Origin of the sequence: Mesorhizobium sp. L2C066B000 (assembly GCF_000502335.1) — a bacterium.
GTDB lineage: Bacteria > Pseudomonadota > Alphaproteobacteria > Rhizobiales > Rhizobiaceae > Mesorhizobium.
Window position 1 is genome coordinate 1,019,630 of record NZ_AYWZ01000001.1, and the last position, 461,373, is coordinate 1,481,002.

The 461,373-nt window shown below is 63.5% G+C and carries 404 protein-coding genes, 2 tRNA genes, 2 other RNA genes, 22 pseudogenes and 2 riboswitches (2 of these 432 only partly in view); of the genes and pseudogenes, 268 read left to right on the forward strand and 162 right to left on the reverse strand.

Going from position 1 to position 461,373, the window contains the following annotated elements:
• A protein-coding gene (locus tag X733_RS161095; protein ID WP_031193052.1) for a sugar ABC transporter substrate-binding protein crosses the window boundary here: on the reverse strand, positions 1-719 show its 5' portion. 760 nt of this gene lie to the left of the window's left edge; only the first 719 of its 1,479 coding nucleotides appear in the window; its start codon is at positions 717-719; its stop codon lies beyond the left edge, outside the window.
• 205 nt (positions 720-924) lie between these two features.
• Between X733_RS161095 and X733_RS161090 the strand changes: the two genes are divergently transcribed.
• Genes X733_RS161090 through X733_RS161070 form a run of 5 tightly spaced genes read left to right on the forward strand, consistent with a single transcriptional unit; the run spans position 925 to position 5,856 of the window.
• Positions 925-1,635, forward strand: a complete 711-nt coding sequence (locus X733_RS161090) for a GntR family transcriptional regulator (RefSeq protein WP_023817855.1) — start codon at positions 925-927, stop codon at positions 1,633-1,635.
• Positions 1,636-1,689: 54 nt separating this feature from the next.
• Positions 1,690-2,856 carry a mandelate racemase/muconate lactonizing enzyme family protein gene (locus X733_RS161085; protein ID WP_023729476.1) on the forward strand — a complete coding sequence of 389 codons (1,167 nt, stop codon included), beginning with the start codon at positions 1,690-1,692 and terminating at the stop codon, positions 2,854-2,856.
• A gap of 56 nt (positions 2,857-2,912) precedes the next feature.
• Positions 2,913-4,271 carry a mandelate racemase/muconate lactonizing enzyme family protein gene (locus X733_RS161080; RefSeq protein WP_023817856.1) on the forward strand — a complete coding sequence of 453 codons (1,359 nt, stop codon included), beginning with the start codon at positions 2,913-2,915 and terminating at the stop codon, positions 4,269-4,271.
• A 47-nt stretch (positions 4,272-4,318) separates the two neighbouring features.
• Complete coding sequence (locus tag X733_RS161075) at positions 4,319-4,645, forward strand: NIPSNAP family protein (RefSeq protein WP_023817857.1); 327 nt, start codon at positions 4,319-4,321, stop codon at positions 4,643-4,645.
• A gap of 8 nt (positions 4,646-4,653) precedes the next feature.
• Positions 4,654-5,856 carry a mandelate racemase/muconate lactonizing enzyme family protein gene (locus tag X733_RS161070; protein ID WP_023817858.1) on the forward strand — a complete coding sequence of 401 codons (1,203 nt, stop codon included), beginning with the start codon at positions 4,654-4,656 and terminating at the stop codon, positions 5,854-5,856.
• Positions 5,857-5,930: 74 nt separating this feature from the next.
• Here the strand turns inward: X733_RS161070 and X733_RS01000000165860 are convergent, their stop codons facing one another.
• A complete protein-coding gene (locus X733_RS01000000165860; protein WP_023744514.1) occupies positions 5,931-6,569 on the reverse strand; it encodes a MarR family winged helix-turn-helix transcriptional regulator in 639 nt (212 codons plus the stop codon).
• A 116-nt stretch (positions 6,570-6,685) separates the two neighbouring features.
• Between X733_RS01000000165860 and X733_RS24785 the strand changes: the two genes are divergently transcribed.
• Positions 6,686-8,215: an MDR family MFS transporter gene (locus X733_RS24785; protein WP_031193053.1), complete on the forward strand. Its 1,530-nt coding sequence runs from the start codon at positions 6,686-6,688 to the stop codon at positions 8,213-8,215.
• Between the two features lie 69 nt (positions 8,216-8,284).
• Positions 8,285-9,121, forward strand: a complete 837-nt coding sequence (locus X733_RS161065; RefSeq protein ID WP_023817860.1) for an amidohydrolase — start codon at positions 8,285-8,287, stop codon at positions 9,119-9,121.
• Between the two features lie 49 nt (positions 9,122-9,170).
• Here the strand turns inward: X733_RS161065 and X733_RS161060 are convergent, their stop codons facing one another.
• On the reverse strand, positions 9,171-9,956 hold the full coding sequence (locus X733_RS161060) for a glucose 1-dehydrogenase (protein ID WP_023714603.1): 786 nt from the start codon (positions 9,954-9,956) through the stop codon (positions 9,171-9,173).
• 83 nt (positions 9,957-10,039) lie between these two features.
• Here X733_RS161060 and uxuA point away from each other — a divergent pair, with 83 nt between their 5' ends.
• The 5 genes from uxuA (at position 10,040) to X733_RS161035 (ending at position 17,318) form a co-directional block, all read left to right on the forward strand.
• A complete protein-coding gene (gene uxuA / locus X733_RS161055) occupies positions 10,040-11,224 on the forward strand; it encodes a mannonate dehydratase (RefSeq protein WP_023714602.1) in 1,185 nt (394 codons plus the stop codon).
• 203 nt (positions 11,225-11,427) lie between these two features.
• Positions 11,428-12,717, forward strand: a complete 1,290-nt coding sequence (locus tag X733_RS161050) for a D-arabinono-1,4-lactone oxidase (RefSeq protein ID WP_023817861.1) — start codon at positions 11,428-11,430, stop codon at positions 12,715-12,717.
• Positions 12,714-13,886, forward strand: coding sequence for an alanine racemase (locus X733_RS161045; RefSeq protein ID WP_031193055.1), 1,173 nt, complete (start codon positions 12,714-12,716; stop codon positions 13,884-13,886). The genes X733_RS161050 and X733_RS161045 overlap by 4 nt, the downstream gene beginning before the upstream one ends.
• Positions 13,862-15,616, forward strand: coding sequence for an aldehyde dehydrogenase family protein (locus X733_RS161040; protein WP_023817863.1), 1,755 nt, complete (start codon positions 13,862-13,864; stop codon positions 15,614-15,616). The genes X733_RS161045 and X733_RS161040 overlap by 25 nt, the downstream gene beginning before the upstream one ends.
• A gap of 49 nt (positions 15,617-15,665) precedes the next feature.
• A complete protein-coding gene (locus X733_RS161035) occupies positions 15,666-17,318 on the forward strand; it encodes an FAD-binding dehydrogenase (protein WP_023815859.1) in 1,653 nt (550 codons plus the stop codon).
• 238 nt (positions 17,319-17,556) lie between these two features.
• On the opposite strand, the gene dgoD is transcribed toward X733_RS161035, so the two are convergent.
• Entirely contained in the window at positions 17,557-18,705 is a 1,149-nt protein-coding gene (gene dgoD, locus X733_RS161030) for a galactonate dehydratase (protein WP_023817864.1), read from the reverse strand.
• A gap of 7 nt (positions 18,706-18,712) precedes the next feature.
• On the reverse strand, positions 18,713-19,402 hold the full coding sequence (locus X733_RS161025; protein WP_245259915.1) for a FadR/GntR family transcriptional regulator: 690 nt from the start codon (positions 19,400-19,402) through the stop codon (positions 18,713-18,715).
• 245 nt (positions 19,403-19,647) lie between these two features.
• On the opposite strand from X733_RS161025, the gene X733_RS161020 reads away from it, so the two are divergent.
• From X733_RS161020 to X733_RS161005, 4 genes are all read left to right on the forward strand, one after another.
• Entirely contained in the window at positions 19,648-20,637 is a 990-nt protein-coding gene (locus tag X733_RS161020) for an arabinose ABC transporter substrate-binding protein (protein ID WP_023668118.1), read from the forward strand.
• A gap of 70 nt (positions 20,638-20,707) precedes the next feature.
• Positions 20,708-22,219: an L-arabinose ABC transporter ATP-binding protein AraG gene (gene araG / locus X733_RS161015; protein ID WP_023817865.1), complete on the forward strand. Its 1,512-nt coding sequence runs from the start codon at positions 20,708-20,710 to the stop codon at positions 22,217-22,219.
• 11 nt (positions 22,220-22,230) lie between these two features.
• Positions 22,231-23,181: an L-arabinose ABC transporter permease AraH gene (araH, locus tag X733_RS161010; protein WP_023668120.1), complete on the forward strand. Its 951-nt coding sequence runs from the start codon at positions 22,231-22,233 to the stop codon at positions 23,179-23,181.
• Between the two features lie 24 nt (positions 23,182-23,205).
• Complete coding sequence (locus X733_RS161005; protein WP_023704660.1) at positions 23,206-23,985, forward strand: SDR family oxidoreductase; 780 nt, start codon at positions 23,206-23,208, stop codon at positions 23,983-23,985.
• Between the two features lie 62 nt (positions 23,986-24,047).
• On the opposite strand, the gene X733_RS161000 is transcribed toward X733_RS161005, so the two are convergent.
• Positions 24,048-24,995: a GlxA family transcriptional regulator gene (locus tag X733_RS161000; protein ID WP_023817866.1), complete on the reverse strand. Its 948-nt coding sequence runs from the start codon at positions 24,993-24,995 to the stop codon at positions 24,048-24,050.
• An 86-nt stretch (positions 24,996-25,081) separates the two neighbouring features.
• Between X733_RS161000 and X733_RS160995 the strand changes: the two genes are divergently transcribed.
• From X733_RS160995 to ugpC, 7 genes are all read left to right on the forward strand, one after another.
• Positions 25,082-25,789, forward strand: a complete 708-nt coding sequence (locus X733_RS160995; protein ID WP_023691357.1) for a DJ-1/PfpI family protein — start codon at positions 25,082-25,084, stop codon at positions 25,787-25,789.
• A 121-nt stretch (positions 25,790-25,910) separates the two neighbouring features.
• Positions 25,911-26,645, forward strand: a complete 735-nt coding sequence (locus tag X733_RS160990; protein WP_023691356.1) for a FadR/GntR family transcriptional regulator — start codon at positions 25,911-25,913, stop codon at positions 26,643-26,645.
• Complete coding sequence (locus tag X733_RS160985) at positions 26,642-27,838, forward strand: PLP-dependent transferase (RefSeq protein WP_023691355.1); 1,197 nt, start codon at positions 26,642-26,644, stop codon at positions 27,836-27,838. The genes X733_RS160990 and X733_RS160985 overlap by 4 nt, the downstream gene beginning before the upstream one ends.
• A gap of 26 nt (positions 27,839-27,864) precedes the next feature.
• On the forward strand, positions 27,865-29,142 hold the full coding sequence (locus X733_RS160980; protein WP_023685297.1) for a sugar ABC transporter substrate-binding protein: 1,278 nt from the start codon (positions 27,865-27,867) through the stop codon (positions 29,140-29,142).
• A gap of 230 nt (positions 29,143-29,372) precedes the next feature.
• On the forward strand, positions 29,373-30,296 hold the full coding sequence (locus X733_RS160975; RefSeq protein ID WP_023736033.1) for a sugar ABC transporter permease: 924 nt from the start codon (positions 29,373-29,375) through the stop codon (positions 30,294-30,296).
• Positions 30,296-31,144, forward strand: a complete 849-nt coding sequence (locus tag X733_RS160970; protein WP_023817867.1) for a carbohydrate ABC transporter permease — start codon at positions 30,296-30,298, stop codon at positions 31,142-31,144. Before X733_RS160975 ends, X733_RS160970 begins: the two co-directional genes overlap by 1 nt.
• A 3-nt stretch (positions 31,145-31,147) precedes the next feature.
• Positions 31,148-32,215 (forward strand): sn-glycerol-3-phosphate ABC transporter ATP-binding protein UgpC, encoded by a 1,068-nt coding sequence (gene ugpC / locus X733_RS160965; RefSeq protein ID WP_023817868.1) that lies wholly within the window; start codon positions 31,148-31,150, stop codon positions 32,213-32,215.
• A gap of 2 nt (positions 32,216-32,217) precedes the next feature.
• Here ugpC and X733_RS160960 read toward each other — a convergent pair whose 3' ends face one another.
• Complete coding sequence (locus tag X733_RS160960; RefSeq protein WP_081725414.1) at positions 32,218-33,060, reverse strand: AraC family transcriptional regulator; 843 nt, start codon at positions 33,058-33,060, stop codon at positions 32,218-32,220.
• A gap of 245 nt (positions 33,061-33,305) precedes the next feature.
• On the opposite strand from X733_RS160960, the gene X733_RS160950 reads away from it, so the two are divergent.
• From X733_RS160950 to X733_RS160930, 7 genes and pseudogenes are all read left to right on the forward strand, one after another.
• Positions 33,306-34,772: an alpha-glucosidase/alpha-galactosidase gene (locus X733_RS160950; protein WP_023817869.1), complete on the forward strand. Its 1,467-nt coding sequence runs from the start codon at positions 33,306-33,308 to the stop codon at positions 34,770-34,772.
• A 98-nt stretch (positions 34,773-34,870) separates the two neighbouring features.
• The gene (locus tag X733_RS160945; RefSeq protein WP_023691352.1) at positions 34,871-36,982 is read left to right on the forward strand and encodes an ABC transporter substrate-binding protein; all 2,112 of its coding nucleotides are present in this window, start codon (positions 34,871-34,873) and stop codon (positions 36,980-36,982) included.
• A gap of 99 nt (positions 36,983-37,081) precedes the next feature.
• Positions 37,082-37,576, forward strand: a pseudogene (locus X733_RS0134065) (ABC transporter permease); the annotation flags it as partial.
• A 4-nt stretch (positions 37,577-37,580) separates the two neighbouring features.
• Positions 37,581-38,240, forward strand: a pseudogene (locus X733_RS0134070) (ABC transporter permease); the annotation flags it as partial.
• Positions 38,241-39,377 (forward strand): ABC transporter permease, encoded by a 1,137-nt coding sequence (locus X733_RS160940; RefSeq protein ID WP_023687914.1) that lies wholly within the window; start codon positions 38,241-38,243, stop codon positions 39,375-39,377.
• Between the two features lie 10 nt (positions 39,378-39,387).
• Positions 39,388-41,055 (forward strand): ABC transporter ATP-binding protein, encoded by a 1,668-nt coding sequence (locus X733_RS160935; RefSeq protein WP_023804896.1) that lies wholly within the window; start codon positions 39,388-39,390, stop codon positions 41,053-41,055.
• A gap of 21 nt (positions 41,056-41,076) precedes the next feature.
• On the forward strand, positions 41,077-42,447 hold the full coding sequence (locus tag X733_RS160930) for an alpha-glucosidase/alpha-galactosidase (RefSeq protein ID WP_023817870.1): 1,371 nt from the start codon (positions 41,077-41,079) through the stop codon (positions 42,445-42,447).
• Between the two features lie 29 nt (positions 42,448-42,476).
• Here the strand turns inward: X733_RS160930 and X733_RS160925 are convergent, their stop codons facing one another.
• Complete coding sequence (locus tag X733_RS160925; RefSeq protein WP_023752111.1) at positions 42,477-44,123, reverse strand: acetolactate synthase large subunit; 1,647 nt, start codon at positions 44,121-44,123, stop codon at positions 42,477-42,479.
• Positions 44,124-44,231: 108 nt separating this feature from the next.
• Positions 44,232-45,140, reverse strand: coding sequence for an AraC family transcriptional regulator (locus tag X733_RS160920; RefSeq protein WP_196813693.1), 909 nt, complete (start codon positions 45,138-45,140; stop codon positions 44,232-44,234).
• A 126-nt stretch (positions 45,141-45,266) separates the two neighbouring features.
• Here X733_RS160920 and X733_RS160915 point away from each other — a divergent pair, with 126 nt between their 5' ends.
• A complete protein-coding gene (locus X733_RS160915; RefSeq protein WP_023749946.1) occupies positions 45,267-45,923 on the forward strand; it encodes a glutathione S-transferase family protein in 657 nt (218 codons plus the stop codon).
• A 133-nt stretch (positions 45,924-46,056) separates the two neighbouring features.
• Positions 46,057-46,617, forward strand: a complete 561-nt coding sequence (msuE, locus tag X733_RS160910; protein ID WP_023685284.1) for an FMN reductase — start codon at positions 46,057-46,059, stop codon at positions 46,615-46,617.
• A 271-nt stretch (positions 46,618-46,888) separates the two neighbouring features.
• On the opposite strand, the gene X733_RS160905 is transcribed toward msuE, so the two are convergent.
• The 9 genes and pseudogenes from X733_RS160905 to pcaQ all read right to left on the reverse strand — a co-directional run bounded on the left by X733_RS160905 (position 46,889) and on the right by pcaQ (position 56,434).
• Positions 46,889-47,920 (reverse strand): hydroxyacid dehydrogenase, encoded by a 1,032-nt coding sequence (locus tag X733_RS160905; RefSeq protein WP_023817873.1) that lies wholly within the window; start codon positions 47,918-47,920, stop codon positions 46,889-46,891.
• A gap of 252 nt (positions 47,921-48,172) precedes the next feature.
• Entirely contained in the window at positions 48,173-49,618 is a 1,446-nt protein-coding gene (locus X733_RS160900; protein WP_023817874.1) for an aldehyde dehydrogenase, read from the reverse strand.
• A 94-nt stretch (positions 49,619-49,712) separates the two neighbouring features.
• Positions 49,713-50,496, reverse strand: a pseudogene (locus X733_RS01000000165865) (coniferyl-alcohol dehydrogenase).
• 2 nt (positions 50,497-50,498) lie between these two features.
• Positions 50,499-51,563, reverse strand: coding sequence for a branched-chain amino acid ABC transporter permease (locus X733_RS160895; protein ID WP_023817875.1), 1,065 nt, complete (start codon positions 51,561-51,563; stop codon positions 50,499-50,501).
• Complete coding sequence (locus X733_RS160890; RefSeq protein ID WP_023729446.1) at positions 51,560-52,456, reverse strand: branched-chain amino acid ABC transporter permease; 897 nt, start codon at positions 52,454-52,456, stop codon at positions 51,560-51,562. Before X733_RS160890 ends, X733_RS160895 begins: the two co-directional genes overlap by 4 nt.
• Entirely contained in the window at positions 52,453-53,181 is a 729-nt protein-coding gene (locus X733_RS160885; protein WP_023817876.1) for an ABC transporter ATP-binding protein, read from the reverse strand. The genes X733_RS160890 and X733_RS160885 overlap by 4 nt, the downstream gene beginning before the upstream one ends.
• A complete protein-coding gene (locus tag X733_RS160880) occupies positions 53,178-53,918 on the reverse strand; it encodes an ABC transporter ATP-binding protein (RefSeq protein WP_023817877.1) in 741 nt (246 codons plus the stop codon). The genes X733_RS160885 and X733_RS160880 overlap by 4 nt, the downstream gene beginning before the upstream one ends.
• A gap of 23 nt (positions 53,919-53,941) precedes the next feature.
• Positions 53,942-55,240 (reverse strand): annotated as a pseudogene (locus tag X733_RS01000000165870) (ABC transporter substrate-binding protein).
• A 276-nt stretch (positions 55,241-55,516) separates the two neighbouring features.
• Positions 55,517-56,434 (reverse strand): pca operon transcription factor PcaQ, encoded by a 918-nt coding sequence (pcaQ, locus tag X733_RS160875; protein WP_023685275.1) that lies wholly within the window; start codon positions 56,432-56,434, stop codon positions 55,517-55,519.
• 92 nt (positions 56,435-56,526) lie between these two features.
• On the opposite strand from pcaQ, the gene pcaD reads away from it, so the two are divergent.
• From pcaD to pobA, 6 genes are read left to right on the forward strand one after another with little or no spacing between them, the layout of a single operon-like run.
• Positions 56,527-57,336: a 3-oxoadipate enol-lactonase gene (gene pcaD, locus X733_RS160870; protein ID WP_023817878.1), complete on the forward strand. Its 810-nt coding sequence runs from the start codon at positions 56,527-56,529 to the stop codon at positions 57,334-57,336.
• The gene (pcaC, locus tag X733_RS160865; protein ID WP_023668153.1) at positions 57,329-57,742 is read left to right on the forward strand and encodes a 4-carboxymuconolactone decarboxylase; all 414 of its coding nucleotides are present in this window, start codon (positions 57,329-57,331) and stop codon (positions 57,740-57,742) included. The genes pcaD and pcaC overlap by 8 nt, the downstream gene beginning before the upstream one ends.
• Entirely contained in the window at positions 57,732-58,487 is a 756-nt protein-coding gene (pcaH, locus tag X733_RS160860) for a protocatechuate 3,4-dioxygenase subunit beta (RefSeq protein ID WP_023736024.1), read from the forward strand. Before pcaC ends, pcaH begins: the two co-directional genes overlap by 11 nt.
• On the forward strand, positions 58,487-59,101 hold the full coding sequence (pcaG, locus tag X733_RS160855; RefSeq protein ID WP_023817879.1) for a protocatechuate 3,4-dioxygenase subunit alpha: 615 nt from the start codon (positions 58,487-58,489) through the stop codon (positions 59,099-59,101). The genes pcaH and pcaG overlap by 1 nt, the downstream gene beginning before the upstream one ends.
• 16 nt (positions 59,102-59,117) lie before the next feature.
• Complete coding sequence (locus X733_RS160850; RefSeq protein ID WP_023817880.1) at positions 59,118-60,170, forward strand: 3-carboxy-cis,cis-muconate cycloisomerase; 1,053 nt, start codon at positions 59,118-59,120, stop codon at positions 60,168-60,170.
• Complete coding sequence (pobA, locus tag X733_RS160845) at positions 60,170-61,342, forward strand: 4-hydroxybenzoate 3-monooxygenase (RefSeq protein ID WP_023817881.1); 1,173 nt, start codon at positions 60,170-60,172, stop codon at positions 61,340-61,342. Before X733_RS160850 ends, pobA begins: the two co-directional genes overlap by 1 nt.
• Before the next feature lie 13 nt (positions 61,343-61,355).
• Here pobA and pcaF read toward each other — a convergent pair whose 3' ends face one another.
• The 3 genes from pcaF to X733_RS160830 are packed head-to-tail and all read right to left on the reverse strand — an operon-like array spanning position 61,356 to position 64,205.
• Positions 61,356-62,561 (reverse strand): 3-oxoadipyl-CoA thiolase, encoded by a 1,206-nt coding sequence (gene pcaF / locus X733_RS160840; protein WP_023687925.1) that lies wholly within the window; start codon positions 62,559-62,561, stop codon positions 61,356-61,358.
• A 1-nt stretch (position 62,562) separates the two neighbouring features.
• The gene (locus X733_RS160835; RefSeq protein WP_023817882.1) at positions 62,563-63,351 is read right to left on the reverse strand and encodes a CoA-transferase subunit beta; all 789 of its coding nucleotides are present in this window, start codon (positions 63,349-63,351) and stop codon (positions 62,563-62,565) included.
• Positions 63,348-64,205, reverse strand: coding sequence for a CoA transferase subunit A (locus tag X733_RS160830; protein ID WP_023685266.1), 858 nt, complete (start codon positions 64,203-64,205; stop codon positions 63,348-63,350). The genes X733_RS160835 and X733_RS160830 overlap by 4 nt, the downstream gene beginning before the upstream one ends.
• A gap of 116 nt (positions 64,206-64,321) precedes the next feature.
• Here X733_RS160830 and X733_RS160825 point away from each other — a divergent pair, with 116 nt between their 5' ends.
• The 12 genes and pseudogenes from X733_RS160825 to X733_RS160795 all read left to right on the forward strand — a co-directional run bounded on the left by X733_RS160825 (position 64,322) and on the right by X733_RS160795 (position 76,501).
• Entirely contained in the window at positions 64,322-65,092 is a 771-nt protein-coding gene (locus X733_RS160825; protein ID WP_023714833.1) for an IclR family transcriptional regulator C-terminal domain-containing protein, read from the forward strand.
• A gap of 206 nt (positions 65,093-65,298) precedes the next feature.
• Positions 65,299-66,024, forward strand: coding sequence for a GntR family transcriptional regulator (locus tag X733_RS160820; RefSeq protein ID WP_023817883.1), 726 nt, complete (start codon positions 65,299-65,301; stop codon positions 66,022-66,024).
• Between the two features lie 3 nt (positions 66,025-66,027).
• Positions 66,028-67,061: pseudogene (locus X733_RS01000000165875) on the forward strand (ADP-ribosylglycohydrolase family protein).
• On the forward strand, positions 67,058-68,005 hold the full coding sequence (locus X733_RS0134090; protein WP_023685262.1) for a PfkB family carbohydrate kinase: 948 nt from the start codon (positions 67,058-67,060) through the stop codon (positions 68,003-68,005). The pseudogene X733_RS01000000165875 and the gene X733_RS0134090 overlap by 4 nt, the downstream one beginning before the upstream one ends.
• Positions 68,006-68,065: 60 nt before the next feature.
• On the forward strand, positions 68,066-69,127 hold the full coding sequence (locus tag X733_RS160815; RefSeq protein WP_023687931.1) for an ABC transporter substrate-binding protein: 1,062 nt from the start codon (positions 68,066-68,068) through the stop codon (positions 69,125-69,127).
• A 66-nt stretch (positions 69,128-69,193) separates the two neighbouring features.
• Positions 69,194-70,063: an ABC transporter permease gene (locus X733_RS160810; protein WP_023817884.1), complete on the forward strand. Its 870-nt coding sequence runs from the start codon at positions 69,194-69,196 to the stop codon at positions 70,061-70,063.
• Complete coding sequence (locus X733_RS160805) at positions 70,063-70,851, forward strand: ABC transporter permease (protein WP_023685259.1); 789 nt, start codon at positions 70,063-70,065, stop codon at positions 70,849-70,851. The genes X733_RS160810 and X733_RS160805 overlap by 1 nt, the downstream gene beginning before the upstream one ends.
• Positions 70,851-71,915: an ABC transporter ATP-binding protein gene (locus X733_RS160800; RefSeq protein WP_023714829.1), complete on the forward strand. Its 1,065-nt coding sequence runs from the start codon at positions 70,851-70,853 to the stop codon at positions 71,913-71,915. The genes X733_RS160805 and X733_RS160800 overlap by 1 nt, the downstream gene beginning before the upstream one ends.
• A gap of 101 nt (positions 71,916-72,016) precedes the next feature.
• Positions 72,017-73,237 carry a Gfo/Idh/MocA family oxidoreductase gene (locus X733_RS1000000167055; RefSeq protein WP_023817885.1) on the forward strand — a complete coding sequence of 407 codons (1,221 nt, stop codon included), beginning with the start codon at positions 72,017-72,019 and terminating at the stop codon, positions 73,235-73,237.
• 54 nt (positions 73,238-73,291) lie between these two features.
• Positions 73,292-74,205 (forward strand): annotated as a pseudogene (locus X733_RS01000000165880) (sugar phosphate isomerase/epimerase); the annotation flags it as partial.
• A gap of 239 nt (positions 74,206-74,444) precedes the next feature.
• A pseudogene (locus tag X733_RS01000000165885) lies at positions 74,445-75,612 on the forward strand (fatty acid desaturase family protein).
• A gap of 85 nt (positions 75,613-75,697) precedes the next feature.
• Entirely contained in the window at positions 75,698-76,501 is an 804-nt protein-coding gene (locus tag X733_RS160795) for a 3-methyl-2-oxobutanoate hydroxymethyltransferase (protein ID WP_023682254.1), read from the forward strand.
• On the opposite strand, the gene hutH is transcribed toward X733_RS160795, so the two are convergent.
• Together hutH and X733_RS160785 are read right to left on the reverse strand one after the other, a co-directional pair.
• Positions 76,502-78,010, reverse strand: coding sequence for a histidine ammonia-lyase (hutH, locus tag X733_RS160790; protein ID WP_023714825.1), 1,509 nt, complete (start codon positions 78,008-78,010; stop codon positions 76,502-76,504).
• Positions 78,007-79,008 (reverse strand): ornithine cyclodeaminase family protein, encoded by a 1,002-nt coding sequence (locus X733_RS160785; RefSeq protein WP_023817886.1) that lies wholly within the window; start codon positions 79,006-79,008, stop codon positions 78,007-78,009. The genes hutH and X733_RS160785 overlap by 4 nt, the downstream gene beginning before the upstream one ends.
• Before the next feature lie 109 nt (positions 79,009-79,117).
• On the opposite strand from X733_RS160785, the gene X733_RS160780 reads away from it, so the two are divergent.
• The 7 genes from X733_RS160780 (at position 79,118) to X733_RS160750 (ending at position 88,291) form a co-directional block, all read left to right on the forward strand.
• On the forward strand, positions 79,118-80,551 hold the full coding sequence (locus X733_RS160780) for a DHA2 family efflux MFS transporter permease subunit (RefSeq protein ID WP_023817887.1): 1,434 nt from the start codon (positions 79,118-79,120) through the stop codon (positions 80,549-80,551).
• Between the two features lie 272 nt (positions 80,552-80,823).
• Entirely contained in the window at positions 80,824-81,810 is a 987-nt protein-coding gene (locus X733_RS160775) for an ABC transporter permease (RefSeq protein WP_023817888.1), read from the forward strand.
• A gap of 60 nt (positions 81,811-81,870) precedes the next feature.
• On the forward strand, positions 81,871-82,896 hold the full coding sequence (locus X733_RS160770; protein ID WP_023668177.1) for a sugar ABC transporter substrate-binding protein: 1,026 nt from the start codon (positions 81,871-81,873) through the stop codon (positions 82,894-82,896).
• 79 nt (positions 82,897-82,975) lie between these two features.
• On the forward strand, positions 82,976-85,099 hold the full coding sequence (locus tag X733_RS160765; RefSeq protein WP_023817889.1) for an SMP-30/gluconolactonase/LRE family protein: 2,124 nt from the start codon (positions 82,976-82,978) through the stop codon (positions 85,097-85,099).
• Positions 85,096-86,139: a hypothetical protein gene (locus tag X733_RS160760; protein ID WP_023817890.1), complete on the forward strand. Its 1,044-nt coding sequence runs from the start codon at positions 85,096-85,098 to the stop codon at positions 86,137-86,139. Before X733_RS160765 ends, X733_RS160760 begins: the two co-directional genes overlap by 4 nt.
• Positions 86,139-87,635, forward strand: coding sequence for a sugar ABC transporter ATP-binding protein (locus tag X733_RS160755; protein WP_023817891.1), 1,497 nt, complete (start codon positions 86,139-86,141; stop codon positions 87,633-87,635). Before X733_RS160760 ends, X733_RS160755 begins: the two co-directional genes overlap by 1 nt.
• A gap of 248 nt (positions 87,636-87,883) precedes the next feature.
• Positions 87,884-88,291, forward strand: a complete 408-nt coding sequence (locus tag X733_RS160750; protein WP_023668181.1) for a carboxymuconolactone decarboxylase family protein — start codon at positions 87,884-87,886, stop codon at positions 88,289-88,291.
• Between the two features lie 45 nt (positions 88,292-88,336).
• Here the strand turns inward: X733_RS160750 and X733_RS160745 are convergent, their stop codons facing one another.
• The 12 genes from X733_RS160745 to X733_RS160690 form a co-directional block, all read right to left on the reverse strand.
• Entirely contained in the window at positions 88,337-89,224 is an 888-nt protein-coding gene (locus X733_RS160745; protein WP_023817892.1) for an amidohydrolase, read from the reverse strand.
• A complete protein-coding gene (locus X733_RS160740) occupies positions 89,224-90,360 on the reverse strand; it encodes a VWA domain-containing protein (RefSeq protein WP_023733136.1) in 1,137 nt (378 codons plus the stop codon). The genes X733_RS160745 and X733_RS160740 overlap by 1 nt, the downstream gene beginning before the upstream one ends.
• A 235-nt stretch (positions 90,361-90,595) precedes the next feature.
• Positions 90,596-91,480 carry a MoxR family ATPase gene (locus tag X733_RS160735; RefSeq protein ID WP_023733135.1) on the reverse strand — a complete coding sequence of 295 codons (885 nt, stop codon included), beginning with the start codon at positions 91,478-91,480 and terminating at the stop codon, positions 90,596-90,598.
• Complete coding sequence (locus X733_RS1000000171260) at positions 91,480-92,484, reverse strand: molybdopterin cofactor-binding domain-containing protein (protein ID WP_023817893.1); 1,005 nt, start codon at positions 92,482-92,484, stop codon at positions 91,480-91,482. Before X733_RS1000000171260 ends, X733_RS160735 begins: the two co-directional genes overlap by 1 nt.
• Position 92,485: 1 nt before the next feature.
• Entirely contained in the window at positions 92,486-93,853 is a 1,368-nt protein-coding gene (locus tag X733_RS1000000171265; protein ID WP_023817894.1) for a xanthine dehydrogenase family protein molybdopterin-binding subunit, read from the reverse strand.
• An 11-nt stretch (positions 93,854-93,864) separates the two neighbouring features.
• Entirely contained in the window at positions 93,865-94,347 is a 483-nt protein-coding gene (locus X733_RS160720) for a (2Fe-2S)-binding protein (protein ID WP_023752952.1), read from the reverse strand.
• 60 nt (positions 94,348-94,407) lie between these two features.
• Positions 94,408-95,199, reverse strand: coding sequence for an FAD binding domain-containing protein (locus X733_RS160715; RefSeq protein ID WP_023817895.1), 792 nt, complete (start codon positions 95,197-95,199; stop codon positions 94,408-94,410).
• Positions 95,200-95,214: 15 nt separating this feature from the next.
• A complete protein-coding gene (locus tag X733_RS160710; protein WP_023696209.1) occupies positions 95,215-95,658 on the reverse strand; it encodes an SRPBCC family protein in 444 nt (147 codons plus the stop codon).
• A gap of 113 nt (positions 95,659-95,771) precedes the next feature.
• Positions 95,772-96,593 (reverse strand): AraC family transcriptional regulator, encoded by an 822-nt coding sequence (locus tag X733_RS160705; RefSeq protein WP_023817896.1) that lies wholly within the window; start codon positions 96,591-96,593, stop codon positions 95,772-95,774.
• 150 nt (positions 96,594-96,743) lie between these two features.
• Positions 96,744-97,514 (reverse strand): SDR family oxidoreductase, encoded by a 771-nt coding sequence (locus X733_RS160700; protein ID WP_023712093.1) that lies wholly within the window; start codon positions 97,512-97,514, stop codon positions 96,744-96,746.
• Positions 97,515-97,553: 39 nt separating this feature from the next.
• On the reverse strand, positions 97,554-98,552 hold the full coding sequence (locus tag X733_RS160695; RefSeq protein ID WP_023673048.1) for an ABC transporter permease: 999 nt from the start codon (positions 98,550-98,552) through the stop codon (positions 97,554-97,556).
• A gap of 41 nt (positions 98,553-98,593) precedes the next feature.
• A complete protein-coding gene (locus X733_RS160690) occupies positions 98,594-99,385 on the reverse strand; it encodes an ATP-binding cassette domain-containing protein (RefSeq protein WP_245261375.1) in 792 nt (263 codons plus the stop codon).
• 415 nt (positions 99,386-99,800) lie between these two features.
• Here X733_RS160690 and X733_RS160685 point away from each other — a divergent pair, with 415 nt between their 5' ends.
• Both X733_RS160685 and X733_RS160680 read left to right on the forward strand, forming a co-directional pair.
• Positions 99,801-100,790 (forward strand): sugar-binding protein, encoded by a 990-nt coding sequence (locus X733_RS160685; protein WP_023673050.1) that lies wholly within the window; start codon positions 99,801-99,803, stop codon positions 100,788-100,790.
• 179 nt (positions 100,791-100,969) lie between these two features.
• Positions 100,970-101,752, forward strand: coding sequence for a FadR/GntR family transcriptional regulator (locus X733_RS160680; protein ID WP_023673051.1), 783 nt, complete (start codon positions 100,970-100,972; stop codon positions 101,750-101,752).
• Between the two features lie 18 nt (positions 101,753-101,770).
• Here X733_RS160680 and X733_RS160675 read toward each other — a convergent pair whose 3' ends face one another.
• Complete coding sequence (locus tag X733_RS160675) at positions 101,771-102,709, reverse strand: NAD(P)-dependent oxidoreductase (RefSeq protein WP_023687954.1); 939 nt, start codon at positions 102,707-102,709, stop codon at positions 101,771-101,773.
• Between the two features lie 117 nt (positions 102,710-102,826).
• Between X733_RS160675 and X733_RS160670 the strand changes: the two genes are divergently transcribed.
• Both X733_RS160670 and X733_RS160665 read left to right on the forward strand, forming a co-directional pair.
• Entirely contained in the window at positions 102,827-103,717 is an 891-nt protein-coding gene (locus X733_RS160670) for an NAD(P)-dependent oxidoreductase (RefSeq protein WP_023699664.1), read from the forward strand.
• 107 nt (positions 103,718-103,824) lie between these two features.
• A complete protein-coding gene (locus tag X733_RS160665; protein ID WP_023736007.1) occupies positions 103,825-104,601 on the forward strand; it encodes a FadR/GntR family transcriptional regulator in 777 nt (258 codons plus the stop codon).
• A gap of 140 nt (positions 104,602-104,741) precedes the next feature.
• Here X733_RS160665 and X733_RS160660 read toward each other — a convergent pair whose 3' ends face one another.
• The 5 genes from X733_RS160660 to X733_RS160640 form a co-directional block, all read right to left on the reverse strand.
• Positions 104,742-105,848 carry a Gfo/Idh/MocA family oxidoreductase gene (locus X733_RS160660; RefSeq protein ID WP_023817897.1) on the reverse strand — a complete coding sequence of 369 codons (1,107 nt, stop codon included), beginning with the start codon at positions 105,846-105,848 and terminating at the stop codon, positions 104,742-104,744.
• 33 nt (positions 105,849-105,881) lie between these two features.
• Positions 105,882-106,718 carry an ATP-binding cassette domain-containing protein gene (locus X733_RS160655; protein ID WP_050588621.1) on the reverse strand — a complete coding sequence of 279 codons (837 nt, stop codon included), beginning with the start codon at positions 106,716-106,718 and terminating at the stop codon, positions 105,882-105,884.
• Positions 106,715-107,830: an ABC transporter permease gene (locus X733_RS160650; RefSeq protein WP_031193060.1), complete on the reverse strand. Its 1,116-nt coding sequence runs from the start codon at positions 107,828-107,830 to the stop codon at positions 106,715-106,717. The genes X733_RS160655 and X733_RS160650 overlap by 4 nt, the downstream gene beginning before the upstream one ends.
• Before the next feature lie 157 nt (positions 107,831-107,987).
• Positions 107,988-108,956, reverse strand: a complete 969-nt coding sequence (locus tag X733_RS160645) for a sugar ABC transporter substrate-binding protein (protein ID WP_023687959.1) — start codon at positions 108,954-108,956, stop codon at positions 107,988-107,990.
• Positions 108,957-109,018: 62 nt separating this feature from the next.
• On the reverse strand, positions 109,019-109,930 hold the full coding sequence (locus tag X733_RS160640; RefSeq protein WP_023817900.1) for a polysaccharide deacetylase family protein: 912 nt from the start codon (positions 109,928-109,930) through the stop codon (positions 109,019-109,021).
• A 375-nt stretch (positions 109,931-110,305) separates the two neighbouring features.
• Between X733_RS160640 and X733_RS160635 the strand changes: the two genes are divergently transcribed.
• On the forward strand, positions 110,306-111,550 hold the full coding sequence (locus X733_RS160635) for an aminotransferase class I/II-fold pyridoxal phosphate-dependent enzyme (protein ID WP_023817901.1): 1,245 nt from the start codon (positions 110,306-110,308) through the stop codon (positions 111,548-111,550).
• Between the two features lie 21 nt (positions 111,551-111,571).
• Here the strand turns inward: X733_RS160635 and X733_RS160630 are convergent, their stop codons facing one another.
• From X733_RS160630 to X733_RS160615, 4 genes are all read right to left on the reverse strand, one after another.
• Entirely contained in the window at positions 111,572-113,038 is a 1,467-nt protein-coding gene (locus X733_RS160630; RefSeq protein ID WP_245274384.1) for a PLP-dependent aminotransferase family protein, read from the reverse strand.
• Position 113,039: 1 nt separating this feature from the next.
• The gene (locus X733_RS160625; RefSeq protein ID WP_023817903.1) at positions 113,040-113,246 is read right to left on the reverse strand and encodes a LacI family DNA-binding transcriptional regulator; all 207 of its coding nucleotides are present in this window, start codon (positions 113,244-113,246) and stop codon (positions 113,040-113,042) included.
• Positions 113,247-113,460: 214 nt separating this feature from the next.
• Positions 113,461-114,372, reverse strand: a complete 912-nt coding sequence (iolE, locus tag X733_RS160620; RefSeq protein WP_023699662.1) for a myo-inosose-2 dehydratase — start codon at positions 114,370-114,372, stop codon at positions 113,461-113,463.
• Between the two features lie 216 nt (positions 114,373-114,588).
• Positions 114,589-114,876 carry a DUF3175 domain-containing protein gene (locus X733_RS160615; protein ID WP_023817904.1) on the reverse strand — a complete coding sequence of 96 codons (288 nt, stop codon included), beginning with the start codon at positions 114,874-114,876 and terminating at the stop codon, positions 114,589-114,591.
• 231 nt (positions 114,877-115,107) lie between these two features.
• Between X733_RS160615 and X733_RS160610 the strand changes: the two genes are divergently transcribed.
• The 7 genes from X733_RS160610 (at position 115,108) to X733_RS160580 (ending at position 123,092) form a co-directional block, all read left to right on the forward strand.
• Positions 115,108-116,280, forward strand: a complete 1,173-nt coding sequence (locus X733_RS160610; RefSeq protein ID WP_050588633.1) for an MFS transporter — start codon at positions 115,108-115,110, stop codon at positions 116,278-116,280.
• A 155-nt stretch (positions 116,281-116,435) separates the two neighbouring features.
• A complete protein-coding gene (locus X733_RS160605; RefSeq protein ID WP_023817906.1) occupies positions 116,436-117,464 on the forward strand; it encodes a LacI family DNA-binding transcriptional regulator in 1,029 nt (342 codons plus the stop codon).
• A 327-nt stretch (positions 117,465-117,791) separates the two neighbouring features.
• On the forward strand, positions 117,792-118,916 hold the full coding sequence (locus X733_RS160600) for a sugar ABC transporter substrate-binding protein (protein ID WP_023817907.1): 1,125 nt from the start codon (positions 117,792-117,794) through the stop codon (positions 118,914-118,916).
• A gap of 93 nt (positions 118,917-119,009) precedes the next feature.
• Positions 119,010-120,575, forward strand: a complete 1,566-nt coding sequence (locus X733_RS160595; protein WP_023817908.1) for a sugar ABC transporter ATP-binding protein — start codon at positions 119,010-119,012, stop codon at positions 120,573-120,575.
• Entirely contained in the window at positions 120,572-121,552 is a 981-nt protein-coding gene (locus tag X733_RS160590) for an ABC transporter permease (RefSeq protein ID WP_023725417.1), read from the forward strand. Before X733_RS160595 ends, X733_RS160590 begins: the two co-directional genes overlap by 4 nt.
• On the forward strand, positions 121,549-122,535 hold the full coding sequence (locus tag X733_RS160585) for an ABC transporter permease (RefSeq protein ID WP_023673071.1): 987 nt from the start codon (positions 121,549-121,551) through the stop codon (positions 122,533-122,535). Before X733_RS160590 ends, X733_RS160585 begins: the two co-directional genes overlap by 4 nt.
• A 2-nt stretch (positions 122,536-122,537) precedes the next feature.
• Complete coding sequence (locus X733_RS160580; protein ID WP_023725416.1) at positions 122,538-123,092, forward strand: gluconokinase; 555 nt, start codon at positions 122,538-122,540, stop codon at positions 123,090-123,092.
• Here X733_RS160580 and X733_RS160575 read toward each other — a convergent pair.
• Positions 123,087-124,235 carry a hypothetical protein gene (locus tag X733_RS160575; protein WP_023725415.1) on the reverse strand — a complete coding sequence of 383 codons (1,149 nt, stop codon included), beginning with the start codon at positions 124,233-124,235 and terminating at the stop codon, positions 123,087-123,089. The genes X733_RS160580 and X733_RS160575 overlap by 6 nt on opposite strands.
• An 86-nt stretch (positions 124,236-124,321) precedes the next feature.
• Here X733_RS160575 and X733_RS160570 point away from each other — a divergent pair, with 86 nt between their 5' ends.
• Positions 124,322-125,890 carry an acyl--CoA ligase gene (locus X733_RS160570; RefSeq protein ID WP_023725414.1) on the forward strand — a complete coding sequence of 523 codons (1,569 nt, stop codon included), beginning with the start codon at positions 124,322-124,324 and terminating at the stop codon, positions 125,888-125,890.
• Between the two features lie 65 nt (positions 125,891-125,955).
• Here the strand turns inward: X733_RS160570 and X733_RS160565 are convergent, their stop codons facing one another.
• Positions 125,956-126,405: an Rrf2 family transcriptional regulator gene (locus tag X733_RS160565; RefSeq protein WP_023673075.1), complete on the reverse strand. Its 450-nt coding sequence runs from the start codon at positions 126,403-126,405 to the stop codon at positions 125,956-125,958.
• Positions 126,406-126,666: 261 nt separating this feature from the next.
• Complete coding sequence (locus X733_RS160560; RefSeq protein ID WP_023699658.1) at positions 126,667-127,653, reverse strand: sulfate ABC transporter substrate-binding protein; 987 nt, start codon at positions 127,651-127,653, stop codon at positions 126,667-126,669.
• A 240-nt stretch (positions 127,654-127,893) separates the two neighbouring features.
• On the opposite strand from X733_RS160560, the gene X733_RS160555 reads away from it, so the two are divergent.
• Complete coding sequence (locus X733_RS160555) at positions 127,894-128,166, forward strand: AbrB/MazE/SpoVT family DNA-binding domain-containing protein (protein ID WP_023682213.1); 273 nt, start codon at positions 127,894-127,896, stop codon at positions 128,164-128,166.
• Entirely contained in the window at positions 128,166-128,564 is a 399-nt protein-coding gene (locus tag X733_RS160550) for a type II toxin-antitoxin system VapC family toxin (RefSeq protein WP_023817909.1), read from the forward strand. Before X733_RS160555 ends, X733_RS160550 begins: the two co-directional genes overlap by 1 nt.
• Before the next feature lie 14 nt (positions 128,565-128,578).
• Here X733_RS160550 and X733_RS160545 read toward each other — a convergent pair whose 3' ends face one another.
• From X733_RS160545 to X733_RS01000000165890, 7 genes and pseudogenes are all read right to left on the reverse strand, one after another.
• Positions 128,579-129,619: a sulfate/molybdate ABC transporter ATP-binding protein gene (locus X733_RS160545; RefSeq protein ID WP_023673079.1), complete on the reverse strand. Its 1,041-nt coding sequence runs from the start codon at positions 129,617-129,619 to the stop codon at positions 128,579-128,581.
• 73 nt (positions 129,620-129,692) lie between these two features.
• Positions 129,693-130,577, reverse strand: coding sequence for a sulfate ABC transporter permease subunit CysW (gene cysW, locus X733_RS160540; protein WP_023690809.1), 885 nt, complete (start codon positions 130,575-130,577; stop codon positions 129,693-129,695).
• The gene (cysT, locus tag X733_RS160535) at positions 130,570-131,421 is read right to left on the reverse strand and encodes a sulfate ABC transporter permease subunit CysT (protein WP_023687973.1); all 852 of its coding nucleotides are present in this window, start codon (positions 131,419-131,421) and stop codon (positions 130,570-130,572) included. The genes cysW and cysT overlap by 8 nt, the downstream gene beginning before the upstream one ends.
• Positions 131,422-131,439: 18 nt before the next feature.
• On the reverse strand, positions 131,440-132,468 hold the full coding sequence (locus X733_RS160530) for a sulfate ABC transporter substrate-binding protein (RefSeq protein WP_023673082.1): 1,029 nt from the start codon (positions 132,466-132,468) through the stop codon (positions 131,440-131,442).
• Positions 132,469-132,698: 230 nt separating this feature from the next.
• On the reverse strand, positions 132,699-133,382 hold the full coding sequence (locus tag X733_RS160525) for a M15 family metallopeptidase (protein ID WP_023735998.1): 684 nt from the start codon (positions 133,380-133,382) through the stop codon (positions 132,699-132,701).
• A gap of 253 nt (positions 133,383-133,635) precedes the next feature.
• Positions 133,636-135,741: a penicillin-binding protein 1C gene (gene pbpC, locus X733_RS160520; protein WP_031193066.1), complete on the reverse strand. Its 2,106-nt coding sequence runs from the start codon at positions 135,739-135,741 to the stop codon at positions 133,636-133,638.
• A gap of 83 nt (positions 135,742-135,824) precedes the next feature.
• A pseudogene (locus X733_RS01000000165890) lies at positions 135,825-141,460 on the reverse strand (alpha-2-macroglobulin family protein).
• Between the two features lie 277 nt (positions 141,461-141,737).
• Here X733_RS01000000165890 and X733_RS160515 point away from each other — a divergent pair.
• From X733_RS160515 to X733_RS160480, 8 genes are all read left to right on the forward strand, one after another.
• Positions 141,738-143,666, forward strand: coding sequence for an autotransporter assembly complex family protein (locus tag X733_RS160515; protein WP_023804940.1), 1,929 nt, complete (start codon positions 141,738-141,740; stop codon positions 143,664-143,666).
• A gap of 2 nt (positions 143,667-143,668) precedes the next feature.
• The gene (locus X733_RS160510) at positions 143,669-149,716 is read left to right on the forward strand and encodes a translocation/assembly module TamB domain-containing protein (RefSeq protein WP_023817911.1); all 6,048 of its coding nucleotides are present in this window, start codon (positions 143,669-143,671) and stop codon (positions 149,714-149,716) included.
• 252 nt (positions 149,717-149,968) lie between these two features.
• Complete coding sequence (locus X733_RS160505; protein WP_023668187.1) at positions 149,969-151,621, forward strand: ABC transporter substrate-binding protein; 1,653 nt, start codon at positions 149,969-149,971, stop codon at positions 151,619-151,621.
• Between the two features lie 223 nt (positions 151,622-151,844).
• Positions 151,845-152,879, forward strand: coding sequence for an ABC transporter permease (locus X733_RS160500; RefSeq protein ID WP_023668188.1), 1,035 nt, complete (start codon positions 151,845-151,847; stop codon positions 152,877-152,879).
• Positions 152,880-152,892: 13 nt separating this feature from the next.
• Positions 152,893-154,050 carry an ABC transporter permease gene (locus X733_RS160495; RefSeq protein WP_023690814.1) on the forward strand — a complete coding sequence of 386 codons (1,158 nt, stop codon included), beginning with the start codon at positions 152,893-152,895 and terminating at the stop codon, positions 154,048-154,050.
• A gap of 48 nt (positions 154,051-154,098) precedes the next feature.
• Complete coding sequence (locus X733_RS160490; RefSeq protein ID WP_023668190.1) at positions 154,099-156,315, forward strand: ABC transporter ATP-binding protein; 2,217 nt, start codon at positions 154,099-154,101, stop codon at positions 156,313-156,315.
• A 142-nt stretch (positions 156,316-156,457) separates the two neighbouring features.
• Positions 156,458-156,685, forward strand: coding sequence for a hypothetical protein (locus X733_RS160485; protein WP_023668191.1), 228 nt, complete (start codon positions 156,458-156,460; stop codon positions 156,683-156,685).
• Positions 156,682-157,119, forward strand: coding sequence for a TA system VapC family ribonuclease toxin (locus X733_RS160480; RefSeq protein WP_023682204.1), 438 nt, complete (start codon positions 156,682-156,684; stop codon positions 157,117-157,119). The genes X733_RS160485 and X733_RS160480 overlap by 4 nt, the downstream gene beginning before the upstream one ends.
• Positions 157,120-157,175: 56 nt before the next feature.
• On the opposite strand, the gene X733_RS160475 is transcribed toward X733_RS160480, so the two are convergent.
• Positions 157,176-157,766 (reverse strand): transglycosylase SLT domain-containing protein, encoded by a 591-nt coding sequence (locus X733_RS160475; RefSeq protein ID WP_023682203.1) that lies wholly within the window; start codon positions 157,764-157,766, stop codon positions 157,176-157,178.
• Positions 157,767-157,983: 217 nt separating this feature from the next.
• Between X733_RS160475 and X733_RS160470 the strand changes: the two genes are divergently transcribed.
• Positions 157,984-159,522 carry a trimethylamine methyltransferase family protein gene (locus X733_RS160470; protein WP_023699648.1) on the forward strand — a complete coding sequence of 513 codons (1,539 nt, stop codon included), beginning with the start codon at positions 157,984-157,986 and terminating at the stop codon, positions 159,520-159,522.
• A 243-nt stretch (positions 159,523-159,765) separates the two neighbouring features.
• Positions 159,766-162,207: an FAD-dependent oxidoreductase gene (locus X733_RS160465; protein ID WP_023817912.1), complete on the forward strand. Its 2,442-nt coding sequence runs from the start codon at positions 159,766-159,768 to the stop codon at positions 162,205-162,207.
• 97 nt (positions 162,208-162,304) lie between these two features.
• Here the strand turns inward: X733_RS160465 and X733_RS160460 are convergent, their stop codons facing one another.
• Entirely contained in the window at positions 162,305-162,697 is a 393-nt protein-coding gene (locus X733_RS160460) for a DoxX family protein (protein WP_023817913.1), read from the reverse strand.
• A gap of 208 nt (positions 162,698-162,905) precedes the next feature.
• On the opposite strand from X733_RS160460, the gene X733_RS160455 reads away from it, so the two are divergent.
• The gene (locus X733_RS160455) at positions 162,906-163,394 is read left to right on the forward strand and encodes a hypothetical protein (protein WP_023817914.1); all 489 of its coding nucleotides are present in this window, start codon (positions 162,906-162,908) and stop codon (positions 163,392-163,394) included.
• A gap of 74 nt (positions 163,395-163,468) precedes the next feature.
• On the opposite strand, the gene X733_RS160450 is transcribed toward X733_RS160455, so the two are convergent.
• The gene (locus tag X733_RS160450; protein WP_023817915.1) at positions 163,469-164,245 is read right to left on the reverse strand and encodes a VOC family protein; all 777 of its coding nucleotides are present in this window, start codon (positions 164,243-164,245) and stop codon (positions 163,469-163,471) included.
• Positions 164,246-164,440: 195 nt separating this feature from the next.
• Here X733_RS160450 and X733_RS01000000165895 point away from each other — a divergent pair.
• A pseudogene (locus tag X733_RS01000000165895) lies at positions 164,441-165,132 on the forward strand (gamma-glutamylcyclotransferase).
• 46 nt (positions 165,133-165,178) lie between these two features.
• Here the strand turns inward: X733_RS01000000165895 and X733_RS160445 are convergent.
• Positions 165,179-165,562, reverse strand: a complete 384-nt coding sequence (locus tag X733_RS160445; protein ID WP_023807319.1) for a hypothetical protein — start codon at positions 165,560-165,562, stop codon at positions 165,179-165,181.
• A gap of 408 nt (positions 165,563-165,970) precedes the next feature.
• Between X733_RS160445 and X733_RS160440 the strand changes: the two genes are divergently transcribed.
• From X733_RS160440 to X733_RS160415, 6 genes are all read left to right on the forward strand, one after another.
• Positions 165,971-167,326 (forward strand): NAD(P)-dependent oxidoreductase, encoded by a 1,356-nt coding sequence (locus X733_RS160440; RefSeq protein WP_023817916.1) that lies wholly within the window; start codon positions 165,971-165,973, stop codon positions 167,324-167,326.
• A 5-nt stretch (positions 167,327-167,331) separates the two neighbouring features.
• Positions 167,332-168,174 (forward strand): methyltransferase domain-containing protein, encoded by an 843-nt coding sequence (locus X733_RS160435; protein WP_023817917.1) that lies wholly within the window; start codon positions 167,332-167,334, stop codon positions 168,172-168,174.
• Between the two features lie 12 nt (positions 168,175-168,186).
• On the forward strand, positions 168,187-169,500 hold the full coding sequence (preA, locus tag X733_RS160430) for an NAD-dependent dihydropyrimidine dehydrogenase subunit PreA (RefSeq protein ID WP_023729383.1): 1,314 nt from the start codon (positions 168,187-168,189) through the stop codon (positions 169,498-169,500).
• A 109-nt stretch (positions 169,501-169,609) separates the two neighbouring features.
• A complete protein-coding gene (locus X733_RS160425; protein WP_023668205.1) occupies positions 169,610-170,128 on the forward strand; it encodes an Rrf2 family transcriptional regulator in 519 nt (172 codons plus the stop codon).
• A gap of 31 nt (positions 170,129-170,159) precedes the next feature.
• Positions 170,160-170,618: a carboxymuconolactone decarboxylase family protein gene (locus X733_RS160420; protein WP_023668206.1), complete on the forward strand. Its 459-nt coding sequence runs from the start codon at positions 170,160-170,162 to the stop codon at positions 170,616-170,618.
• Between the two features lie 76 nt (positions 170,619-170,694).
• A complete protein-coding gene (locus X733_RS160415) occupies positions 170,695-171,072 on the forward strand; it encodes a DoxX family protein (protein WP_023668207.1) in 378 nt (125 codons plus the stop codon).
• 2 nt (positions 171,073-171,074) lie between these two features.
• Here X733_RS160415 and X733_RS160410 read toward each other — a convergent pair whose 3' ends face one another.
• Together X733_RS160410 and X733_RS160405 are read right to left on the reverse strand one after the other, a co-directional pair.
• Entirely contained in the window at positions 171,075-171,797 is a 723-nt protein-coding gene (locus tag X733_RS160410) for an SDR family oxidoreductase (protein WP_023668208.1), read from the reverse strand.
• The gene (locus X733_RS160405; protein WP_023697055.1) at positions 171,794-172,633 is read right to left on the reverse strand and encodes an SDR family oxidoreductase; all 840 of its coding nucleotides are present in this window, start codon (positions 172,631-172,633) and stop codon (positions 171,794-171,796) included. Before X733_RS160405 ends, X733_RS160410 begins: the two co-directional genes overlap by 4 nt.
• A gap of 99 nt (positions 172,634-172,732) precedes the next feature.
• Between X733_RS160405 and X733_RS160400 the strand changes: the two genes are divergently transcribed.
• Positions 172,733-173,605 carry a helix-turn-helix transcriptional regulator gene (locus tag X733_RS160400; protein WP_023817918.1) on the forward strand — a complete coding sequence of 291 codons (873 nt, stop codon included), beginning with the start codon at positions 172,733-172,735 and terminating at the stop codon, positions 173,603-173,605.
• Positions 173,606-173,614: 9 nt separating this feature from the next.
• Here X733_RS160400 and X733_RS160395 read toward each other — a convergent pair whose 3' ends face one another.
• Complete coding sequence (locus X733_RS160395; protein ID WP_023668211.1) at positions 173,615-174,244, reverse strand: TetR family transcriptional regulator C-terminal domain-containing protein; 630 nt, start codon at positions 174,242-174,244, stop codon at positions 173,615-173,617.
• A 255-nt stretch (positions 174,245-174,499) separates the two neighbouring features.
• Here X733_RS160395 and X733_RS160390 point away from each other — a divergent pair, with 255 nt between their 5' ends.
• The 5 genes and pseudogenes from X733_RS160390 (at position 174,500) to X733_RS160370 (ending at position 179,525) form a co-directional block, all read left to right on the forward strand.
• Positions 174,500-175,828, forward strand: coding sequence for an aspartate aminotransferase family protein (locus tag X733_RS160390; RefSeq protein ID WP_023817919.1), 1,329 nt, complete (start codon positions 174,500-174,502; stop codon positions 175,826-175,828).
• A 69-nt stretch (positions 175,829-175,897) separates the two neighbouring features.
• Positions 175,898-177,142: pseudogene (locus X733_RS160385) on the forward strand (Zn-dependent hydrolase); the annotation flags it as partial.
• A 157-nt stretch (positions 177,143-177,299) separates the two neighbouring features.
• Complete coding sequence (hydA, locus tag X733_RS160380; protein WP_023699634.1) at positions 177,300-178,751, forward strand: dihydropyrimidinase; 1,452 nt, start codon at positions 177,300-177,302, stop codon at positions 178,749-178,751.
• An 80-nt stretch (positions 178,752-178,831) separates the two neighbouring features.
• Complete coding sequence (locus tag X733_RS160375; RefSeq protein WP_245260981.1) at positions 178,832-179,125, forward strand: hypothetical protein; 294 nt, start codon at positions 178,832-178,834, stop codon at positions 179,123-179,125.
• A 16-nt stretch (positions 179,126-179,141) separates the two neighbouring features.
• A complete protein-coding gene (locus X733_RS160370) occupies positions 179,142-179,525 on the forward strand; it encodes a hypothetical protein (protein WP_031193070.1) in 384 nt (127 codons plus the stop codon).
• Between the two features lie 17 nt (positions 179,526-179,542).
• Here X733_RS160370 and X733_RS160365 read toward each other — a convergent pair whose 3' ends face one another.
• Positions 179,543-179,953 carry a cupin domain-containing protein gene (locus tag X733_RS160365; protein WP_023668218.1) on the reverse strand — a complete coding sequence of 137 codons (411 nt, stop codon included), beginning with the start codon at positions 179,951-179,953 and terminating at the stop codon, positions 179,543-179,545.
• Between the two features lie 104 nt (positions 179,954-180,057).
• On the opposite strand from X733_RS160365, the gene X733_RS160360 reads away from it, so the two are divergent.
• From X733_RS160360 to X733_RS160340, 5 genes are all read left to right on the forward strand, one after another.
• Positions 180,058-180,849, forward strand: a complete 792-nt coding sequence (locus X733_RS160360; RefSeq protein ID WP_023817922.1) for an ABC transporter ATP-binding protein — start codon at positions 180,058-180,060, stop codon at positions 180,847-180,849.
• A gap of 64 nt (positions 180,850-180,913) precedes the next feature.
• Positions 180,914-181,450 (forward strand): DUF559 domain-containing protein, encoded by a 537-nt coding sequence (locus X733_RS160355; protein WP_023817923.1) that lies wholly within the window; start codon positions 180,914-180,916, stop codon positions 181,448-181,450.
• Positions 181,451-181,526: 76 nt separating this feature from the next.
• Positions 181,527-182,405, forward strand: coding sequence for an ABC transporter permease (locus tag X733_RS160350; protein ID WP_023817924.1), 879 nt, complete (start codon positions 181,527-181,529; stop codon positions 182,403-182,405).
• Complete coding sequence (locus X733_RS160345; RefSeq protein ID WP_023817925.1) at positions 182,402-183,556, forward strand: ABC transporter permease; 1,155 nt, start codon at positions 182,402-182,404, stop codon at positions 183,554-183,556. Before X733_RS160350 ends, X733_RS160345 begins: the two co-directional genes overlap by 4 nt.
• 37 nt (positions 183,557-183,593) lie before the next feature.
• Positions 183,594-184,565 carry an ABC transporter substrate-binding protein gene (locus tag X733_RS160340; RefSeq protein WP_023682178.1) on the forward strand — a complete coding sequence of 324 codons (972 nt, stop codon included), beginning with the start codon at positions 183,594-183,596 and terminating at the stop codon, positions 184,563-184,565.
• A 48-nt stretch (positions 184,566-184,613) separates the two neighbouring features.
• Here X733_RS160340 and X733_RS160335 read toward each other — a convergent pair whose 3' ends face one another.
• The gene (locus X733_RS160335) at positions 184,614-185,072 is read right to left on the reverse strand and encodes an Lrp/AsnC family transcriptional regulator (protein ID WP_023690839.1); all 459 of its coding nucleotides are present in this window, start codon (positions 185,070-185,072) and stop codon (positions 184,614-184,616) included.
• Positions 185,073-185,194: 122 nt separating this feature from the next.
• On the opposite strand from X733_RS160335, the gene X733_RS160330 reads away from it, so the two are divergent.
• Positions 185,195-186,478, forward strand: a complete 1,284-nt coding sequence (locus tag X733_RS160330) for a cystathionine gamma-synthase family protein (RefSeq protein WP_023739888.1) — start codon at positions 185,195-185,197, stop codon at positions 186,476-186,478.
• A gap of 242 nt (positions 186,479-186,720) precedes the next feature.
• Here X733_RS160330 and X733_RS160325 read toward each other — a convergent pair whose 3' ends face one another.
• The 3 genes from X733_RS160325 to X733_RS160315 all read right to left on the reverse strand — a co-directional run bounded on the left by X733_RS160325 (position 186,721) and on the right by X733_RS160315 (position 190,557).
• A complete protein-coding gene (locus X733_RS160325; RefSeq protein WP_023817926.1) occupies positions 186,721-188,370 on the reverse strand; it encodes a thiamine pyrophosphate-binding protein in 1,650 nt (549 codons plus the stop codon).
• Entirely contained in the window at positions 188,367-189,542 is a 1,176-nt protein-coding gene (locus tag X733_RS160320; protein WP_023817927.1) for a CaiB/BaiF CoA-transferase family protein, read from the reverse strand. The genes X733_RS160325 and X733_RS160320 overlap by 4 nt, the downstream gene beginning before the upstream one ends.
• An 82-nt stretch (positions 189,543-189,624) precedes the next feature.
• Entirely contained in the window at positions 189,625-190,557 is a 933-nt protein-coding gene (locus X733_RS160315) for an alpha/beta hydrolase (RefSeq protein WP_023817928.1), read from the reverse strand.
• A 140-nt stretch (positions 190,558-190,697) separates the two neighbouring features.
• Between X733_RS160315 and X733_RS1000000167060 the strand changes: the two genes are divergently transcribed.
• The 4 genes from X733_RS1000000167060 (at position 190,698) to X733_RS160300 (ending at position 193,831) form a co-directional block, all read left to right on the forward strand.
• Positions 190,698-191,588 (forward strand): alpha/beta hydrolase, encoded by an 891-nt coding sequence (locus tag X733_RS1000000167060; protein ID WP_023817929.1) that lies wholly within the window; start codon positions 190,698-190,700, stop codon positions 191,586-191,588.
• Positions 191,585-192,034: a MarR family transcriptional regulator gene (locus X733_RS160310; RefSeq protein ID WP_023714791.1), complete on the forward strand. Its 450-nt coding sequence runs from the start codon at positions 191,585-191,587 to the stop codon at positions 192,032-192,034. Before X733_RS1000000167060 ends, X733_RS160310 begins: the two co-directional genes overlap by 4 nt.
• A 98-nt stretch (positions 192,035-192,132) precedes the next feature.
• Positions 192,133-193,146: a ribonuclease gene (locus X733_RS160305; RefSeq protein WP_023817930.1), complete on the forward strand. Its 1,014-nt coding sequence runs from the start codon at positions 192,133-192,135 to the stop codon at positions 193,144-193,146.
• Between the two features lie 70 nt (positions 193,147-193,216).
• Entirely contained in the window at positions 193,217-193,831 is a 615-nt protein-coding gene (locus X733_RS160300; RefSeq protein WP_155924155.1) for a hypothetical protein, read from the forward strand.
• Between the two features lie 5 nt (positions 193,832-193,836).
• Here the strand turns inward: X733_RS160300 and X733_RS160295 are convergent, their stop codons facing one another.
• Positions 193,837-195,123: a GGDEF domain-containing protein gene (locus tag X733_RS160295; RefSeq protein WP_023817932.1), complete on the reverse strand. Its 1,287-nt coding sequence runs from the start codon at positions 195,121-195,123 to the stop codon at positions 193,837-193,839.
• A gap of 233 nt (positions 195,124-195,356) precedes the next feature.
• Between X733_RS160295 and ettA the strand changes: the two genes are divergently transcribed.
• A complete protein-coding gene (gene ettA / locus X733_RS160290) occupies positions 195,357-197,006 on the forward strand; it encodes an energy-dependent translational throttle protein EttA (RefSeq protein ID WP_023668235.1) in 1,650 nt (549 codons plus the stop codon).
• A 331-nt stretch (positions 197,007-197,337) separates the two neighbouring features.
• On the opposite strand, the gene X733_RS1000000167655 is transcribed toward ettA, so the two are convergent.
• Complete coding sequence (locus tag X733_RS1000000167655) at positions 197,338-198,105, reverse strand: DpnI domain-containing protein (protein WP_081740593.1); 768 nt, start codon at positions 198,103-198,105, stop codon at positions 197,338-197,340.
• A 217-nt stretch (positions 198,106-198,322) separates the two neighbouring features.
• On the opposite strand from X733_RS1000000167655, the gene tam reads away from it, so the two are divergent.
• Both tam and X733_RS160280 read left to right on the forward strand, forming a co-directional pair.
• Positions 198,323-199,117: a trans-aconitate 2-methyltransferase gene (tam, locus tag X733_RS160285; protein WP_023817933.1), complete on the forward strand. Its 795-nt coding sequence runs from the start codon at positions 198,323-198,325 to the stop codon at positions 199,115-199,117.
• A gap of 136 nt (positions 199,118-199,253) precedes the next feature.
• Positions 199,254-200,375 carry a beta-ketoacyl-ACP synthase III gene (locus X733_RS160280; protein ID WP_023817934.1) on the forward strand — a complete coding sequence of 374 codons (1,122 nt, stop codon included), beginning with the start codon at positions 199,254-199,256 and terminating at the stop codon, positions 200,373-200,375.
• Here the strand turns inward: X733_RS160280 and X733_RS1000000167660 are convergent, their stop codons facing one another.
• A complete protein-coding gene (locus X733_RS1000000167660; protein ID WP_245274385.1) occupies positions 200,376-200,522 on the reverse strand; it encodes a hypothetical protein in 147 nt (48 codons plus the stop codon).
• A gap of 72 nt (positions 200,523-200,594) precedes the next feature.
• Between X733_RS1000000167660 and X733_RS160275 the strand changes: the two genes are divergently transcribed.
• Entirely contained in the window at positions 200,595-201,212 is a 618-nt protein-coding gene (locus X733_RS160275; RefSeq protein WP_023817936.1) for a molybdenum cofactor sulfurase, read from the forward strand.
• A gap of 59 nt (positions 201,213-201,271) precedes the next feature.
• Here the strand turns inward: X733_RS160275 and X733_RS160270 are convergent, their stop codons facing one another.
• Both X733_RS160270 and X733_RS160265 read right to left on the reverse strand, forming a co-directional pair.
• Positions 201,272-202,114 carry an SDR family oxidoreductase gene (locus X733_RS160270; protein ID WP_023705567.1) on the reverse strand — a complete coding sequence of 281 codons (843 nt, stop codon included), beginning with the start codon at positions 202,112-202,114 and terminating at the stop codon, positions 201,272-201,274.
• Between the two features lie 145 nt (positions 202,115-202,259).
• Positions 202,260-203,222, reverse strand: coding sequence for a D-amino acid aminotransferase (locus tag X733_RS160265; RefSeq protein ID WP_023817937.1), 963 nt, complete (start codon positions 203,220-203,222; stop codon positions 202,260-202,262).
• Positions 203,223-203,374: 152 nt separating this feature from the next.
• Here X733_RS160265 and X733_RS160260 point away from each other — a divergent pair, with 152 nt between their 5' ends.
• Positions 203,375-203,881, forward strand: coding sequence for a hypothetical protein (locus tag X733_RS160260; RefSeq protein WP_023682159.1), 507 nt, complete (start codon positions 203,375-203,377; stop codon positions 203,879-203,881).
• Between the two features lie 6 nt (positions 203,882-203,887).
• On the opposite strand, the gene X733_RS160255 is transcribed toward X733_RS160260, so the two are convergent.
• Positions 203,888-204,202, reverse strand: coding sequence for a DUF2293 domain-containing protein (locus tag X733_RS160255; RefSeq protein ID WP_023668245.1), 315 nt, complete (start codon positions 204,200-204,202; stop codon positions 203,888-203,890).
• The gene (gene tsaA, locus X733_RS160250; RefSeq protein WP_023817938.1) at positions 204,199-204,705 is read right to left on the reverse strand and encodes a tRNA (N6-threonylcarbamoyladenosine(37)-N6)-methyltransferase TrmO; all 507 of its coding nucleotides are present in this window, start codon (positions 204,703-204,705) and stop codon (positions 204,199-204,201) included. The genes X733_RS160255 and tsaA overlap by 4 nt, the downstream gene beginning before the upstream one ends.
• Positions 204,706-204,872: 167 nt before the next feature.
• On the opposite strand from tsaA, the gene X733_RS160245 reads away from it, so the two are divergent.
• A complete protein-coding gene (locus X733_RS160245) occupies positions 204,873-205,895 on the forward strand; it encodes a metalloregulator ArsR/SmtB family transcription factor (RefSeq protein ID WP_023735976.1) in 1,023 nt (340 codons plus the stop codon).
• On the forward strand, positions 205,895-206,812 hold the full coding sequence (gene metF, locus X733_RS160240; RefSeq protein ID WP_023725374.1) for a methylenetetrahydrofolate reductase [NAD(P)H]: 918 nt from the start codon (positions 205,895-205,897) through the stop codon (positions 206,810-206,812). The genes X733_RS160245 and metF overlap by 1 nt, the downstream gene beginning before the upstream one ends.
• A gap of 448 nt (positions 206,813-207,260) precedes the next feature.
• Here metF and X733_RS160235 read toward each other — a convergent pair whose 3' ends face one another.
• On the reverse strand, positions 207,261-208,178 hold the full coding sequence (locus X733_RS160235) for a DMT family transporter (protein WP_023682155.1): 918 nt from the start codon (positions 208,176-208,178) through the stop codon (positions 207,261-207,263).
• A 211-nt stretch (positions 208,179-208,389) separates the two neighbouring features.
• Here X733_RS160235 and X733_RS160230 point away from each other — a divergent pair, with 211 nt between their 5' ends.
• Positions 208,390-209,610, forward strand: coding sequence for an alanine racemase (locus tag X733_RS160230; RefSeq protein WP_023817939.1), 1,221 nt, complete (start codon positions 208,390-208,392; stop codon positions 209,608-209,610).
• On the opposite strand, the gene X733_RS160225 is transcribed toward X733_RS160230, so the two are convergent.
• Entirely contained in the window at positions 209,607-210,338 is a 732-nt protein-coding gene (locus X733_RS160225; RefSeq protein ID WP_023690857.1) for an SDR family oxidoreductase, read from the reverse strand. The two genes, X733_RS160230 and X733_RS160225, sit on opposite strands and share 4 nt — an antisense overlap.
• A 131-nt stretch (positions 210,339-210,469) precedes the next feature.
• On the opposite strand from X733_RS160225, the gene X733_RS160220 reads away from it, so the two are divergent.
• Entirely contained in the window at positions 210,470-211,369 is a 900-nt protein-coding gene (locus tag X733_RS160220; RefSeq protein ID WP_023690858.1) for a LysR family transcriptional regulator, read from the forward strand.
• Between the two features lie 25 nt (positions 211,370-211,394).
• On the opposite strand, the gene X733_RS160215 is transcribed toward X733_RS160220, so the two are convergent.
• Entirely contained in the window at positions 211,395-212,624 is a 1,230-nt protein-coding gene (locus tag X733_RS160215; protein ID WP_023817940.1) for a lytic murein transglycosylase, read from the reverse strand.
• A 32-nt stretch (positions 212,625-212,656) separates the two neighbouring features.
• Complete coding sequence (locus tag X733_RS160210; RefSeq protein ID WP_245259982.1) at positions 212,657-213,379, reverse strand: glycoside hydrolase family 25 protein; 723 nt, start codon at positions 213,377-213,379, stop codon at positions 212,657-212,659.
• Positions 213,380-213,737: 358 nt separating this feature from the next.
• Here X733_RS160210 and X733_RS160205 point away from each other — a divergent pair, with 358 nt between their 5' ends.
• Positions 213,738-215,117: a serine hydrolase gene (locus tag X733_RS160205; RefSeq protein WP_023817941.1), complete on the forward strand. Its 1,380-nt coding sequence runs from the start codon at positions 213,738-213,740 to the stop codon at positions 215,115-215,117.
• Between the two features lie 6 nt (positions 215,118-215,123).
• Here X733_RS160205 and X733_RS160200 read toward each other — a convergent pair whose 3' ends face one another.
• The 3 genes from X733_RS160200 to X733_RS160190 form a co-directional block, all read right to left on the reverse strand.
• A complete protein-coding gene (locus X733_RS160200; protein WP_023817942.1) occupies positions 215,124-215,888 on the reverse strand; it encodes a class I SAM-dependent methyltransferase in 765 nt (254 codons plus the stop codon).
• Complete coding sequence (locus X733_RS160195) at positions 215,885-217,132, reverse strand: DUF3419 family protein (RefSeq protein WP_023817943.1); 1,248 nt, start codon at positions 217,130-217,132, stop codon at positions 215,885-215,887. Before X733_RS160195 ends, X733_RS160200 begins: the two co-directional genes overlap by 4 nt.
• 81 nt (positions 217,133-217,213) lie before the next feature.
• A complete protein-coding gene (locus X733_RS160190) occupies positions 217,214-221,182 on the reverse strand; it encodes a hydantoinase B/oxoprolinase family protein (RefSeq protein ID WP_023817944.1) in 3,969 nt (1,322 codons plus the stop codon).
• A 177-nt stretch (positions 221,183-221,359) separates the two neighbouring features.
• Between X733_RS160190 and X733_RS160185 the strand changes: the two genes are divergently transcribed.
• The 7 genes from X733_RS160185 to X733_RS160160 all read left to right on the forward strand — a co-directional run bounded on the left by X733_RS160185 (position 221,360) and on the right by X733_RS160160 (position 225,340).
• Positions 221,360-221,557, forward strand: coding sequence for a hypothetical protein (locus tag X733_RS160185; protein WP_023668260.1), 198 nt, complete (start codon positions 221,360-221,362; stop codon positions 221,555-221,557).
• A 209-nt stretch (positions 221,558-221,766) separates the two neighbouring features.
• A complete protein-coding gene (locus X733_RS160180; RefSeq protein WP_023699613.1) occupies positions 221,767-222,486 on the forward strand; it encodes a DnaJ family molecular chaperone in 720 nt (239 codons plus the stop codon).
• Positions 222,483-223,250: an N-acetylmuramoyl-L-alanine amidase gene (locus X733_RS160175; RefSeq protein ID WP_023817945.1), complete on the forward strand. Its 768-nt coding sequence runs from the start codon at positions 222,483-222,485 to the stop codon at positions 223,248-223,250. The genes X733_RS160180 and X733_RS160175 overlap by 4 nt, the downstream gene beginning before the upstream one ends.
• 183 nt (positions 223,251-223,433) lie before the next feature.
• Positions 223,434-224,138: a transglycosylase SLT domain-containing protein gene (locus tag X733_RS160170; RefSeq protein ID WP_023705555.1), complete on the forward strand. Its 705-nt coding sequence runs from the start codon at positions 223,434-223,436 to the stop codon at positions 224,136-224,138.
• Between the two features lie 50 nt (positions 224,139-224,188).
• Positions 224,189-224,586: RNase P RNA component class A (rnpB, locus tag X733_RS1000000167080), an RNA gene on the forward strand.
• Positions 224,587-224,765: 179 nt separating this feature from the next.
• Positions 224,766-225,050 carry a type II toxin-antitoxin system ParD family antitoxin gene (locus X733_RS160165; protein WP_023688026.1) on the forward strand — a complete coding sequence of 95 codons (285 nt, stop codon included), beginning with the start codon at positions 224,766-224,768 and terminating at the stop codon, positions 225,048-225,050.
• The gene (locus X733_RS160160; RefSeq protein ID WP_031193079.1) at positions 225,047-225,340 is read left to right on the forward strand and encodes a type II toxin-antitoxin system RelE/ParE family toxin; all 294 of its coding nucleotides are present in this window, start codon (positions 225,047-225,049) and stop codon (positions 225,338-225,340) included. The genes X733_RS160165 and X733_RS160160 overlap by 4 nt, the downstream gene beginning before the upstream one ends.
• 8 nt (positions 225,341-225,348) lie before the next feature.
• Here X733_RS160160 and X733_RS160155 read toward each other — a convergent pair whose 3' ends face one another.
• Complete coding sequence (locus X733_RS160155) at positions 225,349-226,464, reverse strand: cystathionine gamma-lyase (protein ID WP_023817947.1); 1,116 nt, start codon at positions 226,462-226,464, stop codon at positions 225,349-225,351.
• Between the two features lie 401 nt (positions 226,465-226,865).
• Here X733_RS160155 and mraZ point away from each other — a divergent pair, with 401 nt between their 5' ends.
• From mraZ to X733_RS160055, 21 genes and pseudogenes are all read left to right on the forward strand, one after another.
• Positions 226,866-227,339, forward strand: coding sequence for a division/cell wall cluster transcriptional repressor MraZ (mraZ, locus tag X733_RS160150; protein WP_023682144.1), 474 nt, complete (start codon positions 226,866-226,868; stop codon positions 227,337-227,339).
• A complete protein-coding gene (rsmH, locus tag X733_RS160145) occupies positions 227,336-228,352 on the forward strand; it encodes a 16S rRNA (cytosine(1402)-N(4))-methyltransferase RsmH (protein ID WP_023714771.1) in 1,017 nt (338 codons plus the stop codon). Before mraZ ends, rsmH begins: the two co-directional genes overlap by 4 nt.
• Positions 228,353-228,356: 4 nt before the next feature.
• Positions 228,357-228,749 carry a hypothetical protein gene (locus X733_RS160140; protein ID WP_023682142.1) on the forward strand — a complete coding sequence of 131 codons (393 nt, stop codon included), beginning with the start codon at positions 228,357-228,359 and terminating at the stop codon, positions 228,747-228,749.
• Positions 228,750-228,763: 14 nt separating this feature from the next.
• Entirely contained in the window at positions 228,764-230,488 is a 1,725-nt protein-coding gene (locus tag X733_RS160135; protein ID WP_023682141.1) for a penicillin-binding protein 2, read from the forward strand.
• Positions 230,489-230,542: 54 nt separating this feature from the next.
• Entirely contained in the window at positions 230,543-231,997 is a 1,455-nt protein-coding gene (locus X733_RS160130; protein ID WP_023753056.1) for a UDP-N-acetylmuramoyl-L-alanyl-D-glutamate--2,6-diaminopimelate ligase, read from the forward strand.
• Positions 231,994-233,427: a UDP-N-acetylmuramoylalanyl-D-glutamyl-2,6-diaminopimelate--D-alanyl-D-alanine ligase gene (locus X733_RS160125; protein ID WP_023817948.1), complete on the forward strand. Its 1,434-nt coding sequence runs from the start codon at positions 231,994-231,996 to the stop codon at positions 233,425-233,427. The genes X733_RS160130 and X733_RS160125 overlap by 4 nt, the downstream gene beginning before the upstream one ends.
• An 18-nt stretch (positions 233,428-233,445) precedes the next feature.
• A complete protein-coding gene (gene mraY, locus X733_RS160120; RefSeq protein WP_023753054.1) occupies positions 233,446-234,528 on the forward strand; it encodes a phospho-N-acetylmuramoyl-pentapeptide-transferase in 1,083 nt (360 codons plus the stop codon).
• 8 nt (positions 234,529-234,536) lie between these two features.
• A complete protein-coding gene (gene murD, locus X733_RS160115; RefSeq protein ID WP_023817949.1) occupies positions 234,537-235,937 on the forward strand; it encodes a UDP-N-acetylmuramoyl-L-alanine--D-glutamate ligase in 1,401 nt (466 codons plus the stop codon).
• Positions 235,937-237,088 (forward strand): putative lipid II flippase FtsW, encoded by a 1,152-nt coding sequence (gene ftsW, locus X733_RS160110; RefSeq protein ID WP_023817950.1) that lies wholly within the window; start codon positions 235,937-235,939, stop codon positions 237,086-237,088. Before murD ends, ftsW begins: the two co-directional genes overlap by 1 nt.
• 1 nt (position 237,089) lies before the next feature.
• The gene (gene murG, locus X733_RS160105; RefSeq protein ID WP_023817951.1) at positions 237,090-238,214 is read left to right on the forward strand and encodes an undecaprenyldiphospho-muramoylpentapeptide beta-N-acetylglucosaminyltransferase; all 1,125 of its coding nucleotides are present in this window, start codon (positions 237,090-237,092) and stop codon (positions 238,212-238,214) included.
• Positions 238,214-239,620 (forward strand): UDP-N-acetylmuramate--L-alanine ligase, encoded by a 1,407-nt coding sequence (gene murC, locus X733_RS160100; RefSeq protein ID WP_023817952.1) that lies wholly within the window; start codon positions 238,214-238,216, stop codon positions 239,618-239,620. Before murG ends, murC begins: the two co-directional genes overlap by 1 nt.
• On the forward strand, positions 239,617-240,582 hold the full coding sequence (murB, locus tag X733_RS160095) for a UDP-N-acetylmuramate dehydrogenase (protein ID WP_031193080.1): 966 nt from the start codon (positions 239,617-239,619) through the stop codon (positions 240,580-240,582). Before murC ends, murB begins: the two co-directional genes overlap by 4 nt.
• A gap of 302 nt (positions 240,583-240,884) precedes the next feature.
• The gene (locus tag X733_RS160090) at positions 240,885-241,811 is read left to right on the forward strand and encodes a D-alanine--D-alanine ligase (protein WP_023668279.1); all 927 of its coding nucleotides are present in this window, start codon (positions 240,885-240,887) and stop codon (positions 241,809-241,811) included.
• Positions 241,799-242,740: a cell division protein FtsQ/DivIB gene (locus X733_RS160085; protein ID WP_023682134.1), complete on the forward strand. Its 942-nt coding sequence runs from the start codon at positions 241,799-241,801 to the stop codon at positions 242,738-242,740. The genes X733_RS160090 and X733_RS160085 overlap by 13 nt, the downstream gene beginning before the upstream one ends.
• A complete protein-coding gene (gene ftsA, locus X733_RS160080; RefSeq protein WP_023688034.1) occupies positions 242,737-244,044 on the forward strand; it encodes a cell division protein FtsA in 1,308 nt (435 codons plus the stop codon). Before X733_RS160085 ends, ftsA begins: the two co-directional genes overlap by 4 nt.
• Before the next feature lie 66 nt (positions 244,045-244,110).
• Positions 244,111-245,769, forward strand: coding sequence for a cell division protein FtsZ (gene ftsZ / locus X733_RS160075; RefSeq protein WP_023817954.1), 1,659 nt, complete (start codon positions 244,111-244,113; stop codon positions 245,767-245,769).
• Positions 245,770-246,040: 271 nt separating this feature from the next.
• A complete protein-coding gene (lpxC, locus tag X733_RS160070; RefSeq protein ID WP_023817955.1) occupies positions 246,041-246,988 on the forward strand; it encodes a UDP-3-O-acyl-N-acetylglucosamine deacetylase in 948 nt (315 codons plus the stop codon).
• A gap of 263 nt (positions 246,989-247,251) precedes the next feature.
• Entirely contained in the window at positions 247,252-248,121 is an 870-nt protein-coding gene (locus X733_RS160065; protein WP_023817956.1) for an outer membrane protein assembly factor BamD, read from the forward strand.
• A gap of 218 nt (positions 248,122-248,339) precedes the next feature.
• Positions 248,340-250,013 (forward strand): DNA repair protein RecN, encoded by a 1,674-nt coding sequence (gene recN, locus X733_RS160060; RefSeq protein WP_023817957.1) that lies wholly within the window; start codon positions 248,340-248,342, stop codon positions 250,011-250,013.
• 111 nt (positions 250,014-250,124) lie between these two features.
• Positions 250,125-252,405 (forward strand): annotated as a pseudogene (gene ligA / locus X733_RS1000000167065) (NAD-dependent DNA ligase LigA).
• On the forward strand, positions 252,405-253,097 hold the full coding sequence (locus X733_RS160055) for a TIGR02453 family protein (protein ID WP_023688039.1): 693 nt from the start codon (positions 252,405-252,407) through the stop codon (positions 253,095-253,097). The pseudogene ligA and the gene X733_RS160055 overlap by 1 nt, the downstream one beginning before the upstream one ends.
• A gap of 22 nt (positions 253,098-253,119) precedes the next feature.
• On the opposite strand, the gene X733_RS160050 is transcribed toward X733_RS160055, so the two are convergent.
• Positions 253,120-253,878: an SDR family oxidoreductase gene (locus X733_RS160050; RefSeq protein ID WP_023688040.1), complete on the reverse strand. Its 759-nt coding sequence runs from the start codon at positions 253,876-253,878 to the stop codon at positions 253,120-253,122.
• A gap of 115 nt (positions 253,879-253,993) precedes the next feature.
• On the opposite strand from X733_RS160050, the gene X733_RS160045 reads away from it, so the two are divergent.
• Positions 253,994-254,722: an AzlC family ABC transporter permease gene (locus X733_RS160045; RefSeq protein WP_023688041.1), complete on the forward strand. Its 729-nt coding sequence runs from the start codon at positions 253,994-253,996 to the stop codon at positions 254,720-254,722.
• Complete coding sequence (locus tag X733_RS160040; protein ID WP_023688042.1) at positions 254,719-255,015, forward strand: AzlD family protein; 297 nt, start codon at positions 254,719-254,721, stop codon at positions 255,013-255,015. The genes X733_RS160045 and X733_RS160040 overlap by 4 nt, the downstream gene beginning before the upstream one ends.
• 155 nt (positions 255,016-255,170) lie before the next feature.
• On the opposite strand, the gene X733_RS160035 is transcribed toward X733_RS160040, so the two are convergent.
• The 3 genes from X733_RS160035 to X733_RS160025 all read right to left on the reverse strand — a co-directional run bounded on the left by X733_RS160035 (position 255,171) and on the right by X733_RS160025 (position 258,650).
• Positions 255,171-257,015, reverse strand: a complete 1,845-nt coding sequence (locus X733_RS160035; protein ID WP_023688043.1) for an aminopeptidase P family protein — start codon at positions 257,013-257,015, stop codon at positions 255,171-255,173.
• Between the two features lie 104 nt (positions 257,016-257,119).
• On the reverse strand, positions 257,120-257,992 hold the full coding sequence (locus X733_RS160030; protein ID WP_023682125.1) for a 50S ribosomal protein L11 methyltransferase: 873 nt from the start codon (positions 257,990-257,992) through the stop codon (positions 257,120-257,122).
• 82 nt (positions 257,993-258,074) lie between these two features.
• Complete coding sequence (locus X733_RS160025; protein ID WP_023682124.1) at positions 258,075-258,650, reverse strand: SCO family protein; 576 nt, start codon at positions 258,648-258,650, stop codon at positions 258,075-258,077.
• 181 nt (positions 258,651-258,831) lie between these two features.
• Between X733_RS160025 and X733_RS160020 the strand changes: the two genes are divergently transcribed.
• From X733_RS160020 to X733_RS160010, 4 genes are all read left to right on the forward strand, one after another.
• The gene (locus X733_RS160020) at positions 258,832-259,350 is read left to right on the forward strand and encodes a CreA family protein (protein WP_023753104.1); all 519 of its coding nucleotides are present in this window, start codon (positions 258,832-258,834) and stop codon (positions 259,348-259,350) included.
• 91 nt (positions 259,351-259,441) lie between these two features.
• Positions 259,442-260,083, forward strand: a complete 642-nt coding sequence (locus tag X733_RS160015) for a DapH/DapD/GlmU-related protein (RefSeq protein WP_023688044.1) — start codon at positions 259,442-259,444, stop codon at positions 260,081-260,083.
• Positions 260,084-260,233: 150 nt separating this feature from the next.
• Complete coding sequence (locus X733_RS1000000169400) at positions 260,234-260,416, forward strand: hypothetical protein (protein WP_023688045.1); 183 nt, start codon at positions 260,234-260,236, stop codon at positions 260,414-260,416.
• 46 nt (positions 260,417-260,462) lie between these two features.
• Positions 260,463-260,894 carry a low affinity iron permease family protein gene (locus tag X733_RS160010; protein ID WP_027050613.1) on the forward strand — a complete coding sequence of 144 codons (432 nt, stop codon included), beginning with the start codon at positions 260,463-260,465 and terminating at the stop codon, positions 260,892-260,894.
• Between the two features lie 26 nt (positions 260,895-260,920).
• Here the strand turns inward: X733_RS160010 and X733_RS160005 are convergent, their stop codons facing one another.
• Positions 260,921-261,787 carry an SDR family NAD(P)-dependent oxidoreductase gene (locus X733_RS160005; RefSeq protein WP_023725350.1) on the reverse strand — a complete coding sequence of 289 codons (867 nt, stop codon included), beginning with the start codon at positions 261,785-261,787 and terminating at the stop codon, positions 260,921-260,923.
• Positions 261,788-261,919: 132 nt separating this feature from the next.
• Between X733_RS160005 and X733_RS160000 the strand changes: the two genes are divergently transcribed.
• Positions 261,920-262,201, forward strand: coding sequence for a hypothetical protein (locus X733_RS160000; RefSeq protein ID WP_023668298.1), 282 nt, complete (start codon positions 261,920-261,922; stop codon positions 262,199-262,201).
• 12 nt (positions 262,202-262,213) lie between these two features.
• Here the strand turns inward: X733_RS160000 and X733_RS159995 are convergent, their stop codons facing one another.
• Positions 262,214-262,789: a TMEM175 family protein gene (locus X733_RS159995; RefSeq protein ID WP_023668299.1), complete on the reverse strand. Its 576-nt coding sequence runs from the start codon at positions 262,787-262,789 to the stop codon at positions 262,214-262,216.
• A 153-nt stretch (positions 262,790-262,942) separates the two neighbouring features.
• Here X733_RS159995 and X733_RS159990 point away from each other — a divergent pair, with 153 nt between their 5' ends.
• Positions 262,943-264,151 (forward strand): MFS transporter, encoded by a 1,209-nt coding sequence (locus X733_RS159990; protein ID WP_023725349.1) that lies wholly within the window; start codon positions 262,943-262,945, stop codon positions 264,149-264,151.
• 3 nt (positions 264,152-264,154) lie between these two features.
• Here X733_RS159990 and X733_RS159985 read toward each other — a convergent pair whose 3' ends face one another.
• Positions 264,155-265,624: an MATE family efflux transporter gene (locus tag X733_RS159985; protein WP_023817958.1), complete on the reverse strand. Its 1,470-nt coding sequence runs from the start codon at positions 265,622-265,624 to the stop codon at positions 264,155-264,157.
• Between the two features lie 176 nt (positions 265,625-265,800).
• Here X733_RS159985 and X733_RS159980 point away from each other — a divergent pair, with 176 nt between their 5' ends.
• Positions 265,801-266,595, forward strand: coding sequence for a L,D-transpeptidase (locus tag X733_RS159980; protein ID WP_023705536.1), 795 nt, complete (start codon positions 265,801-265,803; stop codon positions 266,593-266,595).
• A 78-nt stretch (positions 266,596-266,673) separates the two neighbouring features.
• On the opposite strand, the gene X733_RS159975 is transcribed toward X733_RS159980, so the two are convergent.
• A complete protein-coding gene (locus X733_RS159975) occupies positions 266,674-268,149 on the reverse strand; it encodes an esterase-like activity of phytase family protein (protein WP_023817959.1) in 1,476 nt (491 codons plus the stop codon).
• Positions 268,150-268,314: 165 nt separating this feature from the next.
• Positions 268,315-269,340 (reverse strand): LacI family DNA-binding transcriptional regulator, encoded by a 1,026-nt coding sequence (locus X733_RS159970; RefSeq protein ID WP_023817960.1) that lies wholly within the window; start codon positions 269,338-269,340, stop codon positions 268,315-268,317.
• A 194-nt stretch (positions 269,341-269,534) separates the two neighbouring features.
• Here X733_RS159970 and X733_RS159965 point away from each other — a divergent pair, with 194 nt between their 5' ends.
• The 5 genes from X733_RS159965 to X733_RS159945 all read left to right on the forward strand — a co-directional run bounded on the left by X733_RS159965 (position 269,535) and on the right by X733_RS159945 (position 274,521).
• Positions 269,535-270,566: a Gfo/Idh/MocA family oxidoreductase gene (locus X733_RS159965; protein ID WP_023817961.1), complete on the forward strand. Its 1,032-nt coding sequence runs from the start codon at positions 269,535-269,537 to the stop codon at positions 270,564-270,566.
• A complete protein-coding gene (locus tag X733_RS159960; RefSeq protein ID WP_031193081.1) occupies positions 270,563-271,471 on the forward strand; it encodes a sugar phosphate isomerase/epimerase in 909 nt (302 codons plus the stop codon). Before X733_RS159965 ends, X733_RS159960 begins: the two co-directional genes overlap by 4 nt.
• A 116-nt stretch (positions 271,472-271,587) precedes the next feature.
• On the forward strand, positions 271,588-272,601 hold the full coding sequence (locus X733_RS159955; protein WP_023682113.1) for a substrate-binding domain-containing protein: 1,014 nt from the start codon (positions 271,588-271,590) through the stop codon (positions 272,599-272,601).
• An 85-nt stretch (positions 272,602-272,686) separates the two neighbouring features.
• A complete protein-coding gene (locus tag X733_RS159950) occupies positions 272,687-273,484 on the forward strand; it encodes an ATP-binding cassette domain-containing protein (protein WP_023817963.1) in 798 nt (265 codons plus the stop codon).
• Positions 273,481-274,521 carry an ABC transporter permease gene (locus X733_RS159945; RefSeq protein ID WP_023668309.1) on the forward strand — a complete coding sequence of 347 codons (1,041 nt, stop codon included), beginning with the start codon at positions 273,481-273,483 and terminating at the stop codon, positions 274,519-274,521. Before X733_RS159950 ends, X733_RS159945 begins: the two co-directional genes overlap by 4 nt.
• Before the next feature lie 319 nt (positions 274,522-274,840).
• On the opposite strand, the pseudogene X733_RS1000000167070 reads toward X733_RS159945, so the two are convergent.
• Positions 274,841-277,652 (reverse strand): annotated as a pseudogene (locus X733_RS1000000167070) (UvrD-helicase domain-containing protein).
• Positions 277,653-277,732: 80 nt separating this feature from the next.
• Positions 277,733-278,569 carry a DUF2059 domain-containing protein gene (locus tag X733_RS159940; protein WP_023705530.1) on the reverse strand — a complete coding sequence of 279 codons (837 nt, stop codon included), beginning with the start codon at positions 278,567-278,569 and terminating at the stop codon, positions 277,733-277,735.
• A gap of 269 nt (positions 278,570-278,838) precedes the next feature.
• Here X733_RS159940 and X733_RS159935 point away from each other — a divergent pair, with 269 nt between their 5' ends.
• Together X733_RS159935 and X733_RS159930 are read left to right on the forward strand one after the other, a co-directional pair.
• The gene (locus X733_RS159935) at positions 278,839-281,151 is read left to right on the forward strand and encodes a glucose/quinate/shikimate family membrane-bound PQQ-dependent dehydrogenase (protein WP_023705529.1); all 2,313 of its coding nucleotides are present in this window, start codon (positions 278,839-278,841) and stop codon (positions 281,149-281,151) included.
• 638 nt (positions 281,152-281,789) lie between these two features.
• Positions 281,790-282,695: a dienelactone hydrolase family protein gene (locus tag X733_RS159930; RefSeq protein ID WP_023705527.1), complete on the forward strand. Its 906-nt coding sequence runs from the start codon at positions 281,790-281,792 to the stop codon at positions 282,693-282,695.
• 3 nt (positions 282,696-282,698) lie between these two features.
• Here X733_RS159930 and X733_RS159925 read toward each other — a convergent pair whose 3' ends face one another.
• The 4 genes from X733_RS159925 to X733_RS159910 all read right to left on the reverse strand — a co-directional run bounded on the left by X733_RS159925 (position 282,699) and on the right by X733_RS159910 (position 285,383).
• Complete coding sequence (locus X733_RS159925; protein ID WP_023668313.1) at positions 282,699-283,148, reverse strand: response regulator; 450 nt, start codon at positions 283,146-283,148, stop codon at positions 282,699-282,701.
• Positions 283,145-284,293 carry a histidine kinase dimerization/phosphoacceptor domain -containing protein gene (locus X733_RS159920; RefSeq protein WP_023667428.1) on the reverse strand — a complete coding sequence of 383 codons (1,149 nt, stop codon included), beginning with the start codon at positions 284,291-284,293 and terminating at the stop codon, positions 283,145-283,147. Before X733_RS159920 ends, X733_RS159925 begins: the two co-directional genes overlap by 4 nt.
• Positions 284,294-284,553: 260 nt before the next feature.
• Entirely contained in the window at positions 284,554-284,751 is a 198-nt protein-coding gene (locus X733_RS159915) for a hypothetical protein (RefSeq protein WP_013531006.1), read from the reverse strand.
• 146 nt (positions 284,752-284,897) lie between these two features.
• The gene (locus X733_RS159910; protein ID WP_023667427.1) at positions 284,898-285,383 is read right to left on the reverse strand and encodes a thioesterase family protein; all 486 of its coding nucleotides are present in this window, start codon (positions 285,381-285,383) and stop codon (positions 284,898-284,900) included.
• Between the two features lie 102 nt (positions 285,384-285,485).
• Between X733_RS159910 and X733_RS159905 the strand changes: the two genes are divergently transcribed.
• From X733_RS159905 to X733_RS159890, 4 genes and pseudogenes are all read left to right on the forward strand, one after another.
• On the forward strand, positions 285,486-286,895 hold the full coding sequence (locus X733_RS159905) for an FAD-linked oxidase C-terminal domain-containing protein (protein ID WP_023817964.1): 1,410 nt from the start codon (positions 285,486-285,488) through the stop codon (positions 286,893-286,895).
• Positions 286,896-286,915: 20 nt separating this feature from the next.
• Complete coding sequence (locus tag X733_RS159900) at positions 286,916-287,395, forward strand: STM3941 family protein (RefSeq protein WP_023817965.1); 480 nt, start codon at positions 286,916-286,918, stop codon at positions 287,393-287,395.
• A gap of 154 nt (positions 287,396-287,549) precedes the next feature.
• The gene (locus tag X733_RS159895) at positions 287,550-291,503 is read left to right on the forward strand and encodes an AsmA family protein (protein WP_023817966.1); all 3,954 of its coding nucleotides are present in this window, start codon (positions 287,550-287,552) and stop codon (positions 291,501-291,503) included.
• Between the two features lie 153 nt (positions 291,504-291,656).
• Positions 291,657-292,292: pseudogene (locus tag X733_RS159890) on the forward strand (CBS domain-containing protein); the annotation flags it as partial.
• Here X733_RS159890 and X733_RS159885 read toward each other — a convergent pair.
• From X733_RS159885 to X733_RS159870, 4 genes are all read right to left on the reverse strand, one after another.
• Positions 292,289-292,516, reverse strand: coding sequence for a ribbon-helix-helix domain-containing protein (locus X733_RS159885; protein ID WP_023667421.1), 228 nt, complete (start codon positions 292,514-292,516; stop codon positions 292,289-292,291). The pseudogene X733_RS159890 and the gene X733_RS159885 sit on opposite strands and share 4 nt — an antisense overlap.
• A gap of 13 nt (positions 292,517-292,529) precedes the next feature.
• Positions 292,530-292,724 (reverse strand): DUF4169 family protein, encoded by a 195-nt coding sequence (locus X733_RS159880; RefSeq protein ID WP_023667420.1) that lies wholly within the window; start codon positions 292,722-292,724, stop codon positions 292,530-292,532.
• A gap of 18 nt (positions 292,725-292,742) precedes the next feature.
• Positions 292,743-293,288, reverse strand: coding sequence for an SspB family protein (locus X733_RS159875; RefSeq protein WP_023667419.1), 546 nt, complete (start codon positions 293,286-293,288; stop codon positions 292,743-292,745).
• Positions 293,289-293,418: 130 nt separating this feature from the next.
• Complete coding sequence (locus X733_RS159870) at positions 293,419-294,102, reverse strand: TetR/AcrR family transcriptional regulator (protein WP_023668320.1); 684 nt, start codon at positions 294,100-294,102, stop codon at positions 293,419-293,421.
• A gap of 188 nt (positions 294,103-294,290) precedes the next feature.
• On the opposite strand from X733_RS159870, the gene X733_RS159865 reads away from it, so the two are divergent.
• A complete protein-coding gene (locus X733_RS159865) occupies positions 294,291-295,496 on the forward strand; it encodes a multidrug effflux MFS transporter (protein ID WP_023682099.1) in 1,206 nt (401 codons plus the stop codon).
• Positions 295,497-295,708: 212 nt separating this feature from the next.
• Here the strand turns inward: X733_RS159865 and ssrA are convergent.
• Positions 295,709-296,067, reverse strand: a transfer-messenger RNA (tmRNA) gene (gene ssrA, locus X733_RS1000000167670).
• A 168-nt stretch (positions 296,068-296,235) separates the two neighbouring features.
• On the opposite strand from ssrA, the gene X733_RS159860 reads away from it, so the two are divergent.
• Both X733_RS159860 and X733_RS159855 read left to right on the forward strand, forming a co-directional pair.
• Positions 296,236-296,547, forward strand: coding sequence for a DUF2853 family protein (locus X733_RS159860; protein ID WP_023712466.1), 312 nt, complete (start codon positions 296,236-296,238; stop codon positions 296,545-296,547).
• 341 nt (positions 296,548-296,888) lie between these two features.
• On the forward strand, positions 296,889-297,683 hold the full coding sequence (locus X733_RS159855) for a thymidylate synthase (protein WP_023688064.1): 795 nt from the start codon (positions 296,889-296,891) through the stop codon (positions 297,681-297,683).
• 28 nt (positions 297,684-297,711) lie between these two features.
• Here the strand turns inward: X733_RS159855 and X733_RS0134145 are convergent.
• Positions 297,712-297,909, reverse strand: a pseudogene (locus tag X733_RS0134145) (TOBE domain-containing protein).
• 159 nt (positions 297,910-298,068) lie between these two features.
• Between X733_RS0134145 and modA the strand changes: the two are divergent.
• The 4 genes from modA (at position 298,069) to X733_RS159835 (ending at position 301,103) form a co-directional block, all read left to right on the forward strand.
• Positions 298,069-298,863 carry a molybdate ABC transporter substrate-binding protein gene (gene modA / locus X733_RS159850; protein WP_155923826.1) on the forward strand — a complete coding sequence of 265 codons (795 nt, stop codon included), beginning with the start codon at positions 298,069-298,071 and terminating at the stop codon, positions 298,861-298,863.
• Between the two features lie 15 nt (positions 298,864-298,878).
• Entirely contained in the window at positions 298,879-299,583 is a 705-nt protein-coding gene (gene modB, locus X733_RS159845; protein ID WP_023682096.1) for a molybdate ABC transporter permease subunit, read from the forward strand.
• Positions 299,580-300,692, forward strand: coding sequence for a molybdenum ABC transporter ATP-binding protein (gene modC, locus X733_RS159840; RefSeq protein WP_023817969.1), 1,113 nt, complete (start codon positions 299,580-299,582; stop codon positions 300,690-300,692). Before modB ends, modC begins: the two co-directional genes overlap by 4 nt.
• A gap of 69 nt (positions 300,693-300,761) precedes the next feature.
• Positions 300,762-301,103, forward strand: coding sequence for a winged helix-turn-helix domain-containing protein (locus X733_RS159835; RefSeq protein ID WP_023667411.1), 342 nt, complete (start codon positions 300,762-300,764; stop codon positions 301,101-301,103).
• A gap of 201 nt (positions 301,104-301,304) precedes the next feature.
• Here X733_RS159835 and cobF read toward each other — a convergent pair whose 3' ends face one another.
• Positions 301,305-302,078 (reverse strand): precorrin-6A synthase (deacetylating), encoded by a 774-nt coding sequence (gene cobF / locus X733_RS159830; protein ID WP_023682093.1) that lies wholly within the window; start codon positions 302,076-302,078, stop codon positions 301,305-301,307.
• A gap of 147 nt (positions 302,079-302,225) precedes the next feature.
• On the opposite strand from cobF, the gene X733_RS159825 reads away from it, so the two are divergent.
• The 6 genes from X733_RS159825 (at position 302,226) to X733_RS159800 (ending at position 307,944) form a co-directional block, all read left to right on the forward strand.
• Positions 302,226-303,242, forward strand: a complete 1,017-nt coding sequence (locus tag X733_RS159825) for a DUF4424 domain-containing protein (protein ID WP_023714745.1) — start codon at positions 302,226-302,228, stop codon at positions 303,240-303,242.
• Positions 303,242-303,760, forward strand: coding sequence for a dihydrofolate reductase (locus X733_RS159820; RefSeq protein ID WP_023667408.1), 519 nt, complete (start codon positions 303,242-303,244; stop codon positions 303,758-303,760). The genes X733_RS159825 and X733_RS159820 overlap by 1 nt, the downstream gene beginning before the upstream one ends.
• 145 nt (positions 303,761-303,905) lie before the next feature.
• Entirely contained in the window at positions 303,906-305,021 is a 1,116-nt protein-coding gene (hflK, locus tag X733_RS159815; RefSeq protein ID WP_023817970.1) for an FtsH protease activity modulator HflK, read from the forward strand.
• Complete coding sequence (locus X733_RS159810) at positions 305,021-305,998, forward strand: protease modulator HflC (RefSeq protein WP_023682089.1); 978 nt, start codon at positions 305,021-305,023, stop codon at positions 305,996-305,998. Before hflK ends, X733_RS159810 begins: the two co-directional genes overlap by 1 nt.
• A gap of 4 nt (positions 305,999-306,002) precedes the next feature.
• The gene (locus X733_RS159805) at positions 306,003-306,188 is read left to right on the forward strand and encodes a DUF2065 family protein (RefSeq protein ID WP_023668333.1); all 186 of its coding nucleotides are present in this window, start codon (positions 306,003-306,005) and stop codon (positions 306,186-306,188) included.
• 238 nt (positions 306,189-306,426) lie between these two features.
• The gene (locus tag X733_RS159800) at positions 306,427-307,944 is read left to right on the forward strand and encodes a DegQ family serine endoprotease (protein ID WP_023817971.1); all 1,518 of its coding nucleotides are present in this window, start codon (positions 306,427-306,429) and stop codon (positions 307,942-307,944) included.
• Positions 307,945-307,987: 43 nt separating this feature from the next.
• Here X733_RS159800 and X733_RS01000000165910 read toward each other — a convergent pair.
• A pseudogene (locus X733_RS01000000165910) lies at positions 307,988-308,448 on the reverse strand (GNAT family N-acetyltransferase).
• Positions 308,445-309,332 carry a phosphoserine phosphatase SerB gene (serB, locus tag X733_RS159795; RefSeq protein WP_023750915.1) on the reverse strand — a complete coding sequence of 296 codons (888 nt, stop codon included), beginning with the start codon at positions 309,330-309,332 and terminating at the stop codon, positions 308,445-308,447. Before serB ends, X733_RS01000000165910 begins: the two are co-directional and overlap by 4 nt.
• Between serB and miaA the strand changes: the two genes are divergently transcribed.
• Both miaA and X733_RS159785 read left to right on the forward strand, forming a co-directional pair.
• Positions 309,322-310,305 carry a tRNA (adenosine(37)-N6)-dimethylallyltransferase MiaA gene (gene miaA / locus X733_RS159790; RefSeq protein WP_023817972.1) on the forward strand — a complete coding sequence of 328 codons (984 nt, stop codon included), beginning with the start codon at positions 309,322-309,324 and terminating at the stop codon, positions 310,303-310,305. The genes serB and miaA overlap by 11 nt on opposite strands.
• Positions 310,306-310,435: 130 nt before the next feature.
• Positions 310,436-311,227 (forward strand): GGDEF domain-containing protein, encoded by a 792-nt coding sequence (locus X733_RS159785; RefSeq protein ID WP_023817973.1) that lies wholly within the window; start codon positions 310,436-310,438, stop codon positions 311,225-311,227.
• 225 nt (positions 311,228-311,452) lie between these two features.
• Here X733_RS159785 and X733_RS159780 read toward each other — a convergent pair whose 3' ends face one another.
• Positions 311,453-313,285 carry an ATP-binding protein gene (locus X733_RS159780; RefSeq protein WP_023817974.1) on the reverse strand — a complete coding sequence of 611 codons (1,833 nt, stop codon included), beginning with the start codon at positions 313,283-313,285 and terminating at the stop codon, positions 311,453-311,455.
• Between the two features lie 152 nt (positions 313,286-313,437).
• On the opposite strand from X733_RS159780, the gene X733_RS159775 reads away from it, so the two are divergent.
• The 3 genes and pseudogenes from X733_RS159775 (at position 313,438) to X733_RS01000000165915 (ending at position 314,853) form a co-directional block, all read left to right on the forward strand.
• The gene (locus X733_RS159775) at positions 313,438-314,004 is read left to right on the forward strand and encodes an XRE family transcriptional regulator (RefSeq protein WP_023817975.1); all 567 of its coding nucleotides are present in this window, start codon (positions 313,438-313,440) and stop codon (positions 314,002-314,004) included.
• Between the two features lie 4 nt (positions 314,005-314,008).
• Positions 314,009-314,317 (forward strand): hypothetical protein, encoded by a 309-nt coding sequence (locus tag X733_RS159770; RefSeq protein ID WP_023682084.1) that lies wholly within the window; start codon positions 314,009-314,011, stop codon positions 314,315-314,317.
• Positions 314,318-314,332: 15 nt separating this feature from the next.
• Positions 314,333-314,853, forward strand: a pseudogene (locus X733_RS01000000165915) (GNAT family N-acetyltransferase).
• On the opposite strand, the gene X733_RS159765 reads toward X733_RS01000000165915, so the two are convergent.
• Both X733_RS159765 and X733_RS159760 read right to left on the reverse strand, forming a co-directional pair.
• On the reverse strand, positions 314,850-316,652 hold the full coding sequence (locus tag X733_RS159765) for an NAD(P)/FAD-dependent oxidoreductase (RefSeq protein WP_023817976.1): 1,803 nt from the start codon (positions 316,650-316,652) through the stop codon (positions 314,850-314,852). The pseudogene X733_RS01000000165915 and the gene X733_RS159765 sit on opposite strands and share 4 nt — an antisense overlap.
• 138 nt (positions 316,653-316,790) lie before the next feature.
• Positions 316,791-317,681, reverse strand: a complete 891-nt coding sequence (locus X733_RS159760; protein ID WP_023817977.1) for a LysR family transcriptional regulator — start codon at positions 317,679-317,681, stop codon at positions 316,791-316,793.
• Between the two features lie 121 nt (positions 317,682-317,802).
• On the opposite strand from X733_RS159760, the gene X733_RS159755 reads away from it, so the two are divergent.
• From X733_RS159755 to X733_RS159745, 3 genes are all read left to right on the forward strand, one after another.
• A complete protein-coding gene (locus tag X733_RS159755; RefSeq protein WP_023817978.1) occupies positions 317,803-318,954 on the forward strand; it encodes a gamma-butyrobetaine dioxygenase in 1,152 nt (383 codons plus the stop codon).
• On the forward strand, positions 318,951-319,535 hold the full coding sequence (locus X733_RS159750) for an HD domain-containing protein (protein ID WP_023751655.1): 585 nt from the start codon (positions 318,951-318,953) through the stop codon (positions 319,533-319,535). Before X733_RS159755 ends, X733_RS159750 begins: the two co-directional genes overlap by 4 nt.
• A 393-nt stretch (positions 319,536-319,928) precedes the next feature.
• Positions 319,929-320,357: a hypothetical protein gene (locus X733_RS159745; RefSeq protein ID WP_050485889.1), complete on the forward strand. Its 429-nt coding sequence runs from the start codon at positions 319,929-319,931 to the stop codon at positions 320,355-320,357.
• A 49-nt stretch (positions 320,358-320,406) separates the two neighbouring features.
• Here X733_RS159745 and X733_RS159740 read toward each other — a convergent pair whose 3' ends face one another.
• From X733_RS159740 to X733_RS159730, 3 genes are all read right to left on the reverse strand, one after another.
• Complete coding sequence (locus X733_RS159740; RefSeq protein WP_023668347.1) at positions 320,407-321,054, reverse strand: response regulator transcription factor; 648 nt, start codon at positions 321,052-321,054, stop codon at positions 320,407-320,409.
• Positions 321,051-322,442 carry a sensor histidine kinase gene (locus X733_RS159735; RefSeq protein ID WP_023690914.1) on the reverse strand — a complete coding sequence of 464 codons (1,392 nt, stop codon included), beginning with the start codon at positions 322,440-322,442 and terminating at the stop codon, positions 321,051-321,053. Before X733_RS159735 ends, X733_RS159740 begins: the two co-directional genes overlap by 4 nt.
• Positions 322,443-322,604: 162 nt before the next feature.
• Positions 322,605-322,898 carry a DUF1236 domain-containing protein gene (locus X733_RS159730; protein ID WP_023668349.1) on the reverse strand — a complete coding sequence of 98 codons (294 nt, stop codon included), beginning with the start codon at positions 322,896-322,898 and terminating at the stop codon, positions 322,605-322,607.
• Between the two features lie 580 nt (positions 322,899-323,478).
• Here X733_RS159730 and X733_RS159725 point away from each other — a divergent pair.
• The 9 genes and pseudogenes from X733_RS159725 (at position 323,479) to X733_RS159690 (ending at position 334,298) form a co-directional block, all read left to right on the forward strand.
• On the forward strand, positions 323,479-324,441 hold the full coding sequence (locus X733_RS159725; RefSeq protein WP_023668350.1) for a DUF1236 domain-containing protein: 963 nt from the start codon (positions 323,479-323,481) through the stop codon (positions 324,439-324,441).
• 331 nt (positions 324,442-324,772) lie between these two features.
• Positions 324,773-326,569, forward strand: coding sequence for an acetolactate synthase 3 large subunit (locus tag X733_RS159720; RefSeq protein WP_023817979.1), 1,797 nt, complete (start codon positions 324,773-324,775; stop codon positions 326,567-326,569).
• 81 nt (positions 326,570-326,650) lie between these two features.
• Complete coding sequence (gene ilvN / locus X733_RS159715; protein ID WP_023668352.1) at positions 326,651-327,223, forward strand: acetolactate synthase small subunit; 573 nt, start codon at positions 326,651-326,653, stop codon at positions 327,221-327,223.
• A 99-nt stretch (positions 327,224-327,322) separates the two neighbouring features.
• Positions 327,323-327,919, forward strand: a complete 597-nt coding sequence (locus X733_RS159710; RefSeq protein WP_023817980.1) for a LysE family translocator — start codon at positions 327,323-327,325, stop codon at positions 327,917-327,919.
• A gap of 225 nt (positions 327,920-328,144) precedes the next feature.
• On the forward strand, positions 328,145-329,434 hold the full coding sequence (locus X733_RS159705) for an efflux RND transporter periplasmic adaptor subunit (RefSeq protein ID WP_023817981.1): 1,290 nt from the start codon (positions 328,145-328,147) through the stop codon (positions 329,432-329,434).
• Positions 329,431-332,592: an efflux RND transporter permease subunit gene (locus tag X733_RS159700; protein ID WP_023817982.1), complete on the forward strand. Its 3,162-nt coding sequence runs from the start codon at positions 329,431-329,433 to the stop codon at positions 332,590-332,592. The genes X733_RS159705 and X733_RS159700 overlap by 4 nt, the downstream gene beginning before the upstream one ends.
• Positions 332,593-332,656: 64 nt before the next feature.
• Positions 332,657-333,280, forward strand: coding sequence for a nitrile hydratase subunit alpha (gene nthA, locus X733_RS159695; RefSeq protein WP_023690920.1), 624 nt, complete (start codon positions 332,657-332,659; stop codon positions 333,278-333,280).
• Positions 333,277-333,937: pseudogene (nthB, locus tag X733_RS01000000165920) on the forward strand (nitrile hydratase subunit beta). Before nthA ends, nthB begins: the two are co-directional and overlap by 4 nt.
• On the forward strand, positions 333,924-334,298 hold the full coding sequence (locus tag X733_RS159690) for a nitrile hydratase accessory protein (protein WP_023725319.1): 375 nt from the start codon (positions 333,924-333,926) through the stop codon (positions 334,296-334,298). Before nthB ends, X733_RS159690 begins: the two are co-directional and overlap by 14 nt.
• 41 nt (positions 334,299-334,339) lie before the next feature.
• Here X733_RS159690 and X733_RS159685 read toward each other — a convergent pair whose 3' ends face one another.
• Complete coding sequence (locus X733_RS159685; protein ID WP_023817983.1) at positions 334,340-334,642, reverse strand: hypothetical protein; 303 nt, start codon at positions 334,640-334,642, stop codon at positions 334,340-334,342.
• Between the two features lie 242 nt (positions 334,643-334,884).
• Between X733_RS159685 and X733_RS159680 the strand changes: the two genes are divergently transcribed.
• Positions 334,885-336,012, forward strand: a complete 1,128-nt coding sequence (locus X733_RS159680) for an ATP-dependent RecD-like DNA helicase (protein ID WP_023682070.1) — start codon at positions 334,885-334,887, stop codon at positions 336,010-336,012.
• A 6-nt stretch (positions 336,013-336,018) separates the two neighbouring features.
• Here the strand turns inward: X733_RS159680 and X733_RS159675 are convergent, their stop codons facing one another.
• Positions 336,019-336,438 (reverse strand): STAS/SEC14 domain-containing protein, encoded by a 420-nt coding sequence (locus X733_RS159675; protein ID WP_023682069.1) that lies wholly within the window; start codon positions 336,436-336,438, stop codon positions 336,019-336,021.
• A 112-nt stretch (positions 336,439-336,550) separates the two neighbouring features.
• Between X733_RS159675 and X733_RS159670 the strand changes: the two genes are divergently transcribed.
• The 3 genes and pseudogenes from X733_RS159670 (at position 336,551) to X733_RS159665 (ending at position 340,340) form a co-directional block, all read left to right on the forward strand.
• Positions 336,551-337,291 carry a pyridoxine 5'-phosphate synthase gene (locus X733_RS159670; protein ID WP_023668363.1) on the forward strand — a complete coding sequence of 247 codons (741 nt, stop codon included), beginning with the start codon at positions 336,551-336,553 and terminating at the stop codon, positions 337,289-337,291.
• Positions 337,292-337,368: 77 nt separating this feature from the next.
• A pseudogene (locus X733_RS01000000165925) lies at positions 337,369-339,264 on the forward strand (potassium transporter Kup).
• Positions 339,265-339,299: 35 nt separating this feature from the next.
• Entirely contained in the window at positions 339,300-340,340 is a 1,041-nt protein-coding gene (locus X733_RS159665; protein ID WP_023817984.1) for an aldehyde reductase, read from the forward strand.
• Between the two features lie 50 nt (positions 340,341-340,390).
• On the opposite strand, the gene X733_RS159660 is transcribed toward X733_RS159665, so the two are convergent.
• Complete coding sequence (locus X733_RS159660) at positions 340,391-341,281, reverse strand: SDR family oxidoreductase (protein ID WP_023714294.1); 891 nt, start codon at positions 341,279-341,281, stop codon at positions 340,391-340,393.
• Positions 341,282-341,419: 138 nt separating this feature from the next.
• On the opposite strand from X733_RS159660, the gene X733_RS159655 reads away from it, so the two are divergent.
• A complete protein-coding gene (locus tag X733_RS159655; protein ID WP_023690335.1) occupies positions 341,420-341,827 on the forward strand; it encodes a helix-turn-helix domain-containing protein in 408 nt (135 codons plus the stop codon).
• A 75-nt stretch (positions 341,828-341,902) separates the two neighbouring features.
• Positions 341,903-343,135 (forward strand): annotated as a pseudogene (locus tag X733_RS159650) (NAD(P)/FAD-dependent oxidoreductase); the annotation flags it as partial.
• On the opposite strand, the gene X733_RS1000000167680 reads toward X733_RS159650, so the two are convergent.
• Positions 343,101-343,859 (reverse strand): glutathione S-transferase family protein, encoded by a 759-nt coding sequence (locus tag X733_RS1000000167680; protein ID WP_155924156.1) that lies wholly within the window; start codon positions 343,857-343,859, stop codon positions 343,101-343,103. The pseudogene X733_RS159650 and the gene X733_RS1000000167680 overlap by 35 nt on opposite strands.
• A gap of 1 nt (position 343,860) precedes the next feature.
• Positions 343,861-344,166, reverse strand: a complete 306-nt coding sequence (locus X733_RS159640; RefSeq protein ID WP_023690332.1) for a Rieske (2Fe-2S) protein — start codon at positions 344,164-344,166, stop codon at positions 343,861-343,863.
• Between the two features lie 95 nt (positions 344,167-344,261).
• On the opposite strand from X733_RS159640, the gene X733_RS159635 reads away from it, so the two are divergent.
• The 3 genes and pseudogenes from X733_RS159635 to ilvC all read left to right on the forward strand — a co-directional run bounded on the left by X733_RS159635 (position 344,262) and on the right by ilvC (position 346,513).
• Positions 344,262-344,720 (forward strand): MarR family transcriptional regulator, encoded by a 459-nt coding sequence (locus X733_RS159635; RefSeq protein ID WP_023698360.1) that lies wholly within the window; start codon positions 344,262-344,264, stop codon positions 344,718-344,720.
• A gap of 154 nt (positions 344,721-344,874) precedes the next feature.
• Positions 344,875-345,470: pseudogene (locus tag X733_RS01000000165930) on the forward strand (TetR/AcrR family transcriptional regulator).
• 23 nt (positions 345,471-345,493) lie between these two features.
• Complete coding sequence (ilvC, locus tag X733_RS159630) at positions 345,494-346,513, forward strand: ketol-acid reductoisomerase (RefSeq protein WP_013531065.1); 1,020 nt, start codon at positions 345,494-345,496, stop codon at positions 346,511-346,513.
• Between the two features lie 81 nt (positions 346,514-346,594).
• Here the strand turns inward: ilvC and X733_RS159625 are convergent, their stop codons facing one another.
• Both X733_RS159625 and X733_RS159620 read right to left on the reverse strand, forming a co-directional pair.
• Positions 346,595-346,879, reverse strand: a complete 285-nt coding sequence (locus X733_RS159625) for a PilZ domain-containing protein (protein ID WP_023685169.1) — start codon at positions 346,877-346,879, stop codon at positions 346,595-346,597.
• A gap of 169 nt (positions 346,880-347,048) precedes the next feature.
• Positions 347,049-347,642, reverse strand: a complete 594-nt coding sequence (locus tag X733_RS159620) for a BA14K family protein (RefSeq protein ID WP_023817986.1) — start codon at positions 347,640-347,642, stop codon at positions 347,049-347,051.
• Positions 347,643-347,799: 157 nt separating this feature from the next.
• Here X733_RS159620 and X733_RS159615 point away from each other — a divergent pair, with 157 nt between their 5' ends.
• Together X733_RS159615 and X733_RS159610 are read left to right on the forward strand one after the other, a co-directional pair.
• Complete coding sequence (locus X733_RS159615) at positions 347,800-348,912, forward strand: endonuclease/exonuclease/phosphatase family protein (RefSeq protein ID WP_023817987.1); 1,113 nt, start codon at positions 347,800-347,802, stop codon at positions 348,910-348,912.
• A 5-nt stretch (positions 348,913-348,917) separates the two neighbouring features.
• On the forward strand, positions 348,918-349,637 hold the full coding sequence (locus X733_RS159610; RefSeq protein ID WP_023817988.1) for a hypothetical protein: 720 nt from the start codon (positions 348,918-348,920) through the stop codon (positions 349,635-349,637).
• Here X733_RS159610 and X733_RS159605 read toward each other — a convergent pair.
• The 4 genes from X733_RS159605 to X733_RS159590 all read right to left on the reverse strand — a co-directional run bounded on the left by X733_RS159605 (position 349,634) and on the right by X733_RS159590 (position 353,215).
• Entirely contained in the window at positions 349,634-349,876 is a 243-nt protein-coding gene (locus tag X733_RS159605) for a hypothetical protein (RefSeq protein ID WP_023817989.1), read from the reverse strand. The genes X733_RS159610 and X733_RS159605 overlap by 4 nt on opposite strands.
• Positions 349,877-350,005: 129 nt before the next feature.
• Positions 350,006-351,223 (reverse strand): ABC transporter permease, encoded by a 1,218-nt coding sequence (locus X733_RS159600; protein ID WP_023685173.1) that lies wholly within the window; start codon positions 351,221-351,223, stop codon positions 350,006-350,008.
• Complete coding sequence (locus X733_RS159595) at positions 351,220-351,924, reverse strand: ABC transporter ATP-binding protein (RefSeq protein WP_023685174.1); 705 nt, start codon at positions 351,922-351,924, stop codon at positions 351,220-351,222. The genes X733_RS159600 and X733_RS159595 overlap by 4 nt, the downstream gene beginning before the upstream one ends.
• 4 nt (positions 351,925-351,928) lie before the next feature.
• Positions 351,929-353,215 carry an efflux RND transporter periplasmic adaptor subunit gene (locus tag X733_RS159590; RefSeq protein WP_023741650.1) on the reverse strand — a complete coding sequence of 429 codons (1,287 nt, stop codon included), beginning with the start codon at positions 353,213-353,215 and terminating at the stop codon, positions 351,929-351,931.
• A gap of 112 nt (positions 353,216-353,327) precedes the next feature.
• Here X733_RS159590 and X733_RS159585 point away from each other — a divergent pair, with 112 nt between their 5' ends.
• The 3 genes from X733_RS159585 to X733_RS1000000170485 all read left to right on the forward strand — a co-directional run bounded on the left by X733_RS159585 (position 353,328) and on the right by X733_RS1000000170485 (position 354,603).
• Positions 353,328-354,236 carry a PhzF family phenazine biosynthesis protein gene (locus X733_RS159585; protein WP_023741649.1) on the forward strand — a complete coding sequence of 303 codons (909 nt, stop codon included), beginning with the start codon at positions 353,328-353,330 and terminating at the stop codon, positions 354,234-354,236.
• A 106-nt stretch (positions 354,237-354,342) separates the two neighbouring features.
• Positions 354,343-354,418, forward strand: a tRNA-Lys gene (locus X733_RS159580).
• Positions 354,419-354,450: 32 nt separating this feature from the next.
• Positions 354,451-354,603, forward strand: coding sequence for a hypothetical protein (locus X733_RS1000000170485; protein ID WP_023817990.1), 153 nt, complete (start codon positions 354,451-354,453; stop codon positions 354,601-354,603).
• Here X733_RS1000000170485 and X733_RS1000000169405 read toward each other — a convergent pair.
• From X733_RS1000000169405 to X733_RS159545, 8 genes are all read right to left on the reverse strand, one after another.
• Positions 354,596-354,868, reverse strand: a complete 273-nt coding sequence (locus X733_RS1000000169405; protein WP_155924157.1) for a hypothetical protein — start codon at positions 354,866-354,868, stop codon at positions 354,596-354,598. The two genes, X733_RS1000000170485 and X733_RS1000000169405, sit on opposite strands and share 8 nt — an antisense overlap.
• 250 nt (positions 354,869-355,118) lie before the next feature.
• On the reverse strand, positions 355,119-356,129 hold the full coding sequence (gene cobT / locus X733_RS159575; RefSeq protein ID WP_023817991.1) for a nicotinate-nucleotide--dimethylbenzimidazole phosphoribosyltransferase: 1,011 nt from the start codon (positions 356,127-356,129) through the stop codon (positions 355,119-355,121).
• A gap of 24 nt (positions 356,130-356,153) precedes the next feature.
• Positions 356,154-356,921, reverse strand: a complete 768-nt coding sequence (gene cobS, locus X733_RS159570) for an adenosylcobinamide-GDP ribazoletransferase (protein ID WP_023817992.1) — start codon at positions 356,919-356,921, stop codon at positions 356,154-356,156.
• Positions 356,918-358,231 carry a cobyrinate a,c-diamide synthase gene (locus X733_RS159565; protein WP_023817993.1) on the reverse strand — a complete coding sequence of 438 codons (1,314 nt, stop codon included), beginning with the start codon at positions 358,229-358,231 and terminating at the stop codon, positions 356,918-356,920. Before X733_RS159565 ends, cobS begins: the two co-directional genes overlap by 4 nt.
• The gene (cobA, locus tag X733_RS159560; protein WP_023744660.1) at positions 358,228-359,040 is read right to left on the reverse strand and encodes a uroporphyrinogen-III C-methyltransferase; all 813 of its coding nucleotides are present in this window, start codon (positions 359,038-359,040) and stop codon (positions 358,228-358,230) included. Before cobA ends, X733_RS159565 begins: the two co-directional genes overlap by 4 nt.
• Positions 359,037-359,801, reverse strand: coding sequence for a precorrin-4 C(11)-methyltransferase (gene cobM / locus X733_RS159555; RefSeq protein WP_023817994.1), 765 nt, complete (start codon positions 359,799-359,801; stop codon positions 359,037-359,039). Before cobM ends, cobA begins: the two co-directional genes overlap by 4 nt.
• On the reverse strand, positions 359,798-360,184 hold the full coding sequence (locus X733_RS159550; RefSeq protein ID WP_023817995.1) for a cobalamin biosynthesis protein: 387 nt from the start codon (positions 360,182-360,184) through the stop codon (positions 359,798-359,800). The genes cobM and X733_RS159550 overlap by 4 nt, the downstream gene beginning before the upstream one ends.
• Positions 360,181-361,407 (reverse strand): bifunctional cobalt-precorrin-7 (C(5))-methyltransferase/cobalt-precorrin-6B (C(15))-methyltransferase, encoded by a 1,227-nt coding sequence (locus tag X733_RS159545; protein WP_023817996.1) that lies wholly within the window; start codon positions 361,405-361,407, stop codon positions 360,181-360,183. Before X733_RS159545 ends, X733_RS159550 begins: the two co-directional genes overlap by 4 nt.
• A gap of 208 nt (positions 361,408-361,615) precedes the next feature.
• Here X733_RS159545 and X733_RS159540 point away from each other — a divergent pair, with 208 nt between their 5' ends.
• Positions 361,616-362,389 carry a cobalt-precorrin-6A reductase gene (locus tag X733_RS159540; protein WP_032910958.1) on the forward strand — a complete coding sequence of 258 codons (774 nt, stop codon included), beginning with the start codon at positions 361,616-361,618 and terminating at the stop codon, positions 362,387-362,389.
• Here the strand turns inward: X733_RS159540 and X733_RS159535 are convergent.
• From X733_RS159535 to X733_RS159505, 8 genes and pseudogenes are all read right to left on the reverse strand, one after another.
• Positions 362,353-363,117: a precorrin-3B C(17)-methyltransferase gene (locus X733_RS159535; RefSeq protein ID WP_023817998.1), complete on the reverse strand. Its 765-nt coding sequence runs from the start codon at positions 363,115-363,117 to the stop codon at positions 362,353-362,355. The two genes, X733_RS159540 and X733_RS159535, sit on opposite strands and share 37 nt — an antisense overlap.
• On the reverse strand, positions 363,114-363,887 hold the full coding sequence (locus X733_RS159530) for a precorrin-2 C(20)-methyltransferase (RefSeq protein ID WP_031193089.1): 774 nt from the start codon (positions 363,885-363,887) through the stop codon (positions 363,114-363,116). Before X733_RS159530 ends, X733_RS159535 begins: the two co-directional genes overlap by 4 nt.
• Positions 363,884-364,516, reverse strand: coding sequence for a precorrin-8X methylmutase (locus tag X733_RS159525; protein WP_023818000.1), 633 nt, complete (start codon positions 364,514-364,516; stop codon positions 363,884-363,886). Before X733_RS159525 ends, X733_RS159530 begins: the two co-directional genes overlap by 4 nt.
• Before the next feature lie 2 nt (positions 364,517-364,518).
• On the reverse strand, positions 364,519-365,997 hold the full coding sequence (cobG, locus tag X733_RS159520) for a precorrin-3B synthase (RefSeq protein WP_023818001.1): 1,479 nt from the start codon (positions 365,995-365,997) through the stop codon (positions 364,519-364,521).
• A complete protein-coding gene (cobN, locus tag X733_RS159515) occupies positions 365,994-369,602 on the reverse strand; it encodes a cobaltochelatase subunit CobN (RefSeq protein ID WP_023818002.1) in 3,609 nt (1,202 codons plus the stop codon). The genes cobG and cobN overlap by 4 nt, the downstream gene beginning before the upstream one ends.
• 18 nt (positions 369,603-369,620) lie before the next feature.
• Positions 369,621-370,749 (reverse strand): annotated as a pseudogene (gene cobW, locus X733_RS01000000165935) (cobalamin biosynthesis protein CobW).
• 2 nt (positions 370,750-370,751) lie between these two features.
• The gene (locus tag X733_RS159510) at positions 370,752-371,177 is read right to left on the reverse strand and encodes a DUF1636 family protein (protein WP_023818003.1); all 426 of its coding nucleotides are present in this window, start codon (positions 371,175-371,177) and stop codon (positions 370,752-370,754) included.
• 37 nt (positions 371,178-371,214) lie between these two features.
• Positions 371,215-371,420, reverse strand: a riboswitch (cobalamin riboswitch).
• Positions 371,421-371,449: 29 nt separating this feature from the next.
• Positions 371,450-372,652, reverse strand: coding sequence for a winged helix-turn-helix domain-containing protein (locus X733_RS159505; RefSeq protein WP_023818004.1), 1,203 nt, complete (start codon positions 372,650-372,652; stop codon positions 371,450-371,452).
• Positions 372,653-372,979: 327 nt separating this feature from the next.
• Between X733_RS159505 and X733_RS159500 the strand changes: the two genes are divergently transcribed.
• From X733_RS159500 to X733_RS159375, 27 genes and pseudogenes are all read left to right on the forward strand, one after another.
• Positions 372,980-373,345, forward strand: a complete 366-nt coding sequence (locus tag X733_RS159500; protein ID WP_023670825.1) for an NADH-quinone oxidoreductase subunit A — start codon at positions 372,980-372,982, stop codon at positions 373,343-373,345.
• A complete protein-coding gene (locus X733_RS159495) occupies positions 373,336-373,917 on the forward strand; it encodes an NADH-quinone oxidoreductase subunit B (RefSeq protein ID WP_023670824.1) in 582 nt (193 codons plus the stop codon). The genes X733_RS159500 and X733_RS159495 overlap by 10 nt, the downstream gene beginning before the upstream one ends.
• Before the next feature lie 4 nt (positions 373,918-373,921).
• A complete protein-coding gene (locus tag X733_RS159490; RefSeq protein WP_023818005.1) occupies positions 373,922-374,524 on the forward strand; it encodes an NADH-quinone oxidoreductase subunit C in 603 nt (200 codons plus the stop codon).
• Positions 374,525-374,557: 33 nt separating this feature from the next.
• A complete protein-coding gene (locus tag X733_RS159485; protein WP_031193090.1) occupies positions 374,558-374,935 on the forward strand; it encodes a four helix bundle protein in 378 nt (125 codons plus the stop codon).
• 66 nt (positions 374,936-375,001) lie between these two features.
• The gene (locus tag X733_RS159480) at positions 375,002-376,192 is read left to right on the forward strand and encodes an NADH-quinone oxidoreductase subunit D (protein WP_023670822.1); all 1,191 of its coding nucleotides are present in this window, start codon (positions 375,002-375,004) and stop codon (positions 376,190-376,192) included.
• Positions 376,192-376,704 (forward strand): hypothetical protein, encoded by a 513-nt coding sequence (locus X733_RS1000000167075; RefSeq protein WP_155924158.1) that lies wholly within the window; start codon positions 376,192-376,194, stop codon positions 376,702-376,704. The genes X733_RS159480 and X733_RS1000000167075 overlap by 1 nt, the downstream gene beginning before the upstream one ends.
• Positions 376,705-378,036 (forward strand): NADH-quinone oxidoreductase subunit E, encoded by a 1,332-nt coding sequence (locus tag X733_RS159475; protein WP_023818007.1) that lies wholly within the window; start codon positions 376,705-376,707, stop codon positions 378,034-378,036.
• Complete coding sequence (locus tag X733_RS159470) at positions 378,036-378,239, forward strand: hypothetical protein (protein WP_023670820.1); 204 nt, start codon at positions 378,036-378,038, stop codon at positions 378,237-378,239. Before X733_RS159475 ends, X733_RS159470 begins: the two co-directional genes overlap by 1 nt.
• A gap of 3 nt (positions 378,240-378,242) precedes the next feature.
• The gene (nuoF, locus tag X733_RS159465) at positions 378,243-379,547 is read left to right on the forward strand and encodes an NADH-quinone oxidoreductase subunit NuoF (protein ID WP_023670819.1); all 1,305 of its coding nucleotides are present in this window, start codon (positions 378,243-378,245) and stop codon (positions 379,545-379,547) included.
• A 74-nt stretch (positions 379,548-379,621) separates the two neighbouring features.
• The gene (locus X733_RS159460; RefSeq protein WP_023685199.1) at positions 379,622-380,314 is read left to right on the forward strand and encodes an NADH-ubiquinone dehydrogenase subunit; all 693 of its coding nucleotides are present in this window, start codon (positions 379,622-379,624) and stop codon (positions 380,312-380,314) included.
• Between the two features lie 11 nt (positions 380,315-380,325).
• The gene (locus tag X733_RS159455; protein ID WP_023685200.1) at positions 380,326-380,607 is read left to right on the forward strand and encodes a pentapeptide repeat-containing protein; all 282 of its coding nucleotides are present in this window, start codon (positions 380,326-380,328) and stop codon (positions 380,605-380,607) included.
• Positions 380,607-382,699, forward strand: a pseudogene (gene nuoG / locus X733_RS01000000165940) (NADH-quinone oxidoreductase subunit NuoG). The gene X733_RS159455 and the pseudogene nuoG overlap by 1 nt, the downstream one beginning before the upstream one ends.
• A 2-nt stretch (positions 382,700-382,701) precedes the next feature.
• Positions 382,702-383,745, forward strand: coding sequence for an NADH-quinone oxidoreductase subunit NuoH (nuoH, locus tag X733_RS159450; RefSeq protein WP_023685202.1), 1,044 nt, complete (start codon positions 382,702-382,704; stop codon positions 383,743-383,745).
• Complete coding sequence (gene nuoI / locus X733_RS159445) at positions 383,745-384,236, forward strand: NADH-quinone oxidoreductase subunit NuoI (RefSeq protein ID WP_023685203.1); 492 nt, start codon at positions 383,745-383,747, stop codon at positions 384,234-384,236. The genes nuoH and nuoI overlap by 1 nt, the downstream gene beginning before the upstream one ends.
• 123 nt (positions 384,237-384,359) lie before the next feature.
• Positions 384,360-384,980 (forward strand): NADH-quinone oxidoreductase subunit J, encoded by a 621-nt coding sequence (locus X733_RS159440; RefSeq protein ID WP_023690957.1) that lies wholly within the window; start codon positions 384,360-384,362, stop codon positions 384,978-384,980.
• Position 384,981: 1 nt separating this feature from the next.
• The gene (gene nuoK / locus X733_RS159435; RefSeq protein WP_023670810.1) at positions 384,982-385,290 is read left to right on the forward strand and encodes an NADH-quinone oxidoreductase subunit NuoK; all 309 of its coding nucleotides are present in this window, start codon (positions 384,982-384,984) and stop codon (positions 385,288-385,290) included.
• Between the two features lie 10 nt (positions 385,291-385,300).
• The gene (nuoL, locus tag X733_RS159430; RefSeq protein ID WP_023700374.1) at positions 385,301-387,274 is read left to right on the forward strand and encodes an NADH-quinone oxidoreductase subunit L; all 1,974 of its coding nucleotides are present in this window, start codon (positions 385,301-385,303) and stop codon (positions 387,272-387,274) included.
• Positions 387,274-388,779, forward strand: coding sequence for an NADH-quinone oxidoreductase subunit M (locus X733_RS159425; RefSeq protein ID WP_023670808.1), 1,506 nt, complete (start codon positions 387,274-387,276; stop codon positions 388,777-388,779). Before nuoL ends, X733_RS159425 begins: the two co-directional genes overlap by 1 nt.
• 18 nt (positions 388,780-388,797) lie before the next feature.
• Entirely contained in the window at positions 388,798-390,234 is a 1,437-nt protein-coding gene (gene nuoN, locus X733_RS159420; RefSeq protein ID WP_023706136.1) for an NADH-quinone oxidoreductase subunit NuoN, read from the forward strand.
• 4 nt (positions 390,235-390,238) lie between these two features.
• Positions 390,239-391,135 carry a biotin--[acetyl-CoA-carboxylase] ligase gene (locus X733_RS159415; RefSeq protein ID WP_023818008.1) on the forward strand — a complete coding sequence of 299 codons (897 nt, stop codon included), beginning with the start codon at positions 390,239-390,241 and terminating at the stop codon, positions 391,133-391,135.
• 33 nt (positions 391,136-391,168) lie between these two features.
• Complete coding sequence (locus X733_RS159410) at positions 391,169-392,842, forward strand: ribonuclease J (protein WP_023690300.1); 1,674 nt, start codon at positions 391,169-391,171, stop codon at positions 392,840-392,842.
• Positions 392,843-392,939: 97 nt separating this feature from the next.
• A complete protein-coding gene (mce, locus tag X733_RS159405) occupies positions 392,940-393,344 on the forward strand; it encodes a methylmalonyl-CoA epimerase (protein ID WP_023698333.1) in 405 nt (134 codons plus the stop codon).
• Complete coding sequence (locus X733_RS159400) at positions 393,341-393,625, forward strand: DUF1467 family protein (RefSeq protein ID WP_023670803.1); 285 nt, start codon at positions 393,341-393,343, stop codon at positions 393,623-393,625. Before mce ends, X733_RS159400 begins: the two co-directional genes overlap by 4 nt.
• A 730-nt stretch (positions 393,626-394,355) precedes the next feature.
• Positions 394,356-395,684, forward strand: coding sequence for a proline--tRNA ligase (gene proS, locus X733_RS159390; protein WP_023735912.1), 1,329 nt, complete (start codon positions 394,356-394,358; stop codon positions 395,682-395,684).
• Positions 395,681-397,027: a lipoprotein-releasing ABC transporter permease subunit gene (locus X733_RS159385; protein ID WP_023818010.1), complete on the forward strand. Its 1,347-nt coding sequence runs from the start codon at positions 395,681-395,683 to the stop codon at positions 397,025-397,027. The genes proS and X733_RS159385 overlap by 4 nt, the downstream gene beginning before the upstream one ends.
• The gene (locus X733_RS159380) at positions 397,024-397,707 is read left to right on the forward strand and encodes an ABC transporter ATP-binding protein (protein WP_023685211.1); all 684 of its coding nucleotides are present in this window, start codon (positions 397,024-397,026) and stop codon (positions 397,705-397,707) included. Before X733_RS159385 ends, X733_RS159380 begins: the two co-directional genes overlap by 4 nt.
• Positions 397,708-398,169: 462 nt before the next feature.
• Positions 398,170-399,420: a peptidase M50 gene (locus tag X733_RS159375; RefSeq protein WP_023818011.1), complete on the forward strand. Its 1,251-nt coding sequence runs from the start codon at positions 398,170-398,172 to the stop codon at positions 399,418-399,420.
• Between the two features lie 19 nt (positions 399,421-399,439).
• Here X733_RS159375 and lipB read toward each other — a convergent pair whose 3' ends face one another.
• Positions 399,440-400,183, reverse strand: a complete 744-nt coding sequence (gene lipB / locus X733_RS159370; protein ID WP_023818012.1) for a lipoyl(octanoyl) transferase LipB — start codon at positions 400,181-400,183, stop codon at positions 399,440-399,442.
• Positions 400,184-400,521: 338 nt separating this feature from the next.
• On the opposite strand from lipB, the gene X733_RS159365 reads away from it, so the two are divergent.
• Positions 400,522-400,606 (forward strand) — tRNA-Leu (locus tag X733_RS159365).
• A gap of 671 nt (positions 400,607-401,277) precedes the next feature.
• On the opposite strand, the gene X733_RS159355 is transcribed toward X733_RS159365, so the two are convergent.
• A complete protein-coding gene (locus tag X733_RS159355) occupies positions 401,278-402,357 on the reverse strand; it encodes a histidine kinase dimerization/phosphoacceptor domain -containing protein (protein WP_023818014.1) in 1,080 nt (359 codons plus the stop codon).
• Between the two features lie 401 nt (positions 402,358-402,758).
• Here X733_RS159355 and X733_RS159350 point away from each other — a divergent pair, with 401 nt between their 5' ends.
• Positions 402,759-403,691 carry a TauD/TfdA family dioxygenase gene (locus X733_RS159350; protein ID WP_023727685.1) on the forward strand — a complete coding sequence of 311 codons (933 nt, stop codon included), beginning with the start codon at positions 402,759-402,761 and terminating at the stop codon, positions 403,689-403,691.
• 27 nt (positions 403,692-403,718) lie between these two features.
• On the opposite strand, the gene sucD is transcribed toward X733_RS159350, so the two are convergent.
• The 5 genes from sucD to X733_RS159325 form a co-directional block, all read right to left on the reverse strand.
• Positions 403,719-404,618, reverse strand: coding sequence for a succinate--CoA ligase subunit alpha (gene sucD, locus X733_RS159345; protein WP_023690971.1), 900 nt, complete (start codon positions 404,616-404,618; stop codon positions 403,719-403,721).
• A 128-nt stretch (positions 404,619-404,746) separates the two neighbouring features.
• Positions 404,747-405,931 carry a malate--CoA ligase subunit beta gene (locus X733_RS159340; protein ID WP_023818015.1) on the reverse strand — a complete coding sequence of 395 codons (1,185 nt, stop codon included), beginning with the start codon at positions 405,929-405,931 and terminating at the stop codon, positions 404,747-404,749.
• 18 nt (positions 405,932-405,949) lie between these two features.
• Complete coding sequence (locus X733_RS159335) at positions 405,950-406,924, reverse strand: CoA ester lyase (protein ID WP_023818016.1); 975 nt, start codon at positions 406,922-406,924, stop codon at positions 405,950-405,952.
• Positions 406,925-406,936: 12 nt separating this feature from the next.
• Positions 406,937-408,127, reverse strand: coding sequence for an aminotransferase class V-fold PLP-dependent enzyme (locus tag X733_RS159330; RefSeq protein WP_023818017.1), 1,191 nt, complete (start codon positions 408,125-408,127; stop codon positions 406,937-406,939).
• 145 nt (positions 408,128-408,272) lie between these two features.
• Complete coding sequence (locus X733_RS159325; RefSeq protein ID WP_032910960.1) at positions 408,273-408,893, reverse strand: response regulator transcription factor; 621 nt, start codon at positions 408,891-408,893, stop codon at positions 408,273-408,275.
• 312 nt (positions 408,894-409,205) lie between these two features.
• On the opposite strand from X733_RS159325, the gene mgtE reads away from it, so the two are divergent.
• Positions 409,206-410,624, forward strand: coding sequence for a magnesium transporter (gene mgtE, locus X733_RS159320; protein ID WP_023670790.1), 1,419 nt, complete (start codon positions 409,206-409,208; stop codon positions 410,622-410,624).
• Between the two features lie 157 nt (positions 410,625-410,781).
• Positions 410,782-411,168: a MerR family DNA-binding transcriptional regulator gene (locus X733_RS159315; RefSeq protein ID WP_006203215.1), complete on the forward strand. Its 387-nt coding sequence runs from the start codon at positions 410,782-410,784 to the stop codon at positions 411,166-411,168.
• A gap of 308 nt (positions 411,169-411,476) precedes the next feature.
• Here X733_RS159315 and X733_RS159310 read toward each other — a convergent pair whose 3' ends face one another.
• Together X733_RS159310 and X733_RS159305 are read right to left on the reverse strand one after the other, a co-directional pair.
• Positions 411,477-411,983, reverse strand: a complete 507-nt coding sequence (locus X733_RS159310) for an isoprenylcysteine carboxylmethyltransferase family protein (protein ID WP_031193093.1) — start codon at positions 411,981-411,983, stop codon at positions 411,477-411,479.
• Entirely contained in the window at positions 411,980-412,990 is a 1,011-nt protein-coding gene (locus X733_RS159305; RefSeq protein ID WP_023690290.1) for a DUF1624 domain-containing protein, read from the reverse strand. The genes X733_RS159310 and X733_RS159305 overlap by 4 nt, the downstream gene beginning before the upstream one ends.
• Before the next feature lie 232 nt (positions 412,991-413,222).
• On the opposite strand from X733_RS159305, the gene X733_RS159300 reads away from it, so the two are divergent.
• Complete coding sequence (locus tag X733_RS159300) at positions 413,223-414,422, forward strand: MFS transporter (RefSeq protein ID WP_023685224.1); 1,200 nt, start codon at positions 413,223-413,225, stop codon at positions 414,420-414,422.
• Between the two features lie 7 nt (positions 414,423-414,429).
• Here X733_RS159300 and X733_RS159295 read toward each other — a convergent pair whose 3' ends face one another.
• Positions 414,430-415,605 (reverse strand): aromatic ring-hydroxylating dioxygenase subunit alpha, encoded by a 1,176-nt coding sequence (locus tag X733_RS159295; RefSeq protein ID WP_023685225.1) that lies wholly within the window; start codon positions 415,603-415,605, stop codon positions 414,430-414,432.
• Positions 415,606-415,740: 135 nt separating this feature from the next.
• Here X733_RS159295 and X733_RS159290 point away from each other — a divergent pair, with 135 nt between their 5' ends.
• The 5 genes from X733_RS159290 to cobO all read left to right on the forward strand — a co-directional run bounded on the left by X733_RS159290 (position 415,741) and on the right by cobO (position 418,843).
• Positions 415,741-416,424, forward strand: coding sequence for a gamma-glutamylcyclotransferase (locus X733_RS159290; protein WP_031193094.1), 684 nt, complete (start codon positions 415,741-415,743; stop codon positions 416,422-416,424).
• 67 nt (positions 416,425-416,491) lie between these two features.
• A riboswitch (cobalamin riboswitch) is annotated at positions 416,492-416,688 on the forward strand.
• A 35-nt stretch (positions 416,689-416,723) separates the two neighbouring features.
• Positions 416,724-416,903 carry a CbtB domain-containing protein gene (locus X733_RS159285; RefSeq protein ID WP_023670784.1) on the forward strand — a complete coding sequence of 60 codons (180 nt, stop codon included), beginning with the start codon at positions 416,724-416,726 and terminating at the stop codon, positions 416,901-416,903.
• A 15-nt stretch (positions 416,904-416,918) separates the two neighbouring features.
• A complete protein-coding gene (locus tag X733_RS159280; RefSeq protein WP_023685226.1) occupies positions 416,919-417,722 on the forward strand; it encodes a CbtA family protein in 804 nt (267 codons plus the stop codon).
• On the forward strand, positions 417,715-418,227 hold the full coding sequence (gene cobU, locus X733_RS159275; protein ID WP_023818020.1) for a bifunctional adenosylcobinamide kinase/adenosylcobinamide-phosphate guanylyltransferase: 513 nt from the start codon (positions 417,715-417,717) through the stop codon (positions 418,225-418,227). The genes X733_RS159280 and cobU overlap by 8 nt, the downstream gene beginning before the upstream one ends.
• Position 418,228: 1 nt before the next feature.
• Positions 418,229-418,843, forward strand: a complete 615-nt coding sequence (gene cobO, locus X733_RS159270) for a cob(I)yrinic acid a,c-diamide adenosyltransferase (RefSeq protein ID WP_023818021.1) — start codon at positions 418,229-418,231, stop codon at positions 418,841-418,843.
• Positions 418,844-418,989: 146 nt separating this feature from the next.
• Here the strand turns inward: cobO and cbiB are convergent, their stop codons facing one another.
• Positions 418,990-419,967, reverse strand: coding sequence for an adenosylcobinamide-phosphate synthase CbiB (gene cbiB, locus X733_RS159265; protein WP_023818022.1), 978 nt, complete (start codon positions 419,965-419,967; stop codon positions 418,990-418,992).
• On the opposite strand from cbiB, the gene cobD reads away from it, so the two are divergent.
• Both cobD and X733_RS159255 read left to right on the forward strand, forming a co-directional pair.
• Positions 419,966-421,021: a threonine-phosphate decarboxylase CobD gene (gene cobD, locus X733_RS159260; protein ID WP_023818023.1), complete on the forward strand. Its 1,056-nt coding sequence runs from the start codon at positions 419,966-419,968 to the stop codon at positions 421,019-421,021. The two genes, cbiB and cobD, sit on opposite strands and share 2 nt — an antisense overlap.
• Positions 421,018-421,527, forward strand: a complete 510-nt coding sequence (locus tag X733_RS159255; RefSeq protein ID WP_023818024.1) for a tyrosine phosphatase family protein — start codon at positions 421,018-421,020, stop codon at positions 421,525-421,527. The genes cobD and X733_RS159255 overlap by 4 nt, the downstream gene beginning before the upstream one ends.
• 9 nt (positions 421,528-421,536) lie before the next feature.
• Here the strand turns inward: X733_RS159255 and X733_RS159250 are convergent, their stop codons facing one another.
• The gene (locus X733_RS159250) at positions 421,537-422,340 is read right to left on the reverse strand and encodes a creatininase family protein (RefSeq protein ID WP_023805479.1); all 804 of its coding nucleotides are present in this window, start codon (positions 422,338-422,340) and stop codon (positions 421,537-421,539) included.
• A gap of 53 nt (positions 422,341-422,393) precedes the next feature.
• Positions 422,394-422,777 (reverse strand): RidA family protein, encoded by a 384-nt coding sequence (locus X733_RS159245; protein WP_023670775.1) that lies wholly within the window; start codon positions 422,775-422,777, stop codon positions 422,394-422,396.
• A gap of 255 nt (positions 422,778-423,032) precedes the next feature.
• On the opposite strand from X733_RS159245, the gene X733_RS159240 reads away from it, so the two are divergent.
• The 7 genes from X733_RS159240 (at position 423,033) to X733_RS159210 (ending at position 430,044) form a co-directional block, all read left to right on the forward strand.
• Entirely contained in the window at positions 423,033-424,037 is a 1,005-nt protein-coding gene (locus X733_RS159240; protein WP_023670774.1) for an ABC transporter substrate-binding protein, read from the forward strand.
• Between the two features lie 2 nt (positions 424,038-424,039).
• Positions 424,040-424,864, forward strand: a complete 825-nt coding sequence (locus X733_RS159235) for an ABC transporter ATP-binding protein (RefSeq protein WP_023685233.1) — start codon at positions 424,040-424,042, stop codon at positions 424,862-424,864.
• A complete protein-coding gene (locus tag X733_RS159230; protein ID WP_023670772.1) occupies positions 424,851-425,702 on the forward strand; it encodes an ABC transporter permease in 852 nt (283 codons plus the stop codon). Before X733_RS159235 ends, X733_RS159230 begins: the two co-directional genes overlap by 14 nt.
• A 194-nt stretch (positions 425,703-425,896) precedes the next feature.
• On the forward strand, positions 425,897-427,198 hold the full coding sequence (locus X733_RS159225; RefSeq protein ID WP_023685234.1) for a cytosine deaminase: 1,302 nt from the start codon (positions 425,897-425,899) through the stop codon (positions 427,196-427,198).
• Positions 427,198-428,601 (forward strand): FAD-binding oxidoreductase, encoded by a 1,404-nt coding sequence (locus tag X733_RS159220; protein WP_031193095.1) that lies wholly within the window; start codon positions 427,198-427,200, stop codon positions 428,599-428,601. The genes X733_RS159225 and X733_RS159220 overlap by 1 nt, the downstream gene beginning before the upstream one ends.
• Before the next feature lie 280 nt (positions 428,602-428,881).
• On the forward strand, positions 428,882-429,463 hold the full coding sequence (locus tag X733_RS159215; protein ID WP_023818026.1) for an NAD(P)H-dependent oxidoreductase: 582 nt from the start codon (positions 428,882-428,884) through the stop codon (positions 429,461-429,463).
• Positions 429,463-430,044, forward strand: coding sequence for an NAD(P)H-dependent oxidoreductase (locus X733_RS159210; protein ID WP_023818027.1), 582 nt, complete (start codon positions 429,463-429,465; stop codon positions 430,042-430,044). Before X733_RS159215 ends, X733_RS159210 begins: the two co-directional genes overlap by 1 nt.
• 170 nt (positions 430,045-430,214) lie before the next feature.
• Here X733_RS159210 and X733_RS159205 read toward each other — a convergent pair whose 3' ends face one another.
• From X733_RS159205 to X733_RS159185, 5 genes are all read right to left on the reverse strand, one after another.
• Positions 430,215-432,662 (reverse strand): FAD-dependent oxidoreductase, encoded by a 2,448-nt coding sequence (locus tag X733_RS159205; RefSeq protein WP_023818028.1) that lies wholly within the window; start codon positions 432,660-432,662, stop codon positions 430,215-430,217.
• Positions 432,659-433,840: a pyridoxal phosphate-dependent aminotransferase gene (locus X733_RS159200; RefSeq protein WP_023818029.1), complete on the reverse strand. Its 1,182-nt coding sequence runs from the start codon at positions 433,838-433,840 to the stop codon at positions 432,659-432,661. The genes X733_RS159205 and X733_RS159200 overlap by 4 nt, the downstream gene beginning before the upstream one ends.
• A complete protein-coding gene (locus X733_RS159195; protein ID WP_023710796.1) occupies positions 433,840-434,739 on the reverse strand; it encodes a homocysteine S-methyltransferase family protein in 900 nt (299 codons plus the stop codon). The genes X733_RS159200 and X733_RS159195 overlap by 1 nt, the downstream gene beginning before the upstream one ends.
• The gene (locus X733_RS159190) at positions 434,736-437,189 is read right to left on the reverse strand and encodes an FAD-dependent oxidoreductase (protein WP_023818030.1); all 2,454 of its coding nucleotides are present in this window, start codon (positions 437,187-437,189) and stop codon (positions 434,736-434,738) included. Before X733_RS159190 ends, X733_RS159195 begins: the two co-directional genes overlap by 4 nt.
• A gap of 95 nt (positions 437,190-437,284) precedes the next feature.
• Positions 437,285-437,848 carry an XRE family transcriptional regulator gene (locus X733_RS159185; protein ID WP_081740595.1) on the reverse strand — a complete coding sequence of 188 codons (564 nt, stop codon included), beginning with the start codon at positions 437,846-437,848 and terminating at the stop codon, positions 437,285-437,287.
• A 261-nt stretch (positions 437,849-438,109) separates the two neighbouring features.
• On the opposite strand from X733_RS159185, the gene X733_RS159180 reads away from it, so the two are divergent.
• Entirely contained in the window at positions 438,110-438,814 is a 705-nt protein-coding gene (locus tag X733_RS159180; protein ID WP_023700347.1) for a nitroreductase, read from the forward strand.
• Between the two features lie 18 nt (positions 438,815-438,832).
• Here the strand turns inward: X733_RS159180 and X733_RS159175 are convergent, their stop codons facing one another.
• The 5 genes from X733_RS159175 to X733_RS159160 form a co-directional block, all read right to left on the reverse strand.
• Positions 438,833-440,275, reverse strand: coding sequence for an MFS transporter (locus tag X733_RS159175; RefSeq protein ID WP_023818032.1), 1,443 nt, complete (start codon positions 440,273-440,275; stop codon positions 438,833-438,835).
• A gap of 153 nt (positions 440,276-440,428) precedes the next feature.
• Entirely contained in the window at positions 440,429-441,046 is a 618-nt protein-coding gene (locus X733_RS0134190) for a sarcosine oxidase subunit gamma (protein WP_050586999.1), read from the reverse strand.
• Positions 441,039-444,050: a sarcosine oxidase subunit alpha gene (locus X733_RS159170; RefSeq protein WP_023818033.1), complete on the reverse strand. Its 3,012-nt coding sequence runs from the start codon at positions 444,048-444,050 to the stop codon at positions 441,039-441,041. The genes X733_RS0134190 and X733_RS159170 overlap by 8 nt, the downstream gene beginning before the upstream one ends.
• Entirely contained in the window at positions 444,047-444,343 is a 297-nt protein-coding gene (locus tag X733_RS159165; RefSeq protein ID WP_023670367.1) for a sarcosine oxidase subunit delta, read from the reverse strand. Before X733_RS159165 ends, X733_RS159170 begins: the two co-directional genes overlap by 4 nt.
• Positions 444,344-444,354: 11 nt before the next feature.
• A complete protein-coding gene (locus X733_RS159160) occupies positions 444,355-445,614 on the reverse strand; it encodes a sarcosine oxidase subunit beta family protein (RefSeq protein ID WP_023818034.1) in 1,260 nt (419 codons plus the stop codon).
• A gap of 317 nt (positions 445,615-445,931) precedes the next feature.
• Between X733_RS159160 and X733_RS159155 the strand changes: the two genes are divergently transcribed.
• From X733_RS159155 to X733_RS159100, 12 genes are all read left to right on the forward strand, one after another.
• Positions 445,932-448,421, forward strand: coding sequence for a mechanosensitive ion channel family protein (locus X733_RS159155; RefSeq protein WP_023818035.1), 2,490 nt, complete (start codon positions 445,932-445,934; stop codon positions 448,419-448,421).
• A gap of 145 nt (positions 448,422-448,566) precedes the next feature.
• Complete coding sequence (locus tag X733_RS159150; protein WP_023670370.1) at positions 448,567-448,830, forward strand: hypothetical protein; 264 nt, start codon at positions 448,567-448,569, stop codon at positions 448,828-448,830.
• Positions 448,831-449,037: 207 nt separating this feature from the next.
• Positions 449,038-450,471: a UbiA family prenyltransferase gene (locus X733_RS159145; RefSeq protein ID WP_023818036.1), complete on the forward strand. Its 1,434-nt coding sequence runs from the start codon at positions 449,038-449,040 to the stop codon at positions 450,469-450,471.
• A gap of 3 nt (positions 450,472-450,474) precedes the next feature.
• Complete coding sequence (locus X733_RS159140; RefSeq protein ID WP_023818037.1) at positions 450,475-451,827, forward strand: FAD-binding oxidoreductase; 1,353 nt, start codon at positions 450,475-450,477, stop codon at positions 451,825-451,827.
• A gap of 124 nt (positions 451,828-451,951) precedes the next feature.
• Positions 451,952-452,395 carry an EamA family transporter gene (locus X733_RS159135; RefSeq protein WP_023818038.1) on the forward strand — a complete coding sequence of 148 codons (444 nt, stop codon included), beginning with the start codon at positions 451,952-451,954 and terminating at the stop codon, positions 452,393-452,395.
• A complete protein-coding gene (locus X733_RS159130; protein ID WP_023818039.1) occupies positions 452,392-453,399 on the forward strand; it encodes an NAD(P)-dependent oxidoreductase in 1,008 nt (335 codons plus the stop codon). The genes X733_RS159135 and X733_RS159130 overlap by 4 nt, the downstream gene beginning before the upstream one ends.
• Before the next feature lie 67 nt (positions 453,400-453,466).
• Positions 453,467-454,897 carry an aspartate aminotransferase family protein gene (locus X733_RS159125; RefSeq protein WP_245274398.1) on the forward strand — a complete coding sequence of 477 codons (1,431 nt, stop codon included), beginning with the start codon at positions 453,467-453,469 and terminating at the stop codon, positions 454,895-454,897.
• A 33-nt stretch (positions 454,898-454,930) separates the two neighbouring features.
• The gene (locus X733_RS159120; RefSeq protein WP_023818041.1) at positions 454,931-456,166 is read left to right on the forward strand and encodes a glycosyltransferase 87 family protein; all 1,236 of its coding nucleotides are present in this window, start codon (positions 454,931-454,933) and stop codon (positions 456,164-456,166) included.
• A complete protein-coding gene (locus X733_RS159115) occupies positions 456,163-456,918 on the forward strand; it encodes an FkbM family methyltransferase (RefSeq protein WP_023670377.1) in 756 nt (251 codons plus the stop codon). The genes X733_RS159120 and X733_RS159115 overlap by 4 nt, the downstream gene beginning before the upstream one ends.
• A gap of 155 nt (positions 456,919-457,073) precedes the next feature.
• On the forward strand, positions 457,074-459,635 hold the full coding sequence (locus tag X733_RS159110; RefSeq protein WP_023818042.1) for an FAD-dependent oxidoreductase: 2,562 nt from the start codon (positions 457,074-457,076) through the stop codon (positions 459,633-459,635).
• Between the two features lie 91 nt (positions 459,636-459,726).
• Positions 459,727-460,572: a DUF1194 domain-containing protein gene (locus X733_RS159105; RefSeq protein ID WP_023691008.1), complete on the forward strand. Its 846-nt coding sequence runs from the start codon at positions 459,727-459,729 to the stop codon at positions 460,570-460,572.
• Between the two features lie 99 nt (positions 460,573-460,671).
• Positions 460,672-461,373 carry the 5' portion of an ABC transporter substrate-binding protein gene (locus X733_RS159100; RefSeq protein WP_023688106.1) on the forward strand. It continues 249 nt past the right edge of the window, so only the first 702 of its 951 coding nucleotides appear in the window; it begins with the start codon at positions 460,672-460,674; its stop codon lies off the right edge, out of view.

Consider the following 461,373-nt stretch of genomic DNA (forward strand, 5'->3'; position numbering starts at 1 on the left):
TTGCCGGCGTTCTTTCGCGCCACGAGGCCGTAGCCGGCAATGCCGAGCTTGTCATGGATCTGCTTGGAATATTTGACGACGTCGTCCCAGGTCGCCGGAGCCTTGTCCGGATCGAGGCCCGCACGCTTGAAGATGTCGGCGTTCCAGATGAACGCCATCGTCTCATTGTTGGTGGGAATGCCGTAGGTCACGCCATCCCAGGTTACCGCCTTCATGGCGCCGGGCCAGAAATCCTCCGTGGGATAGCCCACATCTTCCGGCTTGAGCGGCTGCATATAACCCTTCGAGGCGAACTCGGTTCCGCCCAGGATTTGCAGGCGGACCGCCATCGGCGCCGCATTGCCGAGCAGCGCCGTGCGGAATTTGTCGAGAAGGTCGTTGTAGGTGAGGGCCTGATCCTCGAGCTGGATGTTCGGATAGGTCTTGCGGAAGGTTTCGAAGAAATCCTTGTAGTACTGGCGCAGGAGATCGGGGTCGCCCTCGAACACACCCTGATACCAGAACGTCAGTCGCCCCTTGTAGTCGAGCGGAGTGACCTTGCCGCAATCGGCGGCCGTGTCGAAATCCTGTGTGCCGGCGATGGAGCGCACATATTCCGGCGACCACTTGCTCAAATCGACCGGCGGCGAACCCAGCGCCGATCCCGACATGAGCGACGCCATCAAAGCAGTGGCGACAGTGCCGCGCAGGACGGCACCGCCGAGTGTAATCCTCGTCATAGTATCCTCCCAGATTCTCCCATGCCGCTGTGCGCCAAGGGGCTCGTCCGACCGTGCGGGATGCGTCCTTCTGCTCAATGTATCCCTTCGATCATCTGGTACGTTTTCAGATCGTGGATTGCCTGTCAACGCACCCGATCGTACATTGTTTGCAAAACGCGTGTATGATATCGAGCATGCGATGTACTAATCGGGGGAGCCGGCTTTGGCCGAAACAAGTGATTTCAAAGCAGAGCCACCCGTGGGGATTGATCCCATCGGGGCGTCCAGCGAGGGCGCCTCGCTTTATGAGCTGATCCGGGAAGACATCATCGAGGGACGGCTCGCCGCCAACGAACGGCTTGTGGTCACCGATCTCGCCCGGCGTCACGGCACCTCGACCAACCCCGTACGCGAGGCGCTGCAGCTGTTGCGAGGGGAGGGCTTCGTCACCTTTGTCGCCAACCGTGGCGCGCGCGTCCGGCCCATAGACCAGGATTTTGTCCGGGATATCTACGAGATCGGAGTCCTGATCGAGCCGGCCCTGACGCGATGGTTCGTGAACATGGCGACCGGCGAGGACATCGCCGAACTCGAACGCATCCAGGCTCTGATCGAAGAGAACAACTTCACCGACACATTGCGGCACAGTGAACTGGATACCGCCTTCCACACCGTAATGTACCAGCGCCACTACAACCGCCATGCCGCCGAGCTTTGGTGGAAGCATCGCGAAGTGCTGCGAGCCGTGAGCCGCCGTTTCAATTTCACGCTCGCGCGGCGGGCCGCCATCATGCGTGAACACCGCGAGCTCATCGCGCATATCAAATCCGGAAATGCCGACGAGGCGGCCGAACTCATTGCCCGCCATGTCGAGGGTTCCGGCCGGCACGTTCTCGAACAGATGCGTGCGCGCAACGCCGCTCGGGCCGGATAGAACTTCCAGCCCAGAAAATCATTGGTCCGGCCATCAGACAGAGGTAGTTGAGAGATGAAAATCACGAGCGTTCGGCCGTGGCTGATCAAGTCCGATGCTTCCTATTGGGGAGAGTTCCTGTTCGTCGAGGTGACGACCGACGAAGGGGTGAGTGGCTGGGGGGAAATCACCACCACCACAAGGCTCGCCAACCGCGCGCTGTGCACGATCCTGCGGCAGATCGGTGTTGCCGTCACAGGTGAGGATCCGGCGCGCATCGAGCATCTCTGGCACAAGATTTTCCGCAGCTTCACCTATATGGGCAGCCGCGGCGCCGCGGTCGAATGCGTGAGTGCTATCGACATAGCGCTCTGGGACATTCGCGGCAAAGTTCTCGGCAAGCCGATCTACGAGCTGCTGGGCGGACCGGTACGCGATGAAATCGCGCTCTATACCCACCCCAACCAGGCCAAGTTTACCAGCAAGGAGGCTGTGGTCCGCGAAATTCGAGACATCGTCGAATCCGGACACACCGGGCTGAAGTTCGATCCTTTCCCCCACCAGGGCCGCACCGCCGATGGCTTGGCGCGCGAACAGCGGGACGGCTACCTCGATGGCAGCATGACCCGCAAGGACGAGCGCGAGGCTGCCGAACTGACGGCTTTGATCCGTGAAACGGCGGGGCCCGATGTCGACATTCTCATCGACGCGCATGGCCGCTTCGACGTCCCCACCGCCATTCGCCTCTGCCGAAGCCTCGAGGAAGCCGGCCAGATCGACTGGTTCGAGGAGCCATGCCCGCCCGAAAGCCTCAATGCCCTCAAGCAAGTGCGTGAGAAGGTCAGTGCCGCCATCTCGTGGGGCGAGCGCGGCCACACCAAATGGGATTTCGTGCCGGTGCTCGAGAACAGGCTTGCGGACTACATCATGCCGGACGTTACCTGGACCGGCGGCATTACCGAACTGAAGAAGATTTCCGCCCTGTGCGAAGCCTACTACATCCCGGTCTCGCCCCATGACGCCGCGGGACCGATCAATGTGGTTGCGGGAGCGCAGGTGATGATGACGGTTCCCAACTTCTACAAGCTCGAAACGTCGGAGTGGAACCTGGACAAATATAATCACCTCATCGACGAGCCACTCGATGTCTCGAACGGCAGCCTCAAGCTGGCGTCGAAGCCGGGTCTCGGTGTCGAGATGAACCGAGACTACCTGCAGGCCCACGAGATAGAGCTTGGCTAGCAACGCTTATGCAGGCCGGGGGTGCGGGGCGCCACCAATCAGAACGAGGATAAGCCATGGCAAAGACGGGTAGCGCCGGCGAGGCGCTCAATCGGGTAAATACGAACTCCAGGCCGAGCGACCTGCGCATCACCGACCTGCGCGTTGCCGAGATCGTCGGCGCGCCGTTCACCTCCGCGCTGGTCAAGATCTACACCAACCAGGGCATTGTCGGCCTGGGCGAAGTGCGCGACGGCGCCAGCGCGACCTATGCGCTGATGCTGAAGAGCCGGTTGCTGGGCGAGAACCCTTGCGACGTCGACCGGCTGTTCCGCCGCATCAAACAATTTGGCGGCCATGGACGGCAAGGTGGCGGAGTCTCGGCAGTCGAGATCGCGCTTTGGGACCTCGCCGGCAAGGCGTACGGCGTGCCGATCTACCAGATGCTGGGAGGACGGTTTCGCGACAAGGTGCGTGTCTATTGCGACACCGACGCGGACAAGCCCAGCGGCACCGAGACCGGAAAGCGGCTCAAGGCGCGGATGGATCTCGGTTTCACCTTCCTCAAGATGGATCTCGGGCTGGCGCAGATCTCCCACATTCCCGGCGCGGTGGTGGCGCCAGCCGGCGTGCTCGACGGTTTCCGCAGCCATCCCGCTCGCGGCCCGGCACGCACGCTGGACGAGCGCCGGGCGCGTAATGCCGCCTATGACGCGCAAAACGTGCCGCATCCCTTCACCGGCCTCCACTTCACCGAAAAGGGCATCGACCTGCTCGACCAATATATCCACGAGGTCCGCGAGGTGATCGGCTACGAGGTTCCGCTCGCCATCGACCATGTCGGCCACATCTCGCTGCAGGACGGCATCCGTCTGGCCCGGCGGATCGAGAAATACGCACCGGCCTGGCTCGAGGACGTGATCCCCTGGCAGTACACCGAGCAGTATCGGCAGTTGCAGCAGGCGACCTCGGTGCCGATCTGCACGGGTGAGGACATCTACCTCAAGGAAGGCTTCGAGCCGCTGCTCAACGCCGGCATCTCGGTCATCCATCCGGATCTGCTGACCACCGGCGGCATTCTCGAGACCAAGAAGATCGGCGACGCGGCGCAGGAGCATGGCGTCGCCATGGCCATTCACATGGCGGAAAGCCCGATCGCGGCAATGGCCGCCGCGCATGTCGCTGTAGCCACGGAAAACTTCATGGCGCTCGAATATCACAGCGTCGAAGTCGACTGGTGGGACGATATCGTCACCGGCCTGCCCAAGCCGCTGGTCAAGGACGGCTTCATCACCGTGCCCGACAAGCCTGGTCTGGGCATCGACGACATCGTCGACGAAGTGATCAGCCAGCACCTGCAGCCCGGCGTCACCGGCATCTGGCAACCGACCGATCACTGGGACGACGAATACTCCTGGGACCGCACCTGGAGCTGACTCTACACTTCTCTCCTCGGAGGGAGAGGTGAACAGAAGGATGGACCATGATCTACGAACTTCGCATTTACGACTGCGTGCCGGGCCGGCTGCCGACGCTGCTCAAGCGTTTCAACGACCATACCTTGGCGCTGTGGGATAGACACGGCATCCGCCATGCCGGGTTCTTCACCACGGTGGTCGGCGAAAACAGCAATCGACTGACCTATTTCGTCGCCTGGGAATCCCTTGCCGAGCGCGAAGTGAGATGGAAGGCCTTCACCACCGATCCGGCATGGCTCGAGGCCCGCGACGAGTCCGAGCGCGATGGCCCGATCCTGGCCAATATTTCCAGCCAGTTTCTCGCGCCAACCGCCTTCTCGTCGGTGAAATAGAGGACATCATGAAGATCACCGATCTCAGGTGCGCCGTCATCGGCAGGCACCCCATCGTGCGCATCGTCACCGACGAAGGCCTCCATGGCCTCGGCGAGGTCGAGTACACCAAGCCTTATCTGAAACCCTGGGTGCTGCATTTCCGCGACGCGCTGATCGGCGAGGACCCGACGGATGTCGAACGCGTGATGCTGAAGATCCGCCAGCGCGGCTCGTTCAAGCCCTACGGCGCCGCCGTCAGCGCCATAGAGCATGCGCTGTGGGACATCGCCGGCAAGGCCGCCGGCGTCCCGGTCTACAAGCTGCTCGGCGGCAAGGTGCGCGACAAGGTGCGGGTCTACAACGGCTCCATCCGCAAGAAGCGCACCGGCGACAGGCCGGAGGATTACGCGGCCGACGTCAAATGGATGATGGAGCGGCCGGAAGCTTTCTTCATGGTCAAGCAAGGCATCAGCTTTCATTCCAACATGAAGACCAGCGTCCCCGGCTTCCACTACGGCGTGCGTCAGCCGCCGACCTATCACGGCGCGATGGACCAGGGGCAGATCAGCGAGCGCGGCATGGCGCATATGATCGACTGCGTCATCGCCATGAAGGAGGTGCTTGGCGACAAGGTCTCGCTGGCGCTGGATTGCGGCCCCGGCTGGTTCCTGCCCGACGCCATCCGCTTCGCGCGGGCCGTGGAAAAGTACAATCTGATGTGGCTGGAGGATATGCTGACCGGAGACTATGTGCCATGGGTCAATCCACAGGCCTACCGTGAACTCACGACATCGACGTCCACCCCGATCCATACGGGCGAACAGATTTATCTGCGCCATAATTTCAAGGAACTGATCGAAACACAGGCGGTGCGCGTCATCGGCCCGGATCCCGCCGACATCGGCGGTATCGCCGAGCTCAAATGGGTGGCCGAGCATGCCTATATGCACTCGATCATGATGGCGCCGCACGGCACGGCGAACGGTCTGCTGGGCCTCGGCGCGCTGATCAATGTCTGCGCCACGCTGCCGGCCAACTACATCGCCTTCGAATATCCCAGCGCCTCCGACCCCTGGTGGGAGGACATCGTCGTCGGCCTGCCCAAGGGGCAGATCGTCAGGGATAGCATGGTGGACCTGCTCGAAGCTCCGGGACTGGGCCTCGACATCGACGCCAAGGCGGCGAAGAAGTATCTCGCGGCAGAGGACGCCGGTTTCTTCGACCGATAACGATCCGACGCGACCTGAGCGTCAAGGGCTATCGAACGGCTCGCACACATGGGTGAGCGTCCACGCCGTGCCGCCTATTTCGTTTCGGGCAGCATCTCGTCCATCAACTGCTTGACGGCCTCGGCGGATCTTTTCATCCCGGCTTCGTCCATGGCCCAACCGGCGAAGCGTTCCAGCAAGGTGGCGAACCTTACTAGGTCCTGCTCATCCCACTGTGCCAGCGATCCGGCGAAAATCCGCCATTTGGTCTGGCGCACCGCCGCCACGAGGCGCTCACCCTTGGCGGTGAGTTTGAGGCAGATGCGGCGGGCATCGCGTTGCGATGCGACACGGCAGGCATAGCCGCGTTCGACGAGGTCGGCCGCGATGCGGCTGGCGCGCGACGGATCGATCTCGAGGCGCTCGGCGATGACGCCAACCGTCACCTCATCCTGCTGGGTAGCGCTGAAAACCGGATTGTTCGCGATGGCGCTGATCGCATCGAGATGGCTCACTTCCAGCGAAGGGTCTACGCGCGCCAGGATCATGCGGCCGAAGTCGCGGCGCTGGATCGAGCGGCGCACCTTGCTCATTACCGCATCGATGGCGGCCACGGCCTCGGCCGCCGGTTCGGACAGGCCGCTGCCGCGCGCCAGACCGGCGAGGTCCCGATCGCCGCGCGTCTGGAACAGGGATGGAAATCGGTCCGGACTGCTGGATGCGTTGCTGCTCATCCATAGCGCGTTAGCAAGAATATATGCTGATGTCAATTATATGCTGAGCGCACATATCTGGTTGACACCTCTCGGCTGTGGGCACATAAATCGCGCCCCAAGTTACGGAGACACCGATGACTGTCGAGCAGACGCTGCCGGACACAGCGCCCGTGGAGGCCCAAGTCAGGCCCGACCTTACGACCTTGATCGTCTATTTCGGCGCGCTGATCGCCATGTTCATGGCAACCATCGACATGCAGATCGTCGTCACCGCCTTGCCCACCATTGCCGGCGAACTCGGCAATCTGCATTTGTTCGGCTGGGTCGGTGCCGCCTACCTGCTCTCGACCGCCGCGGTCTCGCCATTCTACGGCAAGCTTGGCGACATGTATGGCCGCAAGAATGTCGTGCTGACGGCGATCGGCCTGTTCCTGCTGGGCTCGCTGGTCTGCGGCATGGCATGGTCGATGGAGAGCTTGATCGCCGCGCGCGTGCTGCAGGGTATCGGCGGGGGTGGGTTGATGGTTTCGGCCTTCGCGATGATCGGCGAACTGTTTTCGCCGCGCGACCGCGCCAAATATCAGGGCTACAGTTCGGCGGTGTTCGCGCTGTCGTCGGTGCTCGGCCCGCTGGCCGGCGGCTACATCACCAGCCTGTTCGGCTGGCGTTGGGTGTTCCTGGTCAATTTGCCGATAGGGATCATCGTGCTGGCGGTGCTGGCCTTCGCCATGCGCAGCCGGTTCAACGAAAAGCGGCACCGCATCGACTATCTCGGCGGCGTGCTGCTCGCCACCGGCACGACGGCGATCGTCTATTGGGGCTATCACGTGCTCGACCCCAGCGGACCGGACCTCATCACCTTCGCGCTGCCGCTGCTGGCGCTGGTCGCCATCACCTTGTTCGTCATGGTCGAGCGGCGGGCCGAAGAGCCGATCGTACCTCTGCGGCTGTTCGGCAATTCGACGGTCAGCATCGTCTCGGGCGTGTCGCTGGTCGCCGGAACGGTGACGCTGGGCATGTTCTTCTATTTCGCCCTCTACATGCAGACGCTGACGGGCCTGAGCCCCGCCGAAGTCGGCTTCCTGTTCCTGCCGGCGTCGCTCACGTCCATGGTCATCTCGATCGTGGCCGGGCGGGTGATCGCCGCAACCGGACGCTACAAATGGATGCCGGTGGTCGCCATGGGTATTGGCGGGTTTCTGATGCTGGGCTTCGTCCTCACCAACCAGCATACGCCGATCTGGGTATTGGCGACGATGATGGCAGTGTTCGGCATCAGCATGGGCCTGCAGTTCCAGGTGCTGATCGTGGCGATCCAGGCGGCAGCACCGCTGCAGGATATCGGCGCGGTGACGTCGCTGATCACCCAGGCGCGGACGCTCGGAGCTTCGCTCGGACTGGCGCTGAACGGCGCGGTGATGATCTGGGCGCTGAACCGGCAGACAGCCGAGCTTCCTGCAGACGCCGCCGCCCTGCTGCCCAGTGGCCTGAACGGGTTGACGCCGCACCTCGCATCGAGCCTGCCGGGCGCGATCCGCGAAGTGGTGCTCGACCATTACTCCAGTGGCTTCAACGTGATGTTCATCTGGGTGGCGGCGCTCTATTTCGTCGCCATGGGGCTGACGCTGCTGCTCGAGGACAAAGAGATCCCGAAGCGGGCCTGAGCCAAAGCTTGTGTCATGCGCTGGGTTTAGGCATTTGGCGATGATCTGAAATCACCGAGGAGGACAGCCATGATCATCGACACTCATCTGCACCTGATCGACCTTTCGGCGCTGCGCTATCCCTGGCTCAGCCGCGAGCCGGCGCTCAACCGCGATTTCCCGCACGCAGAATATGCGATCCAGGCCCGCCGGGCCGGCATCGAGGCCGCGCTGCATATGGAGGTCGACGTCGATGAAGCCGACATCCAGGCCGAGGCCAGCCATGTGAAGGCGCAGTCGCTGGAGAAGGGCAGTCTGTTGCGCGGGGCGATCGCCTCCTGCCGCCCGGAGGAGGCCGGTTTCGCCGCCTATCTCGAGCGCCAGCAGGCCGATCCCTTCGTCAAGGGGTTCCGTCGCGTGCTGCACGTCATGCCGGACGAGCTTTCGGACAGCGCGCTGTTTCGCGAAAACATCAAGCGGCTTGCCGGCACCGGCCTGACCTTCGACCTCGTCGTCCTGCCGCATCAGATTCCAAGGGCGGTTGCGCTCGCTGATCTGGCGCCGGATGTGCAGTTCGTGCTCGACCATTGCGGCGTGCCCGACATCAAGGCCAGTGCGGAACATCCGTGGCGCGAGCATATGACCGAGATCGCGCGGCGTCCCAATGTCATCGGCAAGATCTCCGGCGTCGTCGCCTATGCCGATGCCGGCTCATGGACCGTCGAGACCTTGCGCCCCTATGTCGAGCACACGATCGGCATTTTCGGCTGGGACCGCGTCGTGTGGGGCAGCGACTGGCCGGTGTGCACGCTTGGCGGTGGCCTTGCCACTTGGGTGGCGGCGACACACGCGCTGATCGCGGGCGCCAGTCCTGAGGAGAGGACGAAACTGCTGTCGGGCAATGCCAAGCGGATGTGGAAGCTGTAGCGCGGTCGGACACCGATTGCCTGCAAGCGCGTAGAACGCCATCATAGCGCTACTTCACGCCAATACCTGCCGTCAGGCCGCCATCGATCCTGTAGTCCGCGCCGGTGCAGAAACCGGCCTTCGACGAGCACAGGAAGGCGATGAGTTCCGCCACTTCCTCCGGTTCGCCGATACGGCCGAGCGGATGCGCCGCGCCGAAGCGCTTGTAGGCCTCTTCGACATCGGCATCGCTGCCGCCGTCACCGCGCGCAGCCTTCTCCAGGATCGGCGTGCGGATCGAGCCCGGGCTGACCGAATTGACGCGGATGCCTGATGCCGCGTAGTCGAGCGCCAGCGAGCGCGTCAGCGTGTGGATGGCGCCCTTGGTCGTGGCATAGGCGGCGACGTTCTGCTGGCAGGCAAAGCCCTGCACCGAGGCGACGTTGACGATGGCGCCGCCTCCGCGCTTGATCATTTCCGGAATGCCGAAATGCGCGGTCAGGTAGATCGAGCCGACATTGACCGTCATCGTTCGGTTCCAGGTTTCCCAGTCGGTGGTCGTCGCCGTGCCATAGGGATGGACGGCGGCTGAGTTGACGATGACATCCAGGCCGCCGAACTTCGCGACGCCAGCCGCGACCGCGTCGCGCACCTGATCGGAAACGGCGACGTCGGTGTCGATGACCAGCGCTGCTGCTCCAGTGCTTTCCAGTTGCGCTTTCAATGACGCGTTGGCGGCGCGGTCGATGCCGCAGGCGATGATTGCGGCGCCACCGGCCGCAAGGCGTCTGGCGGTTGCCAGGCCAATGCCGGTCGTCCCCGTCACCAGGGCGACCTTGCCGTCGAAATCCGTCATTTCTAAAAACTCCTCCATTTTCTATCGACTCCCATCGGGGTCCAACAATAAGTTGCCAACCTCTCGCAGAAGGAAAGCCGAAAATGGAACAATGCTGGCGCTGGTATGGGCCCGATGATCCGGTGACGCTCGATCATGTCAAGCAGGCGGGCGCCACCGGCGTGGTCTCGGCGCTCCACCATATCTATGACGGCCGGGCGTGGCCTGAGGCCGAAGTGCTGGAGCGCAAGCGCATTATCCAGGAAGCAGGACTGACCTGGTCGGTCGTCGAGAGCATTCCGGTCCATAATTCCTTCAAGATCGGCGCGCAGGAACGCGAGCGCTATGCCGGCTATTACCGCGATTCGATCCGCGCGCTGGCCAAGGCCGGCATCGCCACGATCTGCTACAATTTCATGCCGGTGGTGGACTGGACCCGCACCGATCTAGCCTACCGTCTGCCGACGACAGGCTACGCCCTGCGTTTTGATGCCGTTGATTTCGCCGCCTACGATCTGTTCGTGCTGAAGCGCAAGAACGGTGCTGACAGCTATACGCCGGCGCGTATTGCGCAGGCGGAAGCGCGGCTGAAGGAATTGTCGCCAGAGAAGATGGACCAGATCGAGCGCAATCTGATCGCCGGCCTGCCGGCTACAGAGCGCAAGTATGACCGCGACAGTTTTCGCGAGGCGCTTGCGGACTATGACGGAATCGGGCCGAAGGAGTTGCGCGACAACCTCGCGTGGTTCCTGCGCGAGATCATTCCGGTGGCGGAAGAGGAGGGGGTGCGCATGTGTATCCACCCCGACGATCCGCCGTTTTCGCTCTACGGCCTGCCGCGCGTCGTTTCGACCGCCGAGGATGCGCGTTTCATTCTCAATGCCGTCGACAGCCAGGCCAATGGGCTGACGTTCTGCACCGGGTCCTACGGCACGCGCGCCGACAACGACATCGTCGCCATGGTCAAGGAATTCGCCGACCGCATCCACTTCGCCCATCTGCGCAACATCACCATCGAGGATGACGGCTCGTTCTACGAGGCCGAGCATCTCGAAGGCGGCACCGACATGGCGCATGTCATCCTGGCGCTGATGCAGGAGGAGGCGCGCCGCCGCAAGGAGGGCCGCGCCGACTGGCAAATCCCGATGCGGCCGGACCATGGCCACCTGCTCGCCGACGATATCGGCAAGACAAGGATCAATCCCGGCTACTCGCTGATCGGCCGCCTGAAGGGCTTGGCCGAATTGCGCGGCATCATGCGGGCCGTGGAAACGTTTGGGCTGGCTTGAAGGGGCAACGAACTTGCGTTCAATGCCGACGCCGGCTCAGCGTGCGTCGCTGTAGATAATGCGGCCGGCGCGGACGCAAGACACCTCCGATTGCCAGGTTGACAGAAAGCTGACAATGTATCATATCCGGAAAAGCTGACTATGTATCATATTATCTAGCGCTAGGAGAAAGACCGGCAAAGCCGGCGCCCCAGGGAGGGATCGTGGGAGAGGCTATCAGCCAGTGGAGCAATTGGTCGGGCTATGTCACGGCCACGCCGCATGCTTTTGCCGAACCGCAGAGTCTCGATGAGCTGAGTGGTGCCATTCGCAACTCGCCGGGACCAGTTCGATTTGTCGGCACGGGCCATTCCTTTACGCCGCTGGTCAAGAATGACGGCACCATCCTGTCGCTCGACCGCTTCGAGGGCCTGAGGTCGCACGATCCCGAAAAACTGACGGCGCGGGTCGGCGCCGGCACCAAGATCGGCGCGCTGGCAAAGCTGTTGCACGGCGCCGGCCAGGCGCTGCCGAACATGGGCGACATCGACAAGCAGGCGTTCGGCGGGGCGCTCGGCACCGCCACGCACGGCTCGGGCATCACACTTGGCGCGTACCACACCCAGCTCGAGGCGATGCAGATCGTCGACGGGCGTGGCGCGCTGAAAGAGTTCGACCGTGCCAAGAGCCCCGACATGATCGAAGCCATGGGCGCTTCGCTCGGCGCTTTCGGCGCCGTCACCGAAGTGACGATCCGCAACGTGGCGAGCTACCGGATGCGGCACCGCCGCTGGACGGCGCCGATCGCCGATGTGCTTGCGCAATTCGAAAGCACCATGACGGCGCATCGTTCGGCCGAGTTCTACTACGTGCCGTTTTCGGGCCAGGCGCTGCTGATTGCCAGCGACATCACCGAGGCGCCGGCGACGGTGCGTCCGCCGACGGAAGACGACGATGCGGTGACGACGCTGAGAAAACTGCGCGACTATCTCAGCTGGCTCCCTTGGCTGCGCCGCCGTCTCATCGGCTCGGCCTTCGCCAAGGTGCCGGCCGAGGATTATATCGAGGAGTGGCTGAAGGTCTTCACCTCCGAGCGCAACGTCAAGTTCAACGAGATGGAATACCACCTGCCGTTCGAGGAAGGGGCGGCCGCACTCAGCGAAATCATTGCGCTGCTCGAGACGCGGTTTCCAGAGGTCTATTTTCCGATGGAGGTGCGCGTCGTCGCGCCCGACAATGTCTGGCTCAGCCCCTTCTACAAGCGCCCAACCTGTTCCATCGCCATCCATCACGGCGTCGAGCGCGATCCGATGGCGTTCTTCAACGCCGCCGAGCCGATCTTCAGGAAGCGCGGCGGCCGCCCGCATTGGGGCAAGATGCACAGCCTGACATCAAGGGAATTGAGCGCGCTCTATCCGCGCTGGAACGATGCGATGGCGGTCCGCCGCGAGATGGACCCGGACAACCGCTTCGTGTCGCCCTATATTGCCAGGCTGCTCGGCGTCGCGGCATGAGCCTGACCGACACCTATTTCGCGGAAATGTCGGGCGCGCTCAGGGCAGCCGGGATCTTTCAGCCTTGCCTGGTGCTCGATCTCGACCGGCTCGATCACAACATCGCTGCGATCAAGGCGAAGTTCGCCACGGGCCTCGATCTGCGCCTCGTCGACAAGTCGCTCCCATGCCTGCCGCTGATCGACTATATCCGCGCGGCGTTTGCGACCGACAGGCTGATGACCTTTCATCTGCCGATCAGCGCCGAGATGCTGAAAGTGTTTCCCCAAGTCGATCTCCTGTTGGGCAAGCCGATGCCGGTTGCCGGCGCCAGGCACGCGCTGACGAAGGGCGTTCTCGCCGGGCTCGGCGAAGCTACGTCGCGCATCGTCTGGCTGATCGATACCGAGGAGCGGCTGGCCGCCTATGGCTCGCTTGCCGCCGAGCTCGACCGCGAGCTGCGCGTCTGCTTCGAGGTCGATGTCGGCCTTCATCGCGGCGGTATCAGCGATCCCGACTCACTGGCCCGGGCAGTTTCCGCGTTGGCGAATTACCCGCGGCTGAAATGCGAAGGCGTCATGGCCTACGAGGCGCATATCGGCCATATCCCCAAACTGCTGGGAGGACCGGCCAAGGCGCGCGTCAAGGCGATCAGCCTGTTTCGCCAGTATGTCGCTTGCCTTGCCGCCGACCAGCGCAAGATCCTCAATCTTGGCGGCAGCAGCACCGCATTGCTCTATGACAGCTGGGTCGGCGCCAATGAATTGTCCATCGGATCGGCTTTTATGCTGCCGACCGATTTCGATGTGCCGAGCCTCAGCCAATTGCGGCCTGCCGCATTCATCGCGACGCCGATCCTGAAAGTGGTCGATGTCCAGGCGCCGGGCCTCGACCAGCGCTCCTGGCTGCTGCAGAAGCTCGGGCTGTTGCCGCGGCGCGGCTGTTTTCTCTATGGCGGAAAATGGATGGCGAAGCCCGTCCATCCCGTGGGGATGAAGACCGACAAGACGTTCGGCTTTTCGACCAATCAGCAATTCATGGCGCTGCCCGACAACGTCAATGTCGGGCCTGACGACTACGCCTTCCTGCGTCCGACGCAGAGCGAATTCGTGCTACAGCAGTTCGGTTCGATCCAGGTCTATTCCGGCGGGAAATTCGTCGAGCAATGGGCCGCACTGCCGTTTTCGTAGAGCAATTCCAGGAAAAGTGTGAAGCGGTTTTCCGTCCGGAATTGCGTCAAAACAAGGAGATANCAGCCGAACTCGACCTCGCGCTCACCGATCTCGACGCCAGGAAGGACGACTGGGCGCAGACCTCGAATGGCGAGCGGATCGCCTTGCTGCGGCAGGTCAAGGATCACATCCGCGAGGTCGCCGAGGCGTGGGTCAAAACCGCGACGCGCAAGAAGGGCATCCCGACCGGCTCGCCGCTGGAAGGTGAGGAATGGCTGGCTGGCCCGGCGGCGCTGATGGATGGCTGCAACCAGTTCATCCACACGCTGAGCCTGATGGAGGGCAAGAAGTTCCTTGACAGTCTGCCGGTTCGCACCTTGCCCAACGGACAGGTGGCTGTGACGGTGGTTCCGAATTCGCTCTGGGACAAGGTGCTGTTCACCGGGCTGAAGGCCGAGATCTGGATGCAGCCCGGCGTGACCAAGGCGAACCTCGCCGCAAACACCGCCTCGGCCTATGACGCGCCGCGCACCAGCCGCAAGGGCAAGATCGGCCTCGTGCTCGGCGCCGGCAACGTCGCCTCGATCGCGCCGCTCGACTGCCTGCACAAGCTTTTGGTCGAGCACCAGGTGGTTCTGCTCAAGATGAACCTAGTCAACGACTATCTGATCGATTTCCTGCGGCCGGCGCTGCGGCCGCTGATCGAATTCGGTGCGCTGCGCATCGTGCGCGGTGGCGCCGATGTCGGCGCGTATCTGTGCAACCACGATCTCGTCGACGACATCCACATCACCGGTGCCGCCGCCTCGCATGACGCGATCGTCTGGGGGCCTGGCGAGGAGGGCCGCAAGAACAAGGCGGCGGGCACGCCACGCAACAGCCGGCGTATCACCTCGGAGCTTGGCGGCGTGGCACCCACCATCGTGGTGCCCGGTGCGTGGTCGGATGCCGATATCGCCTACCACGCCGAACTGATCGCTACCCAGAAGCTCAACAATTCCGGTTTCAACTGCATCGCCTGCCAAATGCTCGTGTTGCCCGAAGGCTGGGGCAAATCCGATGCGCTTTTGGCAGCACTCGAAAAGGTGATGCAGAAAGCCCCGTCGCGCCCGGCCTATTATCCCGGCGCGACCGAGCGCCTCGCCGCCTTCGAGGCGCATGCCGACAGCGTACAGAAATTCGAGCGGCCCGGCGGGCCGGCCTGCGTGGTGGTGCCGTTCCGGCCGGGCACGGATACCTATCTCGAAAATGCCGAGGTGTTCGCGCCGGCGCTCAGCGTCATGCGGCTGCCGGCGGGCAATGCGGAATCCTATCTGCGCGCCGCTGTCGCCTACGCCAATGAAAAGCTGCACGGCACGCTTGCCGCCAACATCCTCATCCATCCCAGGACGATCGCCGAGATCGGCCGGCAGCGCTTCGAGGAAATCATTGCCGAACTGCGCTATGGCGGCATCGGCATCAATTCCTGGAGCGGCGTTCTGTTCGCGCTGCTGCGCCCGACCTGGGGTGCTTTCCCTGGCCACACGCTCGACGATGTGCAGAGCGGCATCGGCGTCGTCCACAACACCTATTTGTTCGACAGACCGGAGCGCAGCGTGCTCGAAGCGCCGTTCCGCATCATGCCGAAGCCGGCCTGGTTCCTGACCCACAAAAGGGCACACATGGTCGGCCGCCTGATCACCGAGTTCAACTACCAGCCGAGCCTCCTGAAGCTGCCGCGCATCATCTGGAACGCGCTGCGCGGCTAGCAACGAGCATCCGATCTCGAAAACAAAAGCCGGCACAGGAGCTACGACAATGGCTGACGCGGACGCAATCATCGTTGGCGGCGGGCTGGCCGGCCTGGCGGCAGCCGCGGAACTCGGCGATGCCGGCAAGCGCGTGATCATCGTCGAGCAAGAGGGTGGCGGTTTTCTCGGCGGCCAGGCATTCTGGTCGCTCGGCGGCCTGTTTTTGGTCAACACGCCCGAGCAGCGCCGCCTGCGCATCAAGGACAGCCGCGACCTCGCCTGGCAGGATTGGCTGGGTTCTGCCCAGTTCGACCGGCCCGAGGACCATTGGCCAAGGAAAGTGGCGGAAGCCTATGTCGATTTCGCCGCCGGCGAGATGCGGCCGTGGCTCTACGCCATGGGCATGCGCTGGTGGCCGGTGGTCGGCTGGGCCGAGCGCGGCGGCGCGCTGGCCAATGGCCACGGCAATTCAGTGCCGCGCTTCCACCTGACATGGGGCACTGGGCCGGGCGTGGTCGCGCCGTTCGAAAGGCGCGTGCGCGAGCACGTCGCCAAAGGGCTGATCACTTTGAAATTCCGTCATCAGGTCAGCCGGCTGATCAAGACCAACGGCGCGGTCACCGGCGTCGCGGGCGAAATCCTGGAGGCATCCGATGTCGAGCGCGGCAAGCAGTCGAGCCGCACGGCCGTCGGCGATTTCGACCTTTCGGCCGGTGTCGTGATCGTCACCTCCGGCGGCATCGGCGGCAATCATGAGTTGGTTCGCAAGGTCTGGCCGGTCGGGCGGCTGGGGCCAGCGCCGAAGCGTATGGTTGCCGGCGTGCCGCACCATGTGGACGGCCGCATGGTGGCGATCACCCAGGACGCCGGCGGGGGCGTCATCAACGCCGACCGCATGTGGCACTATGTCGAGGGGATCAAGAACTGGAATCCGATCTGGCCGAACCACGGCATCCGCATCCTGTCGGCGCCGTCGCCGCTATGGTTCGATGCTCTGGGACAACGCATGGAGGCGCCGTTCTTCCCGAGCTTCGATTCGCTCGGCACCTTGAAGCGTATCCTGTCGACGGGACACGATTATTCCTGGTTCGTGCTGAGCAAGACGATCGCTTCGAAGGAGTTCGTGCTGTCGGGTTCGGAGCAAAACCTAGACTTTACGGCCAAGGATTGGCGGGCCGTGCTGAAGAACCGGCGGGGCGGCAAGGCGCCACCATCGGTGGCAGCGTTCCTGGAAAAGGGCGAGGACTTCGTCGTCCGCGACAACCTGGCCGACCTGGTCGCCGGCATGAACGCGCTGTCAGGCGACAATCTGCTCGACTACGACCGGCTCAAGGCGCAGATCGTGGCGCGCGATCGCGAGGTCGACCATGCCTATACCAAGGATGCGCAGGTCACAGCCGTCCGCGGCGCCCGCAACTACATTGGCGACAAGATCTTCCGGGTGACCAAGCCGCACAAGATACTCGATCCCAGGCACGGGCCGCTGATCGCGGTGCGCCTCAACATCCTGACGCGCAAAACGCTTGGCGGCCTGCACACCAATCTCAATTCGCAGGTTCTCGACGGCAATGGCGAACCCATTGCCGGGCTCTATGCGGCAGGCGAGGTGGCCGGCGGCGGTGGCGGCGGCTATCACGGCTACAATGCGCTGGAAGGGACATTTCTCGGCAGCTGCATCTTCTCCGGCAGGAACGCAGGCCGGCACGCCGCGGGCAGGTGACGCGGCTGGCGGGCCAAGAAAAGGTCGATGAGAACAGGACATCCGCCATGTTCCATGGATAGCGACTGCTTTCGATCGCTTGCGGCAACCCAGGCGGTCAGCGAGTTGCGGCTTGCCGGCGCCGACGGTTCCCATGCGCTGGTGCTCGGCGCTGCGGCACATCAGAGGCCTGCGTTACGCTGGCGCCACCGCGAAATCGAACCCGAGGTCCTGAAGGCCTGGCCGCAAGTCGGCCGGGCTACCACTCGGCGAAGGAGCCGTCCTTGTGACGCCAGACCGGGTTGCGCCAGCGGTGGCCTTCCTTGGCGCGTTCCTTGACGTAGTCCTCGTCGATTTCGACGCCGAGGCCGGGACCATCGGGGATTGCGACATAGCCATCCTCGTAGCGGAAGACGTCCTTGTTGGCGGCATAGTCGAGCAAATCGTTTGCGGCGTTGTAGTGGATGCCGAGGCTCTGTTCCTGGATGAAGCAGTTGTAGCTGACGGCATCGAGCTGCAGGCAGGCGGCGAGCGCGATCGGGCCGAGCGGGCAGTGGGGCGCCACCGCAATGTCATAGGCCTCGGCCATCGCTGCGATCTTGCGGCATTCGGTGATGCCGCCGGCATGCGACAGGTCTGGTTGGATGATGTCGACGGCGCCTTGTTCGAACACCGATTTGAAATCCCAGCGGCTGTAGAGCCTCTCGCCGAGTGCGATCGGCGTCGAGCCGAGGGCGGCGATCTCCTTCAGCGCCTCGCGATTTTCGCTCAGCACCGGCTCCTCGATGAACATCAGCCGGTAGGGTTCCAACTCCTTGACCAGCATGCGCGCCATCGGCCGGTGGACGCGGCCGTGGAAATCGACGGCGATGCCAATGTTGGACCCAACGGCCTCGCGCACCGTGGCGACTCGTTCGACAGCCGCATCTATTCTGTCATGGCTGTCGACGATCTGCAGTTCCTCGGTGCCATTCATCTTCAGCGCCTGAAAACCGCGCGCCACCACTTCCCTGGCGCCATCAGCCACTTCCGCCGGCCGGTCGCCGCCGATCCAGGAATAGACCTTGATGCTGTCGCGCAGCTTGCCGCCGAGCAGTTCGTGCACAGGCACGCCGAGCGCCTTGCCCTTGATGTCCCACAGCGCCTGGTCGATGCCGGCAATGGCGCTCATCAGGATCGGCCCGCCGCGGTAGAAGCCGCCGCGATGCATCACCGTCCAATGGTCCTCGATCAGGCGCGGGTCCTTGCCGATCAGATAATCGCCAAGTTCCTTGACCGCTGCCTCGACCGTCAGCGCACGGCCTTCGACCACAGGCTCGCCCCAGCCGGTGACGCCGGCATCGGTCTCGATCTTCAGGAACAGCCAGCGCGGCGGGACGATGTAGGTGGTGAGCGAGATGATTTTCATGCTGGTCTCAGTTGTTCTTGAGTTTCTTGGCGCTGACCAGGTCGCGCGCCGCAAGGTCGAGGATCCGGCCTGCCGCCGCACGCGCTGCCGCGGCATCGCGCATGCGCAGTGCCTCGACCACCTCGCGGTGCGCCGCCACCGCTTCCATGCGCCGGGCGAGCGAAATGGTCGCCGTTGCTTCGAGCGAGAATTTCAGCCCGGTGTCGATCAGATTGCCGATCTGGCGGAAGATCGGGTTGTGGCTCGCGGCATAGACGATCTGGTGGAAGGTGATGTCCGAGCGCGAGAAGGCGGCGAGATCCTCGCCGGCATTGGCCATGCCGCGCCAGGCGGCTTCGAGATCGGCGATCTCCTGCAGCGTCGCACGAGTCGCCGCCAGTTCAGCTACCAGAGGTTCGATGGCGCGGCGCGTTTCGAGGATGGCGTCGAACAATTTGTCGTCCAGCGCATGCGGCGCGTGCCAGGCCAGCACCTGCGGGTCGATGATGTTCCAGTTGTCCTGTTCACATACAACCGTGCCGATGCGCGGCCGCGACAGCACCAGCCCTTTGGCGGCCAGCACCTTCAGCGCTTCGCGGATGACGGTGCGGCTGACGCCATATTCGACGCCGAGTTCGTTTTCGGTCGGCAGGGACGAGCCGGCGGGATAGCGTCCGGAAAAGATGTCTGAGGCAAGCGCCTTGGTCACATCGGGCATGACGCGCGGGCGGCGGGTGTCGCCTGATGCCTTCTTCGAAGTCTCGGTCACCTCAGCCCTCCTCCAAGGCGGCGAAACCACTGATCTCGCGTCCCCGGCCTTACCGGATGCGGATGATTTACGCCAGCGATCCCTGGTCGGAGCATGTAGCTCAATTATCATACCAGATCAATTGACGAGTATGATAAAAAGAATTAGAGACTCTGCATCCGGGCTGAGCGCCCGGCCATCGCTGGGAGGTAATCATGCGACTTCTGAAGACCGCGCTCGTCGCGGGCGCCCTTGCCGTGCTGTCCGTCACGACCATCGCTGCATATGCTCAGGACACCAAGATCGGTTTCATCGTCAAACAGCCGGAAGAGCCGTGGTTCCAGGACGAATGGAAGTTCGCCGACCAGGCTGCCAAGGAGAAGGGTTTTACCCTGGTCAAGATCGGCGCCGAGGACGGTGAGAAGCTGATGTCGGCGATCGACAATCTCGGCGCGCAGGGCGCGCAAGGCTTCATCGTCTGCACGCCTGATGTGAAGCTCGGCCCCGGCATCGTCGCCAAGGCCGCCGCCAACAATCTCAAGCTGATGACGGTTGATGACCGTCTGGTCGGCGCAGACGGGAAGGCGCTGGAAGACGTGCCGCATATGGGCATTTCGGCGACCAAGATCGGCGAGGCCGTCGGCCAGGCGATCGTCGACGAAATGAAGGCGCGCGGCTGGAAGGCCGACGAGGTCGGCGCCATCCGCGTCTCCTATGATCAGTTGCCGACCGCCGTCGACCGGGTCGAAGGCGCCATTTCGGTGCTGAAGGCCAACGGCTTCAAGGCCGAAAACATCTTTGACGCGCCGCAGGCCAAGACCGATACCGAGGCTGCGCTCAATGCGGCGACGGTGGTACTCAACGCCCATGCCGACATCAAGAAGTGGGTCTCCTTCGGCCTCAACGACGAAGCCGTTCTCGGCGCCGTGCGCGCTTCCGAAAGCGTCGGCATCCCGGCCGAAAACGTGATCGGCGTCGGCATTGGCGGCGCGGATTCGGCGATCAACGAGTTCAAGAAGCCGACCGCCACCGGCTTCGTCGGCACGGTGATCATCTCGCCGAAGCGTCACGGGTACGAGACTGCGCTCAACATGTATGACTGGGTCGCCAACAACAAGGAACCCGAGAAGCTCATCCTGACCGCCGGTGCGCTGGCCAAGCGCGACGACTACCAGACGGTCCGCAAGGGTCTCGGCATCGAATAATCCTCCCTGTACAAACAGGCGGCGGCTCACAGTCGCCGCCTGTTTGGCATGGCAAAAGGATAGGCGCCCCATGTCCTTTCTCGACTTCTCGGAAATCACCAAGACCTATCCGGGCGTCAAGGCGCTGTCGGACGTCTCGTTCGGCGTCGACAAGGGCGCCGTGCACGGCCTGATGGGCGAGAACGGCGCCGGCAAATCCACGCTGATCAAGATCCTGTCCGGCGACCAGCATGCCGATGACGGCGAGATCCTCATCGACGGCAAGATGCAAGCCTATGCAACGACGCGAGATGCCTTCGACAATGGCGTCATCGTCATCCACCAGGAACTGCAGCTGGTTCCCGAGCTCACTGTTGCCGAAAACCTCAGCCTCGGCCGCTTCCCCGCCAACGCCGGCATCATCGCCCGTGCCAGGATGCTGGACGATGTTGGCGCCAAGCTGAAATCAGCCGGCATCGACATCGATATCAGCCGCAAGGTCAAGACGCTGTCGATCGGCGAGCGCCAGATGGTCGAGATCGCCAAGGCGATCATGCTCGACGCGCGCGTCATCGCTCTGGACGAGCCGACCTCGTCATTGTCGTCGCGCGAAAGCGAAATCCTGTTTGCCCTGATCGACGACCTGCGCGGCGAGGGCAAGGTAATCATCTATGTCTCGCACCGGCTGGACGAAGTGTTCCGCCTCTGCGACAGCCTGACCGTGCTGCGCGACGGCAAGCTCGCGGCGCACCATGCGTCGCTGAAAAACGTCACACGCGACCAGGTCGTCGCCGAAATGGTCGGCCGCGAAATCTCCGATATCTGGGGGTTTCGCCCACGCCCGGCCGGCGATGTCCGGCTGAAGGTCGACGCTGTTTGCGGAGTAAAACTGACGACGCCCGCCAGCTTCGAGGCGAGGGCGGGCGAGATCGTCGGCTTCTTCGGCCTGATCGGCGCGGGGCGCTCGGAACTGATGCGGCTGGTGTTCGGCGCCGACCCGCGCTCAGGTGGCAGCATCAGCGTGGACGGCAAGGTCGTGCATGCCACCGATCCGCATGACGCGATCCGCGCCGGGATCGTTTTGTGCTCGGAAGACCGCAAGCATGACGGCATCATCCAGGGCCGCTCGATCGAGGAGAACATCAACATCTCGTCGCGGCGTCATCACACACGCTTCGGAATCTTGAACCGCGCTAGCGAGATCGCCACCGCCGAGACCTTCATCAAGAAGCTCAAGGTGCGCACGCCGTCGCGCAAGCAGGACATCATCAACCTCTCCGGTGGCAACCAGCAGAAGGTCATTCTCGGCCGCTGGCTGTCGGAGCAGGGCGTGCGCGTGCTTATCGTCGACGAGCCGACACGCGGTATCGATGTCGGCGCCAAAGCGGAAATCTACGAACTGCTCTACCAGCTTGCCGAAGACGGCATGGCGATCGTCGTCGTCTCGTCCGAACTGCCGGAAGTGATGGGCATTTGCGACCGCATCCTGGTGATGTGCGGCGGGCGCATCAGCGCCGAACTCGCGCGCGACCAGTTCGCCGAAAAAGCGATCCTGGCCGCCGCTCTTCCCGATCAGAAAACCCCCGACGCGATCGCATCCTGAGGATCTTTGCCATGACCGATCAGTTGAAGAAGATCCTGCTCGGCGAACAGGGCCTCGTCGTGATCTTCATCGTCGCCTTCGCGCTGGTGTCGCTGCTGGTGCCGAATTTTCTGACCGACCGCAACATGCTCGGCCTGCTGCAATCAGTGGTCACCGTCGGCATCGTCGCCTGTACGATGATGTTCTGCCTTGCCGCGCGTGACTTCGACCTCTCGGTCGGCTCCATCGTCGCCTTTGCCGGCATGGTCGCGGTAATGGCGTCGAACTATACCGGTTCGATCCTGCTCGGGCTTCTCGCGGCAATCGCCTGCGGCGCCTTCGTCGGCTTCATCAATGGCGTCGTCATCGCCAAATTCCGCATCAACGCGCTGATCACGACGCTTGCCACCATGCAGATCGTGCGCGGCCTTGCGCTGATCGCATCCGATGGCCGCGCCGTCGGCATCAACAGCCCGGATTTCTACCAGCTGGCGCTATCCAAGCTGTTCGGCATTCCGACGCCGGTCTGGGTCCTGGCCGTGCTGTTCTGCATCTTCGGTTTTGTCCTCAATCGTACCGTCTTCGGCAAGAACACGCTGGCCATCGGCGGCAACCCGGAGGCCTCGCGCCTGGCCGGCGTCAATGTCGACTGGACGCGCATCTGGATCTTTGCTCTGCAAGGCGTGGTCTGTGGCATCGCCGGCATCCTTTTGGCCTCGCGCATCACGTCGGGCCAGCCCAATGCGGCGGTCGGGCTTGAACTCTCGGTCATCTCGGCCTGCGTGCTCGGCGGCGTCTCGCTTGCCGGCGGCCGCGCCACCATGTCGGGCGTCATCGTCGGCGTGCTGATCATGGGCATTGCCGAAAACGCCATGAACCTGCTCAACATCCCAGCCTTCTACCAGTACATTGTGCGCGGCGTGATCCTGCTGCTTGCCGTTTTGCTCGACAATCTGCGTTCGTCGGCACTGGGCCGGCGCTGACCATCTTGCAGTGGAGTGACAGCCATGGCTGAGCGCCTGTCCGGCAAACGCATCTTCCTCACCGGCGCCGCGCAAGGCATCGGGCTTGCCATCGCCGGGGCCTGCCTGGCCGAAGGGGCAAAACTGTTCCTGGTCGATCGCGACGGCGCGCTGCTGGACAAAACGGTCGCCGGCCTTGCCGCACCGCAGGGCCATGTCGGACATACCGCAGCCGACATCAGCGACGGGGCCGCGATTGCCGCTGCCGTCAGCCGGGCGACCGACGCGATCGGGCCGATCAACGCGCTGATCAACAATGCGGGGATGAATGTGTTCTCGACGCCGCTCGAGGCGACCGAGGAGGAGTGGAACCGCAATTTCGACGTCAACGTCAAGGGCGCCTGGAATTGCAGCAAGGCGGTGCTGCCAGGAATGATCGCAAATGGTGGTGGCGCGATCCTCAACATCGCCTCGACGCACAGCTTCACCATCATCCCTCATACCTTCCCTTATCCCGTGGCCAAGCACGCGCTGCTTGGGCTGACCAAATCGCTGGCGCTGGAATATGCCGGGCAGGGCGTGCGCGTGAACGCGCTGGCGCCCGGTTATGTCGAGACGCAGAAGGCGACCGACTATTGGAACAGTTTTGCCGATCCGGTTGCGGCGCGCGCCAGGACGCTGGCGCTGCATCCCGGCGGCCGCATCGCCTCGGCGCGCGAGATCGCGCTGGCCGCTGTGTTCATGATTTCTGAGGAGTGCCCGTTCATGAACGCGGCGACCCTCGTCGTCGATGGCGGGCTCAGCCAGCTACAGCATCCCGCCTGAACGCTGGAGAGGCTCTATTTCTACCGCATCGACCGCCGGCCTAATGGAGCAAGCAGTCGCGATCAGAAACGCTCGCGATAGGCGCGCGGATTGGTGCCCAGCACGCGCAGAAAGCCGCGCCGCATGGTTTCTTCCGAGCCGAAACCGCAGCGGCGGGCCGTCTGGTTGACGGGCTGGCCCCGCTCCAGCATCCGCCGCGCCGCCTCGATCCGGATCTCCTCGATCGCGCGGGCAGGTGTCCGGCCGGTGGCCTCGCGATAGCGCCGCGAGAAGCTGCGCGGGCTCATATTGGCGTGGTCGGCCAACTGCGTGAGCGACAGGTCACCGGCCAGATTTTCGAGGATCCAGCCATGCAGCCGGTCGAAGCGCCCGTCGCCTTGCTGCAGCTTGAGGGTCTGGCTGAATTGCGCCTGGCCCCCGGGACGTTTCAGGAAGACCACCAACTCGCGCGCCACGCCGAGCGCCGTGTGCCGGCCAAGGTCGGCCTCTACGAGGGAGAGGGCGAGATCGATCCCCGCCGTTACGCCGGCGGATGTCCAGACATTGCCGTCGCGGATGAAGATCGGATCGGGTTCGAGCCGGACCGCGGGAAAGCGCCGGGCGAACTCCGCGCAGCGTCCCCAATGGGTCACCGCGCGGCGCCCGTCGAGCAGGCCCGCCTGCGCCAGCAGCATGGCGCCGCTGCAAACGGACGCGGTTCGCGTGGCATCGTGCGAGCGGCCGGCGATCCATTGAACCAGTTCGGGATCGTCGCAGGCCGCGTTGACGCCCCATCCGCCGGGGACAAGCAGCGTGTCGATCTTACCTCCGTGGGTTGGCAGCACTGCTGCCTCCAGCACGAGACCGGCCGATGTCCGGATGCGCGGTGAGGCGGCGACGACCACGACCTCGTAAGGAGCCGGTTCGCCGGCCTGCCTTTTGAAATCATTGGCGCTGGCAAAGACCTGCAGCGGTCCGCTGACGTCGAGGAGCTGGATGTCGGGATAGGCAAGTACTTCGATACGGCGCATTGGTTTGGCCCGAAGCGAGGGATGAATGGCAATCGTGCCAAACCATGATGCCGTAGATTGCCGGAAGTCAACCCACGGAGATTTCCATGCCCCTTCGTTTCGGCATCCTCGTATTCCCCGACGTCCAACAACTCGACCTCACCGGCCCATACGAAGTCCTGGCATCGGCCAAGGATGCCGAGGTGGAACTGATCTGGAAGGATCGCAACCCGGTGACGTCATCGACGCGCCTCTCGCTGACGCCAACCGCGACCTTTGACGATTGCCGGCCCCTCGACGTGCTGTGCATTCCTGGCGGGGGCGGGGTCAACGCGCTGCTGGAGGACCAGACAGTCCTCGATTTCGTGTGGGAGCGCGCGGGGCAGGTGCGCTACATCACCTCCGTTTGCAGCGGTGCCCTGGTGCTTGGGGCGGCCGGACTGCTGAGGGGCAAGCGCGCGACCACGCACTGGTATGCGCATGATTTCCTTGAGGAGTTCGGAGCGATCCCGGTCGACGAGCGTATCGTCGAAGACGGCAAGCTCATCACCGCCGGCGGCGTCACTTCGGGGATCGACTTCGGCCTGGCGCTGGTTGCGAGGCTGCTTGGACAGGAGGAGGCCGAGATCGTGCAGCTCTCGCTCGAATACGCCCCGGCTCCTCCCTTTCGGTCCGGCACGCCCGCCGAGGCGTCGCCTGCGGTGCTGGCGCAGGCAAAAAAGCGCCTCTCTGGTTCGAGGCGGGTTCGCGAGGCAATCTTCGCTCGCTGGCGCGAGGCTCGCGCCGCCGCTGCGCCGGCGCGCATCCACGGCTGAAGCAGCAAGGCCGAAGGTGCATCCCCTGGCCCTTCGGCCTTGCTGCGTTTCCATTGTTGACAGGTCCCTTCGTCTGTGCAGAAATTGGTTGGACCATTGAACCACTTCGGTAATAGCCCCGGTGACCCAATTCAGCCTTCCGCCGATCCAGACGACGGCCCGCGACGACGCGGTGCTGAAGGCGTTGGCCGGCTTCGTCATGCGCGAGAAGCTGGAACCCGGTGAGAGGCTGCCGACCGAACGCATCCTCGCTGAGCGTCTGAAGGTCAGCCGCAATACGGTGCGCGAGGCGCTGACGCGCTGGGAAGGGCTTGGCCTGGTCGAGCGCCGGCAGGGCTCGGGCACCTATCTCAAGGCCGCCGTCTCGCTCGACATGCTGCACATGCCGCTGACGCTTGCCGGCGGCAATGATTTCACCGGCCTGATGCGCACGCTGGAAATCCGCCGCGCGCTGGAAGCGGAAGCCGCCGCCCTTTGCGCCATTCGTGCCGACAGGGACGACCTCGCCGAGATCGAGCGCAAGCTCGACATCATGGAGGAAGAGTTTCTCAGCCGCGCCGGCATGTCGTCGGAAGAGGACTGGGAATTCCATCAGGCGATCTACCGCGCCTGCGGCAATCCGCTGTTCGAGCAGATTATCGCCGCCATGCACGAACTGTTCCACCGCTTCTGGGAACATCCGCTCGGCGTGCGCGATTTCGGCCACGCAAGCTTTCCCTACCACCGCACCATGTTCGACTGCATCGCCGCGCACGATCCGGAAGGCGCCCGGGCCGAAGCGCTGAAACTGATCGCCACGGTCGAGGACGATTTGAAGCGCGGCGCCGCCAACCTCAAACTTTCGGTCCGCACATGAACGAGCACAGCTTCGACCCAGGCATTTCCGGCAGCGACTATCTCGCCGAGGCGGCGACGCTTCTGGCGCATGACGACCCGTTCCCTGGCAATGCGGTGGTGCCGCCGATCTACCAGACCTCGCTGTTCACCTTCGCCAGCTATGCCGACATGGCCGACACCTTTGCCGGGCGCAGGAAGCAGCCGATCTATTCGCGCGGCGACAACCCGACGGTGATGGAATTCGAGTCACGCGTCGCAGCGCTCGAAGGTGCGGAAGCCGCGCGCGGATTCTCCAGCGGCATGGCGGCGATCAGCGCGACATTGCTTGCCTTTGTCGGCGCCGGCGAGCGCATCGTTGCGGTGCGCAACTGCTATGGTGACGCCTACCGACTGTTCGAGCGGTTGTTCCCGCGCCTGCACATCAAGGTCGACTATGTCGACGGCTCCGATCCGGATGCGGTGGCCGCGGCTCTTCCCGGCGCCAAACTGCTCTACCTGGAAAGCCCGACCTCGATGACGTTCGAGCTGCAGGATCTCGAACATCTGACGCGGCTGGCGAAAGAGCAGGGCATCGTCACCACCATCGACAATTCCTGGGCGACGCCGGTGTTCCAGAAGCCGATCCTGCACGGCGTCGATCTGGTGCTGCATTCCGCCTCGAAATATCTCGGCGGTCACAGCGACACCGTCGCCGGCGTGGTGGCCGGCTCGGCCGCTCACATCAAGCATATCAACGACCAGACCTATTCGCAGCTCGGCGCAAAGCTGTCGCCCTTCGAGGGCTGGCTGCTGTTGCGCGGCCTGCGCACGCTGCCGCTGAGACTGCCGCATCACATGAAGAGTGGGCTCATCATCGCCGAGCGCTTGAAGGCGCATGACAAGGTCGAGCGGGTCAATCATCCCGCCTATTCCAACCATCCCGGCAAGAAGACGCTTGCCGGCTATGCCGGGCTGTTCTCCTTCGAGGTGACGGAGGATGTCGACATTCCCGCTTTCGTCGATGCGCTGAAATTTTTCCGCATCGGCGTCAGCTGGGGCGGTCATGAAAGCCTGGTCGTGCCGGCAAAGGCCTCGCTCGAGCAGACACCGGGTCTCAATTCGATGGCGCGCTTCGGCGTCAGCCCCCGAACCATCCGCTTCAATGTCGGATTGGAAAGCGTCGAAGACCTCTGGGCCGACATCGGCCAGGCCTTCGACAAAGCAAAAAAATGACTGGGTTCAAAATGGGAGTTCTGAACATGAAACGACTGAGCATCATGCTTGCCACCGCTGCCGGCCTGGCGATGTCCGCCAGCGGCGCGCTGGCCGACACCACCCTCAAGCTGGTCGAGGTCATCACCAGCCCGCAGCGCACCGAATTCCTGAAGAAGCAGATCGCCGAGTTCGAGGCCGCCAATGCCGGCGTCAAGGTCGAGGTGGTCTCGCTGCCCTGGGGTCAGGCCTTCGAGAAATTCCTCACCATGGTGCAGGCCGGCGATACGCCCGACATCGTCGAGATGCCGGAGCGCTGGATGGGCCTCTACGCCACCAACGGCCAGCTCGAGGATCTCGGTCCCTACATGGCCAAATGGGATGATGCCAAAACGCTCGGCGACCGCGCCAAGCAGTTCGGCTCGACCGTCAACAACACCCAGTTCATGATCCCGTACGGCTACTATGTGAATGCGCTGTTCTGGAACAAGAAGCTGTTCAAGGAGGCCGGTCTCGACGGCCCGCCGGCGACACTCGACGACTTCATCGCCGACTCCAAGAAGATCTCCGCCATTCCAGGCAAGTACGGCTATTGCTTGCGCGGTGGGCCGGGCGCCTTCAACGGCATGCACATGTTCATGAACATCGCCGCTGGCAAGGGCGGCTACTTCAACGAGGACGGCACCTCGACCATCAACGAGGAGGGCTCGGTCAAGGGCCTGCAGATGCTGGCCGACATGTACAAGGACGGGCTGGCGCCCAAGGATGCGGTGAGCTGGGGCTTTAACGAGACCGTCACCGGCTTCTATTCCGGCACCTGCGCCATGCTCAACCAGGATCCGGATGCGCTGATCGGCATTGCCGACAAGATGAGTGCCGACGATTTTGCCGTGGCGCCGCTGCCTGTGGGGCCAAGCGGCAAATCCTATCCGACGCTGGGCTATGCCGGCTGGGCGATGTTCGCCAATTCGCAGCACAAGGACGATGCCTGGAAGCTGATGGCGACGCTGTTGTCGCCCAAGGACAATCTCGAATGGGCCAAGGAAGTCGGCGTCGTGCCGATCCACAATGGCGCCGACCAGGATGCCCACTTCAAGACCGAGCAGTTCAAAGGCTGGTTCACCGAACTCAGCGACACTTCCAAATATGAAATGGTGACGCCGCCGACACATCTGGAGAACCTCGGCAATTTCGTCGACCAGGTGGCGATCAAGAATTTCCAGGAAGTGCTGCTCGGCCAGAAGTCGGCCAAGGACGTCGCCGATCAATGGGCCGCGTTCCTGACCAAGGAGCAGCAGGACTGGCTGGCCAAGAACAAGAAGTAGTTCTTCTTCCTTCTCCCGTTTACGGGGAGAAGGTGGCCCGAATGCATGTCGCCCAAAAGTGCGTAGCGGTTTTGGGACAACGACATGCACAGACAGGCCCGGATGAGGGGCAGCGCGAGCACCCCAAGGCTGGCGCCGCCCCTCATCTGCCTGCCGGCATCTTCTCCCCGTGAACGGGGAGAAGGGTGCTGTTGCCGCTGTCGGCACCCACCCATGACTGTTGAGCGCTAATGACCTATGCCGTGTCCGAAATACGATCCGCAGGCCGGCCGCGAAAGAAGCGGCTGACGCATGCGGCCATCGAGCCCTGGCTTTATCTCAGCCCGGCGATCGTTCTGCTGGTCGTGGTGCTGCTGGTGCCGCTGATCATCGGCATCAGCTATTCGTTCCGGAAGTTCTCCGCCTTCAAATCCGAATATGTCGGTCTAGGCCAGTACCAGGCGATGCTGACCGACCAGGTGCTGGGGCAGGCGCTGGTCAACACGCTCTGGTGGACCGTCGCCAGCCTGTTCTTCCAGTTCTTCCTCGGCCTGGGTCTGGCGTTGCTGCTCGACAAACCGTTTGTCGGGCGCAAGTTCGTGCAGGCGGTGGTGTTCCTGCCCTGGGCGGTGCCATCCTTCCTGTCGGGCCTGACCTGGGCATGGCTGTTCAACCCGATCATCGGCCCGCTGCCGCACTGGCTGTTTGCGCTCGGGCTGAAGGCCGAGCCGACCAATGTGCTGTCCGATCCGGCCACCGCCATGTGGGGGCCGATCATCGCCAACATCTGGTTCGGCATTCCGTTCTTCGCCATCACGCTGCTGGCGTCGCTGAAGTCGATCCCGTCGGAACTGCATGAGGCGGCCGCAATCGACGGCGCTTCGCCTTGGCAGCGCTTCACCAAGGTGACGCTGCCGTTCCTGGCGCCGACCATCGTCATCACCGTCATGCTGCGTACGATCTGGATCGCCACCTTCGCCGATCTGATCTTTGTCATGACCGAGGGCGGGCCGGCAGGCTCGACCAGCACGGTGCCGGTCTACATCTATGTCAGTGCCTTCAAGTCGCTGGACAAGGGCTATGCCTCCGCGGTGGCGGTGCTGCTCTTGGTCTTGCTCATCGCCTATGCGATCGCGCTGATCGCCATCCGCCGCTTGCTGGTGAGGCACGTCTGATGATCGCCGGACGCTCCACCTCCTCGCGCATCTTCAGCGGCATCGGCATCTACACGGCGATTGCCGCCTATATGATCTTTGCGCTGTTTCCGATCTTCTGGACGCTGAAGATCTCGGTGACGCCGGAGCGGCTGCTCTATTCCGAGGGCATCACGCTGTGGCCGTCGCAGACCACCTTCCGCAACTTCATCACTGTACTTGAAGCCTCGGATTTCCCCCGCTATTTCCTCAACAGCGTCATCGTATCGGTGTCGACGGCGGCGCTCGCCACGGTCATCGCCACGCTCGCCGGTTACGCCATGTCGCGCTTCACCTTTCGCGGCAAGGCGACACTGGCGATCATGCTTTTGCTGACGCAAACCTTCCCGCTGGTGATGGTCATTCCGCCGATCTACCGTGTCATGGGCGAGCTTGGCCTGACCAACAGCCTGGTTGGGCTGATCATCATCTACACCGCCTTCAACACCGCCTTCGCCACCTTCCTGATGCAGTCCTTCTTCGACGGCATTCCGAAGGATCTGGAGGAGGCGGCGATGATCGACGGCTGCACTCGCGCCCAGGCGATGCGCAAGGTGATCGTGCCGCTGACCTTGCCCGGCATGGGCGCGACGCTCGGCTTTGTCTTCACCGCCGCCTGGAGCGAATTGCTGTTTGCGCTGATGCTGATCTCCAGCGATGACCAGAAGACATTTGCCGTCGGCCTGCTCACCTATATCGGCAAGTTCGCCGTCGACTGGGGGCAGATGATGGCGGCATCGATCCTGGCGCTTATCCCGGTCTGCATCTTCTTTGCCTTCCTGCAACGCTATCTCGTCACCGGCCTCACCGCCGGCGCGGTCAAAGGATAATCGATGGCTTCCGTAACGCTGCAAAACGTCGAGAAGGACTACGGTTCGCTGCGCATCCTGCATGGCGTCGATCTCGAAATCGCCGATGGCGAGTTCGTCGTGCTCGTTGGTCCCTCCGGCTGCGGCAAGTCGACCCTTTTGCGCATGATTGCGGGGCTGGAAGAGGTGTCGGGCGGCGAGATCCATATCGGCGATCGGCTGGTCAACGATGTCGCGCCGAAGGACCGCGATATTGCCATGGTGTTCCAGTCCTACGCGCTCTATCCGCACATGGATGTGTCGTCGAATATGGGCTTCAGCCTGCTGTTGAAGAAGGCGGAGAAGACGAGGATCAACGGCAGGGTAGGGGCGGCGGCCAAGCGCCTCGGCCTCGACAGTTTCCTCGGACGTCTGCCCAGGCAACTGTCCGGCGGCCAGCGCCAGCGCGTCGCCATGGGCCGCGCCATCGTGCGCGATCCCAAAGTGTTTCTGTTCGACGAGCCGCTCAGCAATCTCGACGCCAAATTGCGCGTGCATATGCGCGCCGAGATCAAGGCGCTGCACCAGCAGCTCAAGACCACATCGGTCTATGTCACCCACGACCAGATCGAAGCCATGACCATGGCCGACCGCATCGTCGTCATGCATGACGGTTACGTCCAGCAGGTCGGCCATCCGCTCGAACTCTACGATCGGCCGATCAACACCTTCGTCGCCGGCTTCATCGGCTCGCCCGGCATGAACTTTTTTCCGGCGACAATCGCCAAGGGCGGCAAGGTGGACGCGGTGCTGGCCGACGGCCAGAAGCTGCGGTTGCCTGATGGCTTGCCGTTGAAGGATGGCGATGTGCTCACCGTCGGGCTACGGCCGGAGCACATCCAGCTTGCCGACGATGGTCCGCTCAAGGCAGAGGTCGAGGTGGTCGAGCCGCTCGGCCTGTCGACGCAGTTCTATGTCCGGCTCGCCAACCAGCTGGTTTGTGTCTTCGTCATGGGACGCAGCACTATCCGGCCTGGCGATAAGGTGCGGCTGTCTGCCGATCCGGCGGCGCTGCATCTGTTCGATCCCGCAAGCGGCAACCGCATCGGGTAATCCTATCGAAGGCTGCCCAGGCTGGCATACATGCCGGTGGTGCGGAACTGCGTCGGGTTGATGCCGTAGAGCCGGCGGAAGACTTTCGAGAAATAGTTGGCGTCCTCGAAGCCGCACAGGATGGCGACCTCCTTGACTGGCAGGAAATCGGCTTTGGTTAGCAGCTTCGCCGCCCGCTGCAGCCGCTGCTGCAGCACGAACTCGGCCGGCGGAACGCCTTCGCTCTCGGCGAAGCAGCGCGAGAAATGGGCGCGGCTGAGGCCGCTGATCTGGACGAGCTCGGCCACGGGCAAGGGCTTGTCGAGATTGGCGTTGATATGATCGATGACCGGCTGCATGACGCTCTGTTTCTCAGTGAAGGCGTGCGAGCCGAAGACATCGTCGTAAAGCGCCATCGCCGCCTCATAGGCGATTGCCGAAGCAGCGCCAGGCGAAGCGCCGCCCTTGATCAGGCGCAGGCTGCAATCGGCGAGATGATCGATCGTCTCCGGCTGCAGCCGAAACACCGGGCCGGAGACGCTGAGTATGGATTTGTGGACGCGCAGCGCCTCCTCGCCATTCATCGAGATCCAGAAATATTCCCAGCGGTCGCCCTTCTCCAGCCAGTAGCGATGGTTGTGTGGCACCAGCACCAGCAGCGTGTCGTTGGCCTGCAGGCGGTAGTTGCGGTTCTCGTAGCGCAGCTGGCCGGTGCCGCTGATCGTGTGCTGCAGCACGGTGAACGGTGTCTGGCCGCGCTTGCGCCCATCCCAGTCATAGGTCACGCCCTCGCGTACTTCATAGCCGGTGCTGGTCGGCATGGCATGCAGGCGCTGGCGGCCGCGCGGCAGCGAAATGGTGCGCATCAACTGTCCGTTGGCGATCAGATCATGCAGCACAAAATTACCCTCGAAAGCATAATCGTTCTCTGGCCGCGCCCTGGAATAACGGCATAATCCAAATCCTGAGAACGCGAAAGACCCGCGGTCGAGGGGCGGGCGGGGAGGAGAACGAGCCGGAATTCCGGCTCGAATGGTATGCGCGCCAAGGCGGGCCGCCATTCCCTTTCCTGTTGCTCCTTACCCGGCATTCGAATGGATCGAGGAAGGTGATGAGTTTCAAAATCGCTATTATTGGCGCGGGCAGCGTCGGCTTCACCAAGAAGCTGTTCACCGACATTTTGTGCATCCCGGAATTCAGCGACATCGAATTCGCGCTGACCGATCTCAGCGAACACAATCTGCAAATGATCAAGGCGATCCTCGACCGCATCGTCGAGGCCAACAAGCTGCCGACCAAGGTGACGGCGACGACCGACCGCCGCAAGGCGCTGGAAGGCGCGCGCTACGTCATCAGCTGCGTCCGGGTGGGCGGGCTCGAAGCCTATGCCGACGATATCCGCATTCCCTTGAAATACGGCATCGACCAGTGCGTCGGTGACACGATTTGCGCCGGGGGCATCCTCTACGGCCAGCGCAACATCCCGGTCATCCTCGACTTCTGCAAGGATATATTGGAGGTCGCCGAGCCAGGCGCCAAATTCCTCAACTATGCCAACCCGATGGCAATGAACACCTGGGCGGCGATCGAATATGGCAAGGTCGATACGGTCGGCCTCTGCCACGGTGTCCAGCACGGCGCCGAACAGATCGCCGAAGTGCTCGGCGCCAAGTCGCACAGCGAACTCGATTATGTCTGCTCCGGTATCAACCACCAGACCTGGTTCATCGATTTGCGGCTCAACGGCCGCAAGATCGGCAAGGACGAACTGGTGGCTGCCTTCGAGGCGCATCCGGTCTATTCGCAGCAGGAAAAGCTGCGCATCGACGTGCTGAAGCGCTTCGGCGTCTACTCCACCGAAAGCAACGGTCATCTCTCCGAATATCTGCCCTGGTATCGCAAGCGGCCGGACGAAATCACCCGCTGGATCGACATGTCCGACTGGATCCATGGCGAGACCGGCGGCTATCTTCGCTACTCCACGGAAACCCGCAACTGGTTCGAGACGGAATATCCGCAATTCCTCGAAGCGGCGTCGAAGCCGCTCGACGTATCGAAGCGCTCGAACGAGCATGCCAGCCATATTCTCGAAGCGCTGGAGACGAACCGCGTCTATCGCGGCCACTTCAACGTCAAGAACGCCGGCATCATCACCAATCTGCCGCAGGACGCGATCATCGAATCGCCCGGCTTCGTCGATCGCTTCGGCATCAACATGGCGTCAGGCATCACGCTGCCGGAAGCCTGCGCGGCCACCTGCATGGCTTCGATCAACGTCCAGCGCATGTCGGTGCATGCGGCTGTTACGGGCGACATTGACCTGCTCAAGCTCGCGGTGCTGCACGATCCGCTGGTGGGTGCGGTGTCGACGCCGGAAGAGGTCTGGCAGATGGTCGACGAGATGGTCGTCGCCCAGGCGCGTTGGCTGCCGCAATACGCCGATGCCGTGCCGGCCGCCAAGGAGCGGCTTTCGAAATCGATGGTGAAAACCCGCGACTGGGCGGGTGCGGCGCGGCGCAAAGTGCGCTCGATCGAGGAACTGCGCGCCGAAAAAACGGCCCTGAAACAGGCCGGCTGAGAATGCTGGCAGGCGGACAGCGGGAGGCCGGTTCGCCAATCAGCCGTCATGAATAGATGCGGGCAGCAGCAGACGTCGAAACATCTGGGAGGAACACAATGAGGAACTTTCGTGGAATTGGCATTCTCGCCGGGCGAAGAATTGGCATTCTCGCCGGGCTGGCGCTGAGCGTCTCGGCATCGGCGCTTGGCAGTGCATACGCGTCCGAGCCGACCACGCCGCCGGCGCCGGCGGCGTTTCCCGCCGAGGGCAAGATCAAATACGTCGCCCGCGATTCCATCCTGGAGTTCAAGGCGCTGCCCGAATATCACGAGCCCGAGTGGGTCACCGAGAAATACGTCAAGACTGGCAAGCTGCCGCCGGTCAAGGATCGCCTGCCGAAGGAGCCGCTGGTGTTCAAGACCGGCAACATGCCGGACGGCATCGGCGTTTATGGCGACACCATGCGCCACGTCATTGGCGGCCGGCCGGAAGGCTGGAATTATGGCGCCGGCCAGACCCAAGGATGGGGCGGCATCGACATCGGCCTTTCGGAATGCCTGACGCGCACCGCGCCTTTGTTCCAGGTCGAGGCCAAGGACACCGAGCCGCTGCCCAACCTCGCCAGGAGCTGGGACTGGTCGAAGGATGGCCACACGCTGACCATGCACCTGGTCGAAGGCGCCAAATGGTCTGACGGCGTTGCCTTCAATGCCGACGATGTCATGTTCTACTGGGACGATGAGGTCGTCGACCCCAATGTCTCGCCGTTGAACGGCGCCACAGCGGAAACCTTCGGTGTCGGCACGACGCTGAAGAAGGTCGACGACTACACCGTCGAGTGGACCTTCAAGGACGCTTTCCCCAAACAGTATCTCTACGCCATGGCCTACGGCACCTTCTGCCCCGGCCCAGCGCATATCCTCAAGCCGCAGCATCCGAAGTACTCGAAGAATACCTACGAGCAGTTCAAGAACGCGTTCCCGCCGGAATATATGAACATTCCGGTGATGGGCGCCTGGGTGCCGGTGGAGTATAGGCCCGACGACATCATCGTCTTGCGCCGCAATCCCTACTACTGGAAGGTCGACGAGAAGGGCAACCAGCTGCCCTATCTCAACGAACTGCACTACAAGCTGTCGACCTGGGCCGACCGCGACGTGCAGGCGGTGGCAGGGGCCGCCGACTTCTCCAACCTCGAGCAGCCGGAGAATTTCGTCGCTTCGCTGAAGCGAGCGGCGGACAAGGACGCGCCGGCCCGGCTCGCCTTTGGCCCGCGCCTGATCGGCTACAATCTGCGCATGAACTTTTCAGCCAATGGCTGGGGCAATCCCGACGAACGCGGCCAGGCGATCCGCGAGCTCAACCGCAATGAGGACTTCCGCAAGGGCATCACCATGGCGCTCGACCGCAAGGCGCTCGGCGACTCGCTGGTCAAGGGGCCGTTCACCGCCATCTACCCCGGTGGCTTTTCCTCGGGCACCAGCTTCTATGACCGCAACTCGACCGTCTACTATCCCTTCGACATCGAGGGCGCCAAGGCGGAACTGGCCAAGGCTGGTCTCAAGGATACGGATGGCGACGGCTTCGTGAACTTCCCGGCCGGGACCGCCGGCGGCAAGAATGTCGAGATCGTGATGCTGGTCAACAATGACTACGGCACAGACAAGAGCCTCGCCGAAGGCGTCGTCGGCCAGATGGAAAAGCTTGGCATCAGGGTCGTGCTCAACGGCCTCAACGGCACCCAGCGTGATGCCTCGCAATATTCCGGCCGCTTCGACTGGCTGATCAGGCGCAACGAGCAGGAGCTGACTTCCGTCGTGCAGAATACCGTGCAACTCGCGCCCGTCGGACCCAAGACCAGCTGGGATCACCGCGCGCCCGAAAGCGGCGTGGTCGACCTGATGCCGTTCGAAAAGGAGCTTGTCGACATCGTCAACAAGTTCGTCTCCTCGTCAGACAATGACGAGCGCGCCAGCCTGATGAAGACGTTCCAGAAGATCTCGACGGAGCATGTCTACAATATCGGACTGACCGAATATCCCGGCGCCCTGATCATCAACAAGCGCTTCTCCAACATCCCGCAGGGAACGCCGATCTTCATGTTCAACTGGGCCGAGGATTCGATCGTGCGCGAACGCGTCTTCGTCGCCGCCGACAAGCAGCAGAAATACGAACTCTTTCCCGACCAGCTTCCCGGCAAGCCCGGCGACAAGGGTCCGACGAACTGAGTTTCCTCCCCTGGCTGACGCCCGGCCGCGCTGCGCGCGCGGCCGGGACGGAGTAAGGTCAGCGGCAACAGATTAGATCCAAGGAGGAGAAACGGTCCGATGCTGCGATTCCTGGCCATGCGCATAGCATCGGCGGTGCCGGTCATGGTCATCCTGAGCCTGGTCACCTTTGCCATCATCCAGGCGCCGCCGGGCGACTATGCCGACTATATCCGCTCGCAGCTCATCAACCAGGGCGGGGCGTCTTTTGCCGAAGCCGACGCGCAGGCGCAAGCCTATCGGGTCGAGCACGGCCTCGATAAACCGCTGCCCGTCCAGTACCTGAACTGGGTCGCCGGCATCATCACCCGCGGCGATTTCGGCTACAGCCTCTATTACAACAAGCCGGTCGCCGCCGTGGTCGGCGAGCGGCTGCCGCGCACGCTGCTGCTGGCATTGGTCTGCCATCTGCTGGCGTCGGTGCTCGGCATCACCTTCGGCATCTGGGCGGCGACCAGGCAATACACCTGGATCGACTCGGCGCTGTCGGCAATCTCCTTCCTCGGCATGACGGTGCCGCGCTTCCTGATGGCGCTGATCATCGTCTATCTCCTGGNATCTGCTGGCGTCGGTGCTCGGCATCACCTTCGGCATCTGGGCGGCGACCAGGCAATACACATGGATCGACTCGGTGCTGTCGGCAATCTCCTTCCTCGGCATGACGGTGCCGCGCTTCCTGATGGCGCTGATCATCGTCTATCTCCTGGTCTTCCAGTTCAACGTGTCGGAGATCGGCAGCTTCTTCTCGCCGCAATATGGCGGCGCGCCGTGGTCGTGGGCGAAATTCGCCGACCTCGTCAAGCATGTCTGGCCGGTGGTGGCGATCGCCACCTTCGGCGGGCTCGCCTACAATATGCGCGTCATGCGCGGCAATCTGCTCGATACGCTGAACGCGCAATATGTCGAGACGGCCAAGGCCAAGGGCCTGACCGGCAGCGCCGTCGTCATGCGCCATGCCGTGCCCAACGCGCTGCATCCGCTCATCATGTATCAGGGCGTGGTGCTGCCCTACATGCTGACCGGCGAGATCGAGACGGCGATCATCTTTGCGCTGCCGACGGTCGGGCCCGCCATCGTCGGCTCGATGGCGGTCGGCGACGTTTATGTCACGGCGACCTTCATGATGGTGCTGTCGGCAACGCTGATCGTCGGCAACATCATCGCCGACATGCTGCTCGCGCTGCTCGATCCGCGCGTACGCCAGTTCAGGGAGAGCTAGATGCTGGCGCGTGACCCATCCCCGCCGCCGCCCCCGGCTGAAGCAACCGCGATTGCGACCCCACGCGGCAATGAGAGCTATATGGCGCTGGTCTGGCGCCGGCTGAGGCGCTCCTGGACCGGCATGGCCGGGCTGATCCTGGTCGTGCTTCTGGTGCTGATGGCGCTGTTCGCCGATTTCTTCGCGCCGATGGACCCCAAGGTGACCGATGTCGCTTTCGCCCCGCCGCAAGTGATGAGTTTTCACGACAGAGACGGGAATTTCGTGCTCCAGCCGCGGGTCTATGCGCTGGCGGATTCTGCAGACCTCGACCCGGTCACCTTCCAGCCGGTCGTCGGGCCGGATTACGAGCATCCGCGCCTGCTCGGCTTCTTCGTCAAGGGCGCCGACTACCGGCTGCTTGGCCTGATCCCCGCCAACCGGCATTTCTTCGCTTCGGCCGACGGCCAGCCGGTGCATTTTCTCGGCACCGACAAATTCGGCCGCGATGTGTTGTCGCGCGCCATCCAGGGCTCGCGCGTCTCGCTGATGATCGCGCTGACGGTGGTGTTCATCATCACCGTCATCGGCACCACGGTCGGCATGGTCTCGGGCTATTTCGGCGGCCGCTTCGACGTCTGGATGCAGCGCTTTGTCGAGCTGGTGCTCGCCTTCCCGCAATTGCCGCTCTATCTTGCGCTGACGACGCTGATCCCGGTGACCGCGCCGACCAACGTCTTCCTCGCCTTCGTCATCATCGTCATGTCGGCGCTGGGCTGGGCGCAGATGTCGCGCGAGGTGCGCGGCAAGACGCTGGCGCTGGCGCGGATCGACTATGTGCGCGCTGCCATGGCGGTTGGCGCCACCGACATGCGTATCATCATGCAGCACATTTTCCCCAATGTGATGAGCCACGTCATCGTCGCCGTGACGATCGCGATCCCGACGGTGGTACTGCTCGAAGCCTTTCTCGGCTTCCTCGGCTTCGCCGTGAAACCGCCGCTGATCTCATGGGGGCTGATGCTGCAGGACACGGCTACCTATTCGGTCATCGGCACCTATCCGTGGATCCTGTCGCCGGTCGGCTTCGTGCTGATCACCGTCTTTGCCTTCAACGCGCTGGGCGACGGCCTGCGCGATGCCGTCGATCCCTATTGAGGTGGCCGGGATGACCGTAGCGCTCGCAGCCACCTTCGCACCAGCCGTCCGGCTCGACCATGCCGGCCGCCACGACCAACCCATCATCGATGCCCGCAACATCGAGGTCGCCTTCAAGGTCGAGCACGGCGTCGTCGACGCGGTGAAGGATGTCTCGTTCCAGCTCTATCGCGGGGAGACGATCGCCATCGTCGGCGAGTCCGGTTCCGGCAAGTCGGTGACGGCGCGCGCCGTCATGGGGCTCTTGTCAAAGCGGGCCACCGTGTCGCCGAACTCCACCATCGACTATTGCGGGCAGGACATACTGAAATTCCCCGAGAGCGCTCGGCGCAAATTGCGCGGCAATCGCATTTCGATGATCTTCCAGGAGCCGATGAGCTCGCTCAACCCGATCTATACGGTCGGCAGTCAGATCGTCGAGGCGATCAGGGTGCATCGAAAGGTCAGCCGCAAGCAAGCCTGGGCGCGGGCGCTCGAGCTTTTGCGGCATGTCCAGATCCCCGAGCCGGAAGCACGCATCAAGCAGTATCCGCACCAGATGTCGGGCGGGCAGCGCCAGCGCGTTATGATCGCCATGGCGCTCGCCAACGACCCCGATGTGCTGATTGCCGACGAGCCGACGACGGCGCTCGACGTCACGGTACAGGCGCAGATCCTCAATTTGATCCGCAATCTGCAAAAAGAACTCAGGATGGCGGTCATCCTGATCACCCACGACCTCACCGTGGTGCGGAAATTCTCGGACTATGTCTATGTCATGCAGCATGGCGAGATGTGCGAGCACAATGTTACCGAGCGGCTGTTCGCCGACCCGCAGCATGCCTATACCAAGCGGCTGCTCGCTTCAGAGCCGCACGGCAAGCCGCAGCCGCTGCCGGAAAACAGCGGCACCATCCTCGAGGCCCGCAATATGCGCGTCTGCTTCATGCTGCGCCATGGCAGCTTCCTGAAGCCGGACTGGCGCGAGCTCGTCGCCGTCGACGATCTCGGCCTGAAGCTTTGCCGCCACGAGACACTGGGGCTGGTCGGCGAATCCGGCTCCGGCAAGACCACCTTCGGTCTCGCCTTGCTCAAGCTCACCGAGGCCAAGCGCGGCGAGGTCAGCTTCGACGGCCAGCCGATCCACGGCCTGTCTCGCGCCGGGATGCGGCCGCTGCGCTCGCGCATGCAGGTCGTTTTTCAGGATCCGTTCTCGTCGCTTAACCCGCGTATGACGATCGGCCAGATCATCGAGGAAGGGCTGGTCGTCAACAGGATCGGCGCGACACGGCGCGAGCGGGTCGGTCGGGTTCGCGACGCCCTGGTCAGCGCCGGCATGCCCGGCGATATCCTGTCGCGGTTCCCGCACGAATTTTCCGGCGGCCAGCGGCAGCGCATCGCCATTGCCCGAGCCATCGCGCTGGAGCCCGAATTCATCCTGCTCGACGAACCGACATCGGCGCTCGACCTTTCGGTGCAGGCGCAGATCATCGACTTGTTGCGCAAGCTGCAGGACGAACGCGGCCTTAGCTATGTCTTCATTTCGCACGACCTCAAGGTGGTGCGCGCGCTCTGCCATCGCGTCATCGTCATGCAGAACGGCAAGATCGTCGAACAGGGACCCGTCGACGAGGTCCTCACCCATCCCAAGACCGCCTACACCGAACGGCTCGTCAGGGCCGCCTTCGACGTGGCGTAGCAAAGTGCCGGAGGTTTAATAGTGGCAAGACATCCCAGGATCACCTTCATTGGCGCGGGTTCGACCGTGTTCATGAAGAACATTGTCGGCGACGTGCTGCAGCGGCCATCGCTGTCAGGCGCGACGATCGCGCTGATGGACATCAATCCGCAGCGGCTGGAAGAGAGCGCCATCGTCGTCAACAAGCTGATCGCGACGCTGGGCGTGAAGGCGAAGGCCGAGACCTATTCCGACCAACGCAAGGCGCTCGCCGGTGCCGACTTCGTCGTCGTCGCCTTCCAGATCGGCGGTTACGAGCCCTGCACCGTCACCGATTTCGAGGTGCCGAAGAAATACGGCCTGCGCCAGACCATTGCCGACACGCTCGGCGTCGGCGGCATCATGCGCGGCCTCCGGACCGTGCCGCATCTGTGGAAGATCTGCGAGGACATGCTGGCCGTCTGCCCCGACGCGATCATGCTGCAATACGTCAACCCGATGGCGATCAACACCTGGGCGATTTCAGAGAAATTTCCTGACATCAAACAGGTCGGCCTCTGCCATTCGGTGCAGGGCACGGCGATGGAACTGGCGCACGATCTCGACATTCCCTACGACGAGATACGCTACCGCTCGGCCGGCATCAACCACATGGCCTTCTACCTGAAGTTCGAGCACCGGCAGCCGGATGGCTCTTACCGCAACCTCTATCCGGACCTGGTCCGCGCCTATCGCGAGGGCAGGGCGCCGAAGCCGGGCTGGAACCCGCGGTGCCCCAACAAGGTGCGCTACGAGATGCTGACGCGTCTCGGCTATTTCGTCACCGAAAGCTCCGAGCATTTCGCCGAATACACGCCCTATTTCATCAAGGAAGGCCGCCCCGACCTGATCGAGAAGTTCGGCATTCCGCTCGACGAATATCCCAAGCGCTGCATCGAACAGATCGAGCGCTGGAAGGGCCAGGCCGAGGCCTATCGCTCGGCCGACCGCATCGAGGTCGAGCAATCGAAGGAATACGCGTCCTCGATCATGAACTCGGTGTGGACCGGGGAGCCTTCGGTGATCTACGGCAATGTCCGCAACAATGGCTGCATCACCTCGCTGCCGGACAATTGCGCCGCCGAGGTGCCGTGCCTGGTCGACGGCTCCGGCATCCAGCCGACCTATATTGGCGAGCTGCCGCCGCAACTCACCGCGTTGATACGCACCAACATCAATGTGCAGGAACTGACGGTGCAGGCGCTGATGACCGAAAACCGCGAGCACATCTACCACTCGGCGATGATGGATCCGCATACGGCCGCCGAACTCGATCTCGACCAGATCTGGGCGCTGGTCGATGAGTTGCTGGCGACACATGGCGACTGGCTGCCGACCTGGGCGCGTGTGAGCGCCAAGGTCCGGGCCGCCTGAGCGCTGCTGCGGCGGTATCTACTCCACCGTCAGGCCTCCGGTGGCGCCGGCAACCGGTGGCGCAGTTCCTCGACCAGCACGCGCTCGTTCTCCGAATAGTCGATCGGAACGACGACGAGATGGACGCCACCGCCGGCAAAGGCCTGTTCAAGCGTCGATTGTATTTCTGAGACGGCGCCGACCCTGGTTCCCTTGGCGCCATAGGCCTCGGCATAGCGGACGAAATCGGGATTGCCGAAGGTCATGCCGAAATCGGGGAACTGGTCGACCGCCTGCTTCCAGCGGATCATGCCGAAAGCATTGTCCTCGATGATCAGCACGACCAAATTGAGCTTCAGCCTGACGGCGGTTTCCAGTTCCTGGCTGTTCATCATGAAGCCGCCATCGCCGCAGATCGCCATGACGCGGCGGCCGGGATAGAGCATCGCGGCCGTCATCGCCGAGGGCAGGCCGGCGCCCATCGTGGCCAGGGCGTTGTCGAGCAGCAGCGTGTTGGCGACGCGCGTGCGGTAGTTGCGCGCGAACCAGATCTTGTACATGCCGTTGTCGAGCGCCAGGATGCCATCGGCCGGCATCACCGCGCGCACGTCATGCACCAGACGCTGCGGCGTGAAACGGTCTTCGGTGGCGCGGGCGGCAATGCGGCTCAAAATCCCTTCGCGCAGCGGCAGTAGCGCCTGCGCGTTGGGGATCTTGCCCTCGAGGCGGTCGGCAAGCAGCCTGAGCGAAGCGCCGATGTCGCCGACCACTTCGGTCTGCGGGAAATAGACCTGCTCGACATTGGCCGGCTGGTAACCGACATGGATCACCTTCGGTCCCTTGTCGCCCATAATGAAGGGCGGCTTCTCGATCGTGTCGTGGCCGATAGTGATGATGAGGTCGGCCTGTTCGATGGCCTCATGCACATAGTCGCGCTCGGAGAGCGCGGCGGTGCCCATGTAGAGTTCGGTGCCGCCGGGCACCGTGCCCTTGCCCATCTGCGTGGTGAAATAGGGGATGCCGGTCCTGATCACGAACTGGGCGAGGTCGGAGGTCGAGCGCGGCCGCGATGCGGCGGCGCCCAGCATCGCCAGCGGACGCTGCGCCTTGATGATCATCTCGGCGGCGCGGTCGAGCGCAAGCGGGCTGGCCAGCGGAAGCTCGACCGGATGCGGCGGGATCAGCGCGACATCGTCGCACTCCTCGGCCGCGATGTCTTCGGGCAGTTCCAGATGCACCGGTCCCGGACGCTCCTCTTCGGCAATCCGAAACGCTTCGCGCACCACGGCGGGAATGGTCTTCGCCGAGATGATCTGGCGTGACAGCTTGGTCAACGGCTTCATCGCGGCGACGATGTCGACGATCTGGAAGCGGGCCTGGCGCGACGAGCGGATGCCCTTCTGCCCGGTGATCATGATCATCGGCATGGCGCCGAGCAGCGCATAGGCGGCACCCGTCGTCAGGTTCAGGGCGCCGGGTCCCAGCGTGGTGATGCACACACCTGGCTTGCCGGTGAGCCTGCCATGGGTGGCGGCCATAAAGGCGGCTGCCTGCTCATGGCGGGTCAAAATCAGCTGGATCGACGATTTGCGGATGGATTCGACGACGTCCAGGTTTTCTTCGCCGGGAATGCCGAAGATGCGATCGACGCCCTCATTCTCGAGGGCGGCAACAAGCAGGTCAGAACCTTTGGGCACGAAGCATCTCCTGGGGCAAAGCGGCGGCGAACCGCGGCGGGATATGATCAGACATAGTGCTGGAAAAGCCCTAGCGCGAGGCGCGGCCGCCGCCAATATCGCTCTGCCTTACAGATCCTTCCGTTTCCTGAATTGGCCGGGCGAGACGCCGGCGTGGCGCCTGAAGGCGGTGGAGAAGGCGGCTTCCGAGCTGTAGCCGACCGCCTCGGCGACTTGGCCCAGGCTCTTGCGCTCGTGCAGCAGCCGGCTGGCCTGCCGCATGCGGCAGCCGAAGAGATAGGCCATGGGCGCTTCGCCGACGAGATCGCGAAAGCGGGCGGCAAAGGTTGCCCTGGAGAGCCCGACCGCGCGTGCCAGGGTCTCGATCGTCCAGTCGTGGCCATAGGCTTCATGCAGGGTGGCGAGCGCTCTGGCGATCGCGGGGTCCTGCAATCCCCTCAGCCAACCTGGATTGTCCATGCTTTCCAGACCGGAGCGCAAGGCGCGCGTGACGATGGCCCCAGACAGGCGAGCCATGACCACGTCGCTGCCGGGACCTTCGTCGGTCGCTTCCACCAGCAAGGCCTCGACATAGCCACGCAGCCATTTGGGCAGACGGCCATTCGATCCCCGGATGTGAACGATGCGCGGCAGGCCGGCAAGTGCCGGATGGTCGGCGTCGCGAAAGGCGAAGGCGCCGCACAGGATGACGGTCTTTTCGCCTTCGCCGCCGCTGCGAATACGCCCGGCTGCGGTTTGGGTCGCCAGTTCGGCGGCGGGGACGTTCGCGCTTTTGAGCGCGCCGGGCGACCGCAGCACATGCGGATCGGCGCGCGGTGCAATGATCAGGTCGCCGGCATCGAGAGGCTCGACATCTTCCTCACCGAACACCGCCTCGCATCGCCCCTTGATGACGACGTGAATGCCGCGAAGTCCAGCCTGGCTGAACGAGATCGCCCAGGGCGCGGCCAGTTCGAGGCGCCGGTACCCGGCGGCTGCGAAGTGCAATTCGCGCATGAGGGTAGCCAGGAGATCCACGCTTCGCTCCAGAAACAGACGATCGATAAATCAATCCAGACGCTGTCGAATAGCGCGCCGGCCTTACTGGACCTAGCTATGCCCGACAGGCCGCTTGTCGGCGATAACGAAACTCAGGAGTTATTCATGCCGCCAATCGAGCTTTTTGTCGCGCAGCTTTGTCCCTATGCGCACCGTGTCAGGCTCGCCCTTGCCGAGAAAGGCCTGCAGGCGACGGAAATCGAAATCGATCTGCGCAACAAGCCGGCGTGGTTCCTGAAACTCACGCCGACGGGAAAGGTGCCGCTGCTGCGCCATCAGGGGCAATATGTCAGGGAGTCGGCGATCATCTGCGAATATCTCGATGATGCATTCCCCGAACGGCCGATTTTCCCCAGGGATGCTCATGCCCGCGCTGAGGCGCGCATCTGGATCAGCTTCGCCGACACGCAGCTTTACGCCAGGACGGCAACCATGATGCACAGTTCCGACGCTATGGTTCATGAGCGGATCAAGGCCCAGCTTGGCGACGCCCTGCGCTTTGTGGAACAGCATGCCTTTGCGAGGCGAGGGGCGGACGAACGGTTTTTGCTGGGCTCGGAATTCAGCGCCGCCGACGTCGCCTTCTATCCCTGGTTCGAACAGCTGTGCGTGCTTGAGAAATATCTGGGCTTTGCCATGCCGGCCGAATGCAAGCGCCTGCTACGCTGGCAGGAAATGGTTGCTGCCAGGGAGGCGGTGCGGACCTGCGCCAGGTCAACCGGCTTCTATCTGGAATCCTATGGCCGGCTTCTCGCGGCCTGAGACGAGCGGGCAAACGGAAAAAAATTCCTCACTATGGTGCTGCAAGGTCAGTCATTTGCTTCTTGCTGCAGGCGCAAGCCTGTAAACATGCGGTATGAAGCGGGCCTGCCCGCCGCGCAAGAGGTGCCAGAATATGCCCAATCCAACCGTCGTCGGGTTTTCCGGCAATTTCACTAGGCCGTCCAAGACGCGCGGTTTCGTCGACCAGGTTGTCAGGGATATTGCGCGCCAGCATGGCCTGTCGGCGAGCACCTATGACATCGAAGACCTCGGCCCGTCGCTCGGCGCTGCCAAATGGGCGCGCGATCTCGACGGCCAGGCCCGGGCAGTCTTCGACAGCGTCGTCAATGCCGATGTGCTGGTGGTGGGGTCACCGACCTACAAGGGCAGCTACACCGGCCTGTTCAAGCACTTCTTCGACCTCTTCGATCCCGCTTCCTTGCGCGGCAAGCCGGTGGTGCTGCTTGCCACCGGCGGCAACGATCGCCACGCGTTGATCGTCGAGCACCAGTTGCGGCCGTTGTTCGGCTTCTTCGAGGCGCTGACGCTGCCGACAGGGGTCTATGCCACGGACAAGGACTTTTCCGACGGCGTGCTGCGGGCCGAACCCATCCTGAAGCGCGTCGATCAGGTTGTCGGCGAGGTCGGGCTGGTGCTGGCCAATCGCTCGGCAGCCGGCGTTGCTGCCGGATAGAGCGAGGCGAGCAGAATAAAAAGGCCCGCCACCGACGCGAATCGTGACGAGCCTCCTTGGAGTAGGCCAGGCCTCCCACAGCCCGATTGCTTTCAAAATCAATACCCCGCCGGCTACGCCTGGCGGGGTATCGATAGTAGGATCTGGATCGAATGGGAGCGATCCGGCTGAAAAACGCCAATGCCGGAAGGTTCCCGGTCATCCTGAGCGGCGATGACAAAGGGGTTTTGGCCAACTGCGAAATCCGTCTCAGGCGGATTTCTCGCGACAACTAGTTCCTGTCCGCCGGCTTCGAACGCATCCTTGACACCGTCTCGCGCTCGGCGCGCTTGGAGCGCAGAGGCGGCAGGCCGCGGTCGATCAGGTCCATGTCCTCCAGCACCATGTCGCCCATGCGCTTGAAGGCGATGTCAAGCGCACCGGCGCGGTGGGCGGAGCGCAGGAAGCCGGGGATCGTGCGGACCGGATGGTCCTGCGCCAGCGGCTCTTCGGGGAAGACATCGCTGGCGGCGACGATGTGGCCGCTTTTCACCGCCGCCATCAGGGCAGGGAAGTCGACGACGCCGGCGCGGCTGAGCAGGATGAAGGCGGCGCCCTTGCGCATACTTGCAAAGGCCTCAGCGCCGAGGAAACCCTGGTTCTCCGAGGTCACCGAAGCGACGACGAAGACGAAATCGCTTGATGTCAGCACCTCGTCGAGCGAGGCCGGCTTCACCCCATTGTCGATCAGGATCGACGGCGGCAGCCAAGGGTCGAAGACCTTGGTGCGGGTGCGAAAACCCGACAGCAGTCGGTTGAGCGCACGGCCCAGATCGCCGAAGCCGATGATGCCGACATCGGCGCCGGACAGAAGCCGCGCCGTCAAATTGCCGTTACCGCCCCACAGCTCCTCGCCTTTGCGGAAGGCGAGGTCGGCATCGACGATGTTGCGGGCGAGGTTGAGCGCCATGGCGAGGCCAAGCTCCGCCACCGGCTCGGCGAAGACGAGGCCGGTGGTGACGACATGGATGCCGCGCGCAAACATCGTCTCATAGGGCATGTTGTTGATGAGGTTGGTCTCGACATTGAAGACGCAACGCAGCGCCTGCATCTGGTCCAAGGTCTCGGGCGAGATCGGCGGCTGGCCGATAATATAGCGGGCTTCGGCCAGCACGTCGGCGGGCAAGTTCGCCACGCCCTCGGCCGTCGTCTCGACGACGCGGTAATGCGCCTTGAGGCGCGCCAGCTGCGGTGGGGTGAAGATCAGGTCGAGCGTGCGTGGTTCCGGCGCGCTGATGACCAGGGGCAAGGCCTTGTTTGGCATGACGATTCCTCCCCGGCGCGATCCGCATCGCGTATTTTGCTTTGCACTTGTGGTAGTCCCAAAACCACTTGCCGCTTTCCGGCGGCATGTGCTTGAGGGTAAAATACCCACCATTAAACGATTTACAACTCCGGGAGGGGCCGCCGATCGCGCGGCTCGAGCCTTGCCGGGTTTTGATGCGGGAATCCGTTGGCTCGCCAGGCAACGGCCCTGAGGGCTCCTTCCCTTCTCCCCCTGTGAGAGAAGGTGCAGTCAAAACGGATAGTGCTGCCCCGGATCCTCGATGGTCAGCCAGCGCAGGTCGGTGAACTCGGCAATCGAGGCCTTGCCGCCGAAGCGGCCGTAGCCTGAACCCTTGACGCCGCCGAACGGCATTTGCGCCTCATCGCCGACGGTCGGGCCGTTGATGTGGCAGATACCGGCTTCGATGCGCGCGGCAACCGCCATGGCACGGCGGATGTCGCGGCTGAACACGGCTGAAGACAGGCCGTATTCGGTATCGTTGGCGACACGTACCGCTTCGTCCTCGCCCTTGACGCGGATCACCGGCTTGACCGGGCCGAAGGATTCTTCCGAATAGACGCGCATCGCTGGCGTCACGTGGTCGAGCAATGTCGCCTCGACCACGGTTCCGGTGCGCTTGCCGCCGGCCACAAGCCTGGCGCCCTTGGCGACGGCGTCGGCAACCAGTTCTTCCATCTTGTCGGCGGCTTGGTCGCTGATCAGCGAACCGAGTACGACATGGCCGCGCGGGTCGCCGGCCGGCAGCTGCGCGGCGCGGGCGGCGAGCTTGGCGACGAATTCGTCGGCGACCTTTTCATCGACGACCAGGCGCTCGGTCGACATGCAGATCTGGCCCTGATGCATGTAGGCGCCGAAGGTCGCCGCATTGACCGCGGCATCGATGTCGGCATCGTCGAGCACGACCAGCGGCGCCTTGCCGCCGAGTTCGAGCAGTGCCGGCTTCAAGTGACGGCCGGCGAGTTCGGCAATGATCCTGCCGACCTTGGTCGAGCCGGTGAAGTTGACACGCCTGACTGCAGGGTGCGCGACCAGTGTTTCGACGATTGCCGCTGCGTCCTTGGGGTCATTGGTGACGACATTGATGACGCCCTTGGGCAGGCCGGCCTCGACCAGCACCTGGCCGATCAGCCGGTGTGTGCCTGGGCACATTTCCGAAGCTTTCAGCACAACCGTGTTGCCGCAGGCGATCGGCATGGCGATGGCACGGGTTCCGAGGATGACCGGTGCATTCCACGGCGCGATGCCGAGGCAGACGCCGGCCGGCTGGCGGATCGCCATGGCCAGCGTGCCGGGCTTGTCGGAGGGAATGACCTCGCCCGAAATCTGCGTCGTCATGGCGGCTGCCTCGCGCAGCATTTTGGCGGCGAGCATGACGTTGAAGCCGGCCCAGGGGCCGGTCGCGCCGGTTTCTTCCATCATCAATTTGGTGAATTCGCCGACCTTGGAGTCCATGACATCGGCCGCCTTGGACAGCAAAGCGCGGCGCTCGCCCGGGCCGGTCTTCGACCACGTCTTGAAAGCGGCAGCAGCGGCTTCGACCGCGGCATTGGCGTCGGCGATGCTGGCTGCGGCAGCGCGGGTCGCCAGCTTGCCGGTGAACGGGTCCATGCGCTCGTAAGAGGCTGAGCCGGAGGCATCCCTTTTGTCGCCGTCGATCAGAAGTCCGATGTCCATTGTTCTCTCCCTCGCTCGCCGTGGAGCGTCTTTTCTATCTATTATCGACCACGATCTGATCCGAACACCGGCTCCCACTTTTCGGGATCATGGTCTAGAAGCCGAGTACCTCGGCATTGATCGATGCTTCAAGCCCACCGTCCACCGGCACATTGACGCCGTTGACCCAGCGTGCGCCGTCCGAGCACAGGAACAGCACGACAGGCGCGATGTCGCCCGAGGTTCCGGCGCGCCCGACCCTGGCGATGTCGCTGTCCACGCGGGCGTCACCCAGCACATTGCGGAACTGTTTGAGGAGGCGTCTCGACCGGGCCGGGGCTCACTGCATTGACGCGGATGCCGCGGCTCCTGAACAGGTCCTGATGTGCGGCGCGCTGCGTCCACAACAGCAGCAGCTCCTTGGAAACGGGATAGCCTTCCTCGTTCTTCACCTGATGGTCGGCGATCATCTTCGCCACATCGGGAAAGCCTTCGATGCCGACCATCGATGCCGCGCGGTTGAGATTGGCGCGCCAGCCATAGCCGGCGATCGAGGCGACGTTGACTACGGTGCCGCCTTCACGAAGTCTTGGTGCGAGGCCTTCCGAGAGCGCGCGCAGGCCGTAGAAGTTGACGGCCAGTGTCGACACCGCACCGGTGTTGCCGGGGAGGCCGGCGACATTGCAGAGCGCATCGATGCGCTGCGGCAGGCGCCCGAGGAGATCGTCGACGCCGGCCTTGGATGAGATGTCAGCCTTGACGAAACTGCCGGCCGATGCTGCCGGTTCACGCATATCGACGCCGATCACGTCAGCGCCCAGTTGGCCGGCAAGATCGGCCGTGCGAGCGCCGATACCAGAGGCGACACCGGTGATGAGGATGGTCTTGCCGAACAGCATGGTCACGCCTTTTCACTATGCGTTGCGGCCTGTTGCGGCGAAGGCGTCGCGTCACTATCGCCGGCGTTTGCCGGCAGCCTGACCCTGTAGCCGACCGGGAGCAGGCGCAGGCCAAAGCGCTCCTCCAGCGTTCCCCACACGCCGCGCGGCAGGAAGAGCGAGAACAGCACCGCCGTGGCGCCGAGGCCGATCAGATACCAGACGCCGGTGCCGCCGAACCAGGTCTCGATGAGGAAGAACAGCAGCGCACCCAGAATGGCGCCCTCGAAGGTGCCGATGCCGCCGACCAGCACCATGAAGATCATGTAGGCGGTCCACTGGACGTTGAAGTAGGTTTTCGGCTGGAAGGTGATCGACGTGGCCAACCACAGCGCGCCGGCCATGCCGATGCCGAAGGCGGCGAGCACGAAGAGCAGCCGCTTGGTTCCGGTGACGCGCACGCCGACCGATGCCGCGGCCTCCTCATTGTCCCTGATGGCGCGGATGGCCGCACCCGTGCTGCCACGCAGCAGGCTAAACAGGGTGGCGAGCAGCGCCGTCATCGCGGCCAACGCCAGCCAGTAGATCGTCGCCCGCCTGGCGCCGGCGTCATAGACGTTGAGCGAGATCAGCGACGTCCCGGTCTCGCCTTGCACCAGCCGGTCGAGATTGACCAGGAGATGGGTGAGCGCCGCGATCACCCACATGCCGATGGCGAACTCGCCGTTCTTCAGCTTCAGCATGAACAGCGACATTGGCCAGGAGATCGCGCCGACGATGATCGCCGAGACAAACAGAGAAGCGAACGGGTTGAGGCCTGCATCGGCCAGGCGGATGGTGAAATAGGCGCCGAGGCCGAAGAACACTTGCTGTCCCACCGAAACCAGCCCGCCGAAGCCGGCCAGCGCATTCCACATCGCCGCCAGCATCACATAGATGAACAAGGCGGTCATGCGGTCGACGGCGCCGTCCGACAGGAAATGCGGCGCAACAGCGAGCAGCGCGATGATGACGACAACCGCAATCGCCGAGATGCGCGAGGCGGGTGTGCCGCGCTCGATGACGGGGGCGTTTAAAACCGCGCTCATGATGCTTTCCTCGCGGGCAGGCGCAGCAGGCCGCGCAGGCCGAGGCCGGAGGTGGAGAGCCGGATGAACAGCACGATCAGGAAGGCGACATGGCCGCCGATCAGAAAACCTTGCGGATGGATCTGCGCGCCGAGCGTCTGGGCGAGCGCCAGAACGATGCCGCCGACCAGCGTGCCCCATAGCGAACCGGCGCCGCCGATCACCGCCGCCTCGAAAGCGAACAGCAATTGAGGTGCGCCGGTATAGGGATCGAAGGTGGCGCGCATGCCGAGGAAGGCACCGGCAAGACCGACCGTGACCATGGCGATGGCGGCCGCGAGGGCGTTGGCGCGGCGCGCATCGACGCCGACGAGACCGGCCGTGTCGGGATCTTCCGACGTGGCGCGGATCGAGCGGCCAAGCCTGGTGTTGGTAAGGAACAGCTGCAGTCCGCCAAGCAATATGACGGCGGCGGCGAACATGATCACGGCAAGCTTGCCGACATAGATGCTGCCCGGCCATTCCCAGGAATCGTAGGAGAGGCTGCCGATATAGGGCGCCAGCGAACGTGTGTCGGCGCCGAACTGCTCGAACAGCGCATTGTCGATGACGATGGCGAGGCCGAACGTGGTCAGGATCGGCAGCAGCGCGCCTCCACGGGCGCTGCGCTCGAGTAGGAAGCGTTGCAGCGCCCAGCCGATGGCCGCCATCAGCGGCAGCACGATGAGCAGGCCGACGAAGGGCGAGATATGGAATTGCGAGGCGAGCCACCACAGCGCGTAGGCGGAAAACACGGCCAGGCTGCCATGCGCGAGGTTGATGATGCGCATCACCGAAAACATGAAGGAGAGGCCGCAGGCGATCAGCGCGTAGTAGCCGCCGAGCAGGATGCCCTGGACGATCTGGTTGCTCATGCCGGCACACTCCCGGCGCTTTTTCTGTGCAGGCCGAAATAGGCTTTCGTCACTTCATCGCGGGACATGCCCTTGCTCGGGCCTTCCAGGTCGACGCGTCCTTCGAGCATGCAGATGACCTTGTCCGAGACCGAGAGCGCGCGATTGAGGTCCTGTTCGACCAGGATGATCGTCGTGCCGGAGCTGATCAGCCCTTGCAGCGAAGCGTATACGCGATCGACCACCAGCGGCGACAGGCCGAGCGAGACCTCGTCGAGCAGCAGCAGCTCCGGATTGCTCATCAACGCGCGGCCGATGGCGGTGGCCTGCTGCTCGCCACCGGAGAGATGCCCGGTCTTGGCGTGGCGGCGCGGCTTCAGATTGGGGAACGTGTCGAGCACTCGTTCCACGCTCCAGTCGCCGGGACGGCCGGCGGCCTTGCCAAGCAGGAGGTTCTCCTCGACCGTCATCTGCACGAACAGTTTTCGCCCTTCCGGCACCAGCGCGACGCCCATGCCGACGCGCTTGTGCGAGGGAACGCCGGTGATATCGGCGCCATTCAGCAGCACGCGGCCGGCCGTCGGCTCATGGGCGCCGGCGATCGCCCGCAGCAGCGTCGTCTTGCCGGCGCCGTTGGCGCCGACCAGCGCCAGCGTTTCGCCGCGCTCGATCGTAAAGCTCACACCGCGCACCGCCTGCAACAGGCCATGGCGGACGACCAGATTCTCGATTGCGAGCAGGCTCATTTCGGGCCTCCGCCGAGATAGGCGCGCACGACTTCCGGGTCGGCCATCACCGCTTGCGGCTCGCCATCGGCGATGATCTTGCCGGCGTCCATACAGATCAGCCGCTCTGCCACCTGCAGCAGGATGTGGACGATGTGCTCGATCCAGACGATGCCGATCTTGCGGCGGCGCAATTCCTTGATGGTATCGACAAGTTCGCTCGCCTCGCCATCGGTCAGTCCGCCGCCGATCTCGTCGAGCAGAAGCAGCGTAGGCCTTGCCGCGAGCGCGCGGGCAAGTTCCAGCCGCTTGCGGTCGAGCAGGCCGAGCGTTTCGGCGCGCCGGTTGGCCACGCCCATCATGCCGCACAGTTTCAGCGCCTCCAGCGCCTCTTCATAGGCCTCGTCGCGGGCGAGACCGGCGCCATGCGACGCGGCAACAAAAGCGTTCTCGAACGTGGTCATGCCGCTGAACGGCTTGGGCACCTGGTGCGTGCGCACCAGGCCGAGCCGGCAGCGCTGCGTTGCCGGCAGCGCTGTCACATCGCCGCCGTTGAAGGCGACCGTGCCGGCGCTCGGCGGGAAGGCGCCTGACAAGATGCTGAGCAGCGTCGTCTTGCCGGCGCCGTTCGGGCCGACGATGCCGACGGCCTCATCGCCATTCATGGCGAAATCGATGTCGTCGAGCACCACCAGCGCGCCGAAGCGTTTCTGGATGCCGGCAGCGCTGAGGATCGCGGCGTTTGCTGAACCGTTCACGATGCGATCCCCGTAGCCGTCCGTCAGCCGTTATACGGCTGGAGCTTGGCCTCGACCGGAACCTTCGGGTCGGTGGCGTTCTCGGTCACGACATAGTCGAGCGGGAATTTGCCGCCTTCCTTGGCCGCCACCCATTGGGTGCCGATGATCGGGCCGGGAGAGACATTGGCGACCGGGCCGCTGGTGAAGTCGACCTTGCCGATCATGGTCTCGGTGTTGAGCGTGCTCAGCGCCTTGGCGACGGCCGCCTTGTCCTTGGCGTCGGTGCTTGCCTTCAGGGCCTCGAAGCCGGCGTCGAGCAGCGACATCGAGGCGCCGAGCTGCTGCGTCCATTGCTTGCCGCTGGCGGCCTCATAACCGTCGGCCAGTTCGATTCCCGAAACGCCGGTCAGCGGCGACTTGTAGGGAAAGGCCTTGTGCCAGTAAGCGGCGCTCGAAATCTTGTTGCCGAGATCGCCCAGCGCCTCGATGTCGGACGGGAACAATCCGGTCTTGGCGACCTGGCAGATCTTGATCTGCTTGATCAGGCCTTGCTGTGCAGCCTGACGCCAGAAGGCGGCGAAGTCCGGCGGGATCGGGAAGGAGTTGAAGATCTCGACGCCTTCCTGCTTGAACAGCGCGATCTGCGAGGAATAGTCGGTGGTGCCGGTCTCGTAGGCGCCGGGATCGACGATGGTGAAACCCTGCTTTGCCAGCAACGGCGCCAGATGGGTGCGGATGGCATTGCCGTCTGCGTCGTTGGGATACATGACGCCGACCTTCTTGTTGGTCTCGATCAGGTTCCATTGCGAGATGTAGGTCCGGAAGAACTCGTCGACGCCGAAGCCGAAATGATAGGTCCATTTGAACGGCGAGGGTTCGCCGGGCTTGGCGCCGCGGCCGAAATACCAGGCCTCCCACGGCATGACGGTGGAGAGGCAAGGCACGCCGGCGGCTTCGCAGGCGTCGGCGACCGGGTTGATCACCTCCGGCGTCGACACCGCCAGCATCAGGTCGACGGCCTGGTTGTTGATGAGGTCCTTGGCGAGCTGGCCGGCGCGCGACGGGTCGGATTGCGTGTCCTGGTCGATGATCTCGACACTGTATTTCTTGCCGCCGATGTCGAGGCCGTTGGCGAGCGCCTTGCGGGCGAGGTCGAGCACATAGCCGTCGGTCTGGCCGAAGCCCGCGAGCGGCCCGGTGCGCGGGCTGACAAAGCCGACCTTCAGCGTGTCGGCGGCCTGCGCGAAGGCCTAGCCGCGGCTGAGCGCAAGTGCCGCGCCGCCGGCGAGCGATGTGGCGATGAACTGGCGCCGCGAGACGCCGGATTTGCTTGAGGTCATGCTGGTATTCCTCCCTTTCCTGACGGCACCTGGAGGTCACCGCCGGCCTGCTCAAAATCGATGCCGCCCGTTCTTAAGATCGGAGATCGCCCCGGCAGGCCTTGAGGCGGCAGCGGAACGCCGCCAATGCCGATAACGGCACGATTTCGATCCTCCCATCGTCACAGTGCCCTAGGTGTTTGGTTTGGTAAAATGATATTTTGCGGTGTTTCGTTAACCAACAGGTTATGGAAATACGGCTGAAGGCCCGCTCTGCGCCAGATTGGCGAAAGGTGCTCAGGCGTTCTGGCTGGCCGCCTCGCGAATGGTCTGCAGCAGGATGGTGAAGGCCGGCGAAGGCGCAGTGTCGGTCCGCATCGTCAGGCCGACCGGCCCTTTGGTTTCCTCGGTGTTGACGGGCAAGGCGACGAAGGCGCCGCTGGAGAGTTCGTTGGCGACGACACCTGTCGATATGATCCAGACCGCATTGCTTTGGCGCAGGAAGGCACGGCCGAAGGAATCCGAGACGGTCTCGATCTCGGTCGCAGGCGCCGTCATGCCGTTGGTGATGAACAGGCGGTCGACGAACGGGCGGATGACCGACTCCCGCGTCGGCATCAGCACCGGGAATTCATCGAGCCGGGCGAAGATGTCCTGGCCCGGCTGCAGCAGCGGATGGCCGGCCCGCACCACGAACAGCACCGGTTCGGAATAGAGATGCTCGAAGAAGAAGCCGGTCATGTTTTCCGGCGCCGCAAGCCGGCCGACGACGAGATCGAGCGCACCGACGCGCAACTGTTCCAGCAGGACCGCGTTCTCGCCGGTGACGATCTTGATCGCAGCACCGGTATTTTCACTCAGGAACAGGCTTATGGCGCGTGGCATCACCTTGGCCGACACTGTCGGGAGCGCGCCGATGCGGATCGGATGCCGGTTGATGGCGCCGTCCTGGCGGACGGAATCGACGCCGCGCTTCAGTGCCGTGATCGCCGTGCCCGCATGGCCGAGAAAGATTTCGCCAAGCCGCGTCACCCTGATGCCGCGGCCGTCGCGTTCGACGACAGCTATGCCAAGCGCCTCCTCCAGTTCGCGCAACGTCTTGGTCACTGCCGGTGGGCTGACATGGAGAAAGTCGGCCGCCCTCGCCACGCTGCCTTGCCGCGCTACCTCAAGGAATGCCTGCAGGTGACGGAACCTTATGCGGCTTTCGGACATGTTCTCATAACCTAGCAGTTAATGAAACGGCGTAAAATATCATTTTACCAAACCAAATGCCTTGTGCAATGTGAACACGGAGGATCGAAATCTTGCCATTCATTAACATTGGCGGCATCACGCTGCACCATCGCCATATCAAGGCGAAGGGAAATGCGCGGCCGATCGTGTTCATCAATTCGCTGGGCACCGACTTCCGCATCTGGGACGAGGTGTTGTCCGAACTGGGTGGCGAAATGCCTGCGTTGGTCTACGACAAGCGCGGCCACGGCCTGTCCGACATTGGTGGCGTCAGCTCGATCGACGAGCATGTCGATGATCTGTCGGGCCTGATCGATCATTTCGAACTGAGCAATGCGGTGCTGTGCGGCCTGTCGGTGGGCGGCCTGATTGCGCAAGGGTTTTATGCCCGGCGCCCCGAAATCGTCGACGGCCTCATCCTGTGCGACACCGCCCACAAGATTGGCACGGCCGACAGCTGGAACACCCGCATCGAAACGGTCGAAAGCAAAGGCATCCAGGCCATCGCCGATGCCGTGCTCAAAATGTGGTTTACGCCTGCCTTCCACGCGGACCGTGTCGCCGAGCTCGACGGCTACTGGAACATGATGACCCGGCAAGCCGTCGCCGGCTATATCGGCACCTGCGCCGCGGTGCGCGATGCCGATTTCACCGAGGCCGCGCAGGCGATCGCGGTGCCCACGCTTTGCGTCGTTGGCGACCAGGACGGCTCGACGCCGCCGGATCTCGTCCGCTGGCTGGCCGATCTGATCCCAGGCGCACATTTCGAAATCATTCGTGACGCCGCGCACATCCCTTGCGTCGAACAGCCCGAGGCGCTGACCACCCTGATCCGCGATTTCGTCGCGGCGCTTCCCCTGAGAAAGCAGACCCATGGATGAACTGCCCAAAAACGAAACCAGATACCGAACCGGGCTGACCGTCAGGCGCTCGGTGCTCGGCGACCCTCATGTCGATCGCAGCGAGGATGCCGTCACCGATTTCGACCGGCCGTTCCAGGAGCTGATCACCGAGGCAGCCTGGGGCACTGTGTGGGCGCGTCCGGGCTTCAGCAGGCGCGAACGCTCGATCGTGACGCTGGCACTGCTGGCCGCCCTTGGCCATGATGAAGAGGTCGCCATGCATGTGCGCGCCACCGCCAACACCGGTGCGTCGCGCGACGATATCTGCGAAGCGTTCCTGCATGTCGCGATCTATGCCGGCGTGCCGGCCGCCAACCGCGCCTTCAGGATCGCCAAGGAGGTGTTTTCGGAAATGGACGGAAGCAGGGCTGGCCATGCCAGCTGATGCCGGCTCGAACCGCAGGCCCGAGAGCGGCGCCTTCTTCCAGCGCGACCGCGGCTGGCATCCGCCGGCGCTGACGCCCGACTACAAGACGTCAGTGCTGCGCTCGCCGCAAAAGGCGCTGCTGGCCTTCGACAACACGGCTTCGGAAATCACCGGTCCGGTGTTCGGCCACGCCATGCTGGGCGAACTCGACAATGACCTGATCCACAATTTCGCAAAGCCCGGAGAGAGCGCCATCGGCGAGCGTATCATCGTCTATGGCCGCGTGCTCGACGAGCGCGGCCAGGGCGTCTCAGGCGCGCTGCTCGAATTCTGGCAGGCCAATTCAGGCGGCCGCTACCGCCACAAGAAGGACGGCTATCTCGCGCCGCTCGATCCGAATTTCGGCGGCTGCGGCCGCACCATCACCGATGCCGATGGCGGTTATGCCTTTCGCACGGTGAAGCCAGGTCCCTATCCCTGGCCGAACGGGCCCAATGACTGGCGGCCGTCGCACGTCCATTTCTCGGTGTTCGGCCACGGCTTCGCACAGCGGCTGATCACCCAGATGTATTTCGAGGGCGACCCGCTGATCTGGCGATGCCCGATCGTGCGCGGTATCCGCGACAAGGCGGCGATTGAGACGCTGGTCGCCGCGCTCGACATGCAGGCGACGATCCCGTTCGACGCGCGCGCCTACAAGTTCGACATCGTGTTGCGCGGACGCCGTGCCTCGCTGTTCGAAAACCGTCCGGAGGGCAATTGATGGCGCAGTCGCTCAGCCGGCTGAAGGAGAGCCCGTCGCAGACCGCCGGGCCCTACGTGCATATCGGGCTGACGCCGAATTTCGGCGGTATCGGCGGCGTCTACCCGACAGACCTGGGCGCCACGATGCTCAACGACAACGCCAAGGGCGACCGCATCGGTTTGCGCATTCGCGTGCTCGACGGCACCGGCACGCCGCTCAGGGATGCGTTGATCGAGATCTGGCAAGCGGATGCCAATGGCTTCTACAATTCGCCGGCTGAATTGCGCGGCGATGCCGATCCGGATTTTCAGGGCTGGGGCCGTCAGCCGACCGACATGGAAACCGGCCTGTGCAGTTTTCAGACGATCAAGCCGGGACGCGTGCCGTATGGCGACGGCCGGCTGATGGCGCCGCATATCAGCCTGTGGATCGTCGCCCGCGGCATCAATATCGGCCTCCACACGCGGCTCTATTTCTCCGATGAGGCCAAGGCCAATGCCGAGGATCCGATCCTGGCCCGCATCGAGCACAAGGTGCGCGTGCCGACGCTGATCGCCGAGCGGCAAGGCGACGACTATATTTTCGACGTCCATCTCCAGGGGGAGAAGGAAACGGTCTTCTTCGACAGCTGACGGAGGAAACCAGCACATGACCGTATCGCCCTTCGACCATCCGCTGCTTTCCGGCCTGCTCGGCGACGAGGAGGCGGCTCGGCATTTTTCGGTGGATGCGGAAATCGCCGCCATGCTCGATTTCGAGCGCGCGCTGGCGCAAGCGGAAGCCGAAAGCGGGATTATCGGCACGGATGCCGCCGCGGCGATTATACCTGTCCTGTTGTCATACAAGCCGGACACCGCGCGGCTGCGGGCCGGTGTGGCGAAGGATGGCGTGATCGTGCCCGAACTGGTGCGCCAGTTGAAGGCAGCGGTCGGCGCGCCGCACGACGCCGGCGTGCATTTCGGCGCAACCAGCCAGGACGTCATCGACACTGGCCTGGTTCTTCGGCTGCGCCGGCTCATTGAACATCTCGACCTGCTGCTGACTGAAAACATTTTGCGGCTGGTGGGGCTGGAAGAACGTTTTGGCAGCCGTGCATTGACAGCGATTACGCGCATGCAGCCGGCGATCCCAATTCAGGCGTCGGACCGCGTGGCGGTGTGGCGCACGCCGCTGCAACGGCATCAGCAGAGACTCTCGGAGCAATCCAAGCGTCTGCTGGTAGTGCAATTCGGCGGCGCCGCCGGCACGCTGGAAAAGCTCGGCGACAAAGGCCCCGCAGTGCGCGCCGCCCTTGCCGCAAAGCTTGGCCTTGGCGATGCGCCGCAATGGCACAACCAGCGCGATGCGCTGGCCGAGTTCGCCGGTTTGCTGTCGCTCATCACCGGCAGCCTCGGCAAGTTCGGCCAGGACGTCGCCCTGATGGCGCAGAGCGGCACCGAGATCAAACTATCCGGCGGTGGCGGCTCATCGGCCATGCCGCACAAGCAGAATCCGGTCAAGGCCGAAGCGCTGGTGGCGCTGGCCCGCTTCAACGCCACGCAGCTTTCCGGCATGCACCAGGCGCTGGTGCATGAGCAGGAGCGCTCCGGTGCTGCCTGGACGCTGGAATGGCTGCTCTTGCCGCAGATGGCGGTTGCGACCGCGGCTGCGCTACGGCTCGCCGCCGAACTCGCCGGACAGATCGAAAGCCTGGGACACTGATGCGCACCCGGATTGTCATTGTCGGCTCCGGACCGTCCGGGCTGCTGCTCGGCCAGCTGCTTAGCGGCATCGGCGTCGAAACCGTGATCCTCGAACGTTCGAGCCGGGAGCACGTGCTTGGCCGCGTGCGGGCAGGGGTGCTCGAACAGGGCACTGTCGAGCTGCTGGAGCAAGCAGGCGCAGCGGCAAGGCTGCATGCTGAGGGTCTACCCCATGCCGGCGTCTCGCTTGCCTTCGGCGGCAGCCTGCACCGGCTCGACCTCACGGCACTGACTGGCGGCAAGCATGTCACCGTCTATGGCCAGACCGAAGTGACGCACGATCTGATGGACAAGCGCGAGGCGGCCGGACTGACCACAGTCTACGAGGCGGCAAGCGTCGCGTTGCACGGTTTCGACGGGCGAGCGCCTTACGTCACCTATGACAAGGATGGCATCAGCCATCGCATCGACTGCGATTTTATCGCCGGCTGTGACGGCTATCACGGCGTCAGCCGCAAATCGGTGCCTGAGCGGGCGCTGAAAACCTTCGAGCGGACCTATCCCTTCGGCTGGCTCGGCGTGCTGGCCGAAGTGCCGCCGGCCGATCACGAACTGGTCTACGCCAACCATGAGCGGGGCTTTGCGCTATGCTCGATGCGGTCGACTCATCGCAGCCGCTACTATGTGCAGGTCCCCGCTGACGAACAGGTCGAGTCCTGGAGCGACGATCGCTTCTGGGACGAGTTGCGCAGTCGCCTGCCGGAACCGACCGCAGCCGCCGTCGTTACCGGCCCGTCCTTCGAAAAATCGATCGCGCCGCTGCGCTCCTTCGTAGCCGAACCGATGCGCTTCGGCCGGCTGTTCCTGGTCGGCGACGCCGCCCATATCGTGCCGCCGACGGGCGCCAAGGGGCTCAACCTCGCCGCCAGCGACGTGCGCTATCTCTTTGCCGGGCTTCGTGAATTCTATCTGGACAAGTCGCCGGCCGGGCTCGACGCCTATTCAGCCAAAGCGCTGGCTCGGGTGTGGAAGGCGGTGCGCTTCTCCTGGTGGATGACGACGATGCTGCACCGCTTTCCCGATACGGGCGAGTTCGGCCAGCGCATCCAGGAAGCCGAGCTCGACTATCTCGTGCATTCGCAGGCGGCGTCGACCGCGCTGGCGGAGAACTATGTCGGTTTGCCCTATTAAGGGCAGTGCGATCTCAAACCCGTTCGAGCGCCACTGCGATGCCCTGGCCGACGCCGATGCACATGGTGGCGAGCGCATAGCGGGCGCCGCGCTCGCGAAGCTCCAGCGCAGCCGTGCCTGCAATGCGCGCGCCCGACATGCCCAAGGGATGACCAAGCGCGATGGCGCCGCCATTGGGGTTGACGTGCTCCGCATCCTCGGCGATGCCGAGTTGGCGGAGCACGGCGATGCCTTGGGAGGCGAAGGCTTCGTTGAGTTCGATGACATCGAATTGGTGCGGTGTCAGGCCGAGGCGAGCGCAGAGCTTTTGTGTCGCCGGAGCAGGGCCGATGCCCATGATGCGCGGCGCCACGCCGGCGGCAGCGCCGCCGAGGATGCGGGCGATCGGCGTCAGGCCGTGTTTTTTCACAGCCGCTTCGGAGGCGATGATCAGCGCCGCCGCGCCATCGTTGACGCCCGATGCGTTGCCGGCGGTGACCGTGCCGTCTTGCCGGAACGGCGTCGGCAATTTGGCCAGCGACTCGACCGTGGTGCCGGCGCGGGGATGCTCATCCTTCGATACGATAGTCGCATCGCCCTTTTTCTGCGGGACCGTCACCGGGGTAATCTCCTTCGCCAGCCGGCCATTGGCCTGTGCCGCGACGGCCTTGTCCTGGCTGCGCACGGCAAAGGCGTCCTGGTCGGCGCGCGACACTGAAAAATCCTCGGCGACGTTCTCGCCGGTCTCCGGCATGGAATCGACGCCATATTGTTTCTTCATCAGCGGGTTGATGAAACGCCAGCCGATGGTGGTGTCATGGATCTCGGCATGGCGTGAAAAGGCGGTCTCGGCCTTGGGCATGACGAAGGGCGCGCGGCTCATCGATTCGACGCCGCCGGCGATCATCAACTCGGCTTCGCCCGCCTTGATGGCGCGGGCGGCAATGGTGAGCGCGTCCATGCCGGACCCGCAGAGGCGATTGACGGTCGAGCCTGAAATTTCCTTCGGCAGTCCGGCCAGGAGCAGCGACATGCGGGCTACATTGCGGTTGTCCTCGCCGGCCTGATTGGCGCAGCCATAGACGACGTCGTCGACAGCCTGCCAGTCGATGCCGGCATTGCGCTCGACCAGCGCCTTCAGCGGGATGGCGCCAAGATCGTCGGCCCGCACCGACGACAGCGAGCCGCCGAAACGGCCGATCGGGGTGCGGATGTAATCGCAGATGAATGCCTCGGTCATGTCATGCGGCCTTTTCTTTTCCGCTTCCCTCATGCGCCGCCTTGGTGCGGGCCTGCAGGTCACGCAATGTCGTCAGCTCGAGTTCCGTCGGCGCCGGCGTTTCGTCAAGCGCCTCGGCGAACTTTACGATCCAGCCGCAGCTGTCCTGCACCTCAAGCCGCGTCACGCCGGGATGCAGCGACACCACGGTGAATTCCTTGCTCATCGGGTCGGGCTTCCAGATGGCGAGGTCGGTGATCAGCAGCGTCGGTCCAGCGGTCTCGATGCCGAGGCGCTGGCGATGGTCGCCGCCATTGCCATGGCCGAAGGAGGTGAAGAAGTCGATCTTCTCGACCATGCCGCGCTTGGACTGCGCCATGGTGATGTAGATCTCCTTCGACGAGGTGGCGATCTCCGGCGCGCCGCCGCCGCCGGGCAGGCGGGTCTTGGGATGCGCATAGTCGCCGATGATGGTGGTGTTGATGTTGCCGAACTTGTCGAGCTGGGCGGCACCGAGGAAACCGATCGAAATGCGACCGCCCTGCAGCCAGTAGCGAAACATCTCCGGCACCGAGACGGTCGTGACGGCGGTGTCGCAAAGTTCGCCGTCACCGATCGACAGCGGCAAAACATCGGGCGCGGTGCCGATGGTGCCGCTTTCATAGATCAGCGTGATGTCGGGCGCATGCGTCAGTCGCGCGACGTTGCAGGCGGCCGACGGCGCGCCAATGCCGACGAAGCAGACATCGTCGTTTTTCAGGGCTCGGCTGGCGGCAATCGTCATCATCTCATTGGGAGTAAAGCCGCTCATGCCGCGCTCCTCAGATGCTTTACGCGGCCGGCGAAATCGTCCGCCGTGCGCTCAAGGACATTGGCCTGCATCCAGGTCTGGAATTTTTCACGGTCGGCGGCGATGTCGTCCCATTCGAGATAGGCGGCGTTGTCCCTGGCATAGTAGCCGTGCGTGTAGGAGGGATGCGAACCGCCTGATACCACCGAGATCGCAGCGATGGTCCAGCGCGGCAGCACGGTGAGGTTGGGATGCAGGTCGTCGAAATTGTCGACGACTTCCTCTACCGTCACCACGGCGCGCTTGGCCGCGAGCACCGCTTCCTTCTGGATGCCGATAATGCCTTCGACCAGCACATTGCCTTTTTTGTCGGCCTTCTGAGCGTGGATGAAGGTCACGTCCGGTCGGATGGAAGGAACGGCGGCAAGCACCTCGCCGGTGAACGGGCAGGTGACCGAGCGGATGTTGGGATTGACTGCCGCCAGCCCGGCGCCGCGATAGCCGCGGAACACCGCGCAAGGCAGGCCGGCAGCTCCCGCCTCGTAGGCGTTGGCCATGCCGGCATGGCTGTGCTCCTCGATCTCGATCGACCGGGGGAAGCCGTTCTCGATGGCGTCGCGGGCGCGGCGCAGCAGGCCGACGCCGGGATTGCCGACATAGGAGAAGATGATCTTCTTGGCCATGCCCATGCCGATCATCTGGTCGTAGATCAGGTCGGGGGTCATGCGGATGAGCGTCAGGTCGCGAAAGCCCTGGCGGATGGCCTCATGCGCCGCCGCCGTCGGGATCAGATGCGTGAAGCCTTCGAAGGCGACCGTATCGCCATCATGCAGGTTCTCAGCCACGGCCTGTTTGAGCGGCAGGAAATTGACCATCGCCAAGAACTCCGAAGTTCAAAAAGTTCGTATTGCGAACATTTGTTTTGTATGAGATATTTTTACATCGCGCCGCCGAGACGAGTCAAGGCGGCGCATTGTCTTGCGGAGGCCGCATGGAGGACGAGGCAACGACACGCGACCATGTCGGCTCGCTGGAGCGCGGCCTTGCAGTCATGGAGATACTGGCCCGGCATCCGGCCGGGATGACGCTGACCGAAATGGCGGAGGAGGCGGGGCTGACCCGCGCCGGCGCGCGTCGCTTCCTGCTGACGCTAACCGCGACCGGCTATGCCACGCAATCCGGCCGGCAGTTTTCGCTATCGCCGCGCCTGCTCACCATCGTGCGCTCCTGGCTCGGCGGCGCCTCGCTGTGGACATTCGCCGCACCCATCATGCGCGACGTGGCCGCCCAGTTCGACGAGGCCTGTAACGCGGCGGTGCTGTCGGGCGAGGAAGTCGTCTATGTCGCGCGCATTCCTGGCCGCCGCATCCTCAGCGTTTCGCTCGATGTCGGCACCAGGCTGCCGGCGCATTGCACCTCGATGGGGCGCGTCCTGCTTGCGGGGCTGGGCGCGGATGAGCTGAAGGCCTTGCTTGCAGAGGCGAGGATCGAACGGCGCACGCCGAAGACGATCACCAGCCGCGCCGCGCTGGCCAAGGCCATCGACGCGGCGAGGGCGGATGGCTTTGCCGTCGTCGATGAAGAGCTGGAACTTGGCCTGCGCTCGATAGCGGTGCCGATCTATGACCGCGCCGGCAAGACCGTGGCGGCGATCAACGTCTCGACGCAGTCGGCGCGGTTCTCCGTCGAGGCGATGGAGCGGGATATCCTGCCAGCGCTGCGGACGGCCAAGCAACGGATTGAGGAATTTTTCTTCGTGTGAGCGCAAGGCTAATCGCCTGAGGGAAGCGCTGCCCCCGCTCTGTCTCGGAGACGCGACGCCCTGCGCGGTTAGCGTCGCCATGCGAACAAACGATGCCCGGGGCACCTGAGCACAACGCATATGCGTGAATCCAAATATATCGTTGACGCCGCCCTTCAACTCCAATATCGAACAGGACTATACAGGTTTACTGAACAGGTACCCATATGAAGCGGCGCGCGATTCAACTTTCTCCCGGCACGGGCAAGCCCGAGCAGATCGCCACCGTTCTCGAACATGAGATCCGCTCCGGCGTGCTTGGCTTCGGCGACCGCCTGCAAAGCGAGAACGAACTCGTCCAGCGCTTTTCCGTCAGCCGCAACACGGTCCGCAAGGGCCTCGAGGAGTTGTCCAGCCGTGGGCTGATCACGACCAAGGTCGGCATCGGCTCCTTCGTCACTTTCGACGGCAAGCCGGTCGATGACAGCATTGGCTGGTCGCGGGCGCTGGCCAATGCCGGCGCCAATGCCGAGACGCGGACGCTGCGGCTTGAAGTGATCGAGGATGCCGATCTTGCCGCGCTGCTTGGCATCGAAAGCCCGTTCTTCATCGCCGTCGACCGGGTGCGCACCAATGCCAGCGACGGCCATGCGATCTCCATCGAACGCAGCCGCCTGCCGCTGTCGCCCGAACTGGAGGACGTGCCGCTGCGCGGTCTGCGCGAAGGCTCGCTGCACCAGACGCTGCGCGGCGCCGGCCTCATCCCAGACCATGGCGAGGAATGGGTCGGCATCGAGATGCTGAATGCCGAAGACGCCGCCATTCTCGGCTGCCCGCAAGGCACGCCGTTCCTGCGCGGACGCCGGCTGACGCGTGCGGCTGACGACCGGCCGATCGAATATGTAACCAGCCTGCTCAACCCGGCGCATTTCGCGCTGCATATGAGGTTTTGAGCGATGCCGGACAGAACCAACGACACGCTCGATCGCGCCATGGGCGCGCTTGTCGGTGGGGCGCTCGGTGATGCGCTGGGCATGCCGACGCAGCTTCTGTCGCCGGCGCGGATCGCCGAGCTATACGGCCATGTCGAGGATTTCGTGGCGCCGTTTGCCGATCATCCGGTGTCGAAGGGGCTCGTTGCCGGCACCATCACCGACGATACCGAACAGGCGCTGCTGCTTGGTCGCATTCTCGTCGAGTCCGGCGACCGCTTCGATCATGCGCGCTGGGTGAACGCACTGCTCGACTGGGAGCGCGAGGTCAAGGCGCGCGGCAGCTATGACCTGCTGGGACCATCGACCAAGCGCGCCATCGACGCCATCAATGACGGCGTGCCGGCGGAAGAGGCGGGAAGCCGGGGCGACACCAATGGCGCGGCCATGCGCATCGCGCCGGTCGGCATCATGATGCCGCTGGAACCGCTCGACGCTTTCGTCGCCAAGGTCGCCGAAACTTGCCGTGCCACGCACAAACCTCGATCGCCATCGCTTCGGCCGCAGCAGTTGCCGCCGCCGCCAGCCACGGCGTCGCCGGTGGCGACTGGCGTGCCGCTTCCGACAGCGCGGTAGCAGCCGCGCGGCGAGGCGCCCGGCTCGGACATTGGGTGACTGGTGGCGATATCGCCGCGCGTATCGCCTGGGCGCAGGAGCTCGTGCGCGGCAAGACCATGCGGGATGCGATCGGGCTCATCACCGATCTCGTCGGCACCGGTGTGGCCAGCCAGGAGTCCGTGCCGGCAGCTTTCGCCGTGCTTGAAGTCGCGCAGGGCGATCCCTGGCAAGCGGCAATCATCAGCGCCAATCTCGGCGGCGACACCGACACGATCGGCGCGATTGCCTCAGGCATGGCCGGCGCCTGCGTCGGCTTTTCGCAACTGCCGCAACAACACATTGCCGGGCTCGTCGGCATGGATATGGGGGAGGTGCGCTCGCTTGCCGAAGAGCTCGTCGCGGCGCGCACGGCAAAGGCCAGCAAGGATGCCGCGGCATGAGTGGGCGTCTGGTCCATATCGGCAGCGCCGTCGTCGACTATGTCTACCGCATCGACGCCTTGCCGGCGCCGGGCTGCGAGAAGACCGCGTCGAGCTTTGCGCAGGTCGCCGGCGGCGGCTTCAACATGATGGTCGCGGCCAGCCGCACCGGCATGACGGTGGTGTTCGGCGGCCAGCTCGGCAGCGGACCGAATGGCGATTTTTTGCGCACCGCGTTTGCGGCCGAAGGCATCATAACGCTGACGTCGCCATCGCCGGTCATGGACAGCGGCAATTGCGTCGCCATGATCTCCGGCGATGCCGAGCGCACCTTCGTGTCGTGGCCCGGTGCGGAGAGCATTCTCAGCCTCGAGATGATGAGGCCCGTGGTGGTCACGTCTGATGATTGGGTGTTCACGTCAGGCTACACGCTGAGCTATCTCGGAAGCCACAACGCGCTGACCGACTGGATCGAGGCGCTGCCAGAAAACATTCCCTTCGTTTTCGATCCAACGCCGGTCATCGCGGATATCCCACGTCCCATCCTGTCGCGGGTACTTGCCCGTACGACATGGCTGAGCTGCAACATGACGGAAGCGGTCGAGATCGCTGGGCAAGGCGATGTCGAGGCACTCGCCGCCCGGCTGCTCGCCGACCACTGCCCAAAGGCCGAAGGCGTCGTTATCCGCGCCGGCGCCAAGGGCTGTTTCGTGAGGTTGGTCAATGGCGAGACGCAGACCATTGCCGGCTTCAAGGTCGATGCCATCGACACCAATGGCGCCGGCGACACCCATATCGGCGGTTTCGTCAGTGCACTCTCGCGCGGCGTGCATCCCTTCGAGGCGGCGCGCTATGCCAATGCGGCGGCAGCACTTTCCGTCACCCGCCATGGCGGCTCATCGGCGCCGACCGACAGCGAGATCCAGACTTTCCTGAGCCAGGCCGCCACGGGCGAGCCGGGCTAGAACCAGAAGGCCCATCAGACAGCCTGACCCGCCAAGCGGGCAAACAAGAGAGGAACGAACATGCGCATGCCAAGACTGACTGCCCTGCTGACGGCGACCGCCGTCATCACCTCCGCGCTCACGCTGGCCGCCAGTGCCGCCGAAGTGCATGTGCTCAACTGGAAGGGCTACGGCGCCGACGAGCCGTGGGCGATCGAAGCCTTCGAAAAGGCGACCGGCAACAAGGTCGTCAACGACTTCTTCAATTCCGAACAGGAAATGCTGACCAAGATCCGCACCAATCCGGGCCTCTATGACGTGGTCATGATCAACGCCGCCTTCAACGATCAGGCGATGGCGGAAAAGCTGATCCAGCCGATCGATGTCTCGAAGCTGCCGAACTATGCCGACATCAGCAAGGACAAGGCGCAATCGCCGATGCTCGACCATGACGGCAAGGTCTATGGCGTGCCGTGGGTGTGGGGCCTGACGGCGCTGGCAATCAACGAAAAGTCCTTCGACAAGCCACCGACCTCGATCGCCGAAATGTGGGACCCAGCGCATAAGGGCCGGGTCGTCATTCGCGACGACGCTGTCGAAGCGGTGCAGTTCGGCGCCATCGCCACCGGTCAGAATATCAACGACATCAAGGATATGGAAGCGGTCAAGGCGAAGCTGACCTCGCTGATGCCGCAGATCAAGACGTTCTGGAGCTCGGAGAACGACTGGAACCAGATGGTCGCCTCCAACCAGATCGACATCGGCACCTATTGGAGCGGCTCGGCCGACCGTGCCAAGACGCATTTCAAGCTGCCGGTCTCGCTGGTCGTTCCGCAGGAAGGCGCCGTCGCCTGGCTCGACGCGTTCTCTATTCCCGTGGGCTCGAAGAATGTCGAGGGTGCGCAGGCCTTCATCAACTGGATGATCGATCCGAAATTCTATGTCGAATGGGTCACCAAGGTCGGCGCGCCGGTGTCGGCCAACACCAAGGCGGTGGAAGCGCTGCCTGAAGACTCCTTCAACCGCAAGGTGATGGGCGATCCCGAGGTGGCCAAGCGCATCCAGTTCCAGGCGCCGATCACCGACGCGCAGCGCGAGGCCTATCTGGCGCTGTGGCAGCAGCTCAAAGTCGACGTGAAGTAACGCTCACGTCCGGACCAGCCGGCGGTTGGCGCCGGCTGGCCCTTCAATCCTGGGGAGGAGGGTATCATGGCAGTACAGGGTGCGGTCGCGTCGCGCAGCGGGCTGAGATCGGCCCTGCCGCTGCTGGCGCCGGCCTATCTCTGGCTGACGGTGGCGATCTTCCTGCCGCTCTCGGCCATGGTATTCTTCTCCTTCATGACCGACCTGCCGCTGTCGGGAAAGCCATGGGCGTTCACCCTTGGCAATTACGCCGCCTTCTTCTCGCAGAGCCTGTACCTGACGCTGCTGCTCGCTTCGCTGCGGCTCGGCCTCGAAGTGACTTTGTGGTGCGTCGTCATCGGCTACCCCGCCGCCTATGTGCTGGCCAAGGTGCTGAAGGGGCGCAGCCGCGAGGCGATCTTCCTGCTGGTCATCCTGCCGTTCTGGTCGAACGGGCTGGTGCGCATCTTCTCCTGGGCGATGGTGCTGCGCGAGGGCGGCATCCTCGACACGGCGCTCAACGCCGTGCTGCCGTTCAAGATCAACATCGACCTGATGTATTCCTATCCCGCAATCATCATCGGCCTGGTGCACTCCTACCTGCCCTATATCGTGCTGACCTGCTATCTCACGCTGCAGGCAATCGACGACTCGCTGATCGAGGCCGGGCGCTCGCTCGGCGCCTCGCGGCTGCAGGTGCTGAAGCGGGTGATCATCCCGCTGTCTATGCCCGGCCTGGTGGCAGGTGCGGCACTGATCTTCGTGCCGGTCGTCGGCTCGTTCATGGAGCCGCGCATCCTCGGCGGCCGCACCGGCACGTTCTACGGCACGGTGATCGAGGACCAGTTCGTCGCCGTCTTCAACTGGCCGCTGGGGGCGGCGCTTTCCTTCATCCTGCTGGCGGTGGTGCTGGTGATCCTGGCGGTTGCCTCGCCGGTGCTGCGGAGGGCTGCTTGATGATGACGACCCGCATCCTCGAAGGACTAGGCCGCTTCTACATCGGACTGCTGCTCGCCTTCCTCTATCTGCCGATCATCATCATGGCGCTGATGTCGTTCAACGTCTCGCCCTTCTACCAATTGCCGTTCGAATGGACGACGGAATGGTATGCCTCGCTCTGGCAGAACGACCAGCTGATCGCGGCCACCTGGAACAGCCTCAAGATCGCGGTCATCACCACGCTCATCTCAGTGGTGCTTGGCTCGGCCGCTTCGCTGGCGCTGTTCCGCTATGATTTCCGCGGCAAGAAAGTGCTGCAGGCGCTGCTGTTTCCGCCAATCGCCATTCCGTGGCTGATCACCGGCACGGCGATGCTGATCTTCTTCTTCGGCGTCGGCATTGGCCGCGGCCTGTTCGCCATCCTGCTCGGCCATGTGGCGCTAGCGCTGCCCTATGTCATCGTCGTCGTCTCGGCCCGGCTGCAGACTTTTGCACCGGAGCTGGAAGAGGCGGCGCGCTCGCTCGGCGCCAACCAGTGGCAAGTGACGAGGCGTGTGACGCTGCCGTGGATCATGCCCGGCGTCATTGCCGGCGGCTTGTTCGCATTTGCCGTGTCGTTCGACCAGTTCGTCGTCTCCTACTTCCTGGCGACGCCGGGCCAGACGACGCTGCCGGTCGAAATCTACGCCGCGATCCGCAAGGGTTTCACGCCCGAGATCAACGCGGTCTCGACCATCATCATCGTCGTGTCGATGGCGCTAATGCTGCTCACGGCGCGCTTCTTCAAATTCGGCGGAGAGAAATAATGGCCGGCGTGCAGGTATCGAACGTCTCCCGCAGTTTTGGCGCGCACAAGGCGCTGGACGACGTCTCCATCGATTTCGCCGATGGCGGTTTCTATGGGCTGCTTGGCCCCTCGGGCAGCGGCAAGACCACGCTGCTGCGCCAGATCGCCGGCTTCGACTTTCCCGATACTGGCCGCATCACCATTGGCGGTGAGAGTGTGGAACGCGTGCCGGTCGAAAAGCGACGCATCGGCATGGTGTTCCAGAACTATGCGCTGTTTCCCAATATGAGCGTCGCCGATAATGTCGCCTTCGGCCTGTCGGTGCGCGGCGAAACGAAAGCGACGATCGCCACCGAAGTGCAGCGCGCGCTCGATCTGGTTCAGCTCGGCAAGCTCGGCGAGCGCCGGCCGCACCAGCTCTCCGGCGGCCAACGCCAGCGTGTGGCGCTGGCGCGCGCCATCGTCACCAAGCCGCGCGTGCTGTTGCTCGACGAGCCGCTCGGCGCGCTCGACAAGGCGCTGCGCGTCGACATGCAGATCGAGCTGAAGCGCATCCAGCGCGAGATCGGCATCACCACCATCTTCGTCACCCACGACCAGGAAGAGGCGCTGACGATGAGCGACCGCATCGGCATATTGCGGGACGGCAGGCTCGTGCAGGAAGGGCCGCCGGAGGAAATCTACGACCGGCCGAAGAGCGAATTCGCCGCCACCTTCCTCGGTGACGCCAATATCCTTCGCGGCGATGCGACCGGCAACGGCATCCGGCTGCCTGATGGCACGGCGATTGCCGCCGGGGTGGGTGGTCGGCTTGCCGCCGGCACAAAGGCCAGCTGCGCCGTGCGACCCGAACGCATTCGTATCGCCACCGACGCCGGGGCATCGAGCGGCAATGCCAACACGCTGAAGGGGCAAGTCTCCAAGCGCATCTTCGCCGGCAACAACAGCACCTATTTCGTCGAGCGCGCCGGCCAGACGTTGAAAGTCATCGTCCAGAATACCGGCAGTGACCGGCTGGCCGAGGGCCAGAATGTAATGCTCAGCTGGTCGCCGGAAAGCACTGTGCTGATTGCCGCTAACTAGTTCGCACCGTCACCCCGGCATCGTTCTGATGGGAATTGATGGAGCGGACCTTGGCTGATCGACGGGCCATGGCGTTATATCCGTCCTCCAGGGAGGAATGGATGGCAGGCCAGGGTTTCGAGCCGGATGTGAGGGTTCGCACTAGCGGATACCGGATCGGTTGCATCGGCGCCGGCATGATCATGGCCGAATGCCATCTTGCCGCCTATGCGCAGGCCGGTTTCCCAGTCGTCGCCATCGCTTCGCGCACCAAGGCCAGCGCCGAGAAGGTAGCTGCACGCTGGAGCATTCCGACCATCCACGACACGCCGGAACAACTGATCGAGAATCCCGAGATCGAGATCGTCGACCTTGCCTTTCCACCCGACCAGCAGCCGGCATTGATCCGCCATGCGCTGAAGCAGCCTCACATCAAGGCGATCCTGGCGCAGAAGCCGCTGGCGCTGTCGGTCGATGAAGCCGTGAAACTGCGCGACGAAGCCGCAAAGTCCGGCAAGATCCTCTCGGTCAACCAGAACATGCGCTACGACCAGTCGATGCGCGTCCTGAAGCAGATCATCGACAGCGGCGCGCTGGGCGACATCGTCTTCGCGCAGATCGACATGCATGCGATCCCGCACTGGCAGACCTTCCTTCAGGACTACGACCGGCTGACGCTCGCCAATATGAGCGTGCATCATCTCGACGTGCTGCGCTTCCTGTTCGGCGATCCCTCGGAAATCACCACGCTGACGCGCAAGGACCCGCGCACGACATTCGAGNTCCTTCAGGACTACGACCGGCTGACGCTCGCCAATATGAGCGTGCATCATCTCGACGTGCTGCGCTTCCTGTTCGGCGATCCCTCGGAAATCACCACGCTGACACGCAAGGACCCGCGCACGACATTCGAACATACCGACGGCATCACCATCTCGACGCTGCGCTTTCCCTCCGGCGTGCTCGCCGTGTCGCTGGAGGATGTCTGGTCCGGCCCACGTCAGGAGGGCTATCTGGACGACCAGCACATCAACTGGCGCGTCGACGGCACCAACGGTGTCGCCAAAGGCACGATCGGCTGGCCGAAAGGCGTGGCCTCGACGCTGACCTATGCCTCGACCGAGACGACGGATGGCAAGTGGGTCAGCCCGAGCTGGGACACGATGTGGTTCCCGCATGCCTTCATCGGCGTCATGGAGCAACTGCAGCACGCCTTGAAGACCGGCACGCCGCCGGCATTATCGGTGGCCGACAACGTCAAGACGATGGCGCTGGTCGAGGCGGGCTATCGCTCGATGGCGCAAGGCCGCACCGTCAAACTGTCCGAGATATCGATCGACTGAACATGCCCGCCGAATAGTGTGGCGGCTGAATCGCTTACCGGGAGGAGTCACATCATGATGCAGGCAGGTATATTCACCGGCTATTTCCCCTACGAGCTCGCGGAGGCCGCCCGCCGCATCCGCGCACTCGGCTTCAACACAGTGCAGCTCGACATGCATTTCAGGGATGTCGATCTCACGGCCGGGCAGATCACCGGGGACAAGGCGAGGACAGTGCGCGACACGTTTCGCGACCACAATCTGCCGGTCTGCTGCATCTCGGGCTACACCAACATCATTCATCCCGACAAATCCGAGCGCGACAAGCGCGTCGGCTATCTCAAGGAAATCATCCGCAATGCGCGCGCCTTCGNCATCCCGACAAATCCGAGCGCGACAAGCGCGTCGGCTATCTCAAGGAAATCATCCGCAATGCGCGCGCCTTCGGCTCGCCCTACGTGATCTCGGAGACCGGAACCTACAACACCGAATCCGACTGGGTGCATCACCCCAGGAACAAGACCGAGGAAGGCTTCGAGGAATGCCGCAAGGTGATCTCGGACCTTGCCCAGACGGCTTACGACCACGGCGCGGTGTTCCTGCTCGAAACCTATGTCAACAATGTCGTCGGCTCGGTCGAGGAGACGGTCAAAATGTTCGCGCAGGTAGACCATCCGGGCCTGGGCCTGCTGATGGATCCGACCAATTATTTCGAGGCACACAATATCGACCGCATGGACCAGGTGCTGAACCAGGTATTCGACACGCTGGCCGACAAGATCCGGATCGCCCATGCCAAGGACGTCAAGCGCTCAGGCAGCGACAAGACCGAGAAGCATGCCGATATCGGCGACGCGGACGCGCATGAGGGGCTGACCTTCCGCGGCGTCGGCGAGATCGAGCTGCCGGCGCCCGGGCTGGGATCGCTGAATTACGATCTCTATCTGCAGCGGCTCAGTGAGAAGCACCCGAACATCCCTGTTATCATCNGACATCGGCGACGAGGATGCGATGGAGAGCCACACCTTCCGCGGCGTCGGCGAGATCGAGCTGCCGGCGCCCGGGCTGGGATCGCTGAATTACGATCTCTATCTGCAGCGGCTCAGTGAGAAGCACCCGAACATCCCTGTTATCATCGAGCATCTGACCGAGGACGACGTGCCGCGGGCGAAAACATTTCTCGACGGGAAGTTCCGCGCCAACGGGCTTTGAGGTAGGCGAGACGGTGATGGCGACGGCGGCCAAGACAAAGCGCGATTACGGCCTGGTCGGCGAAAGCACCCGCCGGGCGATCGAGACCGGGCTGGCCTCGGCCGAGTGGTATCACACCGACGTGCCGCGCAAGGCAATGAAGGAACTGATGCAGCGCTCCGACGGGCCGGCGATCCGCGATACCATCATCTGGATCGCAGCCATCCTGGGCTCGGCCGCCGGCATCATCTGGTTCTGGGGCACGTGGTGGGTGGTGCCGTTCCTGCTCGTCTATGGCGTGCTCTATGGATCGTCGAGCGACTCGCGCTGGCACGAATGCGGCCATGGCACCGCCTTCCGCACACGCTGGATGAACGATGCGATCTACGAAATCGCCAGCTTCATGGTGGTGCGCAATCCGGTGCAATGGCGCTGGAGTCATGCGCGGCATCACACCGACACGATCATCGTCGGCCGTGACGCCGAGATCGCGGTAATGCGGCCGCCAAATCTGGTCAAGGCGGCGCTTGCCTTCACCGGCATTCTCGATTTCCGTTATTCGCTGCCGATCCTGGCGCGCCAGGCGTTGGGCAAGCTGTCGGACGACGAAAAGAGCTACATTCCTGAGACCGAACAGGGCAAGGCCATCACGGCGGCGCGCTGGCATGTCGCCGTGTACGTTGCGACGATCGCCCTCGCGATCGCGCTGGGTTCATGGCTGCCGCTGGTGCTGATCGGCCTGCCGCGTCTTTATGGCAGCTGGCACATGGTTCTGACCGGCCTGCTCCAGCATATCGGGTTGGCCGACAATGTCGTCGACCACCGGCTGAACACGCGCACCGTCTACATGAACCCGGTCAGCCGCTTCATCTNTGGCCGACAATGTCGTCGACCACCGGCTGAACACGCGCACCGTCTACATGAACCCGGTCAGCCGCTTCATCTACTGGAACATGAATTACCACGTCGAGCATCACATGTTTCCGATGGTGCCCTACCATGCGCTGCCGAGGCTGCACGAGCTGGTCAAGCACGACCTGCCGGCGGCGAACCCGTCCATGTGGCATGCCTATCGCGAGGTCTGGCCGGTGCTGCTGAAGCAGCTGCGGTACGAGGATTATTTCCTCAAGCGCGAATTGCCGCCGACGGCGCGGCCCTATCGCGGTGAATTTCACGAGCTCGATATGTCGGCGGCGGCCGAGTAGCGAATAAACCACCCGCCTTCTATCCGGCCTGTTACGGGGCCGGTAAGGTGACCGGGAAAAGCAACCAGCCAACAGGGACATCCCGATGAGCCGAAAGAGACCGACCGTCGCCGATCTGCGCGCCATGAAGGGCAAGCGCCAGCTGACCATGCTGCGCGTCCTGACCATGGACGAGGCCGAGGCTGCCGAGCGGGCAGGGGTCGATATCGTCTCGGTGCCGCCCGAGCTGGTGCTCAACCCTGAGTATCGCGATGCGGCGCCCAGCCTGTTCACCATGCCGGGCGAGAATTTTTATGAGATCGGCACGGCGGACGATTTCCTGCGCTGGGCGTTCCGGCTCTACAAGGCCGGCGCCGACGCCGTTTATTGCAGCGCCGGTTTCGCCACCGTGAAGCGGCTCGCCGACGACGCGATCCCCGTCATCGGCCATGTCGGCCTCATTCCGTCCCGCGCCACCTGGACCGGCGGCTTCAAGGCCGTCGGCAAGACCGCCGACACCGCCATGCAGATTTTTGAGGCGGTCAAGCAGTATGAGGCCGTTGGAGCTCTCGGCGCCGAGATCGAAGTGGTGCCGATCGAGGTGGCGAAGGCGATCTCGGAACGGACCTCGCTGATCATGCTGTCGATGGGTGCGGGCACCGGCTGCGACGCGCAATATCTGTTTGCCGACGATATTCTTGGCCAGAACCGGGGCCACATGCCGCGTCATTCCAAGGTCTACCGCAACTTCGCCGCCGAGTACGATCGCCTGCAGGCGGAACGCGTCGCGGCGTTTTCCGAGTACGTTGCCGACGTCGATAGCGGCGCCTATCCGGAAGACAGGCATGTCGTGCGCATGGATCCGGCCGAGCTCAGCCTGTTCATGAAACGGGTGGACGCAAAGGGCTAACTACTCGGCCTCCTTGCCGATCATCGCTGCACCTTGCCATGTTCCGTCGGCGAGCATGGCATGGAGCACCTCGGCATCCGTTCCCAGCGGCCGGTCCTCCCTGAGCATCGCTACATGCGCGCGCACCGCGGTATGGACCGCTGCTGTGCCGGGCGCCAGCTTGAGACCGTCGCGCAGGTCCACGGCCTGTGCGGCGGCCATCAGTTCGAAGGCGATCAGCCGTCGCCACAGCGCGATCATCCCGGCGCATTTCGACACGGCAAGCGGCGTCTGCGTGGCGTGGTCCTCTACGCCTTCGGACACGGCCAGGAAATCCAGCATCACCGGATTGGCCTTGTGGCGGATGCCGGCCAGGATTGCCGTTGCGGTCTTTTGCAGCGGCACGAAACCGGCCGAGGCGCCGCCGACCGGCGACAAATATCTGGGCAGACCGTTGCGGCCGGAGCCGGCGAGCTGGATGAAGCGGGCAACGCTTGCCGCGGCACATTGCGCGATCGCCAGGCCGAGCGTCTCGAAGGCAAGCGCCAGCGATGCGGTGTGGAAATTGCCGGTCGACAGGACCAGCCCGTCATCGCCCAGCACCAGCGGATTGTCGGCGGCGGCATTGAGTTCGATCTCCAGCGCCAGCCGCGCCTGGTCGATCGCCTGGATCAGCGCGCCATGGATCGACGGCATGCAGCGGATCGACAGCGGGTCCTGCAAGGTGGTCGGCGTCGGCTCCTCGTCACGAGCAAGCAGGTCGCGCAGGCCCTTGGCCGCGAGTTGCTGGCAGGCTGCCGGCCGCGCCAGATGCAGGCGCGGATCGAGGATGGTGCGGTTGGCGCCAAACCCTTCCATGGTCAGCGCGCCGGCCTGCTGCTGTTGCGCAAAGGCCGACAGCGCGTCGGCCAGTACCAACGCGCCAGTGCCGGCTGATACCGCCGAGGCGTTGATCAGCGACAGGCCGTCTTTCGGCGCCAGGCTGATCGGAGCCAACCGCGCCATCATCAACGCCTTGGCCGCCGGCATGCGCCGACCCTGATAGTCAGCTTCGCCGTCGCCGGTCAGCAGACGGGCGAGCGCCGCCATCAGCACGAGATCGCCGGCGCCGATCGAGCCCAACTGCGGCATTACCGGATGCACGCCTGCATTGAGCGCATCGACAAGGGCGGTGAAAGCCGCCGGCGAAATGCCGGAGCCGCCGACTGCCAGCATCGCTGCGCGCGCAAGCATGGTCGCCCGCACCGCCTCTTGGGGCAACGGTTCGCCGACAGCGCCGCTTCGCCCTTCCAGCAACTGGCGCTGGAAGGCGCTGGCATCGCCCTCGACCGATGTGCCGAGATTGGCGCCGAGCCCGGTGTTGAGCCCATAGATTTGCTGACCGGACGCGGCGACCTGATCGAGCACTTTTCGCGCTTTGTCGAGTCTCTCGATGACAGCAGGCTCAACCTCCACCTTGCGGCCGGCGCGGGCGACCGCCGCGACATCCTCGACGCTGACGCCGGCGCCGGTGAGGACGAGCGCGCTCATGCGAAGCGCAGCCTCTGGCCGATGCCTTTATCAGCAGCCTTGGCCAGCATCGCCTTGCCCAGCGCAATGTCGGACAGCGACAGGCCGCGATGCCAGAACAGGATCGTCTCGTCGTCGCTCTGGCGTCCCGGCTTGAGACCGGCAGCGATCTGGCCGAGCTCGGCGTGCAGCGTCGCTTCGCTCAGCCGCCCGGTCTCGACATGGGCGCGCAGCGAGCCGAACTTGCCGCCTTTGCACTGGCCCCAGTCGTCGACGACCATTTTCTGCATGATGTCGGTCAGCGACAGCTCCACCGCGCTCATCGTGCCGTAGGGCACGACCAGTGCACCAGGCTTGATCCATTCGGTCTTGAGCAGCGGCTGCGGCTCCGGCAGCCGCGAGGCTTCGACGACGATGTCGGCGCCCTTGATGCAGCTTTCCCAGTCGGCAACCGCGGTAACTTTCTTGCCGAGATCGGCCGAGAGTTTGGCAGCGAAGCCGTCGCGGCTTTCCGGGCGGCGCGAATGGACGCGGATCTCGTCGAAGTCGAAGAGATGGTCGAGCAGGCGCACATTCCAATAGGCGGTGCCGCGCGCGCCGATATGGGCCAGCACCTTGGAGTTCTTGCGCGCCAGATGTTTGGCGCCGATAGCGGTGACGGCGCCGGTGCGCATGTCGGTGATGACGGTGGCGTCGAGAATGGCGCGCGGCGTGCCGGTGCGCGGATCGAACAGGTTTAGAATGCCAAATTCTGAAGGGAGCCCGTGCAGATAATTGTCGACATAGTCGCCGACGATTTTCACGCCCGCCGTATCGAGCGGCGCAACGTAGCCGCGCAGAACGTTGAAATGGCCATGGAAGGAAGGGTCGGGTTCAAGATGGACGCGCGGCTCGATCACCGTCTGGCCATTGCCTTGCGCGATAAGCCCGGCTTCGACAGCGGCAATGATTTCGCCGTCGGTCATCTCCAGGGCTTCGATATCTAGGGCATTGAGGTAGTCGATATAGATAGGCTTCATGCAATGTCCTTGGCCGCCCGCCCATCCATAACAGGCTGCGAGCCGACACGGAAGTTTGTTGGATAAGCTCTGGACGGGGCCAGCCATATGCTGTTCAACGCGGTTCGCTATGACTGCCGTTCCCGACACCGAGGCCTCCGCCGCAACCGCCAGCAATGCGCGGCGCGTGGCGTTGATCGTTGCCATCGCGTTTTTCATGCAGCTGCTGGATTCGACGATCATCTCGACCTCGCTGCCGCAGATGGGACAATCCTTCGGCGTGACGGCGGTGGCGATGAGCATCGGCATCACCGCCTACATGCTGACCATGGCGGTGTTCGTGCCGCTGTCGGGCTGGCTTGCCGACCGCTTCGGCGCGCGCAACATCTTCCTGCTGGCGATCGTACTGTTCACGCTGGCCTCGCTGGCCTGCGGCTTCTCGCAGAGCCTTACCCAGTTCGTCGCGGCCCGTGTCGTGCAAGGCCTTGGCAGCGCGCTGATGACGCCGGTCGGGCGCATTCTGGTGCTGCGCAATGCGTCGAAATCGGAGCTGCTCAACGCCACGGCGCTGATCACCTGGCCGGCGTTGTTTGCGCCCGTGGTCGGGCCGGTGCTTGGCGGCTTCATCACAACCTATCTCTCCTGGCACTGGAATTTCTTCATCAACATCCCGCTTGGGCTGGTCGGGCTGGCGCTGGTCGCGCGCTTCATTCCGGGCGACCGCGCGGCCGATCCCAAGCCGCTGGATTGGCCGGGGTTTTTCCTCACGTCGCTGGGGCTCGCGCTGCTGCTCTACGGCCTTGAGCGCATCGCACATCCGGAAGACGGCGCCTTGCCCGCCGTGCTGCTGGTTGCCGCCGGCATCGTCATCGGCTGGCTGGCGGTGCGGCATCTCCGGCGCGCGCCGCATCCGCTGCTCGATCTCAGCGCGTTCAGGGTGCAGACCTTCGCCATCTCGACGCTTGCCGCCGGCACCATTTTTCGCGTGGCGATCAACGCCACGCCGTTCCTTTTGCCGCTGCTGTTTCAGGTCGGCTTTGGCCTTTCGCCGGTCGATGCCGGCTTGATGATCCTGGCCTACTTCCTCGGCAATCTCGGCATGAAGACGGTGACGACGCCGATGCTGCGACGCTTTGGTTTTCGCACGGTCATGGTCGTCAACGGCCTGATCGCCTCGGCCTCGATCATGGCGTGCGCGGCGATCTCGCCGGAGACGCCGCAGGCGCTGGTGGTAGCGCTGATGCTGATCGCCGGCCTGACGCGCTCGATGCAGTTCACAGCGCTGAATACACTGGCCTTCGCCGATATCGATGCGGCGCAGCGCAGCTCGGCGGCAACTTTGTCGTCCATGCTGCAGCAGATGTCGATGCTGTTCGGCGTAGCGGTGGCGGCTGCCATTCTGAACCTGTCGCAGATCGTCAGGCACCGGCCGGCGCTCGACCTCGTCGATTTTCGCATCGCCTTCCTGGTCATCGGCGCCATCGGGCTGGCGGCGGCGTTGCGGTTCCTCGTGCTGCCGCCCGGTGCAGGCGCCGAAGTTTCAGGCCACATGACCAGGACCTGAATTCGCGATTTTCGCCGCTCAGGCGGCAATTAATTGCGCCTTGTGCTTTCGCCTCAGAACGGCACCTTCGCGCATACACGCAATGGCGCAACGGAATGCCAAAAGCGCAGCCTTTTCCTAGGATTGCGCCAGTTCTAGCAATCGGTGCGTCCACTGGAAGATTATCACTGCCAACGGGCGTTCCGAGCGCGGATTCATTTGACGAAGCGGCGCCGAGCCGATTAGCTTTCTTCGGAAGGGGTGGCAGAGCTGCCATCGGGGCGAATGCAGACATGAACACGATTGGCTGGCCAAATGTCAGGAGCCTGAATCAGGAAGGCATTGTCTTTGCCATCGCCGTGGTGCTGTTCGTCGCCGCTGCCATTGGGCTGCCTGGTTTCATCGCTGCCAACAATCTCGTTGCCATCGTCCGCTCGGTGTCGGTGCTGGGCATTTTGGCGCTCGGCATGGCGGTCGTCATAATCGGCAGGGGCATCGACCTGTCGGCGGTGGCGATCATGGCGATGTCGGTCGCCTGGTATCTACAATTGCTCAACGCCGGAACGCCTGATGGGCTCGCCTTCGCCTATGTGCTGGCAGGCGTGCTCGCCATCGGCCTGCTCAACGGTTTTCTCGTCGCCTATGCCGACGTGCCGGCGATCTTCGTGACGCTGGCGACCGGCTCCTTCGTCTTCGGCTATGTCCGCTCGCAACTGATCACACAGGATGCGGTGCCGGTGCCTCAGGGCCATTGGGTGGAGTTGCTCGGCGGCCTGCGTTTCCTCGACATTCCGATCGAAGTGTTCGTCTTCGCCGGGCTCGCCTTCCTGTTCTTCCTGTTCCTGCGCTACACCAAATGGGGCCGCTACATCTATTTCGCCGGCGACAATTCGGTCGCCGCGCGCAACATCGGCATTCCGGTGCGGCCAATGCTGGTGCTGCGTTATGTGGTTTCGGCCTTCGTCGCGCTGATCGCCGGCCTGCTGACGGCGTCGAGCCTGCATTCGATCAACACCCGCATCGTCAACTCGACGCTGCTCTATGACATCGTGCTGGTGGCGGTGATCGGCGGCATCGGCCTTTCCGGCGGGCGGGGCGGGGTGCGCAATGTGCTGGTGGGCGCTGCACTGATCGGCATCCTGTCGAACGCGATGACCATCATCGACATTCCGCTGCTCTATCAAAACCTGATCAAGGCGGCGATCCTGCTCGGAGCCATCATCGTCGACGGCATCATCAATCCGCGTGACGAACAGACCGCGCAGCAGGGCGACATCTAAGGGGTACCCGACCGGGTCATGCCGACCGGCCGGCAATAAGTGAAAAACAGAGGATGTGACATGAAACTGATCAGAACACTGATGGCGGCCGCCACGGCGCTTGCCGCTACCGCCTTCGTCGCGCCGACCTTCGCCGCCGACGATCCGGGCCCGGCCGCATACGCGCAGGCGCTCAAGGGCAAGCGCGTCATGCTGGTGCCGCTGGCGATGGGCTTCGACCTTGCGCAGGGCTGGTCGCACTATCTGAAGACGGAAGTCGAGGCCTGGGGCGGCACCTTCGAAACACGCGATCCGAACTGGGTCGTCGATGCCGGTGCACAGGCGATCACCGACGCGATCTCGTCCGACACAAGGCCGGACGTGTTGATCATCCATGCGCCGGACCTCAACTCCTATTCCAAGCTGATGAAGAAGGCGCAGGCCGCCGGCACCTACGTCATCCTGGTCGACAATCCCGCCAACTTCCCGGCCGACGCCTTTGTCGGCAGTGACTGGGACCGGCTCGGCCAACTCGAGGCCGAAGCGGCGATCAAGGGCTGCGGCGAGAATTCGTCGAAGAAGATCGGCCTTGTGCAGGGTGATCAGGCCAACTCGTCCAGTCTCTACCAGTATGCCGGCATCATGAAGGTGCTGGAGAAGCACCCCGACTTCAAGGTCGTGGCCAAGCCCGACTCCAACTGGGATCCGACGACGTCGCGCAACGTGACGACGACAATGCTGCAGCAGAACCCGGACATCTGCTCTATCATCGACTTCTGGGATGGCGACGCCACCGGCGCATCCGCCGCCATCCGCGACGCCAAGCTCGACGGCAAGGTGTTTTTGGTCACCACCGGCGGCGGCGAAAAGGCGGCCGATTGCGACAAGCTGCAGGACGGCACCTATGGCGCCGTTGTCATGACAGACCTTGCCCGCCAGTCCGGCGACATGAACGCTATCATCAAGTTCCTGCTGCAGAGCGGCCAGCCGGCCGGCACGTCGCACACCTACATCTACACACTGGAGAAGGCTACGACCAAGGCCGACCTCAAGCCCGACAGCTGCTGGGACCTGAAGGCGCTGCAGGCCGAAGCGGCGGCGAAGTAAGCCGCGCTTTTTCGACTGAAATAAACGAGGTGGCTGGACAATCCGGTCACCTCGTTCCCTCATGGAATAGCAGCCGCCGATGTCCTTTCGCGAACGCCTCCAGTCCTGGCGCTACAATCTCGTGCCCGACCATCTGGTCGGCGAAATCCTGACAAAACGCTGGACCGACAACGCCATTCCGTTCCTGGCGCTGGTGGCGACGCTCAGCGTGTTCGGCTCGATCATTCCCGGCTTCTTCAAGCTGACCTCGCTACAGGAATCGACCCGCCAGCTCGGCGAGTTCTCGATGGTGGTCACCGGCATGACGGTGGTGATGCTGGGCGGCGGCATCGATCTGTCCGTCGGTTCGATCTTCGCGCTGTCCTGCTTCTCCGCCGTCTATGTCTTCTTCATTCTCGAACAGTCTATCTGGCTGGCGGTGGCGGCATCGCTCGCCACCGGCCTCATCTTCGGCGCCGTCAACGGCTACCTCGTCGGCTATCTCAGGCTGCGCGCCTTTCTGACTACGCTGGTCACCTTCATTTTTGGCCGGGCGCTGTTCGATATTCTCGTCACCACCTATGCCGCAGACGTGCAGCTTTCCCAGGCGACATCCGACGTGCTCGACTTCATCGGCGACAGCACCTTCTGGGGGCTTTCGGTCTCGGTGTGGCTGGCGATCATTCTTGCCATCGTCACCCATATCGCGCTGACGCGCTCACGGCCGGGCTGGCATGTGCTGGCGGTCGGCGGCTCGCGGCGCTCGGCGCACAATGCCGGCATTCGCGTGCGCCGCACCGTGTTCATGACCTATGTCTTTTCCGGCTTCTGCGCCTCGATCGGCGGCTTCCTCATCGCTTGCCGCTTGAGTGGGGCAGGGCCGGGCACCGGCCTCAACCTGGAGATCATGGCGCTGACGGCGGCGGTGGTCGGCGGCGTCAGCCTGGGTGGCGGGCGCGGCTCGGTCATCAAGGGGCTGATGGGCGCCATCATCGTCTTGACCATGACCAACGGGCTGATCCGGCTGGGCTATGGCACCGGCACCAACCAGATGGTGCTGGGCATCATGCTGGCGGTGGCGGTTACCATCGACATCCGCTGGCTGAAGAACCGCCACAAGGTGCTCAACGAGGTCTATGTCGCGCCGGTCTATCTCAAGATGGGCGAGACACAGTCTGCCGTGCCGGGCTCAGGCACGCCCTACGCGCTCGACAACCGGCTGTCGGCGGCCGACCATATCGGGCTCGGCGAGTTGGAAGGGCCGGAAGACGTCATCCTCGACCGCGACGACCATCTCTATTGCGGCACGCGCCATGGCGAGATCGTCCGCTTTTTCGCACCGGACTATGTGAAGTCGGAGGTGTTTGCCCATATCGGCGGCTTTCCGCTGGGCCTGACCTTCGACAAATCGGGCAATCTGATCAGCTGCGTCGGCGCCATGGGGCTCTATTCCGTCTCGCCGGATCGGGATGTGAAGCGCTTGTCGGCGGAGACGTCGCGCTCCTGGACCTCGATCGTCGACGATGCGCGGCTGCGCGACCCGAACGACTGCGACATCGCGCCGGACGGTCGGATCTATTTTACCGACTCCACCAAGCGCTATGACGCCCACGATTGGGCGCTAGACTCGATCGAGAACCGCGCCACCGGCCGGCTGCTGGTCTATGACCCGAAGGACGGTTTGACGAAGACACTGCTCGACGGCTACCGCTACACCAACGGTGTGTGCATGGCGCACGACGGCAAGTCGCTGTTCTTCGCTGAGAGCTGGGCCTGCCGCGTGCATCGCTACTGGCTGGAAGGGCCGAAGGCGGGCGTCGCCGAATGCGTCATCCGCGACATGCCGGGCTATCCCGACAACATCAACCGCGCCTCCGACGGCAATTACTGGATGGCATGGCTCGGCATGCGCACGCCGAGCTTCGACCTGTCGCTGCGCCATCCCGATATGCGCAAGCGCATGACGCGCCGGCTGCCGCAGGACGAGTGGCTGTTCCCCAACATCAACACCGGCGGCGTGGTGAAATTCAACGACAAGGGCGGCATTATCGAGGCGATGGGCGACCTCACCGGCGGCGCGCATCCGATGGTCACCTCGATGCGCGAGCACAAGGGTTTCCTGTTCGTCGGCGGCATCCTTAACAACCGCATCGGCCGCTACAAGATTGCGGGCGCCGACCCGAACTGGACCAGTTCCGCTTCTTATTGGGGAGCGAAGCCATGATCCTCGATCCTGTGCTCGACCTGTTTCGTGGCAAGGCGGTGACCATCCCACCGCTCGACGGTGCCTTCCGTCCCAACACGCGGCTGGACGAGGCGCCAGTGTTCGCCGATTTGACGGAGCCCGACAATCTTCTGGTTGCCGATGGCCGGCTGCTCGTTTCCAGCGGCAATGCGGTATATTCGCTTGCCGCAGGGGTGGGGCCGAAGGTTGTCGGGACCTTTCTTTCCCCCATCACGGCGCTGGCTCTATCACTGTCGGGCGAACTGACGGTGGGGTTGGAAAGCGGCAAGCTGCTGGTTGCCGGCAAGGAGGTTTCGCTGCCGGCCGGCGTCAGCTGCATCACCGCGCTTGCCTATGCAGACGACGGCACGTTGTGGCTGGCCAATGGCTCGGCTGAGCACACGCCGTCGCTATGGGCCGCCGACCTGATGAAGAAGGGCGCGTCCGGATCGCTTTGGAGGCGGGACGCAGCCGGCGGCGGGTTCCGCAAAGTGGCCGGCGAGATCGCCTTTCCCTATGGGCTCCATCCCACGGGGCGGGATGTGCTGGTCAGCGAAAGCTGGCGTCACCAGCTCGTGCGCTTCGATGGTGCAACCGGTAGCCGCTCGACCGTGCTGACGCATCTGCCCGGCTATCCCGCGCGCCTCGCGCCGGCCGGCGATGGCGGCGCGTGGCTGGCTCTGTTCGCGCCACGCAACCGGCTGATCGAATTCGTTCTCCAGGAAACCCACTATCGGCGCGATATGCTAGACCAAGTGGCGCCGGCCTACTGGATCGCGCCGGCTTTGGCCTCCAACCGCAGCTTCCTCGAACCGCTGCAATGCGGCGGCATCCGCACCATGGGCATCCACAAGCCCTGGTCGCCGAGCCGCTCCTACGGGCTGGTGGTGAAGCTCGACCGGACCATGCAGCCGCAATTCAGCCTGCACAGCCGCGCCGACGGCACGCGCCACGGCATCTGCAGCGTGGCGGAGAAGGACGGACTTCTATTCATCGCCTCCAGGGGCGGCGATTGCGTGCTCGACGCGGGAGGTTTCTGATGGAACCGATCGTGCGCCTGGAAAATGTCACCAAGAACTATCGCGGCGTGCCCGCGGTCAGACAAGTCAGCTTCGAACTGCGCAAGGGCGAAATCCACGCGCTGCTCGGCGAGAATGGCGCCGGAAAATCGACACTGACCAAGATCATTGCCGGCGTCGTCGACGCCACTTCCGGCAAGATGTTCCACAAAGGCCGCGAGATCGCCTACGCCTCGCCGCATGCGGCGCTCGAGGCCGGCATCGCCATGGTGTTCCAGGAGACCAGCCTGGTGCCGTCGATGACAGTGGCGCAGAACCTCTATCTCGGCACCGAAAAGTTTCTCAACCGGCTGCGCGGCACCTACATTTCGGCGCAACAGTTTTTGCAATCGCTGAACTTTCCGGTCGACCCGAACGCCGTGGTGGCGACGCTGGGCGCGGCCAAGCGTCAGATGGTCGAGATCGCGCGCGCCGTTCACCACAATGCCGAGATCATCATCTTCGACGAGCCGACGGCGACGCTGACGCCGGAGGAGAAGCGGCACTTCTTCGCGCTGATCCGGCGGCTGAAGGCGAACGGCGTCTCGATCGTCTTCATCAGCCATGCATTGGAAGAGGCGCTGATGATCGCCGACCGCATCACAATCCTGCGCGATGGCGAACTGGTGATCACCGACGACACATCGGCCTTCGACCGCGACAAGATCGTCGCCGCCATGGTCGGGCGTACACTGTCGGGACAGATCTACCGCCAGCGCGACGAGGCCAGGCTGCGCAAGGCCGGCAAGAAGGTGCTGTCGGTGCAGGACATTTCGATGAGCAATGTCGTGCGCAACACCTCCTTCTCGATCTTCGAGGGACAGATCACCGGCGTGTTCGGGCTGATCGGCTCCGGCCGCACCGAGACCTTCAAGATCGTCTCCGGCATCTACAAGCGCGATTTTTTGCGCGGTGGCGCGATTGAACTCGACGACAGGCCGGTGCGCTATCTCGTGCCCAGTGAGGCGGTCGCCGACGGCATCGTCTATGTTACCGAGGACCGCAAGAGCGAGGGCATTTTCGAGACGATGGGCATCGCCGAGAACCTGTTCGGCGGGCTGCTGGCGGCGGGCCGCGAAAAGGCCTGGGTGATCAACCAGCAGGAGATGCGCACGCTTTCCGCTGAATGGACGAAGACGCTGAACATCAAGGCGATCAACGACAATGCCCGCGTGGTCGAGCTTTCCGGCGGCAACCAGCAAAAGGTGGTGATCGGCAAGGGGCTGGTGCAGCAGCCGCGTATCGTGATCTTCGACGAGCCGACGCGCGGCGTCGATGTCGGCGCCATCGCCGAGATCCACCAGATCATCAACCGGCTGGCCGACGAGGGATTGGCCGTCGTCGTTATCTCGTCCTACCTGCCGGAAATCATGAACCTGTCGGACCGGATTCTGGTGTGCCGGCAGGGCCGTATGGTCGAGGAGTTTTCGCCCGCCGAGGCGACGGAGGAGAAGATCATGTATGCGGCGGTTCATTAGGTTTCTGGTCGGTGTTTGAGGGTGCGCATAGGTCGCCAATTGGCGAAGGCCTCAGCGCCTTCGTCATCCTCGGGTCTCCGCGACGGCGCTTCGCGCCTGCTTCGCCCGTGAATGACGAAGCTGAGATGCTTCGGCCAATCGCCATGGTTCTGTCAGCATCAAAAACTGAATCGGAATAGCCGGTTAGCCGCCCTTGCTCGAGACCTGTTTCAACCACCTGATCCACCGATTCAACGAAAGGAAACGCCATGGCCGCCACAAAACTCCTCAGCGATGCCGAGGTCGAAAAAATCCCGGTTGCGAAGGCTGTGTTCGACGACATCCGCGCGACGCGCAAATCGGATTTCGTCAACAATTTCTGGCGTGGGCTCGCCAACGATCCGGCCTTGCTGAAACGGACATGGGAACAGGTGAAGGTGGTGATGGCCACGGAGAGCGCCATCGACCCGCTGACCAAGGAAATGATCTATATCGCGGTGTCGACCGCCAATGGCTGCTCCTACTGCGTCCATTCGCATACGGCAGCCGCCCGCGCCAAAGGCATGACCGATGCGCAGCATGGCGAGATGGTGTCGATCATCGGGCTGGCCGGGCAGACCAACCATCTGGTGACGGCGATGCAGATTCCGGTCGATCCTGAGTTTGAAGTGAGGTGAGGGGCGGATTTCCCTTCTCCCCTGTGGGAGAGGGGAAGCAGTGCGCTATGCCGGTCTGTAAACCTTCTCGGCCGTGTTCCAGAAGATATCCGCCTCGGCGGCTGCGCCATGCTTGCCTACCGCGGCGCGGTGCGCCTTGATCAGTTCGGCATGGGTCGTCCAGAGTTTTTCGATCGGGAAGTTGGAGCCGAACATCAGGTGGTCAGCGCCCAGAATGTCGATGGCATTGTCGACGATGTAGGCAATCAACGCCGGATCGTTGCGGTGGGCGAAGGTGCCGAGGCCCGACAGCTTGGCGTAGAAGTTCGGCGCTGTTGATAGCGTACTCAGGCCGGCTTTCCAGGCCTCGGTGGTTTCCGGCTCCATGCCGGTCAGCATGCCGGCATGGGTGAGGATGAAGTTGATCTGCGGGTTCTCGCCGACCAGCGTCAGCCCGTCCTTCATCTGGGCAGGGAAAAGCTGCAGGTCGAAGGACAGGCCATAGTCTTTAAGCCGCGCGACATTGGCCCGCACCTTGGGGTCGATGACCTGATCGGCCGAGGCAGCGAAGCGGAAGGCCGGCGTCTCGTGCCAATGCAGCTGCATGCGCACGCCGCGCAGCAGCGGGTACTTTTTCAATCGATCGATCTGGGGCCGGACATCGTCGACAGTCATATCGGTATAGCCGACGATAGCGTGCGGCCAGCCGGTCTCGTCGGCAGTCTTCTGCAGGAAGGCGACTTCTTTTTCGAAATCCTCCTTGGCCCAGTTGGTCTGGACATAGACGGCCTTCTCGACACCTGCGCCTTGCTGATCGGCGAGAAATTCCTCGATCGGATAGTCGCGGCGGATCGGTTCGTAGGGGCCGAAAATGCGCGGCACCATCGGCCCGACCAGCCATGGCTGGTCCTGCTGGCGCCAGATGTGGAAATGCGCGTCGATGGCTTTCTGCATCACGATACCCTTTTCCAGATTGCCGACGCCGCCGGGGCGGGGCGGGCGAGCGACAGGATGAAATCGGTGAGGCTCCCGAGCGACGAGCCGTCGATGAGATCGTCGAGATCAGGCAGGATGGCGCGGAGCGCTGCCGTGGCGGGAAGGAAACGCGGGTCACCGGCCAGCGGTGTGGCCAGCGACAGGCGAAAGGCGCGGGCGCTCAGCCGGCGCATTGCGGTCTCGAGATCGGCATGGTCGCCGCGCTCCAGCGCGTCCGACAGGATGATCACAGCGGCACCGCGGGCGAAAGCTGAGAAACGCGGCACCGAGAGGAAGGCGAGCAAGGTCGGTCCCATGCGCGTGCCGCCGTCCCAGTCGTCGACGAGTGCCGCCGCGCGGGCGAGAGCCTGGTCGCGATCGCGGATACGCAGTGCGGACGTGATGCGGGTGAGCCGCGTGCCGAAGGTGAAGATTTCGGCACGGTCAGCACCTTGTACGGCGGCGTGCGCCAGTTTGAGGTAGTCCGCCGTGTGCAGCTTCATCGAGCCGGAGACGTCGATCAGGATCAGCAGTTTGCGCGCCACCGTCTGGCGGCGGCGCAGCTGTGGCGAGGGGATATCGCCATCGGCGCTGACGATTTCCCTGAGCGAGCGGCGCAGATCGAGCTTGCCGCGCGAATGGGTGCGCACGGTGCGGAATGAGCGGCGCGCGGGGAGGGCTGAAGCGAGCTTGCGGCGGAAGGGCCCAAGGCCATCGTCGTCGCGGAGGAAGTCGCGGCTGCTGAGCTGTTCGATTGCCGACGACAGCTCGCCGCCTTTCTCCTGGCGCGTGGTCTGTTTCTCCTCCTGGCGCGTGCCGTGATCGTCCTTGATGCGGGTTTCCTCGTCTTCCTCGCCTTCGATCGAGGGTTGGTCATCGCCATGGAAGTGATTGCGAAAATGCGCCTCGAATTCGCCGCGGCGATCGGGCGGGGGGGCAAGCGTTGCGAGCGCCGCCTCGCGGATGTCGGCCATCGAGCGGGGACCGAGCAGGGTGACCGCCTGCATGAAGCTGGAGACCTGCTCGGGGGCGACGGCAAAGGCGTGGCGGCGCAGCAGCCGGGCGAAGTGGAGGAAGGGCGCGGAGGCGAGAGGAAGGGTTCCCTGACGCATCATTCCTTCGCGCCCCCCTCTGTCCTGCGGGACATCTCCCCCACAAGGGGGGAGATCAGCAGCTTTGGCGCTTCGGTTCTTTCTGCGCCGCTGGAGATTGGCGAAAGCCAGGATGACGGCTGATCTCCCCCCTTGTGGGGGAGATGTCCGGCAGGACAGAGGGGGGCGCTGTCCCGCCAGCGTTGCGAAGTGCCCAGGTGAGGCCACCTCGCTATGAACGAGCTGTTGACCTCACACGTCACCCCAGCGCCTCCTCGACAATCTGGCCAAGCTCCGGCGCGATCGCGGACAAATCCTCCTCGTCCTTGATAAGCACACCGATGGCTCGGCGGAAGGCTTGCGGCCATGGGCTGCCGCCTTTCTCCAGTATGGTGGCGGCGTTGGCCCATTCTACGGCCTCGGAGATGCCGGGCGGCTTGGCCAGCGGGCGGACGCGGATCTCCTGCACAGCGGCCGCCACGGCGCGGGCGGTGGTCTCGGCGACATCGCCGGCGCGCAGCATGATGATGGCGGCTTCGCGCTCGGCGTCGGGATAGCCGATCCAGTGATAGACGCAGCGGCGCCGGAGCGCTTCGGCGAGTTCGCGGGTGCGGTTCGACGTCAGGATGACGATCGGCTGCGCTTCGGCGCGGATGGTGCCGCGTTCGGGAATGCTGATCTGGAAGTCGGAGAGGAATTCCAGAAGTAGCGCTTCGAATTCGTGGTCGGAGCGGTCGATCTCGTCGACCAGCAGCACGCGCTGCTCCGGCGCCCGCAGCACCTGCAGCAATGGCCGCGCGATCAGAAAGCGGTCGTCATAGATGTCGATCTCATGCTCGCCGGCATGGCGGATGGCGAGCAGCTGGCGCTGGTAGTTCCATTCGTAGAGCGCGTGTGCTGCGTCGATGCCTTCATAGCATTGCAGCCGCACCAGATCGCGGCCGAGGGCTTCGGCGATGGCCTTCGCCGCTTCCGTCTTGCCGACGCCCGGCGCGCCTTCGAGCAGCAGCGGTTTGCCCAGCCGTATCGCCAGGAAGATCGCGGTTGCGAGGCTGTCGTCGGCGAGATAACGCGACGCGGCGAGATGGGACGCCACCGCCTCCGGCGAGGTCGCGACAGTCTCTGCGTTCACCTCTGGCGTCATCAGTTCGCCGCTTGCGCCTTCAGCGCGCGCAATATGCGCTCCGGTGTGATCGGCAGCGTGTCTATGCGCACGTCGACGGCGTCGAAGACGGCATTGGCAACCGCGGGGATCTGCGGGTTCGCGCACATTTCGCCTGGTCCTTTGGCACCGTAAGGACCATCCGCCGACGGCCGCTCCAGCACGATGATCTCGGTTTGGGCGAGATCGCCCGGTCCCGGCATCAGATACTGGTTGAAGTCGGTGCCGCCATGGTCGCGGTTGGGATAATAGGGCTCGGTCGTTTCGTAGAGCGCGTGACTGATGCCCATCCAGGAACCGCCGACCAGTTGCTGCTCGACCATTTTCGGGTTCAGCGCGCGGCCGATCTCAAAGACGTTCTTCACGGTCAGCACCGTAACCTCGCCCGTCTCGTCATCGACCTCGACTTCGGCCACCGTGCAGGCATGGGCGTAGCAGGTCGACGGCTTCATCGCGCCGGTCTCTTTCTCCGGATAGGAGCGCGGGATCAGGAACATGCCGCGCCCGGATATCGAGCGCCCGCGGTTGAAATGCGCCGACAAGGCGACATCGAAGATCGAGATCGACTTTTGCGGCGCGCCCTTGACCAGAATATTGCCCTGGCCGTCAGTCTCAAGGTCGGAAGCGTTGACCTCCAGCTCTTCCGCCGCCACTTCCAACATCACCTGGCGCGCTTCCTTGGCCGCCTGGATGACGGCATTGCCGGCGCGGTGGGTGCCGCGCGAGGCGAAGGTACCCATGCAGTGCGGGCCGGTGTCGGTGTCGGCGGTGTCGATGGTGACCCGGTCGGTCGGCACGCCGATGGTCTCGGCGCAGATCTGCGCCATGATCTGCTTCAGGCCCTGGCCGAGATCGACCGACGAAAGTGTGACCATAAAATTGCCGGTCGGCGTCGAATGCACCAGCGCCTGCGTCGGGTCGCCGCCAAGGTTCATGCCCGTCGGGTAGTTGATCGCGGCGACGCCGCGTCCGCGCCTTATCGCCATCTCAAGCTCCCTTCGTGTAGGAGGACATCGCCATATACTTCTCCGCCACCGGCCAGTTGGCGGCGCGCGACGCCTCCTGCATGCACTCGATCAGCGCCGCTCCTTCGGTCGGCTGGCGATGCGCCTTCATGTCGCCATCGCGATAGGCGTTGATGAAGCGGAATTCGAGCGGGTCCATGCCGATCAGCCGCGCCAGCTTGTCCATCTGCACCTCAAGCGCGAAGTCGCCGATGGTGACGCCGAAGCCGCGCATGGCGGAGGAGGGGGTGCGGTTGGTGTAGACGCAATAAGTGTCGATCCAGACATTGGGAATGGTGTAGGGCCCGGGATAGTGCGCCGCTCCCTTCTGCGCGCCATAAGGCGAGTGGCGCGAATAGGCGCCGGCATCGGTAAAGCCGGTCACCTTGCGCGCAACGATGCGGCCGTCGTTCATCACGCCGTCCTTGATGATTATCTTTTCGGCGGCGCGCGGCGAGGAGATCTGCATCTCCTCCTCGCGGCTATAGACGAAACAGACTGGGCGTCCGGTTTGTTTAGCGCCAAGAATGGCGATCGGCTCGACGATGACGTCGACCTTGCCGCCAAAGCCGCCGCCGACGGTGCCGCCGACGAAATGCAGTTTTGAGCCGGGCATCTGCAGGATGATCGAGGCGTTGTCGAGGGTGAAGAACATCGCCTGGGTGTTGGTGTAGCAGGTGAAGCGGTCATTGCCTTCCGGCACCACGACGCAACCCGTGGTCTCGGTCGGCGCATGCTCGATCGGCGAGGACTGGTAGCTCTGTTCCAGGATGTGGTCGGCGCCGGCGAAGCCCGCCTCGACATCGCCAAAGCGCACCTTGCGGCATTCGCCGCTGTCGTAGAGGTAATAATTCTGGCCGTGATATTCGTTGACCAAAGGCGCGCCGGGCTTCAGCGCTTCTTCCATGTCGAAGACGGCCGGCAGCACCTCATAATCGACCTTGACCTTGGCTGCCGCTTCCTGAGCCGCGCGCTCGGTCTCGGCCAGCACCGCCACCACCGCCTCGCCCTTCCAGCGTACCTTGCCGTCGGCCAGCACCGTCTCGTCTTCCGGTCCGACCTGGATCAGGATCAGGATGGTGTAGACATTGTGCGGCACATCCTTGGCGGTGAGGATTTTCACCACGCCGGGATGCTTCTCCGCTTCGGAAGTGTCGATCGAACGGATGCGGGCATGGTGGTGCGGACTGCGCACCATTTTCAGGTGAAGCATATTCGGGACGTTGCGGTCGGCGAAATAGGCGGTCTTGCCCGTCACATGACCCGGCGAATCCAGCCGCGGCCGCCCATGGCCGATCTCGTGCAGGCCGTCCTTGCGCTGATCGGCGAAATAGTTTTTGCGCAGTTCCATTCTTTTGATCCTTAGGCCGCGTTCTGCGAATTGGCTCGGGCCGCCGTCAGCACCGCCTGGATGATCGGCTCGTAGCCGGTGCAGCGGCAGATATTGCCGGACAGCGCCTCGACCACATCCTCGCGGCTCGGATTGGGCGTGTGGTCGAGCAGCACCTTGGCGGCCATGATCATGCCCGGCGTGCAGAAGCCGCATTGCGTGGCGAAGGCATCGAGGAAGGCACGCTGCAGCGGATGCAGGACGCCGGCCTCGGCGAGGCCCGATGTGGTGCGGATGTCGGCGCCGCTGCAGGTCTCGGCCAGGGTCAGGCAAGAGAGCCGGAGTTCGCCGTCGATGATGACCGAACAGGCGCCGCAGGTGCCCTGGTGGCAGCCGCCCTTGGGCGAGGTGTCGCCGATCTTGTCGCGCAGCGCGTGCAGCAGCGTCGTGCCGCTGTCGACAAATTCGGCCTTCTCCGAGCCGTTGAGCGTGAACTGAACCGGAACCTTTGCCATGTTTTCCTCCCAGCGCGCCTGCCCGATTGATCGGACAGACGCGCGCCCCCCAAGCGGTGGTTAAGTAAGCAGCCGGCCGAGATGGACCGGCAGAACCTCGGCGCGATACCAGGCGCTGGCGATCGGGTCGGTGATTGGCGAAGTGCCTTCACCGGCTGCAGCCAGCGCCGCTGCGACGCCGTCCTGGTCAAGCCTGCTGCCGATCAGTGCCTTTTCCGCCGCACGGGCGCGCATCGGCCGGTCTGCCATGCAGCCGAGCGCGATCCGCGCCGAGGAGACAGTGCCGTCGCCGGCCTGTTCGAGAACGGCAGCGATGCTGAGCACCGAGACGCCCTTCGGCTTGACTCGCGACACTTTCAGGAAGCGGAAATTCTCGGCCTTCGGCAGCGCGAAGGCGACTGACGTGACGATGGCGCGGCTGCCGTCCCGCTTGGCCAGGAAATCCTCGATAGGCAATTCCCCATCATCGGTGCCAACCGTCGCATCCAGCGCCAGCAACACCACGGCGAAATCGCCATAGGGCGCCGGCGCAAACAAATTGCCGCCGACGGTCGCCATGTTGCGGATCGCCGGGCCGCCGACGGCGCGCGCGGCCTTGGACAGCGCCGCAAGCTCGGGATGGCGGGCGATGGCCGCCATTGTCACCGAAGCGCCGATGCGGACCTTGCCGCCGGCAACGGTGATCCCGGAGAGGGTCGGATCGGTCGAGCGGACGAGGCCGGTGACGGAGACATCGCCTTCATTGGCGGCGCGCACGACCAGCGTGCCGCCGCCGAGATAGCGGGTGCCGGGCGCCTTCAGCGCCGCGTTGGCATCCCTGACGGCCGAAAAGGTCTGGAGGGCAAGCGCCATGGCAGTCTCCCTGGTTCAGCTCTGGCCAGAAAAGTGGCTCTTCAACGCATTGAAGCCACCCTGGAAGACATTGGCGGCCATGCCGGCGGCGATCTTGTCGGCCTCTTCGGGCGCCGCGTCGAAAGTTGCTGTCCATTCGGCATAGGTGCGGTCGCCGTCGGTAACGCGGCGCAATTGCAGCGTCGCTTTGTGATTGGTCAGCGGCTGCGGCGTCTCCAGGATGGAGTAGCTGACGCGGAAATTCGCGTCGGAGAAGTCGAGCAGTTTTTCGCGGATACGCGCGCCGCTGGCGAGCTCGAAATTACGCACGCAGCCGATGGTTTCGGCGCTCTTGCCGTCTTCGATATGGCTCTTGACCATGCGCGGATGCCAGCCCGGCAGGTCATTGAAGTCGCGTATGCGCGCCCAGACCTTTTCGACCGGCGCGTCGATGACGCTGGAGACGGTGACTTCAGCCATATGATCATTCCCCTACGAATTCGATACGCAGCAGGGTAGGGCGGCGGCCGGTGCTGCGCTTATCAATGGGTCTTGCGGCCCTATCAAGGAGTCTGAAAAACGAGCGGCTTGGCTCAGGCCATGGCCCGCGCCGCCTCGCGGTAAAGCGTCGGCGGCACGCCGACATGGTCGCGGAAGAAGCGCGAGAAATTGCCCTGGGTGGTGAAGCCGAGATTGCAGGCGACCGAGATCAGCGGCTCCTGCGACCACTGCAACTGCCGCACGGCTTCCTCCATGCGCAGCGTGTTCCAGTAGACATTGGGCGTGAGATTGGTCTGTTCCTTGAACAATGCGAAGAAATGCGGCCGCGACAAGCCAACGCTGCGGGCGACGTCGTCGAACGAGATGCGTTCGCAGACATTGGCCTTCATCAGCTGGATTGCCTTGCGGACGCGAAAGTCCTGCATTGTGTTGACCCGGATGCGCGCCTCCTGCGGCGCCGAGGCGTCGGCGGCGTCGAGCAGGCTATCGATGAAGCGCTCGATCTCGTAATTGGCGACGATGCTTTCATTATCGCTCAAATGGTCGAGCAGGTTGGCGGCGGCCTGGTGCAGCCAGGGTTCGAGCGTGATCGCAGCCTGTGCAAACAACGGCGCCGACGAAGGCAGGTCGCGGCGCCGGCGCGCCCAATCCGGATCGATGTAGAAAGCGAGGAACAGGCCGGGCCTGCCGTTCTGCGACAGAATGTGGCTGTGCGGCTGGTAGGAATTGATGCCGGCGGCGGTGCCGGGACCCAGCGGCACCGTCTCGCGGCCGACGGTCATCTCGCCGGCCGTGCCCTCCAGCCAGATGATGATGTGGGCCTCGACATGCGCATGGGTGACGAAGTCGCTGGCGACATTCAGGACAGAAACATGTCCGAACCGGCCCCAATAGAGCCTGATCGCGTCCGTCATGGGTTATACCTCCCGCAGACGACTGGCCTCCCTTCGCCTGCGACGGGATTGTGCGGCTGAGTTCGGGCTCGCGTCAAGGCGCGGGGCGAAAGCCGCTGTGTGCTGCCCGCCGTAGTGGTGGATTTTCAGACTGAGCGATAGGGTTTCCCGTCAAACCGAAGCCGTCATGCCGCCGTCGACATAAAGCGTATGGCCGTTGACGAAGGATGAGGCGTCGGAGGCGAGGAACACGGCGGCGCCGATCAGTTCGTCGACATACCCCCAGCGGCCAGCCGGCGTGCGCTTTTCCAGCCAGGCGGAGAATTCCTGGTTGTCGACCAGCGCCTGGTTCATCTCGGTGCGGAAATAGCCGGGGGCGATGGCATTGATCTGCAAGCCGTATTTCGCCCAGTCGGTGCACATGCCACGTGTCAAATTGCGGATTGCGCCCTTGGTGGCCGTATAGGGCGCGATGTTGGGCCGGGCGAGTTCGCTCTGCACCGAGCCGATGTTGATGATCTTGCCCTTGCCGCGCGCGATCATATTGCGGGCGACCGCCTTGCCGGCATGGAAGGCGCCGGAGACATTGGTCTTGAACAGCCGCTCCCACTGCTCCTCGGGAAAGTCCTCGAGCGGAGCGCGGAACTGCACGCCGGCATTGTTGATCAGGATGTCGATGGCGCCGATCTCGGCCTCGATGCGGGCGACATCGGCATCGACCGCGCGAAAATCCGTCACGTCGAAGGTCGAGGGGTGCGCTTTGAAGCCGGCGTCGCGCAAGCCGGCGACAGCACCGGCAACCTTGCCGGCATCGCGGCCGTTGAGCACGACACTTGCGCCATGCTCGGCAAGGCCGCGCGCCAGCGCCAGGCCGATGCCTTGGCCGGAGCCGGTGATCAGCGCCAGCCGCCCGTTGAGGTCGAACAGGGATTTCGATGTCAAAGCAACGGTTTCCAGCCGGAAGATTCAATCCAAAAACATTCAGTCATTGCGCCTGAAGTTGCGGATCCGGTCGAACAGCACCGCGAGCAGGATGGCGCCGCCGATGAACACGCCTTGCCAGAAAGCATTGATGCCGAGCAGACCAAGGCTGTTGCGGATCACTTCGATGAGCGCGGCACCGACAATGGCGCCGAAGGCGGTGCCGACGCCGCCGGCGAGATTGGCGCCGCCAATGACCGTGGCGGCGATGACCTGCAGTTCCATGCCGGTTCCGAGATTGGTGGTGACGGCGCCCAGCCATCCGGTCTGGATGATGCCGGCAATGCCCGCCGCCAGCGCCGAGATCATATAGACGGCGACCTTGATCTGCTTGACGGGAACGCCGGTCAGCGTCGCCGCGTGCTCATTGCCGCCAATGGCGAAGATGTGGCGGCCAAACTTGGTCCAGCGCAGCGTGAATCCGGTGATCAGCGCCAGAAGGATCATGTAGAGGACCGGATTGGCGATGCCGAACACCCAGGCGCCGCCGCCCAGCGCCAGAAGCTTGTCGTGATCCGGGCCGAACTGGAAGACGACGGTGTTGTTGGAGGCGACCATGGCGAGGCTGCGGGCAATCGACAGCATGCCGAGCGTCACCACGAAGGGTGGAAAGCCGAGATAGGCGATCATGATGCCGTTGAAGGCGCCTATGGCGAGCGCAGTGGCGATCGAGGCGAGGATGCCGACTTCTATGGAGTAGCCGGCATGCATGGTAACGGCCAGCACCATCGACGACAGACACAGCACCGAGCCCACCGACAGGTCGATGCCGCCGGTGATGATAACGAAGGTCATGCCAAGCGCGATGATGGCGACGAAGGTGATGTTGCGGGTGATGTTGTAAAGGTTCTTCGACGTGGCGAAGGCGTCGGTGGCAAAAGACAGGAACAGGCAGGCCAGGATGACCGCGATCACCACCCAGAAGGTCTGGCTGGCAAACAGTCTTGCCGGCAAGGATTGCTGCTTTTGTTCGATCGGCTGGTCAATTGTCAGTGCCATCGTCGACCTTCATGTGCTGTGCGTGGTGAAATTCGCTGAGATCAAACCTGTTCGATGGCGCCGGTGATCAGCCCGGTGACTTCCTCGGGCGAACTTGACGCAATCGTCTTGTCGGCGACCTTGCGGCCGCGCCGCATGACGATGACGCGGTCGGCGACGGTGAACACGTCAGGCATGCGGTGGCTGATCAGCACCACTGCGATGCCTTGGTCGCGCAAATGGCGGATCAGGTTCAGCACTTCGGCGACCTGGCGCACCGAGATCGCGGCCGTCGGTTCGTCCATCAACACGATCTTCGCCTGCGACAGCATGGTGCGCGCGATCGCTACTGCCTGGCGCTGGCCGCCCGACATCTGCTTGACGAGGTCGCGCGGACGGGTCTCGGACTTCAACTCGGCGAAGAGCTGGCCGGCGCGCTTGTACATGGCGGCATAGTCGAGGATGCGTAAAGGGCCGAAGCCGCGGCGCAATTCACGGCCGAGATAGACATTGGCGGCAGCGGTCAGATTGTTGCACAGCGCCAGGTCCTGGTGGACGATCTCGATGCCGTGCTGGCGAGCTTCCGCCGGCTTGTGCAGGATCAACTCCTTGCCGTCCATGCGCATGACGCCATGGCTGGGGCGGAAATTGCCGGCGATCATCTTGACCAGCGTCGACTTGCCGGCGCCGTTGTCGCCCATCAGGCCGACCACCTGTCCGGGCTCGATCGACAGCGATACGTCGTTGACCGCCTGGATGGCGCCGAAATGCCTCGAGATATTGGTGAGTTCGAGAACCGCCACCAGTCTTTGCCTCCCCGTGTTTTGCGACCCGCTGCTGTTCCCGGCGTGAATGCCGGCGCTGCTTTGGCCCCGCTCTCCCCATCTCCTCCCGGAAACAGCGTCAGCGTTCTTTTACGCAAAAGCCGGCGCTCGTCAATCAATTGTCGGACGAATTGAAGCCTTGGTTATCCAAAAATCCGTTTTGTAGGACAAATAGCATTGACGTTGGCCGCAAGCCGATATTAGCTAAGCGTCGGAGGAGATTATGCCGATGCCGCTGGCGGTTAGCCGGGCGGAATCGGCGGAGGTTTATCGGTCGAGGTTGCGGCGCCACCCTTGTGTTGAGCCGGGCCAATGCCGCATCTGGAAATGCTTATCGATCTGTCTTGGCGACACGAGTGCTCGTGAAACGAACCTCGGTCATTAAGCATCCGGTCGATCTGTGTGGCGGGCACGCCGTGTCCGTCTGTTTCAAGGGAGGACTGACATGAGGAAAACACTTTTGCTCGCCGCCGTCGCCGCCATGGCGCTGGGCGCCGGGCCGGCTTTGGCCAAGAAACAGCTCGTCATCGTGGTGAAGGGTCTCGACAATCCATTCTTCGAAGCCATCCACCAGGGCTGCGAGAAATGGAACAAGGAAAATGCAAGCTCGGAATATGAATGCTTCTACACCGGCCCGGCATCGACCTCCGACGAGGCCGGCGAAGCGCAGATCGTTCAGGACATGCTGAGCAAGGCCGACACGGTGGCAATGGCGATTTCGCCATCCAACGCGCCGCTGATCGCTCAGACGATCAAGACCGCCAATCCGACGATCCCGATCATGACGCTCGACGCCGATCTCAGCAAGGAAGATGCCGCGCTGCGCAAGACCTATCTCGGCACCGACAACTATTTGATGGGTCACAAGATCGGCGAGTACATCAAGAAGGGCAAGCCGAACGGCGGCACGATCTGTACCATCGAAGGCAATCCCGCGGCCGACAACATCCTGCGCCGCGCGCAGGGCATGCGTGACGCGCTGTCGGGCAAGGAAGGCCTGGCGGCACTTGCCGGCGAAGGCGGCTGGACCGAAGTCGCCGGTTGCCCGGTGTTCACCAATGACGACGGCGCCAAGGGCGTGCAGGCGATGACCGACATCCTCGCCGCCAATCCCAAGCTCGACGCCTTCGGCATCATGGGCGGCTGGCCGCTGTTTGGCGCACCGCAGCCCTATCGCGACCTGTTCGGGCCGCTCAAGGACCGCATCGCCAGCAACGACTTCGTCATCGGCGCCGCCGATACGATCGGCGATGAAGTAGCGATCGCCCGTGACGGCCTTGTGACTGCTCTGGTCGGTCAGCGGCCGTTCGAAATGGGCTACAAGGCACCGTCGGTGATGATCGATCTGGTCGAAGGCAAGGCCGTCGCCGATCCGGTGTTCACCGGCCTCGACGAATGCACCAAGGACACGGTCGACACCTGCATCCAGAAGTAGGTTCTCGATTTCGGGGCGCCCTTTGACGGGCGCCCCGTCTCTTCCCGGACGGACGCAACGGTTGGGGCAGCAGGCTCCGGCTTTGACGCGTCTGTAGTTTGGATTTTCGGCAACGAGATCGGCGCGCCGTGCAGGTTCGGACCAGTCCGGACGCAGACGGCCGACGCATTGGAACGTGAATGCCGGACGAGAAATCAAAGAAGCGAACCGAGCGGGCCAAGGCACAAGCCAGCCGCGGTCCGGCTGTCATGCGCAGGGCCGGTGCCGCGCATTTTCCGGGAGCGAGCGTCCATGTCTCGCTGGCCGGCGAGATCGGCCTCAGAATCGTGCGCGGCGATTATCCGCCCGGCACCATTCTGCCCAACGAGGCCAAATGGGCCGAGATCTTCGATGTCAGTCGTTCGGCGGTGCGCGAAGCCATCAAGATGCTGATGGCCAAAAGCCTGCTGGCTTCACGGCCCAAGATCGGCAGCTGGGTCGAGCCCAGGGAACGCTGGAACCTGCTCGACCGCGATGTGCTGGCCTGGTACGCGACCGGGCCGGACCGGGAAGCCTTCCTGCGCACGGTGCAGGAGTTCCGTCACATCATCGAGCCGGAAGCGTCGGCCTTTGCCGCTACGCGGCGCAACGACGAGCAGATGGACGAGATCAGCCAGGCCTGTCGTGAGATGGGCGAGGCTCTGAACCTGCAGGAGCGTATCCGCGCCGATACGCGTTTTCACCTCGCCATACTGCGCGCCTCGGGCAACGATCTGCTGGTGCCGCTTGGCGTTCTGATCGAGTCGGCGCTCGATCATCTCTTTGTCTTCGTCACACGCGAGACCAGCGATCAGCGGCGGGCGCAGGCGCTGCATGAGGCGATCGAGAAGAACATCCGCCTGCAGCGTCCTGCGGCCGCGCGCAATGCGGTGCACAAACTGCTCGCCAACACCGACGATGTTATCGGCCGGTCGAGGCGCTGACACAGGCTTTTCGCCACCTCAAATCGTCTGCTTCTTGCCATCCTTGCTGGGCATCAGGTCGACGCCGTTGACCTTGCCGATATATGTCGCCAGCATCGGCACGAATTGCTCGGCCGGGCCAGTGGCATGGGCACCGGCGAAGGAGTTCTTGGTGGCGTTGCCGAGCGGGTTGGCGATGCCGGCCGCGCCCGCCATCGATTCCAGATAGGTCAGGTCCTTGAAGGCGTTGGCGATGGTGAATTTATGTGCGTCGCGGTCGCCCTCCAGCGTCCAGCGCATGAAGGTCTGGTAGAAGCCGCAATCCATGCGGCCGTTGCGGATGACGCTGTCGAAACGCGGTGGCGAGATGCCGACCTTTTCGGCCAGCGCCAGCGCCTCGGAATAGATCGCGGCATAGCCCAGCGAGATGAAGTTGTTGAGCAGCTTCATGCGGTGGCCGTCACCTGTATCGCCAATATGAACGATGCGGCCGGCCCAGGTTTCGATGACCGGCTTCACACGGGCAAACAGCGCGTCGGGCGCGCCGACCATGGCGTCGAGCGTGCCTTCCCAGGCTTCCTTCGGGGTGCGGCTGAGCGGTGCATCGACGAAGTCGACGCCGATCTCCTTCAGTTCCGCCGCCAGCGCCACCGTCGAGACCGGATCGGCGGTCGAGCAGTCGACGACGACCGAACCCTTCTTCAAGCCCTCCTTGAGGCCGCCGGGGCCGCGGATGATGGCTTCCACTTCGCGCGAGCCGGTGACGCAGATGAAGACGATGTCGGACGCCGCCGCCACGTCGCGCGAAGTCGCCGCCTCCTTGGCGCCCCGGCCAATCAGGTCCTCCGCCGGCTTGCGGTTCTTGCGGCCGAGGAAGGTCAGGCCATAGCCCTTGTCGACGATGTTCTTGGCAATGCCGTGCCCCATCAGGCCAAGGCCGATAAAGCCGATCTTTTCGCTCGCGGCGGTCGTGGTCATGTCTTGAAGTCCTGTTGCGATGATTGATAGTGGGCGCCGCCGTGTGGCGGGCGAGGGTGGTTGCGGAATGCCATATTGTCTGACAATACACGGAAATCCTAGGCATTGGAGACGAAAATGACGAAGCGGATCATGTTCACCGGCGGCAGCGGCAAGGCCGGTCGCCATGTCGTGCAATATCTGGTCGAACAGGGCTGCCAGGTGCTCAACATCGACACCAGGCCGCTCGACAATCCCAAGGTGCGCACGCTGATCACCGACATCACCGACAGCGGCCAGGTGTTCAACGCGCTGTCGAGCTATATGGGCCTGCATGAATTCGATCCGTCGCTGCGCCCGCAGCCGGTCGATGCCGTGGTGCATTTCGCCGCCATACCGCGCATCATGATCACGACCGACAATGAGGCGTTCCGCATCAATGCGATGGGCACCTACAACGTCATCGAGGCGGCGGTGAAGCTCGGCATCCCGAAGGTGGTGATCGCGTCCAGCGAGACCACCTACGGCGTGGTGTTCGCCAACGAGCCGCGCGATCCCAAATATTTCCCACTCGACGAAGAATACGACGTCGATCCGATGGACAGCTATGCTCTGTCCAAGGTCGTCAACGAGCACACGGCGCGCGCCTTTGCGCAGCGCAACGGCACCGATATCTATGCCTTGCGCATCGGCAACGTCATCGAACCGCACGAATATTCGCTGTTTCCGAAGTGGTTTGCCGATCCGGGCTTTCGCAAGCGCATCGCCTGGAGCTATGTCGACGCGCGCGATCTCGGCCAGATCACGCTGCGCGCCGTTGAAACGGACGGGCTCGGCTTCCAGGTGTTCAACGCCGCCAATGACGACACCTCGTCCGACCTGCCGACGGCCGAACTTTTGAAGCGGTTTTACCCCGACGTGCCGGTCAAGGCGGATCTCGGCGAATATGAAACGCTGCTCTCGAACCGCAAGGCCAGGGACATGCTCGGCTTCCGTCCCGAGCACAGCTGGCGCAAATACGTCAAATAGGACGGCCGGGGGCAAGGTTGCGACCTGATCTGTGCACAGCCGCAGGCTTTGCCGTCAACGTCCCGTCCTTTGCTTGACAGCTTTCTAAATCCGGACTTTGTGGACGCATGAGGGACGGAAAGCCGAATAAGGGAAAGAAGCCTGAAAAGGCGGCATCCGGCGAGCGCCCGGCGACCCTTCGCCGGGCTGACGCCACCCGGATGCCCGGCACCAGCGTGCATGCCTCGCTGGCCAGCGAAATCGGGCTTCGGATCGTGCGCGGCGACTATCCGCCGGGCACCATCCTGCCCAATGAAGCCAAATGGTCCGAAACCTTCAACGTCAGTCGCTCTGCGGTGCGCGAAGCGATCAAGATGCTGATGGCCAAAAGCCTTTTGGCGTCGCGCCCCAAGATCGGCAGTTGGGTGGAGCCCAGGGAGCGCTGGAACCTGCTCGATCGCGATGTGCTCGCCTGGTACGCGACCGCGCCCGACCGTGAGGTGTTCCTGAAGACGGTGCAGGAATTCCGCCACATCATCGAGCCGGAAGCGACTGCCTTCGCAGCCATGAGACGCACCGAGGAGCAGATGGCCGAGATCAGCCAGGCCTGCCGCGAGATGGGCGAGGCGCCGAGCCTGCAGGAGCGCACGCGCGCCGATACGCGTTTCCATCTGGCCATCCTGCGCGCCTCCGGCAACGATCTGCTGGTGCCGCTCGGCGTGCTGATCGAATCCGCCTTCGATCATCTGTTCACCTATACGACGCGCGAACTCGACGATCTGCAGCATGCACAGCAACTGCACGAGGCGATCGAGAAGGCCATCCGCCTGCAGCGGCCGGAGGCGGCCCGCAACGCGGTGCGCAAGCTGCTCGCCAATACCGACGGCGTCATCAACACCCGGTAGGATATGCTGATATTCAGGTGAGGCCGGCCTGCAAACGCCGGCTTTCGCGCTTCACGTACTTAAGTACGCTCCGCTCCGGTTCTCGAAATCCAACGTTTTCGGCGCGGCCTGACCTGAATCTCAACACATCCTGCGAGCGCTCAGCCGGCCTGCGAAGTGGCCAAATGCTGCCTGGTCAGCGCGACCAGCAGCGCCTGGTCGCGGGCGGCGTGCTCGGGGCGGTTGACCACCTCGTCGCCATTGACGATCGCACCCCAGAAGCCGCGCAGTTCCTCGACGAAGGCTTCGCCGTAGCCGGCACGCAGATCCTTCGTCGACAGTGTGTGGCCGTCCGAGGTCTTCACAGTCAGCCGGGTCGGATGATGGTTGAGCCAGGGCGAGGGGAATTCGAGCTCAAGGCTGGCATCGTCGAAGAACAGCGTGATGCGTTCCTTGTAGTCGGCGAGCTTCGGCACGGTGAGATGCGTCATCGTCCACAGCGCCTGGCCGTCGAGCAGTTTTACCGCGCCCTGGCCGCCATCGCCATTGGCGAAGATCTGCGCGCCGACAACCTCGCCCTCCGGCACGCCGAGTGCGTCGAGCAGTCCGTGCACGGCATTCACATCGTGAATCAAGGCGGAGCTGTAAGCACCGGTAAATCCACGGAAAGCCAGATCGGTCATGGGCTGGCCCAACGCGCGCTCGACCTGTTGTTTCTGCCTGGCTTGCGCGGCGGCAATCAGCTCCTCGGGAATGTCGTTGCCGCGCTTGTAGCGCTGGTGGGCGATGAACGGCCAGGCATCGGGATCGTTGACCTCGACCGAGACGGACCGCAGCGTCTTTGCCGTGCCGGGCAGCGAGGCCAGCGCCAGCCGGTAGCTCGGATCGAAGCGCTTCATATAGCCGACCTGCATGACCTTGCCGGCCTTATCGCGCGCGGCGATGATCTCGGCGATTTCCGCCGGGGAATAGCAGAGCGGCTTTTCGCAGAAGACATGCAGGCCGCGCCCCAGTGCGGCCAGCACCTGCTCGTGATGCAGCGGGTCGGGCGAGCCGATCACGACGGCGTCGAGCTTATGGTCGAACAGTTGCTCCGGCGTTTCGAAATTGGCGATGCCGTGAACTTCGCTGACATATTCCCGCGAAATCCTTGACGGGTCGGCAACGCCGACCAGCTCGAACAGGTCGCCTAGCCGCAACAGGTTTGGAATATGCTCGACCTGCGAAATCATGCCGGCGCCGATAACGCCGACGCGTATCCTGCTCATGCTGTCATTACTCTCTGCAAAAGTGTTCCAGGCTCAGGGTGTGGCGGCCGGCCGGTTGCCGATCTGCGCCAACAGCCCGGCAATCTCAGCTTCCACCGCCTTCAGATCCTCGCCGCCCGACATGATGGAAATCACCTCGTCGCGCGAGATCTCGGACTTGGCGTATGTGCCGCGATTGCGGCCGCGGTTGAGCAGCGTGAAAGTGTCACCGACAGGGTAGGCGTGGTGGATGTTGTGGCTGATGAAGATCACCGCCAGCCCGCGCATGCGCGCCTCGATGATGAATTTCAGCACCATGGCCGCCTGATGCACGCCGAGCGCCGAGGTCGGCTCGTCAAGGATCAGCACCTTTGCGCCGAAGTGGACTGCGCGCGCGATCGCTACCGACTGGCGCTCGCCGCCCGACAGCGTTCCGACTGCCTGTGTCGGGTCGCGCACGTCGATGCCGATATCGGCCATTGCCTGACGGGCAATTGTGTTGGCGCGTTCCTTGTCGAAGCGCGAGAAGGGCAGGCGACTTCTCGTCGGCTCGCGGCCGAGGAAGAAGTTGCGCGTGATCGACATCAGCGAGATCATGCCGAGGTCCTGGAAGACCGTCGCGACGCCGAGGTCCTGCGCGTCGCGCGGGCTGCGGAAGGTGACGGGCTTGCCGTCGACGAAAATTTCGCCCTTGGTCGGCCGGTGCACGCCCGACAGAACCTTGATCAGCGTCGACTTGCCGGCGCCGTTGTCGCCCAGCAAGCAGTGCACCTCGCCGGGATAGACCTTGATGTCGATATCTTGCAGCGCGCGCACGGAGCCGAAATTGACCGACACACCACGCAATTCCATGGCTGGCTGGATGGCCGGGGACGGGTTTGGGTAGGTCATTTGCCACCTCCGCGTCCGAGCGCCTTGAGGCGGATGTAGTTGTTGACCAGCACGGCCATCAAAATGACGATGCCGAGGAAGACCTTGAACCAGTCGGTGTCGATGCCGGTGTAGAAGATGCCCATCTGCACCAGGCCGAAGATCAGCGCGCCGAACAGCACGCCATAGACGGTGCCATAGCCGCCGGTGAGCAGCACGCCGCCGATGACCGCGGCGATAATTGCCTCGAATTCCTTGAGCAGGCCGCGCGTGGTGTCGGCGGAGCCGGCCTCCATCACCTGGATGGTGGCAAGCAAGGTCGCGGCACAGGCGGTGTAGATGAACAGCGCGATCTTAACCCGGTCGACCGGCACGCCGACATTGCGGGCGGCATTGAGGTCGCCGCCGGTGGCGAAGATCCAGTTGCCGTATTTGGTCTGGGTCAAGACATAGCCGGCAAGCGCTGTCAGTCCGAGCCACCAGACGATCGACATCGGAATGCCGACGACGAAGGGAATGCCGTCGGTACGGGCGGCGATCCAGCCTTGCGTGCCCATCCATTGGAAGAAGCCGGTCAGGAGATGGCCGTTGAACAGGCCCGCGGTTGCCGGGTCCGGCGCGCCGTCGAGGATGTAGGGGATCTGCGTGCGGCCGGTGACGGCGCGGGTGATGCCGATCGACAGGCCGCGCAGGATGTAGAGCGACGCCAGCGTCACGATGAATGAGGGCAGGCGGGTCTTCACAACGATCAGCCCGTTGACGTAGCCGGTGAGGATGGCGACAGCGAAGGCGCAGGCGATGCCGCCCCACAGCGGCAGGCCCCAGTATTTCACCGTCAGCCCGATGACGACGCCGGCGAAGCCGACCATCGAGCCGACCGAGAGATCGAACTCGCCGGCGATGATGAGAAGGGCTGCGGCAGTGGCGATGATGCCGAGTTCGGCCGCCAGCGTCAGGAAGGTCATCGACCCCTGCAGCGAATAGAGGTTCGATGCACCCGGCAGCAGGGCGAAGATGATAATGGTGGCGATGAGGCCGCCGGCGGCACCGGCTTCGGGCCGGCGAAGCCATTGAGTCAGCCGGCCGGTGCTGGCCAGCCGCTCGTCAGCACCGGCCGCCCGTTTCGACATCATGCCGAAACGGTCCTTGCCCAGTACCCCGGGCGCCGGCGCTTCTGGAGGTATCGCCTTGTCTTCCACAACAGCCATTAGGCTCCCCAATCGCTCACTTCGCAATCTCGACCAGAGACGGGGAGCGCATGGCGGCTCCCCGATCCGTTTTGGTCTTGCCTTAGCGGATGCCGTCCTTGGCGAGCGCCAGGATCGCCTTGGCCTTGTCGGGCGAGTCGATGAAGAGCGGGCCGGTGTAGGCGTTGTTCTGCGGCCAGAAGCCATGTGTGGCATGCTCGACCAGATAGATCACCGGCAGGTATCCCATCAGATATTGCTGGGCGTCCATGCCGAAGCCCATTTCGCCGGCGACGACGGAATCCAGGACTTCGGGGCTGATGTCGAAGGTGTAGAGCTTGATCTTGCCGAACAATTCCTTCTGCCGGAAGAACGGGATCAGCGGATTGGCGGCGGTGGCGCCGAGCGCGAAGACGGCCTGGGTGTCGGGATGCGCCGACAGATAGGCCTCGGTGCGGCGCTGGATGTCGGCCGGATCGGGCGACACGGTAAGCACTTCGGTGCCGCCGCCTGACGGCTTCAGCCCATCATTCAACCCCTGGCAGCGCTGGTCGAGGCTGACATTGCCGACCTCGTGGTTGATGCAGACGACTTTGAGCGTGCCTTCCTTGGCCAGCCGCTCGCCGGCCTTCTTGCCGGAATCATATTCGGAGACTGTGCCGACGTAGAGAGAGGTGCCGAGTTCGGCGCCTTCCTTCTCGCCGGAATCCAGGACGACCATCGGAATGTTGGCGGCAAGGCCGGCCTTGACCGATTTACCAAGTGCATTGGCGTCGGCAATGGAGACGGCGATGCCGTCTGGATTGGTGGCGATGGCCGCGTCGAGCAGGCGGGCCTGCTCGACCACGTCGAACACTTGCGGCGCATAATATTCGACCTTGGCGCCGGTGAGCGCCGCCGCATCGTCGACGCCGCGCTTGACCACCGACCAGTAGGGATCGGAGGCCGAGCCGTGCACCACGAAGGTGATGCGGACATCCTTCGGGTCCTTCAGGCCCGCGGCCTGCACGACGCCCGCCAGCATACTCATCGAGACAAGCGCGCCGAGCGCCAGTTTCAGAACAGTCTTCATGTCATTCTCCCATTGTCGTTGCAGTTCCAATTCCCTCTTTGCGCCTCGGCCGACGGATCGGCTTACGGCGCTGACCGGGTGGCCGCTTTGCGGGCCTTTGCCGGTGTCGATGCCCCGAGCCGTGCACGAAGCTCCTCGCGCTGCGGCTTCATGCCGATGATGTCGATGTCCTGCGCGCCGAGCCAGTCGCGGAAAGCCTGGTCGCGGAAGAGTTCGTATTCCTCGGTGCGGACATAGGCGGAGCGCGGCTCGATGAGTTCCAACTCGCCCGGCGCGTTGAAGTGCAGGCAAAAGAAGGTCAGGCCTTCGCGCACCCCTTCGACCAATGCCCTGTAGGCGGGCTCTATCGGCTTGGAGCGTGGACGGCCCCAGGTCGTCTGAATGGCGGCGTCGAAGATGACAAAGCCCTTGGCCCGGGCTTCAGTGACGCCGCGCTGGAACGCCGCTTCGGTGACGCCAACCAGATTGTCGTTGGGCGAATAGGCCGACAGCGTTTTGGTCAACAGCACCGGCAAGCGATATTCCAGGCCGAGCTTGATGTAGACGTCGCAAAACTCGGGCGACAGCGCTGCTCCCATATGGGCATCAAGATGAGTGACGTCGATGCCGGCGCGGTAGGCGGTGTCGATCTGGGCGCGAAGCTCGGTTTCCACCGCTTGCGGTGCTGCCTTGCGGCGGGTGGTCGCGACATCGGGCCAGAAATAGCCGAACTCGTCCGTCAGGCCGGCCGCGCGCGACGGCGACGTCAGCGGCCGCCATTTGTAGTGCTGCTTTTCGCTGTTCAGCGTCAGGTGGACGCCGAGATCGAGCCGGGGATTGGCGGCTGCCGCTTCGGCCATCTCAGGGAACCATGGGCACGGCACCATCACGGCGCCGGAGCTGCAGGCGCCCAATGCGGTCAGTTCGAGGAAGGCGCTGTTGGCGCCATGGCACATGCCGACATCGTCTTCATGCAGGACGAGCTGTCGCGTCATGGACGGCCACCGTTTTGCCGGCCACCATCTTGCCGGCCACCATCTTGCGGGCCACCATCTTGCCGGCACGCCGGTTTCGAGGGTCTTCCAAAGTGTGTCCCGTGCTGCATGGAACCGACCGTTTGCCCAACTGGACGCGATGGAACGCCCAATGCGGGCTTTCCGACAGGGCCACTTCAGCGAATTCGGATGGGTACGATTTTCCGCGGGCCTGCGTTCTGGAATGCCGATTTCATTCGCTATGCCCACAGTCGGCGCTAAACGCCGCTCCGACGTGAGCAGGATGGCTTGGTCAGATCGCAGCGGAGTGGTTCTTTCAAACAGCGGCCGCAGGCGTACTGCTTTCACACCATCAAGGCGATGTGGAGACTTGCCATGTACACTGCCGGCGAAGAAGAGATCGAAGCCATTGCCAGGGTGATCCGCTCGGGTGCGCTGTTTCGCTATGGCGAGAACAGCGAGTGCAACCGCTTCGAGGCCCGCTATGCCAGGCATCTCGGCGTCGAGCATTTTGCGCTGGCCGCCAGCGGCACCTATGGGCTCGCCGCCGGCCTGATCGGCCTCGGCATCGGCCCGGGCGATGAGGTGCTGGTGCCGGCGCACACCTATATGGCGACCGCGACTGCGGTTCTGTCGGTCGGCGCCATTCCGGTCATTGTCGATATCGACGAGAGCCTGACCATCGACCCGGCCGCTCTGCGCGACGCCATCGGCCCGCGCACCAAGGCGGTCATCCCGGTACATATGTGGGGTGCGGCCTGCAACATGAACGCCATCATGGACATCGCTAAAAAACGCGGTCTGCTCGTGCTGGAAGATGTCTGCCAGGGCATTGGCGGCGGCTATGAGGGCAGGAAGCTCGGCTCCATCGGCCATGCCGGCGCCTACTCCTTCAACTACTTCAAGAACATGACGTCGGGCGAGGGCGGCGGCATCGCCACCAGCGACCCGAAAGTGGCCGAGCGGGCGCGCTGCGCCATCGACCCCTGCCACTTCTACTGGCAGGGGCGCAGCGACAGCATCAAGCCGTTTGCCGGCATCGGGGCGCGCGCCTCGGAACTGATGGGTGCAATGCTCAATGTCCAGCTCGACCGTCTGGACGGCATCATCGAGGCGATGCGGGCGGAGAAGAAGAAGGTGCTGGCCGGCACGCGCCATCTCGGCAATCTCGGCCTGACGCCGTCGCCGATGAACAGCCCCGACGACGATTGCGCGGCACAGGTAATGTATCTGCTGCCCAGCGAACAGGCGGCGCAGACTTTTTCGAAGACCATTCCGAGCGTCATTGCCGGCAAGACCGGCCGCCACAATTTCACCCAGTGGGACCAGGTGCTGATGCATGAGGGCGCGCATCATCCGGCGCTCAATCCGTACACGCTGCCGGAAAACAACGGCCTGCGGCTGACCTATGCCGACGACCTCGGCAAGGGTTCTCTCGACATCCTCAACCGCACGGTGATGATCGCGATGAATCCGGCGCATGGCGACGCCGACATCGCCGACATGATCCATAACATCGATGCGGCGGCCCGTGTGGCGCTGGAGAATGCCTCGCTGGACGATGTCGAGGTGCGCAAGGCAGCGCCCGTCGATCTGCAGAAATTCGATAGTGTGAATTGAAGCGCTCAGCGCTGGATCGCCCTATTGCCGGTCCAGCCGCATGAAGGCAGCGCGCAACGCCAGCACCGCGCGCAGGATCTGGCGTTCGTCCATCGCGGCATAGCCGAGCAGCAGGCCGTGTTCCGGCTCGCTCGAATGGTAGTTGATCGAGATGCCCTGCACGTCGAGGCCCTCCTTGACGGCGGCGGCGACGACGTCGCTGTCCTTGTAGGCTCTGGTAAAGCTGGCCAGCAGTTGCATGCCGGAATCGTTCTCGGTCACTGTCAGCCATTCGGCCAGATGCTCCTGGCACAGCTTGACGAAATTGGCTTGCCGGCGCGCATAAAGGCGGCGCATGCGTTTCAGATGTGTGGCGAAATAGCCTTGCGTGATGAAGTCGTTGACCGTCGCCTGCAGGATCAGCGGCGCGAACTGGCCGGTGATCGAGACGGCACGGTCGAAGGGCACGGACAGTTCGCGGGGTACGATGAGATAGCCGATGCGAAGCGCCGGGATCAGCGTCTTGCCGAAGGAACCAATATAGACGACGCGGTCGGCATGATCGAGGCCGCGCAGCGCCGGCACCGGCCGGCCACGGTACCGGTACTCGCCGTCATAATCGTCCTCGACGATCCAGGCGCCGTGGCGCTCGGCGATGTCGAGCAGCTGCAGCCGTTCCTCGATGCGCATGATGGTGCCGAACGGCCACTGGCAGGATGGCGTCACATAGATCAGGCGCGGCGGCGGCAGCTCTGGGTCTGCGAGATGCCATCCAAGGCGATCGACCTTCAAGGGCGCAAGCTGCGCGCCGCTGGCGAGAAAGGCGCTCTTGGCGCCGAGATAGCCGGGCTCCTCCATCCAGACATGGTCGCCTTCGTCCATCAGCACGCGCGAAGCGAGGTCGAGTGCCGCCTGCGCGCCGGTGACGATGATGACCTGGTCGGCGGTGCAGTTGATGCCGCGCGACAGGCTGATGGTCGACGCGATGGCCTGGCGCAGACCGGGATGGCCGGCAAAGGAGATATAGCCGAGCAAATTCTCATCCCGGCTGCGCGCGTTGCGCACCAGAAGGCTCGACCAGATGGTGAAGGGGAAGGACGCGGTTTCCGGCACGCCGGGATGGAAGTTGATGACACCGGCATTGCGCGGCGGCTGCGGGCCGTTGACGATGGTCTGACCGCGCCGCGAGAGTTTTTGCGGGGCGGCGAGGCCGGCGCGCAGCGCGGCCGGCGGGCGTTTCTGCTGGATCGGCGCCACCCAGGTGCCGGACCCGGCGCGCGCCTCTATAAACCCTTCGGCGAGCAGCTGGTCGTAGGCGGCGATCACCGTGTTGCGGCCGACCTTGAGATCCTCGGCCAGCGAGCGTGTCGAAGGAAGCAGCGTGTTCTGCTGGATCTGGCCGTCGAGGATGAAGCGCCGCAGGGCGCCGTAGATCTGCCGGTGCATCGGTTCGTCCGAGCTGCGGTCGACCGACATGATGTCGAGGGAAAGGCGCATATGGTCGGCCAAGCTAGTCTCCGACCAACCTGGCGGCGCGGGCGATCTTCTCTTCGTTAAGCAGGCAGACAGTCTCCAGCACCAGCCGTCTGGTTTCGGGATGAACCTCGCGGCTGTTCTTCAGCGCGCGGTGAACGGTTGCCGCGCCGAGTTCCGCCTTCTCGGCGATCTCACGGATGGTGCAAAGCCGTTCCACGCCGAGTGCCGCCTCGAATGCCATGTCGCTCCTCCATCTGCATCAAGGCATGCCTCGTCCCCAGCCTCAAGCTGGAAACGCCGGGCCGGCAACTCGGGGGCAAAAATTTCGATGCCAAGAACTGCGCGATCCGCGCCGCCAAGGGAGGGCGGCGGCGCGGATCGCCGGGCGCTTTCGCGTCGCTACCCCTACCGAGGCGCGCGCCCAACCGGCCCAACCACCAGCCCCCCGGCGGTGGTTAGGCCATGTCTCGTATTGCCACGTCGAACCCGGCCGCGCAGGCCGTTTTGAGAAGCGAAGCGTAACCTTTCGTGGCATAGGTCAAGGGGTGTGCCTTGGCCGGATCCTGCTCGGCCTCAACGACGATCCAGCCTTCGAAGCCATGGCTGGCCAGAGGCTGCAGCAGCGACAGGAAATCGACGGAGCCATCGCCGGGCACGGTGAAGATTCCTTCCATCACTGCCGCCATGAAGCTCATGTCCTCGCGCCGTGCCTTCTCCAGCACGGCCGCGCGGACGTCCTTGCAATGAAAATGCACGATGCGGTCGAGATGCCGGTTCAGGAGCGAGGCCGGGTCGCCGCCTGAGAACAGACAATGGCCGGTATCGAACAGCAGGCCGACGCTCTTGCCGGTTGCGGCCATCAGCCTGTCGACCTCGTCATCGCTCTCGACGATGGTGCCCATATGGTGATGGAAAGCCATGCCGACGCCGAAGGCAGCCATGCGGTCGGCGAGTTCGGTCAGCTTCTCGCCATAGGCAGTCCATTCGCCGTCAGCGAGGCGCGGACGCTGTGAGATCGGCGCGAAAATGCCGTCATGACGGCCGCGCGAGGTGTCGGCATAGACGACGACCTTGGCGCCGAGGTCGCGCAGCAGGGTCAGATGCGAGGTGATGGCGGCGAATTCCTCGTCGACCGTGCGGTCCAGAATGCGGCCGTCATACCAGCCGGAGACGAGCTCCAGTCCGTAAGAAGACAGGATCGGTCCAAGCTCGTCGCTTCGCCTGGGGAATTTGCCGCCGAGTTCGGTGCCGCGATAGCCGGCCTGCCTGGTTTCCGACAGACATGTCGCGAGCGGCGTATCGCCGCCGAGTGCGGGAACATCGTCATTGCTCCAGGTGATGGGATTGATGCCGATCTTGACCGTCATGCCGCTACTTCAAAGGCTCGGGGAACCACAAAGCCGAGGCCGGCAAACTGAGGGGAAAGAGGACCTGTCACTAGGTCCAGTTGAGGTAAATTTGGCAGAACCAATCGGGAGCGCTAAAAGCGCTTCCCGTTTGAACGGACTAAGTCGACGCGCTTTATGTCTTCGTTTTATGCATGTCGTTGTCTCAAAACCGGCGCCACTTTTGAGCGACATGCATTAATCCTGCTGCGGCCTTCCGAAGGCCGCGCGCAGTTCGTCCTTGGCGTCCTCGAGCACTTTCCGGCGCGCCTGCGGCAGGTTCTTGCCGGCGCGGTTGATGTAGAAATTCAGCAACGACATGGCCGACTGAAACGGCTCGGCCTTGCGGCGGTCGCTGTGCTCGGCCGAGCGCTTGAGCGAGGCCGCGGTCTTCCTGGCGTCGTCGGCTTCGAAGATGTGGTCCTCGAGGTCCATCGCATCGCTGTGCTCGGTCACCTCGGCCGACCATTTCTTTTTCGCGGTCATGACAAACTCCTTCCTGTCGCAAAAACTCGGGCAGGCCGCCGCCGGTTCCCGAGAAAGTCGCCGGGCCGCTGGAGCCACGGATCATGGCCCTGTGGCGCTGCCCGTCGCGGTGAATGCGCCGATAGTGGCGACACAACGGTCGACTTCCCAGGACCGTAGACAGGAAACGCCTTGACCCCGATCGTCGCCAATCAGGCGGATAGCCCCGGCATCGACAGCAGCTACGCCTGGATGCGGCTTGCCATCTCCATGCTGCTGGCGACGATCGGTGCGGTCGGCATGTGGGCCGTCGTCGTCGTGCTGCCGGCCGTGCAGGCCGAGTTCCGCGTTGACCGCGCCGCGGCATCGATGCCCTACGCCGCAACCATGGTCGGCTTCGCCGCCGGCAATGTGCTGGTTGGCCGCGCGGTCGATCGCATGGGGTATTGGATCCCGGCACTGCTATCCTCGGTGGCTCTCGCCGCCGGCCTGCTGCTCGCCGCGCTGTCGACCTCTATCCTGCAATTCACCCTTGCCCAGGGCGTGCTGATTGGTGTCGGCACATCGGTGATCTTCGGGCCGCTGATCGCCGACATCTCGCACTGGTTCAACCGTCGGCGCGGCGTCGCCGTCACAGCTGCGGCGGCTGGCAACTATCTCGCCGGAGCGCTCTGGCCAACCATCATGCCGACACTGATCAAGGCGGAGGGCTGGCGCTTCACCTATGCCGGCATCGGTGTCTTCTGCCTGGTTACCATGGTGCCACTGGTGCTGTTGTTGCGGCTCGCTGCTCCGGCGGCGGCTGCCGCCGGTTCACCCGGAAGCCGGACAGTGCAGTCGATTTCGCTGTCTCCGGCGACGTTACAGGTGCTGCTGATCGTTGCCGGTCTCGGCTGCTGCGTGGCAATGTCGATGCCGCAGGTGCACATCGTCGCCTATTGCATGGATCTTGGCTACGGCATTGCGCATGGCGCCGACATGCTGTCGATCATGATGGCGGCGGGCGTCGTCAGCCGGCTCGCCTCCGGCTTTGTCGCCGACCGCATCGGCGGCGTGAAAACCCTGCTTATCGGTTCCGTGCTGCAATGCCTGTCGCTTTTGTTTTACATCCCGTTCGACGGGCTTGCCTCGCTCTATGTCGTGTCGCTGGTGTTCGGCCTGTCGCAAGGCGGCATCGTGCCTTGCTATGCCATCATCGTGCGCGAATACCTGCCCGCCAGGGAGGCCGGCCAGCGTATCGGCATCGTCATGATGGCGACCATCTTCGGCATGGCGATCGGTGGCTGGATGTCGGGCTGGATCTACGACCTGACGGGCTCCTACGCCGCCGCATTCCTCAACGGGATCGCATGGAACTTGCTCAACATAGTGGCGATCGGGCTGCTGCTGTGGAAAGCAAAACGCAGTGCTGCCCTGATGGCTTAATAAGGCAGGATTGCCCTGTTGCTTGACAAGGGCGATTGGCTGCGCGACGCCAGCAGGCGAGTGGGTGCGGCAGCAGCCGGCATGGTGGCAGTGGAAAAGCTGAACATGGTTTCGCAAGGGCGCAGCGGCCGGGGCCCGGCACGTGGAGGATGTCCATGACCAAGCCGCGCTCGCGTCGCGGCGGCGGCCGCCCGACCCTATCAGACGTGGCGCGCAAGGCCGGCGTCGGCGCCATCACCGTGTCGCGGGCGCTGCGCGAACCGGAACGCGTCAGCCAGGATCTGCGGCGCCAGATCCAGGCCGCCGTCGACGAACTCGGTTATGTCCCGGATCCCAATGCACGGGCGCTGGCCTCGGCGCGCGCCGATGTGTTCGGCGTACTGGTGCCGTCGCTGACCAACAACGTCTTCGCCGAAGTGGTGCGCGGCATCTATGACAGCCTGTCGGACGGCCCGTTCCGCGTCCAGCTCGGCAACACCCATTATTCCGGCCTCGAGGAGGAGCGCCTGCTGCAGGTGTTCGCACCGCAGCGCCCGGCGGCGCTGATCGTGGCCGGCATCGACCAGACGCCGACCTCGCGAAAGCTGCTGGAGAGCGCGGGCTGCCCGGTGGTGCAGGTGATGGAGACCGGGCCCGATCCGGTCGACATGCTGGTCGGCTTCTCGCATTTCGACGGCGGCCGCACCGCGACCGAGCATCTGATCGAGGCGGGCTACCGGCGGATCGGCTTCATCGGCGCACGCATGGACCCGCGCTCGCAGCGGCGGCTTGCCGGCTATCGCGCGGCAATGGAGAAGGCCGGCCTGTTCGACCCGCGGCTGGTCACCACCACGCCGCTACTGTCCAGCGTGACGCTCGGCCGCGAGCTGCTTCGCGATGCGCTGGCCAAGATGCCGGCGCTCGACGGCGTCTTCTGCAACAATGACGACATCGCGCTCGGCGTTTTGTTCGAATGCCATAGCGCCGCGCTCAACGTGCCGAAAACAATCGGCATTGTCGGCTTCAACGACCTCGAAATGATGCAGGCGGCGTTCCCGCCGCTCACCAGTATCCGCACCCCTCGCTATGAAATCGGCCGTCGGTCTGTCGCCATGGCGCTGGCGGCGATCGCAGGACGAAGGCCTGAGCAGCGGGTCGTCGATCTCGGTTTCGAACTCAAGCCCCGCCAGAGCACCGCACGCTGAACACGCTTTGGCCGGCCTCAGCAAATGGTGCTTTACACAACGTCATGGTAGCGCTACCATTTTCGTCGGGCAGACGTTTTGATGAGAGGCCCTGCCTGTTTATTATACATAAGCAACAGCTCATGCTTGTTTATTATGTATAATATGCTAGTTTCGTTTCTCGCCTGTGAAGCGGCGAGGGGGAGGGGATCGGGCCGGCTTCGGGCCCTCGAGACGTGGCGCCGGCCAGGCTGGAGGGCCTTCGGCAGGCGTGGAAAACACACCACGACAAACAGCATCAAAATTAACAAGCAGCAGCAAATAAAACTACAACTGGGAGGAATATCGATGATCAAGTCACTTGTTGGTGGCATCGTTGCCGCCACTGCATTCGTCATGCTGAGTTCGTCGGCCATGGCCGACCCGGAAGTCGTCAAGGGCCCGTCGGCTGAGCCGGATTGCTTTGCGCCCTGGGCGGCCGATACGCAGTTCTTCAAGTTCCCCAAGAAAGACGGCCCATACCGCATCGCGCTCGCCAATGGCTATATCGCCAACACCTGGCGCATCCAGATGGTGCAGACCGCCAAGGCCTATGCGGCCCAGCCGGAGGTCGCCGCGAAACTGAAGGAATTCAAGGTCGTCTCGACCGGCGAAGACGTGCCGGCTCAGATTTCGGCGATCAACAACTTCATCGATTCCGGCTATGACGCGATCGTCGTCAACGCCCAGAACCCGACCGCTTTCGGGCCGGTCATCAAGCGCGCCAAGGAAGCTGGCGTCATCCTCGTCGCCTTCGACAATATTCTCGATACCAAGGACGCCATCAACGTCAATGTCGACCAGAAGGGCCTTGGCGAATTGTGGGGCAAATGGCTGGTCGGCCATGTGCCGAATGGCGGCAAGGTGCTCGAAGTGCGCGGCGTTGCCGGGACTTCCGTCGACACCGACCGTCACAACGGAATCCATGAAGCGCTCGATGCCTCCGGCAAGAAATGGGACGTCACCGAGGTGGTCGGCAAATGGGACGACGGCGTGGCACAGAAGGCCACGGCCGACGCCATTGCCACCAACGGTCCGTTCGACGGTATCACCGGGCAAGGCGGCGACACCGGCATCGTGCAGGCGATGATCGATGCCAAGCATGCTTTCGTGCCGTTCGGCGGCGAGACCGAGAACGGTTTCCGCAAGTTCTGCGCGGCACATGCCGGCGACGGGCTGAAATGCTCATCGGCCGGCACCGGTCCGGCGCAGGTCGCGGTCGCCATCAAGACGGCGATTGCCGCGCTCGAAGGCAACGTCGTTCCGCAAGCAGTGAAACTGCCACTGGCGATCGTCGAGGATCCGAACTTCAAGGCCGGTCAGGATTTCTTCCCCGGCCAGTCCGACAATTTCTTCGTCGGCAATTCCTTCCCGACCTGCGGCATCAATTTCACCGCGCAGGAAATTATGGGTCAGACCAAAGCTGACCAATAGGGCTGACCAATAGGCGGCATATCCGGCGCCGCGGGATCTCCGCGGCGCCGGCCACTCGATATCCCTTGAAGTCAAACTGCCTCGGGAGGGCCGATGGACGGTGCGGTTCCGCTCTTCCGGATGGAAGGCATATCCAAGCGCTATGGTGGCGTGCGGGCGCTGGAAAAGGCCGAGCTTTCGGTCTCGTCCGGTAGCATCCACGCCATTCTCGGCGAAAACGGCGCCGGCAAATCGACGCTGATCAAGGTCATGGCGGGCGTCGTCGCGCCCGACGAAGGCCGCATGATGCTGAACGGCAGCGAGGTGACGTTCGCTTCGCCTGCTGCTGCAAACAAGTCCGGCATCGTCTGCATCTTCCAGGAGCTGTCGCTGGTTCCCGAACTCAGCGTTGCCGACAACATCGTCATCTCCGATCCGCCGAAGCGTTTCGGCATGATCGACCGCAAGGCGCAGCGCCGCATTGCCGAGGATGCGCTGGCACGCGCAGGTGCGGCCGACATCCATCCATTGGCGCTGGTCAAGGATCTTCCGCTTTCAAGAAGACAGATGGTCGAGATCGCCAAGGCATTGGCCAGGAAGCCGCGCATCCTGATCCTCGACGAGGCGACCTCGGCCCTGACCGCGACGGACGTCGCCAGGATATTCAGCGTGCTCAAGCGACTGCGCTCGGAAGGGCTGGCGCTGCTTTACATTTCGCACCGCATGAACGAGATCGCCGAGCTTGCCGACCACTGCACGGTGTTTCGCAACGGCCGCAATGTCGCCAGCTACAAGGCAGGCACAAAGAGCGACAACGAAGTCGTCGAACTGATGATCGGGCGCGAATATAGCCATATTTTCCCGCCGAAACCCGCGCGCACCGCAGCCGCCGCCGTTCCCGTGCTGGAGGCGCGCAAGCTGTCCTGGACGGACCGGCTGGACGATGTCTCGCTGACGGTCGGGGCAGGCGAGGTCGTCGGCCTTGGCGGCCTGGACGGCCAGGGCCAACGCGAATTGCTGCTTGCCTTTTTCGGTGTGCTGCGCGGCCTCGGCGGCCAGATCCTTATCGATGGCAAGCCGGTTTCGATCGCCAGCCCGCAAGCGGCGCGCGACGACCGCATCGGCATGGCGCTGATCCCGGAGGACCGCAAGACCGAAGGCTTGATGCTGCCGATGACGGTGCGCGAGAACCTCTCCTTTGCCGCCCTAGACCGGCTGTCCAAGGCCGGCATCATCGACCGCGCCGCCGAACAGCGGCTGATCGACGACATGGTCGGGCTGCTGGCGATCAAGACGGCCGGCCTCGACATTCCGGTCGGTGCGCTGTCGGGGGGCAACCAGCAGAAGGTGGTCATCGCCAAATGGCTGATGCGCCAGCCGCGCATCATCCTGCTCAACGATCCGACGCGCGGCATCGATGTCGGCACCAAGCAGGAACTCTATCAACTGATGCGCAAGCTGGCGGATGCGGGGGCGGCGATCCTGTTCTATTCAACCGACTATGACGAACTGATCGGCTGCTGCGACCGCGTGCTGGTGCTCTATGACGGCGCGGTCAAGCGCGAGCTGGTCGGGGCCGAGATCACCGAGCGGGCGCTCATTGCAAGCGCGCTCAACATCCACGGCGATGACGGCGGCGCGAGAGACGATGCCGGCGCAAGACAGGGAGCGGACGCGTGAAAGAGTGGCGCTACTGGCTGGCCGAGCAGCGCGGAACACTGATGGCACTCGGCATATTCATTGTCATGTTCGTCATCTACACCTCGAACCATCCGGCGGGCTTCACCGCCAATGTCGTGCAGACGGCGTCCAACAAGGGCGTGCTGCTCGCCTTCGTCGCCATGGCGCAGACACTGGTCGTGATCACCGCCGGCATCGACCTCTCCGTCGGCATGATCTTCACGCTGACCAATTGCCTCGCCTCCTGGCTGGTCATCGGCACCGGCCTCGAGACCGCTTTCGGCGTCATCGCCGTGCTCGGCACCGGGCTCCTTTGCGGGGCGATCAACGGCGCCATCGTCATCTACGGCCGCCTGCAGCCGATCGTCGCCACGATCGCCACGGGTGCGGTCTATTTCGGCATCGCGCTGCTGCTCAGGCCGTTTCCCGGCGGTTCGGTCAACGAAGGTCTCGCCGACGCGCTGACCGGACGCCTGTTCGGCGTGATGCCGGCGAGCCTGGTCGTGCTGCTCGCCGTCGTGCTCGTGGTCTGGGTACCGTTCAGCCGCTCGGTGCTCGGGCGGGCGGCTTATGCGGCCGGCTCGTCGGAGACGGCGGCCTACATGTCCGGTGTGCCGATAAGGCGCGGCAAGTTCGCTGCCTACGCGCTCGCAGGCCTGTTGGCCGCGATCGGCGGACTGTTCCTGACCTTCTTCACCTATACCGGCGATGCAGCCTATGCCAGCGGCAACGCCTATACGCTGTTTTCGATTGCCGCCGTGGTGCTGGGCGGCGTCTCGCTGTTTGGCGGCAAGGGCAGCGCCATCGGCGCCATCTTCGGCGCGCTGGCCTTCCGCACCATCGGCGACCTGTTGTTCGTTTTCGATTTCGATCCGCTATGGCAGCCGCTGTTCCAGGGCGTTATCCTGCTGGTCGCGGTCAGCCTTGGCGCCTTTGCGCTGTTTCGGGTCCGCAACCGGCTGGAGTGGTTCCTGTGAGCGAAACGACATTGGGCGGTATCGCCGGCCGCATGCCGAAATTCATCCGCCGCGCCGATCCGGCGGTGCTGACGGCCTTCGCCTGCATCGTGCTGTTGCTGTTCCTAGGCAGCCTCTATTCCAGGAGCTTTCTGTCGCCTGAATATCTCTTGCAGCAGCTCAAGGTGGCCTCGTTCCTCGGCGTCATCGCCACAGGCATGATGCTGGTCATCCTGCTAGGCCAGATCGACCTGTCGGTGCCGTGGGCGGTGGCGGCGGGCGCGATGATGGCGTGTGCGGCTGCGGCCTATGGCCCGATCGGTGTGGCGCTGGCCATCCCGTTCGGCATCTTCTGCGGGGTGCTGATCGGCATCGTCAACGGCTTTGGCGTCGCCTATCTGCGCATACCCTCGATGATCATCACGCTCGCAACCAACGCTGTCGCTCAGGGGCTCATGGTCGTTTATACCGGCGGCTACTCGCCACAGGATTCGGCCACCGGCGCCATGCGCTATCTTGCGACAGGTTTTACCATTCCTGGCGTGCCTAACGCCGTCATCATCTGGGCGCTGATTGGTGCCGCGATGGTGTTCGTGCTGTCCCGCACCAGCTTCGGCCGCACCGTCTACGGCATCGGCAACCGCGAGCGTGCCGCCTATCTCTCCGGCATCGATACAAGGCGCGTGGTGATGATCGCCTTCGCTATCTCAGGCGGGCTGTCCGCCTTTGGCGGGGTGCTTCTCGCCGGCTATGCCTCCAAGGCGGCGCAATCGATGGGGGATGCCTATCTCCTGCCGTCGATCGCCGCCGTGGTTCTGGGCGGCACCTCCATCCTGGGTGGCCGCGGCTCCTATCTCGGCACCGTCGCCGGTGTCATTCTGATCACGCTCCTGCAGTCCATCCTCTCGGTCATGCAGATGCCGGAGGCGGGGCGGCAGATCGTCTATGGCCTGGTCATCGTTGCCATGCTCCTGCTCTACGGCCGCGCGCCGGCAAGCCGCTGACCGTGGACGAAAAGACGGCACAGGCGCCAATGGGCGCTACCGGCTCAGTGCCTCGGGCCATTGTGGTGATGGGCGTCGCCGGCTGCGGAAAGTCGGCTGTCGGCAAAGCATTGGCAGCAGAGGAAGGGGCCGTCTTTGTCGAAGGCGACAGGCTGCACCCGCCCGAAAACGTCGCCCGCATGGCGAGCGGTGAGCCGCTCACAGATCAACTGCGTGAGGGCTGGCTCGATGCCATTGGCGAGCGGATCGCGGACCTGACCGGCAGCGGCCAAAGCGTGGTTGCCGCCTGCTCGGCGCTGAAGCGCAGCTACCGCGATCGTCTGAGCGGCTTCCGCCGGGACATCGTTTTCATCTATCTGAAGATCGATCCCGCTACCGCCAAGCAGCGTGTCGCCAGCCGCAAGGGGCATTTCATGCCGGCAAGCCTGGTCGAAAGCCAGTTCGCCATCCTTGAACCGCCTGGCGCCGACGAGCGGGCGCTGACGGCCGACGCCACACTTCCAGTGGCTGAAATCGTCACCGCCGTTGCCAGCCTGCTGGCCGGCGCAAAATCATGAACCACCCTCGTCGGGCAAGGCGGTTTCCGGCCGTTCGGTGAACCGGTCATGGCCTGACCAGACCATCATTTGCTCGGGATAGAGTTTCAGCGCCTCCAGCAAGCGGTCGCGCTTGAGCAATATGTACTCGGCCTGAAGCGCCATGTTCTTGGCGCCGCCGGCTCTGGTCGCGGGCTCGCCGGCCTCTGCCGGGGCCGGCACCAGTTCGGGACTTAGGACGGCGCGGTATTGGCGGAACGGATCGGTCTCGAAGGTCGACATGGAAAACAGCGCCGCCTTGCCTCTGGCAGCGAAATTCGTCGGCGCCGAAGCGAGGTGGGTCCAGCCGCTCTCGCCAAGGCCGACTTCGGTGAATGTCGAGCCGGCATGCACCGTGTTGGTCACCAACACCACGCCGTTGCTGCCAAGGATCTTCTGGATCCGGCCGGTGACCTGGTAGGCGTCACTGCGGTCGAACACGATCCGGCTTTTCAGGAAACGGTTCTCGACCCGAACCATCGGCGGGTTCAGGAAGCGCAAGCCGAAGGTCGAATCGGATATGCCGTGAGCCCTGACGCTGAGCTGGTGTGTCTCGATGCCGGCCTCATGGAGAGCGCGTTTGCCGATGATGGTCTGGGTCGTGAACTGATCGCACCAGATGATAGCGCCGTGGCCGCGCTTCAGCGCCGCTTGCAGGCCTTCCAGGCCCTCCAGCCGGATATCAGGTGACCAGCGGCGGCCGATGAGATGCGCGGCAAGCAGCAAACGCCGGCGGTGGTTGGCGCAGAGCAAGGCCCTGAACTGCCTTTGCGCATCGATGCCATTGCCGAGCACGGCGCGCGTCGCGGCAGCGTAGCGCACGAAATCCTTGCGGATATGGCGCTTGAGGCGCAGCCCCGATACGCGGCTGCAGATCGCGGCCCACCAATTGACCGGCAGCAATGCCGCGACCCCGAGATAAAAGGCGGCCAGCAGCAGCTCGCGGAGATCCCTGTTGTTGAAGGTGCGCAACTTGCCGGCGCGGACCTGCTTGCGGCTGAAGAAGCGAACATTCTCGGCGCGTTCGGGCACCAGGATGTCGGCGATGATTTCCGTATGATAAATGACGGCGGAAGATGGTGTCCGGTCGGCTTTCCGGGATTTTCCCAACCACGGCAGCCTCATCCGATCGGTGTCCACCTGTTCTTGCGTGCGTCCGGAAATCGCTTTACTGCGTCTGCCACGGGCGCGCAATCGGCGCCGACAAGGCCATGGTGAACGCCATTCAGGGTTCGAACTTGAAACAGGCCCTATCGGTAGCACTTCCCCAACTGGCGCCCTGGCGGCCGGCTGCGGTGGCGCTGATGGCGCCGGACCGGCCATCCCTGAGCTTTGCCGGCCTCGCCAATCTTGTCGACAAGCTCTGCGGCGATCTCGCCAGGCGTGGCGTTGCCCGCGGCACGGCCGTCGGCATCGTCTTGCCCAACGGCCCGGAAATGGCGGCCTGTTTCCTGGCGGTCTCGGCGTTGGCGACGGCGGCGCCGCTCAATCCGGCTTACGGCGAAGACGAATTCCGCTTCTATCTCGGCGATCTCGATGTGAAGCTGCTGCTGTGCGGACAAGGCATGGGCGATGCGGCGCGCAACGCCGCAAAGGGGCTCGGCATTGCGGTGCTCGACGTCGTCGTGACTGACGGCGCCAAGGCCGGCGAGTTTCTGCTGGCGGGCGACGCCGAGGTGGAGGCTGCCAGCGAGGCTCGCCTCGACGATATGCAGCTCAACGGGCCGGACGATTTCGCGCTTGTCCTGCACACATCGGGAACCACGGCGCGGCCGAAGATCGTCGGCTTGCGGCAGCGCAATCTGCTGGCATCAATGGCCAACATCGCCCGCACCCTGGCGCTTTCGGCAGACGATATCTGTCTCAACGTGATGCCGCTGTTCCACATTCACGGGCTGATGGCGGCGCTCAGCGCACAGCTGGCAGTCGGCGGCGCTGTTGTCTGCACGCCGGGCTTCAACCCGCTAAAATTCTACGGCTGGCTGGGCGACTTCAGGCCGAGCTGGTACAGCGCGGTGCCGACCATGCATCAGGCGATCCTGGCGCGCGCCGCCCGCAATGGCGAAACCATCGCGGCTGCGCGGCTGCGCTTCATCCGCTCGTCTTCGGCAGCGCTTCCCGACACCGTGTTCCGCGACCTCGAGCGCGTCCTCGGCTGTCCGGTGGTCGAGGCCTATGGCATGACCGAGGCGGCGCACCAGATGACATCCAATGGCCTGCCGCCGGCACGCCGCAAGCCAGGCTCGGTCGGCCTGCCTGCGGGTCCGCAGGTGACGATCCTGGACGACAAGGGGACGATCCTTCCGGCGGGTGAAAAGGGCGAGATCGCGGTGCGCGGCGCCAACATCCATGATGGCTATCTCAACAATCCGGTGGCCAATGAAGCTGCCTTCAGCGATGGCTGGTTCCGCACCGGCGACCAGGGCCTGATCGACGAGGATGGCGATCTGAAGATCACCGGGCGGCTGAAGGAGATCATCAATCGCGGCGGCGAAAAGATCTCGCCGCTCGAAGTCGACAATGTCCTGCTCGATCATCCGCTGGTGGCGCAGGCGGTGACCTTTGCCGTGCCGCACGCCATGCTCGGCGAAGAGGTGGGTGCGGCCATCGTGCTGGCCGAGGGCGCCACCGCCGATGCCGAGCAGATACGCGATTTCGCGCGCAGCCGGATCGTCGAGTTCAAGGTGCCGCGCCACATCCTGTTTCTTCAGGAGATACCCAAGGGTCCCACAGGCAAGATCCAGCGCGTCGGCCTGGCCGGCAAGCTCGGCCTGGTCTGAGGACTCTCATTTGAGCATGATCTTGTCCGAAAACCGGTTCGCACTTTTCGGGACCATGCTCTAATTTAGATCTGCGATGTCAGCTCGACCGGAAAATCATCATTGTCGGCGTCGCGCATGGCGGCGAGGCTGCGATTGTCCAGCACTTCGGCGATCGCCTGGCGCACTTCCAGCATCATGTGCCGGACCTGACAGGTCGCCTCGTCGCAATCCTCGCAGCGCTGGTATTGCGTGCGGCTGGCGCAGGGTATGGGAGCGAGCGGGCCGTCCAGCACGCGCACGACGTGGCCGATCTTGATTTCGGAAGCCGGCCGGGCGAGGCGATAACCGCCTTCCTTGCCCTTGCGGCTGAGGACGAAGCCGGCATTGCGCAGCTCGCCCAGAATGGCATCCAGGAATTTCTTCGGGATGTTGTTGGCGATCGCGATGTCGTTGACGAATGCAAGCTGGCCGACCGGCAGGCCGGAAAGATGCACGAGGGCCTTGAGGCCGTATTTGCCTTTTTTGGTAAGCATGCCCGCTTCAGTTCATGAAAACCCCAACCACCCGCATCTGGCGGTTGTTTGTGTGCAAATCATGACGTTTCGCCTGAACAACCCGGTTTCGCGTAGAACAAGCCGCCCGGTTGAGACGTTAGGCACAAAGGCGTTGATTCTTTGTAACGTTTTTCGCCGATCGCGACAGATTCCGCATGAAAGCCGTTTGTCGGCGCGCGAAATCAAAAAAGCCGGCAAAGCGCCGGCTTTCTTGTGAGGTGAGGTCGAACGCTGCTGATATCAGCGGCTGCCATAGGTCTGGTCGAGCAGACCGCCGGCGGCGAAGTGCTCCTTCTGTACCTTGTCCCAGCCGCCGAAGACGTCTTCCACAGTCAGCAGGCGGACATCGGGGAAGTCGGCCTTGTATTTTGCCGCGACTTCAGCGTTGCGGGCGCGCAGGCCATTTTCAGCCGCGATGGTCTGGCCCTCGGGCGTGTAGAGGAAATCGAGATAGGTCTTGGCGAGGTCACGGCTGCCGTGCTCGTCGGCGACCTTGTCGACGATCGCCACCGGGAATTCGGCGAGCAGGCTGACCGTTGGCGTGACCTGTTCGAACTTGTCGTTGCCATACTCCTTGCGGATGCCGCGCGTTTCCGACTCGAAGGTGATCAGCACGTCGCCGATCTCGCGCTGCACGAAGGTGGTGGTGGCGGCGCGCCCGCCGGTGTCGAAGATCGGCACGTTGTTGAACAGCTTGGTGACGAACTCCTTCACCTTGGCGTCGTCGCCCTTGAAGGCTTCCTTGGCGTAGGCGGTTGCGGCCAGATAGGTGTAGCGCGCATTGCCCGAGGTCTTGGGGTTGGGGAAGATCACCTGCACGTCGTCGCGCACGAGGTCGTTCCAGTCCTTGATGTGCTTGGGGTTGCCCGCGCGGACGAGAAACGAAGGGAGCGAATAGAAGGGCGAGGCGTTGTCGGGGAAATCCTTCTGCCAGTCGGCGGAGACGAGGCCTTTCTTGACCAGAAAGTCGATGTCGGTGACCTGGTTGAAGGTGACGACATCGGCGCCCAAGCCTTCGGCAATGGCGCGCGCCTGCGCCGAAGTGCCGGCATGCGACTGGTCGACCGTGACGCCGGGATGGCCGGCGGTGAAAGCCTTGTTGATCTGGACGAACAGTTCGCGGCCGACATCATAGGAAGCGTTGAGCAATTTGTCGGCCGACCAGGCCTGCGAACAGGCGAGGATCAGGCCGGCGACAGTGGCGACGCTGAGGAAAAATCGCTTCATGAAAACAGGCTCCGATGTGCAATGCGTTGCCAGAACATAGCCGGGCCGGAGGGTGTACTGCGAGGCACACGGGGCAGACGTATGGCGTTACAGCGAAAAAGAAATCGCTGAAGCAGGTTATCGGCGAAATTTCATTCCAGCCGAAATGCCGATGCGTTGGGGTTTTCTGTGGTTTGCAATTCGAGGCCGAGTGGCATATACAAATGGCATATACAAGTGGAACAGACAGGGGAGGCTGCCATGCCGCAGCACCGTCACTCAATACCACCGCCCAGGGAGGCGAAGTTGTTTCGCAACAACCGCAGTCAGGCGGTTCGCATCCCTGTCGAATTCGAGCTGCCTGGCGAGAAGGTCCTGATCAGCCGCGATGGCGACCGGCTGATCATCGAGCCGGTCCGTCAACCAGGCCTCACCGCCTTGCTCACCCAATGGGCGAAAGAGCCGCCGCTTGGTCCTGAAGACGACTTTCCCGAGATCCATGATGCGCCCGTGGGGCCTGAGGATATCTTTTGATGCGGTTCATGCTGGACACCAACATTCTCAGCGACATGATCCGAAACCCTGCCGGCAAGGCTGCCAGTGCGGCGGTTCGCGCGGGAGACGGTGCCCTGTGCACCAGCATCGTTGTCGCCTCGGAGCTGCGCTATGGCTGCGCCCGCAAGGGATCGGCCAAGCTGCTCGCCAAGGTGGAGGAATTGCTCGCCGAGGTTCCTGTGTTGCCGCTCGATGTGCCGATGGATAACGAATACGGAGCACTTCGTGCCGAGCTGGAGGCCAGAGGCCAGCCAATCGGCCACAATGATCTTTTCATTGCTGCCCATGCCTGTGTGTTGGGGACGACACTGGTGACGGCCAACACCGCTGAGTTCCGTCGGATCAAGGGCCTGACGGTCGAGAACTGGCTGGAGTAGCGCCGGATCGATGTCTATGCCGCCGGGAAAAGCTTCCAGCGCCTTGGCCTGAACGCCACCCGGCTCTTCTGCGCCGCAGGATGGTCCACAGGCAGTTCGATCTCGACGCGCTGGCGCTCGCCGCCGATTTCCAGTTCGACGCGTCTTGTGCCGGCGACGCGGCGGCTGGCGGCGACCGTGCCGGCGATGCAGCCGCTGCAGCCGTCGAGCAGTTCGATATCGTGCGGGCGGAAATACAGCGTTGCATCGCCCTCGGGTGCGTGCGGCGCCGACACGCCGATCGGACGGTCGGCGAGCCAGATCTCGCCATTCTCAACCTTGACCGGCAGCATGCTCGATTCACCGATGAAGGAGTAGACGAAGGGCGAGTTCGGCGTGTCGTAGATCTCGTCGGCGGAGCCGACCTGCTCGATGCGGCCCTGGCTCATCACCACGACGCGGTCGGCAAGCTCGAGCGCCTCTTCCTGGTCGTGGGTGACGAAGACGGTGGTGTGGCCGGTACGGTCATGGATCTCGCGCAGCCAGCGGCGCAGTTCCCGGCGCACCTGCGCATCGAGCGCGCCGAACGGCTCGTCGAGCAACAGCACCTTGGGCTCGATGGCCATGGCGCGCGCCAGCGCCACGCGCTGGCGCTGGCCACCGGAAAGTTGCGCCGGATAGCGCTTTTCCAGGCCGGAAAGCTGAACGAGATCGAGCAGTTCGGAGGCGCGTCGGCGGATTTCGGCCGCCGGTGGTCGCGACGGTCCATGCCGCACCTTGAGGCCGAAGCCGATATTGTCGGCGACCGTCATGTGCCGGAAGAGCGCATAGTGCTGGAAGACGAAGCCGACATTGCGCTCCTGGATCGAGCGGTGCGAGGCGTCCTCGTCGCCGAAGAAGATCTTTCCGCGCGTCGGCCGCTCCAGGCCGGCGATAAGCCTCAGCAGCGTCGTCTTGCCGGAGCCGGATGGCCCAAGCAGCGCGATCAGCTCACCCGACTTGATGTCAAGCGATACGTCATGGAGGGCCGGAAACCGGTCAAACTCCTTGCGTACGTTGGCAACGCGAACTTCCATGTAGATCCCTCAGTAATTTGGTGCATGTCGTTGTCGCAAAACCGGTTCCCAGTCTTGGGCGACATGCATTTAGTCAGTGCCCGCGCGTCGCGGCGATCTCGGCGCCGTAGCGCATCTCGAGAAGTGTTTTCAAGACCAGCGTGACCAGCGCCAGGCCGGCAAGCAGCGAAGCGACGGCAAAAGCGCCGACGGCGTTGTACTCGTTGTAGAGGATTTCGACATGCAACGGCATGGTGTTGGTCAGCCCGCGTATGTGGCCCGACACGACCGAGACCGCGCCGAATTCGCCCATCGAGCGGGCGTTGCACAGAAGCACGCCGTAGAGCAATCCCCATTTGACGTTGGGCAGCGTCACGTACCAGAAGGTCTGCCAGCCATTGGCGCCCAGAGAGAGCGCGGCTTCCTCGTCGCCGTTGCCCTGTTCCTGCATCAGCGGGATCAGTTCGCGGGCAACGAAGGGGAAGGTGACGAAGATGGTCGCGAGCACGATGCCGGGCACGGCGAACAAGATCTGGATGCCGTGCGCCTTCAGCCATTCACCGAACAGTCCCTGAGCGCCAAACAAAAGCACATAGACCAGGCCGGAAATGACCGGCGAGACCGAGAAGGGCAGGTCGATCAGCGTGGTTAGAAAAGCCTTGCCCTTGAACTCGAACTTGGCGATCGCCCAGGCAGCCGAAATGCCGAAGACGACGTTGAGCGGAACGGCGATCACCGCCACCAGCAGCGTCAGCCGGATCGCCGAGCGCGTATCGGGATTGGAGAGCGATTCCGTGTAGGCGCCAATGCCTTTCGCCAGCGCCTCGTGGAAGACGATGATCAGCGGCAGCAGCAGGAAGATGGCGAGGAAGGCGAAGGCCACCGCCATCAGCAGCAGCCGCACCGGCCGGCTTTCGGTCACCGCCGCCGACCGGCTCTCGTGATGCGGTTCGTAGGATTTGATCTCGGGGTCAGCCATAGCGCTTGCGACTCCATGACTGCGCCAGGTTGATGACCAGCAGCATCACGAACGACAGCAAAAGCATGATCGCCGCGATCGCGGTGGCCGCCGGATAATTGTACTCCTCGAGCCGGATGACGATCAGAAGCGGTGCGATCTCCGACTTGTAGGGAAGGTTGCCGGCGATGAAGATGACCGAGCCGTATTCGCCGACGCCGCGCGCGAAGGCGAGTGAGAAGCCGGTGATGATGGCCGGCGCCAGGCCGGGAAACAGGATGCGGGTGATGATCTGGAAGCGGTTGGCGCCGAGCGTCGCGGCGGCCTCCTCCACTTCCTTGTCGATCTCCTCCATGATCGGCTGCACCGTGCGCACGACAAACGGCAGGCCGATGAAGACAAGCGCCACGACGATGCCGAGCGGCGTGTAGGCGACCTTGATGCCGAGCGGCGCCAGGAGATGGCCGATCCAGCCATTGGGCGCATAAAGAGTGGTCAGCGCAATGCCCGCGACCGCGGTCGGCAGCGCGAAGGGCAGGTCGACCATGGCGTCGACGACGCGGCGGCCGGGGAAGCGGTAGCGCACCAGCACCCAGGCGACGAGCGTGCCGAAGACGACGTTGACGGCGGCTGCGATGAAGGCTGTGCCGAAGCTGATTTCGAGTGCGTTGATGGTCCGGCGGTCGGTGGCGATCGCCCAGAAATCGGTCCAGCCGAGGGCTGCCGAGCGCCAGATCAGGCCCGACAGGGGGATGAGGATGATGAGCGTGAGGTAGGCAAGCGAGAAGCCGAGCGTCAATCCGAAACCCGGAATGACACTCGGCTGTCTGAATCGCCACCCCGCCTTGGCGGGTGCTATGGTCATGTCGTCCTGATCTAAATCCTACTGGGCCGGCTTGTAGATCTGGTCGAATATACCACCATCGCCGAAATGATAAGGCTGTGCCTTCTTCCAGCCGCCAAAAAGCGGATCGTCGATGGAGATCAGCTTGATTTCGGGCGTCTTCGGAATGTCAGCCGCATCCACCAGCTCGGGCTTGGCCGGACGATAGTGGTTCTTGGCGATGATCGTCTGGGCTTCCTTGGAATAGAGCCAGCCGAGATAGGCTTCGGCGACCTTGCGGGTGCCCTTGGCATCGACATTGGCGTCGACGATCGCCACCGGCGGCTCGGCCAGGATCGAGGTCGGGGGATAGACGATCTCGAAATTGTCGGCGCCGAATTCATTGAGCGCCAGATAGGCGTCGTTTTCCCAGCCGATCAGTACGTCGCCGATGCCTTTTTGCGCGAAGGTGACCGTCGAGCCGCGCGCACCGGTGTCGAGCACCGGAGCATTGGCGTAGAGCTTGCCGACGAATTCCTTGTTCTTGGCTTCGTCGCCGCCATCATTGGCGTTGGCATAGGCCCAGGCGGCAAGGTAGTTCCAGCGGGCGCCACCCGACGTCTTCGGGTTCGGCGTGATCACCTGGACGCCGTCCTTGACCAGATCGCTCCAGTCGTGGATGCCCTTCGGGTTGCCCTTGCGGACCAGGAAGATGATGGTCGAGGTGTAAGGCGCCGAATTGTTCTCGAACTTCTTGCGCCAGTCCGGGTTGATCTTCTTCGACTTGGTGACGATGGCGTTGATGTCGCCTTCGAGCGCCAGCGTCACCACATCGGCATCGAGGCCGTCGATCACGGCGCGGGCCTGGGCGCCGGAGCCGCCATGCGATTGCTGGATGGTGACCGTCTCGCCGGTCTCGGCCTTCCAGTGTGCGACGAAGGCTTCGTCATAGGCCTTGTAGAGTTCGCGTGTCGGGTCGTAGGACACGTTCAGAATGGTCGTATCGGCAAACGCGAAACCGAGCGTGCCGAACTGGATCGATGTGGCGACCAGTGCGCCGAGCAGTTTCTTGAAATGAGGTTTGGTCATTTCCGCCTCCGTTGATGACGGCTGAACTCTATCGAATTGATAGAAATTAGATGCATTCAACGTTGCATTTTTTGTCCCCCCGAAGGAAATTTTCGCCGATATTGGGTTTCGGAAGGAAATATTTTCCTCATATTGGTCTAACCCGAATCCGGCCGGTTTGACGCTATCTAGGAGCTGACAGCGCAGAAGCAAGGCCGAGCGAGGGAAGGCTCGGTGTAGCACCGGGCGGTTCAGCCCGCAGTGATGGGAAAATCGAAGCGCAGCTTTGGATACGGCTCATCCCGAAGCGTGTAGTGCCACCACTCGCGCGCATAATTCTTGAAGCCGCCGGCGCGCATGGCGTCGAGCAGCCTTTTGCGGTTTGCCGCCGCTTCTGCCGCCAATGGGCGATGGGCGGTTTCGCTTGCCGGGTCGAAACAGTCGAAGCTGGTGCCGAAACCGAGCGTGCCGGCGCCGGCCGCGCCGCAAGCGGCGGATGACTTGTTCTTGCCGTCGCTGCGGGCGATGGCTACATCGACGGTCGAGCCGCGCGAATGGGTTGACAATTCGCCGATATAGCCCTTGGCGATGAGGTCGCCGCGCTGCACCTGAGGGTACCATTGCGGATCGGGCGGGCCGCCCTCTCTGGTCCATTTGCCCATGTCGGCAACGGCGCGGGCCGGGCGGTAGCAGTCGAAGACGACCAGCGTCAGGCCATCGGCGGCGAGCGCTTTCTGCACACCGGACAGCGCTTGCGCAGCTTGCTTCGTGAGTATGCAGATTGGGGCGTCGTAGCCATCGGCCTTGCGATGCAGGAAATTTTCCAGGCCGGCATAGCGGATGTCCTGGCGGATCGAGGGATCGACATCGGCCAAGCGGACGAAGCCGGCGGGCAGGGGATCGGCGTCGGCGGGGGAGCAAGTCGAAACGAACATGGATAGGGCTAAGGCCAATCCTCGATGCAAGCGCTTCGGCACACCCCCCTCTGGCCTGCCGGCCATCTCCCCCGCAAGGGGGAAGATCAGATGTCGCTGCGGCTTTCGCCAATTTTCAACGTTGCTGAATGAGCGCGGCGCCGAAGCTGCCAATCTCCCTCCTTGCGGGGGAGATGGCCGGCAGGCCAGAGGGGGGTGCCTCGCGCCGGGCCTCGGGCGAAGAAGCCCAATCCCCTGAATCGCTTGGCGCCATCTATTCAACGAACACCTTCACGCTTGCCGCGCGTCCCACGGCGTCGATGACGGTGAGCGTCGAATAGCCGGCGCCGTCGGGCAGCCAGGTCGCGGTGCGGCGGCGGTCGATGCCGACGAGCGGCTTGCCATTGGCCAGCCAGCGGAACGGCGCGCGGCCGCCTTGCAGTTTCAGCACCAGCGGCGAGGCCTCGGCGGAATTGGTGGCGAGATCGACGCGGGCGCCGTTGGGCGGGAAAATGATCGTTGGCGCCGGTTCCGTCGGGCCTGCCTGCACCAGTCCGTCGGCGCCGGCGCCGAAGCGCCCCAATGTCACCGGCAGGTCTTCGCGCCTGGCCTTGAGGACACCGGCCGGCTGGCTGGGCAACGGGACGGCGGTGAGGCCGGAGCGGACGAAGCCCTCGAACAGGATGGGGGCGGCCGAGACATAGCCGGACAGGCCGGGCACCGCACCGGCATCGGCGCGGCCGACCCACACACCCAGCACGTAGCGGCCGTCGAAGCCGACCGACCAGGCGTCGCGGTAGCCGTAGGACGTCCCAGTCTTGTAGGCGATGCCGCGCTGCAAGGCGCCCTCGGGCGGCTTTACGCCCGACAATATGTCGGTGATCTGCCAGTTCGCCTGGGCGTCGAGGATCGTGGCGGTGGTGCGCTCGGCATTGGCCGGCTCGGTGCCGTCATGCAGCGTGTTTGCCTTGCCGCCATTGGCGAGGCCGGTATAGAGCTGGACGAGATCGCGCAGCGTTACGCCGACGCCTCCGAGGCCGATGGCGAGGCCCGGCGCCTCGTTGACCGGTAGCACCGGGCTGACGCCGGCCTGGCGGAAGCGCGCCATCAGCCGTGCCGGGCCGACCGAGTCGAGCACGCGGATCGCCGGAACGTTGAGCGACAGCTGCAGCGCCTGGCGGATCGAGACATCCCCCTGATAGCCCATGTCGAAATTCTTTGGCCGGTAGCCGCCGAAATCGACCGGACTGTCCTCGATCAGCATTTCCTGCGCCACCAGCCCTTGCTCGAAGGCGAGGCCATAGATGAACGGCTTCAGCGTCGAACCGGGCGAACGCACGATCCTGGTCATGTCGATCCAGCCGGAGCGGCTGGCATCGAAGAAATCGGCCGAGCCGACTTCGCCAAGAATGTCGCCGGTGCGCGCGTCCGCCATCACCATGGCGACCGACAGGCGCGGCCCAAGCTTGATCGCGGCATCTCGCGCCACCTGTTCCAGCCCTTGCTGGACGCTTTTGCGGATCGTCAGCTGCAATGGCTTGCCGGGTACGGCCTTGGGCAGCATGGCATAGGCGGCATGTGGCGCCAGTGCCGGCAGTTTGCGGCGCAAGCCCGAGACATCATCGAGCGCTGCGCGCGCGGCCTCGCGCTCGCCAAGCAGGTCAGCTGATACCATGCGGGTCAGCACGCGGTCGCGGGCTGCATGAGCGATGGTGAGATTGCGGTCGGGCCGGCGCTTTTCCGGCAATTGCGGCAGCGCAACCAGCAGGGCGGCTTCCGAGACCGTCAGCCGCTTCGGCTCCTTGCCGAAATAGGCGAGCGAGGCGGCGCGCACGCCTTCGAGATTGCCGCCATAGGGCGCCAAGGTCAGGTAGCGTTCGAGGATCTCCTGCTTGGACAGCCGCCGCTCGATCTGGATGGCACGCAGCATCTGCTTGATCTTCGAGCCGAGGCTGCGGTTTTCGCGTGGCTCGATCAGCCGGGCAAGCTGCATCGACAGGGTCGAGCCGCCGGAGACGATATGGCCGCTGGTGGCGAACTGGCCGGCGGCGCGCGCCAGCGCCAGCACATCGACGCCATCATGGTCCCAGAAGCGCTTGTCTTCATAGGTGACCAGCATGTCGACGAACTGCTTGTCGACCTGGTCGAGATGAGTGTCGAGCCGCCAGTAACCGTCCGACGTGGCGAAGGCGCGCAACAGCTGACCGTCGCGGTCCTGGACCTCGGTGGAGACGGTGAGCCTTCCGGGCAGCGGCGGCGGAAAAGCGCGGTCGAGTTCCCAGAGAGAAGCGGCAGCGATCGCCGCAAAGCCGACGAGGGAGGCGGCGGCGATGCCTGTTCGACGGAGAAATTTTCTGGAGAGCATGGTGGTGCCCTTCATCCGCCTGCCGGCTCCTTCTCTCCGCATAGCGGGGAGAAGGAGATGGTCGCGGACATCGGCGTGTTCATCTTCGTCAAGGCGCCTTACGGCGCCTTGATCTCCATCATGCCGGTGGCGGTGCGGGCCGAATATTGCGGCCGGTACATGTCCTCCACCGTGGCTGCCGGATGGGCATAGGTGCCCGGCGTTACCGCACGCACGACGTAGGCCAGCATGATGTTGCGGTCGCCATCGCCGTCATTGGGATTGAATGCCGCGACGAAACGGTCGTCGCGGAATTCGAGATGGGCTGCATCCGTTTGCGCCAGCCAGGTGAAGTTCGACAATTGGGCGCTGGAGACAAGGCCCGGATTGTCGATCTCGAAGCCGGCCGGCAACAGGTCGGTGATCAGCAGGCGCGAAGGCCAGCGGTTCTGCTCGTAAACCTTGAGCACGACCACGTAGCGTTCGTTCTGCGTCGCCTCGGTGACGTTGGCTTCGGTGCCATCGAGCTTGTAGTAGGTGCGGTCGATGGTGAAGCCGTCGCCGCCGGCCGGCAAGGGCTCTACCGGCGAGGCGACCGTGGTGACGACCGCCTGCAGCGGCGTGGCGCCGGTGTTGGCGATGGTCAGCGGGCTGTCGGCAATGTCGGTGCCGCTGAGGTGGTTGGAATACCCACCGGCATGCGGCGCGCCGTTGACCGAGAGCGTGATCGAGTCGTTGCCCGACTTCAGCGCGCGGGCCGCCAGAAGCATCCAGGACTCGTCCTGCGTGCTGGTCCAGCGGGCATCGGCACGTTCCCTTGCCACCAGCCGGATCAGCTCCGGCACGATGGTCGGCACCGGCTTCGATTCGGCGGCGAGCGCCAGGATCGCGGCGCCATCACGCAGCCGCGAGCCATAGTCGGACCGGTAGTAGTCGTATTCGGTGGTCGACTTGGCCAGCTGCAGCGCCGTCTGGAAGGTTGCTTCCGAACGCTGCGCGTCGCCGTAGAGCGCCAGGCTCGCCGCCAACTGGGCGACGGCCATCGGGCTCGAGAAGGCTTCGAGCTTGGTGTCGGCGTAGTAGCGCAGATCGCCGACCGAGGCCTTCTTGTTGCGGGCCAGAACATAGAGCGCGTAGGCGATTTCGCTGCCGCGATCCTGGACGTCCTGGTCGTAACCGACCGAGTTTTGCAGATTGCTCAGCGCCTGGCTCATCGCCAGGGCCGGCACGTCGTAGTTCTGCTCGCGCGCCCGGGTCAGGAAGTCCGTGACGTAAGAGTCAAGCCACAGATCGCCGGAGCCCGGACCCCACAGGCCGAAGCTGCCGGCCGAAGCCTGGTAGCTCAGCACCTTGTAGATGGCGGCCTGCACGCGGCCGTGCAGTTCGGGATCGCTTTGCATGCCGACTCCGGACGCCAGATCGTTGACGTAGAGAAGCGGCATGGCGCGGCTGGTGGTCTGCTCGGCGCAACCATAGGGGTAGCGGTCGAGCGTCATCAGCAGCGACGGNAGCGGCATGGCGCGGCTGGTGGTCTGCTCGGCGCAACCATAGGGGTAGCGGTCGAGCGTCATCAGCAGCGACGGCACGTCGAAGGCGGCAGCCTGCGAAACGCCGACGCTGATCGAGGCGCCGTCGAGCAGGCTTGCCGCGAGCAGCTCCTTGTCGACGCGCAGCGAGCCGCCATTGCCCTTGAGGTCGACGACCAGACGGGTGGTGACCGGCAATTGCGCCGGACGCACCGGGACATACAGCGTCTGCTCGACGGAGGTGCCGTCGCCATGGGCGAGCTTGATGGTGATCGAGGCATTACCCGCCGTCTGTGCAACCAGCGGCACAGTCAGCGTCTGGCGCTTGCCCTTGGCGAGAGTCAGCTTTTCGGGCAACGGCTTGTCGCCGGTCGAGAGGTCGCCGGTCGTGGCGATCGACAGGGCATAGTCGCCCTCCGGACCGTCGGTGTCGGCGACGTCGAGCCGCATGATGGCTGCATCTCCAGGCGCCAGGAAGCGGGGCAGGCCGGCGGTGATCACCACCGGATCGCGCACGATGACGTCGGTCGTGGCATGGCCGACTGCATCCTTGGTCCAGGCGACGGCCATGACGCGCACGGTGCCGTTGAACTGCGGGATGTCGAAGTCGATCCTTGCCTTGCCGTCGGCGTCGAGCTGGACCGGGCCGGAGAAGAAGGCGACCAGCTTTTCGGTCGGCGGACTGCCTTGCGGCTGCATCGAGGCGCCGTCGCCGCCGGTCCTGAGCTTGCCGGTGGTGCCGAGCGAGCCGTCGATGAGACGGCCATAGATGTCGCGGACTTCGAGCCCGAGCATGCGCTGGCCGAAATACCAGCCCTCCGGATCCGGCGCCTTGTAGTTGGTGAGGTTCAAAATGCCGACATCGACGGCAGCGACCGTGACATAGGCATTGCTGCCCGGCGCTACGCCGGCGACCGAAACCGGGATCGACAGCTGCTGGCGCGGCATCGTCTTGTCCGGCGGCGTCAGGGTGACGGCGAGCTTTTTCGAGCCTGGGTCGACCGTCAGCCATTTTACGCCGATGGCGCGCGCCGGCATGCGGGTTTCCTGCGCATCGCCGGGCCGGAACAGGGTTGCGGTGATGTAGGCGCCCGCGCCCCAGTCGTCACCGACCGGGATGTCGACCGTGCTGCCGCCGGCCGGCACGGTTGCCGTGATGGTCTTGAGCAGCTTGTCGGCGCCGATGGTGACCAGCAGTTCGCCGGCAAAATGCGGCGACACCTTCAGCTTGGCCACGTCGCCGGCGGCATAGCTGTCCTTGTCGAGAGCGATCTCGAGCCCATCAGGCGTTTCGGTGGAGGTCGAGGAGACATACCAGCCGGCGTCGAACTCATAGCTGGTCGCCGGGCCCTCGGGATCGGCAGTCTCGATCTCGAGCCGGTACTGGCCCCAGTCGACCGGCATCGTCACGGTCGCCTCGGCATCGGCGCTGAGATCGACCTGGCCGTTGGCGATCGACTTGGTGAAGGTGACCGGTTCGTAGTTCCACGAGTTGTTGTTGCGATACCACTGGTAATTGCGTTCGACCTTGACCAGCGACCACTGCGCGCCCTTCAGCGTCTCGCGCTTGCCGTCGGGGTCGACCGCGATGAGGCTGAACTTGGCGGTGCCGCCCTGCGGCACCTCATTGTCGGCGAAATCCGGACGAATGCCGATCATGTGGCCTTGCGGGCGGATGCCGATGTTGAGCGAGCGTTCGATGGCGCGGCCGCCGGTTTCACGCATGCGAACCGTGACCTTGGCGTCGACCAGCTTGGTGGTCGCGGGCAACTGGTCGACCGTGACCGGGAAGGTCGCCTTGCCGTCGTCGCCGACCACCGGCAGACCGGTGAACGGGGTGACCGAAGGCTCGGCCGACTGCTCGTCGGCAAGGCCGAACGAATAGCCGGCGAAACGGTCCCAGTCGCGCGCCGTCGACAGCGTCAGCTCGCCTTCGAGCGCGAGGCCGGCGGCCGGCGCGCCATAGAGGAAGCGGCCGTCAATGTCGATGTTGGCGGTTTCGCCCTGGGCGATCTCCTGCTTGTCGGACTTCATGTCGAACTCGATGCGATCCGGCACGAAGTCTTCGACCAGGAACATCTGGCTGGAAACGGCCGCCTGCTTGGGATCGGTATAGATCGACACCGTCCAGGTGCCGCGCATGGCGTTGGCTTCCAGCGGCAGGTCGACGGCATAGCCGCCGGCCGAGACGCCATCGGCAACGATGCGGCGGTTCTCGACGCCGTCGGGACGGGTGAAGATGAAGGTCAGCGGCAGGTTTTCCACCGCTTTGGAGGCGCCGTCGCGGGCAAGGGCTGCGACATGCACATCCTCGCCGGCGCGGTAGATGCCGCGTTCGGTCCAGGCATAGACATCGAGCGCGCCCGGTGCGGCGCGTCCGGCGACGCCGCGATCGGACAGATCGAAGCCGGCGCGGCCCATGTCGAGGAAGACGAAATCGTTGTCGCCCTGCTTGGCCATCAGAACGGCCGGCACCATGCCGCCGTCGCCGCGCGTCAGGCCGGGGTTGAAGACAGCATGGCCTTCGGCGTCCGACGTGGCTGTGCCGAGGATTTCATTGTTCCTGGCCAGCAGCGTCAGTTCGGCGCCGGCGATCGGCTTGGCGGTTCCGAGCGAGCGGGCAAAGACATTGAGGCCATCCTGGCCGGTATAGGTCGACAGGCCGATGTCGGAGACGACGAACCACTGCGTGGCAAGCGAATTGTAATTGTCCTCGTCATTTTCATTTACCGCTTGCGCGGTCAGCACGTAGACGCCGGGCTTGCGCTGCGGCAAGGCTTCGTCGACCGGGAACGAAGTCGTGACGTCCTTGTTGAGGTCGTTGGCGATATCCAGCTGCCCCTGCCAGACCGGCTCACCCATCTGGTCGGAAATGCTGGAGATATCATAGCCGTCGAGCTGCTTCAGGAACTGATAGCCGGACAGAAGCTGCGCCAGCGAACGATCGCCGATACGGTAGAGCTTCATCTGCGCGGTGTTCATGTTGACGGTGACGATGGGGATGCCACGGCGGGCGCCGGCGGGCAGCACGAAGCTGTCGCCGGTGAAGCGGGCGGACGGCGCGCGGTCCTGCACATAGATCGACAGCACGACCGGAGCGGCGGTGACCTCGCCAATGGCGGCCGGCAGACCGGCGCGGAAGGTCACTTCGTAATGTTGGCCGTGCTCCAGGCCTTCGACGCAGATCTGCTTGTCCTTGGCCTCGACGCCCTTGGGCGGCTGGTTGTCGACGGTGACGAACTGGGCGTAGTCGACGCCGGTCTTGACCAGCTCCTCGGAAAACTGCGCGCAAATGCGCGGCGCGCTGGTGTCGGCGTCGATCGAGTGATCGATGACGCGGAAGCCCTTGCGGGCCTTGAGATCCTCATATTCGGCCTTGACCGCCGGCGAACTGACCAGCGCGAGGCTGGCTTCATAAGCCTGCAGGGCCGGACGGTAGAGATCGCGGCGGTCGAGGCCGTTGCCGAGCAGCGCCAGCACTTCGGCGCGGGTCTTGGTGGTGCGCAGCAACTTGTAGGCGTTGATGGCGGCGGAGGTGCCTTTGACCGGCAGATTGTAGGATTCGGAGGTGCCGCTGGCCGGCTGTATGGCAAGCGTTTCACGCGCCAGACCGAGCCAAAGCTGACCGTCGTCAGGCAGGACCGAGACCGCGGCCTCGTATTTGTTCATGGCCTGCCCATGGTCGCCGGTCAGTGCAGCCTGTTCGGCGGCGGCGCGGAGTGATTCCAGCCCGTCGGTCGGCTTGTCATAGGCCGGATCGGTCAGCTTGTTGCGGTATTGCTGGGCCTGGTCGGCCATCCAGTTGGGGAAGAAGGCGAGTTCCGGCGGGGCGCCGATATCGGGGTCGCCATCGACATTGACGACCTTGCCCGCGACCGCGCCGCTGAAGNGAGTTCCGGCGGGGCGCCGATATCGGGGTCGCCATCGACATTGACGACCTTGCCCGCGACCGCGCCGCTGAAGGGTTTCAACTGGTTATAGTCGGACTTTAGGAAGCACCATTTGGCCTTGTTGTTGTAAGTAAAGGCGCGGCAGGCGGGGTCGCCGAGGCATGTCGTCTTGCACTGATCGAGGCTGACATTCTGGTCCGATCTGAGATCGAAGCCGAAATAGTCGGAATTATTTGAGGTCACCACCCGGCGGGCTTCGGCCGCTTGCGCTACAGACCCCCAGGCGAAAATGAGAAGAATCAAGATCGACAGACCACGAGCCGCCGCGCGCATCGCCATAACACCCTCCAGACACTGCTACGTCCGCGGCATGTTCAAGCTTCAGTCAAGCTTGTCAACACGAGGACGGGCAGGTTTCCGCCCGCCAACGGTTCCCAAACCGGCCAATGACCGGTATGCCGATAGTTCATCCACGGGAAAGGGATCACGCTTTCTTGCGAAAACGCAGAAGGTGTGAATTCCAAGCCCTGCCTATTTCAGACAATTGGATTGTGGCCCCTTTACGAGCGCTTCAAAACTTCATTCCAATTTTAGTTTTGTAACCTAGGTTGTCCTGATGCCGGCGTATGAAGCGCAGATGTCGAAGGTAAGTGCGCCACGGCGCACGCTTTCGCGTGCGCTGATTGTGGCGTTGGCGTGCTCGACCGTGCTCGTTGCCGAATCGGGGTCGGCGGCCGCCTTCGAGCTCTTCGGCATCAAATTGTGGGGCTCTTCGAATGACGAGGACGCCGATATCGTCGACCCGCTGCGCTATGCGGTGACCATCGAAGCGCCCGATGCCGACAAGGACCTGGTCAAGAAGCTCGAAAACGCCTCGTCGCTGAAATCCGACGAGGACCGCCCGGTTTCCGGCTCGCTCGGCCTTTTGGCAAAGGCGCGTAGCGACCGCGAACAGCTGGTCGCCGCGCTTTATGCCGACGCCCGTTATGAAGGCGTCGTCACTATCACCATCCAGGGCAAGGCGCTCGACGATTTGCCGCCCGATGCCGAATTTACGGGTCCGCAGCCGATCCCGGTGGTGATCAGCATCTCGAGCGGGCCCAAATTCACGCTCGGCAATATTCGGCTGGAGGGCGATGCCGCCGGGCTGGCGAGCGCCGATTTCGGCCTGATAGCCGGCGGCGATGCCGGCTCGGGCGCCGTGCTCAAGGCCGAGGCGCTGATCGTGCGGGCGCTGAAGCAGGAGGGCCGGCCGCTGGCCCGGATCACCGACAGGCAGGTCGTGGCCGAGCACACCACCTCGACGCTCGACGTGACGCTGACGGTGGCCGCCGGGCCGGTTGCCGGTTATGGCGACACCACCGTCGATGGCACCGAGAAGGTCAATCGCGAGTTCACCGAATATATGACCGGGCTGAAACGCGGCCGGCAATATTCGCCCGACGAGATCGACGATGCCCGCGACCGGCTGCTGAGGCTCGAAGTGTTCAACAGCGTGACGCTGAAGGAAGCCGACAGTCTCGACGCCGACGGCAACATTCCGATCGGCGTTCAGGTCAGCGAGCGCAAACCACGCTATTTCGGCGTTGGCGGCACTTTCTCCAACACCGAAGGGCTAGGCCTGGAAGGCTATTGGGGCCACCGAAATCTGTTCGGCCGGGCCGAAAAGCTGCGCATCGAGGGCAAGATCAGCGGCATCGGCAGCAACGATCTCAGCGAGCTCAACTACAATGCCGGCATCATGTTCGAGAAGCCGGGCGTGGTCGGGCCGGCCTCGAAATTCATCGCCAGCGTCAAGACCGTCCTCGAACATCCCGATGCCTACGACCATTTCTCGGTCAAGGGCAGCACCGGCCTGTCCTATGAGATCGACAAGAAGCAGACGGTTTCGGCTGAAATCGCGCTGGACTATTCCAGGATCACCGACGCCTTCGGCAAGCACAAATACCTGATCGCCAGCATTCCGCTGCAATATGTCTATGACAACAGGGACAACCGGCTCAATCCGACCAGCGGCTTCAGGGTTCTGGCCTATGCCGAACCGAGCTACGACATTCTGAGCGGCGCCGCCTTCCTCAAGCTCAGGGGCGAGGGGTCGGCCTATCAGTCGCTCGACACGGCCTCGAAATTCGTGCTTGCCGAACGCGTCGCGCTGGGTTCGATCGTCGGCACCGGCCTTCAGAACGTTCCAGCCGACAGGCGCTTCTATTCCGGCGGTGGCGGCTCGGTGCGGGGCTATGCCTATCAGGGCATCGGACCGAAGGACATCGACAATCAGCCGATCGGCGGGCTTTCCTTCTTCGAAACATCGGTCGAAATGCGCATTGCGCTGACCGACACGATCGGCATCGTGCCGTTCGTCGACGCCGGCACTGTCTCGACCACAGCGACGCCGGACTTTTCCGACGTGAAGGTCGGCGCGGGCGTTGGCCTGCGCTACATCACGCCGTTCGGGCCGCTGCGCATCGACGCCGCCGTGCCGCTCAACCGCGACCGTGGCGACCCGCGTTTCGGCATCTATGCCGGCATCGGACAGGCGTTCTGACGATGAAGATTTTGAAACGCATCCTTCGCCTGTTTTTCTACACGCTGCTGATCGTGGCGGCGGCGGGCATCGGCGCGCTGGTCGTGCTGACCAAGACCGAGCGCGGCCGCGAAAATCTCGCCGGCATCATCTCTGACATGGCCTCGTCAGGGGACAGCAAAGTCACGGTCAGCGGCATTAACGGTATCTGGTCCGGCGCGCTGACGGTCGACCATGTCGTGCTGGAAGACCGCGAGGGCGCCTGGCTGGTGGCCCGCAAGGTGGCCGTCGACTGGTCGCCGCTGGCGCTGTTGTCGAAGAATTTCAGCGCCGACCGCATAGCGGCCGAACGGATAGAACTGGCACGGCTGCCTGTGGCGAGCACCGAGCCGAGCAAGAGCGGGTCGACCGGCCTGCCGGTTTCGCTTGATATCAGAGCGATCGATTTGCCGGAGATCGCGCTCGGCCAGCAACTTGCCGGCAGCGGCATTGCCGAACTTGCGGCCAAGGGATCGGCCAAGGTCGATGCGTCGCCGCTGGCGATCCAGACGGTGCTCAACGTTACCCGCCATGACGGCAAGCAAGGCAATGTCGACGCCAACATCCACTTCGCGCCGGATGAAAACAAGCTTGACCTCGATCTCAAGGCTTCCGAGCCGGCCGGCGGCATCATCGCCAACCTGCTCAAGCTACCCGGCGCGCCGCCGGTCAACATCGTCGTCTCGGGCACCGGGCCGCTGGCCAACTGGAGCGGCGTCGGCACCTTCATGGTCGATGGGCAGATCGTTACCCAGCTCACCGGCCGGCACCAGCTGACCGACAAGGGCAACCGGATCGAGGCCAAGGGCGACGGTTCGTTCGAAGGGTTCCTGCCGGAACGGTTCAAGTCGCTGTTTGCCGGCAAGACCAGTTTCGACCTCGCCGGCACCGCGACCGCAGCCGGCGGCGTCGACATCGAGCGCGCTGCGATCGAGAGCGACGCAGTTCATGGCACCGCTGCCGGCATGGTCGACCCCAAGGGCGCCAGTGACCTTTCGGTCGAACTGGTGGCCAAAGCCAAGCCGGTCACGGTCAATGTCGGCACCCCGGCGCAGCCGATCATGGTGGCCATCAACAATGTGACCGCGCGCGCCTTCGGTGACGGCAAGGCGCCGATGATTGACGCCGGCGCTTCACTCGTCTCGGTGGTTGCGGGCGGTTCTCAGGTGAACAATCTCGATGCGCGGATCCATTCCGACGGTTTCGACATCGAGAACCGCAGCGGCCCGGTCAGCGTGTCGCTGGCGGCGGCCGGGCTGAAGACCGACGTCGCGACACTGGCCCCGCTGGTCACCGGCAAGCTGACGGCCTCTCTTTCCGGCTCGATCAGCAAGGATGAGATATCGCTCGATGAGGGTACGCTGCGCAGCGATGCGCTCAATGCCGAGCTGACGGCCAAGGTGGCGCTGGCCGACCTCGCCATGACGCTCAAGATGAATGCCGATGCTGTGTCGACGGCGCTGCCGCCGCAGATCAGTTCGCTGCTTGGCGAACGGGTCAAATTCTCGGCGGCCGCGACGCGCGATCCGCAGGGCTCTTTCGCCGCCAACTCGATCGAACTCACTTCCGGTTCGCTGAGCGCCAGCGGCACCGCCAGCGCGCAAGGCAGCGATATCCAGGCCGACATCAAGGGCAAGCTCGGCGACGTCTCGGTGCTGTCTTCGCTGGTCGGCGTGCCGATCGCCGGCGGGGTCGATTTCGCGCTGACGGCAAGCGGCGCGCGCAACGCACCGGATTTCTCGGTTTCGGCCGACAGTGCCAGCCTGACGGCCTCCGGCCGCACCGTCAAGGACATCAAGCTGACCGCATCGGGCAAGGCCGACATTGTGAGCCCGGCCGCAGATGTCTCGCTGACCGGCGCGGTCGACGAACAGCCGCTCGCCGTCAAGGCGGCGCTGGTGACGAGCGACGGCAAGCGCTCCATCAAGGGGCTCAGCGTAGCGCTGGGCGACAACAAGGTGTCGGGCGACCTCACGCTCGATGAAAAATTCCTGCCGCTGGGGACGCTGACGATCTCCGCCCCCGATATCGCGCCGCTGGCGTCGCTGGCCGGGCAGACGGCGGCCGGCGATATCGGCGGCACCGTGGTGTTCGCCAAAGACGGCGAGGCTCCCACTGTCACCATCAATGCAGCCAGCGTGTCGATCGCGCGCGGTGATGTGGCAGCCAAGGCAGTCACCGTCAGCGCACTGATCGCCAACTATCTCAACAGCCCTGCGATCTCCGGCACGATCAAGGCCGAGAGCGTGACCTCGGGAACGACCGTCGTCAGTGGCATCGGCGTCGACCTCAAGCGTGACGGCGACTGGACGAATTTCACCGGCGGCGCAACCATATCAGGCATTCCGGCGACAGCTGCCGGGCGGGCGAAGATTGCCGGGGGCGCGACCAGCGTCGAGATCGCGTCCGGCGAGGCGACGGTGCGCGGCATCAAGGTGGCGATCGCCGAGCCGTCGAGCCTGACCATTGCCGATGGCATAACCAACATTCAAAGGCTGGTAGTCGATCTCGGCGGCGGCTCGGTGACGCTGTCGGGCACGGTGGGCCAGACGCTCGATCTGGCGGCGACCTTCTCGGCGCTGCCGGCTGCGCTTGCCAATGGCTTTTCGCCCGGCCTCGATGCCGCGGGCACGCTCGACGGCACGGCGCAAATCACCGGGCCGTCAGCAAATCCCGACATTCGCTTTAATGCAAAACTGGCCGGCGCCGAGACCAGCCAGACCCGTCAGGCCGGGCTCGGACCGCTCGATGTCGATGCGGCCGGCAGCTATTCGACGGCCGGCGGCGTCGTGCTGGATCAGGCGACGCTGTCGGGCCAAAAAATCTCCGGCAAGGCCGCCGGCACCGTCAACCCGAACGGCGCCAGCGATTTCGCGCTCGATCTGACATCGTCCGGTCCGAGCCTGCCGTTGACGCTGGGCAGCGCGGAAAGCCCGATCAAGCTCGAATTGCAGGCGCTGTCGGTGAAGGCGGCCGGGCAGGCTGCGCAAGCCAAGCTCGACATCTCGGCGGTACTGCCTTCGGTGGCGACGGATGACGCCAAGGTCGAGGGCATTGCGCTTGCGCTGCATTCCGATGCATTTGATCTGAGAAGCCGCACCGGTCCGATCTCGGGCACGGTGACGGCGGACAAGATCGGTCTGGACAATCCGACCATCGCACCGCTGATCGCCGGCAAAGTCACCGCCAAGGTCGCGGGCAGCCTGGCGGCCGATGCGATCACCATCGACAGCGGCTCGGTGCAGGGCGATGCGCTGGGCAGCGCCTTCAATGGCCGTGTCGGCTTTGCCGATGGAGCAATCGACCTCAACCTCAACGCCGACGTGCTGTCGGCGGCGTTGCCGGCGGCGGCGCGCAGCGTGCTGGCAGAGCGCACGCAGCTCAGCGCCACGCTGAAGCGGGATGCCAATGGCAATGTCAGCGCCAATCCGGTCACGCTGGCGTCGGGCGCACTGACCGCGGACGGTCAGGCCAGCCTCGCCGACAACAAGCTTAGCGCAAATATCAAGGGTGCACTGGCCGACATCTCGCTGTTGTCGAAAGATGCCAAAGGCGCGATCAGCTTTGCACTCAACGCGCAGGGGCCCAGCCTGGCCCCGGATCTGTCGCTGACGGTCAGCAGCGACCGGCTTCTCGTGGCGGAACGCGAAATCACCGGGTTGAAGCTGACCGCCACCGGCAAGGCCGATGCCGCCAATCCGGCGGCCAATGTGCAACTGACCGGCAATGTTGCTGGGCAGGCGCTGCAAGGCAGCGCGGTGCTGGCGACGGCGGACGGCAAGAGCGCCATCAACGGCCTGCTGCTGTCGCTCGGCAAGAACAAGATTTCCGGCGACCTTGCGCTCGACGAGGCTTTCGTGCCGGTCGGCACCATCGCGCTCGACCTGCCGGATATCGGGCCCCTGGCGGCGCTGGTGCTGGAAAAGGCCGAAGGCGACGTGCGCGGCACCATCGCCTTCTCAAAGACCGCGGATGGCCCGAACGTCGCCGTCAAGGCTGCGACCGCTTCGATTACGCGCGGCGACCTGCAGGCGAAGACGGTGTCGATCGATGCGCTGGTCGCCAACTATCTCGCCGCGCCGGTCATCTCGGGCAAAATTCGCGCCGACAGCGTCATTTCCGGCGGCACCGCCATCAGCGGCATCGATGTCGATTTGAAGCGCGACGGCGACTGGACCGGGTTTTCCGGCGGCGCCACCGTCAAGGGCATTCCGGCGAAGGCTGCGGGCAGGATAAAGGTGGCTGGCGGCACCACCACCATCGAACTCGCTTCCGGCCAGGCCACGGTGCAGGGCATCAAGGCGGCCATCGCCCAGGCCTCGACCGTCAGCATCGCCAACGGCACAACGACGCTGGACAAGCTGGTGCTCAATCTCGGTGGCGGCACGGCGACGGTGACCGGCAAGGTCGGGCAGGCACTCGACATCAGTGCCGCGCTGTCGAAGGTGCCGGCTTCGCTGGCCAACAGTTTTTCGCCGGGCCTCCAGGCCGCCGGTTCGATTTCAGGGACTGTGAAGGTGACGGGCGCGTTGGGCAATCCGGCTGTCGCCTTCGATATCGATGCCGGCGGGGTGCAGACCTCGCAGACGCGCAGCGCCGGTCTTGGCGGCATGAATATCTCTTCGTCGGGAACATTTGCCGGCAAGAAGCTCACCTTCAACGCCGACATCAGCGACGGCGCCGGGCTTGGCCTCAAGGGCGGCGGTACGGTGACGACGGCCGGCACACCAGCGCTGGTGCTCGACTTCAACGGCAAGGTGCCATTTTCCTTCCTGGCCGCCAAGCTTGCGGCGCAAGGCCTGTCGCTCAGCGGCACCGCCAACGTCAATATCCAGATGCGCGGCCCGGCGGCGTCGCCGGTGATCGGCGGCACGGTCAGCACGTCGGGCGCCCGCCTGGTCGACGCGCGCTCCGGCCTTGCCGTCAACGACATTGCCGCCGACATTTCGATCGGCAACGGCGTTGCCCGGATCAACCGGCTGACCGGCACGCTGTCGACACGCGGCAGCCTGTCGGCCTCCGGCACCCTCGGCATCAATCCGGCGCAAGGTTTCCCAGCCGATTTGTCTATCAAGCTGGTTGACGGCCGCTATACCGACGGCAGGGTGGTGACAGCCAATCTCGGCGGCGACCTGACCATCAAGGGGCCGCTCACCTCGGCGCCGGTGATTTCGGGCACCGTCAATCTGGCCAAGACCGTCATCACCGTTCCCGATAAGCTGCCGGGCTCGCTGGCAGCGCTCGGTGTCAAGCACAAGAACGCGCCCGCCTCCGTGCGGGCGCAGGACAAGGCCTTGCGACCGGCGGCGGCCAGCGGTGGTGGCGGCAGTGGGCTTGTCCTCGACGTCACGGTCAATGCGCCGAACCAGATCTTCATCCAGGGCAGGGGCGTCGATGCCGAGTTCGGCGGTTCGCTGAGGCTGACCGGCCCGGCGGCTTCGCCGCAGGCGGTCGGCACCTTCACCTTGCAGCGTGGGCGGCTGTCGATCCTCGGCAAGCGGCTGACCTTTACCGAAGGCACGGTCGGCTTTTCGGGCTCGCTGGTGCCCTACCTCAACTTGACCGCGACATCGACCACGACCAGCGCCACCGTCACCATCGTCGTCTCGGGCGAAGCGACCAATCCGAAATTCGACTTCTCATCGGTGCCGGCGCTGCCCGAGGACGAGGTGCTGGCGCAGCTGATTTTCGGCCGCTCTATGTCGAACCTGTCGCCGCTGCAGATCGCGCAGCTGGCCGAGGCCGCCGGCCAACTGGCCGGCGTCGGCGGCTCGACCTCGCTGCTCGAAAACCTGCGCAGTGCAATCGGCGTCGACGACCTGGATGTGACCACCGATGACCAGGGCGGCACCGCCGTGTCGGCGGGCAAGTACCTCAATGACCGCACCTATGTGACGATCCAGAAAGGCGACAGGCCAGGGTCGGGCAAGGCGACGATCGACCTCAATGTCGGACGCGGCGTCAAGCTGCGCGGCGAGGCCAATGATGGCGGCGAGGCCAAGGGCGGCATATTCTACGAAAAGGAATATTGAGTTCCTGGCCCTTACCGCCACCGGAACTGGCGCTGTCTCAACCCGCCCAAATGTATCAATTACTCGCCTAAGCAGATTCCGGCGGAATCTGGGCGCGCTAGCACTTTTGCGCCAAGTCTGTCGTTATCACGCGAACCGCTCCCTTTTCAAAGTTGCACATTCCCTAACAGGTTCCGTAGCCATGCCGTCTTTGACATCACGGCAGGGATGCGGAATGTTAAAAGGCGGAAAGCCAACAATGGGAGTTAAGGTATGACAAATTACAAGAGTAATGGCGATCGCGTTCCCGATCACATCCTGGCCATGGCCGAAGAAGCCAAGGCAGGCAAAGTCGATCGCCGCGAGTTCCTCGCCATGGCGAGCGTGTTCGGCGCGTCGACTGCGATGGCCTACGGCATGCTCGGCGTAGCCGTGCCGACCCAAGCCAGGGCCGAAGAGGTGCAGGGCAAGAAGGGCGGCATCCTTAAAGTCGCGCAATGGGTCAAGGATCCCAAGGATCCGCGCAAGGCCGACTGGTCGGAAATCGCCAATGCCGAGCGTCAGGCGCTTGAGCCGCTGGTCAAGTACACCAGCGAATACACGTTCCGCCCGTACCTTCTGGAGAGCTGGGAGGTCAACGACGACGCCACCGAGTACACGCTGCATGTGCGCAAGGGTGTGACCTGGTCGAATGGCGATGCCTTCACCGCCGATGACGTCATCTTCAATCTCAAGCGCTGGGCCGACAAGAAGGCCGAGGGCAATTCCATGCCTGGCCGTCTCGGCACGCTGGTCAAGGACGACAAGCTCGACGAAAGCGCCGTGACCAAGGTTGACGACCACACCGTCAAGCTGAAGCTCGGCAAGGCTGACATCGCGCTCATTCCGAACATGTGCGACTATCCCGGCCTCATCGTGCACAAGAGCTTCGACGAGAAGGGCGGCGACTTCAAAGCCTGCCCGATCGGTACCGGCCCGTTCGAGCTCGTCTCCTACGATGTCGGCCAGAAGGTGGTCTACAAGCGCCGCGAGGACAACAAGTGGTGGGACGGCGAGGTGTTCCTCGACGGCATCGAGTTCGTCGACTACGGCACCGATCCGGCAGCCATGGTCAGTGCCTTCGAGGCCGGCGAAGTCCATACGAATTTCGAGACCTCGGCCGACTATGTGTCGATCCTCGACGGACTGGACCTGGTCAAGTCCGAAATCGTCACCGCCTCGACCATCGTGTGCCGCACCAACATCAACAACAAGCCTTACGGCGATCAGAAGGTGCGTAACGCGCTGCAACTGGCGGTCGACAACAATGTCGTTCTGCAGCTTGGCTACGGAAATGCCGGCACGGTGGCTGAAAACCACCATGTCTGCCAAATCCACCCGGAATATTACGAGCTGCCCAAAGTCGCTCGCGATCCGGCCAAGGCCAAGGCGCTGATGGCGGAAGCCGGCCAGGCCGACTTCGAGCATGAGCTGATCACGGTCGACGAAGACTGGCACAAGAATACCGGCGACGCCATCGCCGCGCAGATGCGCGACGCCGGCCTCAAGGTAAAGCGCACGGTGCTGCCGGGCTCGACGTTCTGGAACGACTGGACCAAGTATCCGCTGTCCATGACCAACTGGAACATGCGGCCGCTCGGCGTCCAGGTTCTGGCGATCGGCTACCGCACCGGCGAGGCGTGGAACGAGTCGGCCTATTCCAACCCCGAATGGGATGCCAAGCTCAATGCAGCATTGGCCGTCGCCGATGCGGCCAAGCGCAAGGAAATGATGAAGGACATCGAGCAGATCCTGCAGGATTCCGGCATCATGATCCAGCCATACTGGCGCAAGCTCTACAGCCACTCGGTCAAGGCGGTGCAGAATTACAAGATGCATCCGACCTTCGAGCGCGACTACGGCAAGGTCTGGCTCGACCAGGCGTGATTGGAACGTCAGGGAAGGGGCGCTTCGCTCCTTCCCGTCACGCCTCGCATGGCCCAGAACCGGAAGCCGCCGCAGCAAAAAGTTGCGGACTCTCCTGAAAGACCGTTCAATAAAACTGGGTTGATTGCATCCGAGTGCCGATTTGACGGCCAACTCTGCCGGCAGCGGCAAAGCTGGTTTTTCGAACTGGCTCCAACCCCAACCAGACCGGCAGGGGACCGCCATGCTTTCTTTCGTAATCCGGCGTCTCGGCACCATGGCATTGACGATGCTGTGCCTGACGATGATCGTCTTCTTCCTGATCAACCTCGAGCCGAATTTGAAGAAGCTGGCGATCAGCCAGACCGAAATGCACACATCGGCCGAACAGCTCGAAAGTTGGCTGGTCAACCATGGCTACCGGCAGAACTTCTTCGTGCGCTACGGCCAATGGCTGGGCGTCGTCCCGAAGCAACCGGTGACCGATCCGGCGACCGGCAAGCCGACGCAGCGTTTCTCCTTCTGCAACGATCCGCTGGAGCCGAAATTCTCCGGCATCCTGGAAGGTGATTTCGGCTGCTCGACCAAGTTCAAAACCTCGGTTGCGTCAAAGCTCTTCCCCGCACTCGCCGCCACCGGTATCCTGATGCTCTGCGTGCTGTTGGTGATGGTGCCGATTTCGCTGCTGATCGGCATCCTGGCCGGCATGCGCGAGGGCTCGCGAACGGACCGAACGCTGTCCGTCGCATCGATCGCGTCGACGGCGACGCCCGAATATGTTTCCGGCGTCATCTTCACCGTCATCTTCGCCTCCTGGCTCGGCTGGCTGAACGGTTCGGCCGCCTCGGCAAGCCAGGGCATCACCTTCTACAATTTCACCCTGCCGGTGATGACGCTGGCGATCTACGGCATCGGCTACATCGCCCGCATGACACGCGCCTCGATGGTCGAGGTGATGACGCAGCAATATATCCGCACCGCCCGGCTGAAAGGGCTTTCCTTCGGCAGCGTCGTCGTCAAGCACGCGCTGCGCAATGCGCTGATCGCGCCCTTCACCGTCATCATGCTGCAATTTCCCTGGCTGCTTACCGGCGTCGTCATCGTCGAGGTGATGTTCCGCTACCAGGGCTTTGGCTACACGCTGGTCGAGGCCGCCGGCAACAACGACATCGATCTGCTGCTTGGCTGTTCACTGGTCTCGGTGTTCATCGTGCTGATCACGCAGCTCATCTCGGATGTCGGCTACGCGTTCCTCAATCCGCGTATCAGAGTTCAATAGGGGGCTGGGGCAGATGCAGGTCGAATATATCGGTGCCTTCAATGTCGTGCTCGGCGTGATTGGGCGTTTCTGGCCGGTCTGGTTAGGGCTTGCCCTGGTGATGGGGGTGAGCTTCACCTACAAGAAAAGGCTCGGCCTCTACGGCCAGCTGTTCGATAGCGGCGTCGGCATAGTCGGTGTCGGCATCTGCCTGTTCTGGCTGTTCACGGCAATCTTCGCGTCGACCGTCGCGCCCTTCGATCCGCTCGCCCAGGTGCCGATCATGAAGGATGCGCTGCCGGGCGCGCTCGAGCCGGTATCGAAACTCATCTACTATTTCGGCGGCGACAAGCTCGCCCGCGATGTCTTTTCGCGCATGGTCTATGGCAGCCAGATCGTGCTGATCATCGCACCGGCTGCGACCGGTTTCGCGCTGATGGTCGGCATTACGCTCGGTCTGCCCGCCGGCTACTATGGCGGCCGGATCGACACTGTGCTGTCCTTCCTGGCCAATCTGGTGCTGGCCTTCCCGGTGATCCTGCTGTTTTACCTGCTGGTGACGCCGGGCATCATGGATACGCCGATCCCCTACGCCATGGCCGGGCTGTTCTTCCTGTTCCCGATCATCTTCTTTTCCGTACTGTTCTGGACGCGCTACAAGAACCGGCCGGACCGCCTCTATATATTGCTCGGGCTGACGCTGATCATCGGCGGCTGGGTCTATGCCGGCCTGGTCTTCGATGCCGATCCGTTCAAGATCATCCACATCGACCCCAACCAGCTCAATATCTTCGTGGCGGTGGTGTTTGCTTCAAGCCCCGGCGTGTTCCGCATCGTGCGCGGCCTGGTGATGGACATCAAGACGCGCGACTATGTGGCGGCGGCGCAGACGCGCGGTGAATCGCCCTGGTACATCATGCTGTGGGAGATCCTGCCCAATGCGCGCGGACCGCTGATCGTCGATGCCTGCCTGCGCATCGGCTACACCACGATCCTGCTCGGCACGCTCGGCTATTTCGGGCTGGGTCTGGCGCCGGAGAGCCCGGATTGGGGCACCGCAATCAAGGACGCCAGCCGCCTGCTGCGCTCCTTCATCCACCCGGCGCTGCCGCCGACCATCGCGCTGATGTCGTTCGTGCTGGGCTTGAACCTGCTTGCCGACTCGCTGCGCGAACAATCGATGAAAGACTGATCTGCGGGTTTCGGCCCCGCGAGCATAAAAATAGGATTGGAGCGACCCATGAATGAGGCAGTTCGAAATCCCGGCAACCCGACCCTTGGGCCAAGCGCTGCGCCGATCATCGAGATCGAGAACCTGTCGATCTCCTTCTTCACCCGCAAGGGCGAGATCCCTGCCGTCATGGACTTTTCCTGCACGGTGATGCCGGGCGAAGCCATGGGCATCGTCGGCGAGTCCGGCTGCGGCAAGTCGACCGTGTCGCTCGGCATCATGCGCGACCTCTCCAACATCGGAAAGATCGTCGGCGGCAAGATCAAGTTCCAGGGCAAGGACATGGGCGAGCTGTCCGACGAGGAGTTGCGCTCCATCCGCGGCAACAAGATCGCCATGATCTACCAGGAGCCGATGGCGAGCCTCAATCCGGCGATGAAGGTCGGCCAGCAATTGATGGAAGTGCCGCTGATCCACGACAAGGTGTCGAAGGAAGAGGCTTACAAAAGGGCGCTCGAAATGGTGCGCTCGGTGAGATTGCCCGATCCCGAACGCATGATGCGTTCCTATCCGCACCAGCTGTCCGGCGGCCAGCAGCAGCGCATCGTCATTGCCATGGCGCTGCTGTCGAAGCCGGCGCTGCTTCTGCTCGATGAACCGACGACGGCGCTCGACGTGACGGTGGAGGCCGGCATCGTCGAACTGGTCAAGGGGCTGGGCGAGAAGTTCGGCACGTCGATGATCTTCGTGTCGCACAATCTGGGCCTCATCCTCGAGACCTGCGACCGCATCACGGTGATGTATTCGGGCGAAGCGGTCGAGACCGGCAAGATCAAGGACGTGTTCGACCGGATGCGTCACCCCTATACGCAAGGGCTGTTCCGCTCGATTCCGCTGCCGGGCGCCGACAAGAATTCGCGGCCGCTGATCTCTATCCCCGGCCAGTTGCCGCTGCCGCATGAGCGGCCCAAGGGCTGCAATTTCGGGCCGCGCTGCCACCATTTCGTCGAGGGCGTCTGCAACGCCGCCGAAATCCCGATGATCGAGGTCGCCGGTCACGAAGGGCATTTCTCGCGCTGCGTGCGCTTCAACGAGATCGACTGGGAAGCGCTGCCTCCCGGCGCCAAGAAGGTCAATGAGAAGGTCGTGCCCGGCGCCCCGGTGCTCAAGATCGAGGATTTGAGAAAATACTACAAGGTCGGCGGCAGCGAAGTGTTCGGCTCCAGCGAAGGCCGCGTCGTCAAGGCCAATGAGACGATCTCGTTCATGGCGCGCGAATCCGAGACCGTCGCCATCGTCGGCGAGTCCGGCTGTGGAAAGTCGACACTGGCCAAGGTCCTGCTGGGGCTGGAGACGGCAAGTGCCGGCACAGTGACGCTGGGCAACAAGGAGATCCAGTCGACCGGCATCGAGAAGCGCAGCGTCGAAACGGTGTCGTCGATCCAGATGGTGTTCCAGAACCCGTTCGATACGCTCAATCCCAGCCACTCCGTCGGCTCGCAGATCATCCGCACGCTGGAAAAATTCAAAGTCGGCAACAATGTCGCCGAGCGGCGCAAGCGCATGCTGGAGCTGCTCGACCTGGTGAAGCTGCCGCGGGCCTTCGAGACGCGCAAGCCGCGTCAGCTCTCAGGCGGCCAGAAGCAGCGCATCGGCGTGGCGCGCGCCTTTGCCGGCGATGCCAAGGTGGTGGTGGCCGACGAGCCGGTGTCGGCACTCGACGTCTCGGTGCAGGCGGCGGTGACCGAGCTCCTGATGGACATCCAGCGCAAGAACAAGACGACGATGCTGTTCATCAGTCACGATCTGTCCGTCGTGCGCTACATCGCCGACCGGGTCGTCGTCATGTATCTCGGCTACATCGTCGAGCAGGGTACGACCGACCAGATCTTCGCGCCGCCCTACCACCCCTACACCGAGGCGCTTCTGTCGGCGATCCCGATCGCCGACACCAGCGTGGTCAAACGGCACATCGTGCTCGAAGGCGATATCCCGTCGGCGATGAACCCGCCGAGCGGCTGCCCGTTCCAGACGCGCTGCGGCTACAAGAGGCTGGTGCCGGACAATCTGTGCGAGACCAAGGTGCCGCCGGTGAAGCATCTCGGCGATGGCCATATGAGCCTGTGCTGGCTGTCGGACGATGTGCTGGCGACGATGGAGCCGGTGATCAAGTTCGACAGGGAACACGCAGCGCATGAGGGCGTGCCGGAAGACGCACCGGATGGGATCGGCCCCGGTTTCGCCGGCGAACCGCCGAAGCGCCCGCATGGCAAGAAGCCGAGCTGACCAGCCAAGAGGCAATGCCGCTCGTTGGCGCATTGCCGCAGCGTCGCCATAGCTCAAGGAACGACAGGCTACGTTCGCTTGAATATTGCTGTCCATTGCTTTATGTGATGCGTGATGTTTGATGCGCGATAGGGAGCATATTGTGAGAACCACACTTGCAATCGATGACGATGTCCTACTTGCGGCCAAGGCCATGGCGCGACAGCAGGATCGCAGCGTTGGCGATGTCATTTCCGATCTGGCTCGCCGCTCACTGCGCAGGCCACCGACCGGCGGTGAACGCAACGGCATCCCCTTGCTTGCATCGCGGCCCGACGGCCCGATGGTCGATCTCGAAATGGTCAATGCGCTTCGCGACGAATTGCCGTGACCTTCCTGCTCGACGTCAATGTCTTGATTGCGTTGATCGATCCGGCTCACGTCGCGCATGAAGATGCCCATCGGTGGTTTCAATCCACCGGGCATTTATCATGGGCAACATGTCCCATTACCGAGAATGGCGTCATCAGGATTGTAAGCAACCCGAAATACCCCAATTCTCCGGGTTCGCCCGCCGTGGTGGCGCAGATTGTCGGCAAGCTGCATGCCCTTTCAGGACATCAGTTCTGGCCTGACGAGATCAGCCTTGTCGGTTCCAACGACATCGATGCAGCCAGGATCCTCACCCCGGCACAGGTAACGGATAGCTATTTGTTGGGACTCGCCAAGGCGCGTGACGGCCAATTGGCGACGTTTGACCGAAAGCTGTCGACGGCAGCGGTAAAGGGAGGGAGGTCGATCCTCCACCTGATCCCAAGCGAATGAATGGCTGAGTTCTGCTTCGATCGCAAACTGCGTGGCTGCAAGACCGCTTGGCAACGTCAGCTGCCGCATTGCTGCAGCTGTTCGGCATAGTCGCGGGCCATCTTTTCGGTCGCCCTGGCATAGCCCTGCACGCCGGCATCGCCACGGTTGCCGCGGCCGTAGGCGGTCCAGCCGAGATAGTAGGCGAGATAGAGATTGTAGGTGTCGTTGCGGGCGACGCCGAACGTGTCTGATGTCTTGGAATGATACCAGCCGACGAAATCGACGGCATCGGCAAACTTGGTCCGCCGCGCCGCCCAGCTGCCGGTTTCGCTCTGATATTGCGACCAGGTGCCGTCGAGCGCCTGCGAGAAACCGGTGGCCGACGAGACATGTTTCCACGGAATGAAGCCGAGCAGTTTGGTACGCGGCGGCCTGGCATTGCTCTTGAAACCGGATTCCTTGCGCACCGTCGCCATCAGCACGGGGACGGGGACGCCGTATTTCTGCGAGGCGCGCTCGGCGGCCGACTGCCAGTTGTCGAACCAGCCGTCGTTCTGGTCGAAGACGGCGCAGACATTGTTGATATGGTTGGGCGGCGTCGCGCAGGCCGGCAAAGCCAGCAGCACGCCAACCGCTACAATTTTACTCAAATTCGAACTACGCATGGAAGACGGATAGGCTGAAATCATAAAGGGAATCTTGCGGCGTTTCTTAACGGCTTGCCGGCCCGGCTCCGCTGAGTGGGACCTGTATCATTATTCCGACCTTTTGCGTCGCCTCTGTCTCCATACGAATTCAAAAATGCCGCCTTGGCTAAAATCACGCCCGCGAAGGGCGGATTTCTGACAGCGATATCCGGATGCCGGCGCTCTGATGCCAGGCATGAATGAACCAAGACGAAAGCGCGGCGCGGAGCGAACCAGCAACCGGGGGCCTGCCGCCATCCCGCAACTTCCACTGCGGCGGGTGACCAATCCCTATCCGCCGATGGCGATGCTCTCAGTCGACCAGGTCGAAACGATCCACCAGGCGTCGATGCATATTCTGGAAAATTTCGGCATCGAGGTGATGTCTCAGCGGGCGCTGGCGCTGTTCGAGAAGGCGGGCGCAAAGGTCGACCATGCAACGGCGAACGTCCGCATCGACCGGGGCCTTGTCGCCGAGGCGCTGAAGACCACGCAGTCCAGCTATCGGCTGACGCCGCGCAATCGCGCCAACACCATTCATCTCGGCGGCAACACGATCAATTTCACCCTCGTCGCCGGGCCGCCCAATGTGCACGACATGGAGCGCGGCCGGCGCGCCGGAAACTTGCACGACTATGCCGATCTGACCCGGCTGGCGCAGCATTTCAACTGCATCCACATGCTCGGCAACCAGGTCTGCGCGCCGGTGGAACTGCCGGCCAACACCAGGCACATGGATACCTATTTCACCAATCTGACGCTGACCGACAAATCGTTCCATGTCTCGGCGATCGGACGAGGCCGGGCGCTGGACGGCATCGAGATGATGGCAATCGCGCGCGGGCTGACGCTGGACGAGATGCGCGATGATCCCGGCATTGCCACCATCATCTCGGTCAACTCGCCGCGGCGTTTCGACGAGATGATGGCCGAAGGGCTGATGACCATGGCTGAGTTCGGCCAGTCGGTGGCGGTGACGCCGTTCACGCTGATGGGCGCGATGAGCCCGGTGACGCTCGCCGGCGCCCTGGCGCAGCAGAATGCCGAGGCGCTGTTCGGCGTGGTGCTGACGCAACTGGTGCGCCCCGGCGCGCCAGTGATGTACGGCGCCTTCACCTCCAACGTCGACATGAAGTCGGGCGCGCCGGCCTTCGGAACGCCGGAGAACACCAAGGCCAACATCGCCTCGGGGCAATTGGCGCGGCGCTACAATCTGCCCTACCGCACGACACCGGGGTCGGCATCGAATGCGGCGGACGCGCAAGGCGCCTACGAGACGCTGATGGCGCTGTGGGGCGCTGTGCTCGGCCACGGCAACCTCGTCTATCATGCCGCCGGCTGGCAGGAGGGCGGGCTGACGGCATCGTTCGAAAAGCTCATCATCGATGTCGAGATGATCCAGCACATGATGGAATTCCTGCGCCCGATCGTCGTCGACGAGGCGGAGCTTGCTGTCGAGGCGCTGGGCGCGGTGCCGACCGGCGGCCATTTCTTCGGCGAACCGCACACGCTGGAACGCTATGCCACCGCCTTCTACCAGCCGATGCTGTCCAACTGGCAGAATTACGAGGCCTGGCAGGAGGCCGGCGGCCTCGACACGACGGCGCGCGCGACGCGGCTGTGGAAGAAGGCGCTGGAAGACTATGTCGAGCCGGTGATGGACATCGCCGTGCGCGAGGCGCTGGAGGCGTATGTGGCCAGGCGCAAGGAAGCGATCGGGCAGGGCGAGCCATGACTTTTTCAGCGTCGGCGCGCGGCGCCCCCCTCTGTCCTGCCGGACATCTCCCCCTCAAGAGGGGAGATTGGCTGTCACGTCTTCCTTCGCCAATCACTAACGTTGCAAAGAACGCGGCGGTGCAGACGCTGCTGATTTCCCCCCTTGAGGGGGAGATGGCCGGCAGGCCAGAGGGGGGTCGCTTGGCGCTTCCTTTTCCGATTCATCATACGTTCCCAACTCATTGATAACAGAGCAAAACTCATGAAATCGCATGCAAAGGTCGTGGTCATTGGCGGTGGCGTCGTCGGGTGCTCCGTGCTGTTCCATCTGGCGCGTCATGGCTGGACCGATGTCGTGCTTTTGGAGCGCGACGAGCTGACCTCCGGCTCGACCTGGCATGCGGCCGGCGGCATGCACACGATCAATGGCGACCCCAACGTCGCCAAGCTGCAGAAATACACGATCTCGCTCTACAAGGAGATCGAGGAGCTGTCGGGACAGGCGACCGGCGTACATCTGACCGGCGGCGTGCTTCTGGCGGCAACCGAGGCGCGGCTCGACTGGCTGCGCGGCGTCGTCGCCAAGGGGCGTTACCTCGGCATCGACCTCGAGGAGATATCGGCCAATGAAGCGGCCGAGCTGATGCCGCTGCTCGACCCGAAACAATTCGTCGGCGCCGTCCGCAACAAGGAGGACGGCCATCTCGATCCCTCCGGCGTGACGCATGCCTATGCCAAGGCCGCGCGGAAACTGGGCGCCGAGGTCGAGCGCTTCACCAAGGTCGAGGACATTGTGCGCCGGCCCGACGGCATGTGGCGCGTCATCACCAACAAGGGCGAAGTGGTGGCCGAGCATGTCGTCAATGCCGGCGGGTTATGGGCGCGCGAGGTCGGCCGCATGGTCGGGCTGGAGCTGCCGGTGCTGGCAATGGAGCACATGTACCTGATCACCGAGGATATGCCCGAGGTGGCGGCGTGGAACGCCAAGACCGGGACCGAGATCATCCATGCCGTCGATTTCGATGGTGAGCTGTACCTGCGCCAGGAGCGCGGCGGCATGCTGATGGGCACGTACGAGAAGGCCAATAAGGTCTGGTCCGAATTCCAGACGCCGTGGAATTTCGGTCATGAATTGCTGGAGCCGGACATCGACCGCATCGCGCCGTCGCTTGAGGTCGGCTTCCGCCATTTCCCGGCCTTCGAGAGGACCGGCATCAAGCAGATCATCAACGGCCCCTTCACCTTCGCGCCGGACGGCAATCCGCTGGTTGGGCCGGTGCGCGGCCTGCCGGGCTTCTGGGTCGCCTGCGGTGTAATGGCCGGGTTCAGCCAGGGCGGCGGCGTCGGCCTGGCGCTGTCCAACTGGATGATCGAGGGCGATCCCGGCGCCGACATCTGGGCCATGGATGCCGCGCGCTACGGCGACTGGGCGACGATGGCCTATACCAACGCCAAGGTGCGCGAGAATTATTCGCGCCGCTTCTCGATCCGCTTCCCCAATGAGGAGCTGCCCGCCGGGCGGCAGCTGAAGACGACGCCGATCTACGATCTGCTGTCGGCCAAGGGCGCGCAATGGGGCGTGTCCTATGGGCTGGAAGTGCCGCTCTGGTTTGCGCCCGAGGGTGTCAGGGACGAGTTCTCGTGGCGGCGGTCCAGCGATTTTTCCCATGTCGCCAATGAGGTCGCGACTGTTCGTGAGAGCGTCGGCCTGGCGGAGATTTCGAACTTCGCCAAATACAAGGTGACGGGAGAAGGGGCGGCCGCTTGGCTCGACCGGATCTTTGCCTGCAAGTTGCCCAAGCCAGGCCGCATGACGCTGGCGCCGATGCTGAAGGACGACGGCAAGCTCATCGGCGATTTCACGCTGGCCAATATCGGTGCCCCCAATTCCAACGGGACCGAGTGGTTCATCGCCGGCTCCGGTATCGCCGAGCAGTATCATATGCGCTGGTTCGAGGCGCATTTACCTGCGGATAGCTCAGTGCGCATGGAGGCGCTGGGGCAGAAACTGACCGGTCTGGCGATCGCCGGACCCAAGGCGAGGGAGGTGCTGGAGAAGGTCAGCCGCGCGGATGTCGCCAACACCGCATTCCCCTTCATGGCGGTCGCGAAAATGGACATCGGCACGGCGCCGTGCCTGGTCGGCCGCGTCAGCTACACCGGCGATCTCGGCTACGAGATCTGGGTGGCGCCGGAATATCAGCGCGCTGCCTTCCAGGCGTTGATGGCGGCAGGCGAGGAATTCGGCCTCGGCCTGTTCGGCTCGCGCGCGCTCAATGCGCTGCGGCTGGAGAAAAACTACGGCTCATGGGCGCGTGAATACCGGCCGATCTACGGGCCGCTGGAGGCCGGACTCGACCGTTTCGTCGCCTATGGCAAGGATGCCGATTTCATCGGTAAAACCGGCGCTCTTGCCGAGCGCAAGCAGGGCGGCAAGCTCAGGCTGCGCACATTTATCCTCGATGCCGACGATGCCGATGTCATCGGCGACGAGCCGATCTGGTACGATGGCGCGGTGCGCGGCTGGGTGACGTCGGGCGGCTATGCGCATCACTCGAAAAAATCCGTCGCCATCGGCTATGTGCCGAAGGAGATCGCAGACAAGAGCGACGGCTTTGAGATCGAACTTTTAGGCAAGCGCCACGCGGCTCGCGTTCAGGCGACACCGCTCTTTGACGCGAAGTTGGAGCGAATGCGCGCCTGAAGCGCTTCGGCTTCGCCGAGGCGCTTCAGATTCTTGTTTTGTGCAAGTCGTTATCCCAAAACCGCTGCGCACTTTTGGGCGACATGCATCAGGCGCGTCAGGTGCTGCGGCGGTTGTCGAGCGCGAAGGCGCCGGCGCCGGCAAACACCAGATAGAGGAAGATGAAGCAGAAGGAGATTGCCGCGTCGCCGCTGTTGTTGACCGGGAATAAGTCGCGCGGGTAGTGCGCCATGAAATACGCGATGGCCATCTCGCCGGCCAGAAGGAACGCGACCGGCCGGGTCAACAGACCGAGCGCCAGCAGGATGCCACCGGCGAATTCCAGGATGCCTGCCGTCGCCGTCAGGCCGCTAAGAGCGTGAGGCTCGGCGCTGACCGGAAAATTGAACAGTTTCTGCGAGCCATGCTCGAGGAACTGCAGGGCTGTGATGATGCGCAGGACGCCGAGTGCCTGCGGCTGAAATCTGGCGAGACCGTCAAAAAGCTTCATCTAAACTCCATTTTTTCCAACCATGTGGCCCGGCCATAAATCATCACCCGGCGCTGGACCATTCACTTCCCATGGCCTGTCATCAACAATCGGTGATTGCAATTATTTCCAGTCTGACTTCGAAATTTGCTCTCGTTTTGGTTGCATATATCTCGTTAAGGTTGTATATCTGCGAGTAGACACTCCAAACCAGACGGGTTCCTTCGCCATGAAAAAAGTCGCCATCAGCCTGTTCGCAATCCTCGCAAGCACCAGTTTCGCCATGGCCGCTGATGCTGGCTGCGATGCCTTCAAATGGCCGGTGACACGCGAGCAGGAACTGTTTCCGGCAGCGCCCGCCGCGCAGTCCGGTGCCTCTCTTGCTTTTGGCGAAGCCGCGGATATGGCGCTGGAGCCGGTCGATGCGGTCAGCTTCACCGTCTCACCGCAACGCGCGCCGGCAGCCGGCACGTTCGGCGCGACGGCAAACGTGGCCGTGCCAGCGGAAGGAGAGCTCCAGATCAGCCTGTCCGATGAGGCCTGGGTCGACGTCATTCAGGATGGCCAAGCCGTGAAATCAGCGGGTTTCAGCGGCGTGAAGACCTGCCCCGGCATCCGCAAGAGCGTGCGCTTCAAGCTGACGCCTGGCGCAGCCACGATCCAGCTCAGCGGCGCCAGGAAAGAGAACCTCAAGGTTGCGGTGCTGGCGCCGGAATGACCGCCCCGGACGCGCCTCTCATCGCACCGGCGGCGCCATGAGAGCAGTTCCGTGCGGGCGAGCACCGCAGGGTATCAGCGGCCCGGCGCGATCAGCGCGAAATATGCGCCTTGCGGATCGGTGAACTGGGCAATCCATTGGCCGGTCGGCACCGGCATCGGGCCCATGACAATCTTGCCGCCATTGTCGGTGACGCGTTTGGCGGCTGCGTCGATGGCGTCGACATTGAAATAGAACAGCCAGACCGGCACCGGCAGCTGTTGCGGCTTGTTCATGATGCCGCCGCCGGATTCAGGGCCTGCCCCGAAGGTCTGGTAGATGCCCATATCGCCGATGTCCATGCTGCCGGCATCAGTCCAGCCGAACTGGCTTGAATAGAAGTCGAAGGCCGCCTCCCGGTCCGCTGCATAGAGCTCATGCCAGCCGACATGGCCCGGCGTCGTTGCCGGAAGGACGGGCTGGTCGGGACCATTGGGCTGCAGGAACATGAAGGCGGCGCCTTGCGGGTCGGCGACGACGGAGAAGCGGCCGACGCCGGGAATGTCGTCGGGTTCGCGGTGAACAGTCCCGCCCGCCGCTTTCAGTGCCTCGGTCGAGGCAACGGTATCGCTGGTGTGGATATAGCCGAACCAGGCCGGCTTCAGACCCGTCCTGGCTGCTTCCTCGGGCAGGGTCATCAGCCCGCCGACGCCACGCTCGGCGGAGTTCACCACGATATAGCGCGGCATGCCGGGCGCTTTGTCGAAGGGCTCGGCCCGCCAGCCGACCACGGTGGTGTAAAATGCTTGCGCCGCATCGAGGTCGCTGGTCATCAACTCGTACCAGAAGAAGGGCATTGGGGATTTCGGCATTTTCGGTCTCCTCACCTTCATGCATAGATCGTCGTCCGATCCATCAAAGGACGTTTTCAGCGACGCGAATCCGACAGCGAACCGGAGCAAATTCAACGGCTGCGTTGACACATCGTTCCGCACTTCGCCCCACCGGCGGCTTGCACTTGGGGCGGTTTTCGACTTTCCTTGGGGCAAACGAGGGGTAGTCGTTTCATGCGCCTTATGTCGCTCACGCCTGAGCTTGTGTCACTGTGTCATCGCGAAGAGGTCGATCCCGGACCCGACTGCAGTTGGACGCAGCTGAACGATGAGGATACCGGACATTAGCCTTGCGGCTGTCTGAAGAAGCAGACGAGGGGCCTTTGTGGGTGTTCGCCTATGGCTCGCTGATCTGGAAGCCGGCTTTCGAATCCGTCGAACGCCAGCGCGCCACCGCTTTCGGCTGGCACCGCTCCTTCTGCCTCGACATGGTGCGCTGGCGCGGCAGCGTCGCGCAGCCGGGGCTGATGATGGCGCTCGAACGCGGTGGCCGATGCGACGGCGTCATCTACCGCCTGCCCGACGGCGACAAGCCGGAGCAGATCGAAAGACTGCTGCGGCGCGAGATCGACGATCATGAGAGTGTCAGCTCGGTCCGGTGGGTTCCCGTGCGCACCCAGCAGGGCCGGATACGGGCGCTCGGCTTCTGGGTCGGGGTGACGGGCAGGGGAACCTCGCTCGGGCAGCCGCTGGACACCGTGGCGGGGGTGCTTGCCAGAGCCTGCGGCCATGTCGGCTCAGGCGCGGAATATCTCTACAACACCGTCAGCCACCTCGAGGAATTCGGCATCCGCGACCGCAATCTGTGGCGGCTGCAGCAACTGGTCGCCGATGAGATCAGGTCGATCCACAGGGGTACTCCCTGAGGTCCAGTACTAGGTCGTGAACCCATAAACGACGGTGGGCGGATGCTCAGTGATTTTGGATTGCTCCGAGCTTGATCCAAACCCATTCGGGGTTCCTGTCGTCGTCGGCCCAGATTTCGACCGACACAGGACCGGGTGGAACGGGTATATTTAGATAGTGGAACGAAGCGCTGTCGCTCACGGTTAGCACGCCAGTCGCAGCCTCGATAACACCGGTGAACATTTCTTTTCCCCCGGCATCACATTTCTCGTCACTGACGGTGACGAGCGAGGCTCCGTCGACATAGGAGAGCACATAGAAACACAAGCAATTAGCCGTCGCTGTCGCAAAGGACTGGCCTGTGTTGTCGGGAAATCTCACGTTCGGCGATGCGTCGGAGAGAAACAGGATCGGGTGCGTGGTCTCGATCTGCATTTGGAACTTGGACATCGCTTCCTCCGGTTGAGTATTCTCGCTTCTCCGGGGCCGCTCTCCAAGGCCTTTTCACAAAGTAATTGTCGGTTCGCAGACGCCCCACCTGACAGGCAGCCGGAGGTAAATCTCCCACGGGCTCCCACCGGTGAGCCGTCTCCCTATCATCGGTCATCGCCTTCTCCGTTGAATGAAAGCCGCGCATCGTGCTCAAGCGCCCTATCATTTCGCGCTGGCCTGGAACAGCTTGCCGCGACTTGGAGCTTGTCGCGCTCCCCTCTTTGAGGACGCAACCGTCACTCATAACATGAGCAACTAAATCATATTATCAGCTAGTCTTTTCAGCGGCTTGGGTCGAAAATTGACCAATTGATAAAAAAATAAAACGTGCTAGCCTTCCCCAAAACGAGAACAGGGGAACTGACGATGCCAGAAGGCCAGTTCAAGGACGGCATTGCCGGCGGACGGCTTGCCGCCGACCAGTACGCCGAGAATTTTTCCGACTTGCATCCGCCGCTCGATCATCACGAGGCGCTGGTCGAATCCGACCGCTGCTATTTCTGCTACGACGCGCCGTGCATGAACGCATGCCCGACCTCGATCGACATTCCGCTGTTCATCCGCCAGATCTCGACCGGCAACCCGATCGGTTCGGCCAAGACGATTTTCGACCAGAACATTCTGGGTGGCATGTGCGCCCGCGTCTGCCCGACCGAGACGCTGTGCGAAGAGGTCTGCGTGCGCGAGGTGGCGGAAGGCAAGCCGGTGCAGATCGGCCGCCTGCAGCGATATGCCACCGATGTCGCGATGGCCGAGCACAAGCAGTTTTATCCGCGTGCTGAAACAACCGGCAAGTCGGTCGCCGTGGTCGGCGCCGGTCCGGCCGGCCTCGCCGCCGCGCACCGGCTCGCCCGCCATGGCCACGAGGTGACCATACTGGAAGCCCGCCCGAAGGCCGGCGGCCTCAATGAATATGGCATCGCCGCCTACAAGAGCATCGACAATTTCGCCCAGGCCGAGGTCGACTATGTCACGGGGATCGGCGGCATCGATATCCATAACGGCAAGGCGCTCGGCCGCGACTACCAGCTGTCGGACCTGATCCTGAATTACGATGCCGTCTTCCTCGGCATGGGGCTTGGTGGCGTGAATGCGTTGCGCACGGATGGCGAGGACGCCGATGGCGTCGTCAATGCGGTCGAGTTCATCGCCGAGCTACGCCAGGCCAACGATCTCGCGAGCCTGCCGGTCGGCCGGCGCGTCGTCGTCATCGGCGGCGGCATGACGGCGATCGACGCCGCCGTGCAGTCGAAGCTGCTCGGCGCCGAGGAGGTGACGATCTGCTACCGGCGCGGCCAGGAACACATGAACGCTTCCGAGTTCGAGCAGGATCTGGCTGCCGCCAACGGCGTCACCATCCGCCACTGGCTGCAGCCGAAGCGGGTCATCGCCGAAGGTGGCAAAGTGTCGGGCATCGAACTCGAATACACCGCGATGAACGGCGACAGGCTTGTCGGCACCGGCGAGCGGCTGACGCTGGCCGCCGACCAGGTGTTCAAGGCGATCGGCCAGAGTTTTGTGCCGGCAGCCCTCAACGGAAGCGGTGCCTCGATCGACCTCGAAGCCGGCCGCATCAAGGTCGATGCGGAAGGGCGAACCTCGCTCGCCAATGTCTGGGCCGGCGGCGACTGCATTTTTGGCGGCGATGATTTGACGGTATCGGCCGTCGCGCAAGGCCGCGATGCGGCGGAGAGCATCAACCGGAGTCTGGCACAGGGATAGAGATCATGGCCTCAGTGGAATCAGGCATCGCGCGTCACTACGACGTCTCGGATCTTGAGCAGCACATTCTTGCCGTGCTCGCCGATACCGGCGTGGAAATTGCCCATCTACGCGCTGGCGATCTCGAAGCGGTCGACGAGTTCCACATTGGCGGTATCGCCGCCACCAGGGAACTCATCGGCCAGATGGGTTTGAAGCCGGGGGCCAGGCTGCTCGACATTGGTTCCGGCGTGGGTGGTCCAGCCCGTTTCGCCGCCAACAACGCCGGCGCCGATGTCACCGGCATTGATCTGACGCAAAGCTATGTCGACATCGCGACCAGCCTGTCGAAGCGGGTGGGAATGGCCGACAAAGTCCGGTTCGTGCAGGGCAGCGCGCTGGACATGCCGTTCAGCAACAAAAGCTTTGATACGGCCATGATCCTGCATGTCGGCATGAATCTTCCCGACAAGAAAAAGCTGATGAGCGAGGCGGCGCGTGTGCTCAAGCCGGGCGGCGTCTTTGCCGTCTACGATGTGATGCGGCTCAAGGCAGGTGCGCTGACCTATCCGCTGCCATGGGCATCCGACGAGAGCATGTCCTTCGTTGCCACGCCCGACGACTATCGTTCGGCTGCCGCCGCCGCGGGGTTCTCTGTAACCGCCGAGCGCCCTCGTGGCGCCTTCGCCATCGAATTTTTCGACACGATACGGGCGCGCATGGCTGCGGCGCAGGCGGAAGGAAAAAAGCCACCGCCTGGCGTTAATCTTATCATGGGCGAGAACGCCGGCACCAAGATCGCCAATCTCACCCCCGCGCTTAAAGGCGGCATTCTCGCACCCGTGGAAATGCTCCTTCGTCTCGATTGAAAGGGACCTGTCATGGCAGACATCCGCAACAATTTCGTCGGCATCAAATCGCCCAATCCGTTCTGGCTGGCTTCGGCGCCGCCGACCGATAAGGCCTACAATGTCATCCGCGCCTTCAAGGCGGGCTGGGGCGGCGTCGTGTGGAAGACGCTGGGCGAAGAAGGTCCGCCGGTGGTCAACGTCAACGGCCCGCGTTATGGCGCGATCTGGGGGGCGGACCGGCGCCTGCTCGGCCTCAACAATATCGAGCTGATCACCGACCGCGATTTGCAGGTCAATCTGCGCGAGATCAAGCAGGTCAAGAAGGACTGGCCCGACCGCGCCATCGTCGTCTCACTGATGGTGCCATGCGTCGAGGAAAGCTGGAAGGCGATTCTGCCGGTGGTCGAGGAGACCGAAGCCGACGGCATCGAGCTCAATTTCGGCTGCCCGCACGGCATGTCGGAACGCGGCATGGGCGCGGCTGTCGGCCAGGTGCCTGAATACATCGAAATGGTAGTGCGCTGGTGCAAGGCCAACACCCGCATGCCTGTCATCACCAAGCTGACGCCGAACATCACCGATGTGCGCAAGCCGGCGCGCGCCGCACTCTCCGGCGGAACCGACGCGGTGTCGCTGATCAACACCATCAACTCGATCACCGGCGTCGACCTCGACAGTTTCGCGCCGCAGCCGACCATCGACGGCAAGGGCTCGCATGGCGGCTATTGCGGCCCGGCGGTGAAGCCGATCGCCATGAACATGGTGGCCGAGATCGCCCGCGATCCGGAAACGCGCGGCCTGCCGATCTCCGGCATTGGCGGCATCACCACCTGGCGCGATGCGGCTGAATTCATGGCGCTCGGCGCCGGCAATGTGCAGGTGTGCACGGCGGCGATGACTTACGGCTTCAAGATCGTGCAGGAGATGATCGCCGGTCTCGAAAACTGGATGGACGAGAAAGGCCACGCCTCGCTCAACGACATTGTCGGCCGCGCCACGCCCAACGTCACCGACTGGCAGTATCTCAACCTCAATTACATCGCCAAGGCGCATATCGACCAGGACGCCTGCATCAAATGCGGCCGCTGCCACATCGCCTGCGAGGACACTTCGCACCAGGCAATCACCAACATGGTCGACGGCGTCAGGCATTTCGAGGTGATCGAGGCCGAATGCGTCGGCTGCAATCTGTGCGTCAATGTCTGCCCGGTCGAGAACTGCATCACCATGGAGCCGCTGGCCGCCGGCGTCATGGACCAGCGCACCGGCAAGCCGGTGTCGCCGATCTATGCCAACTGGACGACGCACCCGAACAACCCGATGGCCAAGGTGGCCGCAGAGTAAGGAACGGGTCGAAGAAAAAAGCGGCGCTTTCGAGCGCCGTTTTTCATTTTACTATTGCAGATAAAATCTATCTAGGATAAAAGATATCCATGAATAGGAGCGCAACATCGTGAAACTGGGCGAGGGTGTAGAAGCGGCCATCCATTGCGCGGCCACACTGGCCAGCGTGGAGGGCAACAGCACGATACCGGGTGCTGCTTTGGCAGAGTCCTTCGGCCTGTCGCCGAGCTATCTGCTGAAACATCTGAACCAGCTGACTGCTGCGCGCATCCTGGAATCGGTGCCGGGACCGGCGGGCGGCTACCGGCTGGCGCGTCCGGCCGAGCGCATCACGCTGCTCGATATCGTGCTTGCGGTCGAGGGTCGCGAGCCGGCCTTCCGCTGCGGCGAGATCCGCCAGCGCGGCCCGGTCAAGATCGATGCTTCGGCCTATGTGAAGCCGTGCGGCATCAATGCCGCGATGCTGAAAGCCGAGCGTGCCTATCGTGCCGCTCTCGCGGAAACCCGGTTGTCCGACATCGTGGCTGACTACAAGGCCGAAGGCGATCCGCGATCGTTTGCCGCCAGCTGTGCCTTTGTGGCGCGCCATCAGCGGCCGCAGAAACCCGCTTCGACCAAACAGATTTAATCCCCCGCAAACAGATGTGAAAGGAAAGACGATGAAACAGAGACTGCAATTCTTCGCCAAGGCGCCTGAGATCATGAAAGCCGTGTCGGCGCTCAACAAGGCGGTCGACGAATGCGGGCTTGAAGTGAGCCTGCTGCATTTGATCAAGCTCCGCGCCTCGCAGATCAATGGCTGCTCCTACTGCGTCGAGATGCATAGCCGCGAGGCGAGGCGCGATGGCGAAACCGAGACACGGCTCTATCTGGTTTCGGCCTGGAAGGAATCGCCGCTGTTTTCCGAGCGCGAACGCGCGGCGCTTGCTTGGACCGAGGCAACGACCCTGATCGCCAACAATGGCGTTTCGGACGAACTCTATGCCCGCACGCTAGAGCACTTCTCGGAAGAGGAACTGGTCAAGCTGTCGGTCGCGATCGGCATGATCAACACCTGGAACCGGCTCTGCATCCCGTTCCACGCCATTCACCCGATGCCGGCTGCCAAAGCAGCCTGACCGTCCGGTTAGTCATGGAGCGCCGTGGAAAGGGCGGCGCTCCACCTGTTTCATGCTTAAGTACGGGGAAGATTTCATGCCTGTCGATTTGCCTTCGACCTTTTTGTTTCTCGGCCGCCTGTTGCTCGGCGGCGCCTTCGTTTGCGCCGGCCTGCGCAATGTTCAGAACGAGACCTTCCTGACCGGGCTGATGACCGCGCGCGGCGTGCCGCAGGCGAGATTGGCGTTGTGGGCCGGCATCGTCCTGCAGACCATTGCCGGCGCGCTGTTGATGGCCGGCCTGTGGACTGCGACCGCCTGCGCCGTGCTGCTGCTGTTTCTCATCGTCGCCACGCCGATGTTCCACAATTTCTGGGACCATCAGGGCCCGGACCGGGCGTCGCGCATCAACGGTTTCGTAGGCAACGTCGCACTGGCCGGAGGCCTTCTCACGCTGATCGCGCAGTCGCTGTAAGGTCACGCCGCGTAGCGCAGGCCGCCGTCGCAGGTCAGCACCTGGCCGGTCATGAAGCCGTTGGAGACTAGAAAGGCGATTGCGCCGGCGACGTCTTCGGCGCGGCCGATCCTGCCCACCGGGGTTTTGCCGGCATATTCGCTGAACACCGCCTGCCGCTGGTCTTCGGCCAGGAAATCCCACCACGGCGTGTCGATGACGCCGGGCGCCACGACATTGACGCGCAGCGGCTTCAGTTCGACCGCCAGGATCGGCACCACCGTCAACAGCATGCCGTTGACGGCGGCAATGCCAGCCACGCCGGGCGCCGACAATTGTGCCGACACCGCCGAGATGAAAGTGACCGATCCCGATCTGTTGAGCGTCGGCAAGGCAGCCTGCAGGCAGGACAGCTGCGGCCTGACTTTCTCGTCGACGCCGCCGGCGATGTCTGAGAGATCGAGGGTTTCGAACGGCCCAAGTCCCTTGCCGCCGCTGGCAGCCAGCACGAGGTGATCGAACGGTCCGAGTTCCCCAAAGAAATGGCGGACTTCATCCGGCTTCGAAGCATCGAAGGCAGCTTTTTCGGCGGCGCCGCCGAGGCTCTTCCAGGCGCTGGTGAGCTTGTCCTGGCTTCGTCCGGTGATGGTCACCTTCATGCCTGGGCCCAGCAGTTTTCGCGCCGTTGCGAGGCCGATGCCGGATGAGCCGCCGATGACGACCGTGTGTTCGATCTTGCCGGTCATGAATGCTGTTCCTTCGATTTTGCGGAGACTTGGCCGACGAAGTCGAGGCTCAGGGTTCGCAATTGCTGTCTGGCCTTGGCGTCATAGGCTTGTGCTTCGGCGCGGGATTCCTTTAGGCCATCGAAATAGAGGCCACTGCGGCCCTCCAGGGCGGGCGATGTCGCGAGGTTGAGAATGGCGTCGGCGCCGGTCTCGACCGAGCTCCATGGCGTCACGCCGGCTTGGCGGACCATGGTGGTGTTCATGTAGCTCGCTGGATGCAGAGCGTTGACGGTGACGCCGCTGCCTTTCAACTCTCCGGCCAGGTCGATGGTGAACAGGATCTGCGCCAGCTTGCTCTGGCAATAGGCGCGCACGCCGTCATAGGAACGTGTCAGCATGACATCGCCGAAATCGATCGCCTGCTGGCCGGCCGAAGCGACGTTGATGATGCGCGCCGGCGAACTCGCCTTGAGCAGCGGCAGCAGTTCCGAGGTCAGCAGGAAACCGGGGAGATAGTTGACCGCAAAGCGCAGTTCGAAGCCGTCGGCGCTGAGCTGTCGCTTGGCGCCGGCCGTGCCGATGCCGGCATTGTTGATGAGGATGTCGAGCCGGTCGGTTTTTGCGCGTACGGCCTCGGCAAGGCGGCGGACCTCGGCTAGCGAGGCGAGGTTGGCGGCGAGGAACTCGGCCTTGCCGCCGGCGGATTCGATTTCTGCGACGGTTGCCTTGCCGCGAGCCGCGTCACGGCCATGCACCAGCACGCGCGCGCCGCCGGCGCCCAGCCTTTGCGCGACGACACGGCCGACGCCGTCGGTCGAACCGGTGATGAGGATTGTCTTGTCTTTCAGATCCATATTCAGAGCCTCCATCTCTCTGGATGGAAGATGGGGCGCCTGACTCAGCCCAAACAGTTCAAACTTTATCCTGGTATCAATACTGCTATAATAGCTCTCATGGATGCCCCCACGCACTCCGCTGAAGACAGCCGCCGGCGCGAGCTTGGCGCCTTCCTGCGCTCGCGCCGCGAAAGATTGACGCCGTCCGCCACCGGCATCGCGACCGGCCTGCGGAGACGCACGCCAGGCTTGCGTCGCGAGGAAGTGGCGATGATCGCCGGCGTCGGCACCACCTGGTACACATGGCTAGAGCAGGGGCGCGAGGTCAGACCCTCGGTGGAGGTGCTAGCGGCGCTCAGCGAAGCGCTGCGCCTCGACGCCGTTGAAAGGCGGCATCTGTTCATCCTGGCAGGCCGCCAGCAACCGGAGAACCGCGTGGCTGCGCCGGAAAAGGTCGATGGCCCGCTAATGCATATGCTGGAGAGCCTGGTGCTGCAGCCGGCCTATGTCGTCGGGCGGCGCTGGGATGTGCTGGCCTGGAATCCGGCGGCGGTAGCGGTGTTCGGTGATTATGGCCTGCTAGAGGGCGACGCCCGCAACATCGTCCACATGGTGTTCACCAATCCGCATCACCGGCTCCTGCTGGTTGACTGGGAGCAATTGGCGCGCACCGTGCTGGCCTCGTTCCGGGCGGAAAGCGCCCGCTATGTGGGCGATGCGGATTTCGAGCGGCTGATCGTGCTTATGACGCGCTCAAGTCCGGAGTTTCGCGACTGGTGGCCGCAACGCGACGTGGCACGCCGATTGTCGGGGGTGAAACATGTCCGACATCCGAGCGCCGGCGCCATGACGTTCGAGCATATGAGCCTGTCGATCGACGACGGCTCGGACATGAAGCTGATCGTCTACACGCCGCTGGCCGAACAGAATTCGATCGAGAAGCTGCAGAATTTGCTTGAGGCGATGCCGGCGGAGCGCCGCAGCGCCTGACGCCCAAGGTCAGCCCTTCGGCTTCAGCCCATCAATGAACAACTGCTCCAGAAACCGCGCCGCATCCTCGAAGCGGCCGTCGCCGCCGCGATCGGGCCCAAGCACCGCGCGGACCTGGACATCGAAATCGGCATAGTGCTGCGTCGTCGCCCAGATCGAAAAGATCAGGTGCCAGGGATCGGTGCGGGCGATTTTTCCTGCGCGCATCCAGCCCTTGATGACGTTGGCCTTCTCGTCGACCAGCGTTTTCAGCTCACCCGCCAGCAGCGGCATGATGCGCGGCGCACCTTGCAGGATCTCGTTGGCGAACAGCCGGCTTTCCCTGGGAAAATCACGCGCCATTTCGAGCTTGCGCCGGATGTAGCTCCTGAGCTCGGTCAGGGGGTCGCCGATGTCGTCGAGTTCACGTAGCGGCGCCAGCCACGTCGCCAGCAGCCGCTCCATCAGCGTTTCGTGGATGTCTTCCTTGCGGCGGAAATAGTAGAGCAGGTTCGGCTTCGACATCCCGGCGGCCTCGGCGATCTGGTCGATGGTCGAACCGCGAAAGCCGTTGGCGGAGAAGACTTCGAGGGCTGCCTCCAGGATCAGTTCGCGCTTTTCCTGCTGGATGCGGGTGCGGCGAGGGGCTGAGCCTTCCATGGCGCCGCTCACCCCTGCAAGCCTTGGCCGCAGGGTTCATCTGGACCAATTCTCTGGACCAGTTTTTCTCTTACCCGTGGAGCGCACTTCGCAGGCCGCATTTCCGCTAGTAATCCCTTGACCGCCGACAGGGCGGTGCTAACGTTTGTCCAATCGGTCAAAAATTTGCGTAGCATGAAAACGCAGCAAAGACCAAGCTTTGGAAAGACCAAGCGTTAGCCGCACCGAAACAGGTTACAAGGGGAAGTCTTGGTCATGTCCAACCGGCTGAAAGTCACGCCGAACGATCTCAGCGCATTCTGGATGCCGTTCACGGCAAACCGGCAGTTCAAACAGGCGCCGCGCATGTTCGTTTCCGCCAAGGACATGCACTACACCACCAGCGACGGCCGCAAGGTGCTCGACGGCACCGCCGGCCTCTGGTGCGTCAATGCCGGCCATTGCCGTCCCAAGATCACCGAGGCGATCCAGCACCAGGCGGCCGAACTCGACTATGCGCCGGCCTTCCAGATGGGCCACCCGATCGTGTTCGAACTGGCAAACCGCCTGGTCGATCTCGCGCCCAAGGGCATGGACCATGTCTTCTTCACCAATTCCGGTTCGGAATCGGTCGAAACGGCGCTGAAGATGGCGATCGCCTATCACCGTGTGAAGGGCGAGGGCGCGCGCACCCGCCTGATCGGCCGCGAACGCGGCTATCACGGCGTCAATTTCGGCGGCATCTCGGTCGGCGGCATCGTCACCAACCGCAAGATGTTCGGCACGCTGCTCGGCGGCGTCGACCACATGCCGCACACGCATCTGCCGGAAAAGAACGCCTTCTCCAAGGGCGTGCCGGAATATGGCGCGGAACTCGCCAACGAGCTGGAGCGCATCGTTGCCCTGCATGACGCCTCGACCATCGCCGCCGTCATCGTCGAACCGGTCGCCGGCTCCACCGGCGTCATCCTGCCGCCGAAGGGCTATCTGCAGAAACTGCGCGAGATCTGCACCAAGCACGGCATTTTGCTGATCTTCGACGAGGTCATCACCGGTTTCGGCCGTCTCGGCGCGCCGTTCGCAGCGGATTATTTCGGCGTCACGCCCGACATCATGACCACCGCCAAGGGCGTCTCCAACGGCGTCATCCCGATGGGCGCGGTGTTCGTGAAGAAGGAAATCCACGACGCCTTCATGACCGGCCCCGAGCACATGATCGAGTTCTTCCACGGCTACACCTATTCGGGCAATCCGATTGCGTGCGCCGCGGCACTCGGCACGCTCGACACCTACAAGGAAGAGTGCCTGCTGACCCGCGGCGAGGAACTGGCGCCCTACTGGGAAGATGCGCTGCATTCGCTGAAGGACGAGCCGCATGTCATCGACATCAGGAATATCGGCCTGATCGGCGCGATCGAACTGGCGCCGATCGCCGGCAGCCCGACCAAGCGGGCCTTCTCGGCCTTCGTCAAGGCGTTCGAGCGCGGCGCGCTGATCCGCACCACCGGCGACATCATCGCGCTGTCGCCGCCACTGATCATCACCAAGGGCCAGATCAACGAATTGATCGACCATGTCAGAGAAGTGCTGAGGGCGATCGACTAATCTATCCAGCCAGTCGGGCGGCGGCGGGAACCGCCGCCCGGTTGGTTATATGAAATGAGAGGACTTTGAATGGCCGCCCCAGGCGAGAATCTGCGAATCAATTCAGACCGTTTGTGGGATTCCATCATGGAGATGGCGAAGATTGGCCCCGGTATTGCCGGCGGCAACAATCGCCAGACCGTGACCGACGAGGACGGCGAGGGACGGCATCTGTTCAAGCGCTGGTGCGAGGCGGCCGGGCTCGAAATGGGCCTGGACGAGATGGGCACCATGTTTGCCCGGCGGGAAGGTGCTGATCCCAGCCTGCCGCCGGTTTATGTCGGCAGCCATCTCGACACGCAGCCGACCGGCGGCAAGTATGACGGCGTGCTCGGCGTGCTCGGCGGGCTGGAGATCATCCGCTCGCTTAACGATCTCGGCATCCAGACCAGGCATCCGATCGTCGTCACCAACTGGACCAATGAGGAAGGCTCGCGCTTTGCCCCGGCTATGATGGCGTCCGGCGTGTTCGCCGGTGTGCTCGATCAGGCGGACGTGTATCAGCACACTGATAAACAGGGCAGGAAATTTGGCGAGGAACTGGAGCGCATCGGCTGGAAAGGCACCGAGAAAGTCGGTGATCGCAAGATCCACGCCTTCTTCGAACTGCATATTGAGCAGGGGCCGATCCTCGAGGACGAAGGCATCGACATTGGCGTCGTCACCCACGGCCAGGGCCTGAAATGGCTGCAGGTAACGCTGACCGGCAAGGAGGCGCATACCGGCTCGACCCCGATGCCCAAGCGCCGTAATGCCGGGCTCGGCATGGCTCGGGTCATCGAACTGGTGCACGAGATCGCCATGGACTACCAGCCCGACGCCGTCGGCGCGGTCGGCCACATGGAGGTGTTTCCGAACTCGCGCAACATCATCGCCGGGCGCACCGTCTTCACCATCGACATCCGCTCGCCCGAGAAGGAAGTGCTGGACGCGATGGATGGGCGCATACGCGAAGGCATCGACACGATCTGTGAGGCGCTCGACATCCAGTACAAGGTCGAGCAGGTCGGCGCTTTCGATCCGGTCACCTTCGATGCCGGCTGCGTCAAGGCGATCCGCGACGCCGCCGATCGGCTCGGCTATTCCCACCGCAACATCGTCTCCGGCGCCGGCCACGACGCCTGCTGGATCAACCGCGTTGCGCCGACCGCCATGGTGATGTGCCCCTGCGTTGACGGGTTGTCACACAACGAGGCTGAGGAAATCACCAAGGAATGGGCCGGCGCCGGCGCCGACGTGCTGTTCCATGCGGTGGTAGAGACAGCGGGGATCGTGGNAACGAGGCTGAGGAAATCACCAAGGAATGGGCCGGCGCCGGCGCCGACGTGCTGTTCCATGCGGTGGTAGAGACAGCGGGGATCGTGGCGTGAACTAAGATCTGTATTCAAAACGACGCTCACAAGAAGCGCGAAGAGAACAAGGGAACACGACAATGACCAAAGTCATCCGAAACGGCACCATCGTCACCGCCGACCGCACCTGGAAGGCCGATGTGCTGATGCAGCACGGCAAGATCGTCGCCATTGGCTCGAACCTGCATGGCGACCATGAGTTCGACGCCAGCGGCTGTTACGTCATGCCGGGCGGCATCGATCCGCACACCCATCTCGAAATGCCGTTCATGGGCACCTATTCGGCCGACGATTTCGAGTCCGGGACGCGTGCGGCCCTTTCCGGTGGCACCACGATGGTGGTCGATTTCTGCCTGCCGGCGCCGCAGCAATCGCTGCTGGAAGCGTTGCAGATGTGGGACAACAAGACCTCGAAGGCTGCCTGCGACTACTCCTTCCACATGGCGATCACCTGGTGGGGCAAGCAGGTGTTCGACGAGATGGCCACCGTCGTCGACAGAGGCATTACCTCGTTCAAGCATTTCATGGCCTACAAGGGCGCGCTGATGGTGGACGACGACGAGATGTACGCGTCGTTCCAGCGCTGCGCCGATCTCGGCGCGCTGCCGCTCGTTCATGCCGAGAATGGCGACGTGGTTGCGGCGCTGTCGCAAAAGCTGCTCGCCGCCGGCAATAATGGCCCCGAGGGACACGCCTATTCGCGGCCGCCGGAAGTGGAGGGCGAGGCGACCAACCGCGCCATCATGATCGCCGACATGGCCGGCGTGCCGCTCTATGTCGTGCATGTGTCCTGCGAGCAGAGCCACGAAGCCATCCGCCGCGCCCGCCAGAAGGGCATTCGGGTTTTCGGCGAGCCGCTGATCCAGCATCTGACGCTGGATGAAAGCGAGTATTTCGACAAGGATTGGGACCATGCGGCGCGCCGCGTCATGAGTCCGCCCTTCCGCAACAAGCTGCACCAGGATTCGCTGTGGGCCGGCCTGCAGGCGGGATCGCTGCAGGTGGTGGCGACCGACCACTGCGCCTTCACCACCAAGCAGAAGCGCAACGGCGTCGGCGATTTCACCAAGATCCCGAACGGCACCGGCGGGCTTGAAGACCGCTTGCCCGTGCTGTGGACGACGGGCGTCAACACCGGGCGGCTGACGATGAACGAGTTCGTCGCGGTGACTTCGACCAACATCGCCAAGATCCTCAACATGTATCCTAGGAAAGGCGCCATCGTCGAAGGCGCGGACGCCGACATCGTGGTGTGGGACCCCAGCGCCAAGAAGACCATCACCTCGAAGAAGCAGCAATCGGTGATCGACTACAACGTCTTCGAAGGTTTTGAGGTGACCGGCCTGCCGCGCTTCGTCTTTTCGCGCGGCGAATTGTCGGTCGAGGAAGCGGAGGTCAAGGCCAAGCCCGGCCATGGCGAATTCGTCGCCCGCGAGCCGAACGCGGCGGTCAACCGGGCTCTATCGACCTGGAAGGACATCACCGCGCCGCGCAAGGTCGAACGCACCGGCATTCCGGCGACAGGCGTTTGACGTTGCGGAGCCCGGGGGCGCTCATTTCACTGGTCGTGGCGATGGTGGTCGCTGGTCCGGCAACAGGGGCCGAGAGGCTGGTGGGCTTCTGGGGCAACGATGCCGGTTGTGTCTTTGCAAAGGCCGGCTTTCAGGGCCGCGACGATTATATCGTGCTGACCGCCGAGGGCATCGAGACCTATGGCAGCGGCTGCCGGTTCGCGCAGCAATTGACGTGGGCGCCGGGCACGCAATCGCTTGATGCGACCTGTTCCGCCGAGGGCGAGGCGGGGACGACGGCTGAAACCGTTGTGGTCACCAACAAGGGCGAGGGTGGTTTCTTCGTGACCATCCCCGGCCTCGAAGAAATGGGGCCGCTGCTGCCGTGTTCGTGATGTTGGTTTCGGGGGAATGAGTGTGCGTGGGTTGGTTCTATTCGTAGCGGTTCTTGCCGGGCTGGCTGCGGGTCAGGCCCATGCGGCAGGGATCGACCTGTCGAAACCCTATGGCGACAAATATGGCTGCATCAACCGCAACGGCCAGGAGGTCGCCGCCGATCGGATGCTGCTTTTGACCGACGAGGCGTTGATCACCGCCGCCAGCGCCTGCACCTTCACGGAGAAGCAAGCGCAGGCTGATGGTTCGCTGGTGGTGACGGCGACGTGCGAGGCGGAAGGCGAAGAAGGACAGGAGCCGACCAAATTCACCATCAAGCGCAGCGCCAAGAACGCCAAGAAGTTGACGGTCGCCGACGACGACGGCAATGTCATGGGCGAAGTGGCGCGGTGCAAATGACGGCAGTCCCGTCAGCGTCAGGCCACCAGCGCATCCAGTTCCGGCAACAGGACGACGCTTTCCTGTTCATTGGGATCGGTGCGGGCGATGACGGCCGAGGACGGGGCGTTGCTCAGATTGGCCGGCAGATGCGGTACGCCGGCCGGGATGTAGAAGAGGTCGCCGGCCTTGACGACGATGTGGTTCTCGAGCCTGTCGCCATACCATGTGTGGACCTCGCCCGAGAGCACATAGATCGCCGTCTCATGGCTTTCATGCAGATGCGCCTTGGCGCGGGCGCCAGGCGGCAGGGTGAGCAGATGCATGCAGATGCCGGACGAGCCGACCGTCTCGGCTGCAATGCCGGCAAAATAGGTCAATCCCTGCTTGCCTTCATAAGTGCTTTCAGGACGGATAAGGTGACAAGTGGGTTTGGGCGACATCGGCAAGGCTCCGGGCGTCGAGTGGGTGGGATTGGACGAGTGGAAAGCAACATCAACGCGAATGCAACGGCATTTCATCCTGGGCGGCTGCGAGAGGCAGGCAGCAAGCGATGACGGGAGAATCGCCAGCCGTCGTCTCGGCAAGCAGACTTGGCCTTACCTTTCAGACCAATGACGGTCCGGTAGAGGCGCTCTCCAATGTCGACCTGACCATCGGCAAGGGCGAGTTCGTCTCCTTCATCGGCCCATCGGGCTGCGGCAAGACCACCTTGCTGCGCGTCATCGCCGATCTGGAAAAACCGACATCGGGCACGATCTCGGTCAACGGCATGACGCCGGAACAGGCGCGCGAGAAACGCGCTTATGGCTACGTCTTCCAGGCGGCAGCCCTTTTCCCGTGGCGCACGATCGAGCGTAACGTGGCGCTGCCGCTGGAGATCATCGGCCTTTCGAGAGCGGAGCAGGCCGAGCGCATCAAGCGCACTATGGAGCTCGTCAACCTCTCCGGCTTCGAGAAGAAATACCCCTGGCAGCTTTCCGGCGGCATGCAGCAGCGCGCTTCGATCGCCCGCGCGCTCGCCTTCGACGCCGACCTGTTGCTGATGGACGAGCCCTTCGGCGCGCTGGACGAGATCGTGCGCGACCATCTCAATGAACAGCTTCTGGAATTGTGGGCGCGCACCAACAAGACGATCTGCTTCGTCACCCATTCCATCCCCGAGGCGGTGTATCTTTCAACGCGCATCGTCGTCATGTCGCCGCGCCCAGGTCGGGTTACCGACATCATCGAATCGACGCTGCCAAAGGAGCGGCCACTGGACATCCGCGAGACGCCGGAATTTTTGGCGATCGCGGCCAGGGTACGCGATGGCTTGAGGGCAGGGCACAGCTATGATGATTGAGGGGGCGAACGACCGGCTGGCTCCTCTCCCCAACGGGGAGAGGNCTTGAGGGCAGGGCACAGCTATGATGATTGAGGGGGCGAACGACCGGCTGGCTCCTCTCCCCAACGGGGAGAGGGTGGCCGGAGCGAAGCGGAGGTCGGGTGAGGGGGCGGCGCCGACGGATCCGACCAAGAGAAATGTCGGGGCAACCGCTCGCGCCCGAAAGCTGCGGTTTGACGAGACCGAAGCTGAATACCGGCTTTGGGGGGAATTGAGAGGACGTCATCTCAACGGCTACATATTTGTGCGGCAAGTGCCGCTCGGACCTTTCATCGCGGACTTCGTCTGCCGCGAGCAGGGGCTGATTGTCGAACTTGATGGCAGCCAACACGCGAATTCACTGACCGATCCCGCCAGGACAGCCTGGCTGAACGGACAAGGTTATTCGGTTCTGCGCTTCTGGAATCACGAAGTTTTGGCTGAGCGCCGAGCGGTCCTGGATACGATCTTGGCTTGTCTCGACGGAAAGATTTCTACCCCCTCACCCGACCTCCGCTTCGCTCCGGCCACCCTCTCCCCGCTGGGGAGAGGAGGGCGCCCCGCTGGCGAGGCGCGCTAGATGGACACCTTCCGCGAAAAACTCATCCCCGTGACCTCNGGGGAGAGGAGGGCGCCCCGCTGGCGAGGCGCGCTAGATGGACACCTTCCGCGAAAAACTCATCCCCGTGACCTCCATCCTCCTCGGCATGGTGGTGCTCTGGTATGTCTTCGCCGTCATCCTAAACGCGCCGTTCCAGCGCGACCTCGACCGGCGCGCCGGCGAAACCCATACCTTGAGCGAATTCATCGGCAAGACGCTGTCGCAGCCCAAGCCGACGCTGCCGGCGCCGCATCAGGTGGCGGTGAACTTCTTCGAGAACACCTTCCTGCGGCCCATCACATCGAGCCGAAGCCTCGTCTACAATGCCTGGGTGACCCTGTCGTCGACGTTGCTCGGCTTTGCCTTCGGCACGGCGCTCGGCATCGTCATCGCGGTCGGCATCGTGCATGTGGCGACGCTCGACCGCAGCCTGATGCCGTGGATCATCGCCTCCCAGACGATTCCCATTCTGGCGGTGGCGCCGATGATCATTGTCGTGCTGGGGGCGATCGGCATCAGCGGTCTGATCCCAAAGGCGATGATCTCGACCTACCTGTCGTTCTTCCCGGTGACGGTGGGCATGGTGAAGGGCCTGCGCTCGCCCGAACTCATGCATCTCGACCTGGTGCACACCTACAATGCCAGTGTCTCGCAGATCTTCTGGAAGCTGCGGGTGCCGGCCTCGGTGCCGTTCCTGTTCACCTCGATGAAGGTGGCGGTGGCGGCGAGCCTGGTCGGCGCCATTGTCGGCGAACTGCCGACCGGTGCTGTCGCCGGCATCGGCGCCAAGCTTTTGGCAGGTGCCTATTACAGCCAGTCCATCGACATCTGGTCCGCCCTTGTGGCGGGCTCGGTGGTGGCGGCCCTTCTGGTCATGGTGGTCGGCATAGCCGGGCGCCTCGTTGACCGCGCCATGGGCGGGAGGCCGGCATGAACTGGCTGAAGCCCTCCTGGCAAGCCGTGCTGGCGGTTGCGCTGTGCCTCGTCGCCGTCGCGCTCGGTGCGATGTCGAAGCCGGAAGGGGCCGCCCTTGCAGACCCGACGGCAAGCTTCGACTACCCCTATTTCGGGATAAAGACCCCGATGATCGGCCTGGCCGTGCTGGCAGGGCTGATCTCGATGATCAGAATTTCGCCGCTGGCCGAGGCTGCGGTGCTGTTCATCGGCGCTCATCTCGTCGCCTGGATGCTGATCTCGGGCATTACAGGTTTCGAAGGCACGGCATTGGCGCCGTATTTCCTGCTGCTCGCCGCTGCCTGGCTGCTGGCCTGGCGCTGTGTGGCGGTGCTGTCGGGGCTTCGCCCGATGGCAAAAGGGGCGCGGATGGCGCTGCGCCTCATCATCCCGGCGATCTTCGGCGCCTGGATCCTGATCATATGGGAAGCGGTGACTCGTGGCGCCGGCATTCCCTTCATCCTTTTGCCGCCGCCGAGCGCCATCGGTGTGCGCATCGCCAGTTCCCTGCCGGTGCTCGGCGCCGATATCAGGCAGACCATCTTCAAGGCGGTGATCTTCGGTTATGTCATCGGCAGCGGCGCCGGCTTCCTGGTGGCGATTGCGGCCGACCGCGTGCCGTTCCTGCGCCGCGGTCTGCTGCCGATCGGCAATATGGTCTCGGCGCTGCCGATCATCGGTGTGGCGCCAATCATGGTGATGTGGTTCGGCTTCGACTGGCCGTCCAAGGCCGCGGTCGTCATCATCATGACCTTCTTCCCAATGCTGGTGAACACGGTTGCCGGTCTTGCCGCCTCCGGCCATATGGAGCGCGACCTGATGCGCACCTATGCGTCGGGCTACTGGCCAACACTCTTGAAGCTCCGGCTGCCGGCGGCAGCGCCCTTCATCTTCAACGCGCTGAAGATCAACTCGACGCTGGCGCTGATCGGCGCCATCGTCGCCGAGTTCTTCGGCACGCCTGTGGTCGGCATGGGCTTTCGCATCTCGACCGAGGTCGGGCGGATGAACATCGATATGGTCTGGGCGGAAATCGCAGTTGCAGCACTGGCGGGTTCGGTCTTTTATGGCGTGGTCGCTCTCGTCGAGAGAGCCGTCACGTTTTGGCATCCCTCTGTCCGTGGTGGATAGGGCGGTGGGTTCGGGTGTTAACTTCAGAGGGTAAAACATGAAAAGACTGATCATTCCGATGCTGGCCGGCGCGATGTCGCTGGCCGCGTTCCAGGCAATGGCCGCCGACAAGGTGACCTTGCAGCTGAAATGGGTCACGCAGGCGCAGTTTGCCGGCTACTATGTCGCCAAGGCCAAGGGTTTTTATGAAGCCGAAGGCCTCGACGTCGACATCAAGCCGGGCGGTCCCGATATCGCACCCGAGCAGGTGATCGCCGGCGGTGGCGCCGACGTCATCGTCGACTGGATGGGCGGGGCGCTCGCCGCGCGCGAAAAGGGCGTGCCGCTGGTCAACATCGCCCAGCCGTTCAAGAAGGCCGGTATGGAGCTGGTCTGCCCGAAGGACGGCCCGATCAAGACCGAAGCCGATTTCAAGGGTCACACGCTCGGCGTCTGGTTCTTCGGCAACGAATATCCTTTCTACGCCTGGATGAACAAGCTCGGCCTGAAGACCGAAGGCGGCCCGGACGGCGTCACGGTTTTGAAGCAGAGCTTCGACGTGCAGCCGCTGATCCAGAAGCAGGCGGATTGCATTTCGGTCATGACCTACAACGAGTACTGGCAGCTGATCGATGCCGGCTACAAGCCGGACCAGCTCACCGTGTTCAACTACTCAGCGATGGGCAACGACCTGCTTGAGGACGGGCTCTATGCCTCGGAAGACAAGCTCAAGGATCCGGCTTTCGAAGACAAGATGGTGCGTTTCGTGCGCGCTTCGATGAAGGGCTGGAAATATGCCATCGACAACAATGACGAGGCCGCGGGCATTGTCATGGACGGCGGTGGCCAGGACGAAAACCACCAGAAGCGGATGATGAGCGAAGTCGCCAAGCTGATCGACAATGCCGACGGCAAGCTCGACCCGGCGACCTACGAGCGCACCGCCAAGGCGCTGCTCGACCAGAAGATCATCACCAAGGCGCCGACCGGCGCCTACACCACGGCCATCACCGACAAGGCGATCAAATAAGCCTGGCCAGGCAATTTCGACCTCGAGAGCGGCGCCTTTGACCCAATGTCAGAGGCGCCGTTCCTTTATGGTGTTCATGACGAAGCTGGTCTCAATCGAGGCGACGCATTTCAGCCGCGCGATCTTTTCCTTGATGAAGCGCTCGTACTGTTCGAGGCTGCCGGTCACCACCTTCAGCACATAGTCACGCGACCCGGTGACGAGGTGGCATTCCAGCACCTCCTCCCACCCGCGGATGGCGTCCTCGAACATGACGATCTCGTCCTCGTTCTGGCGGCTGAGCCGAACGGTGGCGATGGCGACCATGTTCCAGCCGAAGGCTGAGGGATCAACCAGCGTGGTATAGCCCCTGATGATGCCGGCCTCCTCCAGCCGGCGTACCCTCCTCAAACATGGCGACGGCGACAGGCCGATGCGCTCCGCAAGCTCATTGTTGGTGATGCGGGCGTCGGCCTGCAGCTCGCGCAGGATCTTGCGGTCGAAATCGTCGGCTATCTTCTGCTGCACTTTTGCTCTCGCTCGGCAATTTGTTGCCGGGATGCAGCCATGCGAGGCCGAAAATAGCAAGGACTGGTGGACCGGGATCGCATAAATTGCTGCACGAGACTCCTCCAGATGCAGGAAAAGCCATGACCGCGCCGCGCCCGTCGAAAACCCACATCGGCAACCACAAGCTCCATCCGGAAACGTTGATGTTGAGCTATGGCTTCGATCCGCAGCTGTCGGAGGGCGCCGTCAAGCCGCCGGTGTTCCTGACCTCGACCTTCGTGTTCAAATCGGCGGAGGAGGGGCGCGACTTCTTCGACTACACATCCGGCCGCAAGGAGCCGCCGAGCGGCACGGCGTCCGGCCTGGTCTATTCGCGCTTCAATCACCCCAACTCGGAGATCGTCGAGGACCGGCTGGCGGTCTATGAGGGAACGGACGCCTGCATCCTGTTCTCGTCGGGCATGTCGGCGATCGCCACGACGCTGCTCGCCTATGCCCGCCCGGGCGATGTCATCCTGCATTCGCAGCCGCTTTACGGCGGCACCGAGACGCTCTTGACGCGCACGCTGTCCGGCTTCGGCATCGGCGCTGTCGGCTTTGCCGACGGCGTCGACGAGAAGGCGGTGCGCTCGGCTGCGGATGCTGCGGTGGCAAAGGGGCGTGTGTCGGTCATCCTCATCGAGACGCCGTCAAATCCGACCAACAGCCTGGTCGATATCGCGCTGATCAGGAAGATTGCCGACGAGATCGGCGCAAGCCAAGGCTCGACGCCGATCATCGTCTGCGACAACACGCTGCTCGGCCCGGTGTTCCAGCGGCCGATCGAACATGGCGCCGATGTCTCCGTCTATTCGCTGACCAAATATGTCGGCGGCCATTCCGACCTGATCGCCGGGGCGGCGATGGGCAGCAAGGCGGTGACCAAGCCGATCAAGGCGCTGCGCGGCGCCATCGGGACGCAACTCGACCCGCATTCCTGCTGGATGCTCGGCCGCTCGCTGGAGACGCTGTCCATCCGCATGGAGCGCGCCAACGACAATGCGCGGCTCGTGGCCGAATTCCTGCGCGATCACGCCAAGGTCGAGAAGGTGCATTACCTGCCGTTCCTGGGCGAGGATACGGCAGCGGGACGGGCCTACAAGGCGCAATGCAGCGGCGCCGGGTCGACATTTTCTTTCGATATCAAAGGCGGAGAGAAGGCGGCCTTCGCCTTTCTCAACGGGCTGCAAATATTCAAGCTGGCGGTGAGCCTTGGCGGCACGGAGTCACTCGCCAGCCACCCGGCGGCGATGACGCACTCCGGCATTCCCTTCGACGTGCGCCAGCGCATCGGCGTGCTGGAGACCACGGTCAGGCTGTCGATCGGCGTCGAGCATCCGGACGATCTTATCGCCGACCTGACGCAGGCGCTGGCAGCGGTCTGATAGCTCGCTTGTAGATATCAGGAAAGGGGCGATCGCCTTGGCAGCGTCGGCGGGACAGCACCCCCCTCTGGCCTGCCGGCCATCTCCCCCGCAAGGAGGGAGATTGGCAGCTTGACCGCCGGCCCTCATCTTCAACGTTGGTGATTGGCAAAGGCCGATGTGACTTCTGATCTCCCCCCTTGCGGGGGAGATGTCCGGCAGGACAGAGGGGGTGTGACGAACTCGGCTTCGCTACGAAGTTCTTAGGCCTTGTCGCGGATCTGCGTCATCGTCCGCGTCGGCGTGATCGCCTCGGGATCGAGCCTTATCTCGACGATCGCCGGCTTGCCGCTGGCGCGGGCACGCTCGAAGGCAGGGGCAAAATCTGCCGTGTTCTCGACCGTCTCGCCGTGGCCGCCATAGGCGCGGGCAAGAGCGGCAAAGTCAGGGTTCTTCAGATCGGTGGCGACGACGCGGCCGGGATAGTCGCGCTCCTGGTGCATGCGGATGGTGCCGTAGATGCCGTTGTTGACGACGATTACGACGATCGGCAGGTCGTATTGCACGGCGGTAGCGAATTCCTGTCCGTTCATCAGGAAGCAGCCGTCGCCGGCAAAGGCGATCACGGTGCGGTCGGGATGGAGCGCCTTGGCGGCGACCGCGGCCGGCGTGCCATAACCCATCGAGCCCGAGGTCGGCGCGCCCTGCGTGGCGAATCGGCGGAAGCGGTGGAAGCGGTGCACCCAGGTGGCGTAATTGCCGGCGCCGTTGGTGAAAATGGCGTCGTCGGGCAGAACCTTTTCCAGGTAATTCATGATCGGCCCCATCTGGACCGGGCCGGGGCCGGTCTCAGGCGGCGTCGACCAGTCGAGGTAGGCAGCGTGTGCTTTCGCTGTCTCATCCGCCCAGGCTGGCGTGCCGGCCGGCTTGCGCTTGGCAAAAGCTTCGACGAAGGCCGAAGGCGAAGCGTTGATCGCCAGTGTCGGCCGGTAGACGCGGCCGAGTTCGCCGGCATCGGCATGGACATGGACCAGCGTCTGGTCGGGGTAAGGGCTCTTCAGCAGCGTATAGTCGGAGGACGGCATCTCGCCCATGCGGCCGCCGATCAGCAGCACCAGGTCGGCCTGCTTGATGGCGGTGGCCAGCTTCGGGTTGATGCCGATGCCGACATCGCCGGCATAGTTCGGGTGCAGATGGTCGAACAGCATCTGGCGGCGGAAGGAGCAGCCGACCGGCAGCGACCAGGCCTCGGCAATGGTGCGCATACGTGCCACCGCTTCCTCGTCCCAGCGTGTGCCGCCGAGGATGACGAAGGGACGCTTGGCCTTGGCCAGAAGCTTTTCCAAAGCATCGAGTTCGGCTTCGCCGGGCCGGGTTTCGACCGGCGTGTGCGGCAAGGCCGCGGGCGCGTCGACAAGACTGGTCAGCATGTTCTCCGGCAGCGAGACGACGACGGGGCCGGGGCGGCCCGATGTCGCGACGGCGAAGGCGCGGGTGACGAGTTCGGGGATGCGCGCGGCATCGTCGATCTCCACCACCCATTTGGCGATGTCGCCGAAGAAGCGCTTGTAGTCGACCTCCTGGAAAGCCTCGCGCTCCTTGGCGTGGCTGGCGACCTGGCCGATGAACAGGATGACGGGTATCGAATCCTGCATGGCAATGTGAATGCCGGCCGATGCATTGGTGGCGCCGGGGCCGCGGGTGACGAAGCAGATCCCGGGCTTGCCGGTCAGCCGCCCCTGGCAGTCGGCCATCATGGCGGCGCCGCCTTCCTGTCGGCAGACAATGGTGCGGATGGGCGAGTCATGCAATGCGTCGAGCACCGCGAGATAGGATTCGCCGGGCACGCAGAAGATGCGGTCGGTGCCGTTCGCCTCGAGTGCGTCGACAATCAGTTGTCCACCGGTCTTCATCGTCCAGACTTCTCCAGTTCGGCAAGGATTTCTTCGGTATGTTCGCCAAGGCGTGGCGAAGGGCGTTCATAGACCAGCGGTGTGCCGGACATCACCATGGGCGCGCGTACCGAGGGCAGACGATTGCCATGGCCATCGTCGAGGTCGAGGCGCATGCCGCGTGCGATCGTCTGCGGGTCGGCAAACATCTGGCCGATATTGTTGATCGGGCTCGCCGGCACGCTTGCCGCTTCGAGCCTGGCCAGCAGCGGGTCGCGATCCCAATTCTTCAGCGTCTCGATCAAGTGCTCGCGCAACTTCACCCGGTTGGCGACGCGGGCCGGATTGGTGGCGAAATCGGGATTCGCTGAGAGATGGTCGAGCCCGACGGCGGCGCAGAATTTGGCGAACTGGCCGTCATTGCCGACCGCCAGGATGATGTGGCCGTCCCTGACCGGGACAACCTCATAGGGCGCAATGTTCATATGCGCATTGCCCATCTGCATCGGCGCCTTGCCGGAGACGAGATAGTTGAGGTTCTGGTTGCCGAGTGCGGAAATCTGCGTGTCGAACAGGGCCATGTCGATATGCTGGCCTTCGCCGGTCTTTTCGGCATGGCGAAGCGCTGCCTGGATGGCGATCACCGAATAGAGGCCGGTGAAGATGTCCGATATGGCGACGCCGGCCTTTTGCGGCTCGCGCCCGACCTCGCCGGTGATCGACATCATGCCGGTCATGGCCTGGATGATGAAATCATAGCCGGCGCGTGGGGCGTAAGGCCCGTCCTGGCCGAAGCCGGTGATCGAGCAGTAGACGAGCTTTGGATTGATCGCCTTCAGGCTCTCGTAATCGAGCCCGTATTTCTTCAGGCCGCCGAGCTTGAAATTCTCGATCAGAACGTCGGCCGTGGCAACCAGCCGGCGCACCGTCTCGGCCCCTTCGGGCGTCGAGAAATCGACGGCGATGGAACGCTTGCCGCGATTGCAGGAATGGTAATAGGCGGCCGACAGGTTCTCGCCATCATGGCTCATGACGAAGGGCGGACCCCATTTGCGGGTATCGTCGCCGCCGTCGGGGCTCTCGACCTTGATGACATCGGCGCCGAGATCGGCCAGCAATTGTCCTGCCCAGGGGCCGGCCAGGATGCGGGCGAGTTCGACGACGCGGACGCCTTTCAGCGGAGGTTCAGCCATAAATCACCAAAAACGGGTCGGAACCGCAGCCTCTATCAACCCGGGATGCCGCTGTCACGGGCCTTGCGGTAGGCCAGCGATGTCACTCTTTGAGCACGCTATCGGCCCAGGCAGCGAAATCGTCCATAACGGTGTCGCGGTTCACCTCGTTCAGGCTTTCGTGGCGGGTGTCGGCGTAAACCTTTGAAACCAGATTCGAAAAGCCCATCGCGCGCATCCGCTTGGTGAGATGATCGATGCCTTTGCCATAGTCGGAGGCCGGATCCTTCTCGCCGCCGACGATGCTGACGGGCAGGTCGCGCCTGATGCCGGCAAAGCCCGCATCCTTGCCGCCTTTCTGCGCCATCTCCACGACATCGCGCCACATCGAGATCGAGGCATCCCAGCCGCACAGCGGGTCGGCAATGTACTTGGCCACTTCAGCCTCGTCGCGCGACAGCCAGTCGAACGGCGTCTTGTGGTTGGGCACCGCCTTGCCCCAGGCCTGGAAGGTCAGTTTGGGCAAGACGCGTGAGGGAACATCGGAGCCGAGCCTGAAGCGCTCATAAGCGAGGATGGCGAGTGCAAGCTGACCAAGCAGGCCTTGTGAGAAATTGCCGTTCCAGATCGCCGCGGCGTGGACGCGCGGCGAGTGCGCCAGCAGGTAGTTGAGCGCCACCGACGCACCCATCGAATGGCCGAACAGGATGACCGGCAGGCCGGGCTGCTCCCTTGCGATCAAATCGTGGACGGCATCGACATCGGCGATCACCTTGGCCGGGCCGCCTGTGCCGGCGAACCTGCCGAGCGGGGCATCGGGCGCCTTGGTCGCGCCATGGCCGCGATGGTCGTGGACGTAGACATGAAAGCCGCGGGTGCTGAGGTAATCGGCGAAGCGGGCATAGCGCGCCGCATGTTCGGCCAGGCCGTGATTGACCTGGACTACCGCGCGTGGAGAGCCCCCCGCGTGCTTCACATAGAGGTTGAGCGTGGCCCCGGTCGGAGAGGCCAGCGTCGTCTGCTTGTCAAATGCCATGTCTCGCTCCTCGGCGACTGTTGGGCGACGGCGGGACCGACGTCAAGGGGAGGTCGAAATCAGCCGGGGTCACTATTGACAGCTTGCTGTCAATTTGGTTATATGACAGCATACTGTCAAATTACATCGGGAACATGAGTATGAAAACCGTTTCGACCGTTTCGCGCCGCGCGTTTCTGCTGGCGAGCCTTTCATCCGCAATGCTCCTGCCCGGCATTGCTTCCAGCCAGACCAGGGAGACGACCATGAAGACCTCAACCATTGCCGGCCCGCAGGGCCAGCTTGCCGGCTACGACATCAAATCCGGCGACGGCCTGCCGATCCTGTTCGCGCATGGCGACTGCAGCCGCGCCACACAGTGGAACCGGGTGATGCAGCTCACCGCAGGTGGCCGTGAGGCGGTCGCCTTCGATTTTCGCGGCCATGGCGCATCGGCGCCTGCAGCTGATGCCGACTACGGCTATGACGGCCGTGCCGACGATATTGGTGCGGTGGCCGATGCGTTCGGCCTGAAGCGGTTTGTCCTCGTTGCACATAGCGGCGGCAGTGGGGCCGCGCTCGCCTATGCCGCCGGCCATGCCGACCGTGTTGCCGGCATCCTGCTGGTCGATCCGGCGACCGATCCGCGCGCCCTGCCCAAAGAGATTCGCGACGGGTTCGTGCGCGATCTGGCGGGGCCAAACGGCGGCGATGTCCTGAGCGCTTATTACACCTCGATCGCCGGCTCCAACCCAGATGTCCGCAAACAGGTCATCGCCGATGCGGCGGTGGTCGATCCGGCGGCTCGGGCAGGCGTTGGCAAGGCGCTGGCGGAATGGAATCCCGAACCGACGCTCGACGCCTATCACGGGCCGATCTTCGTGCTGGCCACGGAGGCCAATGACAATGCGGCGGCCCTGTTTCGGCTGCGCAGCGGAATTGGCCACAGAACCGTCGCCGGTTCCGGCCATTGGGTGATGCTTGACAAGCCGGAGGCGGTGGCTGAAGCCGTCAACACTTTCGTTTCCACCATCGAGGCCGGCCAGAAATGACAAGCAGGACCGAAGCCGGAGATGTGCTCACCGAACTGGTGCTTGCCGTGTTCCGGCTGAATGGCGGGTTTCTCGACGCGGCCGACCGGCTGGCGGAGCCTGCCGGGTTGACGGCGGCGCGCTGGCAGGTTCTGGGCGCGGTGCTGAAGGAGCCGAAATCGGTTGCCGACATTGCCCGCCACATGGGGCTTGCCCGCCAGAGCGTGCAGCGCCTTGCCGACATTCTGGCCGCCGAAGGGCTCGCCGCCTATGCGGACAACCCGGCGCACCGCCGCGCCAAGCTCCTGGCGATGACCGATGCGGGCCGGGCCGCGATCAGGGATATCGGCACGCGCCAGCATGTCTGGGCCAACCGCATCAGCGAGGGCATCGAGCCTCGCGTGCTTGAGACCGCGCTTGATCTGCTGCGTATGTTGACGAAGCGGGTCGAGGAGGGCGGGGTCTGATCGACCGAGCGATTGTTTTTTGCGGCGGACGAAAGAAATCGTAATTCTGACATGTCACACGTTTCTAGCTTGCGCTATGAAACGCTAGGAGTGCTGGAATGCGGATATCGGCGATATGGGGTGCGGTGTTGGTGGCGCTGGCCGGTGTCGGCCTAGCGCGCGCCGATGTGAAGATGAGCGGCTCCTTCGTGGCCGATGCTGCCTGTCCAGCAACGCAGGCAATCAAGAGCGGCAAGAACCCCGGCAATATCGCGACAACGGCTGGACAGAGCTACGACCTCCTGGCCGGCAACAAGGATGCGCCGACGCATTACCTCATCCGCGTGCCGGGCGCCGATCCTGAGCGTCGCTGGGTCAAGATCAGCTGCGGTCATGTCACCGGCGGCAGCGCAGCCGCCCAGCCGGCCGCGCCCGCCGATCAGGGCAAGCCTGCGGCGCCGGCTTCAGGAAAACCCGAATATGTTTTCGCGCTGAGCTGGCAGCCGGCCTTCTGCGAAACCAAGTCGAGCAAGCCCGAATGCCAGGCGCAGACGGCGGGCGGCTTCGACGCGTCGCATTTCACATTGCATGGGCTCTGGCCGCAGCCGAACGGCAATTTCTATTGCCAGGTGCCGGCGAGCGACAAGGCCAATGACAATCCGGCCCATTGGGCAGACCTGCCGCCGGTCGATCTCGATGCCGCTACGCGCGCCGAGCTCGACCAGGTTATGCCGGGCACCGCCTCCAAGCTCGAACGGCATGAATGGATCAAGCACGGCACCTGCTACGGCAAGAGCCAGCAGGAGTATTTTGCCGAGGCGCTGAACCTGATGCGGGCGGTGAATGCCTCGCCGGTGCGCGAGCTCTTCACCAGGAATGTCGGCAAGCAGCTCACTTCGGACCAGATCCGCAGCACCTTCGACAGCGCCTTCGGCGCCGGGGCGGGCGCGCGGGTGCGTGTCTCCTGCCTGGTCGATCCGTCGAGCGGCAGGCGGCTGATCGGCGAGCTGACGCTGGGCCTGACCGGCCCGATCGGCCCCGACAGTTCGCTGGGCACTCTCATGCTCGCCTCGGCGCCGACGACCAAGGCGGGCTGTCCGAAGGGTTCGGTCGATGCCGCCGGGTTCCAGTAGGATATCCGTCTGTCGCTTGGCAGTGACGCGGTGATATGGTCTGGCTGTGATTCATTCGGCGGGGGTGGCGATGAGTGGCATGACATCAGGCGGGCTGGCGCGGCTGGCTTTCTGGGCCAGGGGAATGACAGCCATAAAAGACGGCCGCATGGAATGGCCGGGCTTTTCCTATACCGATGCCGAGTGGGCGCGCATGCGCGTGCTTGCCGCGCCGATCGGGGCAGGCCGCTACCAGCTGTTCACTTGGGTCAATGCCGCGATCTTCATCGCCATTGCCGCGCTCGGGATCGTCTGTGTCTTCCTGCCGCTGGCGACACTTTTGTTTCCGGTGCCGGCCGAGACCAGCGCGCTCAAATTCTCGGCTCTGCTGGCGGCGTGTGCCTTCCTCATAATCGGGCTCGGCTTGCCGATCTCCATGCGCCTGTCGAGCGCGTTGGCCATCTCCCGGGAGATGCGCGCCGGTCTTGTCGGCGAAGCCGGTGACGAAGCGCTGGCAGCAAAAGTGTCTTGGCAGATCAACCGCATCATACTGGTCATGTGCGGCCTGCTGGTGCCCGGCATTCTGTTGTTCATCGCTTATGACATCGACGCAAGTCCGATCATCACCACGCTGAAATGGCTGGCCATCGCGCTGATAGCCGTTTCAGTTGCGGTCGGCGCGTTGCATCAACGCAAGCGGAGCTGACAGCCTTATCCGCTGACGCCGCGCGTGGACACTGTCCGCGTGCTGAGGTCTTCGGCATCGTCCCTCGGTTCTCCGATGACGCGGTCGCGCCCGGTGGACTTGGCCTTGTAGAGACGCTCGTCGGCAAGGGCGAAGAGATCGGCAAGCGAGCCTACGGTCCCGTCGACAGTGGCGATGCCGGCGCTGACGCTGATGTCGAAGCGGTTTGCGCACGTCTTGACGGCCTGGCGAATGTTTTCGCCGAGCAACCTGGCGACCGCATGCGGTTGCGAGCAAAAGATGGCGAACTCCTCGCCGCCGATCCTGAAAACCTGATCGTGCGCGCCGACCGCCTGGGTCAGCACCTGGGCGATCGATCTCAGCACCCTGTCGCCTTCGGCATGGCCGAAGCGATCGTTGATCGACTTGAAATGATCGACGTCGACGATCAGCAGGCTGAGCGGCTGGGCCGTGCGCAGGCTGACGGCAACCAGACGTTCGCCGTCGCTGTCAAAGCGTCCCCTGTGCAAGAGGCCGGTGAGGCCGTCGCGGCCGACATGTTCGACCAGGGCTTCGTAGCGCTCGCGGTAGGTCAAGGTATCGAAGACGTCGGACAATCCGCGCGGTGCGGTAACCCGCCGCGTTTCGAACCATCTGAGGTAGGCGACAAGCATGGCGCTGTAAGCAAAAGCGGCACCCATCTTGGCGAACCAGCCGCCGAAGAAGACGGCGATCGGTGCGCCTGCGACGAAATGCAGGGCGGTGAAAAATCCGGCCTGGTCGAAGGTGAGCACGCAGGCGACGCAAATCAGGATGCGGGAGAACGGCGCCTTGCGCAGATAACGCCCGAGCTTTTCGTAAAGCAGGATGATCAGGATGGCGTCGATGAAGAGCAGCGTCGTGCCCCACACCATCAGCCAGCCCAACTGGTCGATGAAACCGATATCGGGAAGCTTGCCGTCGGAAAGGGCTGAAATATCGTGCAGGCGCAGGATCAGGACCAGCCCGATCATCAAGGCGTTGCCGAGCAGCAGGCCATAGATCGGCTGGCGCACCGTGGCCGCATCTTCCTTCATGTAGAGCAGAAGCAGCATCACCAGCTTGCCGGAGAACAGCACCGCCGAGCCTGGCGAGACCATGCCGAAGGGCAGGGCGACATAGAAGACGCTGGCGAGATAGGTTTCGAGGAAATGCATGGCGCCCAGCGCGCAGACGAAGACGCCGAGGCCGATGCGATCCCTGAAGCGGAACAGCGTGACCATGACGCTGAAGTAGACGACCGCTTCGGCAAGGAGCAGGAAACTGTTCAGCACTACCTTCGGTCCGATCTTTACTTTCGATCGCGACAGGCCAGCGATCAATCCTGTTTTGACGCTGAAGGGTTAACCGGGGATTTCAACGCTCCCTACAACCGGCGGAAAACTTAACGTGCGGTGTACACCCGGCTTGAAATGGCAAAAGCGATTGCCGTTCGGCCCGGCATCGCCTACATAGCGGCCAACCTCCATTCAATCCGACATTTCGGTCATCATCAAGGAAAGCGCGCGTGGCACGCCAGTTCATCTATCACATGGCCGGCCTCAACAAGGCCTATGGTACCAAGAAGGTGCTTGAGAATGTTCATCTCTCCTTCTATCCCGACGCCAAGATCGGCATCCTCGGCCCCAACGGCTCGGGCAAGTCGACGATCCTCAAGATCATGGCCGGGCTCGACAAGGAGTGGAACGGCGAAGCCTGGCTCGCCGAAGGCGCCACCGTCGGCTATCTCGCGCAGGAGCCGGCGCTCGATGCCAACAAGACGGTGTTCGAGAACATCATGGAAGGTGTCGCCGCCAAGACCGCCATCATCGAGCGCTACAACGAATTGATGATGAATTATTCCGACGAGACAGCTGACGAGTCGGCCAAGCTCCAGGACGAGATGGACCGGCTGAACCTGTGGGATCTCGAACAGCAGGTCGAAATGGCGATGGAAGCTCTGGGCTGCCCGCCCAAGGATTCCGAGGTCACCAAGCTTTCAGGCGGCGAGCGCCGACGCGTCGCGCTCTGCCAGTTGCTGCTGCGTCAGCCCGACCTCTTGCTGCTCGACGAACCGACCAACCATCTCGACGCCGAAACCACGGCGTGGCTGGAAAAGCATCTGCGCGCTTATCCGGGCGCCGTGATGATCATCACCCACGATCGCTACTTCCTTGACAATGTCACGGGATGGATCCTCGAGCTCGATCGCGGCCGCGGCATTCCCTATGAAGGCAACTACACCAAATATCTCGAAGCCAAGGCCAAGCGCCTCAAGCAGGAAGGCCGCGAGGACGACGCCCGCCAGCGCGCCATCGGCCGCGAACGCGAGTGGATCCAGTCCAGCCCGAAAGCCCGCCAGACCAAGTCCAAGGCGCGTATCCAGGCGTTCCAGGACCTGCTGGATGCAGCCGACAAGCGGCGTCCGAGCGATACGCAGATCGTCATTCCGCATGGCGAGCGGCTCGGCAATGTGGTGATCGAGGCGGAAGGCCTGTCGAAGGGCTTTGGCGACACGCTTTTGATCGAAGGCCTGGAATTCAAGCTGCCGCCGGGCGGCATCGTCGGTGTCATCGGCCCGAACGGCGCCGGCAAGACGACGCTGTTCCGCATGATCACCGGCCAGGAAACGCCGGATGCCGGCTCTGTGCGCGTCGGCGAAACGGTGAAGCTCGGCTATGTCGACCAGAGCCGCGATGCGCTCGATCCGTCAAAGACGGTGTGGGAGGAGATTTCCGGCGGCGCAGAAGTGGTCAAGCTCGGCAAGTTCGAGGCCAACACGCGCGCCTATTGTGCGTCGTTCAACTTCCGTGGCGGCGACCAGCAGCAGAAGGTCGGCAACCTCTCCGGCGGCCAGCGCAACCGCGTGCATCTGGCAAAAATGCTGAAGACCGGCGGCAATGTGCTGCTGCTCGACGAACCGACCAACGATCTCGACACCGAAACGCTGGCGGCGCTCGAAGACGCGCTGGAAAATTTTGGTGGCTGCGCGGTCATCATCTCGCACGATCGTATGTTCCTCGACCGTCTGGCCACCCACATCCTCGCCTTCGAGGGCGACAGCCATGTCGAATGGTTCGAGGGCAATTTCGAGGACTACGAGCAGGACAAGATCCGTCGTCTCGGCCCCGAAGCCGTCAACCCGCACAGGATGACCTACAAGAGGCTGACGCGGTAGCTGCTTTTAAGCTTCATCATTGAGATTTTGTATGAAATCTTCGGCCAACTTGGCCGAGGGGAATCGCGCAATTTCCCGATAGTCGGGTTGATGCTCTGCCGTGGATGGGGAGTTTAGCACTATGAAAGCATCGTTCTCCTGGACCACAATGTTAGTTAGATCAACGCTGTCGATGGCCGTTGCATCCCGTGCTTGGCAATATGGGCATTCGTCATCACAGTTACATGACCAATCCGTAGCCCAGTACCTATGACATCTGTAGCATCTGTAATTGTTGAGATACCAAGCCATTTCAAGCACCTAAGAACGATCTAAGGGCAGATCACCTGCGCTATCGCGCAATACGATACCGACCGCGTGATAAGAATTCAAGAAATCCGTTGTCGCGAAGATACTGAAGTTGTTGACGGATTTTTGGCCTAATATTCCGATTGTTTGGGTAAAGGAGGGCAAGCCTTTTTTCAAATGCGTAAGCCTCGTCGATATCAAATTCGTCTCTGCCAATCGACTCGATACAGCGCATTACCTCAATGAGCCATCCTCTGATTTCATGAGGCGTCTCCCGTAGAAACACGGTGCGGTTCCAAGCAGCCAGAACTTCGTCTTTCGAGGTGACGATGCCGTTCCTGACTAGGTGGATTCTTCCCGCCTCAGGGACCCGATTAAGAAGAATGTTTGAACCGATCCAGCCAGCGCGGCGTGCCGTTGGCGAGAGCGGCTTCCTAGGTTCTACGATTTCCGGCGAGAAAAAATGTTTCGGAATAACGAAGACGGATTCTACGAATCGTTGATTGAAATTGTATTTTAGTAGGAAAAAGTTAGGGTTAGTGGACGAATTCAGTCGCTCTATTTTTCTGCTATACGCTCCATTGGTGAGTTTTTTGCTAAATGGTTTCTTTGCGCTTTTTAGTTCGTATTCATCATCGCATTTATTGCAGTAAAAATCAGCTACGGGACGATTTGCCGGAAACTGTGTCAGGTGCGAATTACCGCAGTTGGGACAGTATAGCCATTCTGATGCCCACTGCTCCGTCCAAATTCTCGCGCTCTGCGAACCGCTGCCGTATGCCGCCTGAGTTTCTTGGAATCCCATTTTCATTCAGAAATGGTCTACGGAATGCGTTCGCGCGTCAATCTATGCTGGCGGGGAGTGTCGTGTTCGGACCAGCGCGCCGCCTCCCAAATCGGAATCGATTTTCGGAAACGATCATGCGAAAAGTGCCACAGATGTTCTGCGTCCAACAAGGAGGCGCGGCACCGTAGGACAGCCGGCTTATCATCGTGGTGGTGGAAGTCAGCACCGTCGCGAGGTATGGATGAGTAGCCAAGCCACTGAAGCAAAATCCGATTGGTCCGCCGCCCAATATCTGAAATTCGAGGATGAGCGCACGCGGCCGGCGCGCGATCTTGTTGCGCAGGTGCCGGTGGATTTCCCGCGCCGGGTGGTCGACATCGGCTGCGGCCCGGGCAACTCGACCGAGCTGCTGGTCGAGCGCTGGCCGGACGCTGAGGTGAGCGGCTTCGACACCTCTCCCGATATGATCGAGAAGGCGAGGGCGCGCCTGCCCAGCGTCAATTTCGACCTCGCCGATGCCTCGACATGGCGGCCGGCCGAGCCGGTCAACGTCATCTTCGCCAATGCGGTGTTCCAATGGCTGCCCACCCACCCGGTAGTGTTCCAGCGGCTGATGGGCTTTCTCGCGCCGGGCGGTGCGCTCGCCGTCCAGATGCCCGAAAATCTGCTTGAGCCGTCGCATCGGCTGATGCGCGAGACGGCCGCCGAAATGCCGTTCGCCGCCAAGATGGCAGGTGCTGCGCGCGGACCGCTGCCGGCGGTGTCGTTCTATTATGATCTCTTGTCGCCGCTCTCCATCCGGGTGGATATCTGGCATACGGCCTACAATCATCCGCTGACCGACGCCGAGGCGATCGTCGAATGGGTGAAGTCGACGGGGCTGAAGCCGTTTCTCGATCCGCTCGACGCCGGCGAGCGCAAGATATTCCTCGACAATTACACCGCCAAGATCACCGAGGCCTATCCGAAGACCGCAAACGGCAAGGTGCTGCTGCGCTTTCCGCGTATCTTCATCGTCGCCAAGCGGGCCGGCTAGCACTCTGCACCCGAGGATATCCGCCCACAGCCTGTGGCTTAAGCCGGCGTAAACCGGTGGGGTGAGAAAAGTGTTGTGTCGCGCCCCCTCGTCGTTCACATGAGAACGACAACGCCTGCGCATGGACGGACTGGATATGCATCGCGTCATCATCAGCGGCATCGGCGTTGAAATCCCTGAAGCCAAGATCACCAATGAAGAACTGGTCGCCAGCTTCAACGCCTGGGTCGACACCGACAATGCGCGCCGGCAAGGCACGGATGAGACGCTGCTGCAGAAATCCGACAGCGCCTTCATCGTCCATGCCTCGGGCGTCCAGACCCGGCATGTGATCGAGCGCGAAGGCATTCTCGATCCGACTCGCATGGCGCCGCGCATCCCGGCGCGACCGGACGATGCACTGTCGCTGCAGGCCGAATTCGGCGTGGCCGCGGCCCGGAAGGCGCTCGACCATGCCGGGCTGAAAGCCTCCGACATCGACCTGGTGATCTGCTCGGCCTCGCACCAGCAGCGGCCCTATCCGGCGATCGCCATCGAAATGCAGGAGGCGCTGGGCACCAAGGGCGCCGGCTTCGACATGGGGCTTGGTTGTTCATCGGCCGCGGCCGCCTTGCACATTGCGGCCAATCTGGTGCGGGCGGGCGCGCACAAGCGCGTGCTGGTGGTCACGCCGGAGATCATCACCGGCCATCTCAATTTCCGCGACCGGCAGACGCATTTCATCTTCGGCGATGCATCGGTGGCGATGGTGGTCGAGGGGCTGGGCGAGGGCGAGAGGCGGCCGGGGCGTTTCGAGGTGCTGGACACGCGCACCTGGACGCAGATGTCGAACAATATCCGCACCAATCTGGGCTATCACACCCGCACCGCCCAGGACGATCCTTACATGATCAACCTCGAAGGCAATCTGATCAAACAGGTCGGCAACAAGGTGTTCAAGGAAGTCACCGTCGCCGGCCACAAATTCATTGTCGAATTCCTCGCCGAGCACGGGCTGACGCCGCAAGCCATCAGGCGATTCTGGCTGCATCAGGCCAATGCGCGAATGAACGCCATGATCCTGAAACTGGCCTTCGGCCACGAGGTCGACCATGACCGCGCGCCGATGGTGCTGGAGCGGCTCGGCAACACCGCCGGCGCTGGCGCCATCATCGCGCTGTCGGAAAACCACGCCGACATGAAGCCCGGCGATTTCGGCGTGCTGTGCGCCTTCGGCGCCGGCTATTCGATCGGCGGCGCGCTTTTGCGGATGCTGTAATCAGGCCGGCATGAACGGCACCAGCATCGGTACGCGGCGGGCATAGTCGTCATAGGCGTTGCCGAGTTCTCCGCGCAGAAAGCGTTCCTCCAGCATTGCCTTCATGACGATGCCGATGGACGCTATCAGCCGGTTTGATCGAATCATCATCGCTTTCGACTGGACCCGAGCCCACGGCTACGGCTATTTGCGACGTCATCCTGCAGAAGGAACGAAGCCATGCTGGACCTCTTCCCGGAGTCTGAGAAGCCGGTCGACATCATCCCCGCCAGGAAGCTGTCCGCCAAAGTGGCCGCTTTGTACGTCGCACCGTCGAATCAGTTCCAGACGCGCCCGGTGGAAGCATTGCAGCTCGGTTTCGAAGGCATCGACGGCGACTTCCACGCCGGCGCCACCCGTCGTTCCGGCGGTCGCGAACCCTGGTATCCGCGCGGCACCGAAATCCGCAACGAGCGGCAGATATCAATCGTAGCAGCGAATGAACTCGGCGTCGTTGCCGAGCGGATGGGGCTGACCGAGATCAAGCCGGAATGGATCGGCGCCAATCTGCTGATCGAAGGCGTGCCGCATCTCTCGATGCTGCCGTCAGGCACGCTGCTGTTCTTCAGAGGTGGCGTGACGATCAAGGTTGATGCGCAGAACGGACCTTGCCGGATTGCCGGACGTTCGATTGCCGAAAACGCCGGGATGGCCGATCCGGAGGCCGGCGCGCTGGCCTTCCCGAAGGCGGCGAAACGGCTGCGCGGCCTCGTTGCCTGGGTCGAGAAACCGGGTCGTATGACAACAGGGGAAGAGATCTCGGTGCGCGTGCCCGAGCAGTGGATTTATCGATCCTAGCACCGGGCTAGGGCAAGGGCTGCGCCGCCGGGGCGACGCAGCCGGATTTCAAGACGCGCTCAGGCCGCCTTGCGGTTCTTCTTGGCGCCCTGCGCCTCGACGGAAACGTAGTCCCACTTTTCCCACAGCGCGATGCGGTTGGCGTATTCCTGCTTGATCATCGGCAGGCCGCCATCGCCAAAGAAGACGCGCAGCGGCGGCTCGGCCGCGTCGACGATTTCAAGCATCGCCGGTCCGGTGGCATCGGGGTCCCCGGCGACCGAGTTGGCGCGGCGTTCCGCCATCTTGGCACGGGCCGGCGCGTAAGCCTCGATCGCTTTGGAGACCTTGGCCGAGGCGCCGGACCAATCGGTGGAGAAGCCGCCCGGTTCGACAAGCGTCACATGGATGCCGAATTCGGCGACCTCGATGCTGAGCGACTGGCTGAAGGCTTCGAGCGCCCATTTCGAGGCATGGTAAAGGCCGAGCGAGGCAAAGGCGTTGACGCCGCCGATCGACGAGATCTGGATGATATGGCCGGAGCCCTGCGCCCGCATGATCGGCAAAGCCGCCTGGGTGACCCAGAGCGCGCCGAACACATTGGTCTCGATCTGGTCGCGGGCTTCCTGTTCGCTGACTTCCTCGATGGCGCCGAAATGGCCATAGCCGGCATTGTTGATGACGACGTCGAGCCGGCCAAAGCGCTTGTGCGCCTCGGCGATGGCCGCATCGACAGCCTTCTTGTCGGTGACGTCGAGCTTGATCGCGGCGACATTATCGCCGTATTTCGCGACGAGATCGGCGAGCGTGCCGGCATCGCGCGCGGTTGCGGCGACACGGTCGCCGCGAGCGAGTGCGGCCTCGGCCCAGACTCGGCCAAAGCCTTTCGACGATCCGGTGATGAACCAAACCTTGCTTGTCATGACGTGGAATCCTTGCCCATGCGGGCCGTGAACTGGGAAGCGGAGGCTTCTCCGCTTCCGCGATATACGGTGCGTCGAGCGATTTTCCAGAGGCGAGGGGGAATCTTTTTGGTCACGTCATCGTGTGGAGCAGGACCTTCGCCGGTCAGGGATAGCGCACCGCGCTCGACCAGGCCGGGTCGTCATGCTTTTGCCAGTAGAGCGCCATCAAGCGCTTTGTGATCCCGCCTATCTTGCCGTCGGCGACAGCAGCGCCGTCGATCACTGTCACCGGCATGATGCCGCCGGCGGTGGAAGTGATGAAGACTTCGTCGGCAGCCTTTAGCGCGGCAACGCTGACATCGGCCGAGTCGGCGGCAAGGCCTGCTTCGGCGCAGAGGTCGAAGACGGTGCGCCTGGTGATGCCGGGCAGCACGCCGGCGGCTGGCGTCGACAGCCTGCCGTCCTTGACGCAGAACACGTTGAAGCCGGGGCCTTCGGCGACATTGCCGTTGAAGTCGAGAATCAATGCGGTTTCGGCCCCACGGTCATAAGCGTCGTAGAGGCCGCGCACGAGGTCGAGCCAGTGGTAGTTCTTGATCGCCGGATCGATCGAGACCGGCGGAATGCGCACCTTGTCGCTAATGGCGACATGCAGGCCGCGCCGCAACTGCTCGGCATTGGCGACCGAGCCGAAGGGAACTGCGAAGGCCATGAAGCGGTTGACCGCCTGGCGCGGATCGCGGCTGAAGGTCGGCGAGGCGCCGCGTGTGCACAGCATTTCGACATAGGCGGCGCGATGGCCTGACAGCGCCACGCAATTGTGCAGAATCTCGGCCACACCATCGCGGTCGGACGGGATCGTCATGCGCAGTTTTTGCAAGCCGGCGAAGAAGCGGTCGAGATGCAGGTCGAGTCGGAAGAAGCTCCCGTCCCAGACATGCACGGTGTCGTAGGTGGCGTCGGAATGCAGAAAGCCCCAATCCAGCACCGAGATCTTGGCCTGCGACATCGGCAGATACTGGCCGTCGAGGAAGGCGATGCCGTCGGGATAGGAATGCGGATCGATGTGGCGGTCGGACATGGAAGGCAATGGCACGATGCTACCCGCTGCTGAGCTTCGGTTCATGGCGATTGGTCCCTTCGGCTTGATACGGCAGAGTCAAGCTAATGGTCCCCTGCAGGCGGCATAGGGCCACCCAACCATCGCTGTTTGTCCTAGGTAGCACATTCGATATGCCCTATGGTCCGGCTTGAAAATATCCGGCCGGGAGGGGCAAAATGGGCAGATCTTTTCGGACCATCAGCTTTGCAATTTTCCTCGTCTTCGTCACTGGCCATGCCTTCGCGCAATGCGCTCGCGAGGGCGAGGCGCTGTGCCAGAACGGCCAGACCTATCGTTGCGAGAAGACGGGCAGCGAGCTGACGCCGATCTTTCAGAACGTGCCTTGCGTGGTCAACGCGGCGGGGCTCAACGGCGTCTGGACCGGCAGCGGTCATCAAAGTCCGGCCGGTGCTGCCGGCGCCGATTGGGCGATCGCAATGACAATCGGCGATGGCGCCGCGTCGATCGACTATCCGTCGCTCGGCTGCGGCGGATCGTTGACCCAGATTTCTCGCGACGACAGTTCGGCGGAATACCGGGAAAACATCAGCTACGGCCAGGACAAGTGCATCGACGGTGGCGGCATCACCGTCCGATTTTTCAAAGGGAACCTGTCCTGGACCTGGGTTGGCCAGGCCGACGGCCAGCCCTACAATGCGGTTGCCGTATTGAAGCGACGGTAGCTGAAGTTATTCCTCTTCGTCCTCTGCATCGAGCAGGCGCGTGGCGCGCCAACGGGTCAGCACCATGTTTGTTTGCTCGATGACGAAGAACCGCGCCGAGTCGCGGTCATAGCCCTCGGCCAGCAGCTTTTCATAGTCGGTATGGCCGTGCCTGATATGGGCGATCGTCGCCAGCCAGACCGCGATGCCCGGCGGCAGTGTCTTCATGTGCACGGCGCCGGCCTCGGTGCGGATTTTCTCCATATCGGCATAGGGCGCCAGGGGCAGCAGTGCGGTCAGCGCCTTGGCGATGGCGCGGCGGCGGCCGGTGGGCGCACTCATTTTTCGTCACGCCCGGCAATGGTCGCCTCGGGAAAGGCGTCGGTCGAGGCGAAATAGGGCTTGATGTCGATCACTGGCGTGCCGTCGAGAACATCGATGGCGTCGATGGCGATGCGGCCGTTGTCGATGTCGACGGCGATCAGGCCGGCGACATGCAATCCGATCGGGTTCGGCCGGGCAGGGGAGCGCAGCGAGAAAACCCCTTTCGGTTCAGCCGCATGGCGGGGTTTCTGCACAATCAGTCCTCGCGGCGCGTAATGCAGCCAGGACAGGAGGACGATGTGGCTGGCCCGCTCCAGCGCAAGCAGACCGTCGCGATAGGGTGGGTCGATGAGAACGGTGGCCGCCAGTCCGGTCTCGCGGGCGGCGCGCATGTTCTTCGGGCAGCTTTCGCGCGTGGTCCATGGCGAGGCGATGCGGCCGATAAACACGATATGGCCATCCGCCGGCATGTCAGCCGGGTCGGCCTGCAGGAGCTTTTCGCCGTCGCGCTTCTCGAACATGGCTTTCGCCCTAGCACAAGTTTCCAGCCGATCGTCAGTGAAAAGCGGTTCTCTCAGGCGGGGATCATGTGTGCGGCATTTTCTTGTCAGGAAGCGACATAGGCCTTGCCATGTCGTCAAAGCTGACATAAACATATGTTTATATCTTTTTCAACGAGAACGCGCCGATGCATGTTTCGCTCGATACGATGGTTGATACGTTGAAGGCTGCGGCCGAATCGAGCCGGCTCCGCATCCTGGCGCTGCTGTCGCGCGGCGATCTCACCGTGTCCGACCTCACCGAGATCCTCAGCCAGTCGCAACCGCGGGTGTCGCGGCATTTGAAGCTGCTGCTGGAGGCCGGGTTGATCGGCCGCTACCAGGAGGGCTCGTGGGCCTTCTTCCGGCTGTCGGATACGGATTCCGCGCGCGACTTCGTCATGGGGCTGGTCTCCGGCATTCGCGGCGCCGATCCGCAGGTCGAGCGCGATCTCGAGCGGTTGGCATCGGTCAAGCGCAAGCGGCAGGACCGTGCCGCCGAGTATTTCTCCGAGAACGCCGCCAGCTGGGATCACATCCGCTCGCTGCATGTGCCGGACCGCGCCGTGGAAGCCGCACTCCTCAAGCTGGTCGGCAAGCGGCCATTCCAGTCGATGCTCGACCTCGGCACCGGTACCGGGCGGCTGCTGGAGATATTTTCGCCGCTCTACCGGCGCGGCGTCGGCATCGACATGTCGCGGGAAATGCTGACGGTGGCGCGGGCCAATCTCGACAAGGCAGGCATCGCCAATGCGCAGGTCCGCCAAGGCGACATTTTCGCGCCGCCGGTCGAGCGCGACGCCTTCGACCTCGTCACCATCCATCAGGTGCTGCACTATCTGGACGATCCCGCCCGCGCCATCCGCGAGGCGGCAAGGCTGCTGCGCCCGTCGGGCCGGCTGGTGATCGTCGATTTCGCGCCGCATGCACTGGAATTCCTGCGCGACCAGCATGCGCATGTCAGGCTGGGCTTTTCCGACCGCCAGATCTCCGAATGGTTTGCCGATGCCGGGCTCGATCTCGAGGATGCCCAGGAATTCGAGCCGCGCGGCGGCAACGAAGCCAGGCTCACCGTCAAGCTGTGGCTCGGCCGCGACCGCCGCATGCTGATGGCCGAGCCTTCAAATGACACCCAACCCACCAAAGCGTACCCTATGGGGGAAATCGCCTGATGAACCAGTTCCGCTTTTCCCGCCGTCCCGACATCGGCGACAAGGTGCGCGTTTCCTTCGAGTTCTTCCCGCCGAAGACCGACGAGATGGAAGCCAGGCTCTGGGACACCGTCACCAGGCTGGAGCCGCTGAAGCCGAGATTCGTCTCGGTGACCTATGGCGCCGGCGGCTCGACGCGTGAACGCACGGCGCGCACGATCAAGCGCATCCTGAACGAGACGACGCTGACGCCGGCGGCTCACATGACCTGCGTCGACGCCGCCCGCCATGAGGTCGACGCCGTCGTCCGCGAATTCGCCGATATGGGCGTGAAGCGCTTCGTCGCCTTGCGTGGCGATCCGGCGGCCGGCGTCGGCACCGCCTACCGGCCGCATCCCGATGGCTATGCCAATGGCGCCGAACTTGTCGGAGCGCTGAAGGACGCCGGCGATTTCGACATCTCGGTCTCGGCCTATCCCGAAAAGCATCCGGAAAGTCCGGACTTTGCCACCGACTTCGACATGCTGAAGCGCAAGGCCGACAATGGCGCGACGCGGGCGATCACCCAGTTCTTCTTCGACAACGATCTCTACGAGCGTTACGTCGAGAAGGCGCGCCGCGCCGGCATCTACATCCCGATCGTGCCCGGCATCCTGCCGGTGCACAATTTCACCCAGGTCGCCAATTTCTCGGCACGCTGCGGCGCCCTGGTGCCGGCATGGCTGGCCGAGCGGTTCGAAGGGCTGCACAAAGATCCGCAGACGCATGCGCTCGTGGCGTCTGCCGTGGCGGCCGAGCAGGTGCTCGATCTCGTCGAGCGCGGCGTCAGCGACTTCCATTTCTACACCATGAACCGGGCCGACCTGGTGTTTGCCATCTGCCATATGATCGGCATCCGCTCCCACGAAACAGAGGCAGCTGGATCCGCCGCCGCCTGAGCTTCATCGTGGTATGAAATCTGAAATGCAAAAGGCCGGGCGAAACACCCGGCCTTTCGAATTTGTGGGCTATTGCTGCTGTTCTTCCGCTCCGGCGGTTACGGAAGAACACCTATGATAAGGGCGCCAATGAAGGCAAATGCAGCACAGATCATCAATGCGTTGATTGGCCTCGTAAGTCCCATGTCATAGTCTCCTCTTCAAGAGCTATGGGTGGAGTCTAGGGGCATTTGTGCCACAGGCAAGCGGAAAATATGCTGCAATGCGACGCGATTGTGGAATTTGCGACCTGCCACCTGGCGTTAGGCATTGAAACTCTTCGGCAAAACCCGCTGGTAGCCTGTGAATAAATTGTGACGTGGCTGTGACGAAAGCGAGGCATGGCAGCGCTACCAGACCTAAAGCGCGTCGTTGTTCCAAAACCGCTGCGCACTTTGGTCGACAGGCATTAGCGCCGACCAAACAACCGCCCGTCGATCGTCACCAGGCCAAGCGCGATCAGTGCCATGCCGCAGAACTCGAACAGAGCGAGCCGCTCGCCGAGGAACAGGAGGCCGAGCAGGATGGCGCTGGCCGGGACGATGAGCGTGACCAGCGAGGCGTTGGTGGCGCCGGCCGAGGCGACGAGGTTGAAATAGAGGATGTAGGCGAAGGCGGTGGAGAGCAGCGCCAGCGCCAGCACCGCCGTCCAGACCGGCGGCGAGGCCGAGAACAGGCCGGCCGGGCCATAGGTGAGCAGCACCACCGGGATCATGATGATAGTCGACGCCGTCAATTGTCCGGTGGCGATGACCGGCGAGGGCACGCCCTTGAAGCGGCGGGCAATCATCAGCGCGACGGCGTAAGACAGCGAGGCGCCGATCAGCGCGAATTTCGCCCAGACCGGGCCGCCGAGCCCGGCCAGCAGGCCGGGGCCGATCATGACAGCGGTGCCGGCGATGCCGAGCCCGATGCCGGCAAGCTTGTTCCAGGAGAGCTTTTCGTCCGCTGTCAGCGCGTTGGCGAGGATCAGCGTCCAGAACGGCGTCGTCGCATTGAGCACCGAGGCGACGCCGGCGCCAAGCGCGGTCTGGCCGGCAAAGATCAGCGAGAACGGGACGACATTGTTGGCGAGCGCCAAAAGGAAAAACAGGCCGGCATGCGGGAAGGCGAGGCGGAAGGACGGACCGCGAATGCCGAGATAGAGCTGCAGTGCAATGGCCGCGATGGCAACGCGAAACAGCACCAGCACCAGCGGGTGCATTTCGGCAACGGCGATGCGGGCAAAGAAGAACGAGCCGCCCCAGATGGCGCCGAGCAGCAGAAGCTGTCCCCAGTCCCTCAGCGTCATCGGTCCGCGCTGCACGGCTGTCGTGGCTATTGCCATCGTGAACGTCCTTCCCCGCGGCATCAATGCCAGCCACTCAGGCAGAAGGCATATCGGGTCCGGCGACAAGAGCCACCCGAAACCTGATTGCTGGCAACAGTGCTGCCAGGAGGGTGCGCCGCTGGGTCAGTGCCCGCCAGACACAGAATTGTTTTCTTTGGCCGCTAGCTTGGATTAATTGTGCGCAGCCGAGAAGTCAGGGGATTCGTCCATGCAGCGATTCGAGAATGCCCGCGAGGCGGCGCTGGCGCTTCGGCCGGACGATCCGGTCTACTGCTTTCGCCCGCAGGTGCTGAAGGCGGATGCCAAACAGTTCATGGGCATGTTTCCCGGCAAGACCGCCTACGCAGTCAAGACCAATGGCGAGCAGATCGTGCTGAAGGCGCTGGTCGAAGCCGGCGTCACCGCCTTCGATGTGGCCTCGCCCGGCGAGTTCGCCGCAGTGCGCGCCGTCTCACCCGACGCTGAGATGCTCTACATGCATCCGGTCAAGGCGCAGTCGGACATCAAGCTTGCGCTGGAAAAATACGCCATCCGCGTCATTTCGCTCGACCATGAGGACGAGATCACCAAGCTGACGCGGGTGGTGCGGGCGCTTGACATCGATCCGGGCTCCATCAGCGTGTTCGTGCGAATCCAAACCAAGGGTTCGGCGGCCTATGAACTGTCGAAGAAATTCGGCGCCGGGCCGGCCTATGCGGTGGAACTCGCCGAGCGGCTCAACCGCACCGGCTACAAGGTCGGCCTGTGCTTCCATGTCGGCAGCCAGATCGAGGATCCCGACACCTATGAACGGGCGCTGGCCTCCGCCGATTGGGTGCGCAACCGGCTGACCTTCGACATTGCGGGCCTCGATATCGGCGGCGGCTTTCCCGCCGAGTACGGCCATGACCCCAATCGCAAGCAGATCGAGATGCCGTCGCTCGGCCAGATCATGTCGCGGCTGTCGGGCGACCTGAGGGAATACCAGTTCGACCAGATCCCGTTGGTGGCCGAGCCCGGCCGGGTGATCGTGGCGCGCTGCCTGTCGCTGATCGTGCGGGTGCTGCTGCGCAAGGGCAAGCGGCTCTACATCAATGACGGCATCTGGGCGTCGCTGTCGGATTCTTGGACCGGCAAGATCACACTGCCGGCCCGCTTCATCCCCGATCCGGCGATCCGCTCGCGCAATGGCGAGGAGAAGAACATCGTGCCGTTCAAGGTCTGCGGCGCGACCTGCGATTCCGTCGACATCCTGTCGCGGCCGTTCTGGCTGCCGGAAACCGTCGACACCGGCGACTGGATCGAGATCGGCCATATCGGCGCCTATTCGCTGTCGCTGAGAACCCGCTTCAACGGCTTTTATCCCGATACCTTCGTCGAGGTGACGACGCCGTTTGACGAAGGCGATGCGCCGCAGGGATTCGCCAGCCTGGAGACGATGGCGGACTAAGCGACCCCGCCACCGGCCTGGATATTCTCGCCGGTCAGCCAGCGGGCCTCGTCGCTGGCCAGGAAGACCGCGACATCGGCAACGTCGCGGGGCGCGCCGATCCTGCCAAATGGAGACATGCCGGCCGCCACGGCGCGATCGCGCTCGGGAAGCAGGTCCGTGTCGGTGAAGCCAGGCGACAGCGCATTCACGGTGATGCCGCGCGGTCCGAGTTCACGCGAGAGCACACGGACGAATTGTTCGACGGCGCCCTTGCTGCCGAGATAGAGCGCCGTTTGCGTGAAGAACATCTTGGTGCCGCCGGTGGAGACCGCGATGATGCGGCCGCCGTTTCGCACACGGCGCGCTGCTTCCTGAAGCACGAAGAACGTGCCCTTGGCATTGGTGCCGAAGACATGGTCGAAATCGGCTTCGGTTGCCTCGGTCAGAGGCTTGATGACGGCGACGCCGACATTGGCAACCACGATGTCGATCGCGCCGAACTCACTCTCAGCCTCGTCAAACAGGCGATGAATATCCGAGACGCTTGATATGTCGGCCTGGACGGCGATCGCCTTTCCTCCCTTGCCGGCGATCGCGGCCACGACCTCGTCAGCGGCTTCGTGGTTGCCGACATAGTTGACGACGACGGCAGCGCCCTTGGAGGCGAGGCCTTCGGCGATGGCTCGCCCAATGCCGCGCGAACTGCCGGTGACGAGTGCGGTTTTGCCTTGCAAGGACTTGGGCATGATACGTTTCCTTCAATCATTCAGGCCCGTGCCGGATTCATCCGACGGGTCCGCTAGTCGAGAAATAGGGCCATGCAACTGATCAGATAATGGCCTATTATCTGACTAGCTTGTTAATCTAGGGATACACAATGCGCGGTTCTGAATTCGCCGAGCTCAAGGCATTTGCCGCAATCGTGGAAGAGCGTAGTTTCGTCCGCGCCGCCGCCCGGCTGCGTGTTTCCCCGCCGGCGCTCAGCCAGTCGATCCGGCAACTGGAGGCTCGCATCGGCGTCAGGTTGCTGAATCGCACGACGCGTAGTGTTTCACCCACTGGTGCCGGCGAGACGCTGTTTGCGCGCCTTGCCGTTGCGTTCGAAGAGCTAGAGGGCGCCGTAGCGGACATTCATGCCGCGCGTGATCGGCCGGCGGGTTCGCTACGAATAAACGTGCCGCGTGTTGCCGCGGTGCGGTTCATCGGCCCGATCCTTGGCGACTTCCAACGCGCCTATCCTGATATAGCGCTGACCGTCATCGTCGACGATACGCTGACCGACATTGTTCGAGGACGGTTCGATGCCGGAATCAGGCTTGGCGAGCGGCTGGAGAAGGACATGGTGGCAGTGAAACTGAGCGGGGATTTGCAGATGGCGGCGGTGGCCGCTCCCGTCTATCTCGAAAATCGGGCCATACCGCGCCATCCGCAGGAGTTGCATCAGCACCAATGCATAAAATTCCAGTGGCCTGGTGGCGGCAACCTCTATCGATGGGAGTTCGCGCGCGGCAAACGGTCTCTGGAAATCGCCGTCGAGGGCAGCCTGACTGTCAACGACACCGAGCTGATGCTGAACGCGGCGCTGGGTGGAGCAGGCGTTGCCTACATGATCGACTATCAGGTCCAGTCCTGGATCGATGCGGGCAGGCTGATGAGATTTCTAGAGCCCTGGTCGCCCAGCTTTCCAGGCTTCTTCCTGTATCACCCGAGTTCGAGGCACGTCCCCCCGGCTTTGCGGGCATTTATCGACTTCTTCCGGGCAAGGAGTAGGGAATAAGGAACCCAGCTTGGGCAGATTCTACTCACAGTTTCCCCAAAAGCTCCGGCGTCGGCCAGCCGTCTACCGGCATGCCGAGCCGCATCTGTTCCTTGCGGATGGCTTCGCGGGTGTTGGTGCCCAGAATGCCGTCGACGGTGCCGACGTCATAGCCCCTGGCTTCGAGCTTAGTCTGCAATTCCTTCATCTGGTCGCCATTGAGCCCGGTTTCGGGATTGCGCGGGTCGAACTGCTTTGCCCCGGCCAGCCGGCTGGCGAAGTTGGCGGCGGTTAGCGCGTAGGTGAAGGACTGGTTCCATTCGAGATAGACGTCGAAATTGTCGTAGGCGAGGAAGGCCGGACCTTTGCGGCCCATCGGCAGCGCCAGGCCGGCCTTCAGGCCATTGTCGATCAGCGGCGTGCCATCGGGGTTGGCGACGCCCCAGGCGGCCCATTGCGACAGCGGCAGCTTGTTGGTGCGGCCGGTCTGCTCCCAAGGCATGTCCTCGGGCACGCGCACTTCCTCGATCCAGGGCTGGTCGCGTTTCCAGCCGCGCGACAGCACCTTGTTGGCCGTGGTCATGATCACGTCGGGTACGCTGCGCCTGAGGTCGACGATGCCGTCGCCATCGCCGTCGACGCCGCGCGCGAGATAGTCGGAAGGCAGGATTTGCGTCTGGCCGATCTCGCCGGCCCAGGCGCCGGTGACGTCGGCCGGAACGACGCCGCGATCGATCAGCGTCAACAGCGGCACCAGTTGCGGCCGAAACAGCTGCGGGCGGCGGCAGTCATGCGACAGCGTCACCAAGGCGCTCAGCGTGTGGAATTCGCCCTGCACGGCGCCGAAATCGGTCTCCAGCCCCCAGAAGGCGGTGATGATCGGCGCCTGGACACCGAACTGCTGGTCGGCGCGCGCAAAGATTTCGGCGTATTTCTTCAGATTGGCCGCGCCCTGCTTCAGCCGGTAGGCCGAGATCATGCGGTTGGAGAACTGAATGAAGGTCTGGGCGAAGACGCCCTGGGCGCGGTCACGCGCGAGCACCTTGTCGTCGATGGTGGCGGCCTCCAGCGCGTTAAGGCCGACAGCGCCGACACCGGCTGCCTTGGCTTCCGCCGCCACGCCTTGCTTCCAGGTTTCGAAGTCGCCGCCGCATTCCTGCGCCGCCGCCGGCATCGCCGTAGCGCCGAGCAGCAGGGCCGCGAGCAGCCCGGAGCGCAGGCGGCTCTTCGACTGTTTCCGGCGTAAATATCCCAGTGGCTGCAGGTAGGTGCGCATGGGACGTCGAAAAGCAGGCGGCAGAGCCGGTGTCAACGGGTGTTCTGCCGCAGCCACTTTTTCCAGGCTGCCTCAGTGCCGTTGAAGACGTTGATATCGGACTTGCCGGTCATGCCGGGAACGATACCGGTTCCGGTGTATTGCCAGAAGGTGAAAGGGTGGCTGCCGTACTTCTGGCGGGGGTGGCCGGCCACCGAGCGCAGCCAGTAGGGATAGCCGCGGAAGGTCGAAAGGTCGTTATCGTCGAAGAAGTCGACCGAGGTGTAGATGATCGGCTTCTTGCCATAGTGCCGCTCGATCATCTCGAGAAAGGTGGTCATTTCGGCCCGCACCGTCGCCGAATCCGGGCGCAGCCGGCAGGTCGGCGATTGCGGGTTCCACTCCATGTCGAGCACCGGCGGCATGGCCGAGCGGTCGACGGGCACGTTCTGGATGAACCAGCGCGCCTGGGTGGCGGCCGGCGTGCAGAAATAGAAGAAATGGTAGGCCGCGCGCGGAATGCCATTGGCCTTGGTGCGGGACCAATGCTCGTTGAAATACTCGTCGAAACGGTCGCCGCCCTCGGTCGCCTTGATGAAGGCGAAGGAGATGCCGCTGGCCTTGGCCGTCGGCCAGTCGACCGAGGTCTGGTATTTGGAGACGTCGGTGCCGTGAACGGCATAGTTCCAAGGCGCGCCGCTATCCCATTCATGCGGCTTGGAATCTTCGAAACGCGGTGCGCGCACGGCAACCGTCGGGCTGCTGGATGGCGACATCGAGGGCACGAGATCGCCGGCGGTCGAGCAGGCGGCCAGCAGCGTCAACGTGATGAGGGCCGCGAAACGGCGCATCGCATTTCCCGAGCCGGAATCAGCCGGTCGCTGTTGGGTTGTCGTTGCAGGTGCCCCTCAGGCGATCGCCCCACAGCATCGCCTGATACGCTATTTTCGTGCATGTCGTTGTTCCAAAACCGCTGCGCACTTTTGGGCGACATGCACCAGTGATCGCCGATCATGGTTGATAACAGGTTGACGGCGCTCGACAAGAACACCGATTTTGCGGAAGCAATGGCGGCAAATCGATGACATAAATCGGGCCGCAAGCCACGGGCAGCCGAAAAGCAGGGACGGAAAGATGCGGATCGCCGTGAAGATCATCAAATGGCTGCTCGGCCTGGTCGTGCTGGCGATAGCCGCGCTGTTTGCCTGGCTCTACGTCGCTCCGCCCGACCTGATCCGCGTCGGTTCCGGCTATTCCGCCAAGATTGTCTGCTCGAATGTTTTTATCGCCGGCCGTGATCCCAATGAGGTGCTGGCCATCGACGTGCAGGCGCCCGGCCATCCGCTGCTCAGGCTGATGAAGGTGTCGGTCGACAAGAACAGGGGGACCGTCTCGGCCGGGCTGCTTGGCTTCCTCGGCAAGAGCGTTGCCGTTGCGCGCGCCGGCCTGGGTTGCGCCTCGGTTCCCGATGGCGACGTCGGCAAGGCACGGCGCACGTCAATCTCTGCCGAGGCGTCGGCGGCCACCAAGGGCGATCTGTGGCCCGAGGGAGATCGAGTCGATGCCTCGCAAAATCCCGAAATCAACAAGATCCTCGACGGTGCGGCGATGACCGGCATCGGCATGCGCGCCGTGGTGGTGGTCAAAAATGGCCGCATTGTTGCGGAGCGTTATGGCGACGGCTTTTCGGCGAAAACGCCGCTGCTGGGCTGGTCGATGACCAAGACAGTCAACGCCGCGCTCGTCGGCACGCTGGTCAAGGACGGCAAGATGGCGGTGACCAATCAGGGCCTGTTCGGCTCATGGAAGGCGGACGGCCGCGCCGCCATCAGCCTTGCCGATATGATGGCGATGTCGAGCGGACTCGAGTTCAACGAGGATTATGGCGACGTTGCCGATGTGACGCGCATGCTCTACCTCGAACCGGATATGGCGGGCTTCGCCGAGGCCAAGCCGCTGACCGGCGACGTCGGCAAGGTCTTTTCCTATTCGAGCGGCACGGCGGTGATGCTGTCGCGGCTGTGGCAGGATGCTATCGGCGACAAGGACAAGGCGCTGATGTGGCCAAGGGCAGCGCTGTTCGGGCCGCTCGGCATGCAAAGCGCGGTGCTCGAAACCGACGAGGAGGGTACCTTTGTCGGCTCATCCTACCTCTATGCCACGGGGCGTGACTGGGCGCGGTTCGGCCAATTCCTGCTGCAGGGCGGCGTCTGGAACGGCAACCAGATCCTGCCGGCCGGTTTCGTCGACTGGATGCGCGAACCGGCACCGGCCTCGAAAGTCTACGGCAAGGGGCAACTTTGGATCGAAGCCCCGGGGGACGAAGGAAATCCCGGCGCCGGCGTCGCCGCCGGCCTGCCCAACGATACCTACTGGATGGAGGGCCATGACGGCCAGACGGTCGCCATCATCCCGTCGGAGCAACTGGTGGTGGTGCGGCTGGGGTTGACGCCGGCCAAGCTCGGCTACCGGCCGCAGGTGATGGTCGGCGCGCTGATGAAGGCACTGCGCTAGCTCCCTTTACCCTCCCCTTGATGGGGAGGGTCGGCGCGTAGCGCCGGGGCGGGGTGCCTGGCCACCCGCGCCCTCGGCGCGACCTCCCCCATCGAGGGGGAGGTAAGAGTGCGCGATCTTGACGACCGCCAGCCAGGTATAGCCGCGGTAAAGCGTGCGGAAACGGAAGCTTGCGCCGGTTCGCCGAGATTCCGATTCCAAGACTTCGCGCAATGATTCACGTGGCGTGACATGGAATTTCTTGAGCCAGCCGCGCAGCAATGTCCGGAACCAGTTGGGCAAGCCTTCCTGCTGGCCGAAATCGACGACATGCAGCGAGCCGCCGGGCGCGAGTGCCGCAAGGGCTGCTGAAACCGTCTTTTCCCAACCGGGGATCATCGACAGCGAATAGGACACGAAGATGCGGTCCAAGCGCTCGACGCCGAACAGCGTCTTGGCGTCGAAATCGGTGGCGTCGCCGCGCGCCAGCACGACGCGGCCGGACAGGCCTTCGCGGCCGATCGCCTTACCGGCGGTCTCCAGCATCTCGGCCGAGATGTCCAGGCCGTAGAGGCGGGCGTCGGGATAGTGGCGGGCCACAAGCGCGATGTTGCGGCCGGTGCCGCAACCGAGTTCGAGCACTCTGCCATTCGCCGGCACATCCAGCCCGACTATCATCTGGTCGCGGCCAAGCAGATAGTATTTGCGGGTCAGGTCGTAGATGTGGCGCTGCCAGCGGTAGACGCCGTCCATCAGTTCGGCATGGTCGGCCGGCAGCCCGCTCGCGCTCATGCCGCGCGCTTCACATAGAGGTGGAAGCCGCCATAAATCGCAGAGCGGTCGCGGGCCGAACAGTCGCGCGAGGCCTCGTCCTCGTAGGTCCACTGGTCGAGCAGGGAGGTCGCGACGCGGCCCGGCAGCAGGCTGGGCTCGGCGGCGGTACGGAAGATGACTCGGGCGCCGACCGAGGCGGTGCGGGTGATCTCCGACCAAAGGGCATTGAGCTGGTCGTCCGTCATCCAGTCCTGCGCGTCGAGCAGGACGAAACGGTCGACGGTGCTTGCGTCCTTGCCGGCCAGAAATTCGATCAGATTGGCGTGGTGGATGCCGACGCGATCGACATTGTTGCGGATCGCCTTGTAGTTGGCCTCTTCTAGATAGGCGGGCAGGGCGGCCTCACCCGGATTGGGATAGCGACGGGCGAAGGCTTGCCAAGCGAAGTAGTTGTTCTTCAGCGGAAAATCGCAAGCGAGCTTTTCCAGCCGGGCCTTCAGCACGCTGGCCATCGAACCATCGCCCGAGGTGATCAGCGAATCGTACTGCGCCGGCGGAATGCCGAGGCCGAACAGCGAAGCCTTGCGCGAGGTAGCCCAGCGCAACAGCTTCTTGTCGAAGACCCGCGCCAGCTCTTCGTTGAAGAAGCGGCGCTGGTCGGCGAGGCTCTTCGACGCCATGATACCGGCGGGATCGACGCCGAAGAATTTGGCGATGCGGTGGCCCATGGCGATGAACAGGCCGAGCAGGCCGGTCTGGTAGAAATTGCGGTCGAAGACGGTGATGCGCCGGCGGCCGCGCCAGCTGCGACGCTCCCAATAGTGGCGGCTGACCGGGTCGAGATGCGGCGCGATGAAGCGGTCATAGGCTTGCGAATTGTGGTTGGTGTCGGCGGCGCCGAAGAAACGGAACAGATCGCCCTGCGAGGGCAGATGCCGCACCGCCTCCAGCTTCATCCGGTTCAAGGCGATGTGGGCGGCGTTGAGGTCGACCGCATCGACGCGTTCAGGCGAGCGGGTGAGGTAGGCGAGGATGTTGCAGCCGCCCGACGCTATGGTGACGACGCGGTGGCCCTGGCCAAGCTGCATGGCCTCCATGTCGACTTCAGGGTCTTCCCAGATCTGCGGATAGACAAGGCCGGAAAACAGCAGCGCGAACAGCCGCTCCGAGATGCCGGCCTTCGACAGCGGGCGGTTCTGGTAGACGGCCTTTCCAACTTCCTTGCCGCGGCGAAAAACGAGATCCGAGGAGACGTCCGTCATGGCAAAGTGATTCCCCATTGCTTTGCCGCAAACGGGTAACTCAGGGGCATGACAGGCGGGTGACAGCCTGTTGACGCGAGTTCAGGCCTTGCCAAATCCCCCCGGTGTCGGCGTCGTCAGGATAACGGCGTCGCCGGCGTCGAGCACGGTCTGGTCGCAGGCCTTCAGCGTCTCGACGCTGCCGTCGTTGCGGCGGACCTTGGTCGAGCCGACCTCGCCGTCACTGCCGCCATCGAGGCCTTGCGGCGGGCGGTTGCGGTGCGAGGACAGGATGGCGCATTCCATCTTTTCGAGGAAACGGATGGTGCGCCTGGTGCCGTCACCGGCATCCCATTTGCCTTTGCCGCCGGAGCCCTCGCGAATGTGGAAATCCTCAAGCAAAACGGGAAAGCGCAGTTCCAGCACCTCAGGGTCGGTGAGGCGCGAATTGGTCATGTGGGTGTGGACGCCGGATGTGCCGGCAAAGCCACGGCCGGAGTTCATCTGTCCGGCCGGCGAACCGGAGCAGATGGTCTCGTAATACTGGTACTGCTTGTTGCCGAAGGTCAGGTTGTTCATCGTGCCTTGCGCATTGGCCATGGCTCCCATGGCGCCGAACAGGGCGTTGGTCACATGCTGCGAGGTCTCGACATTGCCGGCGACGACGGCAGCGGGGTAGGCGGGCTTCAGCATCGAGCCGTCGGGGATGATGATGTTGATCGGCCGCAAGCAGCCGGCATTCATCGGGATCATGTCCTCGACCATGACACGGAAGGCATAGAGCACGGCTGCGCGGGCGACGGGCTCGGGCGCATTGAAATTGTTCTTCTCGACCTTCGAGGTGCCGGTGAAGTCCACGGTCGCCTCGCGCTTTTGCCGATCGACGGTAATCTTCACCTTGATCACCTGGCTGGTGTCGGTCGGGTATTCGTACTCAGAACTATCGGGCAGCCGCTCCAGCACGCGGCGCACGCTTTCGGCGGCGTTGTCCTGGACATGGCCCATATAGGCTTCGACGACATCGAGGCCGAAATGGGTGACCATCTTGCGCAATTCCGCCACGCCCTTTTCGTTCGCGGCGATCTGCGCCTTGAGGTCGGCGATGTTCTGGTGCGGGTTGCGGGCGGGGTAGGCGTGGTCGGTGAGCAGCGTTTGCAACTCCGACTCGCGGAATTTTCCACGATCGACGACCCGGAAATTGTCGAACAGCACGCCTTCCTCGTCGACCGTGGTGGCAAGCGGCGTCATCGAGCCGGGAGCCGTGCCGCCAATGTCGGCATGGTGGCCGCGCGAGGCTACGTAGAAGATTACTTCCTCCCCCCTTGAGGGGGAGGTGGCGGCGGAGCCGCCGGAGGGGGTCGTTGCGGCAGTGCTCGACGCTCTTGTGGTGCCTTCTGAGAGGACCCCACCCGGCCGCTGCGCGGCCACCCTCCCCTCAAGGGGGAGGGAAAACACCGGCGTCACCACGGTGATATCAGGCAAATGCGTGCCGCCATTGTAGGGGGCGTTCAGCGCAAAGACGTCGCCGGGATGGATGTCGCCGGAGTTCAGCCGGATAATGGTTTCGACCGAGCGGTCCATGGAGCCGAGATGCACCGGCATGTGCGGCGCGTTGGCGACCAGCGCGCCATGACGGTCGAAAACGGCGCAGGAAAAGTCCAGCCTTTCCTTGATGTTGACGGAATAGGCGGTGTTCTGCAGCGTGACGCCCATCTGCTCGGCGATCGACATGAAGAGGTTGTTGAAGACCTCCAGCATCACCGGATCGGCTTCGGTGCCGAGGGCAGCCGTGCGAACTTTCCGTTCCGTGCGGCGAATGACGACGTGATTGAGGTTGGTGATTTCGGCCTGCCAGCCCGGCTCGACGACGATGGNGACGATGGTCTGGTTCGGCTCGATGATCAAAGCGGGGCCTGGGACCAGATTGGATGGGCGCAGGTTTTCGCGGCGATGGATGCCGGCCTCATGCCAGCGGCCCTCGGTGTAGATGCGCCGCGTTCCCGACGCACCCGCTTCAACCATTGCCGGTCCGGCGGGCGCAACGGCTTCGGCCGTGGTCTCGACGATCTCGGCGCCTTCCACGCCAACGGTCTCGACGATCATCGGCTTGTCATCATAGACGAACCCGAACTGCGCCTTGTGGGCGATTTCGAAATCGCGCCTGGCCTGGAAGATCGAGTCGCCTTCGAAATTCACCGGCAGCGTGGTGTCGGTGCCGTCATAGCGGATGTGCAGCACCGGCTTTGCCGCAATCTTGTCCTCGGCGATGCCTTGCGCTGCCAATTCGGCGATGACGGCTTTTTTCAACGTGCCGATGAGGCTGCCGATCTGGGTCCTGGATTCTTCGGCAAGCGGCTTCAGGAGCGCCTGCTGGCGCGACGCGAAAACCGACGACAGGCCGATACCATAGGCTGAGAGCAGACCGGAGAAGGGGTGGATCAGTACCGCCTCCATGCCGAGCGCGTCGGCAACCAGGCAGGCATGCTGGCCGCCGGCGCCGCCAAAACAGTTCAAGAGATATTCGGTGACATCGTAGCCGCGCTGCACGGAGATCTTCTTGATAGCATTGGCCATGTTTTCCACCGCGATGGTAACGAACCCTTCGGCGACGGCTTCCGGCGTGCGGCCATCGCCGATTTCGGCGGCGAGCGCAGCGAATTTTTTATGCACGGCGGCGACGTCCAGCGGCTGGTCCTGGCCTGGGCCGAAAATTGCCGGGAAGAAATCGGGCTGCAGCTTGCCCAGCATGACATTGGCGTCGGTGACGGCCAGCGGGCCGCCGCGCCGGTAGGCGGCGGGGCCAGGATTGGCGCCGGCGGAATCCGGCCCGGCGCGGAAACGGCCGGCTTCGTAATGCAGGATCGAGCCGCCGCCGGCGGCGACGGTATGGATGCGCATCATCGGCGCGCGGATGCGCACCCCGGCGACCTCGGTGTCGAAGGCGCGCTCATACTCGCCGTCAAAATGGGCGACATCGGTGGAGGTGCCGCCCATGTCGAAGCCGATGACTTTCTCGAAGCCGGCGAGTTTCGCCGTCTCGACCATGCCGACGACGCCGCCGGCCGGGCCGGACAGCAGCGCGTCCTTGCCCTGGAACATATCGGCGGCAGTGAGCCCGCCCGACGACATCATGAACATCAGGCGAGGGTTTTCCCTCCCCCTCGAGGGGAGGGTGGCGGCGGAGCCGCCGGGTGGGGTTGGATCGACGGGGCTCAGCGCATTGGCGGTGCCTTCCGAGAGGACCCCCTCTGGCCGCTTTGCGGACTGCCCTTCGCTATGGCTCCGGGCGTTCGTCGCTGAAAAAGCCAAATCGTCGGCTTTTTCTCGGCCTTTGGCCGACCGCTCCTCACCCCCCACAAGTGGGGAGATTGACGTCGCGCCCAGTTCTCCCGCTACCCTTTGCACATACCGCGACAGGATCGGCGACAGATAGGCATCGACCACGGTGGTGTCGCCGCGGCCGACCAGCTTGATCAGCGGCGAGACCTCATGGCTGACCGAGACTTGGCTGAACCCGATCTTGCGGCAGACTTTCGCCACCGCCTTCTCGTGGTCGGGATATTTCCAGGCATGCATGAAGACGATGGCCACCGCATCGATCCCGTCAGCCTTCGCCTGTTCGATGGCGGGGCGGCAGGCGGCGATGTCGAGCAAGCGCTCGACATCGCCATTGGCGCGCACGCGTTCGTCGATCTCGATGACCCGCTCGTAGAGCTGTTCCGGAAGGATGATCTCCTTGGCGAAGATGTCTGGCCGCGCCTGATAGGCGATCTTCAGCGCATCGCGAAAGCCCTTGGTGATGAGCAAAAGCACACGGTCGCCCTTGCGCTCCAGCAGCGCATTCGTGGCAACGGTGGTACCCATCTTGACGTCACCGACCAGGCCCGGAGGAATAGCGGTGCCGGATTTCAGCCCCAAAAGCTCGCGGATGCCGGCTAGGGCCGCATCGGGATAGGCTTCGGGATTTTCCGACAGGAATTTCCTAGGATGCATACCGCCTTGCGGATCACGTCCGATCACGTCGGTGAAGGTGCCGCCGCGGTCGATCCAAAAATCCCATTTCTTGTCCACGCAGAACTCCGGCATTGCATTTGGGTCCAGACTGTTAGTTCGGCATCGCCCGGCCCGCAATCGGTAGTGCGCGGATGTTACATCAGGAAACGCAACGTTACGAAACTCATGGCCGTTTGATGCATTTTGCCTTCGACCGTTCACCGCAACGTGAGCGTGTGTTGAAGGAGAGATGTCATGAAAAAGCTCATTCTTGCTTCCGTTTCCGCCCTGGCCCTGTTCGGCGTTGCCGCCTGCAGCGACAGCGGTACGGATAACACCACCACCCAGAGCACCAATCCGCCAGCCGCCGAGCCCATGAAGCCGGCGACGCCGGATGCACCGAAGCCTGCAGAACCGGCTCCGGCAACACCTGCTCCTGCCCCCGCGCAGTAGCAGCAGTCCCGGTCACTTTGACGTGACGAGAGAGGAGGCCGGCTTCGCGCCGGCCTTCCTGCGTTTAGGTCGATTCGGGGCTCAAGGGCCTTGAACCGGCTCTTTCCTACGGTTTGGGATCTGGCGCGTCGGTTGCTTGCGTAAATTCGATCCCCTCTGCGGCGCTGTCTTGGCTTGATAGCAATGGCCGGCGGCCCTAATAAGCGCTCATGTCGATTTGGGATCGCCTCGGCGACTTCATCACCCGCGTTTCATCTTCAGCCACGTCCGGCGTCGCCGATGTGGTCGAGGCCGTGCGCACGGTTTTCTCGGGTGACGCTGATCTGCGCCGGCGCGTTGCCTTCTCTGTGGCGATGATTGCGCTGTCAGCCAAGATGGCCAAGGCCGATGGCATCGTCACCCAGGACGAGGTTCGCGCGTTCCAGGAAATATTTGAGGTGCCGCGAGAACAGACCCGCAATGTGGCGCGGCTTTACGATCTGGCCAAGCGCGACGTCGCCGGGTTCGAGACCTATGCCGAGAGTATGGCGCAGATGTGCGGCTCGGGCCATTCGAACTGCGTCATGCTGGAAGACATACTCGACGGTCTGTTCCATATCGCCAAGGCGGATGGGCTGGTGCATGAGCGCGAAGGGATTTTCCTGCACCGTATTGCCGAGATTTTCCGCATCGACGAGGTGCACTACGAAGCCATCCTGGCCAGGCACGTCAATCTCGGCGCCGGCGATCCCTATATCGTGCTCGGCATTGAGCGCGGCAAGCCGTTCGAGGAGGTCAGGAAGCGATACCGCAAGCTGGTCTCCGACAATCATCCGGACCGGCTGATCGCGCGCGGCCTGCCGCAGGAATTCATCAAGATTGCAACGACCAGGGTCGCGGCGATCAACGCGGCCTATGAAATGATCGAGCGGGGCCTCAGGCACGCATGACCGGCTTCTCGCCCGACGAGCCAAGCGCGGAGGTCAGGGTATCGCCGAATTTCGGCCCGCGGCGCGAAACGCTCAGGCCCGACATGATCGTGCTGCACTATACCGGCATGGCGACTGGTGCGGCCGCGGAAGCCTGGTTGTGCAACCCCGCAAGCGAAGTCTCGTCGCACTACCTCGTCCATGAGGATGGCCGCATCATCCAGATGGTGCGCGAAAGCGACCGCGCCTGGCATGCCGGTGCAAGTTCCTGGTTCGGTCGTCGCGACATCAACTCCTGTTCGGTCGGCATCGAAATCGTCAATCCCGGCCATTCGCTCGGCTATTCGGCCTTTCCCAAGCGGCAGGTGGAAGCGGTGATCGGGCTTTGCCTTGGTATCATCGAACGCCATCCCATTACGGCGCAAAGGGTGCTTGCCCATTCCGACATCGCGCCGGGGCGCAAGATCGACCCGGGCGAGAAATTCCCCTGGAATGCGCTGTTTGCGGCCGGGGTCGGCCATCTCGTGCCTGCGGCGCCGGTCCGGCGCGGCGCGGTGCTGAAAGCCGGCGATACCGGCGCCGAGGTCGAGGCACTGCAGTCGATGCTGGCGCTCTATGGCTATGGCGTCGAGATATCAGGTGTCTTCGACCGCCAGACCGAAATCGTCGTCGAAGCTTTTCAGCGGCATTTCCGACCACGCCTGGTGGATGGCGTCGCCGACGGCTCTACGTCTAGCACGCTGCAAAGCCTGCTGACTTCCCTTAGGTCAGTTGCGTCTAAATAGTCTTTTCCTGATATTCAAGTTACAGCCTGTCACTGAAAGTGAATTGCCTCGCCTTGTTCGACACAAATTCCGCCCTCAAAGGCAGTTCGTGCAAGTTATCGGACCTCCAGCCCCCCGGATGCTCCGATATTGATTAGGCGTTGCTGCGTGAGATCTTCGCGCGGCCAAACAGAACAGGACCACATGCAGAAATTGACCGTTGTAACGGCAGCTATTGCTGCCGGCGTAATGACTTTTACCTTCAGCACGGCCGATGCCGCACCACTGAGCCAGAGGGCAGACCAGGGCTTCATCGCCGCACCCGCCAAGGCCACCATGACGAAAGCAAACCCGAAAGCAAAAAGAGCAACCACCGCGAATGTGCGCAAAGCAGCCGTGGTGAAGGCCAGAAAAGCCACGGCCAAGAGGCATTTTAAGCGCAACAGGAAGAGCGTCGACCTGACGACGACCGCATCGATCCGCCCAAGCACCGCTGCGGAGTCGACTGCGGCAGCCGCGCTTGGCGACCAGTATTCGGCAATCATTGCCCGCTATGCTGCGGCCGAAGGCGTGCCGGTGTCGCTGGCCCAGGCGGTCATCAAGATCGAGAGCAACTACCGGCCGAACATCGTCGGCAGCGCGGGTGAAATCGGCCTGATGCAGATCAAGCCGGCAACGGCGCGGATGATGGGGTATAGCGGCTCGGCCAAGGGTCTGTTCGATCCCGACACCAACATCAAATACGGCATGAAGTACCTTGCCATGGCGCGCAATCTCGGCGGCGGCACCACCTGCGGCACGATCCTGAAATACAATGCCGGCCATGCCGCGACGCGGATGAACCCGGTGTCGGCGGCCTATTGCGGCAAGGTCAAGGTGCAGTTGGCGGCATTGGGATCGCCGGCATAAGTCTGCTTTTTCATTTGCGTTTTGGAACGTGAACCCCTTTATACGCTCTGCCAGCTGGCCGGGCGGCCGCACCCGCAAAGCCGAAAGGCTGCGGGTGAGGAAAGTCCGGGCTCCATGGAGACACGGTGCCGGTTAATGGCCGGCGGGGGCGACCCCAGGGAAAGTGCCACAGAAAGCAAACCGCCACGATTTATCGGGGCAAGGGTGAAAGGGTGGGGTAAGAGCCCACCGCGCGACTGGCAACAGGAGCGGCACGGTAAACCCCACCGGGAGCAAGACCGAATAGGGACGGTGCGAGGGGAAACCTTCGAGGGCTGTTTCCGGCTCACCGTCCGGGTAGGTTGCGTGAGGCGCATGGCAACATGCGCCCAAGATGAATGGCCGCCACGTTCTCGCCCCGAAAGGGGCGAGGGCCATACAAAACCCGGCTTACAGGCCAGCTGGCAATTTCTCCCCCATATCGCGATTAATCCTTTGGATCAGCAGTCTGCGCCTTCGGGCGCAGCTGGCGATTCAGGTGCTTGAGCGATTGAATCAAGTACGCATGCTGGGGTCGAGACAAACGCATCCTTGAAGCTGGTACGATTTAATCGTACCATGATTGTCATGGTTGATCAGGAGCGCATCATGGGTCACGTCGACAAACGCAGCATCACGCTTTCGCCGGAACTGGCGGCGGCGGTCGACGATGTCGTGGCCGCCGGCGAATATGCCTCGGCCAGCGAAGTCATCCGTGATGCGCTGCGGCAATGGAAAGACCGCCGCGATCTTCTCGGCTACACGGTCGAGGAATTGCGCAGGCTGGTTCAGGAGGGGATCGACAGCGGACCGGCGGTGGACGGCCAGCCCTTCATGGACCGGCTGCGAGCCAAATATCAGCGGATGTCGGAAGCTGCAGGCTCGGAAGAGTGAAATATCGGCTGCTTCCTCAGGCGATATCAGATGTCGAAGGCATCGGTGACTACATTGCGGAACATAGCCCAAAGGGAGCCATGCGCCTTGTGGACGGCTTGGAGAGGCGCTGGACACCGCTCACCTTGCACCCGTTCTCAGGTGCGCCGCGCGATGATATCGCGCCCGGCATTCGTCATCTGATCGTCGGCGAATATGTCACTCTGTATCGCATGGGCGAAGACGCGATCGAGATCGTCCGCGTTTTGCACGGCAGGCGCGATATTGGCGCCGACGACTTGGTGATCTAACCGCCAGCTCAGATGCCGATGTTGTCCAGCGATGCCTCGATCGCCTGCCAGAGTTCTTCCACCGGCTCGCAGCCCACCGACAGGCGCACGAAGCCGGGCGGAACCGAATCTCCTCGCTTGGCCCGCCGCTCGGCGGAGGTGTGGACACCCCCGAACGACGTTGCCGCCTGCATCAGCGTGCAGTTGTTGATGAAATCCTCGGCCTTTTCCTGGGAGAGGAGTTCGAAGGACATGAGGAAGCCGAAGCGCTCCATCTGCGCCCGGGCGAGGTTGTGCGACGGGTCGCCCTCCAGCCCGGGGTAGCGCAAGCCGCTAACGGCGCGATGGTTTTTCAGGCGCTTCGCGATCACCTCGGCAGAAGAACACATGCGGTCGAAGCGTACCTCCAGCGTCTCCAGGCCGCGATGCACCAGCCAAGCCTCGAACGGGCCGGGAATGCCGCCCGCGGTCTCGCGCCAGCCGGTGACGTCCGCGATGATGTCTGGATTGCGGCTGGCGACATGGCCGAACAGCACGTCGGAATGCCCGTTGGCCGCCTTGGTGTCGGCAGCAACGACGATGTCGGCGCCGAGATCGAGCGGGCGCTGGCCGAACGGCGTCATCGTGGTGTTGTCGACGACGACGATCGCGCCCGCTTGGTGCGCGGCCTCGGCGACCGCTGTGATGTCGCAAATGTCCAATCGCGGATTCGACGGGGTTTCAACGTAGACAAGGCGGTAGCCGTCAGAGCCGCCATCGAGAAAGGTCGATGTCGGCCGCAGATCATAGGCGACGCCGAAGGGCTTGAGGAAACGGTCGGCCAGCGCGCGTGTAGCATGGTAGCCGTCCGAAGGCAAAAGCACGCGATCGCCGGATTTCAACAGGCCGAAAAACACCGCCGAGATTGCCGCCATTCCGGATGGGAAGCCGACGCATGGCGCGTCTTCCAGATGCGCCAGCATGTGCTCGACCGCATCCCAGGTGGCGTTGCTGTAACGGCCGTACTGACTGTAGCCGGCGCCGGCGCCCGGGTTGTGGAAAATAGCGGCCATGGTCAGCGGCAATGGGATGGGGTCGCCTTTGACAAGTCCGTCGCGACGCAGATGGGCAAGGGAGGCCGCGCGGGACCTGGCTGTTTCGGACATGGATTTCTGACCTTGTTGCTCAGCGAAAAGACTGACGACGCTATTCGCGGCAGTGATGCGCGGCAAGCCGCTTCCGCTTGGGCCAGCCCGCTCTAAACGGTTCGTTAGGCTTAATGGGAGATAAAGACGGGAGTGTTGTCAGAGCTGCTCTCACCGGTTGTGGCGCGCGCGTTTGTGAAGCCTGTTCCCGTTGACGCCCATAGTGCCCCATGATATCCCATTTCGATACCAAAGCCTTCGTTCCGCGTCAGGGTAAAGCGTACGCCAATCGGGCAGCCGCGGCGGCTGTGCGTTTGCGGGGTTTTGCCGCTGGGATCGAAGCGGATTTCGGCAGGGGACGCGCTTCGGCGCGGACGAAAACATGGAGAGGGGTGCGGCGGCGGAAGCGGCTGCAGCGTGTCATGGACCGGTTTCTGTCAAGCGCGGTGAACAGGATCGATGCGAAGGGGCGGGTCTCCGTTCCGGCGCATTTCCGCGCGGTCGTGCAGAAGCGCGGCTATTCCGAACTCTATGCGCTGCGCGGCCTGGACGTGCCTGCGATGGATGTCGGCGGGCTCGATCTGCTCGACCGCTACGAGCAGCGCATCGCGCTGGAAGACCCTTTTTTGCAGACGGCGGACGATATGTCGTTCTTCTGCCATGGCGACGGGACGTTCCTGAAGCTCGATCAGGATGGCCGCATCACGATGAGCGATTTCATCCGCGAGCATACGGGCATCACGAGCGAAGTGGCCTTTGTCGGCCGTGGCAATTTCTTTCAAGTTTGGGAGCCTGGACGGCTGGCCGCCTATGGGGCGCAGGCGCGCGCTCGGCTTTTGCAGCTTCGGCAGGGGACGAAGGCTCACGAGGCCAAGGCTGGGGAGCGGCCGGAATGATGGCGGATCACGGCGATGATCTCAGCGCCGTTGGCGGACCGGTCCGCCACATTCCGGTCCTCCTCGCCGAAGTGCTGGAGGCGCTCTCACCCAAAGCCGGCGATGTGATCGTCGACGGCACTTTTGGCGCCGGCGGCTACACCAAGGCGATCCTGGCGAGCGGCGCCTCGGTGGTGGCGATCGATCGCGATCCCGATGCGATTGCTGCCGGGCGCGGCCTGGAACAGCAATCCGGCGGCAGGCTAAGGCTGGTGCAGGCGCCATTTTCGACGCTGGACGAGCAGGTCGAAAGCGCCGACGGCGTTGTCCTCGACATCGGCATTTCCTCCATGCAGGTCGACCAGCCCGAGCGCGGCTTTTCGTTCCGCACCGACGGGCCGCTCGACATGCGCATGGCGCAGGCGGGCTTGAGTGCTGCCGACGTCGTCAATTCGTTCAAGATAGGCGACCTTGCCCGCATCTTCGGCTTCCTCGGCGAAGAGCGGAATGCCGGCCGCATTGCCCGCATGATCGAGTCACGCCGCGAAAAACGTCCGTTCGAGCGCACGCTCGATCTCGCCGACGCCATCGAAACGCATATCGGCCGCGCGCCGAAGGACAAGATTCATCCGGCCACCCGCGTCTTCCAGGCGCTGCGCATTTTCGTCAATGACGAGCTGGGCGAATTGGCCAAAGCCCTAATGGCTTCCGAGCGGGTATTGAAGCCCGGCGGGCGGCTTGCGGTGGTGACGTTCCATTCGCTGGAAGACCGCATCGTCAAGCGCTTCATCGCCGACCGCGCCGACGTCGCCACCGGCTCACGTCATTTGCCCGAGGCGCACGCGCGCACTGCGACCTTCCGCAAGGCTGGTGGCGGCGTGACGGCAGGCGATGCCGAGGTCGCTGCCAATCCGCGGGCGCGCTCGGCCAGGCTGCGTACCGCCATCCGCACCGAGGCGCCGGCGCGCGCCGGTGATCTCACCATTTTCGGCCTTCCAAAGCTTCCCGGCATCCAGGCGCCGCGAGAGAGGTGAATACGTGTTTCGAACCAGCGACATAGTCCTGATCGCCGTCATGGTCTCGGCCGCGGCCCTGACCTACAAGGCCAAGCGCGAGGCCGAGGAACAGCTGGCTTCGGTGCAGAAGATCGAGGCGCAGATCCGCTATGAGGAGGACACGATCGACCTGCTCAAGGCCGACTGGAGCCTGCTGACCCAGCCGTCGCGCCTGCAGAAGCTGGCTGAAATCTACAAATCGCAGCTCGCACTCGAGCCGGTCAATGCGCGGCAGATCGTCGGGCTCGACGACCTGCCGGCAAAACCGCTCAACATCGAGGACCTGTCGTCGCAACGGCTTGGCGGCATGGCCGACAATTCCGGCAAAGGACCAGCCGACAAGGATCCCGTGGTCACCGGAGCCATCGTCCAATGATCGCTGGATTTCCAATGCGCGCCAAACTTCCGTCGGTCGGCAAATTGCTGAAGCGCCGCGCACGGACCGGCGAGGACGGCTCCATCGTGGTCGAAGGCGCTCGCAAGGCGACCGGCGGCAAGGCCAAGACCCGCATCGTGATGACGATGGCGGTGTTCTTCGGCATCTATTCGACCATCGCCGGGCGGCTGGTCTATCTCGGTTTCCAGTCCCCCGACATGTCGAATGGGCCGCAAAGCCGGGTGACAGCGTCGCGTCCCGACATCGTCGACCGCAACGGCGAGGTGCTGGCGACCGACATCAAGACGGCATCGCTGTTTGCCGAGCCGCGCCGCATCGTCGATGCCGACGAGGCGATCGAAAAGCTGTCGACCATTCTGCCAGATATCGACCCCGAGCAGACCTATCACAAGCTGAAGAGCGGCGCCGGCTTCGTCTGGCTGCAGCGGCAGCTGACGCCCAAGCAGCAGGCCGACATCATGCAGCTCGGCATTCCCGGAATCGGCTTTCGCACCGAAAAGCGCCGCTTCTATCCTGCCGGCGTGACCTCGTCCTACATTGTCGGCCTCACCAACATCGACAATCAGGGCATCTCCGGCATGGAGAAGTACATTGACGAGCAGGGCCTGAGCGACCTGCAGGCCTCAGGCTTGGCGATCGCCAAGGATCTGAAGCCGGTTCAGCTGTCGATCGACCTGCGCGTCCAGCATGTGGTGCGCGACGAGATTGCCGCCGGCCTCGAGCGCTATCGCGCCATGGGCGCCGGCGCCGTCGTGCTCAACATCAAGACCGGCGAAGTGGTGGCGATGGCCTCGGTGCCGGATTTCGATCCGAACAATCCCTTCAATGCGCAGGACAAGGACCGCCTGAACCGCATGTCGGCCGGCCTCTACGAGATGGGCTCGACCTTCAAGAGCTTTACCTCGGCCATGGCGCTCGATTCCGGCAAGGCGAACATGAACAGCCGTTTCGACGCCTCGCATCCGATCCGGGTCGGCCATCAGGCCATTCACGATTTCCACGGCAAGAACCGCGTGCTGTCATTGCCGGAGGTGTTCCTTTACTCCTCCAACATCGGATCGGCGCGTGAGGCCGAAATGGTCGGCATCGAGGGGCACCGCGAATTCCTGCATCGCCTTGGCCTTCTGGACAGGATGCAGACCGAACTGCCTGAGGTCGCGCGCCCGACCGAACCGAAGGTCTGGAAACAGGTCAACTCCTTCACCATCGCCTTCGGCCATGGCGTGTCGACGACGCCGCTGCAGGCCGCCGTCGGCTGCGCGGCGCTGATGCAGGGCTATTTGATCCCGCCGACTTTCCTGGTCCGCAGCGAGCAGGATGCCATGGCGGTGGCCAAGAGAGTGGTCAGCGAAAAGACTGTGGAGGGCATGCGCTACCTCTACACGCTCAATGCTGAGAAAGGCTCGGCCAGAAACGCCAGGGCCCCCGGCTACCGCGTTGGCGGCAAGACCGGAACCGCCGAGAAGGTCATCAATGGCCGCTACTCGAAGGAACTGAATTTCAACACCTTCGTCGCTGCCTTCCCGATGGACGATCCGCAATATCTGGTGTTTACGATCGCTGACGCTCCGCACCCGGAAAAGCCCGGGATGACCGACGTCGCCGCCAACAATGCGGGTGTCATGGCCGGAAACATCATCAGGCGGGCAGCCGCCATGCTTGGCGTGAAGCCAGATTTCAGCCATGAAAATGGCGCAACGCTGGTTTCCTATCAGTGATTCTTAGGGCGCGCCGGCAACTGCGCGCCATTTTGTTGAGATAAACGGGGTTCGATGCACCTGAGAGATTTAGCCGGTATCCTGCCTGTCGAGGGAACATCTTCCCGCGATGTGGAGGTAACCGGGATTTCGTCGGATTCCCGCACGGTCAAGACCGGCGTGGTCTTTTTCGCGCTCGCCGGCAGCAAGGCGGATGGTTCGGCCTATGCCGCCGATGCGGCAAAGCGCGGCGCAGCGGCGGTTGTCGTGGGCAAGGCCAGCGCCGTTTCCGGTCTGTCCGTCCCGGTGCTCAGTGTCGACGACGCACGCCTGGCGCTGGCGCTGAGCGCGGCACGTTTCTTCGGCAGCCAGCCGGAGACCATGGTCGCGGTTACCGGCACCGCAGGCAAGACCTCGGTCGCCGCCTTCATCCGGCAGATCTGGGAGCAGGCCGGCTTTGCCGCCGCGTCCATTGGCACCACCGGCGTGGTGGCGCCGGGCCGCAACGACTACGGTTCGCTGACCACGCCCGATCCGGTGGCTTTGCACCAGTTGCTCAAGGAATTGGCGGAGGCCGGCGTCACCCATGCCTCGATGGAAGCCTCCAGCCACGGTCTCGACCAGCGCCGCCTCGATGGCGTCAAGCTCGCCGCGGGCGGTTTCACCAATCTCGGCCGCGACCATATGGACTATCATCAGACGGTCGAGGACTATCATCGCGCCAAATTGCGCCTGTTCGACACGCTGCTGCTGAAAGGCGCGCCGGCGGTCATCTTTGCCGACGATCCGTGGTCGGCGCCGACCATCCAGGCTGCGCAGGCCGCGGGGCTCAATGTGCTGACTGTCGGCCGCCATGGCGATTTCCTGCGCCTGAAGCGGGTCGAGCACGAGCGCCACCGCCAGCGCGCCGAGGTCGAAGCTGACGGCGTGCTCTACGAGATCGACCTGCCGCTCGCCGGCGACTTCCAGATCGCCAATGCCCTGGTTTCGGCAGGGCTGGCCATTTCCACCGGAACGCCGGTCGCCAAAGCTTTGATGGCATTGGAGAAACTCCAGGGTGCGCCGGGACGGCTCGACCTGGTCGGCGCCACCGCCAATGGCGCGCCCGTCTATGTCGACTATGCCCACAAGCCGGATGCGCTGGAAAATGTGCTGGCCGCCGTGCGCCCGTTCACCACCGGTCGCGTCATCGTCGTGTTCGGCTGCGGCGGCGACCGCGACCGGGGCAAGCGGCCGATCATGGGCGAAATCGCCACGCGGCTGGCCGACGTCGTCATCGTCACCGACGACAATCCGCGCTCGGAAGTGCCGGAAACGATCCGTGCCGCGATCCTGGCAGCCGCGCCCCGCGCGATTGAAATCGGCGACCGCCGCAAGGCGATCCACGAAGCGGTCGCCATGCTCAAAGCGGGCGATACGCTGATCGTTGCCGGGAAGGGCCATGAAGAGGGCCAGACCATCGGCGCCGAGACGTTTCCCTTCTCCGACCACGAGGAAGTCCGCTCGGCGCTGCGGGAGCGGGCCGCATGAGCGTGCTCTGGACTTCCGAGGCGCTGGTCGACGCCATGGGCGGTCGGCCGCTCGGGCCGATGCCGGAGGGAATTTCGGGGATCTCGATCGACAGCCGCAGCCTGCAGCCGGGCGACGCCTTCTTCGCCATCAAGGGCGAGGCGATGGACGGCCATGACTTCGCGACCGCGGCGATCAAGGCCGGCGCCGGCGTGCTGATCGTTGCCGAGGGCAAGTTGCCGTCGCTTGGGCGGCTGACGGCGCCGATGATCGTCGTGCAGGATGTGCTGGCAGCACTGGAGAAACTCGGTGTTGCCGCCCGCGCCCGTTCCAGCGCAAAAATCATCGCGGTGACCGGATCGGCCGGCAAGACCACCACCAAGGAGGCGCTGCGTCATGTGCTGTCGGCCGTCGGCACGGTGCATGCTTCGGCGCAGTCCTTCAACAATCATTGGGGCGTGCCGCTGACGCTGGCGCGCATGCCCGGCGATTGCGACTATGCGGTGTTCGAGATCGGCATGAACCATCCGGGCGAGATCCGGCCGCTGGTCAAGATGGTCCGGCCAGATGTGGCCATCGTCACGATGATCGCCGCTGCGCATCTCGGCTTCTTTAGAAATCTCGACGAGATCGCCAAGGCCAAGGCCGAGATTTTTGAAGGCATCGAGCCCGGCGGTGCGGCCTTGCTCAACCGCGACGATGCGCGATGGAAGCTGCTCGACAAGATGGCGCGAGCCGCCGGCGTCGAACATGTCTTTGGCTTCGGCGAGAATGCACGGTCGACCTACAAGCTGACCAAATGCGAGCTGCATGCCGATCATTCCGACATCACCGCCAGGATCGGCGGGCAGGATGTGACGGTGCGCATCGGCGCGCCCGGCCGCCACATGGTACAGAACGTCCTGGCGGTGCTCGGCGCCGCGCATTTGGTTGAAGCCGACATCGGCAAGGTGGCCTTGGCACTGGCCGATCTGTCGGCCGAGCGTGGCCGTGGGAAGCGCCATATGCTTCGCCACCCCAAGGGACCGATCACACTGATCGACGAGAGCTACAACGCCAATCCGGCCTCGATGGCTGCTGCCATGGCGCTGCTCAACGCGACGCCTGTCACGGGCGAGGGCCGGCGCATCGCCGTGCTCGGCGACATGCTCGAGCTCGGCGACCATTCGGCCAAGCTCCATGCAGCCCTTGCCGAGTTGATCGTCGGCACCGGCACAAACACGGTCTTTCTCGGCGGTCCGGAAATGCGGGCGCTGGCAGACATCCTGCCCGACGAGATCAAAACGGAATACCGCGCCGGCGCCGAGGAATTGAAGCCGCTGCTGTTGTCGACGCTGAAGGCCGGCGACGTGGTGATGATCAAATCGTCGAAAGGCATCGGCTTTTCAAAGCTGGTCGAGGCCTTGCTCGGCAAATATCCGGCGGAAGCCGCAGGCACGAAACAGAACTAGTCCGGGGAACGGAATCGTATGTTTACATTGCTCGTCGATTTTGCGGACAAGGTCTCGGTCTTCAATATCTTCCGCTACATAACTTTCCGCACCGGCGGTGCGCTGATCACCTCGGCGCTGATCGTCTTCATCTTCGGGCCGACCATCATCAATTCGCTTAGGCTGCGGCAAGGCAAGGGCCAGCCGATCCGCGCCGATGGCCCGCAGACGCATTTCAAGAAGGCCGGCACGCCGACGATGGGCGGGCTGATGATCCTGTGCGGCATCGTCGGCTCGTCGCTTCTATGGGCGAACCTCTCCTCGATCTATGTCTGGGTGGTGCTCTTGGTGACGCTGGGCTTCGGTTCGATCGGCTTTTACGACGACTATCTCAAGGTAACCAAGCAGTCGCATCTCGGCTTTTCCGGCAAGGCGCGGCTGGCGTTGGAATTCGTCATCGCCGGCATCGCCGCCTGGGCGATCATGCATAATGGCCAGGCGCCGTTCTCGTCGTCGCTGACCTTCCCCTTCGCCAAGGAATTCATCATCAATCTCGGCTGGTTCTTCGTGCCGTTCTCCTGCTTCGTCATTGTCGGCGCCGGCAATGCGGTGAATTTGACCGATGGCCTCGACGGGCTGGCGATCGTGCCGATCATGATTGCGGCGGCATCCTTTGGCGTCATCGCCTACCTCTCCGGCAATGCGGTGTTCGCCGAATATCTGCAGATCCATTTCGTGCCCGGCACCGGCGAGCTGGCTGTCGTGCTTGGCGCCGTCATCGGCGCCGGCCTCGGCTTCCTCTGGTTCAACGCCCCGCCGGCGGCGATCTTCATGGGCGACACCGGTTCGCTGGCCATGGGTGGCCTGATCGGTACGGTCGCGGTCGCCACCAAGCACGAGATCGTGCTGGTCATCGTCGGCGGATTGTTTGTCGTGGAAATCCTGTCGGTCATCATTCAGGTCGGCTACTTCAAGATGACCGGCAAGCGCGTGTTCCTGATGGCGCCGATCCATCATCATTTCGAAAAGCTCGGCTGGACCGAAAGCCAGGTGGTGATCCGCTTCTGGATCATCGCCGTCATCCTGGCGCTGGTCGGCCTGTCCACCCTCAAGCTGAGATAGGAACCCGCTTGATCCCCGCCGCATCCTTTTCGGGCAAACGCGTTTCGCTCTTCGGGCTCGGTGGCTCGGGGATCGCCACGGCGCGCGCGCTGATCGAGGGCGGCGCCGACGTGCTCGCCTGGGACGACAATCCCGATAGCGTCGCCAAGGCCGCTGGCCAAGGCATTGCGACCGCCGATCTGCGCGGCGCCGACTGGTCGAAATTCTCGGCCTTCGTGCTCTCGCCCGGCGTGCCGCTGACGCATCCCAAGCCGCACTGGACGGTGGAGTTGGCGCGTGGCTCCGGCGTCGAGGTGATCGGCGATATCGAATTGTTCTGCCGCGAGCGGATTGCGCGCGCGCCTGATGCGCCGTTCATCGCTATCACCGGCACCAACGGCAAGTCGACGACCACGGCGCTGACCGCGCATATCCTCAAATCGGCAGGGCGCGACACGCAGATGGGCGGCAATATCGGCCGGGCCATCATGACGCTCGATCCACCGCAGGCTGACCGGGACTATGTCGTCGAGTGTTCGTCCTACCAGATCGATCTCGCGCCCTCGATCAACCCGACGGCCGGCATCCTGCTCAACCTGACGCCCGACCATCTCGACCGCCACGGCACCATGCAGCACTACGCTTCGATCAAGGAGCGGCTGGTCGCCGGCAGCGAGACAGCCATTGTCGGCGTCGACGATAGCTGGTGCGCGCAGATCGCCGACCGGCTGGAGAGGGCGGGCCGACAGGTGATCCGCATCTCCAAGCGGCTGCCGCTGACCGACGGTTATTTCGCCGATGGCTCCGATCTGATGGAAGCCGTGCATGGCCGTTACAGCCGCGTCGCCTTCCTCGAAGGCATCGGTTCGTTGCGCGGCCAGCACAATGCGCAGAACGCGCTTGCCGCCGTCGCCGCCTGCCTCAGGGTCGGCTTGAGCCTCGGCGAGATCCAGGCGGGACTGGAAAGCTTTCCCGGGTTGGCGCATCGCATGGAGCAGGTCGGCCGCAAGGATCATGTGCTGTTCGTCAACGATTCCAAGGCGACCAATGCCGATGCGGCGGCACCCGCGCTGTCGAGCTTCCTGCGCATCTACTGGATCGCCGGCGGACTGCCCAAGGAAGGCGGGATCGAGCCGCTGCGCGGTTTCTTCCCGCGCATCGCCAAGGCCTATCTGATCGGCGAGGCGGCGCCCGCGTTCTCGGCGACGCTCGGCGAAGCCGTGCCCTATGAAATCTCGGGCACGCTGGCCGCCGCGGTCGACCATGCCGCGAAAGACGCGGCCAAGGATGACAGCGGCGAGGCGGTGGTGCTGCTGTCGCCGGCCTGCGCCAGTTTCGACCAGTTCAAGAATTTCGAAGTTCGCGGCGAAGCCTTCAGGCAAGCTGCGAATGCTATCGAGGGCGTGAAACCCATCGGAGGGGCACGATAATGCAAAGCCGTCTCGACAAAAGCCCGGTTGCAACCTGGTGGTGGACGATCGATCGCTGGTTCCTGGCGGCGTTCCTGTCACTGATGGGGCTTGGCATCGTCTTGTCCTTTGCGGCAAGCCCGGCGGTGGCCGAACGCATCGGCCTCGACAGTTTCCACTTTGCCACCAGGCAGATCATCTTCACCGTGCCGGCGCTCGGCGTGATGCTGGCAGTGTCCTTCCTGGAATCGCGGCAGATCCGGCGCATGGCGCTGATCATCCTGGGCATCATGCTGGTGCTGATGGTGGCCGTGCTCTATATCGGCGTCGAAGTGAAAGGCGCACGGCGCTGGGTGTCGTTTGTCGGCGTGTCGATCCAGCCGTCGGAATTCCTGAAACCTGCTTTCGTCATCGTCTGCGCCTGGCTGTTCGCAGAACACAAGCGCCAGCCCGACATTCCGGGCAATTTGTTTGCCATGCTGCTGCTAATCCTGGTCATCTCGCTTCTGGTGGCGCAGCCCGATCTCGGCCAAACCATGCTGGTGACCGGCACCTGGGGCGTCATGTTCTTCATGGCCGGCCTGCCCTGGCTATGGATCATCGCGCTTGGCGCCACCGGCGCCGGCGGCCTGTTTGCCGCCTACACGGTGTTCCCGCACGTCGCCGCCCGCATCGACAAATTCCTGACCGGCGAAGGCGACACATTCCAGGTCGACATGGGCCGCGAGGCGCTGATCAACGGCCACTGGTTCGGCGTCGGCCCGGGCGAGGGCACGGTCAAGCGCGTCATCCCCGACGCGCATGCCGATTTCGTGTTTTCGGTCGCCGGCGAAGAGTTCGGGCTGATCATGTGCTTCTTCATCATGTCGATCTTCGCCTTCATCGTGCTGCGCGGCTTGAGCACGGCATTGAAGGAACATGATGATTTCACCCGCTACGCCGTCGGCGGTCTCGTCACGGTGTTCGGCCTGCAGTCGGTCATCAACATGTGCGTCAACCTGCAACTGATGCCGGCCAAGGGCATGACGCTGCCTTTCATCTCCTATGGCGGCTCCTCGCAGATCGCCATTGCCATCTCGATGGGCATGGTGCTGGCGCTGACGCGCAAGCGACCGGAAAAGCGCAAGCAGATGGGCTTTGCCCTGTCGCAGCGCGCCCTGCCGGCGGAGTGATATGGCGCGGGGTGTCATCCTTCTCGCGGCTGGCGGAACCGGCGGACATCTGTTTCCGGCCGAGGCGCTGGCGCATGAGCTGATCGAGCGCGGCTGGGGCGTGCATCTGGCGACGGACGACCGCGCCGAGCGCTTTGCCGGCCATTTCCCGGCCGCCGCCATCCATCCGATCCAGTCGGCGACGATGGGCTCGAAAAACCCCGCCGCTCTGCTCGGAGCGTTCTGGAAGATCTGGCGCGGCGTGCGCCAGGCTTCCGCCGTCATCGCCAGGATCAAGCCTGATGCGGTCGTCGGCTTTGGCGGTTATCCGACCTTGCCACCGCTCTATGCCGCGACGCGGCGCAAGCTGCCGACGCTGATCCATGAGCAGAACGCGGTCATGGGCCGCGCCAACCGGGCGCTGTCCGGGCGTGTCGATGCGATTGCCGGCGGCTTCCTGCCGCAAGATGAAAGTGCCACAGGCGCCAAGACTGTGACGACCGGCAATCCGGTCAGGCCGCCAATCCTGGAGGCGGCAAAGACGCCCTATAAGGCATCCCAAGGGGCGGATCCGTTCAGGCTCCTGGTGTTCGGCGGCAGCCAGGGCGCGCAGTTCTTTTCCGATGCCATGCCGGCGGCGATCGCACTTCTGCCGGAGGCGCAGCGCAAGCGGCTGGTGATCACCCAGCAGGCCCGCGCCGACGACGTGGCGCGGGTGAAGGCTGGCTATGCGGCACTCGGCGTCCATGTCGAGGTCTCGCCCTTCTTCACCGATATGGCACAGCGCATGGGCGCGGCGCATCTGGTGATGTCGCGCTCCGGCGCCTCGACGGTTTCGGAGATCGCCGTCATCGGCCGGCCGGCGCTGCTGGTGCCTTATCCCTATGCGCTGGATCACGATCAGGCGGCGAACGCAGCCGCCCTTGCCGCGGCGGGCGGCGGCGAGGTGCATCCGCAATCGTCACTGTCGCCGGAGCGCATCGCGGCTCTCATTGGCGGGCTGATGGACACTCCCGAGCGGCTGACGGCCATGGCTGCCGGAGCGAAGTCGGCTGGCCGGCCGAACGCGGCACGGTTGCTCGCTGATCTCACAGAGGCTATTGCGTCCAGAAAAACCGTTTCGGATTTCAGGAAAGGGACGCATTGATGAAGATGCCGCAGACCATCGGCCTTGTGCATTTCATCGGCATTGGCGGCATCGGCATGAGCGGCATCGCCGAGGTTCTGCACAATCTCGGCTACAAGGTGCAGGGTTCGGACCAGGCCGACAGCGCCAATGTCCAGCGGCTGCGCGACAAGGGCATCGAATGCTTTGTCGGCCACAAGGCCGAGAATATCGGCGCGGCCGAAGTGGTGGTCGTCTCCACCGCGATCAAGAAATCCAATCCCGAGCTGAAGGCCGCGCGGGAGAAGTTGCTCCCAATTGTCCGCCGGGCCGAGATGCTGGCCGAACTGATGCGCTTCCGCCAGGCGGTCGCGATCGGTGGCACGCATGGCAAGACCACAACCACGTCGATGGTGGCGACGCTGCTCGATGCCGGCGGGCTCGACCCGACGGTGATCAATGGCGGCATCATCAATGCCTATGGCACCAATGCCCGTATGGGCGATGGCGAGTGGATGGTGGTCGAAGCCGACGAAAGCGACGGCACCTTCCTCAAGCTGCCGGCCGAGATCGCCGTCGTCACCAACATCGATCCCGAGCATCTGGACCACTATGGCAGTTTCGACAAGGTGCGCGAGGCGTTCCGGCAATTCGTCGAGAACGTGCCGTTCTACGGTTTTGGCGTGATGTGCACCGACCATCCGGAAGTACAGGCGCTGGTCAGCCGCATAGAGGACCGCCGCGTCATCACCTATGGCGAGAACGCGCAGGCCGATGTGCGTTTCACCAACCACCGCATGGCCGGTGCCGTCTCGGCATTCGACGTGGTGATCCGCGACCGCAAGACCGGCGGCCAGACGACGATATCTGATCTGCGGCTGCCGATGCCCGGCCGCCACAACGTCTCCAACGCCACCGCCGCAATCGCGGTCGCGCATGAACTCGGCCTGTCGGCCGAAGCGATCAAGAAAGGGCTGTCGTCCTTTGCCGGCGTCAAGCGGCGCTTCACCCACACCGGCTCGTGGAACGGCGTCGACATCTTCGACGATTACGGCCACCACCCGGTCGAGATCACGGCGGTGTTGAAAGCGGCGCGCAGCGCCACCAAGGGCCGCGTCATCGCCATTGCGCAGCCGCACCGCTTCACCCGGCTGCACGATCTGTTCGACGAATTTTCGGTCTGTTTCAACGATGCCGACACGGTGATGGTGGCGCCGGTCTATGCGGCGGGCGAGGAGCCGATCGACGGCGTGACCTCGGAGGCGCTGGTGTCGCGCATCCGCTCCGGGGGCCATCGCGATGCGCGCTACGTCGAAACCCCTGCCGCGATTTCGCCCGTCATCCGCGCGTTGGCGAAACCGGGCGACTTCGTCATCTTCCTGGGCGCCGGCAACATCACCCAATGGGCCTATGCGCTGCCTGGGGAACTCGGCGGTGCCGTCTCATGATGCGCGGCCAGGACCTGCTCGACAAACTTGGCGACCGGCTTGCCGGCCTGCGCGGCCGCATCACGCCCAATGCCGAGATGGACAAGATCACCTGGTTCCGCGCCGGCGGTCTGGCGGACGCCCTGTTCCAGCCGGCCGACGAGGAGGATCTGGCTGCCTTCCTGCGCGCCGTGCCGGAGGACATCCCGCTCACCATCGTCGGTGTCGGCTCCAACCTTCTGGTGCGCGACGGCGGTATTCCGGGTTTCGTCATCAGGCTTTCGGCCAAGGGTTTTGGCGAGGCCGAGGTCATATCGCCGACCGGCATCAAAGCGGGTGCTGCGACGCCCGACAAGCGCGTTGCTGCCGTCGCCTACGAGGCCGGCATTGGCGGCTTTCATTTCTATCACGGCATTCCCGGCGCCATCGGCGGGGCGCTGCGGATGAATGCAGGCGCCAATGGCGTCGAGACGCGGGAACGTGTCGTCGAGGTGCGGGCGCTCGACCGCAAGGGCAATCTCCACACACTCAGTAATGACGACATGGGCTATGCCTATCGTCACTCGGCCGCACCTGCCGGGCTGATCTTCACCTCCGCCGTTTTCGAAGGTGTTCTGGAAGACCCAGAGGCGATCAAGGCGGCCATGGACGCCGTCCAGATGCATCGCGAGACGGTGCAGCCGATCCGCGAGAAGACCGGCGGCTCGACCTTCAAGAATCCGGAAGGCACCTCGGCCTGGAAGGAAATCGACAAGGCCGGCTGCCGCGGGCTGATGATCGGCGGCGCGCAGATGTCGCCGATGCACTGCAACTTCATGATCAACACCGGAACAGCGACCGGATACGATCTCGAATATCTCGGCGAGACGGTGCGCGCCCGCGTGCTTGAAAATTCAGGCATCCGCCTGCAGTGGGAAATCAAGCGGCTCGGCAATTTCCGCCCCGGCCATGCCGTGCAGGAATTCCTCGGACAGCTTCTTTAGCGCAAGCTGAAGTTCATGTGATGCTTGAACTTCAAACGGTCTGAAACAACAGCGCCACCGTTGCTCCAAAGACTCACAACACGCTTTTTCCGGCCGTTTTCGCGGAAAGTGAATCTGTCGGAATCATAAGCACTTGCCAGCGAATCAACTCTCTGATTCTCTGCCTTAAAGCGTTTCCTGATTTGAGTCGTTCGACGCGTCGACCGCGTTTTCCGTCTGGGGGGCAACCTGCCGGGAGACTCGGACTCAATCTGGTCGCTGAATGCGTGGTTGCGGGCCCGCCGTGAGAGGGATGACGGGATATGAAGAACAAGCATGTGGCTGTCCTCCTGGGCGGATTCTCGTCCGAGCGGCCCGTGTCTCTGTCTTCGGGAAAGGCGTGTGCGGATGCGCTTGAGAATGAAGGCTACCAGGTTACCCGCGTCGATGTTGCGCGCGATGTCGGCGCCGTGCTCACCGAACTCAAGCCCGATGTCGTCTTCAATGCACTGCACGGCCCGTTCGGTGAAGACGGCACCATCCAGGGCATCCTCGAATATCTGGCCATTCCCTACACCCATTCGGGCGTGCTCGCCTCGGCGCTCGCCATGAACAAGGAGCAAGCCAAGAAGGTCGCCAAGGCTGCCGGTATCGCGGTGGCGGAATCGAAGGTTGCCAGCCGCTTTGCCATCCAGAACAAGCATCCGATGAAGCCGCCCTACGTGGTCAAGCCGGTCAATGAAGGCTCAAGCTTCGGCGTCGTCATCGTGCATGAAGGGCAGTCGCATCCGCCGCAGGTCATCGGCTCGTCCGAATGGAAATATGGCGAGACCGTCATGGTCGAGCGCTACATCCATGGGCGCGAGCTGACCTGCGCCGTCATGGGCGACGTGGCGCTCGGCGTCTGCGAGATCATTCCGACCGGCCATTCCTTCTACGACTATGATTCAAAATACGTCGCCGGCGGATCAAAACACGAAATCCCTGCTAAAATTTCATCAAATATTTACCAAAAAATACAGACACTGGCGCTCAAGGCACATCTGGCTATCGGCTGCCGGGGCGTTTCCCGATCGGACTTCCGCTATGACGACCGTCACTCCGAAAACGGCGAGATTGTCTGGCTCGAGATCAACACTCAGCCGGGCATGACGCCGACGTCTTTGGTGCCTGAAATCGCCGCCCAGGCCGGGCACTCGTTTGGCGAATTGTTGAGTTGGATGGTGGAGGACGCTTCGTGTCTGCGTTGAAATGGGGACAGGACAAGGGCAGGGGCGGCGCCGGGCCGGCGCTGTTCGGCATGTCGTTGTCGTTTGACCATTTCGTGCTGCCGCGCGTGCTGCGCCGGCCGGTGCGCGTGCTGGCGCGCCTGGGCGGCGGCGACTTCGTCGCGCCGCGCTTTTCCGCGGCCATCCTTTCGGCTTCGCTCATTGCATCGAGCAGCCTCTACGGCGCCATTCTCGGCGGTCATGCCGACGACATCGTCCAGAGCATCACCGCCCGCACCGGCTTTGCCGTCGACCAGATCAAGGTGGTCGGCAACCGCCAGACTTCGGAGATCGACATACTGGACCGGCTCGAGCTCGACGGCTGGACGTCACTGATCGGCTTCGATGCCGAGGCCGCGCGTGAACGTATTGATACCTTGCCCTGGGTCGAAGTGGCGGCGGTGCGCAAGGTCTATCCACATACGCTGGAAGTGCGTGTCGAGGAGCGCGAGCCCTTCGCGCTCTGGCAGCAGGGCGCGGAGCTTTCGGTCATCGAACGCTCCGGCGCGGTGATCGCGCCGTTCTCCGGCGGCAAGCAGGCGCTGCTGCCGCTGATCATCGGCACCGGCGCGCCGGCCAAGGCCCCCGACTTCGTGGCCAAGATCAACAAATTTCCCGAGCTCGCGGCTCGGGTCAAAGGCTATATCCGCATCGGCGAACGGCGCTGGGACCTTAAGCTGGAAAACGGCATCACGATCAAGCTGCCCGAGGATGGCGAGGATCAGGCGATCGCCGATCTGGTTCGGATGGACCACGACAACGGGCTTCTGACGCGGGACATCGCCGCCGTCGACATGCGCATCTCCGATCGCCTGGTGGTGCAGCTGACGCCGGAAGCGGCGACGCAGCGCCAGGCCGCGCTCAATGAAAAGCCGCAAAATCTGAAGCGCAAGTCGGGGACGAAGATATGAGCTGGCTTGGCGGCAACAGCGATGCCTCTTCGCGGCGTTCCGGCACGCTCACCGTGCTGGATGTCGGCTCGAGCAAGGTTTGCTGCGTGGTGGCGAAACTGAAGCCGCGCGAGGACGGCAAGCTGTTGCGCGGCCGCTCGCACCGCATCCAGGTGATCGGCATCGGCCACCAGAAATCGCAAGGCGTGAAGTCGGGCGTGGTCGTCGATCTCGACCGCGCGGAGCACGCCATTCGCCTGTCCGTCGACGCAGCCGAACGCATGGCGGGACTGACCGTGGATTCGCTGATCGTCAACATGACGGCGGGCCGGCTGAAGAGCGAAACCTATTCGGCCACGATCAATCTCGGTGGCCATCAGGCCGACGAAGCCGACATCAAGCGCGTGCTTGCCGCCGGCGCCAAGCAGGCACTCAAGGCCGAACGCGACGTGATCCATTCGCTGCCCGTCGGCTTTTCGCTGGACGCTGAGCGCGGCGTGCGCGATCCGCGCGGCATGGTCGGCGACCAGCTCGGCGTCGACATGCATGTGCTGACGGGCGATGCCGCACCGCTGCGCAATCTGGAGCTCTGCATCAACCGCTCGCATCTGTCGGTCGAGCGCATGGTGGCGACGCCCTATGCCAGCGGGCTTGCGGCCCTGGTCGACGACGAACTGGAAATGGGTGCTGCCTGCATCGACATGGGCGGCGGCACGACGACCATCTCGGTGTTTTCGGAAGGCAAGTTCGTCCATGCCGATGCCATTGCCATCGGTGGCAATCATGTGACGCTCGATATGGCCAAGGGCCTGTCGACCTCGCTCGACGCCGCGGAGCGGCTGAAGGTGATGCATGGTTCGGCGCTGCCCGGCAGTGCCGACGATCGCGACCTGGTCTCGATCCAGCCGATTGGGGAAGACGGCGAGATGCCGCTGCAGATCCCGCGCTCGGTGATGACGCGCGTCATCCGCGCCCGCATCGACGAGACGCTGGAACTGTTGCGCGACCGGCTGAACAAGTCGGGCTACGGCAATGCTGTGGGAAAACGGGTCGTGCTGACCGGCGGCGCCAGCCAGCTTGCGGGTCTCCCCGAGGCTGCGCGCCGCATTCTTGGGCGCAATGTGCGCATCGGACGCCCCCTCGGGGTGGCGGGCCTGCCGGAAGCTGCCAAGGGGCCGGCTTTCTCGACGGCGGTCGGGCTGCTGATCTATCCGCAGATGGCGAGCTTCGAGAGCCATCCGGCGAAAGGAATTTCCGGTCTCAGGATGACCGGGACGGGCGGAAAACTGCATCGCATGAGTCAGTGGTTGAGAGACAGTTTCTAATTGACGGGGACAGCCCCATAGGCGGCCGCGGCGGCGAAGCGGCGGGAAAGGCAAAGGACGGAGACAATGACGATCAATCTGCAAAAGCCGGACATCACCGAGCTCAAGCCGCGGATCACCGTATTCGGTGTCGGCGGCGGCGGCGGCAATGCCGTCAACAACATGATCACCGCGGGCTTGCGCGGTGTCGAGTTCGTCGTGGCCAACACCGATGCACAGGCGCTGACCATGTCGAAGGCCGAGCGGCTGATCCAACTCGGCGCGCATGTCACCGAGGGGCTCGGCGCCGGCTCGCAGCCTGAAGTGGGCCGTGCGGCGGCGGAAGAGTGCATCGATGAGATCATCGATCATCTCTCCAACACCCATATGTGCTTCGTCACCGCCGGTATGGGTGGCGGCACCGGAACCGGTGCGGCTCCCGTCGTTGCCCGCGCGGCGCGCGAACGGGGTATCCTCACCGTCGGCGTCGTCACCAAGCCGTTCCATTTCGAAGGCCAGCGCCGCATGAAGACGGCGGACCTCGGCATCGAGGAGCTGCAGAAATGTGTCGATACCCTGATCGTCATCCCCAACCAGAACCTGTTCCGGCTGGCCAATGACAAGACGACCTTTGCCGACGCCTTCGCCATGGCCGACCAGGTGCTCTACTCGGGTGTTGCCTGCATCACCGACCTGATGGTCAAGGAAGGCCTGATCAATCTCGACTTCGCGGACGTGCGTTCGGTGATGCGCGAAATGGGCAAGGCGATGATGGGCACCGGCGAAGCTTCGGGCGAGGGCCGCGCGATGGCCGCCGCCGAGGCGGCGATCGCCAATCCGTTGCTCGACGAGACCTCGATGAGGGGCGCCAAGGGCCTGCTGATCTCGATCACCGGCGGCCGCGACCTAACCCTGTTCGAAGTCGACGAGGCCGCGACCCGCATCCGCGAGGAAGTCGATCAGGACGCCAACATCATCCTCGGCGCCACCTTCGACGAGGAACTCGAAGGCGTCATCCGCGTCTCGGTGGTCGCCACCGGCATCGACAAATCGGCAGCTGAAATTGCCGCGGCGCCGATCTCGATCCGGGCCGTGCCGCCGCAGCAGAAGCCGGTCAGCCGCCCAGCGGCTCCGGGGGCGGAAGGCCGTCCGGCACCGGTCCAGCAGCAGACCTATGAGCAGCGCGCGGCCGATCCGGTGGCCGAGGCGATCCAGCTTGCCGAGGCCAATGCGGCGGCAATGGCTCGTCCGGCGCCGATGGCCCAGACGGAAGATTTCCGCCCGCAGAGCAAGATCTTCCAGGCCCCGCCTGCCCAGCCGCAGCCTGTCGTGCAGCAGGTGATGCAACCGGCGCCGATGCGGGAAATGCCGCAGCCGGTGGCTGCCGCACCGCAGCGCATGCCGCGGGTGGAGGATTTTCCGCCGGTGGTGCGGGCCGAGGTGGAAGCCAAGGGCCGTCCGGCCGACCATGAAAACAGCGGGCCGATGGGGCTGCTCAAGCGGCTGACCAACGGACTGACGCGCCGCGAAGAAGAGCCGGCCCGGTTGCAGCCGGCACAGCCGCGCGAACCGAAGCTGCGCCAGGCGGCGCCGGAAATGCGCCGCCTTGCCAGCCAGGATCCGCAGCTTTACGCGCCGCGCCGCGGCCAGCTCGACGATCAGGGCCGGTTGACGCCGCAGACCAGGTCGACCCAGGAAGACGACCAGCTGGAGATACCGGCTTTCCTGCGCCGCCAGGCCAACTGAGCCGTTAACGGTATGTAACACTTGTTAACAGGCAGACGAGAGATTGTCTGCCTGTTAACGTTCAAAGTGGTTTAATAACAAGGCGTTACGGTGTGACGCTCAAGGTCTGTCGCGGTTACACAGAGTAAGAAACCGTGATTTGGAGTCTCCCTGACGGACCATTATCTTTGCCGCAGCACTTTCGGTGTGCTGGGATTCGGGGAAGTGGCCCTGCCTGCCGATAAAAAAGAGCCGCGCCTTTTGGGTTAAAGCGGACTTAGGCGTTTGGGCTATGGGGTTTGTCTTGCAAGACTATCAGACGACACTGAAATCGCGTGCAACGCTGACCGGTACCGGCGTTCACAGCGGCAAACCGGTCACCGTCAATTTCCTTCCAGCGGACGCCGACACCGGCGTGCTCTTCCACCTTTCGAACGGAAGCGAGAGCCGCGAGTTCCGCGCGCTGGTTGCCGAAGTCGGCGCGACCGATCTCTGCACCATGCTCGGCGATCCGGCAGGCGAGCATATCGCCACCGTCGAACATCTGATGGCGACGCTTTTCGGGCTCGGCATCGACAACATCGTCATCGAGATCGACGGTCATGAGGTTCCGATCCTCGATGGCAGTGCGGTGGTGTTCGTGGAAGCAATCGACCAGGCCGGCATCGAGACGCTGGCGGTCAAGCGCCGCTACATCAGGGTGGTCAAGCCCGTCCGCATCGAGAATGGCGCGTCCTGGGCCGAGTTCAGGCCCTATAGCGGCACGCGCTTCGAGGTCGAGATCGATTTCGAAAGCCCGGCGATCGGCCGCCAGCTATTCGCCTCCGACATCAACCCCGACATCTTTCGGCAGGATATCGCGCGCGCCCGCACCTTCGGCTTCATGAAGGATGTCGAGCGGCTGTGGGCGGCGGGGTATGCGCTCGGCTCCTCGCTGGAGAACTCGCTGGTGATCGGCGACGACAACCGGGTGATCAACATGGGCGGCCTGCGCTATCCCAATGAGTTCGCTCGCCACAAGACGATGGACGCCATGGGCGACCTGGCGCTGGCCGGCGCCCGTTTCATCGGTTGCTTCCGCTCCTATCGCGGCGGTCACCGGATGAATGCGGCTGCTTTGCGGCGGCTTCTGTCCGACCGTTCGGCCTTTGAGGTCGTCGAGACCACGCGGCGCGAGCGCGGCCGCACCGCCGAGATGAGCGCCGTCACCGGGCCTGTCTTTGCGCCCTGGGTGATCTGATTCTTAACGATTTTCTGGCTTTCTAAACGCGGGCCGGTGTTGCACGGATGCATCACTGGCCGGTGAAAGTGCATAGCATTCGGGGCAACACCAAGCCGCCACAAAAATGTGCGATTGGCTAGACATAGCGTTGCTGGGCAAGGCAGTTATGGTTTATGGCTGCTGCCGTCTGTTAGGCGCATGTCGCTCAAAAGTGGGGATCAGTTTTGAGGGAACGCCATGCGAAAGGCATTGAACTAACGCCGAAAGGGCGCAATCCAATCATGTTCTTCAAGCGAGTTGGTCAATCGAAAGCGCCGTATCGGGCTGTTTTCCTGGCGCTTTCGGTGGTTGTGCCAACGCTCTTCCTCTCGGCCTGCATGTCGTCCGAGAAAGACGTCGACCTGTCGACCTATGTCGACCAGACCGAACCGGCCGACGTCCTTTACAATCAAGGCCTTGCCAATCTCAATGCCGGCCGCCTGGATGAGGCGAGCAAGAAGTTCGACGCCGTCGACCGCCAGCACCCCTATTCGGAATTCGCCCGCAAATCGATGGTGATGGGCGCCTTCGCCGACTATCGCGCTGGCCGTTATGACGAAGCAATCGGCTCGGCCAAGCGCTATCTGACGCTTTATCCGTCGACCGACGACGCGGCTTACGCCCAGTATATTATCGGGCTGAGCTACTACAAGCAGATCAAGGACGTCACCCAGGATCAGAAGGAAGCACGCCAGACCGTGCAGACGATGCAGGATCTGGTGACGCGCTGGCCGACGTCGGAATATGTCGACGACGCCAAGGAAAAGATCCGTTTCGCCAACGACCAGCTGGCCGGCAAAGAGATGCAGATCGGCCGCTATTATCTCGAGCGGCGCGAATACATTGCTGCCGTCAAGCGCTTCCGCAACGTGGTCGAGAACTATTCCAACACCCGCCATGTCGAAGAGGCGCTGGCGCGTCTGGCCGAAAGCTACTACGCGATGGGCTTGACCTCGGAAGCGCAAACCGCCGCTGCGGTGCTCGGCACCAACTATCCCGACAGCCAATGGTACAAGGATACCTACAAGCTGTTGCAGAGCAACGGGCTTGAGCCGCGCGAGAATGCCGGATCGTGGATATCCAAGGCCGGCAAGCTGATCACCGGCGCCTGACGCCCGAGCATCGACTGAGGCGGAACGCGCTTTTCGGATTGATCCGACGCTCAAACAAAAAGATAGTGCGGCGCTGCGACTCCATCGGTCGCATGCCGCTTCACAGCGGTTCAGTGGTTTGAATGAGGCGCTGAACCGTCCTAACTTTTTGTTGTACGCAATTCCGGACGGAAAACCGCTACGCACTTTTCCTGGAATTGCTTGAGGTCCGGGTTCTGATGCTTTCCAGACTGTCGATCCGCGATATCGTCCTGATCGAGAAGCTGGATATCGACTTCCAGCCCGGCCTTTCCGTGCTGACCGGTGAAACCGGCGCCGGCAAATCCATCCTTCTCGACGCGCTGTCGCTGGCGCTTGGTGCGCGCGGCGACGCCTCGCTGGTGCGCCACGGCGCGGCCCAAGGCCAGGTCATTGCCGTCTTCGATGTGCCGCGCAACCACCCGGTGCGCGCGCTGCTGGCCGAAAACGCCATCGAGGATGACGGCGACATCATCCTGCGCCGGCTGCAGACCGCGGATGGCCGCACCCGCGTCTTCGTCAACGACCAGCCGTCCAGCGTCACGCTGATGCGCGACATCGGCCATGCGTTGGTCGAGATCCACGGCCAGCATGACGAGCGGGCTCTGGTCGACCCCGGCGCGCATCGCGAATTGCTGGACAGTTTTGGCGGCCATCTGGGCGCTGCCCGCGCGACCGGCGAGGCGTGGCGCTACTGGCGTGGCGCCGAGCAGGAGTTCGTCAGGCACCGCGCCAAGGTCGAGGCGGCGGCGCGCGAGGCCGATTATCTCAGGGCCTCGGTGGCGGAACTAGCAAAGCTCGATCCGCAGCCCGGCGAAGAGACGCAGCTGGCGGAATTGCGTGCAACGATGATGCGGGCGGAAAAGATCGCCTCGGAAATACACGATGCACAGGATGTGCTGTCAGGCCCGTCCTCGCCGCTGCCGCAACTGGCCAGCCTGCTGAGGCGCCTGCAGCGCAAGGCCAGCGAAGCGCCGGGACTGCTCGAGGATGTGGTGAAGTCGCTGGACGAGGCGATGCTGTCACTGGATGCAGCGCAATCGGGCGTCGAGGCGGCACTGCGCGCCACCGAATACGACCCGCAGAGGCTGGAGAAGGCGGAGGAGCGGCTGTTTTCGCTGCGTGCGGCCTCACGTAAGCACAGTGTGGCCGTTGACGATCTGGCGCAACTGCGCGACACCATGTGCGCCGATCTCGCCGATCTTGATGCCGGCGAGGGGCGCCTGCATGTCCTGGAAAAGCAGGCCTCAGCGGCGCGCGAAGCCTACGATATTTCCGCAGCCCAGCTCTCCGCCCTTCGCCATGCGGCCGCGGTCGGCCTGACCAAGGCTGTGATGGCCGAATTGCCGGCGCTGAAGCTGGAACGGGCTGAGTTCATCGTCGAACTGGCCAGCGATGGCGAGAACCGCATGGAAGAAGGCATCGACCAGGTCGAGTTCTGGGTGCGCACCAATCCCGGCACCAGGCCTGGGCCGATGATGAAGGTCGCCTCCGGCGGCGAGCTGTCGCGCTTCCTGCTGGCGCTCAAGGTGGCGCTGGCCGACCGTGGCTCGGCGCCGACATTGGTCTTCGACGAGATCGACACCGGCGTCGGCGGCGCCGTGGCCGATGCGATCGGCCAAAGGCTGGCCAGGCTGTCGAAGCGCGTGCAGGTGCTGTCGGTCACGCATGCTCCGCAAGTGGCGGCACGTGCTGCGACGCATTTCCTGATCTCCAAATCCGGCGGCTCGGACAAGGTCGCCACCGGCATCGCCGAAATGGACCGGGCGGCGCGCCAGGAAGAGATCGCGCGCATGTTGGCCGGCGCTACCATCACCGACGAGGCGCGCGCAGCCGCGGAACGGCTGCTGCGCGAGAATATTGCTGCAGCGTAGTCGTCGCAAGGCTTTCGGACTGAGTCAGGATATGGCTCCATCCCGCTGTTCAGGAATGCTTTTTCCGAAATCCTGATTTATGGTGCCTCGCCACTGTCCAGGGACCGCTGCATGTCTGAAAAACCGGTCGAATCGTTGAGCGAAAGCGAAGCCGCGGATGAGCTCCAGCGGCTGGCCGAGGAGATCGCCGGTCATGACCGGCGCTATCATGCCGAGGACGCGCCGACGATTACGGACGCAGAATATGACGCGCTGCGGCGGCGCAATCTTGCCATCGAGGAGCGCTTTCCCGGTCTGGTGCGCGAGGATTCTCCCTCGCTGCGGGTCGGCGCCGCGCCGGCGGAAGGCTTTGCCAAGGTGCGCCATGCGGTGCCGATGCTCAGCCTCGCCAAGGCCTACACAGACGAGGACGTCACCGATTTCATCGAGCGTGGCCGGCGCTTCTTCGACCGCGACAAGGACCTCGACATCGCGTTTACGGCCGAGCCGAAGATCGACGGCCTGTCGGCGTCGCTGCGCTATGAACGCGGTGTGTTCGTGCAGGGTGCTACGCGCGGCGACGGCACTGTAGGCGAGGACATCACCGCCAATCTCAGGACCATCGCCGACATCCCCGCCAAGCTGAAAGGATCGGGCTGGCCCGAGACCATCGAGATCCGCGGCGAGGTCTACATGACCTATGCGGAATTCGAGGCACTGAGGGCCCNCGGGCTGGCCCGAGACCATCGAGATCCGCGGCGAGGTCTACATGACCTATGCGGAATTCGAGGCACTGAGGGCCCGCTCGGCGGCGGTGGGCGGCCAGGACTATGTCAATCCGCGCAATACGGCAGCGGGCTCCTTGCGACAGAAGGATGCGTCCGTCACCGCCAGCCGCAATCTTAAATTTTTTGCCTATGCCTGGGGCTATACGACAGCGGATCCGGCGCCGACCCAATATGATTCGGTGCAGAAATTCGCCGAATGGGGGTTCAAGGTCAGCCCATTGATGGTGCGGGCGAAGTCTGTCGAGGAGCTGATCGCGCACTACCACAAGATCGAGGAGCTGCGTTCGTCGCTCGGCTACGACATCGACGGTGTCGTCTACAAGGTCGACCAGCTGGAATTGCAGCGTCGCTGGGGCTTTGTCACCGGCGAGCCGCGCTGGGCGGTTGCGCATAAATTCCCGGCCGAACAGGCGATGACGACGGTGCAGAAGATCGACATCCAGGTCGGCCGTACCGGTACGCTGGCGCCGGTGGCGCGGCTGGCGCCGGTCACGGTCGGCGGCGTGGTGGTCGAAAACGTCACGCTGCACAATGAGGACTACATCAAGGGTTTTGACAGCAACGGCTTGCCGATTCGCGACGGCATCGATGTCCGCATCGGTGACACGGTTGTCATACAACGGGCGGGCGATGTCATTCCGCAGATCGTCAGCGTCGTCGTCGACAAGCGGCCGGCTGATGCGGTGCCTTACGAATTCCCGCACATTTGTCCGGTCTGCGGCTCGCCGGCGACGCGCGAAATCAACGAGAAGACCGGCAAGGAGGATTCGCGCCGGCGCTGCACCGGCGAGCTGATCTGCGCCGCGCAGGCCGTGGAGCGGCTGCGTCATTTCGTGTCGCGCGGCGCGCTCGACATCGAGGGGCTGGGCGCCGAGAATATCGACCTGTTCTTCAATTCGGGACTGGTCAAGACCGCCGCCGATATCTTCACCCTCAGGGATCGCCGCCCGGCCGTCACCAGGGCGCTGGCCGAGCGGCGCGAGGAGCAGGCCAGGCAGCGCGAGGCGGCATCGGGCAAGGCGCGCAAGAATGTGCGCGGTGTCGAGGACCGCAATTATGAAGGCCTCGACAAGCTGTTCGCGGCCATCGATTCGCGCCGCGAGCCGGAGCTCGACCGCTTCATCTTCGCACTCGGCATCCGCCATATCGGCGAAACGACGGCGGCCGTGCTTGCCCGGACGTTTTCGACCATCGAGCAGCTGATCCGCGTCGGCAAGGAAACGGCGGCGGCTGAGGATCCGCACAGCGTCTTCCCCTCCATCAACGGCATTGGCGACACGGTGATCGATGCGTTGCGCGATTTCTTCGGCAATGAACGCAATGACGACGTGCTCGACAGACTGCTCGAACAGGTCAAGCCGAAGCCGTATGTCGTCACCGTGTCGGCCGACAGCGAGGTTGCCGGCAAGACCATCGTCTTCACCGGCACGCTGGAAAAGATGACACGCTCCGAAGCCAAGGCGATGGCCGAACGGCTCGGCGCCAAGGTGGCGGGTTCGGTGTCGGCGAAGACCGATCTGCTGGTGGCCGGGCCGGGCGCAGGCTCCAAACTGAAGCAGGCCAGCGAACTCGGCGTCGAAGTCATCGACGAGGACACCTGGCTGCAACGGGTCGGCAAGGCGTGATGGCCGGTTCGTTCAAAGGGTTCGGGCAAAAGGCCCTACCGTTCCTCAAGGCGCTCGACTTCCACCAGAGCCGCGAATGGTTCCAGGAAAACCGCGCGCTTTACGACAGCGAGTTGCATGAGCCGTTCTGCGATCTGGTCGAGACGCTGACCGAGCGCTTCGCGGCGGCGGGTCTGGGCTTGCGCGGAGACCGCAAGAAGTCACTGTTTCGCATCAACCGCGACGTGCGCTTCGCCAAGGACAAGCGGCCCTACAACCAGCATTTGTCGGCCATGCTGTCGCCGGATGGCACGAAGATGGAGCAGGGCGTGTTCTTCGTCTATGTCGGGATCGACCGCTGCTTTGCCGATGTCGCCTGGTGGAATCCGGAGCCGTCCCTGCTGCTGGCGATGCGCAAGGCGATCGTCGCCCGGCCGGCCGAGTTCCGAAAACTGCTCTCAACGCTGAAGAAAAACGGCTTCGAACTTGAAACCGAGGGCCGCATGAAGCGCACGCCGCGTGGCTTCGAGCAGGTCAACGAACCCGATCTTGTCGACGCCATCCGCAACCGGCACTTCTATGTCCAGCACATGATCGATCCGGCTGGAATTCACGCGCCGACGCTGGTCGACGAGCTTGTCGATTTCGCCTTGCGCGCCAAGCCGCTGCTTGACTGGGGCAGGGCGATCCAGGGCACGGCACCGCGGAGCTAAATCAGCCCGGCGCACTGCACGGCTACATCCGCATCAAAAGACCACCGTCGACTGCCAGTTCGATGCCGGTGATGTAGCTTGCCGCATCGGAAAGCAGGAATAGCGCGGCATTGGCCATGTCCTGCGGCGTGCCGATGCGGCCGAGCGGCGCATAATTGGCAACGGCCGCGCGTTTCTCCTCGGTGTCCCAGCGCGCCTGCAGCGGCGTCAACGCCATGCCCGGGCAGATCGAATTGGAGCGGATGCCATCGCCCGCCAACTGCATGGCGAGCGACTTCGACAGCGCACAGACGCCGGCCTTCGATGCCTGGTAGGCATCCTGCGGGGTCGGATCGCCGCGATACCACTGGATGGTGGAGAAGTGCACCATGGCGCCGCCGCGTCCGCCGGCCCGCATATGGGGAACCACCGCCCGCGCGGTGTGGACGAAGGATTTCAGATTGATGTTGAAGACCTGGTCCCAGACATCGAGGTCCATCTCGAGGGCCGATTTGTCGCGACCGAACCAGAGCACGCCTGCGACATTGGCGAGATAATCGATGCCGCCGCGCTTGCGGCCCGCGGCATTGATGGTCTGCTCGACAAAGGCGGCGTCGGTAAGGTCGCCCTGGGCAAAGGTGAGCCGGTCGTCATAGGCGGCAAGCGACGCCGGACGCGGCTTGACGTCGATGGCGGTGACCGAGGCGCCGGCCTCGAGCAGCGCCAGCGAGATCGCCTCGCCCATGCCGCCACCGGCGCCGGTGACGACTGCGTGCCTGCCGGTGAAATCATAAGCGATCATCCGAACCCCTTACCTGTTTTTACAACATCAGTTTCGCTGATTTGTTGGCTCAAGCGAATTCGTCTGACTTTTCAAACGCCGGCTCCTACATAGCAGCGCGAGATGGGAATGTGACATGTCGGCAGAGACCTTAAGCGAAAATTCCGTGGCCAGCGACTTCTGGGACGGCGTGCGGCTGTCGATGCCGGTGGTTGTCGCCGCGGCGCCATTTGGGCTGCTGTTCGGCGCCATCGCCGTCGACAACGGCTTTTCCGTTCTCGAAGCTTTCTTGATGAGCGCGCTGATCTTCGGCGGCGCCAGCCAGATGGTCGGCATCGAATTGTTCGGCCAGCATGTCGCGCCATGGCTGATCGTGCTGTCGATCTTCGCGGTAAACTTCCGTCACGTGCTTTACTCCGCCAGCATCGGCCGGCGAATCGCGCACTGGCCGGTTATCAGCCAAGCGCTGGGCTATTTCGTGCTCACCGATCCGCAGTTCGCGGTGGCGGAGCGCAAGGCCGAAGCCGGCGAGACCGTTGGCTTTGCCTGGTATATGGGCCTTGGCCTGCCGGTGTATGTGTTCTGGGGGATCGAAAGCGCGCTGGGCGCGGTTTTCGGCAAGCTGATCCCCGACACGCATGCGCTCGGCATCGATTTCCTGCTGCCGATCTATTTCCTCGGGCTGGTCATGGGCTTTCGCAAGCGGCCGCTCTGGCTGCCGGTGGTGATCGCCAGCGCCGCCGCGTCGATCATTGCCTACCAAACTGTGGGATCGCCCTGGCACGTCTCCGTCGGCGCCGCTGCCGGCGTGCTTCTGGCCGTCATCCTGCCGCCGCACCATAGCGGCGTGGAGGCAAAACGATGAGCGCGACTTTGTGGATCATCATTGCCGGCGCGCTCGCCACCTATCTCACCCGCGTCGGCGGCCATCTGGTGATCTCGCGTTTCGACCACATCCATCCACGCGTCGAGGCCGGCTTGAACGCAGTGCCGGCGGCGGTGCTGACGACGCTGGTGGCGCCCGCCGCACTCAGCGCCGGACCGGCGGAATGGGCGGCACTGGTCGTCGCCGCTGTGGTCTCGCTGCGCGGCGGCCTGATGGCGATGTTTCTGGCCGGGGCGGTGGTGCTGATCCTCGCCCGGCAGTTTGTGGCATAGGGCGCCTGCGCGCGGAACAGTTTCGAACTCTCGGCGCCGCCGCTCATTGCCCTGCCGGGCGTTCGTCACTCGAAAAGCCAAGCAATTGGCTTTTCGTCCGCTTCGCGGACCGCTCCTCACCTCCCCGTATAGTGACGGGGAGAAAGAAGCTCATTTCAGATCTTGGCATCATGCGGCAGTGGTGCCGTCGCCTTCTCCAGCCAGGCCAGCGTCTCGCCGTCGAGCATCGGGCCGATCTCGGCCAGCACCCAGGCATGGTAAATATCCAGCCAGTGCAACTCCTCGCGCGTCAACAGGTCGGTGCGGATCAGCCTGATATCGATCGGCGCCAGCGTCAGCGTCTCGAAACCGTGCATGGCGATGTCGCCGCCCTCCACCTGTTCAGCCGGTGTCACCAGGATCAGGTTCTCGATGCGGATGCCGTAGGAGCCTTCCTTGTAATAGCCGGGCTCGTTGGACAGCATCATGCCGGCCATCAGCTTTTCGGTGCCGGTGCGGGCGATGCGCTGCGGCCCTTCATGCACGGCCAGATAGGAGCCGACGCCGTGGCCGGTGCCGTGGGCAAAGTCGCAGCCATGCTTCCACAGCGCCATGCGCGCCACCGCGTCGATCTCCGAGCCGCGCGTGCCGGCGGGAAAGCGCAGCGTGGAAATGCCGATCATGCCCTTCAACACCAGCGTGAAGCGCTCGCGCATCTCCTCGGTCGGCTGGCCGATCGGCACGGTGCGGGTGATGTCGGTGGTGCCATCCTGATACTGGGCACCGGAATCGAGCAGGAACAGCTCGCCGTTTGCCAGCTCGCGGTTGGTGGCGCGCGAGACGCGGTAGTGCATGATGGCGCCGTTCGGGCCGCTGCCGGAAATGGTGTCGAAGGAGACGTCGCGCAGCGGCATCTGCGTTTCCTCGCCGGTCTGCCGGCGCACCTCCTCCAGCTTGGTGACAACGGTTATTTCGTCGAGCGTGCCCGGCTTCTGCCGTTCCAGCCAGCACAGCAGTTTCGCCACCGCCGCCCCGTCTCGGCGGTGCGCGGCGCGGCTGCCGGCGATTTCCGCCTGGTTCTTGGTGGCGCGCGGAATGCGGGCGGGATCGGCTGCTGAAACAAATGTGCCGCCATTGTCCTCGACCAGCATTCTCAGCTTTTCCGCCGCCAGTACCGGATCGAGCGCGATCTTGGCGCCGCCCTTGGCAAGGGCTGCGACCGCCGCCTCGAATTCGCCGGGCTCGTACAGATCGGCGAGTTGGGTGAGATAGGCGGCAACCGTGCGCGAAAACTTGCGCTGGTCCATGAACAGCTGGTGCTTGCCATCTGCTGCAAGGATCGCAAAGCCGAGCGCCAGCGGGGTGTGCGGCACGTCGCCGCCACGGATGTTGAAGGCCCAGGCGATCGAGGAGGGGTCGGTGAGCACGGCGTGTGACGCGCCCTCCTTGCCGATTACCGCCGCCAGCCGCGCCAGCTTGTCCTTGGCGAGTTCCCCGGCAAAGCCGATCGGGTGGATTTCGACTGGCGCCACGGGCGGCGCCGGCTGATCCTTCCAGATGATGTCGATCGGGTTCCTGTCGAGCGGCACCAGCGTCGCGCCGGATTGCTCGGCCGAGGTTTTCAGCGCCTTGACCTCAGCGATCGTGTGCAGCCAGGGGTCGAAGCCAAGCCTGGCGCCCTTGCCGAGATTGTCCTTGATCCAGGAGGCCGGCGGGTTGTCGACCAGGCTCTCGTTTGCAAAAATGTCGAGATCGACTTCGTGGCGCACTTGCAAGGTATAGCGGCCATCGACGAACATGAAGGCGCGGTCACGCTGCACAAGTGCTACGCCGGCCGAGCCGCTGAAGCCGGTCAACCATTTCAGCCGCGCCGAGCGATCGGCGACATACTCGCCCTGGTGCTCGTCCGCGCGCGGCACAAGGAAACCGTCGAGGCCATTATCCGCCAGCCATCGCCGTAGCAACGTCACGCGCGGCTTGCCGACGCTGGGGTCGCCTGCGGAATCGAAGGTCTGGAACATGGTATGCCTCCTGTATCGGGCGCGACCGTAGCGCATGACCCGGAAAACCGGAATCGATTTTCGCCAATCGCAACAGGCTCGGATTGTCCAAAGCGCGTTGCGTCTCAGTGCTTGAGGTGGATCGTCACCCAGCCTTCGCGGTGCAAGGTCCTGACATGGCGGAAATTCTGGCCGACATAGGCCGAGATCACCGCATTGCACTGGCGCTCGAGGATGCCGGACAGCACGATCGAGCCGCCGAGGCTGATGTGCCTCGCCATCTCAGGCGCCAGCCGCATCAGCGGCCGCGCCAATATGTTGGCGACGATGAGGTCGAAAGGCGCGCGCTTGCCGAAGATCGGGTGGTGGAAGCCGGGCGCCGTCACCGTTTCGACCAGTGCCTTGACGTGGTTGAGGCGGGCGTTGGCGGCGGCGACCCTGACGGCGATCGGATCGATGTCGGTCGCCAGCACCGGAATATGCGCCAGTTTGGCGACGGCGATCGCCAGCACCGCGCTGCCGGTGCCGAGGTCGAGGGCATTCCTGGGACGTTCGCGGCGCACGACCCGTTCCAGCATTTCGAGGCAGCCGGCAGTGGTCCCGTGATGGCCGGTGCCGAAGGCAAGGCCGGCCTCGATCTCGATGGCGAGTTCGCCGCTGTGGCGCTTCCGGCGGTCATGCGCGCCATGGACGAAGAAACGTCCGGCGCGCACCGGTTTCAGTCCCTCCAGCGAGCGCGCCACCCAGTCGATGTCGGGCAGAACCTCGCGCTCGATCGGCTTCGACAGGGACAGTCCGGCAAGGCTGTCCCTTAGCCGCGCCTCAACCGCGTCGACATTGCCGTCGGTGTAGAGCGAAACCTCGTAGATGTCGCGGTCTTCATCGACTTCGAGCACGGCGATCGGCAGGCCTTCATCCTCGAAAGCTGGCTCGAGCGCGGCAAAGATGCGGTCGGCCTCGATCTTCCCAGCGATGAAGTGGAGCCTGGTCTGACCCATCAGCTGTTCTCTTGCTTGAGCATGATCTCTGGACAACACTTTTCTGTCCGAGAAAACCGGATTCCACATTTCGGGATCATGCCTAGCCTGCCGCCAGCCGCTTCAGCTTGGCGATCGCGGTATCGGCGCTTTCGCCATAGGCTATGGTGCCCGAAAACTCGCCCTTGGCGTTGAGCAGCAGCGCGGAGGCGGTGTGGTCCATCGTGTAATCGCCGTCGCCGGTGTCGACCTTCTTCCAGTAGATGTTGAAGGACTTCGCCATGGCGTGCACCTTGTCGGGATCGCCCGATATGCCGACGATGCGGTCGGAGAAATTGCTGACGTAAGTGTTCATCACCGGCGGCGTGTCGCGCTCTGGATCGACGGTAACGAAGTAGGCGTTGAGGTTCTTGCCGTCGTCGCCCAGCGCCTTCAGCCAGCCGGCCATTTCGAACAAAGTGGTCGGGCAGACTTCCGGGCAATGGGTGAAGCCGAAGAAGACGATGCTGGGTTTTCCCCTGAAGGCGGCTTCGGTGATTGGCGCGCCTTTCTGGTCGACCAGCGTGAATGGCGCACCATACGGCTCGCCACCATAATGGCCGCGATAGAAGTCAAAGGTGAGCCAGCCGATGCCCGCCGCCATCAGAACCAGAATGCCGACCAGAATTGAACGCATCATCAGGAAGTGTCCGTCGCAGAAATCGAGCGCCGGATCGGCGCTCCTGTTGGCGAGCAGTCTTAGCCGGTCGCAGGGAGCAAGGCAAAGATGCCGCGTTGCCGCAACCGGGCTGGACGCTACCTTGCAAACAGCTGGCCCTTATCCCACCTGAGAGCGGCAAACCGAACCTGAGGAGGCTCCCTTGCAAAGACGGACTGGGCAGAGACGGATTGGGCAGAAACTGATCGGCGGCGCGCTGGCCGCATGCATTGCCCTTGGCGCCGGTGCCGCCGCGGCAGAGGAGGTCGGCAAGGTCGGCGTCGATTGGGTCGGCAACGACATCATCGTCGAGGCGATCAAGGACCCCAAGATCGACGGCGTGACCTGCCATGTCTCCTATTTCGACCGCAGCGTCATCGACCGGCTGCACAAGGGCAACTGGTTCGAGGATCCGTCTGATTCCTCGATCTCCTGCCGCCAGACCGGGCCGATCACCATCGGCGACATCGACATGAGCGAGGGCGGCGAAGAGGTGTTCAAGCAAGGCATCAGCCTGATCTGGAAGAAGCAGGTGGTGAACCGCATCTACGACAAGAAGAACGAGACGCTGATCTATCTCTCGCATTCGCGCCAGGTGCAGGACGGCTCGGCGAAAATGTCGGTGACGACCGTGCCGCTGTTCGGCCAGAACGTGGTGTGGACCGGCGGCAAGCCGAAATAGCCGGTCGGAGCCGACGCAAGATCGACCCGCCTGCGGGCCCGACGGCGACGCGACAATTGCTTCCGCAATTGCGCGGGGGTAAATCCGCCAGATGGACCGTACCGAAAACCTCGTCCTGAAAGATCCGGAGCCGCGCATCCATCCGACCGCGGAGCTGAAAGCGTGCAAGCTTGGCCGCTATGCCTCGATCGGCGAACGGGTGGTGCTGCGCGAGGTCAATGTCGGCGATTTCTCCTATTTCGAGCGCCACGCCGAGGCGATCTACACGACGATCGGAAAATTCTGCTCGATCGCCGCCAACAGCCGCATCAATGCCTTGGAGCATCCGATCGAGCGGATCACGCAGCACAAGCTCAGCTACCGGCCGAACGAGTATTTCCGCTGGCTGGGCGTCGACGCGGCGTTCCGCGCGCGGCGGCAGGCCAAGGCGGTCGGCATCGGCAACGATGTCTGGATCGGCCATGGCGCCGTCATCATGCCCGGCATCAGCATCGGGAATGGCGCGATCGTCGGCGCCAATTCGGTGGTGACGCGGAATGTACCGGCCTACACAATCGTCGCCGGCGTACCGGCGAAGCCGTTGCGCATGCGCTTTCCCTCCGAGATCGCGGCGCGGATCGAAAGCCTCGCCTGGTGGGACTGGCCGCCGGAGAAACTCGCCAAAGCGGTTCCCGACATGCAGGCCTTGCCGATTGAGGATTTCCTCGATCGCTGGGAGCAAGAGCATTCCTGAGAGCTCGCCGCGCGTGCGCGGTTTCATCGACTGGCTGGCCGAAATCCTGGCGCCAAAATTCTGAACGGCACGTGTCGGGAAGAGTTCCGCCGGTCTGCGGCAACGCAACGAACCCCTTCCGCCATGCGGGGGTGGCGCAGCGGAAGGGGCTTGGAGACAAATCCGCGTGAAGCGGAACGAACAGGTTTTGGCCTGCATGGCGACTATGGCAACAAACCGATAAGGCGGCTTTTCACGGCGCTGCGCCTTTGGCGTGCATTCAATTGCATCAAGGATGCCATCTGCGACAGGGAACCGGAAGCGGCTGCCGGTTGTTTATTGTTGGAGCGATGAATGCGGCCTTGGTCAGTTTATCGCGCTTGAGCCGTCGAGGATGTGAATGATCGAAAAGCTGTTTACCAGAATCGCCAACACCGTTTCGCACTTGGCGGGCCTGCCGCCGACTTTCATCGCCTGCTGCGCCATCGTTATCGTCTGGGCGGTAAGCGGGCCATTCTTCGGCTTTTCCGATACGTGGCAGCTCGTCATCAACACGGGAACGACGATCATCACCTTTCTGATGGTGTTCCTGATCCAGAACACCCAGAACCGCGACGGCGCCGCGGTTCAGGCCAAGCTCGACGAACTGATCCGCGTCAGCGAGGGCCACAATCATTTCATCGGCATCGAGCACCTGACCGAATCCGAGGTCGAGGAGATCAGAGACAAATGCGAGCGGGCGGCAAAACGCCATGACCACGAGCTCGCCGAACTCGCGGCCAAGAAGGCCGTCGCGCAAAAGCGCACCGCGAAAAAACGCGCGGCCGCCTGACTCTCGGCTTTGCCTGAGTTCGACGATCAGTTTCCCATAAAGGCCGCGAAAGCGTCCTTATGGTCGGGGTGCCAGCGCGAGAGAGCAGGCCGGTTCTCGATGATGTCGCCGATCGCCCAGGCCATGCGCTTTTCATCGGTCGGCCGCATCACCTCATTGTCGGGGCACAGGATGTAGAAGTCCCCACGCGCCAGCGAAGCCAGCATGAAGTCGACCACCTGCTCGCCGGTCCAGGCGCCAGCGGGTTTTTCGACCGCTCCTTCGGTGAGGCCGGTGAAGGTGAAGCCGGGAATGAGAAGATGCGCCGCGACCTTCGCGCCCGGCTCGTTGCGCAATGCGTGCGCCAGCCCTTCGGTGAACGTCTTCAATGCCGATTTGGAGACGTTGTAGGCGAGATTGCCGGGTGGCGTGGTGATGCCTTGCTTGGAGCCGGTGTTGATGATCAGGCCAGGCTCTCCGGAGGCCAGCATGGCCGGAGCGAAGGCATCGACGCCATGTACGACACCCCAGAAATTGATGTCGATCAGCCGCTTCCAGGCGTCGCCGTTCTCCCACGGTTTTCCCGGATTGTTGCCGACGCCGGCATTGTTCATCAGCAGCGATACGGCGCCGAAAGCGGCATGCGTCTTTTCCGCCAGCCGGCCGAGTTCGTCGGCCTTCGACACGTCGGTGGCGACGGCAAGCACGGCATTCTCGCCGGTGATCGCGGCGACTGCCTGGCGGGCCGCATCGAGGCGCGCGCCGCCAATGTCGGCCAGCACCAGTCTCATGCCCATAGCCGCCAGCCTTTTGGCGGCGGCAAGCCCGATGCCGCTGGCGCCCCCGGTGACGACGGCGACGTTGCCTCGGCTGAGGGCGGGCAAAGCGGATTGGATTTCGGCGTCGGAGGTCATGATCTTTTTCCTAGGGTTCGGGTGGCACCGAACTTAGCGCGGGACGCGCATCGTGCAAGGCCGTCCCGCGTGTTCGGGTTGACCGCATCAACGGCGGCTGTGCATGCTGCGGCCGAACAGGGAGACTGCCGATTGACCGACTGGGTTGCGATCCTGAAGGAGCAGACCGCCACCGGCGACCAGATGGGCCGCGAGGTGCCGCAGATGCTTGCCAATCCGGACATAAGCGAAGCGCAGGTGAAGACCTTGTTTTCGGCACTCGAAAAACAGGCCGAGTTCGTCGAGAAATTGCGCATGGCGCTGGAAAAATTCGGCCATGATTTTTCGATCATCAAGGCGGCCGAGCGGCTGGAGGAGCGCTATGCCGACCTTGCGGCGTCGGTTGCCGAAAAGCTGAAGGCGATGCGCAAGTAGAGACGTCCTACGCTACTTTTCCAGCACCCGCGAAAAACGCGTGTCCGGCACGAACCAGACGGCGGCCACCAGCACGAAGATCGCAACGCCGATCCATTGGTTGACGAAGGCAAGCGGGACGGCTGCGGCGTAGAGGGCCACCGAGATCTTGCCCTTGCGGTCATTGCCCAGCGCCTTGGCGAAGGCGGTGTCGTTGCCGTGCAAATGGTGCAGCTTGGTGGCGAGAAAGGTGTAGGCGACCGCGCACAGCACCAGGTCGATGCCATAGACCGCGACGGGGACGGGCGCGAAATGGTTCTCGCCCATGAAGGCCGTCGTTGCCGGCATCAGCGACAACCAGAACAGAAGGTTGAGGTTGGCCCACAGCACGCGGCCGTCGACCCTTTGGACGGTGTGGAACATGTTGTGCAGATTGTTCCAGTAGATGCCGACATTGATGAACGACAAGACATAGCTGAAAAAGATCGGCCACAGCGGCAGAAGCGCTGAAAAATCCTGGCCATGCGGCACTTTCAGCTCCAGCACCATGATGGTGATGATGATGGCGACCACCCCATCGGTGAATGCCTCGACTCTGCCTTTTCCCATGGATTCTCCCTCTCGATGGAAAGACGTTAAGCGAGGACTTCGGGCAAGACCATCCTGACAAGGTTGTCAGGATGAAGTTCGGCGCGTGGAACGGCCATCCTTACATGGACGTTGGGGCGCAATTGGGCGTTGGGCGATTGGCCGGAGGTTGCCATGACCAGCTATGCCGAGACCACGACGCGCGACAACGGACTCGATGGCCGGCCCGCGATGGCCGCGGTTGCCGCCATGATCGCCGCGCTGTTCGCCGGCAGCACGGTGCTGACGCCGCTTTACGTCATCTACAAGCAGGCCTTCGGTTTCTCGCAGATCACGCTGACGCTGGTCTACGCCGTCTATGTCGTCGGCAATCTCGGCGCATTGCTGATGTTCGGGCGCTTGTCCGACGGCATTGGCCGCCGTCCTGCGGCGCTGGCGTCGATGGCCATAGCGGTGGTCAGCGCGGTGGTGTTCCTGCTGGCCGAGAATGTAGCATGGCTCGATGTCGCCCGCATATTGAGCGGCCTTGGCATCGGCGTCGGCGCGGGAACCGGCACGGCCTGGCTTGCCGAATTGATCGAAGGTAAGGACAAATCGCGCGCGGCAATCATCGCCACCAGCACCAACTTCGTTGGCCTTGGCCTCGGCGCGCTGGCATCGGGCCTGCTCGCCGAATATGCGCCCTGGCCGTTGAGACTAACGTTTGCGGTCTATCTTGCCTTGCTGGTGGTGGTGACGCTGCTGATCTGGCGTACCCGCGAAACCGTGTCCCGGCCGGGCAGGCTGACCGACGTTTCGTTGCGGCCACGGCTATCGGTGCCGAGCGATATCCGCGCTGCCTTCGTGGCGCCGGCGGTCACCGGTTTCGGCGCCATGGCGCTGGTCGGCTTCTATGCAGCCCTGGCGCCGAGCATCCTGGCGCAGCAGCTGCATGTGGCCAACCATGCCGAGGCCGGCGCGCTGTTCTTCGAACTGTCGATCGTTGCGGCCGCGACCATTCTGGCCACGACCCGACTGTCCAGTCGCGCCGGCATGCTGGCCGCGCTGGCGCTGATGATCCCTGCGGTGGGGCTGGTGGTTGCGGCGCAGTTTTTCGCCTCGATGTCGCTGATGATTGCCGCCACCGCTCTGTGCGGCGTGGCGGCTGCGCTCGGCTATCGCGGCGGCCTGCAGGTGGTGAACCAGATCGCACCTGCCGAGCGTCGCGCCGAATTGGTGTCGGCATTCTTCATCTGCTGCTTCTGCGGCAATGCGCTGCCGGTGATCGGCATTGGGCTGCTGTCGAGTTGGGCCACTCCGACGACGGCAAGCCTGGCCTTCGCCGGCATGATCACGCTGTTCTCGGTCGTAGCGTTGGGGTTCGGCGTCAAATATGCACGCTGAGCCTCACCCGTTTGGCGTCCCGGCCATGTTTGCCCGTCCGCGCGGGATGCCGAGGCCTGTGTCCGGCGGCTCGCCGGCGGCAGGCCGATCCTCGATCATGTGCATGGTGCGCCAGCGGCCGAAGCGGTAGTAGGCGGCGGCCAGCACCAGCGAGGTGATCGATCCCGCCGGAAAGCTCCACCACAGCGCCTCCTCGCCGATCACGCCGCGCATGAAATAGGCAAAGCCGGTGCGCACGACCAGCACCGAGATCACCAGAATGATCAGCGGCGGCATCACGGCACCGGTGGCGCGCACGGTGGCGAACAGCACGATGGTGACGCCGAACAGGATGAACGACCAGGACGCCACCTTGTTGATGTGGGCTGCAATGTCGATTGCGGTGCTGTCGCGGCTAAGGAACAGGCCGAGCACCGGCCTGTCGAAGAGGAACAGCAGCGCCACCAGGGCGCCGGTGAGCACCAGGTTGAAGCCGACGCCGGACGCCGCGATGCGACCGATGCGGTCCCAGCGCCCGGCGCCGACATTCTGGGCCGCCATCGACGAGACTGCGGCTCCGATCGCCAGTGCAGGCATCTGGATATAGGTCCACAGCTGCGCTGCGATGCCGTAGGCGGCGGCGACCTGCGAGCCGTAGGAGTTGACGATGCCCATGACGGTCAGCGCCGCCGCCGAAATGACGATCATCTGCAGGCCCATCGGCACGCCCTTGAAGACGACGATCCTGAGCAGCGCCGGATCCGGCCGCAGCAGAGCGAGGTTGGCGCCGGCGAGCCGCAGCGGATGCTTTCTGGCATAAAGCACGACGAGGATGGCGATCACGCTCACTGTCTGGCCGATCAGCGTCGAGGTGGCGGAGCCGGCGATGCCGAGCTCGGGGAAGGGGCCGATGCCGCGAATGAGCAGCGGATTGAGGATGATGTCGAGCACGACGGCGAGCGCCATGAAGAAGAATGGCGTGCGCGAATCACCCGCACCGCGCAGCACCGTCATGACGAAGGACAGAAGATTCATCATCGGCACGGCGACGAAGATGATACGCAGATAGGAGCGCGCCAGCGGCAGCGCATCGGGCGGGGTGCCCAGTGTGTTGAGGATGGCGTCGACCCAGATCCAGCCGCAGACGGCGAAGATAGCCGAGACGAGGAAGAAGAAGCTGGCGCTGGTGCCGACGATGCGCCGCGCCTCGGGCAGGTCGCGGGCGCCGACCGATTGCGCCACCAGGATGGTCGCGGCCATGCCGATCCCGAACACGGTGCCGAGAATCAGGAACAGCACCAGATTGGCGTTTGAGGTCGCCGTCAGCGCCGATTCACCGAGGAAGCGGCCGACCCAGACGGCGTTGATCGAACCGTTGAGCGACTGCAGCACATTGGAACCGAGCACCGGAAGCGCGAACAACAGCAGCGTGCGAGGGATTGGGCCGCTGGTGAGATCGCCGGTGCGCCGGCGCGGTGGTATTTTTTCGTCCATGGGCTGTTCGGCGAAGGTTCATCTCAAAGTCCGCCCGGCAATGATCGCCGATTTAACGGACAAGGTCGATGCGGCATCGGAACATCAAGCTTAACGCGGCTGAGGCGATCAGGTTCTCAAAGCTTGCGTAATGGGCTATGGGTCATCGCCGCGAGGGGCCGCAAACCGGGGGGATCATGTCCGACAATCCATTATTTTCCGAGCGCCTGAATAGGCGCGCGTTTCTGGGAGCATCCGCTTTGGGTGCCGCTGCCATGGCACTTTCGGCCTGCACAACCACTGATGTGGCAGTACCGCCGACGCCGGCGCCGGCACCCGCACCCGAGCCCGCTTTCGGCGATGCCGCCACCATGTATTCGGCGCGCGTCGATGAGGGCTTTTCATTGCCGGCAATCCCCGTGGCCAAGCTCGATCCGAAGTTCGTGCGCCAGATCGTGGACGATCCGACCGGCGAAAAACCCGGCACGATCGTCGTCGATACATCCGAGCATTTTCTCTATCTGGTGCGCGACGGCGGCAAGGCAATGCGCTATGGCGTCAGCCTCGGCAAGGCCGGGTTTGGCTGGACCGGCAGCGCCGTGATCCAGGCGCGCAAGAAATGGCCGGTGTGGACGCCGCCGCCGGAAATGATCCAGCGCCGGCCGGAACTGGCGAAATATAAGGACGGCATGCCGCCGGGACCGCAGAGCCCGCTCGGCGCGCGTGCGCTCTATCTGTTCCGCGACGGCAAGGACACGATGTACCGGCTGCACGGCACGCCGGAATGGGATTCCATCGGCAAGAACGCGTCGTCGGGCTGCGTGCGCTTCATGAACCAGGACATCATCGACCTCTACAGCCGGGTCAACGGCGTAGCCCAGGTCTATGTGCGCCCGAACCTGTCGGCCGCGGGCAAGATCATGGCTGTGTCGAGCCGGACCGCCGAGCCGATCGATGCCGGCGTGCCAAGGGATGCGGAGATTTTGAAATAGGTGCCTTCACGGCATCGCTGATCGCCGACAGACGGTTAGAGGCGGACGCGCCGGGCGCGTCCGCCTTTCCGTATACGGCTACTTGTTGGCGAGGCCCGGAAGCGTGACCTGATAGACCAGGAACATGGTGTCGACATCGGCGCCGTCGTCGGCCTTGTAGGGCGCGCCGACCTGAAAACCGTCTTGGGTGAGAAAATCGTTATCGTTGCCGACGAACAGGAAATAGTCGTCGGGCAGCGCCGGATCGAGCAGGCTGACCACAGACATTGCTTCCCACTTCTCCGAGAGATTGTTCTTGTCGTTCGGCTTGCCGTCATGCAGGCCGAAACGGCCGAGTTCCTTGTTGTCGTTGATGTCGATGAACGGCGTCAGCTTGGCCGGCGTCACCGAGGGGTCGAGCACGCCCTTGGGCGCCAGCGGCTTGTCGGCGGCATCGAAGGCGCCGCCGGCAATGTCGGTGGCGCCAGAGACGTCGACGACGAAAATCTGGCGCAGCAGCGAAGTATCGCCCTTCACCCCCTGGCCGTTTCCGCTGTCGCGCGCCAGCATCAGGAAGGTCTTGTCGGACAGCGCCACGATTTCGCTCTGCGCGGCGACCTTGGTCTTGTCCTTGGCGTCCTTGAACACCGGCAGCGGCACGGCATATTCATGCACCAGCTTGAGATGGGCCGGGTCGGAGGCGTCGTAGACCAGCGCGCGGGTGTTCTGGCGCGTCGCGGGCGAATCGCCGCCATCCTGGCGGGGCGCCGACTGCAGCACAGTGATCAGCGACTTGCCGTCCGGCGTCAGCGCCATGCCTTCGAGGCCTTGATTGTTCTGGCGGCCGGTTTCGGGATCCTTCGGATCGGGTTCGGCTGCACCGGGGCCCGGATTGTCGGAGGCGAAGTTCGGCGCGCCCTTGCGCATCGGCACCAAAGCGGCGGGCGGCTGCGTTGCCGACAACAGATGGCCGTCGGCCGAGAAGCGGTAGATGTTGGGGCCGTATTCGTCAGAGATGAACATGGTGCCGTCGGGCAGCCGCGCGATCGCCTCATTGTCGAGCGCCAGCTTGCCATTGGCCTCGGGCAGGATCGGCAGGTCGCCATTGGCCGCGCGCACGCCGTTGAGCGGATCGAGGCCGGTGGCGTCTGCGCCCTTGTCGTCGGTGAGCAGCAGCGAATCGGCTAGCGTCGCCTTGACGCCGGTCCGTTCCTGGCCGACGGCGGGCGTGGCGCCCAGTGCGGTCGGCGTGAACTCGATGCGAATAGTGTTGAGCCGCGGCCGGTAGTCGGTGGTGCCGACGACATTGTAGCCGCGATCCGGCAGCAGCCACAGCGAACCCTTGTAGCCATCCGCGCCATGGGTCCAGCTTGCGGCGTCGATCGACATGCCGGAGCCGGAGCCGAAGGTCTCGCCGAACTTGTCCTTCTGATCGGCCGGAATGCGGCCGACGCCGACCAGGCCCTTGTTGACGAAGCCGCCAACGGTGGCGGTGCTGTCGGCAAGAGCAGGGGTCAGGGCGGTAAACAGCGCCAGCGCGGCGCCGAGCGACACGGTTCGGTGCGAGATTTTCATGGAGATCCTCTTTGTGACAAGCCTTGAGCGGCGCAAAGGGGCCACCGCATCGCATCGACGATGTCGCCCTCTCGCAAAGCGGTCTAGGACGCGAACATGATACTTGCGTGACAGAGCGGGCCTCTCCCTTCTCCCCTTCTTGTGGGAGAAGGGAAGGACGCACTATCAATCGCTGTCGCGGGCGATCAGCTCCAGCGGCCAGACTTCGCGGATGATGCGCGCGCCTTCGGGACCGGCAAAGGCCGGAAGCGAGGCCAGCAGCATCTCGGCCAGACGCCGGCCCATGGGCTCCAGCGACGGACGGAAGGCGGTCAGCGCCGGCGAGAAATAACGGCAGAGCGGCGTGTCGACGATGACGATCACCGCGATGTCGTGGCCGGGCCTGATGCCCATCTCGGCCAGTGCCTTGCAGCCGCCGAGCGCCATTGCGTCATTGTTGAAGATGATGGCTGTGGGCCGGTCCTTGGAGAGCATCACGCGCGGCGTCACCTGGTAGCCGCCTGCCTCGTTGATGAAGCCGTCGGCGATCAGGCCGGGGTCGACTTCGATGCCATGCCGCTCCAGCGCCTTGCGGTAGCCGTCGAGGAACAGGTAGCCGAAGTTGAGATCAAGCGAAGGGCGGATGGCGGCAATGCGGCGATGGCCGCGCGCGACCAGCCGGTCGACGGCTTCATCACCCGCCCTCTCGAAATCTATATCGAGCGAAGGATAGGTGTCGTCGCCGGATTGACTTCGGCCAAGCGTGGCGAAGGGAAAGCCGGCCTTGCTGAGATAGTCAATCCGATCGTCTTCCCGCCGTGTATTGGCCAACACGACCGCGTCGGCCCGGCGCGTCTCAACCACGCGGCGCAGCCTCTCCTGCTGATATTGACCGGGCTCACCCATGACGACCATCAAATCCAGGCCATACTCGGCAAGCCGGCCCTGCAGACCGATCAGGAACGGGATGAAGAACGGTTCGCCATATTGCTGGTCGCCCGGATGCGGCTGCAGCATGAAGGCGATCGAATGGGTGGTGCCTTGCCGCAGGCTGCGGCCGGACTGGTTGGGCGAATAGTTCAATTGCTTGGCGGCGGCGAGCACGCGCTGGCGGGTGTCGGCATTGACGTCGGCGCGGCCGTTCAACGCCCGCGACACGGTGCCGATCGAAATGTTCAGGTGACGCGCGAGGTCATGGATGCTGGACGCCAAGGACAGTTCTCCCCCTGTCTTGGCTAGCACCGGCTGCCGCCCAGGCCAAGGCTTCGGGATGATTTTCGCTGGCAGCCGATTGACATTCTACGCCATCGGGTGTGTTCTCGTAAACGTTTACGGAAAAACGTTTACGGTGATGCCGGAAATGCCGTGACATTCGGTCTGGAGGGACCGGACGGGAGGAATGCCGGATGATGAATGCCGTCCTCGTCGGCTGTGGTGCGATGAGCAAGGCCTGGCTCGATGCCGCGAGGCAGATCGACGGGCTCGCCATTGTCGGCCTGGTCGATCTCGACGCCGAACGGGCGCGGGCGAGGGCACGCGAATACGGGCTCGATAGCGCCGTCATCGGCACCAGCCTCGATCAGGTCCTCGACCAGACCAATCCGCAAGCGGTGTTCGACGTCGTGGTTCCCGCCGCCCGCCGAGACGTCGCCTTTTCCGCCTTTGCCCATCATTGCCATCTGCTCACCGAAAAGCCGCTCGCCGATACTCCGGAAAATGCCCGCGCCATTGTCGACGCGGCGCGCCAGGCAGGGCGCGTTCATGCCGTGGTGCAGAACCGCCGCTACGTCGCCAATGTCCGGCGCATAAGGCGCTTTCTCGACTCCGGCGCCATCGGCAAGCCAACCAGCATCCATGCCGACTTCTTCGTCGCGCCGCATTTCGGCGGCTTTCGCGAGGAGATGGCGCATGTGCTCTTGCTCGATATGGCGATCCACACATTCGACGCCGCCCGCTACATGGTCGCAGGCGATCCCGCCGGTGTTTTTTGCCAGGAATGGGAGCCGGCCAATTCCTGGTACCGGCAGGGTTCCTCGGCCAGCGCTATCTTCGATCTCGGTGGCGGCAAGCGGTTCACCTATGCAGGCTCTTGGTGCGCGGCGGGCTTCCGCACCAGTTGGGAGAGCACATGGCGCATCGTCGCCGAGCACGGCAGCCTGGTCTGGGACGGCGAGGACGGGCTGAAGGCCGAAGTTGTGTTGTCGGTCCGCGACGGCCTTTTCGACCTGACCCAGCCCATCATCGTGCCGCCGCTCGATCCCGCCGACCGCATCGGCGGTCATCTCGGCGTCATCAAGGATTTCATCCACGCCATCGAGACCGGTAGCGAGCCGGAAACCCGTGGCAGCGACAACATCAAAAGCCTGGCCATGGTTTTCGGCGCCATCGAAAGCGCCGAGACCGGACGGCGCGTCGCAATCACACAGGAAGCATCATGATGCCAAACCCGCTTCTCGACATCCGGATCGGCACCATGGTGCGGGCCAATCTCGAAGACCCCGCCGCCTACATCAAAGAGATTCTGCCGCTCGGTTTCGAGAGCATCCAGCCCTTCTTCTGGCAGACGCTGGGCGGCAAGGATTTGGCGCGGCTCGCCGGTGAGATTGGCGAGGCGATCGGCGATGCCGATGTCGCCGTGTCGTCGATCGGCGTGTTCGGCAATCCGCTGGAGGATGGCGAGGTCGATCGCGGCGTGCTCGCGGCATGGGAAACCGTCGTCGACAATGCGCATCTGTTCGGCGCCTCGACGGTCAGCGGCTTCACCGGCCGCCTGCGCGGCAAGAAGCTGACAGACAGCCTGCCGCGCTTCCGTGAGGTCTGGGGTCCGCTGGCCAGGCGCGCCGCAGACAAGGGAGTGCGCATCGCCTTCGAGAATTGCGCGATGGATGGCAACTGGGCGGCCGGCGACTGGAACATCGCCCACAATCCCGATGCCTGGGAGTTGATGTTCAACGAATTGCCCGACGACAATCTCGGCCTCGAATGGGAGCCCTGCCACCAGCTTGTCTACCTCATCGACCCGATGCCGCAGATCCGCAAATGGGCGCCGCGCATTTTCCATGTCCACGGCAAGGACGCGACGGTGCGCTGGGATGTGATCCGCGAGCACGGCGTGTTCGGCAAGCTGCCCTTCGTGCAGATGCGCACGCCCGGGTTTGGCGACAGCGACTGGACGCGGGTGATCAGCGAATTGCGGCTGGCCGGTTACAAGGGCGCCATCGACATCGAGGGCTGGCACGACCCGGTCTATCGCGGCGACCTCGAAATCACAGGCCAGGTGCGCGGGCTGGAATACCTCAAGCAATGCCGGGGAGGAGCGACCTACCTGCCGAACCCGGCGTGACCGAGGGCCGGTGGGAGGAGCCGGCCTGACAGATTGCCAAGCACTGCCGACAAGCACTGCCGACAGGCGAACGACGAAACCCCTCGGCTCACCGAGGACAAAAGGGAGGAACGTGCATGAGCATCGCAATGAGAACGACACTTCTGCGCTCGACCGTCGTGGCCGCCGCCACGGCGCTGTGCGCTGCCATCTCCACTCTGCCGGCGCAGGCGCTCGACGCCCAGTGGTGCAAGGATGTCCACATCCGCTTTTTCGTCGGCGGCGCCGAGGGCGACGCTTTCGGCACCATCGTCTACAATGGCGCCAAGCAGGCGGCGTCCGATCTCGGACCCAAGGTCGACTACATCTTCTCGCAGTGGGACGTCGAGAAGATGGTTCAGCAATTGCGCGAGGCCGTCGCCGTGAAGCCCAACGGCATTGCCATGATGGGCCATCCCGGCGACGCCGCGATCATGCCGCTGGCCGAACAGGCGCACAAGGACGGCATCAAGATGATGTACCAGAACGTGCCGGTGCCGACGGTGGTGGCTGCGTTCGGCGGCGGCTATGTCGGCGCCCAGCAGGAGCAGCAGGGCCGCGCGCTCGGCGTCGAAGCGTTCAAGCTCGGCAATCTCAAGTCCGGCGACAAGGCGATCATGATCGGCCCGTTCGAGAACGAGGCCCGCGGCGCGCGCGAGCGCGGCACGGTGGCAGCACTCAAGGAAGCCGGCGTCGAGGTCATCCAGCTGTCGTCGCCGCCGAGCGGCGAATGGGCGTCCGACCCCAATCTGGCGATACCGGTGATCACCGCGGCCCTGCTCAACAATCCCGACGTCAAGGCGGTCGGCTATCCCGGCGGCCAGATGCTGGGCAACGTCGCCACCTACATGCAGGCGGCAGGACGCAAGCCCGGCGACATCTTCAACTTCGGCTTCGATACCAGCCCGCAGATCGTCGAGGCGTTCAAGGGCGGCTGGGTGCAACTGACGGCTGATCAGCAGCCGTTCCTGCAAGGCTATCTGCCGATCCTCAGCCTTTGCCAGCAGGTGGTGCTGGGCCTGGCGCCGATGAATGTCGACACCGGCGCCGGTTTCGTCACGCCGCAAAATTACGAGATCGTCGCCGAGCTCGCCAAGCAGGCGCTGCGCTGACCTCCCAAACTGCCGGCTGGGCGCAAGCCCGGCCGGCAGGACCGCCGGCACCAGGCCGGATGATACCACAGGAGCGAGGATCGCCATGGCCGAACGCATCATCGAACTGCGCGACATCAGCAAATCCTATGGCCAGGTCTATGCGCTGGGCGGGGTCAATCTCTCGGTCGACCGCGGCGAGGTGGTTGGCCTGATCGGCGACAATGGCGCCGGCAAATCGACGCTGATCAAGATCCTGTCCGGCGTCGTCAAGCCGACCAGCGGCGAGATCCTGGTGCGCGGCAAGCCGGTGACCGGCTGGAGTGCGGCACGCTCGCGCGACGCCGGCATCGAGACGGTTTTCCAGGACCGGGCGCTGGCCGTGCAGCAGACCATCGTGCGCAACATCTTCATGGGCCGCGAACTCACCGGCTTCATGGGCTTTCTGAAGGTCAATAAAGAGATAGAGGAGGCGAGCCGGCTGATGCGCGAGATCGGCTTTACCTCGAAGGTGTTCACGCCGCATTCGATCGTCGGCCAGCTCTCCGGCGGCGAACGCCAGGGCGTGGCGATCGCGCGCGCCATCTACAAGCAGGCGGAACTGATCATCCTCGACGAGCCGACGACGGCGCTGTCGCTGACCGAGACCGCCAAGGTCTTCCATTTCGTGCGCCAGGTGCGGGCGAGTGGCCGCTCGATCCTGTTCATCGGCCACAACATCCATCACGTCTTCGACATCGCCGACCGCTTCGTGGTGATTGACCGCGGCAAGGTGGCGCTGACCGCCGATCGCAGCCAGGTCAAGTCGGCCGAAGAGCTGATCAACTTCATGGAAGACCTTGCGCATCCCGGCGGATTGCCGGGGCTGCACGAGGCCGGCGACGCGGAGAGGGCAGCACGATGAGCAAGACCATGGAACCCGATCTGCAGAGCCCTCTTGGCGGCAAGGCGGCCCGACCTGAGTGGAAGCACCCGTCCGACCACTGGCTGCGCGGTTTCGTCATCGACAACCGCGCAGCGCTCGGCACGCTCGCCGTGTTCATCATCATGATGGCGGCGTTCCTGATCGCCAACCCGACCGTGTTCACCACCTGGTATCTCTACAGATCCGTGCTGACCACGCTGCCCGTTGCGCTGTTCGTGGTGGTGCCGCTGGTCTTCGTCGTCACCTGCGGCGAGATCGACCTGTCGTTTCCCGCAACCATGGGCTTTGCCTCCTGGGTGTTCGCGCTGGTGGTGCAGGCCGGCTACGATCCGTTTCTCGGCATCGCAGCGGCGATTCTCACAGGCACGCTGCTCGGCTTTCTCGTCGGATCCCTGGTCGTTTATGGCGGGCTGTCGTCGCTGATCGCCACCCTCGGCATGAATTTCCTGCTGCGGGGACTGATCCAGATCATCAACGAGGGCAGATCGACGGCATTGACCGGTCTCAGCGACAGCTGGGCGTACACCATCTTCTCCGGTCAGGTGTGGGGTTTTCCGGTACAGGTCTTCTGGGCACTCGCCTTCGTCATTTTGTCGGCAATGCTCTACAACCGGCACCGCTTCGGCGCGCAGGTGAGGGTGGTCGGCGACAACCCCGACAGCGCCCAGCAGATGGGCATCGACGTCAAGCGCGTGCGGGTGAAAGTGTTCATCTTCACCGGCATTGGGGCCGCGATCGCCGGCACGTTTTCGGTGATGATCAACTTCACCTGGTGGCCGACCGCGGGCGACGGCTATCTGCTGCCGGTGCTGGCATCAGTGTTCGTGGGCGGCACGCCGACCTGGGGCGGCATCGGCACGGTTGCCGGTGGAGCGATCGGCGCGGTCACCGTGTCGTTCATCCAGACCGGCGTCGTGGCGGCGGGCCTGAGCGGCTTCTACGTCCAGTTCTTCAACGGGCTGATCATCATCCTGTCGCTGCTGGGGCACAAGTGGAACCAGGCAAGGTATAGGTGAGGGGCGGGCTAAATTGACGGGGACGCTCATGTTGCGGACCGCATGCCCCGACGACTGGGCAGACGCCCGTCGCTTCGTCATTCTAGGGCGGAGCAGGAGCGAAGCTCCGTCGCGTAGACCCTGGAATCCATTCCGCGACCTTGGAGTGCAGCTGCGTAGGATTCCGCACCGTGGCAACGCGTTGGAAGACGCGGGATGGATCCTCGGGTCTACGCTGCGTCGCTACGCTCCTTGCTCCGCCCGTGGATGACGAGGCGGGGAGGGCTCCGCCAGACTACAACAATGTGGTCGCTTGTAGGACAACAGGACAAGCGGGCGCTCACACCGCCGCCACAAACCCGTCCAGCACGCGTTTCTGGCCGGCCTTGTCGAAGTCGATGGTCAGCTTGTTGCCTTCGATGTTGGAAATGTTGCCGTTCCCGAATTTCTGGTGGAAGACGCGGTCGCCGACACTAAAGGCTGACGGCGTGTCGGCGACGGATTTGGCGACCAGTTCGCCGTCGATGGTGCGGCCTTTGACCGAGGTTCGGCCGGCGCCGTAGCCGGAGTCGGTCTCGCCATAGCCGATGCGCTCGACCTGGTGGCCGGAGCGCGAACCCCAGTTGCGGTCGGTCGCTTCGGTGCGGTTGGCCTGGGCGCGCTGCCAGCCCGGCGTGGCATAGGTGTTGGAAAAGGCGCCGGATTTTTCCGCGCCGACATTGTCGAAGCGCGAGGCGCCGTAGGGGTTCTGCCGTCCTGCGCCCTGGCCGCCACGGCCCGACGCAAAAGAACCGCCGCCATAGGAATTACCGTAGCCGCCGTAGGAGTTGCCGCTTTCGGCGACCTCGACATGGGCTTCCGGCAGTTCGTCCAGAAAGCGCGACGGGATGGTCGATTGCCACAGGCCATGGATGCGGCGGTTGGAGACGAACCACAAATGCAGGTTCTTCTTGGCCCGGGTCAGGCCGACATAGGCGAGGCGGCGCTCTTCCTCCAGGCCTGAGCGACCGCCTTCGTCCAGCGCGCGCTGATGCGGGAACAGGCCTTCCTCCCAGCCGGGGAGAAAAACCGTCTCGAATTCGAGGCCTTTTGCCGAATGCAGCGTCATGATGTTGACGGCGTCCAACTCGGCATTCTGCTCGGCGTCCATGACCAGGGCGACATGTTCGAGGAAGGAGCGCAGCGATTCATACTCCTCCATGGAGCGGATAAGCTCTTTCAGGTTTTCCAGCCGGCCCGGCGCCTCGACCGAACGGTCGTTCTTCCACATGTCGGTGTAGCCGCTCTCCTCCAGAATGGTCTCGGCGAGTTCGGTGTGCGGCGTGGTTTCCAGCGCCTTCTGCCAGCGCTCGAAATTGGCCGCCACTTCGCGCAAGGCCGCGCGCGGTTTCGGCTTCAGCTCGTCGCTTTCTGCAAGCTTGGCGGCTGCCTCCAGCATCGGGATGCGCAAGCTCCGCGCCGTGTCGTGGATCTGGCGGATGGTGGCTTCACCCAGGCCGCGCTTGGGGACATTGACGATGCGCTCGAAGGCGAGGTCGTCGGCGCCCTGCGCGACGACGCGGAAGAAGGCCAGCGCATCGCGGATTTCCATGCGCTCATAAAAACGCGGGCCGCCGATGACGCGGTAATTGAGGCCGAGCGTGACGAAGCGGTCTTCGAATTCGCGCATCTGGAAGGAGGCGCGGACCAGGATGGCCATGTCGTTGAGCTTGTGCTTGGCACGCTGGTAGGTCTCGATGGTCTCGCCGACGGCGCGCGCTTCCTCCTCGGAATCCCAAGCGGCGTGGACATGCACCTTCTCGTCGTCCTCGGCGACCTTCTCGGTGAACAGCGTCTTGCCGAAGCGGCCCTCATTGTGGGCGATGAGGTGCGAGGCGGTGCCGAGGATGTGCGCGGTCGAGCGATAGTTGCGCTCCAGCCGGATGATGGTGGCGCCCGGGAAATCCTTGTCGAAGCGCAGGATGTTGTCGACCTCGGCGCCGCGCCAGCCATAGATCGACTGGTCGTCGTCGCCGACGCAGCAGATGTTGACTTTGTTTTCGCTCACGGGCCGTTCCGCGCCTGCCGGCGCGGGCCCTCCGCCCCCTCTTTTTTGCGCGCCTTCGGCGTCGCGGGAGTCGCCTCGCAACGGCTCGGACGCCCGGTCGGGCTTGCGGCCTTCGGCCGATCGCGCTTTACCCTCCCCTGGATGGGGAGGGTCGCCGCGAAGCGGCGGGGAGGGGTGACTGGCGCCGGCGCTGCCCCCCCCCCCCCCCCCNGGCGCTGCCACCCCCACCCGCGCCGCTACGCGGCGCGACCTCCCCCATCGAGGGGGAGGTAGGCCGCTGCGCCAGCAGCCGCAGCCACATGTATTGCGCGGTGTTGGTGTCCTGGTATTCGTCGACGAGGATGTATTTGAAGCGCTTGTGGTATTCCTTCAGCACGTCCGGATTGGCGCGGAAGATGCGGATCGGGTGGCAGAGCAGATCGCCGAAGTCGCAGGCGTTCAGCGTCTTCAGCCGCTCCTGATAGGCCTTGTAGAGTTCCCGGCCCTTGCCGTTGGCGAAGCTGCGCGCGTCGCCCTCGGCAATGTCGGCGGGGCCTTGGCCCTTGTTCTTCCAGCCGTCGATCATCTGCGCGAACTGCTTGGCCGGCCAGCGCTTGTCGTCGAGGCCTTCGGCCTGGATCAGCTGCTTGATCAGCCGTACGACGTCGTCGGTGTCGAGGATGGTGAAATCGGATTTGAGCCCGGCCAGCTCGGCGTGGCGGCGCAAGAGCTTGACGCCGATGGAGTGGAAGGTGCCGAGCCACGGCATGCCCTCGACGGCTTCGCCGACGAGATGGCCGATGCGCTGCTTCATCTCGCGCGCGGCCTTGTTGGTGAAGGTCACCGCCAGGATCTGCGAGGGGAAAGCCCTGCCGGTGGCCAGGATATGGGCGATGCGGGTGGTCAGCACGCGGGTCTTGCCGGTGCCGGCGCCGGCCAGCACCAGGACCGGGCCTTCGGTGGTTTCCACCGCCAGCCGCTGCTCGGGGTTGAGGCCGTTGAGATAATCGGGCGCGCTGTTGGGGCCGCTGCGGGCCGCCATGGCGCGCGCGGCTATGCCCGACGGGCCCGCGGGCCGCGCATTGGGTTCGTCGAAAAAGGGCATGTCTTCCGCAAAGCCGGACATCTCCCCCGAATGTAGTGATTCGGGAGCGAAAGACCAGAAGTGTCTACGTTTTGTTCTGCTAAAGTCCCCGATACCGCGGCTCAGGCCTTTCGGTAACCGAGCGCGACGAACAATCGATGTCCGAACGAGCGCGCTTCCTCTGTCATCACCATGCCAAAGGCCGTCAGCATCTGGTCGTAATAGCGGCTGCCCGCGGGTGACGCCAGGAATGTCGAGTACAGTCTGAGATCGCCGAGCGAGATATCCCGGTATGTATAAGCGCTACCCTGCATGGCATTCTGTTCGATGTTCTGGCGAATTTTCACGGATTGCTGACGCACCAGCGCCATGATCTGTTCGTCCGACAGAGGCTTTCCGGCTGCGCCCAGCATCCCCGTGACCATCGCGTAGCTCATGTTCAGCGCTATCGCCTCGCCGGTGTCGACAGCGCTGATATCGTCGATGATCTTGCGGTACAATTCGAGCCGGGCTGGATCCTTGGTCGGAAGCTCGGCGAGGATTTGCTTGCCCTCTGTCTTCTTGCTTTGCCTGCCTTCCGGGCCAGACGACTGAATTTCCAAAGCGGTGACGTGCTTGCCCAACGGGGAAGCGTAAAACGCTGCGAGGTCGGACAGATCGGTGGCCGACAGCCTGTCCGCCATCCGCGATTCGATGGCAGTCTCCATTTTGACTGCGTCGAAGGCGCCTTCCAGCGCGACCGACAAGGCGTCCTGGAAATTTGCCGGTAACGGTTCGGGTATGGATTTCGTGGCTGCGGCGATGCCGGGACCGATGCCCATCAGCATCTCGTGAAAGCCGTTTGCCTTATTGATCTCGCTCAGCGTCTGTGCCGGCGCGGCCACTGTGCCGGCCGTGAGCGCGACGAAGCTACTGAGGACAAGGACTACGCGCGTCAGAGGCGAGGCGAATGACGTCACTCTGGTTGCTCCTGATGGTTGGTCCAAAGCAGACTGCTGGAAAACCCGGATGCCGGCAAGGCGGGATTGCCACCTTGGCGTGTGGCCTCGAAAAACGCCCTGTTACGCAAGAGAGCCTGCGGCATGGCCTTTTGGTTTCGCCGTGGATCGCTCCCCGGCGGCTTGACAGGCACGGCGGCCGGGAGAAGGTTGTACCGCCGGGGGCAGGATTGGCATACCTTTGCCCATGGCCGCGTCGCGGAATGCGCATCAGTCGAAGGAGTATCGTCTTGGCTGTCGTCATCACCTCCCTCATTCTGTTCCTCATCGGCCTCGCACTTGGCGGCGGCGGCGTCTGGCTCGTGATGCTGGGCGGCAGCTGGTACTATGTCATCACCGGTCTCGCCTTCCTGATCGCCGCATGGCTGCTCTTCCGGCGCAAATCGACGGCGCTCTGGCTCTACGCGGCGATCGTGCTCGGCACGCTGGCCTGGGCGGTGTGGGAAATCGGCTTCGACTGGTGGGAACTCGGACCGCGCGGCGGCATCGTCGTGCTTCTGGCGCTGTGGCTGCTGACACCTTGGGCAAGGCGGGGCCTGACCGGCCCCGACGCGCGAGCGCCGCTCATTCTGGCCGCGCTGGCTTCGCTCGCCGTCGCCGGTTATTCGATGACGGCCGATCCCAAGGACATCGCCGGCGACCTCAGCGCCGACAAGGTGACGCCGACTGCCGATCTCGGCGGCAATGTGCCTCCGGGCGAATGGCATTTCTACGGCCGTACGCAATTTGGCCAGCGCTATTCGCCGCTCGACCAGATCACGCCCGACAATGTCGCCAAATTGCAGCCGGCCTGGACCTACCAGACCGGCGACGTGAAAGGGCCGGACGATGTCGGCGAAACCACCTACCAGGTGACGCCGCTGAAGGTGGGCGACGCGCTCTATATCTGCACGCCGCACAATTTCGCTATCGCCATCGATGCCGCCACCGGCAAGGAGAAATGGCGTTTCGATCCCAAGATCAAGCTCGACAAGGACCGCCAGCACCAGACCTGCCGCGGCGTGTCCTATTATGCCGATGCCAAGATCGCCGCCGGCCAGCCTTGCGCGACGCGCGTCTATCTGCCGACCTCGGATGCGCGGCTGATCGCGCTCGACGCCGCCAACGGCCAGGTCTGCCCGTCCTTCGCCGAAGCCGGCACGCTCAATTTGTTGACCAACATGCCGTATCCGAAGTCGGGCTATTATTACTCGACCTCGGCGCCGCTGATTGCGGGCGGCAAGATCATCATCGGCGGCGCGGTCAACGACAATTTTTCGACGCAAGAGCCGTCCGGCGTCATCCGGGCCTTCGACGTCGACACCGGCGCCCTGGTGTGGAACTGGGATTCCGGCAATCCGGACCAGACAACGCCGCTGGCGGCAGGCCAGACCTACACCCACAACTCGCCCAACATGTGGTCGACGGCAAGCGCCGACGAGAAGCTCGGCTTGCTCTATGTGCCGCTCGGCAACCAGACGCCGGACCAGCTCGGGATGGGCCGCAGCGCCAATGTCGAGAAGTTTTCCTCCTCGATCACCGCGCTCGATCTGGCCACCGGACAAGTGCGCTGGGTGCGGCAGACCGTGCATCACGACCTCTGGGACATGGATGTGCCGGCACAGCCGACCCTGGTCGACATCACCACCGCTGCCGGCGTCGTTCCGGGCCTGGTTGGACCGACCAAGCAGGGCGACCTCTACGTGCTCGACCGGCGCAGCGGCGAGCCGATCATCCCGATCAAGGAAGTGCCGGCGCCGGGCGGCGCTGTCGAGGGCGATCACACGTCGCCGACGCAGCCGGTCTCGGATCTCTCCTTCAATCCGAGGCCGCTGACCGGCGCCGACATGTGGGGCATCACCATGTTCGACCAGCTGGCCTGCCGGATCGAATTCCAGGGCCTGCGCTACGAGGGCCGCTACACCCCGCCATCGGTGCAGGGGTCGCTGGTCTATCCCGGTAATTTCGGCACATTCAACTGGGGCGGCGTCGCCGTCGATCCGGTGCGGCAGGTGATGTTCGGCATGCCGACCTATCTGGCGTTCAAATCGCAGCTCATTCCGCGCGACCAGGTGCCGCCGCCGGATGAGGGGCGCGGCAGCGAGCAGGGGCTGAACCGCAATGAGGGCGCACCCTATGCGGTGGTGATGGGGCCGTTCCTGTCGCCGCTCGGCGTGCCCTGCCAGGCGCCGCCATGGGGCTATGTGGCGGGAGCGGACCTCAGAACCGGCAAGATCGCCTACAAGCACCGCAACGGCACCGTCTACGACATGACGCCGTTGCCCTTGCCGCTGAAGGTCGGTGTTCCCGGCATTGGCGGGCCGATGATCACCGCCGGCGGCGTCGTCTTCCTGGGCGCGGCGGTCGACGACTATCTGCGCGCCTATGACCTGACATCGGGCAAGCAGCTTTGGCAGGCCAGGCTGCCGGCCGGTGGGCAGTCGACGCCGATGACCTACACCGTCGCCGACGGCCGCCAGTTCGTGGTCATCGTCGCCGGCGGCCATGGCTCGGTCGGCACCAAGCCCGGCGACTATGTGATGGCCTATACGCTGCCGAAGTAGCAGCGATGTGACTTAGGTAAGTGATCGGCCCGGCAGATATTCTGTCGCGCCGCCCCTCATCTGCCTGCCGGCATCTATACGGGGAGAAGTGCCCGGCAGGGCGATGAGGGCAGCAGCAGCCTTGGTCAGCTTGCGTAAGAGATGGCCTTTGAGGCTGGGCACGGAGCCCAGTACTTCATTGGTTAGCTGCGGCCCTGTTTCGGCCTGCTGGATCAGCGTGGTGCCGGTCGACGCGGACCTTCACCATCCGAGCGGCGGCTGCGGCAGCAGCGGAGCGCATTGCCAGCAAGGCAGCAACAGCAAGCACGAGCGCGCTTGCAAGGATCGGAGTAGACAAGGTCATGGCGTTGTTCCTTCTCGTCGGGCTCGCCGCTACGAGCGAGACCATCATCAGCTTCCTTCCATATTGTGGCGGCACCATCGACATTCTCTGAAATGACCAAAATGTGATGGGCGCGTTCGGCGGGGCGGCCGCATCGTTCGATGGCGCAAGCGTCACCCATCCGAGACTGGACCGTGCGAGCTTGCACCCTATCTTGATCCGCGAGTCATCCCGGAGTGACCGCGAGGTCATCCCGGAGTGACCGCGAGGTCATCCCGGAGTGACCGTGAGATCATCTCCTAACGAGGAGCACGCCATGACGAAACCCACCGCCGAAGCCGTCAAACCTGCCAAACCTGCCATCACCCAGGCGATGATCGATGCCTATGACGAATACACGCATCTGACGCTCGACCGCCGCCGCTTCATGGAACAGCTGACCAGGCTTGCCGGATCGGGCGCGGCGGCGGCCGCGATCGCGCCGCTGCTTGCGGCGAATTCGGCGCAGGCGGCAATCGTCGCCGACAACGATCAGCGCGTGAAGGCTGAAGATATCACCTATTCCGGCAGCAGCGGTGAGATGAAGGGCTATCTGGTCAGGCCGGCGGACCAGTCCGGCAAGCTCGGCACCGTCATCGTGGTGCATGAGAACAGGGGGCTCAACCCGCATATCAAGGATGTGGCGCGGCGCGTTGCGCTGGAAGGGTTCGTGGCGCTGGCGCCGGATTTCCTGTCGCCGCTCGGCGGCACGCCCGCTGACGAAGACAAGGCGCGCGACATGTTTACCAAGCTCGAAGCCAGCCAGGTCACCGCCGATGGTGTGGCGACCATCGCCTATCTCAAGGGCGAGAAGGACGGCAACGGCAAGGTCGGTGCTGTCGGCTTCTGCTGGGGCGGCGGCACGGTCAACAATCTGGCGGTCAACGCGCCCGATCTCGCCGCCGGCGTCGCCTATTACGGCATGCAGCCGAAGGCCGAGGATGTGGCGAAGATCAAGGCGGCGCTGTTGCTGCACTATGCCGGGCTCGACGAGCGCATCGACGCCGGCATCGATGCCTACAAGAAAGCGCTCGACGCCGCCCATGTCGAATACACGCTCTATGTCTATGACGGCGTCAACCATGCCTTCAACAACGACACCTCGGCCGCGCGCTATGACAAGAAGGCAGCCGATCTCGCCTGGGGCAGGACGATCGCTTTCCTCAAGGAGAAGCTGGCGTAGGCTTCAGGCCGCCGACGACGCCCATACGCTCTCATAGGCCGGCGACAGCGTAAAACCGGCCGGCAGCACCGAGACCGGGGGCGGGCGCCGCACGCCCTCCTGCAGATAGCGCAACGCCGACACCAGTCCGTTCATCGTGTAGGGCTTGGCGATGACGCCGATCGCGCCGGCGAAATGGTCGGGGATGCGTTTTGGATTGGCGGTCATGAACACCACCATGGAACGGTTACCCTCGCGGATATGCTCGGCAACCTCGACCCCGGTCGGCCCGTCGGCGAGGTGGATATCGACAAAGGCAATATCGGCATCGGCGGTATCAATCATGCCTCTTGCTTCGGCCAAGGAGGTCGCCCAACCCACAACGCTGTGGCCGGCTTCCTCGACAAGGCTTTCCAGTTCCATCGCCAGCAACGCCTCGTCCTCGACGATCAGGACCTTGAGCGGTTCGTTCATGACAGCTTCCCTTTCTGCTGCGGTTCGTTCGGCATCGAGATGACGACCTTTGTGCCCGGGCCGGCGTCGCGCCATTCGATGTCGGCATGCAACTGACGGGCAAGCGACTTGATCAGCCGCATGCCAAAAGAAGCATCGCCACTGGCCTCGGCCATGCCGACGCCGTCATCGGAAACCTCGATGTTGAAGTGGCCGTCGGGCTGGCTCATCTTGATGCCGATGCGCCCCGCGGTGGTGCCGTCCGGCTTTGCCTTGAAGGCGTGCTTCAGCGCGTTGGTGACAAGCTCATTGACCATCAAGGCAACAGGCGTGGCTTTTTCGGCCGGAATGACGATGGGTTCGAGGTCCAGCGTCGGCTTGATCTCGGCGCGTCCGGATGCGGTCAGCAGGTCGGTGACCAGATCCCTGGCGAAATCCGAGACATCGAAGCGGCTGACATCCTTTGACTGGTAGAGACGGCGATGCACCGTGCTCAGCGCCTCGATGCGCTCCAGCATGGTGGTCAGCGATCGCTTTGTCGCTTCATCCTTGATTGCCCGGCTTTGCATGATGATCAGCGAGGAGATCATCTGCAGGTTGTTTTTCACCCGATGGTCGACCTCGTGCAGCAGCGTGGTCTGCGCCTCAAGGGCGGCCTCAAGCTCGCGTGTGCGTTCCTTGACAGCCTTTTCAAAACGGTTCTTGTCGGCGGTGATGCGATCCTCGGAGCGCTTGCGATCGGAGACGTCGAGCTGTGAGGCAAAGAAGAACAGGAGTTCGCCTTTGTCGTTGGAAACCGGGCTGATGTAGAGCGCATTCCAGAATGTCGAGCCGTCCTTGCGGTAGTTCAACAGATCGATGGCGATATCGGTTCCCGCTGCTATCGCGTCGCGCACGCTAGCCACAGCTGCCTTGTCTGTCTCTGGCCCCTGCAGGAAGCGGCAGTTCTTGCCCATGACCTCGTCGCGCTCGTAGCCGGTCAGGCGCAGGAACGCGTCATTGGCAAAGACGATCGGATTGTCCGCTTGACGGGGATCGGTGATGACCATCGACATGCGGGTGGCGCGGATGGCGGCCGCGAACGGATCGCCCTTGCCGTGCTCGGCATGCAGATTGTCCGTCATGTGCCATGCGTCGGCCGGTTCCCTGGTCCTTTTCCAATCCATGCTTTCACTCCAAGCCGTTTTTCAGGGGTCACAACGGCTTAGACGTGGAATTGGTTCAATCTTGATCTTCTTGTCGCAGGCAGCCGTTTGCGAAACCGAATCGCCGGTTGCGCAAACTGTCGAAATGAACGGTTTTTGAAGGTTGTCGGATGTAGCCGATTCGCTGAAAGCAGGGCTGGCGCCGACCTATAGAAATGATCAGGTCGCAATGGTCCGTGGCGGCGCTCGCCGGTGGCGGCTTTCTCAGAACAGCGGAAACATCAGGCGTGGCCACGCTTCATGCGCGCCTGCTTCAGGATGGCGCGCCAGCGGATCATGTCGAAGGGGATAGGCTCGTTGTTGTTGGCGATGTGGAAGATCTCGTTGTTGACGTTCTTCAACGAGCGCCAGAAATCATAGTCGGTGATGCGCGGATCGGCAGCCAGCCTGTCCACCTCGACCTTGATGTCGGTTTTCATGCACGTTCCTCGAACCGCCTGTTGCCCGCCGCCCGCGTCGCAACTCGCATGGCACCGTTCTCAAACGGTCAGCTGAGTCGTTCAATGGCCCAAATGGCTTGTTCACGTTAAAACCTTGGTAAGGTTAACGCGGGCGCGGCAGCGCTTCAAGCGGTCCTGCGGCGAATACCGATCGAACGGCCGGCCCGCTCGGGCATCGGCAGTGCAGAATGGGCGGCGCGCATGGCTTCCACCTTGGCCTGCACATCGGCGGGGAAGGGCGCGACTTTCGGCCCGGACATGTCGACATGCAGCGACAGGGTTTCGGAAGTGGCGGCGAGCCAGCCATCGACATGGCGGATTTCCTGGTAGGCCCGCAGCCGCTTGTCGTCGTGATCGATCAGCTGGAAGGATACGACGACCTTGTGTTCGAGGTGCAGTTCCTGGACATAGCAAACATGGACTTCGGCCGTGTAGATGGTCAGGCGCCGCTCTTCGACATAGTCCAGCCCCATGCCCATCGCCTCGAACGCCTCATCCGAGCAGCGGTCGAACAACACGTTGTAATAGGCCATGTTGAGATGGCCGTTGTAGTCGATCCAGTCCTTCTCGATGTCCATCGGTTTGGAAACGAAGGGGGCAGGGATGCGCATGGAAACTTCCTTGTTCTGGTGCTGGACAGAGCGCGGCAGTCGAGACTACGCATCCATAATCGCATAACAAGCGTGGACGCTGGTCCATTCGCGGAGGAATTCATGGCTCTGAGCGACCTCAATCCGGTCGAACGCAACGAGGAAGGCATCGCCGCCGTGCTCGGCATTCTCAAGCAGCAGCTCGGCGAACGCTTCCAGACAGGCGCGGCGATCCGCTCGCAGCATGCGCATACCACCACCTATATTCCGACGCAGGCGCCTGACGGTGTCGCGTTCCCGGAGACGACAGAAGAGGTGCAGGAGATCGTACGTGCCTGCGCCGCGCACCGCGTGCCGGTCATCGCCTTCGGCGTCGGTTCCTCGCTGGAGGGCCACACCAACGCGCCGGGTGGCGGCATCTCGGTCGACACCTCGCGCATGAACCGCATCCTGTCGGTCAACCCCGAGGATCTCGACTGCACGGTCGAGCCTGGCGTAACGCGCGAGGATTTGAATCGGCACCTGCGCGATACCGGCCTGTTCTTCCCCATCGATCCCGGCGCCAATGCTTCGCTCGGCGGCATGGCGGCAACGCGGGCCTCCGGCACCAATGCGGTGCGCTACGGCACGATGCGTGAAAACGTGCTGTCGCTGACGGCCGTCATGGCCGATGGCGAGACGGTGACGACCGGCAAGCGGGCGAAAAAGAGTTCGGCCGGCTACGATCTGACGCGGCTTCTGGTCGGCTCGGAAGGCACGCTCGGCATCATCACCTCGCTGACCTTGAAGCTGCAAGGCATTCCGCAGGCGATCTCCGGCGGCGTCTGCCCGTTTCCAAACCTCGAGGCGGCCTGCAACGCGGTCATCGCGACCATCCAGATGGGCATTCCGGTGGCGCGCATCGAACTGGTGAATGGACTGCAGATGCGGGCGATGAAGAATTACTCGAAGCTCGATTACCCCGAGAGCCCGTGCCTGTTCGTCGAGTTCCACGGCAGCGATGCCGGTGTCGCCGAACAGGCCGAAACCTTCGGTGCCATTGCTGAAGACAATGGCGGCGGGCCATTCCTGTGGACGAGCGTCGCCGAGGAGCGCACGAAACTCTGGAAGGCCAGGCACGATGCTTATTGGGCGTCGCTGACGCTGCGGCCGGGCACCAAGGGCCTGTCGACCGATGTCTGCGTGCCGATCTCGCGGCTGGCCGAATGCGTTGCCGAAACCGAGGCCGACATTGTCGAGATGGGCCTGGTTGCGCCGATCGTCGGCCATGCCGGCGACGGCAATTTCCATGTGCTGGTGCTCATGGACGTCAACGACCCCAAAGAGATCGCGCTGGCGGAGAAATTCGTCTCGCGGCTGAACATGCGGGCGATCGCCATGGACGGCACCTGCACCGGCGAACACGGCATCGGCCAGGGCAAGATCGGCTTCCTGCGCCATGAGCTCGGCCATGGTGTCGACATCATGCGCTCCATAAAAAAAGCGCTCGACCCGCAAGACATCATGAACCCGGGCAAGATATTGCCTGCATAGCCGAAATGTGAGGAGCGGCAATGGATACCCTGATTATAAGGGCATCGCTTGGCAAGACACTGTTACTGCTGTCGGCCAGCCTCTTCTTTGTCCTGGCCTGCGCTTTCCTGATTTATGTCTCCGAGGACGGCGACACCGCCGGCCTTTGGTGGTGCGTGGCCTTTTTCGGGCTCGGCGCGTTGGTGTTTGCCTGGCAGCTTGTGCGGCCGCAGATTCTGGTGCTGAACGGACAAGGTTTCAGTCTCGGCGGAGGCCTTGTTCGATCGCCCAAGCTGGTTCCCTGGAAGGATATCGAAAGATTCTTCGTCGTCCATCGCCGGCGCAGGATAGGCGATATGATCGGGTACAATTTCGCACCGGGGGTCAAGAAAAGCTCCGTCATGGGCAGCGTGACCAAAAGCCTCGGCGCCGAAGCCGCATTACCGCAGGGCTGGACATTGTCGCCCGAGGAGATGGTAGTGCTGCTGAACGAATATCGCCGACGGGCCATGGCAGGATAGTCTCTTACGCACAGGCCGGACCGCGGTCAAAGGCGTCCAAAAATCTCTGCTCGTCCAGATACAGAGATCAAGCAACTCTGGATGAATTGCCTCTTTATCGACACGCTGATGCGGGTAGAGTGCGGCTGACTTTCAATCAACCCGTTCGGAGCTGATGCTCGCACGCCTGTTCGTGATCTTCGGTGGCTTGTTTGTGCTGGTGCTGGTTGCGGCGCTGGTGGTGCCGTATTTTGTCGATTGGACCGGGTACCGCGCCCAATTCGAGCGCGAGGCGAGCGCCATTCTCGGCCGCAAGGTGACGGTGCAAGGCGACGCCACGGCGCGGCTGTTGCCGTTCCCCTCGGTGACCTTCTCAAACGTCACGGTCGCCGGCGGCCCCGGCGGCCAGCCGGCAATGACCGTCGAGACCTTTTCGATGGACGCGGAACTGGCGCCGTTCCTGCGCGGCGAAGTGCTGATTTTCGACATGCGGCTGGTGCATCCGAAGGCGACGATCGACATCGCCGATAACGGCACGGTCGACTGGGCGATACGGCCGTCCTCGCCCTTCGATCTCAACCAGATCTCGATCGAGAAGCTCACGGTGACGGAGGGAGAAATTGCGCTCCGCCATGCCGCAGGCGGGCGCAGCCATCTGATTTCCGAGATCAATTCGACCATCTCTGCCAAGTCGCTGGCCGGGCCGTGGCGCATGGACGGAACGTTGCTGCTCGACGGACTGCGTTCGACGGTTGCGGCTTCGACCGGCAAGGCCGAAGGCAGCGGCCAGATGCGGCTGAGGCTCAAGGTCGATCCCGATGCCTATCCACTGGTCATCGAAACCGACGGCAATGCAGGCATCGTCAATGGGGCTGCCGTCTATTCCGGCCAGTTCAAGATTTCCGGCAACGACAAGAATTCGGCTACGCTGCGCGGCAGCGATGGTGAGGTTGTCGAGATCAATACGGGCAAGGTCAGGGCCGGCAAGCCCGATCCGGGCTTCCGGCTGAACGGCAAGTTCTCGCTTGATCACCAGAAGCTCGGCGTCGACGAATTCCGCTTCGAGACCGGGCCGCTCGACAATCCCTACACAGCCGACGGCAAGGCTTCGGTCGATCTCGGCCTTAGGCCGAACTTCGCCATCGAGGCCAATGGCGCGCAGGTGCAACTGGACGAGGCGGTGGGCGCTGAGAAGGGCGCCGGCCTGACGCTGGACCAGCGCATTGCCGGAATCGAGCAGGCGCTGCTCGAACTGCCGAAGCCGAGCATCCCCGGCACTGTCGAGGTCAAGCTGCCGGCGGTGGTGGCCGGCGACACCACGGTGCGCGACGTGCATCTCTCGGCCGAGCCGGTCGAGGGCGGCTGGTCGGTGAAATCGCTGGCCGCGACCTTGCCCGGGCGCACGACGCTGGAAGCCAGCGGCATGCTCAGCGTCGAAGATCATTTCGGTTTCAGCGGCTCCATGCTGCTGGCGGTGGCGCAGCCTTCCGGCTTTGCTGCCTGGTTGTCGAAAGATGTCGACGAGGCGATCCGCCGGCTGCCGGCCGCCGGCTTCAAGGCCAAGGTGGAGCTGTCGGAGAAGCGCCAGGCGTTCAGCGATCTCGAACTGATCCTCGGCAAGTCGAAGTTCACCGGCCGCATCGATTCCAACCAGCCCGACGACGCCAAGTCCTCGGTGCTGATGCGGCTCGAGGGCGGCGAACTCGATGTCGACGGGCTGACGGCCTTCGCCTCGATCTTCGTCAGCCACAAGGGCGCCAACCGCTTTTCCGACCGTGACCTCGATTTTCAGATCAAGGCAGGGCCGGTCAATGCCGGCGGGCTCACCGCCGACACGGTCGATACCGCGCTCCGGCTCCGCGACGGGCTGCTCGAAATCGACCGGCTGTCGATTGGCGGCCTTGCCGGCGCCTCGATCAGCGCCACCGGCCGGATCAAGGATTTTCCCGCAAGCCCGACCGGCAAGCTCGATGCCTCGGTGGTCGCCGTCGATCTGAAGCCGCTGATCGACATTGCCGCGCAACACTATCCCGACAATCTGATGCTGAAGGGACTGGCTGGCCGCACGGCCGCCTATCCCGAACTGTTCCAGGACGCGCGCGTCGATCTGGTGGCGAGCGCCGCCGACAATGGCGACGGCACCACCGGGCTGGCGGTGAGCGGACAAGGCAAGGCCGGCGGTTCGGGCTTTTCGGCGTCGCTGTCGGGCAAGGGGGCCGTAGGCCAGTTGCTTGACGCGCCGGTGACGCTGACCTTCAACGCCAAAAATCCCGACGCCACGGCGCTGCTGGCGCTCTACGGCCTGCCGGCGCTGCCGCTCGGCATGCTCGGCCAGGCAAGCACCGATATTTCGGCGAAAGGCACGCTCGGCGGCGGCCTGGCGACGAGCTTCAATTTCGCCGCCGACGACTTCAAGGCGACGTTCGACGGCACCGTTGCTCAGACGCCGCAAGGCGCCACCGCCAAGGGCAAGATCGGCCTCGACGCCTCCGACATCGAGCCTTGGCTGATGACGACCGGCGCCGGCCTGCCGGGCATGGGAACGGGCACCTCGACCTCGCTCAGCGCGGATGCCGATTTCGGCAGTGGCCTGCTGGTGTTGAGCGGTCTCAGCGGATCCATCAACGAGTCGGAGATTTCGGGCGACGTCAACATCGATGCGAAGCAGGGGCTGCCGCATTTTGCCGGTGCGCTGGCGCTCGACGAACTGGACCTCGACCCGATTGCGGTTGCGCTGTTCGGTGACCAGTCGTTCCTCAGCAGCAACGCGAACTGGCCGACGGCGCCATTCAGCCAGAAATCCAGCCTGCCGTTCAGCGCCGATCTCGATCTGACGACGGCGACGCTTGCCGCCGGACCGCTGGCGACAGCCTATGATGCGTCGCTGTCGTTGAAACTGGACCAGGAAGGCATCCGCGTTTCGGACCTGAAGGCAAAACTGCTCGGCGGCGCGCTCACCGGATTGTTCGAGTTGAAGAACACAGACGGCACGGGGCTGTTCTCCGGCCAGATGAGGCTTGCCGGCGCCGACCTGGCGACTGTGCTGCCGGCTGCCGGATTGAGTGGCAACGGCGATTTCTCGACAGGGCTGTCGACCAGCGGCAAATCGGTCGACGCGATGATTGCCGCACTCTCCGGCTCGGGCACGGCGGCGCTGAAAGGCCTCACCATTGCCGGCGTCAATCCCGATGCCTTCGGCGCGTTGATTGCCAAGGCCGATGCGATCGGGCGCGACATCGACGTGGCCAAGACCGCGGGCTTTGCACCTGAGATCGCTGGCGACGGCAGCTTTGCTGCCGGCGATGCCGACATCGCCTTCACGGTCGCCGGCGGCACGTTGCGGGCACCACCGATCAAATTCGAAAACCAGGCGGCGACGCTGTCTGCCGACATCACGGCCGACCTCAACACCGGCACCGTCGCCACCAAGGGCGCTGTCACCTACAAGCCTGGCGACGAGGCGCTGATCGGCTCCGATCCGACGGTCAATTTCAGCGTCGATGGGCCGTTCGGGGCGCTGAAGAAGCAGTTCGACAGCGAGCCGCTGGCGCAATTTTTGACCCAGCGCGCGCTGGAAAAGGAGCAGCAGCGGGTCGAGGCTATGCAGGCCGCACTGCTCGAGAAGCAGCGGCTGCGGCGCGAGGTGCGCTACTACGCCGCCCTGCAGACCGAGCGCGACAACGCCGCCGAGGAATTGCGCAAGCAGGAGGAAGCGGCACGGCTCAAAGCCGAGGCCGACGCCAAGGCGAAGGCACAGGCCGATGCGAAGGCACAGGACGAAGCGGATGCCAAGGCCAAGGCGGATGCCGAAGCAAAGGCCGATGCCGATGCGAAAGCGCAGGCAGAGGCTGACGCAAAGGCCAAGGCAGATGCGGACGCGAAAGCCCAGGCGGAAGAGCAGGCTGCCGAAGACGCCGCCAAGGCCGAGGACGAACGGAAGAAGGCCGAACAGGCTCGGATCGCTTCGCAGGAAAAAGCCAGGCTGGAGGCCGAGCGCAAGGCTCAGGAGCAGGCGCCGAAGGTCGACCGCTCACTTCCCGGTGTCAGTGACGGTTCGGCCCCGGCGCCGCCGAAGCCCAGGACAAATCCGTTCTCCGTCGACAATCTGCTGAAGTCGCTGGGCAATTAGGCACCCGCATCGCCGACGGCACCGGTCCGCGACTTGCGGACTATTGCTTGTGACGGGTCAGCAGGCGTCCCAGCATCGGTTCGATGCGCTTGAGCTCATCGAGATGCGCGGCGGACAATTCGGCAAGACGGTCTTCGGCGTGTTCGGTCAAGCTTTGCGGTCGAACTCACCGGCAACACCCATGTGCTGGTGCCGTTGATCGCCGCTTGCGCGGCCGCTCACGCGGTCACCGTGCTGTTGATGAAGCGGTCGATCCTGACGGAAAAGATTGCCAGGCGAGGGCATCATCTGGTTCGCGAATATCGTGTCGATCCCTTCGCGCTGACCAGGGTGCGCGAGGTCATGACCGCGCAGGTGGAGAGCGTGCCGGCGACGATGACGCTACATGGCGCAGCCGCCTTCCTGACCGCGCCCCAGACGCGGCATCCGAGCTTTCCCGTCGTCAGCGAAGACGGCCAGGTGCTTGGCGTCATCGATCCGCCGGCGATCCTGCGCTGGAGGCGCGCGGGCGAGCACCGCACCACGACGCTTGGCGAATTGCTTGCCGGCGGCAAGCTCACGCTTGCCTATCCGGACGAGTATCTCGAGGGTCTTTCCGACAAGCTGCTGATGGCCAATGTCTCGCATCTGCCGGTTGTCGCGCGCGAGGACGCGCGGCTGGTCGGCTATGTCGGCTGGAAAGATCTGATGCGCGTCCGGTCGAAGAAGCTTGCCGAGGAACGTGATCGCTCGACGCTGCTGGGATTTGGCACCCGCCGCAAGAAACAGGATGCGGTCATAAAGGCCTAAGAAGTTCTGGCGTCGCGCTTGGCCCAGTCCAGCACGTGGAGCCTGAGCGCCGAGGACAGATTGGCATCGCGCGGTCTTGTCTCGTCGATCTCCGCGACCAGGGCAGCAAGGGTCAGCTTGCGCGCGGCGGCAATAGTGACGAGATCGTCATAAAAGGGTTTTTCGAGGGAATAGCTGGTGCGATGGCCGCGGATGGTCACGGAGCGTTTTTCGACCGGGCTCACCGCAGGCGGTCCATCAATCGCCCTGGTCTTCCGGGCGTTCGCGGCGGTGGCCGGCGACGAATTTTTCGGCCTTGTCCGATGTCAGACGGTCACGAGTTCTTTCGGCTTTGGAACGGCCGTGCAGAGCGCGGTTCTCGCCGGCGAGCTTTTCCTTTTCGGTGCGCGCCTTCTGCTTGCGGACCTGGCGAAGGTTGACGATTTCGCCCATGTCGCGCCGACCGTCCCGCTACTTCTTGCGGAAGGCGTCGAGCGACACGACGTCGGCGCCCTTGCCGGCGGCGGCATCGGCCACGGCGGGCTTTTTCTCCGCCTCAGTGGCAGCTGCCTTCTTCTCGGCCTTCGGCTTTTTCTCGGAGACGATAGCCAAAGGCTCGGCAGCCGGCTGGGCGGCTGCATCGTCTTCCGCCGGGACGTCGGTCTTGACGTCGAATTCGAGTTCGAAATTGACCGATGGGTCGTAGAAGCCGCGTACGGCCGAGAACGGGATTTCCAGCTTCTCCGGCACGTCGGAGAAGGACAGCCCGACCTCGAAGCCGGTATCGGTCACCTTGAGGTCCCAATACTGGAACTGGATGACGATGGTCATCTGTTCGGGATAGCGCTCGCGCAGCCTGGAGGACACCCGCACGCCCGGCGCGCCGGTCAGGAATGTGATGAAGAAATGATGATTGCCGGGAAGGCCGGTGCGCGCGACTTCGGCCAGGACCTTGCGCATGACGCCGCGCAATGCCTCCTGGGCCAGGATGTCGTAGCGGATGTGGTCGTCGGCCATGTGCTGGTCGGGTTCCGTTGAATCGTCCGCATAGCTGTAATCAAGCTTGAGCGCGGCGTAAACCGGATATAGATCGCTGATGCGCCGAAGCGAAGCCCGTAACGGACGATTTGATCGCCTGCTTTGGCGTTCAGGCGCTGGCCAGCTGTTTTTCCACCGCTGCCGCTGATCTGCGCTTGCCGAAGGCGCGCAGGAATGTGCGCACGCCGTGGGTCGCGGATTGCAGCACTTCATCTTCCGACGGCATGCCGCCGAGCATGAAGGTGGTCTGCAGTTCGGCGTTGGCTAGCGCCAGGAACTGGCGTGCGGCGACATCGGGATCGTCGACCGCGAGATGGCCGGCATGGGCGAGGCGGGCAAAACGGGCGGCAAGTGCCGGCCAGGTCCGGCCCGGCCCCTGGTCGCGCCATTCGGCGAAGAGCTCGGGATAGCGCTCGCCTTCGGTCTGGATCAGCTTGCGCAGGAAGCGTCCGTCGCGGTTGCAGATGCAGTTCTGATTCATGCGCACGGCAAAGCCGATCAGGTCGGCTTCCAGATCCTTCGGCTGGTCTGGGAAAGAGGCGAAGGTGGCGAAGATGCCGGCATTGCAGCGCTCCGTCAGATCGCGCACCACAGCCATGAAGAGCTTTTCCTTGTCGCGGTGGTGATTATAGATGGTCTGGCGCGACACGCCGGCCTCCACCGCGATCAGGTCGATATTGGCGCCGGCAAAGCCTTCCCGGCAAAAGACCGAAGCCGCCGCATCGATAATCGACATACGCTTGGCCTCGTGGCCGCGTGGCGGGAAAATGTCAGGAGAAACGGCAAGCTTCATAGAAATCTATATAGAGGTGATTGACGAATTAGACAAGGCTGTCTAAATTTGTGGACACAAAAAATGGTGAATTCGCTCCGTAGAGACGAATAATCTCGCTCTGAGCCGTCGGATTTCAACGGGATGGAACGTCCTAGGGTTAGTCGTCGCGTTGGCGGCGCCAACCAGACTTGAAAGAAGCCTTTATCATGAGTCCCAAATTCCTCCGCATCGCGGTCGTGCTCGGCCTGTTGTCCGCTATCGGCCCCTTCGCCATCGACATGTATCTGCCGGCGTTGCCTTCGATCGGCGAGGATCTGCATGCCGGCACCGCCGCCGTTCAGATGAGCCTTTTGATCTTCTTCCTGTCGATGGGCTTCGGCCAGATCGTCGTCGGACCGATCTCCGACATGGTCGGCCGCAAGCTGCCGCTTTACGGCGGCCTTGCGCTGTTCATGGTCGGCGGTATCGGTTCGGCCATGAGCCCGACCATCGAATGGCTGATCGCCTTCCGCTTCCTGCAGGGGCTGGGCGCCAGCGCCGGCATGGCGGTGCCGCGCGCCATCGTGCGCGACCTGCACACCGGCACCGAAGCCGCCAAGCTGATGTCGCTGCTGATGCTGGTGTTTTCGGTGTCGCCGATCCTGGCGCCGCTGACCGGCAGCCAGATCATCGAGAATTTCGGCTGGCGCGCCGTGTTCTGGACGGTGACGGGCGCGGCCCTTCTGGCCACCATTCTGCTGGCGACCTCGCTGAAGGAGACGCGGCCGGCGGAAGAACGCGTCGGTTCGTCCTTCGGAACCGCACTCGCCGGCTATCGCTTCCTCATGGGTGACCGCAATTTCCTCGGCCTGGTGGCGATCGCCGGCTTCGGCATCGCCAGCTTCTTCGTATACCTCTCGAGTTCGTCCTTCATCCTGATCGACCATTACGGGCTGTCGCCTTCCGTCTACAGCGTGTTCTTCTCGATCAATGCGGTGGCCTTCATCGGCATGTCGCAACTGACGGGGATGCTGTCGGAGCGCTTCGGGCTGAAGCGCGTCGTCTGGGTGGCGGTAACCGGCTATGCCACGACGATGGTTGTGCTGTTCGCAGTCATGGCGACCGGCGTCGACCGGCTCGATGTTATGGCGGCACTGCTGTTCGTCGGCTACGGCTTCCTCGGCCTGGTCATCCCGACGACGTCGGTGCTGGCCATGGAAGAGCATGGCGAGATCGCCGGCACGGCCTCGGCGCTGATGGGCACCCTGCACTTCGCCATCGGTGCGCTGGCGATGGGCGTCGCCGGCATCTTCTTCGACGGCACCCCGCTGCCCATGGTGGCCGGCATCACGCTCTGCGCGGTGATCTCGTTCACGCTGGCCAAACTGACGCTTGGCCGCTCGCGCGAAGCCGTTGAAGCGCCGGCCGAGTAAGCTGACTGCAATCGACCGGAAAGGCCGGGTCATCCCGGCCTTTTTCACGTCTGGGGTAATCCGGCCCCGGCCAGAACCACGGCCTTCGACCGACGCCAGCGGCAAATTGCACCAGCTCATGGCTCAATTTGGTGTAGGCTTCGCGGCCCATCGTCATGCGAAATCCGGCCAGCGGCAGCCGGCATTGAGCCTACGATATCGAGGAGGGGAGAAGTGGAGGTTTCTGTTGCCAGGTACCTCCGAACCCCGCCTAGAAGTGCGAACCTCTAGGGCTTGATTTGAAGCTATCGCACCGCTTACGCGGCGAGACGTGCTTCCGCATAGTTGTCATTTGCAACTACAGGTTTAGCCCGATGACGGTGGTACCATGCCGGGCAAAAGTACGATCTTTACACCTTCGTCGATCCTATTTCGCCCCCAGCAACAGCCGCTCTGATCACAGAACGGTTCTTGGTGGAGGCGCCGGGTACCGCCCCCGGGTCCGAACGGCTTATTACATCGCCCATTTATCGCCATAGTCGGTCAAGCCGACAAAACGAATATAGGGGGCGGGCGCACAAAATGAAAGGCCGCAATGACACTTCTTGGCCGCACCAAACTGCGGCGCCGAGGGTTGACTCGCGGGCGGTCTCAACCGAAGCTTTGCGATGGTGAGGAGTATCGACCGAGCGCACAAGTTGCGGCAGCGCGCCACAGCCCTCATCGATCGGATCCCGTGGCGCCGACATGGGGAAATTTGATGGCCGATTATCTCGCAGACCTGAAGAAATACGACGCCGCCGCAAATGCCGATGTGGTTGCCAAGATTGTGAAACATCTGGGCATCGCGCTGCGCAACCGCGATTCCTCGCTGGTATCCTGCACCGACCCCAAGGAATTGGAGCGCGTCAAGACCAACTGGGTTGCCAAGAAACTTGGCGTGACCGACGGGGCGAAAGCCGACTCAGCGATCGAGAAGACCTGCAAGGCGTTGGCCGCCGACAGCTCCAAGAGCCGCGTGACTTTCTACTATCTGGTCGCCAAGGATCTGGGCAAGCTCGGCTCTTTGTAGAGATTATTGCCGATAGGCAGAGCGCGCGTTTGATTTTGCTCCTCACCGGAGGTCAGCACCGCCCCTCATTGCCCTGCCGGGCATTTCTCCCCGTATAGTGACGGGGAGAAAGGGCTGACCGCAGCCTTGGCTCTCTCTCTCGAACGCTTGTGATTGGCGAAACCGCTGATCACAGCGCCCCTCTCCCCGTCCCTATACGGGGAGAGGATGCCGGCAGGCAGGTGAGGGGCAGCGCTAACCCTTGAAGAGTGATGGGGCAAGCCGCGTTCTGGTCCTTTTGCTGTGTTCGGCCGGCGGCCAGTCGGTTATGATGGCGGTAACCCCGAATCGAGGCGAAGCCGATGCGCCAGTATCTCGACCTTTTGCAGCATGTGCTGGACAATGGCGCCGACCGTGGCGACCGCACGGGCACCGGCACGCGTGGGGTGTTCGGGTACCAGATGCGCTTCGACCTGTCGCGCGGCTTTCCCGTCACCACCACCAAGAAGCTGCATCTGAAGTCGATCATCCATGAACTCCTGTGGTTCCTGGCCGGCGACACCAACATCAAATACCTTAGAGATCATGGCGTTTCGATCTGGGACGAATGGGCCGACGAGAATGGCGATCTCGGCCCGGTCTATGGCAAGCAGTGGCGCTCCTGGCCGGATGGCCATGGCGGGTCGATCGACCAGATTGCCAATGTTCTGAAGGAGATACGCAGGAATCCGAATTCACGCCGGCTGATCGTTTCGGCGTGGAACCCGGCCGAAGTGGAGGCGATGGCGCTGCCGCCCTGCCACTGCCTGTTCCAGTTCTACGTCTCGGACGGCAAGCTGTCCTGCCAGCTCTACCAGCGCTCGGCCGACATTTTTCTCGGCGTACCCTTCAACATCGCTTCCTACGCGCTGCTGACCCTGATGGTGGCGCAGGTGACCGGGCTGAAGCCCGGCGAGTTCGTCCATACGCTGGGCGATGCGCATCTCTATTCCAACCATTTCGAGCAGGCGCGCGAGCAATTGCGGCGCACACCCAAGGCGCTGCCGACGCTGTGGATCAATCCGGAGGTGAAGGACCTGTTCGCCTTCCGCTTCGAGGATTTCCGGCTGGAAAACTATTTTGCCGACGCTTCGATCAAGGCGCCGATCGCGGTCTGATCCGTCCACCGTCAATCAATTCCGACCCTCAATCGATGTCGACCATGACGTCGGTTGCCTTGATCATGGCATAGGCTGCTTGCCTTTTTCGAGCTTGAGATCGGCAACGGCCTCGTTGGTGATCGAAGCGTGACGACGGAGCCGGCGACATCACCGCGGACAGGCGAGGTGCTTTGACGATCTCGACGATCGTTCCCTTGAGGATGTTGCGGGCGCTGATCTTCATCGGAGTTCCTTTCCGGGTTTCGGTGCACGTCCAAACCAGAACAATCGATGCCGAACATACGCTTTCGCAGGAGGCGGCCTTCCCTTGTTATATTCATCCAGATATATCGGTCGGCAGGAGTCGAGCCAGCAGATTTCAAGCCCAGGGAGAGTTTTCATGTTGGGGCACAAAGGTTTTGGTATGAGGGCAATCGCGATTGGCGGCTTTGCCGCAGCTCTGATGGCCGCGATGCCGGCGGCTCACGCGGGAGACAAGGTGATCGTGTTTGCCGCAGCCAGCCTCAAGGACGGGCTCGACGCCGTCACCAAGGCCTGCGAAGCCGATGTCGGTGAAGCGGCGACCGTCTCCTACGCCGCGAGCTCGGCCCTGGCCAAGCAGATCGAACTCGGGGCGCCCGCCGATGTGTTCATCTCGGCCGACCTCGACTGGATGAAATATCTCTCCGACAAGAAACTGACCAAGCCGGACACCGAGGTGAAACTGCTCGGCAACCAGATCGTGCTGGTGGCGCCGAAGGATTCCAAGGTCGAAACCAGGATCGAGAAAGGCTTCGACCTCGCCAAGCTGATCAGCGACGGCAAGCTCGCCATGGGCGACGTCAAGGCGGTGCCGGCCGGCAAGTATGGCAAGGCGGCACTTGAATCGCTCGGCGTCTGGTCGTCGGTCGAAGGCAAGGTGGCGCAGGCCGAGAATGTGCGCGCCGCGCTGAAGCTGGTTTCAACGGGCGAGGCCGCGCTCGGCATCGTCTATGCCACCGACGCGCATGCCGACAAGGGAGTCAAGGTGGTCGGCACCTTCCCGGAGGATTCGCACCCGCCGATCATCTATCCGGTTGCCCAGACCACCGATTCGAAGGACAAGGATACCCCGGCTTTCCTGAAGTGCCTGCAGTCCGCCAAGGCGGTGGAGCTGTTTAGGGATCAGGGTTTCACCGTGCTCACGCCGAGCAATTAAGGTAGCGGCTGACGCATGAACTGGCTGCTGGACCTCACTCCCGACGAATGGAATGCGGTCCGGCTGTCGATCAAGGTGGCGACGGTGGCGATGCTGTTCAGCCTGCCGCCGGGCATCTTGATGGCGCTTTTGCTGGCCCGTGGAAAATTCTGGGGCAAGACGCTGCTCAACGGTGTGGTTCACCTGCCGTTGATCCTGCCGCCGGTGGTGACAGGTTATCTCTTGCTGCTTACCTTCGGCCGGCGCGGGCCGGCGGGAGCGTTCCTGGCCGAGCATTTCGGCATCGTCTTCTCGTTTCGCTGGACCGGCGCCGCACTGGCCTGCGGTATCATGGGCTTTCCCCTGATGGTGCGGGCGATCCGGCTGTCGATCGAGGCGGTCGACCGCAAAATGGAGGCAGCGGCGGGAACGCTCGGCGCCAACCCGCTCTGGGTCTTCGCCACCATCACGCTGCCGCTGATCCTGCCCGGGCTGATCGCCGGCTCGATCCTGTCCTTCGCCAAGGCGATGGGCGAGTTCGGCGCCACCATCACCTTCGTCTCCAACATTCCCAACGAGACGCAGACGCTGCCTTCGGCGATCTACACCTTCACGCAGGTGCCTGGCGGCGATGACGGGGCGCTCAGGCTGACGCTGATCTCCATCGTCATCTCGATGGCCGCATTGGTCGCCTCGGAAGTGCTGGCGCGGCGCGTCGGCCGGCGGATGGACATCGAATGAGCGTGCTGGTGGACATCAGCCATCGGCTCGGCGGTTTCGCCGTCGACGCGCGTTTCGAAAGCGCCGGGCGGCTGACGGCGCTGTTCGGGCCATCGGGCTCCGGCAAGACGACGCTGATCAACGTGATCGCCGGCCTGATCCGGCCGACCAAGGGCCGTATCGCGGTCGACGGCCGTGTGCTGGTCGACACCGATGCCGGCATTTTCGTGCCGAAGCACAAGCGCCGGATCGGCATGGTGTTCCAGGACGCGCGGCTGTTTCCGCATATGAGCGTGGCCGGCAATCTGCGCTATGGCCGCTGGTTCACGCCACCGGCGGAGCGCTATGCGGATATCGACGCGGTCGTCGAACTGCTCGGCATCGGTCCTCTGCTCGACCGGCGACCGGCAAAGCTCTCGGGCGGCGAGAAGCAGCGCGTGGCGATCGGCCGGGCGCTGCTTGCCAGCCCGAAACTGCTGTTGATGGACGAGCCGCTGGCCTCGCTCGACGATGCGCGCAAAGCCGAGATCCTGCCCTATATCGAGCGGCTGCGCGACGAGACCAAGCTGCCCATCGTATATGTCAGCCACTCCGTCGCCGAGGTGGCGCGGCTGGCCAGCGACGTGGTGGTGATGGCGCAAGGCAAGGTCGCTGCCTCAGGCCCGACCGGCGCGATCATGCAACGGCTCGAATTGCTGACGGCGGAGGAACGCGGCGAGGGCGGCGCGGTGCTCGACACCAAGGTGCTGCGCCATGATGAGATCTTCGGGATGACCGTGCTCGGCTCGGCGGCGGGCGAAATCCGGGTGCCGCTTCTGGCGGTCTCGGTCGGCGCGCCTGTGCGCATCCGCATCCGCGCCCGCGACGTGATGATCGCCACCGAACTGCCGAAAGGTCTCAGTGCGCTCAACATCCTGCCGGGCACCATCGTCGCAATCGGTCCGGGCGAGGGTCCGACGGTCGAAATCGGCATCGACTGCAATGGCGCAACCGTGCTTGCCCGCATTACCGAACAATCCAGGCAGGTGCTGAAACTTCATCTCGGCGGCAAGGTGTTCGCGGTGATCAAGACGGTCAGTTTCGACCGTGCCAACACCGGCGCCGGGCTGCCGGCCGAAGCGGATGGCTGATAGCCGCTATATCGTTTTGGAATAGCGCTATGGGTCGAGAGGGGCTAGTGTGACTGTGGAGGACAAGAGATGCCGTCGCTGAGCCTGCGGATAAATCTCGATCCGGACGGGCGCATAGGTCCGGGCAAGATCGAATTGCTGGAGCAGATCGCCACTTTCGGCTCGATCTCGGCTGCGGCACGCGGCATGGAGATGTCCTACAAGCACGCCTGGGATCTGGTGGAAGATATGAACCGTGTGTTCGGCAAGCCACTGGTCGCGGCGCAGACCGGCGGCAAAAAGGGCGGCGGCGCACAGCTGACCTCAGTTGGCCTTGCAGTTGTCAGCCGTTTTCGCGCTATCGAGCGCGCTGCGGCGGCAGCGGCGGCCACGCATATGGACGCCTTGCAGGCGGAGATCGATGCTGGGTGAGGGTTGAAGCTTGCGATCCGTCACACCCCCCTCTGTCCCTGCCGGACATCTCCCCCGCAGGGGGAGATCAGCTAGCCCGCAGACGGGCGCTAATCTGTTAGGCGATTGGCGAAATCCTCCGTGACGGCCAATCTCCCCACTAGAGGGGGAGATGTCCGGCAGGACAGAGGGGGGCGCGAAGGAACTCGACCTTTGAGCGCGCTATTCCTCGGGCTCTCCTGCTTTACGCAGCAGATAGGTGTCCATGATCCAGCCCTTTCTTTTCCGGGCTTCTTCTCTCGTCCTCTCAATCTCCTCGCCGACATCACCCAGGCGACCGGAAACGATGATCTCGTCCGGTGTGCCGAGATAGGCGCCCCAATGGATGATCAGATCCTTGTCTGCCAGCGTGTTGAAGGCGCATTTGCCGTCGAGCATGACCACGGCGCTGCCGGCATTGTGCGGCATGCCTTGTTCGGCGAGGCGGCGGCCGGTGGTGATCAGCACGGGGTCGCCGATGCGGTTCAGCGCCATCTTGTGGCCGGCGGCTAGCGCCTGGACGGCGGTGATGCCGGGAATGACCTCCAGTTCGAATGCGACATTGCCCCTCAGTCGTACGCGCGCGAGGATGCGCAGCGCGCTGTCATAGAGCGAGGGGTCGCCCCAGATCAGGAAGGCGCCGCAGCCGTCCTCGGCAAGGTCGTCGCGGACCAGGCTCTCATAAATCTGGGCGATGGCCTCGTGCCAGTCATCGACGGTCGAGCGATAGGAAGGCGCCGGCTCGGCGCGCACCGGCACGTCGAACTCGACGCGGCGCGATTTCGGATTGCTGACGAAACGGTCGCAGATATGGCGGCGCAATTCGGCAAGGTCGTTCTTCTTCGCCCCCTTGTCGGGGATAAACAGGACGTCCGCCCGGTTTAGGCCTGATATGGCCTGCACGGTCATATGGTCGGGATTGCCGGCGCCGATGCCGATGACGAGAAGCTTGCGCATGACGCGAACTCCTGCCCGATCGAAACCTGTTAGTCCAGACCGCCGATTGGCGTGTCCAGACACTGTGGCGTCCTGCTGGGAGACGGAAGGCTTTGAAACGCCACATTGAAACGGCTAGGGTCGCGGCATTCTTGGCGAGGGGCTTCGATGTTGCAATATGTTCTGTCCGTAGCGCTGGCGCTTTTAGCCGTGCCCGCGCTGGCCAATGATACGACCGCCGAACTCGGCACAGGTGGCCTGATCCTGTCGCGTAGCGACGCGGTGTCGATGCAAAGCGAGGACCTCTATATCTCGCCGGAAAAGATCACGGTCGACTACGTCTTCCACAACAACACCGACAAGGATGTAAATGCCATCGTCGCTTTTCCGCTGCCGGACATCGAAGGCAATCCGGAGGAAATGCCGGCCATCCCGGAAAACCAGAGCGACAATTTCCTTGGCTTCGAGGTGACGATCGACGGAGCGCCGGCAAAGCCGCAGCTCGAGCAGAAAGTGTTCGCTGTCGGCATCGATATCGGCGCCGATCTGAAGGCGCAGAACGTGCCGTTCAATCCGTTCGGCGATGCGGCCAAGGCGGCCCTGGCGAAGCTGCCGAAAACGGTCGCCGAGGATTGGGAAAACCGCGGCATCATCATCGAGGATACGGGCAGCGACGGTACCGAGGCGAACAAGGTCTATACGCCGTGGTGGCAGTTGCGCTCAACCTATTGGTGGCGCGCGATATTTCCGGCCAACAAGGATGTCCACGTCTCGCACCGCTACAAACCGAGCGTCGGCGGCACGTCATCGGTGAGTTTCTTCTATGACGGCAAGTTCACCGAGGGCAGCCAGTACACGACCTACAAGACCCGCTACTGCATGGACGACAGCTTCGAGAATGCGGTGCGGCAGGCCGCCAAGGCCGACGGTTATCCGCATTTTTACGAGAACCGCATAGCCTATATCCTGACCACCGGCGGCAACTGGGCCAATGGCAGCATCGGCAAGTTCAAGCTGACCGTCGACAAGGGCAATCCGAAAGCGCTGATCTCGTTTTGCGGCGACAATGTCAAGAAGGTCGGGCCGACGACCTTCGAGACGGCGGCGCAGGATCTCTATCCCGAGCACAACATCGACATATTGCTTTTGGAGCCGTCGGATGACGGCGCCGGGGGAGCCAACTGATGGACGTCGCGATCTATGTCGCCATTGCGCAGAACGGCGTCATCGGGCGCGACGGCGGCTTACCGTGGCGGCTGTCCACCGATCTCAAGCGCTTCAAGGCCGATACGATGGGCAAGCCCGTCATCATGGGCCGCAAGACTTATGAAGGCATCGGCCGGCCGCTGCCGGGCAGGTTGAACATCGTGGTGACCCGCGACAAGGCCTGGCGCGCCGAGGGCATCGAGGTAGCGCACTCCCTGGAGGCCGCGATCCAGCTGGCCACGGTGCGCGGGCGTTGCATGGCCGGCGTCGACGAAATCTGCATCATCGGCGGCGGCGAGATCTATGCGCAGGCGCTGCCGCTGGCAGACCGGCTGCACGTCACCCATGTGCTGGCGGCGGTCGATGGCGACGCGCATTTTCCCGACATCGATCCGGATTTGTGGCGCCTTGTCAGCGCTCAGGACGTTCCGGCCGGTGAAAAGGACAGCCATGCGACGCGCTATTCGGTTTACGAGCGACGCCGCGGCGTGCATTGAGACGATAAAAGGGTCGCGAACGTCCAAAACGGACATGCTCGGCAGCGGATCGCGTTGAAAGCGCATCGCTGCGTCCCTATAGAAGAACAACTGGATTTTGCGCCGCAACGTCGGCGCTGAGGGAATCCCAAGCGAAAGGACATTCATGCCCTGGAACGACAAGAGCGGCGGCGGCGGCCCATGGGGCGGCGGCGGCAACAATCAGGGACCCTGGGGGCAGGGACCGAAGGGGCCTAGCGGCCCGCCGGGGTCACCTCCCGATCTCGAAGACATCATCCGCCGCGGCCAGGACCGGCTGCGGCGCGCGCTGCCCGGTGGCGGCGGCGCCAGCCCGGCCGTCTTTGCGCTGATCGCAGCGGCCCTGATCGTGCTGTGGGCGTTCAAGGCGGTCTACACCGTGCAGCCGGACGAGGTTGCGGTCGAGCTGCGCTTCGGCAAGCCGAAGGCGGAGCTGTCGCAGCCGGGTCTGCATTTCCATTGGTGGCCGGTCGAAACCGTCGAGACGGCCAACATCGCCGAACAACTCGTCGATATCGGTGGTGGCGGCGCGACGAGCGGCAACTCGTCGGGGCTGATGCTTACCGGCGACCAGAACATCGTCAACGTCCAGTTTTCGGTGGCCTATCAGGTCTCCGATCCCCGGGCCTATCTGTTCGACGTCTCCGATCCCGAAGGCATGCTGCAGCAGGTCGCAGAGAGCGCCATGCGCGAAGCGGTTGGCCGGCGACCGGCGCAGGACATCTTCCGCGACGACCGTCAGGGCATCGCCGCGTCGGTGCGTGAAATCATCCAGACGACGCTGGACGGCTACAAGGCCGGCCTGAACGTCAACGCAGTTTCGATCGAGGACGCGGCGCCGCCGCGTGAAGTGGCCGACGCGTTCGACGAAGTGCAGCGCGCCGAGCAGGACGAAGACAAGTTCGTCGAGCAGGCCAACCAGTATTCCAACCAGAAGCTCGGCCAGGCGCGTGGCGCCGCGGCGCAGATCCGCGAGGACGCGGCAGCCTACAAGAACCGTGTCGTCCAGGAAGCCGAAGGTGAGGCGCAGCGCTTCATCTCGGTCTATGACGAATACGCCAAGGCGCCCGACGTGACGCGCCGGCGGCTTTATCTGGAAACGATGGAGAAGGTGCTGAAGGATTCCAACAAGGTCATCGTCGAACAGGGCAATGGGCAAGGGGTCGTTCCCTATCTGCCGCTGCCGGCACTGCAGCCGAAGGCGCTGCCGCCTGCCGGCGCGACCACGGGAGGAGCCCAGTGATGGCCAATCGTCTTCCCATCATCGCGGTCATCGCGGCCGTGCTTCTGTTCCTGCTCTACTCCTCGGTCTTCGTGGTCAACGCGCGCCAGCAGGCGCTCGTGCTGCGGTTCGGCGAGATCGTCGACGTCAAGAATGAACCCGGCATCTATTTCAAGGCGCCTTTCGCCTTCTTCGACGCAGACAGCGTGCAGTTGATCGAAAACAGGGTGCTGCGCTTCGATCTCGATAACATCCGCGTCCAGGTTTCGGGCGGCAAGTTCTACGAGGTCGACGCTTTCATCGCGTACCGCATCTCGGATCCGCGCGTGTTCCGCTCAGCCGTGTCCGGTCAGATCACACTGGCCGAAGCACGACTGAGGACGCGTCTCGATGCGGCGCTGCGCCGTGTCTACGGTCTGCGCGACTTCGAGGCGGCGCTTTCGGAAGAGCGGGCCGTGATGATGCGCGAAGTGCGCGATCAGCTTCGGCCCGACGCCACCTCGCTCGGCCTGCAGATCGAGGATGTGCGCATCCGCCGAACCGATCTGACGGCCGAGGTTTCGCAGCAGACCTTCGACCGCATGAAGGCCGAACGTTTGGCCGAGGCCGAACGGCTGAGGGCACGCGGCAAAGAGGCCGCGCAGCGCATCACCGCCCGCGCCGACCGCGAAGTGGTGGAAATCGTCGCCGAAGCGCGCAAGGAATCGGAAATCCTGCGTGGTGAAGGTGAAGCCCAGCGCAGCGCGACCTTTGCCGACGCCTACAAACGCGATCCGGCGTTCTTCGACTTCTACCGGTCGATGAATGCCTATGGCACGGCGCTGGACAACTCCGGGACGACGATGGTGCTGTCGCCGAACTCGGAGTTCTTCCGCTTCTTCCGCAATCCGGACGGGACGGACGCGAAGCCGGCGGCGCCTGCGGCTCCGGCGACGGCACCTGCCGCGCCGGCGACGGCACCTGCCGCGCCGGCTGCACAACCTGCACCCGCCCAGTAGGGCGGTGCAGGATTTCCTTGCGGCCATAGGCCTGGTCCTCGTTGTCGAGGGCCTGGTCTATGGCGGCTTTCCCGGCCTTGCCAAACGTCTTGCCGGCGAAGTGCTGTCGACGCCGGAAATTGCGCTGCGCATCGTCGGGCTGGTGGCGATCGCCATCGGCGTCGGCATCGTCTGGTTGGTGCGTGGCTGAGGACCGCTGATCTGCAATTCCAGGAAAGTGTGAGCGGTTTTCCGTCCGGAATTGCGTAAAAGCAAAGGGATTGAACGGTTCGCCGTTTCCGCGAAACGGCGAACCGCTCTAAGGTGTAACGGAGGATTTATCCTCCTGATGTGGCCATAGCCGCAAACGTGCCGTATTTCTTGCCAACATGACGCGACGCGGCGTTTTGCCGAAGCGCTTTTTCTTTTCAGATTCCGGGAGGCTTTCGATGACATCCAACACCCTTCTGCGCGCGGCGCGGCGGACGTTCATCGCAGGTGCTGCGGCACTTATGGTCGGCGCGCTTGCCGTTCCGGCTTTGGTGACGCCGACGGTGGCCGCGGACGGACCGGCTTCGGTTGCCGACCTCGCCGAAGGCCTGCTCGGTGCGGTGGTCAACATCTCGACCTCGCAGACCGTGAAGGGCACGGAAGGTCCGGGCGCGGTGCCGATGCCGCAGCTGCCGGAGGGTTCGCCGTTCCAGGATTTCTTCGACGACTTCTTCAAGAACCGTGGCGGCGACAAGGATGGCGGCGCGCAAAAGGTGCAGTCGCTGGGCTCCGGCTTCGTAGTCGACGCCGAGCAAGGCATTGTCGTCACCAACAACCACGTCATCGCCGATGCAGACGATATCGAGGTGAATTTCTCCGACGGCGTGACGCTGAAGGCGACGCTGGTCGGCACCGACACCAAGACCGACGTGGCGGTGCTCAAGGTCGACCCGAAGGGCCACAAGCTGACGGCGGTGAAATTCGGCGATTCCAACAAGATGCGCGTCGGCGACTGGGTGATGGCGATCGGCAATCCGTTCGGCCTTGGCGGCACGGTGACGGTCGGCATCGTCTCGGCCCGCAACCGCGACATCAATTCCGGCCCCTATGACGACTTCATCCAGACCGACGCCGCCATCAACCGCGGCAATTCCGGCGGGCCGCTGTTCAACAGCCTGGGCGAGGTCATCGGTATCAACACGGCGATCATCTCGCCGTCGGGCGGCTCGATCGGCATCGGTTTCTCAATCCCCTCGCAGCTTGCCTCGGGCGTCGTCGACCAGCTGCGCCAGTTCGGCGAGACCCGTCGCGGCTGGCTCGGCGTGCGCATCCAGCCGGTGACCGACGACATCGCCGAGAGCCTCGGCATGGCGACCGCCAAGGGCGCGCTGGTGGCCGGCGTCATCAAGGGCGGACCGGTCGACAACGGCACAATTCTCGCCGGCGACGTCATCATCAAGTTCGACGGCAAGGACATCCATGAAATGCGCGACCTGCCGCGCGTCGTGGCGGAAAGCCCGGTCGGCAAGGCGGTCGACGTGATTATCGTGCGCAAGGGCATCGAGCAGACGGTGAAGGTGACGCTCGGCCGGCTTGAGGACGGCGAGAAGGTTGCCGCCGGTGAGGACGGCACTACCGATGAGGACAAGGGCGGCGACAAGGCGCCCGCGGTTTCGACGGCCTCGGTGCTCGGCATGACCGTCGGCGAACTCAATGACGACACACGGAAAAAATTCGGCATCGCGGCCGACGTTTCCGGCGTCGTCATCACCGACGTCACCAAGGATTCGGCCGCCGCCGAGCGCGGCATCCAGGCCGGCGAGGTGATCACCGAAATCGCCCAGGAATCGGTCGCGACCCCGAAGGACGTCATGGACCGGATCGGCGCGCTGAAGGAGCAGGGCCGCAAGAATGCACTTCTGATGCTGGCGTCGAAGACCGGCGAGTTGCGCTTCGTGACGATCCGGATGGATTGAGTCCGGAAAGCCCCATAACCGATTGTCTTCAGGGAAAGGGCGGCTAGCGAGCCGCCCTTTTTCGTGCCTGCCAGTCCGTGCGCGACAGTTTGTAGAGGACATGCCGCTTGAGGTGCGGGTGGCTGTCAGGGATGGATGGGTGGTCGAAATCGCGAGCCGGGTCAGGGGTCATGCCAAGACGCTCCATGACGGCCGTCGAGCGGCGGTTGGCCGCGACGGCGAAGGAGACGATCTCGTCGCGGTCAAGCGTTTCGAAGCCAAAGGCGAGCCAGGCTTCGGAGGCCTCCGTGACATAGCCCTTGCGCCAGAATTCCGGCGCCAACCGCCAGCCGATCTCGATCGTATCGGANTCAGACGTGTGCTCTTCCGATCTGTCTCGGCGCGGTCGCGGCGGAACGGAAAGAATTCCATCACCCGCTCGTCCGAATTGATGCGGTGGAAGAGTTCGCGATCGCGGTCTTCCCAGTTGCGCAGGATGAGACGCTCGGTGCGCATCGGTTTCATTGGGCGAACTCTTCCTGGCGGTAGCCCTGGAGATAAAGCAGCGCGGTGAGATCGCCATGGTCGATGCGGACCTTGGCTTCGGCAGCAACGGCCGGCTTGGCGTGGAGCGCGACACCGGTGCCGGCCAGGCGGATCATGTCGAGGTCGTTGGCGCCGTCGCCGACCGCAATCGCATCGAATGGCGTCAGGCCGAGGCGGGCCGAGATATCGTTCAGCGCATCGGCCTTGGCGGCGCGGCCGAGGATCGGCTCGGCGACCAGGCCGGCAAAGCGCCCGTTCTCCTCGATCAGGCGGTTGGCACGGTTTTCCTCGAAGCCGAGCATGGCGGCGACACGGCTGGTGAAGACGTCGAAGCCGCCGGAGACAAGCGCCGTCCAGGCGCCATTGGCGCGCATCGTCTGCACCAGAGCGCGGCCGCCCGACGCCAGCGTCAGGCGGTTCGCGATGATGCGGTCGACGACGGCGGCATCGAGGCCTTTCAGCAGCGCCACGCGTTCACGCAGCGCCGGCTCGAAAGCGATCTCGCCGTTCATCGAGCGTGCCGTGATGGCGGCAACGCGGTCCTTGACGCCGATCTCGTCGGCGAGTTCGTCGATGCATTCCTGGTCGATCATGGTTGAATCCATATCGGCAAGCAGGATTGTCTTGCGGCGGCTTTCGGCCTGCTGAACGATCACGTCGACCGGCTCGGAGCCAAGTGCCAAGCGCAAGGCGGCACTTGCCTCAGCGGCTTCCGCACCCTCGGGCAGCACCAGGTCGCAGGCGACGCCTTCGCCCAGCCAGCGAACAGCGCTTGCGCCGACCGACCGTGAGGCCATATTCGCAAGCGAGGCCGACATCGCGCGGCGGACGGGGTGGGACACAAGCGTGGCAATGAGCGGCATCGAGGCTTCCAAGCAGCTAGGCGAGGGCGGGCAGGCGGGCGAGGGCCGCGTGAAGGACGCGATCCTGATAGCCGGGCCGACCGCCAGCGGCAAGTCGGCGCTGGCGCTCGATCTCGCCGAGCGCAAGGGCGGCGTCATCGTCAACACCGATTCCATGCAGGGCTATTCGGTGCTCGACGTGCTGACGGCGCGGCCGAGCGCTGCCGACCTCGCCCGCGCGCCGCACTATCTCTATGGCCACGTGCATCCCTCCACCGCCTATTCCACCGGCGCCTGGCTGCGCGACGTGATGAAGCTGATCGATGACGGCACGCTCGCCCGACAGCCCGATGACGCCGGCTTTGAACGTCCGGTGATTTTCGTCGGCGGCACCGGGCTCTATTTTCGCGCACTTGCCGAGGGCATTTCGGAAATGCCCGACATTCCGCAGCAGGTACGCGACCGCTGGCGCTACGAGTTAAAGGAGCAAGGCGCAGCCAAGCTGCACCGCATCCTGATGCATGAGGATTCGGCGGTCGCCATGCAGCTGAAGCCGACCGATGGCCAGCGCATCGTGCGGGCGCTGGAGGTGCTCGACGCATCCGGCCGCTCCATCCTCGAATGGCAGGCAGCGCGCGGCCGGCCGCTGATCGACCGCGACAGCGCTCAGTTCTTCGTTATCGAGCCGGACCGCGCCGCCCTTGTCGAGCGGATCGAAACAAGGTTCGACCGCATGCTCGATCTCGGCGCGCTCGATGAGGTCAAACGGCTTGCGGCGCTTGGCCTCGATCCCGACCTGCCGGCGATGAAGGCGATCGGCGTTCGCGAACTTTCGGCTGCCATGGCGGGTGACATCAGCTTTCCTCAGGCCATCGAGCGCTGCAAGGCAGCGACGCGGCAATATGCCAAACGGCAAACGACGTGGTTTCGCCATCAGCTGGGACCGGAATGGCTGAGATTGCAGCCCGGCGGCCGCTTGCAAACCGCGATTTGATTTTCGTGCTGCCAATACAATTAAAGAAACAGAAGTAGGAATGAACATTCCCGCTCCGGTTGTCTGGATTAACCGTCCGTAAGGCGCCGGCATGCCATAGATCCGGCGGGTACTTTGCAACGGGAAGCAGATGCGTTTCCACAAGGCGGAATCCGCATTTTTCGTCTTTATTTTCGTGATCCTGGCCGCAGGCCTGGTGACGCTTTATGCCTATGGTCAATTGCAGTTCATCGCGGTCGGTCACGATACGACTTCCCGGGTCGAGAGGATCGCCTATCTCAACACGCTGCTGTTTGTCACCGGGGTGCTGCTGGCGACAGCGCTGTTCTTCGGCGTGTTATTCATCTACCCGCTGATCCGTAGGCAGGCCACGGAAGAGGGCAAGCTGCGCGCCATGACGGTTTCGCTCAGCGCCCGCTCGGAAACGCTGCAGCATGCGGCATTGACCGACGGCCTTACCGGCATGCAGAACCGGCGCTACTTCGATGATGCGCTGAAGGAATATCTCGAGGAATTCCGCCGCATCGAAAAGCCCGTCGGGCTCATGATCCTCGACCTCGATCATTTCAAGCAGGTCAACGACACGCATGGCCACGATGTCGGCGACGAGGTGCTTAGGGCAGTCGCCAATTGCCTCAAAGGCATGACGCGCTACCACGATGTGGTGGCGCGGCTTGGGGGCGAGGAGTTCGCCGTCGTTACGCCCAACATGGATGCGGAACTGTTGGGCAAGTTCGCCGAACGCATCCGCAAGGCGATTGCCAACATGTCGGTGCTGTCGGGCAATGTCCGCCTCAAGATCACCACCAGCGTCGGACTCGCCGTCTGGGATCGGAAGGAAACCGCCGAGGAATTCTACCGCCGCGCTGACCGCCAGCTCTACGAGGCGAAGAGGCAAGGCCGCAACCGCGTCTGCGCCTAAAATCCCGAAGAAGAATTCATGAGGCCGGTTGCCTGACGTGGCTTTCTCGACTTCCGGTGCTCACGGACTAAATGTCCGCTCCGCTCCGGCTTCTCGAAAGCCACGCCATTCAATCCGGCCTGATGAATTCCCTTTCGGGATTTTGCCCAAGCGGGCCAACGAAGCCGAGCCCTGGCGCTCCGGCGGCTTCTCAATTGGCCGGCAAAAAAGTCGCTACGCTGAAGGTCAATCGTTCTGCGGGCGCATGCCGAAGGTTGTGGGCTTGAGGCCGTAGCGCAGGTCGAAATCGTCGTCGGGCTGGATGCGCTGGGCGGTGGCCGGCTTGCGGTAATCGGGATCGCCGGCCTGGCGGCCGGAATCCACTGCTTCGGCGAAGGCCATCTGCTGCTGCGGTTTCGGGACGTTGCGCAGCCGCTCGACGATGGCGGCGAGATCGACGTCGTTGCCGTCCTGCGAGAACTCGTCCTGCTCTCGCTTGGCGGTGCCGGGGATCAGGTTCTCCGCCAGTTTCTCGAACTTCAGCCGCATGGTCGTCGCCACGCCTTCACCGAAGGCGATGGCTTCGCGCTGGCCCATGGAGGACAGAAAGGCCAGCGTCGAGGCGGAGGAATCGGCGATCGCCGAGCGGATGATCGCCTGGTCCTGCTCGTTGGCCAGCCGCATGGCGAAGAAGGTCGAGCATTGCGACAGGATGGTCGGATCGAGTTCACCCGGGCGCTGGGTGACGACGCCGAGATAGCAGCCATATTTGCGGCCTTCCTTGGCGATGCGCGACAATGCATGCCTTGTCGGGGCGAAGCCGAGGCGCGGATCGGCCGGCATATAGCGGTGCGCTTCCTCGCACAGCAGCAAAAGCTTCAGCCGGCCCTCGCTCCACAGCGCAAGGTCGAAGGCGAGCCGAGCCAGCACCGAACAGACGGAATTGACCACTTCGGACGGCATGCCGGCCATCTCGAAGCAGGTCACCGGGCGGCCATGATGCGGCACACGGAAAATATTGCCGATCGTCTCGTGGATCGTGTCCTCGATCAGCCGCGAATTGAACATGAAGCGATAGCGCGGGTCGGAGGCGGCGGATTCGATGCGCGTCTTCAGCGATTTCAGCGTCGGGCGGTCGTTCTTGCTTTCCAGGAGGCCCATGCGCTCGTCGATCTGCTTGATGAGATCGACCATGCGGTAGGGCACCGGCGTGTCGGCGGTCAGCGCATCGCTGCCGCGGCGCACGTAAGAGCCTGAATTGGGATTGCGATAGAGGTTCTTGGCGGCGGGGATCAGGTCGCGTAGGACATCGACTTCTTCCGGCACGACCTCTCGGCCGCGAAACAGCACTTCGGCGAATTCTTCGAGCCTGAACATCCAGAACGGCAGGTCAAGCGTCTTGGAATCGACCCGGACGCAGAACTCAGGCAGCGACGCCGCGAATTCATTGTGCGGATCGAGGATGAGGATTCGCAGATCGGGCCGGGCCGCGATCGATTTGCGCAGCAGCAGCGAGACGGCGGTGGATTTGCCGACGCCGGTTGTGCCGACAACGGCAAAATGGCGCGCCAGCGTGTCGTCGATAGCGATGTTGGCGTCGATCGACTCATCCTGCGACAGCGTACCGATGGTGATCGAATGACGCCCGGCGAGATCGTAGACCGCCTGCAGATCACGGGTACGGATGCGGTGCGCTATGGCGCCGATATGAGGATAGGTGGTGATGCCGCGGTCGAACACCGGTTTGGCCCCCGGTTCGGCGCCGTCGCGCACTTCGCCGATCAGCTCGACGCTGACCTCGATGGGGTTTTGTCCCTCATTGCTCCAGGCGCGATCCGACTTGCCGATCTCGTAGACCAGACCAACGGTGCGCGATGTCCCGAGATTGATGGAGATCATCTTGCCGACGGTCCACAGGCCGGTGACCGCTCCTTCGACGTCGTCGGCATAGGCGCTGATGGTGGCGCGCGCACCGTCGCACTGCACGACGTTGCCGAGAATGCGCTTGTCGCTCTGCTCTGCGCGGCGGCGCTCCTGCGAGGTCGGTTCGCCGACGGAGGCTTCGCGCTCGACAAACATACGATCCGATCCCCATTCCCGTGGAGCCTCGATCCTACACAGACGGGGTTAAGGTGGCGTGATGCGGGATGGTGTAGCAGGGGTTAACCCGTCAGCGAAAATTCAACCGGCCGGCCTCTTCCCCCAATCCGAAGATTCGATATATTGGACGAATGACTGATATAGCGAATGACATGTCGGCTACGATCGGCAGACGGATCCATGCCGAAAGAGCCTTGCGGGACTGGTCGTTGGCCGACCTGGCGAACCGCTCCGGCGTCTCCAAAGCCATGCTCAGCACTATCGAGCGCGGCATGACCAGCCCGACGGCGGCGCTGCTGGTGCGCATCGCCGCTGCCTTTGGCATGACGCTGTCGACGCTGATTGCGCGCGCCGAGCAGCAAGGTGGCGGCCTGCTGCGCGAGAGTGAGCAGCCGGTTTGGCGCGACCCCGGTACGGGCTATGTCCGCCGGCATTTGTCGCCGGTTTCCGACACGCCGCTCGAATTGATCCGGGTGCAGTTGCCGGCGGGCGCCAGTGTGAGCTTCCCGGCGGCGTCCTATGCCTTCATCAAGCAGCAGATGTGGCTGATCTCCGGGCGGCTCGAATTCACCGAGGGTGATATGGTGCATAGTCTCGAGCCCGGCGACTGCCTGGCGCTCGGCGCGCCGTCGGACTGCACGTTCCATGCCGTCGGACCGCAGCCAGCTGAATACCTGGTCGCGCTGGTCAGGGGCTGAAATCGTGGCAAGACGTCCCAAGCGCTCCGACAATGGCGGACCGCCGCTCGATGATTACAAGGGTCCGCCATGGGGCAAGGGCGATCCCTACATCTTCCTGGCCTGGCAGGCAGCGCATGCCAAGGCGTGGAAGGCGCCAAGCCGTGACGTGATGCTGATGCGCATGGAAAAGGCCGAGCGGCTTGGCCTGACCTATGAGGAATACACGCTCGAAATCCTCGAACGCGGGCTGCATCTGCAGCCGAAAGACACCGATCGCATCGCCGCGATCAAGGCGAGACGAAAGCGGCGCCGCGTCGCGCGTCTGGATTAGGAAGGGAAAGTGCAGGTGAGTCCCATCGAAATCAGGTCGCTGACTGCGGAAACACGCGACATGCTGGCCGACCTCCTGATCGAGACGGTCGCGGCCGGCGGCTCCGTCAGCTTCATGCATCCCTTATCCAGGCAATCGGCGGAGGCTTCTGGGGCAACTCGTTGGTGGCAGCAGAGAGAGGTGAAAGAGCGGTGCTGGGTGCATGGAAGGGCGAGGTTCTGGTCGGCACCGTGACCGTGCTGCTCGACTTTCCTGATAATCAGCCGCACCGGGCCGAGATCGCCAAGCTGATGACCCGCGTCGAACACCGCGGCAAAGGCATAGCGAGCCGGCTGATGCGGGCGGCCGAAACGCTCGCCGTCGAGAAAGGCCGCACGCTTCTGGTGCTGGACACCGCAACCGAGGAGGGCGCTTCCGGCCTTTACGAAAAACTCGGCTTCACGCTCACTGGCGAAATACCGGACTTTGCCTTGAAACCGCATGGCGGGCTGACCGGCACGCTCATCTACTGGAAGCGCATCGGCGGCGCTACCTAACCCTTGTGATGAACCTCTTGCAGCGCGTAGAGCGGCGTCGCGATGCCTTCCATGCGGGCCTTCAACTGCAACGCCAGGAACTGCGAATAGTGGCGCGACTGATGCAGATTGCCGCCATGGAACCACAGCGCCTCCTGTTGCGTCGGCTTCCACATGTTGCGGAGCTCGCCTTCCCAGGGGCCTGGGTCCTTGGTGGTGTTGGAGCCGAGGCCCCAGCATTTGCCGACCTTGTCTGCGACCTCTGGTGAGATCAAATCGGCCGCCCAGCCGTTCATCGAACCATAGCCGGTGGCGTAGACGATGAGATCGGCCGGCAGTTCCGATCCATCGCTGAGCAGGACCGAATGCTCCTTGATCTCCTTCACGTCGACACCGCTTTTCAGCTTGATCGACCCGTCGATGATCAGGTCGGATGCGCCGACATCGATGTAATAGCCCGAGCCGCGCCGCAGATATTTCATGAACAGGCCGGAGCCATCGTCGCCCCAGTCAAGCATGAAGCCGGCCTTCTCCAGGCCCTTGTAGAATTTGTCGTCGCGCTTCTTCATCTCGGCATAGGCCGGGATCTGGAATTCGTGCAGGATCTTGTAGGGCAGGGAGGCGAAGACGAGGTCGGCCTTGGCGGTGGTCATGCCGCTCGCGACCGCCTTTTCCGAATAGAGCGAGCCCAGGCCGATCTCCATCAGCGTGTCCGACTTGACGATATGCGTGGTCGAGCGCTGCACCATGGTGACGTCGGCGCCGGCCTCCCAAAGGGCTGCTGCAATGTCGTGGGCGGAGTTGTTCGAGCCGATGACGACAGCTTGTCTGCCGACATAGGCATCGGGTCCCGAATGCTTCGAGGAGTGATGCTGGTCGCCCTTGAATGTGTCCATGCCCTTGAAGTTCGGCATGTTGGCCTTGCCGGATTGCCCGGTGGCCAGCACCAATTGTTTCGGCTTCAGCGTGATGTCCTTGCCGTCGCGGCGCACGACAACGGTCCATTCCTTTTTCTTGTCGTCATAAACGGCGCTCTTGGCCTCGGTCGATGACCAGTAATTCAGCTCCATCACCTTGGCGTACATTTCCAGCCAGTCGCCGATCTTGTCCTTGGGCGCGAAGACCGGCCAGTTCTTGGGGAAGTCGATATAGGGCAGATGGTCGTACCAGACCGGGTCGTGCAGGCACAGCGACTTGTAGCGCTTGCGCCAGCTGTCGCCGGCACGCTCGTTCTTCTCGACGATGATGGTGGGCACGCCGAGTTGCCGCAGCCGGGCGCCGAGCGCGATGCCGCCCTGGCCGCCGCCAATGATGAGCGTATAGGGCTGCGTCTTGAAGCCGAGTTCGGCGGCTTCCTTCTCGCGCTCCTCCTTCCAGGTCGGGCGGTTCTTGCCATGGCCGTGCTTGGCGCCGAGCGGGCGGTCGAAACCGGCCGGCTCCTCATGGCCCTTGAGCTCGACCATAGTGGTGAGCAGCGTCCAGATCTTGCCGTCCTTCAGCCGGATGTGGCCGAAGCCGCGCGCGACAGACGTTTCGAAACTGATCCAGCCGTCGAGCACGCCGTCGCTTTCCGTGGCATCCTCGCCCCTGGCGATCGCCCAGTTCGACGGTTTGGTCCTGGCCAACTGGCTGACCAGCATGTCGCGCACCTGATCGCGGCCTTCCATCGTCTTGATGTTCCAGGTGAAGGTGACGAGATCGCGCCAGTAACAATCCTCCTGGAAGCAGGCGACCGCCTTGTCGATGTCGCCGGCGGCGAGTGCCGCGCCGAAGCGATCGAGCAGGTCGGAAAGCTTCTTGTTGGGGGCCTTGTCGAGCATTGCATTTCCTCCGCGATTTTTCCTGGCCGCCTGTAGCGAGCGGAACCCTGCCGAAGCTTGACGTCCGGCCTGGCGCAGTATCGCGACAAATTATGCGCCGCGTCACGTCGTCCAATAGTTTGCCGCGTATTCAGGGGCTTATCGGGAAATCGGGACGCCGAAGACCGTTGCGAACCAGCGGCGGACCGCTTCTTCGGCCGGGCTCAGATGCGCGCCCGAAGGTGCGGTCAGATAGTGGCCGGCACCGCTCGACAGCGTAAAGCCGGACAGGGTGACGAGAGATCCTTCGCGCAGTGCCGCGTCGGCCAACGGTCGCGATCCCAGCACCATGCCGGCGCCGTGCTTCGCCGCCTCCAGTGCGGTAACGAAACTGTCGAATTTGTGCGTCGGCCCGAGCGCCGGCTTCATCCGGGCGACGGCGAACCATTCGCCCCACATTTCCCGTGCGCCGACCACTGTAAGTCTCGGCAATCCCGTCCAATCCTTGACGTTGGCGAGATGTGGCGATGCCATCGGCGTCAAGGTTTCGCGGGTGAGGCGGTCGGCCTGCCGTCCGGCAAAGGAGCCGGAGCCAATGCCGAAACGGATGTCGAGACCCACAAAGCGCTCGCCGTAATCGGCCGGTGTGTGGATGGTCTCGATCTGCAGCTGGACGAAGGGCAGGTCCTTGGCCATTTGCGGCAGCTTCGGCGCGATCATCAGCACGGCAAAGGAAATCGGCGAGCGGATCGTCACGCTCTGGACGGTCTTGGGTTCAAACAGCTCGCGCGTGCTGTTGGCGATCACGGCGAAGGCCGATTGCAGATGCGGCAGGTAGGCGGCACCCTCCGGCGTCAATTCGACGCCGCGCGCCAGGCGGATGAACAGCGGCTGCTTCAACCGCTCTTCGAGAGAACGGATGTGCTGGCTGACCGCAGCCTGGGTCAGGCCAAGCTCGGCCGCGGCGGCGGTGAAATTCGACAGCCGCGCGGCGGCCTCGAAACTCCGCAGCCAGTCAAGCGGGGGCAAGGGCAGGGTTGTTTCAGTCATAAACCGTTTAGGGCCTCTGGCTGCAAAATGATAATTTGAGTTATGCCTTCGACATCATCACGATGCAACCGGAAACCCTGCGGAGTTGGCTGCGGGGCGCTGCGGACAGGAACGGATCCCCATGCTTAGCCAGGTGCTGATCGGCGACGAAGGAAGAACGATCGACCTCGGGTGGAAGGACGGCGCGCGCACTCGCTTTCACGCAGTGTGGTTGCGCGACAATGCGCTCGACGACAAGACGCGTAGCGCCGGCAACGGCCAGCGGCTGATCACCATTCTCGACATTCCCGTGCAGACATGGATCGGCGCAGCCGCGATCAAGGGCGATGCGCTTGAAGTCAGTTTCGAACCGGAGGGAAAGACGGTGCGCTTTCCTGCGGCATGGCTGAGCGCCAATGCCTATGACCGCGATGCCGCCCGACAGCCCGGCTGGACAGGCGAGGGCACCGTGCGATGGACCAGGGCCTCTATGCAGAATTCGGTGCCGCGCGCCGGCTATCTCGCTGCCAGCCGCGACCGCGCCGTCTTGCGGCAATGGCTGTCGGCGGTGAAGACCTACGGCTTCGCGGTGATGGACGATTTGCCGCCCGAATCCGGGGCGCTGTGCAAAGTGTCCGATCTGTTCGGCTATATCAGGGAGACCAATTACGGCCGATGGTTCGAGGTGCGCGCCGAGGTCAATCCAACCAATCTGGCCTACACCAATCTTGGCCTGCAGGCGCATACCGACAATCCCTATCGCGATCCGGTGCCGACCTTGCAGATCCTGTCCTGCATCGAAAACACCGTGGAGGGCGGCGAATCCAGCGTCGTCGATGGTTTTGCCGTGGCGACCGCGCTGCAGGCAGAAAACCCCGAAGGCTTCCGGCTGTTGAGTTCATACCCGGCGCGTTTCGAATATGCGGGGTCGTCGGGCGTGCGATTGCAGGCCAAACGGCCGATGATCGAGCTCGGGCCGGATGGCGAACTCATCGCCATCCGCTTCAACAACCGCTCGCTGGCGCCGACCGTCGATGTGCCGTTCGCGGAGATGGAGGCCTACTACGCCGCCTATCGCCGGTTTGCCGAACTGATCGAGGATCCTTCCTTCGAAGTCACCTTCAGGCTCGAGGCAGGCCAGGCCTTCATCGTCGATAACACCCGCGTCATGCATGCCCGCAAGCAATTCTCCGGCGCCGGCAAGCGCTGGCTGCAGGGTTGCTACGCCGACAAGGATGGCCTTTTGTCGACGCTGTCGGCGATCGAACACAGCTTCAAGGAGGCTGCGGAATGAGCGGCCAGGATTTGAACGCGGGCAACATCGTCGAATTCATCGCCGATATTTTCGAACGCCGAGGGGCGGAATCCTATCTCGGCGAACCCGTCACCATGTCGGAGCACATGTTGCAGGGCGCCTGGTTCGCCGAAAAGGACGGCGCGCCCGATGTGCTGGTGGCGGCAGCACTGCTGCACGATATCGGCCACTACACCAGCGAGTTCGGCACCTATTCGCCCGACGATGTCGAGGACAAGCATCATGACGAAGCCGGCGGCGAGGTGCTGGCGCCGTTCTTTCCACCGGTGATCGTCGAATGCGTCAGGCTGCATGTCGCGGCCAAGCGCTACCTTTGCGCCACCGACCCGAGCTATTTCGGCAGGCTGTCGCAGGCCTCGGTCCACACGCTGTCGCTGCAAGGCGGGCCGATGAATGCCGAAGAGGTGGCAGAGTTCCGCAAGAACCCGTTCCACGAGGAAGCGGTGCGGGTTCGCGTCTGGGACGAGGCCGGCAAGATCGCCAACATGAAGACCCGGGCATTTCGCGACTACATGCCGCTGCTGCAACGGGTTGTCCGCGAATTCGCCAATCGCGCCTGATCATAATCCGGGGAAGGAACGGCATGTGCTACCGCTTCGACGGCGAGCATGCGCAAACTGTATGCCGGAGATCTGCCGCAAGCGTCTGCGTGCCGCAGGCGCTCGCGCCTCGCTGCCGATCCCTACCGGTGACGAGCCTTGTCACCGCGGATTTTATTGCGACATCCGTCGGCGCGGCCCAAGATCAGTAGGTCAGACTTCGGTGTATATTTGACTCAGACGAAGGTCTGAGAATCGAGCTGCAAGCACGAAAGGAGAGTTTCCTCAGCGTTTGTGAGCCGCAATTTTGGGCTGTTCATTCTTGAATACCGTGACACATCATGATGTGATGGTGGCATGAATGGAGAAAGGCAGCCCCTGTTTTCATCCGTGCGTCGCCGGGCGTACTTTAGCTTGCGCGTATTCGCGGCGGTTGCGGTGGCGATGCCGGTGCTTGGTCTGCGGTTGAGCCATGTCGACGGCTACAAGATCGAATTCGCCGCTGCCAGCGCCAAGAGCGGAAACAATGGCAATGGTAACGGTGGTGGTAACGGTAGTGGTAATGGTAATGGCTCAGGCGGCAACGCCGGGAATGGCAACGCCAACGGAAAGGGAAAAAATGGTGCCGGCGACAACGCCCCCGGTAGCCAAGCTCCGAGTAGCCAAGTCAATGCCGCTGGCGACACGGTGACGGTACAGGGCTCCAAAATCCAGGTCGTGCATCGCGATGGATTCAGCGAAAGCATCGAGGCCGGCCGCTTCACTATGAAGGATCCGCTTGGAAGGACAATTGTCGAACGCGCCGTAAGGGCCTCCGACATTGCTCGTCTGAAAGGGCTGTGACTGCTGGTTCGCCAACCAGCATCCGACCTTCAGACAAGCCCCGATCTCCCTATACAAGACCCGTTTTGGGCGCGTGCATAAGAATGGCTGCTTCGGTGCGGTTTCGCACCTTTAGCTTTTGAAATATCCGAGTCATGTGGTGTTTTACCGTTTTCTCCTGCAGGTTGAGACGTTTGGCGACTTCTTTATTGCTCAGTCCTTCGCCTACCAAGGAGATTATCCCAAGCTCGCGTCCCGAGAGATTGGCAACGAGATCGGTTGTGCGCTTTTCCGGTCGGATCAGTTCATTCAAAAGCTGCGCTGACAGGGTCGGCGAAACATATTTTTTTCCTGCGGCTATATAAGTCAGCACCTCGGCCAGCGATGCCGCCCCAATCCCTTTCAGCACATATCCACGTACGCCCAGCCTGAGCGCCGTCGCCAAATCGGCGTTCGCCTCCGAGACGGTGAGCATGACGATCTTGCAGTCAGGCTGAGTTGCAAGAATATTTTCCGCTGCGGCCAGACCCCCTCCCGGCAAACTGATGTCGAGCAGCAATATGTCGGGATTTGCCAAGGCCGCAAGCTGTTCGGCATCCGTCGCGGTTTCGCCCGCACCAACGACTTCGAAGCCGCCGATTTCGGCGAGGCTGCGAGCCACACCCTCGCGAAACAGCGGATGATCATCAACAATGGCAATCCTTATGGGAGCGGTCATTTCTGGTCCTCGATGTTGAGCGTTATGGTCAGCCGGGTCCCCCTGGGGCTCGAAAAGGTCTCGAAGTGACCTCCGATACTTTCGATACGTTCCCTCATACCGGCGAGTCCAAGTCCTTCACACGATCCCGACTGGAATCCAGGGCCGTGATCAAGCACTTGAATGAGGAGCTTGCCCTGCGTCACTCTCGCCTTGACAGCCTGCCCCTTGCCCAGACCGTGTCGCCAGGCATTGTTCAGCCCCTCCTGCGCGAAGCGAAAGATGCTTATTTTCTCGGACGTCCCCAGGTCGGGCAGGCGAGATGGCAGTGAAAGCGATACGGAAGAGGCTGTACGGCGTTCATGTTCGGCAACCGCAAGCCGCAATATCTCCGCGACTGTCGAAGCTTCGATCTGTGGCAGTACGAGGCCGGTGCAGATGGCGCGGATCTCCCGCATCGCCTCATCCAACGTATGATGGATATCGGCGATCTCGGTCTTGCGGTGGCTTGGGGATGCGGCGGGATCGAGCAGCAGAGGGCTGTCCATGCGCAGCGCAGCCAGTGCGACGAGCTGAGCTGGACCGTCATGCAAATCAGACCCGATGCGACGCAAGTAACGTTCGTTGATTGCCGTTGCGCGGCGCGACGCCTGCTGGACGCGCTCCCGCAAAGCGGAATTCTGCTCCAAAAGCAACTGAAGCTCCGCCACTTGTGTCTCAAGCGCTGAACGCTGCGTTTCGATAGTGCTGCTGCCGCGAAGCACGATTCCCGAGAGCATCGCCAAGGCGACCGCGGTCGCGCCAGCCACGAGCAGCCAGCTCGACCATAGTGCCGAGTTTAAAGTGCCCTGAAGATCGTCGGCTATCTCGTAGAACTCGGAAACGGCCACAACATCGCCCGACCACGGCTCTCGAACCGGATTGTAGATCTCGAGCAGCGAGGCGGTGGGGCTCTTCCGTTCCTTCCTTTCATTTTCGTCCAGATCATTGAATTGCGCCACCACGTTTCCGCCGAACGCATGCAGCAAGTTCGCATTTGGCTCGAAGGTCTGGCCAATAAGAGCCGCGTCTTTGGCGTACAGCACCTTGCCATCACGCCGCCAAAGCACGAACGACGCCAGTTTTTTTCCGAGAGCACCCTGGTCCAGGGTTTCATCGAGTGCCCGTTTAACGGTGTCGCTGAGCTGCTGGCTTTTGCGCATATCCGGCAGGATTGGCGCGATGACACTGTCAACGTAAAGCGCGGTTGTGCTTGCAGAGTTGCGGATCACTCCATCTCGTATTTGCGAGGTGACCCATAGGCCGACGACCAGCATCAGCGACAGCAGCCCAATGCTTCCGACTATGATGAACTGCCAAGCCAACGATAGCCTGTTCCAGTTTTGATAGAGACTATCAATGTAGCGCACGTCTCAACCGACCCCGCGAGCTTTGGCCGTGCCAAAATCCTAAGCCATCCTACAACTAGAACGGTCGATGGTGCGAGCAAGCGCTAGGTTGAATTGCCGGGGAAACCGCAATTTCAGGGCATGATCCCACCGCCACCGCGGGGAACGGCGGTGGGATCAGCGTTACTGTATGATCTTGACGATCTTCCGCGTGCCGGGGTCGACCAGCACGGTTCGCCCGTCGACCACAACGTAGCGATACTTGACGCTCGGCACTTCATGCAGTTCCACCGTGTCGGGAATGGCGGTCCCCACGTTCAATTCGACACCTGGAATCTTCACCGACGCAAGGGGCTGCTTTTTCACGTATTCGCGCACAACCGTTTCCTGCTCCGGCGCGATGATGACGTCTTGAGCAGCAACTACGCCCGCGCTCGCGAGCAGCAAGAATCCGGCAATTGCGGTCGACTGGTACATGGTCGTCATGATTCTCTCCTTCATGCGAGCAACGCTCATGCATCTTGCGCGAGCTCGATTCCGATACGGTGGTGTTGGTGAGGTTGCACACCGCAAGCCGAACGGGCTTTTCGCGGCTGCGTTCCCGTGTGGGGCTTCGGTCCGGGCGTCATCGGGCCAATGGACGATAGGGGGAGGGACCAAAGTCTGGTGCCAGGCTGTAGAGGTCCTAGAGCCTCCTCAGGGCGGAACACAGGGTTCTCGGCATCGTTGAGATCAGCACTTGTGGGAGGCGTTNGGAGGCGTTAATGGACAACAGCGTCCATCAGGCACGATGGTTGCTCTTGCCTGTTTTCGGGGTAGCCATCCTGGTCATGACGACGGGAGTACTTCTAAGCTTGTGAGGCTGGTGTGGGATCACAAGCTCAGCAGATGTTACGTTGCATTGATTGTTTGATGCAATTTGTAGGTGATTGTTGCAAAATTACTGCCTACATTCATTGGTCTTCTTAGAAGCCCGATTTTATTCACAAAATGTGGAACAAAGTATTTTTGGCAGAGTTGGCTAGGCTGAGGGACCGACTCTTTAAGGAGAAAGCAGATGAAACATGTGTTGATCACGAGCATGATTGCGCTTGGCGTCGGGTGCGGCGCCGCGATCGCCCAGACCCAGGCCGTGCAGCCGAGCGGCGGCGACAACTGCGCCGCCGGCGCGGCCGATTGCCAGAAGGGCGGCAAGGCCGGCGAACAGGCGCAAGGCAAGATGAAGTCACAGACCGATCAGAATGCACAGGGCCAGGCTGGCGCCACGACCGATCAGCAGGCTCAGGGCAAAGCCAAGCTCAAGACGGATGAACAGGCACAGGGCAAGGCCGGGACCAGTACCGAGCAGAATGCTCAGGGTCAGGCCGGCGCCACGACCGATCAGCAGGCTCAGGGCAAGGCCAAGCTCAAGACGGATGAACAGGCCCAGGGCAAGGCCGGGACCAGCACCGAGCAGAATGCTCAGGGCCAGACCGGCACCAGCACCGAGAAGCAGGCTCAGGGCAAGGCCAAGCTCAAGACGGATGAACAGGCCCAAGGCAAGGCCGGGACCAGCACCGAGCAGAACGCTCAGGGCCAGACCGGCACCAGCACCGAGAAGCAGGCTCAGGGCAAAGCCGGGACCAGCACCGAGCAGAACGCTCAGGGCCAGACCGGCACCAGCACGGACCAGCAGGCCCAGGGCAAGGCCGGGACCACCACCGAGCAGAACGCTCAGGGCAACACAAACGTCCAGACCGACCAGGGCAATACGGCCTCGATCAACAACGTGACCGTCGAGCAGAAGACGCAGGTCACGCAGATCATCCACGAGACCAGGGTTGAGCCGGTGAAGAACGTCGACTTCGACATTTCGGTCGGCATCGAGGTGCCGCGGCACAAAGTGCGCCTGCACCGTCTGCCGGCGCGCATTGTCAAGATCGTCCCGGCCTACGAATCCTATGAGTACTTCGTGCTGGCCGACGGGCGCATCGTCATCGTCGACCCGGATACGTACAAGATCGTGCTGATCCTGACGTGACACGGCAGTGGCTCTTGTTCCCGGCGCGGTGCGATTGAGGGGTATCGTATGCGCCGCGGTGGCCCGCCGACCAGAGGCGGCGGGCCACTTGCTTTGTCTTTCGCATCGCGCGTTTTTCCCGTTGACACCTTGCCTTTCACCCTCGTAGTGTCCGCCACGATGAAAAAGGCACTCATTCTCGTAGGAAAGCGCGTGGGCAAGGCGGTGTAACCGCCGGGCGAAAACCTCCCATGCGCAACACACAGGCTCCCATCGGGGGCCTTTTTTATTGCCCGAAACACGACTAAACGACCAGCAATCGCCTCATGGCTAGAAGTACGGGACCAGACCGATGAGCAACGGACAGAACGAACGGCGCGAAATGCCAAACAGGGAAATGACTGGCGCCGAAATGGTGGTGCAGGCGCTGAAGGACAACGGCGTCAAGCATGTCTTCGGTTATCCCGGCGGCGCGGTGCTTCCGATCTATGACGAAATCTTCCAGCAGGACGAGGTCGAGCACATCCTCGTCCGCCACGAGCAAGGCGCAGGGCATGCGGCCGAAGGCTATGCCCGCTCGACCGGCAAGGCCGGCGTCATGCTGGTGACCTCCGGCCCTGGCGCCACCAATGCGGTGACGCCGCTGCAGGATGCGCTGATGGATTCGATCCCGCTGGTCTGCCTGACCGGGCAGGTGCCGACTTCGCTGATCGGCTCCGACGCGTTCCAGGAGTGCGACACGGTCGGCATCACGCGCCCCTGCACCAAGCACAACTGGCTGGTGAAGGACGTCAACGAATTGGCTGCCACCATCCATGAGGCCTTCCATGTCGCGACGACCGGCCGCCCCGGCCCGGTGGTGGTCGACATTCCGAAGGATGTGCAGTTCGCCAAAGGCATCTATGTGCCGCCGCAGGCAGCGCCGCGCACCAGCTATCAGCCGAAGGTCCAGGGCGACCTGGAAAAGATCAAGGCCGCCGTCGAACTGATGGCCAGCGCCAAGAAGCCGATCATTTATTCGGGCGGCGGCGTCATCAACTCCGGTTCGGAGGCCAGCCATCTGCTGCGCGAACTGGTCGACCTCACCGGCTTCCCGATCACCTCGACGCTGATGGGCCTCGGCGCCTATCCGGCATCGGGCAAGAACTGGATGGGCATGCTGGGCATGCACGGCACTTATGAAGCCAATATGGCGATGCATGATTGCGACGTGATGATCTGCATCGGCGCGCGCTTCGACGACCGCATCACCGGACGGCTGACCGCCTTCTCGCCCAACTCGAAGAAGATCCACATCGACATCGATCCATCGTCGATCAACAAGAACGTGCACACGGAAGTGCCCATCATCGGCGATGTCGGCCGGGTGCTGGAGGATATGGTGCGGCTGTGGCGGGCGAGCGCCAAGGCCGACAAGAAGGCGCTCCATCCCTGGTGGGAGCAGATAGCCAAATGGCGCGCGCGTGACTCGCTCGCCTTCAAGATGAACCACGATGTGATCATGCCGCAATATGCCATCCAGCGGCTCTACGAACTCACCAAGGACATGGACACCTACATCACCACCGAGGTCGGCCAGCACCAGATGTGGGCGGCGCAGCACTATCATTTCGAGAAGCCGAACCGCTGGATGACGTCGGGCGGGTTGGGCACGATGGGCTACGGCCTGCCGGCGGCGCTCGGCGTGCAGATCGCGCACCCGGATGCGCTGGTCATCGACATCGCAGGCGATGCCTCGGTGCAGATGACGATGCAGGAGATGAGCGCGGCGGTGCAGCACAATGCGCCGATCAAGATCTTCATCCTCAACAACCAGTATATGGGCATGGTGCGCCAGTGGCAGCAACTGCTGCACGGCAACCGTCTGTCGCATTCCTACACCGAGGCGATGCCCGATTTCGTCAAGCTGGCCGAGGCCTATGGCGGCCACGGCATTCGCTGCGAGAAACCGGACGAGCTGGACGATGCGATCAAGGAGATGATCGCGGTGAAGAAGCCGGTGCTGTTCGATTGCCGGGTGGCGACGCTCGCCAACTGCTTCCCGATGATCCCGTCGGGCAAGGCGCATAATGAAATGCTCCTGCCCGACGAGGCGACCGACGAAGCCGTGGCCAACGCCATCGACGCCAAGGGCAGGGAACTGGTCTAGGTCCAAGCCGGGGCAGGGCTGTCGCGAGAAGCCGTGCGCAAACAGAGAATTAGCTCAAAGTCTGAAATCGAGATTCATGTCATGAACGCACAGCTTCAACCGACCGGCTCCGCCTATTTCATCGCCAAGGAAACGGAAAAGCCGGAGAACCACACGCTCTCCGTTCTGGTCGACAATGAGCCCGGCGTGCTTGCCCGGGTCATCGGCCTGTTTTCCGGCCGCGGTTATAACATCGAGAGCCTCACCGTCTCCGAGACCGAACACGAGAAGCACCTGTCACGCATCACCATCGTGACGCGCGGCACGCCGCATGTGCTGGAGCAGATCAAGCATCAGCTCGAGCGCATCGTGCCGGTGCACCGCGTCGTCGATCTCACCGTGCGCTCGCACGAGTTCGGCCAGGAGCGGCCGCTGGAACGCGAGCTGGCGCTGGTCAAGGTCGCCGGCACTGGCGAAGCCCGCGTCGAGGCGCTGCGTCTGGCGGATGCTTTTCGCGCGTCGGTCATCGACGCCAACACCGAGCACTTCATCTTCGAGATTACCGGCAAGGGTTCGAAGCTCGACCAGTTCATCGCCATCATGAAGCCGCTCGGCCTGGTCGAGATCTGCCGCACCGGCGTGGCGGCGATGAATCGCGGCCCGCAAGGGATGTAGGCCTTCATGCGCGCGGCGGAGCGCTTTGGACCAATGGAATGAGGTTGCGTCCAGCGCTCTGTCGATTTAAGTCAGCATTGCTGACCTTTGTGAGCCGTCATGACCCTCGACGCTTTCCTTGCCCTTTTGGTCTACGCCTTCGTGACCTCGATCACGCCGGGGCCGAACAACCTCATGCTCTTGGCGTCGGGCGTGAATTTCGGCCTCGTCAGAACCATTCCGCATATGCTGGGCATCAGCATGGGTTTCCTGGTGCTGTTGCTTGCCGTCGGCTTCGGCCTGGGCGCGGTGCTGACGGCGTTTCCGGCCTTGCACGCCGGATTGAAGATCGCCGGCGGCGCCTACCTGCTCTATCTCGCCTGGAAGATAGCCATGTCGCGCTCGCTGTCCAGCAAGGGTGAGACGGAGGCACGGCCGATGCGCTTCATCGAGGCAGCCGCATTCCAGTGCGTCAATGCGAAAGCCTGGGTGATGGCGATCACCGCCATGGCCGTCTACTCCAATCCGGGCCACGCGTTCCTGTCGGTGGCGCTGATCGCGATCGCCTTCACCGTCGTCAACCTGCCAAGCGTCTCGGTGTGGGCCGGCTTCGGCACAGTGCTGCGCGGATTCCTGTCGGATCCGGTGCGGCTGAAATGGTTCAACATCGCCATGGGCGTGCTCTTGGCGGCGACGCTCTGGCCGATGCTGAAATAGACGCATCCGGCCTGAAATCTCAACTGCATCCTGGCTGGTTTTCCGACTGCTGAGCCGGCTGCATAGTCATTGTGCAGTGCACATTAAATCTTCGTAATGCCGTGTTTTGGCCCTTTTCCGACAAATGTGCGTCCTATCTACTTCGGCGAGATCGCGGCAAGGCGCCGTGATTGCGTAGAATGAGACCACCGGGTTCGGCGTGTCGGATCATAGGGCTTTTAGTCGATGCGCGGTAAAGTCGTTCTGACGGTGTTGGTGGTAGCGGGCTGTGTCGCCGCGGCGTGGGTCTATTTTTCGCCGCCGGCGATGAGCAGTCTGCAGCAGATGCTGCCGGGCGCCAGGCAGACGGCAGCGGCGGACAAGCCGGCTGGATCGGACAAGGCTTCGGCCGACAAGGCTGGGGGCAAATCCGGCGCCGGCGGTAATGCCGCCCGTTCGGCCTCGATCGTCTCGGCCACCGCGACAATGGCCGATTTTCCAATCCGCCGTTACGCCATCGGCTTCGTGTCTTCGCCGGCCGTGGTCAACATCAACGCCCGCGTGTCCAGCCAGATCGTATCGATCGACGTCAAGGACGGCCAGATGGTGAAGGCCGGCGACCTGCTGTTCTCGCTCGACGACAGGGCGCTCAAGGCGCAGCTTGCCAAGGATCAGGCGACGCTCGCCAAGGACCAGGCCCTGCTAACCAGTTCGGGCTCCGACCTTCAGCGCGCCAAGGATCTCGTCGCCAAGCAGGCCGGCACGCAGCAGACTTACGATCAGGCGGTGGCGGCGCAAAAGGCTGCGGCGGCGACGGTCGATGCCGACAAGGCGACGATCGACGCCGACAATGTCCAGCTCGGCTTTGCCAGCATCAAGGCGCCGATTGCCGGCCGGCTGGGCGCGGTCAACGTTTCGGTCGGTGACCTCGTCACCTTGAGCAACGGCAACTCGAGCACGGCCACGCCGCTGGTGACGATCACCGAGATGGATCCGCTGCAAGTCAACTTCAACCTGCCGGAGAGCAACCTGGCGCTGCTGCACAAGGCGCTGGCCAACCCGCAGCAGGGGGCAGTCACGCTGACCAAGGACGGCGACCCGACTCCGATCGGCAAAGGCACGCTCGACTTCGTCGATTCCAGCGTCGACACCGCTTCCGGCACCATCGCGACACGGGCGAGCATCCCCAACGCCGATCTTTCGCTGTGGCCCGGGCAGTATGTGAATGTCGTGCTCGACGCCGGCATCATGCCGCAGATGACATCCATCCCGACGGTCGCGATCCAGCCCAGCCAGAAGGGGCCGTTCGTCTATGCCGTCAAGCCGGACAACACGGTCGAGATGCGGCCGGTGCAGGTGGCGCTGACCGAAGGCGAAAACAGCGCCATCAGCGAGGGCGTCAAATCAGGCGAGAAGGTGGTGGTCGAGGGCCAGACCAGGCTGAAGGACGGCGCCGCCATCCACGAAGGCAAGGCGGCCGGCGGTGATCAAGCTGCTCCCAAGGTCGCCGAGGCCGGCAAGGCGGCTGCCCAATGATTTCCGAATTCTGCATACGCAGGCCTGTCGCCACGCTGCTGATGTCGTTCGCCCTCGTGCTGGGCGGGCTGTTCGCCTACAAGTTCCTGCCGGTGGCGGCGCTGCCGAGCGCCGAATTCCCGGTCGTCAACGTCTCGGCCACCCTGGCCGGCGCTTCGCCCGAAACCATGGCCACTTCGGTGGCGACGCCGCTGATCAAGCAGTTCGCCACCATCGCCGGCATCGATTCGATCTCGACCAGCAATTCGCTGGGACGCACGTCCATTGCCATCCAGTTCGTGCTCAACCGGGATATCGACGCGGCGGCCGCCGACGTGCAGGCGGCGATCGCGCGCACGCAGCGGCAGTTGCCGCCGGAGATGACGTCGCCGCCGAGCTATCGCAAGGTCAATCCGGCCGACGCGCCGATCCTTCTGATGTCGCTGGTCAGCGACACGGTTCCGCTCACCGACCTCGACGCCTTCGCCGAAAACGTCATCTCGCCCTCGCTGTCGACCATCGACGGCGTGGCGCAGGTGTCGATCTTCGGCCAGCAGAAATATGCGGTGCGCGTGCAGATCGACCCGACGGCGCTGGCGGCGCGCGGCATTTCGATCGACCAGCTGCAGACGGCAATCGCGTCGGCCAATTCCAACACGCCGCTCGGGGTCTTGCAGAACGACAAGCAGCAGCTGACCATCACGGCCAACACGCAGCTCACCGATGCCGCCGGGTTCTCCAACCTCATCATCGCCACCAAGAACGGCCATCCGGTGCGGCTGGGCGAGGTGACGCGCGTCATCGACTCGGTCGAGACCACGACGACCGCAAGCTGGTACGACGGCACGCGCGCCATCATCCTGGCGGTGCAGCGCCAGCCCGACGCCAACACGGTCGACGTCGTCGACAAGGTCAAGGCGATGCTGCCGTCGTTCAAGGACCAAATGCCGGCCGCCGCCGACATCAAGCTGCTCAACGACCGTTCGACCTCGATCCGCCAGGCCGTCGACGACGTCCAGTTCACGCTGCTGTTGACCATCGCTTTGGTGGTGATGGTGATCTTCGTCTTCCTGCGCCGGGTGACCGCAACCATCATTCCGGCCGTGGCGGTGCCGATTTCGCTGATCGCGACGCTGGGCGCCATGTTCCTGTTCGGCTTTTCCATCGACAACATCTCGCTGATGGGCCTGACGCTCGCAGTCGGCCTCGTCGTCGACGACGCCATCGTCATGCTGGAAAACATCTTTCGCCACATGGAGGAGGACGGTCTCTCGGCCTTAGATGCCTCGCTGAAAGGCGCGCGCGAGATCGGCTTCACCATCATCTCGATCTCGATCTCGCTGGTGGCGGTGTTCATCCCCGTGCTTTTGATGGGCGGCGTCATCGGCCGCATCTTCAACGAATTCGCCGTCGTGGTAACGGTCGCCATCCTGGCTTCGATGTTCGTGTCGCTGACACTGACGCCGATGCTGTGTTCGCGCTTGCTGTCGGTGACCAAGGCCGATCGCGACAAGCATGCCCCCGGCCACAAGCAGGATATCGTCACCCGCGGCTATGACCGGCTTTTGACCTTCTGCCTGCGCCACACTTTTCTGGTGTTCCTCGTCTTCGCCGGCACGGCGGCAGGGTCGGTCTGGCTGATCGAGGTCTCGCCGAAAGGCTTTTTCCCGCAAGAGGATATCGGCCAGATCTCGGTGACGACGATCGCCAGGCAGGACATCTCCTACGACGCCATGGTCAAGCTGCAGAACCAGGCGGCAAGTGTCTTCTCGCGTTCGCCCTATGTCTCGCATGTGGCCTGGTCAGCCGGCGGCGGCAACAATGCGCTGAACCAGGGCCAGCTCTATGTGCAGCTGAAGGACAAGAGCCAGCGCCCCGACATCGATAAGGTACTGTCGGATCTGCGGCGGCAGCTGGCCGTCGTGCCGGGGATCGATGCCTATATGCAGCCGGTGCAGAACCTGCGACTTGGCGCGCGTTCTTCCGCCAGCGCCTACCAGCTCGTCGTTCAGGGCCTCGATACCGGCCTGACCGACACATGGGCGCAAAAGCTCAACGATGCGATGGCGGCCGATCATGCGAATTTCACCGACGTCACCAGCGATTTGCAGAACAATTCATTGCAGGCGACGCTGGTGGTCGATCGCGACAAGGCGGCGTCGCTCGGCATCGACACCGACACGCTGCGCTCCAGCCTCTATGGCGGCTTCGGCACGGAGCAGGTCTCGACGATCTTCGGCTCGGCCGACAGCTACGAAGTCATCATGGAGCTCGATCCCAACATCGAATGGTCGCCCGAGCGCATGCTGGCCATCCAGGTCAGGACGGCAAGCGGCAGCCTGGTGCCGCTCGGCGCCTTTGCCCGCGTCGACCGCACCGCCGGCGCGCTGACGGTCAACCAGCTCGGCCAGCTGCCGGCGGTCACCATCTCCTATAATCTGCCGCAAGGCGTGGCGCTGGGCGACAGCACGGCCCGCATCGCCGCGCTGAAGGAGCAGATCGGCATGCCGCCGGCGATTTCGACCAGCTTTGCCGGCACCGCCAAGACCTTCCAGGATTCGCTGGCCAATCAGGGCCTGCTGATCGGCGGCGCCATTCTGACCATCTATATCGTGCTCGGCATCCTCTATGAGAGCTTCATTCATCCGCTCACCATCCTGACCGGCCTGCCTTCGGCGGTGCTGGGCGCGGTGGTCGCGCTGCGCCTTGCCGGCATGGACCTGTCGGTGATCGCGGTGATCGGCATCCTGATGCTGATCGGCATCGTCAAGAAGAACGGCATCATGATGGTCGACGTCGCGCTGGAGCTGCGACGAGAAGGCATGTCGGCCAAGGAGTCCATCCACAAGGCGTGCCTGATGCGTTTCAGGCCGATCATGATGACGACGTTGGCGGCGCTGATGGGCACGTTCCCGATCGCGCTCGGCACCGGCGCCAGTGCTGAGCTGCGCCAGCCGCTCGGTGTCGCGGTGGTTGGCGGTCTCCTGGCGTCGCAGGCGCTGACGCTGTTCGTCACCCCTGTCATCTATGTCTATTTCGAGAATTTCTCCGGCTGGCTGGTGAGCTTCTTCTGTTCGAAAAAGAACAGGCCGGAGCTGCATGCGGTCGAGAGCGGCGAGCAGGCCTCGCTGTTCGCTCCCGAGGATCGGCTCGAGCCGCAAAGGGCCGCCGCCGAATAGGCGATAGTCCGTGGCCCAAGCTGTCATGCTTGCGGCCGCGTGCCGCCGATCCTAATCTGAGGTCATGTCCCATGATCATGACCACGACAATGAGCTCGACCCGTTTGCGGCGCGCGTGCGCGCGCTGGAGACCATCCTCACCGAAAAAGGCCTGATCGATCCGGCGGCGATCGACGTCATCGTCGACACCTACGAGACCAAGATCGGGCCGCGCAACGGCGCCAGGGCGGTGGCGAAAGCCTGGAGCGATCCGGCCTTTGCCGAGTGGCTGAAGCGCGACGCGACTGCGGCGATCACCTCGCTGGGCTACACCGGCCGCCAGGGCGAGCACATGCAGGCGGTGTTCAACACGGACGAGACGCACAACCTCGTCGTCTGCACGCTGTGCTCCTGCTATCCGTGGTCGGTGCTCGGCCTGCCGCCGGTCTGGTACAAGGCGCCGCCCTATCGCTCGCGCGCCGTGATCGATCCGCGCGGCGTGCTGGAGGAGTTCGGGCTGACCTTGCCGGCGGAGAAAAACATCCGCGTCTGGGATTCGACTGCCGAACTGCGCTATCTCGTGGTGCCGATGCGGCCTGACGGTACCGAAGGCTGGAGCGAGGACCAACTCGCCGAACTGGTCAGCCGCGATGCCATGATCGGCACGGCGGTGGCCAAAGAACCCGGGACAAAGAAGGTACCGGCATGAACGGGCCGCAGGATCTAGGTGGACAGATGGGTTTCGGGCCGGTCGCGCCCGAAAGGAACGAGCCTTACTTCCATGCCGACTGGGAGCGGCGGGCGCTGGGCGTGACGCTGACCGCCGGCGCCATGGGCGCCTGGAACATCGACGAGAGCCGGCACGCCAGGGAATCGGTGCATCCGGCCGTCTATTATTCCTCGAGCTACTACCAGATCTGGATCAAAGCGCTCGAGGTGCTGCTGAAGCGCCATGGCTTCGTCAGCGAGCGCGATCTGACGGAGGGTCGGGCGGTCGATCCGGCGGCGACGCCCAAAAGGGTGTTGAAGGCCGAAAACGTGCCGGCGGTACTGGCCAAGGGAGGACCTTGCGACCGGCCGGTCGAGACGGCGCCGCGCTTCAAGGCCGGCGACCCGGTGCGGACAAGGAATTTCAAATCCCACCGGCCACACAAGGCTACCGCGTTATGCGCGCGGCAAGCACGGAGTGATCGAGGCCGTGCGTGACGGTTTTGTGTTCCCCGACAGCAACGCGCATGGCAACGGTGAAAACCCGCAATGGGTCTATACCGTGGTCTTCGATGGCTCGGAAATCTGGGGCGAGGGCGCCGACCCGACGCTGACCGTCTCGATCGATGCCTGGGAGAGCTATCTTGAGCCGGCCTGAAGGTGCATTGCCGGCGGGTCTGGACGAACCGGTATTCGCCGAACCCTGGCAGGCCGAAGCCTTCGCCATGACGGTGGCGCTGCATGACAAGGGCCTGTTTTCGTGGAGCGAATGGGCCGATGCGCTGTCGGCGCAAGTGAAGAAGCCGGGCGCCGCAAGCGACGGCCACGACTACTACGAGCATTGGCTGGCTGCGCTGGAGACGCTGCTGGCGGCCAAGGGCGTCGCGGGAAAAAGTGACGTCGACACGCTCGCCGCCGCCTGGGAACGCGCCGCGCATGCAACCCCGCACGGCAAGCCGATTTTGTTGGAGAACGATCCCGGGCCGACCAGAGGTAGCGGCGGCGGCGCGAACATATAGTCCGCCTGTGGTTGGTGTTTGAAATCTGGCGGCCGATACAACTAATTTTCGACGACCATGCCTTCGTCGTCCCCATAGACAAACGCCTCAACGACGGCGAAGCGGCCACGGTTTTTGGAAATGGCGACGAAGTCGTTGTCAGCCAAGTGGAGGATCACTTGCTCGTCGCTGATGGTAACACGTTCTATGGTACTGGCATTTTCGTCACTCAGACAGGCCGTGACCTCGGTATATATCGCGAACCCTGCGTCATCCGACAAGGAGACAACGATGCCATAACCAGGTTCGCCGATTTCGATCTTCTTTATCGACTTTCCGATCAGCCTGTCTGCGAACGACCTCATCAATATCCTCGCTTATAGGTGTCTGCGCCGATCTGCATCTCGATCATGTCCGTGATAGTGGCATTGCCCGATCTAGGTTCAAATGCCTGAATTCAAATCGTTCGTTATCCGCCTGCATGTTCACTTTACGTTCGCATTTGCGCCTGCTAGTTTGTCCCGTTGAAGGTGAGGCAATCCCATCGTTTTAAGCGGTGGTTGGCACCAAGCTTGTCTTTCTCTCGCGAATCCGGTCTGTCGAATCGATGGAATTCTCTCCCCAACAGGATGAGGCGTTGAAGGCGGTGGCGCGCTGGCTGAAAGAGGGCCGGCCGCAGGTCTTCCGGCTGTTCGGCTATGCCGGCACCGGCAAGACCACGCTGGCGCGCTATTTTGCCGAGCATGTCGACGGGCAGGTGCAGTTTGCCGCCTTCACCGGCAAGGCGGCGCAGGTGCTGCGTTCCAAGGGCGCGGTCAATGCCCGCACCATCCATTCGCTGATCTACCGGCCGAAGGGCGAGGAATCGGTGTCGGACGAGGTGACCGGCAAGACCTCGATGTCGCCGACCTTCTCGCTCAACCGGCAAAGCCCTATTTCACGGGCGAAGCTGGTGGTCATAGACGAATGCTCGATGGTCGACGAGCAGCTTGGCCGCGACCTTCTGAGTTTTGGCACGCCGATCCTGGTGCTTGGCGATCCGGCGCAGCTGCCGCCGATCTCGGGCGGCGGCTTTTTCACCGAGCATGAGCCGGATGTGCTCTTGACCGAAATCCATCGCCAGGCGCGCGACAATCCGATCATCCAGCTGGCGCTCGACGTGCGCGAGGGCCGCGAGTTCATGCGCGGCGACTACGGCAGCGCGCAGGTCATCGGCAAGGAGGACGTCACCCAGGAGTTGGTGCTGAAGGCGGACCAGGTGTTGGTCGGCACCAACCGAACACGCCGCCGCTACAATCAGCGCCTGCGCGAGCTGAAGGGTTTCAATGCCGATTATCCGCAGGCCGGAGACAAGCTGGTCTGCCTGCGCAACGACCCCGCCAAGGGCCTGCTCAACGGTTCGCTGTGGAAGGTGATGACCTCGTCGCGCGAAACGGTGAAGCCGGGCATCAACCTTCTGGTCTCGCCCGAGGAGGACGATCCCGACCGCGGCGTCGCCAAGATCAAGCTGCTCAAGTCGGCTTTCGAGGATCCGGACGCCGATATCCCCTGGCAGCAGAAGAAGCGCTTTGACGATTTCGACTATGGCTACGCGCTGACCGTGCACAAGGCGCAGGGTTCGCAGTGGAACGATGTCGTGCTGTTCGACGAGAGCTGGGCGTTCAAGGAAACCCGCCAGCGCTGGCTCTATACTGCCATCACGCGGGCGGCAGAGCGGCTGACGATTGTTAGATAGCTGGCGTCAGGTAGCAGCCGGCGCAGCAGGGCTGAGTGGCGTCGCACCCAGCCATTGCCAGGCATCCGCTTCGTCCTCGGCCGCGAAGTGCCTGAACTCGATGGGTGGCGAAGCCGGAAGGAAGTTCCGCGCATCCGCTATCCAGTCGGGCTCACCGATCGTCGCGCACCGGGCGATATGCTCTAGCGCATGAACCGTACCTTGTTTCAGCGTCTCGTCGTCCATATCGATCCAGTCGACGCCCTCATGGTCGACCAGCCGCACCAAGACGTCGATCCTCGGGTGCAGCGCGTAGGCAGCCTCCAGCAATCCGAACAGATTTTCGCCGTCGGCTGCCGATACATGGCCGACGACGTCGATGGCGAAAAGGTCCTCACGGTCGGTTTCGAGGCGGCGGATCGCGGGCACGGATTGGAGAAAATTCATTGGCTGGGTTCCCCCTTGCGAGCAGATGTCATCACTGGAACACCCGAAAGCCCCTGTCTGTTCCCATCAAAGGCAGTATAGATGCGCTGCACAAACAGCCGGACCTCACGCCATGCCCGCGAAACTCTCGGTCAATCTCAACGCCATCGCCATGCTGCGCAACCGCCGCAACCTGCCGTGGCCCAGCGTCACCGGGCTCGGCCGCCTGGCGTTGGCGGCCGGCGCGCACGGGCTGACGGTTCATCCGCGGCCCGACGAGCGCCACACCAGGCATTCCGACCTGCCCGAGATCCGGGCGCTTATCGACGACGAGTTTCCCAAGGCGGAATTCAACATCGAGGGCTACCCGACCGAGGATTTTCTGGCGCTTGTGGAAAGGCACCAGCCGGAGCAGGTGACGCTGGTGCCCGACGATCCGGCGCAGGCGACATCGGACCATGGCTGGAACTTTGCCGCCGAGGCGGCGTTCCTTAACCCGATCGTCAAGCGTCTGAAAAAAGGGGGCTTCCGCGTGTCGCTGTTTTCCGATCCGGATCCCACCGGCGTCAATGCCGCGCGCGACACCGGCGCCGACCGCATCGAGCTCTATACCGGGCCCTACGGCAGCTATCATTCCGATTCCGCCAAGGCGCGGAAGGAGCTGGAAAGATTGGGAAAAACCGCGGATGCCGCACTCGCCGCCGGGCTCCAGGTCAATGCCGGGCACGATCTGGTGGTGAACAACCTTCCGGCATTGGCAAAGCGCATTCCGGCATTGGCCGAAGTGTCTATCGGACACGGGTTGACAGCCGATGCGTTGGAGTATGGCATGGCCGGCACGGTGGGGCGGTTTCTGAAGGCTTGCGGTTGGTAGCGGTGGTAGGCTCGTGTCGAAGGTGATATCGCATGACAGCAAGCAAGGCGCACCGCGCGGTGATCGGGGAGTAGTCGATGGCTCTTTCCAGCATCGGTAGCGAGGCTGAACCCGTCGAACAACCGAACCACTCCCAAACTGAACAGCACAGCACCAAAGTTCTGATGCTGGGCGCGCTTGGCGTCGTCTATGGCGATATCGGCACCAGCCCGATCTATGCCTTCCGCGAGGCGCTTCACGCTTCGCCTGGTACCGACACGCGTATAGATGTCCTGGGCGTGCTGTCGCTGATCGTCTGGGCGCTGACGATTATCGTCACCATAAAATACGTCGCTTTCGTGCTTCGCGCCGACAACAAGGGCGAGGGCGGCACGCTGTCCCTGATGGCGCTGGCGCGCAGCGCCTATCCAAAAGGCGCCAAGCTTATCCTCGGCATCGGACTTTGCGGGGCGTCGCTTTTTTTCGGAGACGCTATCATAACTCCGGCCATTTCCGTGCTGTCGGCAGTTGAGGGCCTGGAAGTGGTGACACCGACGCTGGAGGCCTATGTCGTTCCGATCACCTTGGTCATCCTGGCATTTCTGTTCTCCGTGCAGCGCTTCGGCACGGGGAAGGTGGCGGCAGTATTCGGGCCGGTGACGGCGCTATGGTTCCTGGCCATCGGCGTTTCCGGGCTGTACCACCTGATGGATGATCCTTCGGTGCTGTTGGCGATCAACCCGTATTATGCGATCGCCTACTTAGCCGGCACGCCGACCGCCGCTTTCGTGACCGTTGGTGCAGTGTTCCTGGCGGTAACGGGGGCCGAGGCGCTTTATGTCGACCTTGGACATTTCGGGCGCAAGCCGATCGTGCTCGCGTGGTTTTCCGTGGTGTTTCCTTGCCTGCTGCTCAACTACTTCGGCCAGGGCGCCTTTGTATTGGCGAATGGCGGCAGGCCGACCAATCCATTCTTCGAGATGTTGCCGGATTGGGCGCTGATGCCAATGGTCGGCTTGGCAACGGCCGCCACCGTGATCGCCAGTCAGGCGGTGATCTCGGGTGCTTTTTCGCTGGCACGTCAGGCAGTGCAACTCAACCTGCTGCCCCGCATCGAGGTGCAGCACACGTCCGAAATGCAGAGCGGCCAGATTTATATGCCGCGCGTCAACCTGCTCATCGCCCTGGGAGTGATGCTGCTGGTTGTCGGCTTCGGCAGCTCGAGTTCGCTGGCTTCCGCTTACGGAATTTCGGTAACCGGCGAGATGCTGATGACAACCATTCTGCTGTTCGTTGTCATGCGCAATTTGTGGAAATGGCAGCTTGGGCTTGCCTTGGCATTGGCCCTGTTGTTCGGCACCATCGACATGGGTTTCTTCCTGGCGAATGTCGTCAAGATCGTGGAAGGCGGATGGGTGTCAATATCCGTTGCCTGCCTCATGGGGCTGATCATGACCACCTGGATACGCGGCAGCCGCTATCTATTCGACAAGACCCGGCGCAACGAAATCCCGCTCGATTTCCTCGCCGGCAATCTGTTGAAGAAGAAGCCGCAGCTGNTTCGACAAGACCCGGCGCAACGAAATCCCGCTCGATTTCCTCGCCGGCAATCTGTTGAAGAAGAAGCCGCAGCTGGTGTCCGGCACCGCCGTGTTCCTGACCAGCGATCCGCAAAGCGCGCCGACAGCGCTGATGCACAGCCTGAAGCACTACAAGGTGCTGCACGAGCAGAACGTCATTCTGTCGGTGGTCACCGCACCGCAGCCGCTGGTGCCCGACAGCGAGCGGGTCAAGATGGAGACAGTCAACGAGTTGTTCATGCGGGTGACGCTGACCTTCGGCTATATGGAGCAGCCCAACATTCCGCGCGCGCTGGCGATCTGCCGCAAGCAGGGCTGGAAGTTCGACATCATGACGACGTCGTTCTTCNGACGGAGTATTTCCAGATCCCGACCGGACGTGTGGTCGAGATCGGCACGCAGGTGGCGATCTGAGGGTCTCGAACGGATAAATCGTCGAGGAGGCTAATATGAGCGGCGAATTGGTGCTGGTCACGGGCGGGTCCGGCTTCCTCGGCGCTCACTGCATCCTCGGACTGTTGAAGGCCGGCTACCGCGTCCGCACCTCCGTGCGATCGGCCAGGCGCGAAGCCGATGTGCTCGCCATGCTCAAGGCAGGTAGCACGGAGCCCGGTGACGCCCTTTCATTCGCCCATGCCGATCTGATGGCCGACGCAGGCTGGCCGGCGGCGGTGGCCGGCTGCGATTACGTGCTGCATGTCGCATCGCCTTTTCCGCCCGGCGTGCCCACGCATGAGGATGACCTGATCCTTCCGGCGCGCGAGGGCGCGTTGCGCGTGCTGCGGGCGGCGCGGGATGCCGGGGTCAGGCGCGTCGTGCTCACCTCATCCTTCGCGGCCGTCGGCTATGGCAAGATGCGCGCGGATGGGCAGCCTTTCAACGAGGAAAACTGGACCGATCCGGCAGGCAAGGTCAGCGCCTATGTGAAGTCCAAGACGCTCGCCGAGCGCGCGGCCTGGGATTTCATCGCCGAGCAGGGCGGCGCGCTGGAGCTTGCGGTCGTCAATCCCGTTGGCATCTTTGGACCGGTGCTCGGCGCGGACCATTCGACCTCGACCGAATTTGTCCAGCGCATGCTGAACGGCGCCGTGCCTGGGCTGCCGCGCCTGTCCTTCGGCGTCGTCGACGCGCGCGACGTGGCGGATCTGCATGTTCGCGCCATGACCCACCCCGCCGCCAAGGGCGAACGGTTCCTGGCTGTCGCCGGCGATTTCATGACGGTGCGCGAGATCGCGCAGACCCTGAATACGCGGCTCGGGCCGGCGGCGTCGCGCGTCTCGACGCGGGAGTTTCCCGATTGGCTGGTGCGCATCATCGGGCTGTTCAATCCGGAAGCGGCACAACTCGCAACGGAACTGGGCAAGATCAAGAACGCCACCAACGCCAAGGCGGTGCGCGTGCTCGGCTGGGCGCCACGCTCGCGCGAAGATGCTTTGATTGCCACGGGCGAAAGCCTGATCCGGCTGGGACTGGTCAAGCGACGTAAGTAATTGTGCGGGAGGCCGAACCTTAAGGGCTCGGCGTCCCGCAATGGCAGCTTTCAGCCGGCCAGTGCAGCCTTGTTCGTCTCCAGAAACTGCTTCAGCGGCACCGACTTTCGGCCGGAGAGTTTTTCGACCGCGTCGGTCACCATGCCGAGGTCACCGGCGCGGGCGGCGGCGTCGAATGAAACCAGCACCTTGGCGAAGGGTTCAGGCAGGCCGGCCGACTTCATTCCCTCGGTCAGGGCTTCGTCGGAAAGCTGGATGACCTTGATCGGCTTGCTGGTGACCTCGGTGACCAACGCCGCCACTTCGGCAGCCGTATACGCACTGGGGCCGGTGAGCGTGTAAGTCGCGCTTTCGCTGCTGTCCGAGGCGAGCCCCGCTGCGATCGCCGCCGCGAAATCGTCACGCGTGCCGTAGGAAATGGCGCCGTCGCCGGCAGAGGTGTACCACTGACCCGACGCCAGAACCTGCGGCAACGCCATGAACAGGTTCTCGTTATACCAGCCATTGCGGAATATCGTGTAGGGGATCCCGCTCGCCTTGACCGCCTGTTCGGTGTCGTAGTGGTCGGGCGCGAAAACAACCGGCGAACCAGGCTCGGGGTTGGGCATCGAGGTGTACAGCAGGTGGCCGACGCCAGCCTGTTTGGCCGCCGTCACCGCCGCAAGCTGCTGCTCGCGCCGCTTCCCCTGTACCTCAAGTTCGTTGGTCGAGATGACGAGTGCCCGGTCGGCTCCCGCGAAGGCCTCGGCAAGCGATTGCGGGTCGTTGAAGTCAGCGGCTCTGACGACGACGCCGCGCGCCGCCAGATCGGCAAGGTTGGCGGGTGTACGGGTGGTGGCGATGATGCGGTTTGCGGGGATCTTTAATGTGTCCAGCAGGTGGTTGATGACGCCGCGGCCAAGCTGGCCGGAAGCGCCGGTGACGAGAAGGGTTGCGGTCATGGGGGATCCTGAAATTGCGCCGGGTGGCGGGTGCTTCTGACAGTCTCAAAAAGAGACCAGCACTAAAATAAGAATTGACCGGCCACCGTAAAGAAGGCAGTTTTTAGGGAGGTAGGCACCGCCAGGGAACCAGCAGCCATGGACGGCAAGGTCGTCAATCTGAGAACCAAGCTCAATATATTCAAAGCCACCAGCGATGGCGCAAACATTGCCGATTGCCCGGTTCGCGACGTGATGCAGGGCGTGAACGGCAAATGGAGTTCGCTGCTGATGGCGGCGCTCGCAGAGCAACCCTATCGTTTCGGCGAGTTGCGGCGCCTGGTGCCCGACATCTCGCAGCGCATGCTCACCCAGACGCTCCACGATCTGCAGCGCGACGGCTTTGTTCATCGCGAAGTGTTCCCGACCAAGCCGCCAAGCGTCGAATACAGCCTGACCGATCTCGGCCGTTCGATGTTCGGCGCCTTGCATCAACTGATCCTGTGGGCCGAACTCAACCATGGTGCGGTGCGCAAGGCGCGCGCTGCCTTCGACGCCGGTGGCTGATATTTTGGTCCATGCAGCAAAGGCTTGATTTGACAATGGCGCTGAAGGATTGTCCGGCCAGTAGTTGGGCGGGCAATGGAAAAATCTCTCGACATCGCGATTGCGGGCGCCGGCCCGGCGGGGCTCGCCACCGCGCTCTATCTCAAGCGCGCGGGCCACAACGTCACCATCTTCGAACGTTTCGAGGAACCCAAGCCCGTCGGTTCCGGACTGATCCTGCAGCCGACCGGGCTGAGCGTGCTCGCCGATCTCGGCCTGCTCGACGACATTCTGGCGCTGGGGAGCCGCATCGAGCGTCTGCATGGCGCCGATGCCTCGAGCGGCCGCACCGTGCTCGCCGTGCGCTACGATGCGCAGCCTGGCGGCCGTTTCGGGCTGGCGGTGCACCGGGCGGCGTTGTTCAACATGTTGTTTCGCGCCGCGCAGCGCCAAGGCATCGCCATCGAAACCGGTGTCGAGATCGAGACGCTGGACGTCGGTGAGCGGGCGATCCTGATCTTCGACAAGAGCCGAACGGTGGGGGGCCGCAGGGCAGGGCCGTTCGACCTCGTGGTCGACGCCAGCGGCTCGCGTTCGAAGCTGCGCCGGTGCCTCAACGATCCGGCCCAGCCGCGGCAGCTCACTTACGGCGCGTTCTGGGCCTCGCTCGGCTGGCGCCAAGGCTTCGACGAAAATGCGCTGCTGCAGCGCTACGACAAGGCCAGCGTGATGATCGGCGTCCTGCCGATCGGCCGACCGGAACCGGGCGGGGAAAAGATGGCGGCGTTCTTCTGGAGCCTGAAGCCGGCGGATGCCGAAAACGTGCGCGCGGCAGGGCTCGACGCATGGAAGGCGAGACTGGTCTCGCTGTGGCCGCAGTGCGAGGCGTTCACCAGCCAGATCGACAGCTTCGACCAGCTGTCGCTGGCGCGCTACGGCCACCACACGATGAAGCTGCCGGCTGGCCGCAGGCTGGCCGTGATCGGCGATGCCGCGCATTCGACCAGCCCGCAGCTCGGGCAAGGCGCCAACATGGCGCTGCTCGACGCGGCAGCACTCAGCCATGCCTTGGCACAAACGGGCAACGTCGAGGCAGCGCTGGAAAGCTACGCCCGGGCGCGGCGATGGCATGTTTGGATCTTCCAGCTGCTGTCGCTGGCGCTGACGCCGTTCTACCAGTCGGACGGCACGATGCTGCCCTTCTTCCGCGACAGGCTGGTGGCAACCATCGCCAAAATCCCGCCAGTGCCAAGCGTGCTTGCCTCGATGGTGGCCGGCACGCTGATCGATCCGTTCAGGCGGATCGGGCTAGAGGAGGTGCACTGGCCAGATCATCGGGCGGGATCAGGGTCGAGAGAAACGAATTTCTCGCACGCAGGAATAGACGCAGCCGCTGCGGATAGTTCGGCGCCACGGCACCCTTGATCGAGGCGCGTTCGCTCAACGCCTTGCGCCAGGCCTGGACCAATGGCTTGCCGTCCAGAATGCCGAAATTGCCGATCCGGTCGAAGGCGTCGAGATAGCGGAAGACCGGGCCGTAGACGGCGTCGACGAGGCAAAAGCGCTGGCCGCTGAACCACGGTCCGGCCTGGTCGGCCAATTCGTTCTCGACACGATCGAACATGGCTGACAGCGCTGCGGATTCCGCCAGGAAGGCGGCCTCCGTCGATGCCGAGTAGAACCGGCCGATGGCGTTCAATGTCGCTGAGCCGAACTCGATCCAGGCGCGATGCCGGGCACGGGCGTAGGCGTCGGCCGGATGCAGAGGATTGGCTTGCGTCTCCTCGAGGAATTCGAGAATAACGGCAGATTCGAAGATCACCGTCTCCTCGCCATTTGCGTGGACGATCAGCAGCGGCACCTTGCCCAGCGGCGAAATCGCCTTGAACCAGTCCGGCCTGTTGGCGAGGTCGATGGTGACACGCTCGAACGGTACGCCCTTCTCGGCCAGCGAGATCGCCGCGCGCTGCACATAGGGGCATAGATGATGGCTGACGAGAATGAGCTTGCCAGTCATTTCATTCTTCTCAGTCATTTCATTCTTCTCAGGCATGTCACTCTCCCCAGACATAGTTCAACGCGCCGTCCTCGACGCGCGTCGACAGGAACATCAGTCGCGACGCTTTTGGCGCCGGACCTTCGATCCGGTCGCCTGATGTCATGTCGAAGGCGGCGCCGTGCCATTGGCAGACCAGCTTGCCGTCCTTGCAGTCGAGCGGCCCGCCGAAATGCAGGCAGACATTGGCGGCGGCGCGGATGCGCTCACCGCTGCGCCAAATATGGACCTCGCGGCCGAAGAATGGCGCGATCAGGCTGCCCGTCTGTGGGACGTCGGCGACTTTGCAAATTTCGTGTTTCATGGATCTTTCCCGGATCGATGCAGTTGCATGCATATAGATGCAAGTGCATTGACCGTCAAGCTTGATGCAACTGCATCTATCGCCTAGAATGGGTCATGGCCAAAACAACCACGCCTTCGCCCGAAGCCGTCAAGGCCTGGGCCCGCCTGATGCGGGTTTCGCGCCAGCTCATCGAAAAGGCGGAAGAGGCTTTGAAGACTAGCGGCTTGCCGCCGCTCGACTGGTATGACGTGCTGCATGAACTCGCCGAGGCGGGTGAGGGCGGGCTGCGGCCATTTCAGCTGACCGAGCGCACTCTGTTTGCGCAGTATAATATCTCGCGGCTTCTGGCGCGGCTCGAGGCCGAAGGACTGGTCGAGAAACTCAGGGTTGCCGACGACGGCCGCGGCCAAACCATCCGCATCTCGGCCAAGGGCCGTGAGACCAGGCGACGGATGTGGGCTGTCTATGGACGGTCGATTGCGGAATTGGTCGGCGCAAAACTCTCCGCGGAGGAGCTGAAGATACTGGCGAGCCTGCTTGGAGAGCTGCGCCATCCGCCCGCCGATGATTGATCCGTCAGAATCTCGTGGTTTGCTCGGCGGCTCTCACGTCGACGATTTTTCTACCTGACCCCTTGCGTCGAGCATAGGATTGCGCAATATGCCGAACCGTAACGTACGGTACGCCGTTTGAGGCGACCCGGCGACCTCATCGAATGGGCGGAAATTGTTGCAGGCAAGCGCCGACATCGATACCAGCGAAGTGCTGACAGAGCGGCAAAAGGCCGTCCTGGACGCGGCTTTGCGGCTGCTGGTCGAGGAGGGCGACAATCTGACCATGACGGCGGTGGCGCGCCGCGCCAGCTGCTCGAAGGAAACGCTCTACAAATGGTTCGGCGACCGCGACGGACTGCTGACGGCGACCGTGCAGTGGCAGGCATCGAAAGTGCGCGTGGTGCCGGTCGACGGTGAGCGGCTGGATCTTGCCTCGCTGACGGCAAGCCTGGAAGGCTTCGCCTCGGACTGGCTNGATCCGGAAAGGACGATCTCGGCGCCATCGTGCTGGAGAATGGCCGTTTCGCGCTGGCCAGACGGCTGAAGCCGGTGCTGCTTGCCGGCAAGCAGGCCGGGCTGCTCGACTTTACGGACGCCGAAATGGCGTTCCGGACCTTTTTCGGGCTGGTCGCCCGCGACGTGCAGATCCGTCTCCTGCTCGGCGACAGGCTGGAATTGACTGAAGCGGCGATCGGCGGCGATGCCGCCCGGGCGACGCAGCAGTTTCTCGCTCTTTATGGAGCAAAAACCGGGCCGCAAGGCCTCTAATCTCTACGGGAAGGAAGCAAAAGATGCGTGTCTATTACGATCGCGACGCCGATCTCAATCTGATCAAGGGCAAGAAGGTCGCCATTATCGGCTATGGCAGCCAGGGCCGGGCGCACGCGCTCAACCTCAAGGATTCCGGCGCCAAGGAAATCGCCATCGGCCTCAAGGCGGGATCGGCGACCGCCAAGAAGGTCGAGGCTGACGGGCTCAAGGTGATGAGCGTGGCGGACGCTGCCAAATGGGCCGATTTGATGATGATGGCGACGCCTGACGAATTGCAGGCCGACATCTACAAAAACGAAATCGCGCCAAACATTCGTGACGGCGCCGCGATTGCCTTCGCGCACGGCCTCAACGTGCATTTCGGCCTCATCGAGCCGAAGTCGACCGTCGATGTCGTCATGATCGCGCCGAAAGGCCCCGGCCACACGGTGCGCGGCGAATACCAGAAGGGCGGCGGCGTGCCGTGCCTGGTCGCCGTCAACCAGGATGCTTCCGGCAACGCGCTCGATCTCGCTCTGTCCTACGCCTGCGGCGTCGGCGGCGGCCGTTCGGGCATCATCGAGACCAATTTCCGCGAGGAATGCGAGACCGATCTGTTCGGCGAGCAGGTCGTGCTCTGCGGCGGCCTGGTCGAGCTGATCCGCGCCGGCTTCGAGACGCTGGTTGAGGCCGGCTACGCACCCGAAATGGCCTATTTCGAGTGCCTGCACGAGGTCAAGCTGATCGTCGACCTGATCTATGAAGGCGGCATCGCCAACATGAACTACTCGATCTCGAACACCGCCGAATGGGGTGAATATGTCTCAGGCCCGCGCATCATTACCGCCGAGACCAAGGCCGAGATGAAGCGCGTGCTGAAAGACATCCAGACCGGAAAATTCACCTCGGAGTGGATGCAGGAATACCGCGCCGGCATGTCGCGCTTCAAGGGCATCCGCCGCAACAATGACAGCCACCAGATCGAGGAAGTCGGCGCCAAGCTGCGCGCCATGATGCCCTGGATTTCCAAGAACAAGCTGGTCGACAAGGCCAAGAACTAACCCGCAGTCGTCGGGATTGGGAGCAAAGAGCCGGCGGAGCGATCCGCCGGCTCTTTCATGCCGGTTTATCGATCAGGATACTCAGCCATAGTGCCAATGGGGCTTCGGCTCGGTGCCGGTGAACTCGACGCCGATGCGGTCGTCGCGGCGCCAGCGCACGATGGCCTTGTAGCCGATGCCGTCGACCGGCACATAGAGCAGGAACTCGTCCGGGACGCGCGCGTCTATAGACACTTTCAGCTCGGCGCCGCCGGCATGCATGTTGCGCACCGTGCACTTGACCTCGGAATTGGTGAGGCCGGTCAGAATCGTCGCGCCTTTCAGCACGCGCTGCCGGTGTTTGTTTCGCAATTCGTTGTCGGCCATGACGGCACGTCCTTCGCGACCGGATCGGCGCGATCGTCAGATGGGGCACGATATCACGGATAGGCTGAGCCGATAAACATATGGTTAGCGGTGACCGAGACCAGCCGTCTTTCCCAAATGAAAACGGCGCCGCGATGGGGCGGCGCCGTCGTGTATTGTCGTTTATAGTTCAGCTGTAGGGCGACCAGCATTGCTGGCGCGGGCCACCATAGGGCTGGAACGTGTTGTCCCAGGCCCGGTAGGACCGATAGCGGTCGTAGCACCACTGGACATGGGCGCTGGACAGACGCTGCGTGCGGTAATAGCGGCGGGGCGCCGGCTGCACGTAATAGCCGTCATTGTAATAGCCGTTGTTGTAGTAGCCGTTGTTGTAGATGCTGCCGAGGCCGAGACCCAGGCCGAGGCCGAGAACTGCTGCGGCGCCGCTGTCAAAATCACGGCCGCGATGGTGACGGTGATGGCGCCAGCGCCAGTTGTCGCCGCCGTTCCAGTTGCCGCCATTCCAGTTGCCGTTGTTCCAGTTGCCTGACCGGGCAAAGTGACGGCCGTCGTGGCGGCGCCACTGCCAATCGTTGAAGGAGCGGCGGTCATTGCCGCCCGCCCAGCTGTCGCGAACCGGTGTGATGTCAGACAATGCGGTGCTTGCCGGCACCGACAAGTCCGGCTGCAGGATCGGGCCGGCGGCGGATGGCGCCGTGAGACCCGAGAAAAGACCGAGCGCTAACAGCCCGGATTTGACTGTGGACGAAAAGAGCGAGCTCATTGCACTCTCCAAGTGATACAGGCCCCACGCCCGGATACCCCAGGGAAGTGGCCTATTGATGGACCTTGGCGTCTGAACGGAGGATGAACGGAAAGGTTCCATCAGCCATGACGAGCAGCCCTTGTTTTCATGGGCGCTTGCAGGCAAAGGTCAGCCCATGTCGCTGCGCCTCGCCACTTTCAATGTCGAAAACCTGATGAACAGGTTCGATTTCTCGGGCTTCCGCAACCAGCTCAACGAAGACCGCACGCTGGCGCTTTTCGACATCCAGAGCGAAGCCGAATACCGGATGCTGGAGCAGGCGCGCGCCATCGCACAGTCCGACGATACGCGCCAGTTGACCGCGCTCGCCATCGCCGCCACCCGCGCCGACATCATCTGCATGCAGGAGGTTGACAACATCGAGGCGCTGAAGGCGTTCGAGTATGGCTATCTCTTCAAGATGGTGGGCGAGGGTTACCGGCAGAAATACACCACCGCCGGCAATGATTCGCGCGGCATCGACGTTGCCCTGATGATGCGCAACGAGACAGCGCAAGGTCAGCCGATCGAATTCGTGCGCATGACCAGCCATGCCTATGTCACGTTCGAGCAGTTCGGATTGCACACGCCTGAACTCGAGGCGCTCGGCAACCTGGCCAATGAACGCATCTTCCGGCGCGATTGCCTGGAGGTCGACATCAAGGTCGGCGGCGTGCCGCTGACGCTTTACCTCGTCCATTTCAAATCGATGGGCTCGCCGCGCAATGGGCTCGACGGCCGCGAGGCGACGATGCCGGTGCGCATCGCCGAGGCGCAAGCCGTGCGCCGCATCATCGAGGAGCGCTTCGGCAAAGAGCACGCAGCCGATAAAAACTGGGCGATCTGCGGCGACATGAACGACTACCGCCAGCGGGTGAAGATCGAGGGCGACGCTGTCGACGGCTACCGCTTCCAGGTGATCGACGAGAGCCAGTCCTGTATCGATGTGCTCACCGCCGGCGGGTTTTGCGAGAATGTCGTCGAACGCCGGCCGGAGATGGACCGCTGGAGTTTCTACCACACGCGCGGGCCGAAGGAGCGGCATCTGTGCCAACTCGACTACATCCTGCTGTCGAAAGGGCTGGCGGCGAAGAATGCGACGGCGGTTCCCGACATCATCCGCAACGGCCAGCCCTGGCGCACCATCTTTCCGGCCGGACAGGCGGTGGAGCGCTTTCCGCGCGCCGGCTGGGACCGGCCGAAGGCGTCGGACCATTGTCCCGTCGCAATTACCCTGGACATGGCTTGAGCACGGTGAGCTTCGACCTGCCGCGCAACGTCATCCTGCCCGTCGACGAAATCGACGTCCGGCTCGACCCCGGCCCGCATCCGTTCGAGCGCGACAACGCGCAGGCGATCACTGACAACTGGCGGCGTGAGGTTACGGCCAATCCGGCGCTGTTCGACGGCACGGTGGTGCTGCTCTCGGCGCTCGCCTGGCGCGACAACCGGATCGTCGGGCGTTGTCACGCGGTGAAGTACTCGACCTTCCTGCTGTGGCGAAAGAACCGGCAGGGGACGGGCGCCGAGCATGCCTATGGTCACGCCATGCTGGTCGCCGGCGACAACGCCCTGGTGGCGATCCGCATGGGCGCGCACACGGTCCCGGCCGGCAGTGTCTACTTCGCTGCCGGCTCGTTCGAGCCGATCGATTTTCGCGATGGCCGCGTCGATGTCGATTTCAACATGATCCGTGAAGTGCGCGAGGAGACCGGGCTTGACCTGACAGGCGCTGCGCGCGGCAAGCGCTACCATGCGCTGTCGACTTCGACCGGCACGGTCCTCTTCCGCCGCTACCACCTCGATGCGCCGGCCGACGAGATTGCGCGGCGCATCGGCGCCTTCGTCGCGACCGAGACCGAGCCGGAGATCGAGGGGCCGGTGATCATCCGCCACGCCGCCGACCTGCCGGAAGGGCTGGCACCGCATATGAAGCCGCTGGTCGAGTGGCATTTTGGCGGTGGCGGGGGCTAACGGCGCGGATTGTTCTGCGCCGCCTTGCGGTCGTTGCGGGCGGCGACGAGGAACAGGATGACGCCGATGCCCAGCAATCCACCCATGACCATGCCCATCGTCTGGCCGACGACTGCCTGAAAATCGGCGGTGACACGATCGGGATTGGCCATGCCGTAGCGGGCGAGATACCACCAAAGTCCCGCAAGGGCGCCTTCGATGATCACCATCGTCAGAATCAGCCGCGCCCTCTTGCTCATTGCCACTCCTTGACCAGATGCTTTGCTCTAAAATTAGCATCGCAGACCGGACGACAACAAGTATTGCCGATGTCGACAAGCACCCATCCTTGTGGATAGCGGTTGGTTGCGGTGGAGCTGATCTGGCGCTTATTCGTGGCGCAGCGCGTCGATCGGGTCGAGCCTGGCGCCGCGCAGCGCCGGGAAGAAGCCGAACACCATGCCGATCAGCGCCGAAAAACCGACGGCGAGCAGGATGACCGCCGGGCTCGGCGCAAACGGTATGGCCAGCGTTGCCGAGGCGAGGCCGGCCAGCGCCAGGCCGATCAGGATGCCGATAATGCCGCCGAGCAGCGACAGCACCGTCGCCTCGACCAGGAACTGGATGAGGATGTGCTTTTCATGCGCGCCGATGGCGAGCCTGATGCCGATCTCGCGGGTGCGCTCAGTGACCGAGACCAGCATGATGTTCATGATCCCGATGCCGCCGACCAGCAGGCTGACGCCCGCGACGGCGCCCAGCATGCCGGTCATGGTGGTGGTGGCGCTGGCCATGGCGTCGGCGATCTGGGTCATGTCGCGGATCGAGAAATCGTCTTCGCGGTCCGGCGTGATGCGGCGGGTGTCGCGCAAAATGTCCTCGACTCGCGGCTGCAATTCGGTGGTCGGGGTGCGGTCGTCGGCGGCGACGTAGATGTTGTCGATGTCGCGGTTGCCGGCGATGCGGCGCTGATAGGCGGCAAGCGGCATCAAGACGACATTGTCCTGGTCCTGGCCGAAGCCGGTATAGCCCTTGGGTTCGAGCAGGCCGATGATCTTGCACGAGGTGCGGTTGACGCGGATGATCTCGCCCTCGGGTTCGCCGGCGCCGAAGAATTGCTGGCGCACCGTTTCGCCGATCAGGCAGACGCCGGTGCCGGAGCGTGTTTCCGAATCCGAGAACGGGCGGCCCGACACCAGCTTCCAGTCGCGGGCGTCGAGATAGGCGCTGTCGGTGCCGGTGACGCCCGAGGTCAGGCTCTCGGTGCCGAAAATGACGCGGACTTGTTTCTGCGACGCCGGCGCAATGGCGCGCGCTCCGGTCAGGTGGGCTACGAGGGCGGCTACATCCTTGTCGGCCAGAGGCCGTACCGCCTGGTCGAGCCCGCCTGGTCCGCCGGTGCCTGCCGGGCGGCCGGAACGGACGACGAGCAGGTTCGAGCCGAGCTTGGCGATGTCCGACTTGACCTTGGCCGTGGTGCCCGAACCGATGGTCAGCATGGCGATGACGGCGGCGACACCGATGACGATGCCGAGCAGCGTCAGGAACGAGCGCAGCACATTGCGGCGGATGGAGCGCAGAGAGAGGCGGACGGTTTCCCAGATCATGACGCCAACTCCGACTTGGCCGTGTCGGACGCGACGTGGCCGTCGAGGAAGCGGATGGTGCGCTCGGCATAATCGGCGACATCGGCCTCGTGGGTGACCATGGCGATGGTCAAGCCGAGCTCCCGGTTCAGCCGCGTCAACAACTCCATGATCTCATGCGTGCGGGCGGTGTCGAGATTGCCGGTCGGCTCGTCGGCGACGAGCAGCGTCGGCCTGGTGACGATGGCGCGCGCGATCGCCACGCGCTGTTGCTGACCACCGGAGAGTTCGGCCGGCGTGTGATGTTCGCGCCCGACCAGGCCGACCTCCGCCAGCGCCTGCATGGCAAGATCGCGGCGCTCGCGGGCCGGCGCGCCGCGATAGATCAGCGGCAGCTCGACATTTTCCGCCGCCGTGGTGCGCGGCAACAGATTGTAACCCTGGAAGACGAAGCCGATATAGAGATTGCGCAGAAGCGCCCGGCGGTTGCGGTCGAGCCGCCCGGCGTCGATGCCCATGAAGGAGTAGGTTCCGGCCGTCGGCGTGTCGAGGCAACCGATGATGTTCATCGCGGTCGATTTGCCCGAACCGGACGGGCCCATGATGGCGACGAATTCGCCACGCTGGATGGCGAGGTCGACGCCGGCCAGCGCATGGACCTTGGCTTCGCCCTGGCCATAGCTCTTCCAGACCGTGTCGAAACCGATGAGGCCCGCGGCCATGGCGTCAGCTCCGCAGCTGCGAGGTCGTGATAACCTCTGCACCTTCATCCAGCCCGGAGGTGATCTCGGTCAGTTCGCCGTCGGTGGAGCCGATCTTGACGTTGACCGGGTGCGGCCGGCCGTTCTCCAGCACATAGAGCGTGCGTGAGCCGTCGGTGGGCGCCTTCACCGGCTGGCGGCGGTTGCCGCCACGGCTCATGCGGCCGGTGAACAGATCGCTGAGGCTCCACGCGCGCGCGGCCTGCTGCGCCGGGCGGTAGCGGAAAGCGGTGGACGGCACGGTGAGCACGCTCTTGGCCTGCCTGGTGACGACCGAAACCGTGGCGGTCATGCCGGGCCGCAGCAAAAGCTCGTTATTGTCGACTTCCAACCGTGCATTGTAGGTGACGACGCCGTCGGTGGTGACCGAGGCGTAGGAGATGTCGCGGATCTCGGCGTCGAACGGCCGCTCCGGAAAGGCATCGACGGTGAAGCGTGCATGCTGGCCTGGTTTGACCGCGCCGATATCGGCCTCGTCGACCGCCGCCACCAATTCCATGTTCCTCAAATCGGCGGCGATGATGAACAGAACCGGCGCCTGCAGCGAGGAGGCGACCGTCTGGCCGGGGTCGACGGAACGCGTCAAGACGATGCCGTCAATCGGCGCATAGATGGTGCTCTTGGCAAGGTCGGTCTGCTGCGCCTTGAGATCGGCCTGGGCGATGGCGAGATTGGCCTGCGCACTATCGAGCGCCGCCTTGGAGCGGTCGCGCGTGGCAGTCGCCGCCTCGAGCGACTGATCGGTCGCCATGCCACGCCTGGTCAGTTCGGCCGCGCGGGTGAGGGCGCTTTCGTTCTCCTTCAGGGTTACCGTGGCGTCCTCGACATTGGCGGCAGCGGCCTTGGCCGAGGCTTCGGCGCGTTCGATCTGGACCTCGAGTTTCACCGTGTCGAGCGTCGCCAGCACGTCGCCCTTCTTGACCTGCTGGTTCTCTTCGGCCGAGACCGAGCGGATGATACCGGACAGCTCGCTTGAAATGTCGACCTGGGTGAGGGGCTGCAGCGTGCCGGTCGCCGAAACCGCGACGGTGAGGTCGGCAATGGTAGCCGGCGTGGTGGTGTAGTCGATCTTGGCCGGGGAGCCGGCAAACCATTGGTAGCCAGCCAACCCGGCGGCAAGTGCGATCAGCGCCAGCAGCGCGTAGAGCCAGCCCCGGCGGCGCGTCTTGCGCACGCCGCTCTGATCAAGCCCGAGCGCCGCCTCGATGGCGGAATCCGATTCCGTCTTTGGCAGATTGACAAGCTGGTCCACGCCGGACCCCTATGAAAGCGTAATGTCCCTATAGGTGGACAGATCAGGCTTGGTGGTTCGAATATCAAATTAAATTTCGGCCATGTTCGGATTGAGGCGGAAGGTTTCCAAGATGCAGATGCGCAATTACTTGCTTTACGATGTGTTTACGACGGAACGGCTGGCCGGCAATCCGCTGGCCGTCGTGCTCGACAGCCAAGGGCTGGATACAGCCGCCATGCAGGCCATTGCGCGCGAGTTCAACCTGTCCGAATCGGTCTTCGTACTGCCGCCGGACAATCCAAAACATCGCAACCGCATCCGCATTTTCACGCCCGACTATGAGATGCCGTTCGCCGGACATCCGACAGTTGGCGCCGCGATCGCGCTGGCCGAACTGACAGGCGAGGGCGAAGCCGGCATCTTCGTGCTGGAGGAGAATATCGGCCCGGTGCGCTGCGCCGTCAGCCGGCACGATGGCGCCACCTTTGCCGAGTTCGACATGGCGAAGCTGCCGGAGCCGCTGAAGCTCGATGCCGACCCGGAGGCGATCGGCGCCGCCCTCGGGCTGGCGCCGCACGAGATCGGCTTCGAGAATCACCTGGTGTCGTTCTGGTCGGCAGGCGTGCCTTACGTCACCATTCCGGTTGCCAATCTGGAGGCTGCCGGCCGGATCAAGCTCGACAACCAGGCCTGGTCGGAACTGGCGCCGCGCAAGAGCGAATGGGCCTTCGCCAGCCCGTATGTCTATTGCCGCCAGACGGTGAACCATGACAGCGCCTTCCATGTCCGCATGATCGTGCCGGGCACGCCGTCCTATGAAGACCCGGCGACCGGGTCGGCGGCGGCGGCCTTTGCCGGCGCCATCATGCATTTCGATGCGCCCACCGACGGCATTTCGCAGCTGTGGATCGAGCAGGGGCTGGAGATGGGCCGCCCGTCACGTATCCGCTTGGAACTCACTGTCGAAGGCGGAAAACTGGCCTCCGCGCGCATCGGCGGCCATGCCATCAAGGTGGCGGAAGGCAGGCTGTTCGTGTGACCGCCTGCGGCAGTTCAGCGATTTGTCGGGAAATGATTCCGGCAGGGCTGGACAGGACCGGTATCGGCGGCTATATGCCCGCCAACGCCGGTTTTACCGGTCGAGTGGGTGCGTAGCTCAGTTGGTAGAGCAGCTGACTCTTAATCAGCGGGTCCACAGTTCAATCCTGTGCGCACCCACCAAATTTCTAGAAAAGTTGGTGGAAGACCTTGGAATGCCGGACGCGTTGACGCGCCTCGACATGCCTCAATCATGGGGCAGGTTTGCCGTAAACTCGGCGGCCGGTAAGCCGGTGCGCTATTTGGCGAAGGAGGGAAGGCCGCGCTGGATTAAGAAAGGCCCGGAAGCCGAAGCCGCCATCAATTAAAGCCAGTTTGAAACCACGGACTGGTGTCATACCCTAAGCGCGGATTATAATGATCCAGGAAGTTTTCGGCCCTATTTGACGGTCGCGCAAACACGGTGCCTGTCGATTTGCAATCCGGTTTCGCGGTCGGCTTGCTGCCAGCCTTCTTATGAGCTGTAGAACACGAGGTTGTAGCCTGAGCGGTGGCCACCTTTTTCTTCTCTTTCGCAACAGCTGCTCCGGTAGCGGCCAATACTATTGCTACGCCAAAGACAACGAGTTTCATTGAAAACGCCCTCACCCTGCACAATCCGTAATGATTGCGCCTGGTCACCGTTACGTCAATCACATTTTGTCGGCAACGGCGGCGAATAGTGCCAGTAAAAAGAGCCCACCACAGAAGCAGCGGGCCAACCCCCAGGTGGGGAATCTTTCAGCGGCCGTGCTGTTCGAGCCACCAGCCCGGAATGCCAGTGATCGGCCCGACGATGGTCAGTGAAGGTTCGGGCCGGCGCCCTCCCGTCAAATCGCTCTAGCTACTTCTCCGAAACACCAGCCTCGGCAAAGCTCGCCATGCCCGTGTGGCACTCCAGCGCCGAGCGGACGATGTTGACGGCTAGGCAGGCGCCGGAGCCTTCGCCGAGCCGCATGCCGAGGTCGAGCAGCGGCGGCAGGCCGAGCGCTTCGAGCAGGCGGCGGTGGCCGGATTCGGCCGAGACATGGGCGGCGATGGTGTGGGCGAGGCCAGACGGGTGCAGCCGCGCCAAGGGCGCTGCCGCGGCCGTGCAGACGAAGCCATCGAGCAGCACCGGGACATTGTTGCGGCGGGNGGCGAGCGTGGCGCCGAAGGTGGCGGCGAGTTCTCGTCCGCCAAGGGCGGCGGCGATCTTCAGCGGGTCGGACAGCGCGTCGGCATGGCGCTTGAGGCCGGATTCAATGGCGATGACCTTGCGCTTCAGCCCGGCATCGTCGACGCCGGTGCCGCGCCCGGTCCATTTTTCAGCGCCGCCGCCGAACAGGGCGGTCGAGATGGCGGCCGCCGGCGTGGTGTTGCCGATGCCCATCTCGCCGAAACAGACGAGGTCGAGGTCTTTCGTCACCGCGTCATAGCCAGCCGAGACGGCGGCGAGGAAGTTTTTTTCGTCCATTGCCGGCACGTCAGTGAAGTCGCCGGTCGGATGATCGAGATCGAGCGGGATGACGTCGAGTTCCGCGCCGGCGATGCGGGCAAGCTGGTTGATGGCGGCGCCGCCGCCGGCGAAATTCGCCACCATCTGCACCGTCACTTCCGAGGGAAAGGCTGAAACGCCTTGCGCCGTCACACCGTGGTTGCCGGCGAACACGAAGACTTTGACGCGGTCCAGTTTCGGCATGTCGCGACCCTGCCAGCGCGCCAGCCAGGCGGCGAGAGTTTCCAGCCGGCCCAGGCTGCCTTGAGGCTTGGTCAGCGTGTCCTGGCGGCGGGCGACGGCGTTGGCGGCGGTATCGCTGCCGGCAGGCAGATCGAGACAGGCGGCGCGCAGTTCGTCGAATGATTTGAATGGCATGGGGAAGGAATCTCCGGGGAAGAATCAGGACAGGGAAATGGAAGCGACGAGCAGGACAGTGATCTCGCCCAACTGCTGCAGGGCGCCGATCGTGTCACCGGTGTGGCCGCCAATCTGGTTGAGGCAGAGCGCGCGCAAGGCGCTGAACACGAGAGCGAGCAGGATCAGTGCGGCAAAGGCGCCGCCGAGCCCCAGAGTCAGAAGCGGGATGGCCCCGAGCACGGCGCCGAGAACAGTTGTCTGGGTCGAGACGGTCCCGGCGCCGGCAGACAGGCCGTCACTGCGCGCCGCCGGCGCCAGATGCATGAACGCGCCGAGCAGGCCTCGCGAGGCGGCATGGGCGGCGATCAGCGCGAAGAGAACGCTTGTCGGATCGGCCAGTTGCGACAGCGCGCTCCAGCGAATGAGCATCGACAGGCCAAGCGCCGAAGCGCCATAGGCGCCGATACGGCTGTCGCGCATGATCTCGAGTTTTTTATCGCGCGTCTTGCCGCCGCCAAAGCCATCTGCGACATCCGACAGCCCATCCTCATGCAGGCAGCCGGTGGCGAGCAGGGTTGCTGCAAGCGCAAGTGCGGCCGCCGGCCCAGCGGCGAGACCGAGCTTTACCCCGATGGCGTAGACGACGGCGCCGACCAAAGCGACCGCGAGGCCGGCGGCAGGCGCCGCCCAGATCGCATCGGCCAGGCTGCGGCCACGAAAGTCGAAGACCGGCAGCGGCAGCCGGGTGAAGAAGACGAGGCAAAGCGCGATGTCGTCGAACGCTTGCCGGGGCGAGGGCACGGAGGTCATGCACCCCTCGCAATGGCGTGGAAGAAGGTGCCGCTGACATGGCCGCGGCGATAGCCGGAGGCGCCGAGCGGATTGCCCTGACCGTCGGCGAGATCGGCCAATGGCTCGTCATTGCCGGTCGCAATCATCTGCGCATAGTGGAATTCATGGCCACGGATCAGCGCGCCTTGCGGCCCCAGCGGACAGGCGACGCGCAGGCGTGCCTCGCGGTAGCCGAGGTTCATCTTGCGCTTGGCAAAGCTGGTGGAATGGCCGAGCAGGCCAAGCATGGCGTGCGTCTCGCCGGCCGCGTCCTCCAGCGCTTGGCCCAGCACCATGAAGCCGCCGCACTCGCCATGGATCGGCTTGGTCTCGGCAAACCTGGCCATGCCAGCTCGGAAATTGGTCGCCGCCGCGAGGCTGCCGGAGTGGAGCTCGGGATAGCCGCCGGGCAGCCAGCAGACATCGCAATCCTGCGCCGGTGCTTCGTCGGCGAGCGGCGAGAACGGCACGATCTCGGCGCCGGCCTGACGCCAGTGGGCGGCGACGTGCGGATAGAGGAAGGTGAAAGCGGCATCTTCGGCGAGTGCGATGCGCTGGCCGGGCGGCTGCAAGGCATTTTCGAAACTGCCCGGTGACGGCGAAAACGGCGCGGCCAGCGCCATGATGGCGTCAAGGTCGAGGGATTTCTCGACCATGTCGGCGAGGCGGTCGAGATGCGTCATCAGGTCGGCATATTCGCCGGCCTGGACGAGGCCGAGATGGCGCTCCGGCAAATTGAGCGTGGGATCGCGCAGGATGGCGCCGACGACCGGCAGGCCGAGCGTTTCGATCGCCTCGCTGCACAGCTTGCGGTGGCGCTCGCTGCCGAGACGGTTGAGCACGATTCCGGCCATGCGCACATCCGGGTCGTAGGTGGCAAATCCCTTCGCGACGGCGGCCGCCGTCGTCGACTGTCCCGAGACGTCGAGCACCAAAAGCACCGGCAGGTGGTAGAGCCGCGCCAGATCGGCGGCCGAGCCGGTGCGGCCTTGTCCGGCCGGGATGCCGTCGAACAGGCCCATGGCGCTTTCGAGGAAGATAAAATCGGCGTCCTCGGTGGCATTGCCGGCCAACGCGTTGAGCAGGTCAGGCGACATCGCCCAGCTGTCCAGGTTGACGCCGGACAGGCCAGTGGCGGCGGTATGAAAACCCGGATCGATATAGTCGGGGCCGGACTTGGCGCCGCGCACCTTGATGCCGCGCCGGGCGAGCGCGCGCAAAATGCCGATGGTGACGCTGGTCTTGCCGGAGCCGGAACGCGGCGCGCCGATGATGATGGCGCGGGTCATGCGTTACCCGCCAGTGCTGCGCGCATGGCGACGATGCCGCCGACGACAATGAGGGCCGGCGAGGCCAATTCCGCCGCGGCGGCCGCTTCGGAAATGGTGGCGAGTGTCGCGACGACGGTCCGCTCCTGCGGTGTCGTCGCCGAGACGATGACAGCCGCCGGCGTCGACGGCGCCAGCCCGCCTTCGAGCAGCGACGCGGCGATAACAGGCAGATTGGCCATGCCCATATAGATGACCACCGGCTGGCCGGTGCGGGCGATCGCGCCCCAGTCGAGATCGTCATCTGTGCCGGCGGCATGACCTGTCGCCAGGATGATCGCCTTGTTGATGCCGCGCATGGTTGCGGGAATGCCGGTGGCGGCCAGCGCGCTCAGCCCCGATGTCAGGCCGGGCATGACGCGGAAAGGGATTTTTTCGCGCGCCAGCGCCAGCGCCTCTTCGCCGCCGCGGCCGAAAATATAGGGATCGCCGCCCTTCAGCCGGACGACGCGGCGGCCCTCGCGTGCCAGCCGCACCAGCAAAGCGGTGATATCGTCCTGCCTCATGGACGGTTTGCCGCCGCGTTTTCCTGCAAAGAACAGCTGGGCATTGTCCGCAACGGCGACAACGTCAGAGGAGACCAGCGCGTCATAGACCACAGCGTCGGCCTCGGCCAATGCCGCCAGCACTTCCAGCGTCAGGCAGCCGGGATCGCCGGGGCCGGCGCCGGCCAGCCAGACATGGCCCGGCTCAAGCCGGCGCGGCTTGAAGTTCAGCCGGGCAAGGGCCTGTTCGAGCGTGGTGTTTTCGCTTTTGGTCTTGCCGCTCACAATCCGTCCCGTCCCCGGAAACGCCGCTGGTAGTGGGCGTCGTACAATGAACTCTCGCCAAAACCTTCCGCTGCCAGCGAGCGGCCGACGAAGATGATCGCCGTGCGCTCCATCGGGTCGGCGGCGAGCAGTGCCTCGATCGTGGCGAGCGTGCCGGTCAGCACGCGCTCGTCCGGCCATGAAGCGCGAAAGACGATCGCCACCGGGCAATCGCCGCCATAATGCGGCGACAATTCGGCGACGACTCGGTCGATGGCGTGGATGGCGAGATGAATGGCCAGTGTGGCGCCGGTGCGACCGAAGCCGGCCAGCGTTTCGCCCGGCGGCATTTTCGAGGCGCGGCCGGAGACGCGGGTCAGCACCAGGCTTTGCGCCACCTCGGGAATGGTCAGTTCGCGGCGAAGGGCTGCGGCTGCGGCGGCGAAAGAGGGAACGCCCGGCGTCAGCGTGTAAGGAATGCCGTGTTTTTCCAGCCGGCGGATCTGCTCGGCCACGGCGCTCCACACCGAGAGGTCGCCGGAATGCAGGCGGGCGACATCGTGGCCGGCCTGGTGGGCTGTCACATATTCGACCTCGATTTCGTCGAGTGACATCGGCGCCGTATCGAGCAGTTTGGTCCCCGGTGCGCAGTGTTGCAGCAATTCCGGCGCGACGATCGAGCCGGCATGCAGACAGACCGGGCAGCTTGCCAGCAGCTTGGCGCCGCGCAGTGTGATGAGGTCGGCGGCGCCGGGACCGGCGCCGATGAAATGCACGGTCATGGCGCGTCTCCGCTGATGGCGATGGCGCAGGTGACCGGGTCGAGCACGGTGCGTGGAGCAAGCAGCTTTGCACCGGGGCCGGCAACGGCAAGGGCGGAGGCTTCTGAGACGGAGGGTGTGCCGGCGAGATCCTGCGAGAGATCGGATTTGCTGAGTGCCTCCGACGAGACGGCCTGAAGTGCTGCGTCATCAACGATGATGACGGGAAGGTTGAGCGTGCGGCCAGCGGCAGAGATCGCTTCTTCGTCTTTCTTGAGCGCGGCGGTCGCCAAGGCCGACAGCGCCGTTATCGCCAGCCCGTGCGCTTCGAGGGCGGTTTCGATCGCCGCGAGCACGTCTTCGACGCTCACGCCCTTCCGGCTGCCGATGCCCGCCACCATCATGGCTTCACCCAGCTCCACTGGGTGACCGGCATGGCCGGGCGCCAGGCCTGCATCGAACCGACAGTAGAAGCGCGGGAAATGGTGATGCGGGTAAGGTCGCCGCCGCGCTTGATGTGCTCCGCGAGAAGCAGCGCCTCCATCTCCAGCGTCACCGCATTGGCAACGAGACGGCCACGAGATGGCAGCGCCTTGATGGCGGCGTTCAGTACGCCGGCGTCGCTGCCACCTCCGCCGATGAAGATCGCATCCGGCGTGTCCAGCCCGGCCAGTGCCTTGGGCGCCGACCCTTCCACCACGACAAGACCGGGCACGCCGCAATGCGCGGCGTTGCGGACGATGCGGGCGGCGCGGTCGCTGTTGGCCTCGATGGCGATGGCGCGCATCGAGGGGTGAGCGAGCATCCATTCGATGCCGATGGAGCCGGAACCGGCGCCGATGTCCCACAGCAATTCGCCACGCCTCGGCGCCAGCGCCGCAAGCGTGATGGCGCGGATGTCGTGCTTGGTGATCTGGCCGTCGTGCTCGAACAGATGGTCGGCGCGGCCAACGGTCAGCGGCAGGATGCGGGCCTCTTGTGTCGATTCAAGCTCAAGCGCCAGCACGTTGAGCGGATTGATGTCTCTGAGATCGAAAGCGTCGGCACGTGCCAAGCGAAGCTTCTCGTTCGGTCCGCCCAGCGCTTCCAGAACGGTCAGCCGCGAACCGCCGAAGTCGAGCTCTGCGAGCAGGCGCGCTATTGTCGCTGGTGCGTCGCCGTCCGATGTCAGCGCCAGGATGCGCGCCCTGGGATGCAGCAGCGGCCGGATCAGATCGAGTGGGCGGCCATGCAGCGAGATCACTTCGATGTCCTGCAACGCCCAGCCGAGCCGTGCGGCGGCCAGCGAAGTCGCTGACGGCGCGGGGATAACATGCATTTGCCCAGGCTTCACCTTGCGGGCAAGCGTAGCGCCGACACCATGGAAGAACGGATCGCCGGAGGCGAGCACGCAGACCTGCCGGCCGGCCAGCGCCAGCACGTCTGCCATGCCGGCATCGAAAGGAACCGGCCAGGCGCGCGCCTCGCCCTTGGCCAGGGAGGCCACCAGCGCCAGATGCCGCTTGCCGCCGAAGACGAATTCGGCTTGCGCGATCAGCCGCTTGGCCTCGTCGCCGAGACCCGCTAAACCGTCCTCGCCGATGCCGACGATTGTAAGCCATTTTGGCGTGGGCTGTTTTTTTGACATGTCGCGCCGCCCCTCATCCGCCTGAGGCGTTCGTCGTTCGAAAAGTCAAGCAATTGACTTTTCGTCTGCCAGCCAGACCACTCCTCACCTCCCCGTGTAGTGACGGGGAGAAGGGAGAAGCTCCGGCGCTGACGCCTCCCTCTCCCCGTTCTTCACGGGGAGAGGGTAGGGGTGAGGGGCAGCGCCGACGCTGTTCAACATGGTGCTCATGAAGAAGATTCTGATCCTTGGCGGCACGACAGAAGCGCGCCAATTGGCCGAAAAACTGGTGGAAGATTTCCGTGTCACCCTGTCGCTGGCCGGCCGCACCGAAAGCCCGGTCGCGCAAGGCGTGCCGGTGCGCAGCGGCGGATTTGGCGGCGCCGACGGGCTGGCCGCCTATCTCAGGGAGGCGGGCATCGACCTGCTGATCGACGCCACACATCCCTATGCGGCGCAGATATCCGCCAATGCGGCGCAAGCCTCGCGCCTGACCGGTGTGCCGATCCTGGCGCTGCGCCGTCCCGGCTGGAAGCCTGTCGACGGCGACCGCTGGACGCAGGTCGATACGACAGGCGATGCGGTGCACGCGCTTGGATCGACGCCGCGCCGCGCCTTCCTGGCGCTCGGCCGGCAAGAGGTCGCGGCTTTCGAGGCGGCGCCGCAGCATCACTACGTCATCCGCAGCGTCGATCGGGTCGAGCCGAAACTGGCGGTGCCAGATGCGACCTACCTTCTGGCGCGCGGGCCATTCCGCGAGGCGGATGAACGCGCACTGCTCGAGGAGCACCGCATCGATGTCGTCGTATCCAAGAACAGCGGCGGTGAGGCCACCTACGGCAAGATCGCCGCGGCGCGGGCGCTCGGTATCGAGGTGGTGATGGTGCGCAGGCCCTTCCTGCCGGAGGTGCCTTCGACCGAGACCGTCGATGAACTCGCCGCTCTTGTTGATAAATTTTGGGTCGATCATTTGCTCGACCCCGTCGCGGAGCGCGGCGTGTAGACCAGCGACGGCTTGTCGCCGCGCTTGATGATGCGAGTTTCCGGCGAGCCGATGATGATGCAGGTCGCCATGTCGGCTTTTTGCGCGTCGACATCGGCCAGCAAAAAGACCTCGATGCGCTCGTCCGGGCGGCCGGCGGCGCGGCCGAAGATGACCGGCGTGGTGCCGGGCAGGATGGCGCGCAGGCATTCGAAGGCGCGGCCGAGCTGCCAAGGGCGCGCCTTGCTGATCGGATTGTAGAGCGCGATGACGAAGCCGGCGCCGGCCGCCGCCAAAAGGCGCAGCTCGATCAGATCCCACGGTTTGAGATTGTCGGACAGCGAGATGGCGCAGAAATCATGGCCGAGCGGCGCGCCGATGCGGGCGGCAACCGCCAGCATGGCGGTGACGCCGGGCACGACAGTGACATCGACGGTGCGCCATTCGGCCGGGCCGGCCTCGATCGCCTCGCAGACGGCGGCCGCCATGGCGAACACGCCGGGATCGCCGCCGGAGACGACGGCGACATCATGGCCGTCCGCCGCCTTTACCAGCGCGTCCTTGGAGCGGGCGAGTTCCTCGCGATTGTCCGAGGCGACGCGGGTCTGGTCCGGGCGCAGCTCCAGCCGGTCGAGATAAGGCTGGTAGCCATAGAAGAACTTTGCCTCGGCGACGGCGCGGCTGGCTTGCGGCGTCACCTGATCGGCATTGCCGGGCCCAAGGCCGATGACGGTGAGCCGGCGGCTCACGGCGTGCCTCCCATAACGCCAGGCCGGCCGGACCAGCCGGCGACCAGCACGATGGCGAAATAGGGGGCCTTGTCGTCCGGCTTGTTGGCAAGCTTCATCGAGATGCTGCCGGCCATGGTGCCGCGCTCGACATAAACGGCGCGGGCGAGCTTGCCGGTGGCGTCCAGTGCCCGCCTGATCTTGGGCAGATTGCGGCCGACCTTCATGATGACGGCGGCATCCGTGTCGGCGAGACGGCGTGTCAGCTCGAACTCGCTCATCGTGCCGGGCAAAACCGTCAGCACATCGTCGCCCTGGACGATAGGCACGCCGGTCTGCGACCAGCAGCCGGACATGGCGGTGACGCCGGGGATGACCTCGGTCGGGAAGCGATGGGCGAGGCGGACATGCAGGTGCATGTAGGAGCCGTAGAACAGCGGGTCGCCTTCGGAGAGCACGGCGACCATGCGGCCGGCTTCGAGGTGTTCGGCGACCTTCTCGGCCGACTCCTCGTAGAAATCGGTGATCTGCGAACGGTAGTCGTCGTGATCCTTGTCGATCTCGGTGGTGACGGGGTAGAGCAGCGGCAGTTCCAGCATATCCGGCCGGAAGCGCGCCTCGACGATGGCGCGCGCATTGCTGTTGTTGCCGCGCTTGGCGAAGTAGGCGACGACATCGGCCTCGGCCAGAACGCGCGCGGCCTTCAGCGTCAGCAGCTCGGGGTCGCCAGGCCCCGTGCCGACGCCGACAAGACGGCCTTTTGCCAGATCTTCTTTGACGGCTGCGTTCACAGGCCGGGCCTCGCCAGCGAATTGAGCGCGGCTGCAGTCATGGCGCTGCCGCCAAGCCTGCCGCGCACGATGGCGTAGGGCACGCCATAGGAATTCTGCACCAGCGCATCCTTGGATTCGGCGGCCCCGACGAAGCCGACCGGCATGCCGATGATCGCCGCCGGCTTCGGCGCGCCGTCGCGCAATTTTTCCAGGAGATAGAACAGTGCCGTCGGCGCATTGCCTATGGCGACCACCGAACCGGCCATACGCTCGCCCCACAGATCGATTGCCGCCGCCGAGCGGGTGTTGCCGATCTCCTTGGCAATGTCGTGCGTGCGCGGGTCGCGCAAGGTGCAGATCACCTCATTGCCGGCCGGCAGCCTGGCGCGGGTGACGCCATGCGAGACCATTTCGGCATCGCAGAAGATCGGCGCGCCGGCCGCCAAAGCGCTGCGGGCGGCGGCGACGAAATCGCTGGAGAAGACAAAATGACTTGATGCTTCGACCTGGCCGCAGGCATGGATCATGCGGATGGCGACGTCGGCTTCCGCCTCGGAGAACCGGGACAGGTCGGCCTCGGCGCGGATGATGGCGAAGGAACGTTCATAGATCGCGTTGCCGTCATGGATGTAGTCGTAGGCGGCCATGCTCATTTCCGTTGTTCAATTTGTCGGTAAGCCTTGGCGATTGCCGCCGGTCCGAGCCTTGTCAGGCAGGCGGCGGCGGTTTCACCTGGATATCGAGCGCTGCGGACCATCGCTGCGACGCGACCGATGCCGCGCGCGGCGTCATAGCCCGGCCTGTAGCCCGCAGGAAGGGCCTTTGCCGTCGCGTTCACGACAAGTCCGGCTCCGTTTTCGCCGCCGACCAATGTCAGCGCCGCCAGACCGGGGTGCGCGCAGCCCTTGGCGCAGCCGGAAATGTGCAGTGTGAAGTCGAGGATATCAGCGTTTTCGGCGGCGATTGTCTCGGCGATGTCGCGCGTGGCGATGCGGCCGGAGGCACACGCAGGGGTGCCGGGGCAGGCCGCGATGCGGGTGCGCGGGTCGGCGGCGGTGGTGACGAAGCCGAGCGCGGTGGCGGTGGCTCGCAGGGGGTGGTTTGCGGACGATGGTTGGCCGAGGAACAGCAAGGCGCGGCCGGGGGCGAGGCGGATTTCGGCGACGCCGAGGTTCGACGCTCGGCTGGCAAGCTCGATAAGGTTTTGCGCTGGCATGCTGCCGAAGGGCAGGCCGATGCCGAGGGCGTGGCCGGTGTTCAAGTCGAAGATGCCAATCGGCGAGCGAGAGCGCTCTACGGCGCCCCCCTCTGTCCTGCCGGACATCTCCCCCACTTGGGGGGAGATTGTGCTGTCGCCGCCGGTTTCGCCAGTTTTCAACGTCGAAGGCGAAGAGCTGACAGCGATGCTGCTGATCTCCCCCCTTGTGGGGGAGATGTCCGGCAGGACAGAGGGGGGCGCGAAGGAATGCCAACCTGCGAGAGACGCTAGCTGCCTCTCCGACAAATCCCTCGCATGTGCCTCCCGGCCTTTCTCCGCGGTCATCCTGAGGGCAGCAACCGCAATATCGCGCGCTGCATCCTCATCGGCCGTCGCAAGCGGCCTCGCGCTTTGGCCATCGCCGGCAACAGACAAAGCCCACATAACGTTGCCGCCGTCCCGCACCGCCTTCAGCCTGACATCGGCCGTCACCCCATCCATCGTCAACTGCCCACCACCATCGACAACCACCGACACCTTCGGTCCGAGCCTTGGCGTCAGCCCAGCTTCCTCGACCGCAGCCCTGACCCGCTCAGCCAAAGCTCGCGGATCGGCAATCTCCCGCGGATCGATGCCGGCCAGCGGCCCGGTCTCGACCGGCACGCCGGTACGCACTGCAATCCCCAGTGCATCGACCTCCGCCGCCAACAGCACCGCACTCTCCGCTGTCAGCCCGCGTATCTGCAGGCTGCCGCGCGCGGTCGCTTCCATGATGCCGTTGCCGTGGCGCAAGGCGGATTCGCAGAGTCCGGTCAGCGACCTGGGGGAAAGCCCTCCAGCAACCGGGTTGAGCCGCACCAGCAGGCCGTCGCCGGTCTGCATCGGCGCCGAGAGAGCCGGACAGGCGCCGCGGCGCGAGAAGGCGTTCATGCCGCGACTCCGAGCGCCTCGGCCTCGGCGATCAGCGCCGCGAGATCGTCGTCGACCGCGTTGCGCAACGGATGCCACAGCCCACGCCGGCGCGCCGACAGGAAGCGCTGGGCGATGACTTTGGCTGCGGCCGGGTTTTCGCGCAGGATGAAGGCGCGGACATCGGGATCACCGACATAGGCATCATGCACGGCCTCGATCAGCGCGCCTGAAATGGCGTGGGTGGTTTCGGCGAAACCGATGAGACGGTCGACGGTCTCGGCGAATTCCGAGGCGCCGCGCGGGCCGTGCCGCATCTGGCCGGCGATGAAACGCGCATTGACGGCTCGCGCCCGCACAACCCGCGACACAGCCTCGCCGACCGAGCGCGGCTTCGGCTTTTGCGGGTCGGTGGTGTCGAGCACGATGACATCGGCATTGCGGCCCAGCGCCGCCAGCGCTGCCGAAAAGCCGCCGATGAAGGCGACGTCGGCGGAGCCCTCGAGAATGTCGCGGCCGGGATCGTCGCCGGTGTGGACGAGAAGATCGGCCTCGGCGATGCGGGTCTCGAAAGCGCCGGGGGAGGCGATGCCTTCGCCCTCGGCGCCGCCATAAGCATGCGATGTCGCATCGAGATAGGCGCGGCCGATCTCTTCGCGCGCGGCCCAGTCGCCACTCGACAACAGGTCCTCGACGCCGGCGCCATAAGTGCCGGGCGAGGTGCCGAAGATGCGCGGGCCGATCTTGCCATCGGCACGGGTTCTGGCGGCGAGCGGGTTTTCCGAATCGTCCTCGTCGCGCGCGGCAACGGCGTTGGCAGCGGCGTCGATCAGCGCGATCTGGGTCGGGAACATGTCGCGGAACAGACCCGAAATCCGCCAGGTGACATCGACGCGCGGACGGCCGAGCGTGGCCGGCGGCAGCACTTCGATGCCGGTGATGCGGCCGGTGGCCGAATCCCATTGCGGCCGGCAGCCCATCAGCGCCAGGCCTTGCGCGATCTCCTCGCCGCCGGTGCGCAGCGAGGCCGAGCCCCAGAGGTCGATGACCAGCGAGCGCGGCCAGTCGCCATGCGACTGCATATAGCCGCGCACGACTTCTTCTGCCGCCGCCTTTCCCAGATCGTAGGCGGTCGGCGTCGGCATGGTGCGCGGGTCGGAGGTGAACAGGTTGCGGCCGGTGGGCAGCACGTCGGAGCGGCCACGCGCCGGTGCGCCCGCCGGACCCGCCTTGATGTGACGGCCGTCGAGCGCGGCAAGAAGTGCTGCTTTCTCGGCCTCCGCGCTTTGCACGCGCATGGCGTCGGGCTCGTCGTCGGGAGCGCGGCCATAGATGTGCAGGCCGTCCTTGATGGCGAAATCCTTGAGGTCGCAGAGCCAGGCGTCGATGCGGCGCAGCGCCTCGTCGGGCGCATCGGTTCCGGCGACGCCGGCTTCGGAGGCGAAGCCGGTCTTTTGCGCCGTGTCGACGATCAGTTTTGCCAGGCGGTCGCGGCGACGGCGGTCGAGGCCGTCGGCTTGGGCATATTCGTCGACGAGGCGTTCGAGCTTGTGCTGCCCTTCGTCGAGGCCGGCACCGGTCAGCGGCGGCGGCAGATGGCCAAGCGTGACCGCGGCGATACGCCGCTTCGCCTGCGCCGCTTCGCCGGGATTGGAGACGATGAAGGGATAGATGACGGGCAGCGAGCCGGTGACGATCTCGGGGAAGCAGTTTTGTGAGAGCGCAACCGTCTTGCCCGGTAGCCATTCCAGCGTGCCATGAGCGCCGACATGGATGAGAGCGTGGACTCCGAGGGATTTGCGCAGCCACAGGCCGAAGGCGAGCAGGGCGTGGCGCGGCGGGAGCGTCGGGTCGTGGTAGTCGGCGCGGCGGTCGGCGGAGCGGCCGCGATCGGGGGCGAGGGCGACGGTGACATTGCCGAAGGTGGCGGCGCGGAAGGGGAAGCCGCTCTTACCCTCCCCCTTGTGGGGAGGGTGGCCCGNCGACCCTCCCCACAAGGGGGAGGGTGAAGGGGCGCCCCATGCCGCCTCGACTGCAGCCAGTGCGTCAGCCGGCAAATCCTTTGAGAAGTCCAGATACTCCTCCAACCCCAGCCCATCGCCTCTCCGCTCCAACGCGTCCAGCAACTCACGCGGCGTTTGCGGAATCCCTTCAACCCGATAGCCCTGCTCCTTCAGGTCATGCAGCATGGCCAGCACGCTGGACGGCACATCCAGGCCCACTGCATAGCCAGTGCGGCCGGGCGCGCTCGGATAGTCCGGAATGAGGATCGCCAACTTACGCGTCGCGCGGGGCGTCTGCTGCAGCTTGATGAACGCCGCGACACGCTCCGCCACTTGCGCCACGCGATCCGGTTCCGGGCGGTTCGCTAAGGCGCGGTGGCCGAGTGCCGGGTTGGTTTCGCTCTCGCCCTTGAAGGAAATCGCGCCGGCCAGGATGCGGCCGTCGAGTTCGGGCAGCACGACATGCATGGCAAGGTCGGCCGGCGCCAGGCCGCGCTGGTTGTTGTCCCAGACGTCGCGGCGGGTGGTGGCGACGATGACCTGGAAGACCGGCACGCAGGCGCGGTCGAACAGGGTTTGGACGCCGGGTTCGGCGCCGGAGGCGAAGGCGGTTGCGGTGATGATGGCGGCGGGGTTGAGCGCGGCCAGAGCAGTTTCGACGAAGGCCAGGGAGGTCGGGTCTTTGAGGCTGGAGACGAAGATCGGGATCGGTCTCATGCCGCGCTGGCGGAGTGCATCAAAGAGGGCATCGATTGGCGCGACATCGGCGGCCAGCAGCATCGAGCGGTAGAAGAGGATGGGGATGATGGGAGGGTTGATGTTGTCTGCGCCGAGTTCCCGCCCACCCCCCTCTGTCCTGCCGGACATCTCCCCCGCAAGGGGGGAGATTGCGCTGTCATCGACGCTTTCGCCGATCGGGGATGTTGCAGAGGAATCTATTATCGGCTGGGCAGAAAAAGTGCCGAGGTCCGCGCCGGCTGATCTCCCCCCTTGCGGGGGAGATGTCCGGCAGGACAGAGGGGGGTGTGAAGGAACGCCGACATCGGCAAAATCCAACTTGCCTACGACGCCGCAGCTTGGCTCGTAGTAGCCAGCTTTCGGCACGCTGACCGGCTCAGCCGCCGCCACATCGGACCCAGCCAACCCCGCTAGCCGCTGCACCAGCGCCGTCATATTCTCCGGGCCACCCTCGCGGAAATAACCAAGCAGGCCGTCCAACTCCTCGCGCGGCAGCGTCGAGGCTTCGATCAGCCTGAGATCCTCGTCGTGGCTTTCACCAGGCAGCAGCGCCAGCTTGATGCCGTTCGCACGGGCAGTCGCGGCAAGCTGGTCGCAGCCATAGCGCCACCAGTCGTAGCCGCCGAGGATGCGCACCAAAATCACCTTGGCGTGGCGGGCGACGCTGTCGAACCAGAGGTCCACGGACATGGGATGGCGCAGGTCGCGCAGCGCCGCCAGCCGCATCGACGGCAGGCGGACGGCATCGGCCTTCCAGGCCGCCGCGAGGCCGGCGAGGTCGCTGTCCGTGAAGGACAGCGCCACGATATCCGCCGGCGTCTGCCGGAGATCAACTGGCTCGGCGAGATCGTCGAGCGAGGCGGAGGTCGTGGTGAGTATGTGCATCGCGGCTCGTGCCTGAGATCAACCGGCGAGTATACGCTCGATCGCCGGACGGTTCAGCCCCTTCAGGCCAATGACGACGAGACGCGAGCGGCGATCGTCCTCTGCCGTCCAGGCGCGGTCATAGTAATGGTTGACGCGTGGGCCGACGGCCTGCAGCAAAAGCCGCATCGGCTTGCCGCCGACATCGACGAAGCCTTTTACACGCAACACGTTTTCCTGTTCGGCGGCGGTGGCGACGCGCTTGGCCAGGTCGTCGGGATTGGCGATCGAGGGGATGTCGACGATGAAGGTGTCGAAATCGTCATGCTCATGATCGAAAGCGCCGTCGTGATGCGACTTGCGGTTCTCGATGTCGTCTTCGACGGCGAGACCGAGGCCAAGCAGCACCGACGGGTCGACCTTGCCANTGCGACTTGCGGTTCTCGATGTCGTCTTCGACGGCGAGACCGAGGCCAAGCAGCACCGACGGGTCGACCTTGCCATGCCCGGTCGGCACGATCTTCACGGCGCCGGCGGAATGTTCATTGATGATGGCGTTGGCGCGGGCAGAACCGGCGGCGTCCATCAAATCGCTTTTCGACAGGATGATCAAATCGGCGCAGGCGATCTGGTCCTCGAACACTTCTTCGACAGGATCGTCATGGTCGAGCGTCTCGTCCTGAGCGCGCTGTGCCTGCAAAGCGTCCATGTCGTTGGCGACGCGGCCTTCGGCCAGCGCCGGGCCGTCTACCACGGCGATGACACCGTCGACGGTTACCCGGCTCTTCACGCTCGGCCACTGGAACGCCTGGACCAGGGGCTTGGGCAGAGCCAGGCCCGAAGTCTCGATCAGGATGTGGTCAACCTTCGGTGTCAGCGCGAGGATCTTGTCGAGGGCGGGCACGAAATCGTCGGCGACTGTACAGCAGATGCAGCCATTGGCCAGTTCGACGATGTTTTCCTCGGGGCAGGTGTCGATGCCGCAGCCTTTCAGGATTTCCCCGTCGATGCCGATGTCACCGAACTCGTTGACGATGATGGCGATGCGCTTGCCGCCGGCATTTTCCAGGAGATGGCGGACCAGCGTCGTCTTGCCGGCGCCGAGGAAGCCTGTAACGACAGTGCAGGGAACACGGGAGAGGTTGGCGGCCGGGTTTGAAGCGTTCATCGTCAGTCCTTCAGCATGTCGAGGGGTGGGATGCGGGCAACGAGGCCGCGCTTGAGGCTATCGGGCCGGCCGCGCCACGGGATGAGGCCGTCGGCCGAAGTCGCGAAGAGCTTTGCGCCGGTAACGAGGTCGGCGCCGCTGGTTGCGGTCAGATCGCCGAAGACATAGCTCCAGCAGCCATCGCGCAGGATCGCGGCGCTGAGGCGGCGCTTGCAATTGCCGAGACATTCGGCGGTGCGGACCCGGATATCGCCGGCAGCGGCGCGGCGTGTGTCCTCAGCCAGCAATTCGCCGGCGCCCGGATGGGCGTCGGAACCGGTCTCATCGCGGCAGGAGGCGCAGACGATGACGGTCACGCCGGTCAGGGCGTCGTTGTCCCCGGACGCAATGTCCGCTGTGCCAGCCGAAAAACTGCTGTTCTGGTCCAAAAACCGTGCTCCTTGCCCGGAAACCCGCCAGGCGATCGGATACTTTGTCTCAGACGGCAGGTCTCCTGGCTCGCGGGTCGTCGCCTTGGTTAGCCGCCTTCCCGGTGTTACCCAGTGGCTTTCGGCCTTGGCTCGTCGCTTACAGTTGCGGGGACAGCCGCGGATTTGGGACCGAAATCCCGCACCGCATTCCCTCTTGGCCCTTGCCGTTGCGGGCAGGGGACCGTCTGCAGCGGATTTAGGCTTTTGCGGGCGGCGGTGTCAACGCACGGCTACGACATGGCGATGTCGGCCAGGAGCTTCCCCAGATTGCCGGCCGGCGTCACTTCGATGCGCTCAAGGCCCAGCCAGCCCTGCATCTGCTTCAATTCCTCGAACAGCTGGGCAGCTGTCTCAGGCGGTGCGCCTGCTTCGGCGTAGGCGGCGTGGACGCGTAAGACACTCGCAGGCCGGTCGGCCTTGAGATCGACGCGGGCGACGATCCGGTCGCCGAGCAGGAAGGGCAGCACGTAGTAGCCATATTGGCGCTTTTCGGCCGGCGTGTAGATCTCGATGCGGTAGTGGAAATCGAACAGGCGCTCGGTGCGCGAGCGCTCGAAGACCACCGGATCGAAGGGCGCCAGTAGCGCGCGGGCCTCGATCTTTCGCGGCAGACGGGCGTCCTTATAGAGGTAAGCCGGCTTGTCCCAGCCTTCGACGTTTACCGGCAGCAACTCGCCCATCCCAACCAGTTCCTCCAACCGGCCCTTCATGTCGGCTGGCGACAAGCGGAAATAATCGCGCAGGTCACCCGACGTCGCGATGCCGTGGGCGCGGGCAGAAATGCGCAGCAATTCGCGGTGCGCGTCCTCGGCCGCCGGCACCGGCAGATCGAGGATCGCCTGCGGCAGCACGCGCTCGGGCAGGTCGTAGAAACGCTCGAAGCCACGGCGGTGCGCCGTGGTGATGCGTCCGGCCCAGAACAGCCATTCGAAGGCGTGCTTGGCGTGGCTCCAGCCCCACCAGCCGCCCGAACCTTTCTGGCCTTCCAGTGCCGAAGCGGCAATCGGGCCGCGCTCGGCGACCGCGCGGTAGATCTCTTCGATATAGGCGGCGTGCTCGCGGCCCCATTTGGCGAGGCCGAGATACATTTCGTCGCCTTGCTCGGCCCGCTGCATGCGCCAGCGCATCAGCGGGTAGGTCTCGACCGGCAGGAACGAGGCCTCATGCGCCCAGTATTCGAACACCGTGCGTTTGCGGGTGATGGCCGCATTGTCGAGCAAAGCCAGCGGGTAGGGGCCAAGCCGCGAATAGAGCGGCATATAGTGGGCGCGCACCACCGCGCTGACGGAATCGATCTGCAGCAAGCCGGTGCGCGACAGCACGCGGGCGAGGTGGCGGCGATCGGGCGTGCCGACCGGGCGGGGATCGAGAAATCCTTGCGCGGCGAGCGCGATGCGCCTGGCCGCGGGGAGTGAGATTTTGTCCTTCGTCAAAGTGTCTTGCCTCGAACCATTTTCCCGACTTTAGCCGGCGATTCCGGTCATGCTAGCAGGCAAATGGCGGGAGATGTGTCAGGAGACAAAAGTGGAGTGAAAGATGAAGGAAATCAAACAGGAGGAGATCGGACCAGTTTTTCCCGGCCTGCCGTCCAGCACTGTCTTTTGAACAAGGTTTGACTTGCTTCGCTGAAAGCCGTGCGCTAACCCTCGCCGCGTTGCAGCAAAGGCACCTAAAACGGTTCAGCGGTTAAACTGTCGCGCTTCCGCATTAGGGTTGGTTGCTGTAATCAAAGTGGATTGGCCGCCAACGGAAAGCCGAGCATGAACGTACTCCTCAGTTCATACCTGCCCATCGTCCTCTTCATCGCCGTGGCCGCGGTTGTAGGCCTGGCGCTTATCATCGCGCCGTTCCTGGTGGCTTATCGCAATCCCGATCCGGAGAAGCTTTCCGCCTACGAGTGCGGGTTCAACTCGTTCGACGATGCCCGGATGAAATTCGACATCCGCTTCTACCTGGTGTCGATCCTGTTCATCATCTTCGATCTGGAAGTGGCCTTCCTGTTTCCGTGGGCGGTGTCGTTCTCGAAGATCGGCATGCTCGGTTTCTGGTCGATGATGGTGTTTTTGGCGGTGCTGACCATCGGCTTTGCCTATGAATGGAAAAAAGGAGCGCTGGAATGGGATTGAACGACAGTTCCGGAACGCTCGTCGCGCCGAAGCCAAAAGGCCTGATCGACCCCAATACCGGACGTCCGGTCGGTTCCGACGATCCGTTCTTCCTCGAGATCAACAATGAACTGGCCGACAAGGGTTTTCTGGTCACCTCGACCGAGGCGCTGATCACCTGGGCACGCAGCGGCTCGCTGATGTTCATGACCTTCGGTCTCGCCTGCTGTGCCGTCGAGATGATCCACACCTCGATGCCGCGCTATGATTCTGAAAGGTTTGGCGTGGCTCCTCGCGCGTCGCCGCGCCAGTCCGACATCATGATCGTGGCGGGAACGCTGACCAACAAGATGGCCCCGGCTTTGCGCAAGGTGTACGACCAGATGCCGGAGCCGCGCTACGTCATCTCGATGGGCTCCTGCGCCAATGGCGGCGGCTATTATCACTATTCCTATTCGGTGGTGCGCGGCTGCGACCGCATCGTGCCGGTTGACATCTATGTGCCCGGTTGCCCGCCGAGCGCCGAAGCTCTGCTTTACGGCATTCTTCTCCTGCAGAAGAAGATCCGCCGCACCGGCACGATCGAACGGTAGACCCATGGCCGTATCCCTGAGCGAACTGTCGACCTATCTCGGCGAAAAGCTGCCGGGCCGCGTCACCGATGCGGTGCTTGCCTATGGCGAACTGACGATCTCGGTTGCTACAGACAATCTGATCGAGGTGACAAGCTTCCTGCGTGACGATTCGGGCTGCCAGTTCATTTCAATCATCGATATCTGCGGCGCCGACTACCCGTCGCGCGTCAAGCGTTTCGACGTCGTCTATCATTTGCTTTCGCCGAAGCAGAATTTGCGCATCCGCATCAAGGTCCAGGCCGACGAAGAGACGCTGGTGCCGTCGCTCACCGCTGTCTATCCCGGCGCCGACTGGTATGAGCGCGAGGCCTACGATCTCTATGGCGTGCTGTTCTCCGGCCATCCGGACCTGCGCCGCATCCTCACGGATTACGGCTTCGAGGGCCATCCCCTGCGCAAGGATTTCCCGCTGACAGGTTTCGTCGAGGTGCGCTACGACGACGAAGCCAAGCGCGTGATCTACGAGCCGGTGGAATTGAAGCAGGAATTCAGGAACTTCGATTTTCTCTCGCCATGGGAAGGGACGGACTACGTCCTGCCGGGCGATGAGAAGGCGAAACAGTGAGTAGGAAGTAGTGAGTAGTCAGTAGCAAAAGATTTGGAGCAACGGATCGAATCTTATCGCGACTTGAAGGTGTGGCAATCGGCGATGACGCTTGCTGAGGATTGCTACCGTTTCACCAAAGAGTTTCCGAGGGATGAGATTTACGGCATGACCTCTCAGATGCGCCGATCGGCGGTTTCGGTCGCAGCGAACGTCGCGGAGGGATACGGTCGGGAGAACAGAGGGTCGTTCGTTCAATTTTTGCGCATGGCGCAAGGCTCGTTGAAGGAACTGGAGACACACATACTGCTGGCATGTCGGGTTGGCCTGCTGCGAAAAGACAATGAGATTGAGCTGCTGCTGCGATGCGAAGAGATTGGAAAAATGATGAGATCTCTTATCCGAACGGTGCAGGCCAAGCAGGCGGAATGAAGCAGGCATTGAGATTGATGATCACTACTCACTACTCACTACTGACTCTTCGCCAGAGGCGCCAGAATGGCTGAAACCTCCGTCCGCAACTTTAACATCAACTTCGGACCGCAGCACCCTGCGGCGCACGGTGTTTTGCGTCTTGTGCTGGAGCTTGACGGCGAAGTGGTCGATCGCGTCGATCCGCATATCGGCCTGCTCCATCGCGGCACCGAAAAGCTGATCGAGCACAAGACCTACCTGCAGGCCGTGCCCTATCTCGACCGGCTCGATTATTGCGCGCCGATGAACCAGGAGCATGCCTTCGCGCTCGCCACCGAGCGGTTGCTCGGCATCGAGGTGCCGAAGCGCGGCCAGCTGATCCGCGTGCTCTATTCCGAGCTCAGCCGCATCATGTCGCACATCCTCAATGTGACGACGCAGGCGCTGGATATCGGCGCGCTGACGCCGCCGCTGTGGGGTTTCGTCGAACGCGAAAAGCTGATGGTGTTCTATGAACGAGCCTCGGGTTCGCGCATGCACGCGGCCTATTTCCGTCCGGGCGGTGTGCACCAGGATCTGCCGGCGAAGCTGGTCGAGGACATCGGCAAGTGGATCGACCCGTTCCTGAAGTCGCTCGACGATCTCGACAAGCTGCTTACCGGCAACCGCATCTTCAAGCAGCGCAATGTCGATATCGGTATCGTGTCGCTGGCCGACGCCTGGGCCTGGGGTTTTTCCGGCGTCATGGTGCGCGGCTCGGGTGCTGCCTGGGATTTGCGCAAGTCGCAGCCCTATGAATGCTATTCCGAGATGGATTTCGACATCCCGATCGGCAAGAACGGCGACTGCTACGACCGTTATCTCGTGCGCATGGAAGAGATGCGCCAGTCGGCGAAAATCATGCGCCAGTGCGTCGACCTTCTGCTCGGCAAGGAGAGCACCGGGCCGGTGTCGAACCTCGACGGCAAGGTGGTGCCGCCGAAGCGCCAGGCGATGAAGCGCTCGATGGAAGCGCTGATCCATCATTTCAAGCTCTACACCGAGGGCTATCGCGTGCCGGCCGGCGAGGTCTATGCCGCGGTCGAGGCGCCGAAGGGCGAGTTCGGCGTCTATCTCGTCTCCGACGGCACCAACAAGCCCTACCGCTGCAAGCTGCGCGCGCCCGGCTTCGCGCATCTGCAAGCCATGGATTTCCTCTGCCGTGGCCACATGCTGGCCGACGTCACTGCCGTGTTGGGTTCCCTCGATATCGTCTTCGGGGAGGTTGATCGGTGATGGCGGCAGCCAATCCTACAGTGCGCTCTCAGGTCGGTGTTCGAGGGAATGCGGACGCTGCCCTACCGCGGTGGCGCGAATTGGCAAAAGCCATGCTGCCGGTCGAGTTCGCCGAGGCTTCTTACAACTCGACTCAGCACTGTTCGATCTATGACTTCTTTTTTACCCTGCTACCCAAGACGCGCCTTGCCCACCGCGAGAATGACGTCGACAAGCTGGGTAGAATGCATGGGTTCGCCCAATGGGCTGCCGTTCACCCGAACAAACAGATTTGGAATGCGGCTGGTGTCGCTTTTTACGAGCACTTGTTCGACGATGACATCGACGCTCATGCGGTCATGGCATGGATCTCGCCTCAAGTAAGGCAAACCGTTCTGGGACTGTGGCAATACACGTTGCCCGCAGAGCGATTTGCGAGTGTTGCTCGATCTGCCGAACGCATTCCGTTTTCTCATCAGAAAGAATGTGAAACCGCAATAGCTCTCGTAGCAGAGCAGGGGCCCGATCGCTAAATGTCAGTCCGCCGTCTCGCAGAAGCAAGCGTCCAGCCAGCCACCTTCGCCTTCAACCGGGCGAATGCGGCGGTTGCGAAGCAATGGATCAAGAAATATCCGAAGGGCCGGGAGCAGTCGGCGATCATTCCCTTGCTGATGATTGCGCAGGAGCAGGAAGGCTGGGTCACCAAGGCGGCGATCGAGACGATTTCGGACATGCTCGGCATGCCGCGCATTCGCGGCCTCGAAGTCGCGACCTTCTACACGCAGTACCAGCTCAATCCGGTCGGCACGCGCGCGCATATCCAGGTCTGCGGCACCACGCCCTGCATGCTGCGCGGCTCGGAAGCGCTGATGGATGTGTGCCGCTCGAAAATCCATCACGACCAGTTCCACACCAACGAGAAGGGCACGCTGTCGTGGGAGGAAGTCGAATGCCTCGGCGCCTGCGTCAACGCGCCGATGGTGATGGTCTTCAAGGATACGTTCGAGGATCTCACCCCCGAGCGGCTGGCCGAAATCATCGATCTTTACGATGCGGGCAAGGGCGCCTCGGTTCCCACGGGACCGCAAAACGGCAGAACCGGCTCGGAGCCGGCGCCTGGCCTGACGACGCTGAAGAGCGAAAAGGCGATCCTCAAAGCAACGCGCGACAAGGAAGCCAGGGCGGCGAGCAAGGCTGCCCACGCGGCGCCCGACGCAATCATTGCGGCGCCTGTTCCGGCTCCTGCCGCTCCTGCAGCGGCCGCCCCGGTCGCGCCATCCAACGCCGGCAAACCGAAAACCGATGCGCCGGAAACCAGCTCGGCGTTGAAGTCGCCCTCCAGGGCCAAGGTTGCACCGGCGGCGGAAAAAGCGGCGAGCGTCCCGGCGCCCCTGCATTCGGCCGCCAACGCCAACACCGCGGCGCCTGAAGTCGAGAAGGTCGCCAAGCAGCGTAATGGCCCGAAGACCACCTCCACGCCGGCAGCTGCCTTCATCGCTCCGGAATTCAAGGCGCCAGCGGCCAACGCCCCGGTGGCCCCGACCGTCAAGGCGCCGACAGCCAGACCCGCAAAGCCGTCGCTCGAGGACAAGAACCGTCCGGCCGGAATCGACAGGCCGGCTGCGGTCGACGATCTCAAGCTGATCTCGGGCATTGGCCCGAAGATCGAGGGCATCCTTCATTCGCTTGGCATCTTCACCTTCACACAGGTCGCATCCTGGAATAAGGCCGAGCGCGACTGGGTGGATGGATATCTCGCTTTCCAGGGCCGCATCGAGCGCGACGACTGGGGCAAGCAGGCCAAGGCGCTCGCCAAGGGCGGCGTCGCCGAATACATCCGCGTCTTCGGCAAGGAGCCACGTTGATGGCTGAAGCGCAAAGCACCGGATCTTTGCTGTCGCTGCGCAGCATTGTCATCGGCGTTGTCTGCATCGCTGCTGCCAACATCCTTCTGGAGGGGCTTCGGCGCCTCGTCGAATTGCCGTTTTCGGATACCCTGGAATCGATGGCCGCGACCGGCATAGGCGTGCTGGTGTGGGTCTCGATCGTCTTGCGGGGAAAGAGGTAAGTCATGCTGGCTGACAAAGACCGCATCTTCAACAACATCTACGGGCTCTTCGACAAGTCACTGGCCGGCGCGATGGCGCGCGGCGCCTGGGACAACACGCCCGGCATCATCGCCAAGGGGCGAGAGTGGATCGTCAATGAGATGAAGGCGTCCGGCCTGCGCGGCCGTGGCGGCGCCGGCTTCCCGACCGGGCTGAAATGGTCGTTCATGCCCAAGCAGAGCGATGGAAGGCCGAGTTATCTCGTTGTCAACGCCGACGAGTCCGAGCCCGGCACGTGCAAGGACCGCGATATCCTGCGCAACGATCCGCACACCCTGGTCGAGGGCTCGTTCATCGCCGGCTTCGCCATGGGCGCGGTCGCCGCCTACATCTATGTGCGCGGCGAGTTCATCCGTGAGCGCGAGGCGCTGCAGCGCGCCATCGACGAGGCCTACGAGGCCAGGCTGATCGGCAAGAACAACACGTCCGGATACGATTTCGACATCTACATGCATCACGGCGCCGGCGCCTATATATGTGGCGAGGAAACAGCACTTCTCGAAAGCCTCGAAGGCAAGAAGGGCCAGCCCCGGCTGAAGCCGCCATTCCCAGCCAATGTCGGCTTGTACGGTTGTCCGACTACCGTGAACAATGTCGAGTCAATCGCGGTCGCGCCGACCATTTTGCGCCGTGGCGCCGCCTGGTTCTCGTCCTTCGGCCGCCCCAACAATGTCGGCACCAAGCTGTTTTGCATCTCGGGCCATGTCAACAATCCGTGCACCGTCGAAGAGGCGATGTCGATCCCGTTCCGCGAGCTGATCGAGACGCATTGCGGTGGCATTCGCGGCGGCTGGGACAATCTCCTCGCGGTCATTCCGGGCGGCGCTTCGGTGCCGCTGGTGCCGGCCGAGCAGATCATCGATGCGCCGATGGATTTCGATGCTTTGCGCGACCTGAAATCCGGCCTCGGCACGGCGGCTGTCATCGTCATGGACAAATCGACCGATATCGTGAAGGCGATCGCCAGGCTTTCCTATTTCTACAAGCATGAGAGCTGCGGCCAGTGCACGCCATGCCGCGAAGGCACCGGCTGGATGTGGCGGGTGATGGAGCGGCTGGTGCGCGGCGAGGCGCAGAAGCGCGAGATCGACATGCTGCTCGACGTCACCAAACAGGTGGAGGGTCATACGATCTGCGCGCTGGGCGATGCCGCGGCATGGCCGATCCAGGGCCTGATGCGGCATTTCCGCGGCGAGGTGGAGCGGCGCATCGACGAGTTTTCGCGCAACGCGCACCGGGCCGAACCGGTGATGGTGGCGGCTGAGTAGATTTGAAATACGGGCGCAAGCCCGGGACTGACACAGCGGGGCGGGGCAAGCGAAGAAACGACCAGGAGATGTCTATGGCGCAGTATTCGAACCCTTTGATGCCCAATTTGGACCAGCTTGAAAAGATGAACCAGGATTTGACCAGGATGATGCCGAAGGAGATGGCCAGCGCCGTCAACCTTCTCGCGCATCCTGTCGCTGGTGCCGCCGCGATGTCGGCGCTGGGCTTCGGCCTTGCCAACCATGCATTTGGCGTGTGGCTCGGCGCCTTGTCGGGTGCTGCCGAGGCATCGCAGCGGATTTTCCAGCCGATCATCGACGATTTCGAGCAGCGCACCCAAGAGTTCTCCGAGACCGCGCCGGCCACCAAGGCGCGCGCGGCGACCAGAACCCTGATCGCCGAGGCGCAGAGTTTTGCCCAGGATGTGACCGATATTGCCGCTCGCACCGTCGATGCCGAGCCGGAGAAGACCGATGCCGTCGCCGAAGGCGCGACGATCGGATTGATGCCGGAGGATTTCAGACAGCCCAAGGCCATGGCGCGTCCGGCCAAGCCGTCGGATCTCAAGGCGATCACCGGCGTTGGGCCGAAGCTGGAAAAGGTGCTGAACGGCCTCGGCATCTGGACCTTTGCCCAGATCGCGGCGTGGACGCCGGAAGAGATCGCCTGGGTCGAGGACTACCTGTCGCTCACCGGCCGCATCGGCCGCGACGAGTGGACCCGCCAGGCCGCGGCGCTGACGCTGGCTGCCAAGGCGAAGAAGTAGGGGTGGCAGGCATGGAGATCCACGACAGGAGCGATGTTCTCGATGTGCGCAATGCCATCGTCAGCAACTCCAGATTTGACGATGTGAACTTGTCGAACACGCAGTTTCACAACGTCGACCTGTCGGCGGCCGTGGTGGACGACGCGAACCTCTCGAACGCGTTTTTCAGCAATGTGAATATGAGCAATCTGAAGATAGAAAACGCTGAAGTCGCCGGCATGATGATCAATGGCATCAGGCTGAGCGATCTGTTTCAGGCATATGAGACGGCGCAGACCGCCGGGGGCAATTGATGGCAAAGCTCAAGGTCGACGGGAAAGAGATCACTGTACCCGACCACTACACGCTGCTGCAGGCGGCCGAGGACGCCGGCGCGGAAGTGCCGNGGAAGTGCCGCGCTTCTGCTTCCATGAGCGGCTGTCGATCGCCGGCAATTGCCGCATGTGCCTGATCGAGGTGAAGGGCGGGCCGCCCAAACCGCAGGCCTCCTGCGCCATGAATGTGCGCGACCTGCGTCCGGGTCCGAATGGTGAGGCGCCTGAAATCTTCACCAACACGCCGATGGTCAAGAAGGCCCGCGAAGGGGTGATGGAATTCCTCTTGATCAACCATCCGCTGGATTGCCCGATCTGCGACCAGGGCGGCGAATGCGACCTGCAGGACCAGGCGATGGCCTTCGGCGTCGATTCCTCGCGCTATCACGAGAACAAGCGCGCGGTCGAAGACAAGTATATCGGCCCATTGGTCAAGACGGTTATGAACCGCTGCATCCACTGCACGCGCTGCGTCCGCTTCACCACGGAAGTTGCAGGCATTTCCGAGCTTGGCCTGATCGGCCGCGGCGAGGATGCCGAGATTACCACCTATCTCGAAAGCGCCATGACCTCGGAGCTGCAGGGCAATGTCATCGACCTTTGCCCGGTCGGCGCGCTGACGTCGAAGCCTTTCGCCTTCCAGGCACGGCCGTGGGAGCTGACCAAGACCGAATCCATCGACGTCATGGACGCCGTCGGCTCGGCAATCCGCGTCGACAGCCGCGGCCGGGAGGTGATGCGCATCCTGCCGCGCGTCAATGAAGCGGTGAACGAGGAGTGGATTTCCGACAAGACCCGCTTCATCTGGGACGGATTGCGAACGCAGCGCCTCGACCGCCCCTATGTCCGCAAGGACGGAAAGCTGGCGCCGGCCAGCTGGGCCGAAGCGTTCGTTGCGATCAGGGATGCGGTGTCGAATGCCGCGCCCGAGAAAATCGGCGCGATTTCGGGCGATCTTGCCGCCGTCGAGGAAATCTACGCACTGAAGCAGCTTATGGCTGCGTTGGGCTCAAGGAACACCGATTGCCGCCAGGACGGCGCCGCACTCGATCCGGCGCTCGGCCGCGCCAGCTACATCTTCAACCCGACCATCGAGGGCATCGAGCAGGCCGACGCGGTGCTGATCATCGGCGCCAATCCGCGCTTCGAGGCCTCGGTGCTCAATGCCCGCATCCGCAAGCGCTGGCGGATCGGCAATCTGCCGGTCGGCGTCATCGGCGAGGTCGGCGACACGCGTTACGACTACGAACAGCTCGGCGCCGGTCCGGAGTCCTTGAAAGATCTGGCCGACGGCAATGGCAAGTTCTTCCAGGTGCTGAAGAAGGCGACGCATCCTCTGATCATCGTCGGCCAGGGCGCGCTGTCGCGTGCCGACGGTGCGGCGGTGCTCGGCCAGGCGGCGAAACTCGCCACGGCCGTCAACGCTGCGCGCGCCGACTGGAACGGCTTTGCCGTGCTGCACACTGCGGCCGCGCGCGTCGGCGGTCTCGATGTCGGCTTCGTGCCTGGCAAGGGCGGCAAGAACGTTGCCGGCATGCTGGGGGAGAGCGAGGTTCTGTTCCTGCTCGGCGCCGACGAGGTCGACATGTCCAAGACCGGCGGCGCCTTCGTCGTCTATGTCGGCACGCATGGCGACGCCGGTGCGCACCGCGCCAATGTCATCCTGCCGGGAGCCGCCTACACCGAAAAGTCCGGCACCTATGTCAACACCGAGGGACGCGTGCAGCAGACCAACCGCGCGGGCTTCGCGCCGGGCGACGCGCGCGAAGACTGGGCGATCCTGAGGGCATTGTCCGATGTGCTGGGCAAGAAACTACCCTTCGATTCGCTGCAGCAGTTGCGCGCCAAACTTTATGGCGAATACCCGCATCTCGCCCGCATCGATCATGTCGAAGCCGGCAATGCCGATGACGTCGCTAGGGTGGCGAAGCTCGGCGGGCGGCTGAACAAGGGCACTTTCACCTCGCCGGTCACGGATTTCTATCTGACCAACCCGATCGCGCGGGCCTCCGCCGTCATGGCGGAATGCTCGGCGCTGGCGAAAAACGGCTTCAGGCAGGCGGCAGAGTAGACATGGACACCTTCTTCTCCTTCTACGTGCTGCCGACGCTGATCATCCTTTTAAAGTCGGTCGTGCTGATCGTCGTTTTGCTGATCGGGGTTGCCTACCTGCTTTACGCCGACCGCAAGATCTGGGCGGCGGTGCAATTGCGCCGCGGCCCGAACGTCGTCGGCCCGTGGGGCACGCTGCAGGCTTTCGCCGATCTGCTGAAATTCGTCTTCAAGGAACCGGTCATTCCGTCCGGCGCCAACAAGGGCGTGTTCCTGCTGGCGCCGCTGGTGTCGGCCGTGCTGGCAATCTCGGCCTGGGCGGTCATTCCCGTCAATGCGGGCTGGGGGATCGCCAACGTCAATGTCGGCATCCTCTACGTCTTCGCCATCTCCTCGCTCGAGGTCTATGGCGTGATCATGGGCGGCTGGGCGTCCAACTCGAAATACCCGTTCCTCGGCGCGCTGCGCTCGGCGGCGCAGATGGTGTCCTACGAAGTCTCGATCGGCTTCGTCATCGTCACCGTGCTGCTCTGCGTCGGCTCGCTCAACCTGTCGGACATCGTGCTGTCGCAGCAGGATGGGCTGGGCACCAAGCTTGGCCTGCCCAACAGCTTCCTCGACTGGCACTGGCTGGCGCTGTTCCCGATGTTCGTCATTTTCTTCATCTCGGCGCTGGCCGAGACCAACCGCCCGCCCTTCGACCTGGTGGAAGCCGAGTCGGAACTCGTCGCCGGCCATATGGTCGAATACTCCTCGACGCCGTTCCTGTTGTTCTTCCTCGGCGAATACGTCGCCGTGGTGATGATGTGCGCGCTGGCCACCATCCTGTTCCTCGGCGGCTGGCTGCCGCCCTTCGACTTCGCCCCCTTCACCTGGGTGCCCGGCGTGATCTGGTTCGTGCTCAAGATCTGCCTGATGTTCTTCATGTTCTCGATGGTGAAGGCCTTCGTGCCGCGCTACCGCTACGACCAGCTGATGCGGCTGGGCTGGAAAGTGTTCCTGCCGATCTCCCTGTTCATGGTCGTTGCCACCGCGGCCTTCCTCAAGATCACGGGGTTTGCGTGATGTCCGCTTTTGGCCAGGCCGCCAAATCGCTGCTGCTGCAGGATTTCGTCAGCGCCTTTTTCCTGTCGATGCGCCAGTTCTTCGCGCCGAAGGAGACGATCAACTATCCGCACGAGAAAGGGCCGACCAGCCCGCGCTTCCGTGGCGAGCATGCGCTGCGCCGCTATCCCAATGGCGAGGAACGCTGCATCGCCTGCAAATTGTGCGAAGCGATCTGTCCGGCGCAGGCGATCACCATCGAGGCCGGCCCGCGCCGCAATGACGGCACTCGCCGCACCGTGCGCTACGACATCGACATGGTGAAGTGCATCTATTGCGGCTTCTGCCAGGAAGCCTGCCCGGTCGACGCCATCGTCGAGGGGCCGAATTTCGAGTTCGCGACGGAGACGCGCGAGGAGCTTTACTACGACAAGGACAGGCTGCTGGCGAATGGCGACCGCTGGGAGCGCGAACTGGCGCGCAACATCTCGCTGGACTCGCCCTATCGCTGACATTTGACGCATGGACGGGGCGAGGGGCCTCGTCTAAGGACAACGCAACTTGCCGACCGGAGGCGGTCGCAGAAATCAAACAGGACGGATGTCCTGTTTGGACAGGAACCCGGGGGATCCCCAATGCTGAGTGGACTAGAGGCGGCCTTTTTCTACCTCTTCGCCTTTGTCGCGGTGGCGTCGGCCTTCATGGTCATTTCGTCGCGCAACCCCGTGCATTCCGTGCTGTTCCTGATCCTGACCTTCTTCAACGCCGCCGGCCTGTTCATGCTGACCGGCGCCGAGTTCCTGGCGATGATCCTGCTTGTCGTCTATGTCGGCGCGGTCATGGTGCTGTTCCTGTTCGTCGTCATGATGCTCGATGTCGACTTCGCCGAGATGAAGGAAGGCGCCCTGCAATATGCGCCGATCGGCGCGCTGGTCGGGCTGATCCTGGCGGCCGAGCTGATCGTGGTGCTCGGCGGCTACACCTTCGCGCCGCAACTGGCCTCGACGGTCTCCAAACCCATCCCGGATCTTGCCGCGCGGACAAACACCGCAGCACTCGGCGACATCCTTTATACGGACTACCTCTACTACTTCCAGATTTCGGGCCTCATCCTGCTGGTCGCCATGATCGGCGCCATCGTCCTGACGCTGCGCCACAAGGAAGGGGTCAAGCGGCAGTCGATCGCAGCCCAGGTCGGCCGCACGCCGGCGACAGGCATGGAAATCCGCAAGGTCAAGTCGGGCGAGGGGCTCTGAGATGGTCGTCGGCATCGCACATTACCTGACCGTATCGGCGATCCTGTTCACGCTCGGCGTGTTCGGCATCTTCCTGAACCGCAGGAACATCATCGTCATCCTGATGTCGATCGAGCTGATCCTTTTGGCGGTCAACATCAATTTCGTCGCCTTCTCGGCGGCATTGGGCGATCTCGTCGGCCAGGTGTTTGCCCTGTTCGTCCTGACGGTCGCGGCCGCCGAAGCGGCCATCGGTCTTGCCATTCTCGTCGTCTTCTTCCGCAACCGCGGCTCGATCGCGGTCGAAGACGTGAACCAGATGAAGGGTTGACGGGGCTAACATGTATCAAGCGATCGTCTTCCTTCCGCTGCTCGGCTTCCTGATTGTCGGCCTGTTCGGCAATGCGCTCGGCGCCAAGGCATCGGAATACATCACCTCGGGCTTCCTGGTGATCTCGGCCGTGCTGTCCTGGGTCGCCTTCTTCTCCGTCGGCTTCGGCGAAGGCGAGGTGTTCACCGTGCCGGTACTGCGCTGGATCCAATCCGGCGGCTTGGACGCGTCCTGGGCGCTCAGGATCGATACGCTGACGGTGGTCATGCTGGTGGTGGTCAACACGGTGTCGGCGCTGGTCCACATCTATTCGATCGGCTACATGCACCACGATCCGAACCGGCCGCGCTTCTTCGCCTATCTGTCATTGTTCACCTTCGCCATGCTGATGCTGGTGACGGCGGACAACCTCGTGCAGATGTTCTTCGGCTGGGAAGGGGTGGGTCTCGCCTCCTATTTGCTGATCGGCTTCTGGTACAAGAAGCCGTCGGCCAATGCTGCTGCGATCAAGGCCTTCGTCGTCAACCGCGTCGGCGATTTTGGCTTCGCGCTCGGCATTTTCGGCGTCTTCGTTTTGTTCGGCTCGGTCAATCTCGGCACCATCTTCGCCAATGCCGCGACGTTCATTCCGGCTGAAGGCGCCCCACAAGGCGCGGCCGTGCTGACCTTCCTCGGCTACGCGCTGGACAAGCAGGCAGCCATGACCATCGTCTGCCTGCTGCTGTTCATGGGCGCTATGGGCAAGTCGGCGCAGGTGCCGCTGCACACCTGGCTGCCGGACGCGATGGAGGGCCCGACCCCGGTCTCGGCACTGATCCATGCCGCCACCATGGTCACGGCCGGCGTGTTCATGCTGGCGCGGCTGTCGCCGCTGTTCGAACTGTCGCATTCGGCGCTGACCGTGGTGACCTTCATCGGCGCCTTCACCGCCTTCTTCGCGGCGACCGTCGGCCTGGTCCAGAACGACATCAAGCGCGTCATCGCCTATTCGACCTGCTCGCAGCTCGGCTACATGTTCGTGGCGCTCGGCGTCGGCGCCTATGGCGCGGCGATTTTCCATCTGTTCACGCACGCCTTCTTCAAGGCGCTGCTGTTCCTGGGCTCGGGCTCGGTCATCCATGCCGTCTCCGACGAGCAGGACATGCGCAAGATGGGCGGCCTGCGGAAGCTCATTCCGAAGACCTACTGGATGATGGTGATCGGCACGCTGGCGCTGACCGGCGTCGGCATTCCGGTGACCGTCATCGGCACCGCCGGCTTCTTCTCCAAGGATGCCATCATCGAGGCTGCCTTTGCCGGCCACAATTCGGTCGCCGGCCTCGCTTTTGTCCTGCTGGTCATCGCCGCCTGCTTCACCTCCTTCTACTCCTGGCGGCTGATCTTCATGACCTTCCACGGCGAGCCGCGGGCGAGCCACGACGTCATGCACCATGTCCATGAATCGCCGCCGGTGATGCTGGTGCCGCTGTTCATCCTGGCCGCGGGCGCGCTGTTTGCCGGCGTTATCTTTCATGGCGCCTTCATCGGCGAAGGCTATGCCGAATTCTGGAAGGCGTCGCTGTTCACGCTGCCGGACAACCACATCCTGCACGACATCCATGAATTGCCGCTGTGGGTCGAGCTGGCACCGTTCGTCGCCATGGTCATCGGCTTTGCAGTCGCCTGGAAGTTCTACATCCGCTCGCCGGAACTGCCCCGGAGTGTCGCCGCCAACCATCGGCTGCTGTATGCCTTCCTGCTCAACAAATGGTACTTTGACGAGCTCTACGACGTCCTGTTCGTGCGGCCGGCAAAGGCGCTGGGCAGGTTCTTGTGGAAGACCGGCGACGGCACCATCATCGACGGGCTCGGTCCTGACGGCATTTCGGCGCGCGTCGTCGACGTCACCGACCGCGTCGTCAAGCTGCAGACCGGCTATCTCTATCACTATGCCTTCGCCATGCTGATCGGCGTGGCCGCACTCGTCACCTGGATGATGCTCTGATGACCGCCTGGCCAATCCTCTCGCTGGTCACCTTCCTGCCGCTCGTAGGTGTGCTGCTGATCCTGTTCATCAGGGATGACAGCCCGAATGCGCGTCGCAACATCCGCGCCATCGCGTTCACGACGACGGCGGCCACCTTCATCATCTCGCTGTTCATCTGGACCGGCTTCGACAATTCGCAGGCCGGCTTCCAGTTCGTCGAGAAGTTTGCCTGGCTGGATTCCGGCATCTCCTACCATATGGGCGTCGACGGCATTTCGATGCTGTTCGTCATCCTGACGACGTTCCTGATGCCGCTCTGCATCCTGGCGTCGTGGGAAGCGATCGACAAGCGGGTCAAGGCCTACATGATTGCATTCCTGCTCTTGGAAACGCTGATGATCGGCGTGTTCTGCGCGCTCGACATCGTGCTGTTCTACGTCTTCTTCGAGGCCGGCCTGATCCCGATGTTCATCATCATCGGCGTCTGGGGCGGCAAGCGCCGCGTCTATGCCTCGTTCAAGTTCTTCCTCTACACGCTGGCCGGCTCGGTGCTGATGTTGCTCGCCATCATGGCGATGTTCTTCCAGGCGGGCACCACCGACATCCCGACGCTGCTGACCCACAACTTCCCGGCCCACATGCAGACATGGCTATTTCTAGCCTTCTTCGCCTCCTTCGCGGTGAAGATGCCGATGTGGCCGGTGCACACCTGGCTGCCCGATGCGCACGTCGAAGCGCCGACGGCGGGCTCGGTGATCCTGGCGGGCATACTGTTGAAAATGGGCGGGTACGGCTTCCTGCGCTTCTCCCTGCCGATGTTCCCGCTGGCGTCGGAAATGTTCGCACCGCTGGTGTTCACGCTGTCGGTCGTCGCCATCATCTACACCTCGCTGGTGGCGCTGATGCAGGAGGACATGAAGAAGCTGATCGCCTATTCCTCCGTCGCCCATATGGGCTTCGTCACCATGGGCATCTTCGCCATGAACCAGGAAGGCGTGCAGGGCGCGATCTTCCAGATGCTGAGCCACGGCCTCGTCTCGGGCGCACTGTTCCTGTGCGTCGGCGTCATTTACGACCGCATGCACACGCGCGAGATCGACGCCTATGGCGGCTTGGTCAACAACATGCCGAAATACGCCACGGTGTTCCTGATCTTCACCATGGCCAATGTCGGCTTGCCGGGCACGTCAGGTTTCGTTGGCGAGTTCCTGACCATGCTCGGCGTGTTCCGGGTCAACACCTGGGTGGCTTTCTTCGCCGCCACCGGCGTCATCCTGTCGGCGGCCTACGCGCTCTGGCTCTACCGCCGGGTGATCTTCGGCGCGCTGACCAAGGAAAGCCTGAAGGGCCTGCTCGATCTGTCGACGCGCGAGAAGGCAATCATCTACCCGCTGGTCGTGCTGGTCATCTTCTTCGGCGTTTATCCCGCTCCCGTCTTCGATGCCACGGCCCAGTCGGTCAAGGCGCTCGTCACCAATGTCACCGCATCCATCGGCGCCGCGCAGACCGCGGCGGCGAACTGACCAGAGGTTTTGCGAACCATGACGCCGGACCTTTACTCCAGCCTTTCGCTCTCGACGCCGGAGCTGATCCTCGCCATCGGCGCGCTGGCGCTGTTGATGGTGGGCGCCTATTCGCGCGCCAACACTGCCATTCTGGTGACTGTCCTTGCCGTCGCCGTGCTGGTGATCGCAGGCCTATGGCTGATCTTTCCCACGGGACAGGGCGCAGCCTACGGCAACGCCTTCATCCAGGATCCGTTCTCCCGCTTCATGAAGGTGCTGTCGCTGATCGGTTCGGCGGTGACGCTGGTGATGTCGATGCGCTTCGCCAGGCAGGAGCATTTCGACAAGTTCGAATACCCGGTGCTGATCCTGCTCTGCACGCTCGGTATGATGCTGATGATCTCGGCCAACGGCATGATCGGGCTCTATCTCGGCCTCGAGCTGCAGTCGCTGGCGATTTACGTGCTGGCCGCGATCAATCGCGACAATCTGCGTTCGACCGAGGCCGGTTTGAAGTATTTTGTGCTGGGCGCGCTGTCGTCGGGCATGCTGCTTTACGGCATCAGCCTCATTTACGGCTACACTGGCAATGTCGGCTTCCAGGAAATCGCCTCGGCGCTTGGCAGCGGTGAGCGCCAGCTCGGCCTCGTCGTCGGCCTGGTTTTCGTTTTGGCCGGCCTTGCCTTCAAGATTTCCGCGGTGCCGTTCCACATGTGGACGCCCGATGTCTACGAGGGCGCGCCGACGCCGGTCACCGCCTTCCTGGCGGCTGCCCCCAAAATGGCGGCAATGGCGCTGATCGTGCGCGTCACCATGGGCGCCTTCAAGCCGATCGCTTCCGACTGGCAGCAGATCATCGTCTTCATCTCGATCGCCTCGATGGCGCTCGGCTCCTTCGCCGCGATCGGCCAAACCAACATCAAGCGGCTGATGGCGTACTCCTCGATCGGCCATATGGGCTACGCGCTGGTCGGCCTAGCCGCCAACAGCCAGGCCGGCGTGCGCGGCGTCGCCATCTACATGCTGATCTATCTCGTCATGACGCTCGGCACCTTCGCCTTCATCCTCGCCATGCGGCGCAAGGAAGGCAATGTCGAGCAGATCAGCGATCTCGCCGGTCTGTCGTCGACCAACCCGATCATGGCGACGATCCTGACCATCCTGATGTTCTCGCTGGCCGGCATCCCGCCGCTCGCCGGTTTCTGGGGGAAATGGTACGTGTTCCTCGCCGCCATCAACGCCAATCTCTATGCGCTGGCGATCATCGGCGTGCTGGCCTCTGTGGTGGGCGCTTTCTACTATCTGCGGATCATCAAGATCATGTGGTTCGACGAACCGGCCGGCGGCTTCGTGCCGATGGCGGTTGAGCTGCGCCTCGTGCTTGGTGTCTCCGGCGCTTTCGTGCTGTTCTATGTGCTGATCGGCGGGCCGATCGCGACCTACGCCGAAGCCGCCGCCAAGACATTTTTCTGAACGGATGGCATTTCGGCTGGCTCCGACCTCTGAGACGGAAGGGTTCCGGCTCGAGGCCCATGACAGCGTGGGTTCCACCAACACACTGGCGCTGGACCATGCAAGGGCAGGCGATCCCGGCAAATTGTGGGTCGTTTCCAAGAAGCAGGAAAGCGGCCGTGGCCGCCGCGGCAGGGCCTGGGTATCGCCCGAGGGCAATCTGGCGGCGACATTGCTGGTCATCACCGGCGGTGAGTTGCGTCTGGCGGCGACGCTGGGCTTCGTCGCCGGCCTGTCGCTGGCCGATGCGCTCGACGCCGTGGTGCCGAAGGGCAGGATCGNGGCGACGCTGGGCTTCGTCGCCGGCCTGTCGCTGGCCGATGCGCTCGACGCCGTGGTGCCGAAGGGCAGGATCGCTATCGGCCTCGACGGCGCCAGCCAGGGGCAGAATCGCTTCGAGCTGAAATGGCCGAACGATGTGCTGGCCTCCGGCGCCAAGCTGGCCGGCATCCTGCTGGAATCGGCCATTCTCGATGGCGGCCGTTTCGCGGTGGCGGTGGGCATCGGCGTCAATGTGGTGGCGCATCCGCCGGATTTGCCGTATCCGGCGACATCGCTTCAGGCGCTGGGCGCGACATGCGACGCCGAAACGCTGTTCTTGGCGCTGTCTGATGCCTGGACCGACAATGCCCGGCTGTGGGATGACGGACGCGGGCTCGACGCCATCCGGCGTCGCTGGCTATCGCGCGCGGCGGGGCTTGGCGGCGAGGTTGCTGTCAGGATTGACGGGAATGTGGTGCGCGGTACCTTCGAAACCATTGACGCGGACTGCCGTTTCGTGATCCGCGATGATGAGGGGTCGGTCGTGACGGTAGCCGCCGGCGACGTGCATTTCGGCGCCGTCGCGTCGGCAAAGATTTAGGGGCTGGCCGCAAGGGCCGGGAAGGGAAAATTGATGGCGAAAGCGCAAAACGCCGAACTCGTCTTCGTGCCGCTCGGCGGCGTCGGCGAGATCGGCATGAACTTCGCCCTTTACGGCTATGGGCCGCCTAGCGCGCGCGAGTGGATCGTCGTCGATGTCGGCGTGACTTTTCCCGATGCGGCGCATCCTGGCGTCGACCTGATCCTGCCCGATACGCGCTTCATCGAGGAGAACCTCGCCGGCCTGCGCGGCATCATCATCACCCACGCGCATGAAGACCATTACGGGGCGCTGCTCGACATCTGGCCGAAGCTGAAGGCGCCGGTGTGGATGACACCGTTCAGCGCCGGACTGCTGGACGCCAAGCGCCAGGGCGAGCAGGGCGCGCCGAAGAAAATTCCGGTGACGATCTACCGGGCAGGCGAAACATTCACTGTCGGCCCGTTCTCGATCGAGGCCATTCCGGTGGCGCACTCGATCCCCGAGCCGATGTCGCTGGCGATCACCTCGCCGGCCGGCACCGTCATCCATACCGGCGACTGGAAGATCGATCCGGAACCGACGATCGGTCCGAAAACCGACGAGGCGCGGTTTCGCGCCTATGGCGACAAGGGCGTTCTGGCGCTGGTCTGCGATTCCACCAATGCGCTGCGCGAAGGCGAATCGCCGTCGGAAGTGGCGGTGGGCGAAGGCCTCAGGGGCGTCATCCAGAGCGCTGTCGGCCGTGTCGCCGTCACCACCTTCTCTTCCAATGTCGGGCGCATCGTCTCGATCGCCAAGGCGGCGCGCGATGCCGGCCGCCAGTGCCTGGTGCTGGGCCGCTCGCTGAAGCGGGTCATCGATGTCGCCGGCGAGCTCGGCTACATGGACGGGCTGCCGGAGTTCATCGCCGAAGAGGATTTCGGCTTCATCCCGCGCGAGAACCTCGTCATCATCTGCACCGGCAGCCAGGGCGAGGCGCTGGCGGCACTGGCAAAACTTTCGCGCGACGAGATGAAATCGGTGTCGCTGACGGCCGGCGACACGGTGGTGTTTTCCTCACGCACCATTCCCGGCAACGAGAAGGCGATCCTCGAGATCAAGAACCGCCTCATCGACCTCGGCATCAAGATCATCGAGGATGGCGACGCGCTTGTGCATGTCTCCGGCCATCCCCGCCGCAGCGAATTGCGCAGGATGTATGAATGGGTGCGGCCGCAGATCGGCGTTCCCGTGCACGGCGAAGCCGCGCATCTGGTGGCGCAGGGGTCGCTGATGTCGACGTCGGGCATCGGCCAGGTGGCGCAAGTGCGCGACGGCGACATGCTGCGGCTGGCGCCGGGTCCGGCCACGATCATCGACCAGGTGCCGTTCGGCCGCATCTACAAGGACGGCAGGCTGATCGGCACCGACCAGGCGATGGGCATACGCGACCGGCGCAAGCTATCCTTTGCCGGCCATGTCGCGGTCAATGTCGTGCTCGACGACAAATATGAGCTCGCCGGCGATCCCGATCTGGTCGCCATCGGCGTCGCCGAGGCCGATGCCCGTGGCGAAAACATGGAAGATCTGATGCTCGACGCGGCCGTCGGCGCGGTCGACTCGATCCCTCGCCAGCGCCGCAAGGACCTCGATCTGGTGCAGGAAGCGGTGCGCCGCGCCGTGCGCGGCGCCGCCAACGAGGCCTGGGGCAAGAAGCCGCTGGTGACGGTGTTTGTGACGAGGTGAGGGAATAGGCAGTAGGCGGTAGGCAGTGGAGAAAAATGCAGATGTATCACTACTGCCTACTGCCCATTCCCTACTCTCTTAACTTGTGGAGCACTTCATGCTCGGACGCCTGAACCATATAGCGCTTGCCGTGCCGGACCTGGCCGCGGCGATTGCGGCCTATCGCGATACGCTTGGCGCGAAGGTCACCGCGCCGCAAGCGCTGCCCGAGCATGGCGTTACCGTGGTGTTCGTCGATGTCGGCAACACCAAGATCGAACTCCTGGAGCCGCTGGGCGAGGGGTCGCCGATCGCGGCCTTTCTGGACAAGAACCCCTCGGGTGGCATGCATCATGTCTGCTACGAGGTCGACGACATCCTTGCCGCGCGCGATCACCTCAAAGCGAGCGGCGCCCGCGTGCTGGGCGACGGCAATCCCAAAACCGGCGCCCACGGCAAGCCGGTGCTGTTCCTGCATCCCAAGGATTTCTTCGGCACGCTGGTCGAACTGGAGCAGGCATGAGCTGGATTTCGTTTGCCGCGCTGTTCTTCATCACCTGGTGGCTGATGCTGTTCATCGTGCTGCCGTTCAGCGTCAAGACGCAGGATGACGATCAGGACGTGACGCTGGGCACGGTTGCGAGCGCGCCGCGCGGGCCGCATATGCTGCGCGCCGTGATCCGCACCACCATCGTCACGGCTGTCGTCATGGGGGTTTTCTATAGCCTGACGCACGGGCTGGGCTACAGCCTCGACGAAGTCCCGCACATCATCCCCGAAGCCAGCCAGGCACCGGCTAACTAACCACTTTCCCGCCGGCAGATCGGCTGGGATGTTTGTGTTTGTTTCGGAGCGCCAAACTCAGGTTTTGTCTCGCCAGCCTGCGATGCACAATCGGCGGCCAGGCATGGCCGACCCGCATTAGAATCACGACTGGGCATCAGGCTGACGCAAGCTCACGTGATTTGGGAACAGGTTGATCTAACCAGATGATCGGGCAAAAAAAATGCAAGGCACAAGGCCTTGCAATTTAAACGCGTTCCGATCTGTTTTCCGGTTTCCGGCGGCAGCGGGTAACCGCGCCTAGATCGCATCCTCCCAAGACTTTGACCGCGTAGGAGAGCAGATTTTTCTCCACCCTCTCGGTTATCGGGGCACACTAGCCTAACCCTGATGAAATTGTCACGCAGAATTTTGCCCGCAATCGGGCAATCTGTGCTGCAGTGCACAATAGCGCGGCAGGCTTTGCTTGCGAAACGAACAACACCGGGGCTGCCGCCTTAATCTGGTCAGGTGTGCCGCGTCGCCCGGACGCGCAAAGCGTGTGTGAGCACTTCGGAGTCAGGGTCATCATTTTGCATCAAAAGCATTATCGTTTTCGGTGAGAAGGTCTTTGGAAGAAGAATCGATTTTTGCGATTTCGGACCGATGCGGCCGGTCGGGTTTCCATTCCGTCACGAAATAGCTATGAAGCCGGGGCAAGCAAGCCAGCCGCGCCGATTCCGGCGCAGCCTCCTCTCTCACGGACCTGTCCATGCGTTTGTCGCAGTTTTTCCTGCCCATCCTGAAAGAAAATCCGCGCGAGGCCGAGATCGTCTCGCACCGGCTGATGCTGCGTGCCGGCATGATCCGCCAGCAGGGGCAGGGCAGCTTTTCCTGGCTGCCGCTAGGCAAGCTGGTGCTCGACAAGGTCTGCCGCATCATCCGCGAGGAGCAGAACCGCGCCGGCGCTCTGGAAATCCTGATGCCGACCATCCAGTCGGCCGATCTGTGGCGCGAAAGCGGCCGCTATGACGATTACGGCAAGGAGATGCTGCGCATCAAGGACCGGCAGGACCGCGACATGCTCTACGGTCCGACCAATGAGGAAGTGGTCACCGAGATCGTGCGCGCCTACGTCAAGTCGTACAAGGATTTGCCGCTCAACCTCTACCACATCCAGTGGAAGTTCCGCGACGAGGTGCGTCCGCGCTTTGGCGTCATGCGTTCACGCGAATTCCTGATGAAGGACGCCTATTCCTTCGACCTCGATTTCGAGGGCGCGAAGGCCGCCTATAACCGCATGTTCGTATCCTATCTCCGAACGTTCACGCGCATGGGGCTGCAGGCCATTCCGATGCGGGCCGACACCGGGCCGATCGGCGGCGATCTCAGCCATGAATTCATCATCCTGGCCGACACCGGCGAGAGCCAGGTCTATTGCGACCGCGAATATCTGTCGCTCCAGGTGCCCGGCGAGAAAACCGACTTCGGCAATGACGGCGAGATCGCCGACATCGTCAAGACGTGGACGACGCCTTACGCCGCCACCGACGAGATGCATGACGAGGCGGCCTGGGACAAGCTTGGCGAGGCCGACCGGGTCTCGGCACGCGGCATCGAGGTCGGCCACATCTTCCATTTCGGCGACAAATATTCCAAGCCCATGGGCGCCAAGGTGACCGGGCCCGACGGCAAGGATCATTTCGTTTCCGGCGGCTCCTACGGTATCGGTCCGTCGCGGCTGGTGGCGGCGATCATCGAGGCCAGCCATGACGACAACGGCATCATCTGGCCGGAAGCGGTGACGCCGTTCGACATCGGCCTGATCAACATGAAGGCCGGCGACGCCGAGTGCGACCGCGTTTGCGGCGAGCTCTACGCCGCCTTCACCGGCGCCGGCAAGGATGTGCTTTACGACGACACCGACCAGCGGCCGGGCGGCAAGTTCGCCACCGCCGACCTGATCGGCCTGCCCTGGCAGGTGATCGTCGGGCCGCGCGGCGTGGCCGCCGGCGAGATCGAGATCAAGAACCGTCGGACCGGCGAGCGCGAGACGCTGCCGGTCGCGGAGGCCAGGAAACGCTTCGGTGCAACCGCATGAGCGAAGCCGCGGCAGCGAAGTCTTCGGTAGCCCAGTCTCCGGTTGGCAAGTCTCCGGTCGCCAAGTCTCCGGTCACCAAGTCTCCGGTCGCCGGCCCGTTCTCCATGTTCGAACGCATGGTCGCCTGGCGTTATTTGCGGTCGCGCCGCAAGGAGACGGTGATCTCGGTCATCGCCTCGATCTCCTTCCTCGGCATCATGCTAGGCGTCGCCACGCTGATCGTCGTCATGGCTGTCATGAACGGGTTTCGAGCCGAACTTCTGACCCGCATCCTCGGCGTCAACGGCCATCTGATCGTGCAGCCGCTGGATTCGCCGCTTGAGGACTATGCGCAGGTCGCAGCCCGCATCAACGGCGTGGCAGGCGTCAAATACGCGATACCGCTGATCGACGGCCAGGTCCTGGCGCAAGGCAATGTCGGCGGCGGCATGGGCGCGCTGGTGCGCGGTATCAGGGCCGAAGACCTCGGCAAGATCGCCATCGTCGCCCAAAACGTCAAGCAAGGCACGCTTGACGGCTTCGACTCCGGCGATGGCGTCGCCATCGGCAAGCGCATGGCGGAGAATCTCGGCCTTGTGCTCGGCGACACCATCACGCTGATATCGCCGGATGGCGACGTCACGCCGATGGGCACGACGCCGCGAATGAAGGGCTACAAGGTGGCGGCGATCTTCGAGGTCGGCATGTCGGAATATGACAGCTCCATCGTCTACATGCCGTTTTCCGAAGCGCAGCTCTATTTCAACATGGACGGCAGGGCGCAGACGATCGAGATCTATGTCGACAATCCCGATGATGTCGACGCGCTGAAACCGCTGGTCGATGCGGCGGCGCAACGGCCGATCGACATGGTCGACTGGCGCCAGCGCAACGAGACGTTCTTCTCCGCGCTGCAGGTCGAGCGCAATGTCATGTTCATGATCCTGACGCTGATCGTGCTGGTGGCGGCGCTCAACATCATCTCCGGCCTGATCATGCTGGTGAAGGACAAGGGCCACGACATCGCCATCCTGCGCACGATGGGCGCCTCACGCGGCGCCATCCTGCGCATCTTCCTGATGACGGGTGCTGCGATCGGCGTCACCGGCACGCTCGCCGGCGTGCTGCTCGGGGTGCTCATCTGCACCAACATCGAATCCATCCGCCAGTTCTTCTCCTGGATGACCGGCAAGGTGCTGTTCAATCCGGAACTCTATTTCCTCAGCCAACTGCCGGCAAAGATGGACCCGCGCGAGACCACCTACGTCATCCTGATGGCGCTCGGCCTGTCCTTCCTTGCAACCGTGTTTCCGGCATGGCGCGCCGCACGGCTCGATCCGGTCGAGGCCTTGAGATACGAATGAAGTCCGAGATCATTATCGAGCTGAAGAGCGTCGAGCGGCACTATGTCCAGGGGCCGCGCAAGCTCACCATTTTGAACGGCGCCGACTTTTCGCTGAAGCGCGGCGAGATGGTGGCGCTGGTGGCGCCGTCGGGCACCGGCAAGTCGACGCTGCTGCACACGGCGGGCCTGCTCGAGCGCCCCGACGCCGGTGACGTCATTCTGGCCGGCCGCGCCTGCGGACGGCTCTCCGACGACGAACGCACGGCGATCCGCCGCAACGATGTCGGCTTCGTCTATCAGTTCCATCATCTGCTGCCGGAATTTTCGGCGCTCGAAAACATCATGATGCCGCAGCTGATCAAAGGGCTGTCGCGCAAGGAGGCGTCGGAGCGCGCAGCACAGCTGCTCGACTATATGCAGATCGGCAAGCGCGCGTCGCACCGTCCGTCGGAGTTGTCCGGCGGCGAGCAGCAGCGCGTCGCCATTGCCCGCGCGGTCGCCAACGCGCCCTTGCTGCTGCTCGCCGACGAGCCGACCGGCAATCTCGACCCGGTCACCGCGTCCTATGTCTTCGAGGCGCTCGGCGCGCTGGTCAAGCAGTCCGGCCTTGCCGCGCTGATCGCCACCCACAATCACGAACTCGCCTCGCGCATGGACCGCCGGGTGACGCTGGCGGACGGCAAGGTCGTTCCGCTGTAGGCCCCAACTTCGTCATCCTAGGGTCTACGCGCGTCGCTGCGCTCCTTGCTCCGCCCTAGGATGACGAAGTGATTGGGGCGTGTCGGCCGATCGGAAAGGCATGCGATGCGCCCTGCGTCAGCACTGCCGTCACCCCGTCAACCTTTCCTTAACCCTGCCCAAACCGGCTGTCAGGATTCGTCGGCATGCCGCTTTCCGCTCATTGACTTTCGAACAAAGTTAGAACAAAATACGAACATAGTAACAACAGGAGAGGGTTATGAGCGATCTTGTTCAGGACGTCGTTTCGTTGGTGTGCATGAGTGCGTTTCTCGTTTCCATGGCCGTCTGGATCGGCGCCATGTGATGCAACTGCTGTTCGCCGCAGTGTTTTAGGCGGGCAGGAGGGGCGTTGTGCCGTTAAGCCTTTCTTGCCGCCGTGCCGCTAGGGTGCCCTGCCAAATACAGGGAGCAAAACCTCAGGTGTCGCCGATCGTGACGGCCCTTCTCGTGGCCGGTAATCTCGGATTGATTTTCCTTTTGATGACCGCGCCGCTCGGTTTGCGCGCGGTGAGGCTCAGCCGCGTGGTCGCAATGGACCGGCAGCGCCTCTGGCAGGCGCTGTGGCCGCTCGGCAGCGATGCCGGCTGGTCCGGCGAGATACTCTCGGCCCAGCCGCTGGACGGGCAGGGCACGGCCCGCATCCTGCTGTCCTGGGAAGGCCGGGACGGCCAGCCGATCGAGCGCAGGTCGCGCTTCGAGGACGTCGTCGAAGGCAGTCGTTTTTCGATGCGGGTCATCGAGGATACCGCGCTCGACGCGTCGTTCTGGAAGGATTTTTACGAGACCACCGAACTCACCTCGGAAGGTGCCGGCACGCGGGTGACGCTCAGTCAGACCGATCGCTATCGCGGCGTCGCCTTCCTGGTGTTCCGCTACTTCGCCATGCGCCGCGAGCTCGGCAAGCTGGAGATCTGGGCGAGGACCGGACAGTATCGCAAGGGCGGCTGGTTCGAGCATCCGCTGAGCCAGGTCGGTTTCGCCGTTCTGTCGGCTTTCATCCTTTGGCCGTTCTTCGGGCTCAATCTCGGCGGCCTGGCGCTGGCCGCGATCCTGACCTCGGTGGTTGCCCTGCATGAGCTCGGCCACATGGCGGCTTTTCGGCTAACCGGTCATCGCAAGGCGCGGATGATCTTTATCCCGCTGCTCGGCGGCATCGCCATTGGCGGCCGGCCTTATGACAGCCGCTTCGAGGTCGCCTTCGTGGCGCTGATGGGCGCTGGTTTTTCCGCGTTCCTGGTACCGCTGCTGATCGTCGCCAGCGGGCTCGCATCCGGCGAGGGACATCGGCTCGCCGCGGCCCTTCTGGCGACGCTTGCCGGCTTTGCCGCATTGTTCAACATCGCCAATCTGGTGCCGGCTTGGAAATTCGACGGCGGCCAGGTACTGCGCCAGATCTGCCCGGGGCCGGTCGCCCTGGCGCTCGCCTCGTTTTCGCTGCTCTCGGCCTTGCTGTGGCTTGGCTGGCTGGCCGGCTTTTCCCAAACCTTTCTGCTGGTGGCGGGCGCCGTCTTTGCCATCCTCAGCCTGATGACAGTGGGTAGCGGGGTAAAACCGCGCCACGAATTGAAGCCGATCCGCATCTTCGACCGTTTCGCCATGGCCGGCGCGCTGCTGGCCGTCTTCGCCATTCACGGTTTCGGGCTGTTGTGGGCCTCGGCGCGGTTGCTTTGAGCGTTGGTCGAGGCGAGACTCAGCCGGCCTTGCGAGCCGGTTCTGCAGAAATTGACTCCGCTGCCCCGAAAACATCCTCGAAGGCGGATTTCAGCGCCAGGTCGAAATCGCCCATGGTCACGGGCAGGCCGAGGTCGACGAGGCTGGTGACGCCGTGATCCGGCACGCCGCATGGCACGATGCCGCTGAAATGGCTGAGATCCGGCTCGACATTGACGGCAATGCCATGAAAGCTCACCCAGCGCCGCAGCCGGATGCCGATGGCCGCGATCTTGTCTTCAGCCGGCGAGCCGTCGGGCAGGGACGGGCTCTCGGGCCGCACCACCCAGACTCCGACGCGGTCCTCGCGGCGTTCGCCGCGCACATTGAAGGCGGCAAGCGTGCCGATGATCCACTGCTCGAGCGCGGCGACGAAGGCGCGCACATCCTCGCGCCGTCGCTTCAGGTCGAGCATGACATAGGCAACCCGCTGCCCCGGCCCATGATAGGTGTATTCGCCGCCGCGCCCCGCGGCAAAGACCGGGAAACGGTCGGGGTCGATCAGGTCCTCGATGCGGGCGCTGGTCCCGGCGGTGTAAAGCGGCGGATGCTCGACCAGCCAGACCATCTCGGCGGCTGCACCCGCGCGGATCGCCTCGGCGCGCGCTTCCATCAGGGCCAGCGCATCGGTGTAGCCGGTCAGGCCGGGCTCGATGCGCCATTCGACCGGCGCCGAACCCGGCAAGGGCAGGAACGACGTGGCGATCTGGCTGCGTTCGGTCATGGCTTTTTCGTTTTTCGCGTGATGCACGCCGGCTTGGCGAAACCGCCTTGCGCTCTGGGGCCAAATGCATTTGCCCTTCATATGGCGGTATCCGGCTGAAACGTCCAGTTCGCCACGCATTTCGGCCTTCGCGCACGACCCCGAAGATAGGAACGATCTTCGGAAAGGATCATGCGCCAAATCAAAGTGCTGCAGCATCCTTTGCGCGTCCCACAGGACGCGCGGCGCTGTAGAGGCCGATATGCCGATTCGCGGCGATTATTGCGCGCCGCGCCCTTGTTTCGCCGGAAACGATTTGCTACACGCCGCGAGCCGGTTCGTTCCGGCTCCTACCACGGGCGGTCGTGGCGGAATTGGTAGACGCGCAGCGTTGAGGTCGCTGTGGGGCAACCCGTGGAAGTTCGAGTCTTCTCGACCGCACCATAATTTTTCGGCCATTGAAATCATTGCGACTTCTCAGGCCGTCGACGCCAAATCATCGCCTTTGGCGCTTGAACCGGCCGCAGCAGAGTTGCAACAAGAGGTCGCAGAGCCGCACGCGAACGCCGCTTGGCTCGCACCGGCCAGCCTCCTGCACCCGAGTCCCCGGCTTTGCCGGTGGCGGGGCAGGGGATGTGGGCGACCTAAGCGGCGCGTCGTTGAGGGAAATGGAGACCCGGGCGGGCTCGACGAGGGTCAACGGCGGTCACGACGGTGTGGTGGTGATCGCAATAGACGCGATCCGGCGACGTTGGCCCGGCACAAAAACGGTAGCCACCGGGTACCGAGCGGTCTTCGCTCACCGGGAAGCGGCACTGGTTGAGGCCTAGCTGAATGAGGGGGACGTCTCTAGACGCTGGTCTGATATTTTCATGCATGATGGTTTTCAGTTTCCTGGTTCATAGCCATTGCCGGCTGACGGCCGCGGTGCGACCCGCCGGAGCGAGCTTCTCTCGTTTTGGAGGGCTGTGGACCACATATGGTGCTGATCGTACCGTCAAAGAAGCCCGGCGCCCCGCTTCTTCAGCCAAATCGTTTGCGACTTAAGGCCACACCCGCGAGCACCCGAAGCAGTAACGACGCGCCGGCAAATCCCGGCCGGACAGGTCATAGCCTCAGTCCGTCGCCGCCGATCGGTTGAAGACGATGGTGACCCTGGTTCCCTCGCCGGCACTCGACTTGACGTCGAATTGCGCCTTGGCATTTTCGGTCAGCGACCGCGCGATCAAGGAGCCGAGCTTGCCGGGCCTGGGCCAGGTCTCACCCGTCGGCAGACCGATCCCATCATCGGCGACAGTCACCCGGCAACCATCGCCGCTGACGACGCTGTGCAGCGTGATCGTGCCGCCATCGCGCCCGACGAATGCATGTTTGAGAGCGTTGGTCAGCAACTCATTGACGACCAGGCCTGTCGGCATGGCAACGTTGATGGATACCGGATAGGTATCCACCTTAAGGTCGAGGCGGATACCTTCGACTGCGTGCGACGCCATGACGGCGGACGCGATCTGGCTAAGATACACGCCAAGATCCACCTCATCCTTCTGCTGGTCAGCCGACAATGTCTGGTAGAGGATTGCCAATGCGTCTACCCGGCCGGCAAGCCTTTCGAAACGCTTCTGGTCCGGTTCGGTGGCGTTGCGGGTTTCCATCCGGATCAAAGCGGTGATCATCTGCAGATTGTTTTTCACCCGATGCTGCAGTTCGCGCAACAGGGTGTCCTTCTCCCGGATGAGCTCCTCCGCGGGTCGCGCGTCCTCGGTCTCACCGTGTGCCGTGACGTCGACAAGCGCCACCAGCCGGAAGCAGAGCTTGCCGTTGTCGTCCTCGATAACGTTGGAATAAACGTCGACGATTGCCGGCTTGTCCTCGCCGCGCTCGAGGCGAAATGTGCCGACGAAATCGGTGTCTTCAACGACAGCCTCGGCGAGCGGCCTGTCCTTCTGCCGATGAAGCCCCCTGCCGGAAAGGGCCGCCCAGTTTTCCCGCGCAAGCTTCGGCGCCTTGAGCTCCGAGAGCTTCTCGAATTCGGGATTGGCGTAGACGACACGTTCCTTCGTGATCAATTCCGAGACGGCGATCGCGATCGGCATCTGGTCGAGAAATTTCTTGAACTGGTCGCTTTCCAGCGCGGTGGCGAGGTCAGGCGTATCGAGCAATTGCTCGACAGCGTCAGCCTTATCGGAGTCTGTCATCTCGGCGCCTGCGTGATGCGTGGAAGCCATCAATATCAGGCATGCAATTCACCCGCCATCTCCAATATCGAAGGGGATACGACAGCGTCACTACTGGTGCGGGCCGCGTCGCGCAGCGCTCCACCGCCTGCCGCTCACGAACGAATTGGACAGAAGGCATTTTTCTCAGGGCCGCCGAACTTTGAAAAGAAATGTCTATGGAATTTGTAGAATTACGCTTTGAATGGGATCTCGGTGCTGCTCGCCAGCCTTGGCGGCCCTTCGCCTCCTGAGTTGAGATCAGTGCTCTCGTTACCAAGCAAGTCGGCTCCCGATGAGGGAATTGCTCCGCCGATCGCTGTGCGGCCGGCAGACGGCGGAGCATTGCCAGCAGCCCCGCGGCTTTAGAGGAAGAGGTTCCCATGACCAGACTTACCCCCGTAGAGCAGATCATCCCGGATGCCGATATTGTCCCGCTTACCGGACGCGTCGGCGCAGAGATCAGGAACATTCGGCTCTCCGGCGACCTGCCGCAGCAGACGGTCGCGGCGATCAACCAGATCCTGTTGCGGCACAAGGTGGTGTTCTTCCGCGACCAGGCGCATCTCGACGATGCCGGGCAGGAGCGCTTTGCCCAGCGTCTCGGCGACCTCGTCCCGCATCCGACCCAAGGTCCCGTCAAGGGAACGGCGTCCATTCTCGAACTCGATTCCAGCCGTGGCGGCGGTCGCGCCGACCAATGGCATACCGATGTCACCTTCGTCGACGCCTATCCGAAATTCTCCGTTCTTCGCGGCGTCGTCATACCGCCGGCCGGCGGCGACACCATCTGGTCGAACACCGCGGCCGCCTATCAGGACCTGCCCGAGCCGTTGAAGCTGCTGGCCGACAATCTCTGGGCGGTGCACAGCAACGCTTACGATTACGCCGCGGTGCGGCCGCGTGCGAGTGCTGCGGAAAAGAAGCACTTCGAGGAAATCTTCACCTCGACGATCTACGAGACCGAGCATCCCGTTGTCCGCGTCCATCCCGAAACAGGCGAGCGCTCGCTGCTGCTCGGCAATTTCGTGCAACGGCTGATCGGTCTTTCCAAAAGCGATTCGGCGAAGCTCTACGAGGTGTTCCAGTCCTATGTCACGGCGCCGGAGAACACCGTGCGCTGGCGCTGGAAGGCCGGCGATGTGGCGATCTGGGATAACCGCGCGACGCAGCACTACGCCGTCAACGATTACGGCGACCAGCACCGGGTGGTGCGTCGCGCCACGGTCGACGGCGACATTCCGGTCAGCGTCGACGGCCGCCGCAGCGCCACCCGCACCAAGGTCGCGAAGCCGGCAGCCGACAAGGCGGCATGAGGCGCGGTCGAACGCGAAGGCCGCTGTTCAGGCGGCCTTCTTCATACGTGATAGTGTCTCTGCAACCACCTCACCAAACGACGACGGCGTCGGCACGATGATCACCCCGGCGTCCTTTAGAATCTCGACCTTTTCCTGCGCCGATTCGCCGAAGGCCGAGATGATGGCGCCGGCGTGGCCCATGCGGCGGCCTTTGGGGGCGGAGAGGCCGGCGATGTAGGCGATGAGCGGCTTCCTCATATTGTCGCGCGCCCAGATGGCCGCTTCGGCTTCCTGCGGTCCGCCGATCTCGCCGATCATCACCACGGCGTCGGTGTCGTCATCCTGTTCGAACAGTTTCAGCATGTCCTTGAAGGAGGAGCCGTTGATTGGGTCGCCGCCAATGCCGACGCTGGTCGACACGCCGATGCCGAGCGACTTCATCTGCGACGCCGCCTCGTAGCCGAGCGTTCCGGAGCGGCCGACGATGCCGACGCGGCCAGGCAGATAGATGCTGCCGGGCATGATGCCGATCAGCGCCTGTCCGGGCGTGATGACGCCGGCGCAGTTCGGGCCGATCAGCCGCATGCGGTCCTCGTAGCGGTAGCGCAGCATGTAGCGCTTGACCTGCATCATGTCCTGCGACGGGATGCCGTCGGTGATGCAGACGCAGAGTTTAATGCCGGCGTCCGCCGCTTCCATGATCGAATCGGCGGCAAAGGGCGGCGGCACGAAGACGATGCTGGCCTCGGCGCGGGTCTCGCGCACCGCGCCCTTGACCGTGTTGAAGACAGGCAGGCCGAGATGCTTCTGGCCGCCTTTGCCGGGGGTGACGCCGCCGACCAGCTTGGTGCCATAGCGTTTCATGTCGTCGGCATGGAAGCTGCCGATCTTGCCGGTGAACCCCTGGACGATGACGCGGGTGCTGCGGTTGAGCAGGATTGCCATTTTCTCGACCTCCCTAGAGCATGATGCCGAAAAGTGTGAAGCGGTTTTCGGACGACATCATGCTCCATCTGTTTGATTTTAGAGACGGATTCAGATTTCAGGTCGATTCGACCTGAAATCATCCGGCTCTAGGCTGCTTTTTTCTTGGTGGCCGCGCGCCATGCGGCGACGGCTTTTTCGGCGGCTTCTGCAAGCGTGCCGGCAACGATCACCGCCTCGCCGGAATCAGCCAGGATGCGGCGGCCTTCCTCGGCCCTGGTGCCGGAGAGACGGACCACCAGCGGCACGTTGACGCCGACCTCGCGGATCGCCTTGATGACGCCTTCGGCGACCCAGTCGCAGCGGTTGATGCCGGCGAAGATGTTGACCAGGATGGTCTCGACATTCTTGTCGCCGAGCACGGCGCGGAAGGATTTCGCCACCCGCTCGGGCGAGGCGCCGCCACCGATGTCGAGGAAGTTGGCCGGTTCGCCGCCGGCGATCTTGATCATGTCCATGGTCGCCATGGCGAGCCCTGCGCCATTGATGATGCAGCCGATGTTGCCGTCGAGGCCGACATAGGAGAGGCCACGGTCGCTGGCAAAAGTTTCGCGCGGATCTTCCTGGCTTTTGTCGCGCAGCTCGGAGATTTCCGGCCGTCGGAACAGCGCGTTCTCGTCGAACGACATTTTGGCGTCGAGCGCGATCAGATTGCCGTCGCGGGTCACCACCAGCGGATTGATCTCCAGCATCGAGGCGTCGTAGTCGCGGAACACCCGGTAGCAGCTGAAGATGGTCTCGGTCGCCTTGCCGATCAGATTGTGGTCGAGGCCGAGCCCGAAGGCGATTTCGCGCGCCTGGAAACGCTGCATGCCGACGCCGGGATCGACCGATGTGCGCAGGATGGAGTTCGGCGCCTTTTCGACGATGTCCTCGATCTCCATGCCGCCGGCAGCCGAAGCCACGATCATGACGCGCTCTTCCTTGCGGTCGAGAACGAAGCCGACATAGAGCTCCTGCGCGATATCGACGGCTTCCTCGAGATAGAGGCGCGAAATCAGCTTGCCGCGCGGGCCGGTCTGCTGGGTCACCAGCTTGCGGCCGAGCATGGCTTCGGCAGCGTCGGAGATCTCCTCGTCATTGGCGCAGAGCTTGATGCCGCCGGCCTTGCCGCGGGCGCCGGAATGCACCTGCGCCTTCAAGACCCATTTGGCGCCGCCGATCTCGCGCGCCCTGTAGGTTGCCTGCTCGGGGCTGTAGGCCAGCCCGCCGCGCGGCACATGCACGCCGTGGCGTGCCAGCAGTTCCTTGGCCTGATATTCGTGGATGTCCATTTTGTCCTCCCTGAACGGTCAATGCGTGGCGACGCGCGGCTCACTAGAGAATTGACCGGCGCGTTCGATTGCCTCGTTGACCACCAGAACATTGCGCGCCATGCGTTCCGACGCGGCGTCGATCATCTTGCCGTCGAGGGCGGCCGCGCCCTTGCCCTGCGCCTCCGCCTCCTTCAGCACTTCGAGGATGCGCCGGGCGCGGGTGACCTCTTTTTCCGGTGGAGAGAAGACGTCGTTGGCGAGCGCGATCTGCGAGGGATGGATTGCCCATTTGCCTTCGATGCCAAGGGCGGCGGCGCGCCTGGCGCCGGCGATGTAGCCCTCCGGATCGGAGAAGTCGCCGAACGGTCCGTCAATGGCGCGCAAGCCGTAGGCGCGGCAGGCGACGGTCATGCGCGACAAAGCGAAATGCCACTGGTCGCCGGGATAGTCGGGGTTGAGGCCACCGATGTTGACGGTGCGCGCCTTGCAGCTTGCCGCATAGTCGGCGACGCCGAAATGCATGGCTTCCAGCCGGCCGGGTGTCGCGGCAATCGCCTCGACATTGGCCATGCCGAGCGCGGTCTCGATCAGCGCTTCGAGGCCGACGCGGGTCTTGAAACCTTTGGCCATTTCGATCTGGTTGACCATGGCCTCGACCATGTAGAGGTCGGCCGGCACGCCGACTTTCGGCACCAGGATCGTGTCCAGCCTGTCGCCTGCCTGTTCCATGACGTCGACCACGTCGCGGTACATGTAATGGGTGTCGAGGCCGTTGATGCGCACCGAGACGGTCTTGCCCTTGGCGCGCCAGTCGATGTCGTTCAGCGCCTGGATGATGTTCCTGCGGGCGCGTTCCTTGTCGGGTGGGGCGACCGCATCCTCGATGTCGAGGAAGATGAAGTCGGCGGCGCTGTTGGCGGCCTTGTCGATCATCTCCGGGCTGGAGCCCGGAACGGCCAGCTCGCTGCGCTGCAGCCGCAGTTTTTTCAGATGGTTGATGGTGTGGCTCATCGTCGGCTCCCCTCAAGCGGCTTCGGCGACCGGCACGGCGGCCGAGGCGCGGAAGTGCTGGATGGCGGCGCCGACGCCGGAGCCGGGCGCCAGCCGTACGCCGCAGTCGAGCAGCGCCATTTCGGCGGCCGAGAGCGAGGCCAGCACCATCACCTCGTTCAGCCAGCCGAGATGGCCGATGCGGAAGACCTTGCCGATCACCTTGCTGAGGCCGCCGCCGAGCGCGGTCTGGTATTTCTGGTAGGCGCGCTTGACCACATCGCCGCTGTCGACGCGGTCCGGCACCAGGATGGCGCTGACCGTATCGGAGTGCCATTTCGGCGCCTTGGCGCAGAGCTTCAGGCCCCAGGCGTCGACCGCCTTGCGCACGCCTTCGGCGAGACGATGGTGGCGGGCGAAGATGTTTTCCAGCCCTTCCTCGGCGATCAGGTCGAGCGAGGCGCGCAGACCGCGCAGCAGCTGTGTAGCCGGCGTATAAGGGAAGTAGCCGGCATCGTTGGCGCGGATCATGTCCTCGAAGGAGAAGAAGCAGCGGCGGTGCGTGGCGCTCCGCGAGGCCACCAGCGCCTTCTTGCTGACGGAGAGGAAACCGAGGCCGGCGGGCAGCATGAAACCCTTCTGCGAGCCGCTGACGGCGCAATCGACGCCCCATTCCTCCTGGCGGAAGTCGATCGAGCCGATCGACGAGACGCCGTCGACGAAGAGCAAAGCAGGGTGGTTGGCGTCGTCGAGCGCGGCGCGGCAACCGGCGACGTCGCTGGTCACGCCGGTCGCGGTCTCGTTCTGGGTGCAGAAGACTGCCTTGATGCGGTGCGCCTTGTCAGCCTTCAGCCGCTCGGCATAGAGCTCGAGCGGCACGCCGGTTCCCCATTCGCAGTCGATGACATCGACGTCGAAGCCGAGGCGCTCGGCCATGTCGACCCACAGATGCGAGAACTGGCCGAAGCGCGACATCAGCACGCGGTCACCAGGGCTGAGCACATTGGTCATCGCCGCTTCCCAGGCGCCGGTGCCGGAGGAGGGGTAGATGAAAACGCGGCCGGTCTCGTTCTTGAAAACCGTCTTGATGTCCTCGAACAGCGGCAGCGTGAGATCGGGGAAGGATGCTGCGCGCATGTCCTCCATCGGCAGGTTCATCGCCTGCCGGACCTGTTCGGGAATGTTGGTCGGTCCGGGAATGAAAAGATGGGTGAAACCAGCCATGTCGCGAACTCCTCCTGATCCAGCAAAGCGGTGAGGGGAGTTTCGTCTCGACGGCTAATGGCAACAACACCTCAAGGGGTAACATCTTGCCGCGCGCGGGTGGGGCTTGCCTACCCGGGTGACCTACCCGCGGCTCATCGCTCGCCTACCCGAACGGCTGCTTCTGGGTACGCCGCTCGCGCGCATAGAGCGCGACTGCCATCGCCCGGTTGCGGACGTCGAGCTTGTCGTAGAGATTCTTGAGGTGGTATTTCACCGTGTTCTCCGAAATCCCGGTGCGCGTCGCGATCTGCAGATTGGTCCAGCCGTCGGACAGCACCGCCAGCAGCTCGCGCTCGCGCACGGTGAGCAGCGACAAGGGTGTGTCGTTGACCTTGTTGATGTCGATGTAGGGGATGCAGATGCGGCCATGCGCGACGGCCAGGATAGTCTCGAAGATGATCGCCGGATCGTCGAACTGGAAGCAGTAGCCCTGGGCGCCGAGCCGCACGCACTGCTTCAGGATGCCGATGTCGTGGTCGTTGGAAAACACCGCGATGCGCACGCCCAGCTTGCGGCTGTGAACCTCGGCCAGCACATCGGCGCCGTCCATGTCGGAGAGCTTCCAGCCGATAACGGCGACGTCGAATTCCGCTTCGGCTGCCAATTCCAGAAAATGCCTGCCGCTTTGCACGCAGGCCCTGAGATCGAAGCGCCCGTCGCAGTCCAGCATGTCGCGCAGCGCCGATATGACGAGCGGATTGCGTTCGGCGACGACCACGCGCACGCGCCGTTCCTCGATTGCCTTCTGCGTCTGTGACCTGATCTTCAAGGGCTTCCGGCTGTTCTGGTTCCTGGCCTGGGCGGGTCCGGCAGATGGCAGGACCTGCATCATGACAATTCTGCCCCAACCGTGCTGGGGTGCTCTTTCCCCAGCGACATGCGCTGTCGCGCCGCCTGAATCCTGGGCGGCGTCATATCCTGATGAAATCGCTCTCGCCCATATGCAGGGCGGGGCGCATTTCGTTTGATATTACCGTGCGTTGCGCGCTAGACCTGACAGGCACCTTTTCCGAAATTCCCATGGCGGGAGCCGCTGGTGGAACGCCAGGACGACCACACGACCGGCGCCAAAGCCGCTGACGATGCCCACGCCGACATCTATGGCGAGGACGGCGCCGTTCTGTCATCATTCCTCGCCCAGATCGGGGCGGCGATCGCCGATCGCGATACGCTGACGCTGAAGCGCGAAGTCGACGACCTGCACCAGTCGGAACTTGGCGATCTGCTCGAGGCCCTGCACCCCGAACAGCGTCGCGCCCTTGTCGAACTGCTCGGCGCCGACTTCGACTTCTCGTCGCTGACCGAGGTCGACGAGGCGATCCGCCGCGATATCGTCGACAATATGCCCAATGAGCAAATTGCCCAGGGCATGCAGGACCTCGATTCGGACGACGCGGTCTACATTCTCGAAGACCTTGAAAAGGAAGACCAGGACGAGATCCTGTCGCAGCTGCCGTTCACCGAGCGGATCAGGCTGCGCCGCTCGCTCGACTACCCGGAAGAGACCGCCGGTCGCCGCATGCAGACCGAATTTGTCGCCGTGCCGCCGTTCTGGACCATAGGCCAGACCATCGACTACATGCGCGAAGACAAGAACCTGCCCGAGCGCTTCAGCCAGATCTTCGTCATCGATCCAAGCTTCAAGTTGCTCGGCGCCATCGACCTCGACCAGATCCTGCGCACCAAGCGCACGACCAAGGTCGGAGACGTGATGCACGAGACGAGGCACGCCATTCCGGCAACCATGGACCAGGAAGAGGCGGCGCGGGACTTCGAGCAATACGATCTTCTGTCCGCCGCCGTCGTCGACGAGAACGAGCGGCTGGTCGGCGTGCTGACCATCGACGACGTCGTCGACGTCATCCAGCAGGAGGCCGAGGAAGATCTGCTGCGCATGGGCGGCGTCGGCGACGAAGAGCTGTCCGACAGCATTCTTTCGACCTCGCGCTCGCGCGTTCCCTGGCTGCTGGTCAACCTGTTGACGGCCTTCCTGGCGGCATCGGTGATCGGCTTGTTCGACCGCACCATCGAGCATATTGTGGCACTGGCCGTGCTGATGCCGATCGTGGCCGGCATGGGCGGCAATGCCGGCTCGCAGACCATGACCGTCACGGTGCGCGCGCTGGCGACCAGGGATCTCGACATCTACAATGCCGGCCGCATCATCCGCCGCGAAATGGGCGTGGGTTCCATCAACGGCATCATCTTCGCCGTGCTGATCGGCATCGTCGCGGCCGTCTGGTTCCGCGATGCCAATCTGGGCGGCATCATAGCGGCGGCGATGATCATCAACATGTTCGTGGCAGCCCTTGCCGGTATCCTGATCCCGCTATTGCTCGACCGGTTCAAGATCGACCCGGCGGTGGCGTCGGCGGTTTTCGTCACCACCGTCACCGACGTCGTTGGCTTCTTTGCCTTCCTCGGGCTGGCCACCTGGTGGTTCGCTATCCCTTGAGAAAGAGGCGTTGCGGGTTCAATTGACTTTTACGTAAATGTGGTGCGAGGCTTGCGCGGGGTTCCATGCCGAGTCCGGCTTGGAACGGGGTTGATCGGAATGCGTTGGAAATCCCGGGCGACCGGCGTTTTCCGATGTTCCGACATTTGGAGCAAAGATGCGGGAATATTATTCGATCACCGAACTGACCCGCGAATTCGACGTGTCGACGCGGACGCTGCGCTTCTACGAGGATGAGGGGCTGGTGCAACCGGTGCGGCGTGGCCGCACAAGGCTGTTTCGTCCGTCGGACCGGCATCTGATCCGTCAGATCATGCGCGGGAAACGGCTCGGCTTCTCGATCAACGAGATCCGCGAAATCATCCAGATGTATAAGGAACCGCCCGGCGAGGTCGGTCAACTCAAGCTGATGATCAAGCGCATCGAGGAAAAGCGCGAGGATCTCAGGCAGAAGCGCCGCGATCTCGAGGAGACGCTGGCGGAGCTCGACCAGGCTGAGGAGTCTTGCGTCGAGCGGCTGGTGGAGCTGGGGGTTAATACCTGAGCGGACCGTCGAGCGTTTGCGCGCCCGTCGCAAACGTTCGCGATTAGCTGAGGCCTTCCACACTTCGTCATTCTAGGGCGAAGCAGGAGCGAAGCTCCGTCGCGGAGACCCTAGAATCCATTCCGTGACATCGGTCGTGGAGTGCAGCGGTAGCGAATTCTGGACCATAGCAACGCTCTGGAGTCGCGGCATGGATCCTCGGGTCTGTGCTGCGTCGCTACGCTCCTTGCTCCGCCCGTGGATGACGAAGAGATGGGCGTTCGGCTAGTCGCCAAGGCATGCGAACCCTGCCAGCGATCACACCCGCCTCAAATCCACCGGCGCACCCGCTTCGCATAGTCGCGGTACTTCTTGCCGAATTTGGCGAACAGCACCTTCTCCTCGCTCTCGATGGCGACCTTCTGCGTTGCAAATGCCGCGATCAAAGCCAGCGGCAGGAACCATACGATCCCCGAGACGAAGGCAACGCCGATCAAAAGCAGCGTGTTGGCCAGATACATCGGGTTGCGCGTGACGCCGAACGGGCCGGACGTCACCAGATGCTCCGGCACGCCATTGGGGTTCATCGTCGTTTTGGCCCGGATCATGGTGCGGATAGCGGTGAACCAGAGGGCTGCGACGGCAAACAGCACCACAAAGCCGGCGGCAAACAAAAGGTCGCCCAAGAGGTCGCCGATCCAGGGCAGGGGATAGAACAGGCCGAGCGCGATGCTGATGGCAATGGCGGCGATGTAGATCAGCGGCGGCCATGGGATCAGCCGTGGTCTCGGTAGATCGGGTTTTGCCAGCCCGGGTTTTGTGAGCTTGTCGGTCATTGTTGCCCTCCCTGCTTCATCGGACTCTCCTCCGTCCTTGCGGTGCAGATGCCGGCGAGTTCACCGAGATGCGCTTTGAACTCCGGGGTCTGGTCACCATTGTAGAGCCGGTCGAATGCCGCTTCGCTTTGCAGCGTGTCCAGCATGCACACACAATAGCTGGTGCAGAACTCCGTGTCGCGCTGCTGTTCGCAAGATACCTGGCATTCCTTGAGGAAGATCACTTCCCTTGTTTCGACGGGCGCCGGCGCAATCTGCGAGAACAGCCAGACGCAGCCGAACAGCAGCGGCTGGTGGATCAGGTAGAAAGCCAGGCTGTGGCGGCCGATGAAGGTGAGCGGCCTGGTCCAGCTTCCTGATCCCAGCGTGGCCAGCCGCGCCAGCAGGCCAGTGGTGGACGCAAACCTTGCCGCGGCGATGCCGAGAAGCACGGCGCCGAACCAGGGAAACAGCGGCACGTAATCGTTGGAGCGCGGGTTGATCGCCGACAGGCCGACCCACCAAAGCGCCGGATGATCGAAGGCTTCAGATCGGAGATAGAGGGGGACTGCGATCACCACCGCCGCCACGACCAGCGTCAGCCAGGAAGGCAGCCGCAGAAACAAAAGGCCGAGCAGGCTGGCCAGCGCGATCTGATGCAGGATGCCGAAGAAGATGAAGCTGTCCGGCGTGATGAAGTACGTGACCGCCGATATAGCGGCGGCCGCGACGGCGACCATGGCAAAACGTTTCCAGAAGCCGGTCCAGCGGATCTGCCTGCCATGAGCGAGAAACAGGCTGACGCCGACCAGGAACAGGAAGGTCGAGGCGATGCAGCGCGCATAGATCTTCCACCAACCGACGGCGGTGAGGCCGGGGTCGGTGTAGTGGAAATTTTCGAGATCCCAAGTGAAGTGGTAGCTCGCCATGGCGATCAGCGCGATGCCGCGTGCGACATCGATGGCGACGATGCGCTTCGGTTTATCTCGCTTCAGTTGATCTCCAGGGGGTGCGGTATGGATGCTCATGGTCTCGCGATCTGATTCAGCCCCAAAGACGACTATCACGGTTGCACCGGACAAAAGAAGGCCGCCCTCTACGCTCCGGGTCGCGCCGTGCGGCTGCATCGGGCGGCGCTTTAGGCCAGAGCCGGAAAGCCTTTGGCCGAATTCGCTTTTTGCCGGGAAGGGGTCGGTTTCCTATTACCGGCGGAGGAAGCGCCAGCGCAGATTTGGGCTGCGAGTCTGATTTGGGGATCAAATGTCCACCCATGTGCGCCATCCGATCTGGCTTCCGGCCCTGCGTCCGGCGGATGCCCGCACCTTTGCCTCGCTCTATGCGGTCGAATCCTTCGCCCGCGCCACGGTATCGAGCGTCATCCCGATCCAGGCCTATGAGATTCTGCACAACGAGCAGATCGTCTCGATCCTATACACCATCGTGGCGCTGCTCGGCCTGTCGGTGACCTTGTTCATGCCGATCTTGATCCGCAGGTTTGCCCGGCGCTGGGTCTATACCGCCGGCGCCTGCCTGCTGGCGATGGGCTCGCTGTTCTTCGTCACCCACACGCTTGCCGGGCAACTGGCAGGCATGCTGTGCCGCGTCATGGGGGCGAGCGCGCTGTCGATCACGCTCAACCTCTACATCATGGATCACATCCGCAAGACCGATTTCATGCAGGCCGAATCGCTGCGCATGGCGTGGTCGATGCTTGCCTGGACCGGCGGGCCGACACTCGGCATCTTCCTCTACACACGCTACGGCATCTATGCCGCGCATGGCGCGGTGGCGGTGTTTGCGTTGGCCTTGCTGGCGCTGTTCTGGACCTACAGGCTGGGCGACAACCAGTCGATCCGGCCTGGCAAGACGCGGCCGGCCAATCCGCTGGCCAATATCGGCCGCTTCGTAGCACAACCCAGGCTCAAGCTGGCTTGGCTGATCGCCTTCGGCCGGTCCTGCTTCTGGACGACGTTCTTCGTCTATGGGCCGCTGTTCATGGTGATTACCGGCGAGGGCGAGCTTGCCGGCGGCCTGCTGGTTTCGGCCGGCAATGCGCTGTTGTTCATGGCGATCTTCTGGGGCAAGGCTGGAAAACGCTTCGGCGGCCGGCGCACCATGACCTTCGCCTATTTCGCGATGTCGGCGACGCTGCTTGCGGCGGGCGCGGTCGGCACTACCGCGCCGCTGCTTACGGGCTTTTTCCTGCTCTGCGGCGCCTTGTTCACCATCGCGCTCGATGCACTGGGCTCGACCGCCTTCATGCGCTCGGTGCGGTCCTATGAGCGGGCGCAGATGGCCGCGGTCTACCGCACCTATCTCGACTTTTCCGAGCTGACGCCGCCGCTGGTTTATTCGGTGGTGCTGGCGTTTTTCGGCCTCGGCTCGGTGTTCGTGACGCTGGGCATTCTGGCCGCGGTTTGCGGCTTTATCACCTGGCGCTATCTGCCGAAGTCGCTTTAGTCGCCGATCAGGCGGTTGCCTCAAGCGCTGCATGCCGCTCGCGCACCCAGTTGTGGAAGCGGTGCAGATCATACTCCTCCGGCATCAGCACGCCGGCCGCGTGACGCATGGAGCGCAGGCCTTTCTGGTTGATCTCGCAGATCGCGGCATCCTCCTCCAGCACCTGGGTGCCGAAGGCGACGACATTGTCGATGTCCGTCTCAGCCAGCGCCTCGGGCGCGAACAGCCATTCGGCGGTGAGTTCGGTCTGTTCGGGACCGAGCGGCATCAGTCGCACCGTCCTGACATAATCGACATGGCCGACGATGAACATCGAGGGCAGGCTGGTGGCATAGGTCTGTCCGGCCGCACGCTCGGCTGGCGTCAGGCCCGGGAAGACCGGGCCATGGGCATGTCCGTCGCGCGACCAGGTCTCGGCGCCGGCGCGCAGGCCACCCGAAAACTCCGGCGCGTCATTGTCGGCATGGCGGACCCAGTCGGGGTCGTCGTGCCGGCTCATCAGGCCGCGGCCGTATATCGGCACCAGCCGAGACAGGTCCTTGTGGACGCCCGGGCAATGCAGGCACTCGTTGAAGTTCTCCCAGAAGATCTTCCAGTTGCAGTTCATCACCTTGCGCAGGACATGGCCTGATACCAGCGTTTCCAGCGGCCAGTTGGCGAGGTCGCCGGATGCGGGATCGAAGGAGGTCCCGGCGGAGCCGGCCGCAGCCTGCTGAAGGTTCACAAAGACAAAACCGCGCCACACCGACAGCGCCACCCGGTAGAGCGGATGATCGGCCTTGTCGAAACCATCCGGCAGCGATTTCGAGGGAACGCGCACGAGATCGCCGCGCAGCGAGTAGGACCAGGCGTGGTAGGGGCAAGTGATGAGCCGCGCTTTCAGCCGGCCCTCGCTTTCCTGGCAAAGCTGCGAGCCGCGATGCCGGCAAGTGTTGTGGAAGGCGCGCAACTCGCCGGTCTCGTCCCGCAGAATGACGATTTCCTGCGTGCCGACGCGGAATGTCCGGAACGCCAGCGGCTGGGCGAGGTCGGCCTCGCGGCAGACGAGCAGCCAGCTTTTGTGCCAGATGGCGTCGAGATCGCGCTGGTAAGCCTCGCTATCCCAATAGGCCGACGACGGTAGCGTCGGTTCGGCCCGGCTCAGGCCGTTATAGGGGTCGCGCTCGCTCGGGCTGGGATGCATGGCTGGCTTCCTATGAAGCGTCAGCCGACACCCCGGCAAATCGTTTGTCAATCAGAGTGCCGCATTGCCGGTTGCAGGCGCGGCGCATAATCATGTCGTGGACACGGGACATTCGGAAATTGGGGGGATTCGGAAGTGGCCGCACGACAGATGTCGCTTACGCCGGAGCTGGTCGCGCGCTGCTGGCGCGAGATCAGGGACCCCGGGCCGGATCCGGACGCGATGCATCTCGATGAAGCCGACTATGACGCGCTGCTGGATGAATTGCAGGTCGAACTCCCGGACAGCGAACCGCTATGGCTGTTCGGCTATGGATCGCTGATCTGGAAACCGGAAATAGATTATGTCGAGGACCGCGTTGCGCTGGCGCGCGGCTGGCATCGGTCCTTTTGCATGAACATGACGCGCTGGCGCGGCACCAAGGACAGCCCCGGCCTGATGATGGCGCTGGACCGTGGCGGACAATGCAAGGGCGTCGCCTTTCGGCTGACCGGCAATAACCGGCGCGAGCAGTTGGGCCGGCTTTTCCGGCGCGAAGTCACGCTGAAGCCGACAAGCTACCGGCCGCGCATGCTCAAGCTTGCAAGCGAGGCCGGACCGCTCAGGGCATTGGCCTTCGTCATCAACCGCAACGGCCTGACCTATTCCGGACCGCTCGACGAGGGCAAGGTCGTCGAAAGGCTGGCAACGTCCTGCGGGTCGGGCGCCGACTATCTCTACAACACGGTGAAAAACCTTGAAGAGCGCGGCATTCACGATCGCCATCTGTGGCGGCTGCAGCGGCTGGTTGCCGAGCGGATCACCGCGTTGAACCCGTAACGCCGCATGGCGCATTCGCGCTGTTGGCCGGCGGAATTTGGTTTGCCGGATGCGACCGTTTCAGCCTATAGTCATGCATGTCGTCGGTTCCGTTAGGGACCAAGAGGGAATGCGGTGAGGGCTGACTTGTTGCCCAATGCCGTGGCTGCCCCCGCAACTGTGTGCGGTAGTCCTCTCCAAGCCACTGGGGATTTTTTCTTCGGGAAGGTGGGGAAGGGCGCTGATCCGCGAGCCAGGAGACCTGCCGGCGACAGGGAACTGACTTCGATGCCCTCGGGTGGAGGGCGAAAGGACAAGATATGAATACCGCTTCCGTCTCCCTCGGCGCTTCCGTCTCCTCGCAGTCGCGCTTCATGCAGCTCGTGCTTAGCGCGTTTCTGGGCATTTTCGTCGTCGGCGTTGTCGGTTTCTCGCACATCGATGCGGTCCACAATGCGGCGCACGACTATCGCCATTCGATGGCGTTTCCCTGCCACTGACGAGGATCTGACATCATGAACCTGTTTCGCAACGTCGTGTTCATCGCGGCGATCGCAGGGCTCGTGGCCGGTGTCGCTCTCGCCTGCATGCAGGCCTACGCCACCGTGCCGCTGATCCTCAAGGCGGAGGTCTACGAAAAGGCTGGTGGCGGCCATGAGCATCAGCATGCCGCGGCGCCCGCCGCCAACGCTGCGGACCCCAATGCCATGAGCACCGCCGCGCCGGCGGAAAATGCGGTGAGCAGCGCAGCACCGGCTGAAGCAGCCGCGCCGGCGGAGGACGAAGGCTGGGCGCCGGCCGACGGCTTCGAGCGTTTCGCCTTCAGTGTCGTCGCCAATATCGTCACCGGCATCGGCTTCGCGCTGGTCCTGGTGGCGGTTTCCGAGTTCGCCGGCGGCATCGGCAGCTGGCGCCAGGGCGTGTTCTGGGGTCTGGCGGGCTTTGCCGTGTTCACGCTGGCGCCGGGACTCGGCCTGCCGCCGGAACTGCCGGCAATGCCGGCGGCCGATCTCATACAGCGCCAGATCTGGTGGTGGGCAACGGTGATGGCAACCGCGATCGGCCTTGCCCTTATTACCTTCCGCACGTCGGCGCCCCTGACCGTGCTCGCCGTCCTCCTGATCGTCGCCCCGCATATTGTCGGCGCGCCGCAGCCTGACAGTTTCGTAACGCCGATCCCGGAGGGCCTGCATCATCAGTTCGTGGTGGCGGTGACGCTGACCAATCTGGTGTTCTGGCTGGTGCTCGGCGCAGTTGTCGGCATAGTGCACTCGCGCTTCGCCGGCACCGCGACCAGCCTGCGCGACAGCTTTGCCTGATCGCAGTTTGACCTTCATCATCGGCGGTGCGCGCTCCGGCAAGAGCGCGCATGCCGAAACTTTGGCGACGGCGTTGCTGCCGCCATGGGCTTATATCGCCACCGCGCAATCCTATGACGGCGAAATGCGCGAGCGCATCGCGCAGCACCGCTCGCGCCGCGGCGAGGGATGGGCGACCATCGACGCCCCGCTTGATCTTGCCGGTGCGCTCGAGGCATTGCCGGACAGCCAGCCGGTGCTTGTCGACTGCCTGACGCTTTGGCTAACCAATCATATGCTGGCCGATCATGATCTGGAGGGGGAGTGCCGGCGGCTGGCCGATGTGCTTTCGCGGCCGCGCGGACCGTGGTTCGTGGTCTCCAACGAAGTCGGACAAGGCATTGTGCCCGACAATGCGCTGGCACGCCGGTTCCGCGATGCCGCCGGCCGGCTCAACCAGCAGATCGCGGTGGTAGCTGATATGGTGCTTCTGATGGTGGCGGGGCTGCCGCTCAAGGTGAAATGAGATGACCGATATCGACGCAAAAGACGAAGAACGCCATCGCGCCAAGATGGCCAAGCGCAAGGCGGTGCAGGACGCCGAGGTCGCGGAAAAGACGGTCGAGAAGGGGCTGCTGATCGTCAACACCGGACCCGGCAAGGGCAAGACCACGGCTGCCTTCGGGCTGGCGCTGCGCATGCTCGGCTATGGCAAGCGCGTCGGAATCGTCCAGTTCATCAAGGGCAAATGGCACACCGGCGAGAAGGATGCCTTCGCGGCGTTTGGCGGCCGCGTCGTCTGGCACACGATGGGCGAGGGTTTCACTTGGGAGACGCAGGATCTGAAGCGCGACATTAAGGCGGCCGAAGCCGCCTGGGCCAAGGCACTGGAGCTGATCGCCGATCCCTTGATCAGCCTCGTGGTGCTGGACGAACTGAACATCGCGCTGCGTTACGACTATCTCGATCTCGACAGAGTGGTGGCGGCGCTGAAAGCGCGGCGCGAAGGCCTGCATGTCGTCGTCACCGGCCGCAACGCCAAGCCGGCGCTGGTCGAGGCGGCGGATCTGGTGACGGAGATGGGCGTGACCAAGCATCATTTTTCGGCCGGCGTGAAGGCACAGCAGGGGATCGAGTTTTGAGGGGTTTCGTACCCTCGCCCTTGTGGGGAGGGTCGATCCGCGAAGCGGATTGGGGTGGGGGTTCTCGTAGGTCGCAGTCCCCCACCCCGGCGCTTCGCGCCGACCCTCCCCACAAGGGAGGGTAAAGGAAGGGCGACGGTAAGCTCTCAGAACGTTACCGCGATAAGCACCGCCGACAGCAACCCGAACAGCCCAATCAGCAGATAGTCGGCGACCTGATAAAGTTTCAGCGCCCGCCTGATGTCCAGACTTTCCGCCTCGCGGCGGCCGCCTTCGCCCATGAAGGCATCGTTGACGACAACGCCGCCATAGCTGCGCGGGCCGGCGAGCGCCAGGCCGAGTGCGCCGGCCATTGCTGCTTCCGGCCAACCGGCATTGGGTGAGCGGTGCTTTTTGGCGTCGCGCCGCACTGCTTGCCAGGCGTTGCGGGGATCGGCGCCGTCAACGAGAAAGGCGGCGGCAACGATCAGCAACGCGGTCAGCCGGGACGCCGGCAGGTTGATCCAGTCGTCGAAGAGTGCCGCCGCGCGGCCGAAGGCCTCGTGGTGCGGGGTGCGGTGGCCGATCATCGAATCGGCGGTGTTGGCGGCCTTGTAGGCGACGCCGCCGGCCAGACCGCAGACACCTGTCCAGAAGGCGGGCGCAACGATGCCGTCGGAGAAATTCTCGGCCAGGCTTTCGATGGCGGCGCGGCTGACGCCGGCATGGTCGAGCTTCTCTGGATCGCGGCCGACGATGCGCGCAACCGCAATGCGGCCGAGCGCCAGCCCGCCGGTATCCAGCGAATCGGCCACCGCCTCGACATGTTCGGTAAGGCTCTTTTGCGACAGCAGCGACGAGGCCAGGATTGCCGTGATGATCATGCCGGCAGGAAAGAGCTGCCAGAGCAGGATTTGCACGATGAAGGCGATTGCCGCCGGTACCAGCACGATCACCAGCAGCGCCTGCACGCCGCGGCGGCGACGCAGCGCGTCGGAATCAGTGTCGCGGTTGAGCCTGAGGTCGAGAAAGGCTATCAGCCTGCCGAACCAGGTGACGGGATGGCCGACGGCACGGAACAGCCAGTCCGGGTAACCCAGGATGCGTTCGATGGCGAGCGACAGGAAAGCGATCAGGATCGACATGAAGCTTTCTGATGGAGCGATTACTGTGGTGGATCACGGTGGATCCCTTGGCCGGGCGAGGGCGCTCTTCCCTCACGCGCCACAACCTTTCGTCGATCTCTCGACAGGTATCAATCCGCACTCCTACCCGCTTTTCGAGCTGCCCGCCACCGCCCTGTCACGATTGCCGGAGGCCGCGCGCCTGCGTGAGCTGGCCAGGGTCGCGGCCGGCGCCTATGGCGCGCCTTCGGCCGAGAATGTGGCGGTCGCCCCGGGCACGCAGATCCTGCTGCCGCGCGTCGCCTCGCTGGTCAGCCCCGGCAAGGCGCTGGTGCTCGGGCCGACCTATGCCGAGCATGCCAGGGCCGCCGCGATTGCCGGCCATGCGGTGGCGGAGGTCGACGATTTCGAGGCGCTTGCCGGAGCCGAAATTGCCATCGTCGTCAATCCCAACAATCCCGACGGGCGAGTCGTGTCGCGGGAAAGGCTGCTTCGGCTTGCCGAGACATTGCGCGCCATAGGCGGTCTGCTGGTCGTCGACGAAGCCTTCATGGATGTCGGCCCGCACGCGGAAAGCCTGGCCGGCGATGTCGGGCGGGGCGGCATCGTCGTGCTGCGCTCGTTTGGCAAGTTCTTCGGTCTCGCCGGCCTGCGGCTCGGCTTCGCACTTTCCGATGCGGTGACGGTCGAAAGGCTTGAAACGCAATTCGGCCCTTGGGCGGTCGCCGGCCCAGCGCTCGAATACGGCATCCGCGCGCTTGCCGACAGCGGCTGGCAGGCCGACATGCGGCGGCGGCTGGCGCAGGATGCGGCGCGGCTCGATGCGCTGCTTTCGCGCTTTGGCGTTGCTGTCGCCGGCGGCACGACGCTGTTTCGCTATCTCCGGCTTGCCGATGCACCGGGGCTGTTTTCGACGCTCGGTGAGCGCGGCATACTGCTCAGGCATTTTTCCGAGCGTCCCCAGGTGCTCCGCGCGGGGCTGCCTGGAAGTCAGGAGGAATGGCAGCGGCTTGAATCGGCGCTTGCCGACTGGGGCGCACGGCGCGACGATGGGTCGAAGGAGATCGCGCCATGATCCATATCTGTTCGCTGGCAAAGCTTGAGGAGACGGTGGCCAAAAGCGGCGCCGAGCGCGTGCTGTCGCTGCTCGCTGCCGGCACCGAGGTGACGCGGCCGGCCTCAATCGCGAGGGAAAACCACCTGCATCTGGTCATGCACGACATCGCGGTGGCGCAGGACGGCATGACCATGCCCGGCGAAGGCCATGTGCGCAATCTGCTCGATTTCGCCCGGAAATGGGACCGCGTCAAACCCATGGTCGTCCATTGCTATGCCGGCATCAGCCGCTCGACCGCCTCGGCCTATATCATTGCGGCGGCGCTCGCCCCGAAGCGCGACGAAGTCGAACTTGCGCAGACATTGCGGAAGCTTTCGCCCTCGGCGACACCCAATCCACGGTTGATCGCCGTCGCGGATGCTCTTCTCTCACGACAAGGCCGCATGATCGAAGCGATCGAGGCGATCGGACGCGGCGCCGATGCTTTTGAGGGTACGCCTTTCGTGTTGAAGATCGACGGCTAAGGCGGCCCGCTATGCCAGCCAGTCGGCAAGCTTCGCCTTGCGCACATCCTTCAACAGGGTGATGAAGCCGTCGGCCTGATGCTCCGCCGTCAGTCGGCCTTTCTCGGCCGTGGCAATGCTGGCATCGCCGACCACGCCGTTGGGGTTGAGATCCCCAGCGATCCAGGCGAAAGCGTGCGTTCCGGTGTGGCGCAGCAGCGCAAATTCGGTTTCGGCGCGGGCGACCTTGGAGGCGAAATTGTCGGCCTTGGCCATGTCGACTAACTCCGGGCGAAAATGCAGCATCAACGAGGTCTCGACGTCGCCGCCATGGATGCCATGGCGGTCCTCAAGCTCGGTGTACATGCCGGCGGGGCGGCCGAAGCGCTGCCAGCTGGTCTTCACCGCCAGCATCCTCTCACGCACGCGCAGCTCGCGCGTGACGATGCCCATGATCTCTTCATTGCCGCCATGCGAGTTGACGACGATCAGTTTCCTTACGCCTGCGCGGGCAACGGACAGGCCAAGCTCGGTCCAGGTATCGACCAGGGTGGCCGCCGGCAGGGTGAGCGTGCCCGGCGCCTGCAGATGCTCGTTCGACTTGCCGACCGTTTGGACCGGCAGGATGCGGATGTCGAGATCGCCGGGCAGGCGGGCGATGACCGTCTCCAGCATGCCGTTCATGATCGAGGTGTCGGTTGATACAGGCAGATGCGGGCCGTGCTGCTCGATCGCCGCCACCGGCAGCACGGCAATCGTCGCCTCCGGATCGATCGCGGCGTATTCGGTGGTCCGGTAGTCGCCCCACCAAACGCGTCTGTTTGCAACGGTCATGTCATGCCTCTTGACTGTGAGGGAGACCTAGCGCGCCAAACGTCGCCTGTCGATCACCCAGCCGCAATCGCCTCGACCTCGACCTTGAACTCCGGCCGCGCAAAGCCTGACACGATCATCAGCGTCGAGGCGGGCGCGGGGCTGGCAAACAAGCGGTCGCGGACGTCCATATAGGGCCGCAGAAAGGCGCGGTCGGTGACGTAGGCGTTTATGCGCACGATGTCGCCTAGCCCCAGCCCGGCTTCAGCCAGAATCGCCGCTATGTTTTGAAAGCAGAGCTCGGCCTGCGCGCCGGCATCCTCGGGGATCTGGTCGTCCGCCGTGATGGCGACCTGACCGGAGCACAGAACCAGCCGCTTGCCTGGCGGCACCTCGACGCCGTGGCTATAGCGGGCGAAAGGCGGCTTGATCGACTTCGGCGCGAGGTATCTGAACATGGCAATCTCCTGTCTGCGAGACCAGCCTAAGACGTGACCGATAGTACGTTCAAGATGTGGTGCATGGCACGAGGGCGATTGTGGACAGGCGTCCAAAAAATAGGCACGATGCCTCCCGCACAGCATGACCCGTCCGGTGTTGGCAGTGACTGCCGCGCAAGCAGGCGGCCCGGGCGGTGGCATGTGTCTTGCTTCTTGGATCAATGGTGTCGAGCCCGGCGCGTGACGCTCCGGAGCCAACAAAGGGTGGTGTCGATGTACGGAAAACAGAAGATTTCAGCGCTTGCGGTCGCGCTGCTTGGAGCCGGCACGTTCGGCGCGGCAGCAAACGAGAAGGTCACCTTCGGCACCAACTGGCTGGCCGAGCCCGAGCATGGCGGCTACTACCAGGCCGTCGCCGACGGCACCTACGCTGCATGTGGCCTCGACGTGACGATTTCGCAGGGAGGTCCGCAGGTCAGCGGGCGGCCGCTGCTGCTGGCCGGCAAGCTCGATTTCTACATGGGCGGCAATCTGCTGTCGGCCTTCGACGCCGTCCAGCAGGGCATCCCGATGCGCGTCGTCGCAGCCGATTTCCAGAAGGACCCTCAAGTCATCATGTCCCACCCGGGGCAGGGGCTGGACAAGTGGGAGGATTTGAAGAACGCCGACCAGTACATTCTCGGCGACGAGGGCGTCCAGACCTTCTTCCAGTGGATGGTCATCGAACTCGGTTTCGATGCCGCCAAGCGCGTGCCGTACACCTACAACACCGCTCCATTCCTGGCCAACAAGAAGTCGATCCAGCAGGGTTACGTCACCTCGGAGCCTTTTGCGGTCAAGAAGGAAGGCGGCTTCGTGCCCAACCAGTTCCTGCTCGCCGACTATGGCTGGGACACCTATTCGACGACGATCGAGGTGATGCAGGACACGATCGACAAGCGGCCGGAGGTGGTCCAGTGCTTCGTCGATGGCTCGGCCAAGGGCTGGTACAACTACCTCTACGGCGACAACAAGGCCGCCAACGAGATGATCAAGAAAGACAACCCCGACATGAGCGACGAGCAGATTGCCTTCTCGATCGAGCAGATGAAGAAGTTCGGCCTGGCCGATTCCGGCGACACCGAAAAGCTCGGCATCGGCGCCATGAACGAAGACCGGATCAAGAGCTTCTATGACAAGATGGTCAAGGCCAAGGTCACGCCCGAGGGCATCGATATCAAGAAGGCCTACACGCTGGCCTTCATCAACAAAGGTGTCGGGATCGAGCTGAAGAAGTAGTCGTGAAGCTGGAAAAGATGGCGCAGGCGCCCATGACGGCATCGGGTGAAGGCCCGATGCTGCTGACGCTGCGCCATGTCGGCAAGGTGTTTTCCAATGGCGTGACTGCATTGAGCGACGTCGATCTCGCCATCCGCGAGGGCGATTTTGTCAGCCTTCTCGGGCCGTCCGGCTGCGGCAAGTCAACGGCGTTGAGGCTGATCGCGGGCCTGTCGACGCCGACATCCGGTCAGCTCGACTGGGGCGGTTCGATCGACCGCGCCAATATCGGCTTCGTCTTCCAAGAACCGACGCTGCTGCCCTGGGCCAATGTATTCGACAATGTCTGGCTGCCGCTCAGGCTGAAAGGCGTGTCGCGCGCCAAGGCGGCGCCGGCGGTGACGGAGATGCTGGAGCGGGTGCACCTGACCGGCTTCGAGAACGCCGTGCCGCGCGAGCTTTCCGGCGGGATGAAGATGCGCGTCTCGATCGCACGCGCCATGGTGACGAAGCCGCGCATTCTGCTGATGGACGAGCCGTTCGCCGCACTCGACGAGATCACCCGCTTCAAGCTCAACAACGACCTTCTGGAGCTGTGGCAGGACGAGCGCTTCACCGTCGTCTTCGTCACCCACAGCGTCTTCGAAAGCGTGTTCCTGTCCAACCGCGTCGTCGTCATGGCGGCGCGGCCGGGCCGCGTCCATGCCGAGCTTGCCATCGACGCCTCCTATCCGCGAGACGAGGTTTTCCGCACTTCGCCCGATTATGCCGCGCTCTGCCGCCAGGCCTCGGACATCCTGGTCAACGCCATCAACACATCAGCCGGACCGCACCATGACGGCCATTGACCAGAATGCCGCAACGCTCGACGCGGAAGAGGCGGGCCGCGTACGCCAGGAGCGGCTGGAGCGGATCGGCCGGTGGGTCTTGCCTTTGGCGATCATGATCCTGGCGATCTGGCTGTGGGACCGCATTTGCGTGTGGAACGCGATCCCGCAATATATTCTGCCGCGCCCCGGCGTGGTGCTGTGGACGCTCTATAGCGATGCCGGGCTCCTGTTCTCCGCGCTGCTGGTCACGTTGCGCATAACCTTTCTCAGCCTGCTGCTCGCGGTCGTCGGCGGCGTCGGACTGGCGGTGCTGTTTGCGCAATCGAAATGGGTGGAGATGTCGTTCTTTCCCTTCGCCATCGTGCTGCAGGTAACACCGATCGTGGCGGTCTTCCCGCTCATCAACATCTATGTGGACAACCAGACGGTGAAGCTTTTGCTTTGCGCCTGGATCGTCGCGTTCTTCCCGATCCTGTCCAACACCACGCTCGGCCTCAATTCGGTCGACCGCAATCTTCGCGACATGTTCAAGCTCAACGGCGCGACGCGCTGGCAGCAATTGCGCTATCTCAGACTGCCGGCGGCCATGCCGTATTTTCTAGGAGGCTTGAAGATCGCCGGCGGTCTGTCGCTGATCGGCGCCGTGGTGGCCGAGTTCGTCGCCGGCGCGCAGGGACAATCCTCAGGGCTCGCCTCGCGCATCATCGAGGCCGGCTACCGCCTCAACGCGCCAAGGCTTTTCGCGGCGCTGATCCTGATCTCGCTCACCGGCATATTGATCTTCCTGGTGCTGTCGCTGGTGTCGCATCTCATCCTGCGCCGCTGGCACGAGAGCGCGCTGAAGCAGGAGCGGTAGGGTGACGAGGTGAGCGAGACGTTGGCGCGAAGCACCCCCCTCTGGCCTGCCGGCCATCTCCCCCTCAAGAGTGGAGATTGGACGTCATCCGGGATTTCGCCAATTATCGACGTTGGAAGACGGGTGCTGCCGGCAAAGCTGCCAATCTCCCCCCTTGAGGGGGAGATGCCCGGCAGGGCAGAGGGGGGCGGTCCTTGATACCGACCTCTGGCTCGTACCATCTCACCAACGTCCGCCTTCACCGGTCGCTGACATCAGGTCTTGCCACCACTTACGATACTGACGGCTTCGCGCTGGCCGACATCGCCGTCGCCGACGGTAAGCTCTCCAGCATCGCCGCGCACAAGAAATCAAAAGCGCCAGCCACCGCCATCGACCTTGCCGGCCGCATCATCCTGCCGTGCTTCGTCGATTGCCACACCCACATCGACAAGGGCCATATCTGGCCGCGCAAACCCAATCCCGACGGCAGTTTCATGGGCGCGCTCAATGCCACCAGCGCCGACCGTGCAGCGCGCTGGAGCGCCGAGGACGTGGCGCGGCGCATGGATTTCTCTTTGCGCTCGGCCTACGCGCACGGCACCAAGGCCTTGCGCACTCATCTCGACAGCGTGCCGCCACAGGAGGAAATCTCCTGGCCGGTGTTCGAGGCGATGCGGGAGAAATGGCGCGGCCGCATCGAATTGCAGGCAGCCTGCCTGCTCGGCATCGAAGGCGTGCGCGACAGAAAGTGGTTCGAGAGGCTGGCCAAGCGTGTGGCTGCGGCCAAGGGCGTGCTCGGCGTCGTCACCTATATGGTGCCGGATCTCGAAGAGCTTCTCGACAAGGTGTTCGCCGAGGCGAACAAGCACGGGCTCGATCTCGATTTCCACGCCGACGAGACCGACGATATCGCGGCGATCTCGCTGAAGAAGATTGCCGAGGCCGCACTCTGGAACGGTTTTGAGGGCAACATCCTGGTGGGACATTGCTGCTCGCTGGCGCGCCAGCCGGACCTCGACGTGCTCGACACGCTGGACAAGGTCGCCAAGGCCAAACTTGCCGTGGTGTCGCTGCCGATGTGCAATCTCTATCTGCAGGACCGGCGCGCCGACCAGACCACGCCACGCTGGCGCGGCGTGACCTTGCTGCACGAGATGAAGGCGAGGGGCATTGCGGTCGCGGTCGCCTCCGACAACACCCGCGATCCTTTCTATGCCTATGGCGATCTCGACATGCTGGAGGTCTACCGCATGGCGACGCGCATCCTGCATTTCGACCATCCGGTCGGCGACTGGCCGCAGACGGTGGCGGCGACGCCGGCCAAGGTGATGCGGCTCGACGGTGTCGGGACACTGGCAGCCGGTGGCAGCGCCGATTTCATCGTCTTCAAAGGGCGGAGCTGGACGGAATTGCTCTCGCGGCCCGAATCGGATCGCATCGTCGTGCGCGCGGGACGAGCGATCGACAGACAATTGCCCGATTACGCCGAGCTCGACGGACTGATGGTGGAATGATGGATGTTTCGGCGCTCAAACGCGATCTCGACGGGATAAAGCTCGACGACAATCCGGCCATCATCCAGCAGAAGAGCCGCGACTTCTACTGGTACAGCCCGGTGCTGAAGCAGCAGCTCGACCACGTCACCGGCGACCTGATCGTGACGCCCAGGAACGAGGCCGAACTGATCCGCGTGCTTGCCGCTTGCCACCGTCATGGCGTTCCGGTGACGCCGCGCGGCAGCGGCACCGGCAATTACGGTCAGGCGATGCCGCTATCGGGCGGCGTGGTTTTGAACCTTGCCGAGATGAACGAGATCAAGGCCATAGCGCCGGGCCGCGTCGTCACCGGGCCGGGCGCGATCCTCGCCGACATCGACAGAGCGACGCGCGCGCATTCCGGGCAGGAACTGCGGCTGTCGCCGTCGACCTACAACACCGCCTCGATCGGCGGCTTCATCGCTGGCGGCTCGGGCGGCGTCGGCTCGATCAATTTCGGCGGTCTGCGTGATTTCGGCAATGTGCTGCGGCTGCGCGTCGTCACTATGGAGGCGGAGCCGAAGGCGCTCGAACTCACCGGCGAGGACCTGCACAAGGTCACCCACGCCTATGGCACCAACGGCATCATCACCGAGGTCGAGATGCCGCTGACTGCAGCCTATGAATGGATCGACGTGATCGTCGGCTTCGACGCTTTCATGCCGGCAGCCCGCTACGGCAACGCGCTGGCACGCCAGGACGGCATCCTGACCAAGCTGATCACGCCGATCGCCGCGCCCGTGCCGCAACTCTATTTCAAGCGCCACCAGAAGTTCTTCCGGGACGGGCAAAGCATCTGCGTCGTCATGGTTGCCCGGCATGGGCTAGACGCGTTCCTCGCCTTCACCCGCCGCGCCGGCGGCGAGGTCATCTTCAATGCCGCGACGGCCACGGACGAAGAGAAAAAGGGCCTGCCGCCGGGCTTCGAACTGGCGTGGAACCACACCACGCTCAGGGCACTGCGGGTCGATCCCGCGATCACCTATCTGCAATCGCTCTATCCGTTTCCCAACCAGCTGGCGCTGGTGGAGAAGATGGACGCGATGTTTCCGGGCGAAGTCTTTTCGCATCTCGAATTCGTGCGCCTCGACGGCAACATCACCTGCTTCGGCCTGCCGCTGGTGAAATTCACCACCGAGGCGCGGCTCAACGAAATCATCCGGCTGCATGAGGAGAACGGCTGCCCGATCTTCAACCCGCACCGCTACACGCTGGAAGAGGGCGGCATGAAGCAGACGGATGAAATCCAGCTCGCCTTCAAGCGCGAGACCGATCCGCAAGGCCTGCTCAATCCCGGCAAGATGATCGCCTGGGAAAATCCGGATTACGACTATCGCTCGGGCCGGACTTTTTTGTTCAAGGGTTTGCAGAGGGCGGGGTGAGAGGTTTGCGCTTGAACACCCCCCTCTGGCCTGCCGGCACCGGCCCTTCGCTGCCGCTTCGGGCGTTCGTCGTTTGGAAAGCCAAGCAATTGGCTCTCCATCGGCTTCGCCGACCACTTCTCACCCCCCTCAAGGGGGGAGATTATTCGCCCCGCCTTCGCCTATCTTCAACGTTGAAAGGACAGGTGCGACACAAAGGCTGCCGATCTCCCCCCTTGCGGGGGAGATGCCCGGCAGGGCAGAGGGGGGTGCCTCGCGCCCACCTCGCAAGTATTTCCCCATGAAAGTCCTCGTCCTCTACGCACACCCGGTGGAGCCCAGCTTCAATGCAGGCCTGCACCGCACGATCGTCGAGCGGCTGACGGCCGCCGGCCATGAGGTCGACGATTGCGATCTCTATGCAGAGGATTTCGACCCCAGGCTGACGCGCGGGGAGAGGCTGGATTATCATAACCAACGCAGCCCTGCGGACCCGGCCGCGCCCTATGTCGAGCGGCTGCTCAAGGCCGAGGCGCTGGTGCTGTCATATCCCGTCTGGAACTACGGTTTTCCGGCCATCCTGAAGGGTTATTTCGATCGCGTGTTTCTGCCCGGCGTGTCGTTCAAATTGGCCGACGGCAAGGCGCAGCCGTCGCTCCACAACATCCGCAAGCTGACCGCCGTCACCACCTATGGCGGCAGCCGCTTCCGCGCCATGCTGATGGGCGATCCGCCGCGCAGATTGGTCAAGCGGATGCTGCGCGCGACGATCAGGCCCGGTGCCTCGGTGTCCTACCTCGCTCATTATTCGATGAACCTGTCGACCGACGAGACGCGGGCAGCCTTCATGGCCAAGGTCGCGGCCGGGATGGATGAATTCTGATGCGCGTGCTGGTGGTCTATTGCCATCCGGTGCCCGAAAGTTTTTGCGCCGCGATCAGAGATACCGCCGTCGACGTGCTGAAGGCGCGGGGTTGGGAGGTACGGCTGCTCGACCTCTATGCCGAAAAATTCGACCCGGTGATGGGTAGCGAGGAGCGGCGCGCCTACAATGAGCGGGCGCCGGAGGATCCGGCCCTAAAACCGCATTTCGAGCATCTCGCCTGGGCTGAGGCGATCCTGTTCATCTATCCGACCTGGTGGTACGGGCTGCCGGCCATGCTGAAGGGCTGGCTCGACCGGGTCTGGGCGACCGGTGTCGCCTTCAAGCTGGGCAAGGGGCGCATCACGTCGCTGATGACACATGTCACCAGGGTCGGCGTCATCACCACCTGCGGCGCGCCGACCTGGTGGAGCGTCGTCGTCGGCCAGCCCGGCCGCAAGACCTTGCTGCGCGGTATGCGCGCGCTGTGCGCCCGCCGCTGCCGGACGTTTTTCCTGGCGCACTACCTGATGGACGCCTCGACGCCAAGGACGAGGGCGGCGTTTCTGGTGAAAGTGCGGGCGAAGCTGGAGCGGTTTTGAGCTTCTTCACCCTCCCCCTTGTGGGGAGGGTCGCGCAGCAAATGCCGCAAGGCGGCTTTTGCGAAGCGGGGTGGGGGGCCTCGTAGGGCGCACCCCCACCCCGTCTCGCAATCGCCGCTTCGCTCCGACTGCGAGCCGACCCTCCCCACAAGGGGAGGGTAAAAAGGTGGCTACATCCTCGTCCGTTCCGCCTTGGGATCGTACATCGGCTTCAGCGATGCTTCCGCCGCAAAACGCTCGCCGGCGATCTCGATCTCGTAGGACGAGGCCAGCACATCCGCCTCACTCTCGCCCTGGCAGGGCACATAGCCCAGTCCGATCGCGCCGCCGAGATGGTGGCCGTAATTCCCCGATGTGATCGGGCCGACGATCTTGCCGTCGCGCAGGATCGCCTCGTTGTGGAAGAGCAGGGGTTCAGGGTCTTTCAAACGGAACTGCACCAGCCGGCGCGACAGGCCGGCTTCTTTTCTCTTCAGCACCGCATCGCGGCCGATGAACTCGCCCTTGGCGGTTTTGACCGCAAAGCCGAGGCCGGCCTCCAGCACATTGTCCTCGTCGGTGATGTCGTGGCCGAAATGCCGAAACGCCTTTTCGATGCGACAGGAATCGAGCGTATGCAGGCCGCAAAGTTTCAGGCCGACATCCGCCCCCGCCTCATCGATCGCCTCGAAAACATGGGCAGCCTGGTCGGTAGAGACATAAAGCTCCCAGCCGAGTTCGCCGACATAGGTGACGCGGTGGGCGCGGGCGAGGCCCATGCCGATCTCGATCTCCTGGAAGGTGCCGAACGGATTGTTCTCGTTGGAGAAATCGTTAGGGCTGACTTTCTGGATCAGCTTTCGCGCATCCGGACCCATCAGGCAGAGCACGCTTTCTGCCGCCGTCACATCGGTGATGACAACGAATTCCTCGCCGACATGCCGCCGCAGCCAGGCGAGATCGCGTTGCAACGTCGCGCCCGGTACGACGAGGAAATAGGCCGTGTCCGACAGCCGCGACACGGTAAGATCGCTCTCGATGCCGCCGCGCTGGTTGAGCATCTGAGTGTAGACGATCTTGCCCGGCGCCACGTCCATGTCGTTGGCGCAGAGCCTTTGCAGGAACGCGCAGGCATCGCGGCCTTCGACACGGATCTTGCCGAACGAGGTCATGTCGAACAGGGCGACCTTGTTGCGGACCGCCAGGTGCTCCTCGCGCTGGTTGTCGAACCAGTTCTGCCGCTTCCAGGAATAGCGGTATTCGCGCTCCTGTCCCTTGCGGGCGAACCAGTTGGCGCGCTCCCAGCCGGCGACTTCGCCGAACACGGCGCCGCGCGCCTTCAGGTGTTCGTGCAGGGGCGAGCGCCTGACATTCCTGGACGTTGCCATCTGCCGGTAGGGGAAATGGTCGGCATAGAGCAGGCCGAGCGTTTCGGAGACGCGCTCCTTGAGATACCTACGGTTCTTCTGGAACGGCTGGGCGCGGCGGATGTCCACTTCCCAGAGGTCGAAAGGCGCTTCGCCGTCGTTGATCCACTGCGCCAGCGCCATGCCGGCGCCGCCGGAAGAGACGATGCCGATCGAGTTGTAACCGGTCTCCATCCAGTAGCCACGGAGTTCCGGGGCCTCGCCGAGATAATAGCGGTCGTCGGGGGTAAAGCTTTCGGGGCCGTTGAAGAAGGTGTGAATGCCGGCGGTTGCCAGCATCGGCATGCGGTTGACGCCCATTTCGAGGATCGGCTCGAAATGCTCCATGTCCTCCGGCAACTGGTCGAAGCAGAAATCCTCGCTTATGCCGTCCATGCCCCAGGGCTTGGCCACAGGCTCGAAGGCGCCGAGCATCATCTTGCCGGCGTCTTCCTTGTAGTAGGCGCATTCATCGGGAACGCGCAGCACCGGTAGACGACCGAGCCCGGGGATCGGCTCGGTGACGAGATAAAAATGTTCGCAGGCATGCAGCGGGATGGTGACGCCGTTCTGGGCGCCGAGCTCGCGCGCCCACATGCCGGCGCAGTTGACGACGATGTCGGCCTCGATCGTTCCCTGATCCTCGCCTTGCGCCCACGACACACCGGTGACGCGACCGGCCTTGGTATGGACCTTGGTGACCTTCACATTCTCGACGATGGCGGCGCCACGCTGGCGGGCGCCCTTGGCCAGCGCCATGGCGATGTTGGCCGGATCGCACTGGCCGTCGAGCGGCAGATGCACGGCGCCGACCACGTCGGACACGTTGAGATGCGGGTACATTGCCTTGACTTCGTTCGGCGAAATCTCGCGCACATCGACATCGAAGGCGCGGGCGAGCGAGGCCTGCCGGTAAATCTCGTGCTTGCGCTCCTCGGTCAGCGCCACGGTGATCGAGCCGACCTGGCGCATGCCGGTGCCGACATCCGTTTCGGCTTCCAGCTTGACGTAGAGGTCGGCCGAATATTTCGCCAGCCGCGTCATGTTCTGCGAGCCGCGCAGCTGGCCGATCAGGCCGGCGGCGTGCCAGGTCGTTCCCGAGGTCAGCTGCTTGCGTTCCAGCAGCACGATGTCGGTCCAGCCGAGCTTGGCCAGGTGGTAGGCGACCGAACAGCCGGAGACACCGCCGCCGATAATAACCGCGCGGGCCTTGGTGGGAATGCTTCTGGTCATGCGGCCTCGCGGCGATAGCCGGCTGCGAAGCGGCGCAGGCGTTTTGCGGCTTCCTGAAGCACCGGTTCCGGTTGGCAGAGGCTGATGCGGATGTGGCCGGCAGCGGCCTTGCCGAAGCTGGAACCCGGCATGACGCCGACACTCTCCTGGTCGAGAAAGGCCCAGGCGAATTTCTCGTCGTCGGGCTCGACGGCGGAGATGTCGAGCATGACATACATGCCGCCCTCCGAGCCGTGCACGCTGATATTGTTCATGCCGCGCACGGCGTCGAGCAGGACGGTGCGGCGTGCCGCATAGCGTTCGGCGATCTCTTTCACGCCATAGCGGTTCTCCAGCGCCTCGGCGCAGGCGATCGAGATGAAGGCCGGCAGGCCGTAGGTCGTCACCAGATTGAGATTGGTCAACAGCGTGATCATCTGCGTCGGGCCGGTCAGCCAGCCCATGCGCCAGCCGGTCATGCCATGGCTCTTGGACATCGAATTGATGACCAGCGTGCGCTCCGCCATGCCGGGCAGGCCGCGCGGCGAGATGTGCTCGCCGCCACCTAGCGTCCAGTAGACCTCGTCCGACAGCAGCCAAAGATCGTGCTCGCGGCAGATCTCGGCCAGCTCTTCCAGACGCTCACGCGAATAGACGGCGCCGGTCGGGTTGTTCGGCGTGTTGATCAAAATGGCGCGCGTGTTGGGCTTGAGCGCAGCGCGGATCATCTCGGCGTGCGGCTGGAAACCGTCTTCGGCCGGCGTCTCGACGACGGTGAAGCTGGCGCCGGCGGCGCTGAACGTGTTGGGATAAGTCGCGTAGTAGGGCGCCACCACGATGGCGTGGTCGCCCTGGTCGAGAACGGCCTGCACGGCAGCGTAAAGGGCGGCCTGGCCGCCCGGCGTGGCGATGACTTGGTCAGGCGCCGTCTCGACCCCGGTGCAAGCGGTCGAGGCCGCCGCCATCGCCCTGCGCAGGCGCGGAACGCCGGGAAGCGGGGTGTAGTGGTGGTTGCTGCCGCGAACCGCCGTCACGCAGGCTTCGATGGTCTGGCTCGGCGTATCGAAATCATGGTCGCCGACCGACAGCATGATGATGTCCTGGCCCGCCTCCTTGCGGGCCCATGCCTCGGTGTGGACCTCCCAGCCATCCTTGCCCGAAGGCACGATGCCGGAAATGCGCGATGACGGTCTGGGCATCAGGATACTCCCGAGATTTCGTGGCCGGCCTGTTCGAGCCAGTCGCGCAAGGCGGCGATGTGGGCAGGGCCGACTTCGCAGCAGCCGCCGACGATGGTGGCGCCAGCGGCGACCCAGCCGAGCGCCTGGTCGGCATAGGCATCCGGATCAAGGTCGTGGCGTGCGTGCAGCACTTCGACCGTTCCGCCATGCTTGAGCGCTTCGACAGAGGTGAAGCCATTGGCATAGGCGCCGACCGGGCCGCCGAGAGCAATCAATTCGGGCAGTGCCGCGGCGATAGCTTCTGGCCGGCAGCAATTCACCAGGCGCGCTGCAACCGTCAGGCCGTCGAGGGCGTCCGCCGCTGCCGCTATTGTTTCGCCGCTGCGCAGCCGCGGCGCGCCGTGATCGGCGAGCGTCCAAGACACCCAGACAGGTTTGCCGCTTTCCGACGCAGCGGTAACGGCCGCACGGCCTTCCTCGGCTGAGGCCATGGTCTCGCACAGGAACAGGTCGACGCCATCGGCCTGCTCGGCGACGATGCGGCGATAGATGTCCAGCGTCTCCTCGAACGATATGGCCAGCGCCGGCGCATAGCTGCCGAACAGCGGTGACAGGCAGCCGGCGATCGCTGCATCGCCTGCCTCGTCGCGTGCCTGTCTTGCCAATTCGATGCCGCGCTTCTGCAAGGGCTTGAAGAGATCTTCTGCTCCTTCCCGCGCGAGCCGCTCCGGCGTTGCCGAATAGGTGTTGATGGTGATGACGCGAGCGCCGGCCCGGATGAATTCGGCATGCAGGTCACGCACCAGATCCGGCTCGTCGATCAGCACCCTGGCCGACCAGAGCGGCGTCGGCTCGGAGCTGCTGCGGCGGACCAGTTCCTGGCCCATGCCGCCATCGGTGAGAATGACTTTCTTCATGCTCTCAGTCTTTCGTTTTTCGGATCCCACAGCGGCTCGTCTTTCTGCACGACCGCCCTGAAACGATCGCCAAAAATTTCAATCTCGATCGCGGTATCGGGTTCAGCCAGGTCGGCGCGCAGCATGCCGAGCGCGATCGATTTGTCGATGCGATGCCCCCAGCCGCCGGACGTCGTCTCGCCGACGATCTTGCCGTCATGCCAGAGCGTCGACACGGACGGCGCGTCGCAATCGCCTGGGTTTTCGACCACCAGCGTGACGAAGCGCTTCTTCACGCCTTGCTGCTTTTCGTTCTGCAGGGCTGCCTTGCCGCGGAAGTCGGGCTTGTCCCATTTGACGAAGCGCTCGAGCCCGCCCTGCAGGACCGTATAGTCGGTCGACAGGTCGCCCTTCCAGGTCCGGTAGCCCTTTTCGAGGCGCAGCGAATCCAGCGCGTACATGCCGAACGGTTTCAGACCGTGTTTTTGTCCCGCCGTCCAGACGGCGTCGAAGATGGCGGCGGTGTCTCCCACCTTGGTGTGGATTTCCCAGCCGAGTTCGCCGGCGAAGGATACCCGCACCAGCTTCGCCCAGCGGCCGGCGATGGTGGTTTCCTGATGCGTCAGCCAGGGCAGCGAGAGATCCGCGCCACAGACCTCGGCCAGGATCTTGCGCGAACTGGGGCCGGCGAGGATTTGCGTCGAATAGTCTTCGGTCCTGTCGGTGAGGGTGAAAGCCGCGTCCTTCGGCAGGCGCGACTTCAGCCATTCGAAATCGTGCCACTGCGCTACCGCCGCGGTGATCAGAGTCATCTGCTCTTCGCCATGGCGCACCACCGACATCTCGGTGACGATGCGGCCTTTGTCGTCGGCGAAATAGGCGAGGCCGATTCGGCCGGGCTTGGGCACCAGGCCGGTGACCTGCAGCGCTAGCCATTCGGCTGCACCAGGACCGTCGAGGTTGAAGCGCGAGAAGCCGGGCAGGACCAGAATGCCGGCGGCGTCGCGCACCGCCAGGCATTCTTCGCGGACGCGGTGCTGCCACGGCCCGTCGCGGCGGAAGGTGAGTGTTGCTTCTTCCGACGTGTCGTCACCGGGTTGCGCATACCAGGTGGCACGCTCCCAGCCATTATAGGCGTCGAACTGGGCGCCGAGTGCCTTGATGCGATCGTGGATCGGCGACAGCTTGCGGTCGCGCCCGGCCGGCCAGGCATGTCGCGGAAACTGGATGGCGTATTCGTTGCCGTAGATCTCCATACCCTTGGCGACGCTATAGTCGGGGGCGGCCGCAAATGAGGTGAAGCGGCGCGGGTCGCAGGACCACATGTCCCATTCGGTCTGGCCTTGCGTCACCCATTCGGCCAGCACCTTGCCGGCACCGCCGCCCTGGGCGATGCCGAATGTGAAGACACAGGCCTCGAAAGCGTTGGGAACGCCGGGCATCGGACCGATCAGCGGATTGCCGTCCGGCGCGTAAGGGATCGGCCCGTTGATCACCTTGGACAGGCCGGCAGTGCCCAGGATCGGCACGCGGGCTACGGCATCGGCAAGGTAGTGCTCGAGACGGTCGAGATCGTCGGGGAAGAGCTGGAAGGAAAAGTCCTCCGGCATCGGGTCATTGTGGGTTGCCCAATGCGCGCGGCAATTGCGCTCATAGGGACCGAGATTCATGCCGTTCTTTTCCTGGCGCAGATAGTAGGAGGTGTCGACGTCGCGCAGCAGCGGCAGCTTCTTGCTCTGCTCCTTCGACCACGCCACTAGTTCGGGGATTTCCTCGAATAAGATGTACTGATGGCTCATCACCATCATCGGGACGTCGCGGCCGAACATTTTGCCGACTTCCGCGGCTCGGTAGCCGGCGGCGTTGACGACGATTTCGCAACGGATCTCGCCTTGCGGCGTCCCGACAACCCATTCGTCGTTCTCGCGGCGCACACCTGACACCGGACAGAAGCGGACGATCCTGGCGCCCATGTCGCGCGCACCCTTGGCCAGTGCCTGCGTCAGCTGCGCGGGGTCGATGTCGCCGTCGTTTGGATCGTAGAGCGCACCTTTGAGGTCATGCGTCTCGATGAAGGGATAGCGGCGCTTGACCTCATCAGGGCCGACAATGGCGATGTCCATGCCCTGGTAGCGGCCCATGCCCTTGGCGCGCTGGAACTCCTGCATGCGCTCCTTGGTGTGGGCGAGGCGGAGCGAGCCGGTAACGTGGTAGTTCATGGGATAGTCGACCGCGTCGGCGAGACCGCGATAAAGCTCGGTCGAATAGCGCTGCATGTTCATCAGCGACCAGGACGACGAGAAGGTCGGCACATTGCCGGCGGCATGCCAGGTCGAGCCCGATGTCAGCTCGTTCTTTTCAAGCAGCACGCAGTCGGTCCAGCCCGCCTTGCACAGATGGTAGAGCGAGGAGGTGCCGACGACGCCCCCTCCGATGATCACCACGCGTGCCGTGGTCGGCAAACCGGCCATATTCTTCTCCCAAACCTGAAGCGCGCCGCGCTTCTATCTTTTTGCTTGATGCATGTCGTTTCCCAAAACCGCTGCACACTTTGGGCGACATGCATTCAATAAACAGGCGGTGAAACCACCCAGATGACCACGGCCGGCTCGGTGCCAGGGTTGCGCCAGCGGTACGGCTTGCGCTCGAAGCGAAAGGAATCGCCTTCGCCGAGCCGGTGCCAGACGCCGGCTATCTCGATCTCGAAAATGCCAGAGGCGATGTAGCCGGCTTCCTCGGTCGGCCGCAGCTGCTCGCTCTTCATCTCGGCGCCCGGCGCGAAGATCGAACGCACCATCTCGAAACTACCGCCGAGATCGGGCGACAGAAGCTCCTCCACGAGGCCGGATTCGCTTGTGCCAAGCGTGCGCCGGCTGCCGGCGCGCACGATGACGCCGCGCTCCTTTTCGATCGGCACGTCGTGGCTGAAGAACAGGCTGAGCGGCACGCGGAACAGGTCTGCGAAGGCCCTGAGGTCGCCAAGCGAAGGGATAGACAGGCCGCGCTCGACCTGGCTGACCCAGCCGACAGAGCGGCCAAGCTTCAGCGCGATCTCAGCCAGCGTCAGCCCACGCGCCTTGCGCAGCGCACGGAGGTCGCTCGCCAGCAGGCGGTCGTCAGGTCCCTGCAATGTTTTGGGGATAGCTGGGGGCAAAACGCTCACTTGATGAAAAACTGGAATTGAATTTCATGAGAGCTCATGTCCGTGAAAAAATCAAGCGAATTTTCATGGACACACAAGATTTGCTTGCGCGATTTTGGAGGTTCATGCAAAGGCTCTGGCACGAGCGGCGGGTGTGGGAATGCGGGTCGGCGACCAAGGATTGAAATCTGCGCAAGGTCTTCTCCGATAGCCGGTTCGGCTTTCGAAGTGTGCGCAAAGGGACGGCCCATGCTGGAAAAAAATGGCCTGGCAGCGCATAACGCGGCTGTTGTCGACGAGGCGATCATCTCGCGCCGTTCAGTGCGCGCCTTCCTGCCCGACATGGTCGATGACGAGACGATCCGAGCCATTCTCGGCGTCGCCGCGCGCGCGCCTTCGGGCACCAATATGCAGCCCTGGCGGGTCTATGTCGTCAAGGGCGAGGTCAAGCAGCAGATCACCGATGCCATCCTGAATTCCGGTATCCGCGCCGAAAAGGCCGATTGGGACGAGTATCGCTATTACCCCACCCAGTTCTTCGAGCCGTATCTCACCCGCCGCCGCGCCAACGGTTTCGGGCTGTATGGGGCACTCGGCATCGGCCGCCGCGAGGTCGACAAGATGCGCGCCCAGCACGACCGCAACTTCGTCTTCTTCGACGCGCCGGTCGGCATGATCTTCACCATCGACCGGCGGCTGAACCAGGGCTCGTGGATCGACTACGGAATGTTCCTGCAGAACATCATGGTGGCGGCGCGAGGCAGGGGCCTGCACACCTGCCCGCAGGCCGCCTTCGCGCCCTATCACCGGCAGATCCGGCCGGTGCTCAACATCCCCGACGAGGAGATCGTCGTCTGCGGCATGGCGCTCGGCCTCGAGGATACGTCGAAACCCGAAAATGACTTCCGCACCGACCGCGTGCCGCTGGAAGAGTGGGTGACGTTCAGCGAATAGGGCTCGGCTACCGGGGCCTCATTCCACGTTCATCTGCGCGCCGTGGCCGCTGATATGGGCGCCGTCCTGAGGTGTCAGTCTGAGATAGGCAAACAGCGCACACAAAGTGATGACGCCCTCGACCACGAACAGGATGCGGAAGTCGTTTGTCACCGCCGGCCCGCCGCCAGCCAGGAACGACAACAGCGCCGCCGCCAGGCCGACGCTGATCGCTACCGCCAACTGCCACAGTATGTAGTAGAGTGCGCTGAAGCGGGCGAGCTGGTCGGGCGCGATGTCGGAATAGGCGAGATTGCCGGTCGAAGCCCATTGCGCCGAGCGCAGGACACCGAAGGCGAAGATATAGGCAAGCACGATCCAGACGGGCGTTGTTGCCTCTATCAAGGCGAAGCCCGCAACCATGGCGGCAACGATCGGCGTGTTGACAACCAGCACACGGCGAAAGCCGAAGCGGTTGAGCAGGCGCGGCATGAAGACACGCATGATCAGCGAGCCGATTGCGGCGACGAAAGTCAGCGATCCCGCCTGCACCGCGCTCATGCCGAAGCCGAGCTGGAACATCAGCGGCAAAAGGAAAACGACCGAGCTCAGGCCGATCGTGTCCAGCCCACCACCGGTGAGGAATGAGATGCGAAAGGTGCGGATGCGCAGGAGTTTCAGGTCAAGCAAGGGGTTGCGGGCGCGCAGGCAGTAGAAGGAGGCAAGCGTCAGTATGACGATCGCCAGCGCCAGCTCGGCCGCGATCATGCTGCCGGCGGCGTCTTTGGCCGCAAGCGAATCCATGCCGAAGACCAGCAGGACCATGCCGCTGCCGACCAGCAGGAAGCCCGGGAAATCGAACGGCGTGCGCACCGGTTTGGTAACGGCCGGAAACAGCGACGCGGCAAGAACGGCCGCGGCCAGCGCGAACGGCACGTTGATGAAGAAGATCCAGCGCCAGGAAATGTAGGTCGTCAGCGCGCCGCCGACTAGCGGGCCGACCAGCGGTCCGGACTGGCCGGCCAGCGAAATATACATGTTGATCTTCAGCGTGCGGCTGCGCGGGAAGGTCGACAGGATGACGACCTGGCCGAGCGTCCCCATCAAGGCGCCGCCGAAGCCTTGCAGCGCGCGGGCGCCGACCAGCGTCCAGATGTCGTTGGACAGGCCGCACAGCGCCGATGACGCGGCGAACACCAGCAAGGCGAAGCAGTAGACATTGCGCAGGCCGAAGCGGTCGGCGGCCCAGCCGCCGAGCGGCATCGAGATGATCAGGCTGGCGACATAGACGGTGATCAACAGGCCGAGCTGGCTCGGCGGCCGGCCGAGGCTGTCGCTGATGCCGGGCAGGGCGGTGACCACGACATTCTGGTCGAGGCTCGTCATGAACACACCGCAGGCGACCGTCAGCGGTAGCAGGAGCAAGGCTCTGGCCGACACATCGGCGCGATCCGTGGCGCCGGCGGATAGTTCTGCGGTCATGGGGATGTTCGAACCAAACGACGATGCCGACTCTGAGACGGGAGCTTTTTGATCCCCTGGGCCGGTTGGGCCACGTTCCCCACCATGGGCTTCCATTGGAGCATTCTCTAGCGGCAGAACCGGCTGGCCTTGAGGCCAGAACGGCTGTCGGCCCTACTGAACCTCGTAGCCGACCTCCTCGCTGGCATGGCAGAGCGCCTTCCAGAACGAGCGGGCGAAGGAGCGGAAGACATAGATGTCGAACTGGTCGGCGCCGGTGCGCTGGATCTGCGCAAAGACGTCGTGATGGGTGGTCGAACGGCCGGAGCCTATGGGGAACGCGGGCAGCGCAAAGTCGATGGCGAAGAATTTCGCCAGCACCCATTCGGCCTTAGGGCCGGCGATGCGGATAGCGGTGCGGCCATGCGACAGGTCGGTGATCGTGCCGATTGCCGGGGTTACGTCCCCGGCAAAACTCACCGCCAGGCCCTCGGCATCGTCGACGACCGTGAATTTTCCAGGCGCGAAACCGAACACGGCCTTGCCGAACTTGGCGAGACCGCCGCCGGCACCGTCGGGCAAAGCGAGGCCGGTGACCTTGCCGATCGCCTCGATCAGCTGCTTTTCCGCGCCCGGCCATGCGGCCAGCTGCAGGATCGAGCCTGGCCTGGTCTCGGTCAGGATGACATCGACGCCATGCTCGAAATTGCCGTGCGAACCCGGATGGAACACCGGCTCGAGCGGCGAGAGGCGCTCGGGTGATTGGCGTTCGGTTGATTGGCGCTCAGCCATGCATGCGGCTCCCGTCCGGGTCGTAGAAATGGTTGGAGACGATTTCGACCGGCCCGAACCGGTTGCGCAGCGGATCGGAGACAAACGCGCGGGTGCCACGGCGCGCCTTGCCGCCTTCGACCAAAGCGAGCGCGATGTGCTTGCCCAGCGCCGGCGAGTAGCAGCAGGCGGTAATATGACCGATGGAATCGTGCGGATTGGCCTCGTCCAGCTCCTCGACGATGTGGGCGCCGCCATTGAACGGCCGGTTGTCGAGCGAGACCAGGCCGACCAGCTGCAGCCGCTCGGGCGCGATCAGGCCTTCGCGGTCCATCATTGCCGAGCCGATGAAGGGCTTCTTCTTGGACAGCATCCAGTCGAGATGCAGGTCGCGCGCGGTGGTGCGGCCGTCGATCTCGGCGCCGGTGACATGGCCCTTTTCGATGCGCATCGTGCCCAGCGCTTCCAGCCCGTAGGTCACCAGGCCGAACGGCTTGCCGGCCTCAACCAGCGGTTCCCAGACATGGGTGCCGTAGCCGGCGCCGGAATAGACCTCGAAGGCCATCTCGCCGGAGAAGGACAGCCGGCAAATCATCACCGGCACGCCGGCAATCTGCCCGTGCACGATGCCCATGAAGGGCAGGGCTGTGTTGTCGACCGCTGTGCCGGTGACGCAGGCGGCGAGGATAGCCCGCGCCTTCGGCCCGCCGATGGCGGCACCCGCCCATTCGTCGGTTACCGAGGTGACGTGCACCTTCAGCTCCGGCCAGATGACGTCGAGGAAATATTCCAGATGCTGCATCACCTTGCCGGCGTTGGCCGTGGTGGTGGTCATCAGGAAATCCTGCTCGGCGAGCCGCCAGGTGGTGCCGTCGTCGAAGGCCAGCCCATCCTCGCGCAGCATCAGGCCGTAGCGGGCCTTGCCGACGGGGAGGGTAGAAAACATGTTGGTGTAGACGCGGTCGAGGAATTCACCGGCATCCGGTCCCTGCACGGCGATCTTGCCCAGCGTCGAGACGTCGACAATGCCGGCACTTTCGCGCGTCGCCCTGGCTTCACGGACATAGGCCTGCTCGACCGTCTCGCCGGCAAGGCCGTAGATCATTGGTCGATACCAGAGGCCAGCGGAATACATCGTCGCGCCATTGGCGAGGTGCCAGTCATGCATCGGCGTCAGCCGCTCGGGTTTCAGATCGCCGAAGCGCTCGGCCGCGAGCGAGCCGATGGAGACCGCCGAATAGGGCGGGCGGAAGCGGGTCGTGCCGACTTCGGGGATCGGTTTGCCCAGCGCCTCGGCCATGATGGCGAGACCCGGCACGTTGGAATTCTTGCCCTGGTCCGTCGCCATGCCGAGCGTGGTGTAGCGCTTCAGGTGCTCGACCGAGACGAAGCCTTCGCGATGCGCCAGCCGCACGTCCTCGGCGGTGACATCATGCTGGAAGTCGACGAAGCTTTTGCCTTTCGCCTTGATCTCGAACACCGGGGCCGGATCTGGGTTTCCCGGGGCTGCTTCGACATCCGGCAAGGCTGCCGGCGCAGCCGCTCCGCCCGCTGCGGACAGGCCGGCTGCGCGGCCCTCAGTGATCGCTTCGATGGTCGAGAAGCTGCCGTTGAAAGCACCCGCACCAATCCATTGCTGATTTGGCCAGCGCTGTTGCGTTTGCTTTGGCGGCAGGAAGGCCTGGCGGGCAGGATTCCACTCGGCTCTCGCGCCAGCCTGGCTGGCGAGGTGGATGGTCGGCGACCAGCCGCCCGACATCAGCAGGCTATCGGCGTGGATGCTGCGGGCGTCACCGCTGAGCGCGCCCGAGGTCATGTCGAAGCGCTGCACCTTGAGGCCGGAGAGCGCCTTGCCGCCTTCGGTGGCGACCACGGCATGGCCGGAGAGGATTTCGGCTTCGGCCTCGGTGGCGAGGCTGCGCATTTCGGCCGAAAGCTCGGGGCGCACATCGACGATGGCGACAATAGCCGCCCCGGCCTTCCTCAGCGCCAGCGCCGAGCGATAGGCGCTGTCATTGTTGGTGAACAGCGCGATCCTGTCGCCGGGCAGCACGCCATAATCGTTAGCATAGCGCTCGGCGGCATGCGCCAGCATGACGCCCGGCCGGTCATTGCCGGGGAACACAAGCGGCCGCTCGAAAGAGCCGGTGGCCAGCACCACCGTCTTGGCGCGGATCGCCCAGTAGCGATGGCGCGGCTCGCCCTTGCCGGGCGTTTCCTTGTGGTCGGTGACGCGCTCGAGCGCGGCTAGCGTGTTGCCGTCGTAATAGCCCCACACCGTGGTGCGCGGCAGCAGGCGGACCGTGTCATGTCCTTCGAGCTGGCTGACGGCGCGCGCCGCCCAGTCGGCGGCCGGCGCGCCGTAGATGGCCTCGCCGGACCAGTTGGCCGAGCCGCCGAAGCGCGGCTCGAGTTCGGCCAGGATGACGCGCGCGCCCTGGTCGGCAGCGGCCTTGGCGGCTGACAGGCCGGCCGGGCCTGAGCCGACCACCAGCACGTCGCAAAACGCGTTCATGCGCTCGTAGCGCGAGGTGTCGGCGGCAATACCGGCGCGGCCCAGGCCGGCGGCGCGGCGGATGAAATGCTCGCAGAACATCCAGAAGCGGGTGCCTTTCAGGGGGCCGAAGACAGGGCCCATGAAGGTCTTGTAGTAGAAGCCGGCGGCCAGGATCTTGCCGCCGAGCTGGTTGACGGCGTTGATGTCCCAGGCGAGCGAGGGAAAGCGGTTCTGGCTGACGGCCACCAGCCCGTCATAGATCTCGACCATGGTTGCGGCGATGTTGGGCTCGCGCACTTCGCCGCGCAGCACCGTCACCAGCGCGTTCGGTTCCTCGACGCCGGCCGAGAGCAGGCCGCGCGGGCGGTGGTATTTGAATGAGCGGCCGAAAAGCGTGACGCCGTTAGCAAGCAGCGCCGAGGCCAGCGTGTCGCCGGCATTGCCGGTGTAGGGCGTGCCGTCGAAGGTGAAGCGGATGGTGCGCAGCCGGTCGACGCGGCCGCCGGTCTCGGTGCGGCGCGGGCTCACGACTTGCCTCCGGCTTTGTGCCGGGCGGCGGCATTGTGGTCGCCGCGGGCGAAACCGGTGCTGGAAATCTCATGCGTGACCGTGTTGCGCACCATCCTCAGATGGGTGCGGCAGCCGCCCGAATGCTGCCAGATCTCATTGTGGTCGCCGGCCGGGTTCAGCCGATCGTAGACATAGGCGTTCCAGGCGTCGAGGTCCTGCGAGTTGGGCTGCGGGCGCTCGCGGTTGCCGTCGCCCTGATAGGTGAACTCGATGACGTCGCGCGGGCCGCAATAGGGACAAGTGATAAGCATTTGTTTGAACCCTAATGCAGCCGGGGCGTTGCGCCCTGGCCCTTGTCGTCAATCACTAGGCCGCGATAAAAACGGTCGAGCGTGAACGGCGCGTTGAACGCGTGCGGTTCGTCCTTGGCGATGGTGTATGCGAAGCACCAGCCCGAGGCCGGCGTCGCCTTGAAGCCCCCATAGCACCAGCCGCAGTTGAGATACATGCCGGGCAGCGGGCCGGTGGTGATGATCGGCGAACCGTCCATTGACATGTCGCAGACGCCGCCCCAGGAGCGCAGCATGCGTACACGCGCAAGGCCGGGAAACAGCGCCAGCATCTCGCTCATCACCTCATCGACGATGGGCAGGTTGCCGCGCTGAGCGTAGCTGTTGTAGCCGTCGATGTCACCGCCGTAGACGAGGCCGCCCTTGTCGGACTGCGACATGTAGAAATGACCCATGCCGAAGGTCAGCACCGTGTCGACGAAAGGTTTCAGCGACTCTGTCACGAAGGCCTGCAGCACATGGCTCTCGATCGGCATCCTGTCGATGCCGGCAAGCTGCATCACCCGTCCGGTGCTGCCGGCAACGGCCACGGCAACTTTCTTGCCGCGGATCTCTCCGCGCGTCGTCTGCACGCCGGTGATGCGGTCGCCGTCGCGCAGGAAGCCGGTGACCTCGCAATTCTCGACGATGTCGACGCCGCGTCGGTCGGCGCCGCGGGCATAGCCCCAGGCAACCGCATCGTGACGGGCGGTGCCGGCGCGCGGCTGCATCAGGCCGCCGACGATGGGAAAGCGCGCGGAGGCCGACATGTCCAGCGCCGGGACCAGGCGCGCGATCTCGGCGGTGTTCATCAGCTCGGCATCGACGCCGAGGTGGCGCATGGCGTTGCCGCGCCTTGCCAAGTCGTCGAACTGGCCCGGCGTGTGAGCCAGGTTCAGGCAGCCGCGCTGCGAGAACATGACGTTGTAGTTGAGGTCGTGCGAAAGGTTCTCCCACATCTTCATCGAATGTTCGTAGAAGCGGGTGTTGGACGGCAAAAGGTAGTTGGAGCGCACCGCCGTGGTGTTACGGCCGACATTGCCGGAACCCAGCCAGCCCTTTTCCAGCACCGCGACATTGGTGATGCCGTGCTCCTTGGCCAGATAGTACGCCGTCGACAGGCCGTGGCCGCCGCCACCGATGATGATGACGTCATAGGAAGCCTTGGGGTCGGGCTTGCGCCAGGCCGGCTTCCAGTCCTTGTTTCCCTTGAGCGCGTTCGTGAGAAGCGAAAGGGCTGAATATTCCGCCATTCTTCATGCCATCCCTAGAGCATGATGCCGAAAAGTGTGAAGCGGTTTTCGGACGACATCATGCTCTATATCTTTGATTTCTAGAGCCGGAAGGTTTCAGGTCGGACAGACCTGAAACCTTCCGGCTCGGCGCGATGCGGCAGACTATAGAGCAGGCGGCGGGCGCAAAGCCAAGATTGCGCCATGGCTTTTCGACTGGCCGACTCCCGCAAGGCGCCCAACTGCGATGACTTCGCCACGACTTGCCCCACGGGATGAGCGTCTCTATCAAGGACCGCTTTAGAAGCGGCCTTGCCGCCCTTTGAGTCGCCACCATTATGCTTTTTCGCTTCTTTCGCCTGATCCTGGTCCTCGCGCTCGTTGCCTTGGCGCCGCATTCGTTCGGCGCGATGGCGCAGGGGCTGGGCCAGGCGCCTGCCGGGCTGGTCGCCGACCAGCAGAAAATCCTGCAGGGTTTGACGACGAAAACCGACGCTCTGGAGAAGAAAGTCCAGGAGGACGGCGTCGACGACACCACCCTCGTCGAGATCCGCCTGCAGCTGGAAGAGCTGTCGCGCGCTGCGCTGAACAGCGCGCTGGCGTTCCGGTCCCGGCTGGTGGAGATCAATTCGAGGCTTGAGCAGCTTGGTGCGCCCCCGGCTGCCGGACAGCCGCCTGAACCGGATATCGTGACCGGCGAGCGCCAGGCGCTGGCGTCGGAAAAGGCGGAGATCAACGCCGTCATCGCCGGCGCGCAGAACCTGTCGATCCGCATCAATGCGCTGATCGAGAAGATCGGCAATATGCGCAGCGAGCTGTTTCGCAGCGGGCTGACCAAGCGTTACGTGCTGTCCGATGCACTGAGCCCGCAAGTGTTTTCCGACGCCAGGGACGAATACGCCAATTTTTACAGGGCGGTGTCGTCCTGGCTGAGCTTTGCCTTCAAGTTCAAGTTCCAGGCGATGCTCGCGGCGACCCTCATGGCGCTCGCGTTGGCCGTGGTGCTTCTGGTCGGTGGGCGCCGCCTGTTTGGGCGCATCTTCGAGCCCGACGCGTCGGTTGAAGATCCGACGTATCTCAGCCGCCTGTCGGTGGCGTTCTGGTCGACTTTGCTGCCGACGCTGGCGGTCAGCGCCTTCCTCGCCTCGACGGTGTTCCTGTACAATTACTACAATGTGCTGCGCGGCGACATAGGCGTTTTCCTCAACGCTCTGGCAGCCGTCATCGCCATAGTGTTCTGTGTCAACCGCCTGACCAATGCGGCGCTGTCGCCCAGCATGCCGAACTGGCGCCTGATCCAGGTCGAGACCGGCCCGGCGCGTTGGCTGGTGCGGCTGACGACGGCCATGGCAGTCGTCATCGGCATCAACAATTTCCTGTCGATCGTCAACGACAAGATGGGCTCGCCCCTGTCGCTGACGGTGGCCAGGAGTTTTGTCGCCACCGTCATCGTGGGCGTCATCCTGATCCTTATGGCGCTGCTGAAGCCTTACAAGGATGCCGACCGGCGCTGGCGCCCCTGGCCGGCCTGGCTGCGCTACACCTGTGTCGCGCTCGGCCTGTTCACGATTGCGGCGGCGCTGTTAGGCTATATCGGTCTTGCCATCTTCGTCTCGTTGCAGGTCGTGGTCACCGGCACCATCCTGCTCACCGCCTATATCGGCTTCCTGTCGGCACGCGAGATCGGCGAGGAGGGTGGTTTCGCCGGCACGTCCATCGGGCGCTGGCTGAAGACCAATTCCAGCTATGAGGACACCGCGCTCGACCAACTCGGCCTCGTCGTCAGCGTCGCCATCAACCTGATGATCGTGCTGGTGTTCCTGCCGCTGATCCTGTTGATGTGGGGCTTCCAGCCCGGCGATATCCAGGCCTGGGGCTATAAATTGGCGACAGGCGTCACCGTCGGTTCGGTGACGATTTCGGTCACCGGCATCCTCACCGGAATCGTCGTCTTCATCATAGGCTATTTCCTGACCCGCTGGTTCCAGGGCTGGCTCGACGGCTCGGTAATGGCGCGCGGCAAGGTCGATACCGGCGTGCGCAACTCGATCCGGCTGGCGGTCGGCTATGCCGGCGTCGCGCTCGCTGGGCTCGTCGGCATCTCGGCGGCGGGCATCGATCTCTCCAACCTGGCGCTCGTTGCAGGCGCACTCTCGCTGGGTATCGGCTTTGGCCTGCAGAATGTCGTGTCCAACTTCGTGTCCGGCCTGATCCTGCTCGCCGAGCGGCCGTTCAAGGTCGGCGACTGGATCGTCGCCGGCGACACATCAGGCACGGTCAAGAAGATCAGCGTGCGCGCCACCGAAATCGAGACCTTCCAGCGGCAATCGGTGATCCTGCCCAATTCGAACCTCATCAACAACGCCGTCGGCAACTGGACGCACCGCAACAAGCTCGGACGTGTGGAGATCAAGGTCGGGGTCGCCTATGGCAGCGACGTCAAGCGGGTACACGCGGTCCTGCTTGAGATTGCGCGCGGCCATGCGCTGGTGCTGAAGAACCCGGAACCCTTCGTGCTGTTCACCAATTTCGGGCCGGCAGCACTCGAGTTCGAGATCCGCGTGTTCCTGGCCGATGTGCTGAACGGCGCCATCGTTCAGAACGATATCCGCTTTGCCGTTCTCGATGCTTTTGACGCCGAGCACATAGAAATCCCCTCGACGCCGCGCGCCGAGGTCAAGGTCAAGAAGACCGACGCATGGCCGATCGACGACGACAAGATCGAGGTCGAGTTCGCCGAGAAGGAGCAGGCGGAGGCCAGAGCCGCCGCCGAGGCGAAGCGGCTGGCCAAAACTGGTCGCAAGGCCCGCAAACCCGATCCCAGCTAAGGCCCCAAGCTCCTCCCAAACCAATTGCGGCATGAATGCGGCATTCAGTTGCGGTTCAGCTTGCATCTCATATAAGCTCACATGCAAAGGCGAGAATGCCTTGCGAAATGCAACAGAGGCGGTGTGGAAACACCGATATTGCAAAATGTGGAAGTCGCTCGTCGTCGCCATCGCTCTTACCGCAGCGAGTGGCTCGGCCTTTGCCGCCAGCGCGGTCAACAAGGATGCTGAGACCCGTACGCTGATCGTGACGGAAGGCGGCGGCAAGACGGAGCTGGCGTTGGCCGCCGGCGAAACCGTGGAATTCTGCCCGAACGGCTGTTTCGTCACCTTGCCCAATGGTGACCTCGAGGCCCTGACCGGCTCGGAAACGGTCGAAATCTCGGGTGGCGTTGCCCGCATCAAGTAAAGTCGGCAAGCAGCTCTTGCAGAGGCCGGGCAATGCCCGGCCTTTTCTCGTCTACGGCAACGGTTGCTTAACGATGACGAGGGAAATACCCCGGCGCATATCCGTTGCAACCAGACGTTTTAACGTTCGTTGCGCCGTTGCTCGCTATGCCGGATACCCAGACGCCGAAACGTGGCGCGACGGGTTTTTGAGCTGGGCAGGAAAGATATGGATGCGCGGTCGGACAAGAACGCAATCCCGCTTGCGGTCGACCTCGACGGCACGCTGATTGCGACCGATCTTCTTTGGGAAGGCCTGTTCATCCTGCTCAAGAAGAATCCGCTCTATGTTTTCCTGGTTCCGTTCTGGCTGGCCGCCGGCCCGGCGCGGCTGAAACAAGCCATCGCCGACCGCATCGACATCGATCCGGCCTCGCTGCCCTATCGCGAAGCGCTGCTGCAGCGGCTGCTCGCCGACCATAGCGACGGACGCAAGATCGTGCTGGCGACCGGTACGCCACGCAAGTTCGCCGAGACGATCGCCGCGCATCTGGGCGTCTTCGACTATGTGCTGGCGACCGACGGTCCCCACAACATGACCTCGGGCCGCAAGCGCGACGCGCTCATCGCCGCCTATGGGGACGGCGGTTTCGACTATGCCGGCAACAGCCGGCACGACCTCAAGGTTTTCGGAGCCGCACGCAACGCCATCGTCGTGGCGCCCGACCGCCATGCGAAGCGCTGGCAGGCCGCGCATAGCGCCGAAAGGATGCCGGCGCCGAAAGGGACATTGAAGACATACGTCAAGATGCTGCGGGTGCATCAGTGGCTGAAGAATTCGCTGATCGCGGTGCCGATGGTGCTGTCGCATGAATACTTCAACATCAACATGATCTGGCAATGCCTGCTGGCGTTCGTCTCCTTCAGCGCCGTGGCTTCCGCCATCTACATTCTCAACGATTTCTTCGACCTTGCGCTCGACCGCAAGCATCCGACCAAACGCAACCGGCCTTTCGCCAGCGGCGCTTTGTCGATCCCGTTCGGTCTCGGCGCGATGGCGGTGCTGCTGGCGATCGGCATTGCCGCCGGGCTTCTGTTGCCGATCGAGTTCCTGGGCGTGCTCGCCGGCTATCTGGTGGTGACCACAGCCTATTCGCTGTCGTTCAAGCGCATGCTCCTGGCCGACGTACTGACGCTGGCCGGGCTCTACACGGTGCGTGTGCTGGCAGGTGCTGCGGCGACCGGGGTCGAAGTCTCGTTCTGGCTGCTCGCCTTCTCGATTTTCTTCTTCCTGTCGCTGGCGCTGGTGAAGCGCTATGTCGAACTGCGCACCACAGCCATTCCGGTGGGCGAGCGCATTGCCGGTCGCGGCTACCGCATCGAAGATCAGGAGATCGTCGCCCAGGCAGGAATGGCGTCGGCCTTCTCCTCGGCGCTGGTGCTGGCGCTCTACATGGACAGCGTCGCGGTACGCGAACTCTATCCGCATCCCTGGCTGGTCTGGCCGCTGGCGCCGATCGTGCTGTATTTGACCATGCGGGTCTGGATCCTGGCGCGCCGCAACGAGATGAATGACGATCCGGTCATCTTCATCATTCGCGACTGGCGAAGCCAGATCGTCGTGGTGATCGGCGCCGCCCTTCTGGTCGCGGGAGGCTGGTAGGGCATGGCCGGCGAACGGTACCGGAGTTTTGGCCTCGCCACGCCGGCCGCAAAGCGAGCCATCGCGGCCGACGATGCCATCGCGCTGATGCGAAGCGGCAAGGCGACAAAGAACGCTCTGCTCGCCTATGGCAATGGCCGCTCCTACGGTGATTCCTGCCAGAACGAGCCAGGTGCGGTCGTGGACATGCGGCCGCTGAACCGCATCGGCGCCTTCAATGCCGAGACCGGCCTGCTCGAGGCGGAGGCCGGCGTGTTCCTCTCCGATATCATTGCGCACACTGCACCTTACGGTTTCTTTCCCACGGTGGTCCCAGGCACCCAGTTCGTCACCCTTGGCGGCGCGATCGCCAATGACGTCCATGGCAAGAACCATCACCGGCGCGGCACTTTCGGCTGCCATGTCGAGTCTCTCACCCTGCTGCGCTCGGACGGGCGGACCTACACCTGCTCGGCAACCGACAATGCAAGGCTGTTTGCGGCGACGATCGGCGGCATGGGGCTGACCGGCCTGATCCTGTCGGCCTCGATCCGGCTGATGCGGGTGCATTCGCTCGATATCGCCGAGAAGGTAACGCGGTTTGCCGATCTCTGCGAATTCTTCGAACTGGCCGAGGCCGCCGACCAGGCCAATGAATATGCCGTCGCCTGGATCAACCAGCTTGCCGGCGGCCATGGCCGCGGGCGCGGCCTGTTGTTGACAGGCAATCATGCCGAGTATGGCTCGCATGCGGCGTCTCGCGCCGGCTCCCGTTTTTCAGTGCCGTTCCAGCCGCCGTTCAATGTGCTCAACCGGCCGTTCCTCACCGCCTTCAACGCCGCCTATCGGTGGAAGAAGGGGAGCTCGCCGGGGCCGAGCCAAACCGGCTACCAGGGCTTTTTCTTTCCGCTTGATGGTGTCGGCGACTGGAATCGGCTGTATGGTCCGAAAGGTCTCTACCAGCACCAGAGCGTGGTCCCGGAAAATGTCGCGCGTGAGACCGTGCCGGCGCTGCTCGACGCGGCGCGTCGGGCCGGGCAGGGCTCTTTCCTCACGGTGTTGAAGCGCTTCGGCTCGATCCGCTCGCCGGGGCTGCTGTCCTTTCCGCGGCCAGGCTTCACGTTGACGCTGGATTTCCCCAATCGCGGCGACAGGACGCTGGCCCTGCTCAGCGAACTCGACCGCATCACGGTCGCGGCCGGCGGCGCGGTCAACCCGTACAAGGATGCGCGCATGGGCGCTGATACTTTCGCGGCCTCCTTCCCGAATTGGCAGCGGCTTGAAGCGCTGCGCGACCCGGCGTTCGTGTCCAGTTTCTGGCTGCGGACGGCGAAAAAGCTCAACGTCCGGCCAGGGCGTGTCGAGGCAGCTGAATAGGTACAATCCGAATAAGTCATGGTGAATAGATCGTGAGTTCCGTGGTTTACTCAAAGCATTGTCGTGACTTCACGAAATGTTTGCAGGTTAGTAATAGGACCGTTGCGAGTGGCGGGTGCAAAATATGAAATACATCGTCTTCATTCTGTTCACGGTCATGACCAATGCCGCCGCGCAGCTGATGCTGAAGCAAGGCATGATGTCGCTCGGTCCGATTTCGTTCGAAGGCACCAATCCGCTTTTGAAGCTGTTGCAGATCGTTTTCAGCCCATGGGTGTTTCTCGGCCTGTGCACCTTCGTCATCTCGATGGCTTCGCATCTGTATGTGCTGTCCAAGGTCGAGCTCAGCTTTGCCTATCCGTTCCTCAGCCTTGCCTATGTCGCGGTTGCGATCTTCGCCTATTTCATCTTCCGCGAGGACCTCAATGCCTGGCGCATTGCCGGCATCGCCTTCATCTGCATCGGCACCATGCTGATCGCGCAAAGCGGTCGAGACTTGGGCGGGAGCGGGCATGACGACCAAACCGCTTCCATCATCCCCGACAAGACCAGCGAGATCGTTCGATGAGACATGTTATTTTCGGCGGCGACGGCTTTGTCGGCCGTCATCTTGCCCCGAAGCTTGTGGCCGATGGTGAAGAGGTTGTCGTTGCCGACATCGTCAAGAGCGACCTGACGCACTATCGCAACGTTCGCTTCGTCACCTGCGATGTCACGGATACGGCCTCGGTGGCCAACATCGGATTGAAGGCCGACGACATGGTCTACAACCTGTCGGCCAAAATGCTGTCGCCGATCCAGGTGCGGGCCAAGCGTCACGACTTCTTCTTTCCGGTGAATTTCCACGGCACCGAACACATCATGCAGGCGATGGACAAGGCCGGCGCGTCCAAGCTCGTCCACTACACCACCGACATGATCTACGGCCACACGGTCACCCAGCCGATGACCGAGGAGCACCCGGTCGCACCGCTCGGCGAATATGGCTGGTCGAAGCAGAAGACCGAGGAGCTCGCCGCTCAATGGCGCAAGCGCGGCATGTCGATCTCGCTGTTTCGCCCGCGTCTGATCATCGGTCCCGGCCGGCTCGGGATCCTGGAAAAGCTGTTCAAACTGATCGACTGGAATTTTCCTGTGCCGATGATCGGCTCGGGCAAGAACCCCTATCAGTTCATCTCGGTGTTCGATTGCGCGGAAGCTGCCCGCTCGGCCTGGAAGGCAGGCGTGCCCAACCAGGCTTATAATCTTGGCTCCCTCAATCCGCCGCCGGTGAAGAAATTGCTGGGCGACCTGATCAAGCATGCCGGCTCGAAATCGCTGCTGATCCCGACGCCGGGCTGGGCGGTCAAGTGCACCCTCGACCTGCTCGATCTCATGAACATGCCGATCATGGATCCCGAACAATATCTGATCGCCGATGAGGAGTGCGTGCTCGACGTATCCAAGGCCGAGCGCCAGCTCGGCTGGGTGCCGCAATATCGCGACGAGGACATGCTGATCGCCGCCTACAGCGAATACCGCGCCAAGAAAGACGGGCTTGCCGTCACCGCCAATCATGTCCCCGCCGAATAAGTGGGACGACCAGGAGAACTCCGAAATGACCGTCATGGCCAAGCCTGAGCAGACGAACGCGCGCACCATGGTCGGCGCGCCGGCGTTGTCGCCTACCGCCATCGCCAAGCCCGACCTGATCAGCGTCGAGCAGGCGAAGGCGATGGATGTCGCGCGCATGACCGACCTGTTCAAGGCGCATCTCAATCCGGGCCAGCTGCATTTCATGAAGCTGCTCGGCTTCCACAAGATCAAGATCGAGCGTGCCGAAGGCATGTTCTACATCGACCAGAACGGCCGCAAGATTCTCGACTTCTTCGGCGGCTTCGGTTCGCTGGCCTTCGGCCACAACCATCCGCGCATCCTGGAGGCCAGGCGCAAATTCCAGGAGGAGAAGCGCCAGGAAATCGCCATCGCCTTCATGTCGCAATATGCATCGGCGCTGGCGCACAACATCGCCAAATGCTCGCCCGGCGATCTCGACATGGTATTTCTGGGCTCGTCGGGTTCGGAAGCGATGGAAGCGGCGGTGAAGCTCGCCGAGCGCGCCGCCGGGCCGAAGCGGCCGAAGGTCGTCTATGCCGAGAATTCCTTCCACGGCAAGACCAAGGGCGTGCTCGGCATCACCGACGGCCAGCTCTACCGCGCGGACTTCAAGATGGCTGAGAACACCGTGCGCATTCCGTTCGCCGATATCGAAGCGGTCGAGCGGCTGTTCCGCTCCGACCCGGAGGTCGGCGTCATCGTACTCGAGACCATCCAGGGCGGCGGCGGCATCATCCAGGCAGAGGCGCAATACTGGCAGAAATTGCGCGCGCTCTGCGACCACTATGGGGTGCTGTGGGTGGCTGATGAAGTGCAGTGCGGCTATGGCCGGTCCGGCCGCTTCTATGCCTTCGAGCATTATGGCGTCGTGCCCGATGTGACGGCGCTGGCGAAATCGCTCGGCGCCGGCAAGGCGGCGGTCGGCGCGATGATCGCCCGGCGCGAGGTCTATATGAAGGCCTATGGCACGCCGAAGACGGCGATGATCCATGCCATGGCCACCTTTGGCGGCATGGGCGAGGCCTGCGTCACCGCGATCGAGGGCATCAACGTGCTCTATGATGAGGGGCTGATCGACAACGCCGCCACTACCGGCGACTATCTGCTGCAGCGCCTGCAGGCGCTGAAGGAGAAGTACCCGAAGATCATCAAGGATGTGCGCGGCAAAGGCTTTATGGTCGGGCTCGAGTTCCACGACTTCTCGCAGACCTTGCCGATGGTGCTGCGTCCGATCGTCAGCGTCCTCGACGACAAGCTGAAGGGCTCGCTGTCGGGCTTCGTCGGCGCGCTGTTGCTGCGCGACTATGACGTGCTCGTCGCCTTCACCGAATACAACCGCAACGTCATCCGTCTCGAGCCGCCGCTGATCTGCCAGCGCGAGCATGTCGACCATTTCGTCGATGCCTTCGATAGCCTGCTGTCGCGCGGCATCGTGGGGATCGTGAAGGATTTCGTCAAAAGCCAGGTCCGTTAAAGAAGTCCGTTGAGCGAAGTCCCGAGTCCGACAATGCTGAGCAAGTCTCCCGCCCCGCAAAACACACTCGACCGGCTGACCGCGGCCGCTCTGGCGTGGGGCGAGGGGACTTATGCGCGATGGGCCGCGCCAATCGGCGCGATCGCGTTTTCGCTCTATATGCTGCTGACGGCGTTTACCGCCTGGACGATGCCCGATGCCAATTGGGACATGCTGCCTTATCTCACAATCGCCGAGGAGGGCGCTTACCCAGATGCCCAGGCGCTGCATGACTATGCCTACAGGACGGTCCAGGCCGGCGTTTCGGCCGCCGACTACAAGGCGCTGACAGACGATGGCGGCGGCTTCCGCAGCCATATGGCGCAAAATGCCGCCGACTTTCACTCGCTGCTTGGCATGTACCGGATCAAGTTTCTCTATGCCGAGATGCTGTCGACGATGAGTTCGGTGATGTCGCCGGTCGAGGCGATGCGGGTGCTGCAGGTGGTCTCGGTGCTGCTGTTCGGGATGATCACGCTGCTGTGGCTGCGAACCGAAGGCGCGCTTGCGCTGGCGCCTGTGGTCGGCGCGGTGCTGATCATGGCCGATTTCGGCGATGCCGCACGCGCCTCGACCCCGGATCTGTTGTGCTCGGCGCTGTTCCTCGGCGGGCTGCTTGCCTATGTGCGCGGCCGCGAGGCAGCGACCGCTGTCCTGCTTTTCCTGGCCTTCATGGCGCGGCCGGACAACATCGTGTTCCTGGCCATTTTCGCCGTGCTGCTGCTGGTCTTCCGGCAGCGGGCGTGGGGCGCGCTGGCCGGCTTTGCCGCGTCCTTCGTCGCCTATTTCGCGATTTCGCACTGGGCCCAGCATCCCGGCTGGTGGCCGCATCTGTGGTTCTCCAGCATCGAGCAGCACTACAATATGGATGGCTTCGAGCCGCCGTTCTCGGTTGGCGCCTATCTCAAGGCGTTTGCCGCATCCTTCATTCGCGCTATCAGCATCAACAGCTGGGTCGGGGTCTCGGTTCTGGCGCTGGCCGCGTGGTTTGCGCTCGGCCGCGCCGGCTTCCGGCTCGATCGCCGCGCCGGCATCCTGCTTGCAGCACTGGTGCTTGGCGTGCTGGCGAAATTCACCGTCTTTCCGATCCACGACACCCGCATCTACTTCCCGAACCTTCTGCCGCCCTACCTTTTGCTCGTCGGCCCGATCATGGCGCTGTGGGCGTCGGCAAGCCTGAATGGAAGGCGGCCCATCGCCTTGCAGGCCATACCTGGAGATAAGCCATGAGTTCCATTTCCGGCCTGGCGCGCATCGCCCTTTCGCTCGGCCTGCCCGCCGGCCTGCTCGATCGGGGGCCGGCGTTGCGTGGCACGAAATTCCTGGCCAAGGCGGCGCTGAAGGCGCGGTTTGGCGGTGGGCAAGCCTTCCAGATGGTCAATGTCGGCGCTTGCGACGGCGCGCTGTTCGACGACGTCACGCCGTGGCTGCACCGCATTCCGCGGGCGCGGGCCGTGCTGGTCGAGCCGATCCCGTACAATCAGAAGCGGTTGCGGGCCAACTATCCCGACACGGAACGCTTCGTCATCGAACCGGTCGCGGTGACGAAGACCAAGGGCACGATCACCGTCCACACTTTCGATGCCGCGGCACTCGAGGCCGGCACGCTGCCGATCGAGTTCATCGGCTGCTCGTCGGTCACCGACACCAATCTGATGTCGGGCAAGAATGCCTGGGGCGAGGACGACGCCAATTTCAACAAGTTCGCGCCGCACGTGAGGGATATCGAGGTGCCGTCGGAAACGCTGCAGACGCTGCTCGACCGCAACGGCATCACGCATATCGACGCCTTCCTGGTCGATTGCGAGGGCGCCGACTGGATCGTCTTCGAACAGCTCGATCTCAAGCGCTATCGTCCGGGCATGATCAAGGTCGAGGTCGGCGCGCTGCCGGCCGCCGAAATCGGCCAGGTCGTGGTCAAGCTGAAGACATCAGGCTATCAGGTCGGCTTCCAGGCCGAGGACATCTGGGCCTTCGCCTGAGATAGATCGCCACTGGCGGCACGCCGGCGCGCCGGGTCGCGTCGCATCCGCGACGTGTCGCAAACAGGCGGTAGCTGCATCCACGTCCTCTGCATATTGTGCGCCATTCGAACGGGCGCGGACGCGCCCGCTTTATCCCCTTGGAGTCGCGGGCAATGGCAGAGTTTCCGAAACAGACGAAGGTCGTCATCGTCGGCCTGGGTGGCATTGTCGGCGCGTCGATCGCGCATCATCTGATCGAGCGCGGCTGGACCGACATTGTCGGCATCGACAAGTCGGGCATCCCGACCGATATCGGCTCGACCGCGCATGCCTCGGACTTCTGCTACACCACGAGCCATGATTTCCTGTCGTGCTGGACGACGCTCTACTCGATCGATTTCTACGAAAAGATGGGCCATTACGCCCGCATCGGCGGTCTCGAAGTGGCGCGCGTCGGCGACGACAGCCGCATGGACGAGATCAAGCGCAAGATCGCCTCGGCCAAATCCTTCGGCACCCGCGCCCGGCTGATCGAACCGGCCGAGATCAAGGAAAAATTCCCGCTGATCGAAGAGTCCATGGTGCAGGGCGGCCTGTGGGATCCGGACGCCGGCCTGGTCATCCCGCGCTCGCAGACCGTCGCCGGCAAGCTGGTCGACCAGGCGGAAGCTACGGGGAAACTCAAATCCTTCGCGAACACGCCCGCCAAATCTCTCATCGTCGAGGAAGGCCGCATCAAGGGCGTCGTCACCGACCGCGGCACGATCATGGCCGATTATGTCATCGTCTGCGCCGGCATCTGGGGCCGGCTGATCGCCGACATGGTCGGCGAAGACCTGCCGGTCATGCCGATCGACCATCCGCTGACCTTCTTCGGGCCTTACAATCAATTCGCCGGCACCGGCAAGGAGATCGGCTGGCCGCTGTTGCGCGACCAGGGTAATTCGGCCTATATGCGCGACACCGGCGACCCCAGGACCGCCGAAGGCGGCCAGATCGAATGGGGTTACTACGAAGAGACCAATCCGCGTCTTTGCCATCCGCGCGATTTGCTGGAAAAGGATCAGGCGCGGCTGTCGCCGTCGCAGCGCGATCTCGACATGGAGCAGATCCTGGCGCCGCTGGAGCGCGCCATGGAACTGACGCCGATTCTGGGCGAACTCGGCTACAATGAAAGCCATTCCTTCAACGGCCTGTTGCAGGTGACCGCCGATGGCGGCCCGTCCATGGGCGAGAGCCAGAAGGTGAGGGGCCTCTGGTACGCCGTCGCCATCTGGGTCAAGGACGGCCCCGGCATGGGCAAGCTGATCGCCGACTGGATGACGGACGGCCGCACGGAAATCGACCATCACGCCATCGACTATGCGCGCTTCTATCCGCACCAGACGAAAGAGCAGTTCATCTGGGATCGCTGCACCGAGACGGCGATGAAGGTCTACAATCCGGCGGTGCATCCGCGCGAGCCGTTCTCCAAAGGCCGCAACATCCGCCGCTCGCCGTTCTGGGAGCGCGAGAAGGAGCTTGGCGGTTACTTCATGGAGCTGGGCGGTTGGGAGCGCGCGCATGGCTATGCCGCCAACGAGCATCTGCTGGAGAAGTATGGCAACCGGGTTCCCATACGTGAGAACGAGTGGGACAATCGCCATTTCTGGCGGGTGTCCAATGCCGAGCACCTGGCGATGAGCGAGGATTGCGGCATCGTCAACCTCTCGCATTTCTCGATGTACGACATCGAAGGGCCGGATCATGTCGCGCTGCTGGAGTGGCTGTGCGCGGCCAAGATCGGTGGCGACAACAATATCGGCAAGGGTATCTACACCCACTTCCTCGACGAGCAAGGCATGGTGCGCGCCGACTTCACCGTCATCCGCATGGCCGACCGCTGCCGGCTGATCGACGGCGCCGACGCCGGCCCGCGCGACTTCCGCTACATGCAGCGCACCGCGCAGGACAAAGGCTTTGACGTCACCATCACCGACGTGACGGAAAAATATGTCACCATCGGCATCTGGGGACCGAACGCGCGGGCGACACTGCAGAAAGTGGTCGAAAATCCGGATGGTCTCTCGCTGGAGAACTTCCCGTTCGCGGCGATCAAGCCGGTCAGGATCGGCGGCAAGGACGTCACCGCCTTCCGCATCTCTTATGTCGGCGAGCAGGGCTGGGAACTGCACATGCGCTACGAGGACGGCCTGGCCGTTTGGGACGCGCTGCGCTCGACCGGCGTGATGCCGTTCGGCGTCGAGACCTATGCCAACACGCGGCGCATGGAAAAGAGCCTGCGCCTGCAGAACGCCGACCTTCTGACCGAGTACAATCTGCTTGAGGCCGACCTTGCCCGACCGAAGGTCAAGGAGAACGATTTCTGCGGCAAGGCCAAACATGTCGAATACCGCGCCCGCGAGCACCAGCCGGCGATCCTGTGCACGCTGGTGATGACCGAGAACGTCGATGCGAAAGGCGTTGCCCGCTATCCCGTCGGCACCATGCCGGTGATGGATCCGAAGACCGGCGAGACGCTGGTTGACGAACTCGGCCGCCGGTCTTTCACCACGTCGATGGCCTATGGCCCGACCATCGGCAAGAACATCGGCCTCGCCTATCTGCCCTGGGCCCATGCCCAGGAAGGCCGCAAGCTCGCCATCGAATATTTCGGCGAGACCTACCCGGTAGAAGTGGCGGCGGTTGGTTACAAGCCGCTCTACGATCCAGAGAATTTGAAGCCGAGGAGTTGAGCGTCATAGGTTCCAACCAACACATCGAAAAGCCCGGCACCTCGCCGGGCTTTTTGCTTTGTCAGCAGCCGGTTTTCGCTTACCTTCGGGTATGTCTGCTTTTTCTTGCGCACGACATTTCCTTTCAGGCAGCGCCGCGCTGGCGCTGGGGCTCTGGCTGGTGCCGCCGGTTCAAGCCGCCGAGCCGGTCGACGTCGAGCTGGTGCTGGCCGTCGACGTGTCGCTGTCGATGTCGCCGGGCGAACTTGAAATCCAGCGTCACGGCTATGCTGCTGCGCTGACGCACGACAATGTTCTGCAGGCCATCGCCGATGGCGCCTACGGCAAGGTCGCCGTCACCTATGTCGAATGGGCGGGAGCGACCACGCAGCAGGTCGTCGTGCCGTGGACGGTGATCGCCAGCCGGGCCGATGCCGAGCGGGTGGCCGCGCAGCTTTCCGCCCATCCGCCGGCCAGCGCCCGGCGCACCTCGATTTCCGGCGCGCTGGAATTCGGCAGCGATCTGTTCGCCGAAAGCGGTTTTCAGGGGACAAAGCGCGTCATCGATATTTCCGGCGACGGGCCCAACAACCAGGGCGCGCCCGTCGACATCACCCGCGACGCGGTGGTCAAGCAAGGCATCATCATCAACGGCCTGCCGCTGATGACGCGCGGCGGGTTCGGCGGCGCCTATGACGTCAACAATCTCGACCGCTACTACAGCGACTGCGTCATCGGCGGTCCCGGATCCTTCATGATCCCGGTCAATGACTGGACGCAGTTTCCCGAAGCCATCCGCCGCAAGCTGGTGCTGGAGCTGGCCGGCGCCGCTTCGCCGCAACGGGCGCGCGAGGAGGCCGGGCATCCGCCGGTGGTGCTGGCGCAGGACCGGCCGACCGACTGCCAGGTCGGCGAAAAGATGTGGCGCGACCGCAGCTGGATGTTCGATGCGCGTTAGCGTTCGAATCATCACGCTGCCGTGAAGGGCCGGTTTCATTGACAAGCCCATGGGCGTCTGTGACACAATTCGGCATCCGAAAAAACAAGGGGAACCGACATGAACAAGACCATCGTCGCTGCCGCGGTATTGGCGCTTGCGGCTGCAATATCCGTGCCGGCCGAGGCTGCCACATCGGTCACCATCGGCATCAGCGGATGGACCGGCTTTGCGCCGCTGACGCTCGCCAAGCAGGCCGGCATCTTCGAGAAGCATGGCCTCGACGTGACCCTGAAGAAAGTGCCGCAGGCCAGCCGGCCGCTCGCCATCGCCAGCGGCGATCTGCAATGCGCCGCCACCACGGTCGAGACCTGGCTGGTGTGGAACGCCTCAGGGGTGACCACCAAGCAGATCTTCCAGCTCGACAAATCCTATGGCGCCGACGGCATTGTCGTGCGCAACGACATCAAGACCGTCGCCGACCTCAAGGGCAAGAATGTCGCGTCCTCGGCGCCGGGCACGTCGCCCTATTTCATGCTGGCCTGGGTGCTGAACAAGAACGGCCTGTCGACCAAGGATGTGACCGTCGTCAACCTGGAACCGGATGCGGCGGCGCAAGCCTTCCTGGCCGGCCAGAACGATGCGGCGGTCACCTATGAGCCGTTCATCTCGGCGGTGCGCGACAAGTCCGATCAGGGCCACATATTGGCGACCACGCTCGACTACCCGATGGTGCTCGACACGGTCGGCTGCACGCCTGAATTCCTCACCGCCAATCCCGACGCCGCCAAGGCGCTGGCCGACAGTTATTTCGAAGCGCTC

Bases quoted from the DNA above. Each gene is read 5' to 3' on its own strand.
- X733_RS160475 (WP_023682203.1), bottom strand. From the start codon at position 157,766: ATGCGTAGTTCGAATTTGAGTAAAATTGTAGCGGTTGGCGTGCTGCTG.
- X733_RS160720 (WP_023752952.1), bottom strand. From the start codon at position 94,347: ATGGCAAAGGTTCCGGTTCAGTTCACGCTCAACGGCTCGGAGAAGGCC.
- modC (WP_023817969.1), top strand. From the start codon at position 299,580: ATGAGCGTGCTGGTGGACATCAGCCATCGGCTCGGCGGTTTCGCCGTC.
- X733_RS159710 (WP_023817980.1), top strand. From the start codon at position 327,323: ATGACCCTCGACGCTTTCCTTGCCCTTTTGGTCTACGCCTTCGTGACC.
- X733_RS160770 (WP_023668177.1), top strand. From the start codon at position 81,871: ATGAAACTGATCAGAACACTGATGGCGGCCGCCACGGCGCTTGCCGCT.
- X733_RS160360 (WP_023817922.1), top strand. From the start codon at position 180,058: ATGACGGGAGAATCGCCAGCCGTCGTCTCGGCAAGCAGACTTGGCCTT.
- X733_RS159215 (WP_023818026.1), top strand. From the start codon at position 428,882: ATGAAAGTCCTCGTCCTCTACGCACACCCGGTGGAGCCCAGCTTCAAT.
- X733_RS159965 (WP_023817961.1), top strand. From the start codon at position 269,535: ATGATGAATGCCGTCCTCGTCGGCTGTGGTGCGATGAGCAAGGCCTGG.
- X733_RS160315 (WP_023817928.1), bottom strand. From the start codon at position 190,557: ATGGCATTTGACAAGCAGACGACGCTGGCCTCTCCGACCGGGGCCACG.
- X733_RS159950 (WP_023817963.1), top strand. From the start codon at position 272,687: ATGGCCGAACGCATCATCGAACTGCGCGACATCAGCAAATCCTATGGC.
- X733_RS159455 (WP_023685200.1), top strand. From the start codon at position 380,326: ATGGAGATCCACGACAGGAGCGATGTTCTCGATGTGCGCAATGCCATC.
- X733_RS159665 (WP_023817984.1), top strand. From the start codon at position 339,300: ATGAGCGGCGAATTGGTGCTGGTCACGGGCGGGTCCGGCTTCCTCGGC.
- X733_RS160445 (WP_023807319.1), bottom strand. From the start codon at position 165,562: ATGTCCAAGTTCCAAATGCAGATCGAGACCACGCACCCGATCCTGTTT.
- X733_RS160500 (WP_023668188.1), top strand. From the start codon at position 151,845: ATGCTTTCTTTCGTAATCCGGCGTCTCGGCACCATGGCATTGACGATG.
- X733_RS159855 (WP_023688064.1), top strand. From the start codon at position 296,889: ATGCGCCAGTATCTCGACCTTTTGCAGCATGTGCTGGACAATGGCGCC.
- X733_RS160010 (WP_027050613.1), top strand. From the start codon at position 260,463: ATGATCGAAAAGCTGTTTACCAGAATCGCCAACACCGTTTCGCACTTG.
- X733_RS159635 (WP_023698360.1), top strand. From the start codon at position 344,262: ATGGCCAAAACAACCACGCCTTCGCCCGAAGCCGTCAAGGCCTGGGCC.
- X733_RS159775 (WP_023817975.1), top strand. From the start codon at position 313,438: ATGACTGATATAGCGAATGACATGTCGGCTACGATCGGCAGACGGATC.
- X733_RS160680 (WP_023673051.1), top strand. From the start codon at position 100,970: ATGCCGGACGAGAAATCAAAGAAGCGAACCGAGCGGGCCAAGGCACAA.
- X733_RS160345 (WP_023817925.1), top strand. From the start codon at position 182,402: ATGAACTGGCTGAAGCCCTCCTGGCAAGCCGTGCTGGCGGTTGCGCTG.
- ftsA (WP_023688034.1), top strand. From the start codon at position 242,737: ATGAGCTGGCTTGGCGGCAACAGCGATGCCTCTTCGCGGCGTTCCGGC.
- X733_RS160645 (WP_023687959.1), bottom strand. From the start codon at position 108,956: ATGAAGACTGTTCTGAAACTGGCGCTCGGCGCGCTTGTCTCGATGAGT.
- X733_RS160650 (WP_031193060.1), bottom strand. From the start codon at position 107,830: ATGATGTCGAAACGGGCGGCCGGTGCTGACGAGCGGCTGGCCAGCACC.
- rsmH (WP_023714771.1), top strand. From the start codon at position 227,336: ATGATGGCGGATCACGGCGATGATCTCAGCGCCGTTGGCGGACCGGTC.
- X733_RS160760 (WP_023817890.1), top strand. From the start codon at position 85,096: ATGATCCTCGATCCTGTGCTCGACCTGTTTCGTGGCAAGGCGGTGACC.
- X733_RS159190 (WP_023818030.1), bottom strand. From the start codon at position 437,189: ATGGCCGGTTTGCCGACCACGGCACGCGTGGTGATCATCGGAGGGGGC.
- X733_RS159960 (WP_031193081.1), top strand. From the start codon at position 270,563: ATGATGCCAAACCCGCTTCTCGACATCCGGATCGGCACCATGGTGCGG.
- X733_RS159335 (WP_023818016.1), bottom strand. From the start codon at position 406,924: ATGAGCCACACCATCAACCATCTGAAAAAACTGCGGCTGCAGCGCAGC.
- hydA (WP_023699634.1), top strand. From the start codon at position 177,300: ATGACCAAAGTCATCCGAAACGGCACCATCGTCACCGCCGACCGCACC.
- X733_RS159705 (WP_023817981.1), top strand. From the start codon at position 328,145: ATGCGCGGTAAAGTCGTTCTGACGGTGTTGGTGGTAGCGGGCTGTGTC.
- nuoK (WP_023670810.1), top strand. From the start codon at position 384,982: ATGGTCGTCGGCATCGCACATTACCTGACCGTATCGGCGATCCTGTTC.
- X733_RS159500 (WP_023670825.1), top strand. From the start codon at position 372,980: ATGAACGTACTCCTCAGTTCATACCTGCCCATCGTCCTCTTCATCGCC.
- X733_RS159195 (WP_023710796.1), bottom strand. From the start codon at position 434,739: ATGAAGAAAGTCATTCTCACCGATGGCGGCATGGGCCAGGAACTGGTC.
- X733_RS160305 (WP_023817930.1), top strand. From the start codon at position 192,133: ATGCGGATATCGGCGATATGGGGTGCGGTGTTGGTGGCGCTGGCCGGT.
- X733_RS24785 (WP_031193053.1), top strand. From the start codon at position 6,686: ATGACTGTCGAGCAGACGCTGCCGGACACAGCGCCCGTGGAGGCCCAA.
- X733_RS160600 (WP_023817907.1), top strand. From the start codon at position 117,792: ATGATCAAGTCACTTGTTGGTGGCATCGTTGCCGCCACTGCATTCGTC.
- murC (WP_023817952.1), top strand. From the start codon at position 238,214: ATGAAGATGCCGCAGACCATCGGCCTTGTGCATTTCATCGGCATTGGC.
- X733_RS160555 (WP_023682213.1), top strand. From the start codon at position 127,894: ATGCCGCAGCACCGTCACTCAATACCACCGCCCAGGGAGGCGAAGTTG.
- X733_RS160705 (WP_023817896.1), bottom strand. From the start codon at position 96,593: ATGACGGACGCGATCAGGCTCTATTGGGGCCGGTTCGGACATGTTTCT.
- X733_RS159605 (WP_023817989.1), bottom strand. From the start codon at position 349,876: ATGAGCAAGAGGGCGCGGCTGATTCTGACGATGGTGATCATCGAAGGC.
- X733_RS160750 (WP_023668181.1), top strand. From the start codon at position 87,884: ATGGCCGCCACAAAACTCCTCAGCGATGCCGAGGTCGAAAAAATCCCG.
- X733_RS160550 (WP_023817909.1), top strand. From the start codon at position 128,166: ATGCGGTTCATGCTGGACACCAACATTCTCAGCGACATGATCCGAAAC.
- araG (WP_023817865.1), top strand. From the start codon at position 20,708: ATGTCCTTTCTCGACTTCTCGGAAATCACCAAGACCTATCCGGGCGTC.
- X733_RS159305 (WP_023690290.1), bottom strand. From the start codon at position 412,990: ATGAGCATCCATACCGCACCCCCTGGAGATCAACTGAAGCGAGATAAA.
- X733_RS159920 (WP_023667428.1), bottom strand. From the start codon at position 284,293: ATGGATTGGAAAAGGACCAGGGAACCGGCCGACGCATGGCACATGACG.
- X733_RS159125 (WP_245274398.1), top strand. From the start codon at position 453,467: ATGGTCGGCGCGCCGGCGTTGTCGCCTACCGCCATCGCCAAGCCCGAC.
- X733_RS159900 (WP_023817965.1), top strand. From the start codon at position 286,916: ATGGATACCCTGATTATAAGGGCATCGCTTGGCAAGACACTGTTACTG.
- X733_RS160125 (WP_023817948.1), top strand. From the start codon at position 231,994: ATGAGCGTGCTCTGGACTTCCGAGGCGCTGGTCGACGCCATGGGCGGT.
- X733_RS159880 (WP_023667420.1), bottom strand. From the start codon at position 292,724: ATGGGCGAAATCGTCAACCTTCGCCAGGTCCGCAAGCAGAAGGCGCGC.
- X733_RS160495 (WP_023690814.1), top strand. From the start codon at position 152,893: ATGCAGGTCGAATATATCGGTGCCTTCAATGTCGTGCTCGGCGTGATT.
- X733_RS160735 (WP_023733135.1), bottom strand. From the start codon at position 91,480: ATGACGCCAGAGGTGAACGCAGAGACTGTCGCGACCTCGCCGGAGGCG.
- X733_RS159300 (WP_023685224.1), top strand. From the start codon at position 413,223: ATGTCCACCCATGTGCGCCATCCGATCTGGCTTCCGGCCCTGCGTCCG.
- X733_RS159400 (WP_023670803.1), top strand. From the start codon at position 393,341: ATGAGCTGGATTTCGTTTGCCGCGCTGTTCTTCATCACCTGGTGGCTG.
- X733_RS160135 (WP_023682141.1), top strand. From the start codon at position 228,764: ATGCGCGCCAAACTTCCGTCGGTCGGCAAATTGCTGAAGCGCCGCGCA.
- pcaG (WP_023817879.1), top strand. From the start codon at position 58,487: ATGGCGCAGTCGCTCAGCCGGCTGAAGGAGAGCCCGTCGCAGACCGCC.
- X733_RS159385 (WP_023818010.1), top strand. From the start codon at position 395,681: ATGAGCGAAGCCGCGGCAGCGAAGTCTTCGGTAGCCCAGTCTCCGGTT.
- X733_RS159985 (WP_023817958.1), bottom strand. From the start codon at position 265,624: ATGGACGAAAAAATACCACCGCGCCGGCGCACCGGCGATCTCACCAGC.
- X733_RS159895 (WP_023817966.1), top strand. From the start codon at position 287,550: ATGCTCGCACGCCTGTTCGTGATCTTCGGTGGCTTGTTTGTGCTGGTG.
- X733_RS159820 (WP_023667408.1), top strand. From the start codon at position 303,242: ATGGACGTCGCGATCTATGTCGCCATTGCGCAGAACGGCGTCATCGGG.
- X733_RS1000000171260 (WP_023817893.1), bottom strand. From the start codon at position 92,484: ATGGCGATAAGGCGCGGACGCGGCGTCGCCGCGATCAACTACCCGACG.
- X733_RS160820 (WP_023817883.1), top strand. From the start codon at position 65,299: ATGAAGCGGCGCGCGATTCAACTTTCTCCCGGCACGGGCAAGCCCGAG.
- X733_RS160455 (WP_023817914.1), top strand. From the start codon at position 162,906: ATGAAAAAAGTCGCCATCAGCCTGTTCGCAATCCTCGCAAGCACCAGT.
- X733_RS159210 (WP_023818027.1), top strand. From the start codon at position 429,463: ATGCGCGTGCTGGTGGTCTATTGCCATCCGGTGCCCGAAAGTTTTTGC.
- X733_RS159355 (WP_023818014.1), bottom strand. From the start codon at position 402,357: ATGACAGACTCCGATAAGGCTGACGCTGTCGAGCAATTGCTCGATACG.
- X733_RS160410 (WP_023668208.1), bottom strand. From the start codon at position 171,797: ATGACCGGCAAGATCGAACACACGGTCGTCATCGGCGGCTCATCCGGC.
- X733_RS159180 (WP_023700347.1), top strand. From the start codon at position 438,110: ATGCTGGAAAAAAATGGCCTGGCAGCGCATAACGCGGCTGTTGTCGAC.
- X733_RS159280 (WP_023685226.1), top strand. From the start codon at position 416,919: ATGAACCTGTTTCGCAACGTCGTGTTCATCGCGGCGATCGCAGGGCTC.
- cbiB (WP_023818022.1), bottom strand. From the start codon at position 419,967: ATGTCGATCCTGATCGCTTTCCTGTCGCTCGCCATCGAACGCATCCTG.
- X733_RS160915 (WP_023749946.1), top strand. From the start codon at position 45,267: ATGCCGCCAATCGAGCTTTTTGTCGCGCAGCTTTGTCCCTATGCGCAC.
- X733_RS160995 (WP_023691357.1), top strand. From the start codon at position 25,082: ATGCCCCTTCGTTTCGGCATCCTCGTATTCCCCGACGTCCAACAACTC.
- X733_RS159220 (WP_031193095.1), top strand. From the start codon at position 427,198: ATGGATGTTTCGGCGCTCAAACGCGATCTCGACGGGATAAAGCTCGAC.
- tam (WP_023817933.1), top strand. From the start codon at position 198,323: ATGAGTAGCCAAGCCACTGAAGCAAAATCCGATTGGTCCGCCGCCCAA.
- X733_RS1000000167680 (WP_155924156.1), bottom strand. From the start codon at position 343,859: ATGCCTGAGAAGAATGAAATGACTGAGAAGAATGAAATGACTGGCAAG.
- X733_RS160710 (WP_023696209.1), bottom strand. From the start codon at position 95,658: ATGGCTGAAGTCACCGTCTCCAGCGTCATCGACGCGCCGGTCGAAAAG.
- X733_RS160530 (WP_023673082.1), bottom strand. From the start codon at position 132,468: ATGACCAAACCTCATTTCAAGAAACTGCTCGGCGCACTGGTCGCCACA.
- X733_RS159725 (WP_023668350.1), top strand. From the start codon at position 323,479: ATGAAACATGTGTTGATCACGAGCATGATTGCGCTTGGCGTCGGGTGC.
- metF (WP_023725374.1), top strand. From the start codon at position 205,895: ATGAACCAGTTCCGCTTTTCCCGCCGTCCCGACATCGGCGACAAGGTG.
- X733_RS160980 (WP_023685297.1), top strand. From the start codon at position 27,865: ATGAAACGACTGAGCATCATGCTTGCCACCGCTGCCGGCCTGGCGATG.
- X733_RS160400 (WP_023817918.1), top strand. From the start codon at position 172,733: ATGGATGCCCCCACGCACTCCGCTGAAGACAGCCGCCGGCGCGAGCTT.
- X733_RS159550 (WP_023817995.1), bottom strand. From the start codon at position 360,184: ATGATGGTGGCGGGCATCGGCAGCCGGAAGGGCGTGAGCGTCGAAGAC.
- X733_RS159870 (WP_023668320.1), bottom strand. From the start codon at position 294,102: ATGAAGCTTGCCGTTTCTCCTGACATTTTCCCGCCACGCGGCCACGAG.
- X733_RS159825 (WP_023714745.1), top strand. From the start codon at position 302,226: ATGTTGCAATATGTTCTGTCCGTAGCGCTGGCGCTTTTAGCCGTGCCC.
- X733_RS160390 (WP_023817919.1), top strand. From the start codon at position 174,500: ATGTCCAACCGGCTGAAAGTCACGCCGAACGATCTCAGCGCATTCTGG.
- X733_RS159475 (WP_023818007.1), top strand. From the start codon at position 376,705: ATGTCAGTCCGCCGTCTCGCAGAAGCAAGCGTCCAGCCAGCCACCTTC.
- X733_RS160245 (WP_023735976.1), top strand. From the start codon at position 204,873: ATGCATGTTTCGCTCGATACGATGGTTGATACGTTGAAGGCTGCGGCC.
- uxuA (WP_023714602.1), top strand. From the start codon at position 10,040: ATGGAACAATGCTGGCGCTGGTATGGGCCCGATGATCCGGTGACGCTC.
- ilvN (WP_023668352.1), top strand. From the start codon at position 326,651: ATGAACGCACAGCTTCAACCGACCGGCTCCGCCTATTTCATCGCCAAG.
- X733_RS0134190 (WP_050586999.1), bottom strand. From the start codon at position 441,046: ATGGCTGAGCGCCAATCAACCGAACGCCAATCACCCGAGCGCCTCTCG.
- X733_RS160685 (WP_023673050.1), top strand. From the start codon at position 99,801: ATGAGGAAAACACTTTTGCTCGCCGCCGTCGCCGCCATGGCGCTGGGC.
- X733_RS159760 (WP_023817977.1), bottom strand. From the start codon at position 317,681: ATGACTGAAACAACCCTGCCCTTGCCCCCGCTTGACTGGCTGCGGAGT.
- X733_RS160660 (WP_023817897.1), bottom strand. From the start codon at position 105,848: ATGAGCAGGATACGCGTCGGCGTTATCGGCGCCGGCATGATTTCGCAG.
- X733_RS161005 (WP_023704660.1), top strand. From the start codon at position 23,206: ATGGCTGAGCGCCTGTCCGGCAAACGCATCTTCCTCACCGGCGCCGCG.
- cobO (WP_023818021.1), top strand. From the start codon at position 418,229: ATGACCGATATCGACGCAAAAGACGAAGAACGCCATCGCGCCAAGATG.
- X733_RS160545 (WP_023673079.1), bottom strand. From the start codon at position 129,619: ATGGAAGTTCGCGTTGCCAACGTACGCAAGGAGTTTGACCGGTTTCCG.
- X733_RS160655 (WP_050588621.1), bottom strand. From the start codon at position 106,718: ATGACCTACCCAAACCCGTCCCCGGCCATCCAGCCAGCCATGGAATTG.
- X733_RS160130 (WP_023753056.1), top strand. From the start codon at position 230,543: ATGCACCTGAGAGATTTAGCCGGTATCCTGCCTGTCGAGGGAACATCT.
- X733_RS1000000167655 (WP_081740593.1), bottom strand. From the start codon at position 198,105: ATGAAAATGGGATTCCAAGAAACTCAGGCGGCATACGGCAGCGGTTCG.
- X733_RS159470 (WP_023670820.1), top strand. From the start codon at position 378,036: ATGGCTGAAGCGCAAAGCACCGGATCTTTGCTGTCGCTGCGCAGCATT.
- cobM (WP_023817994.1), bottom strand. From the start codon at position 359,801: ATGACCGTGCATTTCATCGGCGCCGGTCCCGGCGCCGCCGACCTCATC.
- X733_RS160950 (WP_023817869.1), top strand. From the start codon at position 33,306: ATGAGTTTCAAAATCGCTATTATTGGCGCGGGCAGCGTCGGCTTCACC.
- X733_RS160570 (WP_023725414.1), top strand. From the start codon at position 124,322: ATGGTGAACGCCATTCAGGGTTCGAACTTGAAACAGGCCCTATCGGTA.
- recN (WP_023817957.1), top strand. From the start codon at position 248,340: ATGCTTTCCAGACTGTCGATCCGCGATATCGTCCTGATCGAGAAGCTG.
- X733_RS160940 (WP_023687914.1), top strand. From the start codon at position 38,241: ATGCTGGCGCGTGACCCATCCCCGCCGCCGCCCCCGGCTGAAGCAACC.
- X733_RS160825 (WP_023714833.1), top strand. From the start codon at position 64,322: ATGGAGGACGAGGCAACGACACGCGACCATGTCGGCTCGCTGGAGCGC.
- X733_RS160470 (WP_023699648.1), top strand. From the start codon at position 157,984: ATGAATGAACCAAGACGAAAGCGCGGCGCGGAGCGAACCAGCAACCGG.
- X733_RS160830 (WP_023685266.1), bottom strand. From the start codon at position 64,205: ATGGTCAATTTCCTGCCGCTCAAACAGGCCGTGGCTGAGAACCTGCAT.
- X733_RS159105 (WP_023691008.1), top strand. From the start codon at position 459,727: ATGTCTGCTTTTTCTTGCGCACGACATTTCCTTTCAGGCAGCGCCGCG.
- X733_RS01000000165860 (WP_023744514.1), bottom strand. From the start codon at position 6,569: ATGAGCAGCAACGCATCCAGCAGTCCGGACCGATTTCCATCCCTGTTC.
- X733_RS159620 (WP_023817986.1), bottom strand. From the start codon at position 347,642: ATGAGCTCGCTCTTTTCGTCCACAGTCAAATCCGGGCTGTTAGCGCTC.
- X733_RS160320 (WP_023817927.1), bottom strand. From the start codon at position 189,542: ATGGCTGAACCTCCGCTGAAAGGCGTCCGCGTCGTCGAACTCGCCCGC.
- X733_RS159945 (WP_023668309.1), top strand. From the start codon at position 273,481: ATGAGCAAGACCATGGAACCCGATCTGCAGAGCCCTCTTGGCGGCAAG.
- X733_RS1000000167075 (WP_155924158.1), top strand. From the start codon at position 376,192: ATGGCGGCAGCCAATCCTACAGTGCGCTCTCAGGTCGGTGTTCGAGGG.
- X733_RS161085 (WP_023729476.1), top strand. From the start codon at position 1,690: ATGAAAATCACGAGCGTTCGGCCGTGGCTGATCAAGTCCGATGCTTCC.
- X733_RS159730 (WP_023668349.1), bottom strand. From the start codon at position 322,898: ATGTACCAGTCGACCGCAATTGCCGGATTCTTGCTGCTCGCGAGCGCG.
- X733_RS159545 (WP_023817996.1), bottom strand. From the start codon at position 361,407: ATGTCAAAAAAACAGCCCACGCCAAAATGGCTTACAATCGTCGGCATC.
- X733_RS159955 (WP_023682113.1), top strand. From the start codon at position 271,588: ATGAGCATCGCAATGAGAACGACACTTCTGCGCTCGACCGTCGTGGCC.
- X733_RS161060 (WP_023714603.1), bottom strand. From the start codon at position 9,956: ATGACGGATTTCGACGGCAAGGTCGCCCTGGTGACGGGGACGACCGGC.
- cobD (WP_023818023.1), top strand. From the start codon at position 419,966: ATGAAGCTTTCTGATGGAGCGATTACTGTGGTGGATCACGGTGGATCC.
- X733_RS159765 (WP_023817976.1), bottom strand. From the start codon at position 316,652: ATGCTCGACAAGGCCCCCAACAAGAAGCTTTCCGACCTGCTCGATCGC.
- X733_RS160155 (WP_023817947.1), bottom strand. From the start codon at position 226,464: ATGTCCGAAACAGCCAGGTCCCGCGCGGCCTCCCTTGCCCATCTGCGT.
- X733_RS160970 (WP_023817867.1), top strand. From the start codon at position 30,296: ATGATCGCCGGACGCTCCACCTCCTCGCGCATCTTCAGCGGCATCGGC.
- X733_RS160405 (WP_023697055.1), bottom strand. From the start codon at position 172,633: ATGGATCTGAAAGACAAGACAATCCTCATCACCGGTTCGACCGACGGC.
- X733_RS160260 (WP_023682159.1), top strand. From the start codon at position 203,375: ATGGGCAGATCTTTTCGGACCATCAGCTTTGCAATTTTCCTCGTCTTC.
- X733_RS159685 (WP_023817983.1), bottom strand. From the start codon at position 334,642: ATGAGGTCGTTCGCAGACAGGCTGATCGGAAAGTCGATAAAGAAGATC.
- X733_RS160625 (WP_023817903.1), bottom strand. From the start codon at position 113,246: ATGGCATTCGAGGCGGCACTCGGCGTGGAACGGCTTTGCACCATCCGT.
- X733_RS159910 (WP_023667427.1), bottom strand. From the start codon at position 285,383: ATGCGCATCCCTGCCCCCTTCGTTTCCAAACCGATGGACATCGAGAAG.
- X733_RS160275 (WP_023817936.1), top strand. From the start codon at position 200,595: ATGCTGGACCTCTTCCCGGAGTCTGAGAAGCCGGTCGACATCATCCCC.
- X733_RS160810 (WP_023817884.1), top strand. From the start codon at position 69,194: ATGGCAGTACAGGGTGCGGTCGCGTCGCGCAGCGGGCTGAGATCGGCC.
- X733_RS159310 (WP_031193093.1), bottom strand. From the start codon at position 411,983: ATGACCGACAAGCTCACAAAACCCGGGCTGGCAAAACCCGATCTACCG.
- hutH (WP_023714825.1), bottom strand. From the start codon at position 78,010: ATGAGCGCGCTCGTCCTCACCGGCGCCGGCGTCAGCGTCGAGGATGTC.
- X733_RS160780 (WP_023817887.1), top strand. From the start codon at position 79,118: ATGACTGCCGTTCCCGACACCGAGGCCTCCGCCGCAACCGCCAGCAAT.
- X733_RS160560 (WP_023699658.1), bottom strand. From the start codon at position 127,653: ATGAAGCGATTTTTCCTCAGCGTCGCCACTGTCGCCGGCCTGATCCTC.
- X733_RS160195 (WP_023817943.1), bottom strand. From the start codon at position 217,132: ATGACGGACGTCTCCTCGGATCTCGTTTTTCGCCGCGGCAAGGAAGTT.
- X733_RS159150 (WP_023670370.1), top strand. From the start codon at position 448,567: ATGTGGAAGTCGCTCGTCGTCGCCATCGCTCTTACCGCAGCGAGTGGC.
- X733_RS159330 (WP_023818017.1), bottom strand. From the start codon at position 408,127: ATGGCTGGTTTCACCCATCTTTTCATTCCCGGACCGACCAACATTCCC.
- pcaH (WP_023736024.1), top strand. From the start codon at position 57,732: ATGCCAGCTGATGCCGGCTCGAACCGCAGGCCCGAGAGCGGCGCCTTC.
- ftsZ (WP_023817954.1), top strand. From the start codon at position 244,111: ATGACGATCAATCTGCAAAAGCCGGACATCACCGAGCTCAAGCCGCGG.
- lpxC (WP_023817955.1), top strand. From the start codon at position 246,041: ATGGGGTTTGTCTTGCAAGACTATCAGACGACACTGAAATCGCGTGCA.
- X733_RS159495 (WP_023670824.1), top strand. From the start codon at position 373,336: ATGGGATTGAACGACAGTTCCGGAACGCTCGTCGCGCCGAAGCCAAAA.
- X733_RS159155 (WP_023818035.1), top strand. From the start codon at position 445,932: ATGCTTTTTCGCTTCTTTCGCCTGATCCTGGTCCTCGCGCTCGTTGCC.
- X733_RS160420 (WP_023668206.1), top strand. From the start codon at position 170,160: ATGAAACAGAGACTGCAATTCTTCGCCAAGGCGCCTGAGATCATGAAA.
- mraZ (WP_023682144.1), top strand. From the start codon at position 226,866: ATGGACCGGTTTCTGTCAAGCGCGGTGAACAGGATCGATGCGAAGGGG.
- X733_RS160515 (WP_023804940.1), top strand. From the start codon at position 141,738: ATGCCGGCGTATGAAGCGCAGATGTCGAAGGTAAGTGCGCCACGGCGC.
- X733_RS159995 (WP_023668299.1), bottom strand. From the start codon at position 262,789: ATGGGAAAAGGCAGAGTCGAGGCATTCACCGATGGGGTGGTCGCCATC.
- X733_RS159585 (WP_023741649.1), top strand. From the start codon at position 353,328: ATGCAGATGCGCAATTACTTGCTTTACGATGTGTTTACGACGGAACGG.
- X733_RS159525 (WP_023818000.1), bottom strand. From the start codon at position 364,516: ATGGCCGCCTACGACTACATCCATGACGGCAACGCGATCTATGAACGT.
- hflK (WP_023817970.1), top strand. From the start codon at position 303,906: ATGCCCTGGAACGACAAGAGCGGCGGCGGCGGCCCATGGGGCGGCGGC.
- X733_RS160005 (WP_023725350.1), bottom strand. From the start codon at position 261,787: ATGACCTCCGACGCCGAAATCCAATCCGCTTTGCCCGCCCTCAGCCGA.
- X733_RS159315 (WP_006203215.1), top strand. From the start codon at position 410,782: ATGCGGGAATATTATTCGATCACCGAACTGACCCGCGAATTCGACGTG.
- X733_RS160175 (WP_023817945.1), top strand. From the start codon at position 222,483: ATGACCGGCTTCTCGCCCGACGAGCCAAGCGCGGAGGTCAGGGTATCG.
- iolE (WP_023699662.1), bottom strand. From the start codon at position 114,372: ATGACGGTCAAGATCGGCATCAATCCCATCACCTGGAGCAATGACGAT.
- X733_RS159160 (WP_023818034.1), bottom strand. From the start codon at position 445,614: ATGGCGGAATATTCAGCCCTTTCGCTTCTCACGAACGCGCTCAAGGGA.
- tsaA (WP_023817938.1), bottom strand. From the start codon at position 204,705: ATGTTCGAGAAGCGCGACGGCGAAAAGCTCCTGCAGGCCGACCCGGCT.
- X733_RS161070 (WP_023817858.1), top strand. From the start codon at position 4,654: ATGAAGATCACCGATCTCAGGTGCGCCGTCATCGGCAGGCACCCCATC.
- ugpC (WP_023817868.1), top strand. From the start codon at position 31,148: ATGGCTTCCGTAACGCTGCAAAACGTCGAGAAGGACTACGGTTCGCTG.
- X733_RS160090 (WP_023668279.1), top strand. From the start codon at position 240,885: ATGAAGAACAAGCATGTGGCTGTCCTCCTGGGCGGATTCTCGTCCGAG.
- X733_RS160505 (WP_023668187.1), top strand. From the start codon at position 149,969: ATGACAAATTACAAGAGTAATGGCGATCGCGTTCCCGATCACATCCTG.
- nthA (WP_023690920.1), top strand. From the start codon at position 332,657: ATGTCCCATGATCATGACCACGACAATGAGCTCGACCCGTTTGCGGCG.
- X733_RS160325 (WP_023817926.1), bottom strand. From the start codon at position 188,370: ATGAAGACCGGTGGACAACTGATTGTCGACGCACTCGAGGCGAACGGC.
- X733_RS160905 (WP_023817873.1), bottom strand. From the start codon at position 47,920: ATGCCAAACAAGGCCTTGCCCCTGGTCATCAGCGCGCCGGAACCACGC.
- X733_RS160755 (WP_023817891.1), top strand. From the start codon at position 86,139: ATGGAACCGATCGTGCGCCTGGAAAATGTCACCAAGAACTATCGCGGC.
- X733_RS159350 (WP_023727685.1), top strand. From the start codon at position 402,759: ATGACCAGACTTACCCCCGTAGAGCAGATCATCCCGGATGCCGATATT.
- X733_RS159595 (WP_023685174.1), bottom strand. From the start codon at position 351,924: ATGGCCGCGGGCCTCATCGGTTTCGACACGGTCTGGAAGAGCTATGGC.
- X733_RS160040 (WP_023688042.1), top strand. From the start codon at position 254,719: ATGAGCGCGACTTTGTGGATCATCATTGCCGGCGCGCTCGCCACCTAT.
- preA (WP_023729383.1), top strand. From the start codon at position 168,187: ATGGCAGACATCCGCAACAATTTCGTCGGCATCAAATCGCCCAATCCG.
- X733_RS160035 (WP_023688043.1), bottom strand. From the start codon at position 257,015: ATGTTCCAGACCTTCGATTCCGCAGGCGACCCCAGCGTCGGCAAGCCG.
- X733_RS160795 (WP_023682254.1), top strand. From the start codon at position 75,698: ATGAGCCGAAAGAGACCGACCGTCGCCGATCTGCGCGCCATGAAGGGC.
- X733_RS159990 (WP_023725349.1), top strand. From the start codon at position 262,943: ATGACCAGCTATGCCGAGACCACGACGCGCGACAACGGACTCGATGGC.
- X733_RS160850 (WP_023817880.1), top strand. From the start codon at position 59,118: ATGACCGTATCGCCCTTCGACCATCCGCTGCTTTCCGGCCTGCTCGGC.
- X733_RS160815 (WP_023687931.1), top strand. From the start codon at position 68,066: ATGCGCATGCCAAGACTGACTGCCCTGCTGACGGCGACCGCCGTCATC.
- X733_RS159680 (WP_023682070.1), top strand. From the start codon at position 334,885: ATGGAATTCTCTCCCCAACAGGATGAGGCGTTGAAGGCGGTGGCGCGC.
- sucD (WP_023690971.1), bottom strand. From the start codon at position 404,618: ATGGCAATCCTGCTCAACCGCAGCACCCGCGTCATCGTCCAGGGGTTC.
- X733_RS159440 (WP_023690957.1), top strand. From the start codon at position 384,360: ATGCTGAGTGGACTAGAGGCGGCCTTTTTCTACCTCTTCGCCTTTGTC.
- X733_RS159615 (WP_023817987.1), top strand. From the start codon at position 347,800: ATGTCGCTGCGCCTCGCCACTTTCAATGTCGAAAACCTGATGAACAGG.
- X733_RS160395 (WP_023668211.1), bottom strand. From the start codon at position 174,244: ATGGAAGGCTCAGCCCCTCGCCGCACCCGCATCCAGCAGGAAAAGCGC.
- X733_RS0134090 (WP_023685262.1), top strand. From the start codon at position 67,058: ATGAGTGGGCGTCTGGTCCATATCGGCAGCGCCGTCGTCGACTATGTC.
- miaA (WP_023817972.1), top strand. From the start codon at position 309,322: ATGAGCGGCATCGAGGCTTCCAAGCAGCTAGGCGAGGGCGGGCAGGCG.
- cobG (WP_023818001.1), bottom strand. From the start codon at position 365,997: ATGAACGCCTTCTCGCGCCGCGGCGCCTGTCCGGCTCTCTCGGCGCCG.
- X733_RS159175 (WP_023818032.1), bottom strand. From the start codon at position 440,275: ATGACCGCAGAACTATCCGCCGGCGCCACGGATCGCGCCGATGTGTCG.
- X733_RS160695 (WP_023673048.1), bottom strand. From the start codon at position 98,552: ATGGCACTGACAATTGACCAGCCGATCGAACAAAAGCAGCAATCCTTG.
- X733_RS1000000170485 (WP_023817990.1), top strand. From the start codon at position 354,451: ATGCCGGACGCGTTGACGCGCCTCGACATGCCTCAATCATGGGGCAGG.
- X733_RS160255 (WP_023668245.1), bottom strand. From the start codon at position 204,202: ATGAGTGCGCCCACCGGCCGCCGCCGCGCCATCGCCAAGGCGCTGACC.
- X733_RS159740 (WP_023668347.1), bottom strand. From the start codon at position 321,054: ATGACCGCTCCCATAAGGATTGCCATTGTTGATGATCATCCGCTGTTT.
- ftsW (WP_023817950.1), top strand. From the start codon at position 235,937: ATGCAAAGCCGTCTCGACAAAAGCCCGGTTGCAACCTGGTGGTGGACG.
- X733_RS160215 (WP_023817940.1), bottom strand. From the start codon at position 212,624: ATGCGCACCTACCTGCAGCCACTGGGATATTTACGCCGGAAACAGTCG.
- X733_RS159865 (WP_023682099.1), top strand. From the start codon at position 294,291: ATGAGTCCCAAATTCCTCCGCATCGCGGTCGTGCTCGGCCTGTTGTCC.
- X733_RS159230 (WP_023670772.1), top strand. From the start codon at position 424,851: ATGACGGCCATTGACCAGAATGCCGCAACGCTCGACGCGGAAGAGGCG.
- cysW (WP_023690809.1), bottom strand. From the start codon at position 130,577: ATGGCTGACCCCGAGATCAAATCCTACGAACCGCATCACGAGAGCCGG.
- X733_RS160605 (WP_023817906.1), top strand. From the start codon at position 116,436: ATGACCAAGCCGCGCTCGCGTCGCGGCGGCGGCCGCCCGACCCTATCA.
- X733_RS1000000169405 (WP_155924157.1), bottom strand. From the start codon at position 354,868: ATGAAACTCGTTGTCTTTGGCGTAGCAATAGTATTGGCCGCTACCGGA.
- X733_RS160025 (WP_023682124.1), bottom strand. From the start codon at position 258,650: ATGATGCGTTCAATTCTGGTCGGCATTCTGGTTCTGATGGCGGCGGGC.
- X733_RS160015 (WP_023688044.1), top strand. From the start codon at position 259,442: ATGGACCGTACCGAAAACCTCGTCCTGAAAGATCCGGAGCCGCGCATC.
- X733_RS161035 (WP_023815859.1), top strand. From the start codon at position 15,666: ATGGCTGACGCGGACGCAATCATCGTTGGCGGCGGGCTGGCCGGCCTG.
- nuoF (WP_023670819.1), top strand. From the start codon at position 378,243: ATGCTGGCTGACAAAGACCGCATCTTCAACAACATCTACGGGCTCTTC.
- modB (WP_023682096.1), top strand. From the start codon at position 298,879: ATGAACTGGCTGCTGGACCTCACTCCCGACGAATGGAATGCGGTCCGG.
- araH (WP_023668120.1), top strand. From the start codon at position 22,231: ATGACCGATCAGTTGAAGAAGATCCTGCTCGGCGAACAGGGCCTCGTC.
- X733_RS159810 (WP_023682089.1), top strand. From the start codon at position 305,021: ATGGCCAATCGTCTTCCCATCATCGCGGTCATCGCGGCCGTGCTTCTG.
- X733_RS159115 (WP_023670377.1), top strand. From the start codon at position 456,163: ATGAGTTCCATTTCCGGCCTGGCGCGCATCGCCCTTTCGCTCGGCCTG.
- X733_RS160595 (WP_023817908.1), top strand. From the start codon at position 119,010: ATGGACGGTGCGGTTCCGCTCTTCCGGATGGAAGGCATATCCAAGCGC.
- X733_RS159460 (WP_023685199.1), top strand. From the start codon at position 379,622: ATGGCGCAGTATTCGAACCCTTTGATGCCCAATTTGGACCAGCTTGAA.
- X733_RS160200 (WP_023817942.1), bottom strand. From the start codon at position 215,888: ATGAGCGCGAGCGGGCTGCCGGCCGACCATGCCGAACTGATGGACGGC.
- X733_RS161045 (WP_031193055.1), top strand. From the start codon at position 12,714: ATGAGCCTGACCGACACCTATTTCGCGGAAATGTCGGGCGCGCTCAGG.
- nuoH (WP_023685202.1), top strand. From the start codon at position 382,702: ATGGACACCTTCTTCTCCTTCTACGTGCTGCCGACGCTGATCATCCTT.
- X733_RS159925 (WP_023668313.1), bottom strand. From the start codon at position 283,148: ATGAACGAACCGCTCAAGGTCCTGATCGTCGAGGACGAGGCGTTGCTG.
- pcaF (WP_023687925.1), bottom strand. From the start codon at position 62,561: ATGACCGAGGCATTCATCTGCGATTACATCCGCACCCCGATCGGCCGT.
- ilvC (WP_013531065.1), top strand. From the start codon at position 345,494: ATGCGTGTCTATTACGATCGCGACGCCGATCTCAATCTGATCAAGGGC.
- X733_RS160180 (WP_023699613.1), top strand. From the start codon at position 221,767: ATGTCGATTTGGGATCGCCTCGGCGACTTCATCACCCGCGTTTCATCT.
- X733_RS160975 (WP_023736033.1), top strand. From the start codon at position 29,373: ATGACCTATGCCGTGTCCGAAATACGATCCGCAGGCCGGCCGCGAAAG.
- X733_RS160415 (WP_023668207.1), top strand. From the start codon at position 170,695: ATGCCTGTCGATTTGCCTTCGACCTTTTTGTTTCTCGGCCGCCTGTTG.
- X733_RS160440 (WP_023817916.1), top strand. From the start codon at position 165,971: ATGCCAGAAGGCCAGTTCAAGGACGGCATTGCCGGCGGACGGCTTGCC.
- X733_RS160945 (WP_023691352.1), top strand. From the start codon at position 34,871: ATGAGGAACTTTCGTGGAATTGGCATTCTCGCCGGGCGAAGAATTGGC.
- X733_RS160885 (WP_023817876.1), bottom strand. From the start codon at position 53,181: ATGAGCCTGCTCGCAATCGAGAATCTGGTCGTCCGCCATGGCCTGTTG.
- X733_RS160460 (WP_023817913.1), bottom strand. From the start codon at position 162,697: ATGAAGCTTTTTGACGGTCTCGCCAGATTTCAGCCGCAGGCACTCGGC.
- X733_RS159565 (WP_023817993.1), bottom strand. From the start codon at position 358,231: ATGACCCGCGCCATCATCATCGGCGCGCCGCGTTCCGGCTCCGGCAAG.
- X733_RS159410 (WP_023690300.1), top strand. From the start codon at position 391,169: ATGGCGAAAGCGCAAAACGCCGAACTCGTCTTCGTGCCGCTCGGCGGC.
- X733_RS160450 (WP_023817915.1), bottom strand. From the start codon at position 164,245: ATGCCGAAATCCCCAATGCCCTTCTTCTGGTACGAGTTGATGACCAGC.
- X733_RS160960 (WP_081725414.1), bottom strand. From the start codon at position 33,060: ATGCGCACCATTTCGCTGCCGCGCGGCCGCCAGCGCCTGCATGCCATG.
- X733_RS159915 (WP_013531006.1), bottom strand. From the start codon at position 284,751: ATGAAAACCGACATCAAGGTCGAGGTGGACAGGCTGGCTGCCGATCCG.
- X733_RS161020 (WP_023668118.1), top strand. From the start codon at position 19,648: ATGCGACTTCTGAAGACCGCGCTCGTCGCGGGCGCCCTTGCCGTGCTG.
- X733_RS159490 (WP_023818005.1), top strand. From the start codon at position 373,922: ATGGCCGTATCCCTGAGCGAACTGTCGACCTATCTCGGCGAAAAGCTG.
- pcaQ (WP_023685275.1), bottom strand. From the start codon at position 56,434: ATGTCCGAAAGCCGCATAAGGTTCCGTCACCTGCAGGCATTCCTTGAG.
- X733_RS159905 (WP_023817964.1), top strand. From the start codon at position 285,486: ATGGCTCTGAGCGACCTCAATCCGGTCGAACGCAACGAGGAAGGCATC.
- X733_RS160805 (WP_023685259.1), top strand. From the start codon at position 70,063: ATGATGACGACCCGCATCCTCGAAGGACTAGGCCGCTTCTACATCGGA.
- X733_RS160715 (WP_023817895.1), bottom strand. From the start codon at position 95,199: ATGGCGCTTGCCCTCCAGACCTTTTCGGCCGTCAGGGATGCCAACGCG.
- X733_RS159110 (WP_023818042.1), top strand. From the start codon at position 457,074: ATGGCAGAGTTTCCGAAACAGACGAAGGTCGTCATCGTCGGCCTGGGT.
- X733_RS160300 (WP_155924155.1), top strand. From the start codon at position 193,217: ATGAGTGGCATGACATCAGGCGGGCTGGCGCGGCTGGCTTTCTGGGCC.
- X733_RS160835 (WP_023817882.1), bottom strand. From the start codon at position 63,351: ATGAGCGGCTTTACTCCCAATGAGATGATGACGATTGCCGCCAGCCGA.
- X733_RS159200 (WP_023818029.1), bottom strand. From the start codon at position 433,840: ATGCCCAGACCGTCATCGCGCATTTCCGGCATCGTGCCTTCGGGCAAG.
- X733_RS159165 (WP_023670367.1), bottom strand. From the start codon at position 444,343: ATGCTTATCACTTGTCCCTATTGCGGCCCGCGCGACGTCATCGAGTTC.
- X733_RS160280 (WP_023817934.1), top strand. From the start codon at position 199,254: ATGCATCGCGTCATCATCAGCGGCATCGGCGTTGAAATCCCTGAAGCC.
- X733_RS159135 (WP_023818038.1), top strand. From the start codon at position 451,952: ATGAAATACATCGTCTTCATTCTGTTCACGGTCATGACCAATGCCGCC.
- X733_RS159380 (WP_023685211.1), top strand. From the start codon at position 397,024: ATGAAGTCCGAGATCATTATCGAGCTGAAGAGCGTCGAGCGGCACTAT.
- X733_RS1000000171265 (WP_023817894.1), bottom strand. From the start codon at position 93,853: ATGGAACTGCGCAAAAACTATTTCGCCGATCAGCGCAAGGACGGCCTG.
- X733_RS160765 (WP_023817889.1), top strand. From the start codon at position 82,976: ATGTCCTTTCGCGAACGCCTCCAGTCCTGGCGCTACAATCTCGTGCCC.
- X733_RS160370 (WP_031193070.1), top strand. From the start codon at position 179,142: ATGAGTGTGCGTGGGTTGGTTCTATTCGTAGCGGTTCTTGCCGGGCTG.
- X733_RS160890 (WP_023729446.1), bottom strand. From the start codon at position 52,456: ATGAGCAACCAGATCGTCCAGGGCATCCTGCTCGGCGGCTACTACGCG.
- X733_RS159120 (WP_023818041.1), top strand. From the start codon at position 454,931: ATGCTGAGCAAGTCTCCCGCCCCGCAAAACACACTCGACCGGCTGACC.
- X733_RS160675 (WP_023687954.1), bottom strand. From the start codon at position 102,709: ATGACCACGACCGCCGCGAGCGAAAAGATCGGCTTTATCGGCCTTGGC.
- X733_RS160185 (WP_023668260.1), top strand. From the start codon at position 221,360: ATGAAAAAGCTCATTCTTGCTTCCGTTTCCGCCCTGGCCCTGTTCGGC.
- X733_RS160045 (WP_023688041.1), top strand. From the start codon at position 253,994: ATGTCGGCAGAGACCTTAAGCGAAAATTCCGTGGCCAGCGACTTCTGG.
- X733_RS159600 (WP_023685173.1), bottom strand. From the start codon at position 351,223: ATGATCTGGGAAACCGTCCGCCTCTCTCTGCGCTCCATCCGCCGCAAT.
- X733_RS159655 (WP_023690335.1), top strand. From the start codon at position 341,420: ATGGACGGCAAGGTCGTCAATCTGAGAACCAAGCTCAATATATTCAAA.
- X733_RS159800 (WP_023817971.1), top strand. From the start codon at position 306,427: ATGACATCCAACACCCTTCTGCGCGCGGCGCGGCGGACGTTCATCGCA.
- mraY (WP_023753054.1), top strand. From the start codon at position 233,446: ATGTTTACATTGCTCGTCGATTTTGCGGACAAGGTCTCGGTCTTCAAT.
- X733_RS159540 (WP_032910958.1), top strand. From the start codon at position 361,616: ATGAAGAAGATTCTGATCCTTGGCGGCACGACAGAAGCGCGCCAATTG.
- cysT (WP_023687973.1), bottom strand. From the start codon at position 131,421: ATGACCATAGCACCCGCCAAGGCGGGGTGGCGATTCAGACAGCCGAGT.
- X733_RS159930 (WP_023705527.1), top strand. From the start codon at position 281,790: ATGACGAAACCCACCGCCGAAGCCGTCAAACCTGCCAAACCTGCCATC.
- X733_RS159975 (WP_023817959.1), bottom strand. From the start codon at position 268,149: ATGAAAATCTCGCACCGAACCGTGTCGCTCGGCGCCGCGCTGGCGCTG.
- X733_RS160355 (WP_023817923.1), top strand. From the start codon at position 180,914: ATGATGATTGAGGGGGCGAACGACCGGCTGGCTCCTCTCCCCAACGGG.
- X733_RS159625 (WP_023685169.1), bottom strand. From the start codon at position 346,879: ATGGCCGACAACGAATTGCGAAACAAACACCGGCAGCGCGTGCTGAAA.
- X733_RS160030 (WP_023682125.1), bottom strand. From the start codon at position 257,992: ATGGGTCAGACCAGGCTCCACTTCATCGCTGGGAAGATCGAGGCCGAC.
- X733_RS160055 (WP_023688039.1), top strand. From the start codon at position 252,405: ATGGCCGGTTCGTTCAAAGGGTTCGGGCAAAAGGCCCTACCGTTCCTC.
- X733_RS160900 (WP_023817874.1), bottom strand. From the start codon at position 49,618: ATGGACATCGGACTTCTGATCGACGGCGACAAAAGGGATGCCTCCGGC.
- X733_RS159145 (WP_023818036.1), top strand. From the start codon at position 449,038: ATGGATGCGCGGTCGGACAAGAACGCAATCCCGCTTGCGGTCGACCTC.
- proS (WP_023735912.1), top strand. From the start codon at position 394,356: ATGCGTTTGTCGCAGTTTTTCCTGCCCATCCTGAAAGAAAATCCGCGC.
- X733_RS160670 (WP_023699664.1), top strand. From the start codon at position 102,827: ATGACGAAGCGGATCATGTTCACCGGCGGCAGCGGCAAGGCCGGTCGC.
- X733_RS159675 (WP_023682069.1), bottom strand. From the start codon at position 336,438: ATGAATTTTCTCCAATCCGTGCCCGCGATCCGCCGCCTCGAAACCGAC.
- X733_RS159245 (WP_023670775.1), bottom strand. From the start codon at position 422,777: ATGTTCAGATACCTCGCGCCGAAGTCGATCAAGCCGCCTTTCGCCCGC.
- X733_RS161025 (WP_245259915.1), bottom strand. From the start codon at position 19,402: ATGCCCGATGTGACCAAGGCGCTTGCCTCAGACATCTTTTCCGGACGC.
- X733_RS159700 (WP_023817982.1), top strand. From the start codon at position 329,431: ATGATTTCCGAATTCTGCATACGCAGGCCTGTCGCCACGCTGCTGATG.
- msuE (WP_023685284.1), top strand. From the start codon at position 46,057: ATGCCCAATCCAACCGTCGTCGGGTTTTCCGGCAATTTCACTAGGCCG.
- murG (WP_023817951.1), top strand. From the start codon at position 237,090: ATGGCGCGGGGTGTCATCCTTCTCGCGGCTGGCGGAACCGGCGGACAT.
- X733_RS160310 (WP_023714791.1), top strand. From the start codon at position 191,585: ATGACAAGCAGGACCGAAGCCGGAGATGTGCTCACCGAACTGGTGCTT.
- nuoI (WP_023685203.1), top strand. From the start codon at position 383,745: ATGTCCGCTTTTGGCCAGGCCGCCAAATCGCTGCTGCTGCAGGATTTC.
- X733_RS161080 (WP_023817856.1), top strand. From the start codon at position 2,913: ATGGCAAAGACGGGTAGCGCCGGCGAGGCGCTCAATCGGGTAAATACG.
- X733_RS160510 (WP_023817911.1), top strand. From the start codon at position 143,669: ATGAAGATTTTGAAACGCATCCTTCGCCTGTTTTTCTACACGCTGCTG.
- cobS (WP_023817992.1), bottom strand. From the start codon at position 356,921: ATGACCTCCGTGCCCTCGCCCCGGCAAGCGTTCGACGACATCGCGCTT.
- X733_RS159780 (WP_023817974.1), bottom strand. From the start codon at position 313,285: ATGTTTGTCGAGCGCGAAGCCTCCGTCGGCGAACCGACCTCGCAGGAG.
- X733_RS159295 (WP_023685225.1), bottom strand. From the start codon at position 415,605: ATGCATCCCAGCCCGAGCGAGCGCGACCCCTATAACGGCCTGAGCCGG.
- X733_RS160610 (WP_050588633.1), top strand. From the start codon at position 115,108: ATGCGGCTTGCCATCTCCATGCTGCTGGCGACGATCGGTGCGGTCGGC.
- pobA (WP_023817881.1), top strand. From the start codon at position 60,170: ATGCGCACCCGGATTGTCATTGTCGGCTCCGGACCGTCCGGGCTGCTG.
- X733_RS159980 (WP_023705536.1), top strand. From the start codon at position 265,801: ATGTCCGACAATCCATTATTTTCCGAGCGCCTGAATAGGCGCGCGTTT.
- dgoD (WP_023817864.1), bottom strand. From the start codon at position 18,705: ATGAAAATCATCTCGCTCACCACCTACATCGTCCCGCCGCGCTGGCTG.
- X733_RS160985 (WP_023691355.1), top strand. From the start codon at position 26,642: ATGAACGAGCACAGCTTCGACCCAGGCATTTCCGGCAGCGACTATCTC.
- X733_RS160170 (WP_023705555.1), top strand. From the start codon at position 223,434: ATGCAGAAATTGACCGTTGTAACGGCAGCTATTGCTGCCGGCGTAATG.
- X733_RS159720 (WP_023817979.1), top strand. From the start codon at position 324,773: ATGAGCAACGGACAGAACGAACGGCGCGAAATGCCAAACAGGGAAATG.
- nuoN (WP_023706136.1), top strand. From the start codon at position 388,798: ATGACGCCGGACCTTTACTCCAGCCTTTCGCTCTCGACGCCGGAGCTG.
- X733_RS159785 (WP_023817973.1), top strand. From the start codon at position 310,436: ATGCGTTTCCACAAGGCGGAATCCGCATTTTTCGTCTTTATTTTCGTG.
- X733_RS1000000167660 (WP_245274385.1), bottom strand. From the start codon at position 200,522: ATGATTCGATCAAACCGGCTGATAGCGTCCATCGGCATCGTCATGAAG.
- X733_RS160230 (WP_023817939.1), top strand. From the start codon at position 208,390: ATGCAGCGATTCGAGAATGCCCGCGAGGCGGCGCTGGCGCTTCGGCCG.
- X733_RS159250 (WP_023805479.1), bottom strand. From the start codon at position 422,340: ATGACCGTTGCAAACAGACGCGTTTGGTGGGGCGACTACCGGACCACC.
- X733_RS160205 (WP_023817941.1), top strand. From the start codon at position 213,738: ATGCGGATCGCCGTGAAGATCATCAAATGGCTGCTCGGCCTGGTCGTG.
- X733_RS159140 (WP_023818037.1), top strand. From the start codon at position 450,475: ATGGCCGGCGAACGGTACCGGAGTTTTGGCCTCGCCACGCCGGCCGCA.
- lipB (WP_023818012.1), bottom strand. From the start codon at position 400,183: ATGACCGAACGCAGCCAGATCGCCACGTCGTTCCTGCCCTTGCCGGGT.
- X733_RS159255 (WP_023818024.1), top strand. From the start codon at position 421,018: ATGATCCATATCTGTTCGCTGGCAAAGCTTGAGGAGACGGTGGCCAAA.
- X733_RS160330 (WP_023739888.1), top strand. From the start codon at position 185,195: ATGACCGCGCCGCGCCCGTCGAAAACCCACATCGGCAACCACAAGCTC.
- murB (WP_031193080.1), top strand. From the start codon at position 239,617: ATGATGCGCGGCCAGGACCTGCTCGACAAACTTGGCGACCGGCTTGCC.
- X733_RS160740 (WP_023733136.1), bottom strand. From the start codon at position 90,360: ATGATGCGTCAGGGAACCCTTCCTCTCGCCTCCGCGCCCTTCCTCCAC.
- X733_RS160745 (WP_023817892.1), bottom strand. From the start codon at position 89,224: ATGCAGAAAGCCATCGACGCGCATTTCCACATCTGGCGCCAGCAGGAC.
- X733_RS160350 (WP_023817924.1), top strand. From the start codon at position 181,527: ATGGACACCTTCCGCGAAAAACTCATCCCCGTGACCTCCATCCTCCTC.
- X733_RS1000000167060 (WP_023817929.1), top strand. From the start codon at position 190,698: ATGAAAACCGTTTCGACCGTTTCGCGCCGCGCGTTTCTGCTGGCGAGC.
- pcaC (WP_023668153.1), top strand. From the start codon at position 57,329: ATGGATGAACTGCCCAAAAACGAAACCAGATACCGAACCGGGCTGACC.
- pbpC (WP_031193066.1), bottom strand. From the start codon at position 135,741: ATGAAGGGCACCACCATGCTCTCCAGAAAATTTCTCCGTCGAACAGGC.
- X733_RS160065 (WP_023817956.1), top strand. From the start codon at position 247,252: ATGTTCTTCAAGCGAGTTGGTCAATCGAAAGCGCCGTATCGGGCTGTT.
- X733_RS159660 (WP_023714294.1), bottom strand. From the start codon at position 341,281: ATGACCGCAACCCTTCTCGTCACCGGCGCTTCCGGCCAGCTTGGCCGC.
- X733_RS159480 (WP_023670822.1), top strand. From the start codon at position 375,002: ATGGCTGAAACCTCCGTCCGCAACTTTAACATCAACTTCGGACCGCAG.
- X733_RS160635 (WP_023817901.1), top strand. From the start codon at position 110,306: ATGTACACTGCCGGCGAAGAAGAGATCGAAGCCATTGCCAGGGTGATC.
- X733_RS160615 (WP_023817904.1), bottom strand. From the start codon at position 114,876: ATGACCGCGAAAAAGAAATGGTCGGCCGAGGTGACCGAGCACAGCGAT.
- X733_RS159240 (WP_023670774.1), top strand. From the start codon at position 423,033: ATGTACGGAAAACAGAAGATTTCAGCGCTTGCGGTCGCGCTGCTTGGA.
- X733_RS161000 (WP_023817866.1), bottom strand. From the start codon at position 24,995: ATGCGCCGTATCGAAGTACTTGCCTATCCCGACATCCAGCTCCTCGAC.
- X733_RS159640 (WP_023690332.1), bottom strand. From the start codon at position 344,166: ATGAAACACGAAATTTGCAAAGTCGCCGACGTCCCACAGACGGGCAGC.
- X733_RS160050 (WP_023688040.1), bottom strand. From the start codon at position 253,878: ATGATCGCTTATGATTTCACCGGCAGGCACGCAGTCGTCACCGGCGCC.
- X733_RS161065 (WP_023817860.1), top strand. From the start codon at position 8,285: ATGATCATCGACACTCATCTGCACCTGATCGACCTTTCGGCGCTGCGC.
- X733_RS159835 (WP_023667411.1), top strand. From the start codon at position 300,762: ATGCCGTCGCTGAGCCTGCGGATAAATCTCGATCCGGACGGGCGCATA.
- X733_RS159340 (WP_023818015.1), bottom strand. From the start codon at position 405,931: ATGGACATCCACGAATATCAGGCCAAGGAACTGCTGGCACGCCACGGC.
- X733_RS159875 (WP_023667419.1), bottom strand. From the start codon at position 293,288: ATGGCCGACGACCACATCCGCTACGACATCCTGGCCCAGGAGGCATTG.
- mce (WP_023698333.1), top strand. From the start codon at position 392,940: ATGCTCGGACGCCTGAACCATATAGCGCTTGCCGTGCCGGACCTGGCC.
- X733_RS159205 (WP_023818028.1), bottom strand. From the start codon at position 432,662: ATGACCAGAAGCATTCCCACCAAGGCCCGCGCGGTTATTATCGGCGGC.
- X733_RS159670 (WP_023668363.1), top strand. From the start codon at position 336,551: ATGCCCGCGAAACTCTCGGTCAATCTCAACGCCATCGCCATGCTGCGC.
- X733_RS160265 (WP_023817937.1), bottom strand. From the start codon at position 203,222: ATGAACCGAAGCTCAGCAGCGGGTAGCATCGTGCCATTGCCTTCCATG.
- X733_RS160225 (WP_023690857.1), bottom strand. From the start codon at position 210,338: ATGCCCAAGTCCTTGCAAGGCAAAACCGCACTCGTCACCGGCAGTTCG.
- X733_RS160465 (WP_023817912.1), top strand. From the start codon at position 159,766: ATGAAATCGCATGCAAAGGTCGTGGTCATTGGCGGTGGCGTCGTCGGG.
- X733_RS160785 (WP_023817886.1), bottom strand. From the start codon at position 79,008: ATGAAGCCTATCTATATCGACTACCTCAATGCCCTAGATATCGAAGCC.
- X733_RS160525 (WP_023735998.1), bottom strand. From the start codon at position 133,382: ATGTTCGTTTCGACTTGCTCCCCCGCCGACGCCGATCCCCTGCCCGCC.
- X733_RS159860 (WP_023712466.1), top strand. From the start codon at position 296,236: ATGGCCGATTATCTCGCAGACCTGAAGAAATACGACGCCGCCGCAAAT.
- X733_RS160340 (WP_023682178.1), top strand. From the start codon at position 183,594: ATGAAAAGACTGATCATTCCGATGCTGGCCGGCGCGATGTCGCTGGCC.
- X733_RS159285 (WP_023670784.1), top strand. From the start codon at position 416,724: ATGAATACCGCTTCCGTCTCCCTCGGCGCTTCCGTCTCCTCGCAGTCG.
- X733_RS160435 (WP_023817917.1), top strand. From the start codon at position 167,332: ATGGCCTCAGTGGAATCAGGCATCGCGCGTCACTACGACGTCTCGGAT.
- X733_RS161075 (WP_023817857.1), top strand. From the start codon at position 4,319: ATGATCTACGAACTTCGCATTTACGACTGCGTGCCGGGCCGGCTGCCG.
- X733_RS160935 (WP_023804896.1), top strand. From the start codon at position 39,388: ATGACCGTAGCGCTCGCAGCCACCTTCGCACCAGCCGTCCGGCTCGAC.
- X733_RS160640 (WP_023817900.1), bottom strand. From the start codon at position 109,930: ATGACGCGACAGCTCGTCCTGCATGAAGACGATGTCGGCATGTGCCAT.
- X733_RS160235 (WP_023682155.1), bottom strand. From the start codon at position 208,178: ATGGCAATAGCCACGACAGCCGTGCAGCGCGGACCGATGACGCTGAGG.
- X733_RS160575 (WP_023725415.1), bottom strand. From the start codon at position 124,235: ATGAGGCTGCCGTGGTTGGGAAAATCCCGGAAAGCCGACCGGACACCA.
- X733_RS160565 (WP_023673075.1), bottom strand. From the start codon at position 126,405: ATGCTTACCAAAAAAGGCAAATACGGCCTCAAGGCCCTCGTGCATCTT.
- X733_RS160775 (WP_023817888.1), top strand. From the start codon at position 80,824: ATGAACACGATTGGCTGGCCAAATGTCAGGAGCCTGAATCAGGAAGGC.
- X733_RS159425 (WP_023670808.1), top strand. From the start codon at position 387,274: ATGACCGCCTGGCCAATCCTCTCGCTGGTCACCTTCCTGCCGCTCGTA.
- X733_RS160490 (WP_023668190.1), top strand. From the start codon at position 154,099: ATGAATGAGGCAGTTCGAAATCCCGGCAACCCGACCCTTGGGCCAAGC.
- cobF (WP_023682093.1), bottom strand. From the start codon at position 302,078: ATGCGCAAGCTTCTCGTCATCGGCATCGGCGCCGGCAATCCCGACCAT.
- X733_RS160665 (WP_023736007.1), top strand. From the start codon at position 103,825: ATGAGGGACGGAAAGCCGAATAAGGGAAAGAAGCCTGAAAAGGCGGCA.
- X733_RS159750 (WP_023751655.1), top strand. From the start codon at position 318,951: ATGAGCGGCCAGGATTTGAACGCGGGCAACATCGTCGAATTCATCGCC.
- X733_RS160210 (WP_245259982.1), bottom strand. From the start codon at position 213,379: ATGTCGCCATCCAGCAGCCCGACGGTTGCCGTGCGCGCACCGCGTTTC.
- X733_RS160165 (WP_023688026.1), top strand. From the start codon at position 224,766: ATGGGTCACGTCGACAAACGCAGCATCACGCTTTCGCCGGAACTGGCG.
- X733_RS159755 (WP_023817978.1), top strand. From the start codon at position 317,803: ATGCTTAGCCAGGTGCTGATCGGCGACGAAGGAAGAACGATCGACCTC.
- nuoL (WP_023700374.1), top strand. From the start codon at position 385,301: ATGTATCAAGCGATCGTCTTCCTTCCGCTGCTCGGCTTCCTGATTGTC.
- X733_RS159130 (WP_023818039.1), top strand. From the start codon at position 452,392: ATGAGACATGTTATTTTCGGCGGCGACGGCTTTGTCGGCCGTCATCTT.
- X733_RS160220 (WP_023690858.1), top strand. From the start codon at position 210,470: ATGCGCGGTTCTGAATTCGCCGAGCTCAAGGCATTTGCCGCAATCGTG.
- X733_RS160895 (WP_023817875.1), bottom strand. From the start codon at position 51,563: ATGAGCGCGGTTTTAAACGCCCCCGTCATCGAGCGCGGCACACCCGCC.
- X733_RS160270 (WP_023705567.1), bottom strand. From the start codon at position 202,114: ATGACAAGCAAGGTTTGGTTCATCACCGGATCGTCGAAAGGCTTTGGC.
- serB (WP_023750915.1), bottom strand. From the start codon at position 309,332: ATGCCGCTCATTGCCACGCTTGTGTCCCACCCCGTCCGCCGCGCGATG.
- X733_RS160800 (WP_023714829.1), top strand. From the start codon at position 70,851: ATGGCCGGCGTGCAGGTATCGAACGTCTCCCGCAGTTTTGGCGCGCAC.